Source organism: Brevibacterium pigmentatum, assembly GCF_011617465.1.
Classification (GTDB): domain Bacteria; phylum Actinomycetota; class Actinomycetes; order Actinomycetales; family Brevibacteriaceae; genus Brevibacterium; species Brevibacterium pigmentatum.
Map to the genome: position 1 here is coordinate 747,339 of NZ_CP050153.1, position 461,373 is coordinate 1,208,711.

The window sequence follows — 461,373 nt, forward strand, 5'->3', positions numbered from 1 at the left end:
CTGCGCCTCATCGACGGCCAGATGAGCGTCGGCGCCCTCATCGGCATCCTCGGCATGACCGCGTTCCTCACCGAGCCCATGCGCGCACTCGCCGAGATCGTCGGCCTCTTCGCCCAATCCCATGGCGCCGCCGAACGGATCGCTCGCTTGCTCACCAGCCTCGATGCTGCGGCCAGCACCGATACGACAGACGCCCTCGCCGAGGCGGCCCCCACCACCCGTGATGCCGCCGATATCCGCCCGAGCGTGACCACCACCGAATCCGGAATCACCATCACCGGATGGCCGCCGACCGCCGAGTCCCGGGAACTCACCACCGCTGGCGGTTCGCTGACCTGCATCGTCTCCGACGACGCGGAGGACGCTGCCGTGCTGCTGGCTGAGCTGACCTCCCATGCCCGGAGTCTCGGCCCCGCCCGGATGCTCGTCGCACCCCACGACGTCGACCTGTTCGAAGGCACCATCGGATCGAACATCACGATGGTCGTCGCCGACGACAGCGCAGACACCGACGACCGCACAGACGTAGCCGAACACCCGCCGATCTCGGCGGAGGTGCTCACCGCCTCGGGAGTCGACGAGCTGCTCGACCTCGTCGACGGCGGTCTCGACTACCGGATCCAGGAACTCGGCGGGAACCTCTCCGGCGGTCAGCGGCAGCGCGTCGCATTGGCTCGTGCGCTCCACGCCGATCCCGAGATCCTCGTCCTCGTCGAACCCACGACCGCCGTCGACGCCGTCACCGAAGCGAGGATCGCCCAGGGACTCTGCCGACTGCGCCGCCGGACACGAGAACAGGCCACGATCATCCTCACCTCCTCGCCAGCCTTCCTCGCCGCCGCGGATACCGTCGTCTATCGCCCGACGTCCGGCTGCCTGCTCGTGGGCCGTCATGCCGACCTCCTCGAGACAGACACCGACAGCGCGGAAGCCTACCGAGATGCGGTGACCCGATGACGGCACCGATGAACACCACCCTGACGATCGCCTCGCGGCGTCGCTCCTTCGCCCACCTGGCCCCGCTGCTGCGCCGCCGAGCCGGCTGGATCGTCCTCCTCGTCGTCGCAGGACTGGCCAATGCCGGTGCCGGTCTCGTCGGGCCGTGGGCGATCGGCCGTCTCGTCGACGAACTCCCCGCCGGAGCCGGCCCAGAACTCGTGTGGACGTGTGCCATCGCCGTCGCGATCGCCGGCATCGTCATGGCCGCCGGCACATGGATCGGCGCCTGGGCACTCGCGCGCATCGCGATGCCCGTCGTCGCCGAACTGCGCACCGAGGTCGTCGACTCCGCCCTGACGCTCGAGTCACAGCGGATCGAACGCACCGGCACCGGCGACCTCGTCTCCCGCGTCGCTGACGACTCGCGAAAGATCGGCGAGGCCGCCGGCCAAGTGCTGCCGCTCGTCGTCGAATCCCTCCTCGTCGTGGTGGTCTCCGCATTCGGCCTGGCCGCCATCGACTGGCGTCTCGGCCTCACCGGGCTCGTCGCAGTGCCGATGTACTGGCTCACCCTGCGCTGGTATCTGCCCAGATCAGAACCCATCTACAAAGAGGAACGCGCGGCTTTCGGCAGGCGTGCCGGGCGCCTGCTCGGCGGACTCACCGGAGGTGCGACCCTGCGCGCCTATCGTGCCGAGGCAGGGGAGATGCGACGCATCGACTCCGCCTCCGCGCATGCCCGCAACCTGTCGATCGACGTCTTCCGATTCGTCACCCGGGCCTTCGGCCGCAACAACCGCGCCGAGGCGGTCGTCCTCTCACTGCTCCTCATCGCCGGCTTCGTCCTCGTCTGGTTCGGCGAGTCCACCGCCGGAGCCGTGACCACAGCGGCCCTGGTCTTCCACCGCCTCTTCAACCCCATCGGCGCCCTCGTCGGACTCTTCGACCAGGTCCAATCGGCCGGCGCCTCCCTGACCCGCATGGTCGGAGTCAGCGACGAAGCCCGAACCGCGTCGAAGTGCTCGACCCAGGCCGCGCCCGCCGCCCCGCGGCTCGTGCTCGAGGACCTGTGGTTCTCCTACGACACGGACCCGGACACGGACAATCATGTGCTGCGCGGGGTGAACCTGAGCATCGCGCCGGGTGAGCACATCGCCGTCGTCGGCACCACCGGTGCCGGGAAGACGACGCTGGCGAAGATCGCCGCGGGACTGTCAGCCCCCGGTCGCGGACGGGCACGTCTCACGGATGGCGGGGCCACCTCGGCGAACGGGGTGGACGTGGGATCGATGGACGAATCCGCGCTGCGCCGGCATATCGCCATGGTCGCGCAGGAGGTGCATACCTTCTCCGGCAGCCTGCGTGACAACATCAGCCTGCCGCGTCCGGACGCGAGCGACGACGATGTGCGGCAGGCTCTGGACGTGGTCGGCGCCGGGTGGGTGACAGCCCTGCCGAACGGCCTCGACACGCAGATCGGGGAGGGCGGGGTCCGCCTGTCCGCGGTCCAGGAACAGACGATCGCGCTCGCCCGCCTGGTGCTGGCCGACCCGGACTTCGCGATCCTCGACGAAGCCACCGCCGAGGCGGGATCGGCTGGAGCCCATGTCCTCGAATCCTCCGCCGAGGCGGCCCTTGCCGGCCGTGGCGCGCTCATCGTCGCGCACCGGCTCAGTCAGGCGGAGAAGGCCGACCGGATCCTCGTCATGGAGCACGGACGCGTCGTCGAGGAAGGCACTCATGCCGAACTCGTCGCCGCCGGCGGACGGTACGCCGAGTTGTGGGAGGCATGGTCGGGCTGAGGCAGCCCGAACCCGATCAGCTCAGGCCGAGCACCGTCGTGGCGATCGTGAAGTAGATGATGAGGCCCGTGGCATCGCAGAATGTCGAGATGAACGGGTTGGAGAACACCGCCGGATCCGCCCCGACCTTCTTCGCGATGATCGGCATCAGACCGCCCACCGTCGCGGCCATCATGCACACCGACAGCAGGGTCAGGCCGATGACCAGTCCGATCGCCCAACCATAGACGAGCCCAGCGATGATGAAGCCCAATGTGCCGAGCACGGTACCGAGCACCGCGCCCACCCGCAGCTCTCTCCAGATCACGCGCCCGAGATCGCGGACCCGTACCTCACCGACGGCCAGGGCACGGGTGACGGTCGTGGCCGCTTGGTTGCCGGTGTTGCCGCCCGTGCCGGTGAGCAGCGGAATGAAGAGGGCGAGGACGACGACCTGATCGAGACGGTTCTCATAGACTTCGAGGACTTGGACGGTGAGGATCGCGGACACGGCGAGGACGAGCAGCCACACGATGCGGCTCTTGACCAGCCGGATGATGGTCGAGGACAGGTAGGAGCGATCCAGCGGCTCCGTACCGGAACCGCGGGCGAGGTCCTCCGCGTCCTCCTCGTCGACGATGTCGAGGACGTCATCCATGGTGAGGATGCCGACGAGCCGTTCCTCCTCATCGGTCACCGGCATCGCAATGAGCCGGTGGGAGAGGAACTCACGCGAGGCCACCTCACGGTCGGTCAGCGCATGGGTGCTCAGCGAATCACGCACCATGTCTTCGATGATCGTGTCCTCATCGGCGGCCAGCAGGTTGCGCAGCGACACCACTCCCCGCAGCACCCTGCCGGGACCGACGACGGGCAGCAGGTAGACGGTCTCGGGTCCGTCGATGCGGGCGCGGACGACCTCCATCGCCTGGGCCGCCGTCCAATCCTCGTGGATGCCGAGCACCTCCGGAGACATGTACCGACCGATCGCGGACTTCGGGTAGCCCAGCACCGCCGAGGTCATCTCTCGTTCGTCCGGGGTCAACCCCTTCATCAGGCGGCTGGCTACGCTCGCGGGCAGTTCGCCGAACAGTTCGGCGCGATCATCGGGGTCGAGGCCCTCGACGATATCGGCGACCTCGGGTTCGCGGAGATTGCCGATGAGTTCGGCCTGGTAGGCCGGAGGCAGGTCCTCGAAGACGTCGAGCGCCTCCTCCTTCGTCAGCACGCGGAAGAGCATCGCCGACTGCAGCGGGGTCGAGGTATGGACGAGGCGAGCGATCTCGGCGCGCGGGACCTGCCGGGCGAGACCGGCGATCTCGTCGAGAGTACCGGGATCGATCCTGCCGGTGAGTGCGGATTCGAGTCGGTCGGCCGCCTCGGTGCCCTCTGTCGTATCGGCCACGCATGCCCCCTCACCTCGGACGGAAACTCCCGCAGTCAAGCCTAGGCCATCGCCGAGGCGGTGCCGGGCTCGCCCCGACAGCGCGCAGCCGCGACATTTCGGGCAGCACCGAAACAACACAGCCATACGATGGTGGCATGACGAGGAGATTCCCGGAGTCCGCACCGACCATCGCCGCTCTGGCGTCGGCCATCGCCGACCCGAGGCGCGTGATGATCTGTGCCAGCCTCCTCGACGGTCGTGCCTGGACGCTCACCGAGCTCTCCCGTGCCCTGTCGATTCCGATGTCGTCACTGTCCGAACACGTCAACGTCCTCATCGACCACGATATTCTCGCCGAGCGACGGGAGGGGCGACACCGCTATGTCCAGATCGCCTCGACCGACGCAGCCGACTGGTTGGAGCACACCGGAGCTCTGGCCGGCGGATCGATGACCGCAGCACCGACGTTGGCTGCGAAGACCCGTGACCGTCAGCTCATCGAAGCCCGCACCTGCTACCGACACATCGCGGGCCGGTTCGGAACTCAGCTCTTCTCCGCACTGATGCAGCGAGAATGGATCGATCCGTCACTCACCATCAGCGAATCCGGGAGGGCCGGGCTCGCCGAGGCATTCGGACTCGATGTCGGACGACCGACGACCTCGTCGCGACCCCTTGTGCGCCGGTGCCTCGATTGGACGGAGCGCCGCTCCCACCTCGGCGGTCGCCTCGGCGATGACATCTGCCGCACCTTCTTCGACCGCGGGTGGATTCTGCGACGCCCGCACTCGCGAGCCCTGACGATCACTGCGGACGGACGCGACCGCCTCGACTGGGTGCTCAGCGCACAGCGAGATCATCTCTGACCGCCAGCGAACAATCCGCCATCGACCAAAGGAGACCGACGATGACTGCACTCACCGGCACCGCGAAAGCCTTCCGCGAACTGCACGTCCCCGGCGACCCGTTCATCCTGCCCTGCGCCTGGGACGTGGCCAGTGCACGGCTCTTCGCCGAGGCGGGGCACCCGGCCGTCGGCTCCACGAGTCTGGGCGTCGCCGCGGCCATCGGCGCCGCCGATGAGGATCGGGAAACCCTCACCGCAACCGCGAGTCTCGCCGCAGCCCTGCGCCGGACGCTGCCGGACCTGCCGCTGACCTGCGACTTCGAAGACGGCTATGGAGACGGCCCCGGATCCGTCGTCGACTCCGTGCATGAGACATTCGCCGCCGACCCCGCGGCCGGGCTCATCGTCGACGGCATCAACATCCAGGACTCGCGACAGGGCCGGATGAGCGACGCCTCGGCGCTGGCAGCGAAGGTGACGGCGATCAAGGAGGCGTTCCCCGCATTGTTCGTCAATGCGCGGATCGACACGTTCTGGATCGGCCAGGACAACCTCGGCGAGGTCACCAGCCGCATCGACGCCTATGCCGATGCGGGTGCCGACGGGATCTTCGTCCCCGGCAACCTCGACCTCGAGACGATCGAGACGATCACCGCACGCAGCCGGGTTCCGGTGAATGTGCTGGCCAGCGCGCGGTATTCGCGGTCCAGCCTCGCCGAGGCGGGAGTGGCCCGGATCAGCACCGGATCGCTGCTCTATCGCGCGGCGATGTCGGAGGCGCTGAGTTCACTGCAGATCCTCGCCGGCGACCGCCCTGCGCAGACGGCGAACGTGCTGTCGTACCGGGCGTTCACCGAACTGGGCTGAGTCAGCGTCCGTCCTGCCGGACGGTGAGCACGGGGACGGGGGAGCGCAGGATGAGGCGCTGCGCGACCGACCCGAGGATCACCTTGCCAACGCGCGACCGGGCACGGACACCGAGGACGAGCCGGTCGACTTCCGGGTGATCGTCCAGTTCGTCGATGACGGCGGTGACCGGGTCGCGATCCCCGCGCCCGGACCGGTTGATGACGGTGACCTCAAGCCCGGAGGGGATCTCGTCGGCGACGAAATCGTGGAGGGTGAGGTTGATGAGCAGCAGCCCGGTGCCGAGGTTCTGCGCCTCGGCGATGGCCGATTCGAGTGCCTGACGGCCTTCGGGACTGTCGGTGACGGCGACGGCGACTGACATGGAGGCTCCTTATCTGCGTCCGTACTCGGCTTTGAACTCGCGTTCGAACTCCGCGAGGTCCTTGTCCTTCGTCTCCGGCAGCATCAGCGCCAGGAAGACGAAGGCGATCACGGCGATGCCGGCGAACATGCCGAAGGTCGCCGTCATGCCCATGGCCTCGATGAGCGGCGGGAAGAACTGCGCGACGATAGCGTTCATGATCCACAGCACGAACACGCAGATGCCCATCGCGAAGCTCCGGATCTTCATCGGGAAGATCTCGGAGAGCATCAGCCACGTCAGCGGGCCGACCGTTCCCTGCATGGAGAAGACGAAGAGGACGAGGAAGGCGAGCACCGTCCAGGCCTGTGCCGGTCCGGGCGGAACGATGACCGCGGTCAGCGCAATGAGTGTGTGGAAGACTGCGATGAGGGCGTAGCCGGTGAGGAACATGACCCGGCGCGGCTGCTTGTTGAGCAGGTACATGCCCAAGGTGATGCCGGCCAGCGAGAAGACGCCGTTGGCGATGTTGCCGATGATTGCGACACCGGAATCCAGGCCCGCGCTCGTGAGCAGCTGAGTGCCGTAGTACATGACCGAGTTGATTCCGGTCAGCTGCTGGAAGAAGCCGAGTCCGGCGCCGATGAGGACCAGACGCAGCACCCACCGAGTGCCGAGGTCGGAGAGTCCGCCTGTGGCTTCCTTCGCATCCTCGGCGGCGAGGTGGGTGACCTCGGCGATCTCGGCCTCGGCGCGTTCGGGGGAGCGGACCTGCTTGAGCACGGCCAGTGCTTCCTCGGCGCGTCCCTGCGAGATCAGCCAGCGCGGGCTCTCGGGCTGGAAGATCATGCCCACGAGGAGGGCGATCGCAGGTGCCAGGGCCACGAGCAGCATCCAGCGCCAGATCGAGTCGATGTGTCCGAAGAAGTTGAAGATCGCGGCGTTGATGATGAAGGCGGCGAGCTGTCCGCCGACGATCATCACCTCGTTGCGGGTGACGTAGCTGCCGCGCTTCTCCGACGGAGCAATCTCACCGAGGTAGACCGGCACTGTCGCGGAGGCGCCGCCGACGGCGAGTCCGAGGACGAAGCGGGCGCCGATGAGGAACGCGGCAGCGGGCGCGAGCACACAGCCGAGAGTGCCGAGGATGAAGACTCCGGCCAGGGCCAGGATCGTCTTGCGCCTGCCCCAGGCGTCGGCGACGCGGCCGCCGAACACGGCGCCGAAGGCAGCACCGACCATGAGGGAGGCGACGACGAGGCCTTCGCTCAGCGCGGTCAGGCCGAAGTCCTCGCTCAGAGGCTCGAGGGCTCCGTTGACGACTCCGGTGTCATAGCCGAAGAGCAGACCGCCGAAGGTGGCGACCGTGGCGATGACACCGAGGCGATGGACGGGGCGACCTGTGCCGACGTGGGGGAGTTCGAAGTTCGTGCTCGCGGTGGACGTCGATTGACGACGCGGGGATCCGGGTGGCATGGGAGACTCCGTTCCCCTTCAGTCCTCACACATGGGAGCCTGCCACGGACGGAGGGGGTGGAGCTCAGTCCTCCTGATATGAGTCATCGATGACTTCGGGCATGCCGTCGATGACCGAGACCTGCTCGGTCCCGTCATCGGCCAGGGCATCGACATCGAGGTCATCCCCGTCGAGCTCGGCGACCTCGAAGTCGTCATCGCCGTCGGAGACCATCTCGTCGCCGACGCGGTTTCCCTGTTCCGCTGCGGGCGACTGATCGGTGTTGAACTCGTCCGAGAGGTCGGGGGCCTCGTTCTCGTCTTCCCAGCCGGCGTCGTCGACGAGCACATCGTCGGCGCCTTCGATGCCGGTCCCTTCGGGCCCCTCCGCACCGGGTTCGACGGGGGCTTCGCCGGGTTCGTCATCGATGTCTGAATCGATGTCGGAGTCGGCGTCGACCTGGTCGGCCTCGGCCTCGGCGGCGCTGAGTTCGGGATCATCCAACTCATCGGCCGTCGGTTCGTCGAGCTCGGGATCATCGAGGATGGGGTCGTCTTCCAGCCGGTCTGCTGCATCCGCGTCGAACTCGCTCATGATCTCTCCTTCACTCGCAATCAGGGTCGGACCCTCATTCTGACACGTCGTTCGGTCGCAGGCCATGGGGGGTCAGGATCATTTCGGGTCAAAACGGTCCGTCCACTCCTGCCAGTCCCACTGGGCCAGAAACTTCTCTCCGGCCATTCGGCCCGACGAGATGAGGTCGAGCTTGTCATCGTCAGTGAGAGCGAAGTCCGTGCTGCTATGGCCGGTCGTGTCGACGAACACCGTCCGCTCGGTCACCGAGGGGTCATCGATGTGTCGCCGGTCGTGCGCATTGAGCATCGTCGACACCAGGGACTTCGCGTACTGGAAGGTTGTCGCGTTGGGCCGCCATTCGGCGGCCGCTGTCTGCCGGGCGGAGAGCATGACACCGAAGGTCGGCCACCGTGCAGGCTTTGCGTCTTTGCGGTCGAAGACGTCGACGGGGAAGTTCGAGAGCAGTCCGCCGTCGGCGCCGAGCACGGAGTCTCCACCGGCGATGTCCGGCCGGGCAGGCAGGGCTCGCGGACGGAAGAAGAACGGACTGGCCGCTGAGGCGCACACCGCCTCGGCGACGGACTGGCTGTCCGCATCGACACCGAGGGCCTCTTCGTAGTCCCAGGGCAGGCGGAGCATGCGGCCGCGGGAGACATCGGAGACGATGACGACGAGCCGATATGACCGCTCAGGTGGGATCGCGCTGCCCGGATCGTCGAGTTTGAGGTCACCCCACGTGCGCACCCCCTGATCGGCCAATGCCGAGGCGAGGAAGTCATGGAGCGCCTCTCCCACATACATTCCCTTGTGCAGCAGCAGTCCCTGTACTCGCCCCAGCCAGGGGACGAGGTGGAAGACAGGAGGAAGGTCCTCGAACTCGGTGAAATCCTGTTCGAGGACCTTCTGCTCAAGCGTCTGCGGGGCGATCCCCGCCGCGGTCAGCGCACCGACGATGGCTCCGGCCGAGGTGCCGGCGATCCGGTGGAAGTCGTAGCCTGCGTCGGCGAGGGACTCGACCGCGCCGACCAGGCCCGGCAGCTTCGCCCCTCCGCCTTCGAGGACGAGATCGGTCATCGCCATGCCAACTCCTTCCCGTGGTTCCCTGATTCCATTGTGGACCCGGAACGCGGGAGAGGCAGGGACACCAGAGCCTGAGTCAGACTCCTGCCGGCTGGCGCCTGCGTGCCGCACGACGGCTGCGGGGGCTGTCGCCGCCGGTTCGGCCGGTGAAGTGGTCCATGGTCTGGTTGACGCCGAGGAAGTCCATCACTGCGTCGAACGCGCGGGTCGGCAGGAGGCGGACACCCGGAACCAGGCGCACGAGTGAGGGCATGACCAGCTGCTCACGACCGGATTCGATCGAGTCGATGACCTGAGTGGACACGTTGTTCTCTTCGAGGATCGGCAGCAGGCGGGGGAACTTCGTCTGGACGCCGGCGAACATCCCCGTGTTGATGTAGAACGGGCAGACGACGAGGGTGTTGACTCGGCTGCCTTCTGCGCGCAGCTCGCCCCGCAGGGATTCGGTGAAGCCGACGGCGGCCCACTTGCTCGCCGAGTAGTCGGTCTGCTTGGCCACACCGGTCAGACCCGCTGCGCTGGCGATATTGACGATCGAACCGTGGTTGCGTTCCCGGATGCCGGGCAGGAACGCCTTCGTCGTCCAGTACAGGGCCATGGTGTTGACGTCGAAGGTACGTCGGATCGCGGCCTCGTCGGCGTCGAGGAGCTTTTTTCCGGTGACGACGCCGGCGCAGTTGACGAGGATGTCGATGTCGCCGACGTCCTGCGCGGTGGAGGCGACCTGGGCGGAATCTCCGACATTGACGGAGAAGGTGCGGGCGCGAACTCCCTTGGCTTCGATCTCCTGACGGACAGCCTCGCCGGTCTCGGCCGAGAGGTCCCAGATGATGACTTCGGCGGCTCCGCGGTCAGCGGCTTCGAGGGCCATGAGCCGTCCGATTCCGCTGCCGGCTCCCGTGATGAGGATGCGGCTTCCGGCGATCTTCGTTCCACGCGTCATGTCTATGCGTCCTTGCAGTTAGGCTTCAGTGCGGTCTGTCTCGTACAGAACCCGCCCTTGCGGGTCCCACGAGATGTTACTCAACAGTACATCAGTGTGTCGTGGGTCACGCAAGGGCGGGTTCGAAAATCGCCCGTCGGCCGGGGGATCAGCTCTCCTTCATGCCCTTCTGGATGAGGTCCATCACCGAGGAGTCCGCGAGAGTCGTGACATCGCCGACCTCGCGGTTCTCGGCCACGTCCTTGAGCAGCCGCCGCATGATCTTGCCCGACCGGGTCTTCGGCAGATCGGGCACGATCATGATCGAGCGCGGAGTCGCGATCGGACCGATCGAGGAGCGCACATGAGACCGCAGATCGTTCACGACATCGTCCCCGCCGTCGTCTGCACTCTCCCTCAGGATGACGAATGCCTCGATCGCCTGGCCGGTCATCTCGTCTTTCGCGCCGACCACGGCCGCCTCGGCGACCTTCGGATGAGCGACGAGGGCGGATTCGATCTCCGCGGTCGACATCCGGTGCCCGGAGACGTTGAGGACGTCGTCGACACGGCCGAGGACCCAGAAATCGCCGTCGCGGTCGATCTTCGCACCGTCCCCGGCGAAGTACACCTCCGGGTACTGCGACCAGTAGGTCTTCTTGAACCGCTCCTCATCGCCCCACAGGGTGCGCAACATCGACGGCCATGGTTCCTTGACGACGAGGTATCCGCCGTTTCCGGGTTCGACCGAATTGCCCTCGTCGTCGAAGACGTCGGCGACGATCCCGGGCAGCGGGCGCATCGCCGAGCCCGGCTTCGTCTCGGTCACGCCCGGCAGGGGGCTGATGAGGATGCTGCCGTTCTCCGTCTGCCACCAGGTGTCGACGACGGGGCAGCGGTTGCCGCCGATGTGCTCGCGGTACCACATCCATGCTTCGGGGTTGATCGGTTCGCCGACGCTGCCGAGCAGGCGCAGGCTGGACAGGTCGTACTGAGCGGGGATGTCGCGGCCCCATTTCATGAACGACCGGATGGCCGTGGGTGCGCAGTAGAGGATGGAGACCTTGTACTTCTGCACGATCTCCCACCACCGGCCTCGGTGCGGGGTGTCCGGTGTTCCCTCATAGAGCACCGAGGTGGCCCCATTGGCCAGGGGACCGTAGACGATGTACGAATGGCCGGTCACCCAGCCGATGTCCGCGGCCGTCCAAAAGACGTCCTTGTCCGGTTTGATGTCGAAGACCGCCCAGTGGGTGAAGGAGGTCCCGACGAGGTAGCCGCCCGTGGTGTGCATGATGCCCTTGGGCTTTCCGGTCGTGCCCGAGGAGTACATGATGTAGAGCGGATGCTCGGAATCGAAGGCCTCCGGAGTGTGGATCTCCGGCTGTCGATCGACGACCTCGTGCCACCACAGATCACGGTCGTCATTCCAGTCCACGTCCTGGCCGGTGCGGCGGACGACGAGGACGTTGCGCACCTCGGGGCAGTCCTCCATCGCCTCGTCGACGACGGATTTGAGGGCCGAGGGCTTGCCCTTGCGATAGCCGCCGTCGGCGGTGATGATGAACTCGACTCCGCAGTCCTTGACGCGGTCGGCGATCGCCGAGGCGGAGAAGCCGCCGAAGATGACGGTGTGCGGGGCGCCGAGGCGGGCGCAGGCGAGCATGGCGAACACCGTCTCCGGGATCATCGGCATGTAGATCGCGACGCGGTCGCCGGTCTTGACTCCGAGTTCGGTGAGCGCATTCGCGGCCTTCGAGACCTCGCGCAGAAGATCGGAGTACGTGATGGTGCGGGTGTCTCCGGATTCGCCTTCGAAGTAGTAGGCCACGCGATCGCCGAGGCCGTTCTCGACATGGCGATCGACGCAGTTGTATGCGGCATTGAGCCGTCCGCCCACGAACCACTTCGCAAAGGGCCTGTCCGACCAGTCGAGGACCGTGTCGAAGGGAGTCTCCCAGCTGATGCGCTGTGCCTGTTCCTCCCAATAGCCGATGCGGTCGGCGGCCGCCTTCTCGTATTCGACAGCTTGGGCATTGGCTGCGGCGGCGAAGTCCGCTGGGGGTGGGAAAGACCTGTCCTCGTGGCTGAGTTCCTGAATCGTCGGATTGTTCGTCATCGTGCTCTCCTTTCACCCTGCACCACCACGACGTGGGCGGGTCATCGAACTCACTTTCAACCTACTCCAGTTGATTCGGATTTCAAGAGGTGCCCGCAGATGCGAAGAAGCCCCGCTTCCCAGTCCAGGACTGGGAAGCGGGGCTTCCGTGTAGTGGCTCCGACCGGCGTCGATCCGGTGACCTTTCGATTTTCAGTTTAGATGTATTCGTAGGTAGTCGAAGGGATGAGTAACGCAAAACATCCAAAAAACATCCATTGCTAAAAGAATGGGATGTGCGCCTCTTGTCACTCGGGCATTGAGAGGGCGTTCGCCATCGCCGTGGCGACCGCTGCCTGTTCGCTCGGGAACAGACCCGCGTAGGTATCGAGGGTGACCTTCGCTGAGGAGTGCCCCAGCATGGCTTGGACCGCCTTCACCGATGCCCCAGAACGGATCGCAACAGACGCCGCCGTATGGCGCATGTCATGCGGGGTCGGCGTCGGGAAGTCGATGTCACCCTCCCGAAGGTCAACGATCTTCACGGTCTCACCCAGAACGGAGAGCGCGGCATCGAACTGCTGCTCACCGATCCCAGCAACACCGAAGCTCGAAATCTTCTGCGCCCGCTCGACTGCAGCGGCAGTCTTTGGCCCAAACCACGCGCGCGGACCCTTGTGCTCCTTCACACCAAGATTCCCCTGGAGCCTGGCAACGGCAGTCGAAGCCGCCTTCGCCGCCTTCCCAAACTTGCGATCCGCCCAGTTATCCCTGTTGATCGGGCGCCCTGTCAGCGTCGTAAAGAGGAGATCATCGGGCATCAATGCTGACGCTCGATCAGCGAGGAGAGTCAGGACGTTGCCGGCGACCATGACGGTCCGCTCCTCATGAGACTTCGTTCGGGCGATATAAAGCTTGCCGCGATCCATTGCGTAGGCGCGGTGGACACGTATCTCTCCGGTGTCGGGGTCGAGATCACCGGCAGTCAATGCCGCGACCTCTCCAAAGCGAAGTCCGGTAGTTGCCATTGTCAGTATGATGTTGCGGGTAGTCTCGTCCGGCGCGTGCGCTGCGAGACGCCACACCTGCCGATTGTCGAGGTAGATGTGCTGCTTCTTCTTCCGAACCTTCGCACGCGGGGCCGGCGCCCCGGATCGAGTCTTGGCCGGATTATCAGAGATGTATTCCTGGTCCTGACACCACGCGAGGAGACGGGCGAGCTGGGCGTCCGCCGCGCCGCGCTGACGCGGCGACGGCTCCATGCCGTTGGCCGAAACCATTGTCATCCGCCAGTCGTCCACCGTCTCCCGGTCGAGCTTCGCTAACGGAATCTCGCCGAGCGTCGACGCGATCCACTGAGCGTGGATCGACTCATAGCCTGACCTCGTTGACGGGGAGATCCCGTCGTTAGATCTCCCGCCATGGATCGAAAGGTACTTCATCCACTTCTCGAAGGCATCATTGACTATTGTCCGCTCGGACCTCTTACTGGCCCGCACGCCGCCGAGGTTCAGCTTGATCTTGGCTTCAAACTCAAGAGCTTCCCGCTTAGTCGGGAAGCGTTCATACCGGCGCCTCCCGGAGGAGTCGCGGTAGTTGATCTCATGAACTTTGCCGCTCCTCGGTGCGCGGCCAATCTTGCGCAGGTCCACATATGCCATGCGAACATCCTAGCAATCGAAAGGTCAGGCGTTGGGAGCGCACAATTCCTGCGAGGCAAGTTCCAAGCATCCCGTGGACCTAGCTCAGGCGAGACCTTTATCGCCTACCCCGGATGAAGTTGCGGTATGAAGTGATAGCTCATTCCGCTCGGGCTCCATGAGCCGACAATTAACAACGAGACGAAGAAGGGCGCTATTAATAGATATACGAGGCCAGGGGAATGGTCCTGCGAAGGGGCGTTTCCCCGCCTGGAATCTAGGCAAGCGAGGATCCATGAAAGGGGCGCCGAATTAAATGACCGCATCATCGCCATCTAGAAGGCGAGGTCGCCCAGCTGGGACCGCCAAGCAGTCGCAGCCGTGCGACGAATGCCAACGAGAGGCTGGTCGTCGGTACCGCGTCGGCGAACTCCGCGTGTGCTCGACCTGCAAATCTCGGCACGATCGCCGATCCAAGAATATCTGCGATGTCCCCGGGTGCTCAGGCACAGTCAGGCTTGGGAAGAATCGGGACAAGAGTTACTGCCGGTCCCACGAGGACCGGTATCTTACCGACAACTCAAAAGGGACTGCCTCGGCACTGGCGTACCTCAGGCAAGCAATCATCGACCTCGGAAATGGCTGCTGGGAATACGTCGGGGCAGACAATCGCGATCACGGTACCGACCGACCGCAGGTTTGGTGTGACGGCCTTCGGTGGTACGTTGCTCGGTTCCTGTACGTCCGATTCTTCGGTCCCCACAAGGGTGGGCTCGAACTGCATCACCTATGCGGACGCGGTACGTGCGTCAACCCTGCGCACCTCCGACCCATAGGGCCGGTTACCAACAAGGGCATTGAATCGAAGGCGTGGAAGTGGGCATGGCAACGGACCGTGACGAAGTGGCGCATCGCCCACGAGCCACGAATCCCATCCGACCCGGAGCGGGCCGTCGAATTCTCCGAGTTCACGGCAGGTATCCCAGTTCACTCGATCCTTCGCCGGGATCGGACCGGAACATCCGGTCCACCCACCTTTACTCTCGCCCAGCTTCTCAAATCTGGACGAGCACGGATGCGCCTCTTGCCCTGATGGCAGTGGTCTCGTCCTGCTGAAATCCTCATGCGGTCGGTGGGCTTCTCAGGGATCCGTGCAGAGCCAACGGCCTCCACCCGGTTGTCGGCCTCCGCGATGAAGTCCCACACGAATCGACTGAAGGGTAAGGACACTTGTGGTTGGCCTTTACGGCAGGTAGCGTAGCCGAGAGCACTACAACGAGTAGAGAATAGCGAGAGGACATCTGCGCTTATGGACGGTAATAGTAATCACCGTCAAGTTAATGACCGAAGGCGAAATCTTTGGAGTTTCTTACGCGCCAAGTATTTAATTCTATTGGTTGCCTACGCGGTGAGCGTGGTAGTTGCGGCGCTGGTGTTCGCTCCGTGGGCGCCAATTATGGCGTGGTTCGGTTTCATATACATAGTGGCCGCTTGTCTCGCCCTCACCGGGCTTGCCTTTCTCGTTGCTCGAAAGACCGCAGTCGAAGGCATATGGAAGTCAATGCTCTGGTTGACTGCGGCTAGTCTTGCCGCGCTGATCCTGACGGTCATATATGCGGCGACAATTGTGCCCCTATATAGCGGAACTCGAATCGATTTGGTGATCGAGACTCAACTTTTCCATTCAGTATTCTCGACGTTAGCGATACTTGTTGTTGGCATTTTCTGGCACGCTTGGCAATGGTATAAAGCGTTTAGAGAAAGTCGTGTGTCCGGCTTGGCTGCGTGAACTGTGAACTTCTGAAGTGGGAGTATCCGGTTCTGCTATGTACCACCGGTACTGTTGCACCGGGGGCGGGAGGGGTCCCGCCCATGTTGTTATGACCTACTCCACTTGAAAGCCAGCCTGCTCCTGCCAGTCTTCTAGCGCGGTCAGGCCGACCATTGCGGCAGTCATGGTCTTCGCGATGATCATTCCGACGTCGGCCTCCCTTCGCACTTCAAGGCTATTAGGGTCATCGTTGCTGGATAGCGGATCGGAAAATCGATGCTGCCAGCCGCCGCCGTGGCAATCTGCCGAGTGAGTTCGCCACTGTGCCCTCAGTGTTTCTCCAAGCTGTTCTGCGTCGTCGTTAGCGAAGAATCTATGTGCAGGAAGCGCCAATGCCAGTTCTCGGAACACCCGAGTTAAGGAAATGGGGTTGCCGCCTAGCTGGCGAGAGAGCGCCGACCGCCGTCTCTCTAGATCGTCAAGCTCGCTCTGCCGGACTCGTCGGTCGTCTTGAAAGATATGTTGCATAGACGCGATATCAGTCTTGCTATCCAGTTCGTCGTTCGTCATTGTCAAAGCAACACTATGAACGCGTCTCAAGCGCTCATCGCGGCCGTCGGCCCCGAGGATCCAGGCCGCTTGGCATGCCCCAATGAGGGCGGGGCGGTGCGCAAAGCCGAATGCTGTCGAACGGCTGAGTACTTCACTGCCCAGCCAGAGTGCAGCGAAAGCTTGCAGTCCCTCTACGCAAAGTGACATTGACTTCCATATGACTGCACTCGCTAGGCCCTCAAGCTGAGTTAGCTGATCATCTTCACTCAGGCTGGTCCCCGGCGCAGCCTCGCGAGGCTGGGCGACTGCTGCTGCAATTCGGTCCGTCACCTGCCAGATTTGCCTGAGCGCTGCGGCGTCTTCACCGTCCACTTCGATCACCATGCACCAAGATTAAGCGCAAGTCCAGCATTTCACCAGCACTCCGAGTCCAGCAAAGTACACCTCAGTTAGACACATGCGAGGCAACCGCGATCCGCTAAATCTAGCGTGTGAGCTTCAGCGATAATTGGCGGTGTTCTGTCAACACTTCGTGGCGGTACTGAGTTCACGATTTCCGCATTCTTTTATGGACTACCCGACAAGAATTGAATGTCGAGCTCCCTCCCGCGCTGCGCGACTAGCCCGCATCAATCGTGAAAGTCTTCAGGCTCCCTTGGGATGCGCCTGGCCATGAGACAGAATTTATTGCCTTCCGGATCCGCGAGGACGTACCAGCTACCTGACGGCACTACGTCAGTTGGCTTCGCACCTAGAGACAAGAGCCTCTCGAGCTCGTCTTCTTGACTCCGGTCGGTAGGACACAGATCGAGATGCAGAGTTCCATCCGCGAAAGTATCGTCCGAGCGCTCGAAGAGAATCGCCGGGGCATTCGACGCTCCGGAGATCGCGACTCCAGTTTCGTCCTTGGCTGAAACCTCGTATCCGAGCGCTTCGCACCAGAATCGGCTCAGCCGATCTGGGTCTTGGGCCTTGACAACGAGGTCCCCAACTCGACTCGTCATGGGCCCACCCTACTTCCGACCTAAGGCAACAATGCGGCACTAACTCGCGTGTATCCCAGAATGACTTACAAAGCCCGAGGTGTCGCGACTCTGAGACAGTTTTCTGCGAGACGAGTTGTCGAGACAATTCCAAGACCGCAATTTCGAGCCTTCATGATGGTGCCGGTCCTTCGATTCGACCGTCTTATAAAATTAAAGGTTTTCGAGAGATATCTGCGCTCACTCTTCAGACTTGAATCCATGTGTCAGTGAACGGTCATTTCAGACCACGGTGGAAAATCCACCGATAAGCCCCTGCAGTCCGTTGACCCATTGAGTCCATACTCCAGTGATCAGCAGTATTCCGATTCCGATGAGAACGGCCCCTCCCGCACGGGTAATTGCTGCATGATGATCTTTGACCCACCTCATGCGACCGCCGCCTCTGATGAGTAGCAAAGAGACAAGCAGGAAGGGAATGCCAAGACCCAGGCAATAACTGAGGGTCAATATGGTCCCGCGAAGCAAGGCACCGGATCCTGTCGGCCCGAAACTGGTCGTCAAAGCAAGTACTGCCGCTAATGTCGGCCCCATGCACGGGGCCCAGCTGAACGCGAACGTTCCGCCGAGAAGCGGTGCTCCCCACAATCCCGCCTGAGGGCGGCTCTTGATACGCCACTCCCGCTGGAGGAGACTCAATCCGCCCATGAAGATGATCCCTGCCACGATGACGATCGCACCCATGATGCGATTGATCACGTCCGCCCAGGCGCTGAGAAGTATCCCTGTGAGAGAAAAGACGAGTCCAATTGAGACGAAGACTGCCGAAAAGCCGAGCATGAACAAGAACACACCAATGACCACGCGGAATGTCTTCTGATCTTCGAGTGACTTCCCGGCAAGTCCAGTGACATAGCCAAGATAGCCAGGCACCAGTGGTAACACGCATGGCGACAGGAACGAGATGATCCCGGCGATCACAGCAATCGGGATTGCCAGCAGCATCGGGCCCGAGCTTGCTATCTGTGAGAACTGTTCACCGATCGTTGCCACAGCGATCACGTGTCTTTGGCAAGTACGTCAGTGATGAGGCCATCAAGAGTCGAGCGATCGACGATCCCGACGACACGAGCAGCAGGACGGCCCTTGGAATCGAGAATCACCGTCGACGGTACGGCCTGCGGTGGAAGAAGACCGCTCAAGGCCGCCACTGCCCGCCCTTCTTTGTCGAGCATGGAGGGGTAGGTGATGCCGAATTGTCGAGCAAATGCGTTTGCCGCAGCAGCTTCATCTCGGACATTGATTCCCAGGAAGGCCACTCCCTCCTCGCTAAACGATTCGTAGCTTTCCTGAAGGTCTGGTGCCTCTTCTCGACACGGTGGGCACGCTGCGTACCACAAGTTCAATACCACTGGGCTACCCTGCCATTCTTGTAGGTCGAAGGCATCCCCGTTCGTCGTGTTTCCGGCCAGCTGCACGGGTGTTGAGCGTTGCGATTCGGGAATCTGCGTGATCACTCCCGTGCCCGCCACGTACCCCTGATCATTTGATCCGGAAGTGTCCTCGACGCCTTTGTCGGCGGGAGCGCATCCGGTGATCGCACCCAGCGTGACCGCGAGCAAAGCGCTCCCGTAGGCCAGGCGGGAAAAGGATCGAAGTCGCGATCGCTGCGCATAGGTGTTTTGCACGTTGGCTCCTTGGGCAGTATGAATTCTTAAGATAATTCTACAATTCGTAGAATTCAGACTCGAATCACATGGCCTGCCAGCGGGGATATGGATCACAGCTGTCTAAGCTCACCGCCGAGCAGGCAGGAGGGTGATGGCCATTCCTTATTGGGCATATCCGCTTCCGCGCCGCAGCGCTTACCGTTGAGCCTCTTTGTGTACCACTGTGGGTCAAAAACGGCTTCACGGTATCGGTGATCAAGCATGCGACTCTAGATTACACATAGGTCAGCTGGCACTGTATAGTTCAGTACATGCTGACTATTGCTTCACGCCTCGACGTCATGAACCGGCTCGGCCGGGCTATGGCGGATCCGACGCGCTCCAAGATTCTGATGACGCTGCTCGACGCTCCGAGTTACCCGGCTGTGCTCTCTCGAGAGTTGGAATTGACGCGTTCGAACGTGTCGAACCATCTGACCTGCCTGCGCGATTGCGGGATCGTGGTCGCTGAGCCGGAGGGCCGACAGACGCGATACGAGATCGCCGATCCGCACCTCGCTGCTGCGCTCGTCGCGCTGGTGGACGTGACGCTGGCCGTGGATGAGCACGCGCCGTGCGTGGATTCGGCGTGCATAGTGCCGGGGTGCTGCGGAGCGGGGGCCGACGCGTGAGCGCGGCGTGCGGCTGCGAGCACGAGCCTGCTGCCACGGCGGGAGAGGAAATCGAAGAAGTAGAGAGACCCTGGTGGAAGGATCGCGGAATCATGGTGCCGGTGTTCTCCGGCGTTGCGTTCCTGACCGGGCTGATCTTCGATTGGTCCGCCCTCGAGATCCTGGGGCTTGTGCTGTTCTGGATCGGTCTGTTGCTGGGCGCGTCGACGTTCACTCCGGGAGCGATCCGGAAGCTTTTCAAGGGCAAGCTCGGTATCGGGCTGTTGATGTCGATCAGTGCGATCGGCGCTGTCATCCTCGGGTATGTCGAGGAGGCTGCGGCTCTGGCGTTCCTGTATTCGATCGCTGAGGCGCTGGAGGATAAGGCGATGGACCGCGCCCGGGGCGGGTTGCGGGCGTTGCTGAAGCTCGTGCCGGAGACGGCGATCGTGTTGCGCGACGGCGTCTCCGTCGAGGTCCCCGCGAAGGAGCTGGTTGCCGGGCAAATCTTGCTCGTCCGCCCAGGCGAGCGGATCGCGACCGATGGGATCGTCCGCTCGGGGCGCTCCAGCCTGGATACGTCGGCGATCACTGGGGAGTCGATTCCGGTCGAGGTCGATCCGGGTGATGAGGTGTCGGCGGGCGCGATCAACAGCTCGGGCGCGCTGGAGGTCGAGACGACTGCGGCGGGCACCGATAACTCGCTGACCACGATCGTCGAGCTGGTGGAGCAGGCACAGACGGAGAAGGGCGAGCGTGCTCGTCTCGCGGACAGGATCGCCCGTCCACTGGTGCCCGGCGTTCTGATCCTCGCTGCGGTGGTCGCGATCCTTGGGTCGCTGTTGAGTGACCCGGATGTGTGGATCACGCGTGCGCTCGTCGTGCTGGTCGCCGCCTCTCCATGTGCGTTGGCGATCTCGGTGCCGTTGACGGTCGTCGCCGCGATCGGTGCGGCGAGCAAGTTCGGCGTGATCATCAAGTCCGGTGCCGTCTTCGAGCGCTTCGGCACGATCCGGCACGTCGCCGTCGACAAGACCGGCACCCTGACCCGCAACGAGCCCGCGGTCACCGCCGTCCTGACCGTGGACGGCGTTGCTGAGACGCAGGCGCTGGCCTGGGCGGCGGCGCTGGAGCAGCACAGCACGCATCCCCTCGCGGCAGCGATCACGGCATCTGCACCCGGTGTGCCCGCAGCTGCGAACGTGACCGAGCAGACCGGATACGGCGTCGAAGGCATTGTCGACGGCGCTCGTATCACCGTCGGCAGCCCCCGCTGGCTCGACGCCGGCGAGCTCGGTGGCCAGGTCTCAACCCTGGAAGAGCAAGGCATGACCGTCGTGATCGTCCACCGCGACGGCTTCCCGGACGCGGCGGTTGGTGTCCGTGATGAGCTGCGCCCTGAAGTCTCCGAGGTCGTCGGCACGCTCGCGGATCAGGGCATTGGGATGACGATGCTCACCGGAGACAACGCCCGGACCGCTGGTGCGCTGGCTGGCCAGGCGGGCATCAATGACGTGCGCGCGGAGCTGCGTCCCGAGGACAAGTCTGCTGCGATCGGTGATCTGTCGAAGGTGGGGTCAGTCGCGATGATCGGAGACGGCATCAACGACGCCCCGGCTCTCGCGGCCGCGGATATTGGCATCGCGATGGGAGCTACCGGCTCCGACGCAGCGATCGAGTCCGCCGACGTCGCCTTCACCGGCCACGACCTCCGCCTGATCCCGCGTGCGTTCGATCACGCCCGCCGTGGTCGGCGGATCATTAATCAGAACATCATTCTGTCGCTGCTGATTATCGCCGTACTGCTCCCTCTGGCCCTGTTTGGGGTCCTGGGGCTCGCCACTGTCGTCCTGGTCCATGAGGTCGCGGAGGTCGTCGTGATCCTCAACGGTCTGCGTGCTGCCCGCACCCGCAGATCACGATTGGAGAGCTGATGCTCACGACCATCGGATCAGCGATCGGACTGTTCGCTGCGACCAACATTGACGACATCGTCGTGCTCACAGTGCTGTTCCTCGCCTCTCGCCGAGGCCAGCTTCGTCCATGGCAGATCGTCGTGGGCCAGTACCTCGGGTTCATCACCCTCGTCGTGATCAGCGTGGTCGCTGCGCTCGGTCTCACGATCATCCCGGATGAGTGGGTGGGATTCCTCGGCTTGATCCCGCTCGGCATCGGTATCTGGGCCCTCGTGCGCGGCTTGCGCCGCAACGGCGATGACGATGACAAGATCGCCGCGGTCGGGCTGTGGGGCGTCGCCGGGATCACGATCGCCAACGGGGCCGACAATATCTCGCTCTACACGCCCATTTTCCGCACCAGCTCGCCCGGCGACGTCACGATCATGATCGTCGTATTCCTGATACTCGTCGCCGTGTGGTGCGCGGCCGGACGCCTAATCGGAACTCACAAGGCCGTCACCGAAACGCTCGAACGCGTCGAGCACTGGCTCGTCCCGGTCGTGTTCATCGGACTGGGCCTGTTCATCCTGGTCGAGTCCGGCGTCATCATCCGCCTCATCGAGGCCCTCGCATGACCCCGGACGCGACCTCCGACATTGAGCCGGCGTCGGTAGAGCCGCCGCAGAGGGGGCGCTGGCGGCTCACCGCAGCGTCGCTCCTGCTGGCCCTGGTCGTCGTCCTAATCGATCAGGGAACGAAAGCGTGGGCCCAGGCCACGCTCATCGAGGGTGAGCGAATCCCGCTGGTCGGTGACCTGCTGGGCTTGCAGCTCGCCTACAATCCCGGCGCGGCGTTCTCCTTCGGCGAGGGGTTCACCTGGGTGTTTGCTCTGGTGGCCGTGGCCGTCGCCATTGCCGCGCTTGTCTTCGCGTTTCGTGTCCGACGGCCCGGGTGGGCGGTGGGGATCGGTGCGCTCGGCGGGGCCGCCGCCTCGCACGCCGGAGACAGACTCTTCCGCCAACCAGGATTCGCGCAGGGGCACGTCGCGGACTTCCTCGCCTACGGCAACTGGTTCATCGGCAACATCGCTGACATCGTGATCGTCATAGTAGCGGTTGCAGGAACGCTCTTCATGATCCGCGACGACCAGAATTGAAATGATGACCAATCGAGATCAGGCTGCAGTATCTCGACGGCCGCTCGTACTGGGAGGTGCTCGACCGCAGGATCGCCGAAGCACTGTACGTGCGCACCAACGCGAGCAACTGAGCATCGAGAGTTCCGGCAGGCGGATCAGCATTTACAGTGAAGTCAGCCGCGGTCGAATTTACAATCACAATCGTGAGAACGATGCCCTAAGCCTGGATCCAGCCAAGACTGGGCGACCGGTAGTGACTGGATATGTCTTTTGGGTTCTGGATAGCATCATGATGCCTTCCGTTCTCCATCGCTGTTCTCAATATTGTGGCTTCCAGACTGGTGCATGAGATTGCAAGGGCGGTTGTCATTGTCATTGAGCGCAGATCCGTTTACACGAACCGCAGTTTTTCCACCCATCCGATGTGAGTGATGCCAGCATGATGCCATCCTCGAAGACCTACGTGAAAGTGAGCGACCGTTGAGCCGCAGCGTGAAAATCTCGCTAGCAATGATCGGCGTCGCCGCCCTCGTCCTCGCCGGTCTGCTGGTGTTCAATGACGACAGCAACGAACCACAATCGGACACCGCACCCACCAGTGCAGACACCGCCGACTTACTGGTCCGCGATGACAGCCCCCGCTTGTCTAAGGGTGGCGAAGCCGTGTTCGTGGAGTTCCTTGATTTCGAGTGCGAAGGCTGCCTGTCTCTTTACCCGGTCATCGAGGACCTGCGAAAGGAATACGGGGACCGTGTCACATTCGTCGTGCGTCATATGCCCTTACATAACAACTCCGTCAACGCAGCCCTGGCCGCCGAGGCGGCTGCTGAACAGGGCGAGTTCGAGGCGATGTATCAACGTTTGTTCGAAACGGTAGACGAATGGGGCCACCAGGAGACATCACAACGCGAGAAGTTCTCTGGTTACGCTAAGGAACTCGGCCTGGACATGGACCAGTTCACCGCAGCCTATGATGATCCGGCCACTCTCGAGCGCGTTGAGCAGAGCCAGAAGGACGGGCAGGCCCTCGGAGTCACCGGCACGCCAACGTTCTTCCTCGACGGCGAGAAGCTCCAACCCGAAAGCGTCACTGACCTGGAGGAAGCTTTCGATGCTGCCCTCCAAGACTGAGACCGGCAACGAGACGGAGACACAAGAAACCCCGGTCACGTCGTCCCGTGGCCTGGCAGCGTTATTCGTCGTAGGCGGGCTCATCGGGTTGATAGCGGCTGTGGTGTTGCTGGTGGAGAAGATGACACTGGCCGCCAATCCGGACTATATCCCCAGCTGCAACGCCAACCCAGTTCTCTCCTGTGGCTCGGTAATGGCGACTCCGCAAGCCGCGGCATTTGGTGTTCCCAACCCGATCATCGGCGTCGCAGGTTTCGCCATCGTCGCGGCTATCGGCGTAGGTCTTTTCGCTGGAGGGCGATACACCGCCTGGTACTGGGCCACCATTCAGATCGGTGTCACGTTCGCGGTCATCTTCGTGCACTGGTTGATCTATCAGAGCCTCTACGTCATCGGGGCACTATGTCCCTACTGCATGGCAGTGTGGGCAGTGACGATCCCCATCTTTTGGTACACCTCTACCCGAAACCTCAGATCACTGAGCAAGGGACAAAAGTGGATCAACCTGCTCCACGAATACCGTGGAGCGATCCTGACTGGCTGGTTCCTCCTCATCATCGTTTTGATCGCCAACCGCTTCTGGGACTACTGGTCCACTCTCGTGTGATCCTCAACGCGATGAGTCGTCACCGCTCTAGGTAGTCTCGACGACCACGATATGGACCGGAAGAGACTCGCCTATTAATCCTTCTCGACTTGAGCCGCCATCTCAGTCTGTAAAACAACCGCCATTCATCGCTGAAGCTCACAATCTAGCGTCTAACGACAGTCGAAATTGGTTTCTTGACACACTGTCCAACCATGTCTAGAGTTCAGTTAGACGCAGACGGCAGGAGGTCGTCGCTCAAAACAAAGGGAATCAAAATGACCAAGGGCCAGACACTCGCCTACGTTCGTGTTTCGACGGCAGAGCAGAACGAAGCACGGCAGCTCGAAGCGCTCGCCGCCGCCGGAGACCACGACAAACTCTACGTCGAGAAAGTCTCAGCCAAAGATCGCGACCGCCCCCAGCTCAAAGCCATGATGGATCACGCACGCGAAGGCGACGTTGTTCGTGTGAAGTCGATTGACCGGCTCGCACGTTCGACGCGAGACCTGCTCGCTATCGTCCAAGAACTCAACGACAAAGGCGTGAGCGTCGAATTCCTCGACACTCCCGAAATGAACATTAACTCAGCCCAGGGGAAGTTCATGCTCGCGGTTATGGGTGCGTTCGCAGAACTCGAACGCGAAACTATCAAGGAAAGGCAGGCCGAAGGGATCGCCGCCGCGAAAGCACGCGGAGCATACGCCCACCGCCCAAAGAAGCTCACGGATGAACAGGTCGCGGAAGCCGCTCAGATGCGGCAGGACGGCGTTAGTGTCGCCGACCTCGCCCGAGGCCTCGGTGTTAGCCGACAGACGCTCTACACCGCCCTCAAGAGCGCATGAGGTGTATCTTCGCCGACCCGGCCCCGGCAATGAAGCCGGGGCCGTTGTTGAATCTAGATTGAGTCAGGTTTCAGTCAGAGACAGTGGCGTAGATGCGTCCGCACTTCACGCACGTCCAAACGCGCTCACCAACTAGGCTCTGCTCTCGCGGACGGATCAGCTTCACCGATCCTCCACACTTACATATATTTGGGACTTCAGTCACTCTCGCTCACCTCCTCGTGGTTGTGCTCTGCAATCTATGGCGAGGTACGGGAAATTTGCCAGGGTCAACACGCTGGCCGTAGAGAAGGGATCGGAGTTGCTGCCCTGCGAAGCGTCGCGCCCCGGCCCGGAGGCGCATCCAAAAACATCCAAAAAACATCCACGAGTTTGAGCAAGAGACTCGAAGCATCCACGCGCACAAACCAGCAGCGGTGTCAAATGCAAAAGCGAAAAGGCCCCGCTTCCCCAGTGTTTAACTGGGAAGGCGAGGCCTTCGTGTTGTGGCTCCGACCGGCGTCGATCCGGTGACCTTTCGATTTTCAGTCGAACGCTCTACCAACTGAGCTACAGAGCCGAGCCCCCGACATACATAAGTATGTCGAGAGAAACAAAGGCTCTTCCGAAGAAGAGCCTTATGCTCCGCGACCCTGACGGGACTCGAACCCGCGACCTCCGCCGTGACAGGGCGGCGCGCTAACCAACTGCGCCACAGGGCCTTGCTGTTGTGATGGAAGACCTTACGATCTTACACCGTACCCCCAACGGGATTCGAACCCGTGTCGCCGCCGTGAAAGGGCGGTGTCCTAGGCCTCTAGACGATGGGGGCCCAGGTTGTCCTCGGATTCCCCGTGGGCAACGACGTTAAGCTTATCCCACCCGATTCGCGGAATGCAAAACGAAACAGAGTGTCCTCGGTCACACGCCGAAAACGGTGGTTTCGGACGCTCCGCAGGGCCGCCTCGGCGAGGGGATCGAAGTCGCTAGAGTGGGAGGCATGGAGGCCCTGAGTGATGAGGAGTTCGACGCGATCCTCGGCGAAGCCCTGGATCTGCTGCCTGCCGGGGTGACCGAACAGCTGGACAATGTCGCACTGTTCGTCGAGGACCGGCCGGAGAACGGTGATCGACACCTGCTCGGCCTCTATGACGGCACGCCGATCGGGGAGCGGGGGATCGCGGGGTTCGAGATGCCCGACAATATCTTCATCTATCGTGACAACCTCATCGACTTCGCCGAGGACAGGGACCACCTGCGCGAGGAGATCGTCATCACCATCGTCCACGAGATCGCGCATTTCTATGGTCTCGACGACGACCGGCTCCACGAGCTCGGTTGGGGCTGAGCGCCCCCCGTCAGAACCGGTCAGCGGGCCTACCGGCGAGTCACTTGAGGTCATGGGAATTGGCGTCCGCGAGCCTACTTCGCCTATTGTGGGCGGGTACCTATCAGCACCGATACAACATTCCGTCCGTATCGACGCGGGGACACGAAGTCGTGAACACTGCGCCTTCGAGCCCCGCCGACCTGCGGGCAGGAGGCACTACCCCCTTATGACAGTTGCATCCAAGACTTCCAGCGCGGCGACCCCGGCCGTGCGAGTGCTCAACCTGGCAGGCATCGACTACAGCCTGCGCAGCTTCGAACACGATCCCGCCACTCGGCGCTACGGCTCGGAGGCCGCCGACAAGCTCGGCGTCAGCTCCGATCAGGTGTTCAAGACCCTGATGATCCAGGTCGACGGCACACCCGTGACCGCGCTCGTTCCCGTCTCCGGTCAGCTCGACCTCAAGGCTCTGGCCTCCGCACGCGGAGCGAAGAAGGCCCAGCTGTCGGGTGTGGCCGAGACCGAACGCCGCACCGGCTACCCCGTCGGGGGAGTCTCGCCGTTCGGGCAGCGCCATGCCGTGCCGGTCGTCGTCGACCGCACCGCGCTCGATCACTCCGCCGTGTTCGTCTCGGCGGGCCGTCGCGGTCTCGAGATCGAGATCCGCCCCGAGGATCTCGTCATGCTCACGAACGCGCAGGTCGCGAAGATCGCCGCGCTCGACTGATCACACCCACTCGACCTCACCGACCTCGGGCTCTGCCCGACCGGCGGTGAGGTCGGCGTACATCGCCACGGCATCGGCCACCTCGGCGAGGGGAACCAGGACGTCGAGTCCGACCTCACCGCCGTACTCGGCCCGCGTCGTCCAGCCCCGATTCCCGGCCGCCCGCTCCAGGGCGTTGGCTTGGGCATAGTCGACGGCTGCTGACACCGGGACGCGTTCACGACGGGTGACGATCCGGGCCTTATCGACCGCCGCCGAGGTGGCCTGACCGTAAGCGCGCACGAGTCCTCCAGCGCCCAGCAGGGTGCCGCCGAAGTACCGAGTGACGACGGCGACGACGAAGGTCAGATCGTGGCCGGTGACGACATCGAGGATCGGAGCGCCCGCCGTGCCGGCCGGTTCCCCGTCATCGCTGAAGCGCTGAGTGCGCGAATCCACATCGAGGACGAACGCCGAACAATGGTGGCGGGCCTTCGGATGCTCGGCGCGTGCCTCGGCGATGACGGCCCTGGCCTCGGCCTCATCGGCGGCGGGGGAGAGGCGGGTGAGGAAGCGGGATCTCTTGATCTCGATCTCGGCCTCGACGGGGCTGACGATGGTCCGGTAAGACATGCTCGTCACTGTAGTCGAATGTGTTCTACGATGACCCCACGGGCGCGGATTCCGCGCTCATCCCCGGTACTTCAGTGAAAGGGTGACAATGGTGCACCAACTCGGCGAGGCCGACCTCGCAGCGCTCAAAGACGAATCCGCCCGAGCCCGGGAGCTCGACCGCGCGCACGTCTTCCATTCATGGTCGGCACAGCGACTCATCGACCCGCCGACCGTTGCCCGCGCACAGGGATCGACGGTCATCGACGGTGAGGGGCAGGAGTTCCTCGACTTCTCCTCGCAGCTGGTGAACACGAACATCGGCCACCAGCATCCGGCCGTCGTGCAGGCGATCAAGGACCAAGCCGATGTGCTGTGCACGATCAGCCCGGCCACCGTCAACGCCGCCCGGTCCGAAGCGGCTCGCCTCATCACCGAACGGACACCGGCCGGGCTCCACCACGTGTTCTTCACCAACGGCGGAGCGGACGCGAACGAACACGCCATCCGCATGGCGCGGCTGCACACCGGGCGAACGAAGGTGCTCTCGCGCTACCGGTCCTACCACGGCGGAACCCAGACGGCCGTCAACGTCACCGGTGACCCGCGCCGGTGGGAGAACGAGACCGGGGATTCCGGCGTCGTCCACTTCTTCGGACCCTTCCTCTACCGCTCGGAGTTCCACTCCGCCACCGAGGCGGAAGAGACCGAACGCGCCCTGCAGCACCTGCGCCGGACCATCGAACTCGAGGGACCGGCGACGATCGCGGCGATCATCCTCGAATCCATTCCCGGCACCGCCGGCATCATGGTGCCCTCTGCTGAGTACATGCAGGGTGTGCGGGCGCTGTGCGACGAGTTCGGGATCGTGCTCATCGCCGACGAGGTGATGGCAGGATTCGGACGGTCGGGCAAGTGGTTCGCCTTCGAGCACTTCGACATCGTGCCCGACCTCATCACCTTCGCCAAGGGAGTGAACTCCGGATACGTGCCGCTGGGCGGAGTCGTCATCAATGACGCGATCTTCGAGACCTTCGCCGAACGCGTCTACCCCGGCGGTCTGACCTACTCCGGGCACCCGCTGGCCTGCGCGGCCGCGGTCGCGACGATCAACGCGATGGCCGACGAGGGCATGATCGAACACGCCGCCCATATCGGAGAGACGATCATCGGCCCCCGTCTGCGGCAGATTGCGGAGAATTCGAAGCACGTCGGCGAGGTCCGCGGCACCGGAGCGTTCTGGGCGATCGAACTCGTCTGGGACAAGGAATCCAAGGACCCGCTGGCGCCCTACGGCGGCGGCTCACCTGAGGTCGCCTCGGTGGTGGCGGCGCTGAAGGAACACGGTGTCATCCCGTTCAACAACTACCACCGGCTGCACGTGGTCCCGCCGATCAACATCAGCGAAGAGGACCTCGAGCGCGGACTCGGAGTCTTCGAGAAGGTCCTCACCGACTTAGACTTCCCCCGCTAGGAACTACCTGACGGCGGCTCAGCAACCTCGCGCGAGGTTGTTGAGCCGCCGTCAGGTAGCAATTAGGGGGAGGTGTGGGTGTAGTTGCCGCCCAAGACGGTCGCGCGGACGGGGATCTGTGCGATCTCGTCCGCCGCGACGTTGGCTGGGTGAGTCTCCAAGGCGACGAAGTCGGCGAGTTTGCCGCGGCTCAGCGTCCCCTTGTCGGCGCCCTGGCCCGAGGCCTTCGCCGCCTCGACCGTATAGGCGGCGATCGCCTCATCGACGCTCAAGGCTTCGGCAGCCGAGCCCATGACATCCCCGCCCCGGGTCCTGCGGGTGACGAAGGCTTCGATTCCGCGCAGCACATTCCCGTCGGCGCACGGGCGGTCAGAGCTGCCGGCCATCGGCACACCCGCATCGACGAACGACTTCGCCCGGTAGATCAGGTGCCGGCGGTCCGGGCCGAGCGAAGCGTTCATCCCGTCCCCGATGCCATCGGCGAACGCCGCCTGGGGGGTGACGACGATTCCGTGCTCGGCCAGCGTCGCCAGATGCTCGTCATGGACCAATGCGGCATGCTCGATCCGGTTGGGCACCGCCCGGCGGCCATAGCGCTGCTGCGCCTCGACGATGTTGGCGACCGCGGCATCCACGGCGGCATCACCGATGGCGTGCACGGCCAGCGACCACCCGGAGGCATAGGTGTCGAGGATCTGCTGACGCAGCACCTCCGCGTCGTCCTGCAGATAACCGGGGTGGTCCTTGCCCGCATAGTTCTCCCGCAGCGCCGCGGTCTCGCCGGACAAGGCACCGTCCATGAAGAACTTCACGGGCCCGATCGAGATGAGATCATCGCCGAGGCCTGTGCGCAGTCCCGCATCCAGACCGATGCCGAACCCGTCGGCGGAGTTCGCCGCGATCGGGTGCAGCCCGTCGGCCTGCGGCATGAGCTGAGCACGCGCCCGCAGCTTGCCCTCCTCCCGAGCCCGCAGGTAGCCGCTGATCTCGATGGGGGAGTGCCCGATCCAGCCATAGGCGATTCCGCATTCGCCGAAGGACGTGATGCCCTCCTTCGCGTAGTAGGCCGTCGCCAGATCGAGGGCGTCGACGACGGTGTCGAGCGAATACGGACGGATGAGATCCTGGACCAGAGTCTGCGCGGTCTCCTCGATCAGCCCCGTGGGATGACCGGCCGCGTCACGCACGACCTTCCCGCCGACCGGCTCCTCGAAACCCGGCTCCAGGATGCCGGCCCGACGCATCGCCTCGGTGTTGGCGATCGCGGCATGACCGGACGTCTGCCGCATGAACAGGGGACGATCCCCGGTGATCTCGTCGAGGCGAGCCAGGTCCGGATACTGCCCGTCGTAGTCACGGTGGGCGTATCCCGTGGCTTCGATCCACTCCCCGGACGGAGTCGTCGCCGCGGCTTTCTCGAGCGCCGCATACACATCGGGCAGACCGCCGGGCAACGCCGTGACATCGACCGAGGCCAGGGTGAGACCGAACCAGGTGGTGTGGCAGTGCACATCGTTGAAGCCCGGCAGCACCGTCGCCCCGTCCAGGGACTCGACCCGATCGGCCTCAATGCCGTCGAGCTCCTCATCGAAGCCGATGATCCGGTTGCCCCACACCCCGATCTTCTGCGCCCGCGGGCGCGACGGATCAAGGGTGTGTGCGTCGAGGTCGGTGAAGATCGCGTCGATTCTCATACGGTCACCTTAGCCAGATTCGCCCGCCGTCGCCGCGAGAGTTCACGGCAGCCGCGCGCCCCGCACGGACGGATCCGTGATGCAGTGGACGAGCGAGAGCCCGTTGTGTTCCAGCGCCCGCTGAAAGGCGTCACGGAAGTCCTCGGTGCGTTCGACGCGGATGCCGAGTCCGCCGAAGGCCGTGGCCATGGCCGCGAAGTCCGGGTTCTGCAGTGCCGTGGCGGTGGCCCGGCCCGGGTAATCGCGGTCCTGATGGCCGCGGATCGTGCCGTAGACCGAATTGTCGTTGAGCACCACGGTGAGGTCGGCGCCGTACTGGACGGCCGTGGCCATCTCCTGCCCGTTCATGAGGAAATCCCCGTCACCGGCGATGCAGAACACCGACCGTTCCGGATGGACGAGCGCGGCGGCGACCGCGGCGGGCAGACCGAATCCCATCGATCCGTTGCGCGGCCCCAGCGCCGAGGGGAACCCGTGCGTGGGCAGGAACCGCGTCGCCCAGCCGGAGAAGTTCCCCGCCCCGTAGGTGATGATCGCGTCCTCGGGCAGCAGCTCCTTCACATGGACGAATGCTTCGTCCATGTCGACGAACCCCGCCGAGGCGGCCGACCCCGACGCTGCCACCTGCGGTTTCCGCCACGCCTCGAGCTCGGCCCGAGCCTCGGCGACCCAATCCGGCAGCGGCACAGCATCCCCGGCCGCTTCGGACAGGTCATCGCCGAGCGGCGGTTCGTCGATCGACCCGTCGGAGGAGACCGAATAGGTGCGGGTGCCCTCCTCGGTGAACAGGGATTGGGCGAACCGGCTCACCGAGGTGACGATGTGCTGGTCGAGACGACCGAAATGGCCGTGCGCATCGGCATCGGGGCCGATGACGACGGTGCGCTGGTCGACGCCGTTCGTGAACCCGTCGGTGGCCACATCGGTGCGGACGCAGCCCAAGTAGATGTGCAGGTCCGCCTCGGCGAGGACTCTCTTCGCCACGGGGGCCGCACCGTAGCCCAGGATGCCGAGGAAGTTCGGACTGTCGTGGTCGATGCCGTCATAGGCGCGGAAGGTGCCGATCACGCCGAGGCCGCGGTCGCGTGACCACTGGGCGATGCGCCGCGAGGTCGACGGCGACCAGTCCTCTCCGCCGATGACGAGCACAGGACGGTCGGCTGCGGTGATGCGGGCCCGCAGCTCCGTGACGTCCCCGGCGTAGGGGGAGGCTGAGCCGTGCACACGTGGGGGAAGCACCGTCCCTGAACTGGGGCGGACGAGGACCTCTTCGGGCAGGCCCACGATGACGGGACCGGGCCGCCCGGTCACGGCGGTGTGCATGGCGTCGACGACCACCTCGGCGGCCTTGTCGGGGTCATCGAGGGTGAGCACCTTCTTCGCGGTCGAGGAGAACCAGCCGTTCAGATCGAACTCCTGGAAGGATTCGCGGCCGCGATGATCGGTGGGGATGAGGCCGACGAAGACGACGAGCGGGGTCGCATCCTGGAAGGCGGTGTGGACGCCGACCTTGACGTTCGCCGCACCGGGACCACGCGTGACCATGGCGATTCCGGGCACCCCGGTCATCCGTCCCTCGGCGACGGCCATATAGGCCGCCCCGCCCTCCTGGCGGCAGACGATCGAGGTGATCGACGAATCGCGGAGTCCGTCGATGACATCGAGGTACGACTCGCCGGGAACCAGATAGGTGCGAGTGACTCCGTGTGCTTCGAGTTCCTCGACGATGAGATGACCTGCAGAAAGAGACGCGGAGGTGTCCATACTCCATGCTTATCATCATTTCGCCTCCTGTGGTTGTCTCAACTGCCCACCACCCTGCCCATTCGAAACTGTGAGGTCGTATGATCGTGCAACAACGGAATCAGTACGGTCCGCCGACTGAGCCCGTGAGCAGGAAATCCACACCGGACCGGGGTGGGGACTGAGACTGACAGCCAGGAGGCTCTCGCATGACCGGAATCGACTCCGACCAGGCAACGGCGCAGGAGTTTGAGCCCACCGACCTGGGCGGCGGCCGCAGGCACGGTCGCGTCGGAGCCCCCTCGACGCCGCGCCGGGCGCAGCTCGAACGGGATCCGGGAATGCCGGCGAGCACGTGGCGGCTGCGTTCGGATGCTTGGGAGTACCTGAAGTTCGCGATCAAACGTCTGGCCGTCAGCGGCGGGGACTTCTCGATGATCGCCGAAGACGGCGAGGTGTGGCGCTCGCTGCGTTCGCTGAAGACGATCGAGCTCTACTGGGCAGGTTTCGGTCAGCGCTATGTCGAGGAGATCACCGACCTGCTCTCGAACGGCGAATTCGACCGTGCGCACGACATGATCACACGTGCGGTCAACCGGCTGCGCGGCACCACCGTGCCCGACACCGGTGAAGACGACCTCACCGAGGATGAGCGCGCCGAACTCAAGGACCGCCAGGACACCCGTCCCCGCTTCGAGGTCCTCATCGTCGATGAGACCACCGAAGGCGGCCGCGACGAACTGCACACCGACCTGCTCAAACTCCGCAACGCCTCCGATCAGTTCATCTACGACTACGTCATCGTGCCCACCGCTGACGATGCGGTGGCGGCGGCCCTGACGAACCCGAACCTGCTCGCCTGCGTCATCCGCCCCGGTTTCACCGACAACACCCGCGAGGTGCTCAGCCGTGACCTGCGCGATTCCATCGAGTTCGCGCACACCTCGACGAAGGAGTCGCCGACGGCGCCGATGAGTCCGCTCAATTCGGTGCGCCGGGTGCTGCGGCTGGCCGACACCCTGGCGAATCTGCGCCCCGAACTCGACCTCTACCTCATGGCAGGCGCCCATATCGAAAGCCTCGCAGGTGCCCTGACCCACCGGTTCCGTCGTGTCTTCCGCCGCGAGGACCAGTTCGAACTCCACCTCTCCCTGCTGCGCCGCATCCAGCACCTCTACGACACTCCGTTCTTCGACGCGATCCGTGAACACGCCCGCCGTCCGGCTGGTGTCTTCCATGCACTGCCAGTCTCCCGCGGCGGCTCCGTCGTCGGGTCGAAGTGGATCGGCGACTTCGTCGACTTCTACGGGCTCAACCTGCTGCTGGCCGAATCCAGCGCCACCTCCGGTGAGCTCGATTCCCTGCTCGCACCGGTGCACACGTTGAAGAAGGCACAGTCGCTGGCCGCCCGGGCCTACGGTGCCAAGCGCACCTACTTCGTCACGAACGGCACGTCGACGGCGAACAAGATCGTCCACCAGGCCGTCGTCTCACCCGACGAAGTTGTCATGGTCGACCGCAACTGCCACAAGTCCCACCACCATGCGCTCATGCTCACCGGTGCTCGCACCGCCTACCTCGAGGCGTACCCCCTCAACGATGTCGCCTTCTACGGGGCGGTGCCGCTGGGCAGGATCAAGCAGCTGCTGCTCGACTACCGTGCCGCCGGCCGCCTCGACGAGGTGCGGATGATCACCCTGACCAACTGCACCTTCGACGGAATCGTCTACGACCCCTACAAGGTCATGTCCGAATGCCTGGCGATCAAGCCCGACCTCGTCTTCCTCTGGGACGAAGCCTGGTTCGCCTTCGCCCGATTCCACCCGGTCACGCGCAAGCGCACCGCCATGGTCGCCGCGGAGACCCTGGAGGAGAACCTGTCCACGAACGCCCACGCTGCGGCGTACCGGGAGCAGCAGAAGCGTCTGTTCGATCCGGAGACCGGCGCCCCCGCCCCCGATTCGGTGTGGCTGGAGGAGGACCTGCTGCCGCCGCCGGACGCGACGATCCGCGTGTACGCGACCCAGTCGACGCATAAGACGCTCACCGCGCTGCGTCAGGGGTCGATGATCCACGTCTATGATCAGGAGTTCTCCTCCGGCGCCGAGGATGCCTTCCACGAGGCGTATATGACCCACACTTCGACGTCGCCGAACTACCAGATCCTCGCGTCCCTCGACCTCGGTCGCAGGCAGGTGGAGATGGAGGGCTTCGCGCTGGTGCAGAAGCAGCTCGACCTGGCGATGAGTCTGTCCTCGGCGATTGCGCGTCACCCGCTGCTGAAGAAGACGTTCAAGGTGCTCACCGCCGCCGATCTCATCCCCGAGGAATACCGGGTGACCGAACGGACGATGCCGCTGCGCGATGGACTGTCGACGATGTGGGACGCCTGGGTCCGCGACGAATTCGTCGTCGATCCCAGCCGCATCACCGTCGAGATCTCGGGCACGGGAGTCGACGGGGATACGTTCAAGCACGAGCACCTCATGGACCGCTACGGCATCCAGGTGAACAAGACGAGCCGGAACACCGTGCTGTTCATGACGAACATCGGCACCTCACGCTCGGCCATCGCCTACCTCATCGAGGTGCTGGTCAAACTGGCGGGGATGTTCAATGATCCGCACGAGCTCCACGAACAGGACGCGTTGACCGAACCGGCCGCGGTGATGCCGCCGCTGCCCGACTTCTCGGCCTTCGCCCCTGACTACGCCGCCGAGGTCCCGGCCGACGACCCGTCGAAGCAGCTGCCCGACGGCGACCTGCGCACCGCCTACTATGCGGGGCTGCGCCGCCAGAACATCGAGCATGTGCTGCCGCATGAGCTGCGCCGCCGCGTCGAGAGCGGGGAGCAGCCGGTCTCGGCTGGATTCGTCACCCCGTACCCGCCCGGGTTTCCGGTGCTCGTGCCCGGACAGGTCATCACCGCCGAGGTGCTCGATTTCATGTCGGCGCTCGACACCCGAGAGATCCACGGCTATGACTCCCGCCAGGGCTACCGCGTCATCCTCAACGAGGTCCTGGAGAACTGAGCGAGATCGACCGTGCAGACCAACCGTCTTGCCGGGTCGGGGGAGGCTGTCATGCGATATCGGCTTCGGCGGGAACTTCTACGCCTTCGTCTCCGCTGCCGACGTCGGCATCCCGTTCGAGCGCGATCGCGGCGGGGACTTCATCTCTGCAGGCCGTGAGATCATGGCCGCCGTCAACGAGCAGATCGACCCGGTGCATCCGGAGACCGGCTTCCGCGGCTGCGAGCATGTCGTGTTCCTGACCCCGCCGACGGAGCCGGGGCCCGATGGCGAAGCGCCGGATGCCCGCCATGTGCTCATCAATCACCCCGGCTGGCTCGACCGGTCGCCCGGAGGCACCGGGACGAGTGCGCTCATGGCCGTCCGGCACGCCCGCGGACAGTTGGGCCTGAACACGGATTTCGTCAATGAGTGCTTCATCGGTACCTCATTCACCGGACGCCTCGTCGAGGAGACGACCGTCGGCGAGCACGTGACCGTGGTGCCGACGATCACCGGCAGTTCTTGGCTGACCGCGACCTCGCAGTTCATGCTCGACCCCAGCGACCCGTTCCCCGCCGGATTCACCCTCTGAGCCTACGGGGAGACGCCGACCGCTACCCCAGTTGGCCGGGATGGAGGACGCGGGAGAGGAAGTCCTTCGTCCGCTGCTCCTGGGGATTGCCGATGACGTCCTTGGCCGGTCCGGCTTCGACGACGACTCCGCCGTCCATGAAGACGACGCGGTCGGCGACCTGGCGGGCGAACTCCATCTCGTGGGTGACGACGACCATCGTCATTCCCGCCTCGGCGAGGTTGCGCATGACCTGGAGGACATCGCCGACGGTCTCCGGGTCGAGGGCCGAGGTAGGCTCGTCGAAGAGCATGACGTCGGGGTCCATGCTCAGCGCTCGGGCGATCGCCACGCGTTGCTGCTGGCCGCCGGACAGCGATCCCGGCTTGGCCTCCATCTTCTCGGAGAGTCCGACCTTTGCCAGGTTCGCCTCGGCGACCTTGTTGGCCTCGGCCTTCGATCGCTTGAGGACCTTCGTCTGGGCGATCGTGAGGTTCTCACGCACGGTGAGGTGGGCGAAGAGGTTGAAGGACTGGAAGACCATGCCGATGCGGGTGCGGGCGGCATCGATGTCGAGATCGAGGTCGGTCATGTCCATGCCGTCTACGACGATCGAGCCGCCGGTGGGCGTCTCCAGGGTGTTGATGCACCGGAGCATCGTCGACTTGCCCGAGCCCGAGGGCCCGATGACGCAGACGACCTCGCCCTTGTCGACGTCGAGGTTGATGTCGGTGAGGACCTGGTTCGTCCCGAAGCTCTTCTGCAGGTTGCGGATGGCGATGATCGGGGTCTTCGTCCCAGTGTGCGAGGTGGTTGTCATCATTTCACTCCAGAATCTGCGGAACCGTATTTGCGCTCGAGGACCCGCGACAGGTACGACAGCGGGATCGTGATGATGAGGTAGCACAGCGCGATGACGATGAAGGGGGTGAGGTTGGCGGTGTTGACGATCTCGGCGCGGCCGAGTGCGGCGAGCTCACGGCCGTCGACGGAGGATCCGAGGATGTAGGCCAGCGATGAATCCTTGGTCAGCAGAATGAGCTCGTTCGTCAGCGGCGGCAGGATGATGCGCATCGCCTGCGGAAGGACGATCGTGAACATCGCACGCGATGATGACATACCCAGTGAGCGGGCGGCCTCGATCTGGCCTTTCGGCACGGCCTGGATACCGGCGCGGATCGTCTCCGCCATGTAGGCGGAGGACACGAGTCCGAGGGCGATCATGATGATGACGAGCTGCGGGAGGATGAAGCCGGGGAAGGCCACCGGCAGACCGAATCCCATGACGAGGAAGACGACGAGGGCGGGCAGCCCGCGGAAGAACTCGATGTAGATCGTCGCCAGCCAGCGGTAGACGCCGACCGAGGACAGGCGCATGAGGGCGACGACAAGAGCGATCGCCAGGCCGAGGGCGAAGCCGAGAACGGTGAAGACGACTGTGTTCTTCAGCGCTCCCGTGATGACTTCGGGGAACATGTCGGCGGCGATGTCGAAGCGCCCGAACGTGTCGATGAGCGTCGGCCAGTCGGCGACCAGCGCGACGATGATCGCGATGACGACGAGGATGGCGTATTGGATGCCGCGAGAGAGCTTCGCCTTCTGGCGTTTGCTCATCTTCGCTTTCGGAGTGGCGGTGGCGGCCGGGACGGCAGGGCCGGTCTGGCGGCCGTCCTCGTTCGCTGTGGGAACTGACATGGGTGTCCTTCGAAAAGCTGTGGCGGGGGTGTCCGCCGGGGGTGCGTGCCGTGAGTGTCGGTTGGGACTCCGGCAGGTCGGTCGAACTCAGCCGAACGGGCGGCCCGCTGCAACGACTTCATCGCAGCAGGCCGCCCATTCGCAGGTGATCACTTCGGTGCTTCTCCGAACCACTTCTTGTAGATCTTGTCGTACTCGCCGTTGTCCTTGATCTCCTTGATCGTGTCGTCCACGGCCTTCTTCATCTCGGTGTTGCCCTTCTTCATCGAGATGCCGTAGTGCTCATCGGTCTTGATATCGAAGCCGACAGCAAACCCCTGGTTCTCGGTGTTGTAGTTGTAGAGCACGCCGTTGTCGTTGATGACGGCATCGACCTGACCGGTCTTGAGGGCCTCGAGCGAGAGCGGCAGATCCTCGTAGGTGATGACCTCGGAATCCTTGAAGTTCTCAGTGGCGTAGTCGAGGCCCGTGGTGCCGGACTGAGCGGCGATCTTGAAGCCCTTGAGCGCCTTCTCGTCCTTCGCGGTCTTGTCGGCCTTCGTCAGAATCGCCTGGTTCGCATCGAAGTACGGCTCGGAGAAGTCCGTGGCCTCTTCGCGTTCGGGGGTGATCGTCGTCGCCGCTGCCGCGACATCGCACTTCTGCTGATTGAACTCCGCGCCCGAGGTGATCGTCTCGAACGAGGTGTTGATGATCTCCTGCTCGACGCCGAGCTTCTTCGCCACGGCATCGACGATGTCGACGTCGAAGCCGACCACCTCGCCGTCCTTCTCAAACTGGAAGGGCTGATAGGACAGGTGGGTGCAGGTCGTCAGCTTGCCCTCCTTGACGAGGGGGACACCGCCCTCGGCCGTCGCTGCGGGTTCGGAATCGCCGCCACCGCCGCAGGCGGACAGGGCGAGCATGGCGCCGACGGCCACAGTGGCCAGGGTCAAGCGTCGATTCATGGTTCCTCCAGTGAGTCGGTGACGGTTGCGTCACGCAATCGCGGGTCGCCCGGTGGTCGTACCTGAGCAACGTCTGAAAGGAATCCTACCGTGAACTGAGTCACACTTATGGCGCTTCGATGATCGCCGAGGCGGTTGTGACGAAATCGTAGTCAACATCGTGGCCATGAATGCAGAGAAGCCCGACCAGCGAAGTCGTTGGTCGGGCCCTCGGGCGGTGGTCTGAGTTCGGCTCAGCTGAGCTGATCCTCCATGTCGAGGTCAGAGGTGTCCTTGGCCAGCCACAGTGCGATGATCGTGACGATCGCCGCGGCGATGATGTAGAGACCGCAGTAGAAGATCGACCCGCCTTCGGCCTGCCACAGAGCGACCATGGCGAACGGTGCGGGACCGGCACCGATGACGCTGGACATGTTGTAGGAGATCGCCGAACCGGTGTAGCGGACGTTGGCGGGGAAGAGCTCCGGCAGATATGCGGCCATCGGTCCGAAGGTCAGGCCCATGAGGATGAAGCCGACGATGAGTCCGATGATGACTCCCGGCGTCCCTGCATTGAAAAGGGTGTTGACGACGAGTCCGTAGGCGGCGATGAGCACGGTCACGCCCAGCAGCATCTTCCGGCGGCCCAGCTTCTCCGCCAGTGGTCCGGAGACGACGGTGAAGATGCCGAAGAACACGACGCCGATGATGAGGTAGGTGAGGAACTCGTTCTTCGTGTACCCCAGCCCTGCGACGAAGCCCGCGGGGTCGAAGGTCTTCCCTGCCGCCTCGGCGGCGGTCTGGGCCTGTTCGGGGGTTGCCGGTGAGGTGCCGTAGGTGAGGGTGAACGCGGTCATGAAGTAGAAGATCACGTAGGTCGCGAGCATGATGAACGTGCCGAGGATGAGCGGTTTCCAGCTCGTGGCGAAGACCCGTCCGAGCGGGGCCTTCGAGATCTGCTGCTTCTGAGCGACGAGCTGGAATGCCGGGGTCTCCATGAGTGACATGCGGACATAGAGGCCGACGGCGACGAGCAGGGCCGAGAGCAGGAACGGAATGCGCCAGCCCCAGGCGAGGAACGCCTCGGGGGAGGTCCAGGTGCCGAGGGCGACGAAGAGCAGGTTCGCGATGATGAAGCCGACGGGCGCGCCGAGCTGCGGGAAGGTGCCCCAGATGGCGCGCTTGCCCTTCGGGGCATTCTCGGTGGCCAGCAGCGCCGCGCCCGACCATTCGCCGCCGAGGCCGACTCCCTGGCAGAAGCGCAGGAGGACGAGGAACAGTGGAGCGAGAACGACCCAGCCCGGCGTGCTGGCGGTCGGCAGCAGGCCGATGAGGAAGGTGCCGATGCCCATGATGAGCAGGGAGGCGATGAGCGTCTTCTTCCGGCCGATGCGGTCGCCGAAGTGGCCGAAGATGATCGAGCCGAGGGGGCGGGCGACGAAGGCGACGCCGAAGATCGCGAACGAGCTCAGCAGCTGAGTCGTCGATGTCTGGTTGGGGAAGAAGAGGGCCGGGAAGACCAGCGAGGAGGCCGTGGCGTAGGCGTAGAAATCGAAGAATTCGATCGTGGTGCCGACCATCGAGGCGGTCAGGACCTTGCCGCGGGTGTTGTTCTTCCGAGTCGCTGCGATCGCGTCGTCGACCCCGGGTGCCGAGGAGGAATTCTCCGGCTGTGTTTCGGTGGACATGGTGGTGGTGCTCCGCTGTTTCGTGAGTGCAGGCACGGGCGGGTGGTCCGTGCCAATGGAAAAGGCCGTCGGCGCTGTGTCTGGCACAGCGTCGACGGCGACGAATCGACATTACGCTCGTCTCACAAAACGTGATTTCCGAGTCTCACCGAATGAGATTACTAGGTGGTCGAAGTGTTCTGGGCAACTCGGATGGGCGGTCAGCTCTTCGCAGTCACCTCGGTGATCGTCACCTTCTCTTTGGGTGCGCCGTCACCGGTACCGGAGTCTGTGCCCTTGGCAGCGAGATCCGAGACGGTCTTCGTGCTCTTCTCGTCGAGCTGTCCGAACACGGTGTAGTCGGGCGGCAGCGAGCTGTCGTCGTAGACGACGAAGAACTGGGAGCCGTTCGTATCCGGGCCGGAGTTCGCCATGGCCAGAGTGCCGGCCGGGTAGGTCTCGGAGCCGTCGAGCTCATCGGCGAACGAGTAGCCTGGGCCGCCCGACCCGGTGCCCGTGGGGTCGCCGCACTGGAGGACGAAGATGCCCTCGGTGGTCAGGCGGTGGCACTCGGTGTCGTCGAAGTACTTCTGCTTCGCCAGAGACAGGAAGCTGTTGACGGTGCACGGGGTGCGATCGGCGTCCAGGGTGGCGGCCAGGTCGCCTGCCGAGGTCGCGATGGTGGCCGTGATGCTGCCCTTGGCCTCCGGTTCCTCTGCGGGTGCTTCGACGTCCTTCGCCGCGGACTGCGAATCGGCGGGGTAGGAGCAGGTTCCCGCAGCGGCCGAGGAGTCAGATTCTCCGGAACCTTCTGCGGAATCCCCCTCGGAATCAGACGAACCGCATCCGCTCAGCAGCAGAAGAGCGAGGACAGCGAAGGCAGCGAGGGTCAGCAGAAGGGCCGACTTCGAGCGACGGGTCGATTCATCAGAGTGGCGGGTCAGGGCATGAGAGGGACTGGGCGCAGGGTGATCCATGCGTTCATCGTATCGGCACTTTCATCGAGACACGGGCGCGGCGTCGAGACACGGGCGTGCACACGCGTTTCTCGACACTCAACCCGTTTCTCGGCGCGGCCTGGGCCTCAGGTGTCGACGGAGGTGCGGGTGCTCGGTTCGGGGGAGCCGCCTCGGCGAAGGAAGATCGCGAAGGAGATGACGATGAGCCCGGACACGCACAGGCCCACGCCCACCCACGCCGGTGCACGGTAGCCGAGGCCGGCGGTGATGACGATTCCGCCGAGCCATGCGCCGAGCGCATTGGCGAGGTTGAAGGCGGCGTGGTTCATGGCCGCGGACAGGCTCGGGGCGTCGTGGGATTCGCGGAACAGGCGCATCTGCAGGGCCGTGGTGATCATCGACCCGGAGACGCCGATGAGGAAGAGCGCGATGATGGCAACGGCCGCGATATGGGTGAAGGCGCCGAAGGCGGCGAGCACGAGAGCCGAGAGGATCATGCCGCCGGTCGCCGAGCGTTCGATGGACTTGTCGACCAGAGGCCCGGCGATCAGCGAGCCGGCGGTCATGCCGAGGCCGTAGACGGCGAGCACCCACGGGATCGCGACGCCGGGGACTCCGGCGACGTCGGTCATCGTCGGGGTGATGTAGGTGTAGACGGCGAACATTCCGCCGAAGCCCACGGAGCCGGCAACGAGGGTGAGGATGATCTGCACGCGTCCGAGCGCCTTGATCTCACCGCGGGCCGAGGGCACCGCGCCGAGCTTCACGCGCGGGACGCCGACGGCGACCATGATGACGGTGAGCACTCCGAGACCGGCGACGAGGGCGTAGGCGCTGCGCCACCCGAACATATTGCCGAGTGCCGCGGCGAAGGGCACGCCGAAGATGTTCGCGATCGTCAGGCCGAGCATCACGCGTGACATGGCCCGGCCGCGTCGGTTGGCGGGGACGAGGGAGGCGGCGACGACGGCTCCGATGCCCAGGTAGGCTCCGTGCGGCAGGCCGGAGACGAAGCGGGCGATATTGAACAGCGTCGCGGTCGGGGCGAGCATCGAGGCGAGGTTGCCCAGAGCGAAGAGGCCCATCATGCACAGGAGCAGCAGCTTGCGGTCCATGTGCGCGGCGATGGTCGTGATCAGGGGTGCGCCGACGACGACGCCGATCGCGTAGAAGGAAACCGCATGTCCGGCCTGCGGGACGGTGATGCCCAGTTCTTCGGCGATCATCGGCAGCAGGCCCATGGTCGCGAATTCGGTCACCCCGATGGCGAAGGCACCGATCGCCAAGGCGAAGACAGCGAATTTGTAGACTCCGCGGGAGACCGGGGCATCACTCATGGGGCTCCTTCAAGGAAAACGCGGGATCGGGGAGACAACCGCACCAGCCTATTGCCCACAGCGGTTCCTCGGAACCCCTCAGACGCCCAATGTGACGATTCGAACAGCCTCAGTCGGCGTTCGCTTCCTCGGCGTCGTATTCGGCCAGGGCCTGCGAGGCGACGGAGAAGGCGGTGTTCGCGCTCGGCACGGAGCAGTAGATGGCCGACTGGAGGAGGACCTCCTTGATCTCATCGCGGGTGAGCCCGTTGCGCAGCGCGGCTTTGACGTGCATCGCCAGTTCCGCTTCGTGGCCGCCGGCGATCATGGCCGTGAGGGTGATCGCCGAGCGCATCCGCCGCTCGAGTCCCGGCCGAGTCCAGATCTCTCCCCAGGCGTAGCGGGTGATGAGGTCCTGGAAGTCGCTCGTGAAGTCGTCGACCTTCGCATTCGCGCGGTCGACGTGGGCATCGGAGAGCACCTGCCGGCGCACGGTCATTCCGGCCTCACGGATTTCGTCGCGGCTGGCCTCCCTCGGCCCGGACGCGATGGGCAGGTCGGCTTCCGAATCGTCTGCGGCGGTCGCGCCCGCACCGCCGGTGCCGCCGGCCCCTGCGCCGAGTCCCTTGCCCTGCAGAAAGTCGGCGAGCAGACCCGCGGTCACGACCGGAGCCTCGGCCGGGACAAGATGAGCGGCACCGTCGATGACCTCGAGCAGCGCCCCGGGGACTCCGTTTGCGATCTCGGCGAGCTTCGTCGCCGGAGTCGGCTGATCCTGTGAACCCGCGACGGCCAGCAGGGGACGCGTGATCTCGGGCAGTCGTGCGCGGACATCAAAGTCGGCCAGCGCATAGCAGAGAGCAGCATAGGAGAAGCGGTCGGCGTCCTGCAGCGAGTGCAGGAGCGCGGCCGAGGCCTCTGGCTCCCGGTCCATGAACCCTCCCCCGAACCAGCGCTGTGCCGAACCGATGACCTGAGTCGGGGTGCCCGAGGTCGCCACCGTCTGGGCGCGTTCCTCCCAGGCCGAGGCCTCACCGATCTTCGCGCCCGTACAGAACACGGCGATGCGGCCGAAGCGGTCGCCGTGATCGAGCGCCAGCTGCAGGGCCGTTGCTCCGCCGATCGAATCGCCGGCAAGGTCGACGGGAGCGCCGGGGGCGGCCACATCGGGAAGAACCCGATCGAGGGTGCCCAGGACCGCCTCGGCGAGGTCGGACATCGTCACCCGTGGGGCAACCGACGTCCCCGCGGGGACATCGATCGGTGCCGAACGGCCGTGACCGGGCAGGTCGATGCCGATGACCGTCGTCTCCGGACTGAGCGCGGTCAGTTCGGTGGCGGCCTGCTGCCATAGGGCTGCCACGGAGGTGCCCAGCGAAGGCAGGACGACGAGCACTCGGGAATCGGCAGCGGGGGAAGCGGGTGCGGAAAGAACTGATGCGGTGAGGTCCATGGGTGTCACTTTCTTCGGTCGGTTCACAAGTCGAAAAAACGGGTCTCAGTCGAAGGACGGCAGGTCGATCTCCTGCGGTCCGGAGTTATCGATGGTCGCCAGGATGGTGCGGCGGATGTCCTCGGCCTCACCGAGGTAGGACTCGGGGGTGAAGAATTCCTCGATTCCATCCTCGTCGCCGATCTCCGCGCGAAGTGCTGCGACAGGGTCGGAGCCGGGGGCGATGATGGCTGCGCGGGTGTCTTTGTCGATCCGATCGCCGAAGACGATGCCGAGCTTCTCCCCATAGATCCCGGGGGAGGCGGCGTCGAGGTTCGCGCGCATGGCCTCGGCGTTGACCCGCAGGCCCGCGATCATCTCGTCGAGCATGATCAGCGAGGAGATCGCCAGGGTCATGAGCTCGGACAAGGCCGGCCACTCGGCATGCCAGGCACCGTCGGAGCGTTCTTCGACGGCTTCGGCGGCGGCCGTGGTCAGGGTGGACAGCGATCCGGGGACGCGCATTCCGTTGCGGTGGAGCAGCACCGCCGAGGTGGGATTCGACTTGTGCGGCATCGTCGAAGATCCGCCGGTCGAGGCCAGGGACAGCTCGCCGACCTCGGGGCGCACGCCGATGAGGACGTCGCGGGCGATGGAGGCGCCTACGGTGACGCATTGGGCGAGGTGGGAACCCCAGGACAGGATGCGGACGCGATCGGTGTGCCAGGGAACGGGGATCTGGGTGAGCGCCGCGTCGGGTCCGACCATCTGCACGTGGAATTCGCGCAGCAGGGATTCGGTGGAGTCGCCGGCGAACCAGCGGATCGCGGCACGGGTGCCGGCGGCCCCGCCGACCTGCACATAGTCGACGTAGGGCGCCTGCCCCTGGACTTCATTGACCTCGGCGGCCCAGGCTGCGGCCTTGAGTCCGAAGGTCGTCGGCAGCGCCGGCTGCGTGAGAGTGCGGGCCAGGCACAGGGTCCTCGCGTGAGCGTCGGAGAGTTCGACGAGGGAGGCGCCGATGACTTCGAGGCGCGCCTGCATCTGCCGCACGACGCGGGAGACGAGCAGCCCGATCGCCGTATCGATGACATCTTGGCTGGTCAGTCCCCGGTGCAGGCATCGCGAGGCCTCGGGGGAGAGCCGGGAGCGGACGCGGGCGAGAAACGGGATGAGCGGGTTGCCGCCGGATTCGGCGGCCTCACCCAGGGACTCGAGCTCGGTGTGATCGTCCGTGAGCGTGCGGATCGTGGCATCGATGGCGGCGGCCACCTCGGCGCGGATCTCCGACGACACCAGCCCCACCCGTCCCTGCGCGACGATCCAAGCGGTCTCGACTTGGCCGATCGCAGTGATGAACGCGGCGTCGTCGACGGCTTCGGATCCGCGCAGATCGCCGGGGGCGAAGAGGAACCGGGTGTGGGCGGTGTCGGTCATGTCGCTTCAGTCCTCGTGGCCGGGGAAACGGAGGAAGGGGGTTTCCTCCTCACCCTGCAACCGTATGTCGAAGTGCAGCGATCCGTCAGCCCCGCGAGTGGCGATGAGGCGGGAGCGCTCGTCTTCGTCGAGCGAGGACAGGAGCGGGTCGGCAGCCAAGGCCGCGGTGTCCTCGGGCAGGTAGATGCGGGTGAAGAGACGGTTGAGCAGCCCGCGGGCGAAGATGACGACGCTGATGCAGGGTGCCTTGCCCACCTCGGTGGGGCCTGGGTTGACCGTGGAGAAGCTGAACTCGCCTTCCGGGTCGACGGCGGCGCGGCCGAAGCCGGTGAAGGTGAAGCCGTTGCGGCGCAGCGATCCCGTCACGCGGGGGACAGTGCCGTGCTCATCGGGCTGCCAGATCTCGAGAATGGCATCGGGGACCGGGTCGCCGGCCCCGTCGTACACGGTTCCTGTCAGCTGCACGGCGCGAGCCGAGCCGGGCGGGACGAGCTCATTGTCGTGTTCGAAGGGCAGCGCGTAGCCGTAGAACGGGCCGACGGTCTGGCCCGGGGTCGGCGTGAGATCAGGGGTCGTGGGGGTGTCAGTCATCGTCCTCTTCTTCCATCCAGGTCCGGTTGGCGCCGGTGAGCACGATGTCCCAGTTAAAGCCCATGAGGAATTCGTGCTCGGTGATGTTGTGGTCATAGGTCGCCACGAGGCGGTCGCGCGCTTTTTGGTCGGTGATCGACTGGTAGATCGGGTCGAGGGCGAAGAGCGGATCCCCGGGGAAGTACATCTGGGTGATCATCCGCTGTGTGAACTCGGATCCGAAGAGCGAGAAGTGGATGTGGGCCGGTCGCCAGGCGTTGTGGTGGTTCTTCCACGGGTAGGGGCCCGGTTTGATCGTCGTGAACGAGTAGGAGCCGTCGTCGCCGGTCAGGGTGCGGCCGACGCCGGTGAAGTTCGGGTCGATCGGGGCCGGGTGCTGGTCGCGTTTGTGGATATAGCGTCCGGCCGAGTTCGCCTGCCAGATCTCGACGAGTTGGTTGCGCACGGGACGTCCTTCCCCGTCGAGGACCCGACCGGTGACGCGGATGCGCTCGCCGATGGGTTCGCCGTCTGCCTGGATGGTCAGATCTGATTCGAGGGTGCCGATGTCCCGGTGTCCGAAGGCGGGCGAGAAGAGCTCGATGGTCTCCGGGTCGGTGTGGCGGGGGTCCTTCGTCGGGTGACGCAGGATCGATGACCGGTAGGGCCGGTAGTCCAGCCGCGGCTGGGTCTCGGGCTTCCTGCCGCCCGCGACGTCCTGCTTGTACTGCGCTTCGATGCCGTCGATCTCGGCGGACAGCGTCGCCTGAGATTCGGCGGCGTCGTCGGGACCTTTCACGGTCTGATCTTCGGCGTCCGAGTTCTGCTGTGCACTCATCGTCGAACCTTTCTGCTTGCGTTGAGGTCGTGGTGGGGTCGTGGCGGCTCAGCCGTGAGGCCAGCCGGTATAGCACTCGGCCAGGTAGCGGCGACCGTGGTCTGATTCGAGGATGGACCGGAGCTCGCCGAGGCTGCGCTTCGTTTCGAAGGCATCCTGAGTCGGGTCGGTGTGGAGCATCCGTGTCATCTGGTACGAGAAGTTCTGGGCCTTCCAGACGCGTTTGGTCGCGGTCTGCGAATAGCCGGCCAGCGCCTCGGCGTCGGAGTCCTTGAGCGCCGTGATGAGAGCGGGTGCGAGCACCGCGACGTCGGCGAAGGCGAGGTTGAGACCCTTCGCGCCGGTCGGCGGGACCGTGTGAGCGCTGTCGCCTGCAAGGAACATCGACCCGTGCTGCATCGGCTCGGTCACGGCCGAGCGGAAGGGCAGCAGGGTCTTGTCGAAGATCGGTCCCGTCTTGAGCTCGAAGCCGTCGGGGCCGTCGACACGGGACTGGAGCTCGGTCCAGATCCGATCGTCGGACCAGTCGGCGACATCGGTGTCGGGCGAGGCCTGGAAGTACATCCGTTGGACGTTCGCGCTGCGCTGGGAGATGAGCGCGAAGCCGCGTTCGGAGCGGGAGTAGATGAGGACTTCGTGGCTGGGCGGGGCCTCGCAGAGGATGCCGAACCAGGCGAACGGGTACTCGTGGAAGAAGCGCTGCCGGGTGTCGTCGGGGATCATCGAACGGCATGGTCCGCGGGAGCCGTCGGCGCCGACGACGTAGCGGGCGTCGACGCGCAGCTCGTCGCCGTCCTCAGTGGTGGCGGTGACCCACGGGCTTTCGGTTTCGATATCGCCGAGGCGGGTGTCCGTGACCGAATAATAGGTGGGACGGCCGGTCCGCTCACGGGCGGCGGCGAGATCGACGAAGATCTCGTTCTGGGGGTAGAGCCAGACGGATTCGCCGACGAGTTCGGGGAAGTCGAAGTGGTTCGAAGCGCCGTTGACTCGGATGTCGATGCCGTCGTGGCGGTGCCCGTCCGTGTGGACGCGGGATTCGACGCCTGCGGCTTCGAGCATGCGCACCGATCCTGCTTCGAGGATGCCGGCACGGTGGGTGTGGGCGATGTCGTCGCGGCTGCGGTTGTCGATGACGACGGATTCGAGTCCTGCATTGTGCATCAGGTGCGCGAGCATGAGCCCCGCGGGTCCGGCTCCGACGATCGCGACGTCTGTCTGAAGTTGTGCCACCTTGGCCTCCTTGCCTTCTCTCTTCTCAACAGTGTGCGCCCAGTCACGGACGCGAGGCGACGACGTTCTCAATGAATGGGAGAGGGGCGGTTCGGCCGGCACGGTGGCACGGGTGACCATGAGGGCGGTTGGGTGAGGTCTTGATAACCATTCAATAACAGATCACAGAAGTGGTGTCTAAAAGTATCTTTAAAGTAATACAGCAGCCACACTGAAGTCATTCCCCATTTCATTTCTTTGTGACCTTGGCGCCCGTGCGCCGCAGTAGAGGAGTCATTGTGACGACAACCAGGACGCGTTCGCGCAAATTCAAAGCCATCCTCGCCGGTGGCATCGTCCTCGGCGTCGGCGCTGCCGTGACGCTGGCGGCCTGGACCGACGACGAATGGGCCGAAGGCGTCTTCGGCGCCGGTTCGTTCAATGTTCAGGGCAGCACGGACGGAACCACGTTCACGGACCACGAGAGCGAAGGCGGCGCCGCTGCGCTGACTTTCGACCTCAACGGCGGGGACAACATGTCACCCGGCGATACCGTGGCAGCACCCTTCGTCCTCCGTCTGGACGGCCCGACGACGTACGACGCGACCGTCGCTCTCACCTCGGCTGCAGGAGGTGGGGACAACGCCTCGGCGCTCACCTACGAGATCGTTCAGGTCGCCTCGGCGGGTGAGTGCTCGGCCGCCGCGACGGGCACCTCGGTCGTGCCGGCGGGAACAGCTTTGGACTCGATCACCGGAGCTGCCGACTTCGACCTCTCCGCGGGCGCAGGCACTGCGACCGGTGACCCGGTCAGTCTGTGCTTCAAGGTCACTGTTGGTGACAGCCTCGAACAGGGGCAGAACACCACCGCGCAGTGGCAGTTCACCGCCACCTCGGCAGACTGATCACGCTGAACTGATCCATGCGTTTTCACCTCTCGTCTCTGCGTCGTCTCTTCTCGTCCGGGCGGGTGTGCGACGACACCCGCCCGGATGGTCGACGGCAGATTCGGCAACGGCGGGCAGCTCTGCGCAAACGGCGCATCAAGGCGCTCCTGGCCGGCGGGCTCGTCTTCGGCGTAGGTGCGACGGCCACGGTCGCCGCGTGGACAGACAGCGAAACCGCCGACGGGTCATTCAACGCCGGCACGTTCGACATCGAACTCTCGATCGACGGCGAGTGGACCAGCACCAATGAGATGACCTTCGATACGGCTCCGATGTTTCCAGGGTCGAAGGTCTACGCTCCCGTCTTCGTGCGGACCAGTCCGGACACGACCATCGGGGGCGACCTCACCGTCAAGGGCAATGGAATCGGGTCTCCGAACGCCATGGCGAATGCTCTGGTGTACCGGGCCGTGACCCGAACGCTCACTCCTGAGGCGGTCGGAGGGTTCACATGCGGCGCCGGAGACTTCACCGCCTCGGCGACGTACGCGTTCGGTGGGGCATCGGGCACCGTCGGGTTGAAGTCGCCGATCACCAGCGGGAATGAACCGACCCTCGAGGCGGTCGGCGGTTCGATCCAGGCCTACTGCTTCGAAGTGAGCCTCCCGAGTGATGCCTCGTCCGATGCGCAGGGTCTGGCTGCCTCGCATACGTGGACCTTCGATGTCGAATCCGTCGCGCCGGAGAACTGACGATGGCGGTAAAGCGGAATGTCGGTGCGCGGCTGGGCGAAGCCGTGCTCAATATCCTCGCCGTCCTCGGCGTGGTCTGCATCGTGTTCGTCATTCTCAGCTTCGTCTTCAACGTCTCGATCATCATGTTCAAGACCGGGTCGATGAGCCCGACGATCACCGCCGGATCGGCCTCACTCGTCCGCGAGATCCCCGCCGAGGACATGGAAGTCGGTGACATCGTCACCGTCGATCGCGGTGAGAAGGTCCTGCCGGTGACTCACCGTGTCACCGAAATACGGAGCATCGACGAATCCGCCGGTGCCGTGACCTTCGAGATGAAGGGCGACGCGAACGCAGAGAAGGATCCCGACCCGTACACCGCCGAGACGGTGCGGACGGTGATGTTCTCCGTGCCCGGGGTCGCCCCGATCCTCCAGCAGTGGCGTAATCCGTTCCTGCTCGGCGGCATCACGATCGCGGCCAGTCTCCTCGTCGTGTGGGCCTTCTGGCCGCGGCGAGAAGAAGGCGACAACCTCGCCGAGGCGGCCCGTCCTCATGCGCAGTCACCGCGGCATGCCATCGCGCTGCCTGTGGTGTTGGCTGTGGCTCTCGGAGGTCAGGTTGTGCCGGGAGCATCGATCGCCGAGGATGCCCTCACGGTAGGTGCGGACCGTGCCGTGGCCGCGTCGGTAGGGGATATTCTGCGGATGCGAGATTTCGGTGATGTCGAGAAGATGCGCAGCCTCAGCCCCGGGGCATCGGCGACATGGACGGTCGATGTGTGGGCCGATGCTCCGGAGCCGGGAGACGTGACGGTCTCGATCGGGTCGGGAGCCGGTGTCGAGGCCTTGGCGGATTCACTGACGATCGATGTGCGCGAATGCGCGATGACCGAGGCGGAAGCACCGTGCCCAAGCGGTTCAGAACTGCTGGCACGAGGAGTGCCGCTCAGCGATTTGGAGCCCGCCGCGAACGGTGGACTCGAACTGATGGACATGGACAGCGGCGACACTCGCCGCATCGAGGTGACGGCGACGCTCGCCGCCGACGCCGACCCTCGTGCAGTTGCCGGTGCCACGGTAGGTGTGAGCGTGCTCGCCGAAGGCCTCGGCGATGAGGTGTCGACGGGGCCCGGAGATCCGGGGGAGCCGGGCGATGCTGATTCTGATGGCGGTGCTGACTCGGCTGCCGATGGTGGCGGTGAATTGCCGTGGACCGGTATCGACGGCTGGCAGTGGATTCTTCTCGCGGCGTTCCTGCTCGTCGTCACCGGAGCTGCGATCGTGTCGCGAACCAGGAAAGCGAGGGTGTCATGACGGGCAGAGCCTCATCGCGATTCTCGTGGAAGAAGGCCCGGCTGTTCCTCGCAGTCGTCGCATTGCTCGCCCTCGTCGCCGGCCCAGCCGCGGTCAACGGCACACTTGCCGGGTGGAATGACACAAAGGAGAGCCACGGGGAACTGATCGCAGCGAAGGTTCCTGCGCCCGGACTGACCCAAGACTGCCAATTCCGTCCCGGCCTGCTCGGCCTGGGTGCTCGCGTCCGGATCTTCTGGAAGCTGCCCGACGGCTATCAGCTCGACGACATCGTCGTGAAAGCGTCGACGAGCGGACTCGGATCGGTACTGGCTCCGTTGACCGGGTTCAGCTTGAGCGGGAACTCCACGGCGAATGGCGACGGCACCTATACGACGGACGTGCCTACCAACCTCTTAGGCGGACTGCTGGGTCTGGGGAGTGAGCTGGAGATCGCCTTCGTCGTCGAACACGAGAGCGGTTGGCAGTCGGAGACCGCCGCTGTGGCGAGCAATGCAGGCCTGCTGGCGGGAATCGGCGGCAACTGCCGTAACCTCACTTCCTGACCCACTCCGGTTGACTCGCTCGCGATTGTTGAGCAAAATAGGCCACTGTTGTGTTCGTCCGCGAACCTGCCGTGTACAGAAAGCAGCTCAATGATCATCACCGGACTCGTCGTCGGCCTCGTCCTCGGATTCGTCTTCCAGCGGGGACGTTTCTGCGTGACCGGAGCCTTCCGCGACCTCACCCTGACAGGGAACACGCGGTGGTTCTCCGCCCTCATCGTGCTCATCGCCGTGCATTCCATCGGCCTGTTCCTGCTCAACAACTTCGGAGTCATCACCCTCGAGGCGACGCCGTTCCCATGGCTGGCCTCGATCGTCGGCGGACTGATCTTCGGCTGGGCCATGGTCTACGCCGGAGGCTGCGCGACGGGCACCTACTACCGTGCCGGTGAGGGACTCGTCGGCAGTTGGTTCGCCCTCATCTTCTACGCGCTCTTCTCCGCTGTCATGAAGCTCGGCCCGCTCGCCGGCTTCACCGAAGGCATTCGCGGGATCACCCTGGACAACGGCAGTCTGCAGGCGAGCACCGGCATCAGCCCCTGGGTCTTCGTCGCCGTCATCTCCGCCGTGGCGATTTGGCTGACCGTCCACCACAAGCGGAAACTCAAGGCCCCGATGGCCACCCTGCCGCCTCGCAAAACCGGTCTGGCGCACCTGCTCACCGAGAAGCGCTGGAACCCCTTCGCCACGGCCGTGGTCATCGGCATCATCGCCACGATCGCCTGGCCGCTGTCGGCCGCTACGGGCCGCAACTCCGGTCTGGGTATCACCACCCCCTCGGCGAACCTCGCCGGATACCTCACCACGGGTGACACGCAGCTCATCGACTGGGGCGTCATGCTCGTCATCGGCATCCTCGTCGGTTCCTTCATCGCCGCCAAGGCCTCCGGTGAGTTCCGGGTGCGCGTGCCAGACAAGGGCACGATCATCAAGTCGATCATCGGCGGCATCGGCATGGGCGTCGGCGCGGCCATCGCCGGCGGCTGCACCGTCGGCAACGCGATGGTCTCGACCGCGCAGTTCGAATACCAGGGCTGGGTGTCGATGGTCTTCATGATCGTCGGCTCCGGAATCGCCGCCAAGGTCTCCATCAAACCGAAGAAGTCGCAGGCCACAGCGCCCGCGGCGGAAAGCAGGACCGTATGAAGCAAGTACTCGAAACCGACGGCCAGGTCTGCCCCTTCCCCCTCGTCGAAGCCAAGGACGCGATGACCGGACTGGAAGCCGGTGACGAACTCGTCATCAACTTCGACTGCACCCAGGCCACCGAGGCGATCCCGCAGTGGGCCGCCGAGAACGGCTACCCCGTCACCCACTTCGACCGGGTCACCGACGCCAGCTGGACCATCACCGTCCAGAAGGCCTGAATCGCAGGAGATGCCAACCACATCGGCCGGCGCAGCTGCAAAGCTGCGCCGGCCGATGTGCATTGTCAGTGCCGATGTCTAGACTCGAGGCATGAAGATCACGGTTCTCGAAGGCGATATCACCGAGGTGGCCGTCGACGCGATCGTCAACGCCGCGAATTCGTCGCTGCTCGGTGGCGGCGGAGTCGACGGAGCCATCCACCGCGCGGCCGGTCCCGCGCTCCTCGAAGCCTGCCGCGAGGTCAGGCGGACCACCCATGTGCGCGGTCTGCCGCCGGGTCAGGCCGTGGCCACCTCGGCGGGGAATCTGCCTGCCCGCTGGGTCATCCACACGGTCGGACCGAATCGGAACGCGGGGGAGGCCGACCCGGAGATCCTCGAGTCCTGTTTCGAGTCGAGTCTCAACCTCGCCGAGGAGGTCGGAGCCTCCTCGATCGCGTTCCCCGCCATCGGCGGCGGAGTCTACGGCTGGTCGCCCAGAGATGTCGCCGAGGCGGCTCACTCCGTCATCGTCGACGGACGATCGCGCGGGCGCTGGGAATCGATCGACGACGTCCAGTTCGTTCTCTTCAGCGATCAGATGACCAGCTTGTTCTGCCAGGTCTTCGACCACGATCAGTGGTGAGGTCATGAAGGTCAACAGGGTCATTCCGGATATCGCGGTCGACGACCTCGACGCGGCGCGGGAGTTCTATGCAGGCTTCCTCGGGCTGAGCAGCGAGGAATTCAATCTCGGGTGGGTCGCACGCTTCACCTCACCGGGCACCGGTGCCAGCGTGCAGGTGCTCACCGACGATGAGACCGGGCAGACGAATCCCGTGGCTTCGGTGCTCGTCGAGGACGTCGACATTGCCTTTGCCGAAGCCCAGCAGCAGGGCATCGAGATCGTCCACCCGCTCACCCACGAGGAATGGGGAGTACGGCGGTTCTTCGTCCGCGCACCCGACGGCAACGTGTTCAATATCGTCGCGCATCCGGAGTGAACCCACGCGGGGCAGTGTTCACGCTGCCCTGTGCCGCACTCTGTGTACGACCACCAGCGCCAGTGCGCTGACGGCACACCCGGCGGCGATGAGCAGCGGAATTCCGGAGACGGCGGCCTCAACGACATATTCGGGGCCGGTCTGCAGAACCGGACCGACGATCTTGACGAGGAGGAAACCGAGGACGCCGATGAAGAGGAACAGCGCCGCCCTCTTGCCGAGAACCACCGCCAGGGGCTTCGGATACTGATAGGTCTGTGTCGTGCTCATGGTCGATCACCTGATGTTTTCGTCCACGGTCCAAACCATTTGGGCTGTGCCTGCCACGCTACGCCTGCAAGCAGAGTGTGCACTGGGGGATCTGAGGACGTTCGATGGGAGCAGCCGACGATCACCCGCGTGAAGCACCGCCCGGCCGAACCAGCCCCGTCTCATAGGCGAGCACGATCAGCGCAGCGCGGTCCCGGGCATCGAGACGAGTGAGCAGACGACTGACATAGGTGCGAGCCGTGGCGGGGCTGAGGAAGAGTTCGGCAGCGATCTCGTCATTGGTCAGCCCGCGCCCGATTCCGCTGAGGACCTCGACCTCCCGTTCAGTCAGCTGATCGAGCCCACGCCCGTCCGGATCGGGTGAATGTCCCTCCGCGACGACCCGCATGACCGCGGCGGTGACAGATGGAGACAACAGGGCATCACCGGCGGCTACCGTGCGGATCGCAGCGCGCAGATCGTCGGGAGAGACGTCCTTGAGCAGGTAGCCTGCAGCACCGGCGCGGATGGCGGCGAAGACGTTCTCGTCCTCGTCGAAGGTGGTGAGAATGAGCACCCTGACCCCGTTCAACGCGCCATCGTCGACGATGGCGCGCGTCGCCTCGATCCCGTCCATCACGGGCATGCGGATATCCATGAGCACGACATCGGGGCGCAGCTCCCGCACATGCGACAGCCCTGACCTCCCGTCCGCCGCCTCGGCGATGACCGAAATGTCTCCGTCGCGTTCGGCCAGAGGTCGCAGACCCGCTCGGACCAGCTCCTGATCGTCGACGATGACGACGCGAGTCGTCTCGGTCATTCGTTCTCCTCAACCTCGATCGGCAGATGCGCGATCACTTCAAATCCTTCACCGTTCGGTCCAGCACCGAGGCGACCCCCGAGCAGTCCCGCCCGTTCCGACATCCCGCGGATGCCGGCACCGGCGGCCGTGTCCGCGGCCCCGCCGTGACCGTCGTCGTGGATGCGCACGATGAGCTCGTCGCCGTGCACCTGCCCGGAGATGCGGGCTGCGCTCGCCTCGGAATGGCGGAGCACGTTCGTCACCGACTCCTGGACGATCCGAAATGCCGCCGCATCGACGGCTCGCGGCAGCCGTGCCGGATCGACATCGAGGTCGACCGTGACGTCGAGGCCGGCGGCTCGGGCCGACTCGATGACGGAGGAGATCGAAGCAAACCCCAGCGCCGAGGCAGGTCCCAGGGCGGTCGCACCCGCGGACTCCTCGCGGAGGACCTTGACCGTGCGACGCAGTTCCCGCAGTGCCTCCGAGGCGGCACCGCGCACCCGTTCGAGTGCGGCCGCGCGGTCGTCCGGGTCCACGGCCTCGGCCGCCACTGAGGTGTGCAGGGAAGCCACGGACAGGGTATGGCCGATCGTGTCGTGGAGGTCGCGGGCGATGCGCACTCGTTCGGAGTGCATCCGCGCCTCGGCGGCTCGGGACTCCTCGGCAGTGGTGAGGGCGGCGATGCGCGCCGACTGCGTACGGGTCTCCCGGACCAAACGGACCACGGACCCCAGGGCGATCGCGGCGGCTGCCAGGGCAAGTTCGGTGACGAAGCCGTACCCGGTCAGTTGGGCGCGCGGATCGAGGTCATCGAACCGGTAGAACGTCGACACGGCAATCAAGACCGCAGCACCGAGCACCGCCAACGAGGTGCGCCGCAGCTCGGCAGTCGAGTAGAGGGCACCGACCGCGGGCAGGACCATGCCGATCGGCGGCAGATTCAGAGCGTAGTAGGCGAAGATCCCGAACACGGTCACGGCCAGAACGGTCAGCGGCAGACGGCGACGCAGGAGCATCAGGGCACCGAAACCGATCGCCCAGGCGACGCCGGGCAGCGGGGAGGACTCGGCATCGGCGGCGATGACCAGCGAGATCACCAGGGTCACCGCAACAGCCAGGGAGGCATCGGTCAGCCACGGTTCGAGGCGCTCGCGCTCCTCACCCGTCTCACTCACATCTGCCGAACCCATAGTCCAAGACTACGGAGCAAACGCGTCCGCCGCAGTCGTTCGGCGTCGATCGGGCAATCGCCTCCAGGCGATTCGAGCCTCGCCTCGGGGCGGGAGGAACTGACGCCTCAGCGTCGATGTGGCAGATCCGGCCGGCCGGAAGAGTGGGGGACATGAATACGACAACACATTCGAAACGTCCCCTGTCCTGGCCGCTCATCGTCGGTCTGTCCTCTCTGGCGCTGCTGTGGCCGCTGACCGGACTGTGGCCCATCCTCGGTGACGGTGCCGTCCGCGCCCTCACTCTGCTCGGTCTCACCGGAGCGGTGTGGATCGGGACCGTCGGCTTCGCCCGCGTCGCTCGGCCCGTACTCACCCTGACGATCTGCGGCGCGGCGCACGGCTTCCTCACCCTCGCATTCGGCGGACTGCTCGCCGGGACCGAGCTGATCAGCAGCGGGCTGGCGGTGTTCATGGCACTCATCCCGAGCCTCGGAATGGGCGCCGGGATCGGCGCCCTCACCGGACTGGCAGCCTACGGAATCCAGGCGATGCTCGGGAAGCGGGAGCAACGATGAGACGGCGCCCGCACGCCTCGGTCGCTGCCGGGGCCGCTGTCGCGGTGGTCGTCGCGGTCGGGCTGGCTGCCTGCGGAGTGTCGACCACCTCGGTGACGGAGGCCGAGTTCACGAACGAACTGGCCATCCCGCCGTTGGCGGAATCGGCGGTCAATGGCGGAGTCCGCACCTTCGACCTCACCGCTGAGAAGGGGGCGACGGAGTTTCCCGGTCAGGACGGACCGACGGAGACCTGGGGATTCAATGGGTCATTTCTCGGACCCACCCTGCGGGCCGAACGCGGGGAGAAGATCGCCGTCGACGTCGCGAACGACCTCGACGAACCGACGAGCGTACACTGGCACGGGATGCATCTGCCGGCGACGATGGACGGCGGACCGCACCAGATGGTCGACCCTGGCCAGACGTGGAAACCGCACTGGACGATCGACCAGCAGGCCGCGACCCTGTGGTACCACCCTCATCCGCACGGGAAGACCGAGGACCACGTGTACAAGGGGCTGGCCGGGATGGTCATCCTCGACGACGATGCCAGCGCCGAGGCGGATCTGCCGGACGAGTACGGCGTCGACGATCTGCCGCTCGTCGTCCAGGACAAGTCCTTCGACGACGGTGAACTCGAGCTCAGCGACGACGGGGCCGAACCCGGGATGCTCGGCGACACCGTCATGGTCAACGGCACGATCGGCGGAGTGCAGGAAGTGACATCGGAGAAGGTGCGGCTGCGCCTGCTCAACGGATCGACGGCGAGGACCTACGCCTTCGAATTCCCCGATCGGTCGATGGATCTCATCGCCGGTGACGGCGGACTCCTCGACGAACCTGCAGAGGTCGATCGGCTGAGGTTGGCGCCGGGGGAGCGCGCCGAGGTGGTCGTCGATTTCACCGCGGGTGAGACGGTGCGGATGCGCTCGGCCGAGGTCGATCTCGGCGGGGTGGCGGTGCCGGCGACGATGGGCGGACATGATGCCTTCGACGTTCTCGAGTTCCGTGCGGCCGAGAAGTTGAAGTCTGCTCCCGAACCAGCGTGGTCGCCGTCGTCGCATGCTGAGGAGGACGCTTTGGATGAGTCCGAGGGAGCCAAGACACGGAAGTTCGTACTCGAGGAGCGTGAGATCAACGGTGAGCGGATGGACATGAACCGCATCGACGAGGTGGCCTATGTCGGTGACACCGAGGTGTGGGAGGTGCGCAGCAAGCAGCCGATCCCGCACAGCTTCCATATTCATGACGTGCAGTTCGAGGTGCTCTCGGTCGATGGGGAGACGCCGCCGGTGGAGATGAGCGGGCGGAAGGACACGATCTACCTCGAGCCGAATCGCGACTACCGACTGCTCATGCGGTTCGAGGACTTCGTCGACCCGACAATGCCGTATATGTATCACTGCCACATGCTGCTGCACGAAGACGAGGGCATGATGGGCCAATTCGTCGTCATCGAGCGAGGTCAGGAGGCAGAAGTCGGGGTGCCGGCCGGGCACGACGGGGCCGGGCACGAGCACTGAGGCGGAGGCAGTGCTCGTGCGCCATCGACAGAGCGGTCACACCGCGGTGTAGCCGCCGTCAATGAGGTAGTAGGCGCCGGTGACGAACGAAGCGTCGTCGGAGAGCAGGAACGATACGACCTTTGCAACTTCATCGGCGGTGCCCAGGCGGCCGAGAGGGTGCTTGGCCTTGAGTCCTTCAAGCGTTTCGGCGTCCAGGCTCGATTCGAGCAGGGGAGTTGTGATGTAGCCGGGGCCGACTGCGTTGATGCGCAAGCCTTCGGCGCCGTACTCGGCGGCGGCATTCTTCGTGATGCCGACGACGCCGTGCTTGGCGGCGGTGTAAGCGCCGTTGTTGATCGCGGCGACGGTTCCGTGAACCGAAGCCATATTGACGATCGCCGACTCCGCTGCGCCGTTCTCGAGCATTGCCGGGATCTGGAAGCGCATTCCGTAGAGGACGCCGTTGAGGTTGACGTCGATGACCTTGTCCCACGAATCGAGGTCGGTCTCGCCGACGGGCACCTGCTTGCCGCCGATGCCCGCGTTGTTCACGGCGAAGTTGAGTCCGCCGTAGGTGTCGACGGCGAACTTGACGACCTTCTCCGAGTCCTCCTTCGAGGACGTGTCCTGCTGGATTGCCGAGGCGGTGCCTCCGGCCTCGGTGACCTCACCGGCGACACGCTCGGCTGCCTCGAGGTTGATGTCGGTGATGACGACCTTCGCGCCCTTGGAGGCGAGGTCCTTGGAAATCGCCTCTCCGAGGCCCGATCCGCCTCCGGTGACGAGTGCGACCTTGTTCGTGAAATCTGCCATGGTGGTGACTCTCTTTCTCGAAAATCCTCGAGCCCAGCTGATGTGGCCCTCACCAGGCGTAACGAGGAAGAGTCGGAGAACATTCCGCTGTAAGTCGGCCTGTTCGGTCACACGGGGCATTGATCGAGGCCGGCAACAATGGTTAACTGATTGCAATCTGCAACTAGATTGATGATCGCGGCAGCTCGAGGGGGAGCGATGGGAAGAGTGGCATGGGGTTTCACCTGTTCGATCGACGGGTACATCGCCGGGCCGGGCCACGACATGTCGTGGCTCTCGGCGTCCGAACCGAACGCCGAAGGCACCACCGAGGGCATGGCGTCGAAGGTCGCCGTCATCATCTCCGGCCGCCGCGGCTACGACGCGGCCAAGGATCAGGCCGACGAACGCGATGAGCTGACGTCCGAGGCCTACGGGGGAGCCTGGTCGGGGACGGAGATCATCCTCACCCATCGTCCCGAGGAATTGGCCGGGGACGCCTCGGTGACCGCGATGAACTGCACCATCACCGAGGCAGTCGAGAAGGCCCAGCAGATTGCCGGTGACCGTGACATCCAGATCATCAGCGCCGATATTGCCCGGCAGGCACTCGAGGTCGACCTCATCGACGAACTCCAGGTCTACGTCGCGCCGGTCTTCCTCGGCGACGGAGTGCGGATCTTCGACGTTCCCGGCGGACGGCGAGTCGACTGGGAGCTCGAGACGATCGATACGGCGAACGCTCGCAGCTTCGGCCGGACGTACCGACCCAAGAGGTCTAGCCCTCCCGCCGACTGAGGTCCCAAAGGATCCGCAGAGCCTCCTCGTCGAACTCCTCACCGGAATCGACATCCGGTGAACCGCTCCTGACCTCGGCGTGGAGGCGTTCCATCTTCCGGTCGAGTTCGCTGGCCGCGTCGGCCGCCTCGGTGAGTTCGCCGACGAGACGTTCGGGAACGTCGCCGTCGAACTTGTAGTGGATCTTGTGTTCGAGGCTCGCCCAGAAGTCCATCGCGATCGTGCGGATCTGCACCTCGCAGATGACCGGGGTCGGCCCGCTGCGGAGGAACACCGGGACCTCGAGGATCGCGTGCAGGCTGCGGTAGCCGTTGGGCTTCGGATCTGCGATGTAGTCCTTGACCTCGACGAGGCGGACGTCGTTCTGCGCGGTGAGCAGCTCGAGGACGTGATAGGTGTCGGCGATGAAGCTGCAGGTGATGCGGATGCCCGCGATGTCGGTGATCTCCCGCCGGATGATCTCGGTGTCGAGCGGCAGGCCCCGACGATGGACCTTCTCCAGCAGGCTCCGCGGCGACTTCACGCGAGACGAGATGTGCTCGATCGGGTTGTAGCTGCGCGTGTGGACCGACTCCTCGCGCAGGATCGAGATCTTCGTGAGCACCTCGTCGATGACGAAGCGGTGGTGCATGATCAGCTGTGAGAAATCCAGGCGCAGCTGACGGATGCTCTCGATCTGCTGCGGTGTCAGAGCGGTCTCTGCTGGCGTCATCTCTCTCCCGATCTCCATTGTGGCCTCAGTGTATCGGCGCAACATCTGTTCTGCGTCAGTGCCGAGGAGTACCGTTTTGGCATGTGCAGAAACATCAGGACCCTCCATAATTTCGAACCCGCCGCCCCCTCCGACGAAGTCCACGCCGCCGCACTGCAGTATGTGCGCAAGATCGCCGGCACGACGAAGCCCTCGCAGGCCAATGCTGAGGCCTTCGACGCTGCTGTCGAGGAGATCGCCCACACCACCCAGCACCTCCTCGATGCGCTGGTGACGAACGCGCCGCCGAAGAATCGAGAGGAGGAAGCGGAGAAGCGGCGAGCCAGATTCGCGGCTCGCGCATGACGATCGCCGGACTTGTCCTCGCCGGCCTCGCCGCCGCCCTGCACGTCTTCATCTTCTACCTGGAATCCATCGCCTGGACGAGTCCACGTGCCCGCGCCACGTTCGGCACCACCGAGACCGAGGCCGAGGCGACGAAGTCCCTGGCCTTCAACCAGGGCTTCTACAACCTCTTCCTCGCACTCGCCGTGTTCATCGGCCTCATCGTCTTCGGCACAGGCGGTGCCGCGGTCGGTCTCACCCTCGTCTTCGTCGGAGCCGGATCGATGGTCGCCGCAGCGCTGGTGCTCGCGCTCTCAAGCCGTGAGCTGCTCGCCTCCGCGATCAAACAGGGCACTCTGCCGCTGCTCGGTGTGCTCTGCCTGATCGTCGGAGTGCTGATCTGAGTCGCGGCGATCCGGTTCAGCCGGCGAATCGATGATCGGCCGTGAGATCCTGCGTGATCCTCGCCGAGGCGGTCCGCAGGACCCGCATGATTGCGGGCACACCTTTCCGGTGCTCCGAATCGATGACGACGCCAAGCCCGGCGATCGCCGCCCCACCGGCATCGAAGACAGGAACCGTGATGCCTGTCGTGCCCTCATCGATATGGCCGGACAGCTCCGCGAAATGGTGAGACCGGATCGAGGTGAACATCTTGCGCAGAGCCGCAGGATCCGTTGTCGTCTTCTCCGTGATGGCAGACAGCGGCCCCCGCAGATACGCCTCACGCACATGTTTGGGCGCATACGCCAAGAGCACGAGTCCGCAGGACGACGCATGAGCTGGCAGTCGCCCGGCGGTCTTCGACCGGTGGATGACCGCATTCGGCGCCGACATGCGCTCGATGATGAGCACCTCGCGTTCCCGCAGGATGCCCAACTGCGTGTTCTCACCGACGAACTCGTGCACACCCATCATGTGCGGCCTGGCCACCGAAGCCAGACCAACGGCATCGGAGGCGCGGTTCGACAGCTCCCACATCCCGACTCCGATTCGGATGCGCCCATTGGGGTCGCGTTGGAGCAGATCGTGGCGCATCATCTCACCGATGAGTCGGTACGCCGTCGACTTCGGCAGTTCGGCGCGTTCGGCGATTTCGTCTGTGCTCAGGCTCTGATGGTCCGGGTCGAAGGACGCGAGCACGCGCACGAGCCGATCGATCATCGAGTCGCCGGAAGGAGAGTTCGCCATGCCTCGGATTCTAGCGGCTCTCCATCGAAATTCTCAATGAATGGGAGCGCTGTGGCTTCGGGTGGTGCGGGTCACTACTCTGACGAGAGGTGCACCACAGTCCTTCGTTGACTGTGCCCGTAGATCGGCTCGTTGCACGGAACCACAGACCTGACCCGCCCCGACAAAGAAGTGAGGACAGACAATGACTGATTTCCTGGGAACCGACTGGCACGAGAAGATCTTCACCGGCACCTGGACCGCCGGCTCCGGAGAGACCTACGACGTCATCGAACCGGCCACCGGTGAGACCCTCGGCCGCCTCGGTGCCGCCAGCGCCGACGACGTGAACACCGCCGCCACGCGAGCCGTCGCTGCACAGAAGGAATGGGCGAAGACCACTCCGGCCGAAAGGGCCGCAGTGCTGCGCCGCGCCGGTGCCCTGTGGGCCGAACACGCCGATGAGCTCGCCGGATGGATCATCCGCGAAGCCGGCTCCATCCCTGCGAAGGCCGCACTCGAAATCTCCTCCGCCGAAGCCATCTGCTACGAATCCGCCGCCCTGCCCAGCCACCCCAAGGGGCAGGTGCTCACCTCGAACGAACCCCGCTGGTCCTTCGCCCGCCGCGTGCCCGCCGGGGTCGTCTCCGTCATCGCCCCGTTCAACTTCCCCCTCATCCTCGCCATCCGCTCCGTCGCCCCGGCCCTGGCGTTGGGCAACGCGGTCCTGCTCAAGCCGGACCCTCGCACCGCCGTGTGCGCCGGAGTGGCGATCGCGAAGGTCTTCGCCGAGGCGGGACTGCCCGAAGGACTGCTCCAGGTCCTGCCCGGCGGTCTCGACGCCGGTGAAGCCGTCGTCGCCGCACCCGAGGTCTCCGTCATCTCGTTCACCGGCTCCACAGCGGCCGGACGCAAGGTCGGTGAAGCCGCCGGTCGCCTCCTCAAGCGCTGCCACCTCGAACTCGGTGGAAACAATGCGCTCGTCGTCCTTCCCGGAGCCGAGGTCGGTCCGGCCACCTCGGCGGGGGCCTTCGGATCGTGGATGCACCAAGGCCAGATCTGCATGACGACCGGCCGCCACCTCGTCCACGAATCCGTCTACGACGACTATGTCGAACAGCTGGCCGAACGCGCCCGCAATCTGCCGGTGGGCAATCCCGCCACCGAGGAGGTCGCAATCGGACCGATCATCGACGAGAAACAGCGCACCCACGTCCGCGACATCCTCGACAAAGCCACCGCCGACGGTGCCACGCTCGTCGCCGGAGGGCCGGGCGAAGGTGCCTTCGTCCCACCTACGGTGCTCACCGACCTCAGCCCCTCGAACCCCGCCTGGGCACAGGAGATCTTCGGACCCGTCGCCCCGGTGGCCCGCTTCTCCACCCTCGAAGAAGCCGCCGAGATGGTCAACGCGAGCGAATACGGTCTCTCCTTGGGCATCCTCGGCGATGTGGGTATGGCCATGGACCTGGCCGATCTCGTCGACACCGGGAAGGTCCACATCAACGAACAGACCGTCTCCGATGAGGCCAACGTCCCCTTCGGTGGCATGAAGGACTCCGGCAACGGATCCCGTTTCGGCGGGGCTGAGGCCAATATCGAAGCCTTCACCGAAACCCAATGGGTGACGATGCGCTCGTCCATCGCGCCCTACCCGTTCTGACCTGCACGACAACACCCCGGAGACACCGATGTCCGCAACCACCCCATCCGCATCCACCACCGGTTCCGCCTCGGCGGGCCGCTGGCCGGCCGTCCTGTGCTGGCTGGCTGTCGCTTTGGAGGGCTTCGACCTCGTCGTCCTCGGCGCGGTCATCCCCGAGCTGCTGGCCACCGAGGCTCTCGGATTCACCCCCGAGGCGGCCACGATGGTGGCCACGCTCAGCCTCGTCGGCGTCGGCCTCGGCGCCGTATCCGTCGGTCCCGTCGTCGACCGGATCGGACGGCGGTGGGCGATCATCGGCTGCGTCATCGGCTTCAGCGTCTTCACCCTGCTCGTCGCGTTCGCTCCGAACGTCGCACTGTTCACCACCTTCCGATTCATCGCCGGGCTGTTCCTCGGCGCCGTGATGCCCAGCGCGCTCGCCTACATCAGCGAATACAACAAGTCGGGTAAGACCGGAAAAGCCACGACGCTGACGATGACCGGCTACCACGCCGGCGCCGTCGCGATCTCCCTGCTCGCCGTCGCCTACTCCCACAACTGGCACCTGCTCTTCCTCGCCGGCGGAATTGCCGGCCTCGTCATGGTGCCCCTCCTGATCTGGAAGCTGCCCGAATCCGAGGTCTTCCTCATCGCTCAGGAACTCAAACGCAACCCCGCTGCCGCGCAGGCGGTGGACGCCGACGCTGCCGATCCGTCCGGCACCGTCGACACACAGGCGAAGACAGGAATGGCCGGGCTCTTCGAGGGCAAGCTGGCCCTGGTGACCATCGGTGTGTGGGCAGCGAGCTTCATGGGACTCCTGTTGGTCTACGGACTCAACACCTGGCTGCCGAAGATCATGGCCGACGCCGGCTACGAGGTCTCGGATTCGCTGGTCATGCTCTTCGTCATGAACATCGGCGCGGTCGTCGGACTCGTCCTGGCCGGCTGGCTGGCCGACAAGCACGGGACGAAGAAGATCGTGCTCATGTGGTTCGTCCTCGCAGCCATCTTCCTCGCCGCACTGTCGATTCCGATGACCAGCCAGGTGCTGCTCAACATCGCGGTATTCATCACCGGAGTCTTCGTCTTCTCCGCCCAGGTGCTCGTCTACGCCTTCGTCTCGGCCATCTACCCGGCTCAGGCCCGCGGCACCGCGCTGGGCATGGCTTCGGGCATCGGGCGGATCGGTGCCATCGTCGGTCCGTTCATCACCGGCGCCCTCGTCACCGCGGGCATCGCCTATCCGTGGGGCTTCTATCTCTTCGCTGTCGTCGCCGTGCTCGGGTTCGCTGCCATGGCGATCGTGCCGAAGTCGGTGCGCTGAGACCGCCGGCTTCGGTGAAGCGGCGTCAGTGGGGTTCGCTACGCTGAAAGCATGACTCGGTGGGTCGATGCCACGTTCGTTCGCGGCGGCACAAGCAAGGGACTGTTCTTCAGCGAATCCGCGCTGCCGTCGCTGAACGCGGGCGGGGACACGGCGGAGTGGGACACGATCTTCTGCCAGGCGATGGGCTCGCCCGATCCGTTCGGCCGCCAGCTCGACGGAATGGGCGGGGGAATCTCTTCTCTGTCCAAGATCGTCGTCGTGGCCGCCTCGGCGAGGGACGGGGTCGACCTCGACTACACGTTCGGTCAGGTCTCCGTCACCGAGGCGGCCGTCGACTACTCCGGCAACTGCGGGAATCTGTCGTCCGGGGTCGTGCCCTTCGCCCTGTCGGCCGGGCTGATCTCCGCAGCCGATGGATGGCATGTCTTCCGGCTGTTCAATACGAACACGCAGAAACTCGTCGACGTGGGACTGGGCGTCATCGACGGACAGGCTGACGTTACCGGCGATCTGGTGCTGCCCGGAGTCAGCGGAACAGGCGCACCGGTCGAACTCATCTACCCCGACCCGGCCGGCAGCCGCACCGCCGGACTCCTGCCGACGGGAAAGGCAGCCGAGTCCATCACCGCCGGTGGGGCGAAGTTCGACGTCAGCCTCGTCGACGCCACCCTGCCCGTCGTCATCGTCCCGGGCGCTGCGATCGGACTCAAGGGCACCGAATCTCCGGAGGAGATCGACGCGAACAAGCACGCGATGGGCACGATCGCGGACCTGCGCCGCAACGCCGCCGTGCGGATGGGTCTGTGTGAGTCACCGGAGGAGGCACCGGACGTCGTGCCGAAGGTCGCCGTGGTCACCGCCCCATCACCCACCCGACTGCTCGACGGAACGACCCTGGCCGCCGAGGAGGCCGACCTGCCCGTGCGGATGATCTCCATGGGTCAGACGCACAAAGCCGTGCCCGGAACCGGAGCCATGTGCCTGGCCGCGGCCGCGCAGATCCCGGACACGATCATCAACCGCATCGTCGGACGCTCCCGGCCAGGATCCGACACCGGGGACGAAGACAAAGAAGTCGGGCCGGAAGTGCGGCTGGCCACCCCTTCGGGCGTCGTCACGGCCGGTGCCGTCTTCGACGGAGACACAGTGGCGGCCACCTCACTCTTCCGCACGGCACGCGTGCTCATGCGGGGGCAGATGGCCGTCACCGACTAGGTGTCACCAGCCGTTGTGGCGACCATTCTTCCCGGCGTTCTTGCCTCCCGGGTGATCACCGTCGCGGCTGCCCCAATGGTTGCCGTTCTTGCCGCCGTTCTTCCCCGCGTTCTTTCCGCCGGGGTGGTCGCTCGAGCCGTCAGCGTCCGCGTCATTCCCGGCGTCTGCTCCGGCGTCGTCGTCCCCGCCTTCATCTGAGGAGTCGAAGAGGCCGACGACGACCGGATCATGATCGGAAGCCCGGAACTGGTCCGGAGCGAAGAGGTCGCTGACGTTGTAGTTGAAGCGGCTGTATTCGAGCGCCAGAGACTCGACCGAGTTGATGTTCCAGACATCGGCCCCGGTGACGGAGTCGAAGGCTGTCGCGCCCGTGCCTGCACCGTCGGCTTCGTCCGAGGCGTCGAGGGCGAGGACGTGGTCGAGGCTGCCGGTGCGCGAACCATAGACATACGTGGATTCGTCTGTCTTCTCCGCCGCGATGTCCTTGTACCCGGCCTCGTAGAAAACCTGCATCGGGTCTTCCTGAGTATAGGAATTGAAATCGCCGAGGAGGTAGACCAGGTCGCTGTTCGTTGCCTCCTGCTGGTCACCGGCGAACCCGACGAGCGCTTCGGCCTGCTTCACGCGGTCGGCGTTCGACGCGCCCTGACCGTCGCCGGAGTCCTCGTTGCCCGGACCTGAACCGGAGCCCTTGGACTTGAAGTGGTTGGAGATCGTCACGAAGGTCTTGTCCTTTTCGATCTCACCGGTACCGTCCTTCGGGGCGAACGCCTGGGACAGGGGCTCGCGGGCATTGGAGAACGCATCCTGATCGTCGAGGATCGTGGATTCGTTCTGCGGGGCCACCTCGGCGGGCTGGTAGATCAATGCCGTACGGATGACATCCTCATCGGACGGAACGGCGGCAGGGGAGTCGACGAAGTCCCATTTCTCGGTTCCGGCGGCCTCGTTGAGGCGCTTGACCAGGGTCGCCAGGGCATCGTCGCGGTCCTTGCCGAAGGCGGCGGAATTCTCGATCTCCATGAGCGAGACCACCGAGGCGTCGAGCTTGTTGATCGCGGTGACGAACTTCGTCTCCTGACGCTTGAGACTCTCCGCATTCGCGGCACCGCGGGCATCGCAGCCGCCGCGGACGGTGATGTGGTTGCCCTCGCGGTCGTCGTAGTACTGGCAGCCAGAGAGCTGGTCACCGGTGGTGGTGAAGTAGTTGAGGACGTTGAAGCTGGCGAGGCTGACCTGCCCGCCGACGGCTTCGGGGGCCTCGGTGCGAGTGTCGGTGAAGGTGGTCGGCTGGACCGCCTCGGCGTTGTCCCCGGTCAGACGGGTCGTCGGCTGGAATCGCCACTTCTCGTGATCGAAGCCGAGCACGACGGGGGAGGTGAAGCTCGCCTGCGCACCGACGCGGACCGGGTCCTTCTTGCTGAGGTAGGGCAGGGGGATGTCCTTGTCGGCCTTGAGGAAGTTCACGGTGGCGCCGTCGTCGAGGACGACCTCACGGTCGAGGTTCTCGGCTTCCAGAGCCTTTGCCTCGGGGGTGCCGGGGCGGTGAACGTCGGTGGGTTGGTCGAGCGTGCCCTCACCGATGGCGAGGACGACCTCGCCGTACGTATTCGTGTTGTAGTTGTCGGCCACGGTCAGCGATTCGCTGGGCTGCAGGAGCATGCCTTCGAGGGATTCGCGCTTCTCATCTCCGGCAGGAAAGGCGTCTTCGACGGGTTTGACCGCCTCGGCGGGTTCGTCGACCGTTTCGACACCGGACGCGGATACGGAGATCTGGGTCTGACCGTAGTGTTCGGATACGGTGCCGGTGACCTCGACGTGGTCGTCGATGCTGATATCGGCGACGGTGTCGGGGGAGTAGACGAAGATGCCGTCGGACGCTGCGCCGTCGGCACGGTCAGCTTCGCCGGTGCCCGGGGTCTGGATGTAGTAGCCGTTCAGCCCGCCCTCGGGGTAGGCGGCGGTGACGACACCGCGGGTGGTCACGGTCTTGCCTTGGAAGGGGCTGGCGTCGCCCGTGCCCTGGATGTCGGCGATCGGCGTGACGCCATCGGGAGTTTCGCCGTCGTCTCCGTCGTCGCTGCTGTCTGGCAGGGCGTTCGGGGTGGGGGCTGCCGACTTCCATGCGTCGCCGGTGAGCTGGATCGACTGGCCGCCGGCGGCAGTCGCACCGGTCGGTTCGGCTTCCTGGCCGATGACGGGTGCGGGGGTGAAGGTGTTCTTCGTGCCGGTGACGCCCTTGCCGTCGACGACGCCGCCGATCTGCTGGAAGTCGACCAGCTCGCCGTCATCGTCGATGACGAAGGCGCTCGAGCCGTACTCGCCGTCGGCGGCCGAACCGGCCTTGACGGAGTTCGTGATCGACACGTCGATCGCGACGGCACCGGAATCGCCGACCGTCGTGTCCTCGGGCACGGTGACGGTGTTCTCCTGCGCCTGGACGCTGCCGCCGCGTGTCACCGAACCGAAGGTCCACCCGGAGATGTCGGTGCCGGGGTCGGCGGCGACTTCGATGAAGTCGGTCGAGGAGGTGTAGGCGATTTCGGAGATGTGGATGTCGCCGTCTGCGGCGGCGTCTGTTGCGGCTACCGGTGCGAGGGGGAGAGCCAGGCCCGCAACGAGGCTGAGCGTCGCGGCGGAAGAGAGAGTGGTCGTGACTTTCATGGGAGCCTTTCGGGCGGATGAGCGGCTGTGCACATCGTGACGATCACGTGCGCAGTCCCTTGCACCCTAGCGGCTCACTCATCGACGACAGCGGCGAAGATGTGAACAACTTGTGAACAGTCGAACAGTCCACTGAGTGCCACGGGTGGCACTCATCCTACACAACCCGCCCTGCCCCAGAACTACCTGACGGCGGCCCAGCAACCTCGCGCGAGGTTGCTGGGCCGCCGTCAGGTAGCAATTAGGAGGTGAGGGTGGCGGCGAGCTCGTGGAAGTCGCGGCTCGGGTTGCCGAAGCGGTGCAAGGTCATCGACACCGCCTGCTCCTGCACGTAGTAGCGCAGCTCCACACGTCCCGATGTGGTCACCGGCTCATCGATGATCGCGACCTCCGGGCGAGGCGCGGCTGCGGCCAGCAGCTCGTCCTCGAACCGACCGAGCACGCGGATGCGAGCCCCCACGGTGTCGTCGTAGCGACCCTGGCCGACCATCTCGGCGAACTCGGCGGCAGTCTCGGTGCGGGCGGGAACACCGGCATTCGTCACGGCGATCTTCACTTCTGCGGGCACATCTTCGGCCACGGACAGCTGCACCGGCGAGTCCACCGTGCGGGCTGCGTGCAGGGAGCGTTCGAGGTCGAACAGGCTCGCCTCGGCGGTGACGCGCAGCGTCACCGGGCGGGGTCGGTACCGGAAGATGTTCGCCTCCGCACGCAGTCCCGTGTGGTCCTTCGCCGCACCGAATTCGGCCTCGAACCAGCGCTTGTCATCGGCCTTGGCCGCCTCGAGATCCTGGTTGCCTGCATCGGCGTAGTGGCCGAAGAGCATGAGGTAGTTCGGGCCGCCGGCCTTCGACCCCAGCCCGACCGAGGACTGCTTCCAGCCGCCGAAGGACTGCCGGCGCACGATCGCACCGGTGATTCCGCGGTTGACATAGGCATTGCCGACCTCGACGCGATCGAGCCAGGTGGCGACTTCCTCGGGGTCGAGGGAATGGATGCCGCCGGTGAGACCGAAGTCCACAGCGTTCTGGAACTCGATGGCCTCATCGAGATCCTTCGCATGCATGAGACCGAGCACCGGGCCGAAGACCTCGGTGAGGTGGAAGAAGGAACCGGGCTTGACCCCGTCCTTGATTCCCGGGCTCCACAGGCGCCCGGTGTCATCGAGCTGCTTAGGTTCGAGCAGCCAGGATTCGCCGGGCTCCAGCGTCGTCAGTGCCCGACGCAGCTTGTCCGAGGGATCCTCGGTCAGCGGGCCCATGGTCGAGGCGAGGTTCGAGGGCCAGTCGACGACCATCGACGAGGCGGCATCGATGAGCTGGCGACGGTAGCGCTCGGAATCGTAGGTCGATCCGACCATGATGCCCAAAGAGGCGGCCGAGCACTTCTGCCCGGCGTGTCCGAACGCCGAGTACACGAGGTCGGCCATGGCGAGGTCTCGGTCCGCCGCCGGGGTGATGACCAGTGCGTTCTTGCCCGAGGTCTCCGCATTGACGTGGAGTTCGGGACGGAAGGACTTGAACATCGCCGCGGTCTCCGAGGCACCCGTGAGGATGACCCGGTCGACATCCGGATGCGAGACGAGGTGCTGGCCGAACTCCCGCTCGACCGGAGCGCACAGCTGCAGCACGTCCTTGGGCACTCCGGCCTGCCACAGGCAGTCGACGATGAGCGCCGAGCAATGCGGGGTCGGCTTCGACGGCTTGTGGATGACCGCGGATCCGGCCGCCAGCGCCGCCACGGTGCCGCCGGTGGGGATCGCCACAGGGAAGTTCCACGGGGGAGTGATGACGACCATCTCATCGGGAGTGAACTCTGCACCCTCGAGGTTGTCGAGCTCGAGTGAATTCAGCGCGTAGTAGCGGATGAAGTCGATGGCCTCGGACACCTCTGGGTCCGACTGGGACGGCATCTTGCCGACCTCGGCCGCCTCGACGGCGATGAACTCGCCGCGACGGGCAGCGAAGATGTCCGCGGCCCGGTGAAGGATCTCGGCGCGACCGGCGGCGCCGAGGGCCCGCCAGTCGGCGGCCGCGGCGCGACCGCGGGCAATCATCTCATCGAGTTCATCCGTGGAATCGACCTTCGGCGCGTTCGGACGGTCGTCGAGGTAGCCGGGGGCGGTCGCCTCGGCGATGATGCTACGCACCCACTTCTGGTTGGCCGGCAGAGACGGGTCGGTGTCGGGTTCATTGAAGAACCGGGTCGGCGCCACGGTCTCGCCGAGTGTTTCGGTCGACCGGTTCTGGTGGCGGTTCGGGGCCGGTGCGGTCTCACCCTCGGCGTCGAGGATCGATTCGAGCTGGTTGACCGACGCGGTGAACCGGTCGGCTTCGCGCTTGAACACGTCGTTGCCGTTGGCGAGGTCGAAGATTCCGGACATGAAGTTCTCGGACGCAGAGTTCTCTTCAAGCCTGCGCACGAGGTAGGAGATCGCGACGTCGAACTCGTTCGGATGCACGGCCGGAACGTAGAGGAGGAGGTCTCCGACGTCCTCGGTCACGGCGGCGGCCTGCTCGCTGGCCATGCCCTGGAGCATCTCGAACTCGACACGATCGGTCACCGAGCGTTCGACGGAGAGGTGGTGGGCGAAGGCGATGTCGAAGAGGTTGTGGCCGGCCACACCGATGCGCAGGCCCTTCATCCGCTCCGGGGTGAACAGCCAGTGCAGGACCCGCTTGTAGTTCGCATCCGTGGACTGCTTCGAATCGCACGTCGTGGCAGGCCAACCCGCGATCTCGGCATGCACCGTCTCCATCGCGAGGTTCGCGCCCTTGACGAGGCGGACCTTGATCCCGACCCCGCCGTTCTCGACGCGACGGGAAGCGAATTCGCTCAGCCGCTGCACGGCACCGAGCGCATCGGGCTGGTAGGCCTGGATGACGATTCCGGCCTCGAGATCCTTGAACTCCGGTTCGGAGAGCAGGCGCGTGAATACCGCGATCGTCAGTTCGAGGTCCTGGTACTCCTCCATATCGAGGTTGACGAACTTCGCACCGGTCGGGGCTTTCGCGGCCTGCTGGTAGAGCGGACGGAGGCGGTCGACGACGTAGTCGACGGTCTCGTCGAAGGCCCACATCGAGATCTGCGAGGCCACGGAGGAGACCTTCACCGACACATAGTCGACATCGTCGCGGGCGAGCAGCCGGTGGGTCTGCTCCAGGTGGTTGTCGGCTTCGCCGTCACCGAGCACGGCCTCGCCGAGGAGGTTGATGTTGAGCCGGTGACCGTCGGCGGTGAGCGCGGCGACGGTCTTGCCGAACTGCTTGTCCCGGGCGTCGACGACCATATGCCCGACCATCTGACGCAGACGAGTGCGGGCGGCGGGCACGACGACCTGCGGGGCGATCTTGCCCAGTGCGGCACCGGCCTTGATCTGTGCGCGGTCGAGGTACGACATCGTCTCGGGCGTCAACTTGCCGACCTCGGCCAGCGCGTCGGCGGCGGCGTGGACATCGTCAGTGCGCACGACCCGATCGACGAACCCGACAGTGAAGTCGAGGCCGTTGTCGTCGGAGAGGACGGCGGAGAGGCGTTCGGCCGCGGGGTTCTTCGCCGTGGTCATCGACGTCGACACTCGCAGCCACCGGCGGACGGTGTCGATCGACTGGGCGGTGAGCGTGGCGAGGTCGGTTTCGGTGTGCAGCAACTGTGCTCCTTCGGTGCTCGGATTCTGTGCTCTCACGTATCGGCGCTGACCGTGGAGCCGGGGTGTGAGATCAGTATGCGCCGCCGAAATCCGGGGGTGAAGAGATGGAGTGGAACGCCGAGAATGTTTGAGTCAGAAGTCCTAAGATAGAGGGATGTATTCCGCTGAGTTCCGTCGTGACGCGGTGTCGCTGCTGACGACGTCGACCCTCGCCGAGGCGGCCGCGCGCACGGGAGCATCACCGTCGACCCTGCGTCGTTGGGCGAGCCGATCCGACCTCGCTGATCGTCCCCGCAGCGGCCGCCCGCCGATCCAGGAGACCGCCGATCGGGTGGTCGAAGCCCTCGTTGCCACCGCGGGGGCCAGGATCTCCGGACGGGACTATTCGACTCGTGCCCTGGCCGAGGCGACGGGGTTGAGTCAGAGCATCGTCTCCCGGTCGGTGCGGGCGCTGACGGTCCCCGTCGCCGAGGTGGCCGGTGCCTCGGAGCTCATCCTCGCGGCCAGCGGGTTTCCCCTCGTCATCGTCGGCGTTCGCAGGAACGATGCAGGTGGGGGCGGCCCTCGCGGAGAGTCCGCGACCATCGTGCCGCCTCGGCGAATTCAGCGGCGCATCGCGGGAATCACCGCGGCCCTGCGCACCGCAGGCGTCGGGCGGTGGGCGCAGCGTTTCGACAGCGAGCATCGGCAGGTGCCCACCGCCGAACTGCTCGCCCTGCTCGACGGTGATGGTGACTTCCTCGTCTTCGACCCCCTCGGCGAGGTTCCTGACGACCTCTCCGGCGGGGCGGGAACCCGGGTGAGGGCGTGCGCGGATTTCGATGATTTCGTCAGCGCACTCAAGACCCGCCTCGGCGAGTGTCAGGACATCCCCGGGTCCCTGCTCGATCTGCTCGCCGACCGCGTCCGGAACGGACTCGAAGGTGTGCTGTGGTGGGAATCGGCCCCGTACGAGCCTCGGAAAAGTTCTATTACTTCTGACTCAATGGAGATATCGTCGTGGCTGCCGAAGGAGACCCGATCGATCACCGAGCATCTGGCGATCGCGCTGCGCGAGGAGATCATCGACTCCGGATATGAGCCGGGGGACCGGATCAATCCGCGCCTGCTCTCCCGCCGAATGCAGGTGCCCAGGGCCTCGGTCGATGCGGCGCTGCGAAGGATGGTCGATGACAAACTGCTCGACGGATCCCGCGGCGGCGCGCGGATTCCTTTGATCACGACCGTCGACGTGCTCGACCTCTACGCCGCACGCATGGCCATCGGGGAGGTTGTGCTCAGGTCCCTGGCCCTGCGTCCGCAGCGCTACCTCGTGCCCGTGCAGCTGGCTCTGCGACAGGTCGAAGCCTCGGCGCCGACGCGCAGCGGAATCGATGTCGAGGACGCCGACCTCCACTTCCAACAGGAGCTGGCCCGTGCTTCGGGCCTGCGGGAATCGGCCCGTGCCTTCGAAGCCCTGACTCTGCGGCTGCGCCTGTTCATCTCCATCTTGCAGCTCGACTATTCTCCGGCCAGCGACCGCATCGTCAGCGACGATCGGGCCATGTTCCGTGCGCTCAGTCGGGCGGATGCGAGGACGGCGATCGAGGTCTGGCGCGGCAAGGTCGACAATGCGGTGAGACATATGGCCGGTCTGCTGGGCAGGCGGCGCTTCGACCAGGAACTGTGGACTCAGCTGACCCGCAGCCTCGGATGAGTACGGAAGCCGGGTCCCGCCTCGGCGGAGGTCGTGGTCTATATTTGTGCCGTGGACACTTTGGTTGTGGGCGTGGCCGGCGGAACCGGCAGCGGAAAGACGACGCTGACTCAGGCGCTGTTGGACAAGTGCGAAGGACCGCCGTCCGTGCTCTTCCACGACAACTACTACAAACGGCGCGACGAGCTCACCTACGAGGAGCGCGAGAAGGTCAACTACGATGATCTCGATGCCTTCGACAATGACCTCTTCGTCGACCATCTCACCGCATTGCGGAACTCCGAAGCGGTCGACAGCCCCGTCTACGACTTCTCGATCCACAACCGCAGCGACGAGACGACGCGCGTCGAACCGGCGCCGGTCATCATCGTCGAAGGCATCCTCATCTTCGCCGAACCGCGCATCTGCCGGCTGCTCGACATCAAGCTCTTCGTCGACACCGACGCCGATGTGCGCCTGCTGCGCCGGATCAAACGCGATGTCGTCGACCGTGGGCGGACGCTGCAGTCGGTGGAGGACCAGTACTTGGGCACGGTCAAGCCGATGCACGAACTCTACGTCGAGCCGTCGAAGCGCAATGCCGACCTCATCATCCCCGATGGCGGCCACAACATCGTCGCCATGGACATGATCCTCAACCGTATCCAGCGCGGAGTCGGCTGAAGCTGAAATAGGATCTGACCTGGCCGTACTGGGTCCTTCGGGGCCGTTCGCGAAGTCGTGTCAGCGCCGACGGGTACCGTTTTCATATGGACGTCGACACCGCACGGGAACCAGCGCCGGTTCCGGATCCGCTGACCGAGATCATTCGGTTCGGTGAGCTCCTGCGCGGTCTCGACCCAGGCGGCACCGAGGCACAGACACTCGAGCGGATCACTGCGCTCGAAGAGCTCAAGTCTGCCGTCGTCGCCGCACAGTCGCGGGAGGCAGTGGCGTTCGAAGCGCTGCGCATCGAGCGGGACCGGCTCAACCGGGTGCCCGCGCTCGACTGCGGAAAACGTGCCGGAGACGAGGTCGGGCTGGCGAAGAAGGTCTCGCCCGGATCGGGGCGGAAGTTCCTCAGCACCGCCCGCTCGATCGTCATCGGCATGCCCAATACCTTCAAAGCCCTGTCCAAGGGGAAGATCTCCGAGGACAAGGCACGGATCATGGTCGACGAAACCGCGGTCCTCGACGCTGCCGATCGGCGCAGAGTCGATACGCGGATGAAGCGCAGTCTGGAACCGTCAGGGCTGCGGAGCCTGCGTGCCGAAGTGCGGGCGCTCAGTACGGAGATGGACGCCGAGGCGGCCGCGAAGCGGGCAGCGAAAGCCGTGACCAATCGTCGCGTGACCATGACCGTGATCGACGACGGGATGGCCAGGATCTCTGCGATCCTGCCGCTTCCACAGGCCGTCGCCGCCTATGAGAGCCTCAGAGCCGGTGCCGAGTCGGTCACTGCCGCCGGTGACGCAGGCGGGCGGAATCGCCAGCAGGTGCTCGCCGACGCCTTCGTCGAACGTTTGAGCGGCCAAACGAGTGCGACGGCGGTGCCCGCGGAGATCCATCTGCTCGTCGAAGCCGAATCCCTGCTCTCTGACGGGCTCGTACCCGCCTGGCTGCCCGGGTTCGGACCGCTGCCGGCGAAGACGGCACGGAAGTTCATCGCCGCGAACGAAGCAAAGATGTTCATCAGCCGGGTCTTCACTCGCCCCGATGACGGGCAGCTTGTGGGGATGGATGCGAAGAGTCGGGAATTCACCGGCCGACTGCGGCAGATGATCACCTTCCGCGACGATGTGTGCCGGACACCGTGGTGCGATGCGCCGATCCGGCATGCCGATCACGCCGTTCCCGTTGCCGCTGGCGGAGCCACCACCTGGGAGAACGGTTCAGGGCTGTGTGCATCCTGCAACTACGCGAAGGAACATCCCGGGTGGAAGCACGAGGCGACAGCCGAAGGGCTTCGCGTCACCACGCCGAGCGGACGATCCTACGAGGTGACCACTCCCGCGGTGGTCCGCCGCATGCGGTTCCCGCGTCCCGAAGCAGTGTCCGAACCCGGAAAATCGCCGCCGGAGACCGATTGGAGGCAGACCTTCTCCCGATTCCTCGAACCGCAGCGAGATGAACAGACACCGCGGGACGAGTCGCCTCCGTCGGGTGAGGAACCTCGTACACAGAGGGAGTTTCCGATCGAATTCCAAACGATCGCCCCGAGCTTCGTCCTGCCCGACCAGCTGCCGCCACGGTACTGCACCCGTGCCGAGAAGATCGCCGAGTGGCGCAGACGCAATGCGCACCGGCGGCCGACCGCAAGGGACTGCGGAGGCAGCTCGGTCGAGCAGGAATTGGTGCAGGCTGTCTACGGGTCGGACTGAGCCACGAGTCGGATCTGGAACACGTGTCGGATCTGGAACATGGCGGGAACATCTGTCACACGGATGCTTCAGAGAATCGTGGTTATGGACAGGGCGGGTGAACACGACAGCACACCACTGACGACTGCGCGGGGGCGAAGTCTCAACCTCGTGGCGCGTGTGCTCCCCTTAGGGGCGGTGGCGTGTTGGGTGATCACGATCTTCGTGCCGGTCCTCGACAGCGGAGGCCCTGGCTCGATGCGAATCCGCGTGACATCGCTCGGGTTCTCGCCGATCGACATGAATGACCTCGACGAGGTCTACCTCGTGCTCTGGATCGTCATTCTCACCGGAGCGTTCACCGCCTGGCTGCTCTTCGCATCGAAGTGGTGGTCGATCGCGGCCATCGTCCTTGGCACAGTGCTGGGGCTGCGTCTCCTGCAGATGGTGGCCGACCCGCCGATCATGATGTGGGACGGGCAGACGGCCAATGGCACGCCCACCGGCGGCATGGAAGTTGCCTATCCCGCGGCCGGGTTCGGCCTCTGGGTGCTCGGGAGCCTTCTGTTCTTCGCCGCCGGAATCTGTGGTCTGGTCGCCGCCGCCCAACAGGACCACTATCGCCGTGAACGGATCAAACGCTGCATGTCGAAGCGCCATGGTCCCGCCGAGTGAGGCTCGCCCCGCGACGGTGCGAGTCGCGGACGGCAGATGGCTGCTGCGATCCGCCCAAGCTCTGTCTCTGTCTGCCCTCTGCTTGTGGATCGTCATGCTGTGGGTGCCAATCTGCGCCAGTCCGGAGGACACCTCCGAATCACCGCACCCGCCGCGCATCATCGTCACTGCCCTCGGTGGAGCGCCCTTCGACCTCGAAGAAGCTCGTATGCCGTACATCCTGGTCGCACTCGGGGTCTTCGCGTGCGCAGCTTCTGCCTTACTCCTCACCGTCCGGTCTCAGCCAGATATGCACCCGTGGCCGGACGTCGTCGCACGTATGTGGTCCGTCGGCACCCTCTTTCTGAGTCTCTGTGCGTTCCTTGTCCTGGCCGAACTGCTAATGAATCTGCCGACGATCATGTGGGACGCCGTCGACGATCAGGGGCGGCCGATCTTCGGGACGGTCGTCGCACAACCGTCGATGGGCGCAGGGCTGTGGCTCATCGGCTGTCTCTGTCTGCTGGCAGCGGGAGTCTGCGGCCTCCTCGGCGACGTCAGGCGGAGGAGGGCTGTCCCTGGTAGTGGGACAGCACTGCGCGATGAAGCAGCACCCGTTCACCACGCAAACTCGAGAATCACCCCATGGCCCCGAGGGAACCGAACGCACCGCCTCGCGCAACGGCTGCCGTGGGTCGCGTTGGCCTGTTGGGTGCTGATGATCTGGGTACCGCTTTTCGACAGCGGCGACCATGGTGATGATCGACTCACGGTGACATCGCTCGGACGGGTACCCTTCGATCTCGCCGACCTCACCTCGGAAATCATCTTGCCCTGGGTGGTCGTTCTCGTCTGCGCAACTACCGCGAAACGGTTCGACACCTTCGCCCACTGGCCTCTTCTGTCGGTGGCAGCCGGAGTCGGCCTGTTCATCCAGCAGGCGACGATGGTCACCGATCTTCCGCGAGAGCGGGTGACCAGCACCGATGCCGCTGGCGAAAAGCTCAGTGCCTTCATCGTCGGGTATCCGTCAGAGGGCCACTATCTCTGGACGATCGGCTGCCTTGCACTCGTTGCCGCAGGCATCAGCGGACTCCTCAGCGATCGGCGGCGGATAGATCGGCAGAGGCAGCGGCAGATGCAGCGGCAGGCAAAGCGTCCGCCGGAAAAGATCATTCGCCGACGCCAACGCAAACTGCAACAGCTGGCCCGGCTGCTGCCTTTCATCGCGGTCACCATGTGGATCGCCACGATCTTCATCCCCGTCGTCGACAGCTTCAACGGCGTCGGCCCTCGCATCCGATTGACCTCGCTGGGGGACTTGACGTTCGATGACGGCGGTGAAATGCTGCCGCCTTTCATTCTCCTCTGGGCGATTGTGGTCGGCTTTGCCGCGCTCGGCCTCGGCTTCGCCGCTGACCAGTGGTGGAACGTGGCGGCCGTGCTCATCGCCGCGCTCATCGTCCTCATCTTCGTCGCCATCCTTCTCAACCCTCCGACGATTATGTGGGACGGTCAGCTGCCCGACGGCACGCCGATCGGGGGCATGGAAGTTGGACGGCCGTCCTTCGGCTTCGGACTGTGGCTCATCGGAGCAGCCTCACTCGCCGCGGCCGGTATCTGCGGATTCGCGGCAAATGCACAGCGCCCCCGACACACGGTCGAGGGCGCTTGAGTCTCAGCGAACCGAAATTCGACTGAGGGCGGAAAGCGGTCTGTATCACTTCACGGGTTCGAAGAACTTCGCGAAGTAGTCGCCGATCTCGGAGTGCGCATCCAAGGGGAAGATTCCTGAGACGTACTGGTCGGGGCGGACCACGACGACGGCGCCGTCGCGGCTGATCTCACGGGCCTCGAAGATGTCCTCATCGGGCAGGGTCGCGTAGATCTTCTCCACGTATTCAAGATCGAAGGCGCCGATATGCGGACGGAAGACCGTCGGCACATCGGGGAAGGCGAACTCCTTGTGTTCCTGCTGGTAGATGACGCTGAGTTCGACGAGGGCGTCGAGGTCCTCACCGTCCCGACGGTAGGCGACCAGGGGAGAGGCAGGATCCGATTCGAGCCACGCAGCCAGCGCCGCCACTTTCGACTCGCCGGCTGCGCCGTCGCCACTGGCGGAGCCGTCAACGACCGGAGCGGCACGATCAGCGAAGACGTAGACACGCCAGCGCCCGTCAGCGCGGGCTTCGTGCCCGAGATGGATGAAGTTCGCATCGCAGCTGCGCTTGACCCGAGCCGACTTGAACCGCTTGCCGATCGGGAATCCCGCGGCGAGCTCCTGATGAGTCGTCGGCGTCGTGATCATCGACTCCGTGTACTCGGTCATGAAGCCGGCGGGGAACTCTGCGGTCTTGACGTAGAAGTCCTCGAGGTACGTCGACTCCGGCAGCTCTTCCTGCGGAGTCGCCATGAGCGTCGACCATTCCTTGTCGAAGTCGATGAGGTTCTTCGCCGCCACCTGACGTTCGGCAGAGTAGGTGCGCAGCAGCTCCGTCGACGATCGGCCGGAGATGACCTGACCGAGCTTCCACGCGATGTTGAACCCGTCCTGCATCGACACGTTCATTCCCTGTCCGGCCTTCGCCGAGTGGGTGTGGCAGGCATCGCCGGTGATGAACACGCGCGGGCACTGAGAGGCCGGATCGGTCTCGTCAGTGTCGTCGAAGGCATCCGTGAGCCGGTGCCCGACCTCGTAGACCGAATGCCAGGCCACCTTCTTCACATCGACGCTGTAGGGCGCGATGATCGCGTTGGCGCGGGCGATGATCTCGTCGATGCTCGTCGACCGCACCTTCCGCGCATCATCCTCGGGTACGACGCCGAGGTCGACGTACATCCGGAACAGGTGCCCGCCCTCGCGGGGGATATGGAGAATATTTCCGTTCTTCGACGAGATCGCGCACTTGGTGCGGATATCGGGGAAGTCCGAATTCGCGAGCACGTCCATCACACCCCAGGCATGGTTGGCCTGATCGCCGGTCAACGTCCGGCCGATCGCCGACCGCACCTTCGACCGTGCTCCGTCGCAGCCGACGACGTAGCCTGCGCGGATGGTCCGTTCCTCACCGACGCGCTCGCCGGCGGTGTAGCGGACGGTCACGGATACCGGATGATCCTTCGCCGAGGCGGCCGGAGCGTCCCCGTCGACCGTGAGGTCGACGAACTCGATCCCGTAGTCGGGCGTGATCTTCCCGGGGGACTGGGCGGCGAACTGAGCGAAGTAGTCGAGAACGCGTGCCTGATTGACGATGAGGTGCGGGAATTCGCTGATCCCGTAATCGTCGTCCTTGGGCCGACCGGTGCGGATGATGTTCTCGGCGTTCTCCGGGTCCGGATTCCAGAACGACATCTCCGTGATGTGGTAGCCCTCGCGCATGATCTCCTCGGCGAAGCCGAACGCCTGGAAGGTCTCGACCGAGCGGGCCTGAATGCCGTCGGCCTGACCGATGACCAGCCGCGAATCGCGCTTCTCGATCATCCGCGTGTTCACGTCTGGGTACTGCGAGAGCTGGGCCGCCGCGATCATCCCCGCCGGACCGCTGCCGACGATGAGGACATCGACCTCATCGGGCAGATCCTCTGCGCGAGCGATTCCGTACCCAGCGGCCTCCTCGATCCGCGGGTCTGCGGACACATAGCCGTTCTGATGGAAATGCATGTCAACCTCCGGTTCTTGACACGTCGTCGTGATACTCGAATGCTATCAGTTCATATACGATCTGAGGTTTTCGGGTTGGCCGCCATCACGTCATCGCTGGTCACCTGCGGCGACCCGATCCCGATGATCGGGCTCACTGACTGTTCGTCCTCGTGGTCTGGGCCCAGCGGAATGCCGGTGCGATCGCGCAGCAGCAGGGTTGCGGCGAGGGCGAGCACGGCGACGACGCCCAGGTACACCGCCACCGAGGCGGTCGTTCCCGTCGATGACACGAGTCCCTTCGCGATCGTCGGAGCAAAGGCGCCGCCGAGGATGGAGCCGATCGCGTAGGACACCGAGACTCCGGAGAAGCGGACGCTGGAGGGGAACAGCTCGGCGTACATCGCCGGCTGCTGACCGTAGGTGAAGCCCAGGCCGACCGTGAGGACGACGAGGCCGAGCAGGAGCATGCCCACCGAGCCGGTGTTGACCAGCGGGAACAGGGAGAAGATGCCCGCGAGCAGGAGGATCCAGCCGAGGATGTAGGTCTTCCGGCGTCCGATCTTGTCCGAGACGGCTCCCGCGATGATCGTGAAGACCAGCCAGGACACCGCCGAGGCGGCGACGGCCCAGAGCACGGGACCGCGCTCGAGGCCGATGGGTCCGGCCGGATCCGTGGCGTAGTTCTGGATGTATCCGCCGGTGGTCATGTACCCGGCGGCGTTGTTGCCCATGAATACGAGTGAGGCGAGGATGACGAGCAGCCAGTGGCTCTTGATGAGCATGCCCAGCGGGTTCGTGACCTGTTCCTTGCGCTCGGCGATCTCGTGGAATACGGGGGATTCCTCGACTCCGCGGCGGATCCAGTAGCCGACGAAGACGAGCACGATGGAGAGGAAGAACGGCACCCGCCAGCCCCATTCGAGGAAGGCATCGCCCGGGGCGATCGACGTCATCAGAGCGAGCACGCCCGAGGACAGCAGGAGGCCGATGGACACGCCGATCTGCGGGAAGGAACCGCGCAGTCCGCGTGACTTCTCATCCGCGTGTTCGACGGCGAGCAGAACGGCGCCGCCCCATTCGCCGCCGGCCGAGATTCCCTGGACGATGCGCAGCGCGATGAGCAGGATCGGAGCCAGGACGCCCGCGGATTCGAAGGTCGGCAGGAAGCCGATGAGCGCGGTTGCCGCGCCCATGGCGATGAGGGTGACGATGAGGACCACCCGGCGGCCGAGCTTGTCACCGAAATGTCCGGCGAGGAATGCGCCCAGAGGGCGGAAGAGGAAGCTGATCCCGACCGTCGCGAAGGCGACCATGGTCGAGAGCGTCGATCCGAGCGGGCCGAAGAAGAGCTCGTTGAAGATCAGTCCCGAGGCCGCCGCATAGAGGAAATAGTCGTACCATTCGATGCTCGTGCCGACCATCGTCGCGAACGCCACCCGGGTCTGAGTGTGCTTCTGTGCTGCCATGACTCCTGTGTCCTGTCGTGCGTCTGCCGTGCATTTCGGCCACGTTCCGTGTGGCCTGGATTATTTGTCCTCGGGAACCGTATCATATACGATCTGTGGTGAAGCCAACCGAAATGAGGTGTGAGATCGATGTCGACTCCAGTAGGTGTTCCGACCCGTCCGGGCAAGATCATTGCCGTTCATGTGGCCTACGAGTCCCGTGCGGCACAACGGGGAAAGCGCCCCGCTCAGCCGTCGTACTTCCTCAAGGCGGCCAGCTCCGTCGCCGCCACCGGCCAGACCATCGAACGCCCCGCAGGCACCTCGCTGCTCGCCTTCGAGGGTGAGGTCGCCATCGTCATCGGGGGCCCCGCCCGCAACGTCACGGAGGCCGAGGCCTGGTCGTATGTGGCAGGCGTGACCGCGTCGAACGACTTCGGCCTCTACGACATGAAGACCCCGGACAAGGGATCGAACGTGCGGTCGAAGAGCCGCGACGGATACACCCCGCTGGGTCCCGAACTCATCCCCGCCGCCGAGGCGGCCCCCGACTCCCTGCGCCTGCGCACCTGGGTCAACGGCGAAGTCGTCCAGGACGACGGCACGCGCGCCGATCAGCTCATCTTCACCCTCCCGCGCATCGTTGCGGACCTCAGTCAGCACCTCACCCTCGAGCCCGGCGACGTCATCCTCACCGGCACCCCTGCCGGATCCTCCGTCGTCGCCCCAGGCGACACGGTCGAGGTCGAGGTCACGGCCGCCTCGGCGAACGGGGAAGAGCTGAGCTCAGGACGACTGACCACCACGGTCGTCGACGGCCCCGGAGACTTCGACGAGAACCTCGGCAGCCTGCCCGCAGTGAACGAAGCACTCACCGTCGATGCCTGGGGCTCACGCGAAGCCGCCGGACTCGCCCCGGAGGGCGATGCCGATGACACTGCCGCGACGGCACTCGGCGATGACCTCATCGCCAAACTCACCGAGGCTCCGACCGCGGGTCTGTCGGCTCAGCTGCGGTCGCGCGGACTCAACAATGTCGTCATCGAAGGCGTGGCCCCGCTGAAGCCGGGCGCGAAGATCGTCGGCACCGCGAAGACGCTGCGCTTCGTGCCCAACCGCGAAGACCTGTTCAAGTCCCACGGCGGCGGTTACAACGCACAGAAACAGGCCTTCGACTCGATCCGCCCCGGCGAGGTCGTCGTCATCGAGGCCCGCGGCGAATCCGGCTCTGGCACCCTCGGCGACATCCTCGCCCTGCGCGCGAAATCACTCGGCGCCGCCGGCGTCGTCACCGACGGGGGAGTCCGCGACTCCGCCGAGGTGGCCGAGATCCTGCCCGTGTTCTCCACCGCGAAGCACCCCGCCGTGCTCGGCCGCAAGCACGTGCCGTGGGAATCGGACGTGGCCGTGGCCTGCGGAAACGCCACCGTCCTGCCCGGCGATGTGATCGTCGCCGATGACGACGGAGCCATCGTCATCCCTCGTGACCTCGTTGAAGAAGTCGTCGACGCGGCACTGGCGAAGGAGATCGAGGACGGCTGGGTGGCCGAACAGGTCGCCGCCGGCAACCCGATCGAAGAGCTCTTCCCGCCCAAGGGCGAATGGAAGGCGAAATTCGACGAGTGGAAGGCCTCACGGTGACTGCGACTGCGTCCCTGAGCAAGGCCGAGACCGCCTACCGGTGGATCCGCGAACGCGTCGCCGACCAGACCTATCAGCCCGGGCACAAGCTCGTGCTCGCGCAGATCGCACTCGAACTCGACACCTCAGTGGTGCCGGTGCGTGAGGCCATCCGCCGGCTGGAAGCCGACGGGCTCGTGACCTTCGAACGCAACGTCGGGGCCCGCGTGGCCATGGTCGACCAAGGGTCCTACACCCAGTCGATGGAAACGGTCGCGATCCTCGAGGCCGCGGCCGTCGCCCAAGCACAGGGCCACCTCGGCGTCGATGATCTCGATGCTGCGGAGCAGATCAACGATCGGATGCGGGCTCTGCTCGACGATTTCGAACCGGCCGAGTTCACTCGGCTCAACCACGAGTTCCACGAGATGCTCTACCGGCGCTGCCCGAACGAGCGGCTGTGCACCCTCGTCGAACTCGAATGGGACCGGCTCAACCACCTGCGGGATTCGACGTTCTCCTTCGTCCCCGAACGGGCACTCGAGTCGGTGGAGGAGCACTCCCGCATCGTCGCCCTCATCCGGGCTCGCGCCTCGGCGCAGGAGGTCGAACGGGCCGTGCGCGAGCACCGCTCGGCCACTCTGCGCAGCTTCCAGAACTCCCAGACGACCACAGCCCCAAGCACGGATTTGATTGCAGATTCACGAAAGGACAAGTCATGACACAGTCCACCACCCCGCCGGCAGGTATGCCGGAGAAGATCCGCCACTACATCGGCGGAGAATTCGTCGACTCCGTCGACGGAGACGAATTCGACGTGCTCAACCCGGTGACGAACGAGACCTACATCAAGGCCGCCTCGGGCAAGAAAGCCGATATCGAAGCCGCCGTCGCAGCGGCGAAGCAAGCCTTCGACGAGGGCCCGTGGCCGCGGATGCTTCCGCGTGACCGCGCCCGCATCCTCAACAAGATCGCCGACATCGTCGAATCCCGCAAGGACGAACTCGCCGCGATGGAGTCCTTCGACTCCGGGCTGCCGATCACCCAGGCCAAGGGCCAGGCGGCGCGCGCGGCGGAGAACTTCCGCTTCTTCGCCGACCTCATCGTGGCCCAGGTCGACGACGCCTTCAAGGTCCCCGGCCGCCAGGCGAACTACGTCAACCGCAAGCCCATCGGCGTGGCCGGACTCATCACCCCGTGGAACACCCCGTTCATGCTCGAGTCCTGGAAGCTGGGACCGGCGATCGCGACCGGCAACACCGTCGTGCTCAAACCCGCAGAGTTCACCCCGCTCTCGGCCTCCCTGTGGCCGGGCATCTTCGAAGAGGCAGGACTGCCCACCGGAGTGTTCAACATGGTCAACGGCTTCGGTGAGGAGGGCTTCGCCGGCGACTCGCTCGTCAAGCACCCCGACGTTCCGCTCATCTCCTTCACCGGCGAATCCTCGACCGGACAGACGATCTTCGCCAACGCAGCACCCTGGCTCAAGGGTCTGTCGATGGAACTCGGCGGCAAGTCCCCGGCCGTCGTCTTCGCCGACGCGGACCTCGATGCCGCGGTCAACGCCACGATCTTCGGAGTATTCTCCCTCAACGGGGAACGCTGCACCGCCGGCTCGCGCATCCTCGTCGAGGAATCGATCTACGACGAATTCGTCGAGCGCTATGCCGCTCAGGCGGGGCGCGTGAAGGTCGGCCTGCCCTCTGATCCCGCCACCGAGGTGGCTGCGCTCGTCCACCCCGAGCACTATGAGAAGGTCATGTCCTACGTCGAGATCGGCAAGTCCGAGGCCCGCCTCGTCGCCGGCGGCGGACGCCCCGAAGGCTTCGAAACCGGAAACTTCGTCCAGCCGACCGTGTTCGCCGATGTGCAGCCCGACGCGCGGATCTTCCAGGAGGAGATCTTCGGCCCCGTCGTCGCCATCACCCCGTTCTCCTCCGACGAGGAGGCCCTGGAGCTGGCGAACAACACGAAGTACGGTCTGGCCGCCTATATCTGGACCTCGGACCTCAAGCGCGCCCACAACTTCTCCCAGGCTGTGGAGTCGGGAATGGTGTGGCTGAACTCGAACAACGTCCGCGATCTGCGCACCCCCTTCGGCGGCGTCAAGGCCTCGGGACTCGGCCACGAAGGCGGCTACCGGTCGATCGACTTCTACACGGAACAGCAGTCCGTGCACATCAACCTCGGCGAGGTCCACAACCCCGTCTTCGGAAAGCAGTGAAGCAGCCATGACCAAACGCACTGATATGACCCGGACCTCGGCCGGCTATTTCGTCAGCCAGGAGACGGGCATCTCCACCGACAACCCCATCGCCACTCCGCAGGTGAGCCCGCCCGACATCCTCCGCTGCGCCTATATGGAACTCGTCGTCACCGACCTCGCCGCGTCGCGGGAATTCTACGTCGACGTGCTCGGACTCTACGTCACCGAAGAGGACGAGAACACGCTCTACCTGCGTTCGACGGAGGAGTTCATCCACCACAATCTCGTCCTGCGCAAGGGCGAGGTCGCCGCCGTGGCTGCGTTCTCCTACCGGGTGCGCAGCCCGGAAGAGCTCGACAAGGCCGTGGCCTTCTACACCGAACTCGGCTGCGATGTCCGACGCAATCCCGACGGCTTCGTCAAGGGCGTGGGCGACTCCGTGCGCGTGGTCGACCCGCTCGGCTTCCCGTACGAGTTCTTCTACCAGTCCGATCACGTCGAACGCATGTCGTGGCGCTACGACCTGCACATCCCCGGCGAACTCGTCCGCCTCGACCACTTCAACCAGGTCACCCCGGATGTGCCGCGGGCCGTGAAGTACATGCAGGACCTCGGCTTCCGCGTCACGGAGGACATCCAGGACGAGGAGGGCACGGTCTACGCCGCGTGGATGCGCCGCAAGTCCACCGTCCATGACACGGCGATGACCGGTGGCGACGGACCGCGCATGCACCATGTCTGCTTCGCCACCCATGAGAAGCACAACATCCTCTCCATCTGCGACAAGCTCGGTGCCCTGCGCCGGTCCGAATCGATCGAGCGCGGACCCGGCCGCCATGGCGTCTCGAACGCGTTCTACCTCTACCTGCGCGACCCCGACGGTCACCGCGTCGAGGTGTACACGCAGGACTACTACACCGGCGACCCGGACAACCCGGTCATCACGTGGGACGTCCACGACAATCAGCGCCGCGACTGGTGGGGCAACCCCGTCGTGCCGTCCTGGTACACGGACGCCTCGCTCGTCCTCGATCTCGACGGCAACCCGCAGCCCGTGCACGCCCGCACGGACGATTCGGAGATGGCCGTGACGATCGGTGCCGACGGGTTCTCCTACACCCGCGCGGATGAGAATGAGGGCAAGCTGGGCAACCAGCTCTGAAAGGAATCCACATGCTCGATGAGGCAACGATCGCGGCCATCGCCGACGATCTCGCGGAAGCGGAGCGGACGCGGTCGAAGATCAGTCTGCTGACCGCGAAGTATCCGGATATGACGGTCGAGGACTCCTATGCGGTGCAGAACGAATGGCGCCGTCGCGGTGAAGCCGCCGGCCGTCGACTCTACGGTCACAAGATCGGGCTGACCTCGAAGCCGATGCAACAGGCCACCGGGATCACCGAACCAGACTACGGAGCGATCTTCGCCGATCAGGTCTATGACACCGGGTCCGTGATCGATCATTCGCAGTATTCGGGCGTGCGCATCGAGGTCGAACTCGCCTTCGTGCTGCGTGACGAACTGCGCGGACCCGATGTCAGTCTCTTCGACGTCCTCCGCGCCACCGAGTACGTCGTTCCCGCACTCGAGGTCCTGTCCTCGCGCATCGAGATGGAGGGGCGCACGATCGTCGACACCATCTCGGACAATGCGGCACTGGGTGCGATGGTCCTCGGTGGACGACCGGTCGCCGTCGACGCCGTCGACCTGCGTCGGGTGAACGCTCTGCTCTATCGCAACGAGACCATCGAGGACTCCGGAGTCGCCGCCGCCGTCCTCGACCATCCGGCCCGCGGAATCGTGTGGTTGGCGAACAAACTCGCCGAACACGGAGATGTGCTGCAGGCCGGAGAGACCGTGCTCGCCGGATCGTTCACCCGCCCCATGTGGGCCCATCGCGGCGACACCGTCCACGCCGACTACGGAGAGCTGGGAGTCATCACATGCCGTTTCGAGTAGAACTGCCGCAGACCTTCTCAGACCGTGTGACCGGACTCGGCGATGGCGAGTACCTGGCCGGGATGTGGGTGTGCTCGGGTTCGCCCGTGGCCGCCGAGATCGCCGCCGCCTCGGGGATGCAGTGGGTGCTCATCGACGCAGAGCATTCTCCGATCGGACTCGAGACCACGACGAGTCTGCTGCGCGCGATGAACGGCTACCCGGCGACCCCGGTCGTGCGGGTGCCGGTGAATGATCGTGTGCTCATCAAGCAGTACCTCGACCTCGGCGCGCAGAATCTGCTCGTGCCGATGGTCGATACGAAATCCGACGCCGAGGCGGCTGTGGCGGCCGTCCATTATCCGCCGAGAGGTGTGCGCGGGGTCGGTTCGGCCCTGGCCAGGGCCTCCCGGTGGAATGCCGTGGACGGGTACTTGGGTCGTGCGGAGGAGTTCGTGTCCCTGACCGTGCAGATCGAATCGGCGACCGCGGTCGACAATGCCGCCGAGATCGCCGCGGTCGACGGAGTCGACCAGATCTTCGTCGGACCCTCCGACCTGGCCGCGTCGATGGGTCTGCTCGGCCAGCAGACCCATCCGGACGTCACCGATGCGGTGGCGCGGACGTTCGAGGCGGTGAAGGCCGCCGGCAAACCGGTCGGAGTCAATGCCTTCGACCCCGACCAGGCACGGAAGTACCTGGAGGCCGGAGCGTCCTTCGTCCTCGTCGGTGCCGATGTCGGTCTGATGATGAACGGTGCCCGCGCCTGGGCCGACACCTGGGTTCAGGACTGAGCACACGTCGCCCCCGACCGCGCGTCTGCGGTCGGGGGTGAGGCGTATTCATAGGGTGTTTCACTCCTTGTCGCGGCGGCTGCCGGAGATCAGCAGGATCGTTGAGCCGAGCCCGAGGAGGACGATGCCCAGTCCGATGAGCATTCCGTTTCCGGTTGTGCCGGTGCGAGGCAGCTCGGGGGCCGGGGCCGCCGGTGTCTCGGGCGCCGCGGGAGTTTCTGCGACCGGTTCGGTCGGTGGGGTCTCGGGCTGCTCCGGGGACTCGGGAGCCTCAGGCTGTTCCGGCGGGGCCGGCGGTGTGCTTGGCTCCTCCGGTGGTGCCGGGGGAGTGGACGGCATCTCCTCGGGCGGACGATGCACGGTTTCGGCCGGGACGCCCCAGTCGCTCGTCCACGCCTTATTGACGTCGCTGCCCTCGATCGTCGTCACATAGGTGACCCAGCCGACGGGCATGTCGATCGGCTCCGTGCTGATCTCGACGTGGCCCTTCTCGTCGGCGATGACGGTGAAGTCCTGCACGGACAACTCCGTGCCGGCGGTCTCCTTCGACTGCTCGGGTTCGGTCTCCACATGGTAGGCGGTGATGGTGAGGACGGCTTCGGAACCCGGCCGCAGACCGGTCACGGCCACCTCGTCGTGGGTCGATGTGCCCTCAAGCACCGCCTCGGTGTCGGCGGTCGGGGTCCACGGGACGAATCCGGTCTCACGAGGTTGGCCGTGGATTCCCTTCCATTCCTTCGTCGACGTGTCCCCGGCGATCGTCTCGGTGAAGTACAGCCAACCGCGGTAGTCCTCGGGCACGGTGACCTCACCGGATGTGTGGGTGCCGTTGCCGACATCCTTCGAGGTCACGGACGCGATTTCGCGTGCATCATCGTTCTTCGTGCCCTGCTTCGGGGCCGTCGCGGTCTGCCACAGGGTGTGTTCGACGGTGACAGTGTGGTCGCCGATGAGGCCGGAGACGGTGAACTCGTCGGTGACCGTCTCACCCGGCGTCGGCGACTGGTCGGAGATCTCGGTGGTCACCTTCGGTTGGGAGCTGAGCTCGAGCGACGCTTTGTCCGTGACGGAGTCGGGAGTGTCCGGGGTGACGACTCGCTGTACCCGCGTGCCGGAGGTCGGTTCGAGGACTCGCACGGTCTGCGGAGCGACCTTCGCCGAGGCGGTCACTGACAGTTTTCCGGGCGCGCTCGCCTGCAGCGTTGTGGTCACTGGCTCTTTGCCCGTGGTCAGGGTCGTCGGTGCCTTCGTCGTGCCGGCAGTCTTCAGCGCGATGAGAACGTCGGGGACCTGGGCTCCCGATGCACTGGTCAGCGAGACCGTCAGCGTCGCCTCGTCGGTGGGCGTGCCGAGGATCTTCGGTTTGTCGGGGCTACCCTTGTCGGCGCTGCGGTCGCTGTCCTTGGAGTCGGAGGCCCAGGAATCAGGAGAAGGAGCGGACTCCGGGGCGGTGTGAGGTTCGAGCACAGGCATGCGCAGCACCGGTTCGAGGCTGATGTCGAGAGTGTATGGCCCGGCGAACTTCTTCGCCTCGGCGAGGATCGTCGAGTACTTCTTCGCGGCCGCTTCGAACTTTGTGCCCAGGTCAGCCGGTTTCTGCGGCGGCACTGTGTGATCGTGGGGGAGCGCTTTGTCGAGGCGGGCCATCGCGCTCAACGCCGCCTGCACATCCTTCGATTTCGACCCCGCGTATTCGTGCAGCGCCCATGCGGTACGGGCCGAGGTGATCTCGTCGGCTTTCGCTCCTTTGAAATATTTCGGCAGCGGGGACTTCTTGCCTGCATCGATGCAGTAGGCAGGGGTGTCGGGGAAGGTGCGGTAGGACCCGTACCAGGTCTTGCCCTGTTTCGCGTGGTGCCAGATGCCCGGTCCGTAGGCGTTGGGAGCGGCGAGAACCGGAACCTCGCCGAGACTGACCGGTGGTCCCGCGGCCATGGCCGGTCCCAGCCCGATGAGCGAAGCGATTGTGAGGACGGTGAGCAGCAGCGCGGTGCGCAGCGATGCGAGTCTGAGAGTGATCATGGACCGATTCGACACTGGGCGCTGCCTGGCCAGCTAGGGCTGTTTGAGGGGCTGTGGATACCGTTTTGAGCGTCCACAGGTTTTGACGTGTGAGTGGTGATCGTACTGATCTCCGAAGGGAGGGGAGTGGGGCCGGGAGGAACGGGCAGTGGCTGGCACGTGTGGTGGGTGATGGCGACTGTCGGACGACGGTCGAATGGCTCGAGGCGCTTTCACTGTCGTCCGGTTCCTCGGCCGAGACCGAGTCGAAGAATTCGCGATTGTCCACAGCCGAAAATGGTTGAGTGGGGCTCGTGTAGTCGTCTGCAGAACGTGGCAGTCGGCTGAAGTGTTGCTGGACGGATACATGACGAGGGCGTTCACAGCGGGCTGGGACTTTAGACTGAGGTGAGCGGAAATTCCCCCATTGCAGAAGGACGATCTATGTCGGCACAGAACGGTCCCGGTTCGCAGAGACCGCAGCCGCCCCAGGTGCAGGGCCCACCGAACCCGAACGTTCCCCCTGCCCACGGCCAAGTGCCGCAGCAGAATCAGCCGCAGCAGAACCACGATCGATTCCGGCCTCGGCCGGAGGGATCGCAGCAGCCGAATCCGCAGCAGCCGCCCATGCGCGGACAGAATGGACCCCAGGCGCCTGGCCGGCACATGCCGCCGCAGGGGCAGCCAGTGCCGCCGCAGGGGCAGCCGCCCATGCAGGGCCAACCGGTAATGCACGGCCAGCCTCAGATGCAGCCTGCTCCCGGCCACCAGATGCCGCCTCAAGGGCAACCCATGCCCGGCCAGCCGATGACGCAGGGTCAGCCGGTGATGTATGCGCCCCCGCCTGCACAGGCTCGCGTCTATGCTCAGCCGCGGTTTGCCCCGACGGTGACGCAGGAGATGAGGATCCGCGCAGGAATGCAGGCACCTCAGCAGGTCGTCACCGACACTCCCTGGACCGGCGCCGTGCGGAAGGCACAACCGGAGGCCGCACCTGATTCGACGGGTAACATCGTTCGCCTGGTCGCCGCGATCCTCGTACTCGTCGGGCTTGTCATCGGACTGGCACTACTTGCCCTGCTCGGCGGACTGAGCTTCGGGGTCCGCCTCTTCGGACTCATCGGACTCGCAGCGATCCCTCTTCTCGGCATCATCGCCTATGTGCTCTGGCTCGATCGCTGGAGGCCCCAGCCGAAGCTGCTTTTGGGCATCTGCTTGCTCTGGGGTGCCGTCGCCTCGGTGATCCTCACCCTCGGCTTCTCACTCGTCGGCGAGGTCGCGCTCTATATGATCGGCATAAATGGAGTGCCCGACGTCATCGGTGCAGTCATTCAGGCTCCGATCCTCGAGGAATCGACGAAGACCGTTCTCCTGCTCGTCATCGTCCTCGCCGCCCGGCGCCACTTCGAAGGGCCCCTCGACGGGCTCGTCTACGGTTCACTCATCGGTGCGGGCTTCGCCTTCACAGAGAACATCCTCTACCTCGGCCAGTCGTGGAACGACGGCGAACTTCCGGGACTGGCAGTGACATTCGCCATGCGCTGCCTCGGATCGCCGCTGCTCCACACGGCGTTCTCAACCTGCGCCGGTGTATCCATCGGCCTTGCCGCCCGCAAATGGCCGTGGTGGTCACTCATCCTCATGTGGCTGCCCGGTCTCCTCCTCGGCATGATCCTGCACGGCTTCTGGAACGCCTCGATGACGCTCCTCGGTGTCCTCGGCCAAGCGACCCGTGATGTGATGGGCGGAATGCTTCCGCAGATCATTGGCCTCATCGTCCTCAGCGCCATCCTATCCGCGGCCTGGGTCACGCTCGGCCTCATCCTGCGCCGCAGCGAACGCATGCATACGCAGAACATGCTCGGCGACTATGCGAATTCCGGTTGGCTCACCCATGCTGAGGTCGACATGCTCGGCACCTGGAAGGGCCGGAAGAATGGTCGCGACTGGGCGAAGTCGTTCCCCGGCGGCAAGGAGGAGATGAAGACCATGATCCGCACCTCCGGCAAGCTGTCGACGACGCGGATGCGGGTGCTCTCTGGAATCGGCGGTGAACAGGAACGCAAGATCGAACGGGCCGAGCTCAAGCAGTTCTCCGACGCCCGCGAACGTCTGCTCGCGGCCTCCAACCAGACCGTCTCCCAACAGCCGATGCGGTAAGTTCCAGCGGTGACGATCTTCGACATTCTCCTCATCGTCCTCGGCGTCGGGGCGCTCTTCGCCGGGTTCCGCCAGGGCATCATCACCGCCCTCGGAACCGCGGCGGGCTTCATCGTCGGCTGGATCCTCGGGCGCCTGCTCTCCCCGCTCGTCGAATCGCTGAGCGCCGGCACCGACGTCATGGACAACCAAGGCGTGCTCATGCTGCTGGCCTCGATGCCGTTGGTCCTCAGCGTGCTCTTCGCCTTCGCCGGCAGCGGCATCGGGGCGTGGATCAAGCACAATATGGACTCCGATCTCGGCCAGGGCATCGACGCCGTCGGCGGCACCGTCACCGCCGGAATCGTCTATGTCCTCGTCATCTGGCTCGCCGCCGGATTCATCCGCACCACCCCGCTCGTCGAACCCAACCGCTGGGTCGCCGACTCCGCCGTCATCGCCGCGATCGACCGCACTATTCCCTACTCCTCCCAGAATGCGCTGGGCGGACTGGCGAAGGGACTGAGCGCCTCCGGGTTCCCCCAGGTGTTCTCCGGCCAGCCCGAACAGATCCGGGGAGTCGGAGAACCCGACGAAGGTATGGTCGACGTCGGTCGCAGCGTCGAGGACTCGGTCGTCAAGATCACGACGACAGCCACCAGCTGCGCCACCGGTTCGGAAGGCTCCGGATTCGTGTACGAAGACGGACTCGTCGCCACCAACGCCCACGTCGTGGCCGGATCCACCGAACTCGCAGTGCAGGTGGGCGGCAAGGGCCGACCCTACCAGGCCGAGGTCGTCGAATTCGATGCCGAGGCCGACGTGGCCGTGCTCCGGGTACAGGGACTCGATGCTCTCGCCCTCGACTTCGGCAACGGGCTCGGACCGGGCGACGACTCCGTCGTCGTCGGATTCCCCGCCAACGGTCCCTATACGATCTCACCGACTCGAGTACGAGAGAAGATCAATGCCCGCGGACTCGACATCTACGATTCGCAGTCGGTCGTCCGCGAGGTCTATGCACTGCGCGGAATCGTGAGGGAAGGCAATTCGGGCGGCCCGCTCATCGATGCCGACGGAAACGTCGTCGGCATGGTCTTCGCCCGCTCGGCCACCGATGACGAAACCGGCTACGCCCTCACCCGAGCTGAGATCGCTGACGAACTCGACGCCGGTGCCGCCGAACGTGCACCGCAGCCGACAGGTCAGTGCACGAACTGAAACCAGTGCACGAACTGACCTCGGCTACTTGAGGTTGAGCCCGGCGAGGACGGCGCGGTGGTCGCTCGATCCGCGTTCGAGCACCTCGTCGGAGGTGGCGTCGAAACCACGATAGAGAACATGGTCGAGCCGGGTGACGGGGAACTGGGACGGCCAGGTGAAGCCGAAACCGCCTCGGGCCTCTTCCCGGGTATCCTCCAGCGGCGGCACCAAGGTCTCCATATTGTTGTCCGTCGTCGCCGTGTTGAAGTCGCCGGCGATGATCACATGCTCGGCGCCGTCGGTCTCCACGGTCGTGGCCAGTCGGCGCAGGGCGGCATTGCGCATCGACTCGTGGCCCGGACGTACCGACGGCATATGCACGGCATAGAAGCGGATGTCTCCGTGGTCGGTCGAGATCGTGGTCGCGAACGCGCGCGGCCACTGCAGGCCGAGGTCGACCTCCTCCGGCTCCGACATCGGCCACTTCGACCACACGCCGATGGTGTCGACGACCTGCGAATGCTCGAACGAGGAGTCGAGCTCCTTGTGGATGATCTTGCCGGACAGGGACTCGAGCTCCTGGATCGTGACGATGTCCGGATCACGGTCGACGATGTTCTGCGCGGCCGCCGTGGGCTGCGGCATCCTCGCACCCACATTGTGGGTGGCCACCGTCAGGTCCGGATCACCGGAATCCTCATTCGGCAGCAGGGCGGGGCCGAACATCCCCGTCCACACGAGAGCAGGCACGAGGAATCCGATGGCCGAGAGCCACGAGAAGCGGATGAGGAACATGAGCAGCACCAGCGCGAGGAAGATTCCCGTCCACGGCAGTGCCGATTCGAGGATGAGCGCGATGCCCATCCGCGTCGGCAGCAGATTGTGGAGAAGCAGGAATGCCGCATAGAGGATCCCGAAGATCAATGCGGTGATGCCCTTCGCGGGGCTGTGCCTTCTGCGCGGTGTGGAATATGCCTGGTTCATCGATCAACGATCTTAACCGGGAAGTCTGGCCCCACGCTGGAAGCGACTTGCGACGCGGCTCACAGCCGCACGACATCAGCGACGCGCAGTCGCACTCCACACCGTCACATCGGGGTGGGTGTCGTAGCGATATCCCGAACCCCTCATCGTGCGCACCACGGAAGCGTATTCGCCGAGGCGGCGCCGCAGTCGGCGGATGTGGACGTCCACGGTGCGTTCGTCGGGAACCTCACCGCCGGACCACACCGCGGTGATGAGGTCCTCACGGGGCAGGGTCTCATCGGCGTGGGAGACGAGGGTGGCGAGAAGATCGAATTCCTTCGTTGTGACGTCGACGAGGTCACCGTCGATGCGGACTTCGCGGCGGGGAATGTCGATGCGCAGGCGTTCGCCGGTCGCCTGGGTGTAGGCGTCGCCGGCACGTCCGCCGAAACCGCGGGGTGCGGGAGCCGCCGGAGCGGAATCCTCGCGCAGCGCCGGCGGGTGGATGCGGTTGGGAATGCGCGAACGCACGGGACCGTGAGTCGCAGCCGGTGCACCGGTCGCGGCAGGGGAGCCGTTGGCCACGGCGCGCACAGCGTCGATATCGCTGCCGCGGCCCTCCGGCGCCAATGCGATGACGGCCTGGGTCTCGGCCTGGCTGGCCAGTTCCTTGGCGTAGGCCTGCAGCTCGGCTGCGATCGCCGACAGGTTCGTGCCGTCGGCTGCGGCCTTGGTCTCATCGAGTCCGACGTAGACGATGATTCCGCGAGCGGCCTTCGGTGAGGGCACCACACCGGCGGGCCCGTAGGTATGCGGTGGGTTCTGAGGGTCGACTGCGCTCAACCTGGCTCCTGCACGTCGAGTGGCCACTGCGCTGCGTGGGTGGACGTAGGCGGGTTCTGGATTCGGCATAGCTGTCCTTTGCTTTCGACCATGAGGTCGATATGACTGGAAGAGTCCGCTGCTTGAGTGAACTCGTTCGAGGCCGGACAGCGGGAGTACGATCACCGACCACGAACGCAGGGCATACACATGTATGCGCCCGGCATTCGCATCTGATGGATCGTCGAAGTCATGGCTTCATTATTTGTCACAAAACTTCGACCGCGCAAAGAGAAGTCCGAAAATGAGACGACTGTGACGAAATATGACGTCGCAGTCGCCGAGGCGGACGACCGACATCGTCATCCGCGCGTGCGCTCAGTCGACGATTCCGTACATCCGGTCCCCGGCATCGCCGAGCCCGGGCACGATGTAGCCCTTCTCATTGAGCTTCTCGTCGAGCGCCGCCGTGTACACCTTCACCTCGGCGGAATCGCTGTAGTCGCGTTCGATGCGCTGGACGCCCTCGGGTGCGGAGACGAGGCACACTGCGGTGACGTCGCGAGCCCCGCGCGCGAGCAGGAAGTCGATGGCCATGGCCAGGGTGCCGCCGGTGGCGAGCATCGGATCGACGACGAAGATCTGCCGTCCGGTGAGGTCATCGGGCAGACGGTCGGCATAGGCGCTGGGCTCGAAGGTCGTCTCGTCACGGACCATTCCGAGGAAGCCCACCTCGGCGGTGGGGAGGATGCGCAGCATTCCGTCGAGCATGCCGAGGCCGGCGCGCAGGATCGGGACCACGACGGGGCGGGGTTCGGCGATGCGGGTGCCGGTGGTCGTCGTCACCGGGGTCGAGATCTCCTTGTCCTCGACCGACACCGATCGGGTCGCCTCGTAGGCCAGCAGCATGACGAGCTCTTCGGTGAGCTGCCGGAAGCGAGCGGAATCCGTGTTCACATCGCGCAGAGCGGTGAGTTTGTGGGCGATGAGCGGGTGATCGGCTACGTGAAGATGCATACCTCAAATGGTACGGGAGAACTTCGCCTCTCCGGCAGTGGTCAACGCGGGGCGAAGCGTCCACAATGGAGGCATGTCGTACTTCACTGAGATCCTGGCCGATTCCGGCGATGGCTTCCGCGCCCTCGATGTCGACGTCCGTGACGCGAACGACCTCGACGACCTCGTCGATATGATGCGTTCGGCCGCCGGCGACGACGGCGAGGCTGTGGCCGTCATCGAACACGAAGACGAATGGTTCGGGCTCGTGCGCCTGTGCCGGAACAACGAGGTCAAGATCTTCCTCTCCGATCTCGCCGCGGTCGAGGCGAGCCCGTTCGCGGAGATCTTCGCCGACTTCCTCGATTCCCGTCCCGATGCCTACGACGCCGAACCCGAAGAGGACTTCGGCGCCGAGGAGGATGAAGGCACGGTCGACGAGGACGATGACGATGATGACGAGGTCGAGATGCTCGAGTTCGACGCCGACGCCGAATGGGGCGGAGACGCCGATATCTACTCCGACCGCGGAGTCTCTGCCGCCACGCTCATCGACCAGGTCGAAAGCTATCGGTCCGACCCGGCCCGCGTTGTCGCCCATGTCGGTGAGACCGTCGGCTTCGCCGATCAGCTCGAGGCCGCACGCTGACCGCTGCGTCCGTGACCCGGTTCGATGAATGGATGGGGCATGCCCTCGCCGAGGCGGCCCTCGCGCCCGCCCATGACGACGTTCCCGTCGGGGCCGTCGTCATCGACGCCGGCGGTGAGATCATCGGGCGCGGTCACAATCGGCGCGAGGTTGATGCCGACCCGCTCGGCCACGCCGAGCTCATGGCGATCTCAGCCGCCGCCTCGGTGCGGGGCGAGTGGCGGTTGGACGGCTGCACCCTCGTCGTCACGCTGGAACCGTGCGTGATGTGCGCCGGCGCCCTCGTCGGTTCCCGCATCGACCGAGTCGTATTCGGTGCCTATGACGACAAGGCCGGGGCGGTCGGATCGGTCTGGGACCTGCTTCGCGACCGCGCTGCACTCCACCATCCGGAGGTCACCTCGTGCGTCCGAGCGGAGGAGAGCCGGGCCCTGCTGAGGGAGTTCTTCGCGGCCCGACGCTGACGTGTCCCAGCTCACGGCGAACCGATTTGGACGCAGAAAGTCCACCGCTGTACAGTTGTCGGCGGTGGCGTGTCCGAGCGGCCGAAGGTGCAACACTCGAAATGTTGTGTAGGGCAACCCCCTACCGTGGGTTCAAATCCCACCGCCACCGCCAAGGGAAACCCCTGATCAGACGCAACTGATCAGGGGTTTCGTCTGTTTCGTCGAAGGATGGCATCGGCGCGGGCAGAGGTGTGATGATTGACACACCGGGGTCGAGCGGCGAGACTTGCTCGGTGAAACAGAAAGAGTTTTCCGGGATATGGAATTACTTTTCGGTATCCGGGGCTGAAGACTCGACTGTTTCATTGCGCATGTTCAAGGCGCAGGGCCGACGACGATGATGTCGCCGGCTGACCAAATCGAACAACCTGAGGTGGTCCATGAAAATGGCTGACAACGACCAAGCGGTGCAGACCGCATCTTCGAGACCGGGGCTTCTCGACAAATTCTTCGAAATCACCCATCGAGGCTCGACGATCAAGCAGGAGATCCGCGGAGGCATCGTCGCCTTCGTCGCGATGGCCTATATCGTCGTCCTCAATCCGCTCATCCTCGGCGGTTCCCAGGACATCGCCGGTGACAGCCTCGACTTCGCCCAGCTGACCGCGGTCACCGGGCTCGTCGCCGGCGTCATCACGATCCTCTTCGGCGTCGTCGCCCGACTGCCCTTCGGCCTGGCCGCAGGCCTGGGCATGAACAGCTTCCTCGCTGTGTCCGTCGTTCAGGAGGTCACCTGGGCCGACGCGATGGGACTGGTGGTCATCAACGGCGTCATCATCGTCGTCCTCGGTGCCACGGGCATCCGCACCGCGATCTTCAACGCCGTCCCACACGCGCTGAAGATCGCCATCACGGTGGGCATCGGACTCTTCATCGCCTTCATCGGTTTCGTCAACGCGGGGTTCGTCACGCGCACCCCCGCGGGCCCACCCGTCCAGCTGGGCCAGGACGGATCGATCGGCTCCCTGCCGACGCTGGTCTTCGTCTTCGCGCTCGTCCTCATCGGCATCCTCGTGGCGCGGAGGATTCCCGGCGGCATCCTCATCGGCATCATCGTGGCCACGATCGCCGCGATCATCATCCAGGCGTTTGCGAAGCTCGGCACCGTCGGCGACCCGGTCAATCCGGACCCGCTGGGCTGGAACCTCTCCGCGCCGGAATTCCCGAAACAGGTCATCGCCCTTCCCGACTTCGGTCTCATCGGCGCCTTCGACCTCGTCGGCGGCTTCCAGCACATCGGAGTCCTCGCAGCCACGATGCTCGTGTTCACCCTCGTGTTCACGAACTTCTTCGACGCCATGGGCTCGATGACCGGTCTGGCCCGCAGCGCCGGACTGCAGACAGAGGACGGAATGTTCCCGCGCATCCGCGGAGCCTTCATCGTCGAGGGTCTCGGCGCGGTCTTCGGCGGCGGTGCCTCCGCATCGTCGAACACGGTCTTCGTCGACTCCGCAGCCGGAATCGCCGAAGGCGCACGCACGGGTCTGGCCGCCTGCATCACCGGTGTGCTGTTCCTGCTGTCGATGTTCTTCTCACCGCTCATCGCCGTCATCCCGATGGAAGCCGGAGCCGCGGCGCTCGTCGTCGTCGGCGCCATGATGGTCACGCAGATCCGTGAGATCGACATGACCGACTTCCGCACCTCGCTGCCGGTCTTCCTCACCATGGTGACGATGCCGCTGACATATTCGATCGCCAACGGAATCGGCGTCGGATTCATCTCCTGGGCGCTCATCCACGCCATGAGCAACCGTGCCCGCCAGGTCCACTGGCTGCTGTGGGTCGTCTCGGCCGGATTCGTCCTGTACTTCGTTCGCGGCCCGATTTCGGCTATCTTGGGGGCATGAGAACAACGGTTGGACACTCAGCTTGGGGAAAGGGTCAGATCGCCCACGGGGCTTGACCTGCGGGGACGCCCAGTCCCCTCATCCGCGTTCTTCTGCGCTGTTCGCATGGATAACCAGAGGCTCGAAGAACGAAGCAAATTGTTCCAACCATGCACTGTGCGCCTCAGTGGAGAGGCGCGGGAGGTGTGAAGTGCGATGTCCGCAGCGACAACGGACCAGTCAACTGCCGAAGTGACAATCAACGGGACCGTCCGCGAGTTCGACGGCCCACCCCATACGAATGCGCTGGACTTCCTGCGCGGTCAGGGTCTGACCGGAGCGAAGGAAGGCTGCGCCGAAGGCGAATGCGGGGCCTGCGCGATCATGGTCGCCCGCCCCGACGAATCCGGTGGAACCCGCTGGACCTCAGTGAACTCCTGCCTGCTGCCGGCGGCAGCCCTCGACGGGGGAGAGGTCGTGACCTCCGAAGGTCTGGCCGACGGAGACACCGTCCACCCCGTCCAGGAAGAGATGGCCGTGCGCGGCGGATCCCAATGCGGATACTGCACCCCCGGCTTCATCTCCTCGATGGCCGCCGAATACTACCGCCCCGACCGCTGCGAGGATGGCTTCGACCTCCACTCCCTGTCGGGCAATCTGTGCCGCTGCACCGGCTACCGTCCCATCCGCGATGCCGCGAATGCGCTGGGACAGCCCGCCGCAGACGATGCGCTGGCCGCTCGCCGTGAGCGTCCGGCCCCGTCGGCTCGAGCCACCGATTATCAGCGAGCCGACACCGCCACGGGGAAGATCGGACGCTACCGTCGTCCCGCCACCCTCGCCGAGGCGACCTCCATCCTCAGCCAGGATCCCGAGGCCACCGTCGTGGCCGGGGCCACCGACTGGGGCGTCGAGGTCAACATCAAGGGAGCACGGGCCAAGAATATCCTCGCCGTCGACCGGCTCGAGGAGATGCGCGGAATCCGCCGCACCGATTCGTTCGTCGAACTCGGCGCCTCCCACACCCTGTCCGAACTCGAACGTGAGCTCGCTGGAGACATTCCGCTGCTGGGCAAGCTGTTCCCGCAGTTCGCCTCCCGCCTCATCCGCAATGGGGCGACCATCGGCGGCAACCTCGGCACCGGTTCGCCCATCGGCGACACCCCGCCGGCGCTGCTGGCCCTCGAAGCCGAACTCGTGCTCACCTCCGTGCGCGGGGCGCGAACCGTGGCACTGGCCGACTACTTCACCGGATACCGGCAGACGGTGCGAGAGCGCGACGAGCTCATCACCGCCATCCGCATCCCGCTGCCGCTGTCCCCGCTGACGTCGTTCCAGAAGATCGCCAAGCGCCGCTTCGACGACATCTCCTCGGTGGCGATCGGCTACGCCGTCGACATTCAGGACGGATTGATCGCGAAGGCCCGGATCGGCCTCGGCGGAGTCGCGGCCACCCCGCTGCGCGCCACCGCCACCGAAGCCCTCCTCGAAGGTCGGCCTTGGACACTGGAGACCGTTCATGCGGCGGCCGAGACCCTCGCCGCCGAAGGCACCCCGATGGACGACCACCGGGCGAGTGCGAAATACCGGACCGCGATGCTGCGGTCCTCCCTCGAACGCTTCTACGCCGAGCAGCTCGGCCACCCGGCCGTGACCAGCAAGGAGGTCAAGTGATGAGCCAGCTTTCCCAGCGCCCCGCCGACCCGGTCGTCGGCGAACGCCACCACCACGAAAGCGCCTTCGGTCACGTCACCGGATCCGCGCTCTACACCGATGACCTCATCGGACGTCTCACCGGGGTCCTCCACGCCTTCCCCGTGCAGTCGACGACCGCGCACGGCCGCCTCGGCGCCATCGATATCGAACCCGCCTATGCGGTGCCCGGAGTCGTCAAGGTCATCACGGCCGCCGATATCCCCGGCGTCAACGATCAGGGCGTCAAGCACGATGAGCCGATGCTGCCGGTCGACGAGATCATGTTCTTCGGCCAGCCCCTGGCCTGGGTGCTCGCCGAGGATCTCGAAGCCGCGAAGGAAGGCGCTGCGGCCGTCACCGCCGAGTTCGAGGAACTGCCGTCGCTGGTGACCGTGCGCGATGCCATCGCCGCGGACAGCTACCACGGCAAGCCCTTGTCGATCGACAAGGGCGAGGTCGACTCCGCGTTCGCCGATGCCGCTCATGTCTTCGAGGGCGAATTCGAGTTCGCCGGTCAGGAGCACTTCTACCTCGAGACGCAGGCCTGCCTGGCGCATGTGGACGAGAACGAACAGGTCTTCATCCAGTCCTCGACCCAGCATCCCACCGAGACTCAGGACATCGTCTCCCATGTCCTCGGAGTGCCCGCCCACGAGGTGACCGTCCAGTGCCTGCGCATGGGCGGAGGCTTCGGCGGCAAGGAGATGCAGCCTCATGGCTACGCGGCCCTGGCAGCGCTCGGTGCGAAGCTCACGGGCCGGCCGGTGCGACTGCGCCTCGACCGCACCCGGGATATCACCATGACCGGCAAGCGGCATGGATTCCACTCGTCGTGGAAGATCGGATTCACCGAGGAGGGGAAGATCCTCGCCCTCGATGCGACGCTGACCGCGGACGGCGGGTGGAGCCTCGACCTGTCCGAACCCGTGCTCACCCGCGCCATGTGCCATATCGACAACGCCTACTGGGTGCCCAACATTCGGGTCACCGGCCGCATCGCCAAATGCAATAAGACCTCGCAGACTGCCTTCCGCGGATTCGGCGGCCCGCAGGGCATGCTCGTCATGGAAGACATCATCGGACGCGTCGCCCCCAAACTGGGACTGAGCGCCCGTGAGCTGCGCCGCCGGAACTTCTACGCGCAAGGTCAGGACACTCCCTACTATCAGCCGGTGCGACATCCCGAGCGGATCGGGGCGTGCTGGGACCAGCTCATCTCCCAATCCGATCTGGAGGCCCGCGAGGCTGAGATCGAAGCGTTCAACTTGAGCCACGAGCACATCAAACGAGGACTGTCGATCACTCCGGTGAAGTTCGGGATCTCGTTCAACCTCACCGCCTTCAACCAGGGCGGAGCGCTCGTGCTCGTGTACAAGGACGGATCCGTCCTCGTCACCCACGGCGGCACCGAAATGGGGCAGGGACTGCATCAGAAGATGCTGCAGGTCGCGGCCACCACCCTCGGCGTGCCCTTGTCGACGGTGCGTCTGGCGCCGACGCGCACGGACAAGGTGCCCAACACCTCGGCGACGGCCGCGAGCTCCGGCTCCGACCTCAACGGCGGAGCGGTGAAGAACGCCTGCGACCAGATCCTCGACCGGCTGCGGCAGGTCGCTGCGGGCATCCTCGGTGCACCCGCCCATGAGGTGGAGATCTCACGAGGAATCGTCTCTGCACTGTCCTCAACGAAGACGGTGACCTGGGAAGAGCTCATCAACACCGCGTACTTCCAGCGCATCCAACTCTCGGCCTCCGGTTTCTACCGCACCGAGGGACTGCACTGGAACCTGTCCCAGATGCGCGGCGAACCGTTCAAGTACTTCGCCTACGGGGCCGCGGTGTCCGAAGTCGAAGTCAACCGATTCGACGGCTCCTACACCCTGCGCCGCGTCGACATCGTCCACGACGTGGGAGACTCCCTGTCACCGCTGCTCGACCTCGGGCAGATCGAGGGCGGCTTCATCCAGGGCGCCGGCTGGCTGACCCTGGAGGATCTGCGCTGGGACGAATCGGACAAGCCGAGCCGCGGCCGACTGGCCACTCAGGCGGCGAGCACATACAAGATCCCGAGCTTCTCCGAAGTCCCCGAGATCTTCAATGTCTCCTTCCTCGACAAAGCACATGAAGACGGAGCCGTGTACGGGTCGAAGGCCGTGGGCGAACCCCCGCTCATGCTCGCCTTCTCCGTCCGCGAAGCCCTGCGCGAAGCCGTGGGTGCCTTCGCGAGCCCCGGCCACAGCGTCGAACTCGCGTCCCCGGCCACACCGGAAGCCGTGTTCTGGGCGATCGAAGAAGCCCGCGGGCAGGACTCGGGGGCGGCCGCCTCGGCGAGGGAAGGACAACGAGTTCCGTCATGACCTGGATGGACACCGCAGCCGAGCTTCGCACAGCTCGGGTGCCGGCTGTCCTCGTCACTCTCGCCGCGGTGCGCGGGCATGCCCCACGCGAGGCGGGAGCGAAGATGATCGCCACCGCTGATGACCTGTTCGGGACCATCGGCGGGGGCAATCTCGAGATGACGGCCCTCACCCGTGCCCGGGAACTGCTCTCCGAGGGGCAGCAGGTCCCGGAGATGCTCACCCTGCGGCTCAACGACAAGGCTCCGGCCAAATACGGTCGCCAATGCTGCGGCGGAGAGGTCACTATGCTCTTCGAACCCCTGCCCGTGCCCGCCTCGGTGGCGATCTTCGGTATCGGCAACATCGGACTCGAACTCACCCGGATTCTCGCCCGCCACGATCTCGACCTGACCGTGTCCGATTCACGGCCGGAACAGCTCGAGGCTCTCGATGAGTTGGAGGAGCCGGTGGCGCGGATACGCCGCGAATTCGCTGTCGTCGGGGAAGAGGTGATCACGGAGCTGCCGGCCGGAGCGCACGTGGTCATTATGACGCATGACCATGCCGAGGACCTGCACCTGTGCTCCGCGGCGCTGACCCGCGGCGACCTCGGATCGGTCGGGCTCATCGGCTCGAACGCGAAATGGCAGCGCTTCCGCAAGAACCTCGCCGACGAAGGCTTCGCGCCCGAGGTCATCGACACCATCCGCTGCCCGATCGGACTGCCCGATCTGCCTGGAAAAGCACCTGCGACGATCGCCGTGAGCGTCGCCGCGGACCTGCTCGGCCGCATGGCCTGAACCCTTTCTGCTGACTGACATCACTGACTCTAGGAGAACCACTGTGGTCATCTATCGTGCCCGCGTCTTCGATACGCCGGACAACCCATTCACCGGGGGCCGGCTGCGCTCGGCCTCCGATGTCGCCCTCGTCGTCGACGACGGGCTCATCACCTCCCGCACCACCTTCGACGCTGCCCGCACCGCGCATCCCGAGGCGGAAGTCGTCGACCTCCGCGACGGCGTGCTCATCCCCGGACTCGTCGACACTCACGTCCACCTGCCGCAGGTGCGGGCCATCGGCCACCTCGGGCGGCCGCTGCTCGATTGGCTCGACCAATGCGCACTGCCCGAAGAAGCGAAGCTCGGGGACCCCGCCTACGCGAAAGCGGTGGCCGGCGAATTCCTCACGGGACTGATCTCGGCGGGGACCACCTCGGCGATGGTCTTCGGTTCGCACTTCGCCTCAGCCATGGACATCTTCTTCTCCGCAGCTTCAGAGTCGGGGCTGCGGATCACCTCCGGCCTGGTCACGGGCGACCGGAACCTGCCCGAGGCGCTGCTCACCGACGTGGAGCGCTCGACCGAGGAGAGCCAGGCGCTCATCGACCGATGGCACGGGAAGGGACGGCTGCGCTACGCGGTGACTCCGCGGTTCTCGTTCTCAGCAGGGCCGGAGCTGCTGGCCGCCGGCGGCCGCCTCGTCGAGGAGAATCCGGGTATCTGGGTGACCTCGCACCTGAACGAAAATGTCGATGAGATCTCCGGGGTCGCGCAGATCCACCCCGAGGCTCTCGACTACCTCGACACCTATGACCGGGCGGGGCTCGTGGGGCGGCGCACGGTGCTCGCGCACAATGTCCACCCGCAGGATCGGGAGCTCGAGCGCATGGCTGAGGCCGGGGCCGTGGCCGCGCACTGTCCGACCTCGAACTCGGCCCTGGCCAGCGGTTTCTTCCCGCTGCGCCGGCATATCGAGGCCGGTGTCCGAGTGGCCTTGGGCACCGATGTCGGGGCGGGTACGGGTTTCAACCTGCTCAAGGAGGGCGTGCAGTCGTACTTCATGCAGCAGCTCGATCCGGCTGGGGGAGTGGCTTTGAACTCCGCGCATCTGCTGCACCTGGCGACCGAGGCCGGGGCCGAAGCGCTCGAGCTCGATGAGGTCGGCGTGCTGAGCGAGGGCAAGCGCTTCGACGCCGTGCTCATCCGCCCGGCCGAGGGCCAGCCCTTGGACGTCGGCATCCGCCACGCCGCCGACGACGGAGCTGCCCTCGCAAAGATCTTCGCCATGGGCACCCCGGCCGACATCGCAGCAGTCTGGGTAGACGGCACCCCTCTCTGACCCCAATTGCTACCTGACGGCGGCCCAGCAACCTCGCGCGAGGTTGCTGGGCCGCCGTCAGGTAGTTCTGGGACGAAAGGTCTTGACGGGGACTCCGCGGGCTGTCTATGCTGATTTCACGGAATGGAAACAAACTTCCATAATACGGAAAACAGAGGCAACTCAAAGGAGAGCTCCATGTCCCCGAACTTCACCTCACCCGGCAGCTACGTCCTCAACTGCTCCACCCTGCTCGCCGAGCTGCCCGTTCTCGAGCGGGCTCAGGCCGCGAAGGATGCGGGTTTCGACGAGGTCGAATTCTGGTGGCCCTTCGACGGGAACCCGACCCCATCCTCGGCGGAGGTCGATGAGTTCATCGCTTCCCTCGAATCCGCAGGGGTCGCCCTCAAAGGTCTGAACTTCTGGGCCGGGAACATGGCCGCGGGCGATCGCGGAATGGTCTCGATCATCGGAGCCGAAGAGGACTTCGCGGCCAACGTCGCCATCGTCGTCGAGATCGGCCGACGCACCGGCTGCCGCGCCTTCAACGCGCTCTACGGACTGCGCACCGACGGCCAGGACCCGGGCGGACAGGACGCCACTGCCGCCGCCAACCTGGCGCTGGCCGCCGGCGAGGTCGCCGAGATCGGCGGAACCGTCCTCGTCGAGCCCGTCTCCGGTGCCGAGGGCTACCCGCTCAAGCGATACGCCGACGCCGCCGAGGTGGTCGCAAAGGTCCGTGCCGACGGACCCCAGAACATCGCCGTTCTCGCCGACTTCTACCACATGCACGTCAATGGCGATGACGTCGCGACCGTCATCGAGGCCGAAGCCGCGAACTTCGGCCACATCCAGATCGCCGACGCCGACGGTCGCGGGGCACCGGGAACCGGATCGCTGCCGCTGCACGATTGGATCGACCGCGCTTACACTCTCGGCTACACCGGATCCGTGGCCCTGGAATACAAACAGGACCGCGCGACCGCCTTCGACTGGCTCGACCGCGCCGCCCAGACCGCCTGAACCTCACCACCGACGACTCGAAGGAAAACCCCACCATGTCCAAGACCATCGCTTTCATCGGACTCGGAATCATGGGCCTGCCCATGGCCAAGAACCTCGTCGCGTGCGGATTCGACGTCCGCGGCTTCAACCGCACCCCGTCCAAGGCCCAAACGCTCGCCGAGGCGGGTGGCAGTGCAGCCGGCACCATCGCCGAGGCGGTGGCCGGGGCCGACGTCATCATCACCATGGTTCCCGACTCACCCGACGTCGAAGCCGTGCTCACCGGCGACGACGGAATCCTCGCGCACGCGTCTGCCGGGGCCACCTGGATCGACTTCTCCACCATCCGCCCCGATGTCGCGAAGGACCTGGCCTTCCGGGCCGAAGAGGCCGGTCTCAAACCTCTCGACGCTCCCGTCTCCGGCGGCGAGCCCGGAGCCATCGACGGAGTCCTGTCGATCATGGTCGGCGGCGACCTAGCCGACTTCGATGCCGCGGCCGATGTCTTCGACGCCGTCGGCAGGACCATCGTCCTCGTCGGCCCCTCGGGAGCCGGCCAGACCGTCAAGGCCGCGAACCAGCTCATGGTCGCCGGCAATATCGGACTGCTGGCCGAAGCCGTCGTCTTCCTCGAGGCCTACGGAGTCGAAACTGGTGCGGCACTGCAGGTCCTCGGCGGCGGACTCGCCGGATCCAAGGTGCTCGACCAGAAGGGACAGAAGATGCTCGAGCGCTCCTTCGACCCCGGATTCCGACTCGAACTCCACCACAAGGACATGGGCATCGTCACCGCCGCCGCCCGCGAAGCAGGAGTCGCCATCCCGCTCGGCGCCACGGTCGCCCAGCTCGTCGCCGCAACGGTGCAGCAGGGCAACGGTGGACTCGACCATTCGGGTCTCTTCACCGTCATCGACGCCCTCTCGGGCAAGAACGAGAACTGAGGCACCGCCTCGGCGAGGCGATCCCACCATGAACCGAGCCGGCGACAGCGTCGTCGCCGGCTCTAGAGCAAAGGACGAACAATGACACGCATGCGCGCAGTCGACGCCGTTGTGCTCATCCTCGAAAAGGAAGGCGCCACCGAAACTTTCGGGCTGCCGGGAGCGGCGATCAACCCGCTGTATTCGGCGATGAAGGCCCACGGCGGAATCCGCCACACCCTGGCCCGCCACGTCGAGGGGGCCTCGCATATGGCCGACGGGTACACCCGCTCGGCACCGGGCAATATCGGAGTCTGCCTGGGCACTTCGGGGCCGGCCGGCACCGATATGATCACCGGCCTCTACGCCGCGGCCGCCGACTCCCAGCCGATCCTATGCATCACCGGCCAAGCCCCCGTCGCCGTGCTCGACAAGGAGGACTTCCAGGCCGTCGATATCGCCTCGATCGCGGCACCCGTGACGAAGATGGCAAAGACGGTGCTCGAAGCCGGACAGGTGCCCGGCGTCTTCCAGACCGCGTTCCAACTCATGCGCTCGGCCCGACCTGGACCTGTGCTCATCGACCTGCCCATCGACGTGCAGCAGACCGAGATCGAATTCGACATCGACGCCTACGAACCGCTGACCCCGGCAAAGCCCGCGGCCACCTCGGGGCAGGCGGAGAAGATCCTCGACCTCATCGCCGAGGCGGAGCACCCGATCATCATCGCAGGCGGGGGAGTCATCAATGCCGATGCCGCCGACCGCCTCGTCGAATTCGCCGAACTCACGTCCATTCCGGTCTCACCGACCCTCATGGGCTGGGGTGCGATCCCGGACGACCACCCGTTGGCCGCGGGCATGGTCGGCATCCAGACGCATGTGCGCTACGGCAACGCGACCTTCCTCGAATCCGACCTCGTCATCGGCATCGGCAACCGCTGGGCCAACCGCCACACCGGTGACCTCGACGTGTACCGCAAGGGTCGGAAATTCGTCCACATCGACATCGAACCCACCCAGATCGGACGCGTCTTCGCCCCCGACTTCGGTGTCGCCTCGGACGCGGGAGCCGCCCTCGACGCACTGCTGGCTGCCGCACGCTCTCGGTCGGACGGGCCGCCGGATTTCACCGGTTGGGCCCGCGAATGCACGGCACGGAAGTCGACCGAGCACCGGAAGACGAACTTCACCGAGGTGCCGATCAAACCCCAGCGTGTCTACCAGGAGATGAACCAGGCCTTCGGCCGCGACGTCACCTACGTCTCGACGATCGGGCTCAGTCAGATCGCCGGCGCCCAGATGCTCCACGTCTACCGGCCCCGGCACTGGATCAACGCGGGACAGGCCGGACCCCTGGGCTGGACCGGACCGGCCGCGCTCGGTGTGGCCAAGGGCAAGCCCGGCGAGACCGTGGTGGCGCTGTCCGGCGACTACGACTTCCAGTTCATGCTCGAAGAGCTCGCCGTCGGTGCGCAGCACCAGATCCCCTATGTCCACGTCGTCGTCAACAACTCCTACCTCGGTCTCATCCGCCAGTCCCAGCGCGGATTCGAGATGGACTATGAGGTCTCGCTGGCCTTCGAGAACATCAACACCGCCGGTTCCGCATCGTCCGGTTACGGAGTCGACCATGTGGCCGTCGCCCAGGGGCTCGGGTGCAAGGCGCTGCGGGTCGAGGACCCCGAACTCATCGGCGAGGGCCTGCGGGTGGCCAAAGAGCTCATGGACGAACACCAGGTGCCCGTGGTCGTCGAGGTCATCCTCGAACGCGTCACGAACATCTCGATGGGTGCAGCCCTCGACCAGATCAACGAATTCGAGACGCTCGCCCAGACTCCGGCCGACGCTCCGACGGCGCTGAGCCCGATGGGCGAACTGGCCGCAGCGAAATAGGCAGGGTCCAACCCGCCGGCGGGCTGGGCCGAACCGCCCGAGCCGAGTAGGCTAGAACGGTATACCGAAACTTCATTCACCGGCCCTCCGGGGCGGGCGACCGAGGAGGAACATGAGCAACGACGCCGACTTCGACCTGATCATCCATGCCGAGAAGGCTCTGCTGCCCGAGGGCATCGAACCGGTGACGGTCGGGGTCAGGGACGGGAAGATCGCCGCGATCTCCCGCGGTGGACAGGATCTGGGCGCGACCGCCTCGGCGGGGGCAGAAGTCATCGAGATTGAGGGTGATCGGGTGCTGCTGCCCGGTCTCGTCGACTCCCATGTCCACGTCAACGATCCCGGTCGCGCCGAGTGGGAGGGCTTCGCCAGCGCCACCCGCGCGGCCGCGGCGGGGGGAGTGACGACGATCGTCGACATGCCGCTGAACTCTCTGCCGCCGACGGTCGATGTCACGGCATTGGAGACCAAACGTGAGGTCGCCGCACCGAAGGCCTTCGTCGACGTCGGCTTCTGGGGTGGGGCGATCCCCGGCAACACCGCGGATCTGCGGCCCCTGCACGAGGCAGGCGTCTACGGGTTCAAATGCTTCCTCGAGGACTCCGGAGTTGAGGAGTTCCCGCCGCTGGAACCGGCCGAGATGACCGCGGACATGGCCGAGATCGCCTCCTTCGACGGAATGCTCATCGTCCACGCCGAGGATCACGAGGTGATGACCTCGGCGCCGAAGAACTCGGGTCCGAAGTTCGCCGACTTCCTCGCCACGCGCCCCCGCGAGGCCGAGAACGTCGCGATCGGCCGCGTCATCGACGCCGCTCGTGAGACCGGAGCAAGGGCGCACATCCTGCACCTGTCCTCGGCGGATGCGCTGGACCAGATCGCCGCGGCCAAGGCCGAGGGGATCAAGCTCACCGTCGAGACCTGCCCGCACTACCTCGTCTTCACCGCCGAGGAGATCCCGGATGGGGCGACGACGCACAAGTGCTGCCCGCCGATCCGTGAGGAATCGAACCGTGAGGCGCTGTGGCAGGGGCTCATCGACGGCACGATCGACTGCATCGTCTCCGACCACTCGCCGTCGACGGCCGAGCTCAAGCTGCTCGACACCGGTGATTTCGGTGCGGCATGGGGCGGGATCTCGTCGCTGCAGCTGGGACTCTCGCTTGTGTGGACCGAAGCTGCAAAGCGCGGGATCGACCTCGCCGAGGTGGTCCGCTGGATGTCCGCGGCTCCGGCGGCCGTGGCCAGGGTCGAGGGCAAGGGGGCGATCGCCGAGGGCAATGACGCGGACTTCGCTGTGTTCGCCCCCGACGAGGAGTGGACGGTGCGGGCTACGGAGCTCTGGCATCGCAATCAGATCAGCGCGTACGACACTCGCACCGTCCGCGGTCGGGTCACGCAGACGGTGCTGCGCGGCGCCCCGGTCGACTTCGAGACCCCCGCCGGCCGCCTCCTCACCGCCCGCTGACCAATTACTACCTGACGGCGGCCCAGCTACCTCGCGCGAGGTAGCTGGGCCGCCGTCAGGTAGTTCTGGGGAGAAGTTATCCACATATTGCTCGCGTCTATTGTCTATTGGTGCCGAATAGTGCAATTTGGTGTCATGTATCTGTGTATGACGACCGACAAACTCTACCGGCTGGGATTTACCAAAGACGAAGTCAGGCGCGGGGAGAGGTGCTGCCTCACTCGCATCGCCCGCGGACGCTATGTGGCGACGGGGTCGTGCGACGACGCGCGACACGAAACCATCTGGTCGGCCCTGAGCGAAGCCGACTTCGAGGAGTTCGGCCACCAAGGCGATATGCGCGATGAGATCGAACCCCTGAGGGTCCTCATCCGCACGCGAGCGGAGAAGATCCACACCGCATCGGGCCGGTGGCGAGTGACAAGAGGGCGCGAAGTCTTCTCGCATCTTTCCGCGGCCCTCATCCATGGTCTGCCGGTCGCCTATCCGGCCGAGACGCGAGTGGAGGTTTTCCGACCGAACGTCAGCCGCAAGTACCGGCACCTCTATGTGCGCAATCGCGAGGTCCCGTCGGCGCACCGGAAGATGGTCGGCATCTATGCCGTGACGACGATGGAGCGCACGCTCATCGACATCGCTCGCGACTACGGTCCGGACCTGTCCGTGCCGATGTTCGACGAGGTGATCCGCCGCAGTCGTACCACGCGCTTCCGCATCGAAGCGGTGCTGGCAGAATGCCCCGAATCCCGCGGGGACACAGCGGTGCTGCGCGCCCTCGACCTCACCGACGGGCGGCGCGAGGCTCCCTCGGAGTCGATTGCGGCGGTGCGCTTCTTCGAGCACGGAATCACGGGATTCGAGCCGCAGGTGGAGTTCTTCGGTCACCTCGGCGAGGTCATCGCCCGTGTCGACTTCTGCAATCATGACGCCCGGCTCATCATCGAGATCGACGGATTCGAGAAGTACACGTTGGACGGACGATCGCCCCGTGAGAGCCTCGCCGCAGAGAAGGCACGCGAAGCCGCACTCGAGGCCAGGGGGTACAAGATCATCCGTCTGACCTTCGGCGACCTGTTCCGCACGGCACCGTTCGAACGCATCCTCGGGGAGCTCGCCGCCCGTCTGCGCACCGGTTAGAACTACCCGACGGCGGCCCAGATACCTCGCGCGAGGTTGCTGGGCCGCCGTCAGGTAGCAATTAGGGGAGGAGGTGGGTGCGGAGGCGGGCGACGTGGCCGCGGGCGTCGACGTCGTACTCGGCATAGGTCAGCGCGCCGTCGGCGCCGATGACGAAGGTCGAGCGCTGTGTGCCCTGGAACGTGTGCTCACCGATCGTCTTCTGCCCATAGCTGCCAAAGGCCCTCGCCACCGCGGCCCCGGGATCGGAGAGCAGCGAGAACGTCAGTCCCTCCTCGGCGGCGAATTCCTTGAGCGATTCGGTGTCATCGGGTGAGACTCCGAGGACCTCGAAGCCCGCGGCCGCCAACGCCGAGAGGTTGTCCCGGAAATCGCAGGCCTCCGTCGTGCAGCCCGGCGATGCGGCCTTCGGGTAGAAGTAGAGGATGACGCTGCGGCCGGCATAGTCCGCCTTCGACACGGTCCGTCCCTCCGCGTCGGTGAGCGTGAAGTCGGGAGCGATGTCTCCGACAGCGAGCCGAATCTGAGTGGTCGTGGTCATGGTGCGTCCTTTCGTCGTTGAAATGGAGTGGCAGGTTGAAATGGTGTGTCAGACGGCCGCGAGTGCGCACGCCTGCGCAGCCGTGTCCTCGATGAGCGCTTCGGCGCGCTCGGACAGGGTGGCCAGGTCCGCCGGTCCCGGAGCGATCGACAGTGCCGCCGTGATCCCGGCGTCCCGGCATTCCGCGGCGGACAGTCCGACCCGACCGGCGATGACGATCACCCTCGCCGAGGCGGGGGCATGGTCCCGCACAGCCGCGACGACCTTCCCGCCCAGGGATTGGGAATCGAACGATCCCTCCCCGGTGAGCACGAAATCCGCGTCGGCCAGCGCCTCGGACAGGCCCACGGCCTCGGCGACCATCGTCGAGCCGGGCACCACCTCGGCGCCGAGCAGCGACGTCAGCGCCAGCGGTATCCCACCGGCGGCCCCGAACCCCGGGGTTGCCGCCAGAGCCTCGGCCTCTTCGGAGGTGCCGGTGAGCACTCTGGCGAAGTGACCGAGCCCGGAATCGAGCACAGCCACCGAGCCTGAGTCCGCTCCCTTCTGCGGACCGAAGACCGCGGCGGCCCCGCGGGGCCCGGTGAGCGGATTGTCGACGTCGACGGCGATGCGCCACCGCACCGCCGTCGCCCGCCGGTCCAGCCCCGCGGTGTCGACCGCGGAGATCGCGGCCAAGCCGCCTCCGCCCGGCGCGACCGGCTGACCGGCAGCATCGGCGAAGCGGGCACCGAGGGCGGCGAGGATCCCGGTCCCGCCGTCCGTGCTCGCCGAACCGCCGATGCACAGCAGGATCTCCTCGACCCCGAGGTCGAGGGCCGCGGCCGCGATGAGTCCGACGCCGAAGGTATCGGCGCGCTCGGGCTGCAGTTCGACGTCCGAGACCTGCGGCAGTCCGTTGGCCTGGGCCGCTTCGATGACCGCGGTCTTTCCGTCAGGGGAGAGGCCGAAGTCCGCCGAGGCGGCCCTGCCCAGGGCATCGACCGTGTCCACTGTGCGCGGCTGAGTTCCCCACACGGCGAGCAGGGCGTCGAGCGTGCCCTCCCCGCCGTCGGCGAAGGGCAGTTCGGTGACCCGCGCTTCGGGGAACACCGCTTCGACGCCGCGGGCCATGGCAGCTGCGGCGGCAGGAGCGGAGGCTGAGCCCTTGAAGGAGTCAGGGGCGCAGACGATTGACGGGGTCTGATCTGTCGTTGTCAGGCTCATGCACTCATTCAACCTCATCGTCGATGGTCGGGTGTGCGGCGGTTGCCACACGAACAGTATCCACCATACGGAAGAAAGTTTCCATAAAAATGTGTGAGCAATTTGACATTGCCGATGGCGCCCAGCAGACTCGGATCAGTTGTTCGGAAATGGTATTCCGAACGGTGAAAGTCATTCAGCGCCTGCCTAGGAGGTCACCGTGGACCTGGCCGAGTTCAATCGACTCCCGGCCGATGACGCCCGCGGAGTTCTGCGTCCCTGCCTCGATGTCGACCGGTGGATCGACGCGATCGTCGATGCCCGCCCCCTGACCGACCTCGACTCCGCGACGGCCGCGTCCCGATCCGCTGCACCGCTGACCACCGCCGAGATCGACGCGGCCATGTCCCACCATCCGCGCATCGGTGAGAAGGCGAAGGGCGAGAGCGCCGAGGCGGCCCACTCGAGCCGTGAACAGGCCGGACTCGGCACCCTGGAAGCAGATGTGCAGTCCCAGCTGGCCGAGGGCAACGCCGCCTACGAGGCCCGCTTCGACCGCGTCTTCCTCATCCGCGCCGCCGGCCGCACGCCCGAGGAGGTCCTCTCCGAACTGCAGCGCCGCATGGACAACACCGCCGAGGAAGAGACCGCCGAGGTCGGGCAGCAACTCATCCAGATCGCCGAACTGAGACTCGAAGGAATCCTCTCATGAGCTTCATCACCGCCCACGCCCTCGACTCGATGGTCGGCACCCCGGCCGCCGACCTCGAGGTCACGCTCTACTCCGGTGACGAGGTCATCGTCTCGGCCCGCACCGACGACAACGGGAGGGTCTCCGACTTCGGCCCCGACCACCTCGAACCGGGGGACTACCGGATCGTCTTCGGCACCGGCGACTACTTCGCGGCCCGGGAGATCGACCACTTCCACCCCGTCGTCACCATCGACTTCACCGTCCAGGCCGGCCAGGAGCACTATCACATTCCGCTGCTGCTCAGCCCGTTCGCCTACAGCACCTACCGCGGCAGCTGAGCCGCGCCCACAACCGCTCACAGGGGAAGCAGGCCCCCTGCAGGATCTCCATCCTCAACAAACCGCCGAAGCCGACCGGTCCCATCCGGCAGGCCTCGCCAATCGAATGGTCACGGTGTGCGCAGACTCGCACGCCGACGAACTGGAGGAAGAAAATGAGCAGCAAGGTCCGACTGACATCGAACCAGTACGGCAAGGCGGAGAACCGACTCATGCGGGTCTACCGCGATTCCGATCGCCACGAGATCCGCGACCTCAATGTCACCTCGCAGCTGTGGGGCGACTTCGAGACCGCTCACACCGAAGGCAACAACGAACACGTCGTCGCCACCGACACCCAGAAGAACACGGTCTTCGCGAAGGCAAAGGAGCTGGGCGTGAGGTCGCCCGAACAGTTCCTCATGGGTCTGGCCGACCACTTCACCTCAAGCTTCGACTGGGTCACCGGCGGACGCTGGGAAGCCGAAGAATACGGCTGGGACCGGATCAACGATCACAAGCACTCGTTCTTCAAGTCCGCGCCCGAGGTCCGCACCGTCATATTCACCCGTGACGACGACAAGGACACGCTGATCTCCGGCTTCAACGGACTCACCGTGCTCAAGACCACGGAATCGGGATTCGTCGGCTATCCGAAGGACAAGTACACGACTCTGCCGGAGACCGAGGACCGGATCCTGGCCACCGATATCGCCACCCGCTGGATCTACAACACCACCGACCTCGACTTCGAGGCCGTGTACACCAAGGTCAAGGAGATCATCCTCGATTCCTTCACCGACCACTTCTCCCACGCCCTGCAGCACACGCTGTACCAGATGGGCGAGAAGGTCATCGAGGCTGTGCCGGAGATCGACGAGATCCGCTTCTCCTGCCCGAACAAGCACCACTTCCTCTATGACATCGAACGTTTCGGACTCGAGAATCCGAACGAGGTCTTCATCGTCGCCGACCGCCCCTACGGCCTCATCGAAGCCACCTTCACCCGTGAAGGCGTCGACGAGAACAAGGACGCATGGGCACAGGTCGCCGGCTTCTGCTGAGATCTGAACATCACCTGCTGAGACAGGCTTTCCATCTCCGGGCTCCCGGGGTACTGTTCCGGGAGCCCGGACCCCGTGAGAAGGAAACCCCGATATGACACAGGACACAACCTCGGCGAGTCCGAGGGGAATCACCGACGAAGAGGTCGATGAATGGATCGAGTCCTGGGAAGGGCTCGTCGACGCGCGCGGAACCCAGCGCGCGGCCGAGATCATGGAGGCGCTGCGTGCACGCGCGGCCACGAACTCCGTCGCCCAGCCCAAGGTCACCACCACTGACTACGTCAACACGATCCCCGTCGACCAGGAGCCGTTCTATCCCGGCGAGGAGAAGGTCGAACGCCGCTTCCGCCGATGGCTGCGCTGGAACGCCGCCATGCTCGTCCACCGGGCACAGCGGCCCGAGATCTCCGTGGGCGGACACATCTCCACCTACGCGGGTGCGGCCACGCTCTACGAAATCGGATTCAACAACTTCTTCCGCGGCCAGGACCATCCCGGCGGCGGCGATCAGGTCTTCTTCCAGGGCCATGCCTCACCGGGGATGTACGCTCGAGCGTTCCTCGAGGGCCGCCTGACCGAGGCCGACCTCGACGGGTTCCGGCAGGAGGTCTCACGCGCCCCGCACGGACTGAGCTCGTATCCGCACCCGCGGCTGATGCCGGAATTCTGGCAGTTCCCGACCGTGTCGATGGGTCTGGGCCCGATCAACGCGATCTATCAGGCGCAGATGAACCGATACCTCCACAACCGCGGCATCTCCGACACCTCGGACCAGCGGGTCTGGGCGTTCCTCGGCGACGGTGAGATGGACGAACCCGAATCGCGCGGTGCCCTGCAGCTGGCCGCGAACGAAGGACTGGACAACCTCACCTTCGTCATCAACTGCAACCTCCAGCGCCTCGACGGACCCGTGCGCGGAAACGGCAAGATCGTCCAGGAGCTCGAAGCGACCTTCACCGGCGCCGGCTGGGACGTCGTCAAGGTGCTGTGGGGCCGCGAATGGGACGACCTGCTGGCCAAGGACCGCACCGGTGACCTCGTGAAGATCATGAACGAGACCCTCGACGGGGACTACCAGACCTTCAAGGCCGAATCCGGCGGCTTCATCCGCGACAACTTCTTCGGTCGGACCCCCGCGACGAAGGGGCTCGTCGACCACCTGTCCGACGACGACATCTGGAACCTCAAGCGCGGCGGCCACGACTATCACAAGGTCTTCGCCGCCTACCAGAAGGCCGTGAACACCAAGGGCAAACCCACCGTCATCCTCGTCCAGACCGTCAAGGGCTACGGACTGGGCACGACGTTCGAGTCCCGCAACGCCACCCACCAGATGAAGAAGTTCACCGCCGAAGACGTCAAGGCCTTCCGCGATCGGATGGACATCCCGATCAGCGACAAGGTCATCGACGAAGACCCGTACGCGGTGCCCTACTACCATCCGGGCAAGGACTCCGAGGAGATCCAGTACATGCTCGACCGCCGGCGTCAGCTCGGCGGATTCCTGCCGGCCAGGAAGCCTGAGAACAACCGGATCACCCTGCCCGCGCCGAGCGACAAGGCATTCTCGCAGACGAAGAAGGGCTCGGGGCAGCAGATGGCCGCCTCGACGATGGCGTTCGTCCGACTGCTCAAGGACCTCATGCGCGAGAAGGGGCTGGGCGAGCGGATCGTGCCCATCATCCCCGATGAGGCCCGCACCTTCGGCATCGACGCGTTCTTCCCGACCGCGAAGATCTACAACCCGAACGGACAGAACTACCTCGCCGTCGACCGTGAGATGTTCCTCTCCTACAAGGAAGCCACCAGCGGTCAGCTCCTCCACGTGGGCATCAACGAGGCCGGTGCCGCCGCCGGGTTCACCGCAGCCGGAACCGCGTACTCCACCCACGGCGAACCGATGATCCCGATCTACGTGTTCTACTCGATGTTCGGGTTCCAGCGCACCGGCGACGCCTTCTGGGCCGCCGGCGACCAGATGACCCGCGGGTTCATCATCGGCGCCACCGCCGGACGGACGACCCTGACCGGAGAAGGACTCCAGCACGCCGACGGGCATTCCCCGGTGCTCGCGGCCACGAACCCGGCCGTGCGCGTCTATGATCCGGCCTACGGCTACGAGATCGGGCATATCGTCCGCGACGGCCTCCACCGCATGTACGGCGAGCACGACCTCGGCGAGGACGAGCGCAACGTCATGTACTACCTCACCGTGTACAACGAGCCGATGCTCCAGCCCGCCGAACCCGAGGACGTCGACGTCGAAGGCATCCTCAAGGGGATCCACCGCGTCGCCGAGGCGGCCGGAGGCGACCGTCCGCAAGCGCAGCTGCTCGCCTCCGGTGTGGCAGTGCCCTGGGCGCTCGAAGCCCGGGAGCTGCTCTCAGCCGATTGGGGCGTCGACGCCGCCGTATGGTCGGTGACCTCGTGGGCGCAGCTGCGCCGTGACGGTCTCGAATGCGAAGCCGCGGAACTCAACGCGGCCGCAGGCGACGACGAAGCCGCGGATCGCGTGCCCTATGTGCGGCAGAAGCTGGAAGGTCACCCGGGGCCGATCGTGGCCACGAGCGATTTCGACTCGACCCAGCCGGACCTCATCCGGCCGTTCCTCGACCACGATTTCGCGACGCTGGGCGCCGACGGGTTCGGCTTCTCCGATACCCGTGCCGCCGCGCGCCGGCACTTCAAGATCGACGCGCACTCGATGGTCGTGCGCACCCTGCAGCTGCTCGCCAAGCGCGGTGAGATCGACGGGTCCATCCCCGCCGAGGCGGCTCGACGTTATCGTCTGGGCGACGTCAACGCCGGCACCTCGGGAACGGCCGGCGGAGACTCCTGACCCGATCGGAGAACTGAAGTCAGCGGCCGCTCTGCATCTCTGCGGAGATGCGGGCGGCCGCGTCTTTGAGCAGCGGGACCGCGCGATCGGCGAACGACTGGTCGACGCGACTGATCGGCCCCGATACGGAGATCGCCAAGGGAGCGGGGGAGTCGGGGATGGCCATTGCGAAGCAGCGCACTCCGAGCTCCTGCTCCTGTTCGTCGATGGCATAGCCGCGTTCGCGGATGCGCTCGAGCTCGGCCTCGAGACCGTCGATCGTCCCGATGCTGTATTCCGTGGGGGTGGGCATGCCCGCGGTGGTCGCGATATGCCTCACCTGCTCGGAGTCGAGGCCCGCGAGGATGGCCTTTCCGACCCCGGTGGCGTGCATATGGGCACGGCGTCCCACCTCGGTGAACATCCTCATCTGTCGATCCGACGCGACCTGATCGACGTAGACGACCATGTCTCCGTCCATCGTTGCCACATTCGCCGACTCCCCGAGTTCGGCGACGAGCTCGCGCAGATAGGGCCGCGCAATCGCGCCGAGCTGCGAGCCGGCGATTTCGCCGAGGCGGACCAGCCCGGGTCCGAGCGCATAGCCGCGATCGGGCAGCTGCCGGACCACACCGAGGTTGACCAGGGTGTTGAGCAGACGGTGGATCGTCGGCAGCGGCAGATTGACGTCCCCGGCGATATGGCTCAGCGTTGCCGAGCCCGCGGAGTTCGCGATGCACTCCAGCAGTCCGAATGCACGTTCGACGGACTGTACGCCGCCCTTGGACTGGCGGATCGCCGGGGTGTCGTTGCTGCTCATCGATGTTCCTTAATCTGTGGGGAGTCTCGGCAGTGAAACTGCGTTCAGTCTAGCCCTCAAATGGAAGAAACTTTCCGAATTCACTGACACCAACTAGAGTTTCCGCTAGGCAAAAGTTATTATCCATAATACGGAAACTCGATATCAAGGAGGATATTGCCCATGGTCGCCACCAGCCCCGGATACTCCATCACTCTGCGCGTCGGCACCGAGGTCGGTCAGGCCTCGACCTCCGACCTCGTCGCCGCAGCCGCAGCCACCGGTGCGTCGGTCACCGCCCTCGACGTCGTCGAGTCCACCCCGCATTCGGTCATCATCGACGTCAGCGCAGACACCCGCGATGTCGCCCACGCCGACGAAGTCTCCGACGCCCTCAATGCACTGACCGGAGTCGAGGTCCACAAGGTCTCGGACCGGACCTTCCTCCTCCACCTCGGCGGGAAGCTCGAATCCACCCCGAAGGTGCCTCTGCGCAACCGCGACGATCTCTCCCGCGCCTACACCCCCGGTGTGGCACGCGTGTGCAAGGCGATCGCGGAGAACAGAGAGGATGCGCGCCGGCTGACGATCAAACGCAACACCGTCGCCGTGGTCACCGACGGCACCGCGGTGCTCGGCCTCGGCGACATCGGCCCCGAAGCGGCCATGCCGGTGATGGAGGGCAAGGCCGTGCTGTTCAAGCAGTTCGCCGACGTCGACGCGTGGCCGGTGGCCCTGGATACGAAGGACACCGAGGAGATCATCGCCATCTGCAAGGCCATCGCCCCGGCCTACGGCGGAATCAACCTCGAGGACATCGCGGCCCCGCGCTGCTTCGAGATCGAGGCCCGACTGCGCGAGGAACTCGACATCCCCGTCTTCCATGATGACCAGCACGGCACCGGCGTCGTCACCCTCGCCGCGCTGAAGAACGCGCTGAAGGTCGTGGACAAGAAGATCGAGGACCTGCGCATCGTCGTCTCCGGAGTCGGCGCGGCCGGCAACGCCATCATCCGCCTCCTGCAGGTCGCGGGAGCCGTGAACATCATCGCCTGCGGCCGCGACGGGGCGATCGGTCCGGACTCGACGGTCGACACCGACCACAAGAAGTGGCTGCAGGCGAACACGAACCCCGAAGGCTTCGCAGGCAGCCTCAAGGAAGCCGTCGTCGGCGCCGACGCATTCATCGGCGTCTCCGCCCCGAACGTGCTGAACGGGGACGATATCGCGGCGATGAACACGGACGCCCTCGTCTTCGCCATGGCCAACCCCGACCCAGAGGTCGACCCCGCCGAGGCGGCGAAGCACGCAGCCGTCGTGGCCACCGGACGCAGCGACTTCCCGAACCAGATCAACAACGTGCTCGCGTTCCCCGGAATCTTCCGCGGCCTCCTCGACGCCGAAGCCCGGGACGTCGGCGAGAACATCATGGTCGCCGCGGCCGACGCCATCGCCTCGTGCATCCCCGAGGACGAACTCCACCCCGGCTACGTCATCCCCTCCGTCTTCGACCCGGAAGTCGCGAAGAAGGTCGCCGAGGCGGTCGCCGAGGTCTCGTCCTGAAACCCCAGAGAGCCTCCGTGCCAGGCGGTGGTGAATGAGAGACAATGAGGCCAGGCCCGGCGCCGCCGCCTCGCCATCGAACCCCGTGCAGAGAAAGAGAATGTGAAAGTGGAACGATCAACACTGGCCGATATCGACTCACTGCTGGGAGACACGGACGAGCTTCTGGCGACCGCGTACCCCGGGGAACGCGACGTCCGCCAACCCGTCCACACCGTCTACGTCCCCGGTCACCGCACGAGCGCGGACCTGCCGTATCAGTGGGGGCAGCAGGCGCTCGAATGCGTCGAGGCCCATGGCGGAATGCTGCAGCTGGCCGAACGCGTCATCACCGCCGCCCGGAAGGAATCCGGTCCCGCGATCCCCGGCCAGGGGGCCAGCATCCACCAGGTGGCCAGGGAGGCCGAACTCCTCGCCGAGGCGGTCACCGCAAAGCTCGAACGCGAACCGATCGAGGATCTGCGTCTGGACTTCGAAGACGGATTCGGCGATCAGGGCGATGAGACCGAGGACCGGTGGGTCGTCCAGGCCGCCCGCGATGCGGTGGCTGGTCGCACCGAGAAGGGCGCCCCCGGCTTCGTCGGCATCCGGTTCAAATGCATGGAGAAGGCGACCCGGGAGCGCGGCCTGCGCACCCTCGATCTGTTCCTGTCGGAGCTCATCAAGGCTGGCGGCCGACTGCCGGAGAACCTCGTGCTCACCCTCCCGAAGGTCAGCACCGTCGATCAGGTGAGGGCGATGGTGCTCGCCGCGCGGGCGCTGGAAGCCGAGCACAGCCTCGGCGAGGGGACGATCACGTTCGAGATCCAGGTCGAGACCCCGCAGATCGTCCTCGCCGCCGACGGCACCGTGCCACTGGCGGCGTCCCTGCAGGCCGGGGCCGGACGCGTGACTTCGCTGCACTACGGAACGTATGACTATTCGGCGTCGATGGGCGTGGCCGCGGCCTACCAGGCGATGGACCATCCGGTTGCGGACTTCGCGAAGAACCAGATGATGCTCGCCGTCGCCGGCACCGGAGTCCACCTCTCCGACGGGTCGACGAACATCCTCCCGCTCGGCGAACCCGCAGAGGTCCACCATGCGTGGGCGCTGCACGCCGGCCTCGTCCGCCGCCACCTCAAGCGGGGGATCTACCAGGGCTGGGACCTGCACCCGCACCAGCTGCCGACCCGGTTCCTGGCGACCTTCGCCTTCTACCGCGAAGGCGGGGCACGGGCGGCTCAGCGCCTGCACGACTACGTGTTCAAGGCAGATTCGATCGTCCTCGACGAACCCGCGACCGCGAAGGCGCTCGCCCGCTACCTCGACCGGGGGCTCGTCTGCGGAGCCCACACCGAGGAATTCGTGACCTCGCGGACGAACCTCAGCCTCACCCAGCTCGGGCAGCTCGCCCGCACCGGCTCGCTCGACTGAGCCCACCGACCACCGACCGAAGGAGACCTCGCCCATGACGACGACCGACCCGTACACCTACTGGGCCCCGACCGGCGGCCACCCGCCGCAGTCCGACCTGCTCACCGACCGTGCCCTCGTCACCGAGGCCTATACGGTCATCCCGCGCGGAGTGATGCGCGATATCGTCACCTCGAACCTGCCCGAGTGGACCGGGACCCGATCGTGGGTGCTGAGCAAGCCCGTGGCCGGGGGAGCGGTGACGTTCTCGCAGACGATCCTCGAAGTCGCCCCCGGCGGAGGCTCCGAAGCGCCGGAACCGCAGCCCGAGGTCGAAGGGTTCCTCTTCGTCATGGCAGGAACGCTCGAGGTCACCCATGAGGGCACCGCGCACTCGCTGACCCCCGGAGGGTTCGCGTTCCTGCCCGCCGGATCGACGTGGTCGGCGAAGTCCACCGGCACCGAGGCGGCCCGCTTCCACTGGGTGCGCAAACGCTACCAGCCCGTGGCGGGACTGACCCCTGAGGCGAAGTTCGGCAACGAAGCCGATGTCGAACCGTCGCCGATGCCCGGAACCGACGGACGCTGGCGCACGACCCGCCCGCTCGACCCGGACGACCTCGCCTACGACATGCACGTCAACATCGTCACCTTCGAAGCCGGAGCGGTCATCCCGTTCGCGGAGACGCATGAGATGGAGCACGGCCTCTACGTGCTCGAGGGCAAAGCCGTCTACCGTCTCAACGGCGACTGGGTCGAGGTGCAGGAAGGCGACTTCATCTCCATGCGCGCCTTCTGCCCGCAGGCCTGCTACGCCGGCGGTCCCGGACGCTTCCGCTACCTGCTGTACAAGGACGTCAACCGTCAGGTCGAGCTCTGAGCTTCCCGACGCTCTGAACTCCTGAGGGAACGTAAGAAGCGGCTGGCCGGAAAGGATTCCGGCCAGCCGCTTCTCCTGTATGTCAGTCGGCTGAGTGCGTCAGTCCACTCAGATGAGCTGCAGGGTCCGCGAGGTGTACTCGGAGACCTCCTTGAGCAGCGTCTCGTCATCGACGAGGTCGCGGCCGAGCGACGGGATCATGTCCTTGAAGCTCTTCTCCCAGCCGGCGAACTCGCGGGGGAAGCAGGTCTTGAGCAGTTCGATCATGATCGGCACCGCGGTCGAGGCACCTGGTGAAGCACCGAGCAGGGTTGCCAGCGAACCGTCGGCGGACGAGATGAGTTCGGTGCCGAACTGGAGGACGCCGCCCTTCTTCGGATCCTTCTTCATCACCTGCACGCGCTGACCGGCCTGGATGAGTTCCCAGTCGGCAGGGTCGACGGAGGGGATGAAGGTCTGCAGAGCCTCGAAGCGGGCCTTCTTCGTTGCGGCGAGCTCACCGAGGAGGTACGTGACGAGGTCCGTGTTGTCCTTGGCGACATTGAGCATCGTGCCGATGTTGTTTCCGCGCACGGAGAACGGCAGATCGGTGAAGCGGCCCTTCTTGAGGAACTTCGGCGAGAAGCCGGCGTAGGGGCCGAACATCAGGTAGTCCTGGCCGTCGACGACACGGGTGTCGAGGTGCGGCACCGACATCGGGGGAGCATCCTGAGCGGCCTGGCCGTACACCTTCGCCTGGTGGCGGGCGACGAGATCCTGGTTCGCGGTGCGCAGGAAGTAGCCGGAGACCGGGAAGCCGCCGTAGCCGCGTCCCTCCGGGATGCCGGACTTCTGCAGCAGCGGCAGTGCACCGCCGCCGGCGCCGACGAAGACGAACTTCGCGCCCACCTGGTGGGTCTCGTGCGAGAGCAGATCCTTCACGGTGAGAGTCCAGCCGTCCGAGGAACGGTCGAGGTCGGTGACCTGGTGGCTGGTGCGCACGGTCGCGCCCTTGGCGGCGACGTAGCTGAGCAGCTGAGACGACAGAGAGCCGAAGTCGACGTCGGTGCCCTGCTTGATGCGCGAGATGCCGTTGACCTGCCCGGGACCGCGGCCGGAGAACATCAGCGGCAGCCATTCGGCCTGAGTGTCCGCGTCCTCCGTGTATTCCATGTCCGCGAACAGCGGATTGCGCACCATCGTCTCGTAGCGGTTCTTGATGTAGTCACGTCCCTTGTCGCCGCGTCCGTAGCTGACGTGGGCGATGGGATTGATGAAGGTCGACGGATCGGTGATGACACCGGTGTCGACGAGGTGCGACCAGTACTGGCGCGAGTGGTGGAACTGCTGGTTGATGTTCGAGGCCTTCTCCAGGTCGATCTGACCGTTGGAGTCCTCGGGGGTGTAGTTGAGTTCGCAGAGTGCGGCGTGGCCGGTGCCGGCGTTGTTCCAGGGGTCGGAGCTCTCCGTTGCCACATAGTCGAGCTTCTCGTAGACACGGATGTCCCAATCGGGCTGAAGTTCGGTCAGCATGGCGCCCAGAGTGGCGCTCATGATGCCGCCGCCGATCAAGACGACGTCGACCTTTTCCTGCGGTGAGGGCATTTGGACTCTCATTCCTCGTCTCTGACTACATGTATTCGTCTCTCAGGGTACTCTCCGGGATCGGCCCACCTGTAACCCGGGAGGAGGGAACGAAGCGTCGCGAGAGCATTCTCACAGCGGATGGACGTCCGCCCTGCTCGCCTTTATCCGACCATTCGGACGCTTTGGCAAGACAGTCTGTGTTGCCCGCCACAAGATATGCAACTATGGGCACATGTCCAAACGTTTCCAGCTCCGTGACGCGCTCGCCGAATTCCCTCCCTACGTTCCCGGCAAGCCTCCCGTCGCATCCCCCGGCCTGACCCCGTACAAACTGTCGTCGAACGAGAACCACCTGCCGCCGCTGCCGGGTGTCGTCGAATCGGTGGCATCCGCCTCGGCGATTCCGGGGAACTACCCCGATCCCACCGCAGCCGCGCTCGTGGCCGATATCGCCTCCCACCTCGATGTCGAACCCGCCGAGGTGGTCCCCGGCGCCGGGGCCTCCGAGGTCCTCACGGCGCTGACGAACATCACCCTCGAAGCGGGCACGTCCGTGGTCTATCCGTGGCCGTCGTTCGAGATGTACCCGATTCTCGCCTCGGCGCGGGGCGCGGAGAAGCGCCCCGTCGACCTCCTGGAAGACGGTCGGCACGACTTCGCCGGGCTGGCCGCGGCGATCGATGACACGACCCGCCTCGTGCTGCTGTGCTCGCCGAACAATCCGACCGGTCCGACGATCACCGATGCCGAACTCGAGGGATTCCTCGCCGAGGTGCCCGAGTCCGTCATCGTCGTCCTCGACGAGGCGTACCTCGAATTCGCCACCGAGGCGGCCGACTCCCTCGCCGCTTGCGCCAAGCACCCGAATCTCGTGCTCGCCCGCACCTTCTCGAAGGCGCACGGCCTGGCAGGTCTGCGCGTGGGCTACGGCATCGCCGACGCCGAGATCGCCTCGGCGATGCGACAGGTCATCGCCCCGTTCTCCGTCACCGCCGGTGCCCAGGCCGCCGCCCGGGAATCCCTGGCACGCGTCGACGAGGTGGCCGTGCGCGCCAAGGAAGTCGCCGCGGTGCGCGACCGGTTCGCTCACGATCTGCGGGAGCTGGGTCTGTCCGTGCCCGATGCTCAGGGCAACTATGTGTGGATCGCGCTCGACCCCGAGGCGGCCGTCGCCTTCGAGGGCGAGTGCGCGAAGCAGGCCGTGGCCGTGCGTCGTCTGCAGGGCGGTGTGCGTGTGAGCATCGGACCCGATGAGGCTCTCGAGCGCGTGCTCAAGGTCGCCGCGTCGCTGTGACGATGAGTGCGGAGACGACGGTGGGCACGGACCTGGACGGACTTGCGGCCGAACTGAGCGAGGGCGCCCTGGTCACCGATCGGGATGTCATCGACTCCTATTCGGCGGACAAGGCCCTGTTCTGTCCGGTGGGGACCGCCTCGGCGCTCGTTCGTGCTGCCGACGTCGATGATGTGGTCGCGGTGATGCGCTTCGCCACCGCGCATCGGATCCCGGTGGTCACTCAGGGTTCCAGGACGGGTTTGTCGGGGGCGGCGAACGCCACCGATGGGGCGATCCTGCTCAACGTCGCGAAGCTGAACGCGATCGTCGACATCGACGAGGTGAACCAGACGTGCCGTGTCCAGCCCGGTGTCATCAACCAAGATCTCAAATCGGCTCTGGCCGAGCACGGTCTGTCGTATCCGCCGGATCCGGGGTCGGTGGCGATCTCCACGATCGGCGGGAACGTCGCGACGAACGCCGGCGGCATGTGCTGTGTGAAGTACGGGGTGACGCGAGACTATGTGCGCGGTCTGACCGTGGTCCTCGCCGATGGGACAGTGACCCGGTTGGGTCGGCAGACGGCGAAGGGTGTGGCCGGTCTCGATCTGGCGGGTCTGTTCGTCGGGTCCGAGGGGACTCTGGGAGTCATCGTCGAGATCACCCTAGGGCTCAGACCTCTGTTGGCTCCGCCGGTGACCGGTGTCGGGATCTTCCCGGACTTGGAATCGGCCGGGCATACGGTCTCTGAGTTCATGGCGTCCGGGGCGGCCCCGTCGATGCTCGAGCTCATGGACGGAGGCACCGTGGGCATGATCAATGCCTATGGTGATTTCGGGCTGCCCGACGGGGCCGGTGCGCTGTTGTTGGTGCAGTCGGATGCTCCGGGGCAGGCTGGTGTGACCGAGCTGGAATCGTTCGAGGCGATCGCCAGGGCGCAGGGTGCCGATGAGGTGTTCTTCTCCGATGATCCGGCGGATTCGGAGATGCTGGTGGCGGCCCGGCGTGCGGTGTCTCCGGCGATGGAGAAGTACGTGTCGGGGCTTGGTGGGGGAGAGCTCATCGATGATGTGTGCGTTCCTCGGTCCCGCCTCGGCGAGTTCTTCGCCAGGTTGGACGAGATCGCGGCCGCGCACTCGGTGGAGGTGTCCACGGCCGGTCATGCCGGGGATGGGAACATGCATCCGAGTGTGCTCTTCGACGCTCACGATCCGGCGAGCGTGGCCGAAGCGAAGGAGACGTTCGCGGAGATCATGCAGCTTGGTCTGGATCTGGGTGGGACGATCACGGGCGAGCACGGGGTCGGGTATCTGAAGAAGGACTGGCTGGTGCGCGAACTCGATGCCGGCGCTCAGATGCTGCAGTCGTCGATCAAGTCCGCGGTCGATCCTTTGGGGATCCTCAACCCGGGCAAGATGCTCGGCTGAGCTCCTCGGGTGATCGAACTCAGCCCGGTCGGCGCATGTCGAAGCGCTGATCCGAGCTGATCCCGAAGTATGCGGTCGGTCCGCCGCCGCGCAGCACCGGCTCGGCGGCGGCTGTGTCGACGATCCCGTCGGTGAGCAGGGATTCGTCGAGATGGACCCCCACCACTTCACCCACGGTGAACCACGAGCCGGAGCTCTCCCCGTCCGCGGTGCGCAGGTCGATGATCTGAGTGACTCGGCATTCGAAGGTCGCCGGTGAGGCTGCCACACGTGGCGCAGAGATCTCCACGGACTCGGCCGCCTCGACGTCTGCGGCGGAGAACTCGTCGACCTCCGCGGTGGTCGACGAGGCGTTCATCGCCTCGGCGAGGGTCCGAGTGACGAGGTTCCAGGTGAACTCCCCGGTCTCTCGGCAGTTGGCAACGGTGTCCTTCCACGCGTTGCTGGAGAAGCCCACGAGCGGTGGAGAGTAGTTCAGCGCATTGAAGAACGAATAGGGCGCGAGATTGCGGCGGCCCTCGGCATCGACTGTGCCGATCCAGCCGATGGGTCGCGGTGCGACGATGGCGTTGAAGGGGTCGTGCGGCAGGCGGTGGCCCTCGGACGGGCGATAGAAGTGGGTCACCCGACCATTCAAGCAGGAGTTCCGGGAGAGCGCACTGTGACTGAGTGTTGCGCACGATGACGGAATGCCGCTGCGACGACGGCGGACGTGCCTATCGTCTGTGACATGACCCTCACCCAGCTCCCCATCCTCGACCTCAGCCTGGCCGATGACCCCGCGACCGCCGAGGCATTCCGTGCGGACCTGCGCCGCATCACCCATGAGATCGGCTTCTTCTACCTCACCGGCCACGGAATTCCCGATGCCGACTTCACCCGCATCATCGACGTCGCCGGCCGCTTCTTCGCTCTGCCCGAGGAAGAGAAGCTCGCGATCGAGAACACGAACTCCCCGCACTTCCGCGGCTACACCCGCACCGGCGGCGAACGCACCCAAGGCCGCGTCGACTGGCGGGAGCAGATCGACATCGGCCCAGAACGCGCACCCGTGACCGAACCGGTCAACGACTTCGACCACCTCACCGGTCCCAACCAGTACCCGGAATCGCTGCCCGAGCTGCGCGAGGCCACGGAATCCTGGCACGCGCATCTGAGCGAGGTCGGCGCTCGTCTCCTCGAACAGTGGGCGCTGAGCCTCGGTCAGGCGGGCGATCATTTCGCGTCCGCCTTCGCCGAGGATGCCGAATCCTTCATCAAGATCGTCCGCTACCCCGAAGCCGAATCCGAGTCCGTCACCCAGGGCGTGGGCGAACACCGGGACGCCGGCACGCTCACCCTGCTCTACCCGCAGCCGGGCACCACCGGCCTGCAGGTGCTCACCGATGACGGTTGGATCGATGCGGATCCGATCGAGAACACCTTCGTCGTCAACATCGGCAAACTCCTCGAAGTCGCCACGAACGGCTACCTCAAAGCCACCGTCCACCGTGTCCTGCCGACCGGACCCGGGCAGGACCGCATCTCCATCCCGTTCTTCTTCAACCCGGCTCTGAACGCTCGTCTGCCCGAGGTCGAATTGCCCGCCGAACTCGCCGCCGATGCCCGCGGTGTGACTCAGGACGAACGCGACGCTCTGCACGCCGTGTACGGCGAGAACGCCTTCCTCTCCCGGCTGCGGTCCCACCCGAACGTCGCCGAGAAGTTCTATCCGGACCTCGTGAGAGCTCGGGCCTGAGGACTCAGGCTCGGGTCCGCTCCGTCAGGACTGCGATGTCCTCCGGACGCACCCGACAGCAGCCGCCGATGATCCGCGCACCGAGGCGGGTCCACTCCGCCACCGGCCACGAACCGACACCGGCTTCCGCGCCGTCGCGCCAGGTCAGGGTCTTCGCGTCGTAGATCTCACCCGAGTTCGGATAGGCGATGAGCGGCAGATCCGTGTGCCGGGACAGTTCTCTCAGTGCCGGAGTCACCAGGGATGGGCGCACACAGTTGACTCCGATCGCCTGCACACTCGCCGAGGCGGCCGCCGCCTCCGCGAGCTCCGCCAAGGTGCTGCCGTCGGGCAAGGTCGGGACGTTCGTGTCCGTGCCGGTCTGTAGAGTCACGGTCACCCAGGAGGGAAGTCCGGTCTCGTCTGTCAGGCCGATGATCGCTGCGATCTCGTCGAGGCGCGGCTGGGTTTCGATGGCGAGCAGGTCCGCTCCCGCCTCGGCGAGGGCAGCGATGCGCGGACGATGGAAGGCAGTGTATTCGGACGAGGACAAGCGGTAGTCGCCGGTGTATTCGGCACCGTCGCCCAGAGCTGCGCCGTAGGGGCCGACGGAACCGGCGGTGAGGACGTCTCTGCGTTCTGCGGCACTGCGCGCGACTCTCACGCTGTCGGTGATGATCCGGTTGCCTTCCGCGACGCTGATTCCTGCTTCGACGAAGCCCGTCGGCGTCGCCTGGTAACTCGCGGTCGTAAGGATGCGGGCACCGGCATCAGCGAAGGCGGAGTGCACTGCCAGCAGGGTGTCCGGATCACGGCGGATGAGCTCGGCCGACCACAGGGCGTGGCCGAGGTCGATGCCGCGATCTTCGGCGGCGCTGCCCAGACCGCCGTCGATGACGATGGGGGCGGCCTCGGAGAGGGTGAGCATCTGGGTGAACGTCATGGACTTAGTTAAGCTTGTCTGGTGACTGCAGACGAAACTTCGGCGGCATTCGAGACCGCACCCATCAACGACCGATCGAACTTCGGATTCGAGGTGGGCACCCGCATGGACACGGGCGGACGCACCGGGGTCATCCACACCCCGCACGGTGATATCCAGACCCCGGCGTTCATTCCGGTCGGCACGAAGGCCACGGTCAAAGCCGTGCGTCCCGACGAGGTCGCCGAACTCGGCGGTCAGGCGGTGCTCTCGAACGCCTACCACCTCTACCTGCAGCCGGGGTCGGACCTCATCGACGAGGCCGGCGGTCTGGGCAGGTTCATGAACTGGTCGGGACCGACCTTCACCGACTCGGGCGGATTCCAGGTGATGAGCCTGGGGTCGGGATTCAAGAAGGTCATCTCGATGGAGTCGACGGGCGAGCAGAACGATGAACTCGTCGCCGTCGGCAAGGAGCGGCTGTCGAACGTCGACGACGACGGAGTGACGTTCAAGTCCCACCTCGACGGGTCGATGCACCGCTTCACCCCGGAGATCTCGATGCGTGTGCAGCACGAACTCGGCGCCGACATCATGTTCGCCTTCGACGAGCTGACCACTCTGGTCAACACCCGCGGCTACCAGGAGGAATCCCTGGAGAGGACCCGACTGTGGGCGATCCGCTGCATCGAAGAGCACTTCCGCCTCACCGAGGAGCGTTCGCACCGGCCCTACCAAGCGCTCTTCGGAGTGCTGCAAGGTGCACAGTACGAGGACCTGCGGCGCAAGGCGGCCCGGGATCTCGGTGCCATGGACTTCGACGGCTTCGGCATCGGCGGTGCGCTGGAGAAGGAGAACCTCGGCATCATCATCCGCTGGGTGTGCGAGGAGCTGCCGGAGAACAAGCCGCGTCACCTGCTGGGCATCTCCGAACCCGACGACCTGTTCGAAGCGATCAAGACCGGCGCGGACACCTTCGACTGCGTCTCGCCCTCCCGCGTGGCCCGCAATGCCGCGATCTACACCCGCGACGGCCGATACAACCTCACCGGTGCGAAGTATCGTCGCGACTTCGGCCCGCTGGACCCCGACTGCTCGTGCTACACGTGCCAGAACTACTCACGGGCGTACCTGCGGCACCTGTACAAGGCGAAGGAGATGCTCTTCTCCACCCTGTGCACCATCCACAACGAACACTTCGTCGTCTCGCTCGTCGACGAGATCCGGCAGTCGATGGTCGACGGCCGCTTCGACGAGCTCGAAACCGAGGTCCTCGGCCGCTACTACGCGAAGAAGTAGGCGCGCTTCCGGCAGCCACTGCGGTGGCCCGGCCCCACGCGCTGCCGCCCGCAGGTGAGTCATCGACTTCTGATCAGCGCATCGAGTTCTATCCCGATGACCTGATCGGAACTCGATGCGTCCAGTGACGAAACTCGATGACACTTGCCGCTGAGCAGTTTTCGTCCGGGGCCGGCCACACTGCGTCCGGTTCGCCTAAGCCCTGGCGGAGTCGAGTTCGTAGCTGGGTTCGTGGCGTTTGACGAGCTTGATGACCCGATACGTCACGGGCAGGAAGATGATCTCGACGGCGACCTTGTAGACGAAGCCGACGATGATGTAGTTGAGGAAGTCGAGCCCCGGGATGACCCCGGCGAAGGCGATGACGCAGAACAGCAGGGTGTCGACGAACTCGCCGACACCGGTCGACGTGAGCAGCCGCACCCACAGCTTCGACTCGCCCATCCGCTTCTTCACTGCCACGAGCACCCAGGAGTTGAGCAGCTGACCGACGAAGTAGCCGACGAGGGAGGCCGCGACGATGCGAGGGTAGAAGCCGAGCACAGCGGCGAAGGCGTCCTGGTTCTCGTAGCCGGGCCCCGGAGGCGAGATGAGCACGAGCCAGAAGACGAAGGTGGCCAGTATCTGCAGGGCGAAACCGGTGATCACGGCCTTGCGAGCGGCTTTGAAGCCGTAGACCTCGCTGATCACATCGCCGAGGATGTAGGCGATGGGGAAGAGGAACGCGCCGCCGTCGGTGACTACGGGTCCGAAGCCGATGACCTTCGTGGCCGAGATATTCGAGATGATGAGCACCGCGCAGAACACGGCGAGGAAGACCGCATAGTAGCGGCCCCGAGAGGAAGCGAAAGCTGCGAACCGTGCAGCCGAGGTGGTGTGCGCCGGATCGGGGGTGCGACCCGGCTGCCCAGACTCAGACTCGGAACGCCCAGACTCAGGACTCTTCTGCGACAACGGTGATTTCCTTTCCTCCGGTGACCGTGAGCAGCTGCTCATACGTCAGGGGCACCATCGAATTCGGTGTCCCCGCGCCGGCCCAGAGAACAGGATAGTCCTTCAGCGACACATCGACGTAGGTGGGAATCGGGTTCGGATGACCGCAGGGTGCGACCCCGCCGATGACCTGCCCCGTGGCCTCGCGAACGAGTTCCTTCGACGCCCGGTCGAGGGAGTCGACGCCGATGAGGTCGGCGACATGCGTGGTGTCGACCCGGTGAGCGCCCGAGGCCATGATGAGTACGGGTTCACCGCCGGAGGAGAAGATGAGGCTGTTCGCGATCGCTCCGACCTCGATGCCCAGGGCTTCGGCCGCCGCGGCTGCCGTCGGCGTCGAGCCGTCGAAGATCTCGATGCGCGGGTCGATCCCGGCGGCCGAGAGATCGGCGGCGACCGCCTCGTGGTTGGGATGATCCCACCTCGCCGAGGCGGCTCCGGGCTCGGTCTCGGCCGTGGCCTCCGCGTCCTCGTCGTCGACCTCGGTGACGGGTTCGGCGAGACCGCGACGGCGCAGCAGGGGAGCGACATCCGGGCGGGTGCCGAAGAAGCGTTCGATCGCTGCCATCGGGTCGACCGAATAGCCGGGGGCGAGGATGGCTTCGCGGAAGGCATCGCCGGCCTCCCGATTGAGTCCGCCTTGGTCCTCGAACCATTCGCTCACCCAGGCGGCGATGACCTCGGAGTAGAGGTAGGAGTAGTAGCCGGCGGCATAACCGGAGGCGAAGATGTGACCGAAATACGTCGACCGATAGCGCGGCGGCACGAGCGGGGAGAACCCGGCCGCGGCGAGCACCTCGGATTCGAAGGACAGCACTTCGGTGATGTGCTCGCCCGCCTCGAGCGAATGCCAGGACAGGTCGAGCATGGCGGCAGCGAGATATTCGATCGTGTCGAAGCCCTGGCCGAACTTCTCACTGGCGATGAGCGCATCGACGAGTTCGGCAGGCATCGGCTCACCCGTGTCGACGTGCTTGGCGAAGTGGGGAAGGACCTGCGGGTGGAAGCGCCACATCTCATTGAGCTGGGACGGGAACTCGACGTAGTCGCGGGGGACGGCGGTGCCTGCCGTCGACGGGTAGGTGGAGTTCGCGAAGAGGCCGTGGAGGACGTGGCCGAATTCGTGGAAGAACGTCGTCAGCTCGGTCGGATTGAGCAGGGTGGGCCGACCCGGACCGGGCTTGGCGAGGTTGAGCGAGAGGGTGACGACCGGGTGCAACCCTGTCAGTCGGGAGGCGGGAACCAACTGATCCATCCAGGCTCCGCCGCGCTTCGTGTCCCGGGCGTACGGGTCGATGAGCACGAGGCCCAAGGGACGTTCGGTGACGTCGGTGACCTCATAGACGCGGACGTCCTCATGCCAAGCGGTGACGCCGTCATAGGGGGCGAAGGTGATTCCGTACAGTCCGGTGGCGGCTCGGAAGACACCCTCGGTGAGGACGGTGTCGAATTCGAAGTACTTGGCCACCTCGTCGGGGTCGATGCCGAACTCGTCGGCGCGGTACTTCGCGAGGTAGTACTTGACGTCTTCGGCTGCGACGTCCTCGAGGTCGTAGCGCTGCTTGACCTGTGCCAGCTCCTCATCGAGTTGGGCGTTCGCGGGACTGATGAGGGAGGAGACGATATCGGCGGCCGCATCGGGGTTGCCGGCGGTCTGATTGTCGATGGCGAACGACGAGTAGGAGGGGTATCCGAGCAGATGCGCCTTCAGTGCACGCAGCGCCGTGGTGTCTGCCACCTGGGTGCGGGTGTCGCCGTCGCCGCCGCGGGATCCGCGCGCCATCGAGTTGTTCAGCACGTGCCGACGCGTCTGTGCTGAGTTCAAGGACTCGAGCACACCCTGTTGGGTGAAGTTGTTCAAGGGCAGCAGGTAGCCGTCGACGCCGCGATCGGCGGCACGACTCTCCGCCGCCGCGATCTGATCGTCATTCATTCCGGCCAGGGACTCGGCTTCGCTGACGTGCACAGCCAACTCGCGCGTATCGAGCTGCAGGGCACGGGAGAAGGAGTTCTCCAGCGTGGTCAGTTCGCCCGCGATCGTGGCCATCTGCGCTCGTTCGTCCTCGCCGAGGCGGGCTCCCGCACGCACGAAGTGATCGATGGTCAGTTCGTGCTGACGTTTGTCCTCGGGGTTGAGGTCGGAGACCGAGACCTGTTCGATGCGGTGGAAGAGGTCGACGTTGAGCAGGAGCTCGGTCTCGGCGGCCGACAGGAGTTCCCAGGTCTCGCCGATGGCGTCGGTGAGTTCGGGACGCAGATGATTCGATTCGATGGCTGCGGCGACGGAGGCGATGCGGGTCATCGGCACGGACGCGGATTCGAACCTCACGGTGGTGGAGAAGAACGTGGACTCGGCGTCATCGGCGACGATCGCAGCCACCTCGGCGCGGGCGAAATCGGTGGCCGTGTGAACCGCGGTCAGCAGCGTCTCCGGGGTGACCGCCGCGAAGTCGGGGAGCGAATAGTCGGTCTGTGGGTCGAGGAACGCTTCCCAGACATCGATGCCGTTCGGATCTGCGCTCATTCTCGACGATTCACTTTCTTAGCGGTTGAGTGTTCGCTCCGATCCTAACGTGAGTCAGCCGACCAGTGCATGATCGCTGGTTACACTGGTTTCCATGGGCACTGGGCAGGGCAAGTCCCTCACACTCAACAGCGCGTTCCGGCTCGGTTTCACCGGCGCCTTGGGCGTGGGGTTGGCGATCGTGGTGATGACGGCGCTGCAGTCCGTGGCGACCGTGATCATCTACATCGGTCTGGCGCTGTTCCTCGCGCTCGGTCTCGAACCGATCGTGCAGTGGTTCGTCGATCGGAAGGTGCCGCGGTCACTGTCGGTGCTCATCGTCATCGTGGCCTTCATCCTCATCGTCGTCGGCGCCGCGCTGCTCATCGCCCCGGCCGTGATCAGTCAGATCCAGACGTTCGTCGCCGATCTGCCCGGGATCGTGGGGAACCTCGCGACGACCGGGTGGGTGACGGAGCTCGAGGAGCAGTTCACCGGCGCGATCGACATCGATGCGGTGTTCGCCAACATTTCGGCATGGGCTTCGGACCCGAAGAATGTGCTCTCCCTCGGCGGCGGCGTCGTGTCGATTGGGGCGGGGATACTCAGCTTTCTCACTGGCGTGATCATCGTCGTCATCCTCACCATCTACTTCGCGGTGTCCATGCCGACGATCAAATCCGCGATGTTCTCCCTGGTCGTGGCCTCATCGCGGCCGACCGTCGAATCCGTCACCGAGGAGGTCACCCGATCCATCGGACGCTACGTCCTCGGTCAGGTGTCGTTGGGCGTCATCAACGGCGTGTGTTCGGCGATCTTCCTCACCATCATCGGTGCCCCCCTGCCGGCGCTGCTGGCGTTCGTGGCGTTCCTGTCCTCGCTCATCCCCCTGGTCGGTCCGATCACCGGTTCGATCATCATCACCGCTTCCTGTCTCATGGTCTCGCCCGGGCTGGGCATCACTGCAGGCATCTACTACCTCGTGTACATGCAGGTCGAGGCGTATCTGCTCAGCCCGCGGATCATGAACGCCGCGGTCGACGTGCCCGGAGCCCTCGTCATCATCGCCGCCATCGCCGGTGGAACCTTAGGCGGTGTGCTCGGTGCGGTGGTCGCGGTGCCGGTGGCCGCCTCGGCGCTCATCATCATCCGCAAAGTCGTCGTTCCGGCGCAGGCGAAGAAGTAGGAACGGCGGATCGGACCTCAGCCGTGGTCGTCGTTGCTGCCGGAATCGATTCGGGTGACGAGGACGTGGATGATGAGCTTGACGATGAAATAGGCGCCGAAATAGGCGACTGCCGCGAACACGAGGCTCATGAGCAGGTTCCCGTCACCGCCGAGACGGGGCAGCACGACGAAGATGGCTGCGGTGATCGCCGCGAGATACGGGATCAGTCGGAGGACGGGGGATTCGGGCTCGCTCATGGGCCTGAGTCTAGCAACGGGGTACCGAAGCATCGATGCGGAGTCTAGGGTGGAGCCCATGACTGAAGCCGACTGGAGGGCTCAGCGCGACGAGGCCGTGCCTAAGGAAGTGGAACGGCTGCTCGCAACCGCGCCAGAATGGTTCGGCAGACCCAAATCCAACGCCGAATACATCGACGACGCGCGCCGCATGGAGACGTGGACGGTCCGCGACGAACGTGGCCGAGTCGTCGGAATCACGCTGGTGACGCATCATTTCCCGCAGACCAGTGAAATCCATTTCACCGTCGTCGACCGCTCCTTCCACGGCGGGGGAGTCGGAACTGCGATGATCGAGGCCATCATCGAGGATGTGCGGGCCCGAGGGGCGCGGCTGCTCGAAGTGAAGACCTTGGGTCCGTCGAAGGACGATCCGAACTATGCGCGGACCCGTCACTTCTACGAGAAGATGGGCTTCCTGCCTCTGGAGGAGACCGACCTGTGGGGAGCGGACACGCCCTGCCTGATCATGGTGAAGCCCTTGGTATGACACTGCCGAATTGGCCCCGAGTTCCTCCAGCCCATGGGGCGATTCAGCTGCGTCCGGTCGAACAGCGTGACCTAGAAATGGCACGAAAGCTGTCGGCCGACCCCTACGTGCCGTTGACCGGTTCGCTGCCAGGCAATGCAAGCAAAGCGGAAGCGAGTTCTTGGGTCCGACGACAGCAGGGACGCGACGCAGAAGGCCGGGGGTTCTCCTTCGTCATCGCGCGCCAAGACGATGATTATGCCGTCGGCCACTGTGGTCTGTGGCTGAAAGATCTCGACAGAGGTCGCGCGACCGTCGGCTATGCCATCGTGCCCTCCGAAAGAGGGCAAGGGTACGCAGCAGACGCCCTTATTGCGTTGACGGATTTTGCTCTGTCGATTCCTGAGGTCCAGCGCATCGATCTGTATATCGAACCCTGGAACGTCCCGTCTCTTCGCACGGCTGAGCGCGGGGGATATCTCCGCGGTCAGCTGGTTGTGGAGCACCAGACAATCGGTGGGAGACTCCGCGACGTAGTCGAATATTCGATTTGGAGACCGATTGATGACTGACTTCTCCAGAGCCGACATCCGAGCCGTAGTCTTCGACGTCGGTGAAACTCTTGTCGACGAGACTCGGATGTGGGCCGACCATGCGGCACGTGCTGGAGCGACGTCTTTGACGTTCTTCGCTGTGCTTGGGGTGCTGATTGAACGAGGAGACGACCACAGTGGTATCTGGACCGAGCTCGGACTACATCCACCTGCTGGACTGACTCAAACTGAACCTGTCGATCTGTACCCAGACGCGTTCGACTGTACTGAGACCATTCGGGCGACGGACACGATAGTGGGAATCGCCGGAAACCAACCTGCTGGGCTCGCTCGGCGATTGAGCAGTACGTGGGTCCCTGTCGACTTCATAGCTTCTTCGTCCGAGTGGGGAGTGAAGAAGCCGTCGAAAGGGTTCTTTGCTCGGGTGATCGATGCTGCAGCAGTGCCCGAAAACCAGATCCTCTATGTCGGCGATCGGGTCGATAACGACATCGCACCGGCCAACTCAATGGGTATTCGGACGGCATTCCTGATGAGAGGCCCATGGGCGCATATTCAGCGGCATCGTCCTGAAGCCGAACTCGCCGACCTGAAACTCGATTCGCTGGAACAGCTGCGCGACATTTTTATTGACGCGGCGAATCAACCGGATGCGGAATGCGGCGACGGCGGAGATGTCAGCTGAGTCCCTCGACCTTGTCTACCCCTTCACCGGTCGCTGGCTTGTCCAGAACAGCCCGGCCGACCAGGTACCCAGCCACGGCACAACCCGGTTCGCGACCTCGTACGCGATCGACTTCGTGCCGGTCGATCACTCGGGCCGATCGGCCGCGTTCGGAATCACCTCGCTGTTTCGCCCCGAACCTCCGGAGCAGTTCATAGGTTTCGGCCGCAGTGTGCTCGCCCCTATCGACGGCACTGTTGTCGCCATCCACGACGCAGCGACCGATCATCCTGCGTACCGTGGTCTGCCTTCGCTCGGCTACGCAATGACTCAACGCAGCCGAGTCGAGGCCGGGTGGCTCGCGCTCGCCGGGAATCACGTCATGATCCGAACCGGTGCCTTCGTTGTGGCACTCTGCCACCTCCAGCAGGGAAGCGTCCAAGTCCAGGTCGGACAGACTGTCCAGACAGGTGAGAGACTCGGGCGCTGCGGGAACTCAGGCAACAGCACCGAGCCTCATCTGCATGTCCAGGCGATCAGCAGTCTTGACCTTGCATGCGCCGACGCTGTGCCGATTCGGTTCGGCGGAACTCTCCCGCCCACTGGTGCCATCGTCGATCTGTGAGCGCCGGCTGAGCCTTCGGCGACCACCTGCGAACTCCCTCAACGGCTATTGTCCGCACCCCGGTTCCGACCTAAGGTGAGAGGACACGGACATATCCGCTCCGCGCCTCCGACCGCCATCGGACGAGGCACGTGTTGTGGGGTGGATGGACTCACACGAAGGAGTGTCATGGCAGTCTACTCAGCACCCGGTACCGACGGCGCGCTCGTCACGTTCAAGCCCCGTTATGAGAACTACATCGGAGGAGAGTGGGTGCCGCCGAAGGACGGCAACTACTTCGAGAACATCACTCCCGTCACCGGACAGGCATTCACCGAGATCCCCAGCTCCACCGCCGACGATGTCGAAACCGCACTCGACGCCGCATGGGCGGCGGCACCGGCCTGGGGCAAGACCTCCGTCGCCGAACGGTCGAACATCCTGCTCAAGATCGCCGACCGCATCGAATCCAACCTCGAGATGCTCGCCGTCGCCGAGACCTGGGACAACGGCAAGGGAATCCGCGAACCGCTGGCTGCGGACCTGCCGCTGGCCGTCGACCACTTCCGCTACTTCGCCTCGGCCATCCGGGCGCAGGAAGGCGGCATCTCCCAGATCGACGACGACACCGTCGCCTACCACTTCCACGAGCCCCTCGGAGTGGTCGGACAGATCATTCCCTGGAACTTCCCCCTGCTCATGGCCACCTGGAAGCTCGCTCCGGCGCTCGCCGCAGGCAACTGCGTGGTCCTCAAACCCGCCGAGCAGACCCCGGCGTCGATCCTCGTCCTCGCCGAACTCATCGGCGACCTGCTGCCTCCCGGCGTCCTCAACATCATCAACGGATTCGGCGTCGAAGCCGGCAAGCCGCTCGCGTCGAACAAACGCATCCGCAAGATCGCGTTCACCGGCGAGACGACGACCGGCCGCCTCATCATGCAGTACGCCTCGCAGAACATCATCCCGGTCACCCTGGAGCTCGGCGGAAAGTCACCGAACATCTTCTTCGACGACGTCATGGCCGCCGACGACAGCTACCGGGACAAAGCACTTGAGGGCTTCGCGATGTTCGCTCTCAACCAGGGCGAGGTCTGCACCTGCCCGTCGCGTGCGCTCGTCCAGGACTCGATCTTCGATGACTTCGTCGCCGCTGGCGTCGAACGCGTCAGGTCCATCAAGCAGGGCAACCCGCTCGACACCGACACTCAGGTCGGAGCGCAGGCCTCGAACGACCAGTTCGAGAAGATCATGTCCTACCTGGGTATCGGCAAGGACGAAGGAGCCGAAGTGCTCATCGGCGGCGACAAGGCCGAACTCGACGGCGACCTCTCCGGCGGGTTCTACATCCAGCCGACGATCTTCAAGGGCACGAACAAGATGCGCATCTTCCAGGAAGAGATCTTCGGACCCGTCGTGGCGCTGACCTCGTTCTCCGACTACGACGACGCCATCGCCACTGCCAATGACACCCTCTACGGCCTCGGCGCCGGAGTCTGGGCTCGCACCGGCAACACCGCCTACCGGGCCGGACGCGACATCCAGGCCGGCCGCGTCTGGGTGAACAACTACCACGCCTACCCGGCCCACGCCGCGTTCGGCGGATACAAGTCCTCGGGCATCGGACGTGAGAACCACAAGATGATGCTCGACCACTACCAGCAGACGAAGAACCTGCTGGTCAGCTACTCCGAAAGTGCACAAGGATTCTTCTGATGAGTGATTTAGCCGAAACAGCCGCACTCGAGTCGACACCGACGATCGAGGGCGAAGAGAAATCGCGGGTGGCGATGACTCAGGCCGCTATCGACCTGCTTGCCAGCCTCGTCGACAAACACGGACAGCTCATGTTCCACCAGTCCGGCGGCTGCTGTGACGGTTCGTCGCCCATATGCTTCCCCGAAGGTGATTTCCTCACCTCGGAAGCCGATGTGCTGCTCGGCCACTTCGAACTGCCCATCGACGATGCCGAGAAGGCCGGACTGGACTTCTGGATGTCGACGGAACAGTTCGAGTACTGGAAGCACACGCATCTGACGATCGATGTGGTGCCGGGCCGGGGGAGCGGCTTCAGCGTCGAATCGCCGACGGGGAACCGCTTCATCATCCGCTCGACGCTCATGGACGTCGGCTGAAGCAGGGTGCGTCCGCGTTTCCTGCGCGATTGTTTGGTCGATCCACGGTGTTCTGCTCGCAGAAATCGCCGTGGATCGACCTGACAATCGTTGTCGCTGAACGCGCTGACGGTCACTTCCCGGCGGCCAGCACCTCGGGCTCTCCGAGGGAGAGCATCAGCCGGTTCGCCCAGTTGAAGAAGGCGGCGCAGCTGAGGGCGTCGATGATGTCGCCGTCGCCCAGCCCAACTGCACGCAGCTGATCGACGTGCCGCGCACCGAAGGTCTGCGGAGTCAGCGTCAGTGCCACCGAAGCATCGATGACGGCGTCCCACATCTGATCACCGAGGCGGGACTCCGTGCCGATTCCCTCGTCGAGGAGGCGCTGCACGAGGTCCCGACGACCGGATTCCTCGGTGGCCCGGTCCGCGTGGACCGACGCGCAGAACAGGCATCCGTTGAGACGAGAGGCCGCGGTCGCGGCGAGTTCGCGTTCGGCCCGACCGAGACCATCGGTGGTGTTGAAGAAGATGTCGAAGTCGGTCAGAGTTCGTGCCTTGAGTGCGGCCGGATCCCTCGCAAGCAGCCGGAAGTAGGGGTTCTTCGCCCGTCCCGCCTCGATCAGGGCATCCTGCTGATCATCGCTGAGGTCCGCCTCGGCGACGGGAGCGATCCACGGCACCCAGCCGAGCCCACCTTGTTGGAACAGTTCGGGGCGCTTGAGGTTCGGGTACGTCTTCACCCGGTCCCCGACGGACTGCAGTGCCTCTTCGACTCTCGCCGAGGCGGGGCTGTCGTTCCCGTCAGGCGTCGACGGGGCTGCGTCGTCCGGGGACGGAACCGTGGACGCCGGCTCGGTGAGTGCGGCGAGTCCAGTGTTGATGCGGATCTGGAAGTTGAGGAACGAAACCAGCTGAGCCAGCGTGACGATGCCGTCCTCGTCCCATCCTGCTTCGAGCAGCAGCGCCAGGTGACCGGGACGGCTGTCGCGCGGATGGAGGACGAGAAGATGCGCGAATTCGAGCCCGGCCATCAGCTTCTCACCGAGTCTCTCCGCCGTCGCCTCGGCGGCGGTGAACCACGGCCCGGGAACGTTCTCGCCCGCCAGCGCCTGGGACTCGAAGTCTCCGTACGGCCCATGCCGCACCGAATCCGCAGCGGTCGCCTCATCGAGGAGTTCGGCGACGGCCCAGGACACGGATTCGTCTTCGTCACGCAGCAGATCACGGTAGAACTCCTCGGCCCTTGCAGACCCGAGCAGACCCGCGGTGAATGCGGCGACCGCATAACGGTCGCGGAAGCTCACGCCCTTCGGATCGGCGGGTTCGAGCAGAGCCTCGAAGCTCAGCTGAGCATTCTCCTTCGCCTGTGCCCGGTGATCACGCAGGCCATCGAGAGGATCATTCGCCGCGATTCCGGCGAGGAGGTTGATGATATCGGCCATCTCAGTGCACCCGCTCCTTCGTCACGGAGAACCCGAGGGCCGGGGCCACCTCGGTGGCGAGCAGTTCGATCGACCGCACCGCGGTCTCGTTCGTCGCCGGAACCGAATGCACTTGGAAGCTGACGTCTGTGACCCGGTCGAGGACACGGTCATGGTGCAGCCTCTCGACGACCTGCTCAGGCGTGCCGAGGTAGGTGTCGGTGGCAATGAGGAGCTCATCGAGGCTCAGCCCGGACGTGTCATAGCCGACGAGGCGGTCGGCCTCAGCCCGCAGAGCCGGTTCGGTGATCTCACGCAGCCGGGGCAGGTCTTCGGCATCGGCGACCACGGCGGTGCGGGAAGCGAGGATCCGCGGTTCGACCCCGTCCGGCAGCTGGGAGAGATAGGTGTCGATGACCGGCAGCTGCACCTCATCGAGGCGTGCCGCCGGGTTGTCCTGGGGACGCGGCTGAGTCCTGGAGAGCATGAGTCCGTCACCGGCAGCGCCGGCCGCACCGGCACCGCCGGCGGAGAACGTCGCCTGCCACAGGCGTCGTTCGAGACTCGGACGCTCCGCGTCGGGAACGGGATAGAGACTGTGATCGGTGGGAAGCCGGTCGCCTGAGAACAGGGTGCGCAGTGTTGCGAGGTTGTCGGCGAAGACCTCGCGACGGTCATCGAAGCTCGTGCCGAAGGCTGGGAAGGACTTCGGATTCCCGCCGGAGCCCAGACCGATCTGGAGGCGACCGGCGGAGAGTTCGTCGAGGACGGCGGCGTCTTCGGCCACGCGCACGGCATTCTCCATCGGCAGGGTGATGATCGCGGTGCCCAAGTCGATCCGGGAGGTGCGGGCGGCGGCATGGGAGAGGAAGACGAGCGGGGACGGCAGCCCGCCCTCTGCCGCGGAGAAGTGGTGCTGGGCGACCCATGCCGAATGGAAGCCGAACTCCTCGGCCGTCTCGATCTGTTCGAGGGCGAAGCGGTAGCGCTGAGCTGCCGGGGCGTCCTCGAGCAGGCGAGTGAAGAATCCGAGCTTTGGTCCGGTCGCCTGGGTGTCGGTCGGTTGAGGGGTCATGGTTCTCAGCTTTCTGCTGCTGCGGTGAGCAGGGTCGGGGTTGCGGGTCGAGTGTTCGCAGGCGCTGCATCGGCCGACAGCGTCGCGGGACGGGGGATCGCCTCGAGCAGAGTGCGAGTGTAGGCGGAACGCGGGCGAGTGAAGATCTCTTCGGTCGCGCCATCGTCGACAAGGTGTCCGTGCGACATCACGGACACCGTATCAGCGATCTGGCGGACGACGGCGAGGTCATGGGTGATGAAGACGTAGGTCAGGCCGAGCTCCCTCTGCAGCTCATCGAGCAGGGTGAGGATCTGCGCCTGCACGGTCACGTCGAGAGCCGAGACCGCCTCGTCGAAGACGACGAGTTCGGGTTCGACGATGAGGGCACGGGCGATCGCCACTCGCTGCAGCTGCCCGCCGGAGAGTTCGGCGGGACGCCGGTCGAGGAATTCGGTCGGCAGCGCCACTCGATCCATGGCCTCGGCGACGAGTCGAGGGCGGGAGGTGCGGTCACCGAGGCGGAAGTTGCGCAGAGGTTCGGTCAGGGTCGAGCGGATCGAATGCTTGGGATCAAGAGCGGAGAACGGGTTCTGATGGACCAGTTGGACGGAGCTCCGGAACTCCCGCAGACGCTGACGTGAGGGACGACCGCGTCCGAGTTCCGCGGCGTCGAAATCGCCGATGCGCACATGCCCGGACTGGGGTGTGAGGAACCCGCTCAGCGCCTTGCCCGTGGTCGTCTTGCCCGAACCGGATTCGCCGACGAGTCCGTGCGTGGTCCCGCGCGCCACCGTGAAATCCACACCTTCGACGCCGGTGATCTGATCACCCGTGCGGTCGAAGATGTGGGTGAGTGATTCGACGGAGACGAACGGGGTGTCAGTCTGCGTGGTCGCCTCGGTGCGGTCCGGACGTGCTTTCGTCTGCAGCGCAGGGGCATCGGCGATGAGGCGGGAGGTGTACTCGGTGGCCGGGTCGGAGAAGACACGGCCGGCGTGTCCCGATTCGACGATGCGTCCGCCCTGCATGACCACGACCTCGTCGGCGCGCTCGCCGGCGACGGCGAGATCGTGGGTGATGAAGAGGACACCCATCCCGGTCTCGGCGCGCAGCTCGTCGAGGAGGTCGAGGACCTGCTTCTGGACGGTGACGTCGAGGGCGGAAGTGGGTTCATCGGCGATGAGCAGGCGCGGACGCAGCGCGATGGCGGCTGCAATGAGCACCCGCTGCCGCATCCCGCCCGAGAGCTCGTGCGGGAACTGATCGGCCCGCTTCTCCGGCTGGTCGATGCCGACCCGGTCCAGCAGCTCGATGACCTGAGCACGAGCCTCTGCCCGGTTGGCTCGGCGGTGGATGCGCAGCGCCTCGGCGACGGATTTCCCGATCGTCTGCAGCGGATTGAGCGAGGACCCCGGGTCCTGCGGGACATAGCCGATCTGGGAACCGCGCACACCGCGCCACCCGGAGGTGCCCAGGCTGAGCAGATCGAGATCGCCGAGGCGGATCCGCCCGTTCGCGACCCTGGCCGATGGCGGGAGCAGGCCGATGGCCGCGTTCGCCGTCGTCGACTTCCCCGAACCGGATTCCCCGACCACGGCGGTCATCGAACCGGGACGGACCACGAGGTCGAGTTCGCTCACGGCAGGTGCCGCGGAGCCGCCTCGGCGGGTGTATTCGACGGAGAGACCGTCGATGCGCAGCAGTGAGGAGTCGGTCATGATGTCACCTTTCGCAGGGTGTTGCCGATCTGGTGGGTGGCGAGCACGATGGCCATGACCACGAGGCCGGGCAGCACGGTCAGCCACCACGCGGTGGCGACGAAGTTGCGGCCCTCGGCGATGATGAGGCCCCATTCCGGGGTGGGCGGCGGAGTGCCGTATCCGAGGAATCCGAGAGTGGAGATCTGGAGGATCGCCGAACCGACCTGGAGCACCGCCAGTGAGAGCACGGGAGAGATCGAATTCGGCAGGATATGGCGGACCAGGACGGAGAAGAAGGTGCCGCCGGATCCGTAGGCCGCGGCCACGTAGTCGCTCGTGTTGATCTGCACCGCCTGGGACCTGGCCAGTCGTGCGAACTGGGCGATGGCGGTGACTCCGACGGCGATGGCCGCGTTGATCGTTCCGAAACCGAGGACGACGACGATCGAGAGGCTGAGCAGGATCGCGGGGATGGACAGCAGCACATCGATCAGGCGCATGAGCACATCGTCGACGAACCCGCGCCGGGTGCCGGCGATGAGCCCGATCGTGGTGCCGACGATCAGCCCGACCCCGACGGCCACGAGCGCGGCCAGCAGGGACTGGGAGGCGCCGTAGACGACGCGGGTGAAGGCATCGCGGCCGGTCTGGTCGGTGCCGAACCAATGCTCGAGGCTCGGGGCCAGAAGGGCAGGGGTGTCTCCGCCGTCGTTGGGATCGAAGTGGGTGAAGAGACCGGGGAACAGCGCCCAGGCGATGGCGATGAGCAGCACCAGCCCGGAGGCGATGGTGGCCGGGGTGATCGCGGCGCGTGCCCGGCCGCCGCGAACTCGGCGGGTGTCGGTGCCGGTGCCTTGGCCGCGTGTGAAGACGATGCTCATGAGTCCTTCTCCTTCGCCTCGTCGTCCCAGTCGAGGTCGACGCCGACGCTGGCCGCGGTCGCCGTCAGGGCGCGACGTGAGGGTTCGTCGTGGCTGCGCAGTGGCCTGCCCGCCGAGGCGGTGCTGCGTTTCGTGCGCAGTCGGACGTCGATGACGGGGTAGAGGAGGTCGACTGCGAGGTTGATGATGACGTAGCCGAAGGTGGCGATGACCACGACGGCCAGCAGGATCGGATTGTCTCGGTGGGTGACCGCTTGGGCGGTGATGAGTCCGATGCCGTTGCGGCCGAATACGGTCTCGGTGACCACGGCGCCGGCGACGAGTTCGCCGAAGACGAGGCCGATGATCGTCAGCCCCGGCAGCACCGCATTGCGGGCGACGGTGTGGACGAGGATCCACAGTTCGGAGGCGCCCTTGGCCGTGGTGACCTTGACGAATCCGGAAGCCTGCACCTCGGTGATGGAGCGGATGAGCACCTGGGCGATCGGGGCCGACAGCGGAACCGCCACGGTCAGGGTCGGCAGCACGAGCGCCTCGGCAGGGCCGGGGTCGACGACGGAGACGAGACCGAGCTGGAAGGAGAAGACCTGGATGAGCAGGATTCCGAGCCAGAACACCGGGATGGAGATGAAGAGACTGGGCACCGAGTCGAGGACTCGCCGCACCTTGGCCGTCGGCCCGGTGGCCGGTCCGAAGGTCGCGAAGACGGCGATGATCACGGCAAGGACGAGTGCGGTGACGAACCCGGAGGCAGCGAGCACCGCGGTCGAGGGCAGTGCTGCTGCGATGATCGTCGACACGGCGGCACCGGTCTGGACCGAATAGCCGAAGTTCCCGGTGAGGAACCCGGTGAGACTCGTGAGGTAGCGGCCGAACCAGGACTCGTCGGCACCGGTGGCGTTTCGGATCTCGGCGATCTGATCGGGGGAGAGGCCGAGGGCCGGATCGGCGAAGCGGGCCGTGACGCCGTCACCGGGGATGAGGCTGAGCAGGATGAATGCCGCGGTGAACGCGAGCAGCAGCACGAGGACCGCCTGGCCCAGGCGCAGGAGGAGGTAGCGGGTGTCGAGGATCATTTCTCTCCTGCCAGCCAGGTGCTGTAGAAGTCGGGGCGGCCCACGGGTTCGGTGGTGAAGCCGTGGACGCGGCGGCGGAATGCGAAGACCTGTGGTTCTTCGAAGAACGGCAGCACATAGGCCTGGTCGACGAGGTAGTTCTGGACCGCCTCGGCGGCCTCCTGCCGTTTCTCATGGTTCGGTTCGGAAGCGAGCGTGTCGAGGAGTTCGTCGATCTTCGGGTCGACCGAATCGTCGTCGGCGTCCGCGCGGTCGACTCCGTTGAGGAAGACGTCGCGATTGACCGAGGAGTAGTTCGAGCGCAGATTGTCGAAGTCGGCGCGGGCGACCATCGAGTGGTAGATCTGCACGGTGTCGAGTTCGAGGGCGTCGAGCGTCTGCTTCGACTGGTCCCCGGGGTTGATCGACAGGCGTACCCCCACGCGGCGCAGCTGCTGTTGGATGAGGGTCTGGACCTCGTTCGACCGCGGCTGCGGCAGTGCGATATTCACCGTCAGCGCCAGCGGAGTTCCGTCCTTGACACGGTAGCCCTGCCCGTTGCGCTCGCTCCAGCCGGCCTGGTCGAGGAGGCGGTTCGCCTTGTCCGGGTCGAAGTCCCATGATCCGGACTGGTCGGTGTAGCCCATGGCGCCCTTGGCCAGCAGGCCGGTGGCCAGCGGGTAGTTCGGGGTGAAGAGCTTGTCGACGATCTCCTGTCGATCGATGGCGGCGATGAGCGCTCGCCGGACGTCGATGTCGCCCAGCAGGTCGTGGCGGAACCGGAAGTTGATGCTGTTGTTGATTCCGTTCGTCGCCTTCGCATAGAGGCGCAGGCCCTGTTCGGTCACGCGGGACTCATCGGGGGCCTGGACGTCGCGAACACCGTCTGCCTGCCCGGAGAGCACGGCTCCGATGCGCACGGAGTATTCGTTGTTCGTCAGGTAGTCGATGCCGTCGAGGTGGGCCCGGCCCTGATGCTTCAGGTGCGGGGGCGCCCAGTCGTAGTCCTCGCGGGCACGGACGGAGAGCTTCGTGCCGATCGTCTCGTCAGTGATGTGGAAGGGGCCGCAGGTGTGGATCTGCGTGGCTCCGCCCGGGCCGAAGCCTTCGGCGTCGAGGTCGAGAGTGGAATCGGCGAGCAGCCCCGCGTTCATCGTCGAGGTCGCCTGGGCGAAGCCGGGGGAAGGTGCTGAGAAGTGGAACCGGACCCGATTTCCGTCGAGGACTTCGCTGCGTTCATAGTTCGAGATCTGCTCGGACACCGGCAGCGTGCGGGCTTCGTCGCCGCGACCGAAGAGGTCGAAGTTCTTCGCCACATTCTCCGGTGTCAGCGGCGAACCGTCCGAATAGGTCACGCCCTTGCGGATGGTGAAGGTGTAGGTCGTGGCGTCGGCGTCGGTCTCCGGCAAGTCCGTGGCCAGCCACGGATGGAGCTCGAGGGTCTCGGGATCCTGCCACAGCAGGCGTGCCGAGATGTTGTTCATGATTCCGCCGTTGGGGTAGAAGCCGACCGACGGCGGGTAGAGCAGAGTCCAGGTCTGGGGTTCGAAGTAGGTGAGCACCCCGCCGCGGACGGGTTCGCCCTCGGCCAAGGAACCGGAGTCATGGGGAGTGCAGGCGCTGAGGGTGAGCAGAGTGCCGAAACCGAGACCGAGGCTCAGTACCGAGCGGCGGTCGAGGCGTCGGTCGGTCAGGCGCTGAGTCAGACGCGCTGAGGTGGAGAGACGGTGATCCGTCATGGGACGTCCTTCGGGCAAGAGAAATGGAACAGAGGGAATTGAGCCGGATAGTTCAACAATATACGAACATTGCGATTGCCATTGACGGCAGGCAGCGGCAGTGTCCGGCGCGGGGCCCGAAGTGGATGTGCATGCCTTGAGTTAAGCGCATCCGTGCAAACCGCGTCAATCCGGGGCTTAATATTGAGACATGTTGAACACATCGAGTTTCGATCATCTGGTGATCGCCGTTCCCGACCTTGAGGAATATGTTGAGCAATCAGCGAATCTTCTGGGGGTGAAAGCGATCGACGGTGGGGCCCATCCGGGGCTGGGTACAGCCAATGCGCTGCTCGGGCTCGAGCTCGGCGATGACCTCACCGAGTCCCTCGGACTCGCGCGTCCACGTGGTGCGAACCCGCTCACATACCTCGAGATCCTCGGCCCCGACCCCGAGCAGGACCCGGCACTCGCGGCAGGGCGCTTGGCCGGGATCACGGCACCGACCGTGCAGCGGTGGGCGATCCGTCCGGACGATTTCGACGGCGTCGTCACGGCAGCTGCGCGGTCACGGGAACCGCGCGTCGACCTCGGCGAGGTCCATGACATGACCCGACGCCGACCGGACGGGGTGGTCCTCGATTGGCGCCTGACCAGGCGCACCCCGCTGCCGTGGTCGGGAATCCAGCCGTTCCTCATCGATTGGAAGGACTCCGAGCATCCGGCGAGCCAGGAGATGCCGTGGGCCCGCATCGAGAAGCTGTGGGCCGCGAGTGACGAGCCTGCTGCGGTCGGTTCGGTCCTCGACTTCTTCGGCATTGCTCTCGACATCATTGCCCCAGGCCGCCAAGAGGGGGAGACTGAGGGCCTACACGCTCATCTGAAAGGTCCGGGTGGATCATGGACACTCTGAACACCATTCCCGCGCAGCTCGACCACCTCATCATCACGGTGCCCGACCTCGAGGCCGGGGTCGCCGCCGTCGAAGAGGCCACCGGGGTGCGTGCGGTTCCCGGCGGCTCGCACCCGGGGCGGGGGACCGCGAACTTCCTCCTCGGGCTCGCCCCGACGGGCTGGCCGGAGGGAGCGCACACCTACCTCGAGATCCTCGGCCCCGACCCGCAGCAGGAGAAGCCCGCTGACGGCACCCTTCCGCTCGACGCAGATCTGGCCACCGAGCCGACCCTGCAGACCTGGGCCATCCACCCGCCGGCGTTCCTCGCGAAGGTCGCGGCCGCGAACACCGCGGGAATCGACTTCGGCGAGGTCCAGGACATGGCCCGCGATACTGCCGAAGGCGACCGTCTCGAGTGGCGGCTGACCACGCGTTCTCCGCTGCCGCACGAGGGTGCGCAGCCGTTCCTCATCGACTGGGGCGAATCCGTCCATCCCGCCGAGGCGGCCCTGCCCACCCTTGAGCTGCTCGAATTCCGTGTGGAATCCCCGGAGCCCGAGGCGGCGCAGCAGGTGCTCGAGGTGCTCGGGGCCGGTGACACCACGGTGGTCGAGGGGTCGGACTGTCGTCTGCGCGCGCAGTTGCGCGGTCCCGGCGGCGTCCTCGAGTTCTGATCTCGTCGAAAAACGCGCTGCGTGTCGAGACACGGGGGTGCGCACGCGTGTCTCGACACTCAGCCCGTTTCTCGGCGAATCAGCCTTATCGTCGCGTGCTGCGGCTAGACTCGCAGGCGTGCTCAGTCGAAACCGCCTCGCCTCCCGCCCACGTCTCCGCACCCTGACCTCGCTTACCGCAGTCTCGCTGCTCATCGGACTGAGCGCCTGCGCGCCCGCGGCCCACGAGGAGACCCGACCGACTCCGAAAGCGGCCGAAACACAGGCCGCATCGCCGGACCCGAGCGAGACCGCCGGCGACGAGTCGAGCGCGTCGCCCACGCCCACGAAGACCGCGAACGTCGAGGACGCCGGAGCGGCCGGAGTCAGCGAAGGCGATATCGACACCCACGGCAGCGGCGAATGGGACCGGCCGAAGGACGAGACCGGACCCAACCGCGACGACGGCAAGACCTTCAAGGTCGCCCTGCGTGTCGAAGACAACCTGCCCATCGACGTCGATGAGGCAGGCGACTTCATTATCAAGACCCTCCAGGACGAACGCGGCTGGCAGGACATGGACGATGTCTCCATCGAACTCGTCGACGAAGGCCAGGACACGATGATCTCCATCGCCAGCCCCGACACGGTCGACGAGATGTGCCTGCCGCTGCGCACCCTGGGCAAGCTCTCGTGCCGCAACGGCCCCAACGTCATCCTCAACGCCAAGCGCTGGGTGTCTGCCACGGACGAATTCGACGACATCGTCCAGTACCGGCAGTACCTCATCAACCACGAGGTCGGTCACGCGCTCGGCCACGGACACGAGTCGTGCCCGGGGCCTGGCGAGACCGCTCCGCTCATGCAGCAGCAGACGAAGGGTCTGCAGGGGTGCAAGCCGAACGGGTGGCCCTCGAAGGGCTGACCGCGCGCTGGCCGGTCACTGCGTGTGACGGCGACCTCAACCTCCTCGGGAATAACGGCGGCCGCTGCCCTGTTGATTGAGTCGTATACGCTCAACTCTGAAAGAGGAGGTCAGCTTTGGCCACATTCTTCGGACCCGCAGGCTCGGGCGGAGACTCGTTCGACGAGTTCCTCGCTCGTTTCCTCCAGGGACAGACCGGAGCCCGCCGAGGCCGTTCCGTCGACATCAACCGACTGCTGAGCAAGCGCAGCCATGAGGTCATCGAAGCGGCCGCGGAGTTCGCAGGCCGCCACGGCCAGTCCGAGGTCGACGCACTCCATATCCTGCGCACCATGGTCGATTCCGAACCCGGAATCTCCGCCGTGCGCCAGGCAGGCGCCGACCCCGAGGCCATCGCCCACGCGATCGAAGAGCGCCTTCCGGCTGCAACCGACACCGAGGCGGATTCCACGCCCACTCTGACCGGTTCGGCCCAGCGCGCCCTGCTCGACGCCTACCAGGTGGCGCGAGCCTTCGGGTCGACCTACATCGATCCGGAGCACATGTTCTTCGCCTTCGTGCTCAATCAGGAGATGCCCGCCGGTCGGATCCTCGCCCAGGCGGGAGTCACCCAGGCCGCGCTCCAGGCCGGAGCCGAGGCCGCAGAAGCCGCAGGCATGCACCCCGGCCAGGAGGCCGAGGGCGAGGACGGTCAGGAATCCGTGCTGGAGAAGTTCGGCACCGACCTCACCGAACTCGCAGCCGAAGGCAAGCTCGATCCCGTCATCGGCCGTGCAGAGGAGATCGAGCAGACGATCGAGATCCTCGCCCGCCGGACGAAGAACAACCCTGTCCTCCTCGGCGAAGCTGGCGTCGGCAAGACCGCGGTCGCCGAAGGCCTCGCCCAGGCCATCCACTCGGGTGACGTGCCCAAGCAGCTGCAGGGCAAACGCATCATCGCCCTCGACATGCCCGGAATGCTCGCCGGCACCCGCTACCGCGGTGACTTCGAGGAGCGCCTGACCGGAGCTCTGAACGAGATTGCGGACGACGGAGACATGATCGTCTTCGTCGACGAACTCCACACCCTCGTCGGTGCCGGGGGCAACGGCGAAGCGAACTCGATGGACGCCGGAAACATCCTCAAACCGCGACTGGCCCGCGGCGATCTGCACATGATCGGCGCGACCACGCTCAAGGAGTACCGCACCATCGAGAAGGATTCGGCTCTCGAACGCCGCTTCCAGCCGGTGACCGTGGGTGAACCGAGCGTCGAGGATGCGGTGACGATCATCGACGGACTCAAGGATCGCTACGCGGAGTTCCACGAGGTGACCTACACCGCCGAGGCGGTCCGTGCCGCCGTGGAGCTGTCGAACCGCTACATCACCGACCGGTTCCTGCCGGACAAGGCCATCGACCTCATCGACCAGGCCGGCGCCCGGATGTCGCTGAGGCGCGGACCCGCGGTCGATATCGAGGCCCTCAAGCTCAACCTCTCCGAACTCGAGGCGGAGAAGAAATCCGCAATCGAGGTCGAGGACTACGAGCGCGCCGGCCGTGTCCGCGACGAGATCAACGAGGTGACCGCACGGATCGAATCCGCCGAGAACCCGGATGCCGAGGCCGCGAAGACCGCTGCCGCCGAGGCGATCATCGGTGAGCAGGAGATCGCGCATGTGGTCTCCCGCGCCACCGGAATCCCGGCGGAACGGATGACGCAGACTCAGAAGGCACGTCTGGCGAACATGGAAGAGGTCCTCCACGACCGTGTGGTCGGACAGGACGAAGCCGTGACCGCCGTGTCGCGCGCCATCCGCCGCAGCCAGACCGGTATGGCCGATCCCGACCGTCCCATCGGCAGCTTCCTCTTCCTCGGCCCCACCGGCGTCGGAAAGACGGAGCTGGCGAAGGCTCTGGCGCAGACCCTGTTCGACGACGAATCGGCCATGATCCGATTCGATATGAGCGAGTTCGGCGAACGCCACACGGTGTCGCGTCTCGTCGGTGCCCCTCCCGGCTACGTCGGCTACGACGAGGCCGGTCAGCTGACGGAGAAGGTCCGCCGTCGCCCGTATTCGGTCATCCTCCTCGACGAGGTCGAGAAGGCTCATCCGGATGCGTTCAACCTGCTGCTGCAGGTCCTCGACGACGGTCGGCTCACCGATGGTCAGGGCCGGACGGTCGATTTCCGCAACACCGTGATCATCATGACCTCGAACCTCGGTTCCGAGTTCATGTCCGGCACTCCGCTGGGCTTCGCATCCGGTGCAGCCGGGGACGCGGAGAAGGACCTCAAGGCCAAGGTCATGGGTCGGCTGAAGGAGTTCATGCGGCCGGAGTTCATCAACCGCATCGACGACACCGTGATGTTCTCGCGGCTCGACCGCGAGCAGCTGCGCTCCATCGTCGGTCATCAGCTCGCCGCGTCGAAGCAGCGTCTCGAGGCTCAGGGCATCGCCCTCGACGTCTCGGCCGAGGCTCTCGACTGGCTGGCTGATGAAGGCTACGAACCCGAGTTCGGTGCCCGTCCGCTGCGTCGCACGATCCAGCGTGAGCTCGACGACCGCATCGCCGATCTCCTCGTCACCGAGTCGGTCGAGGATGGCGGCACCGTGCGTGCCACCGTCGTTGACGGCGCACTCAAGGTCGTGGCCGGGACCCGCCCGGAGCCGATGATCGCCTGATCGCCGAGGCGGCCGTGGCACCGGCCGTCGGCGCTGAGAGCCCGGGGCGAAGGATTGCTGATCCTTCGCCCCGGGCTCTCTGTCTGTTGCCGTCCGTGCGTCCGGCTCAGTCCGTGACGCGGGTATTCGTCTCCGTCTGGTCCTCATGCGCGCCGAGGACGCGGTTGAGGATCAGCCGCTCGCCGAGCGTCCACGTGGTCGTCGTCGCCAGGTAGAGTGCCGCGGCCAGGGGCACGAAGAGCGCAAAGACCGCGGTGAGGAAGGGCATGAAGCTCAGCGTCTTCATCACTCCTGAGAGATCCGGCATCTGCGGTGCATCTGCTCCGGTCTTCGCCGCGGCCGGGGTCGCGGGTGTCTCCGGGGTCGCGGGTGTCAGCAGGTGTCGGGAGAACCCTGCGACGACGGCGATGAGCACGACGAGGACGAGGTAGACGGTGATCGCCGTGCCGGTCAGATCCCCGGTCGCGAACAGTTTGACGAAGCTTGTGCTCAGCGGCAGTCCGAAGAGCGTATGGCCGAGCAGCTCATTGGCGTGCCCGCCGATCGTGGCATTGATGAACAGACCGTAGACCGCCATGAGCACAGGCATCTGCAAGAGCACCGGCAGGCACCCGGCGAAAGGGGAGGCGTTCTCCTCTTTGTACATCTCCATGAGCTTCTGCTGCATGAGTTCGGGCTGCTTCTTATATTTCGCCTGGAGCTCGCTGACCTTCGGAGCGAGTCGCTTCCGGGTGATTCCGGCTCTGACCTGCGAGACTCCGACGGGGATGAGGACGGCACGGACGAGGACGGTGAGGACGATGACGGCCAAGGCTGCGCTGAAGCCGCCGACGAAGGGTTCGAGGAGCGAGCTGATCGCCGTCACCACCGAATAGGCGGCTTCGACGAGCAGACGGATGGGCAGGAATTCGTAGATATTCATGGGGTGTGTCCTTGGGACAGGGCGCACTCGGGCGCGGGTCAGATGGGCCGAAATGGGCCATCACCGTGACGATGTGCGAGGACACCTCAACTCAGGCGCGAAAGCTCGGCGGGAACTGTTAGCCGCGCCGAGGTGGGCGAGGGTTCCGGTCGACAGGTGCAGGGGCGTCGTTCAGGCGATGGCGTGAACGAGCGAAGACGGAGCTCTGGCCAGTGCGGTGCCCGGAGCGCCCGGCTCCTCGGGCATGCGGAACTCTCGGATGCCGCGGCGCGTATCAGGCAGAGTCGGTGGACGCACCGACAGCGAGAGCACACGCAGCAGCGCTACGCTCGCCCACGCGGCGATCGGGGTGAGCAGAGCGGCACCGAGGAGGGCCAAGACGATGAGATGCATGGGCGACTGGGGGACGACCGAATCGAGATCGGCCGAGAGCACGACAACGAGCAGCTGCAGTGTCAGCCACACATTCGCCATCATCTCGTCCCCTTCCAGACGCCACGATGCTAACACGCGAGGCTGAGCGGTCCGCCCAGTTCTAGGCCTCGGCGAGGCCCGGATCCCGGGCGAGACGGACGAGTGCTGCCGCGAGCGCGGCGAGGTCCTCATCGTCGACGAGCGCAGCCAGCTTCTCGTCCTGCTCCGGCAGGCCGACCGTCTTCGCTCCCTTGCGAACGAGCGGGTCGAAGGCCGGCCTCACCGAGGGCCAGACCTGCTGGACCTCGCGGAGGAAGATGTTCGCCCCGGTCGGGCCGATGCCGGTGAATTCCTGGAGGAGTCGCGCTATCCGACGCGGCTGCCCGTCGGCTTCATCACGCACCTTCCGTAAGTCCCCGTCCCAGCGGTCGATGAGCAGATCGGCGGCCTCGGCCAGACGGGTGGCGGCGCTCTCGTCGTAGCGTCGATACCCGCCGCGCCCGAGGACCTCGACCCGCTCTGCCCAGGTGCTCGCGCGCAGACGCTGCGGCGTCCTCCACTTCGCTGCGAACAGCTCACGTGCGGTCGACAGCGCGATATCGGAGCTGATGCGCGTGGACAGGAGCAGGCTGAGCACGAGCAGCTGCCACAGCGGGGCCGGTTTGTCCCGGAGAGTGATCGCGGCTTCGGCGGCGAATGTGCGACCGTGGGCATCGATGAGGTGGCGGGCCCGCTCTCGCTGTGTGCTCATGCCGCCGATCCTATGTCCGTGCCCGGTCGATGAGTCAAGAGCTCCGGAGCCTCAGGCGCCTCGGGTGACTTGAGCCGATGCTCGTCTGCTCACAGCGGCAGGTATCTGCGCGGAGCGGATACGTGTTCCGTCACCGGGAGCCGACTGCCAGAGTGGCCGCATGAAAACAGCACTGAACACCCAGCCGCCCACGCTGTCGGACACCGACGAACCCGCTGCCACCTCGGCGATCCCCGAATCCCAGCGAATGCTCTACGCCTACCGCACCGTCGTCTTCAACGGAGAGCTGCGCGATGAGAACGGGATGGAGATCATCTCCCGACTCGTCCTCCTCTCTGCCGAGGACCCTCGATCCGACATCCACCTGTGGATCAACTCGCCGGGCGGATCCGTGCCGATGATGCACGCGATCGCCGATACCATCGCCACTCTGCCGAACGACATCGTCACGATCGCTTTCGGGTGGGCCGCCTCGGCGGGTCAGTTCGTGCTGTCCATGGGCACCCCCGGCAAACGCCTCGCCCTGCCCCACGCCCGCATCCTCCTCCACCAGGGATCGAGCGGAATCGGCGGGGCCGCCGCCGACATCGAACTCCAAGGCGATGACTTGCGGTCCGTGCGCGATTCGGTGCTCACCCGCATCGCCGAGGCGACAGGGCAGACCTATGAGCAGGTGTTCGCCGATTCGCTGCGAGACAAATGGTTCGACGCCGAGGCGGCCCACGCCTACGGACTCATCGACGCCATCCTCACCACCCCCGCCCAGCTGCACGCCCAGATCGGAGGAGCCCGATGAGCCAGTACACGATGCCCAATGTCATCGACCGAACCGGTGGCAGCGAGAAGATCGTCGACGTCTATTCGCACCTGCTCGGAAACCGCATCGTCTACCTCGGCGTGCCCATCGATGACGGGGTGGCGAATACGATCATCGCGCAGCTGCTCCACCTCGACGCGAGCAGCCGGGAGCGCCCGATCAGCATGTACATCAACTCCCCGGGTGGATCGCTGACGGCGATGACCGCGATCTATGACGCTATGGGCCACATCGGGTCCCCCGTGGCGACCACCTGTATCGGACAGGCCGCCGCCGATGCGGCCGTGCTCCTGGCCGCAGGGGAACCGGGAAAGCGGTCGATGCTCGCCCATGCTCGGGCCGTGCTGCGCCAACCGCACGCCGAGGGGGCCAGAGGCACGATCCCCGATCTCATCGTCGCCGCCGACGAAATCGTCCGACAGCGCAGAGAGGTCGAAGGGATGCTTGCTCAGAGCACCGGACGAACTCCAGAGCAGATCCACCGTGACCTCGACCGTGACCTCGTCCTCGACGCACAGGCGGCTCGGGAGTTCGGACTCATCGACGTCATCGCCTGAGATGAGCGGTCGAATCCTTCAGGCGGCCAAAGCGAGTCGGACATCTCCGGTCCACGAGGGAGCGGATGCGGCTCGAGGCATGGTGACTGATGTGACGACTGCCGGTGAGTTCTGCCCACGATCCATGACGCCGGCGACGAGTACGAGCACCTGCGGCAGCTCCAGCCCGAGCACGACGGCGACGGCCTCGATGACCTCCGAGGACGGGTCCTTCAGGCCGCGTTCGACCTCGGAGAGGAACTGCGTAGAGACCCCGGACCGGTCTGAGATCTAAGCCAAGGTGAGTCCCAGCTCTGTGCGGCGCAGGCGGATCGTCCGGCCGAGCGCCTCACGCCACAGTGGGGGAGGTGGCGGCGTGTGCGGGAGGTTGTGGGTCATGGTCTGAGCCTAGATCGCCGGTGGCCGCCTCGGCGAGGGTTTCTGCTCTGAGCAGATGTGTTGAACGTGGTGCGAACAGGTGGGCGGGACTTGATGTCAGCACATGTGTCGAGCGTGAACTGGGTCACAGGTATTGCGGAAACGGCAGTGAGTTAAGTTAGGCTGGCCTACGTTAATGTCGAGGAGCCGCTTCAGGCTCCGACCACTGTCGAAAGGACAGGAATGTCAGTTCCGCACAGCCGCCGGGCCGTCATCGCCGGAGCGCTCGTCGCGCTCTCGCTCACCGCCACCGCCTGCGGGCAGGGATCCCAGGCCGCGGAGGAGTCCGGGTCCGCGAATTTCGAGACCGTGAAGATCAAGCACGCACTCGGTGAGGCGGTCATCGAGTCCGAGCCCGAGCGCGTCGTCACCCTCGGTCAGGGATCGACGGAGACCGCGATCGCTTTGGGCAAGACTCCGGTCGGCATGGAGGAATACGCCTGGGGATCCGACGACACCGGCTACATGCCGTGGATCTACGAAGCTGTGAAGGACAAGGGTGAGGAGCTGCCGGAGCAGTTCCAGGGCGATACCGAACTCGACGTCGAGGCCATCGCCGAACTCGAACCCGACGTCATCCTCGCTCCCTGGTCCGGAATCACGGCCGATCAGTACAAGCAGCTCGACGCCATCGCCCCGACCGTCGCCTACCCGAAGCAGCCGTGGACCATCGAATGGGATGAGCAGATCACCACGATCGGCAAGGCGCTCGGTCAGGAGAAGGAATCCGAAGGGCTCGTCGACGACATCAAGACGCAGCTGAAAGAGGCGAAGCGAGAGGAGTACAAGGACCTCACGTTCTCCTATATCTACAACTCCGGCCCCGGCACCCTCGGCGTCTTCTATCCCACCGAGCAGCGCGTGGCGATGGTCTCCGCGCTCGGACTGACTCCGGACCCGGTCATCGAGGAGCTGAAGAAGGAGTACGACGAGCCGGGAACGGATTCTGCTCTCATCGGTTTGGAGAACGCGGACAAGCTCAACGACTCGGACCTCATCTTCACCTTCTACTCCGATGAGAAGAACAAGAAGGAGATCGAATCGCAGGGACTGTACGCGAACATTCCGGCCATCAAGTCCGGAGCCGTCGTGGCCTCGGAAGACCAGGCCTTCGTCACCGGATCCTCGATCATCAACCCGCTCACCGTCCCGTGGACGTTGGAGCGCTATGTGCCGATGATCGACAAAGCCGTGAAGAAGATCGACAAGTAAGTCGACGGCGAGATACCGGCCGAATCAGGCAGGCAGGCTGGGCGCTCTCAATCGAGGGCGCTCAGCTTCTTCCATTCATCCCAGGAGTAGACCCAGTCCGAGATGTCGCTGTCGTTGGTCGACAAGCTCACATGTGAACCGGTGACCTCGACGGGATCACCGAAGATCGCGGAGTCGTAGTACTGCTTCGCCCGTTCGGTAGTGAGGTTGATGCAGCCGTGCGAGACGTTCTGCGAGCCCTGGACGCCTGCCGACCACGGGGCGGCGTGGATGAATTCCCCGTTGTTGTGGATGCGCACGGCCCACTGGACATCGGTCTCGTAGTCCCACCGCTCGGAGGTCATCGTGTAGTCGGCGGCCTTCGACATCACCACATGCGTGCCGTTGTACGAGGGGGACTTCGGCGCGCCGAGGGAGGCCGGGAAGTCCATGACCTGCTTGCCGTCACGGGTGACGGTCATGCGATGTGTCTTCACGTCGGCCTTGGTGACCTGCTTGCGTCCGATCTCGAAGTCGAGGGTGAGATCGTTCTGGCCCACGCTGTTCTCACCGGTCGGCACGTCCTTGAGCGGAACGTCGACGGAGACCTTCGAATGAGCCGGCCAGAATTCCTTCGGACGGAAGTGCAGTCGTGACTGTGGGTCGTCATAGAGCCAGCCCCACGAGCCTTCGACTTTGCGCTCCTTGCCGTTCTCGTCGGTGACCTTGACTGAGAGGCGGCGTTCGACATCGTCACGGAAGTCCTCGGACACGGTGGAGCCGAAGTTAAGCATGATGGGGGCGGCGACGCCGACGGTCTGATCGTCTGCGAGCGTTGTGCGCACCGACATCGGTTGCCCGTCGCTGGCGCCGACGGCGATCGTCGCGTTGAGGTCGACTTCGTCGCCATCGGCAGTGGTGGCGGTGGCTTTCACGGTGTATTCGCTGTCGGCGACGAGGCCGTAAGTCGAGATCCACGCGGCGGACTCATCCGGGGCGGAGACCGCCTCGGCGTTGTTCTCTTTCTCTGAATCGCTGCCCTTCGACTCACCGTCGGTGGGCTCGGATTCGGTGGAGGTCGGTGTCGACGAACCGGCCTCGGCCTCCTCGTCGGACTCGAGTGCGGTGCCGGAGGCATCGAAGAAGGTGCCGGGATCGTGCGCGATCCGGGGGTGGGCCTCCTCGGTGACGGAGATGTCACTGAGGTCGGCGTTCTCGACGGAGATGCCGATCCGCTGGCCGGCTTCCAGGTCGATCTCGTCGCCGGATTCGGTTACTTCGCCGAAGTCCCCGGCGCCGGGCAGCGACGTGGCCGCATCGGTGGACTGGCTCGGTTCAGCAGTGGAAGTTGCAGCGTCGCTGGGCTCCGCGGTCGGCGTCGATTCGGACGCGGATTCTGCGGCCTCGGTGGTGATGGCTCCGACGCGGAATACGGGATCCGCGGCTGCCTCGGCGGTCTTGTTCGCGCCGTTGCGGGTCGCGTCGGGATCGTCGCTCGACGGCGTGCACGCCGTGAGCAGAGCCAGTGCCGAAAGGGCGGCAATGGCCCCTTGGATCTTCGTGGACAACAGGGAAACCTCGTTAAAACACAGGGATGAGAACTGCGAATAATGGTAATGAAGCAAAATCACGAAAGTATTAACGATTTCGCTTTGCGGCCCCGATTTCGGCGCCAGAAGCGCAGCGTGGGTAGAGCTGACCTGGGCAGACGGGGGATAAGGGGAGTTGTGGAATTGTGATGTTGGGGAATAGAGGACTCCCCGTGCACCCGACAGAGCTCGCTTACCCTTGCTGCCTTCCGGCCCTGGGGGAGTTCACAAGATGACGCCGCACGGGGAGCCGTGAATCAGTCTAGTCGAGAGCGGCCTCGGTCCAAAATGCCGCCCACCGCATCGGTCAGCGCAGCTGCCGCGCCTTGTCTTCGAGGACGGCGCGTTCGCGGTCGTTCGTCGCCAGCTTTGCTGCGCGGAGGAGTTCGTCGCGGGCCTCCGCAACGTCGCCGAGGCGGGCCAGAAGCTCTCCGCGGACGCTGGGTATGAGGTGGTAGCGGGAAAGCACGCCGGATTCGGCGATGGCATCGACTCTCTCGAGCCCGGCGGCCGGCCCCCTGGCCTCGGCGATGGCGATCGCCTGATTGAGATCGGTGATTGCTGAGGGCCTGATGCTGCCGAGGTCGCCGTAGAGGGCGACGATGCGCTCCCAGTCGGTGTCGGCGATGGTGCGGGCGGAGGCGTGTACCGCAGCGATCTGGGCCTGGATCGTGTACGTTCCACGGGCCTCGCGCAGATCTGTCGACCGGTTGAGTGAAGCGTGCCCGAGGCGGATGAGGCTGCGGTCCCACCGGGTCCGATCCTGGTCGGCGAGCAGGACCGGAGCCCCGGTTCGATCGAGCCGGGCGGGGAAGCGAGAGGCAGTGAAAGCCATGAGTGCGACGAGACCGTGGACTTCGGGTTCGCGGGGGAGGAGCCCGGCGGCCACGCGAACGAGGCGGAGGGCGTCGAGAGCGAGCTCGGGCCGCATCCAATCGGAGCCGGACGTGGCGACGTGGCCTTCGGAGAACATGAGGTAGAGGGACCCGAGGACTCCGCTGAGGCGGTCGCCCCATTCGTTCGCAGGTGGGAGTTCGAAGCGGACCTCGGCCTTCGCAAGCACCTTCTTCGCCCGGACGATGCGCTGTTGGACGGTCGGGATTGGCAGGAGGAATGCACGGGCGATCTGCTCCGTCGTCAGACCGCCGACGACGCGCAGAGTCAGCGCCAGCTGCGCCTCGCGGGCGAGTGCGGGGTGGGCGGAGATGAAGAGGAGGCGGAGCACGTCGTCATCGATCGTGTCCGGATCCCACGGCAGGTCGGCACCGGCCGTGGCTGGGTCGGGGATCTCGGTCGGTCGAGGTCCGGGGCGTGAGCTGCCCACCGTCGAGGCAGCTGCGGCCGTCCCGACGCTCCGGGTGGTGGCGAGGAGGTCACGGCCGAGGTCCGCGACGCGGTCGTCGAAACGGTCCCGTCTGCGCCAATGGTCGATCGCCTTCCGCTTAGCCGCGGTCGTCAGCCAGGCCGCAGGGTTGCGGGGAGAGCCGGACTCCGGCCAGGTACGCAGCGCGTCGGCGAAGGCTTCCTGGGCGAAGTCCTCGGCGAGGGCGAAATCGCCGACATAGCGGGTCACGGCAGCGATGATCCGTGCCGCCTCGATTCGCCACGTCGCTTCGACGGTCCGCCGCGCCGATTCGAACCCGCCCTGGTGGGGCGGGTCCGTCTCGGGTCGGCGTGCCGCCTCGGCGAGGTTCAGCCGCGGCTGGTCTTCAGCTTGCCTTGGTCGATCCATTCCTGTTCTTTCTGGATCCACTCGTTGTCCTGTGGGAAGTCGTCGATGTCGTTGATACGGCGGACCTCCAATTGGGAGCCGGGGCCGAGCGGTGCGCGCTTGGCCCACTCGATCGCCTCCTCCTTGGTCGAGACGTCGACGACCCAGAAGCCGTTGAAGAGTTCACGCAGCTCGCCGTAGGGGCCATCGGTGACGACCGGGTCGTCGTCGGAGAAGTCGACGACGGACCCTTCTTCGGCATCGGAGAGTCCGGCGCCGTCGGCGAGTACCCCGGCGTCGACCATCGACTCGTTGTAGGCGCCCATGGCGGCGATGACTTCGTTGAAATCGGTGCTCTCAAAATTCTCGACGGCTCGCTGATCGACTGCGCGCATGATGAGCATGTATTTCATGATGACTCCTCGGTCATTCGTGATCGGCGGAAAGCCTCGGTCGAGGCCTTCTCATGCACTCCGTCGAACAAGACTATGCAGGATCGACTGGCCGGCGAATGTTTTTCGCAGAACTCATAGAGAAGTGGGATTGTTACCCTTGCGGAAGTGGGATCGTTCACACTCGGTCACCGCGATTTCGCATTGTCGTCATGACTCGGATAAGCTGATTCGCGGAGGATTCGCCTAGTGGCCTATGGCGCTCGCCTGGAACGCGGGTTGGGTTAACGCCCTCAGGGGTTCGAATCCCCTATCCTCCGCCACGGAAGTCCCGGTCTCGCAGTCAATGCGGGCCGGGACTTCGACGTTGAGATCCTAAGCTGGGACGAGACCACTTGTTCAGAGCGCTTTGACTTCATCCGAGTGGTCGTCGGACGCCGGCTTTCGGGCATCCAGCACCTTTCGCGGCAAATCACCTCGGTCGCGGTATCTCCTACACGTGCTTACGCATCCCTCGTCGTTCCTGCCTTAACTCACCGGCGCAACGAGGTGGTTTGCCGCGAAAGGTGAGGGGTGCTCCGCGAGACGGCAGCGGGCGACCGCCACAAGAACACAAATCGGATGACGGTCCGTGGCGAAGTGAGTCATTGTGACGGCGTGCGTCGGTCCGCGAAGTCTGCCCGCCGTGTGTGGTCTGCGTCTCAGTAGTCTGGCACGGCACACCCGCACACAAGATATTGCACACCTGCACACATCACGAGCGACCTAAGGAAACTGGCCCGATGACGTCGCAGCAACCGGTCCGGTGCGGACGCCGCGCGCAGCGCACGGCACTCGACTCGCGGACACGGTGCTCATGCCAGTTTCGATGGGAAGGGACACACAATGGCGAACATCCACGCCAACCCGATCTACACCGGTGAGCCCGAAGACCTGAAGTTCGCCTACTGGGTGCCCAACGTCTCCGGCGGCCTGGTTGTGTCGAACATCGAACAGCGCACTGACTGGGGCTATGACTACAACGTCAAGCTCGCGCAGACCGCCAAGGCTGTCGGCTACGAATACGCGCTCAGCCAGGTCCGCTACCTCTCCAGCTACGGCGCTGCCCAGCAGCACGAATCGACCGCCACCTCACTCGCACTGGCCCTGGCCACCGAGAAGCTCAAGGTCATCGCCGCCATCCACCCAGGCATCTGGGAACCGGCCGTGCTCGCGAAGTTCATCCTCACCGCCGACCAGTTCACGAAGGGCCGGACCGCCATCAACGTCGTCTCCGGCTGATTCAAGGACGAATACACCCGCCTCGGCCTGCCCTGGCTCGAACACGGCGAACGCTACCGCCGGTCCGCCGAGTTCATGGACGTCGTCCGCAAGCTCTTCACCGAGGAGAACGTCGAGTACCGCGGCAACTTCTACACCGTCGACGACTTCACCCTCCGCCCCGGCCCCTACCCGGTCGAAGGACGGCCCCACCCGGAGATCTTCCAAGGCGGAAACTCGTCGGCTGCCCGCATCAACGGCGGCAAGCACGCCGACTGGTACTTCTCCAACGGCAAGGACTTCGACGGATTCCGCGAACAGTACGACGACGTCACCGAGGTGGCCCGCGCCCGCAATCGAAAGGTTCGTTTCGGACTCAACGGGTTCGCCGTCGTCCGCGACACCGAAGCCGAAGCCCGCGAACAGCTGCGCGAGATCATCGCCAAAGCCGATGAGGGCGCCGTCGAAGGATTCCGCAAGTCCGTGCAGCAGGCCGGAGCCTCGACTCACGATAAGAAAGGCATGTGGGCGGACTCGAGCTTCGAAAACCTCGTCCAGTACAACGACGGCTTCCGCACTCAGCTCATCGGAACCCCCGAGCAGGTCGCCGACCGCATCATCGAATACAAGAAGATCGGCGTCGACCTCATCCTCACCGGCTTCCTCCACTTCCAGGAGGAACTCGAGGCGTTCGGCAAGACCGTCATCCCGATCGTGCGCGAGAAGGAAGTCGAACTTGTCAACCGAGGGCTGCTCACCCCTGTGGGAGTCTGAACCAGCAGGAGAGTCCCTCAAGCCACGCGAAACTCGAAAAGGTCGTCACCAGCGGCGACTTTTTCGAGTTTCGCGTTGACTGAGCTCGGTCTGCCGCGGTCAGGCCACGCTGAACGATGCGGACTTGAGCTTGAGCTTCGTCCGCAGCTGATCGCCTGTGAGGCTCGCGGTCTTTCCCTTCACCGAGGTGGCTTTCGCCGTCTTCACCAGACCTGAGCCGGTCTTCGTCACCGCCACCGACCGCACATCGGCCAGCCCGAACGCCTTGGCCATATCGGCCTGCTTGGCCGTCACCGACCACGAGGCGTTCGGGTTCTGCGCCGACGCATACTTCGACGGCGAGTCATCGACCGAGACCAGGTAGGGCACAGCCGAACCCCACACCTCGGCAGCCGAATGCGTCTTCGACCCGGCTGACGATGAGTAGACGGCATCGATGAGTCCGCCCTTGTACGTGACGACACGCGCCGATTTCACCGTCGACCCGCTGGAGGTCTGTGTCGCAGTCACGGCTTTGCGCCATGGCCCTGAGTCGGCAGCATTCTCGCGAGTCCACCCGAGGAAGCGCTGTGAAGCCACCTCGTCGTAGACGTTGCACCCGCATGCCGGCTTCACGGCACCGAGATTGCGGTAAGCGTAGGTGCGAGAGGCGATGGCCTGAGAGCGCAGGGCTTCGGACTGCCACGAGGCCGGCATCTCAGCGATTCCCGGCAGATACTCCTTGTTGAGCCCCAGCACGTTGACGACATTGAGCGAACCCTTCAGCTGTCCGATCTCGATCCGCCCGTGCCGGTAGGTGCCGGTCGCTCCGTCCTGTGCACCGCTGACCGATACCGTCGTCGCCGAGGAGCCCTTCCAATACCGGGTGCCCTGCCATTCGATGGTGAGCTTGGACCCGGAATAGCTCCTCGCCCCGACCGTCACCTTGACCGAACCGGAGGAGGTCCGCTCGATCGTGACCGTCGATCCCGATTCGATGGTCTTCGACCCGGCCTTGACGCGCAGACGACCGGAACGCGGGGTGATCGTCACGGACTTCTTCCCGGTCAGCAGCTGCACCTTGAGGCTGGCATCGGCGTTCTTCGACATCGTCGTGACCTTCGCACCCGTGTAGTAGTGCTGCAGGATCTGCGTCGAGGACTTTCCGGCCGCCGCCATCCCGCGTGCTCCGTACTGGCTCATCCCGACCCCGTGGCCGAAGCCTGACCCCTTGATCGCGAACGACGACGGTGCTTTCGTCACCTGCACCTTCGCCCCGGACTTCGCCGTCCACACGATCTTTCCGTTTTGGAACTTCTGCCGGGTCTCGGATCGGGAACGGTACTCATTGCTCGTCGGATACCCCAAGGGGCCGCGTTCCCATCCGGACCTCTTCCACGCAGTGCGGAGCGCACCCAGAGTCGCATGGGCGCCCGTAGCCTTCGTCCAATGGATGCTGCCGTGCTTGAACGACTGATAGCAGCCCTTCTGGATCAGCGTGCACCGCTTGGGGCCGGTCGCAGGACCGAGCTTGCCCGTATTTCCGCCGAGCGACTTGTGCATCGCCCCGATCGCACCCGAGGTCGCATAGGCGGCATGTGCCGGAGGCGCTGTGGAGCAGAGAACGAAGAGGAGCCAGATGAGCAGCGACGCGAGGGCAGGAATCGTCGCCTTGACGAACAGGGAGGGTGGCATGAGTTGATCATAAGCGCGGCTGTCAATACCTCAGATGACGAACAGAAGAACTCCCCGAAACGATCGTTTCGGGGAGTTCGTCGCCGAGGTGGGCCCACCTCGGCGGGGGAGGCATCGTTCCAGATCAGCTGAACTTATCAGCGATTGCCTTGTTGAAGGCGTCGAGGTCGTCGGGGCTGCGGGAGGTGATGAGGTTGCCGTCGACGACCACCTCGGTGTCCGCCCAGTCGGCTCCGGCGTTGATGAGGTCAGTCTTCGTCGAGATGAAGGACGTCAGCTTCCTTCCCTTGGCCACTCCCGCCTCGGCGAGGATCCACGGGGCATGGCAGATGGCCGCAACCGGTTTGTCGGCGGCGAAGAACGCCTTGACGAGGTTGACGGCGTCCTCATTCAGACGCAGGGCATCGGAGTTCAGGGTGCCGCCGGGCAGAACGAGGGCGTCGAAGTCATCGACCGAGGCCTCGGCGACGGGAACGTCGACGTCAAAGGTCTCGGCATGCTCCCAATCGCCTTCCATCGCCTGCAGCGTTCCCTCGGACGGGGAGACGATGACGGTCGTCGCCCCGGCCTCGTCGAGAGCGGTGCGGGGACTGGTGAGTTCGACCTGCTCGACGCCGCGGGTGAGGAGGAATGCGACCTTCTTGTCAGAGAGTGCCATGATGGTGCTCCTTGTCAGTTGTGATCTGTGAGGTTGTCGAATCTGACATGGGCCCGGCTGGCCGGAACGTCGAGGCCGACGTGCGGTTGGACCGACACCCACACTCCGCTGAACAACGAAGAATACCGATTTGTTCCAGACCGCGACGAACGCATTCCCCTGGCCGAGGTGACCAGGGGAATGCGAGTCGGGGATACGAGACGCTCGAGGGGTACGTTTCGTAGGCCCGGCGGGCGGCTCAGATGTTTGGGAACTCGAGGCTGTAGCCGATTCCGGACTGCGACGCCGCGGTGATCTTCACGGTTCCGTAGTGATTCTTTCCGGCGGCCGTGACGGTGCAGTTCTGCGAGCCACGGTGGGAGAGGATCCGCAGGTCGGAGTAGCAGTCGACGGTGTCGACGGTGGTGCCCTGCTTGGCGTAGGCGTTCTTGATGTCCGCCTCGAGCACGTCGGCGGGGATCTTGCCGTTGCCGTCCGCGTCGAGTTCGACTCCGTCTTCGCCGATGCGCGGACCCTGGTATCCGCTGTCGCCGGTCGTGCCGCTCGACGACGATGATCCGTTCGAGGACGACGATCCGGTCGACGCCGAGCCGTTCGAGGCGGAGGAGTCACTCGCCGAGGAGGCGCTGGACGAATCGGTGGATCCGCCGCTGCCGGTGGTGCCGCTGTCCGTCGTGCCGCTATCGCTCGTGCCGGACGAACCCGAACCGGCGGAGCCGGAATCCGACGTGGAGCCCGAATCCGATGCCGGTTCTTCGGCGGTCGTCTCGGTGTCCTCGGTCTGCTGCGCCTGCTGGCCGTCCTGCTCCTGGCCCTGTTCCTGTCCCTGGCCTTCCGGGCCGAAGGTGATGTTCATATCGCAGGCCGAGAGCGTCAGGGTCGCTGCGAGCGCTCCGGCAACGGTGATGGTCTTGAGAAGTGTCTGTGCCTTCATGATCTGCTCCTGGTCTCATGTGCAAAAAGCTGTCGGTGTTTCGTACAAGACAAGCCTCTCAGCGCAGCGCCGTGACCTGGGCCGATTTGTGTTCGGATCCGGTGACGCATGTTCCAGGACGGACACATCGGCCTATTCTGGGACTGTGATCGGCGTTCGTGACGAGAATTCTTCGCCGCTGATGTCGAGAACACTCGTCCGGCTGCGTCCCAGTGATGTCAGCGAGCACAACCCGTGCGAGCGACACGAGACAAGGAGACCATCATGGCCAAGTACCTCATGCTCAAGCACTATCGGATGCCCGCGCAGTACATGGACTACGCGCCGATGGACCAGTGGAGTCCCGAGGAGGTCGACGCGCACGTGGCGTATATGAACGCCTTCGCCGACAAGCTCAAGGAATCCGGCGAATTCGTCGACGCCCAGGCGCTGTCCCCGGAGGGCACCTTCGTCCGGTCCGGCGGACCGGGCAAGCCTCCGGTCACCGACGGCCCCTTCCCCGAGACGAAGGACCTCATCGCCGGCTGGATGGCCATCGACGTCGACAGCTACGACCGCGCCCTCGAACTCGCCGGCGAGCTGTCGGCCGCCCCGGGCAAGGGCGGGGAGCCGATCAACGAATGGCTCGAACTGCGCCCCTTCCTCGACCACGCACCCAGCGTGGACGAGTGAGCAGGGACGCGAACGGAGTCCGCGATGACCGATCCGGATCCCCTCGCCGAGGCGGAGCTGCGTGAGCTCGTCCCCGCCGTGATCGGCATCCTCGTCAGTCGTGGAGCAGACTTCGCGACCGCCGAGGACGCCGTTCAGGACGCGCTCATCGAAGCCCTGCGATCATGGCCGTCCGAGCCGCCCCGCGACCGGCGGGGCTGGCTCGTGACGGTCGCGTGGCGGAAGTTCCTCGATGCCGTGCGCTCCGAAGGATCACGGCTGAAACGCGAGGAACGGGTCATGGCTGCCACGCTCGCCGAACCCGGGGCCTCGGCCGAACCGGGGACCGACGGCCTTCCGAACGCCGATGACACCCTCGATCTCTACTTCCTCTGCGCCCATCCCGACCTCAGCCCCGCCTCGGCGGTGGCCCTGACCCTGCGGGCGGTGGGCGGACTGACGACGAGACAGATCGCCGAGGCCTATATGGTGCCCGAGGCGACGATGGCCCAACGCATCAGCCGCGCCAAATCCACGATCGCTGGCTCCCGGCTCAACCGGCCCGGTGACCTGTCCTCGGTGCTCACCACCCTCTACCTCGTGTTCAACGAGGGGCACTCGGGCGATGTCGACCTCGTCGCCGAAGCGATCCGACTGGCCCGGACGCTGAAGTCGGTGATCGAATCCGCCGAGGTGGACGGACTGCTCGCGCTCATGCTCCTCCATCACGCCCGCCGCGATGCCCGATTCGGCCCGGACGGCGAACTCATCGCTCTGGTCGATCAGGACCGCGCCCGCTGGGACCGACGGCTCATCGTCGAGGGCATCGGAATCCTCCAGACAGCGCTTGCCCGGGATGAACTCGGCCAATATCAGGCGCAGGCGGCGATCGCCGCACTCCATGCCGACGCGCAGAGAGTCGAGGACACCGACTGGGTGCAGATCGTTCAGTGGTACGACGATCTGCTGGCCTTGCGCAATACGCCGATCGTGCGTCTCAACCGGGCCGTGGCCATCGGGGAGGCCGACGGCCCCGGGGCCGGCCTGGCCGAACTGCGGAACCTGGACGAGAGTCTGCCGCGCTACTTCGCCGTCGAAGCACACCTGCGCGAAAAAGCAGGGGAGACGCAGAGGGCCGCCGATCTCTACGCCCGGGCGGCCGAACGGGCGGGCAGCCTCGCCGAACGCAACCATCTCAACCGGCAGGCGGCACGCATCCGTTCGGGGGAGGACAACCGGAGTCGACGGTGACGGTGGTGATCACGGTCTCGGTGGGCCGCCTCGGCGAGCGAGGTTGGTCACTCCTGTCGGCAGAAGACATTCAGTCGTCCCCAAAGCGGACTACGATCGCAGGGAGCCGTCGGCTCATCATCCCATCTCAGCGATCCCGTCAGCGGGGTCCGTTCTCGATTTCGAAAGAGGCCGAATCCGTTTGAGCCACCTGCAGGAGTTCTTCCGCATCCCACCGGGCGAACGCGACCATATTCCCGCGTTCCGCATCGCCCTGGGAGTCGCCATCCCGCTCCTCGTGCTGCTCGGAATCGACCGCCTCGACCTCGCCGTCTATGCCGCCTTCGGTGCCTTCACCGGCATCTACGCGCGCTTCGAATCCCCACGCTCGCGGACCAGGCGGCAATCGATCGCGGCCGCCGTCCTCGTCGTGTGCGTGGGCATCGGCGCCCTGCTGGGCAACCTCGGAGCCTCGGTGTGGGTGCTCGTCATCGTCACCTCACTCGTGTCCGGTACGGGCGCGGCCGTCGCCCTGCGCTTCCGGCTCAAGCCCGGCGGATCGATCTTCTTCATCTTCGCCACCGGAGCCGTCGGATCCATTCCGAACGGCGCATCGGTACCGGTGGCACTGGGGGTGGCGACCGCCTCGGCGCTGGTGAGCGTCGGCCTCGGAGCGCTCGCCCACTTCGCCGGGGAACGCATGCCTCCGGAGAAGGAGACCTATGTGCGGGTCGGGCTCTCGCCGGTGGGCAAGGCCGACCTGGCAGCCCACGCCGCCCGATTCACGATCGCCCCGCTCATCGCCGGAATCCTCGGCACCCTGCTCATCGATGTGCTGCCGCTGCTGTCCCACAGCTATTGGGCGATGGTCGCTGCGGTCGCACCGATCACCCCACCTGGTCGATCGGCCCGTCTCAAACGCGGCGTCCACCGTGTGGTCGGAACCCTGCTGGGCGTGATCGTCACCGCGTTCCTGCTGTCGTTCCCCACCGAGGCATGGCAGCTGGTGGTGTGGGTGATCCTGCTGCAGTTCCTCGCCGAGATCTACGTGCTGCGCAACTATTCGGTGGCGCTGCTCTTCATCACCCCGTTGGCCCTGCTCATGACCCAGATCGGCAACTCGCACCCGGTCGCGGAGCTGTTGGCCTCCCGTGCCATCGAAACCGCCATCGGTGCTGTCGTCGGCATGATCGTCGTCATCGTCGGCTTCAGGAATTCGAAGAGACCACGCGCCGAGATCGATGCTTCACCGCATGCCGATGACGACGACTGACCGAGAGGACACCATGACCACCAGCACCGAGGTGCTCGCCACCCTGGCCTCGCTCGAGGACGAGAAGATCCGCGCCGTCAACGCCCGCCACGGCGACGACCACGCGGTCAACCTGACGAAGCTGCGGGCCGTGGCGAAGGAGCTGAAGAAGAACGACGACCTCGCCGCCGAGCTGTGGGCCACCGGAGATACCGCGGCCCGCCTCGTCGCGATCCTCATCATGCGCCCGAAGGCCTGGAGCGAAGCACAGCTCGAAGAGATGCTGCGCGACTCCCGAGTCCCGAAAGTCCACGGCTGGCTGGTCAGCTACATCGTCAAGAAGTCACCCCACGCCGAGGCGCTGCGCCTGTCATGGATGGACGATCCGGACCCCGTGGTCGCCTCGGCCGGGTGGGCGCTGACGAGCGAGCGGGTCAACCGCAAGCCCGAGGGCTTGGACCTGCCCGGGCTGCTCGACGTGATCGAGGCCGAGATGGCCGATGCGCCCGAACGTCTGCAGTGGGCAATGAACGAGACCCTGTCCTATATCGGCATCGAGAACCCTGACCTGCGGAAACGTGCCATCGAGATCGGTGAGCGCCTCGGCGTACTCCGCGACTACCCGACCTCTCCCGGATGCACCTCACCCTTCGCCCCGACTTGGATCACGGAGATGGTGGCCCGCAGCGCGGCGAAGTGAGCTGAGGTGCTGCGTCTAATCGGCCGGGTGGCGGGTGTGGAAGCCCGTGGCCCGCTGGAAGGCATGGCCGGCGGCCAGAACCAAAGGCTCGGTTAAATCACCGCCGACGAACTGAGCGGCCAGGGGAGTGCCCCGTTCGGTGAACCCGGCCGGCAGAGTGATCGACGGCATTCCGCAGTTGTCGATCGGAGCTGTCGGCACGGTGACCGCGGCGAACAGCTTCTGGTCGGATCTCAGATTCGCCATCTGCGCGATCGTCGGTGAGGCGACGCCGATGCCCGGCAGCAGGAGCAGATCGATATCGGCCATGAGAGCGCGCATGCGGCCGGTGAAGTCCCGACGTGATTCGAGCAGACGGTGGTAGTCGACGGCGGAGAGTCCGCGCCCGATCTCGATGAGACCGGACAGATCGGGACCGTATTCGTCCGCACGAGACGGGTACGTCTCCGAGTGGACGCCGGCGGTCTCGACTCCGCACAGGGCCGTCCACTCCTGGGCCGCGGCCTCCATGTTGGGTGTCTCGACATCGAGGACCCGCCACCCCATTCCGGTGATCGTCTCGATGGTGTCTTCGAGCATCGCGTTCGTCGCGGCGTCGAAGTGATCCTCGGCGAGTTTGCGGTCGAAACCGACGACCGGGGCCTTATCGACACCTAGGTGCTGCGGGTAGTCCGGTACAGGGTCAAGCGACGATGTGGGATCGGCGGGATCGTGGCCGGCGATGGTACGCAGCACGATCGCGGCATCACGGGAGCTGCGAGTCATCGGCCCGATGTGATCGAGGCTGGGCGCGAGCGCGAAGATGCCGTGGCGGGAGACCCGGCCCCAGGTCGGTTTGAGTCCCGTGACTCCGTTTGCCGAGGACGGCAGGCGGATCGACCCGCCGGTGTCCGAGCCGAGGGAGGCGAAGCAGAGTCCGGCGGCGGTGGCCACACCGGACCCCGATGAGGAGACTCCGGACCAGGTGTCGGCATCCCACGGATTGACCGGGGTCGGCAGGTCCGGGTGGTGAACGGTGAACGCGCCCTCCGTCATGCGCAGTTTGCCGAGGATGACGGCTCCGGCGGCCCGCAGTCGGGCGACGACGGTGGCATCGAAGTCAGGGCGGAAGTTTGAGTGGATCGTAGTGCCCGCACCAGTCGGTGCATCGTGGGTGTTCGCGAGATCCTTCACCGCCACGGGGACACCGTGGAGGTGGCCGAGCCAGTTTCCGCGGGCAAGGAGAGAGTCGGCGCGGTCGGCCTCGGTGAGGGCGGATTCGGCCATGACCGTGGCGTACGCCTGCAGTCGGGGTTCGAGGCTCTCGATGCGCTCGAGCATCGCCTCGGTGACCTCACGGGAGGACAGCTGCCTGGTTCGGATGAGTGTCGAGACTTCGTGGAGTTCGAGGAACGGGATCTCGGCGCTCGTCGGTGTGGTCATCATGCCTCCCTGCAGTGTTTTCCATCACCCTAACCGAAGTTCTCACCAAGGGGGAACAGTGATTCTCGAGCCTAGGCGCCGGCCAGTTCCCGCAGCGCCTGGATATGCGCCTCGAGACGGTTGTATCCGTCTGGCCTGATCGAGACCCAGGTGCGCGGGCGTTTGCCCACGTACCCTTTCTTCACCTCGATCATTCCGGCTTTCTCGAGTGCGGTGATGTGCCGTGAGAGGACGGAATCGGAGACGCCGAGGCTGTCGCGCAGCAGTTTGAACTCGGCCTTGTCCCGGTTCTTCAGGCTCGAGACGATGCCCAGTCGCGTTGGGTTGTTCAGCTCCGGTTCGAGTCGGGTCAAGGATTCGCCGAGGGGGCTCGCCTCGACTTGGCTGAGAAGGTCGGCTGCCTGCTGCGGGGTGGGGTTCGCGTTCATGTCAGCTCCTGTGCTCGGGGCTGCGACCAGATCGTCGACACCGCCTGTGAAAGTACTTCCACGGCATCAACTACTTTCCGAATAGGAAAGTGGTTTCACAAAATACTTCCCCCATTACTACCTGACGGCGGCCCAGCAACCCCGCGCGAGGTATCTAGGCCGCCGTCAGGTAGTAATAAGGGGTTAGGAGGGGGTGGCGGCTACTGTGGCGGCCAGCTCGGTGGCCTTCTCCAAATGCTCGTTGGTGACCTCGCCGGTGAAGATGAGGGGATCGAAGGCGAGCTTCCAGCCCAAGCCGGTCGTGATCTGCTTCATCGCGGTCTCGGCCCCGGTCGTGTCATAGCCGCCGTGGATCCAATAGGAGAACGGCCTGCCAGCGGTCGGCTCGCGCACCGCGTTATACGTGGTGTCGAAGAAGTGCTTGAGGGCACCGGAGATATAGCCGAAGTTCGCAGTCGTCCCGAGCACATAGGCATCGGCGGCGAGCACATCCTCGACGCTCGCCTCCAGCGCCGGGCGGAGTGTGACGTCGATGTCGCCGAGCTCAGGCATGCGGAGTCCGGACTCGGCCGCCTCGGCGATCTGCGCTGTCGCAGCGGACGGTGAATGATGAACGAGCAGAACGTTGACCATGGCCCTACTCTAACTTCTCCCATCGGCAGTTTCAGGGCCGAGAGCAGGTGCCTTCAGGGGAACGGCCACCATTGCGGGGCACTTCATATCACCGAAAGTGTCACCGACAACTACTCTGTCAGTTCCAACAGCTAAGACTGCAGGTCCGTGGCGGAACGGCGGGCCAAGCCAAAGTGAGTGCATAAATGGCCGACGCCCTCGGAGGACACTTGTCCTGCCGAAGGCGTCGAATCAGATGGGGCAGCATTATTGCCGCATGAGTTGGAGCGTCTTGTTATTGTTGCGCTCGAGTTCGAGGTGGAACTGAAGACCTGTTGCTCGACTTATCGACGAACCAGACCACAGGGCCGATGATCGGGAAAAGTAAGGCCAAAACGGCCCACACCAATTTCGTGACAGCATCGAGGCTTGACTTGTTGATGCTCACTAGAGCGGCGACCAAGAACACGACCAACAGGGCGAAAATGCTTAGCCATAGAACGTCCCAGCCGACACCGAATCGTTTACCATGTCGACTCCTAGTTCTTGTGATTGTCGCCTTGCTCTGAACCGGACTCTGAGCAGAGTCCGCGGCACATCGCATGGCGCGACAAGCCTCACTATTCTCATCGCGTGTAGTGCTCGCTGCGCATCACACAAAAGGATGAAATTGACCTACTTTTGGAATCGCAGGCGTCTCAGACACAGGCCCGTGTTCGACATGGTTCCGACGATCTCCGTGAATGCTTCTCAGGGTGCTGGCTTTCCGGCAGCCGCTGAGGAAATCAAGGAACACACAAAAGTCAGCCCTCATGTCTACAGTGGAGCCATGGCAGTCATCTTCGACCCCCTGCGCGGACGCGTGCGTCCGGACGCCAGCCACTCCGACGCCGAGATCGTCGACGTGCTCACCGAGACCTATTCCGATGCGGATTGGGCGGTGCTCACCGGGGCGGGAATGAGCACGGACTCCGGCGTCCCCGACTACCGCGGACCCGATTCCCCGCCGCGGAAGCCGATGACGATCCAGACCTTCCTCTCCCACCCCGATCAGCGCGCCAGGTATTGGGCGCGGTCCTGGATGGGCTGGCCGCGGATGCGCGGCACCCGACCCAATCGGGCCCACCTCGCCCTGGCCGAGCTGCCGGTGGCCGGGATCATCACCCAGAATGTCGATGGCCTCCACCAATCCGCCGCCGAGGCGGTCGCCGCCGAACGCGGAAACGATTCCGGAGCGCCGGCGCCGAGTCCCGTCATCGATCTCCACGGCAGCCTCGACCGGGTGATCTGCCTGAAGAACGGCCACCTGTTCGACCGTGATCTCGTGCAGCGGAGACTGAGTGAGCTCAATCCGGATTTCGCCGAGGAAGTCGGCATCGACCCGATCGACGTCGAAACCGCACCCGATGGCGACGTCGAACTCGAGGACACCGCCGGTTTCATCGTCCCCGACTGCCCCGAATGCGGCGGACTGCTCAAACCCGATGTCGTCTACTTCGGTGATTCCGTCCCCGCGGCCAGGGTCCAACAGGCCAATCGGATCGCTGACGAGGCCGCTGGCATCGTGGTGCTCGGTTCCTCTCTGGCGGTGCTGTCCGGTCTGCGATTCGTCAGGACGGCGGCAAAAGAGGGCAAACCCGTCGTCATCGTCACCGACGGGCCGACCCGAGGTGACGAATTCGCCGATTACCGGTCGATCTCCCGCGTCGCCGACTTCGTCACGACCTGGGCCCGCCGGTGAAGTGACAGGACGGCGAAGCGACCGAGCGGTGAGATGACGAAGCGTCCAGGCGAGTCCAAGCCGGAGATGGAAGACTGGCGGGTATGAAAGACAATCTGGCACGCGCCGAACGACTGCGACTCGTCGACTCCGCCCGCCGCGCGGGTGAAGACGCCCCCACACTGTGCGAGGGATGGAACGTCAGGGATCTTGCCACTCACCTCGTCATCCGGGAACGCCACCCGCAGGCCGCCGCTGGCATCTTCATCCCGAAGTTCTCCGACCGTCTGCAGGCGAAGGAAGACGAATACACCGAGATGCCGTTCAGCCGGTTGCTCGGACTCGTCGCCGCACCGCCGAAATGGACTCCGGGTGCCCTGCCGGGAGTGGAGTCGGTGATGAACACGACCGAGTTCCTCGTCCACCATGAAGATATCCGCCGGGCCGCGATCGAATGGATTCCGCGCCGGCTGTCGCAGGCAGAGACCGCGACCGTCTGGGCACAGACGAAGGTGGCGCTACTGCCGTTCGCCGGGAAGGCCAAGGGCCCGGTGACGATCTCGGCACCGGGCTTCGGATCTCGCACCGCTGGGAAGAAGGGAAGCGGCGAGGCCACGACGATCACCGGGGCGCCACTCGAGTTGCTTCTCTATCTTATGGGTCGGACAGACCACGCACTCGTCGACGTGCGCTGAGACCGGGAGCAGGGGAGTGTCGGGAAAACCCCCTCCCGGTCGGGGGATTGGTCCCTGTCGGCAGACGCTGAGGTCTTCCTAGGCTGGTGTCAACAGCCGATACAGAGGAGACACGCACCATGAATGCAGCACCCACCCCGACCCCCGACCAGTTCGATCAGCCGGCCATCGGCCAGTACTCCAACCCGTCCACCGGACGGTACGGAGCACCGCAGAGCTACTCGAACCAGAACCGACCCCACTACGGCCAGCGCGTCGAAGAAGACCCGGGCAAGGTGCTCGGCATCGTTTCGCTCGTGGCAACTCTGTCGACGTTCCTCGGATTCAACTTCATCGGACCCGTCATCGGCATCATCACCGGTCACATGGCACGCAAGCGCTCGCAGGAAGCCGGCTTTGGAGACAACGAGATGGCCAAGTGGGGCTTCATCTTAGGCCTCGTCTTCCTCGGACTCCTCGTCCTCGGATGGGCACTCGGAATCTCGTTCGGAATCGTCGGCGGCCTCGCCAGCCTCATGGCCGGCTGACCCCGACCGATCCGATACTCGCCGATCAGAGACGGCAGAGGGCCGACCCACATGGGTCGGCCCTCTGCCTTTGCTAGAAATCGTTATCGAACTCAGTCAGTAGCCGACCCAGGCTCCGCGTTCCTGATCGAGCACCCGCGGATGCAGCAGCGTCGAGGCTTCGACCTTGCCCACAGACGAGCGATCACGATCCGGTGGGAACGTCGTCGAGGCGGCGAGCACCTCGGCGGTGGCGAATCGCAGGTCCTGCGGGGCATCCTCGGGCACGGTCACCTCGGGGCCGTCGCCACTGAGGTCGGCGAGGAAATATCCCCAATCGCCGAAGCTGGGGACATCGACGTGATACGGAGTCGTCGCCAGTCCCGCCTCGGTGACGGCCTGCCCGATGCCCCAGTAGGCATCAGGGGCGAAGTACGGGGAGCCGGCCTGGACGACGAGGCGGGCCTCCGGCGACATCACCTGACGGATGAGCCCGTAGAACTCGATGCTGTAGAGCTTCGACGTCGCCACATCATCCGGGTCCGGCAGGTCCGCGATGACTGCGTCATAGGCCGAATGCTTCGCCTCCCGCAGCCATGTGAAGGCATCGGCGGCGATCGTCTTCACCCGCGGATCGTCGAGGGAATCGTCGTTGAATGCGGTGAAGTGCTCCGAGGTCTTCGCGAGCTCCAGCACCTTCGGGTCGAGGTCGACGAGCGTGATGGATGCGACGTCGGGGTATTTGAGGATCTCGCGCACGGCCAAGCCGTCGCCGCCGCCGAGGACGAGGACGTTGCGGCGCGGACCGTCCAGCAGCGGATGGACGAGGCTTTCGTGATAGCGGTATTCGTCGGCCGAAGCGAACTGCAGATCCCCGTTGAGGAACAGCCGCGTATCGCCGGTCTTGCGGGCTTCGGTGACGACGATCTCCTGATAGTCCGAGCGCTGCGAATACACGATCGGATCCCGGTAGAGGCGCTGCCGGGTGGTGACTTCGATGTCGTCGGTGTAGATCCACACCACGGTGAGCCCGCCGAGGATGACGACGAGCAGTGCCGCCAAGATGACCTGTGCGGTGCGGGAGATCTCGGTGCGGAAGAGCCAGAGGACGATGAGGATGCCCACCAGCGCATTCGTCATCCCCACCGCCAGCGCACCGCGCGGCAGCCCGAGCAGCGGCAGCAGGAGGAAGGGGAAGGCGAGCCCGCCGACGAGTCCGCCCACATAGTCGGCGGCGAAGAGGTCGGCCACCGCGCTCGAGGCCTTCTGGGCGCGGATGCGTTGGACGAGCTCCATGAGCAGCGGGATCTCCGCGCCGATGAGTGCGCCTATGACGAACGCGAGGGCCACCATGGCCACGGTGTAGACAGCGGCGAAGGCGAAGGCGAGATAGAGCAGAATGACCGACAGCCCGCCGATGATGCCCAGGGCCGCCTCGATGAGTGCGAAGGAGACGGCGGCGAACCCAGTCAGCCGTTTCGTCGCCAGCGATCCGATGCCCATCGCGAAGACCATGACGGACAGGACGATGGAGGCCTGGACGATGGTGTCGCCGAGCAGATAGGAGCCCAGGGCCACGAGCGCGAGCTCGTAGACCATTCCGCAGCTGGCGCAGATGAACACGGCGAGCAGGACGAAGAACCGGGCCGGACCCGGACGCATCGGCAGGGTGATGGGGCGGGCCGCCTCGGTGGGGGTGTCGGTCGGAGCGGAACCGGTCGGAGCCGAACCGGATTCGTCAGAGGTGCTCAAAGGAGGGCTGCGGCCATGATGCCCGCAATGCCCAGGTGGGCGGTGGCGTTGACCCAGACCTCAGGGTGCATCTGTGAGGAGTTGATGATCTCGCCGGTCTTACCCGGAGTGAGCAGACCGATGAGCAGGAAGCTCACGGCCATGAGGATGATGCCGACGATGCCGAAGACGAGGGTGGACAGGATGCCTGCGGCCAGATCATCGGAGCTCGCGCGGATGGCGGCGATGACGATGATCGCGACGCCGGCCAGGTCGGAGGCGACGAGGACCGCGGCATTGCGCGACTTCTGCTCCCACAGGATGACGTGGAGCTTGCCCGGGGTGAGCAGGTCGACGACGAAATAGCCGATGACCATGAGGAGGAGCCCGCAGCCCGCATAGGAGAGGACGACTCCGGTTTCGAAGAGGAGGTAGTTCAGGAGCATGTCTGCCTTTCGCTGTGCCTATTTTCCGGTGCCCGGTCCGCCGCCGCGGAAGCCCGAGCCGTCGCCGTAGTTCGATCCGCCGCCGGAGAAGAACGGGAGGAAGAAGAATCCGCCGCCTCCGGAGCGTGAGGTGTCGCAGCCGACGTAGTCATAGCCGGTGCCGTTCTTCTCGTAGTCGCCCTTGCCGGGGTTCGAGACGTACTGGCCGTTCGAGAGGTCGTAGTCGCCGCAGTTCGCCGATCCGGAGGATCCGCAGCCGCGGAAGACATTGCCGAGGACGATGAGGACGATGACGACTCCGATGATCGTTCCGCAGCCGAAGCGCGGCTTCCGCCCCGAACCGCCGCCGGGGCGCTGGGGTCCGCCGGGCCGCTGTGGTCCGCTCCCGCCGCCGTTGTTCGCGCGGTCGAAGTCGAAGGAACCTCCGCTCATCGAGACGTTCGGTCCCTGGCTCATGTCGACCTCCTCAGTTCGCTGGTGCTGTGGACGATCTCCTGATGCTGCGGATAGCAGTGCCACGATTGCCACGCGATCCGCTCGGGCTGCGCGCACGTCAGCGACAGTGCCGTCAGCGCGCCGGGCTGCCCGGGGAACGCGACCGAGAAGTGGTCGTCGCTGGTGACGGCACGGTCGGCACCGGTGGCGAGCACCTCGGCGGCGGTCGTCGGGAAGTCTCCGTGCACTTTCGTGCGCGTCGCCGTGAACCGGTGTTCGGTGTAACCGGCCCACCGTCCGTGGCGGACGTCCTCGTGGTCCCACCGCGGTCGTAACGGCGACATATCTTTGCCGAGGCAGGCGAAGGATTCGATGAACGCATCGGTTGACCCGGCGCTCAGGATCGCTTGGTGGGAGGAGCCGATGACGGTCAGGGTCAGAGTCAGCTCAGGGGCCGCCTCGGCGAGGGTGGGCTCCGTGTCAGTGGGTGCGGCTACGGTGGGCACGGTGATGCTGCGGGAAGCCAGGGGAGCGATCCGACCGTGGTCGAGGCTGAGCCGCAGCGCCTCGGCGCTGGTGTCGGTGAAGGGGACGTCGAGCGGTCGGGGGAGGGTGAGCATCAGCTGCCGGAGTAGATGGTGAAGGAGCCCGTCGGGATGGTCTCGCCAGTGCTGACTTCCCAGCGACCGTGGTCGAAGCGTTCGAAGGCGAGCATGCGGCCGTCGCCGGATTCGTAGTCGACATAGTCGACTCCGCCCTTCTCGTTCAGCCCCGTGGTGCCTTCGGACCGGTAAGAGGCGGTGCCGTGTTCGACGAGGTCGTAGTCGGTGCCGTCGACGGTGATTGTCCGTGCCTTCGGCTCGATGTCGAGGTCGGGGCGGTCGCGCCAGCGGGCGATCTGCACATCGGGGTCGCGTTCGACGCTCAACCACATGCGCGTCGCCGAGGCGTCGGCCTGGAAGAAGTGTTCGGCCCAGTCGTAGCCGCCCTCGGAGATGCGCAGAGTGCCGCGGACGAAGAACTTCTCATTGCCGAATTCGAGGAGGTCGCCGGCCTTGATGGTCTCCGGGTCACCGCCGGTGTTCTGATCGGCGGCGAAGGGATCGCGTGGGGCGGCCGGCTGCTGAGTCTGCTCCTGCTTTCGGGCCTTGTTGGTACGTGTTCGGATGACGAGCACGGTCACGAGCACGACGATGATGAAGACGAGGACGGCGATGAGGAGTTCTGAGGGCACGGCGGTCTGCTTCGTTTCGGTGGCCGGACGGTTCAACAACCACTCTAGTCGACCGAGACGTCACATGCGGGGGTGATCGTCCTTCTTCTCGAGAGCTGTCATCGTGTCGGCGATGACGAACCCGAGGTCGCGGTTGAGTGCGAGCATCGGTTCGTTGTCCGTCGCCGTGTACGTCTGCACCCATTGCGCCGAGACGGTCGCGGCGACCGCGGGCAGCTGACGCAGGTTCGCGACCTTGAGTGCCCGACCGATCCCACGCCCTCGAAAGGCACGGTCGACGAGCGTGTCCTCCTGGATGACGATCTGCGGATCGTGCGAGGAGACCATGATCTCCGTATATCCGACGGCGAGGTCGCCCACGTGCGCCATCGAGCTCACCAGGGTCCACCCCTGCTCCTCCATCCGCTCCTCATGGCTGCGGATCGCCGCGGTGCTGGCATGAGCAGCGGTGCGGGTGAGATCGCCGACGGGCACGTCCTCATCCATCTGCGCCCGCAGCTGAGTCCAGGACTCCAGCACCTCCTCGGGGCAGGCACCGATCCACGAGGTGACGGAGAAGTCCGGGTCCTCCCTGATCACGGGCACAACCGTCGAGGCTCCCGAATCCTTGTACCGATTCGCGTCTGCCTCCAGGTAGGCGGGCAGGTCGAGCAGCAGCCGGTGCTCTTCGTTGCCGACGCTCATCCCGTGCGCCTGCGCGAAGGCGACCCCGGCCGGGCAGTAGGTTTCGGTCTGCACGATCGCCAAGGATTCGTCACAGTCAACGAGGAACTGTGCGGCCGCCTCGGCGAGGGCCGTGCCGAAACCCCGTCGACGGTGATCGGTGAGAACCCCGAGCTCGATATCGGTCGGGGTTTCGGGGGAGATGCTGATCTCGACGCCGCCGATGATCTCCTCGCCGAGGCGGCCCACCAGGGCGATGTCCTGTCCGCCCGGGCGAGGGTGGGCGAATTGGGTGAGCGTCGTCTCGGCGCTGCGCCACCAGGCGGCGGTGCGGTCGTGCGTGTAGGCGGTGCGCATGACGTCGTTCCACGTCAGCAGCGCAGACTCGTCGTCGGCGGCGATGCGAGTGATCTGGATCTCAGGCATAGTGAGAGTCGATCACGGCAGGTGCCGGTTTTCAAGGACGCCGGTGCCCGGTTTCAGGACTGACGGGGTCCGTCGGGGTCGTCGGTGCCGCTGGGACTATCGGGTCCGACCCGGCCCTCCGCGGGTCCGCGGTCGGGCGGATCGGTGGAGTCCGCCTCGGCGTGGGGATCGTGTTTGGGCAGGCGGGAGCCGATATGCGAACCGGGAGTGTTCATCACCCGGTACACGAGGAAGGCGCCGATGCTGAAGACGACGATGATGCACAGAGTGAGGAAGATGACTGCGCCGAGTCCGGGCTGCATCATATCGCCATTCGACGGCGGTCGAAGTAGTTCGCGAACCGGGCCTTGAACGACCCCATGCCGATCGATCCGCCCACGCGCACGAGGGGGCGGCGGCCGGTCGGCACCGCATCGACCACGGATTTCACGCTGCCCCAGGTCTTCGACAGCTGATCGACGTTGACGGCCCAGTCATCCGGGATGACGATGACGACCGCGCCCATTCCGGCGACGATCTCGACTTCGATGACTTCGAGATCGGTCTCGACCTCGAGGAAGTTCAGTTCGATGTTCGACATCGAGGGTTCGCAGCGAATATAGGGCGGGACCGACCACCTGGCGCGGCGGACCTCGGATTCCCAGCCGGCCTTGATGACGAGCGGATCGAATCGATCATGGCCCTGGACCGCCATCGCACGGCCGGTAGTGGGCGCAATCGCCGAGGCGGGGCGGAAACGATCGGAGGGCAGTTCGGTGGTGAGGTCGGAGAGGACCTCGTCGAGGTCGATGGGGAACTTCGCGGACTGGACCGTCTCCATCCGCTCGTCGAGCTCATCGACGGTGATCCGACCGTCGCCGGCGGCCTCGCGGAGCAGCTCGATCGCCTCATCGCGTTCCTTGTGGCCGATGCGGAAGGTCTTCGCGGGGTCGTTCTCGTCGGGGGAGGGGGTGGCTGAGCTCATGATCTCTATCGTGCCTGATCGGGAAGTCAGCGACAACGGCGGGACTCCGGGGGCCGTGTCTCGTGTCAGTCGTTGGCATTAGGCTAGGGGACGTGTCCACCGCACTGTACAGAAGATACCGCCCAGAGACCTTCGACGAGGTCATCGGTCAAGAGCATGTGACCGATCCGCTGAAGGCCGCCATCGAACGTGGCCGCATCAACCATGCCTACCTGTTCTCGGGCCCGCGCGGGTGTGGAAAGACCACCTCGGCGCGGATCCTGGCTCGGTGCCTCAACTGTGAGCAGGGGCCGACTCCGGTGCCGTGCGGGGAGTGCCCGAGCTGTCGGGATCTGGCCAACGGCGGACCCGGTTCGCTCGATGTCGTCGAGATCGACGCGGCCAGCCACAACGGCGTCGACGACGCCCGTGACCTGCGTGAGCGCGCCGTCTATGCGCCCGCGCGCGATCGGTACAAGGTGTTCATCCTCGATGAGGCGCACATGGTCACCTCGCAGGGCTTCAACGCTCTGCTCAAGATCGTCGAAGAGCCGCCGCCGCACATCAAATTCGTCTTCGCCACGACCGAGCCCGAGAAGGTCATCGGCACGATCCGGTCGCGGACCCACCACTACCCGTTCCGCCTGGTGCCGCCGGAGGCCCTGGGCAACTATCTCGACGAGCTGTGCACGCGTGAAGGCGTGCAGGTGGCCAAGGGTGTGCTGCCGCTGGTCGTCCGGGCCGGTGGGGGCTCGGTGCGTGACACGCTGTCGGTCCTCGACCAGCTCATCGCCGGTTCCGGACCCGATGGGGTCGACTACGGGCGGGCCATTGCGCTGCTCGGATACACTCCGGATTCGCTGCTTTCCGACATCGTCGATGCGTTCTCCGCCGGTGATGGTGCCGGGGTGTACCGCGCGGTGGAGCGGGTCATCGAATCCGGTCAGGATCCGAGGCGCTTCGTCGAAGATCTGCTGGAGCGCTTCCGGGATCTCATCGTCATCAATGCCGCACCCGAGGCGGCCCATGCCTTCCTGCCCGAAGTGCCGCCGGACCGTCTGGAGAGACTGACTCTGCAGGCCAACGGCTTCGGACAGGGCGAGCTCTCCCGTGCCGCGGACCTGCTGAATGTGGGCCTGACGGAGATGTCGGGTGCTACCTCGCCGAGGCTGCAGCTCGAGCTCATCTGTGCTCGCATTCTGCTGCCCGGCTCCGGTCGCAGCCGGGATGCCGTGCTCAGCCGCGTCGAACGGATGGAACGCCGTATCGGCATGTCGGCCACCGGTGTGGCCGCGAACGTGCCAGCGCCGGCGCAGGCCCCGGGGCAGGAGGCTGTGCAGGCGCAGGGGGCAGTGGCCGGTGGGACCGGTCAGGGGCAGGTGCCTGCTGCCGATCAGGGACAGGCGACCGGTCGGCCGACTTCCGGTGGGTCTACTGCCGGTGGGACAGGTCGTGGTGCCGGAGCACCTGGTGCGAACGTGCCAGCCGGACAGTCTCAGAGCGCCGCGCACGACGACTTCGACGACATCGCGGCCATGGCCGCGGCCGCCGAGTCGATGCTCAACGAACCTCCGGCTCAGTCGGGTCAGTCGGAGCGGCAGAGCCGGCAGGAACGACAGGGACAGCCGGACCGGCAGGAACAGTCGACCCGATTCGATCAACAGGCTCAGCGAGTTCAGCAGGAGCCGCCGTCGCCGCAAGAGCCGCAGGTTCAGCCTGCACCGGCGGACAACGGACCACAGTCTGCCGAAGACGTTCCGGCCGTAGCTGAGCGCTCGTCGACGCAGGGTCAGCAGCCGTCGCCAGATTCGCCGTCCGAGTCCCCGTCCTCGGCGGGGCGTGCGCCGAACACCGAGCCGCAGCCTGAGCGGAACAACGAGCAGCGTCAGGATCCTGCCAGTGCCCCATCCTCCGGCTCCGCGCCGGTGCCTGCGCCGGACTCTGCGCCGGCGAATCAGCCTCAGCGTCCGGCGACCGAGCAGTCTCAGAGCCAGTCCGCTCCGGCGCCTGCACCTGCGGCACCGACGGGACTAGGGGATGACTCGCAGTCGGAGCAGGCCGCGGCACCGGAAGCCACCTCGGTGGCGGGATCCGGTGACATCGGCGGGGAGATCGAAGCCATCCGCCGGGCCTGGCCGAGCATTCTCGCCTCGGTGGAGGAGCGCAGCCGTCTGACTCGCGCGATCATCGCGGCCAATGCGATTCCGCAGTCATTCTCCGACGGGGTCGTCTACCTCGGCTTCAACAATGCCGGTTCCGTGCAGGGATTCCAGCAGCGCGACCATGCGGCCAAACTCGCTGCGGCGATCAACGACGTCCTCGGTATTCAGGCTCGTATCGACGTCGGCGATGTCGGTCGGATCGGCGGAGGAAGCGCCAGCGGCGGCAGCCAGGGCAAAGGATCCTCGGCTCCGCCCATGAACGACTCCGGCGGCAATCACGGACCGGCACCGAGCCAGCGCCGCCCCAGCCCGCAGGAAGTCGCCGCGGTCGTCGGAACCCGTGAAGTCGACAAGCCGCAGGTCGACCACGAGAAGTTCTGGGAGCCCAGCGGACCGACACAGGGTCCCTGGTCCTCCGACGACGAGGAGGGAGAACAGCCGGGTCCACCGACTGAACCCACGACACCTGATAACTCCTTCGGCACTGCCGAACTGGCCGACGAACCATCTGCCGATGCTGAGCAGTCCGGCACTGATGGCGTGAGCGCGAGTTCACCGCACGATGACGCAGGCCCTGCAGCCGAGTCGGCTCCCGAAACCGAAACTGAGCCTGTGGCCGAGAGCGCCCGAGTTGCTGAGAATGCGCCCGCTTCCTCGGTCGCCCCGGACGTCGTCGTTCCCGATCTCTCCGACGATGACTTCTTCGGCCCGCCGGCCGACACCGCATCCGAACCGGCTGGCGACGGATCAGTTGGCTCCGGACCAGCCGGCGACTACGCTCGATCTGGTCCCGACCACCATGCGGGAACAGCGTCTGCGGGGTCGTCCGGCTTCGCCGACGATTCGCCGATGGAGTACGTCGAACCGCGGTGGGAAGAGCCGAACTGGAACGACGGTCCCTCACCGATCGACCCCTCACCGGTCGACTCTGCATCGACGGGCACCGCCTCGGCCGACGTCGACGAGACGAGCGCAGGCAGCGGTGCGGTCGACGTCGGAGCTGTCGTCGTGCCACCGCCCGACGACGATCTCGACTACCCCGACCTCGCAGAGAGCCCCAGCGACTTCGGGGGAGGAGCCTTCGAACAGCCGGCACCAGCCGTGCAGTCTCCGCCACCGGCCTCGACCCACGGGGGAGAGAAGCCGTTCAAATCGCGCTTCGCCGCACTGGCCGAGAAGCACGGTGTCACCACCACTCCGCCTGTCGGATCCGGATACGGATCCGCGCCACGGGCCAACCCTGCGGGCGGATCTGGTCCGGGAGCCGCCTCGGCGCCGGGATCGAACGCCAACCCACAGCGGTCGGGATCGGTCGAGGACGAGTATGATCCGGAAACGGACCTCGACGTCTCCGAAGCGCCGCAGATGGGCGTCGACGTGATCGCACGGGTCCTCGGCGGCGAAATCATTGACGAAAGAGAAGTATGAGCGCTGTATACGAAGGTGCCCTCCAGGACTTGGTCGAAGAGTTCGGCAAGCTCCCGGGCATCGGGCCGAAGTCGGCCCAGCGTCTGGCGTTCCACATCCTGCAGACGGACTCGCAGGACGTCAATGCGCTGGCGCAGGCACTCACCGACGTGAAGAAGCGAGTGCGGTTCTGCGAGATCTGCGGAAACGTCTCCGAGGAAGCCGAGTGCACAGTGTGCCAGGATCCGCGCCGCGACCGGTCGATGATCTGCGTGGTCGAAGAGCCCAAGGACGTCGTCGCGATCGAACGGACGAGGGAATACCGGGGTCTCTACCACGTCCTCGGCGGAGCCATCGACCCGATGGCCGGGGTCGGACCCGACAACCTGCGGATCAAGGAACTCATGACTCGCCTCCAGGACGGTGAGGTCAAGGAGACCGTCATAGCCACCGACCCGAACCTCGAAGGCGAAGCCACCGCCACCTACCTCGTCCGCCTCCTCGGATCGCTCGGCGTGACCGTGACCCGCCTCGCCTCGGGACTGCCCGTCGGCGGCGACCTCGAATACGCTGACGAGGTCACCCTCGGCCGAGCATTCTCCGGGCGCCGCGAAATCGACTGACCGCCTCGGCGAGGGCCTGGGATTTCGGCCCCTTCCGATTCCAATCGAAGTCCGCCGAGCTGTTGACAGCATATCGATAATCGTGAACCATGTTGTTTATCGATATATCGATAAACGATAAGTCATTGGATGCGGCGAAGGTCAGCGGAAAGCTCGCCTGCTTCTCGCCGAGGCGGGAAGGCGTTGTCATGTCACCAACAGAGGAACAGAAGCCGGACGACGAACCTCAGAAGCGCAAGGCGTTCGGCACAGGTTACGAACTCTGGATCGGTTTGGCAGTCGGGTTCTATGTCATCTACGCCATCACTGACCTCGTTGCCCGAATAGCTCACTCCGAAGTGGCAGTGATGGTGAACTTCTCCGACGATGAGGCTTCTTCGATTGAGGCCGGGAGCGGAACAGCATCGCTGACCGGAGTCACCGAGATCGTTGTTCCGACTGCGGACGCCTCGGCCGGAGCGGTTGTGCTCGTGACAATCGCCGAAATCGCAGTCATCCTCACAGTGCTGGCGGCCGCTGTCTCCCTTGTGCCTGTCATACGCGACATAGCGGCGGGGACGCCGTTCACTCCGCGGGCTGCCCGCGCATTCGTTGCGTTTGAGTGGGTCGTGGCGATCGGATGGATCGTCTACTTCGTCACCATGGGCCTCGGCAGCAATTGGATCTCCGCCGATATCGGCATCGCCGACGGAGTTGGGCCAGGCGTCACCGTCGTCCAGGCATTCTTCGTTCTCGGGGTCGTCGGCGGCGCTGAACTGCTGCGGCGGTGCTTCAGATCAGGGCGCGAAGCTCAAGAAGAGCTCGAAGGGCTCGTATGATGGTCGAGGAATTCGACTCCTCCCGGGTTATCTGCCACCTCGACAGTCTGCTGACTCGGCGAGACATGAGCCTGACCGAATTGTCCAAACGCGTCGGGGTCTCGCTCGCAAACCTCTCAGTGCTTAAGAACAACAGGGCGAAGGCAGTGCGCTACTCCACTCTCATTGCTCTGTGCGAGGTCCTCGACTGTCAGCCCGGTGACCTCTTCACCATGGAGCGACGGTCGGACTGACCGTCAAGGGCAGCGCCCGTCGGCGCGAAGCCGGCGGGCCGCCTCGGCGAGGGGCTGCTGTCTGGGGTTCACGACCCCGGAGTATAACGATTTCTGAACAGGCGCTGAACGGTACGTGGTCGACCCGGGCTCGCCCATGTGCGCGCTGATCGAGCGGGTTGCCGTCAGGTGACATCCGGCCCGGTCAGGCGGTGTCTGAATGACGGGCGAAGGTGAACCGAAATGACCTACCTCATACAATGGTTCAGGTGCCGGGAGCCCGACACGGCTGAAATCCTGATCGATGCAGCACGAGACCTCCATGTTTGGAACCATGGAATCGATCGCCTGGCACGGAACTTATCAGCGATAAGGAAGATACTGCAGTGAGCATAGTCGTCCAGAAGTTCGGTGGGTCCTCGGTAGCCGATGCGGAATCGGTCAAGCGAGTGGCCAAACGAATTGTCGAGTACCGTCAAGCCGGTCACGAAGTAGTTGTCGTGGTGTCGGCCATGGGTGACAGTACCGATGATCTCATCGACTTGGCCCAACAGGTTTCCCCCATGCCCCCCGCCCGCGAACTCGACATGCTGCTGACCGCCGGTGAGCGCATATCGATGGCGGTCCTGGCCATGGCGATCGCCAACCTCGGCTTCGAAGCCCAGTCCTTCACCGGCTCCCAGGCCGGAGTCATCACCGATGAGCAGTTCGGCAAGGCCCGAATCATCGACGTCACTCCCGGTCGCATCCGGTCCTCCCTCGACGAGGGATACGTCGCCATCGTCGCGGGATTCCAGGGTGTCAGCCAGACCGCGAAGAACATCACCACTCTCGGCCGCGGCGGCTCCGACACCACGGCTGTGGCACTGGCCGCGTCGCTCGATGCCGATGTGTGCGAGATCTACACCGACGTCGACGGCGTCTTCACCGCCGACCCGCGCATCGTGCCCACGGCTCGCAAGATCGACGAGATCGGCTACGAAGAGATGATGGAGATGGCCGCCTCGGGCGCCAAGGTCCTCATGCTCCGCTGTGTCGAATACGCCCGCCGTTACAACGTGCCGGTGCACGTGCGGTCCTCATTCTCTCGCAACCAAGGAACCTGGGTGACCGATTCACCCATCCCCGAAGCCTTCCGCCAGGGCCGGGGATCATCGACCCCGGCAGCGGAACCAGAAACGGAGCCCACCATGGAACAGGCAATCATCTCCGGCGTCGCTCATGACCGCTCGGAAGCCAAGGTCACGATCGTCGGCGTTCCCGATGTCCCCGGCAAGGCAGCAGAGATCTTCAAGACTCTGGCCAAGCAGGAGGCCAACATCGACATGATCGTCCAGAACATCTCGACCCGTGAGCCGGGAAAGACGGACATCTCCTTCACCCTGCCCATGGACGACGGCGCCAAGGCGCTCGAGGCCCTCGACGCAGTCAAGGCCGAGATCGGCTTCGACCAGGTCCGCTACGACGACCAGATCGGCAAGCTCTCCGTCGTGGGCGCCGGAATGCGCTCCCACCCGGGCGTGACCGCGACTCTCTTCGAGGCGCTCAGCGAAGCCCAGGTCAACATCGACATGATCTCCACCTCGGAGATCCGCATCAGCGTCGTCACCCGAGCAGACCTGCTCGACGACGCAGTCCGTGCCGCCCATGCCGCGTACGGACTCGACAGCGAAGACAACGAAGCAGTGGTGTACGGAGGTACCGGACGATGAGCGTCAATATCGGAGTAGTCGGTGCAACCGGCCAGGTCGGCGGAGTCATGCTCGACCTCCTGGCCGAGGATCCCGGATTCGAGATCGGATCCCTGAGGCTCTTCGCCTCGGCCCGTTCGGCCGGGAAGACGATCGACTTCAAGGGCCAGCCCATCACCATCGAAGACGCCGCCGAGGCGGACCCGAGCGGACTCGATATCGCTCTGTTCTCCGCCGGTGGAGCAACGTCGAAGGCGCAGGCCGAACGTTTCGCGGCCGCCGGTGCCATCGTCGTCGACAACTCCTCGGCGTGGCGTTCGGACCCTGAGGTTCCGCTCGTCGTCAGCGAGGTCAACCCCGACGCACTCGACGAGCCGCCCAAGGGCATCATCGCGAACCCGAACTGCACGACCATGGCCGCCATGCCTGTGCTCAAGGCCCTCCATGACAAGGCCGGGCTCAGCCGCCTCATCGTAGCCACCTACCAGGCCGTGTCCGGTTCGGGTCTGGCCGGAGTCGAGGAACTCGCCGGTCAGCTCGAGGCCGGGCTGCCCGACGCTCGCAAGCTCACCACCGACGGAAACGCAGTGAGCCTGCCGGAGCCGAACAACTACGTCGAACCGATTGCGTTCAACGTCCTGCCGATGGCCGGAGCGGTCGTCGACGACGGGCAGAACGAATCCGATGAAGAGAAGAAGCTGCGCAACGAGAGCCGGAAGATCCTCGGCCTGCCCGACCTCCTGGTCGCCGGCACCTGTGTGCGCGTGCCCGTCTTCACCGGACACAGCCTGAGCATCCACGCCGAATTCGACTCCGACATCAGCCCCGAGCAGGCCACCGAGATCCTGTCGCAGGCGCCCGGAGTCTCCCTCGACGAAGTTCCGACTCCGCTCAAGGCCGCAGGTCAGAACGACAGCTTCGTCGGTCGCATTCGTGCCGACCAGTCGGCGCCGGAAGGCAAGGGGCTCGTCCTCTTCGTCTCCAACGACAACCTGCGCAAGGGTGCGGCACTGAACACCGTGCAGATCGCCGCACTGCTGGCTGCCAAGCTCGAAGCGAAGGCCGCCTGAGCAACGACAGCTCGATGACCAACCGCCCGGAAGCACAGGCTTCCGGGCGGTTCGTCTTCTCCGGCAATACATGTCGGGACATATAAAAGCGTTGCTATATATAAATATTTATATTAGTGGCGAGCCTCTGATCTGAGTATCGTCGACGATGTTGCTTGAACCTCGACGCCTTGGAAAGGCTCCTCATGACCTCGTCGCGCATACTTCTCACCTCCGCTGCCATCGCCTCCTCGGCGACGTTGGTCCTCAGCGGCTGTGGTGGACAGGCCTCCGAAGCCGACACGGGGGCACTGCGCGTCGTGACCTCGACCAACGTCTACGCCGATATCGTCTCCGAGGTAGCCGGCGACTTCGCCGATGTCAGCCCGATCATCGACGACCCGAACCAGGATCCGCACTCCTATGAGGCGACCACTCAGGATCGCCTCAAACTGTCGAAGGCCGACCTCGTGGTTCAGAACGGCGGAGGCTACGACGCATTCATGACCGGGATGCTCGACGCCTCCGGTGCCGAAGTCGACATCATCGATACCGTCTCGATCTCCGGTCTGCCCGGATCCGAAGGCCTCGGCAACGAACCCCACGACCATGATCACGGTGACGGCCATGACGACGAGGAAGCTCACGGCGGCGGGCACACTCTCGAAGACGAGGAAGGCCATGATCATGAGCACGCGGATGAGGGCCACGAGGAAGAGGGTCACGAAGGCCACGATCACGGATCATTCAACGAACACCTGTGGTATTCGGTCCCGACGATGACGAAGCTCGTCGACGAGGCGGCGACCCACCTCGGCGAGGCCTTGCCCGAACATCAGGGTGAGTTCGAATCGAACGCGAAGGACTACAAGGCACAGCTGTCCGCGCTGCAGGACGATATCGATGCGGTGAAGAAGGAGCATGGCGGAGAGAAGGTCGCCGCGACCGAGCCGATTCCGCTGTGGCTGTTCGACGATATGGGGCTGGAGAACGTCACGTCGATGGAGTTCCTCGCCGCCGTCGAAGAGGGCAATGATGTGCCGCCGCTGGTGCTCAAGGCCGCGGAGAAGCAGATCTCCGATGGCGATGCCGTGCTGCTTGGATACAATACTCAAGCGGCAGGTTCGCAGGCAGAGGCCCTGAAGTCCACCGCGGAGGACTCCGACGTCCCGGTCGTCGACCTCGCCGAGACCATGCCTTCGGGAACGCACTACGCCGACTGGATGGGCGGCTACATCACTGATATCTCAACCGCACTCAAAGGACACAAGCACTGACTATGGCCAAGGAATCCGACGCTTCCGCACCGGCAGCAGTACGGGAGCCGGTGATTCGACTGCGCGATGCCGAACTGCGGTTCGGCCCGCGCGTGCTCTGGCACGATCTCGACCTCGACGTCGCGCCGGGGGAGTTCCTCGCCGTGCTCGGCCCCAACGGCACCGGCAAGACCTCGCTGCTCAAGGTTCTGCTGGGACAGAACTCGCTGTCGGCCGGCACCGCTGAAGTCGGCGGTCGGCAGGTGCATAAGGGCAACCCCGACATCGGCTACATTCCGCAGCAGCGCGGAATCGACCCGCACACGCCGATGCGCGGCCGCGATCTGGTGCGTATGGGCATCGACGGGCACCGCTGGGGGATGGGTCTGCTGTCCCGAGGGCGGAAGAAGAAGGTCGAAGACCTCTTGGCCTCCGTCGGCGCCACCGACTATGCCGATGCCCCCGCCGGCACGGTCTCCGGCGGTGAGCTGCAGAGGCTGCGTGTGGCTCAGTCCTTGGCCAACGATCCCACTGTGCTGCTCTGCGACGAGCCGCTGCTGTCTCTGGACCTGCACCATCAGCAGGTGGTGGCTGCGCTGCTGCACGAGCAGCGGGTCAAGCGCGATGCCGCCGTCGTCTTCGTCACTCACGAGATCAACCCGATCCTGCCGTATGTCGACCGGGTCCTCTATATTGTCGGCGGTCACTTCCTCATCGGCACCCCCGCCGAGGTGATGACCTCCGAATCGCTGTCCCGCCTCTACGGCTCCCCGGTCGAAGTGGTCCGCGTCGGCGGTCGCCTCGTCGTCGTCGGCGGGGAGGAGGAGTGCGTCGATCACCACAACCTGCCCGATGACTCCTTCGACCTCGACGGGACGGTGGTGAGCCGATGAGCGTGCCCGAGATCTTTGCCAACCTCTTCACCTTCGAGGACTACGGCGAACTGGTCGCGCTGCTGGCCAATTCGCTCATCGCCGCGGCGCTCCTGGGCGTCGTCGGGGGTCTCATCAGCGTCTTCGTCATGGCCCGCGACATTCCCTTCGCCGTCCACGGAGTCTCCGAACTCTCCTTCGCCGGAGCCGCCTTCGCCCTGCTCATCGGCTTCGACGTCGTGACCGGCTCGATCGTCGGGTCCATCGTCGCCGCTCTCATCATCGGCATCGGCGGGGCCAAGGATTCGGAGAAGAACGCGATCATCGGTGTTCTCATGCCCTTCGGACTGGGCTTGGCAATCCTCTTCCTCGCCCTCTACGACGGGCGAGCGGCCAGCAAGTTCGGGCTGCTCACCGGCCAGATCGTCGCGATCACTCCCGGTCAGATCCTTACCCTCATCATCTGTGCCCTCGCGGTGCTCGTGGTGTTGGCGATCGTGTGGCGTCCGCTCATGTTCTCCAGCCTCGACCCCGAGGTGGCCCGGGCCAAGGGTGTGCCGGTCAGTGCGCTCACCATCATCTTCATGCTCACCCTCGGACTCGCCGTGGCGCTGAGCGTGCAGGTCGTCGGGGTCCTCCTCGTCCTCGCGCTGCTCATCACCCCTGCCGCCGCGGCGACTCAGCTCTCGGCCTCGCCGGTGTGGGTGCCGGTGCTCAGCGTGATCTTCGCCGTCACCGCTTCGGTCGGCGGCATCCTCATCGCTCTGGGTTCGCCGGTGGTGCCGATCAGCCCGTTCGTCACGACGATCTCGTTCCTCATCTACATCATCTGCCGCCTCGTCGGCCGTCGCCGGATGAAATCCCTGCACCGTCGCCGCGCCCACCGCGCCGCAGCAGAGCACAACACCCCCATCCCCACCCCCTAATTGCTACCTGACGGCGGCCCAGCAACCTGGCGCGAGGTTGCTGGGCCGCCGTCAGGTAGCACTAGAGAGCGGATAGAGTTGGGGGAATGAAGAAGCGCGCTCTCCTCGCCGGTGCTCTTGCCGCCCCCGCGGCCGCCGGAATCTGGGGTGCGGTCATCGAACCGCACCTCTTCGCCATCCGCCGCCGCACCCTGCCGATCCTTCCGGCCGGAGCCGAGACCATCCGGATCCTCCACGTCGCCGACCTGCACCTGGCACCCTGGCAGAAGCACCGTGCCGCCTGGGTCAAAGCGCTCACCCGCCTCGAACCGGACGTCGTCGTCAACACCGGCGACAACCTCTCGGCCGATATCGTGCCGAGCGTCCTCGACGTCTTCTCCGGTCTGCTCGAGACCCCCGGCGTCTTCGTCCTGGGGTCGAACGACTTCTTCTCCCCGCAGGCGAAGAATCCTGCGAAGTATCTGCGCTCACCGTCCCAGGTCAAACACCGGGTGAACCCCGACCTCGACGTCAAGGCCCTCGTCCGCGGGTTCGAGGAACCGACGGCCGCTTCGGGCTCGGCTGCCGGAAGTCAGGGATGGCATTTCCTCGACAACACCGAGGCGGCCCTGACGATCAAGGGCACCCGCATCCACTTCTCCGGGCTCGGCGACGCCCACATCGACCGTGACCGGATCCGCTGGAGTGGAGGAGAACCGGGCGAGGGGAACCTCGAACATCCGCGGTTCGAGCTCGAGGCCGGGCTGAAGATCGGCGTCACGCATGCCCCGTATTCGCGGACCTTGGAGGCGTTCGCCTCGGCGGGGGCGGATCTCATCATGGCCGGACACACGCACGGCGGACAGATCCGTGTGCCCTTCTGGGGTGCGCCGGTGACGAACTGCGATCTCGATCGGACACGCGCCCGCGGAGTTTTCCCGTACCGGCAGAGTCTCGTCGCCATCTCCGCGGGACTCGGCTTCTCACCGTACTCACCAGTGCGTTTTGCCTGCCGACCGGAAGTCAGCGTCCTGGAACTCGTTGCACAGGCCTAGCTCGTTCAGCGGTTTCTGAAGATTTGCACAAGGCGAATTCGTTAAACTGGCTACCATGGTGTCTCCTGAGTCAAACGCCCCACCCACAAAAATGGGCGCGTTCATGCAGTTCGTGGCCGTCAGCGCGGTGGCTGGAATCGTCGCCGCCGGCCTGGCCATCCCCGGAGTCGGTGTCGCAACAGCCAGCGCGAACAGCGCTGTCGAGATCTTCGATTCACTTCCCGCGACCTTGGAGATCAAGGACCTCGGCGAGAAGTCGACGATGCTTGCCGCCGACGGTTCAGAGCTCGCGGAGTTCTACTGGCAGAACCGCCAGGAAGTGCCGCTGGATAAGATCTCGAAGGATATGCAGAACGCGACGATCGCCGTCGAAGACTACAGGTACTTCGAACACGGCGGCGTCGACATCGAAGGCATCGCTCGTGCCGCGGTGCACAATATGGTGTCCTCGACGACTCAGGGCGGATCGACGCTGACCCAGCAGTACGTGAAGAACGTGCTGGCAGAGAACGCGCACGCCGAGGATAACGCCGAAGGTGTGGAAGCGGCGAAGGAATCCGAAGGCACCGCAGGCTATGCGCGTAAACTGCGCGAGGCCAAACTCGCTGTCGCGGTTGAGAAGAAGTACGACAAGAAGGAAATTCTCAACCGCTACATGAACATCAACAACTACTCGGGCTCCCCGAACGTCTACGGCGTCGAAGCGGCCGCCTACCGGTACTGGGGCATCCACGCCAAGGATCTCAACATCCAACAGTCGGCGATGCTCGCCGGAATCGTGCAGAACCCTTCGGCGTTCAACCCGCAGCGGTTCCCCGACCAGGTGCTCAAGCGCCGCAACACCGTGCTCGGGCAGATGCTCAAGTACGACCACATCACGCAGAAGGAATACGACAAGGCGGTCAAGACCGACCTCGACCTCGATCTGCATGAGACCCCGAACGGCTGTTCGGCGGCCAAGAGCAAGGCCGAATTCTTCTGCAACTACGTCCAGAATGTCATCATGAATGACGAAACCTTCGGCGACACCGCCGACGAACGCCTGGCCTTCCTCCAGCGTGGCGGTCTGACGATCAAGACCAGCCTCAATCCCGATATCCAGAAGATCGCGGACAAAGAGATCAAGAAGCGTGTTCCCGTCGGTGACCCCTCCGGCGCCGGACATGCCCTGGTGACGATCGAACCGGGAACCGGTGAAGTCATCGCAATGGCCGAGAACCGTGAGTACACTGCGGGAGAAGTCAAGAAGAAGGACAAGAACAAGAAGACCTCGATCAACTACACCGTCGACAAGAAGCACAACGGCGGCGGTGGTTTCCAGGTCGGTTCGACGTGGAAGCCCTTCGTGCTCACGGCCTGGCTGAAGGAAGGCAAGAGCCTCAACACCACTGTCAATGCCACGAAACGCAACTTCCCGGCCAGTTCGTGGAAGTACGACGGCTGCCCGAACATGGCCGGAGATTGGGACCCGAACAACGCCGGAGACGGTGAAGGCAGGGGCTCGATGACCGCACTCGAGGCGACGAAGAAGTCTGTCAACACGGGTTATGCGGCTATGGGCAACCAGTTGAACATGTGCGACATCATGGACACCGCTATGGATCTGGGCATCCGCTACGGCAGTGGTGAGACGTTGGACCACGAAAACAAATCCGGCTTCATCCAAGCCCTGTCACCGTCGTCGATTCTCGGTACGACGGAGACCACGCCGATCGCCATGGCCGCGGCGTTCGCCACCTTCGCGAACGAAGGAGAATTCTGTGGACCGAAGCCGATCATTGAGATCAAGGACCGCGATGGCGAGAAGCTCGACCTGCCTGGCGAAGGCTGCAAGAAAGTGCTCGACAAGGAAGTTGCTAAGGGCGTCGCCTACGCTCTGACTCAGACGTTCAACGGCGGTACGACGAGCTCGCTGAAGATCGGAGTGCCGGCGGGCGCCAAGACCGGTACGACGAACTTCGAGGTCGGTCACACGTGGCTGCTCGGGTTCACCAAGACGCTGTCGACTGCGGTCTGGACCGGTGATCCAGGCGGTACTCGCGACTGGCGCACGAATGGTGCCGGTGCCGTCAGGGGCCACATCTACGGTGCGACCATCTCCGGTAAGACCTGGCAGGCTTACATGAGCCAAGCGGTCAAGGAAACCAAGGGCAACACCGGCTTCCCGAAGCCCAGCAGCAAGTACTTCTCCGGTGGCGGCTCCGGCGGTGGCGGCGGTTCGTCCACCGGCGGTCGCAGCGGCGGAGGCGGTGGTGGCGGCACCGGCGGTGGTGGCGGCGGAAGCCACGGCAACGGTGGCGGCGGCAACTCCGGCAACAACGGAGGCGGCGGCGGAAACGGCGGCGGCAATGGCAACAACGGCGGTGGAAACGGCGGCGACGGCGGCGGTGAGGCCCCCGGCCTCGGCGGCAACTGAGCCGCTGACCTGTCGACCGCGACCGGCCGATAGAACCCGGCGGACACCATGACAGCGAAGGCGGGGAGGACCAGATCCTCCCCGCCTTCGCTGTACCGTCTGCCGGTGTGCCTGCACCCGCTCGACCATGGTCGCACTGCCGTCTCGGAGCGCAGGTGCTCGGCCTGCCCGGTCTGAGCTAGTGTGGGGAACGGACCAGCGTCGTCGCTCACAAGGAATGGCCAGCACACCGGATCACCTCCGGACCGCCTCGGCGGCGCACCAACATACGAGGAGAATCATGACCAAGTGGGAATACGTCACCGTGCCGCTCATCGTCCATGCGACGAAGCAGATCCTCGACCAGTGGGGCGAGGACGGATACGAGCTCGTGCAGGTCGTCCCGGGGCCGGACAACAACGGACTCGTGGCCTACTTCAAGCGCCCGAAAGAGTGACCTGAACCGGCCCGACCGCTGACACCCACCCCCACGGAAAGAAGAATCATGTCGAAGACCCTTGAGCGTCTGAGCGAACTCGGCCTCGAGCTGCCCGAGATCGCCACACCAGCCGGCGCCTATGTCCCCGCACTGCGCACCGGGAACTACGTCTACACCTCGGGCCAGCTGCCCGTCATCGACGGCAAGCTGCCCGCCACAGGTCACCTGGGAACGGATGTCGACCTCGACACCGGCTACCAGCTGGCACGCACAGCCGGACTCAACGCTCTGGCCGCCATCGCCGGAGTCATCGGCGACCTCGACAAGATCGTCCGCGTCGTCAAGGTCACCGGCTTCGTCAACTCCGCCGATGACTTCACCCAGCAGCCGGCCGTCATCAACGGCGTGTCCGAACTCTATGGTGAGATCTTCGGAGACCGTGGGCAGCACGCCCGCAGCGCCGTCGGTGTCAACACTCTGCCACTGGGAACGCCCGTCGAGGTCGAAGTCATCGTCGAGGTCTCAGGCGATGCCGCTTAGCGGACGCACTCTTCCCGTTTCGTCGGAACTGCGGTGGCTGCTTGACCACTGGCAGTCCGACGGACGGTGGCCCGTCCCCGAAGCCCCGCGCCCCACCTCGGCGATCGTGCTGATCCGGGACTCCGCGGACGGGCTGGAGCTCTTCATCACCCGGCAGCTCGACGCTCGCGGCGTTGAGGACCGCAATCGGTGGGCATTCCCCACCAGCAGCCTGCGCCCGGGCGATGTGCGGAAGCTGCCTCTGGCCGGATGGAATTCGGCCCGGTGCGCACGTGCGCTGAGCATCGAGAACAAATCCCGCGCCCTGCACCACTTCTCCGCGGCCGCCCGCATCACCTTCGCAGCCACTGGAATTCTGCTCGCCGAGGATGTCGACCGGGAGATCGTGGCCGCACCGCAGACGGACTGGCGCACCACCCGATCGCGGCTGTTCTCGAACGAAGTGACCTGGTCGCAGGTCCTGCGCGACCGAGATCTGCGGCTGCGCCCCGACCTGTGCAAACCGTGGCTGCGCTGGATCAACACCCCCACCCAGCTGCACAGGTTCGACACCACCTACTTCATCGCCACCGTGCCCTTCGGCCAGGACGTCGACTTCCTGTCACCGAACGAGACCTCCGCCGGGTGGAAACGTCCCGGCCAAGTCCTCGCCGAGGTGGGATGGGACCCCGACCGCATCGGCGCGGCCGCCCGCATCATCGTCGAAAGCCTCACCGAGGTTCCGACCGTGGGCGCGGCCATGGCGCAGATCCGCAACGTCCACCCGCTGCGTCCGGAGATCATCGACGACGACGGTGATTGGAAGGTCGTCATCCACACGGGCAAGGACCCCCACAGCAAGGGCAGCCTGCGCGACCGGGCCGTGGCCGTCGGCGAGACCGACAACGACCAGAACCCCGGTTTTCTGTCCTTCAGCGGTGACGATGATGAGGAAACGACAGACGAGGAGAACGACGACTCATGAGAATCCGTGCGAACAATCCCGGCCCGATGACCCTGACCGGAACGAACACCTACGTGCTCACCAGCCAGGATGACACCTCTGCGGTCCTCATCGACCCCGGCCCGGAGATGGCCGAACACCGGCAGGCCTTCCTCGCCGAGGTGGCCGACCGTGATCTGACGGCCATCGTGCTCACTCACCAGCACGCCGACCATTCCGAGATGCTCGGAAGCATCGAACAGTGGGCCCCCGAGGTGCCCGTCTACGCCGTGCTCGAGCGATTCGCCCGCCATACCGACCCGGTGGCCGACGGCGACGAGATCGCCTTCGGCTCCACCCCGGCCGACGTGCTGCGCGTCGTCGCCACCCCCGGACACACGAGCGACAGCATCAGCCTCATCCACGCCGGAGCCCTCTACAGCGGCGACACGATCCTGGGGGAGGGGACGACGATCGTCACCCATCCGGAAGGCTCGCTGCGCGACTACCTGAACTCCCTCGACCGGTTGCGGGAACTGCTCGACGCCGGCGAGTTCGCGATCATCGAACCGGCCCACGGTGAGCGGATCGACGCTCCCGCCGAGGTGATCGACTACTACCGCTCACACCGGCTCGAACGCATCGAACAGGTCAAAGCGGCACTCGAACAGGGAGCGAGCACCGCCTCGGAGGTCTGCGACATCGTCTACCACGACGTCGACCCGAGCGTGCGACCGGCGGCCGAACAGATCGTCAAGGCGCAGCTGGCCTATCTCGACGCCCTGCCCGCCGACGATGCCTGAGTCCCGTCGCTGACGCCGGAGCTCCAGGCGCCTTGAGTGCCCTGCCGCGGCGCCTGGTGCGCGACATCTTCGGTCCAGCTGGATGACACACCACTCACGACTCGCGTTCTGATTCAGTCATCGAGTTCAAACTCGATGACTGGATCAGAACGCGATCACGAAACTTCCCACACCTCACGCGACAGCCCCTGAGACGGGGAGCGCTGGCCACGACGCACAACTGTCCCGACCAGAACGAACGCCCCAGCCGAATCGGCTGGGGCGTTTGTGCGCTGTGGCGGTTTGGAAGCCGCGAGGAGGGTCAGCGGGCGCGGTTGCGCATACGGTCCATGTCGAGGATGACGACGGAGCGAGCTTCGAGGCGGATGAAGCCGCGGGCGGCGAAGTCGGCCAGTGCCTTGTTCACGGTCTCACGGGAAGCACCGACGAGCTGAGCCAGCTCTTCCTGGGTGAGGTCGTGAGCGACGAGCACACCGTCGGGAGCCGGTTTCGAGAAGCGGGCGGCCAGGTCGAGCAGCGCCTTGGCGACGCGGCCGGGTACGTCGGAGAAGACGAGGTCGCCGACGGTCTCGTTCGTCCGGCGCAGACGCTGGGCGAGAGCTTTGAGCAGGTTCATTGCGGCCTGCGGGCGCTCATTGAGCCAGGTGGTGAGGTCGTCGTGCTTGAGGCTGAGCAGCTCCGACTGGGACACAGCGGTGACGGAGGTCGAACGTGGGCCCGGATCGAAGAGGCTGAGCTCACCGATGATCTCGCCGGGGCCGACCACGGACAGCAGGTTCTCGCGGCCATCGGAGGACTCGCGGCCGATCTTGAGCTTGCCCGAGGAGACGATGTAGAGCTCGTCACCGGCATCGCCCTCATGGAAGAGCACGGTTCCCCGACGGAGACTCCGCGGGTTCATGAACTTCATCAATGCACTGGTGGCTTCATCGTCCAGACCTGCGAAGAGCGTCGCGCCCCGCACCACTTCAATATCCACTGGTTCCTCCTTGTCGTGATAATCACACATAAATCTACCTGGTCATCTGCATCGATACCAGCAAAGACGCGGGAGTGTGGCCCATCAGTATGAAAACGCCTTCCGCGTCGCCCGACACTACTCCCGCCCACACCATTCCCGCAGACGGCCAGTTCCGGGCGCATGAGCATGATTCGAGGGTGTGACCGGCATGACTGCGGAATGACAGGGCACGGATTAGGATGGTGAGTCGTGTTGACTGTGGCAGAGAAGAGCGCGCGGAAGTTCGCGAAGGAGACCCCGCTGGGCCGGACACGCCGGGCCCGCAAGATCCATCGCGTCCTCGCCGAGGTGTACCCGAACGCGAAATGCGAACTCGATTTCGAGACCCCGTTCCAGCTGCTCATCGCCACCGTCCTCTCCGCCCAGACCACCGATATCCGCGTCAATTCGGTGACCCCGAGCCTCTTCGCCGCCTTCCCCGACGCGCACGCCCTGGCCGTGGCCAACCTCGTCGAGGTCGAGGAGCACATCCGCTCCACCGGGTTCTACCGGGCGAAGGCCCGCAACATCGTCAAACTCGCGAACGAACTCGTCGACGAGTACGACGGCGAGGTGCCGAACAAGCTCGACAGGCTCGTCAAGCTCGCCGGAGTCGGGCGCAAGACCGCGAACGTCGTCCTCGGCAACGCCTTCGACACCCCGGGGCTGACCGTTGACACCCATATGGGCCGGCTGGCCCGCCGCTTCGGTTGGACGGAGGAGACCGATCCGGTCAAGGCCGAACACGAGATCGCGGCGCTGTTCCCGAAGAGGGACCTCACCATGCTCTCGCATCGGGTGATCTTTCACGGCCGGCGCATCTGCCATTCCCGCAAGCCCGCCTGCGGCGCCTGCCCGCTGAGTGCGCTGTGCCCTTCGTTCGGCATCGGGGAGCTCGACCCGGAGAAGGCCCGCGCCATGCTCCGTTTCGAAATGGCGCCCTTGGCCACCCCCGCCGAGGAGGCCGCCTCCGAGGACGGACAGTGAGCACCGAAATCCCCGACATTCCACCCGAATCGGCGACGATCGCCGATGGTGTCCTGCGCGGTCAGCTCGAAGACTTCGCCACCTCGCACGGGTCCCCGCTGTGGCTGCGCCGACAGAAGGATTCGGCAAAGGATGCCGCTCGTGACGCCGCCGTGCTCATGCTCTTCGGACGTGGGGGAGAAGCGCGCACCGAGGCGGGGCGCTCAGAGGCATCACGCCTGGCCGAAATCGGTGTCGCCGATGTCGACATCGTGCTGCTCCAAAGGGCTGCGACCCTGCGTCACCATCCCGGTCAGGTCGCCTTCCCCGGAGGCGGCCGTGATCCCGAAGACCATTCCATGGCGGCCGCGGCGCTGCGTGAAGCGGAGGAGGAAGCGGGAATCTCCCCGGAGACCGTCGAAGTGCTCGGTGAGATGGACCCGCTCTACATCCCGGTCTCGAAGTTCGAGGTGACGCCGGTGGTCGGCTACTGGCGTCAGCCGGGCCGCGTGCAGGTGATGGATCAGCGGGAGTCCTACTCCGTCTATCGGGTGGCCATCGCCGACCTCGTCGCCCCCGCCAATCGCGGCACCTTTGCGCGCCCCGATCTGAAGTTCTCGACCCCGGCCTTCGACGTCGGAGTCCTCAAGGTCTGGGGCTTCACCGCCGGCATCCTCGACTTCGCCCTCGACCACCTCGGCTGGGCCCGCGAATGGGACGAGAACGCTCCTATCGCGATCGACTTCTGAACTCGATCACCGAGGCGTCCGCAGCTATTCAGCGACGTCCGGCCTTCGCGTTGAACAGCACTGCGGCCCATACCGCTGTCACGGCGAGAATGAGCAGACACCAGCCGACGGCGAGATAGAGTGAGGCGCCCATATCGGTGCCGATGAGCAATGCTCGCAGGGCGTCGATGATCGGAGTGATCGGCTGATTGTCGGCGAACACCTCCAACCACCTCGGCATGGTCTCGACGGGCACGAATGCGCTGGAGACGTAGGGGAGGAAGAGGAGGATGAAGCCGTACCCGTTTGCGGATTCGGGAGATTTTGCGGCGAGGCCGATGGCCGCGAAGAGATACGTGATCGCCAGAATGTAGAGAGCGACGAGTCCGATGGTCGCCAGCCACTCTCCGACTCCTGCGGAGGGTCGGAACCCGATGGCGACGGCGACGAGGAGGACGACGGAGGTCGCGAACAGATTCCTTGCAAGGCTCGCCACAACGTGGCCGGTGATGACAGCAGACGCTCGCACGGGCATCGTCCGCAGCCGGTCGACGAACCCGGAGGTCATATCCGAGGCCACCGAGAGCGAAGTCGAGGCGGCACCGAAGCCGGCGCAGGTGAGTATGATTCCGGGGACGACGTAGTCGACGTATCCGCCATCGGGATCGAGGGCGCCGCCGAAGACGAAGGTGAACATGAGCATGAGCATGACCGGCAGAGCGACGGCCATGAGCAGTGATTCGACGTCTCGAACAGCGTGACGCAGGCTTCTGCCGATGAAGGTCGCCTCGGCGGAGAATCCGCGAGGGCGTGTCCGGGTCGTCCGGCGGGGGAGGTCGGCTGCGTTCGGTGCTGCTGCTGTCGCGGACGTGGTGGTCGGGTGACTGTGTGACATTGCGGTGTCCTCTCTGGACGGTGATGATGCACGGCGGCGCGGGCAGAGGTGCGGGTGGTCAGTGAGGCTTGTCGGCCGAGGTGAAGGCGAGGAAGACATCATCGAGGCTGGGACTGTGCAGGGACACTGAGGCCCGGGACGATCGACCGACCCACGGCTCGATCGCCGAGGCGAGGCCGTCGACGGTGCCGTCTGTGGGAATCTCATCCAGCTGGGTCCCGTCGCTTCCGCGGATGGACACGGTGTCTTCGCCGATGCGTGCCTTGAGCTCTGCCGGTGTGCCCAGGCCCGCCATGCGTCCGCTGTCGAGCAACCCGATCCGATCGGCCAGGGCATCGGCTTCGTCGAGGTACTGCGTGGTGAGGAACACCGTCGCGCCGCCTCGGGAGAGCTCGCTGACCTCGTTCCACAGCTCCTGCCGGGAGCGGGTGTCCAGACCGGTGGTGGGTTCATCGAGAATGAGCACCTCGACCGGGGCGACCAGACTGAGCGCCAGGTCGAGGCGGCGACGCATGCCGCCGGAGAGCGCGGCGACCCGAGCGGACATGAAGGCTGTGAGACTGAGCTTTTCGGCCAGCTCCCGGCTTCTCGCCTTCGCGGCGCGACGGCTCAGTCCGGAGAGGCGGCCGAGGAGGACGAGGTTCTCCTCGGCCGTGAGGTGGGCGTCGACGGCCGCAGACTGACCGGTGACTGCGAAGCGACGTTTCGCCTCGGCGGGTGATTCGCGCACATCGACATCCATGACCCGAACCGATCCGGTGTCCGGGCGGACGAGGGTGGTGAGGATATTGATGCAGGTGGTCTTTCCTGTGCCGTTGGAGCCGAGGAGGGCGAAGACTTCGCCCCTGCGGACATGGAAGTCGAGCCCGTCGAGGACGGACTTCGCACCGAAGCGCTTGCCCACGCCAGTGAACGAGATGGCGGCAGTTCGGGTGTCATCCGTGGCGGTGCCCTCCGCCGGGAGCGGCAATGGAGCGGTTGGATGAGAAGCGGTGCTGATGGAGCCGTCGGTGGTCATGATGGGGTCCTCTCACAGGTCGGAATCACCGAGCAGGTTTCTGTATACGGCAGAAACTGTATATGACACTAACACGCAATATATGACATACACAATATAAGATGGCGACATGAGTTCTGACGACACGATCGAGCAGCTCCCCAGCGGAATCGCGCTGGCGTGGGGAGTCGCGGCGACACCGCAGCGAGGACCGAAGCGGGAGATGAGCGTCGAGAAGATCGTCGCCGCCGCCATCGAGATCGCTGACAGCGACGGCATCCAGGCGGTGTCGATGTCCGCGGTCGCAAAGCGCCTCGGGTACACGCCGATGTCGCTCTATCGATACGTGAGCTCGAAGGACGATCTGCTCCTGCTCATGCAGGAGGAGGCGACCGGTCTGCCGCCGGAGGCGGACGGGGAAGTTCTCAGTTGGAGGGCTCGCCTCAGCGAGCTCTACCAGGCTCAGTCACTGATCTATGTCCGACAGCCCTGGCTGCTGTCGATTCCGATCACCGGCAGCCCGATCACCCCGAACAGCTCGGCCTGGCTGGAGGCCGGCCTCGAGGCGCTCTCGGATACCGGTCTGTCGGAAGAGGAGCGGATCGCCGTCTCCCTGCTCGTCACCGGTGTCGCCCGCTGGAAGGGAATGATCGCCGCAGGCTATGAGGAACAGAGTCGAACGACCGGCCTGGATGCCGCCGAGGTGGCGTCCCGGGAGCAGCGGCTCTTCGACGCGGTCATCACCGAGGATGGATATCCGTTCCTCAGAAGGGCGATCGATGCGGGGGTCTTCACCTCGGAGTCCGATCCCTTCGACTTCGGACTCGAACGCGGCTTCGACGGAGTGGAGGCCTTCATCGACGGGGTCGAGCGCAGGCGGAGCGGCGCCGAATCCGGGACGGCGGACGGCTCGGGCGCGACAGCCCCGGCCGACTCCTCCGGCGACGCTGCCGGGGAATCGGCTGATGGGAAGGCCGCGATCGCTGATGATGACCCCGATGTCATCGCCGATAAGAAGCTGCGGGAGGCCCAGAAAGCCGTCAGGCAGGCGCAGAAGGTGCTAGCCGAAGCGCGCAAGCGGGAACGTCAGGTGCGACGTGAAGCCAAGGAGCGGGTGGCGAAGCGGCGCTGACTGCGAATGCGCCGAGTGAGAAAGTGACAAGCGGCGCCGGACACGATGTCCGGCGCCGCTTCATTGTCTCGCTGTCGAGGACCGAGCGGGTCCTGTCAGTAGTGGTTCAGTAACGGGGTCCCGAGGGGTTCTTCACCGCACGCTTGACCGAGGCCACGAGCGATTTGGCCGAGCCGATCGCGGTGCCGGGTACCGGGTTGCCCTTCTTGAACAGCGGGAGGGCGACAAGCACGAGGATGATCGCGATGACGGCGAGGATACCGAAGACGATGAGGAAGCTTCCCCACCACGGCCAGCCCAGACCCTCATGGAATGCGGCCGCACCGGCGAAGATCACCATGAACGAGGACAGGAAGAGCAGGAAGAGCGCGACGACGGCCAGTCCCGCACCGATGCCCAGGTTCTTCGCACCGGCAGTGGCTTCGGCCTTGGCAAGGGCAATCTCTTCTTCGGCGATCGCCTTGGAATCGTCGCTGATGCCTTTGATCAGTTCGCTGATGGACCGTTCGGCCATGAGAGCTCCTAAATCGAGAACGAGGACAATCTAACTTAAGAGTAGTCTGAACGCGCCCTTCGGCCAAAGGCGAATCGGCGGGGAATCGGGAAAACCCGTCGGATCCCGACGACGGCCGCTATGCGGCAGGGTCGTCTGTCACCGACGGGTCAACCGAGTCCGGCCTCAGGGCGAGAGGCTCAGGCTCCTGCGACGGACCTCTCGATCTGGTCCATCACCGAGGCGTCGGCGAGGGTCGACGTATTGCCGACCTCCCGGTTCTCGGCGACGTCCTTGAGCAGACGGCGCATGATCTTGCCGGAGCGTGTCTTGGGCAGGTCCGTGACGATGTGGACCTTCTTCGGCTTCGCGATGGGGCCGATGTCCTTGCCCACATGCTGACGCAGCTCTTCGGCGGTCTCAGGAGAATCCTCGACGCCGCCTACGACGATGACGAACGCAATGACGGCCTGACCCGATGTGTCGTCGGCAGCGCCGACCACGGCCGCCTCGGCGACCTTGGAATGGGCGACGAGCGAGGATTCGATCTCCGCGGTGGACAAGCGGTGACCGGACACGTTCATCACGTCGTCCACTCGACCGAGGAACCAGATGTCCCCGTCCTCATCGCGGCGGGCGCCGTCGCCGGCGAAGTACGTGTTTTCGAACCGTGACCAGTAGGTCTCCTTGAAGCGCTCCGGGTCTTTCCAGATTCCGCGCAGCATCGACGGCCACGGGCGGCGGATGACGAGCAGTCCGCCTTCGGGGCCCGCCGGGTTCTCGCCCGAATCATCGACGACGTCGACGGAGATGCCGGGGATCGGACGCTGGGACGAACCGGGCTTGGTCGACAGCACGCCGGGCAGGGGAGCGATCATGTGGGCCCCGGTCTCGGTCTGCCACCAGGTGTCGACGATCGGGCAGCGCTCACCGCCGATGACGCGGTGGTACCAGCGCCAGGCCTCGGGGTTGATCGGTTCGCCGACGCTGCCGAGCAGGCGCAGGCTGGACAGGTCGTACTTCGCGGGGATCTCCTCGCCCCACTTCATGCATGTGCGGATCGCAGTCGGGGCGGCATAGAGGATCGTGGCCTTGTACTTCTCGATGATCTCCCACCAACGACCCTGATGCGGGGTGTCGGGGGTGCCTTCGTAGATGATCTGAGTCGTGCCGGCGGCCAGCGGGCCATAGGTGACATAGGAGTGACCGGTGACCCAACCGACGTCGGCGGTGCACCAGAAGACATCCGTTTCGGGTTTGATGTCGAAGACGGCCTTCATCGAGTACAGCACCTGGGTCAGGTAGCCGCCGGTGGTGTGGAGGATGCCCTTGGGCTTCCCTGTCGTACCGGAGGTGTAGAGGATGAACAGCGGGTGCTCCGAGTCGAAGAACTCGCATTCGTGTTCGTCGCTGGCCTGGCCGACGGAATCCTCCCACCACTGGTCGCGGCCCTCGACCCAGTCGACGTCCTGACCGGTGCGCTTGACGACGAGGACGTGCTCGACCGGGGTGTCTCCCTGGGAGATCGCTTCATCGACGGCGGGCTTGAGGCTCGTGGGCTTGGCGCGACGGTAGCTGCCGTCGGCGGTGATGACGACGCGGGCTTCGGCGTCGATGATGCGCGAGTGCAGAGCATCGGCGGAGAATCCGCCGAAGACGACGGAATGTGCCGCACCGAGGCGGGCACAGGCGAGCATCGAGATCACGGCTTCGGGGATCATCGGCAGGTAGATGGCGACTCGGTCTCCGCTCTTGACGCCGAGATCGGTCAGCGTGTTCGCCGCCTTCGACACCTCGGCGAGGAGTTCGGCATAGGTGAAGATGCGGGAGTCGCCAGGCTCGCCTTCGAAATTGATGGCCACCCGGTCGCCATTGCCGGCGAGGACGTGACGGTCGAGGCAGTTGTAAGCGACATTGAGCTTTCCGCCGACGAACCATTTCGCAAACGGCGGGTTGGTCCAATCGAGGACCTCGCCGAAGTCTTCGTGCCAATCGACGAGCTCACGGGACTGCTCAGCCCAGAAGCTCAGATAGTCCGCCTCGGCGCGTTCGTATTCGTCTGCCTTGACGTTGGCGTTCGCGGCGAACTGCTCAGGCGGGGCAAACGTCTCGGTCTGCTCGGCAGCGGTTTCGGTCATGCTTTCCCTCCGACTTCCTTGGTGGATCGAAAATTCTAGTTGCACTGTATACCTGTGCTCGAGGGCAGTGGAGGGCAGTTTCACTCGAAGAGCGGGGAAATCGGGGGTAGCCGCCGCACAGGTCCTGTGGTAGGGCTCACATGGTTTCGGCGGTCTTGGGGAGACCGAAGGGCCGCCTCGGCGGGGGGAATGAGGAGTTATCGACGTGCCTGAGAATGGGCATATGAGTGCACAGGAGGCCTGTGTTCTGCAAGGATGGGGTCAGAGTCTGTCGGGATCTGTCCCGCGCGGACACGGAAACACAGTTACCTTTCCCCGAGATCGACTGGAGTCAGCGATGAGTTCGCCGCAGCATCCAACCGGGTCCGGGCCACAGCCGTGGCAGGATCAGCCCCCGCAGTACCCTGGCCAGAACGCGCAGCAGCCCGGCGGTCAGCCGCCGGCCTACGGTTCGGGACCGGGACAGTTCGGCCCGGCGCCCGGGCCGGCCTACGGTTCCGCACCGGGACCCTACGGATCGGCACCGGGTCAGCCCGCCGCGCAGGGACCCTATGGTTCGGCTCCGGCCCAGTACGGGTCGGGACCCGGACCTTACGGTTCTGCCCCAGGGCAGTACGGCTCGGCACCGGGACCGTACGGTTCAGCTCCGGGGCAGGGGCAGTTCGGTCAGGCACCTGCGCCGAAGCAGAAGACCGGCCCGGGAATCCTCGGACCGCTGACTCTGCGCGACCTCTTCCTCCTTTTTGCCGGTCTGCTCGCCTTCATCGCCCTGTTCGTGCCTTACCGCGGCTACAGCTACGGCTTCGGACGCGAGACGACGACCCTGTGGCATTGGAATGTCGCGGACATGGGCGCGCTCGTGTTCGGGGTGCTCACGATCCTGCTCATCGTGGCGGCTGTGCTCGTCAACAAACTGGGCAACAGTCGGCTGCGGGTCGGATCCCTCAGCCTCGACCAGTTCATCTCCGTACTCTCGGCGATCGCCTTCACCTATGTGTTCATCGACCTACTCACCTCGGCGGTCTACTGGCATGTGGGCTCGTACCTGACGTTCTTCGCTGCGCTCATTGCGTTCTTCGCCGGTGTGTTCACGATGCTGCCGTTCTTCGCCAAGGAATTCGCCGGCCGCGAGGACATCGAAACCCATCCGAAGGCTCGCCCCGTCGCCAAGCACACCCAGCATCCGGCACCGGTGGCCAATGTGCCCGGTGCTGCCGGCCCTGGCGCCGGTGCGCCCGGATTCGCACCCTATGGCGCGGTTCCTGCCGGGCCGGGTCAGGAAGGACCCGGACAGTCGGCTCAGTTCGGTGCGCCCGGACAGCAGGACCAGTTCGTTGGGTCGGGACAGTCGGGTCAGCCTGCACAGTCGGGCCAGCCGGGTGCCGACCAGTACGGACAGTCCGCTCAGTACGGAGCTCCGGGACAGCAGGACCAGTTCGCCGCTCCCGAACAGCAGGCTCAGCCGTCCGAGCAGTTCGGTCAGCCCAGCCCCTATGCTCCACCGCAGGATCAGGAAGCCGAGCGTTCGGCCAGCTCCTTCGCAGCCCCCGCTGCCGGCGCATCGGCCGCGGGCGCCGCACCCGCACCCGCATCCGCAGGCGCGACCTCGGACCACGACGCCGCTGACGGACCGGTGCACAGCACCGGTGACGGCCAGACCTACCTGGGCCGTCACGATTCGGAGGCCCCGCAGCATTCGCAGAGCGAACCGACTCAGGCATTCGGTGTGGGCGCCGGCCAGCCGCAGCCAGATGCGACCGACGGCCAGCCCAGTGCGAGCGGCGATCAGCCGACCACGACCGAAAACCAGTCTGCGGGAGCCGATGCCCAGCCCTCAGAGTCGGACGACTCGTCACATTCGGGTGCCGTGGCCGCTGCTGCGGGCGCCGGAGTGATCGGTGCCGGTGTGGCCGGTGTCGCTGCTGTGCATTCGGACTCCGAACGTCGCCGGGGCCGCCACGCCGCTCCCGAATCGGAGACCGGTGCCGAACCGACCGACCCAACGTCGACTGCTCCGCAGGACGAAGTGAACGAGGAAACGTCTGCGGACAAGTCCGCGGCCGCCTCGGTGAGGGAAGACGAAGCCCCGACGGTGGTGTCACCGGCGGAGAGCAGCGACCTCGTCTCCAAGGTCAACTCAAAGACCTCGGACACGAACGCCGCAGAAAGCCCGAACGCCGCCGAAGGCGCGAACGTTGCCGGTGCGGCCTCGGCTGCACAGTCCTCGACCGATGCCGATGGGGCTTCGACCGACGCCGATCAGGCGTCGGCAGGTGACGCATCTGCGGACGCGACTTCGGCAGATGCGGCCTCGAACGCTTCGCCAGCGGAATCCTCGGCAGCGAACAACGAGGCCACGGCACAGGGTCCGGACGACGATGCGAACGTCCGCTCCACCGAAGCCACCGTCGTCAGCACCCCGGCCGAGGACAAGGTCGTGGCCGACGACAAGCCCACGGCCGATGACAAGGCAACCGCGGATGACGATGAGCAGGCGACCGGTGGGGAGCGGACGACCGCTCCCGAAAGCGAAGAGCCGACTCAGTACGTTCCCGTCGCCGACTATGCCAACCGTCCCGAGACCGACGGGCGTTCGGACAGGTCGAACGAGGAGACCATGGCGCAGACGGCCGTCGACAGCCAGCCGGTGCCCGCCGATGCCGGTCAGAACCGGTCCGGCGATGCTCAGAGCGACGGTCGGAACGCCGATCAGAACAATGGTCAGGCCGAGAACCAGGACGGTGGACGCCCCATCATCCAAGCGTTCTGGTTCGCCGTCCCCGAGCCGCGCGAAGCTGTGGACGAGACCACCGGAATGCCGGTGTTCACGATCTACCCCGGCGACTGGTACCTCAGCCTCGAGGACAACGGATCCTGGTTCAAGGTCCGCGACTCCGACGGCAGCACCACGGGTCTCCTGCGCAACATCGAAGGAATCCAGCGCGGCTGATTCGGCTGGCAGCCACTCGCACGTCAATGCTGTGGACAGGCCTCGGTCGACTCGGTGCCACCGGCACCAGGTGAGGTGACCGACAGGCCGGTCCACCGTGGCTGGCCTGGACTGAGGCTGCAGACCATAACAAGGGGCGCCTCCTGTGACTCAAACTCACAGGAGGCGCCCCTTCGTCGTTCCCTCCACAGGACAGTGCTCCGGTCTGGCTTGAGTCCGCCGGCCGAGTCCAGGCTCGGTGCATGCAGGTAGCCCTCATCACCGACCTCGGTGCGATCACCGAAGAATGCGCCCGAGTCGCCGAAAGCATCGGCATCTCACTGACCGTCCTGCCTCCCGACTCCGGAGGCTGGCAGTCCGCGTCGCTCATCCTCCTCGGCGAAGACGTCCGCGAGGCCCCAGCCACCGACAAGGCGGACAAGATCCTCGTCGTCCTCGACGATGACGAACCCTCCTCGACCTGGGCGAGAGCAGCCCACCTCGGCGTCGACCAGCTCGCCATGCTGCCCGCCGCAGCGGAATGGCTGAGCGGGCGGATGATCGCGGCTGTCGAACCGCCGAGCGCACCCGGAACCACGGTCGGCGTCGTTGCCGGCTGCGGAGGAGCGGGAGCCTCCGTGCTCGCATGCGCACTCGCCCGACGGGCCGGAGCCGATCACAGCACCGTCCTCGTCGACGCCGACCCGCTCGGCGGGGGACTCGACCTCGTCCTCGGTGCCGAAGGCGTGCCAGGGCCCAGGTGGACCGACCTCAGCGCCTCCCGCGGGCAGCTGCGCCCCTCCACCTTGGCCGATGCGCTGCCCCGCCACGACGGACTCGCTCTGCTGTCCTGGGGTCGGGACGACACCGTCGACCTCGACCCGGACGTCTTCGACGACTTCCTCGCCGCGGCCGGTCAGGCCTTCGACCTCGTCATCGTCGACCTGCCGCGCCATGCCCCGCCCCAATGGACCAGGCGCTGCCATCATGTCCTCCTCGTCTCCCCGGCCCGGGTGCGATCTGCCGTCGCCTCCTCCCAAGTGGCCAAGCGCCTCTCCCAGGCTCACCCGGACGTGCGCCTCGTGGTCCGCGAAACCGGGGCCGGCGGACTCGACGCCGACCTCCTCGCCGACTCCATCGGTCTGAGCCTGGCCGGAAGCATCCGTGATGATCGGGGCCTGTCCGCCGCCGTCGATCGCGGCGAGGGAATTCCGGGCGGAGCGCACCTCGGCCGCCTCGTCGACCGATTGCTGGGGGAGTGGGTGGAATGAGCGAATGGCTCGACGCCTCCCTGGTCGCCGACGTCCGCAAAACGCTGCTCGACAACCCGGGACCGGTGACCACGTCCGCCGTCGCCGAGGCGGTCCAACGCACCGGACGCGTGCTCGGTTCCTCCGCCCTGCTCGAACTCGTCACCCGGCTGTCCGCGCAGCTGTCCGGAGCCGGGCCCCTGCAATCCGTGCTCGAGGTTCCCGGCACCACGGACGTGTTCGTCAACGGGCCGCGTGAGATCTTCGCCGACACCGGTGACGGACCCCGGCTGCTCGACCTCACGCTCGGGTCCGAGGAGGACGTGAGGTCCTTGGCGGTGCGGTTGGCAGCCCTCGGCGGACGCCGCCTCGACGATTCGAGTCCCTATGTCGATGTGCGCCTGCCCGACGGGGTGCGGATGAACGCGATCGTCCCACCGATCTCCGGGGAGACGACGACGATCAGCTTCCGCGTGCCCAAACGGGCCGGATTCCCCTACTCCCAGCTCTGCGCCGAAGGGTTCGTCCCCGACGAGATCAGTCCCCTCATCGCCGAGGCGGTCACCTCCCGGGCGAACATCCTCATCTCCGGCGGGACGGGCACGGGAAAGACCGTCCTCCTCGGCGCTCTGCTGTCCCTGGTGGAGACGATCCAGCGCATCGTCATCGTCGAGGACTCCCGCGAACTCATCGTCACCCACCCCCACACCGTCCAACTCGCCGCCCGCCAGGCCAATGTCGAAGGCGGCGGCGAGGTGACCCTGACCGACCTCGTTCGCAACGCCCTGCGGATGCGGCCCGACCGCCTCGTCGTCGGGGAGTGCCGCGGCGCCGAGGTCCGGGACATGCTCACCGCGCTCAACACCGGTCATGAGGGTGGGTGCGCGACGATCCACGCGAACACCGCCGAGGCTGTGCCGAGCCGGGTGGCCGCGCTCGGTGCGCTGGCGCAGATGAGCCCGGACGCCGTGTATTCGCAGTTCTCCACTGCAATCGACCTCGTCATCCATCTGCGTCGCACCGGTTCCGAACGGGGAATCACGGAACTGGCGATCCCGACGAGGACCGGAGCCGAGGGAGTCGTCATGGAACCGGTGTGGGGCCGCCCGTCACCATCGACGACGGGCACCGTCAATCGACGTGCCCTGGCTCGGTTCGAAGCCGTGCTCGAACAGAAATCCGCCCGATGATCGTTCTCACCGCCGTCCTCATCGCGGCTGGGATCATCCTCGCCGCACCCCCGGATCCGGGGTCGAGACTGCGGGAGCTCCTCTACCGCAGCGAAGGCGGCGAACCGGCGCGGAAAGGAGTGCGTGCCTTCTTTCGCCGAGGCGGCCACACCGCCGATGATCAGGCCGAACGGCTGTGGGCGATCGCCGCCGTCGAGAACTGCGCCCACCTGCTCAAGGTGGGGATGACTCCGCAGGCGGTGATGACCACACTGAGTCGGCACAATGACGCATTGGCCCCGATCTCACGCGCGATCTCGTTGGGTGAGGAACCCGGACGCGCCATCGCCACCCGCAGCAGCGCCTTGTCTGAAACCGCCGCTCATGTGCTGTCCGGAATGGCCGCCGTGTGGACGGTGTCCGAACGCTCCGGAGCCCCCGCCGCGGAGATGATCCTCCGCTATGCGGCAGCTCAGAGAGACGCACTCGATGCCGAACGCGAACGCCGCATCGCCATGGCCGGACCGAGGTCGACGGTGCGGGTGCTCAGCTGGCTGCCGCTCATCGGCGTCGGTCTCGGCCTGCTCATCGGCGTCCGCCCTCTGGAGCTCATCAGCGGGCTGCCGGGACAGCTGAGCATCGGGGCCGGCCTCCTTCTGTACGGGGCCGGCCGATGGTGGATGCGGACGATGATGCTGCGGGCGCAGAGGTGACCATGATTCCCCTGCTCATCGGTGTCTGTGTCGGGCTCGGCGTGCTGCTGTGGTCGGGAACGACCCGCGGGAGACTGCAGAGCCTCCTCGGCGAGAGCACGACCGATCCCACCGACACCGAGGCGGCCGCACCGGAGGCGGGAACGGCCGGATCGGGCACAGAGCGGGCGGTGGCCGATGATCAGTTGGCGTTCGACCTTGACCTCGTGGCGATCTGCCTGACCTCGGGCCTGCCGATTCCCGTGGCGCTGACCCTGACCGCCGAGGCGACCGACGACCGATCGGGTCTGCAGAGGATCGCGCGTGCGATGACGATCGGGGGACGCAGACTCGCCGACGACGACCGGCTGCTGCCGGTGCTCGAGGTCTTCGAGTTCTCCGAACACACGGGTGTCGGCCCGGCACCTCTCATCGAGTCCGTGGCCGAGGAGCTGCGAGCCTCCTCCCGCCGTCGTCGGCAGGAGGCCGCCGCCTCATTGGGAGTGCAGCTGGTGCTGCCCTTGGGTGTGTGCATTCTGCCGGCGTTCCTGCTGCTCTCAGTCGTGCCGGTCGTGATCTCGCTGCTCTCCGACCTCACGACCGTGTTCTTCTGAGGTGTGCGCGACCGCGGCACGCGGCGGTTTTCACCCGGCCCGGAAGCGGCGGTGACCTGGTTTTCAGGCTCGACCGATAGGCTCGGGACATGGCACCGGTCACACCCTTCAATCAGCTGTCCAATGTCGAACAAGCCGAGAACTACGCCGAGAACCTCTTCATCGGTCGATCCGTGCGTCTGCGCCCCTTGAGGGAGGATGATCTGCCCTACCTCGAACAGTGGTGGTTCGATCCCTCGATCGTGGTCCTGCAGAATCACACGGTTCTGCCGCGGCCGGAAGGGGGAGTGTCCGAACAGTTCTCGCAGTGGAGCGCGAACACGTCGAGCGAGGCAGTCGGCTTCAGCATCGAACTGACCGAAACCGAAGAGTTCGTCGGTCACGTCACGCTCTACGGACGCAACCCCATCAATCAGTCCGCCACTCTGGCGATCGTGCTCGGCCCCGAATTCCACGGCCGCGGATACGGTTCGGACGCCGTGCGACTGGCCGTGAAATACGGGTTCCTCCAGCTGGGACTCAACCGCATCGAGCTGCAGACCTGGGCGTTCAACACCCGCGGGATCGCCTCCTATACAAAGGCGGGATTCGTCGAAGAAGGCCGTCGACGCGAAGCCGTGTTCTTCAACGGCCGTCGTCACGACGAAGTGATCATGGCCATCCTCAAAGACGACTGGGCCGGCAACACCTGATGCGTCGGCAGCACTGACTCCTTCGCAGTTTCCTGTGGACGGACTCTCCACTCGACCACCGTGATCCTGTGGACCCAGAACCCGTTTCCACAGGCGCGAAACCGAGTCTGGACACGTCGGTGCGCTCACTCCCAGGATGAAGGTCCGCTCGCAGAGTGCGAACGGGATTTCAGCCAAGGAGGAGAGCATGGCCACCACATCACCGCCCCCGGAGATCGATGATCCGCCGACGCGGCAGATCGAACCCGTCGAGGATCACCAGGTGATCGAAGAGTTCTGGGAGCCCGACACCGGAGCGACCACCGCCGAATATGCGATCACCACTCTGGCCGCGTGCGGATTCGCCGCTCTGCTCGTCGTGGTTCTCAAATCCGAACCGATCAAGGAACTCATCACCGGGGTCATCTCCTCGGCGCTCGGGTTGGGAAGCTGAGCCGTCTCATGTCACGCGGACGCTCCCGTCAGCGGCAGCGAGGAAAGGACCGCGATTTGGGAACGGCGACGGCGGAATTCGCGGTCGTCATGCCGGCCGTCGTGCTTCTCATCGTCCTGCTCACGGGAGCAGCCGCGGTCGGCTTCTCCCAGCTGCGAGCCTTCGACGCGGCACGGTCCGCGGCCCGTGAGATCGCCCGTGGCGAACCCCAGGCCGCAGTCGTGTCCGAAGCGAAGAAGCACGCCGGTGACTCCTCGACGGTTCGCGTCCGAGCCGACGGCGGATATTCGGTCGTCACGGTCACGATCGAACTGCCGGCCGCGATCTTCTTCCTCGACACCGTCGATGCGAATGCCACCGCGCGATTCGAAGGCGACAGGAGCGGGCCGTCATGACGAACATCGTCGTGGGGCTCTGCTCGATCGTGTTCGTCCTCGTCGCCGCCATCGGCAGCCTCGGCCAGGCCTTCGTCGCCCACAGTCGGGCGCAGAGCGCTGCGGACCTGGCTGCGCTCGCCGCCGCGGACGCCGTGCGGGGACTGGCCACCGGAGAACCGTGTGAGATGGCGAAGGAAGTCGCGAAGCGCAATGGCGGTCACCTCGAGGACTGCCGTGCTTCGCTCAGCGAACAGTCCGCCTATGTCGTCATCGAAGTCGACATCCCCGGGCCTCTGCCGAAGGTCAGAGAGGAGGCTGTCGCTGGGAAATGAGGGGGACCGCTACCGGAGCACGCTGCGCAGCAGCCGCAGCGCAGCGTCCTTCTCCAGCGGTTCGTTCCCGTTGCCGCACTTCGGCGACTGCACACACGACGGGCACCCCTCGATGCACTCGCATGCTGCAATGGCATCCCGGGTCGCACCCAGCCACTCCTCGATGACCTCGCTGCCGCGTTCGGCGAATCCCGCACCACCGGTCAGGCCGTCGTAGACGAACACCGTCGCCAGTCCGGTGTCGGCATGCAGTGCGGTCGACACTCCGCCGATGTCCCAGCGGTCACAGCCGGCGAAGAGCGGCAGCAGACCGATCGATGCGTGCTCGGCGGCATGGACGGCGCCGGGCAGGTCGCCGGAGACGACTTCTGCCTCGTCGAGGACGCTCTGCGGGATCGTCCACCACACGGCCTTCGTCCGCAGAGTGCGCTCCGGCAGGTCCAGTTCGTGTTCGGCGATGATCGCTCCACCGCGCTTGGCTCGCATCCGGTAGGCCACGACCTGATCCTTGACGTCGACGGTGCCGCTGCACACCGCCACCCCGGAGGTCAGAACGCGCTGTGCATCGGTGTCGACGATCGAGATCTCAGTCTGCGAGCGCGGCTGAGTCGTGTAGTCGACCTCGGCACGTTCGACGGCGACGATGCGGTCCTCGAGGTCGAGATCGAGGACGGTGAAATCGATGCCCTGATGCGTATACACCGCTCCCGGATGGGCGCCCGTGTGGGCACCCGATTCGTCGACAGTGCCCAGCAGAGTGCCGGTGCTCGCCTCGACCAGGCTGAACTGTCCACCGCCGGAACCGCGGATATCGGACAGGTCGGTGGCCGGTTGGTCTTTGGCCCAGAACCATCCGGTTGGTCGTGCCCGCAGCAACTTCGCCTCCACGAGGTCGTCGATGACCTCGGACGAATTGTCCGGGAAGTGCACGAGGTCGGCTGACTTCAGCGGCACTTCGGCGGCAGCCGCACAGAGATGGCCCGAGAGCACATGCGGATTGCCCGGATGGATGACCCCGGCGTCGACGGGGGAGTCGAAGATGACTTCGGGATGATGGACGACGTACGTATCGAGCGGATCATCGCGGGCGATGAACACGGCCATCCACCGCTGCCCGGCCCTGCCGGCGCGCCCCGCCTGCTGCCACAGGGACGCCAGAGTTCCCGGCCAGCCGGAGATGATGACGAGGTCGAGCCCGGAGATGTCGATGCCCAACTCCAGGGCATTCGTCGACGCCACGGCCAGCAGCTGGCCCGACCGCAGAGCGGTCTCGAGCATCCTGCGCTCTTCGGCCAGATACCCGCCCCGGTACGCTGCGACCTTGCCGGTCAGGGTCTCGTCCACCTGTCCCACCTGGTCGCGGACGGTCTGCGCGAGGGCTTCGGTGCCGCGGCGGGAGGCGATGAACGTGATCGACCGAAAGCCCGCGCACATCGAATCGGTGATGACATCGGCTGCCTCGACCAGACCGCTGCGCCGGTCCCCGCCCGGAGACACCGGGGGTTCCCACAGCGCAAAGCTGCCGGCCGCCCGCGGCGACGAATCCTCGGTCACCGCATGTGCGGGCCGACCGGTCAGCTTCGCAAAAGCCACGTCCGGGTCAGCCATCGTCGCCGAGGCTCCGATGACGACCGGGGACGCGCCATAGTGGGCGGCGATGCGCAGCAGGCGGCGCAGGATGAGCGCGACATGGGACCCGAACACTCCGCGGTACCGGTGGGCCTCATCGATGACGATGAAGCGGAGGTTCTTGAACATCCGAGCGAAGCGCTCGTGCTGGGGCAGAACGCTGCGGTGGAGCATGTCCGGGTTGGTGAAGATGATGTTCGCATGCCGTCTCGCCCAGTCCTTCGAGACCTGCGAGGTGTCCCCGTCATAGCTGGCCGGCCGCATGCCCTGGATGACGAACCGTTCGAGTTTGTCCAGCTGATCGGCGGCCAGCGCCTTCGTCGGCGCGATGTAGATCGCCGAGGCGGTGCGCAGCTTCCCGCGAGTCGATTGGATCGCTTCGAGCACCGGCAGCCAGAATCCCAATGACTTGCCCGACGCGGTGGGGGTCGCGATGACGACGTCGGAACCGTCCCTGGCTGTCTGTGCCGCTTCGAGCTGGTGCTGCCACAGAGCGTCGACGCCGATGGCATGGCAGGCGTGCCTGAGCTCCTCGTCGATCCAGTCCGGCCATTCCGCGTCCCGTTCGAACCGTTGCGGGATATCGCGGACATGGACGATCCGCTCATCCCGGGCACCGAAACCGGTGACGATATCGAGAAGAGCAGAGGAGGCCATGAGTCAATTATGGCGCAGTCGCTAGGATTCTTCTGTGACTGATCTGCCGTTGGCCCACCTGGGCGAGACCCTCTACCGTTCCGGATACACCGAACCGCGGCTGCGCCAGTTCTGGGGTGCCGCGACCTCGGAGGCGCTGCTGCGCAACAATCCCGCACCCGCCATCCACCACTGCACTCGGACGCTTTCTGACGAGTCGGCGACGGCCGCCGACCGCGCACTGGCCGGTGCCGCGCTGCTGTTCCATCTCCACCGCACCATCCCGGTCACCGAGGTCCGAGCTCTGTTGGGGGAGTCCTTCGACACCGCCGCCGAGGCGGGGCTGATCACCGTGGACGACGACGAGGTGACCGCCCCGTTCGCGCTGACCCCCTATGATCTTCCCGTCGGTGTTCCGCGCGGCTTCCGTCTCGGGGACGAGAACCTCTACCTCGTCGCCGATCACGGCACCCTGACCACCCCGGATGTGCTCGACGGCAAGTTCGTGCTCGGACTCGGCGGTGCCGGCCGGACGTTGGTGTCCATCACCCCGCGCGACCATGTCGGCGTGGCCGCCGATATCGGCACCGGCTGCGGAATCCAAGCCCTGCTGCTGGCACGCCACAGCGACCGGGTCATCGCCACCGACATCTCCCACCGAGCCCTGCGCCTGGCTGAACTCTCGGCCGGACTCAACGGTGTGACGACGATCGAATTCCGGCACGGGTCTCTCCTCGAACCGCTGAGCGATCCCGTCGATCTGCTCGTGTCGAATCCGCCGTTCGTCATCACCCCACGCAGCACGGACATCACCTTCGAGTACCGGGACGGCGGCATGACCGGGGACCGACTGGTTCGGGAACTCTTCACCCGGATCCCTGCGCACCTCACCGCGGGCGGACGCAGCGTCTGCCTCGGAAACTGGGAAGCCGCCTCGGGGACGGACGATGGACCGGAGACCTGGGTCGACGATGCGGATACATCGGTGTTCGTCATCGAACGCGAGGCCCTTGACCCCATCGCCTACGCGGAAACGTGGATCCGCGACGGCGGGATCCCTCGTGCCAGCACCGCCTGGAACGAGGCGGCATCTGCCTGGATCGACGACTTCGCCACCAGAGGTGTGGACGAAATCGTGTTCGGGTACGTGTTGATGAGCCGTTCCGATAACGATGTGCCAACGATTGAATCTGCAGACTCCGCGGGCAGCCAAGACACGTCGAGCCTCGCCGGCGGGCCGTCGGGGGAAGGGAGTATTCAAAACCCGGGTGAGAGTCACCTCGGCGCCGGCGAACAATCCGCACGGGCTCGCGGAGTTCCTCACCACGATCATCGCGATTCGGACGTGGCTGGCATCGGCCGGACCCGAGGAGATCGCCGAGACCGCGTTCCCGCTCGCCGGACCTCGTCGAACATCGTCATTTCGTTCCGGGAGCACCGGAACCCAACTCGATCACCTTGGAACAGGGGATCGGCTTCGGGCAGGTCTTCGACCTCGATACGGCGTTGGCCGGGTTCGTGTCTGTCGCCGATGGGACGCTGACTCTGAGGCAGACGGCCGGGGCTCTGGCTCAGCTTCTCGAGGTCGATTCCACGGCTCTGGAAGATCAGCTCGTGGCGCAGGTCAGAGCCCTGTGCGCGGCGGGTGCACTGCTGCCCGACAGCGGTTCCGTCGAGCGCTCGACGACTCGGTCGACCGGGGAATAGGGATAGGATCGGAAACCGTTGACCCCGTGTCCGAGCCGAAACCGGACGAGGTCCGGACAGCTTCCGTGGGTTGAGGGCCGATGAGGAACGTGTCCGTTCAACAGTGTTACATTGGGCCGGATCGTCCGTTGCAGTGGGCAGCTGATGCCGTGAGAGGAATGTGAAAGCGTGACCGCAACCGAGAAGAAGCCCCGTCGCCTCGTCATCGTCGAGTCTCCGACGAAGGCGCGAACGATTGTGGGATACCTCGGCGACGGTTATGACGTCGAGGCCTCCGTCGGTCATATCCGCGACCTGCCCACCCCCTCGGAGCTGCCCGCCGATATGAAGAAGGGGCCGTACGGAAAGTTCGCTGTCGACGTCGACAACAACTTCGACCCCTACTACCGGATCGATCCGGGCAAGAAGAAGAAGGTCACCGAACTCAAGCGTCTGCTCAAGGACGCCGACGAACTCTATCTGGCAACGGATGAGGACCGCGAGGGAGAGGCCATCGCCTGGCATCTGCTCGAAGTCCTCAAACCGAAGATCCCGGTCAAGCGCATGGTCTTCCACGAGATCACGCCCGAAGCGATCGAACGTGCCCTGGAGAACACCCGCGATATCGACACCTCGCTCGTCGATGCGCAGGAGACCCGCCGCATCCTCGACCGTCTCTACGGCTACGAGGTCTCACCCGTGCTGTGGCGCAAGATCCGTGCAGGGCTCTCGGCCGGACGTGTCCAGTCCGTGGCCACCAGGCTCGTCGTCGAACGCGAACGCGAACGCATGGCCTTCGTGCCAGCCGACTACTGGGACCTCGACATCGATCTCGGTCTGCCGGACGGGACGAACCCGTTCGCCGCGAACCTCACCACCCTCGACGGGTCGCGGGTGGCCACCGGTCGTGACTTCAACGACAAGGGCGAGCTGAAGAACTCCTCGGCGACGGTCGTCGACCAGGTACGCGCGGAGTCTCTGGCCACAGAGCTCAACGGCAGTGCGAAGGATGCGCTGACGGTGACCGCGGTCGAGTCGAAGCCGTACTCCCGCCGCCCGGCCGCGCCGTTCACGACCTCGACCCTGCAGCAGGAGGCCGGACGCAAACTGCGCATGAGCGCTCGTCAGGCGATGCGCACCGCCCAGTCGCTGTACGAGCACGGCTACATCACCTATATGCGTACCGACTCCTCGGCGCTGTCGGGTCAGGCCATCGCCGCCGCCCGCAAGCAGGTGACCGAACTCTACGGCCCCGAATTCGTTCCGCAGTCACCGCGCCAGTACGCGAGCAAGCAGAAATCGGCACAGGAGGCCCACGAGGCGATCCGCCCTGCCGGTGACTCCTTCCGCACCCCGGCGCAGGTGTCCAAACAGCTCAACGGCGATGAGTTCCGCCTTTACGACCTCATCTGGAAGCGCACCGTCGCCAGTCAGATGGCCGATGCGAAGGGCAAGACCGCGACCATCAAGGTCAGTGCAGCTCTCGCCGATGGTCATGAGGCCGGATTCAGCGCCAGCGGCACCGTCATCACCTTCCGCGGGTTCCTCGCCGCCTATGAAGAGGGCCAGGACGCGTCCCGCTACGACACGAAGTCCGGGGAGTCGCGGCTGCCGCAGGTCGAAGAGGGCCAGGCGCTGTCGGTCGTCAAGGCCGAAGCCGACGGACACACGACCGCTCCGCCGCCGCGTTTCACCGAGGCCAGCCTCGTCAAACAGCTCGAGGAGCTCGGCATCGGCCGTCCCTCGACCTATGCGGCGACGATCTCCGTCATCCAGGACCGCGGCTATGTGACCACTCGCGGCAACGCACTGGTGCCCAGCTGGTTGGCGTTCTCCGTCGTGCGCCTGCTCGAGGAGCACTTCACCGGACTCGTCGACTACGCGTTCACCGCCGACCTCGAATCCGAACTCGACCGGATCGCGATGGGCGAAGAGGACCGCAACGACTGGCTGGCCGGGTTCTACTTCGGCGACAAGGGTCAGGACCGAGAGGGACTCAAAGCAATCGTCGACGACCTCGGCGATATCGATGCCCGTGAGGTCAACACCGTCGCCATCAGCGAGGGTGTCAACCTGCGCGTCGGTCGCTACGGTCCCTACCTTGAGGTCGCCTCGGAGAAGGAAGGCGAGGACCCGAAGCGGGTCTCCGTCCCCGACGATCTGGCACCCGATGAGCTGACAGCGGCGAAGGCGGCCGAACTCATCGAATCCCAGGGCGACGGCGACCGTGAGCTCGGTGTCGATCCGGAGACCGGACACACCATCGTGGCGAAGAACGGTCGTTTCGGACCCTATGTCTCCGAGGTGCTGCCCGAACCTGAGGAGAAGCCGAAGCGTGGTGCCAAGAAGCCGAAGCCGCGCACCGGTTCCCTGTTCAAGTCGATGGATCTGAACTCGATCGACCTCGAGACCGCGCTCAAGCTGCTCAGCCTTCCCCGTGTGGTCGGTCAGGACGAAGAGGGCACGGACATCACCGCGCAGAACGGCCGCTACGGACCGTACCTGAAGAAGGGCGCGGACTCCCGTTCCCTGACGGATGAGGAGCAGATCTTCAACATCACCCTAGAGGAGGCGCTGAAGATCTATGCCGAGCCGAAGCAGCGCGGCGGTCGTCGTGCCGCGGCACCGCTGAAGGAACTCGGCGAGGATCCGGAGACGAAGAAGCCCGTCGTCGTCAAGGACGGCCGTTTCGGGCCGTATGTCACCGATGGTGAGACGAATGCGACTCTGCGCAAAGACGACTCCGTCGAAGCCGTGACCCTCGAACGTGCGGCGACTCTGCTCGCTGAGAAGCGCGCGAAGGGACCGGCGAAGAAGAAGGCTCCGGCGAAGAAGGCCCCCGCCAAGAAGACGGCCGCGAAGAAGACGACGGCAGCCAAGACGACAGCCGCGAAGAAGACGACCGCGTCGAAGTCAACAGCGTCGAAGACCACCACTGCGAAGAAGACGACGGCTTCCAAGTCGACTGCGTCGAAGTCCACGGCAGCGAGAACTACGGCTGCGAAGAAGACGAGCACGGCCAAGCCGAAGACCCCCTGAGTCGACGGCTGCCGAGCCCGCGGCGGTCACCTGTCTCTGCTTTCGCCACCTGCCTGATGGTCCAGGCAGGTGGCGAAAGACGTTTCTTCTCCTGTGGCCAGTGATACCCCGTGGCCTGTAATTGTTGGGTCGATCCACGGTGATTTCAAGACCGATTCCACCGTGGATCGACCCAACAATCGCCGTTTGCCGACACCGGCCACGTACTCCAGTGTTTCTGGGACGAGGACAGCAGTGCCTCAGGGGCGAGATCAGCCGCGCGATGACTCCGCGAAGTCGGTGAGCGCCTGGCCGTCGAGTCGGTAGGTCTCCCACTCGTCCTGCGGCTTCGCGCCCAGCGATTCGTAGAAACCGATCGACGGTGTGTTCCATTTGAGCACGCACCATTCGAGTCGAGTCAGTCCACGCTCCTGGCAGATTTGCGCCAGCCGACCGAGCAGCGCCTTCCCGGCTCCCGAACCGCGATGTTCGGGCGCGACGAAGAGGTCCTCGAGCCAGATGCCGTTCCTGCCGGTCCAGGTGGAGAACGAATGGAACCAGATCGCAATGCCGATGACTTCGCCGCCGGATTCGGCCACGAGGCCGAACGTGTTCGCTTGACCCCCGTCGGGGAACATCACCGCGGCGAAATCCGCCTCGGTGGCCTCGACCGCGTCCGGTTCCTTCTCGTAGACGGCCAGTGCGTGGACGAGGCGCAGGATGTCGGGCAGGTCGGTCGGCTCTGCTTCACGAATGGTGACGGTCATGGTGTGTGCTCCCACAGTCGTTCGGTCAAAGGAATTCAGTCTCCGCGGTTCGCGCTGTCCCGGCCTGTGCCGACCACAGCTTTCGCCGACCTCACAGCCGGTGCTTGTCCGCGTGGGCGGCCACCTCGGCCAGCTCCTCGGCGGTGGGGGACAGGGGCGTATGCGGATTCGCGTCGGAATAGTAGGCGGCGAACGCCTCGGCGACGGAATCGATCGTCACCTCGGGATGGATCTCGCTGATCGATCCGCCCGTGGACGGATCCCAATCGATTCCGAGGGCGGCTTCGATATCGGTGAGGACGGCGCGGATCGGATCCGGATCCTCGACGACGACGGACGACGAGAACAGCCACGCCCCGGAGACCACACGCTGGGCGGTGCCGATCGCCTTGATCCGACCGGCCACGTTGACGCTGTGCTCACCCGGACAGTATTCGCCGGGAATCTCGCCGAGGCGGGCATCGACGCCCAGCCCCCGCAGCACCTCGACATAGTCCTCACCGAAACCGGTGAATCGTGCGGTGGTGTTCGTGATGAACGAATCACTCGGTTCGATGTGATCGATGACCAGAGATCCCGGATGGTAGGCAGCCGCACGCCCGCCGAGGCTGCGCAGTGCAGGCGTGAAACCGTGGTCCCGGGCCGCTTCGATGGCGGTGGCGAAGCCGGGCAGGAAACGATCCCGAGCACCGAACGCCAGGGTCGGAGCCGGTCGGTACATCCGCAGAGTCGCCCCGCGACGTCCGGCCTTGACCGAATCGAGGAGGACGCGGGCGAACGCGAGTTCTTCCACCGGTCCCAAACCGTCTGCGGCCACCGTGGTCATCGCCAGTCTGTCTGTGTGCACGAGTTCAAGGGTAGAGGATCGGCAGGCTCCGGTCGGGTTCGGGTTGTCGCAGATCGCACTCGTTTCCAAGAGATATGTCAGTTCGGCCAGATAGTGTAGGGCTGTGAGCATGTTGACGACTACAGGACACCGACTGCCCGGAGCCCCCGGCCGCCTGGTCACCGAGACCGCCGCCTGGGGTGCCCTGATCGTTCTTGTCGCGATCAGCTATGTCGTGGCAGGAACCAGCGGACTCGTCGCGACGGTGGGCGGGCGCGCCTACACCGCCATGGGGGAGTCTCTCAGCGCCGGAGGATTCGACAATCAGTTGGGCAGTCTGTCGCTGCTCATCGTCTTCGCCCTCTCCTGCGCCGGCCTCTTCATCCCCTCCAAGGTCTTCGCTTCACGACCTCCGGCGGTGCGCAAGACCGCTCTGAGCATTTCAGCGATCGTCGAAGCCGCGGCCCTCGTCGTCCTCAGCCTGGCTCCCAGCGCGTGGCTGACCTGGGTCGCGGCACTGTTCCTCGGCGCCGTGGTGGGCCTGCTCATGAGCATCAACCCCTTCAGACACGAGAAGCCGTGGCGCCGTGTCGGCATTCCCGCGGCCGCCCTCGTCTTCGTCTCCTGCGCTTTCCAGATCCTCGGCGGCTCTGCAGCGGGAACCCAAGCGCTCGGCTGGGTGTCTCTGCTGGTGGGCATCGGCATGGCCGCCGGGTCCGTCATCATCTTCCTCACCCCCGAACGTGCCCTGCACGCAGAGTCCGCGACGACCGGGCAATTCCCTGAACACAAGGCCCGGGTCGCCCGCCCCGCCGAGGCGATCGCGAACCCGTGGGTGTGCATCGGCCTCTTCGCCGTCCTCGGCGCCACCTTCATGCTCGCTCAGCCGACGGCGATCGGCCACGGCTACGGTCAAGCTGGCTTCGCGGTCATCATCGCCTGCTGTCTCGTCGGATGGGCAATCGGATTCGAGATGGGTCCGACCTTCGCTCCCGGAATGTCCCGTCCGCGCGTGTCCACCTTCGGTCTGCTCGTCTCCGGTGTGCTGCTGCTCGCCACCGGCGCCATCAACGAACTCTCCGGCAAGGTCGTGCTCTCGGCCGCGATCGCGTTCCTTGTCGGCATCGGCGTGCGCGCTCAGCCCTATGACTTCTCCCGCCGCTACGGTGCCGTCGCGGGCGCCGGCCTGGCCTTGGTGATCAACGCCCTCGACCTCGGCGGCACGGTCGAAGTCGGTTCGAGCCCGGACTGGATCCTGGCTCCCAGCGACGTCGCGTTCCTCATCTTCGGCATCGCCGCGCTGGTCGCCGGAGTCATCGGACTCTTCACGTTCGACCCCCACAAACTGCAGGGTCTGTCCGTCGACATCGTCCACGGATTCCGTCCGCCCAGCCAGCCCGAGACCGCGGCAGGCGGGCTCGGAAACTCGGCTGAGCGCCTCGGCGCCGGGTTCTTCATCGCCATCGAAGGCGGAGACGGTTCGGGCAAGACCACGCAGATCAAACGCATCTCCGCCGCCCTGGCCGATGACGGTTATCACGTTGAGTCCACGCGCGAACCCGGCGGCACCGAACTGGGCACGAAGATTCGTTCAGTCCTCTTCGACTCCGATCCGCCGAGCCCGCGTACCGAAGCCCTGCTCTTCGCCGCCGACCGCGCCCACCATGTGGCGTCCCTGGTCGACCCCAGCCTCGACGCCGGAAACATCGTCATCACCGACCGATACATCGATTCGACGATCGCCTACCAGTCGGCCGGCCGCAGCTTCGACGAGAAGACGATCCTCGCGCTCAGCCGGTGGGCCACCCAGGGGCTCGTGCCGAACCTGACGATCGTCCTCGACATCGAACCCGAGGTCGCCGCCGAGCGGATGGGCAAGCGCGGCGACAGCAACTACCTCGACCAGGAGAACCAGCAGTTCCACCAGCGGGTGCGCCAGACCTACCTGTCCCGTGCCCACAAGGAACTCGACCGGTACGTCGTCCTCGACGCTTCGGTCGACGCCGATGAGCTCACCGAACAGATCCTCGCAGCCATCCGCGCCCGCCTTCCGCAGACGCTGGTCAAACGCGACACCGGCACCGAGGCGGCCCCCGCCTCAACGTCGACGGCTGAGGCCGACAACGGACCGGAACGCAGTTCCGTGCCGCTCACTGCCGTAGCCGCCGGGACCGTGCCCGACGACGGCACGGCCGAGGCAGACGACGGCTCCGACGACGCCCACTCCGGCGACAGCTCTGCAGACTCGGTCGATGCCCGCGAGATTGAAGACGACGCCGTCGATGGCAGCGAAGCAATAGGCGGAGCAGCCGCTGATGCAACAGACACCGACGATATCGACGATGCGGTGCACGAACGCGGACCGCGCTTCGTCCCGGCCTCCAGCGATCGGTTCGTTCCCTCTGCGATCACCGACGCCGAGGCCGAGATCTCCGGTGCGGTTCCCACCGAACGCGTCGACCTCGGGGCCGATCTGCGGGAGGATCCGGCCGCCTCGGCGAATGTGGAACGCTCCGCCGCTTCCGCATCCCCGGCATCCGCGGATGAGAATGCGGACCGGGATTCTGAAGGCGACGAGGAGGAACTTCCGTGCTTCTTGGAACCGAAGGGCTCGCATCGTTCAGATGAGGCCCCGAACCGTTCCGACGAGGACGCGGCGACCACGGTGCTGCCGGCCAGCGGGACCGCCTCGGAGGCGCTCGTCGACGACAGCGACGAGGCCGATGGGGTGCCGACGGACCGAATCGCCACGGACGAGAATGCTGAGACTCGGATCGTCAACCGCGTCGACCCCGAAGACGCCGAAACTCGCGTTGTCCACCGTTCCGATCCACCTGCCGAAACCGGAACGGATGACGCAGCAGGCGACTCGGTCGACGGCGGGGACGCGGAGACCACGGTTCTGCCAGCCCGCACCGCCCGCGAGATGAGCCGTGAACGACTGCAGGCTCAGGCCGAGATCGAACGGCAGGCTCGGGAGCGCTTGCGCCGGCAGCGCGAACGCAGCAACCGTCGCTTCACCAACCGGGAGGATTCCTGAAGTGAGCGTCTTCGACGAACTCGTCGGCCAGGATGACGTCATCACCCAGCTCGGCTATGCGCTCGACAACCCGGCGGCGATGACCCATGCGTGGCTGTTCACCGGACCGCCCGGGTCGGGCCGATCGAATGCGGCACGCGCCTTCGCCGCCGCGCTCATCTCCGGGGGCACTGAATCGAATGACGTGACCGCCCGCGTGCTGTCGGGTCATCACGAGTCCCTGACGATCATGTCGACGCAGAAATCGGTCATCTCGATCGAAGAGGTCCGTGAACTCGTGTCCAAGGCACAGGCGTCGCCCGTGAACTCGAAATGGCGCGTCGTCATCATCGAAGATGCCGACCGGATGATGGAACGCACCGCGAACGTGCTGCTCAAAGCCATCGAAGAGCCGCCTCCGGGAACCGTGTGGCTGCTGTGCGCGCCGAGTCCGATCGATGTGCTCACCACCATCCGGTCGCGGTGTCGTCCTGTGCGACTGCGCATCCCCTCTCGGGATGCCGTGGCACAGCTGCTGATGCAGCGCGACAACGTCTCGGAAGATCGCGCACACTGGGCTGCCGCAGTGGCCCAGAACCACATCGGGCGCGCGAAATACCTCGCACTCAACGAATCGGCTGATGCCGAACGTAAACAGATTCTGGCGATCCCCGGCAAACTCACCTCCGTGGGGGCGACGATCCGTTTGGCCGGCCGCATCGTCGACAACGCTGCCGAAACCGCGAAGTCACGAGTCGAAGAGCGCAATGCCGCCGAGCGGACTCAGCTGCTGACCACCTTGGGTGTCGAAGGGGAGAAGACGATTCCGCCGTCGGCCAGAGCGCAGGTCAGGAAGCTCGAGGAGGAGCAGAAGCGCCGCTCGGTGCGGGCCCGCAACGATGAGCTCGACCGGATCTTCCTCGAGCTCATGAGCCTCTACCGCGACATCCTCATGTACCAGCTGGGGATCCGTGACGGGTGGATCAACGCCGGCGAAGTCGACCTCATCGCCGAACAGGCGAACCGGGATGGTCCCGACACCACGCTGCTGCGCATCGACGCCATCACCGAGGCTCGCCAGCGTCTGCAGACGAACATGTCGCCGGTGCTCATCGTCGAAGCAGCCTTCGTGCTGCTGTCGAACCCCTGGCTGCAGGAAGACCGCACCGGCGCGATCTGAGTTCCGGGGCCCTGAAACGACGGCGTCGAGAAGCGCCGGGGGAGTAGTCGGCCCCTCAGCTCTCGCTGAGGAGCTCTGTGACGAGTGCCGCGGTGAGTTCGATGCGGCGGGGAATCCAGATCTGCAGGGCATGTTCGGTGCGGGCGTGGGAGCCTCCACCGACGGTGCCGAGACCGTCAAGGGTCGGAGTGCCGACTCCGGCGGTGAAGTTGCCGTCAGACCCTCCGCCGACGGCAACGGACCGCAGCGGGGGATGCCCAAGTCGTCCGGCCAGCCGTTGGGCGCGGGCGTAGAGGCCCATCGCCATGTCCTCTTCGAGCGGAGCACGGTTGATTCCGCCCTTGAGTTCGATCTTCGCACCGGCAACGGTGGGCGTCAGGGCGCGCAGAGCATCGTCGATGCGCACCTGTTCATCCGCCGAGGCGGCTCTGGAGTCGATGCCGACGACGGCTTTGGCCGGTACGGTGTTCGTTGTCGAGCCGCTGGTCATCACGGTCGGGACGACAGAGGTTCCGACCGAGGGTTTGTGCAGGCCAGCGATCTCGACGACCTGGTTGGCCACCTCGATGGTGGCGTTGATGCCCTTCTCCGGTTCGACTCCGGCATGCGATGCCAGACCGGTGACTTCGAGCTGATAGATCGCCACGCCTTTGCGAGCGATCTTGACGGCACCATCGGCGGCACCGCTCTCGAACACGAGTGCGGCCCTTGCCTCACGCGCTTCGTCTTCGATGATCTGCCGGGAACCAGGGGAGCCGAGTTCTTCATCGGCGGTGATGAGGAGGCTGACACCATCGAGGTGGCCGAGTTCGGCACGGACCTTCGCCAACGAATAGATGGCGATGAGCAGACCGCCCTTCATATCGTCGGCCCCAGGTCCGCGGACCACTCCGTCCTTGACCGAGTACGGGAAGTCGGCGAGGGTGCCAGTAGGCCAGACGGTGTCATGGTGGCCGATGAGCACGACCTTGCGCAATCCGGTGCCGAAGCGCCACAGAACATGCGGGTGACCGTCGGTCTCGATGATCTGAGGTGCGGCACCGAGCATTCCGGTGCCGATTCGCGAGACGAGTCGGGCACTGCGGGCCAGGGAAGAGAGGTCGTTGGAGAACGACTCGCATTCGATGAGCGCCTGGAAATCACTCATGAAGTCGTCGGAGTCGATCTCTGCCATGGATGTCTCACCTTCTCGCTTGTCAGCCAACTGTCCTTTCAAGGTTAACGGGTGCCCGGTTGCGGCCCGGCGGCACCCGCTCATGGGCGGGGCAGGTGCTCGGTCGTCGCCTGCCGGCACGGGGTGACGAAGCTCTCTGCCGGAACCGCCCAGGAGGGCGATCGTCGTTTTGACCGTTGGCAGAGAAGTTGGCTAAAGTTGGTTCGGTTGCCGCCTTAGCTCAGTCGGCAGAGCGATTCACTCGTAATGAATAGGTCGCGGGTTCGATTCCCGCAGGCGGCTCGGCAACAGCCCCTCTGGTCAGCAGAAATGATGATCAGAGGGGCTTTTTGATTAGTTCAGCAGAGGGTCACCTCGGCACAAAAATCGGCACAGTGGCCGAATACCTCGAGACGTTTCGGATTGGTCGGTGCTCCTGCTGAGCAGGTGTCGCAGTATTCGGAGGCACAACGTTCGCTAAGAAGTACTTCGGCTTGCGTCCGCTTCGTCCGAAGGTCCGCTGTCCTGGGCGAGATGGTACGCCTGCGCGAGGACTGCGATCTGTGCTGAGTTGTAGAGATCGGGCAGCGACTGGTAGAGGGCATGAATCGCCTCGCGTTTGCGCGCTGTCGTCGGCTGGGGCGGAGTCCGTGTGTCGGGGTAGCTTTCGTGGATCCTGCGGAGCACCGGCGCCAGCTGCAGGGCAACAGCATGAATGGCCTCGGCGCTGGCATCGGCCGTCAGTTCGTTGAAGGCGATGTCGGTGTCCTGGTGGTGTTCGGCCATTTCGTGCAGGTCCTGCATGCCCTGTTCGTCATAGACCAGTGTGCTGATCGCTATGACCGCCCTGTCCGCCCCGGTGAGGCCGTCGGCAATGGACTCGAAGCCGACGGGAACATCTGGTCCGGTGCGGTGGGAGAGGAGCTCGGCCAGGTCGGCCCGGATGCTCTGTTCACGTTCGATGGAGGCCGCGAGTCGTGCATCGAGCGCGCGTACGGTGTCGAAGAACATGTCCTCCGAGTCGCCTGCTGATCGGATCTCTGCCGTCGACATCCCCAGCTCCCGAAGCTGTTTGATCTGCAGCAGCCGCACCAGGTGGGCAGTGCCGTACTGCTTGTAGCCGTTGGCCGCGCGTGCGGGCTCTTCGAGCAAATCGGTCGCGTGGTAATGCCGGATCGCTTTCACCGTGGTGTCGGCGAGGCCCGCGAGTTGGCGCATGCTCCAAGCCATCAACGGGCACCAGGGCGAACAGACATACCTCCATACTCGTGGATGGGGGAGGGGATTGGAAGCACGGTCTTGACTGTGCCCCCGGGGCACGGGTTCCGATGGTGGTGAACATACGCGCCTTCGCGTAGGACCTCTCACATGACCAACTCCGATCAGCACGAGTTCGAGAAGCAACTCGCCATCACCGATGAGATAGTCATCGCGGCTCTGAGCGGCTCGACCGGGCTGCTGTTCGGCACCAACCGGCGACGCTTCGCCATCGCCCCGACCGAAGGCCCTGTCTCGTCCGACTCGCACCGTCCTAAGGGGGACCACCATGACCGCCTCGCCTGACTCGACCCTTAACGAACCCTCGAGCACCTCCCCGTCCGTCGACGCAACACGTCCTTTCGGCGCGCACTTGTCGATGAGGTGGTGGGTCCCCTTGGTCTTGACAATCGTCGTCGTCGCGGCGGTTTACGGCCTCCAGCTGATATTGGGAGGCATCGCCGCCCTCACCGAGCTCGGTCTGCTCGACAAAGATCCCGATGACGCCTCGCTGACACCTTTGACCTTCCTGACGATCAATCTCTCGACCATCCTCGTGGCCCCGCTGGCGCTCCTCGTTCTCACGAAGGCAGGGCAGGTTTCGTGGCGATCCGCGTTGAGCGTGGGACGGGTTTTCCGGTGGCGTCAGCTGGGGGTGTACGCCGGCCTGTTCGCCGTGCTCATGATCCTCGCCAATGCGGCGGTCCAGCTGATCCACCCCTCACCGCTCTCGCTTTTCGCTGTCTCCGGCACAACCATCGCGCTGCTGGTGGTGCTGGTGCTGACCACGCCATTGCAGGCTGCGGCTGAGGAAGTCGCCTTCCGTGGCGTCCTCACCGCCTCCTACGCGTCCTGGGTCCGTGCCGCGCGTCCGGCGCTCATGATCGGAATCACCGGTTCGAGTGTGCTTTTCGCCGTCGTCCACACCAGCCTGGATCCGTGGATGATCCTGAACTACCTGGGCCTCGGCGCGAGCACCGCGGTCATGGCTGTGCTGAGCCGTGGTCTCGAAGCGCCGATCGCCTTCCACGTTATGAACAATGTGTTCGCCTACGGCATCGGTGCCCTGTTCGCCGAGGGCGGCGGCATTGGCCAGGACCGCAGCGCCGGCGCTGGAGGACCCTATATGCTGGTCCTTCTGCTCGCGCAGGCCATCGCGATTGTTACTGTCTGGCAGGTGGAAAAGCGCCGCCGGCTTCAGCGCCGAACATCCTGCCTGCGGTAGATCTCTGGCGAATCCTTCAGAAGCGACGGACTCACGAGTTGGCGCATTGCACACCGGACAGAATCGCGTGCGGACAAGCGATAACCCCCCCGATCCAACGTACATGCTGGATCGAGAGGGGCTAATACGTCTCTACTTGCGTCCTCGGCCTGTAGGCGAATCGTCAGCCGTCAGCGCTTCTTCACCGGTTTGAACGACGTCGAGCACTTCCACGTCGTCTTGCCCTTCTTAGCCGTCACAGTCACCTTGACAGCTTTGCCGGGAGTGGCGCCGGAGATGTAGTACTTGAGCGAGGCTTTGCCCTTCTTGGAAGCAGTTGCCCACTTCGGCGTCTTTGTCGTCTTGTAGTGGGCAAGGGTCTCGACCTTGGCCTTCGACCCGACCTTCGAGACGTTGACCCAGGTGTTCGAGTACTGGCGGGGCTTCGAATTCGACATCTTCACTGCGCACTTCTTCGTCGCAGCTTCGGCGGGTGCCGCGTCGACGGCGATGGGGCCGGCGAGCAGGCCGACAGCAAGGGTCAGTGCCATGAGCTTCGAACCCGTCTTCGTGCGGGCAGGGGTGGTCAAGGACATGATTCTCCAAGGGTTCCGAGTTGATGCGTCGACTTATCATAATCACGTCTGTCGTCGAAAGGAAACGCGGAATATTCGACAACTGTGGAAGTTGCGGAAGTGCGAGTGTACGACCAATTCACTCTGCTTGCGCCGGCGCTCGTGCGTGTGTTGCTCGTCACCCGAAACCGGGGCACAATGGGACGTGCGAATGTTACTGAACGATCGATCAGATCTTGTGGTCGGTCTTCCATCCAGACTGTGAGGAACACATGAGCGAAGCGTTCATCTATGACGCAGTGCGCACCCCACGCGGTAAGAACCGCGGCGGGGCGCTGCACAGCGTCAAGCCCATCGATCTCGTCACCGGCCTCATCGACGCCGTACGCGAGCGCAATCCGGACCTCGACGACTCCCAGATCGACGACATCGTCCTCGGTGTCGTCTCTCCAGTCGGCGAACAGGGCAGCGACATCGCCCGTGTCGCCGCGATCGCCGCCGGCCTCGACGAGTCCGTCGCCGGCGTTCAGGTCAATCGCTTCTGCGCCTCCGGGCTCGAAGCCGTCAACATCGCCGCCCAGAAGGTCGGCTCCGGATTCGAGAACCTCGTCCTCGCCGGTGGCGTCGAATCGATGTCCCGTGTGCCGCTGGGATCCGACGGCGGAGCCTGGGCACAGGATCCGACGACGAACTATGACACGTACTTCGTGCCCCAGGGAATCGGTGCCGACCTCATCGCCACCACCGAGGGCTTCAGCCGTGCAGACGTGGACGCCTTCGCCGCCGAATCGCAGAAGCGAGCCGCCGCGGCCTGGGAGAACAGCCTCTTCGAAAATTCGATCATCCCGGTCAAGGACATCAACGGCATCACCGTTCTCGACCGCGATGAGCACATGCGTCCCGGATCGACCGTCGAATCGCTGTCTCAGCTGCCACCAGCCTTCGCCAAGCTCGCCGCACAGACCGGATTCGACGAGGTGGCCCTGCAGAAGTACCACTGGATCGAAGCCATCGACCACGTCCACACTGCCGCGAACTCCTCCGGAATCGTCGACGGAGCTGCGCTCGTCATCCTCGGCGACGAGGAAGTCGGTCAGAAGATGGGGATGAAGCCCCGCGCCCGGATCGTCTCCACCGCAGTCACTGGGTCCGAACCCACCATCATGCTCACCGGTCCGACTCCGGCGACGAAGAAGGCCCTCGACAAAGCCGGCATGACCGTCGATGACATCGATCTGTTCGAACTCAACGAGGCATTCGCCGCCGTCGTGCTCAAGTGGATGAAGGATCTCAACATTCCCCACGAGAAGGTCAACGTCAACGGCGGAGCCATCGCCATGGGCCACCCGCTGGGAGCCACCGGCGCCATGATTCTGGGCACTGTCCTCGACGAACTCGAGCGCCGCGACCTTAAGCGTGGACTCGTCACCCTGTGCATCGGCGCAGGCATGGGCATCGCGACGATCATCGAAAGGGTCTGACATGACGAACACTGAAACCACAGCTGCCGACTACCAGCGCAACACCGATGCCGATGGCATCGTCACCGTCGTCATCGACGAGCCCGGTGCCAAGGTCAACACCATGAACGACTACTTCGCGGCCGCCCTCGAGGCGACCGTGGAATGGCTCGAAGCCAACGTCGATGACATCACCGGTGTCGTGCTGACTTCTCCGAAGAAGACCTTCTTCGCCGGGGGTAACCTCAACAAGCTGCGCGAGGCCGATCCGGCCAACGCCGCAGAGGAGTTCGAAACCGTCGAACACCTCAAGAAGGTGCTGCGTCGCCTCGAGACCTTCGGCAAACCCGTTGTCGCAGCCCTCGGCGGAGCGGCACTGGGCGGCGGACTCGAACTCGCCCTGGCCGCTCACCACCGGATCGCCGCCGACGACAACCCGAGCGCCCGCTTCGGCTTCCCCGAAGTCTCCCTCGGCCTGCTGCCCGGAGGCGGCGGAGTCGCCCGGTCGGTGCGCATGCTCGGCATCCAGACCGCACTGCAGAAAGCCATCCTGCCGTCGACGAAGTTCAAGGCCGCCGACGCCCAGGCACTCGGCCTCATCGACGAACTCGCTCCCGCGGCCGAACTCGAATCCAAGGCCAAGGCCTGGATCAAGGCCAACCCCGAGGCCGTACAGCCGTGGGACGTCAAGGGCTTCAAGATCCCCGGCGGCTCCCCGTCCTCGCCGAAGATCGGAGCCATGCTTCCCGCACTGCCATCCTTGCTGCGCAAGCAGGGCAAGGGTGCGCCGATGCCGGCTCCCCGGGCCGTGGTCGCCGCTGCGGTCGAAGGCGCACTGGTCGACATCGACACCGCGCTGACGGTCGAATCCCGCTACTTCGTCAACGTCACCCACACTCCGGTGGCGAAGAACATGATCAAGGCGTTCTTCTTCGACCTCGGCCACATCAACTCCGGCGGCTCGCGCCCTGACGGTGTCACACCTCGTCAGGTAAAGAAGCTCGGCGTGATCGGCGCCGGAATGATGGGGGCGGCGATCGCCTACAGCGCTGCGAAGTCGGGCATCGAGGTCGTCCTCAAGGACGTCGAGCTCGCCAACGCGGAGAAGGGCAAGGCCTACGCCGCCAAGCGTGAGGAATCGGCCCTGGCCAAGGGCAAGACCACCGAGGCGAAGTCGCAGGCTGTCCTCGACCGGATCACCCCGAGCGCCTCGGCCGAGGATTTCGCCGGTGTCGACTTCGTCATCGAAGCGGTCTTCGAGTCCGTCGATCTCAAGCAGAAGGTGTTCCAGGAGATCCAGGACATCGTCGAGCCTGATGCGGTCCTCGGTTCGAACACCTCGACCCTGCCGATCACCGACCTGGCGAAGGGCGTCACCCGGGACAAGGACTTCATCGGCGTCCACTTCTTCTCGCCGGCTGACAAGATGCCGCTGGTCGAGATCATCTGCGGCGAGAACACCTCCGATGAGGTCCTCGCGCGCACCTTCGATCTCGTGCAGCAGATCCGGAAGACTCCGATCGTCGTCAACGACTCGCGCGGATTCTTCACCTCCCGCGTCATCGGCACCTTCATCGCCGAGGCGGTCGCCGCCGTAGGCGAGGGAGTGGAACCGGCCAGCGTGGAACAGGCGGCCCTGCAGGCCGGGTACCCCACGGGTGCCCTGCAGCTGCTCGACGAGCTGACGCTGACCCTGTCGCAGAAGATCAACCAGGAGACCCGCGACGCGGTCGAGGCCGCGGGCGGCACCTGGATAGCCCACCCCTCCGAAGCCGTCTTCGACTGGATGGTCGAGCAGGGACGGACCGGACGCAAGGACGGCGCCGGCTTCTACGACTACGACGAGAACGGCAAACGCACCACGCTGTGGCAGGGTGTGCGCGAGAAGTACGAATCGGGATCGAATGATCAGCCCTTCGCCGACCTCCAGGAGCGGATGCTCTTCGCCGAGGCGATCGAAACGATCAAATGCCTCGACGAGGGTGTGCTCACCTCGGTGCCGGACGCGAACATCGGTTCGATCTTCGGCATCGGATTCCCCGCGTGGACCGGCGGCGTGCTCCAGTACGTCAACCAGTACGAAGGCGGACTGCAGGGCTTCGTCGACCGGGCGAACGACCTGGCCGCGAAGTACGGAGAGCACTTCACCCCGCCGGCCTCGCTGGTCGAGCGCGCGAAGACCGGGGAGACCTACGAATAAGTCGCAGGTCAGCTAGGTCGGCCCCACCTCGACGATCGCCGAGGCGGGCCGACCTCCGGAATAGCCAGATGGCCTTCCGGTGTTGTCCAGGCACACTGATGACTCAGTGTCACTGACATCTACCGGAAGGCCATTGCTATGCGTGCCGCCGTCTATGACGCCTACACCGAGAACTTCGACGACATCACGGTCCGGGAGCTGCCCGACCCGAAGGTGCCGCCGGCCTCAGTGCTCATCGAAGTCAGAGCCGCAGGGGTCAACCCGGTGGATTGGAAGCTCGTCGGCGGTCACCTCGACCCGGTCATGCCCACACAGTTTCCCGTCACCCCGGGATGGGATGTCGCCGGAGTCGTCGTCGGTCTCGGATTCGACACCCCGGAATTCTCCATCGGGGACGAAGTCGTCGCCTATGCCCGTAAGGACGTGCTGGGCGGAGGAACCTTCGCAGAGAAGGTTGCGGTCCCGGTCCATGCGGTGGCTCCGAAGCCGAAGAGCCTCAGCTGGGAACAGGCCGGCGGTCTGCCGCTGGCCGGCGGCACCGCTCTGCGCACCCTCGAGTCCCTCGGTGACCTGGAAGGCAGGACCGTGCTCATCCACGGAGCATCCGGGGGAGTGGGCAGCTTCGCCGTGCAGATCGCCCGAGCCGCCGGAGCACGCGTCATCGGCACCGCCTCTGAAGCCAACCACGAGTACCTGCGTGGGCTCGGCGCCGAACCCGTGACCTACGGCAACGGTCTGGTCGAGCGCGTCCTCGAGGTCGCCGACGGCAAGGTCGACGGGGTCGCGGACTTCGTCGGGGGAGTCCTCGACGACACCCTGGCCGTGCTCGCCGAGGGCGGGGCGCACGCCTCGGTGGCCGATCCCAGCGTCGCCGAACACGGCGGACGCTATATCTGGGTGCGGCCCGACGGGTCCGAGACCGCCCGGCTCGGCCTCCTCGTCGACGAAGGCAAGCTGACCGTCGAGGTTGCCGGAACCTTTGGTCTCGACGAAGTGCCCGAGGCGTTCAAGGACAGCGCCGCTGGCCACGTGCGCGGCAAACTCGTCGTCGTCCCCTGACCGACGCAGCGACCGTCCTCTGTGATCGAGATATCGCCGAGGCGGGGCTCAGCTGATCCAATCAGGTTCAGTCGAGCCCCAGCGCCGCGGCTGCGGCGGCGCGCAATTCGACCCCGACCACCTCGGCGCTGGAGCGGCGAGCCTGGTGCGGGGTCGAATTCATCATCCCGAACGTCGCGTGCACGCGCACCGTGGCCGTCTCCAGCGTCCACGCCGGATGCGCGGCTTCGACGACCTCTGCCCACCGGCTGACATAGGCGCGCTGCAGACGGCGCACGGCCCGCCGCGATTCGTTCGGCAGTGCATCGAGGTCGCGGTCCTGGATGCGGATGAGCTCGGGCTCGCTCATGGCGAAGTCGACGTGGAAGTCGATGAGACGACGCAGGGTCCGGGCCGCCTCGGCGGGGGAGATCCCCGAGGTGGTGTCCCAGCTGGCGGAGACGATCTCCTCGCCCCCGGACTGCAGATAGGCGGAGATGCCGACGAGCAGCTCTTCGAGCACGGCCTCCTTCGACGAGAAGTGCCGATAGACCGCCGGTGCCGAGATTCCCGCACCCTTGCCCAGGTCGTCGAGGCGCACCCCGTGGAAGCCGTGACGGGCATAGAGCGTCTTCGCGACCGCGAGCAGCTGCTTGCGTCGGGCCGCCTTCGCCGCTGCCCGCGCCGTCGGTCTGGCCGTGTCCGGACTCGACATGCGGCCTCCTTCCCTCAGCCTCATCTCCACCGCTACGGAAGTCGTCGGTGGGGTCGAACTCGTGCGTTGTCAGTTCTGCTTGTGACCAGTATCATAGCAGTCAGTTAAGAGTTATTAACTGAAATGAGGATGGAATGAGAGCAGTGGGAACTGCGGTCAGTCCGGCGACGGGGCAGGTCAACTCCGAGGCCCACGCCGAACTCATCGCTGAACTCCGGGAGCGCATCGCGGCAACGGCCCGCGGCGGTTCCGAGAAGTCGAGACAGCGCCATATCGATCGCGGAAAGCTGCTGCCCCGTGACCGTGTCGAACATCTCCTCGACCCCGGCACTCCCTTCCTCGAGCTCTCTCCGCTGGCCGCCAACGGCATGTACGACGACGCCAGCCCGGGAGCCGGAATCATCACCGGCATCGGTCGGGTCGCCGGACGCGAATGCGTGATCGTGGCCAACGACGCCACCGTCAAGGGCGGCACCTACTACCCGGTGACGGTGAAGAAGCACCTGCGCGCTCAGGAAGTCGCCAAAGAGAACGACCTCCCGTGCATCTACCTCGTCGACTCCGGTGGGGCGAACCTGCCGAACCAGGACGACGTGTTCCCCGACCGAGAGCACTTCGGCCGCATCTTCTACAACCAGGCCACACTCTCGGCGGCCGGCATCCCACAGCTGGCCGCAGTCATGGGCTCCTGCACCGCCGGCGGCGCCTACGTCCCGGCCATGGCCGATGAATCGATCATCGTCTCCGAGCAGGGGACGATCTTCCTCGGCGGCCCGCCCCTGGTCAAAGCCGCCACGGGTGAGGAAGTCACCGCCGAAGAGCTCGGCGGCGGAGCGCTGCACTCCCGCGTCTCCGGCGTCACCGACCACCTCGCAGCCAATGACCCCCACGCGCTGGAGATCATGCGCGACATCGTCTCCACCCTCGGGCCGAAGGGTAATGCGAACTGGGACGTCATCGAACCCCGCCTGCCCGCGCACTCCCCGGACGAACTGACCTCCGTGGTGCCCGTGGACTCACGCACACCGTATGACGTCCGCGAAGTCATCGCCCGCCTCGTCGACGGATCCGAGTTCCACGAGTTCAAAGCCGAATACGGCACGAGCCTCGTCACCGGATTCGCTCACCTCGACGGACACCCCGTCGGCATCATCGCCAACAACGGCATCCTCTTCGGCGAATCCGCGCAGAAGGGCGCCCACTTCATCGAACTCTGCGACCAGCGCAGCGTGCCTTTGGTGTTCCTGCAGAACATCTCCGGCTTCATGGTCGGCCGCGACTACGAAGCCGGCGGCATCGCCAAGCACGGAGCGAAGATGGTCAACGCCGTCGCCACCGCCCGCGTGCCCAAGTTCACCGTCGTCATCGGCGGTTCCTTCGGTGCCGGAAACTACTCGATGTGCGGCCGCGCGTACTCCCCGCGGTTCCTGTGGATGTGGCCCAATGCCCGCATCTCCGTGATGGGCGGCGAACAGGCCGCCAGCGTGCTCTCCACCGTCAGGCGCGACCAGCTCGAGGCGCGCGGAGAAGAATGGAGCACGGAGGACGAAGACACCTTCAAACAGCCCATCCGCGACCAGTACGAAGCCCAGGGCAACCCGTATTACTCGACGGCACGTCTGTGGGATGACGGAATCATCGAACCCGGTGACACCCGCCAGGTGCTGGCCATGGCCCTCGAACTCGCCCGCTTCGGACCGATGGAACGCCCGCTGAATGCCAGCGGTTACGGCGTCTTCAGAATGTGAGCCCCTCCATGACGACATCCACTATGTTCACAACCGTCCTCATCGCCAACCGCGGCGAGATCGCCCTGCGCGTCATCCGCACCTGCCGCCGTCTCGGCATCCGCACCGTCGCCGTCTACTCCGATGCCGACGCCCACGCCGCCCACGTCAAAGCCGCGGACACAGCGGTCCACCTGGGTCCGGCCGCCGCCTCCGAGTCCTACCTGCGCATCGACAAGGTCATCGCCGCTGCTCAGGCCACGGGAGCCGAAGCCATCCACCCCGGCTACGGGTTCCTGTCGGAGAACGCCGAGTTCTCCGCCGCCTGCGCCGATGCCGGAATCGTATTCCTCGGCCCCGGAGCCGACGCGATCCGGACGATGGGTGACAAGATCACCGCGAAGCAGGCGGTGTCCTCGCGCGGTGTGCCTCTCGTTCCCGGTACGAAGGACGCCGCGATGAGCGACGAGGCCCTCATCGCTGCCTCGGACGACATCGGCTTCCCCGTGCTCATCAAGCCCTCCGCCGGCGGCGGAGGCAAGGGCATGCACGCGGTCTTCGAACCCGAGAAGCTGGCGGAGTCGCTGAAGACCGCCCGCCGTGAAGCCGCGAGCTCCTTCGGCGACGACACCCTGTTCCTCGAACGCCTCGTCGCCACCCCGCGCCATATCGAAGTCCAGATCATGGCCGATGCGCACGGCAACGTCATCCACCTCGGCGAACGCGAATGCTCCCTGCAGCGTCGCCATCAGAAGGTCATCGAGGAGGCCCCGTCCGCACTCCTCGACGAGGCGACCCGAGCACGGATCGGTCAGGCCGCCTGCGAGACCGCGAAGTCCGTCGGCTACGTCGGCGCCGGAACCGTCGAGTTCATCGTCGGCGCCGACCGCCCTGACGAGTTCTTCTTCATGGAGATGAACACCCGTCTGCAGGTCGAACATCCCGTCACCGAGGAGGTCACCGGGGTCGATCTCGTCGAACTCCAGCTGCTCGTCGGCACCGGTGCACCGCTGCCGCTGACCCAGGACGACACCACGTTGACGGGGCACTCCATCGAGGCCCGCATCTACGCCGAGGATCCCTCGCGCGGATTCCTGCCCACCGGCGGTCGTGCCCTCGACGTCGTCTTCCCGCAGGGGGAGGGCATTCGCGTCGACGCCGGACTCGAAGCCGGGCAGACCATCGCCTCGGACTACGACCCGATGATCGCGAAGCTCATCGTCCGCGCCGATGACCGTGCCCAGGCCATCGCCCGCCTCGATTCGGCGCTCGCCGCCTCTGCGGTGCCGGGAATCGTGACGAACATCGACTTCCTGCGCACCCTCATGAGCCTGCCCGAGGTCGTCGCGGGTGACCTCGACACCTCACTCATCGACAACCTCAGCGAGGAGCAGCTGGCGCACCCCGCCGGTGAGCTCCACGCGCAGCTGGCGGCGGCAGCCGTCACGGTCACCGGGGGAGCGGCAGGCACGACCCTGACCGGGCCGGTCACGGCCGCCGAGCTCTCAGCGAATCGGCCGACCGCCTCGGTGTGGGCCGGACCGAGCGCCTGGCGCATCTCGCGTCCGGACTTCCGTCCCACGGTCACCCTGGCCGGCGGCGGGCAGAGCAGCGAGGTCGACGTCCGTGCAGGAGCCGTCGACGTCGATGCCGACGGTCTGTGGCACGTCACGCTCGACGGGATCCAGCACACCGCCCGGATCTTCTCCGACGCCCGTGACCGCAGCATCTGGGTGAGCACCGACTCCGGAATCCACGTCTTCCCCCGACCGTTGGCGGACTCGTCGCTGACGCCGGGACTCGAGGGCGCTGAGGTGCTTGCACCGATGCCCGGATCCGTCGTCGACATCAAGGTCGAGACCGGGGACTCAGTGGAACAGGGCGATCCGATCGTCGTCGTCGAGGCGATGAAGATGGAACACGTGCTCACCGCACCCGCCGCCGGAATCGTCAACGTCGTCGCCGTCGCAGGCGCCCAGGTCGCACTCGACGAGGTGCTCGCCACCGTCGTCGACGAAGCCGCAGCCGAGGCCACCGAATAGTCACCAGCCACTCACACCACAACCACGCCACAACCACGCCACAAGCGGGGAGGAAACAATGGAAACCTTTGTTCCGGGCACGCTGCCCGAAGAATACGAAGACCTGCGCCAGGGCGTCGCGAAGTTCGCCGACGAAGAGGTCGCACCTGTCTCGGCCGAACTCGACGCCAAGCACGAGTTCCCCTACGACCTCGTTGCGAAGATGGGCGAGATGGGACTCTTCGGCCTGCCCTTCGACGAAGAGTACGGCGGCATGGGCGGCGACTACTTCGCCCTGTGCCTGGCCATCGAAGAACTCGGCCGGGTCAACCAGTCCCTGGCGATCACGCTCGAGGCCGGGGTCTCGCTCGGAGCGATGCCGATCTACCGCTTCGGCACCGAAGAGCAGAAGAAGGAATGGCTGCCGAAGCTCACCGACGCCTCGGGCCTGGCCGCCTTCGGCCTGACCGAACCCGAGGCCGGATCGGATGCCGGCGGCACCCGGACCAAGGCCACGCTGGCGGGCGGGACTTGGACGATCAACGGCAGCAAGTGCTTCATCACGAACTCCGGCACCGACATCACCCGCCTGGTCACCGCCACCGCCGTGACCGGAACCCGAACGTCGAAGTCGGGCCGCGAAGTGCCTGAGATCTCGACGATCATGATCCCGACCGGCACCCCCGGCTTCACCGCCGAACCGGCCTATGACAAGGTCGGCTGGAACTCCTCGGACACGCACCCGCTCACCTTCGACAACGTGCAGGTGCCCGAAGAGAACCTCCTCGGCGAACGCGGCCGCGGATACGCGAACTTCCTGCGCATCCTCGACGAGGGCCGCATCGCCGTCGGCGCCCTGTCCGTCGGTGCCGCCCAGGGCTGTGTCGACGAATCCGTGAAGTACGCGAAGGAGCGCCAGGCCTTCGGCAAGCCGATCGCCGACTTCCAGGGCATCTCCTTCAAGATCGCCCGTATGGAGGCCCGCGTCGTCGCCGCCCGGTCGGCGTACTACCTCGCGGCCTCGCGGATGCTCGCCGGACTGCCGTTCAAGAAGGAAGCCGCCATCGCGAAGATGATCGCCGGCGAAGCGGCCATGGACAACGCGCGCGACGCCACCCAGATCCACGGCGGCTACGGCTTCATGAACGAATACCTCGTCGCCCGCCACTACCGCGACTCGAAGATCCTCGAAGTCGGCGAAGGCACCACCGAGGTCCAGCTCATGCTCATCGCCCGCGAACTCGGACTCTGAGCTCAGTTCACATCCTGACTTGAGTGTGGGTGCCGACCTTCCGTCGGTCACCCATGCCGACATCGCCCGCCGAGGCGGCGCCGCACATCAGTACGGACGTGCAGGGCCGCCTCGGCGGGCGATATTCTGGTCCGATATCACCGAGGTGAGACGGCGACCGAAGGGAAGTGGGAGCAGATGGATCTCAGCATGGTGGCATCGGTGGCGACGACGACCTGGATCGTCATCGAATACATCGTGAAGATCATCGCGGTCGGTGTGGTGCCGGAGAACCGTCGCCCGTCATCGTCATCGGCGTGGCTGCTGCTCATCCTGTTCGTGCCGATCATCGGCATTCCCGCATTCCTCATGCTCGGCAGCCCCTATATCAATCAGCGCCGCGCACGGATCCAGGCTGAAGCGAACGAACTCCTGCACGAAGGCGCCGATGATCTGCCGGATGTGCCTCCATCGCTGGACGCCGCGCCGGAATTCGTCTCCGTCGCCCAGTTGGGGCGGGCGCTGACCGCGCTGCCGATGGTCACCGGCGACAGCCACGGGGTGATCTCGGACTACGAAGCCTCGATCGAGCGCATGGCCGAACTCGTCGATGAGGCCCACGAGTACGTCCACGTCGAGATCTACATCATGGCCTGGGACAAGACGACCGACGTGTTCTTCCGGGCACTCGAACGGGCCTCGGCGCGCGGTGTGGAAGTCCGCGTACTCTTCGACCACATCGGGTCGAGGAAGTATCCGGGATTCCATCGGCTGGGCAAGCGCCTCAACGCCGCGGGAATCGAATGGCACCTGATGCTGCCGTTCATTCCGTGGCGGGGCAAGGCCCGGCGCATCGATCTGCGCAACCACCGCAAGCTGCTCGTCATCGACGGCAAACAGGCGATGATGGGTTCGCAGAACATGATCGACTCGAGCTACCTCAACAGGAAGAACTCGCAGATCGGCCGGAACTGGCACGACATCATGGTCGAGCTCTCCGGGCCCATCGTCGCAGCGATCGAAGCGGCGTTCTCCACCGACTGGTACTCCGAATCGGGGCAGGCGCTGGGCATCCGCCCCTACGAACGGGACGGCAACGAACCCGAAGTCGGCGGAGCGACGAGCGCCATGCAGCTGATTCCCTCCGGCCCCGGATTCACGACTTCGCCGAACCTCAAGGTCTTCACCTCGATGATGTATCTGGCGCAGAAGCGTCTGGCCATCGTCAGCCCCTACTTCGTGCCCGACGAATCGCTGCTGGCCGCAGTGGAGACCGCGGCCCGGCGCGGAGTCGACGTGGAGCTCTACGTCAGCGAGCAGGCCGACCAATACATGGTCGACCGGGCCCAATCGTCGTACTACCGGTCGCTGCTCGAAGCGGGGGTGCGGATCTTCCTGTATCCGAAACCCGCTGTGCTCCACACGAAGTGCTTCATCGTCGACGACATCTACGCCGTGATGGGCTCATCGAACATGGACATGCGCTCCTTCGGCCTCAACTACGAGATCAGCTTGCTGACCACCGGCGGGGACTTGGTCGATGACATCGTCGACGTCGTCGCCGGCTACCAGGACGTCAGCCGCGAACTCACCCTGGAGGAATGGGAGAAGCGGCCGTGGTCCCGCCGGTATATGGAGTCCGTCATGCGCCTGACCTCTTCGCTCCAGTAGCCGGGCAGCTGGGGCCGCGTGTGCGGCGGGTGCGGGTTCTGCGGTGAGGGGCAGGCGCTCGCATTGCGGCGCGGGCGGTGCAGCGCGGGGCGCTCGAGGCGCCTGACTCGTAGCGAGACCTCCTCTCGCCCCGATGCTCTCCGATGTACGGGCTGTTGAAGCGCTCGGGTGCAGTGTACTGACACATCGAGAAACGGGCTGAGTGTCGAGAAACGGGTTGCGGCAAGGCTGCTTCACCGAGAAACGGGCTCAACGTCGAGAAACGCGTGGGCACCCCCGTGTCTCGACGCTCAGCCCGTCTTTCGCTGGTTCGCGGTCTCGATAGCTCGCTTGATCGCGGCGAAAATACGGGGCCTGAAGAGGTCTCCGAAGCTCAGGTTGAAGACGGTGAAGCCTGCATTGAGCAGATCCATATTGCGCTGATGGCTCGTTTTGGACGCTTCATCGGGACCGTCAGGGCTGAGGTAGAACTTGCCGACACCATGGACTTCCACTGCGACGGCTGCACACTTGTGCCGAAAGTCATTTCGGCCGATGAATCTGCCTGACTCTGTGACGGTCTCGACCTGCGGGACCATCCCAGTGATTCCGAACCGGTGGAATTTCACCGCACATACCGCCTCGGCAGGGGATTCATATTCAGCACTCGAGAGCTCGACAGCCAATAGGGCTCTTCTGCGTCCCCGCTTCCCTTTCACCAGCCGCTCTGTGATGTCCGACCGGTCGACCTGTCCCGCACGGAGCGCTTGAGAGATGAGCGGCACGGAAACCTCGAGCGAACGGTCAAGGGCAACATCGGCCAAGGTCCTTGGCAGAGTAGTGACCGGATAAGCGAACTCGGATGAGATCTCTTCCGGTGGAAGTCTTCGCGAGTACATCAGCACGTCATCGTAGTTGCGGGTAGGGGAGTCCCTGGAGATTTCGACTTTCGACGATTCGATCAAGGCCGGGTCGAGACGGTGGATGAGCGCAGCCGATACATGAGAGAACACATCTCCCGGCCGAAGAGAATCGAGGCGGCATGCGATCTGGACCCGCAGTTCCTCGGCTTCGTCTCGCAGATCTCCGAAAACAGTCGGGAACGAAGTGTCGTGATCCGTAGAAAGACCGCGGATGGGTCCGTGATGGTCATCGTCACAGGCCCTGCGGATCACGAAGTGGCCCTTCCTGACTCTGCGCAGGCAGCATCGTTCCGCTTCGGCCATCTGTTTGCGGGTCATACCGAGTTCACGGAGCTGCCGCGTCGTCAGCACTTGGAACATTCATCAAGCATGAACCAAATGCGCAATAAATGCAATGAAAAAAGATCAAATGGCATCAAACCGCATATTCAGCATTGGGTGATCGGGTTCCGGGGAGTCTGGCGTGGGTGCTCTCCTGTGCTGGGGCGGCCGCGGGCCGCGGAGCGATCGCTGAGGCAGCTTCATCGAGAAACGGGCTGAGTGTCGAAAAACGCGTGGGCACACCCGTGTCTCGACACTCAGCCCGTTTCTCGGTTGAGGGAGGTTGCGCGCACCCGTGTTTCGACACTCAGCCCGTTTTTCGGCGAATCGACGTGTGCCTCAACCCGTGTGTCGCCAGGTGGAGGCTGCAGGCGCCAGCCTCTCGCCGCTGGGAGGCTGTCTGTCCGGCGCCGCAGGTGCGGGGCCGCCTCAGGCGGAGCCGGTGGTGTCAGGGCCGAGTTCTCCGCGATTCTCCAGCGGTACATCGAGCAGCTCGTGGACTCCGTTGACGATCTCGTTGGGTCGGAACGGGAAGCGGCGGACATCCTCGGCGGTGGAGATTCCCGACAGCACGAGGACCGTGTGCATGCCCGCTTCCATCCCGGCGATGATGTCGGTGTCCATGCGATCGCCGATCATCGCTGTGCTCATCGAATGCGCGCCGATCTGATTCAGGGCCGAGCGGAACATCATCGGGTTCGGCTTGCCCACGACGTAGGGCTCGCGGTTCGTCGCCTTCGTGATGAGTGCGGCGATGGCGCCGGTGGCCGGCAGGACGCCCTCGGGGCTGGGGCCGGTGGCGTCCGGGTTCGTGACGATGAAGCGGGAGCCGGCATCGATGAGGCGGATCGCCTTCGTGATCGCCTCGAACGAATAGGAGTGGGTCTCGCCGACGACGACGAAGTCCGGGTCGTGTTCGGTCATGACGAACCCGGCCTCGTGGATCGCCGTGGTCAGTCCCGCCTCGCCGACGACATAGGCCGTGCCGTGCTCGACCTGATTGGACAGGAAATCCGCGGTGGCCATCGCCGAGGTCCAGATGTTCGACTCGGGGACGTCGAGTCCGTTCGAGCGCAGCCGGGCGGAGAGGTCACGCGCGGTGTAGATGGAGTTGTTCGTCAGCACCAGGTAGGGGATGTCAGCCTGACGCCACTGGGCGAGCAGCTCCGCGGCACCCGGCAGCGGATTGTTCTCCTTGACCAGGACGCCGTCCATATCGGTCAGCCAGCAGTCGATCGAATCGCGATCCATGTCTCTCCTCGAGCTCGGGGTGGGCCGAAGCGGCTGCTTCCAGCCTAGTCGGGTTGGGCGCAAGTGTGCTGAGAAGTCCGATCCGATGATGCGCGCCCCTTGATGGGACGTCAGAGAAGTGTATTGTAGTAATCACTTAATTAAAGGGATGCTTAAATGAGTATGGATCTCGTCTTCGCAGCGCTGGCCGACCCGACTCGTCGGGCGATCATCGATCGGCTGCGCTCGGGAGACAAAAGCGCAGGTGAGCTTGCGGAGCCGTTGCCGATCAGCCGGTCCGCGGTCTCCCAGCACCTCAAGGTGCTCGAGACTGCAGGCCTCATCACGCGGTCGAAATCCGCACAGCAGCGCATCGTCGCACTCAACGCCGACGCACTCACCGAGGCGACCGTCTGGCTGCAGTCGGCCCACGATGAATGGCAGCAGCGCTTCGACAACCTCGATCGCATCCTCGCCGAGGAGGTGCCCACCGACCCTGCAACGACCGATCCGCCGACCGCGGAGTGAACCGCGGACCTGACATCGACAAAACGACGAAGCGAATCACGCAGACATCATGAACGACTTAAGCATCATGCACGACTCAAGGAGGAGAACAGCGATGAACGCCGAGAACACAGACAACACAATCAACACAGACCGCACAGCCACCGACTCGAACAGCGCGCAGGCGGAGGAGCCCGGCTTCACCATCGTCCGCGAATTCGCCGCACCGCGCGCCCGCGTCTGGGAAGCATGGACGAATCCGGACGTGATGGCCCGCTGGTTCCACCCCGAAACGCTGGTGACCCCACGCGAATCCGTCTCCGTCGACCTGCGCGTCGGAGGCGAGTACACCTATACGATGCGCATCCCCGACACGGGACAGGAGTTCCCGACCGCCGGGAAGTACCTCCGCATCGACGAACCCGACCGCCTCGATTTCACGTGGGGGAGTCCCGGCGAGGTCGACGAGGCCCGCGCGTGAGCATTGAACTCGATGAGCTCGACGCCGGCCGCACTCGCATGACCTTCACGCTGACCGGCCTGCCGGGCGACTCGGGTTCGGACGAGAGCGTGTACGACGGATGGTCATCGGCTTTCAGCGAACTCGATACCGAGCTGAGCGCCTGACCGGTGCACAGCCGATCAGGCGGCCATCTCACTAAGAGCAGGCAAATGCCCTCTGCTCTCACAGCGGTGGACCACCTCAGGCATCGCCGAGGTGGTCCACCGCCGCCAGCGATTGCAGGGTCCGATTGCCGAACAGATTGTCCTCGACCAGTTCTGTGATGCACCCTGATCGTGCCGCGAACGTCGCCCGGCCCATCGCCTCGAGAGGCAGCTCGAGCCACCGACCGATGACGAACGTGTGGGCGAAGCCGTGCGTGACGACCACCTGGTGCGAGGTCTGCTGTGCGAGGATCTCGTCGACGGCGGTGTAGATCCGAGCCCCGGCCTCACGCCGCGTCTCCGCCCCGTCGATGCCTTCGACATGATCGAGCCGCGCCGCATGGTCGAAGGCATCATCCGGCACGGGCGGGAAGACGAACCGCTCGTCCAGCCAGGACTGCTCCCGCCCTTCCGCGACTCCGTACGACTTCTCGCGCAGGCCCGGGCGGTCGACCACTCGACTGTCGAGCCGATCGGCGATGATCGCGGCGGTTGTGCGGGCCCTCCGGAGATCGGAGGTGAACACCTGCACCGAGGCGGCCGCCGGGACCCGTGACCGCAGCGCGGCGGCGATGCGATCGGCTTGGAATTCACCACGGGCGGTGAGTTCGGAATCGTGCCACCCTCCGACCCGCGACTCGAGGTGATGTCGTGACTCGGGATGGGTGACGACGAAGAGCGTTCGTGTGATGGCCATGATGGGCTCGATCCTACCGACCCCCGGGTCGCAGGGCTCCGGTGAATGGCGATAAACTCAAATCACGACGAGTGAGGAGCGTTACATGAGTGACAAGGTCATTGCACAACGAGGTCTGTGGCTGGACGAGATGGAAGTCGGCGCCACCTATAAGCACGCACCGGGCCGCACCATCACCGAGGCGGACAACACCCTGTTCACGGCCGTGTCCATGAATACCCAGGCCCTGCACCTCGATGCCGCATGGTCGGCCACCGAACCCTTCGGCGAGCGTCTCGTGAACTCGATGTTCACCCTCGCCACCCTCATCGGCCTGTCCGTATCCCAACTCACCCAGGGCACGACGGTCGGAAACCTCGGCTTCTCCGAGGTCAGCTTCCCGGCCCCGATGTTCCACGGTGACACCCTCTACGCGGAGACGACGATCCTCGACAAGCGCAATTCGAAGTCGCGTCCCGGCCAGGGCATCGTCACCTTCGAACACCGCGGCTACAACCAGGACGGCAAGCTCGTCGCGAAGGCCGTGCGCCAGGCGATGATGTTCGACTCCAGCCACGAATCCGCAGCTGCGAAGTCCGCCGCGGATGCCGCCGACCAGACCGAAACCGGAGAGTGAGCACCCCCATGGCACTCGAGTTCAAACCCGCCTGGCTCTTCGTCCCCGGCGACCGCCCCGACCGATACACGAAAGCTGCCGAACGCTCGGATATCGTCATCCTCGACCTCGAGGACGCCGTCAACGAGGCCGACAAAGCCGCCGCGCGGGAGTCCATCGTCGACTTCCCCCTCGACCCCAGCCGCACGGTCGTGCGGGTGAACTCCCACGATTCGGGCCACCTCGGCGAGGACCTCAAGATGCTCGCACGCACCGACTACACGGCCGTGATGCTGCCGAAGGCAGAACTCGCAGCGGATCTGTCGATCCTCTCCGGCTTCCAGGTCATCGCGCTCATCGAAACCGCGCTCGGCGCCGTCAACGTCGCCGAGATCGCCGCCGCCCCGAACGTCTACGCGCTGATGTGGGGATCCGAGGACCTCATCGCCGACCTCGGCGGAGGCTCTTCACGCAAGGATGACGGCGGCTACCGGGACGTGGCCAAGCATGTGCGCAGCCAGACCCTGCTCGCCGCCCGGGCCCACCGCAAGTTCGCCCTCGACTCGATCTGGGCGGACATTCCGAACCTCGAGGGCCTCGCCGCCGAAGCCGAGGACGCCGTGCAGTCGGGCTTCTCCGGTAAGGTCTCCATCCACCCCAACCACGTGCCCGTCGTCCGCGACGCCTTCCGTCCCAGCGACGAACAGCTGACATGGGCGCAGTCCGTTCTCGACCTGGCGAAGACGGAGAAAGGCGCATTCTCCTTCGAAGGCAAGATGATCGACGCCCCGCTGCTCAAGCACGCCGAACTCATCGTCGCCCGCGCGAGCTGAGGAAATCGTTCCGTGCACGCAGCCGATGCGCTGATCGCCGACCAGATCCGGGCCGTCCTCACCGCCGCCGAGGCGGGAGATGGGACCGTTCCCATCGTCGAGGCCGGTGACCCCGTCCTGCGCACCGACACCCGCCCCTTCGACGGGCAGGTCGACGATGCCGAGCTTGAGAAGCTCGCCGAGGTGATGCGAGCAACCATGCTCGCAGCCCCCGGAGTGGGCCTCGCCGCCCCGCAAGTGGGCATTGCCTTGTCGATGTTCGTCGCCGAGGATCCCGGCGCCCGCGATCCCGAAGTCGCGAAGGTCCGGCAACGGGAGCCGATGCCGCTGCGAGTCGTCCTCAACGCGGGATACGAACGCGCCGGCGCAGACGACGTCGCCTTCTATGAAGGATGCCTGTCGATCCCCGGCTACCAGGCCGTCGTCGCCCGTCCCCGCGACATCGCGCTGACGGGCATCGACCTGCAGGGCGACCCCATCGCCGAGGAGGTCTCCGGCTGGTCGGCGCGCATCGTCGCCCACGAGACCGACCACCTGTCCGGGATCCTCTTCCTCGACAGAGCCGAGATGCGATCCCTGGCGACGAACGAATCCGTGGCGAAGTTCTGGCACCAGCCCTCGACGCAGAAGGCCGCCGCCGAACTCGGCTTCTCCTTGCCTTCGGGCATGGTGATGTGAACCTCCGCCGCGGTCGCCGGTCCGGATACCGCCGAGACTGTTGACCGCTCTCATCTGCGTCACAGGCGGGCATGTTTCGATGAGGACATGCGACTTCCCGACATCCCCCTTCGTCATCACCGAACCGTCCGCACCGCTGCCGCACTCGGCACCGGCGCCCTCGCGCTGGTGCGCCGCCGCGACGTCTCCGCCGAATACCAGGGCAGCCTGAGAGCGGGAACCGCCCTGGCCAATGCGGGACTGACCTGGCTGACCGGGTCGAGCGCCTTCCTCGGACGAGTCGGTGGATCGAGCGGCCTCGATGAGTTCCTCGAGCTCTTCACCAGCAGAGACAGCGGACCGGTGCGATACGCCGCCGCGCCTGGTGACGTCGAACGCGAATCCTTCGAGGGCGAAGACGGACAGGATACTTGGTGGGACGAGCACGCGAGCGTGACGTCCTCGGCGTTCCTCAATGCGGTCACCGCGGCAGCAGCGGGAGCGGCCTCATGGGCGCTCTGGCCGCTGACGGAGCGGCTGGCGGAGAAGGTCGATGAGAAGCTTCCGAGCGGCGTCGGCCGCGGTCTCAACGCCGTCGTCAACGGCGGGCTCGTCGCGGTGACAGCGGTCCTCATCGACAAGGTCGAGAAATGGGCCGACGACGTCGAGGAACTCAATTATGCTCCGCTCGAGATCGAACTTCCCGCCCATATCCGCGAATCGGTCGATACGCTGTTGTCTCTGCCGCACCCGAACTCGGAGGCCAGCGCCGAGGCAGTCCGAGAACAGTTCGCTTCCGCGAAGTTCTTCGTGTGGGTCACCTATCCCGATTCCTTGTATTCAGGCGATGAACCCGTCGTCCTCGACCCCGAACAGATCGAACAGCTGCTCAAGGACGAGGACATCGCTTCGATCGACGTCCGACCCGACGAATCGACCCCGAGCGCGGCACCGGCCCGGCATACCTACCCGGTCACCGGAATCACCGGCGGCAGCGCCGACGAAGGCGGCACCGTCAGATCAGGCGACCACGCCGGCATCTCGAACGGAGGCTTGGAACTCACCCTTGACATCGTCGACGGACGTCTCACCAGTGTGGATCTCAACGAGGTCGACGACGAACCATTCACAGACCTGCTCTCGGCCGAGGCCCTGCGCGAATCCGTACCCGGCACCCTGCACCCGGGAAGCCTCCACGACGAAGACGGCGGATATTCCTCGAGCTTCGAGATCGCCGATGGCGATGTCGAGGATGCCGTCCGCACACTGGAGCGATGGCCGCGCCCGGACGAATACATCTTCCGCTCCGACCGAGAGCGGCCGTGACCGCCGACCGGGGGTAGCTCGGGAATAACCTGCGCGTGTCATCGTTATACGAATCATGAGCGATCTTCGTACCCTCACCCTCGGCGCCGGCTGCTTCTGGTGCCTCGACGCCGTCTACCAGCGGACCACCGGCGTGAGAGAAGTGATCTCCGGCTACACCGGCGGCCACACCGACAACCCCGGCTACCGCGAGGTCTGCTCCGGCATGACCGGCCACGCCGAAGCCCTGCAGGTGACCTTCGACGCCGACATCGTCCCCGAAGAGGTCATCCTCGGCCTGTTCTTCACCGGCCACGACCCCACGAGCCTCAATCGTCAGGGCTACGACGTCGGCACCCAGTACCGGTCGGCCATGTTCTACCGCGATGAAACCGAGAAGCAGCATTTCGCCGAAGCCATCGAATCCGCGCAGTCCCTCTTCGACGATCCGATCGTGACCACCCTCGAACCCCTCGGCACGTTCTATCCCGCCGAGGATGTCCACCAGGACTTCTACACCCAGAACCCGGGCAACGGCTACTGCCGCGTCATCATCGACCCGAAACTCAGCAAGGCCCGCACCGCCTTCGCCGAATGGGTGAGCTGATGGGCAGCCACAAGAAGGACAAGTGCAAGAAGTCCAAACACAAGGCCCGCAAACGGTCCCAGGACGCAGGCGGCGATGCCTGCGAAGTGACCAAAGACCGCGTGCGCGCCCACTTCCTCGACGGCAACACCGGCCCCTGGGCGAAGGACCTCGCCGCGCAGGATGCCCAGACCGCCCGCTCGGCGCAGAGCGAGCACAGCGCTGACCACGCCGAGGATGCCGCCGCCTCGGCGAAGGGCAGCACCGCGACCATCACGCCCACCCGCCGCGGACCCGACTATTCGGTGCCGTCATCGATCGACATCGTCGCCGATCCCGTTCTCCACGCCCTGAGCACACGGCGGTCGATCTCGAAGGTCGACCCGGAGACCCCGAACGACTCTGACCTGCTGGAGATCATCCGGTCGATCTCCTCGGTTGCCGATCACAAGTCCCTGCGCCCCTGGCGCTTCCTCATCATCCGCGGAGACGACCGGCTCCGCCTCGGCGATGCCCTCGACGAAGCCGCCGGAGTCGTCCGCAAGCCGGGAGAGACAAACACGAAGCCGCTGCGAGCCGAACTCCTGCTCGCCCTCGTCTCCTCACCGGCCAAGCATGACAAGGTTCCCGAATGGGAGCAGCATGCCACCGCCGCCGGTGCCGGACACCTTCTCGAGCTCGCTCTGTGGCAGGCAGGCTGGGGAGTGATGTGGCGGTCGGGAACCCTGACGAACACCGAACCGGTGCGTCGCCTCCACCGTCTTGCCGATCACGAGCTGCTCATGGGCTGGTTCTACATCGGAGCCGTTCCCGAACGCTACCGACAGCGGCTGACCACGAGCACCCGCCCCCTGCCGACACCCGAACAGTTCCTCGATACCTTGTGAGCACACCCGACACCGAGACTCCGGAAACGCGCCGCCTGCCCAAGGAGATCTACGTCCTCGTGGCAGCGGCCTTCATCGTCGCCCTGGGCTACGGAATCATCGCTCCCGTCCTGCCGCAGTTCGCCGCGAGCTTCGACTTCGGGGTCACGGCCGCAACCATCGTCGTCTCCTCGTTCGCGTTCTTCCGGTTCGTGTTCTCACCCTCGTCTGGCCGCCTCGTCGATGCCTTCGGCGAACGCCGCATCTACATCACCGGCCTCCTCATCGTCGCCGCCTCCACCGCGGCCGTCGCCTTCGCCCAGAACTACTGGCAGCTGCTGATCTTCCGCGGGCTCGGCGGCATCGGCTCGACGATGTTCAGCGTCTCCGCGATGGCGCTCATCGTCCGGCTCGCCCCGATCGACGCCCGTGCGAAAGCCTCTTCGACATATGCGACAGCGTTCCTCGTCGGCAATATCGCCGGACCCGTCCTCGGCGGTGCGATGGCCGGATGGGGGATGCGCATCCCGTTCGTCATCTACGCCGTCGGTCTGCTCATCGCCGCCATCGTCGTCCGCGTCTTCCTCGGCTCCACCGCCTCATTCGGCTCCTCCACGAAGTCCGGGCGTGCCCGCCTGGAGGCGGAGAAGGACAAGGAGCAACAGGAAGTCATGTCCTTCCGGGAAGCCTGGAAGGATTCGGCCTACCGCTCCGCGCTCATCTCCGCTTTCGTCCAAGGCTGGTCGGCGATGGGCATCCGCGTGGCCATCTACCCGCTCTTCGCCATCCAGGCACTCAAGGCCGATACGGCCGTCGCCGGACTGGCTCTGACCATGTTCGCCATCGGCAATGCCTCGGCGGTCACGGTCGTGGGGCGCTTCGCCGACACCGTCGGGCGCAAGCCCTTCATCCAATGGGGTCTGTTCGTCCTCGGCGTGACGACCGCGGCGTTGGCCTACATCGACTCGATCTGGCTGTTCTTCGCTTTCTCCGTCATCGCCGGAGTCGGATCCGGCCTGGCCAATCCCGCGCAGCAGGCCACCGTCGCCGATGTCATCGGCCGCGAACGCAAGGGCGGCCGTGTGCTCGCCCGTTACCAGATGGCCCTCGACGGCGGAGCGATCCTCGGCCCGATCATCGCCGGAGCCGTCGTCGACCACTTCGACTACTCGTGGGCGTTCCGGCTCACCGGTGTCCTCGGGATCATCGCCGCCGGTCTGTGGTTCTTCGGCCGCGAGACCCGACCGAGGCAGTCGGCCTCAACTCAGTGACGCAGGAACGGCTGGACGCGCCCCGGTTCTGATTCCGAGAAGTCAGGTTTTCCTCATGGGCGGCTCAGCGGACACTCACTAGGATGGCTCTGTCGGCGTTCTGCGTCGTCGCCCTGTCTACGACAAAGAAAGTCCTCCCTCCGTGAGTTTCCTGACCCGGCTGAGCTTGAAGAACCGGGCGCTCATCGCGCTCATCTCCGTCGTCGCCGTCATCTTCGGCGTCATCGGAGCCGGAACCCTCAAGCAAGAGCTCTTCCCATCCCTCGACAACCCGCAGGCCACGGTCACCGCCTCCTACGAGGGAGCGACCCCTGAGGCCGTCGAATCCGAAGTCACCGATCCCCTCGAAGGCGCGCTGACCGCACTGCCCGAAGTCGAGGACATGACCTCGACATCCTCGGCGGGCAGTTCGCAGATCACCGTGGGCACGAAGTACGGCGACGACTCCGATGACGTCGTCCGTGCCCTGCAGCGCGCCGTCTCCCAAGTGCAGCCGACCCTGCCCGACGGGGTCGAACCGAACGTCATGATGATGGGCACCGACGATATTCCGGTGCTCGCACTATCAGTGACCTCCGACGCCGATGAAGACCAGCTGGCCGCGAATCTCGAGGACATGGTCGAACCGGAGCTGAAGAAGGTCGACGGCGTCTCCCAGGTGCAGATCGCCGGAGCGAAGACCAAACAGGTCGAGATCAGCATCCGACGTGACGACCTCGAGGACGAAGGAGCCAACCTCGACGAGGTGGCCGGAATCCTCCAGTCCAACGGCGTCCCCACCTCGGCGGGTGAGCTCAAGGGCGCCGACGGTACGGCCCCGGTCGAGGTCGGCACGCGCATCCGCTCGATCGATGCGATCAAGGACCTCGTCATCTCCGGCAAGGACGGACCGATCCAGGTCTCCGACGTCGCCGACGTCAAGCTCGTCGACGAGCCCGTCGAATCGATCTCGCGCACCAACGGACAGCCCTCGCTGTCCGTGTCGGTGATGAAGGAATCCGACGCGAACACCGTCGACGTCTCACACGCGGTGGCCGACAAGCTGCCCGAACTCGAGAAGATGATGGGCGACAACACGGAGTTCGTCTCCGCGTTCGACCAGGCACCGTTCATCGAGCAGTCCATCCATGACCTGCTCAACGAGGGTGGGCTGGGCCTCATCTTCGCGGTCCTCGTCATCCTCGTCTTCCTGCTCTCGGTGCGGGCGACGATCATCACCGCCATCTCCATTCCGCTCTCCCTCCTCATCGCCATGATCGGGCTGTGGATGGGCGGGGAGACCCTCAACATGCTCACCCTCGGAGCGCTGACGATCTCCGTCGGCCGCGTCGTCGACGACTCCATCGTGGTCATCGAGGCGATCAGGCGACGCCATGCCTTCGGTGGCGACAAATTCTCGAACATCCTCGCCGCCGTCTCCGAGGTGGCCGGGGCCATCACCGCGTCGACCCTGACCACGGTGGCCGTGTTCCTGCCCCTGGCGTTCGTGACCGGGCAGACCGGCGAGATGTTCCGGCCCTTCGCCCTGACCGCGACGATCGCCCTGCTCTCCTCCCTGTTCGTGGCGCTGACGATCGTGCCCGTCCTCGCGTACTGGTTCCTCCGTCAGCGTGAATCGAAGGTCAAGCTCACCCGCGCTGAGAAGGCCGAGATCCGTCGCAGTCGCAAGTCGATGCTGTCGCAGTGGCGGACAGAGAAGAAGGCGGCGAAGAAGGCCGACAAGAAGCGCGACCTCGTCGCCGCCGGTGCCGAAGCCGAGGACACCGGTCCGCGTGACGGTGCCGATGCGTCCCTTCCGGCTGCGGCATCTGCGCGAGGCGAAGCCTCCACACGGTCCGAACCGACCGGAGTGGCCGCGGGTGGTCCGCGCTACGGCGAATCCGAAGACGGCACGGAGGCGGTCGACGAACTCGCCGGAATGCATTCTCCGGTGACGCGTCTGCAGAAGACCTATATGCCGGTCATCGGGTTCTCGACGAAGCACCCGATCGTCATGATCCTCATCGCCGTGCTCATCCTCGGCGGCACCGGAGCGATGATTCCCCAGCTGAAGACCGAGCTCTTCGGCGACACCGGGCAGGACTCCCTGCAGATCTCGCAGACCTTCGACCCGGGCACGGACCTCGATGAGGCATCTGAACAGGCGAAGAAGGTCGAGGACATCCTCGCCGATGCCTCCGATGTCGACAACTATCAGCTGTCGCTGGGCGGAACATCGTTCGGCTTCACCGATGACTCGTCGCTGACGGGCACGTATATCGTCAACACGAAGTCCGGAGTCTCGGCGCAGTCGATCTCCGCCGACCTGCAGAAGCAGTTCGACGAGCTCGACGGTGCCGGTGACGTCGAGGTGGCGAGCCAGAGCTCGACCCCGGGTGCGCAGACGATCGACGTCACGCTCACGGCCACCGACGCACAAGAGCTCGAGGACGCGACGAAGAAGGTCAGCGACAAGCTCGAAGGCGTGTCCTCGGCACAGTCGGTGACCAGCGATATCGCTGCGGTCCAGCCCGTGATCGAGGTCAAGGTCGATCATGAGAAGGCCGCTGAGGAGAACCTCACCGAGGCGTCCATCGGCCAGTATGTGCAGCGAGCCATGCATGGTCAGCAGATCGGTGAGGTCGTCATCGACGATGTCTCGCATTCGGTGCTGCTCTTCGATCGCAATGCCGACACCGTGGAGAAGCTGCGCGAACTCAAGATTCCTGGCAAGCCGGAGGAGACGGCCCCTGCCGGTGGAGCCGGAGCGGGTGCTGCAGGCGGTGCCGGAGGAGCTGGCGGAGGTGCCGGTGGTTCGGGTGACGCCGGTGCGGCCGGAGGAGCCGGTGGCGCTGGCGGAGAAGGCGGTGCTGGTGGTGCCGGTGGAGCCGGCGGCGCTGGTGGCGCTGGTGGCGGTGGCGCAGCCGGCGGAGATCCGAATGCGGGCGCTCCCGTGACCTCGGAGCCGCGCTTCATCGAACTCGATGAGGTCGCCGAGGTCAAGGAAGTCAAGACCGCTCCGACGATCCGCCACACGGATTCGCAGCGCTCGACCACCGTGTCCGTGACCCCGGAGGGCGATGACCTCGGTGCTGTCTCGACCGAGGTGCAGTCGGCCCTCGACGAGGTGGATTTGCCCGATACGGTGTCCGTCGACACCGGCGGTGCCACCCAGGAGCAGAACGAAGCGTTCTCGCAGCTGGGACTGGCGATGCTCGCGGCGATCCTCATCGTGTTCGTCATCATGGTCGCCACGTTCAAGTCGCTGCTGCAGCCGCTGATCCTGCTGGTCTCGATCCCGTTCGCGGCCACCGGTTCGGTAGCGCTCTCGCTCATCACCGACACCCCGCTGGGGCTGACGTCGATGATCGGTCTGCTCATGCTCATCGGCATCGTGGTCACGAACGCGATCGTGCTCATCGACCTCATCAACCACTTCCGCGTTCGCGGGGTCGACCTGCGCACATCCGTCGTCCACGGCGCCCGGCTGCGTTATCGTCCGATTCTCATGACCGCGGCCGCCACGATCTTCGCGCTGCTGCCGATGGCCCTCGGGCTCACCGGCGGGGGAGTGTTCATCTCGAAGCCGTTGGCGATCGTCGTCATCGGCGGCCTGGTCAGCTCGACGCTGCTCACGCTCATCCTCGTGCCGGTGCTCTACCTGCTGCTCGAAGGAGTGAAGGAACGCCGGGCCGAGAAGAAGTACGTGAAGAACATGGCCCGCGGAGAGGTCCTCGACGCCGCCGAAGCCCGGGCGAACCAGCGGGAGACCGCCGGTGCGGGAGCCGCAGCCGCCGGTTTCGGTGAACCTCGGACACGGACAGAGGGGGAGGCCCCCACCGAGGAGGCCGCACCGACCGCGGCCCCGAGGTCCACGGATTCGGGCAGCACCGCCTCGGCGTCGGATGAATCGACGGACGCCGACCACGGAGGCGGCGGGCGGGAGGCCGACGCGGAGCGAGGCAGCGGGCAGGAAACGGACTTCACCCTGCGCAGCCAGAACCCGCGCCGCGACGACGGGGACGGTGAACCCAAACACTGATCCGTCCCGGCTAGAGTTGAGTCCATGACGACCGAGCTCGAACCACAGGAGAGAAAGCGCCTGTGGTTCGAGCTCGGCCTCATTGCGGCCCTGTCGCTGGGCCAGTCGGCCGTCTATGCAATCGTGCGCCTGGCCGATATCGCCACCCGTGGGCCGATCAGCGACGCCCAGGCGAAGCTCAATACCTCGATCTCGCCCCGGCCGGGTTTCGACCTCATCTACCAGCTTCTCGACATCGGCTTCACCCTCGTTCCCGTCGCCCTCGCGATCTACCTGCTCAGCCGAGACCGGCCGGCGCAGCCGCTGTCGACCCGACTCGGAGTCGACGGGCACCGAGGGCGCGACCTCGGCCACGGTGTCCTCATCTTCCTCATCATCGGCATCGGCACCCTCGGGGTGTACGCGGGCGGCAGGGCACTGGGGATCACGGCCGAGATCCAGCCGTCCAACCTCGGCGATCATTGGTGGACGATTCCCGTCCTGCTGCTCTCGGCCGCGAAGAACGGGATCGTCGAAGAGGTCATCATCTTCGGTTTCGGGTGGCTGCGACTGCGGCAACTGGGGTTCGGGCCCTGGCCTATCATCATCTCCCTGGCTCTCTTCCGCGCCAGCTACCACCTCTACCAGGGCATCGGCCCGTTCATCGGCAACGTCGCCATGGGCATCATCTTCGGCTGGTACTTCCTGCGCAAGGGCAGACTCATGCCGCTGGTGTGGGCGCATGTCATCATCGACGCCGTCGGATTCCTCGCCCCGGGAGTGCTCGCCCTCGTCGACATCGGCTGAGTGCTGCAGGCGAGGTCGGGACAAGCGAACGGGACACTCATTCCTCCCTCCGGGTTCACCTCTGATTCACCGACGGGTAGTTCCAGGGCCGCTTGCCGGTGACAGTCTCGATCGGGTGAGTCCTTCCGGCTCCGCCCTCTGTTCCGGGCGGGTCCCGGACTGGGAAGATACCCGATACAAGGAGAGAATCGATGCGAACCTTTCTGCCGATGGCCGACCATGTGCGTGGCAAGCGCAGCCCCGTCACGTGCGCACTGAAGTGCGACAACGCCTGCCTCAAGGCCACCTGCAACACATCGGCAAATGGGTATTTCCGCGATATCGTCAATGCGAAGCTCAGCCGTCGCGCGGTTCTCGGTGCCTCGGCTGCAGGTGCCTTGGCCATCGCAGTGACCACTGCACCCAGCCCGACCGCACGCTCTGCCGCCGCAGCCACCGCAGGCAGTCTGGCCTTCACCGCCATCGACCCGGTCCAGCACGAGGTCGACGAATTCGTCGTCCCCGAAGGCTACTCCTGGCATCCGATCGTCCGCTGGGGAGACCCCTTGTTCCCCGACTCCCCGAAATTCGACCCGGAGAATCAGAGCCCAGAGGCGCAGCGCCGCCAGTTCGGCTACAACAACGACTTCCTGTCCATCCAGATCGACCCCGACGACTCCAACCGGGCCGTACTCTTCGCCAACCAGGAATACACGAACGACGCCATCATGTACCCCGAGGACATGGACGGAGCCGATCAGCGGGCGATCAGCCGTGAAGCCCACGGACTGACCGTTGCCGAACTCATCCGCACGGACGAGAAGTCGACGTGGACGATCGATGTCAACGGAAAGAAGAACCGCCGGTTCCTCATCGACACCGAGTACGAGTTCACCGGTCCCGCCGCCGGTTCCGATCTGCTGCGGACGAAGGACTACCCGAACGGTGACAAGGCGCAGGGCACTCTCGGCAACTGCTCGGGCGGGCTCACGCCCTGGGGCACTCTGGTGTCCGGTGAGGAGAACTTCAACTCGTACTTCAAGGCGCAGGGCACCTCGGCGGCCGATAAGCGCTACGGGCTCGACAGCGAAGACTCGGCCAACGGGTGGGAAGCCGATGTCGACCGATTCGATACGAACAAACCGGGCTACGCGAACGAAGCGAATCGGTTCGGCTGGATCGTCGAAGTCGACCCCTGGGACCCGAACTCCACCCCTCATAAGCACACGAACATGGGCCGCTTCAAACACGAAGGGGCGAACATCACGATCTCCGATTCGGGCCACGCCGTGGCCTATATGGGAGACGATGAGAAGTTCGACTACCTCTACAAGTTCGTCTCGAAGGACACCTACGTCGAGGGCGACCGCGAACACAACAAGACGCTGCTGACCGACGGCGACCTCTACGTCGCGAAGTTCACCGGCAACTCACCGAAGTCCGAGATCGACGGCAGCGGTGAGGTGCCCGCCGACGGCGAGTTCGACGGCAGCGGACAGTGGCTTCCGCTGGTCAAGGATGGCAAGTCGCAGGTGTCGGGATTCTCCGTCGAAGAGGTCCTCGTCAACACCCGTCTGGCCGCCGACAAGGTCGGGCCGACGAAGATGGACCGCTGCGAAGACGTCGAACCGAACCCGGTCAACGGCCGCATCTACGTCGCCTGCACGAACAACTCCGACCGCGGCACCGACGGGAAGGCCGCCGCAGATGAGGCCAATCCGCGCACGGAGAACCGCGACGGGCACATCGTCGAGATCACCGAGCGCTCCGGCGATCATACGGGCACCGAATTCGACTGGACGCTGCTGTTGGTCTGCGGAGACCCGAAGCAGGGCGACGCCACCTACTTCTCCGGCTTCCCCGCCGATCAGGTCTCACCGATCTCCTGCCCGGACAATGTCGCCTTCGATACTGCCGGAAACCTGTGGATCTCCACCGACGGTGCTCCCGACGGCATCGGCTACTGCGACGGTCTGTTCAAGGTCACGATCGACGGTGACCAGCGCGGTCGGGTCGAACAGTTCCTGTCCGTGCCTCGCGAAGCCGAGGTCTGCGGACCACTCGTCCACGATGAGTATGAGTCAGCTTTCGTTGCGGTCCAGCACCCAGGTGAGGACGGCTCCTATGCCGATCAGCACTCGCAGTTCCCCGATTATGTCGACGCGACCGATGTCGATAAGGGAGTGGCCGCGATGCCGCGGCCCACGGTCGTGCAGGTCATCAAGGGCGACGGCGGATCGGCACCGGATCCGACTGAACCGCCGAAGGACCAGGACTCCGACGCCGACGGCACAGATGAAGGGGCCAAGGACTCGGATGAGAACGGCAGCTCAGATGGTGCCGGAACGGGTGAGGACACCGATGCCAAGGGCGACAGGACCGGAACGGATGCCGACAGCTCCGGATCGACTGCCGGGTCGCAGGACGGCGCGAAGGATGCCGCAGCAGCTGGTGCGGCCGCGAGCGCCGGAAGCGACGGCGGCTCCGGTTCGGGCGGTTCAGGCGGCTCCGGCTCGGGCGGCGGTTCTTCGAACGGCGGTTCGGGTTCAGGCGGCTCGGGTTCAGGTGGGTCCGGTTCAGGTGGGTCCGGCTCGGGCGGCGGTGAACTGCCGTGGACCGGCACTGACAGCACTCTGCCGCTGCTCGGCGGCGGAGCAGGTCTCCTCGCCGCCGGCGGTGCGATGGCGACGGCCGCTCATCTGCGCCGGAAGAAAGCAGACGGGACGGAAAGCGAGCAGGGATCGCCGATGGAGACTCAGGGCGACTGATGACTCCACGACCATAAGCTGAAGAAGGCCAGAGGCGACACTGCCTCTGGCCTTCTTCGACTCCGCAGAGTACGCGGACGCTGAGGGGCTCAGATGGTGACGGGGCCGTTCTCCGTGTTGAAGCTCACCGACATGATGCCCGGCGTCCCGTGGGGTGCGGACCAGTCGATGTTGATCTCCGAGATCGGCTTGGCATCCTGAGTGCCCAGCCAATCGCGCAGACGATCGCGGTCCCCGGCGATCTGCAGGGTGTCGATGGCGACGTCCTCATTCGTCTTGTACGTCGAAGGATGCTGCGAGGAATCGGCGGACCACTTGATGAAGAACGGCAGCTGGGGGTCGGCGATGAGCCCCTTGACGCCGATCTGCAGCCACCTGAGTTCCAAACCGGACTCCGGTGTGCGGTTTCCGTCGACGGCTTTGCGTTCGAGGCGAGTTTCGACTGCGGTGAGATCGTCGACCGAGACGCACCAGCCCATCCAGCCGCCGCCGAGCTCGGAACGAGCCCGGACTGCCTGGCCGAAGGGTGTCGAGAGAGCGGCCGGATGCTCCAAGGCTTCCACGACTTCGAGGTAATGGCCGTTCGCTAGAGGGAAGATGAGGTTTCTGGTGCCGAATCGAGGATGCACACCGCCGTCGTAGGGAGCCACTCCGAGCTTCTCCGCAATCCGCTCGGCGGTAGCACGATAGCCGTCAGGTTCACTGGCGTATGACACATGATCGAGTTTCATGACTCGACAATCGCATAACCTGGCTCACACTGCCCCTTAGGGTCACCTAAGAAATCGTGATGATCATCACGCCCGGCCGGCAGCGGCCCGGGCAACGGCCGAGGCAAAACGAAACCGCCCGGATGTCATCATCCGGGCGGTCGTGATCCAGTGCTGATTCGTCAGCACATGGTGAGGGGGAAAGCTCAGTGGCCCTCGGCCTTGAATCGTTCGATGGAGGCGTTGATCTCCGCCTCGGCGGCTTCGCGACCGGCCCAGCTCGAACCCTTGACGTACTTGCCGGGCTCGAGGTCCTTGTACCGGTTGAAGAAGTGCTCGATCGAGTCGAGCATGAACTGGTCCACATGCGAGATGTCGGTATAGGAATCCCAGCGGGGATCTCCGGCGGGAACGGCGAGGACCTTGTCATCGCCGCCGGCCTCGTCTTCCATCTGGAACATGCCGATGGGACGGATGTCGATGAGCACACCGGGGAACAGCGGCTCGGGCAGCAGCACGAGCACATCGAGCGGGTCGCCGTCGTTTCCGAGCGTGTCCTCGATGAAGCCGTAATCGGCGGGGTACTGCATCGAGGTGTAGAGGTAGCGATCGAGCTTGACCCGACCGGTCTCATGATCGACTTCGTACTTATTGCGGGACCCCTGCGGGATCTCGATTGTGGCCAACAGTTCCATAGTGCTCCTTCACGTTAGGGGTGCATCACTAGAATAGATGGTACAAGTCCCCGTCACCGCCCACCGACGGCGACCACCTCACGGTCGTCGAGGAATGAGAGCCTGCGTTTGAACGACACTGATGCGCCGCAGAACCCGTCGGACTCCGGCTCGTCGCGCCGCGACCGCAAGGAGGGGAAGTCGCGGCGGAAGAAGGGCGGTGCGATCACCGCCGGCGTCATCGTGCTGGCTCTCGGTGCCTATGCCGCCGTCGACGCCTACGACCTCGTGCCCGGCCTGCCGAGCGTGCTGACCACCGAACCCCAGGTCGAGGTCCAGACCGTTCCCACCCCGCAGGCCCACGCCGAGCAGGTGCCCGCCCCCGCCTCGGCGGTCGACGACTCCGCTCCCGTTCCCACGCAGATCCCGAAGACGATCGACGCCGTGCTCAAGGACTCGAAGGTCAAGGGCTTCGGCCTCGAGGTCCGCGACGGGCTCAGCGACGATGTCCTCTACGCCAAGGACGAGATGAAACCGCGCACTCCCGCCTCGGTGACGAAGGTGCTCACCGCGGCCGCCTCCCTGTCCGCGATCGGCGGGGAGAAGCGCCTGGCGACGACGACGGACTTCGATGTCGACACGAACACCCTCACCCTCACCGGGGGAGGTGATGTTCTCCTGTCCGCCGGGGAGTCCGATCCCGGCTCGGTCAACGGGCACGCCGGCCTGCGGACCCTGGCCGAGGACACCGCGGCCGCCCTCGAGAAGCAGAACATCTCCGAGGTGGCCCTCAACCTGGATACGAGCAGGTACGTCGGTAAGGACTTCGACTCCGGCTGGGAGCGAGCCGATATCGCCAAGGGCGTGATCACCCCGATCCAGCCGATCATGGTCGACACCGCCTACGTCGGGTCGAAGGACGCCGAATGGCGCGGCCGCAGCGAACACCCGGCCAAGGATGCCTTCTCGATCTTCGAGAAGGAACTGAAGAAGACCGGGGTCACCGTCACCGAGGCGGCCGCCGAGTCCGAATCAGAGCAGCCGTCCGAATCCGATGACACATCCGAATCTGCGGGCACGAAGGAGCTCGCCCGAGTGGAATCGGCGACGATCTCCGAGATCGTCGAATACGCCCTCGTGCACAGCGACAATGTCGTCGCCGAGGTGCTCGGCAACGAGGTTGCCATCGCCCAGGGCAAGGACGGCAGCCTCGAGAACGGCCCCGAAGCGGTGCTGGAAGCCCTCGGCGAATCCGTCGATCTCGGGCGCACACACCTCGTCGACACATCAGGCCTGTCCTATGACAACCGGATCGCCCCACACGATCTCACGACCGTCCTGCAGGCCTCGGTCGTCGCCGATGACTCTTTGGCCGGACTCGTCAGCTACTTCCCCGTCGGGGGACTGACCGGCACCCTGCATGACCGCTTCCTCGATGAGAGGAACGCGTCGGGAGTGGTGCACGCGAAGACCGGAACACTGTCCTCCGTGACCTCCCTGGCCGGGGGAGTGCTCGACGCGGAGGGCCGCTACCTCGTATTCTCCATCCAGATCGACGACGTGGATAAGGACAAGATCTTGGAAGCCAGAAAGACCGTGGACGATATCGTCACCGCACTCGCGAATTGCGGCTGCCGATGATCATCGATGAGGACTTCGCCGCCCGCACCGCCCGTGAGCTCGTCTCCGCGGCGAAGGTCCCCGAACCGGGTGTCCTCGACACACTCGTCGAGGGGATGAAGGACAACGCACTGACCGCTCAGGACCTCGTCCTCGACTCGTTTCTGCTGCCGCCGGAACACGCCGATGATGTGCGCGGCCGGCTCGCCGCCGCTTCCGTGCTCGTCCTCGACCAGGTCAGCTGGGTCAAAGCCAATGCCCAATCAGTCAACGGAATGCTCGACGAGGCGGCCCTGCCCGCCCCGGTCAGCCCCGCCACCGCGATGGCCGGTGCCGTCGAGGTCGCCGGGGTGCTCTCGCTCCTGTCGACACGCGTGCTCGGCCAGTTCGATCCCTTCGCCGTTGAGACGGGACGGCTGATGTTCGTCGCCCCGGCCGTGCTCATCGCCGAGAAGGCCATGGACGTCGATCCGCGTGACTTCCGCATGTGGGTGGCCCTCCACGAAGCCACCCACCAAGTGCAGTTCGCGACGGCGCCCTGGCTGCGCGAGCATATGCGCACCCTGCTCTCCGGAGCCGTGTCGACCCGGCTGACGATGCCCGGAGTCGGCGGGATCGTCGACCTCTTCGCCACCCTCGGGCGCATCGTCAAAGGCGAGGCCAGCATCATCGACCTCATCCGCGACGAGAAGATGCGCAATGCTCTCGACGAGGCCACCGCGATCCTGTCCCTGCTCGAAGGCCACGCCGATGTCGTCATGGACGAGGTGGGCGTCGGAGTCATCCCGAGCGTGCGCACACTGCGTCGCAGGTTCGAGGCCCGTCGCGACGCCGCCCAAGGCGGGTTCCTCACCAATCTGCTCGGGATGGATCTCAAGCTCGCGCAGTATCGCGACGGGGCGAAGTTCGTCCGCGCCGTCCGCCGTGAGGTCGGGCAGAAGGGCTTCTCCCGCATCTACGCGAGACCTGAGAACCTCCCCCGCACAGCCGAGATCCACGAACCGCACCTCTGGCTCGACCGTGTCCACGGCTGACGGCTCGTCTGCCGGTTCCTCGCCGAGGCGGCCCACCCTCGACCCGGCCAGCGGAGCCATCCGAGGCGCCGTCCGGGCGGCACTGAAGGCGGCCGGAACAGCAGAGCCGGGAGTCATCGTCGCGGTGTCCGGGGGAGCGGATTCGATGGCCCTGCTGCACGCGACAGCGTTCCTCCACCGTCGCGGTGAGATCCGTGCCCGTGCCGTCACCGTCGACCACGGTCTCCAGACCGTCACCGCCGAGGTGGCCGCCCGGGTCGCCGGCACCGCCGAATCGTGGGGTGTGCCCGCCGAAGTGATGACCGTGAGCATCGACGCCGGTGACGAAGGCGTCGAAGCCGCGGCACGCGCCGCCCGCTATTCCGCCCTCGAAACCGCACGGGTCCAGGCCGGAGCCGATTGGATCCTCACCGCCCACACCCGCAGCGACCAGGCCGAAACCGTTCTGCTCGGCCTCATGCGCGGATCGGGCACCCGGTCCCTGGCAGGGATGAGCCCACTGAACGGACACCTCATGCGCCCCCTGCTCGGCCTCGACCGGGACCAGACCGAAGCCTCCTGCCAGGCCCAGGGAATCGAAATCTGGAACGACCCGATGAACGCCGACACCGCGTTCACCCGAGTCCGAGCCCGGCAGCTGCTGGCCGGACTCGAAGCCGAACTCGGCCAGCCGATCACCGCGAACCTCGCCCGCACCGCAGACCTGTGCCGGGCCGACGCCGATTTCATCGAAGCCCGCGCCGAGGCGGCCGGGCAGACGATCAGGGGAGCCGCCTCGGTGCCGGTGGAGGACTTCACCGCACTCGACGAGGCCGTGCTCAGCCGGGTCGTACGCGACTGGGTGATCTCACTCGGCGTGCCCGGACAGAACCTCGGAGCGGTGCGCGTCGCCGAACTCTGCGCCCTCATCCGCGACCGCAGCCGCGGTCGCCTGTCCCTGCCCGGAGACACGGAAGTCGTCGTCTCCGGCGGCCAGGTCGTGTTCCAAGCCGCGGCGAAGGCCCGCTGAGCCTCAGCTCAGCCTGGCACCGCCTGTCAGCTCTCCGCCTGAGGCGATGAGCCGACCCGCCTTGAACACGTCCCGATCCTGCGGGCAGTCCATGATTGCGGAGGTTACGGTATCGGCTGAGACAAGCACGAAGTCGGCGGGAGCACCCGCACCCAGACCGAACCGGGCATCGTCGGCCAGCGCCGAACCGTCGGGACGGGCACCGGCCATGACCTGAGCGCCACCGCGGGAGGCGATGTCGAGGCAGCCTTCGATATCGGCATCGGCACGGAATCCGTTCGTGAACGCCAGCTGCCAGGTCCGACGCAGCAGATCACCGTCACCGTACGGGCTCCAATAGTCCCTCTGCCCGTCCTCGCCGAGCCCCAGAGGCATTCGGCGTTCACGGATGAGCGCCTGCGGCAGCACCCCCTTGGCCGGAGCGACCGTCGTCAGGGCCACTCCCACCTCGGCGAGGGCATCGAGGATCCGGGCGACCTCCGGCTCCGGATTCGTGTTGAGAGCGAACGCGTGGGAGACCGTGACCTGACCGGTCATGCCCGCGGCTCTGGTGCGGGCCGCGATCTCCTCCAGCGAGAACAGTCCCGCTGTCCCCGCCTCGTGGAGGTGGATGTCGATGCCCTTGCCGTGCTTATCCGCCAGCGCGAACACGGTGTCGAGGTGCTCTGCCGGATCCCGGTCGTAGAGCAGCGGATCGAGCCCGCCGACGAGGTCCGCGCCCTCGGCCAGAGCCGCATCGAGCAGCTCCCGCACACCCTGCTCCCTCACGATTCCGGCCTGCGGGAACGCGACGATCTGGAAATCGAGGACATCGGCATGAGCCTCGAGCGCGGCCTTGACCCCGTGGAAGCGTTCGAGCCCGCAGTCGGCGTCGACCTGAGCATGCGAGCGGATGCGCGTGCCTCCGGAGGCGACGATCTTCGCAATCGCGAACGCGGACTGATCGGCGACGCTGCGCTCGCCGCCTCGCCAGTTCTCCCGATCGTTCATGATGTAGCCGTGCAGAGTGCCGTCGGCGGTGTGCGGCCGGAACGTCTGGCCCATGCGGTTCGAATCCAGGTGGGCATGGGCATCGCCGAGGCTGGGCAGCAGGATCCGTCCCGCACCGTCGATGACCTCCGCCCCCGTCGACCCAGTCCCGGTTCCCGGTGCAGTGGAACCGTGGGCGGCATCCTCGGCGCGGGAGATGCGGGAGAACCGGCCCTCGGTGATCTCGACATCGACGGCGGGAGCATCGGGAGTGCGCGGGAAGAGGCGCACATTCTTCACAACGATCATGTGCTCAGCCTACGACAGTCGATCGCCGGATGGTATACCATCTGAGGTTGTGTCCGTTTGCGCGCCCCGGAACGGCCTCGGCCCGCGTGCACGACGACCGCGGCGGTCTGAAAGGATGAGGCCATGACGACTTCGCCCGAGCAGGGGTTCCGACGCTCCCGCGGCCTCGACGTTCTGGCCCTGGCCTGCCTCGTCCTCATCGCCGCCTCACTGCGCCCGGCCGCCTCCTCGCTGGGCCCCGTGCTCTCCGAAGTCACGGACGGATTCTCCCTGGCCGAATGGCAGACCGGTCTGCTCACCGCTCTGCCGGGCCTCGTCTTCGCCATCTGCGGCATCATCGCCGTGCCCCTGCTCAAACGACTCGGACTGTTCACAGCCCTGGCCATGAGCGCCGCCTTCATCGTCGTAGGCGTCGGCCTGCGCGCGATCGTCACCGAATGGGTGGCCTTCGCACTGCTCACGGTCCTCGCCCTGGCCGGAATGTCGATCGGCAACGTCATCCTGCCCGTCTACGTCAAGTCCCGCTTCCCGCACCGGCCCACCCTGGGCGCGACGACCTTCACCGTCTCGCTGGGACTCGGTTCGATGCTGCCCTCGCTGCTCACCGCACCACTGGCCGAACAGTTCGGCAGTTGGCGCTTCGGCCTCGGCTTCTGGATGATCCTGCCCTTCTCCGCGCTCATCACGTGGTCGGTGCTGCGGAGCCTGAAGTCCGTGCCCGTCCTCTCCGGACAGGCGGCCGAGCCCGGAGGAGAACGGACCGAAGCACCGCCTCGGCGAGCGGTCTTCACCTCGCCCAAGGCGCGGTACATGGCGATGTTCTTCGGTCTCCAATCGGCCAATGCCTACCTCCAGTTCGGGTGGCTGCCGCAGATCTACCGCGACGCCGGACTCGACCCGTTCCTCGCCGGGATCATGCTCACGATCGTGACCTTCGGCGGTCTGCCGGGCGGATTCCTCGCTCCGCAGATCATCGTGCGGGGCATCGCCCCGCGCCCCTTTCTCGTCTCCTTCGGCGCCAGCGCCGTCGCCGGCTATACAGGACTGCTGCTCAGCCCGGCCACCACTCCCTGGCTGTGGGCGGTTCTGCTCGGCTACGGCGGATTCGCGTTCCCCGCCGCGCTGGCGCTCATCACCTCTCGGACCCGCGAGGTCTCGGTCACGGCCTCGACGTCGGCTTTCGTGCAGTCGTCGGGCTATGTGCTCGCCGCGCTGTGTCCGCTGGCCGTGGGCGGACTGCTCGGCGTCACCGGCGGTTGGCAGGTGCCGCTGTGGTTCATGGTCATCATCTCCGCGCTCATGACGATCACCGGCTGGCTGTCGGCGGGTCCGGGGACCGTCGACGACGAACTGGCGCCGACTTCCGGGCACAGTGGCACCGGCGAGGCAAAGTGACCCATAATGGAATCTCAAGGACCCGTTTCTGAGGAGAATCGACACTCGTGGACATCAACGATCTCGGCAATGACATCGAAAAAGTACTCGTCTCGGAAGAGCAGATAGCCGCACGACTCGTTGAATTGGCCGCCGCCATCGATGAAGACTACAAAGACAAGGACATCCTCCTCGTCGGCGTCCTCAAGGGGGCCGTCATGGTCATGGCCGACCTTGCCCGTGCCCTGCATTCGCCGGTGACGATGGACTGGATGGCCGTGTCCTCGTACGGATCGGGCACGAAGTCGTCCGGCGTCGTGCGGATCCTCAAGGACCTCGACACCGACCTCACCGACCGCCACGTCCTCATCGTCGAAGACATCATCGACTCCGGTCTCACTCTGTCCTGGCTGGTCCAGAACCTGCGCACCCGCGGAGCGACCACCGTCGAGATCTGCACGATGCTGCGCAAGCCCGAAGCCGTCAAGGTCGACATCGACGTCAAGTACGTCGGCTTCGATGTGCCCAACGAATTCGTCATCGGCTACGGCCTCGACTACGCGGAGAAGTACCGCAACGTGCCGTTCGTTGCGACACTGGCTCAGCACGTCTACAGCTGAGCCTGACCGCATCGCATCTTTACGCCCGCGGCGAACCCGGGCAGGGTCCGGGGTCTGTGACGGAATAGATTCGCCATGCATTCGGGCTATAGGGGTGCGAAGTACTAGGCTGTGGGGGATGTTCCCAGGCAGCCTCGGTAGCCTGAAACGGTTGCCCACATCTTTTTCCTGAGAGGACTTATGGCCGAGTCGAACAAACGTCGCCCACTGCTGAACAAGGCGACGAAGGGCCCATTGGTCTGGATCGTCCTGGCGCTGCTCGTCGTATCGGTCGGTGCTCTGCTGTTCAGCCAGTCCGGGTTCAGCCAAATCGACACCGAACAGGGTCTGCAGCTGCTTGAGGACGACAAGGTCGAGCAGGCCAAGATCGTCGACAAGGACCAGCGCGTCGACCTCACTCTCAAGGACGACTTCAAGGTCGACGACAAGGACTTCGGCAAGAAGGTCCAGTTCTTCTACGTCGAACAGCGCGGCGAGCAGGTCGTCAAGGCCGTCGACTCAGCCGGTCCGGAGAAGGGCTTCACCGACGAGGTGCCCAAGCAGAGCTGGCTGATGTCGCTGCTGGGCACGCTCATCCCGTTCGTCATCATCTTCGTCGTCTTCTGGTTCCTCATCTCGCAGATGTCGGGCGGGAAGATGATGAACTTCGGCAAGTCGAAGGCGAAGCTCGTCAACAAGGAGAACCCGGACGTCACCTTCACCGACGTCGCCGGAGTCGACGAGGCCCTCGAGGAGCTCGAAGAGATCAAGGAGTTCCTCGCCGAACCGGAGAAGTTCAAGGCCGTGGGAGCGAAGATCCCCAAGGGCGTGCTCCTCTACGGTCAGCCCGGTACGGGCAAGACGCTGCTGGCTAAGGCCGTCGCCGGTGAGGCCGGAGTCCCGTTCTACTCGATCTCCGGTTCCGACTTCGTCGAGATGTACGTCGGCGTCGGTGCCTCCCGTGTGCGCGATCTGTTCGAGCAGGCGAAGTCGAACGCCCCCTGCATCATCTTCATCGACGAGATCGACGCCGTCGGCCGCCAGCGCGGCGCCGGCATGGGCGGCGGACACGATGAACGCGAACAGACGCTCAACCAGCTGCTCGTCGAGATGGACGGATTCGACGTCAAGACCAACGTCATCCTCATCGCCGCGACCAACCGACCCGACGTCCTCGATCCGGCGCTGCTGCGCCCCGGCCGCTTCGATCGGCAGATCCCCGTCGAAGCCCCGGACATGAAGGGCCGTAAGCACATCCTCGAGGTCCACGCCGCAGACAAGCCGCTGGCCGACGAGGTCGACCTCGGTCAGGTCGCGAAGCGGACCCCCGGATTCTCCGGTGCCGACCTGGCCAATGTCCTCAACGAGGCGGCCCTGCTCACCGCACGCGAGAACGCTAAGGTCATCGACAACCGGATCCTCGACGAAGCCATCGACCGGGTCATCGCCGGCCCGCAGAAGCGGACCCGACTGATGAAGGACAAGGAACGCCTCGTCACCGCCTACCACGAAGGCGGGCACGCCCTCGTCGCCGCGGCCATGAACCAGACCGACCCCGTCACCAAGGTGACGATCCTCCCGCGCGGACGCGCACTGGGCTACACGATGGTGCTGCCCAGCGAGGACAAGTACTCGACGACGCGCAACGAGCTGCTCGACCAGCTCGCCTACGCCATGGGCGGGCGCGTGGCCGAGGAGATCGTCTTCCACGACCCGACCACCGGCGCCAGCAATGACATCGAGAAGGCGACGAACATCGCCCGGAAGATGGTCACCCAGTACGGAATGAGCGAGAAGCTCGGCATGGTCAAGATCGGCGACGACCAGTCCGAGCCCTTCGCCGGGCGCGGCTACGGCGGCGGCGACGAATACGGGGATTCGACCCTGTCCTCGATCGATCGCGAAGTCCGCGGCCTCATCGACGCCGCGCACGCCGACGCCTACTGGGCGCTGACGCACAACCGCGATGTGCTCGACAACCTCGCCTACCAGCTGCTCGAACGCGAAACGCTGGACCAGGCCGCCCTCGAGGAGATCTTCGCACCCGTCGTCAAACGCGCCACTCGCGAAGTCTGGCTGGCCCACGATGATCGTCCCGTGTCCGAGCGCGGCCCCATCGATCCTCCCGCACCGCAGAGCGAGCGCAGCGAGGGTGATGGGTCGACCGGCGCCGAGGTGGACACCACCGACATCCCCGGAGCCGGACCCACGGGAGTCAGCGGACCCCATGTGCCGCACAACCCGCCGGGACCCGAGAACCCGAACGGCCCCACCGGTCCGACGGGCGAACCGACCGGAGGACCCGGCACGGGTGGTCCCGGAACCGGGGGACCGACGACGAATGGCACGAACGAGGACAGAGGAAACAACGACTGATGGCCGATATCGAAGAGGTCTCCGCCGGTCTCGGCCCCGCCCCTTCGGGGCAGGAGAACAAGGTCGACCAGGAGCGCATCGCCGCTGCCGTGCGTGAGATCCTCATCGCCGTCGGCGAAGATCCCGACCGGGAGGGTCTGTTGGAGACACCGGGCCGAGTGGCTCGGGCCTATGAGGAGATCTTCGCCGGACTCCACCGCGACCCGGCGGAAGTCCTTGACGTCACCTTCGACATCAGCCACGAGGAACTCGTCCTCGTCCGCGATATCGACCTGTACTCCACCTGCGAACACCACCTCGTTCCCTTCCACGGTGTCGCCCACATCGGCTACATTCCGAGCAAGAACGGCAAGGTCACGGGACTGTCCAAACTGGCCCGCCTCGTCGAGATCTACGCCCGTCGCCCACAGGTGCAGGAACGTCTGACCTCGCAGATCGCCGATGCCCTCGTCGACCACCTCGACCCGCAGGGCGTCATCGTCGTCGTCGAAGCCGAACACCTGTGCATGACCATGCGCGGCGTCCGCAAACCCGGCGCCTCGACGATCACCTCGGCCGTGCGCGGGCAGCTGCGCGAAAGCGCCTCCCGAGCAGAAGCGATGAGTCTCATCCTCGGTCGCTGAGGCCAGAACACGGATCACAGCGATGGACGAAACAGCCGCGAAGACGACGCAGATCATGGGCGTCCTCAACGTCACCCCCGACTCCTTCTCCGACGGAGGACTGTGGTTCGACCACGACCGGGCCGTCGCCCACGGACTCGAACTCATGGCCAATGGTGCCGACATCATCGATGTCGGAGGCGAGTCGACGCGTCCGGGATCGGCCCGCGTCGACGAAGCCGAAGAGCTGCGCCGAGTCGTCCCGGTCGTCCGTGAGCTCGCCGCAGCCGGAGCCGTCATCAGCGTCGACACGATGCGTGCCCAGGTCGCCGCGGAATCCCTGGCAGCCGGGGCCCACATCATCAACGACGTCTCCGCCGGGCAGTCGGATCCCACCATGCTCAGCGTCGCCGCCGAGACCAGAGCACCCATCGTGCTCATGCACTGGCGCGGCTACCTCGATCAGGCCTCGGCGACCTTCCACTACGACGATGTCGTCGCCGAGGTGATCGCTGAACTGCGCACCCGCATCGACGAAGCCATCGCCGTGGGCGTCGAACCGGCGAACATCATCGTCGACCCCGGCCTCGGATTCTCGAAGAACGCCGAACACAACTGGCAGCTGCTCTCCGCTCTCGACGCATTCTCCGCCCTCGACCACCGGCTCCTCGTCGCCGCCAGCCGGAAGCGCTTCATCGCCTCCCTGCTCAGCCCCGACGACCCGAAGCAGGCCGAACAGGCGGCGAAGGATCAGGCCACGGCCACGATCTCCGCGATCTCCGCACAGGCCGGCGCCTGGGCGGTCCGCGTCCACGATCCGGCCACCTCGGCGGTCGCCTGCAAGGTCATCGCCGCGGTCAGGGAACACTCCGCAGCCGCGAACCACGCAACGAATGCCGGCACCGATGGAGCCGGGCGATGACCGGCACCGAGGCGGCCCCCGACCGCATCGAACTGCGCGGACTCACGGTGCGCGGCAACCACGGCGTCTTCGACTTCGAGAAGCGCGAGGGTCAGGACTTCGTCATCGACGTCACCCTCCACACCTCGGTGGAGCGTGCCGCCGCCACCGACGACCTCGCCGAGACGATCCACTACGGTGAACTCGCCGAGGAAGTCGCGGGAATCGTCGAGAACAACACCTTCGACCTCATCGAAACCCTGGCCGAACGGATCGCCGACCACTGCCTGAGCCTGTGCGAACACGTCGAAGTCGTCGTCCACAAACCCTCCGCACCGATCCAACGGACCTTCGACGATGTGCGCATCCGCGTCGAACGAGACCGCCGTACCCCCGCAGCCGCCTCGGTGGGGGACTCCGCTGCGACCGCGAACTCCGTGCACGCTGCGGGCGGTGCGGACGATGGGGAGACCGCAGCGTATCTCAGCCTCGGGGCGAACCTCGGCGAAGCCGCGGACACCCTCGACCAGGCGGTGGCCGCCCTCGACCGGCACCCGGACATCACCGTCACCGCCCGGTCCTCACTCTTCCGCACCGCACCCTGGGGCGGAGTCGAACAGGACGACTTCCTCAACCTCGGAGTGCTCGTGAGCACCACGCTGCCGGCTCTCGAACTGCTCTCGGTGGCCCAGGGGATCGAAGTCGCCTGCGGGCGGACGCGTGAACTGAGGTGGGGACCGCGCACCCTCGACATCGACCTCATCCGCTTCGGAGACGAGGAAGCAGAGCTGCGCAGCCAGACCCCGCGACTGACCCTGCCGCACCCACGCGCCCATGAACGCGCCTTCGTCCTCGCCCCCTGGGCCGAACTCGTCGGAGACACACTCATCGACACCCCACAGGGGCGCCGCCCCATCAGCGCGGTTCTGGCCGACCTCGACGACCAGGACATCTCCCGGATCACCTCTGGATAACCGCCCGCGATCTGAGAGACTGGGAACCATGCAGAGAACCGCGTCGTCCACCCTCGCCGTCTGGGCCGTCATCGGCACGGTTCTCGCGATCGTGGTCGACGTGGTGCTCGAAAGCCAAGGGTTCTCACTGCCCGGACTGCCGTGGTTCGCCGTCATCGGCATGCTCGTCCTCGCCGCCATCCTGTTCCTGCTCGGCTGGCCCATCAAGAAGTGGAACGACGGGGACCGGACGAAGGAGATCGACCCGCTCCAAGCGGCGAGAGTTGCGATCATGGCCAAGGCCAGCGCCCTGACCGGTGCCGGACTCTCCGGCTGGTATCTCGGCAACGCGGGGTACTACTTCCTGTCGGCCCCGGGGATCCGCAACGATCTGGCCGCAGGTATGCTTGTCGCAATGATCTCCGCCGCAGTGCTCATGATCGTCGGAATGATCGTCGAGGGATTCTGCGAGATCCCACCTCAAGACCCGCCGGGAGCTGAAACAGCATGAACCGCGACCTCTCCTTCTCCATCGGAGCCGATGTGCCCTTCAACCGGGTCAGCCCGAAGTACGGGCTGAAGGAGGTCCTGGCCTCACTGACGCTGCTCGTTCCGCTGCTCGTCGCCGCACTGGTCTTCGCGATCATCTTCACCTCCGAGGTGCCGTGGCTGCATCTGATCTGGGTCGCGGTCCTCGTCTACGGCATCATCTCGACGATCGTCATCCTCCGCCAGGCTCGCGCCATCGGATATGCCGAACGCGAGGACGACCTGCTCGTCCGTCGTGGCATCATGTTCCACCGCGCCACTGTCGTGCCCTACGGCCGGCTCCAGTTCGTCGACGTCGACGCCGGCCCCATCGACCGGATGTTCGGCCTGGCCACCGTCAAACTCCACACCGCCTCGGCCGCGACCGACGCGACGATCCCCGGATTGCCCCGCGCCGAAGCCGATCGCCTGCGCGACAGCCTCGCCGGACTCGGCCAGGCCAACCTCGCCGGACTGTGACCATGAGCGACGAACCCTGGTTCGACAACCCGGATTCCACCACCGAGGCGGCCGCACCGGAGGTCTGGCACCGCGTACATCCGCTGACGCCGATCCTCGAGAGCCTCGGCGTCCTCATCGGTATCTTCATCGCCGCGGCCTACGGTCTGCAGAACTTCTTCCAGAGCGCGGTCGAAGACCTGGCCTCGGGTCGTTCCGTCAACCTCACCTTCGCCGAATGGCTGGGCGCCCATCCGCTGGTGATCCTCGCTGTCGTCGGCGGGATCGTCCTCGTCCTCCTGCTCACCGCTCTCTTCAGCTGGTTGGCGTGGCGCGTCATGGGCTACCGCGTCGATGCCGAAGCGATCTACTATCGGCGCGGACTGCTGTCGAAGAAGCTGCGCAAGGCCCGACTCGACCGCGTGCAGTCGATCGACCTGCAGCAGAAGCTGCTGCCGCGCCTGCTGGGAATGGCCGAACTCGTCTTCGACGTCGCCGGGGGCACCGACTCGAACATCTCCCTGAAGTACCTGTCGAAGAAGCGGGCCGAAGAGCTGCGCGACGAACTGCTGGCCGCCGTCCGCTCCCGCAGGCAGGGATACACCCGCACCGAGGCGGCTCCCGGCACACCTGGATCCGCTTCGTCGACGTCCGCGTCGGCTGGTGCCGGTTCGGCCGGGTCCGAGGCTGCAGCCGATGGTGCGGCAGCGAATCTCGCCGCGGGACCGTCCTGGCCGGCCATGACGGGCGCCGCCGACGACGACGGCGGCACCTCAGGGGCCAGCGGGCAGGCCGGAGCCGATCTCTCGGTTCCCGAACGGGGCGGCGACAGCCTCGGTGTGCGGCTGACCAAACGGTTGGGGTCCCTTGCCGATGAAGTCTCCGGTGAAGCCGAATCGAGCCTCGGCGATCTGCTCGCCCCGTACAACCTCAGTCCGCGGGTGGGTGACGAGGGTGAGATCATCCGGGTGCCCGTCCACCGGGTCGTCGTCTCCTCCCTGCTCAAGACCGAGACCCTGGTGTCCGTGGGCGTCGTCATCGTCGTCGTCATCACGGCGATCGTGCTCTTGGCCTTCGGCATCAAGGAAGCGTTCATCCCGATCCTCGTCGGTGTTCTGCCCGGTGTCTTCGCGGCGTTCTCCGTGTTCCGGAAGAACCTCGACAATGCGAACTTCGTCGTCCGCCTCGGCGAGAACGGGCTGGCCGTCAACCACGGACTCTTCTCCACCTCCCGCAAGGTCATTCCGCTCGACCGGATCCAGGCAGTGGCACTGCACCAGCCGCTGCTGTGGCGGTGGGCCGGCTGGTGGGAGGCCCAATTCAACATCGCCAGCGACGGCGGCAAAACCGAATCGAACCTGCTGCTGCCCGTCGGCGACATCGACCAGGCCCTGCTCATGGTCGGACTCTCCCTGCCTGACCCGCAGCTGCCCGAGGACATCGGCGCCGACACCCTGGTGCGCTCGGCGATGTACGACCGGAAGTCCGCCGACCCGAACGCGGACGCGGCCGAAGCGCTGTTCCACCCGCAGCCGCGATCGTCGCGACTGGTCGATCCGTTCGTGTGGAAACGGCGGGCCTATGCGCTCACCGAATCGATGCTCGTGCTGCGCCTGGGCATCCTCGACCGCCGAGTCGACTTCGTGCCCCATGTCCGCGTCCAGTCCCTGAGCTACTATCAGGGACCGCTGATGCGGGCGCTGAAACTTGGGTCGGTGGCCGTGCATTCGACCGCCGGCCCCATCACCCCGCTCGTGAAGCATCAGAGCGCGGACGGAGCCAAACGCTTCTTCACCGAACATGCCGAGCGCACTCGGATCGCCCGCCAGACCTTCGACGCGGCCGCGAAGAGCGGCCACACCAACCGCACACGGACCCCCGAGGAGGACGAAGGATGAGCCAGGGCGACGCACCGAGGCTGGGCATCGGAATCATCGGCTGCGGCCGAGTCGGAGCCAGCATCGGAGCCGCTTGGAGGCAGGCCGGGCACGCGATCATCGGTGTCAGCGCCACCTCGGCGGCGAGCCGCGAACGCGCCGAGGAGATGCTTCCCGGAGTGCCCGTCCTCGACCCGGACGAGATCACCGAACGCGCCGAACTCGTGCTCATCGCCGTCCCCGATGACGAGATCGTCCCCTTGGTGACCGGTCTGGCGAACCTCGGACGCATCCACGCCGGGCAGATCCTCATGCACTGCTCCGGCCGGTACGGCACCGACGTCCTCGAAGCCGGGACCAGCCTCGGCGCTCTGCCCATCGCTCTGCACCCGTCCCTGACGTTCACCGGAACCGAGGTCGATCTCAGCCGCCTGCGCCAGGCGACGATCGCTGTCACGGCACCGGCGCCGATCCGTCCGGTAGGGGAGGCCCTCGTCGTCGAGCTCGGTGCCGAACCGATCGATATCGCCGAGGCGGACCGCCCCCTGTACCACGCGGCCATCACCCATGCGTCGAACCATTCGATCACGATCCTCACCGAAGCCATGGAGCTGCTCGCCGAGGCGGGGGTCGCCGACCCGTCGGCGGTTCTCCACACCCTCGTCGATGCCAGCGTCGCAAACACCATGCAGAACGGACCCAAGGCGCTGACCGGACCGATCAGCCGCGGTGATGTCGGAACCGTCGAGGCGCACCTGGCGGCGCTGAGCGAATTCAGCCTCAGCCGGTCGAACCCGTCCGTGCGCAACAGCTACATCGCACTCGCCCGCTCGACGGCCGCGAAGGCCCTGGCGATGGGACGGATCACCGAAGCCCAGGCACAGCAGATCCTGACCGCTCTGGACTGATCGCCGAATTCCCCCGTACGGCCCGTCCACGGTAGCCTTGAAGCATGGCGAACACCGACTCGAAGACACCTGAGAACGCAGACCTTTCACCCGAACACCTCGATCCGGAACAGATCCGGATCCGAAAGGACAAGCGCCAGCGTCTCCTCGATGACGGAACCGACGCCTACCCCGTCTCGGTGCCCCGCACCCACAGCCTCGCCGAGGTCCGCACCGCCCATGACGGACTCGAAGCGGGGGAGGAGACCGACGACATCGTCGGCGTCATCGGCCGCGTCGTCTTCGTCCGCACCACCGGCAAACTCTGCTTCGTCACCCTGCAGGCCGGTGACGGCACCCGCCTGCAGGGCATGCTCTCGCTGCGCGAAGTCGGACAGGAGCGCCTGGATGACTTCAAGACCGACGTCGACCTCGGCGACTTCCTGTTCCTGCACGGCCGCGTCATCAAGTCCAAGCGCGGTGAGGTCTCCGTGCTCGCGGACTCCTGGACCATGGCATCGAAGGCCATCCGCCCGCTGCCCGGCCTGCACACCGAACTCGCAGAGGACACCCGCGTCCGTCAGCGCTACCTCGACCTCATCACCCGCGAACAGGCTCGCGAGACCATGCTCACGCGTTCGAAGGTGATGTCGTCGCTGCGGCGGACCTTCGCCGACCAGGACTTCGTCGAGATCGAGACGCCGATGCTGCAGACCATGCACGGCGGAGCCTCGGCGCGCCCGTTCAAGACGCATATGAACGCCTACGACATCGACATGTACCTGCGCATCGCCCCCGAGCTGTTCCTCAAGCGGGCGATCGTCGGCGGAATCGAGAACGTCTTCGAGATCAACCGCAACTTCCGCAACGAGGGAGCAGACTCCACTCATTCCCCGGAGTTCGCGATGCTCGAGGCCTACCAGTCCTTCGGCGACTACCACTCGATCGCCGATCTGACGAAGACCCTCATCCAGAACGCCGCCCAGGAAGCCACCGGATCGCTCGTCGTCACTCTCGACGACGGCACCGAATACGACTTCGGCGGAGACTGGCCGGTTGTGAGCATGTACGACTCCCTGTCCGAGGAATCCGGCGTCGAGGTGACCCCGGAGACCGGTCTGGACGTCCTCGACAAGATCGCCGCCGACAACAACGTCGACCTGGGCGGTGTCTTCCGCTCCCACGGAAAGTACGTCGAAGAGCTGTGGGAGCACTTCTACCAGGACAAGCTTTGGGCTCCGACCTTCGTCACCGATTTCCCCGTCGACACCTCACCTCTGGTGCGTGAGCACCGGACGAAGAAGGGCGTCGTGGAGAAGTGGGATCTGTACGTGCGCGGCTTCGAGTTGGCCACCGGCTATTCGGAGCTCGTCGACCCGATCATCCAGCGTCAGCGCTTCGAAGCTCAGGCTGCGGACGCCGCTCGCGGTGACGACGAGGCGATGGGCCTCGACGAGGACTTCCTCATGGCGATGGAGCACGGAATGCCGCCGACCGGCGGAATGGGAATGGGCCTCGATCGTCTGCTCATGGCACTGACAGGTCTGGGAATCCGCGAAACCATTCTGTTCCCATTCACTAAGCCTCTGGCTTCTTCGCAAGAGGATTCGGCTCAGGAGGGCTGATTTACGATGTTGGATATCATCAAAGCGCTGCTCCCGTCGATCTGTGTGGGATTGCTGTTCTGGTATGTGTTCCGGAGTATTGTCCGCGCAGATCGCAATGAACGCCAACAGGTTGATAAATACTATTCAGAGATCGACGTTAGCGGAATCGACGATAATCCGGAAACGGATGTTAAGATGACAGCGACAAAATCCTCTGATTATGAAAAGAGTGAACATGGCAAGGGAAATGCGCCTCGTTCTCACGGATGATTTCGACGGAAGCGAAGCGGCGGAAACCGTTCGTTTCAGCCTCGACCAGGCAACGTACGAACTCGAGCTTTCAACCGAGAATGCCGACAAGCTCCGTGAAACGTTCGCCCCATTCATCGCCAAAGCACGTCGTGTAGCCAACACCGGTGGCCGTGGCCGTCGTGCGGGCTCGTCGGGACCCAAGCGGGACACGGCGAAGATCCGCGAGTGGGCTCAGAACAACGGGTACCAGCTCGGTGATCGTGGACGGATCCCACTGGAGATCGTCGAAGCATACGAAGCAGCGGAGAAGTAAGAGGCTCATTCGAAAGCCGATAACTTCCGATTAGGCTCGAGGGGTCAGCGAATTGATTCGCTGGCCCCTCGGGTCTTTTATATGTGGTCCGGCATTAGCAAATGCCATCATCGCTGATGTGGCAGGACAGCAGTGATGAAGCGTCACAGACAATTGCCAGGTGCAGAGTAGTTGAAAGTCGTGACGATCAATGGGCGGAGCAAATGTTTCGTCGCAGTGAGCTGCGAATCAAGGACGCCTGAACTATGGCGGAGGAAAGTCTGCTGCACATCGGGCCGATAATGATGGTGATTCAGTCGGCCGGGTTCAATTGCGCCCGTGCTGCAGCCATATATTCCGGCGCCTCTGTCTGCAATGCGAACAGCCCCAGCTCGACGGGCGACGTCGAATAGAGCTCGCCGCAGTGATCGGCAAACCGGGGCCAGACCCGACCGCCAGCTTCCTCATACCGAGCCATCGTCGCTTCGAATGCCGAAGCCGAGACGCTGGCGTGGTGGAACATGAAGTCTCGGGCGGGGTCGCCGATCGACGCCGTCGTCCAGTCGAGGATGCTCCGGTTGACGGCTCCGTCCATGAGCTGATGCGCCGGGTACACCTCTCCATGGGTCACGGTGGTGAAGGTCGGCCAATAGCTGTCGTCGTCGAGCCACGCTGTCCACCGTCGGAGCAGAGCCGGCGCCACCTCGAACTCCGCGGCGACTCGGTCGATGTCGTCGCGTTTGCGCTGGCGAAGCTCGGCGGGGGAGAACTCCGGGATTCCGGAGTCCCGGACGACGGCCGGGTCGACGGTGTGAAGTTCGGCGAGGACGGATCCGAGCGACGCGGTGTATTCGGGGGATTCGACGTCGAAATGCCACTGCGGCGCTCCGTCGTCATCGATGGTCAGCCCGGGAGTTCCCGGCAGCAGAGGGTAGGCGATGAGATCCTCCGAGTGGATCTTCCAATCGGGGACCGCGAAACTCAAGTGGGGTGCGATGGCAGTGAGGAATCGGCCCTCGACGGCGGCACGGGCGGAGGCATCCCGACGCCGAGGTATCCGGAGCACCCAGGAACCTCCGTCGACCGCCTCGGCGATGGCGACCTGGAAGTCGAGTCCGAGCTCGTTGATGACGATGGAATCGGCAGTGATGTCGAGACCATGGGCCCGGGCGAGGTCTCGGATGGTCGAACGATCGGTGGACATGTCGGCAACCTCTCTGTCGTGGCCGTGTGGACCTCGAGTCTAGAGAATTTCGCCCACAGCCAAACGGTTTCGGCTCATGGCGAAACCTGCAATAGAACCGCGCTCGTGGTGGTTAGGCTCAGAAGAATCAGAAGACCGAGGAGGATGAATATGTTCGAGCGGTTCACCGACCGAGCACGACGCGTTGTGGTGCTCGCGCAGGAAGAAGCGAAACTTCTCAAACACAACTACATCGGCACCGAGCACATTCTGCTCGGCCTCATCCACGAGGGTGAAGGCCTGGCAGCGAAGGCTCTCGAGGGCATGGACATCTCCCTCGAGCAGGTGCGCGACCAGGTCCAGGAGATCATCGGTCAGGGGCAGCAGGCTCCGAGCGGCCACATTCCCTTCACCCCTCGGGCGAAGAAGGTCCTCGAGCTCAGCCTCCGTGAAGCACTGCAGCTGGGACACAGCTACATCGGCACCGAGCACATTCTGCTCGGCCTCATCCGTGAGGGCGAAGGCGTTGCCGCGCAGGTGCTCGTCAAGCTCGGCGCGGACCTCGGACGCGTCCGCCAGGAAGTCATCAAGCTGCTGTCGGGCTACCAGGGCAAGGAGCCCGTGTCCGCCGGCGGTCGCGAAGAGGGAACCCCCTCGGGATCGCTCGTGCTCGACCAGTTCGGCACCAACCTCACCGCTGCGGCCCGTGAGGCCAAGCTCGACCCGGTCATCGGCCGCCACGAGCAGATGCAGCGTGTGATGCAGATCCTCTCGCGTCGCACGAAGAACAACCCGGTCCTCATCGGCGAACCCGGTGTCGGCAAGACCGCTGTCGTCGAAGGACTCGCGCAGGCCATCGTCAACGGCGAAGTGCCCGAGATCCTCACCGACAAGCAGCTCTACACCCTCGACCTCGGTTCGCTGGTCGCAGGTTCCCGCTACCGCGGTGATTTCGAAGAGCGTCTGAAGAAGGTGCTCAAGGAGATCCGCACCCGCGGTGACATCATCCTGTTCATCGACGAGATCCACACCCTGGTGGGTGCGGGTGCCGCCGAAGGCGCGATCGATGCCGCTTCGATCCTCAAGCCCATGTTGGCTCGCGGAGAGCTGCAGACCATCGGCGCGACCACTCTGGATGAGTACCGCAAGCACATCGAGAAGGATGCCGCTCTCGAGCGCCGGTTCCAGCCGATCCAGGTTCCCGAGCCGTCGCTGGCGCATTCGATCGAGATCCTCAAGGGACTGCGGGACAAGTACGAGGCGCACCACAAGGTCACCGTCACCGACGGTGCCCTGGCTGCCGCCGTGAACATGTCCGATCGCTACATCAACGACCGGTACCTGCCGGACAAGGCGATCGACCTCATCGACGAAGCCGGCGCCAAGCTGCGCATCTCGCGTCTGTCGGTTCCCCAGGAGGTCCGTGACCTCGAGGAGAAGATCCTCGAGGCCCGCCACCGCAAGGAAGCCGCCATCGATGCTCAGGACTTCGAACTGGCAGCCTCGGAGCGCGACTCCGAGATGAAGCTGCAGAAGGAGAAGGAAGAGCAGACCGAGGCATGGCGCAAGTCCGGCACCGACACCTCGAAGGTCGTCGACGCCGATCTCATCGCCGAAGTGCTCGCCTCTGCCACCGGCATTCCGATCTTCAAGCTCACCGAGGAGGAGTCCTCGCGTCTGCTGCGGATGGAAGACGAGCTGCACAAGCGCGTCATCGGTCAGGACGACGCGGTCAAGGCGATCTCGCGGGCGATCCGTCGTACCCGCGCGGGGCTGAAGGATCCGAAGCGTCCCTCCGGTTCGTTCATCTTCGCCGGCCCCACGGGCGTCGGCAAGACCGAGCTGGCCAAGGCGCTCTCGGAGTTCCTCTTCGGCGATGAGGATTCGCTCATCAGCCTCGACATGTCCGAATACTCGGAGAAGCACACCGTTTCCCGACTGTTCGGTTCCCCTCCGGGATATGTCGGATACGAAGAGGGCGGTCAGCTCACGGAGAAGGTCCGCCGCAAGCCGTTCTCGGTCGTCCTCTTCGACGAGGTGGAGAAGGCCCACTCGGACATCTTCAACTCGCTGCTGCAGATCCTCGAAGACGGTCGCCTGACCGATTCGCAGGGTCGTGAGGTGGACTTCAAGAACACCATCATCATCATGACGACCAACCTCGGTACGCGTGATGTCTCGAGCGGACTCCAGCTCGGATTCCAGGTCGAGGGTGACACGAAGACCAACTACGACCGGATGAAGCAGCGGGTCAACGAAGAGCTCAAGCAGCACTTCCGTCCCGAGTTCCTCAACCGTGTTGATGACACGATCGTGTTCCCGCAGCTGAGCATGACCGAGATCATCAAGATCGTGGATCTCTTCCTCGAGCGTCTCGACGTGCGCCTGGCCGATCAGGGCATGAAGGTAGACGTGACTGCAGAGGCGAAGGATCTGCTGGCCGAGCGCGGCTACGATCCGGTCCTGGGTGCCCGACCTCTGCGTCGGACCATCCAGCTCGAGATCGAGGACACTCTGTCGGAGAAGATCCTGTTCAAGGAGATCGGCCGCGGCCAGACCATCAAGGTCGACGTCAAGGGTGAAGGAAAGGACGCCGAGTTCACCTTCGAGGGCATCGAAACCGAGAGCCTGAAGCCCGCTGAGGATGACGAGGCCGAACTCGCAGGTTTGGGTTCGTCCGGATCGAGCGGATCCTCGGAGACCTCGGTCTGATCGTTCATCACCTTCTCGGATGACAGCGAAGAGTCCGGGGAGTCGGCAGCAGCCGGCTCCCCGGACTCTTTCGTGTCCAGCGCCGGTGATGGTGTTGAATGGCGGTATGAGCTCTGATGTAGGCGACTTCGATCACGGACGGATCTCCGGGGACCACCACACCAAACACGAACTTCCCGGTGGCCTGTACCTGCGACGAGCGCGGACCGGCGACGTCAAAGGCATCGAAGCCCTCGTCGCACCACTGGCCGAGCAGCGGATCCTGCTCGCCAAGGACACGGTGACGTACTTCGAGTCTCTGCAGGAGTTCTGGCTGGTCGTCGACCCCCAGCCCGACGGGTCAGAGATCCTCGCCGGCTGCGGTGCCCTGCACATCATCTGGGCGGACCTCGCCGAGGCGCGCACAGTCGCCACTTCAGCGGACTACCGGGGCAGGGGAGTGGGCAAGGCGATCATCAGACAGCTGCTCGCCGATGCTCGGGAGATCGGTGTCGACAGGGTGTTCTGCCTGACATTCGAGACCGGATTCTTCGGATCGCTCGGCTTTGAGCCGATCAAGGGCATCCCCGTTTCGCCCGAGGTCTACGTCGAGCTGCTCCACTCCACCGATGAGGGGGTCGCAGAGTTCCTCGACCTGGCCCGGGTCAAACCGAACACCCTGGGCAACTCGCGGATGATCAAATACGTCTGAGACGGATTTGGGGCACACCCATCAGCGGCCTGTGTTGGCTATGGCTGCGGCCTCACGGCTTGCGACGGCGAATGCCTAGCCCCTAGTCCGGGCATCACCGGTGCGGCAGTGCCAATCGGCCATCGGCCAGCTGAGCCAGTCCGTCGGTGACGAGATCGGTGATGAGTCGCGAGATCCTGTCCTGGTCGGCACTGAGTTCACGCACTCGCTTCACCGCTGCGGCCGTCGATTCCGCCAGGGAGTCGATGAGCGTGGGATCGAGGTCGGTCACCGAGGTGGTGAAGACGTCGAGGCTGACGCCATGCTGGTCGTCCCCAGCAGCGTGTGCGGCCTTGAGGACGTCCATGATCGCTCCGCGCAGCTGCCGATCCGTGCCCGCCCACTTCTGCGTCTTCGGTTTCGTCGCCGAGGCGGGTCTGCCCCTCTGGTTCCACGTGCAGATGTCCTGGAGCGGACAGGCTGGGCAGTCGGGATTGCGTGCCGTGCAGATGAGGGCACCGAACTCCATGACTCCGGCGTTCCACTCCACATGCCTCTCATCGGGGACGAAGTCGGCCGCCCACGCGGACTCCTTCCGACCGGGTGAGGTGGTGGGGCGTTCTCTGCCTGCGAAGAGACGGATGAGGACCCGACGCACGTTCGTGTCCAAGACGGTCGTCTTGCGGCCGAAGGCAAAGGAGGAGACCGCTGCGGCGGTATAGGACCCGATGCCCGGCAGGCGCTCGAGTTCTTCGGTCGTCTCGGGCACCTCATTGTCCAGGTGCGTCGCGATGACCTCGGCGGCTTCCTGCAGCCGGAGAGCCCGGCGCGGGTACCCGAGCCGGTCCCAGGCGTGGAGGACTTCGGCGGTCGGGGCGACGGCGAGATCGGCAGGTGTCGGCCACTGATCGATCCAGGCACGCCACCGCGGTTCGACCCGGGATACGGGGGTCTGCTGAGACATGATCTCGCTGACGAGAATGGCCCAGGCGCTCGTGTTCGGATGCCTCCAGGGCAGGTCGCGGGCGGCTTCGTCGAACCAGGCGATGATGGTGTCCTGAACGCGTCTGAGCACGGGTTCGGCCACCTCGGGGAAGGTGGGCGAAGACCCCGAGAGATTCGATTCGGGACCGGCTCGGTGTGTCATTTGGATGCTCATTCGCTTCGGCCTAGGCTCAAAGCGATGACTCCTTCCAATCGTGGTTCGCAGCCGAACAGAGCTGCCGGGCAGCCTCGCCAGTCTAGCGGGAAGCTGCCTGCTCACGTGTACCGCAGACGCCGCATCACGCTCGGTGTGCTCAGCCTCGTCGTCGTGGGTCTCCTGGCCCTCGGAATCACCGGCATCGTCAAGGCCATCGGCAGCGGCAGCGACGGATCGGACAAGGTCGCAGCGGAGGAGACGACTTCGGCCGAAACGACGACGGCGGCACCGGTGCCGGATAAGAAGGCAGCGAGCGGAAAGTGCCCCGAGGACAAGGTCTCGCTCAAGGCGAAGGTCGATCCGAAATCCGTGAAGGACGGGAAAGAACCCGAATTCGGCATGGTCATCGAGAACGGACACACCGCCACGTGCCTCATCGAGGTCGGCACCGAGAAACAGGAATTCATCGTCGAAAAGGACGGCGACGTCGTGTGGTCGTCGGAGTACTGCGCGGCCTCAAAGGACGAGAATGCCGAGGCCTCTACTGAGTTCGCCCCTGAGTCGGAGAAGACCGCGAAGTTGAAATGGAACCGGATCAAGGTCGACTCGAACTGCAACCGCGAAGACAGTGACTTCGCTCCCGGCGACTATGAGCTCATCGTGAAGCTCGACGACAAGAAGAGCGAACCGACGAAGTTCACCCTCGAAAAGAGCGCCGCCGATAAGGCCAAGGAGAAGAAGGCCGCGGAGGAGAAGAAGGCCGACGAGGAGAAGAAGTCGGCGGAGGAAACCGGTGAGAAGGACTCCTCGGATGAGGAGAAGTCAGAGGAACCGCAGGACTGAAAACTCAGGCGCCGCGGTAGGACCCGACTCCCCAGGAGTTTCCATCGTGGTCGCGGAAGTCGAATTCGCGGCCACCGTAGTCCTGAGTCGCAACCGGTCGCACGATCGCATGCCCCATGTCGACGATCTCCTGGTAGAGCCGGTCGACTTCTCGTTCGGTGTCGACGACGACATAGATCGAGCTGCCGCCCACCGAATCGAGTGCTGATCCGTCGTTGCGGACCGAGCCGAACATGATCCCGCCGGTGTCACCGAGTGCGAATTCGGCATGATCGACGAGTGCTGGATCCTGCTCGTTGCGGACGAGCAGTCTTTCGGTGAATCCGAGAGTGACCAGCAGTTCGATCGTCGCTGCCGCATCGGTGGTCCGGAATGCTGGAAAAACTGTCGTGGTCATGACACCAGGATGCGCCAAAACCGTGCGAAAGTCCCGAACTTTCTCACTTCTGCTCCCGCAGGGCGCCATTCGTCAGCATGAGTTCGACCGCCCCGGCGATGTGTTCGCACTCCTCGACTTTCATCTTCTCCGGCGTCGCCACATTGGTCATCGCGCCCTTGGCCACGACGGCATGGGTGATGCCCAGACGTTTGGCTTCGTTGAGGCGTTGGCCGAGATTGGGGACGTTGCGGATCTCTCCGGACAGGCTGACCTCGCCGATCGCGACGAGGTGGCGAGCCAGCGGCTTGCCGAGCAGCGCCGAAGCCAGGGACATGCAGATCGCCAGATCGCTGGCCGGTTCCGACAGCTTCGCTCCGCCGACCGTAGCGGTGAAGACATCGCTCTTGGCGAGGTTCGCCTGTGAGACGTTCTGGCTGAGCACAGCCAGCATCATCGCCACCCGGGATGAGTCGACTCCGGAGACGGACCGACGGGACTGGCCGCCGGCGGATTCGGTGATGAGCGATTGGACTTCGACGAGCAGCGGACGCTTGCCCTCCTGCGTCACGGTCAGGCAGGTGCCGGGCGGGTTCGCCCCGCTGCGCGAGAGGAACAGGCCCGAGGGGTCCTCGAGACTCTTGATCCCGTTCTCCTCCATATCGAAGCAGCCCACGTCGTCGGTGGGGCCGAAGCGGTTCTTCACCGCTCGCAGCATGCGCAGACGCGAATGCCTCTCACCTTCGAAGGTGCACACGACATCGACGAGGTGTTCGAGGAGGCGAGGACCGGCGATCGTGCCGTCCTTCGTGATGTGGCCGACGAGCACGGTCGGCAGGGACCGGGCCTTGGCCTCTCGGATGAGGGCGGAGGCGACTTCGCGGACCTGGGTGACTCCGCCGGGGATTCCTTCGACCTCGGAGGAGGCCAGTGTCTGGATCGAGTCGACGACGAGCAGCTCCGGCTGTTCGGCTTCGATCATTCCCAGCACCGATCCCAGATCGGTCTCGGCAGCCAGCAGCAGCGAGTCGGCCAGAGCGTTGATCCGTTCGGCACGCAGCCGAACCTGCCCGGCGGATTCCTCGCCGGTGACGTAGAGGACCTTGACTCCGAACATCGCGATCTTCGCGGCGACGTCGAGGAGCAGCGTTGACTTGCCGACTCCGGGTTCTCCGGAGAGCAGGACGACGGCGCCGGGGACGATTCCACCGCCGAGCACTCGATCGAACTCGGGGACGAACGTCGATCTCGCCTGCGCGAGCGTCGAGTCGATCTCGCTGATCGGCTTCGCCGCGCTGGATTTCTTGACCTTCGTCTTCACCTTCGACGAGTTGGCGCCCTTTTCTTCAAGGGTGCCCCAGGCCTGGCATTCGGGGCAGCGTCCCAACCATTTGACCGTCGAATAGCCGCATTCCGAGCATGTGAAAGACATACCGCAATTCTGGCACGGGCCGCTGACACGAGATTCCTTGCTCGAGAGACCGTCTTCAACAACAGGGAGCCGGCCGGTCTGCGCTGCAGCGGGGGAGTCCGGCGAACGCAGAGGGGCGCCCGACGATGAGTTCGTCGGACGCCCCTTGCCGGCAGAGTACGGCAGCCAGGTCAGTCGAGCGTCGTGAGGATTCGGGGACCATCCTCGGTGATGGCGATCGTGTTCTCCGAATGGGCACCATTCGAACCGTCGGCCAGACGCAGGGTCCAACCGTCCTTGTCGACGGAGAGCTTCTTCGAGGTGAACGACCACCAGGGTTCGATCGCCAGGGTCAGGCCCGGTTTGAGGACCAGCCCGCGACCGCCCTTGCCGCGGTTGGGCACGTGCGGATCCTCGTGCATCGTGTGGCCGAGACCGTGGCCGCCGAAGTCGAGGTTGACGGGGATGCGGTGGGCATCGGCGACGTCACCGATGGCCTTCGAGATATCGCCGAGGCGGTTGCCTGCTTGGGCGGCGCCGATTCCGGCTTCGAGGCCGGCCCAGGTGGTGTCGATGAGGCGCTGGTCCTCGTCGCTGCCGTTGCCGACGACGGTGGAGCGGGCGGCGTCGGCGACCCAGCCGTCGATGGAGACGGCGAAGTCGAGGGTGAGCAGGTCGCCGTCCTTGAGGACATAGCTGTGCGGTTTGCCGTGGAGGACGCCGTCATTGACGGACAGGCAGATGACGTTGTGGAAGGGGCCGGAGCCGAAAGAGGGGGCGTAGTCCCAGTAGCAGGACTTCGCACCGGCGTCGTCGATGAGCTTCCGAGCGGTCTTCTCCAGGTGCATGATGTCCATGCCCGGTTCTGCGATCGAGGTCAGCTCGGCCAAGGTCTTCGCGACGAAGCGGCCGGTCACCGCCATCTTGTCGATCTCGGCGGGCGTCTTCAGCTCAATCACAGGGGTCTCCTTAGGCGGGGTGCAGGGTTTCAACGGCGTTCACAGGTCCAGTCTCGATTTTAGTCCTCGGTGGTCCCGAAGTCGCGGTCGCACCCGGCTCTGTGGGCAAGCAGACAGTCGCTGCCGGAACTCACTGTCACTCGGTTCGGCCCACCGGACAGCCGACTTCTGGCCGAAACCTGCTCGTTCAAGGGTTAGCGCGAATAGCGCCCCGTTTACGTCGTGTGATTCGAGCGAGCCCTTGATCGATGCGCGAAGGCGAGCGTCAAGCGGTCGGGGACCTCTCGGAGGTAGGGCCGTGAACCAGGCAGCAGCCCCGACTTTGCGCAAGGATGCTTGTGTCTTGATTTCCCGGTGCGTAGGGTTCGAGGCATGAGGCACATCATCATGGCTTTCAGCGCAGGCATCGCTCTGGCAACTTCGGTGTTGTCGGGTGACGAGGACCTCCGCGCAGGCGGACCCTGGGTTCTCACGCTCATCGTCTTTCCGGCCTGCTCACTGCTCTGCCTCGCTTTCATTCTCCGCGACCAGCGGCGGAGAGAGCGTGCAGACGGCCAGCGTGAGCATGATTCTGCTTCTTCGAGTTCAGAGACAGGCGAGAGCGTGAGCAGCGAACGCTGAGGACGCTGTCCTGCACGAGAGTTGCTCAGTCAACGCGAAACTCGAAAAAGTCGTCACTGGCGACGACTTTTTCCAGTTTCGCGTGACCTGAGCGCGATTGCGCGTCCGCTGAGGCTGGTGTCCGACTTCTGCGGTCGTGCAATGAGCCAGCAGATCGGCCCGACGACGGGCAGCAACAGGACGATCATCGCCCAGACGAGTCTCACCCGAGGGTCGAGTCCTGATCGGGCGATGCTCACCATTGCCCAGATGAGCAGGACGACGAGCAGTACGACGACTCCGGACCAGATCACGTCATAGGCCGCGGGCAGCAGTGGATTTTCGCTCATGGCATCAATCTACCTTGGTTTCTGTACGGAAGTCGCTCGTTCAAGAGTCAGCGCGGATATTGCGTCGTGTACCACGTGATATCAGCGCTGGCCCTTGAACGACGTGAAGAGTCGCCGGTGGGCCAGTCTGCGCTTCGATCGGCCCACCGGCCCACCGGTCGAGGACCTCACTTCGCTCAGAGGACCCAGTTCTCTCAGAGGAACTCGACTCCCTGCGCTAGCGGCAGCTCGCCGGAGTAGTTGATCGTGTTCGTGGCCGGACGCATATAGGCCTTCCACGAATCCGAACCGGACTCCCGGCCGCCGCCGGTCTCCTTCTCACCACCGAAGGCACCGCCGATCTCAGCACCCGAGGTGCCGATGTTGACGTTGGCGATTCCGCAGTCGGAACGGGACAGGAACTTCTCGGACTCCGTGAGTTCGGCGGTGAAGATCGCCGAGGACAGCCCCTGCGGCACATCGTTGTGGATCTCCAATGCCTCATCGAGATCCGAATACGTGACGACGTAGAGGATCGGGGCGAACGTCTCTTCCTTGACCACAGCGCTCTGAGCGGGCATCCGCACCACCGCCGGTTCGACGTAATGAGCGTTCGGCCGTTCATCGGCGAGCATCCGACCGCCTCCGCAGAGGATCTCGCCGCCCTCCGCCTCGGCCTGTTTGAGAGCTGCCTGCATCGCCTCGTACGACCCCGAGTTGATGAGCGGTCCCACGAGCACCCCGTCGTCGGTCGGCGAGCCGATGCTCAGCGTCTTGTATGCGGCGACGACCTTGTCGACGAACTCGTCGGCGATGGATTCGTGCACGATGAGTCGGCGCAGAGTTGTGCACCGCTGACCGGCGGTGCCCGCGGCGGCGAAGACCACACCGCGCAGCGCCAGATCGATGTCGGCGCTGGGGGCTACGATGGCGGCGTTGTTGCCGCCGAGCTCGAGCAGGATCTTGCCGAAGCGCTCGGCCACAACCGGCCCGACCTCGCGTCCCATCCGCACCGATCCGGTCGCAGAGACCAAGGCGACGCGTTCATCGCGAACCATGGCGTCACCGATATCCCGACCACCGATGAGGATGGGAGCGAGGTTCTCCGGTGCCCCCACCTCGGCAGCGGCCCGAGCCAGCAGTGACTGTGCCCCCAGGGCTGCGAGGACGGCGTTCTCCGACGGCTTCCACACGACGGCATCACCGGCCACCAAGGCCAGCGCGGTATTCCAGGAGTACACGGCCACGGGGAAGTTGAATGCGGAGATGACCCCGACGACGCCGAGGGGGTGCCACGTCTCCATGAGCCGGTGACCCGGGCGTTCGCTGGGCATTGTCTTGCCCCACAGCTGCCGAGACTGACCGAGCGCGAATTCGCAGATATCGATCATCTCCTGCACCTCACCGGCCGCCTCGGAGGGGGTCTTGCCGGCTTCGACGGTGATGATCTTCGCCAGGTCCTCCTTGTGCTCGCCGAGCAGCTGCCCCCACCGCTGCACCAGCTGACCGCGGACGGGAGCGGGCACGTCCCGCCAGGCCTCGAACGCGGTCTGGGCCGCGGCGATCTTGTCGCTCACCGTCTGTGCAGTGTCCGCGGCGATTGTGCCGAGGTCCTGTCCCGTGATGGGGGAGCGGGCAGAAAGGCTCGCCGAGGCGGCCGACCCCGCAAGCACGGAGGCGTCCACTCCGCAGGCGCTCAGTCCTGAAGTGAGGAGGTCGGTGATGGTCTGATCGGTGGGCAGTGCGTTCATTGCTGTCCTTTCGTCGTCTGCTGTGTCGATCGGCTGCTTGGCCGGTCGGCCGTCATGGGTGGTTGTTGGGGACGTTGGGTGGGAGGTGGAGGTGTGCGAGGACTCAGATCACGTTGAGCTCCTTACGCAGCCCGGTGGTGGTGAAGCGTCGTTTGTCCATGGGAGTCACGTCGACGAAGGGGCTGCGGCCGGTCATGAGATCGGCGACGACCTCCCCGACGGCCGGGCCCATGAGGAAGCCGTGACCGGAGAACCCGCAGGCGTAGAAGAATCCCGGCAGCTCCTCGGCCTCACCGATGAGCGCATTGTGATCCGGCGTCATCTCATACAGTCCCGACCACCCGTGTTTCGCTTCGACATCGCCGAGGTCCGGGGTGCGGGCCTCGATGTGCTCGGCCAGGGTGGCCAGCCAGTTCGGGTCGCGTTTGTCGTTGAAGGACCAGTCGTCGACTTCATCGGGGCAGCCGAACAGCAGCCCGGACCCTTCCGGATGGACGTAGTAGCTGGTGGAGAAGTCGATTGTGAAGGGCATCCGCGAGGTGTCGAAATCGACGGGCTCGGAGACCATGATCTCCCGCCGCAGCGGCTTCACGGGCAGGTGGACCCCGGCCATGTCCCCGATGGGTCCGGACCAGGCTCCTGCCGCGACGACGACCTGTTCGCAGCTGATCGTGCCCCGATTCGTGATCACCGAGGTGACCCTGCGATCCGTACCGCCGTTCGTGTCGAATCCGGTGACCTCACAGTGCTTGACCACCGTGACTCCGCGTTCGCGGGCGGCGGTGACGAAGCCTGCGACGACGGCTTCGGGGGTGCAGTGACCGTCGCCGGGGTTGAAGGCCCCTGCCACCAGCCCGTCGGTGTTGACGAATGGGGCCAGTTCGGCCACCTCGGCGACGGTGAGCATCCGCGAATCCAGGCCCATCCTCTGTTGGAGAGCCACATTCTCGGTGAAGGTCTGGGCACACTCCTCGGAGTCGAGGAGGAACAGGTAGCCGTTGCTGACGAGATCGATGTCGACGCCGAATTCGGCCTCGAAGTTCCGCAGCACCTCGAGGCCGCGGGCGGCCAAGGCGATGTTGACTTCGTCGGAGAACTGGCAGCGCACCCCTCCGGCGGCCTTCGATGTCGAACCGGCTCCGGGGGTGTCGCGTTCGACGATGACGATGTCGCGGACTCCGCGTTCGGCCAGGTGGTAGGCGATGGCCGCTCCCATGACGCCGGCGCCGATGATGACGACGGAAGCCTTGGTGGGCAGGGCTCCGGTCGTGTCAGGGGCCCCATCGGTGGCGGGGGCTGTGGTTGGTGCGGTTGGGGTTTCCACGGTTCACCTCGCTGTCTGCTGTCGGGGCGACCGTCATTGGTCGCCCCGACAGCGGAGAGTGCCGACGACGATGTCGGCGTTTGTGTCTTGACTTCATTGTGGTTGCCATCACACTTAAGGACAAGGGAGAGTTTGTGAACACTGTGTTCAGGAAGTCTAAAAAGAGGGGAGCGCTGCCATGACATGGACGCTCGGACAGCTGCGCACATTCGTCGCTGTGGCTGAACTCGGATCGATGACGCGTGCGGCCGACCACCTCGGCTACAGCGTCGGTGCCGTGTCTCAGCACATTTCGGCTCTGCGCCGGGTCGTCGATTCCGACCTGTTCCGACGTCGCGGCCGCGGGCTCGTCCTCGCCGAAGCCGGGCGCACCCTGCTGCCCCGGGCCCGGAGCATCCTCGCCGCTCAGCAGCAGGCGGAGATGGCGATGCTCGGCCGGGACTTCCGCAGCGAGGCCATCGTCACCCTCGGCGTCTTCGGGTCGGCATCGATGACGGCGCTGCCGAAGGTGGTGCGGGCGCTGGCCGAGCGTCATCCGCATATCGAAGTCCGGGCGCGGGAGATCAATGTCGAGACCATGTCGGCCGCCGTCATCGACGGGGTCATCGATCTGGGGATCGGGATCAACTACCCGGCTGCGCCGCTGCCGCCGATGCGCGGGCTGTGCTGGGACGCCGTGGCCGAGGAGGACTTCGGCATCGTCGTCCCCGCGGGGACGTCTCGGCCGAGCGATGACGATCTGGCCGAGGCCGACTGGATCCTCCCACCGGCCGAGGAGCTCTTCGGCCGCGCGATGCGGTTGGCCACCTCGGCGCTGGGAATCAATGCGAAGGAGACCCACATCGTCACGGACACCGCGGTCGCGTTGGCGCTCGCCGGAACCGGGCTCGGCCTGACCTTGGCGACGCCGATCATGATGTCCTTGGGCGGGCCAGACGTCGACCTCCATCCCGTCGCCGAGGCGGGCGGCCGCGAGATCATCGTCCTGAACTCCCCGGATCCCAGCGATGCCGTCCGTGCCGTCGCCAAGGTGGTCGCCGAAGTGTTCGCGTGAGGTTCCGGCCTAGGATGAGGGCATGAGCTTCGACCATCAGTGGAACAAGGTACGCAGGGCCAACCCCGATCATTCGGCGAACTATGCGCAGCGGTGGCGTGATCTCGCGGCCGCCGGACATGACATCGGCGGTGAGGCCAGGTTCGTCAACGCCATGGCCCCGCGGGGATCCCGCATCCTCGATGCCGGCTGCGGAACCGGACGGGCGGGCGGGCTGCTCATCGACGAAGGACACACCGTCTTCGGCGTGGATCTCGACGAATTCCTCATCTCAGTCGCCGAGGAGGACTTCCCCAGCGGTGAATGGCACACGGGCGACCTCGCCGACTTCGATTTCGCCGGTGCCGGGATCACAGAGATCGACGTGGCCTTCTGCGCCGGAAACGTACTGTCCTTCCTCGATCCCGCCTCACGCCGTCAGACCCTGGGCAACATCAAGTCGACCCTCAAGCACGGCGGTCGGTTCGTGTCCGGGTTCGGCGCAGGGCGCGGGTACGAATTCGACGATTTCATCGAGGACGTCAAGGCCACGGGGATGTTCGTCGACCAGAAGTTCTCCACCTGGGAGCTCCGCCCCTTCGAAGCTGACAGCGACTTCCTCGTCCTCATCGCCGAAAGGCTGTGAGCCGGTCGATTCGCAATTGCGGCCGAACTAAGCTGGGATCGACCCGTACTGCTGATCAGCTGAAGGAGAATGATCATGATCTTCATCGTCGTGAAGTATGACGTGAAACCCGAAAGTGTCGAGAAGTTCCCCGAAGCCGTTCGGACCTTCACTGAGGCGACCCGCGCCGAACCCGGCAACCTCTTCTTCGAATGGTCGAAGAGCCTGGAGAACCCGAACGAGTTCGTCCTCGTCGAGGCTTTCACCGACGAAGGCGCAGAACCGCACGTCACCAGCGATCACTTCGCTGCCGGCCTCGAAGCCATGCGCCCGCATCTGGTCTCGACCCCGAAGATCATCTCCCGCAAGATCGACGGCGAAGGCTGGGACGAGATGGGCGAACTCAAGATCGACTGATCGCCTTCCGGGCCTTCAAACGGGGCCGATTGGGCGAATAGACTTCTGCCATGGCGACCAAAGCGCAGAACATCGCATCGATCCAGAAGGCCCTCGGCGAACCCTGGGCTGACACCCGTGCTCGCCTCGAAGCGGCCGGGGGAGCGTCGGCGAGTCACAAAGAACTCGCCGACGCTCTCTATCCCCAGTTCGACGGCGAAGTCGACAACCATGGCTGGTGGGTCCAAGGCGCAGTCGTCGCCTATGAGCAGGAGATCGGCCGGCGCGTGCCCGGTCAACGTGCCGACGGCACTTTTGACGTTGCGGTGTCCCGCACGATCCCCGGGGATCGTTCCGAACTCATCGCAAAGTTCGGCTCTCTGGTCGGCAATACCCTCAACGAGGTGGCCCTCGACGGTGATTCCCGCACCTCGGAGACGGCGAAACGCTCCTTCTGGCGAGCGAACCTCGACGGCGGAATCAAGGTCGAAGCCGCCGCCGAGACGAAAAACGACGACAAGACGCTCTTCGTCCTCACCACATCGAAGCTGCCCAGCCCCGAGGCGCTCGAGGAATGGCGGGCCTTCGGCAAGGACTTCCTCATGCAGCTCTGAGGATTCCGTCTCGTCTCGGCCGATGCGGTCTCAGCCGATGATCGGGTTCCAGACTCCGAGTACATGAGCCGCTCCGATCGCGACCACGCAGACTGCCAGGCTGACCAGCACCGCCACGACATCTCGGACAGCGAAGCTCGACCGCCTGCGCCAAGTGCGCCCCGGTCGACCGAATGCCCGCCCTTCCATCGCCATCGCCAAGGTCGTCGCCCGACGGATCGAGACCACGAGCAGAACGAACACTCCGCTGAAGAGGCTGCCCGTGCGCCGAAGCAGCGAACCGCCGGCGACGCCTCTGGCCCGCCTGGCCATCGCCAGCACCTGCCACTCACTGACCAACAATCCAAGCAGACGCGACGCCGCCAGAACAGAGACCACGACGACCTCGGGCAGCCGCAGATGCTGGATGAGCGAATCGGCGAGGTCCCGCGGATCGATCGTCGAGGCGAGCACGATGAGCGGGATCGCCAGGGCCAGGGCGCGCACGAAGATCGCTGCGGCAGCGGCCAACGAACCCGTGGTGAATAGGACGGGTCCGAAGTCGACGACCACGTCCCCGGTCTTCTCCGCCAACAACGCTGTACCCCAGGCAGCGAGCAGAGCACCGGCGGGCAGGAACCACAGCCGCTTGGCTGCGGCCACGAGATCGAGCCCCGTCGCCGGCAGAGCCAGCAATGCCGCCAGCAGCACCACTCCGGCAGAGACCAGATCAATGCTCAGCAGGGCACCGACCATGAGGATGAGCGCAACTGCGATCTTCGTCAGCGGGTTGCACCGACCCAATGCGGTGGAACGCACCACGGGGATGAGCTGCCCCGGATCCTGGGCGGCGACCTCGGGGGAGAGGTGAGCGCGCTGATCGAGACTCTCACTCACTGCGCTCACCGGCCCTGACCGAAGAAGCCGACTCGTTGCCAGACCCTCGTTCTGCACTATTGCTGTCACCGAGTTCGAGGAGATCGGCCCCGATGGCCTCGAGGAATGCGTGATCATGGCTGACCGCGACCACCGCAGAGCCGTGGTCTAAGGCATCGAGGAACATCTCCACCAACCCCGCCCAGGTCAGCGCATCCTGACCGAACGTCGGCTCATCGACGATGAGCACCCTTGGCCGGGGAGCCAACATCGCCGCCACCGACAGACGACGCTTCTCCCCACCGGAGAGACTCTGCGGATGAGCATGTGCCAATTCGGTGAGACCGAGGCTCTCGAGCAGCTCGTCCACTCGTGCACGCGATACGGCGGCAGACCATCCGGCCAAACGGGGACCCAGCTCGAGTTCGGCTGCCACGCTCGAGGTGAGGAACTGGTGGGCTGGTTCCTGGAAGACCATGCCGATGCGCGCCGCCAACTGCTTCGACGGCCAAGCGAACGGACGGGCCCGTTTGGTTCCCTCCCGCAGGGCCGCCTCGGCGAGGACCTGCCCGGAGAATTCGGGCAGCAGACCTGCCAAGGTCAGGGCCGTGGTCGACTTTCCGGTCCCGTTCGCGCCGACGATTCCGAGCGCCTGACCGGCTCGCAGGCAAAGTTCCAGTCCGGTCGCAGCGGGGGTGGCCATGCGCGGTCGAGCAACGCTGAGCCGATCGGTGCGCAGCAGAACCTCGCCGAGGCGGCCGGACGTCCTGCCGGTTCCGTCGTTTCCGCCTCGGCGCGGGGTGGGGGAGTCCTGCGGCATCCAGATTCCGCAGTCGATGAGCACGTCGGTCAGCTCCGGATCGGTGAAGAGCTGATCGGGCGGACCTTGGACGACGATGCCCTCACGGCCGAGGACGATGACGCGGTCGACGTGATCGATCCACAGCTCCACCCGGTGTTCGACGACGAGCATGGTCGCCGCGGTCTCGGCCTGCACGGTGAGCACGGCGTCGCGGACCTCGGTCGCCGAGGCGGGATCGATATTGGCCGTCGGTTCGTCGAGGACGATGACCTCGGGAGCCATCGCATGGATCCCGGCCAGAGCCAGCCGCTGCTTCTGCCCGCCGGACAGAGCGGCACTCGGATGTTCCGGAGGCAGATCGAGTCCCAAGGCCTGCAGAGATCTGGGGACCTGAGCCTCGATGACCGCGGCCGGGAGTCCGAGGTTCTCCATCCCGAACGCCACATCATCACCGATGCGGGAGAAGATCACCTGCGAATCGGGATCTTGGAGGACCAGCCCGGTGCAGCCTCGGCGAGGATCCGGTTGCTCACCGCCGACGAGGAGTTCACCGGTGGCCTCACCCGATTCCTCGGGCAGGACACCGGAGACGGCGTGGAGGAACGTCGATTTCCCGGCTCCGGAGGCGCCGAGCAGCAGCACCTTCTCTCCGGCCGCGATCTCCAGGTCGAGCGGACCGACTGCCGGCGCCTCACGGTCGGTGTGCGTCCATGAGAAGCCGGCGGCCGTGATCGGCAGCGCCATCAGCGACGGCCGGAGGCGAAGGAGCTCAGAGCCCCGGTGGCCGCAATCGCCCGGTAGGCGTACCACGCGCCGATGCCGGAGATGACGAGGCCGGAGATCATCGCGCAGACCGCATAGATCGCCTGGAAGCCGAACTGCCATTCGGCGTTGTACATGATGTTCTCGCTCACGGCCATGAACGCCGCGGCCAGCACACCCGAAGCGGCGGTGACCCACAGGGTGAAGCGTTTGTAGCCGAAGGCGGCGAAGACGAGTTCGGCACCGAGGCCCTGCAGCAGTCCCGAGAGCAGAACGGTCGCCCCGAAGTGGGAGCCGAGCACGGCTTCGACGATCGCGGCGATGAGTTCGCACAGGAGTGCGGCACCGGGTTTGCGGATGATGGCACCGGCCAGCGGACCGGCCAGCACCCAGAGTCCGGCGATGAGGCCGATCGACGGCGGGAATGCCTGGAAGGCGAGTTCGAGAACCTTCCAGCTCAGCGCGAGCACCCAGAAGACGAGTCCCACGGCGATGCCGAGCACGGCGGTGGTGACGTAGTCGACGACCCGCCACTGCTTGGATTTCGGCGCCGCGGTGAAGGCGTGTGAAGGGGCGGGGGTGGTGGTCGGCGCGGTGGTTTCCGGCATTGTGCCTCCTCATTTCAAGGAGGGGTGAAGAGTCTCGACTTCCTTCGGCGGTACTGACCGCATCAGGTTCGAGGGTCTGCAGCTTCTTCTGCACTCTCAGCGCCCCTGACGGCGCTCCCCTGTCGTAGCCACCACTGTACAACAGGTGAGCGAAGCAGCGACCGAGACTGGAAGCGAAGCAGTGGCCGAGAACGGTCATCGAGGATTCACTTCGCGTTCCCTCGTTCGTCGACCAGCTTCGAACGGCTAGACACTACTGATCAGTAGGAATAGGCGGGTGAACACTCATCGACTCAAGCGACCGCTCAGTGCCCTGTCCGCCGCCACGCTTCTCGCCGCACTGGCAGCGGCACCGGTGCCCGTTCGGGCCGAACCATCGCTCGGCTCAGGCGGACCCGGCTCGACCGCGAGCCAGAGCCCCAGTCAGGATCCGAGCCAAAGCCCAAGCCAGGACCCGGGGCAGAACCGCGCGGAATCGCCCGCCGAGGCGGATGCGGGAAGCGAAGCGATCACCGATGCGGTGCTGCAGGTCGGCGCCGACCCCACTGCGCGCAACCTCTCGTGGATGAGTGAGAGCTCCGGTGGGGGAGAAGTTCGATGGGCGCCGGTGAGCGAGCTCGAGGACGGCAAACTCCCCGCCGACGCAACAACGGCTGAGACCACGGACTCCGGACTCGCCACCGACCTCAAGCGTCACTTCAACGATGCGAACATGACCGACCTCGAGCCCGACACCGAATACGCCTACCAGGTCGGCAACGAAGAGGACGGATTCACCGAGGTGCAGCGGTTCACCACGGGAGACGCCGGAGGTGACGACGAATTCCTCGTCTTCGGCGACCCGCAGGTCGGCGCCGGTGGCGGAGACCGCGACGACGCCGCCGGTTGGGACCGGACACTGAGCTCGGCAGCAGCCACCGCCGAGGACCCGAGCTTCTTCTACTCGCTGGGCGACCAGGTCAACTCCGCGGGCAACCAGCACCAGTACGCCCAGTATCTGGCACCGGAAGCGACCCGGACGATCCCGCAGGCGACGACGATCGGCAACCACGATGTGTCATCGAAGGCCTACGAACAGCACTTCAACCGGCCCAATGTCAGCCAGGACCACGGCGGCGGTGGCGTCATCACCTCCGGAGGCGACTACTGGTTCATCGAGGACGGCGTCCTGTTCCTCAACATCAACTCCAACAGCTCGGATATGGATTCCCACGCCGAGTTCATCGACGAGGTCGTCGCCGAGCACGGAGACCAAGCACGTTGGACGGTGCTCGGATTTCACCACTCGATCTATTCGACCGCGACTCATTGGAACGACCTCGACGTGAAGCGGCTGCGGAAGGCGATCCCGCCGGTCGCCGCTCGCAATGACATCGACCTCGTCGTCTCCGGCCACGACCACATCTATAACCGCACCTTCCTCATGGACGGTGAAGGTAAGCCCGTCGAGGGCTCCGAAGCGGGAGCCGAGGAGGAAAAGGAAGACGGGCAGACGCTCTACCTCACGCTGACCTCGTCGTCGGGGTCGAAGTTCTATGACTACGTTCCCGGCCTCGATTGGGAAGGCAAGAGCGTCCACAACGACGTTCCTGCGTTCACCCGGGTCCAGGTCAGCGACGAGGCTCTGCGGGCGACGACCTATGAGGTGCCGGTAGGCAGTGCACCGGCCGACGGTGGGCAGGCGCAGGCAGCCGCCGAGCAGATCGACGATGTCGAACTCAGGCGCGCCGAGGCGGAGGAGCCCGACCCGGGTGACGATGCCAGTGCCGACGCGGACGGCGGAGCCGGCGCAGATGGTGCCGATGCCGGCGCGGACGGCGACGACGCTGAGGCAGGAGCGGGCGCCGACGCTGCAGCAGCAGAGGACGGTGCTGAAACGGCTGACTCCGATGGAGGCACAGGCGCGACCGGCTCGGATGCTGACGCTGATGCTGCAGGTGCCGACGTCGGACAGGATGCCGATGGAACGGGAGACGACGCGGACGCCGGAACCGCGGGCGCCGAAGCGGACAGCGCTGAGAGCGGCACGGAAACTGCCGACTCCGAAGGCGGCGCCGGCTCGACCGGCTCAGAATCCGACTCAGGCACCGAGGCGAACGCCGCGGGAACGGCCGATGATTCGGTTTCCTCCGGAACCGCCTCGGCGGGTGGAGACGGAGATCTGCCCCGCACCGGCGGCGGGCTCGCACTGCCCTTGGCCGCCGGCGCGGGAGCACTGGCACTCGGTGCGGCTCTGTTGATTGCCAGCCGCCGCCGCGGCGCCGGACTCAGCTGATCTGTCCGGCGCTGCTGATCAGCTCGGCACCACCATGACCGGACCTTCGGCGTGGTTGAGGACCCCGCGCGAGACGGATCCCAGCAGAGCGCTTCGGATCCGTCCGCGCCCGCGGGTGCCCAACACGGTCAGCTGTGCGCGCGAGCTGATCTCGACGAGGGTCTCAGTGGGATCGCCGACCGGCACCGAGGTGGTCACCGTCAGATCCGGGAACTGCTCGGACAGTGTTGCGGCTTCCTTCTCCAGACCTTCGGTCAGCTGCTTCTGCCGACGCGAGGTGACCTCGGAGCTGAGCTCGAGGTCGGGGTACCAGTAGAGCCATTCCTCACCGGCCGGCAGCACCACGACGAGTTCAAGCTCAGCCTCGCGAGTGGCGGCTTCGGCGGCCGCCGTGAACATGGCGACCCGACCGGTGTCGGAACCGTCGACGGCAACGACGACCGGGCCCGAGTCCGCAGGCGCCGAGGCCGATCGTTCGGGAACGACGATCGTCGGGCAGTGCGCATGGGCCGGCAGAGCCGTGGACACGGATCCGAGGACGCGGCCCATGAATCCGCCGCGTCCGCGAGCGCCGACGATGACGATTTCGGCGTCTGCGCTGAGCGTGACCAGCACACCAGCGGAGTTTCCCGGTGCAGTGCGGAAGGACTTCTCACCGGAGTAGTCGCGCAGAAGTTCGACCGCTTCGGTGAGGGTCTTCTCCGCTGCCTTCTTCGCCTTGTCATCCTCGGGTTCGCTGGGGATGGAGGCCATATTCGGGTAGATCATCGTCGGCAGCTCATAGGCGGTGACGACGGTGAGAACGGTCCTGCGGCGTTTCGCCTCGATGGCGCCGTAGCGGACGGCTTGAGCGGCGAGTTCGGAGCCGTCGAAGCCGACGAGGACGCCGAGTTCGAGGTTCAGGCCGGATTCGGACGAACTGGTTTGAGCAGACATCTCGCACCTCTCGATCGGGGCCTGTCCAACCCAGACGCCGACGACGGCCCCGACTGGCGGTATCGTCCGCGTCCTCTTCAGTCTACCAAGGCTGTTCTACAAGATGTAGAAAAAGCGTGCGGCGAGAAGCTGCGTCTCACCTGGGCGCGCCCGCGGCTCAGACGCGGAAGCCCAGGTGAGCCAGCGCAATGCGCAGAATGTGGTCCTGGCCGTAGCAGAGCTCGCCCACGATATCGGGACGCAGGGTCTCCTCGGGGGTCAGCCAATCGAGGCTGAGCGCATCGGCTCGCGGAGTGCATTCGCCGCGGACCTCCATGATGAAGCACATGGCGATCGCATGCTGGCGCGGGTCGTGGAGGAGCGACGATCCTTCGGTGGGGAAGTACTCGGCGATGTGGAACGGGGCGATCGCGGGAGGGATGACCGGCAGCGCCATCGGGCCCAGGTCGTTCTCGGCGTGACGGACCAGCGCGGTGCGGATGGTCTCGTGGTAGCGGATCCGCCCGCCGACGACCTCTCGCCCCAGCGTTCCGTCCTCAAGGCTGCGCAGCAGAAGGCCGATGCGCTCGACATTGCCCGTCTCGCCCACCCGCACGGGGATGGCGTTGACATAGGGAATCGGGATGCGCCTGCGCAGCCGCGCATACTCAGCGTCGTCGAACCAGTTCTCGTCGAAATCCAAGGCTGTCCGGGTCATGACCCAATATTCCCACAACCTCCCTCGCGGCAGAAGAGCTTGGAGACCCTGGTGGTGAACTGGGGCACGTATCGGGTAAAGTATCTTGATGTCGAGATAAATTTCCGACCACTCATCATCACGAGAAGTGACGTGGCCTACAGTTGTGTCAGCACTCTCTGACCGGAACCGGTCAAGGACGTATGAAGGGGTAACCATGATCAATCATGAAGTCCGCACCTACAAGAGCTCAGAGAACCTGGCTCGCGAAGATCAGCTCGCCTGGAAGATCGCCGAGGTCGCATCCGATCCGACTCCGGTCGACTCCGACGTCACCGAGATGGTCATCAACCGCATCATCGACAACGCCGCTGTGGCTGCCGCCTCGGTGCGCCGCTCCGCTCCGACCCACGCTCGTGAGCAGGCTCAGACCCACCCGTTCAATCCCGGCGCCAACATCTTCGGTCTGCCGGTGAGCGACCGCTTCTCGCCGGAATGGGCCGCTTGGGCCAACGGTGTGGCCGTGCGCGAACTCGATTTCCACGACACCTTCCTCGCCGCCGAGTACTCGCACCCCGGTGACAACATCCCGGCCGTGCTCGCAGTCGCCCAGCACAAGGGCATCGGCGGCAAGGACCTCATCAACGGCATCGCCACCGGCTACGAGATCCAGGTCGACCTCGTCAAGGGAATGTGCCTGCACGAGCACAAGATCGACCACGTCGCCCACCTCGGCCCCTCGGCCGCGGCCGGCATCGGAGCCCTGCTCCACCTGCCCACCGAGGTCACCTTCCAGGCCGTGCAGCAGGCGCTGCACGTGACCACCGCGACTCGTCAGTCGCGCAAGGGCGAGATCTCATCCTGGAAGGCCCACGCTCCGGCCTTCGCCGGCAAGATGGCCGTCGAATCCGTCGACCGTGCGATGCGCGGCGAGGGCGCACCGAACCCGATCTACGAAGGTGAGGACGGCTTCATCGCCTGGATCCTCTCCGGCCCCGAGGCCCGCTACACCATCCCGCTGCCCGGCAAGGGCGAAGCGAAGCGCGCGATCCTCGACACCTACACCAAGGAGCACTCGGCCGAGTACCAGGCTCAGGCGCTCATCGACCTCGCCCGCAAGCTCGGCGGACAGATCGAGGACCTGTCGAAGATCAAGCGGGTCGTCATCCACACCTCGCACCACACCCACTACGTCATCGGCACCGGTGCGAACGATCCGCAGAAGATGGATCCGAAAGCCAGCCGTGAGACCCTCGACCACTCGATCATGTACATCTTCGCCGTAGCCATGCAGGACCAGGGCTGGCACCACGAGCGCTCGTATGCTCCCGAGCGCGCCGGCCGTCCCGACACCGTCGAGCTGTGGCACAAGATCGAGACCACCGAGGATCCCGAGTGGACCCGCCGCTACCACTCGATCGACCCGAACGAGAAGGCCTTCGGCGGACGCGTGGAGATCGAATTCGAGGACGGCTCGACGCTGACCGACGAAATCGCCGTCGCAGACGCCCACCCGTTCGGAGCGCGTCCCTTCGCCCGTGCGAACTACATCGAGAAGTTCAAGACCCTGGCCGAGGGCATCGTCTCCGACTCGGAGCAGGCTCGCTTCATCGACCTGGCCGAGAACCTCGAGAGCCTCGACGCCAAGGGCGTCGGTGAACTCAGCTTCGTCGTCGACGGACTCGAGCACAGCGGATCGAAGGGCATCTTCTGATGTTGGGCGCACAGGCAACCCCCGCCGAGCGCCGCGCCAAGTTCCGCGAGCTGCTCGCCGGCGACCAGATCGTCCAGTTCCCCGGAGCCATCAACCCGATCAACGCTCAGATCATCGAGCAGACCGGCTTCGAAGGCGTCTACATCTCCGGCGGAGCGTTCTCCGCGGCCATGGGTCTGCCCGACATCGGGCTGACCACCCTCACCGAGGTGGCCGACCACGGACGCAATATCGCCCGAGTGACGAACCTGCCGACCTTCATCGACGCCGACACCGGATGGGGCGAAGCCATGAATGTGGCCCGCACCGTCCAGGAGTTCGAGGATGCCGGAATCTCCGGAATGCACCTGGAAGACCAGGTCAACCCGAAGCGCTGCGGCCACCTCGACGGCAAGGAAGTCGTGACCGCGGCCGAGATGTCCAAGCGCATCAAGGCCGCCGTCAAGGGACGCAGGGACGAGAACTTCGTCATCTGCGCCCGCACTGACTCCCGCGCCGGCGAAGGCCTCGACGCCGCCATCGACCGGGCGAAGGCCTACGCAGATGCGGGTGCGGACATGATCTTCCCCGAAGCGATGCGAGATCTCGGAGAGTTCGAGAAATTCGCGTCCAGCGTCGATGTGCCGATCCTGGCGAACATGACGGAATTCGGAAAGAGCGAACTGTTCACCACCGAACAGTTGGCGAATGTCGGAGTCAAACTTGTGATCTACCCGGTCACGACTCTGCGCATCGCCATGGGTGCGATCAGATCGGGCCTGCAGACCATTCGGGACAAGGGCACTCAGGTGGACCTGCTCGAGGGCATGCAGACCCGTGCGGACCTGTATGACACGATCGACTACGCGGCGTACAACGATTTTGACTCCGCAGTCTTCAACTTCTCACAGGAGGGTCACCAGTGACCGAAGAAATCAAGAAGGGCCTCGCCGGTGTCGTGGTCGACACCACCGCAGTGTCCAAAGTGGTCCAGGAGACCAACTCGCTGACCTACCGCGGCTACCCCGTGCAGGAGCTCGCCGCCAAGCGCAGCTTCGAGGACGTCGCCTACCTCATCTGGAACGGCGAACTGCCCACCGAAGCGCAGCTGAAGGAATTCCAGGAGCGCGAGCGCTCACAGCGTGCCGTCGATGACAAGCTCGTCCAGCTCATCCTCGACCTGCCCAAGGACTGCCACCCGATGCACGTCGTGCAGACGGCCGTGGCCTACCTGGGCGCCGTCGACCCCGAGGCCGACACCGAGGGACCCGAGGCGAACCTGGCCAAGGCCGAGCGTCTCTACGCCCAGCTGCCGACGATCGTGGCCATCGACCACCGTCGCCGTCACGGACTCGATCCCGTCGCACCGACGAAGGACCTCGGCTACGCCGCGAACTTCTTCAAGATGGTCTTCGGTGAAGTTCCCGCCGAGGAGGTTGTGCGCTGCTTCGATGTGTCGATGATCCTCTACGCCGAGCACTCTTTCAACGCCTCGACCTTCACCGGTCGCGTCATCACCTCGACCACATCGGACCTGTATTCGGCAGTCGCCGGTGCCGTCGGTGCGCTCAAGGGCCCGCTGCACGGCGGAGCGAACGAAGCCGTCATGGCGATGCTCGAAGAGGTCGGCACCGCCGACAAGGCTTCGGCCTGGATCGACGATGCGCTCGCCAAGAAGGCGAAGATCATGGGCTTCGGCCACCGCGTGTACAAGAACGGCGATTCGCGTGTTCCCACCATGCGCAAGGCCTTCGAAGATATGGTCGCCGTCAAGGGTGCGAACGATCTGCTCGACCTGTACAACGCCTTCGAAGAGGACTTCGTCGGGCGCAAGGGCATCTACCCGAATCTCGATTACCCGTCGGGCCCGGCCTACCACCTCATGGGCTTCGACACCGAGCAGTTCACCCCGATCTTCGTGATGGCCCGCATCACCGGCTGGACCGCTCATATCTTCGAGCAGCAGGCGAACAACGCCCTCATCCGTCCCCTGAGCGCCTACGACGGTGAGGAACAGCGCGAGGTTCCCGACAACCGGGGCTGACCTCTCGAAAGGCAGAACACACATGAGACCAGACGGTTCATACCGTCCGGTCGATCTCGAGGGTTTCGACTTCACCGTCACCGGTGGAGTCGGAACCCTCGTCATTGATCGGACCGAAAAGCGCAATGCCATCTCCCGGCCCATGTGGAGGGCGCTGCCGCAGATCATCGCGAACGTCGACGCCGACGATTCGATCGGTGCGCTCGTGATCACCGGGGCCGGCGGGCACTTCTCCGCCGGTTCGGACATCGCCGACCTCAATGTGCCGCTCGACGACTTCTGGGAACTCAACTCCACCGCCGAGGCGGCCCTGGCGAACTCGCGGACCCCGACGATCGCAGCGATCACCGGCAACTGTGTGGGCGGGGGAACGGAGATCGCCGCGGCCTGCGATATCCGCATCGCCGCCCCGGGATCGATCTTCGGCGTCACCGCGGCCAAGCTCGGGCTCGTCTACCCGGCCGGCCCCACGAAGCGCCTGGCTCAGATCCTCGGCGATGCCTGGGCGAGGTATCTGCTGATCACGGCCTCGATCGTGAAGTTCGAGAAGATGGCCGAACTCGGCTTCTTCCACGAAGTCTCCGACAACCCGTTGGAGGCCGCGCAGGCACTGGGGGAGCGGATCGTGGGACTGTCCCGACTGAGCCAGGTCGGAGCCAAAGCGATCCTCGACGGTGAGCTGGCCGAGGACACACAGCCGCCTCGGTGGCTCGATGAGACCTACCGGGCAGAGATCACCCGCGGTCAGGAAGCGTTCTTCGCCAAGGAACCGCCGGACTTCGGCTTCACCAAAACTGCCTGGCAGGCCGGTTCCGAAGTCCGTGGGCACGGAGTCCCACGGAGAGGATAAACTGAGCGAATGCGCCTAGCAGTCCTCGATATCGGCTCCAACAGCGTCCACCTCCTGGTCGTCGACGCCCACGTCGGAGCACCGCCCCTGCCGGCCACCTCGCACAAGGAGGTGCTCCGACTCGCGGAGTACTTAGGCGATGACGGATCGATTGATGCCGAAGGGCAGGAACGGCTGCGTTCCTTCATCACCGATGCCGTCGAGATCGCCGAGGATCAGGGAGCGGAGCAGATCCTCGCATTCGCCACCTCAGCGGTCAGGGAAGCTCCGAACGGGATCGGTCTCATCGAATCGATCAACGCTCAGCTCGGGGTCACCCTCAACGTCATGTCGGGCCGCGACGAAGCCCGCGTGACCTTCCTCGCCGCCCGTCGCTGGTTCGGGTGGTCGGCCGGAAAGATCCTGCTGCTCGACATCGGCGGCGGATCACTGGAGATCGCGGCAGGTCAGGACGAATACCCGCAGGCAGCTGTTTCGATCCCACTCGGCGCCGGACGCACCTATTCGGACTTCCTACCGGACCCGGTGCCCGCCGCAGAAGACATCCACCGACTGCGCAAGCATGCCCGGGCGCAGATCGGACGTATCGCCGGCGACATCAATCGGGTCGGAGTGCCTGACCAGGTCGTCGGTTCGTCGAAGACCTTCCGCTCCCTGGCGCGCATCGCCGGTGCCGCTCCGAGCGGCGACGGAATCTATGCTCCCAGGAAGCTCTTCCGCCGCGACCTCGAAGGCATCATCGACACCCTCGCATCCCGCACCCCCGAAGAGCGGGCGACCCTGCCCGGCGTCTCCGAGGCGCGTGCCGGTCAGGTGCTGGCCGGAGCGATCGTCGCCGAGGCGGCCTTCACGATCTTCGACATCGGCGTGATGAACATCTCCCCATGGGCGCTGCGCGAAGGCATCATCATGCGCAAACTCGACCTCCTCGACTCTGCCGAGCAGTCCTCGGCGATGCGCGTGGAGACCGTCTCCGCCCTCGACTGAGCCGCCCTCACGGACCTCGCAACGGCTGCCCGTCACGCCGCGCTTCGGCCGCCGATCTCAGCAGGCTTTCGCTACCGGTCGGTATCGCCGTTCAGAATAGCCTGCTAGTTTTTGATTATTCGCCGCAGTGCGCCCTCGGCATCAACCGCTGGGGTGACAATGGTGAATGACAACAACGTCTGAAAGAAAGCGCGCTTCTGCCGATGCGAAATGGTGAGCTGTCCCCGAACTTCCGTGACCAGGCACTCGAGACACTGAAGAAGACGAGCGCGGCCGACCCGCTCGACGTCTTCGTCGTCGGTGGGGGAGTGACGGGAGCAGGATCGGCCTTCGACGCAGCTACGCGCGGACTCAAAGTCGGTGTCGTCGACGCGAAGGACTGGGCTTCGGGAACCTCCTCTCGATCATCGAAGCTCATGCACGGCGGACTGCGCTACCTCGAGATGCTCGACTTCAAACTCGTCGCCGAGGCTCTGAAGGAACGCGATCTGCTGCTCCAGCACACCGCGCCCCACCTCGTCGAACCCGTCGCTTTCGTCTTCCCCTTCGAACACCGCCTCATCGACCGTGCCTTCATCGGCTCCGGAGTGTTGCTCTACGACACGATGGCCACCCGGCCCGGCCGCAAACGCGCCGTGCCGATGCACCGGCACCTGGGCAAGAAGGCACTGAGCTCACACTTCCCGGGCCTGGCCGATGACGCCGCCGTCGGAGCTCTCGAATACTACGACGCGAAGGTCGACGACGCCCGCTTCGTCATGACCCTGGTCCGTTCGGCTGTGAGCTACGGAGCCGCAGCCGCCAACCACGTCTCCGTCATCGGCTACCTCCACGACGGCGACCAGGTCACCGGCGTGCACGCCCGGGACGAGATCAGCGGTGAGGAATTCGACATCCACGCCCGCCGCACCATCCTCGCCGGAGGCGTCTGGACCGAAGAGCAGCAGGATCTGGCGAAGGCCGACGCCGGGCTCAAGGTGCTCGCCTCCAAGGGCGTGCACATCACCGTGGCCGAAGACAAGATCAAGGCCGACCCGAACACCGGAATCATCTCGAAGACGGAGAAATCCGTCCTCTTCGTCATCCCCTGGGAAGGCTATTGGGTCATCGGCACCACCGACACCCCGTGGAACGAAGACGTCGACGCCCCGGTGGCGACCTCGCAGGACATCGACTACCTGCTCGAACACGCCAACGCCATCCTCGCCGACAAACTCACCCGCGACGACGTCATCGGCGTCTACTCCGGACTGCGGCCGCTGCTCCAGCCGGTCGTCAAAGAGGGACAGGCTTCGACGAAGGTCTCCCGCGAACACACCGTCATGGAGGTCGAGCCGGCTCTGGCCGCGATCGCCGGAGGAAAGTTCACCACCTACCGAGTGATGGCCGAAGACGCCGTCGACTTCGTCCTCGGCGACGATGCGAAGGACCGCCGGTCACTCACCGAATCGGTGCCGCTGCTCGGTGCCCAGGGAGTGGGTGCGCTGCGGCGCGGCCAGTCCGGGATCGCAGAGAAGTACGGCTGGGACGAAGACCGCGTCAAACGGCTCATCCGCCGCTACGGCACCCTCATCGAGGATCTTCTCGACCTCGTCGATGAGGATCCCGAACTCGGTCAGCCGCTGGAAGCCGCCGAGCGCTACCTGCGCGTCGAAGCCCACTACGCGGCCGCCGCGGAGGGGGCCGTCCACCTCAGTGACATCCTGGAGAGGCGGATGCGGCTGAACTACGAAGCCGCGGACCGGGGGAAGAACGCCGCCGAGGCGGTCGCTGCCATCGTCGCACCGGTCCTCGGCTGGGACGCCGATCGGCAGTCGACCGAGGTCGAGGACTTCCATACCCACGTCGACGCCCAGGTCGCGGCCGAGTCCACCGACGATGACGCCTCGGCGGCGGCCCTGGTCGGCACGACTCTCCACTGAACCGTGCACAGCGAAGTGCAGGAGCACAACCGAATATCGACAACTGAATATCGACCGACCTCGGAGCACCCTCCGGGCCGACTATCGACCGGAACACCCACCGGAAAGACAAACAATAGGAGTTTGTGAGATATGGGCACCATCTTCCTCTTCGAGATCACCGGTACGGCGATGCTCATGCTGCTCGGCGTCGGCGTCGTCGCCAACGTCGTCCTCGGCAAGACCAAAGGCAACGGCGGCGGCTGGCTGCTGATCTCCTTCGGCTGGGGCCTCGCGGTCTTCGCCGGTGTCTTCGTCGCCTACAAGACCGGCGCACACCTCAACCCGGCCGTGACCTTCGGCATCCTCGCCAGCGGGGCCGAGGAATACGCTCCCGGCATCGCCGTGACCTTCGGCAATACGATCGCCTACCTGGCGGCCGAGCTGATCGGCGCGATGCTCGGAGCCGCCCTCGCCTGGGCCGTGTACAAAAAGCACTACGACGAGGAGAAGGACGCCGGAAACATCCTCGGCACCTTCTCGACCGGGCCGGAGATCCGCTCCTATGGGTGGAACTTCGTCACCGAGGTCATCGCGACCTTCGTCCTCGTGTTCGTCATCCTTCTCTTCGGCAAGACCCCGCACGAGCTCGGACCATTGGCCGTCGGCCTCCTCGTCGTCGTCATCGGTGCGTCCTTGGGCGGACCGACCGGCTACGCCATCAACCCCGCACGTGACCTCGGCCCGCGCATCGTCCACGCTCTGCTGCCGATCCCGAACAAGGGCGGCTCCGACTGGGCCTATTCGTGGGTGCCGATCGCCGGACCGCTGGTCGGCGGCGTCGTCGCCGGCCTGGCCTCACAGGCGTTCGTCTGAGTAGGGTCACAGTTAACCGAGTTCGATCACAGCCAACCACTTCGACACAGGAGTCAGAATGAGTCAGGAAAAGTTCATCCTCGCCATCGACCAGGGCACCACCTCCTCGCGGGCGATCGTCTTCAACTATGACGGGCAGATCGTGTCGTCCGGCCAGCTCGAGCACGAGCAGATCTTCCCTCGCGCCGGCTGGGTCGAGCACGACCCGGTTGAGATCATCAAGAACACGAACGAGGCGATCGGCCAGGCTCTCACCCGGGCGAACATCAACCGCCACCAGCTCGAAGGCGTGGGCATCACCAACCAGCGTGAGACCACCGTGATCTGGAACAAGAACACCGGCGAACCCGTCTACAACGCCATCGTGTGGCAGGATGCCCGAACCCAGAAGGTCTGCGACGAACTCGCCGGGGACGATGGACCGGACAAATACAAGGACCGGGTGGGTCTGCCGCTGGCCACCTACTTCGCCGGACCGAAGGCCAAGTGGATCTTCGACAACGTCGACGGGGTCAAGGAAGCCGCCGCGGCCGGGGACCTGCTCTTCGGCACCATGGACACCTGGGTGATCTGGAACCTCACCGGCGGAGTCAACGGCGGAATCCACGTCACCGACGTCACGAACGCCTCGCGGACGATGCTGATGAACATCGACACGCTCGACTGGAACCCCGATATCGCGGCCGATATGGGCATCCCCGTCGAGATGCTGCCCGAGATCAGGTCCTGCTCGGAGATCTACGGCTACGGGGCGAAGAACGGGCTCATCATCGACACCCCGATCTGCGGCATCCTCGGTGATCAGCAGGCGGCGACGTTCGGTCAGGCGTGCTTCGAGAAGGGGCAGGCGAAGAACACCTACGGCACCGGCAACTTCATGCTCATCAACACCGGCAATGAGCCGGTGGCCAGCAAGAACGGGCTGCTCACCACGGTCGCGTACAAGATCGGCGAGGACGAAGCCGTCTACGCACTCGAAGGATCGGTGGCCGTGACCGGTTCGCTCGTGCAGTGGCTGCGCGACAACTTCGGCATCATCAACGACGCTCCCGAGGTCGAGACCCTGGCCAAGCAGGTCGACGACAACGGCGGCTGCTATATCGTGCCCGCGTTCTCCGGACTCTTCGCCCCGCACTGGGAGTCCGATGCCCGCGGTGTGATGGTGGGTCTGACCCGGTATGTGAACAAGAACCACATCGCCCGTGCCGCCCTGGAATCCGTGGCCTTCCAGTCACGCGAGGTCCTCGACTCGATGAACCTCGACTCCGGTGTCGAGCTCACCGAGCTCAAGGTCGACGGAGGCATGGTCGCGAACGAGACTCTCATGCAGTTCCAGGCCGACCTCCTCGGCGTGCCCGTCATCCGACCCGAGGTCATCGAGACCACGGCGCTGGGTGCGGCGTACGCGGCGGGCATCGCCGTGAAGTTCTGGAACGGTGAGGAGGACGTGCGGAAGAACTGGCGCGAGGACAAGCGCTGGAATCCGTCGATGGACGACGAGACCGTCGACCGCCTCTACCGCCTCTGGAACAAGGCCGTCGAACGCTCCAAGGGATGGGTCGACGAGGACACCGAAACCCTCTACGGCTGAATTACTACCTGACGGCGGCCCAGCAACCTTGCGCGAGGTTGCTGGGCCGCCGTCAGGTAGTTCTGGGGCGGGGAGTCCGCGTTAAACTGGACGTGATGAGCAAAAAGTCGAAGTCCCAGCGGAAGGTGTTGACCACCAAGAATTCTGCGCGCTCGAATTCGAAGCGCCACAAGGAGTACTTCGACAAACACGACGTCTATGAGAAGGACGCCCATCACGTCTCCGAGAATCGGATCAGACTCGGACTCTCCAGCTCCTCCGTCTCACCCATGACCGTCGAGGAGACCTTCACGCAGGCGGCCAAACACGGCTACGACGGTGTCGAGATCATGGTCACCCACAACACCGAGACCCGCGACGTCGACCTCATCAACGGACTCGCCCGCGACACCGGACTCGACGTCATCTCCCTGCACGCTCCGACCCTGCTGTTCCTGCCGCGGGTCCTGCACAAAGACCATTGGGAGAAGCTGCGGATCACCGCGAATCTCGCCAAAGAAGTCAACGCCGACACCGTCGTTCTCCACCCGCCGTTCCGGTGGCAGGGCGAATACGCCCTCGGCTTCGTCGACGGCGTCCGACAGGTCGCTCAAGAGACCGGTGTGAAACTGGCCGTGGAGAACATGTACCCCTGGCGGGCCGGCCTGCGCGAGATCCAGGTCTACTACCCCGACTGGAACCCCCTCGACGAGGACTACGACGCCCTCACCTTCGACTTCTCCCACGCCTCCACCGCCGGAATGAACGCCCTGGAGACGGTGGGCGAGATCTTCGACCAGCTCCGTCACGTCCACCTCACCGACGGTGCCGGCTCGCTCAAGGACGAACACCTCGTTCCCGGCGAAGGCACCATGCCCGTCGCCGAGACCCTGCAGTACCTGGCCAAACACAACTGGCAGGGCGACGTCGTCGTCGAGGTCAACACCCGATTCGTCCGCAAACAGTCGTCTCGCGAGAAGATGCTCGCCGACTCCATCGCCTTCGCTCGTGAGCACTTAGGCCTCGACGAGGATGTTCCCCGACGCAACGCTCACAGCCATACCCGCACCTCTGAGAGCAGGTCCGCGCGATCCGGCAGTGCCGACGACGAGAGCTGACCCCGCAGTCGACAGCGAAGTCGCGATTCCATCCGTCCGACCTCGCACCGGCACGCCCGAACGCACGGACACCCACCGACCACCACACCCAACAGATCGAAAGGCTGACGCGCTTTGACCACAATCGCCTCCATCGGAACCGGCAACATGGGCACGGCCCTGATCCAGGGAATCCTCGCTGCCGACGCGGGCATCACCGTCCGCGCGACGACGAATTCGACCGCCTCGGCGCAGCGACTCCGCGAGGCTCTGCCGACTGCCACGGTCACCTCGGTGGAGGACGATGCCGATGCGAACGGAAAAGCCGTGTCCGGAGCCGATTTCGTCTTCCTCGGCGTGAAGCCGTGGATGATGGCCGAGACCCTCCGGGAGCTCGCCGACGACCTCGACCCGGACTCCGTGCTCGTGTCCATGGCCGCCGGCGTCGCCGCCGCGGACCTCGCGAAGCTCGCCCCTGAGAACCCGATCGTGCGGATCATGCCGAACACGCCGAGTGCCATCGGCCACGGCGTCATCGCACTGGCCCCCACCGCCGAGGTGACCGCCGCCAGCGTGGACACACTGAAGTCCCTGCTGTCGGGCGCCGGCCTCGTCGTCGATCTCGACGAATCCCAGATCCCGGCTATGACCGGAATCTCCGGGTCCGGAGTGGCGTACTTCTTCCTCCTCGCCGAAGCCATGATCGCCGCCGGCGTCAAGCAGGGCCTGAGCGAGGACGTCGCACGCCAGATGGTGGTGGCCACCGCCGACGGCGCCGGCCGACTCCTGACCGAGAAGCCCGATCCGGCCGCTCAACGCCAGGCCGTGAGCAGCAAGGGCGGAACGACCCTGGCCGGGCTCCAGCAGTTCCTCGACTCCGGGATCTTCGATATCGCCGAGGCGGCCGCGCAGGCGGCGGGGGACCGTTCCCTGGAGATGGAACGGGAGAACTCCGAGGTCATCAACGGCTGAGCCGTGCCGCCCCGCTCAAGGGAGTACCCGCTCAGGGGAGGACGTGGGACGAACGGGCGATCGACACGGCCTCGTGTCGGGTCCGTGCCGAGAGCTTGACCATCGCCGTGTTGAGATAGGACTTCACCGTCGACTCGCGCAGCGACAGCGCCTCGGCGATGCGGGCATTCGGCCAGCCCAAGGCGACGTGCGAGAGGATGTCGGTCTCCCTCGGTGACAGCCGCACCGCGGGAACCGGTGTCTGGAAGTTCTCCGGATTGTGTCCGGAGAGGATATCGGCCAGGCGCGCCTCGACGCCGGTGAGCTTCTCCCTGGTCTCCTCATCGATGACACCGGAGCGGATGGCCCGCAGCTCCGCGTAGGTGTGCCGCAGAGCTTCGCGACCGGAGGGATCCAGATCCGGGTAGATCGGTTCCCCTCTGACCGGGCCGCGCGGTACCTGCCGGTAGCCCAGTCGACCGAGATCGACCGAGAGCTGACGCACCCGACGGACGAGATCTCCCGTCTGCGGGGCTGCGGCGTTGTAGTCCGTGCGGTGGCCGCAGTAGACCATGCCGGTGACCTCCCCGCCGTGCAGGGTGGGGACGGCGACGAGGACGCGGATGCCCTCGCCGAGCACCTCCTCGTCGTAGTGATGAGTGATGAGAGGATCGACCTCGTAGTCGCGGGTGAGCTGCGGAGTGCCCTCGGTCATGGCCCGACCGCCGAGTCCCCTCCCGGTGCTGACGATGAGGGACGAGAGCAGGTCCTTGTCGGCGCCGGCGACGGCTTCGACCGCAACCGACCCCTCTTCGACCATGCCTCCGAAGACGACGTCGCCTGTGCCGCTCTCATGCAGGGAGTCGACGGCTTCGATGAACAGGCGGCGGGTCTCGACCTTGAGAGCCCGCGCTTCTTTGGCGTGCGCATTCATGTGAATAAGCTACCAACTTTCGGTGGTATTCCCCAGCGCATGCTCAACGTTACCTTTGGGTCATGTGATTCAGGACACTGATGTTCTGTCGACTCAAAGGAGAAAGAATGACTGACCCTGTCAACACCGGTGTCGACTTCCTCAAGGAGGAGGAAGACCCGGAGTTCAAGGCCCTCAAACGCAAGCGATTCTCAGTGGTGATCCCGCTGTCGATCGCGTTCCTCGTCTGGTACTTCCTCTACGTCATCCTCAGCACGTACGCGCACGACTTCATGTCGACGAAAGTCGTGGGGGAGATCAACGTCGGACTCGTCTTCGGGCTGCTGCAGTTCGTGACGACCTTCGCGATCACGATGTTCTACGTCTCGTTCGCCAACAAGAAGCTCGACCCTCCCGCGGAAGCGATCCGTGAACGACTGCAGGCCGAAACGGAAGGAACCCGCTCATGAGCACACTGGCAATCGGAGACTTCGTCGCTTCTGGAGTCGACCTCCTCAGTACCGCGACCACCGAGGTCGAGAACAACCCGGTCCTCAACATCACGATCTTCGCCGCATTCGTCGCGGTCACGATGTTCATCGTTCTGCGGGCCAGCCGCAACAACAGATCCGCCTCGGACTACTACGCCGGCGGCCGGTCCTTCACCGGACCGCAGAACGGCTTCGCCATCGCAGGCGACTACCTGTCTGCCGCATCCTTCCTCGGCATCTGCGGCGCGATCGCCGTCAACGGGTATGACGGATTCCTCTACTCCATCGGGTTCCTCGTCGCCTGGCTCGTCGCCCTGCTCATCGTCGCCGAACTCATGCGCAACACCGGCAAGTTCACCATGGCCGATGTGCTGTCCTTCCGACTCAAGCAGCGCCCCGTGCGCATGGCGGCAGCCCTGTCGACGCTGGCGGTCTGCTTCTTCTACCTGCTCGCGCAGATGGCCGGAGCCGGCGGACTCGTGTCGCTGCTCATGGGCATCGACGGCAAGGTCGGCCAGTCACTGGTCATCGCCGTCGTCGGCGCGCTGATGATCATCTACGTCCTCGTCGGCGGAATGAAGGGCACCACCTGGGTGCAGATCGTCAAGGCGATCCTGCTCATCGCCGGTGCCTTCGCCATGACCATCTGGGTGCTCGCGCTCAACGGCTTCAACCTCTCGACTCTGCTGTCGTCCGCCGTGGACAACGCCGCCGAAGGAGTCGGGGAAGCCGTCCTCAACCCGGGTCTGCAGTACGGTGAGAATCCGCTCGACTTCATCTCCCTGGCCCTGGCGCTCGTGCTGGGCACGGCGGGTCTGCCTCACGTCCTCATGCGCTTCTACACCGTCCCCACGGCGAAGGAAGCCCGCCGTTCGGTCGTGTGGGCGATCTGGCTCATCGGTGCGTTCTACCTCTTCACTCTCGTGCTCGGCTACGGTGCGGCCGCACTCGTCGGCGCCGATACGATCAAGAACGCTCCGGGCGGCGTGAACTCGGCGGCCCCGCTGCTGGCGCTCCAGCTCGGCGGGCCGCTGCTCATGGGCTTCATCTCCGCGGTCGCATTCGCCACGATCCTCGCCGTGGTGGCGGGCCTGGCGATCACGGCGGCGGCTTCGTTCGCCCACGACATCTACGCCAACGTCATCAAGAAGGGCAAGGTCGAGGACTCCGAGGCGGAGGTCAAGATCGCCCGCCGCACAGTGATCGTCATCGGTGCGGTCGCGATCATCGGCGGCATCGGAGTGCAGGGGCAGAACATCGCCTTCCTCGTGGCACTGGCCTTCGCCGTCGCCGCCAGCGCGAACCTGCCCACGATCGTGTACTCGCTGTTCTGGAAGCGCTTCACCACTCGCGGTGCCGTGTGGTCGATCTACGGCGGCCTGATCTCGGCGATGGTGCTCATCGCGTTCTCGCCGGTCGTCTCCGGTTCCGAGACCGCCATGATCCCCGGTGCTGACTTCGCGATCTTCCCGCTGTCGAACCCGGGCATCATCTCCATTCCGCTCGGCTTCGTCCTCGGCTGGATCGCCTCGATCACCGACAAGACAGTGGAGAGTCCCGAGCTCGCCGCCGAGATGGACGTCCGCGCTCACACCGGATTCGGCGCCGAGGAGGCTGTCGACCACTGATCCATCTGCCGACCGCGTGTTCACAGTGCAGACGAGCCGATTCGGTTCAGCGCGAATGCACCGTGGACACGCGGTTGTGGATTCAACAGGGTTTTGGCCGCGTCCACGTCCCTGCTGACCTTGCAGCTGTGTAGCCAAGTCGGCCATGGGCCATTGCCATGCGAGCCGCGGGGCCAGGTCCTAACTGAACTTCAGGCGGGTGCGGCGCCGTCGATGACTCGAACGTCGTGCACTGTTGAAAGTCCACAGACTCGAACTCCGAAAGGGTGTGGATGCACAGTCCGAGTCCACAGGCTGGAGAGGAGCCCTTGCCGTAGGCTCACGGGCATTGACAGCCTTGCCGCATGTACAACGTGGTCCGCACCAGTGAACTCAGAGCGCGCGGAGTGCAGAGCAGGTGCATCCGCGAAGCCATCGGCTGCTGCTTGCTTGCGCTTACGCAAGGGATGTATTCGGTCGTCGCTCACTGTTCGAACCCTCGGCACTCGGCGATTGCGGAATTCGTCACGGACGAAGCGTGGATCACGAGAGTTGCCGAGCAGACGGACCAGGAAACCGGCCAGCTTCGTTTCGAACTCCTCGACATGTTCGAAAAGCTGCGGGTGGCTTCGTATCCGCACTACCGGGTCGACGATGTGATCTGGGGAGTCTCCGCCGGGTTCGTTCATGACTTTCAGTTGTATCGTCCGCCCCGCGGAAAGGTATTCATCGCTCATCCGACGAGGCGGCACTCCAGCGCCGATGTGGCGAGGACCTCGAAGATCGTCCCGGAAGAAGACGTCGTCAGGCTTGGCAAGATGTCGCTGACAACGCCGATTCGCACGGCGTTTGATCTCATCGGACAGCTGGGCGAACCGGAAGGCTTCGCCGCGTTGGAGACTTGTCTGCGCAGGTCAATATTCGGTTCCGACGCTGGGGCGGACGAAGCGGCTCGATTCGGATATGCGCCGGACACACTGGCCTTGGCCGAGCGGAGTATTGCCGAAGACTTCCTGCCCGTGCTCCGCCGGCTGTCGAAAGGTCAGTCGAGGGCGCAGCGATTGCTGTCAGCGATCGGGCCGCTGTCGGAGAGCTATGCAGAGAGTCGCTTCGTGTACAACCTCATGCAAGTGAGACTGACCGGATTCAGCCAACAGGCAAGGATCTGGGATGGACGCGCAGTCCTCGCCCGTGTGGACTTTCTGCACAAAGAGTCGCGGACGATCGTTCTTGTCGACGGCTTCTCAAAATATGCCGACAACGGAGTCCGACTGATGCGAAAAGAAGTTCGCCAATACAACCGGCTGTTGGAGCTGGGGTTTCGAATCGTCCGGCTGAACTTCAACGAGGTGATCAATCTTGAAGAATGTGCAACCAAACTGTTCGGGCAAGCGCCAAACCTGAGGGCATTCGTTGCCCCAAGGAAGCGATCCGGTGCCCGGTAGTGGCGGATATGACGGCCGTGCCGAAGTGGCGTTGTCCGACGCGACCTCTGCCCAGGCTGTTTCACAATGCAGATGCACTGGTCTAGTTCGCTGCATACACACTTCGAACACGCGGATGTGGATTCAACGCTGCCGCCCATTTGCCTTTGGCTGAGGCGGGAAGCTGTAGACTGGTTCGAGTTGCCGTCGACGGCAGGTCTGCACCGGGTCTTACCTGGATGGATGCCTGCCGACCAGCGGTGACATGCGGGCGTAGCTTAATGGTAAAGCTTCGGCTTCCCAAGCCGATGACGCGGGTTCGATTCCCGTCGCCCGCTCTCACAACGTTGTGGTGAGGCTGCTTTGTGCAGTGATGAGGACACGGCTATCTCACATCAAGACGGCAGTCCCGCCAACCACTTGTCCCAGTCACCTTGAGCTACCTCTCCAGGTGCAGGTGCGCTAGCTCCCCTGCCCGGGCCGTGTCAGTGGCCCTCCGTATTCTCCCATCGATAGGGGTTGCCATAGTGGCATCCGGTCGGGCGAGGGGAGTGGAAAAGTGGACAAGAATGACGAATTCTTCCGTGTGGTCAAGCTGAGCAGTGAGCTCCGCGGGATCGACTCCGAGCTGATAGAGGTATCAAGGCGTCGTGCGGAGCGCGAGGCGATCGCGAATCTCGATCCGCACCTTCCACTCCGGCAGGAAGATGTAGCGTTCGCAGTCGGTCAGTGGGAAATCTATGCGGAACGGGGAGCTGAACTCCTCGAGTCCAGGGGAGATGCCGTGCAACGACTCCTCCCGGCATTCCTCAACCTCGTCGCACTCGAATTCGGCCGCTTGGATAAGAAATTCGGCACGAGGGAGTGGGGCGACACCGCAGAAAAATGCTTGGATGCAATTGAAACGGTGGCCCAGGCCTATGCACACCGACTCCAGCGGGCGATCAATCAGTGGAACCATGTCGCGGAAGCGCTGCTCGACATGTCGCACGGGCTGCCGGGACATGACTCGGAACGAGTGGCAGAATCGAACTCCTCCATCCCCTCCGGCCCATCAACTGAGTCAGCAGGACCGGCGATCAGACGGATCGGACCGACCGCCTCGGGCGGATATAAGGGGATCGAGGTGAACGGACGGGCGATCGAGATGATCAGTCACCACGAGACCATTGACGAATTTCTCAATACGGTCGAGTCTGGGATGAGGGAGATGCTGGCCGAAGCCAGAAAAAGCCTGCTCTCAGGCCCTGACTGCTCCACCGAGGTAGTTCTCGACCCGTCACCGTCGCATCTCATCTGGCGCGAGTCGTGACGCGAAAGCGGTGCGCCAACTGCTTCAAAATGCAGATGCGCTGATGAAGTTCCCTGCGTACACACTTTGAACCCGCGATTGTCGTCGAGCAGGTGCTGGACCCGCGGTTTACGCCAGGCAACTGACGCTCCCGCCGCCTTCCTTCCTATGGGCGGCCGGCGAAGCGGCCGAGCAGCTCGACGTGACCGGCGACGATGAGCAGGTCCTGTTTGCCCACTCGAGTCGTCGGATCGGCATAGGTGAAGTCGCGGCCGGGGCTCTTGATGCCCACGATCGTGACTCCGTACTTGTCGCGGACGCCGGACTCGCTGAGTGTGAAGCCCTGGATCTCTCGCGGGGGTCGCATCTTCACCACCGCGAAATGGCCTTCGTCGAACTCGATGTACTCCATCATCCGGGAGCTGACCAGGTGGGCGACGCGACGGCCCGCATCCGACTCCGGATAGAGGACATGGTGGGCGCCGATGCGATGGAGAATCTTGCCGTGCGACGGAGAGATCGCCTTCGCCCACACCTGCGTCACACCCAGGTCGACGAGGTTGGCGGTCGTGAGAACGCTGTCTTCGATCGAGGTGCCGATCCCGACGACGGCGGTCGAGAAGTCACCGGCGCCCACCTGGCGCAGTGCGTCGATGTTCGTCGAGTCGGCTTCGACGACGTGGGTGAGTTTGCCGCTCCAGTCCTTGACGAGCTCGGGATTGTGCTCGATGGCCATGACCTCGCGACCGAGTTTGGCCAGAGTCGCCGCGGTCGAGGACCCGAAACGTCCCAGTCCGATGACCAGGATTGAAGTGTGTTCGTTAGCCAACGACCGGCCTTTCTTCGGGGTAGCGGTACAGGCGCACCGAATCCTGCATAGACAGTGCAGCCGCCAGTGTAATCGTACCGAGTCGACCGATGAGCATGATCACCGACAGAACATAGAGACCCGAGTTCGGCGAGGTCGCCGACACCCCGGAGCTCAGGCCCACGGTGCCGAAGGCGGAGATCACCTCGAACAGCACCCGATCAAGCGGTTCCGCACTGATCTGCAGCATCGTCAGGGTGCCGATGAAGACGATCATCGCACCGGTGAGCAGGATCGAGATCGACAGTTTGATCGTCGACGACGTCAGCCGCCGACCGAACACATGCACGTCCTGCAGACCCCTAGCCTCGGCGTACGCAGCGAGGACGAGCACGGCCACCGTCGTCACCTTGATTCCGCCTGCTGTCGACGACGAACCGCCGCCGATGAACATCATAAGGTCCATGAGCAGGTGAGAGGCCTGGCTCATGTCCGCGACCTCCATCGTCGAGAAGCCGCCGGATCGGGGCATGACCGCCATGAACAGCACTTCGACGAAGGTGTGGCCGGCGTTCTTATCGCCCAGGGTGGCCGGGTTCGCCGACTCGAACAGCGCCAACAGCAGCAGCCCGATCGCCAGGACCGTCGTCGTGGTCGTCAGCGTCAGCTTCGTATGCAGATCCCATCGGCTGGGCCGGTTCCAGAACATCGCGACCATGAGCACGACCGGGAATCCCAGCGACCCGACGAACACCCCTGCCATGAGCAGGGACAGAATCCACGGATCGGAGGCGAAGTACGCCGCCCCGCCTTCGTGGATGGTGAAACCGGCGTTGTTGAAGGCCGAGATCGAGTAGAACACCGAGTACCAGATCGAGTCGCCGAGCGATTCCCCGCGGATGAGGAACCGTGGGAACAGCAGCACCGCGAGGATCGATTCGGCGGTGAAGATGGTGATGACCACGGCCTTGAGCAGCGAGCCGACCTGACCCAGATTGAGCGCCGAGGTGGCCTGCTGAGCGATCAGTCGCTGCCGGACTCCCAGCCTCCTGGAGACAGCCATGCCCAGCACCGAGGCGAGGGTGAGGATTCCGAGACCGCCGACCTGGATGCCGGCGGTGATGACCGAGATCCCGAAGTCCGACCAGTACTGTTCCGTGACGACGGGAGTCAGTCCCGTCACGCACACCGCCGAGACCGCCACGAACACGGAGTTCGCAATGTGCGTGGCCTGATCGACCGAACCGGGGTCGCGCATGCTCGCCGGCAGCATCAGCAGGATCGCGAACGCCGCGACGACGGCGACGAAGGACCCGATCGCCAGTTGTGCCGGTGAGGCCACGGCAAGGTCGTCGACGAAGTCACGGACCCACCGGCCCGGCTTCAGCAGCCGATCGAAGCGCGGCGAGGAATTCTTGGACACAATCACCATGGTAGAGCCGGTGGCCCCGGAATCGGCGCAAGTGAGCTGCGCCATATAGCATGGTGGGCATGGCCGAAAATGATGTGTATGTCGTTTGGGACGACGAGGTGACCGGTTACAACTTCGGTCCCAGCCACCCCATGCACCCCCTCAGGCTCGACCTGACAGCGAAGCTCGCCGTCGACTTCGGACTCTTCGACGCAGACAACGTCCACGTCAATCCCATCGGCGAGATCGATGAGACCAAGCTCGCCCGCCTCCACGACCCCGGCTACATCGCCGCGGTCAAGCAGGCCGGCACCGAGGAGGGCCTCGAGGAAGAGGACGCGAACCGATACGGCATCGGCACCGAGGATGTTCCCGGGTTCGAGAATATGCACACCGCTTCGGCGATGCTGTTCCAAGGCAGCGTCGACGCCGCGAACGCGATCATCTCCGGGGACTACCGGCGTGCGGTGAACTTCTGCGGCGGAATGCACCACGCGATGCCGGGCAAGGCCAGCGGCTTCTGCGTCTACAACGACGCCGCCGGTGCGATCACCGAATTCCTCGACGCCGGATACGAGCGCATCGTCTACCTCGACACGGACGCCCACCATGGTGACGGTGTGGAGACGTTCTTCTGGGACGACCCGCGCGTGCTCACGATCTCGATCCACGAATCGGGGAAGTTCCTCTTCCCCGGCACCGGGTTCCCCGCCGACATCGGGGGACTCAAGGCGGCCGCCTCGGCGGTGAATATCGCCCTGCCCCCGCGCTCGGGGGACGCGGACTGGCTGCGCGCCTTCGACGCGACGGTCCCGCAGGTCGTCGCCGCCTTCGAACCTCAGGTCATCGTCTCCCAGCACGGCTGCGACGGACACCGAGCGGACCCGCTGACCCATATGCGTCTGAGCGTGGACGCCATGCGGATCGCCGCCGAACGCATCCGCGACCTCGCCGTCGAGCATGCCGACGGACGATGGCTGTCCGTCGGGGGAGGGGGATACGCGATCATCGACGTCGTGCCCCGCGCCTGGACGAACCTCCTGGCCGTCGCCGCCGGACGCGATATCGACCCCGGCGCTCGGATCCCCGGCCGGTGGGCCGCCTACGCACAGACGAAGACCGGACGCGAAGCGCCGCTGTCGATGACCGACGGATTCGACGGCTCCTTCGAACCCTGGTCGAAGGGGTTCGACCCCGAAGCCGAACTCGACCGGGCCGTGATGGGCGCCCGGAAGAACATCTTCCCCTTCTACGCCCTCGACCCCTACTTCGACTGACCCGAATCGAACCCGATCCCCGAGTCCGCGCGGATCGTCTGGTGCTGCCGTTGTGGATCTGGACACAGTTTTGGGAAAGCAGGCGGCCAAGCGATAGAATTGCACGGTTAGTTCAATGGGCGGGCACCTGATGTTCACCCTCCACCGACAAGCACAAGGGGTACCCGAGTGGGCTCAGTCATCAAGAAGCGCCGCAAGCGTATGTCGAAGAAGAAGCACCGCAAGCAGCTTCGCAAGACACGTCACCAGCGTCGCAACAAGAAGTAAGACCCAACGGTCCTACGCCCCCGCTCGAGTGATTTCTCGGCGGGGTTTGTTGCACCCGATGAGGAGTGAGCCATGGTCGACCTGACCTTTCTCACGCGTGTCGACTGCCATCTGTGCGCTGAAGCGCTGCAGACCGTCACCGAGGTGGCCGCGGGCAGAGACGTGACCGTGACCGAGACCGACATCGACACCGATGACGATCTGGCCGCGCAGTACGGCTGGGACGTTCCGGTCGTTCTCCTCAACGGGCGACAACACAGTTTTCATCGAGTCGATGAGGATCGGCTGTCCAAGGCGCTCGACGCCTTGGGCGCATGAGATCGATTGAAGGAGTGAGGCGGATTCGTGGGCGAGATTCTGTCCGCCAACAGGATTGAGGGTGTCGTTCGCAAGGACGTACCCGAGCGCGTGATATCCCGACTCCCGATCTATCTGCAGACCGTCGAGACCATTGCCGCCACCGGTCAGGACACGGTGTCGTCGGAGGACCTTGCCGCACGCAGCGGTGTGTCCCCGTCGATTCTGCGCAAGGACCTGTCCCAGCTGGGGCGATCGGGAACCCGCGGGGTCGGCTACTCCTGTCCGGAACTGTCCGCGACCTTGCGGACATTCCTCGGCCTCGACCGAGATCGCCGCGTCGCCATCATCGGCGCCGGTCGCCTCGGCTCGGCGCTGGCCGACTACGCCGGATTCCGACGCCGCGGCCTGCGTCTCACGGCCGTCTTCGACATCGACGAGGAGAAGATCGGCACCTCCATCGGTGCTCTGACCGTCTCCTCCCTGGACGACCTGCCCGCCTGGTCCGAACATATCGACCTGGTGGTCATGGCCGTCCCCGCAGCTGCGGCACCCGCGGCGGCCCAGAAGGCCGTCGAAGCTGGTGTGCGCGGCATTCTCAATTTCTCACCCACCGTGCTCGACGCCCCGGATACCGTTCGTGTCCATCAAGTCGACTTGGCCAGTGAGCTGCAAGTACTCGCATACTATTCGGCGCTGGACACGGCACCGCTCAACCCTGGTTTTGAGGAGCACAGGAATTGACTCTCTTGGTTCTCGGCATTTCACATCAGTCGGCTCCGATCGACATGCTCGATCGGATGGCCTTCGGCGCCGGTGAAGTCGGCACTCTGCGCCGGGACGCTCTGTCCGGAGAGAACATCGAGGGACTCGCGGTGCTCTCGACGTGCAATCGTCTCGAACTCATCGCCGATGTCTCGGCCTTCCACGGCGGACTGGCCGACCTCGGCAACGCGCTCGTGTCCTCGATCGACAAAGAGTGGTCCGATATCGCCGGGCACTTCTACGCCCATTACGACCACCAGGCCATGGAGCATCTGCTCAAGGTCGCCTGCGGACTCGATTCGATGGCCATCGGCGAAGCCCAGATCCTGGGCCAGCTCCGATCGGCCTTCACCGATTCGCAGTCGGACAAAGCCCTGACGTCCGAACTCTCCCAAGCTCTGCAGCAGGCGCTGCGGGTGGGCAAGCGCGCCCATTCGGAGACCGACCTCGGCGACGTCGCCCGGTCCCTGTTCGGAGTCGGCATCGAAGCCTCGGCCGCGCATATCGGATCCCTGCGCGCCGCCAACGCTCTGGTCATCGGTGCCGGAGCCATGTCCGGCCTCGTCGTGTCCGGACTGCACAAGGAAGGCGTCGCCCACATCACCGTGCTCAACCGCACGCTGGACAAGGCCGAACGCCTCGTCGCCGAGGTGGGCGGACGCGCCCGTGAACTCACCCCGCGCATCATGGCCGAAGAGATCGCCGATGCCGACCTCATCGTCTCCTGCACCGGTGCCCGCGGCGTCGTCGTCAGCCGCGACGACATCGTGGCCGGCCTCGCGCAGAATCCCAAGGGTGCCGCGAACAAGGCCTTCATCGATCTCGCCCTTCCGCACGACATCGACCCCAGCGTCCGCGAGTTCGAACATGTCGCCCTCTTCGGTCTCGGGGAGATCCGCGAACTGCTGCGCGGCTCCGACAGGGAGAGCGATTCGAAGGTCGTCGCCACCATCGACGAAGTCCGGACCATCATCTCCGCCGAACTGGAGAACATCGCCACCGGAAACAAGGAACGCTCCGTCGCCCCGACCGTGACCGCGCTGCGCTCCCACGCCAAAGACGTGCTCGCCGCGGAGACCCAGCGGCTGGAGAAGAAGCTCGGTGACTCGGTCGACGAGAAGTCATTCGCAGAGATCCGAAAGTCCCTGCACCGGGTGGCGGAGAAGCTCATCCACACCCCGACCGTGAAGGTCAAAGAACTCGCTGTGACCGAATCCGAAGTCGACTACGCCCAAGCGCTCATGCAGCTCTTCGACCTGCCCGTGAACAAGGTCGCCCATGCCAAGACCACGCCGGAGACGAAGGTCGCGACGGCCGCCAGTGCACACCATGTCGAGGCCGACGGCGTCCGTCCGGTCGCCGATCACACCCTCGACATCGTCGAACCCGAACACTTCACCGGCCGCACCGTGCGACTGGGCACCCGCCGGTCCCAGCTGGCCCGTTCTCAGTCCACAGCGATCGCTCACCAGATCGCGGCGCTGACCGGCTGGCGCGTCGAGATCGTCGAAGTCGTCACCGAAGGCGACGTCAACATGTCGCCGCTGGCCGGATTCGGCGGAACCGGAGTCTTCGTCTCCGCCGTCCGCCAGGCCCTCCACCAGGGCAAGATCGACCTGGCAGTGCACTCGCTCAAGGACCTGCCCACCACCCCCGAGGCGGGAATCCAGATGGCGGCCATCCCGCCGCGCGTCGACCCGGCCGATGTCCTCATCGGCCGCGACGGGCTGAGCCTGAATGACCTGCCTGCCGGTTCCGTCATCGGCACCGGTTCGCCGCGGCGTGCCGTGCAGCTGCGTGCCGCACGTCCCGATATCGAGGTCCGCGGAGTGCGGGGAAACGTCGACACCCGCATCGCCCACGTCCGCGACGGCCGTCTCGACGCCGTCGTCCTCGCCGCCGCCGGCGTCCGTCGCATCGGGCGTCTGGCCGAAGCCACCGATTCGCTCAACTTCGATGTCATGCTCCCGGCACCGGGCCAGGGAGCCCTGGCGGTGGAGACCCGCAGCGCCGACAGCGCCTTCGCGACCACCGCGGACATCCTCGACGGCGACGCCGAGGTGCGGGCCGCTCTGCGTCAGATCCACGATCAGACCACCGACCTCGCCGTGACCTGTGAACGGGCGATCCTCTCGCGCGCCGAAGCCGGCTGCTCGGCACCCATCGGCGCGTTGGCGAAGATCGAGGGCAGCGAATTCATCGTCGACGCCGTGATGGCCGATGACGACGGCAAGCTCGCCCGCACCCGTCAGAGCACCGCGCTGCCTGAACTCCTCGACGTCGACTGGAGCACCGACAATGCTCAGCAGCTGTCGGTGACCGCGAAGGAACTGGCTCGTGTCGCCGACGAACTCGGCACCGCCGCAGCCGAGGACCTCTTGGGCCGACTCGGCATCGACCCGGCCGCCAGCGCCGATCACCTCACCCCCGTCAAGGTTCAGGAGCAGGGATGATCAACCAACCGACAACGGGCCAGGTGCAGCCGCGCCGACTCCTGCCGGCAGCCCCACGCGTCGTCTTCATCGGCAGCGGACCCGGCGAATCGGGTCTGATGACGATGCGCGGAGCCGAGATCCTCGCCACCGCCGAGACCGTCGTCTACGACGCCGATGTCCATTCCGAGATCGTCACCGCCTATGTGCCGCAGGCCGCGACTCTCATCGATGCAGCCGACCCTCGGAGTCGCCGCCTCGACCCGCGGCCGCCGTCTGGCCGAACTCGCCCGTCCGGACAAGACCGTGGTGCGGCTGAGCTCGGATGACGGAATCATCTTCACCACCACGACCGCGGAAGCCGGAGTCTGCCGCAAGGAACAGGTCGAGGTCGAAATCGTGCCAGGAGTCGGACTCTCCGCCTCGACGGCGGCCTTCACCGGAACTGCTCTCACGACCAACCGCGTCCGGTCCGTGCGCTTCATCGAAGCCGGACCGCAGACCCATGTCGACGTCTCCCGCCACCGCAACACCACTCACGTGCTCACCGGCAGCGCCGCCGCCCACGAACAGGCCATCGAAGCCCTGCTCGCAGACGGCTGGGACGAGGACACGAAGGTCCTCCTCGGATGGGGCATCTCCACCATCGAGCAGACCAGCGTGGAGACGACCTTGAAGCAGGCGCTGTCCATGGCGCAGTCAGGAACCGATCGTATGGTGGTGATCATGGGGCAGGGAGTGGAATCCAGAGGAGAACTCGGCTGGTTCGAATCCAAACCGCTCTTCGGCTGGCAGGTCCTCATCCCACGGACGAAGGAACAGGGAACCTCCACCGCAGAGGCCCTGGCCGAACTCGGCGCGGTCGGCACTGTCGTGCCCACGATCGCCGTTCAGCCGCCGCGCACTCCGACCCAGATGGAGAAGGCGATCCGCGGCCTCGTCGACGGATCCTACGAATGGGTCGGCTTCACCTCGGTCAACGCCGTGCGCGCCGTGCGCATGTGGTTCGAAGACTTCGGACTCGACTCCCGCTCGATGGCCGGCGTCAAAGTCGCAGCCGTGGGCGGTCGCACCGCCGCGGCACTGGTCGACTGGGGAATCACCCCCGACCTCGTTCCCGATGGAGAACACTCCGCACGGGGGCTGGCCGCCGCCTGGCCGGACTTCGTCGATGACATCGACCCGATGAACACGGTGCTCCTGCCGCGCGCCGATATCGCCACCGAGGTGCTCGTGGCCGGACTGCTGGAGAAGGGGTGGGACCCCGACGACGTCACCGCGTACCGGACCGTGCGCGCCTCCCCGCCGCCGGCGCCGATCCGCGAATCGATCAAGGCCGGCGACTTCGACGCCTTCCTCTTCACCTCCTCATCGACGGTGCGCAACCTCGTCGGCATCGCCGGCAAGCCCGCCCCCACCTCGGTGATCTGCTGCATCGGACCGGCGACGGCGAACACCGCAGCCGAACACGGACTGCGCGTCGACGTCCTCGCCGAGGAAGCCAACCTCACTTCACTCATCGACGGTCTCGTCGAATTCGCACTCACCCAGCGCGCCGAAGACGTGGAAGCCGGGATCTCCCCCCAGCGTCCGAGTCAGAAGCGCCGCAGAAGGAAGGCCTGACATGTCATTGGTTCCCGGAACCGTCCGTCCCCGCAGGCTGCGGTCGACCCCGGCCCTGCGTCGCCTCGTCTCCGAAGTCCGACTTCACCCCTCGGAGCTCATCCTGCCGATGTTCGTCAAGGAGAGCCTGAGCGAACCGCTGCCGCTGGGCGGAATGCCCGGAGTCGTCCAGCACACGCTGGACTCCCTGCTCGAAGCCGCCCGAGAAGCCGTAGCGGCCGGGGTCGGCGGACTCATGCTCTTCGGCATCCCCGAACACAAGGACGAGATCGGCTCACAGGCCGACGACCCCGACGGCATCCTCAACCGGGCGCTGGCGCTGCTGGCCCGCGAACTCGGTGATGACACCGTGATCATGGCGGATCTGTGCCTCGACGAATTCACCTCCCACGGCCACTGCGGAGTCCTCGACCAGGCCGGAGCCGTCGACAACGACGCCACCCTCGATCGCTACGCCTCGATGGCACTGGCCCAGGCCCGCGCCGGGGCCGAGGTGGTGGGGCTGTCGGGAATGATGGACGGCCAGGTCGCCTACTGCCGCGAGGCCCTCGACGCCGCCGGATGCACCGACACCGTCATCATGGGCTACACCGCGAAGTACGCCTCGGCGTTCTACGGTCCCTTCCGCGAAGCCGTCGACTCCGAACTCAAAGGCGACCGCAAGACCTACCAGCAGGATCCGGCGAACGGACGCGAGGCCCTGCGCGAACTCGGCCTCGACCTCGCCGAAGGCGCCGACATCGTCATGGTCAAGCCGGGACTGCCGTATCTCGATGTGCTCGCTGAGGTGGCACAGGAATCCATCGTGCCCGTGTGGACGTACCAGGTGTCCGGTGAGTACGCGATGATCGAATTCGCGGCCGCCGCCGGAGCAATCGACCGGGAGAAGGCGATCGAGGAATCCCTCATCGCCTTCAAACGCGCCGGTTCCGACGCGATCCTGACCTATTGGGCCACCGAGGTCGCCCAGCGCCTCCAGGCCGAAGCCGCCGGTCACCTGTCGAACCGCAGCGCAGACGGAGGCCGGTGATGACCGAGCCCCGCTGGCTGTCGGCCGTCGATCAGAAGGCCTGGCGCAGCTACCTCAACGGCTCTCAGCTGCTCAGCACGCAGCTGGACAAGGAGCTGCGCGAGAAGCACGGCATCGGCCTGCCCGAATACGAGATCCTCGTGCGGCTGTCCGAGCATGAGGAGCGGACCATGCGGATGGCTCTGCTGGCCACCGACACGACCATGTCCCGGTCACGACTGACCCACAGCGTCGCCCGAATGGAGAAGCGCGGACTGCTCGAGCGCTCCGCCATCCCCGAGGACGGCCGCGGGGTCAACTGCGTGATGACCGAAGCCGGATGGCAGCTGCTGCAGACGGCCGCCCCCGATCATGTCTCCGGAGTCCGCAGCCATCTCGTCGATCTTCTCGATCCCGAAGAGATGGAGATCCTGGGTCGGATCTTCACCAAAGTCTTCGACCATATGACTGACATCGACGGCTCCTGAGCCGAACCCACGCGTAACTGAGAACGATCCCGGGACGAAACCCGACCCGCGAAGAATCAGAGGAGAACCATGACGACAGCAGAGACGAACGGTCACACCACCGATCGGTCCGCCGCCCTCTTCACCCGCGCCGAGGCGGTCATCCCCGGCGGAGTGAACTCCCCGGTTCGCGCGTTCAAGGCCGTCGGCGGCACCCCCCGCTTCATCACCGAGGCGACCGGTGCGTGGCTGCGCGACGCCGACGGCAACGACTACATCGACCTCATCGGATCCTGGGGTCCGATGATCATGGGCCACTCCCGCCCCGAGGTCGTCGCCGCCGTTCAGGAAGCCGCCGTCAAGGGATTCTCCTTCGGCACCCCGTCGACCGGTGAGGTCGAACTCGCTGAGGAGATCGTGCGCCGCGTCGACCCCGTCGACCAGGTGCGCCTCGTGTCCTCGGGCACCGAGGCGACGATGTCGGCGATTCGCCTGGCCCGCGGCTACACGGGACGGTCCAAGGTCGTGAAGTTCGCCGGCTGCTACCACGGTCACGTCGACTCGCTGCTGGCCCAGGCCGGCTCGGGACTGGCCACGTTCTCCCTGCCCGACACCCCCGGAGTCACCGGAGCTCAGGCGCAGGACACGATCGTCGTCGACTACAACGACGCTGCCGGTCTCGAAGCCGTGTTCGCCGAACACGGTGAGGACATCGCCTGCGTCATCACCGAGGCCAGCCCCGGCAACATGGGTGTCGTGCCTCCCCGCGACGGCTTCACGAACACGATCCGCCGCCTGACCAAGGCGCACGGTGCGCTGATGATCAGCGACGAGGTGATGACCGGCTTCCGCGTCTCCACAGCCGGTTGGTACGGCTATGAGTCCGAGACCCTCGGCTACCCCGAGGGCCCGGCCGACCTGTTCACCTTCGGCAAGGTCATGGGCGGAGGCTTCCCGGCAGCGGCCTTCGGCGGTCGCGCCGACATCATGGCCCACCTCGCTCCCTCCGGTCCCGTCTACCAGGCAGGAACGCTCTCGGGCAATCCTGTGGCCACCGCGGCCGGACTGGCCACACTCAAGCTCACGACCGAACTCGATGTGTACTCGCATATCGGCCGTGCCGCAGACATCCTGCGCCCAGCCGTCGCCTCTGCGTTGGAGGCCGAAGGCATCGCTCACGTCATCCAGTCCGCGAACTCGATGTTCTCCGTGTTCTTCACCGACGCCGAGGTGACGAACTACGACTGTGCCCGGGCTCAGAATGTCGACCGGTACACCGCATTCTTCAACGCCATGCTCGATCAGGGCATCCATATGCCCCCGAGCGCGTTCGAAGCTTGGTTCCTGTCCTACGCCCACACCGATGAGATCCTCGATCGGATCATCAGCGCCCTGCCCGCAGCTGCCAAGGCCGCGGCCGCGGTTCCGGAGGCCGGGAAGGCGCAGTCATGACCACCATCCACCTCGTCCGACACGGCGAAGTCGACAACCCCGACGGCATCCTCTACGGCCGTCTGCCGCATTTCGGTCTCACCGAGCGCGGACACGAGATGGCCGCCCGCGTGGCCGAGCACTTCGCGTCGGCGCCCAACCGGCCGGTCGAGCTCGTGGCCTCGCCGCTGCTGCGGACCCAGCAGACGATCGCGCCTCTGTCCGAGGCCCTCGGGTTGCCGGTGTTCGATGACGATCGCGTCATCGAAGCGGCGAACTCCTTCGAGGGACAGAAGCTCAATGCCAGGCGCCTGGCCGAGCCGAAGAACTTCGTGCGGCTGTACAACCCGCTCACCCCGTCCTGGGGAGAGCCGTACAGGCAGATCGTGCTGCGCATGGGGGCCGCGATGGCCAGCCTGCGTGCCAAGCTCGAGAACCACGGTCCGGACGCCGAGGGAGTCATCGTCTCCCACCAGCTGCCGATCTGGATGACCCGCCTGTCGGGGGAGGGGCGCTCGCTCGTCCACGACCCGCGCAGGCGTGAATGTGACCTGGCTTCTATCACCAGTTTCACATTCGATTCCTCCACACTGGTGTCCGTGAGTTACGAGAGCATCTGCGCGGATCTGCAGCCGGGCACCGCGGTGGCGGGCGCATGAATTTCGGACGTCATCCCCTCAACCGCAGGGCCCTCTTCACCTCCGCGCTCGCCGCTGGAACAGCCCTGGCGCTCAGCGCCTGCAGCGAGAACGACGAGCTGGCCGATCAGGCGGGATCCGACCAGGGGTACGTCTCCGGTTCGGGAGTCGTCTCACGGGTGCCCGCCGAGGATCGCGGCGAACCTCTCGACCTGAGCTTCGAGACCCTCGACGGGAAGACGGTGTCGCTGGCGGATCTGCGTCCCACCACGGTCGTCATCAACCTCTGGTACGCGGCCTGCCCGCCGTGCCGGAAGGAAGCCCCCGACCTGAAGTCCGTGTCCGAGGAATTCGGGGACAAGGCCCAGTTCATCGGCGTCAACGTCCGCGACCAAGAGGCTGCGGCCAACGCGTTCATCCAGAACTACCAGGTGCCGTACCCGAATATGCTCGATTCGAACGGTGAGATGGTCTCCCTGCTCTCCGGCGTTCTGCCCCCGCAGGCCACCCCCTCGACGGTGGTCCTCGATGCGAAGGGCCGGGCCGCGGCAAGAGTGGTCGGAGAAGTCGACGCGTCGACGCTCAAGGGACTCATCGAGGACGTGCAGTCCGAGTGAGTGGCCTCGGGGCGGACTTCGCCCAGACCGTTCTCTCGGGACCGCTGCTGCTGGCTGCCGGCGCGGCGGCCCTGGCCGGACTCGTCTCGTTCGCCTCACCCTGCGTGCTGCCGCTGGTACCCGGCTACGTCGGATACGTCACGGGTCTCTCCGGATCCTCGCTGAAGGACAAGCAGACGTGGCGAGTGGTCGTGGGCATCACCCTGTTCGTCCTCGGCTTCACGGTCGTCTTCGTGCTGTTGGGAACCAGCTTCTCCGCGCTCGGGGCGCTGTTCTCCCAATGGCAGTCGATCATCCTCCGCGTCCTCGGCGTCATCGTCATCCTTGCCGGTTTCGTATTCATGGGCGGATTCGGCCTGCTCCAGAACGAGCACCGCATCCGCGCCAGACCGAAGGCCGGACTCTGGGGCGCACCGGTGCTCGGAGCGACCTTCGCCCTCGGCTGGGCACCCTGCGTGGGACCGACCCTGTCGGCCGTGCTGAGCATGTCGGTGAGCTTCGGCGGTGACGGAATGATCTGGCGCGGAGCACTGCTGGCCTTCGTCTACTGTCTGGGCTTGGGCATCCCGTTCATCCTCCTGGCGCTGGCGATCCACAAGGGCGCCGGACGACTCGAATGGGTGCGGAAACATCAGACCGCGATCGTGCGCGCCGGGGGCATCATGCTCATCATCCTGGGTGTGCTCATGGCCAGCGGCGTATGGAACATGTGGATGACCTCTCTGCAAGGTCTCATCAATGGATTCGAAGTGGTGATCTAGTGGCGGGCTCAACCGAAGGCTCGGAGACGACGCAGCCGAAATCGGGTGCGACATCGACGGCGAAGCAGGGGGACAAGCCTGCCGCGAAGTCGACCGTGACGCAGCCCCAGCTCGGGTTCCTCGGCATGTGCCGGTGGGCCTGGACTCAGCTGACGACGATGCGCGTGGCCCTGATCCTCCTGCTCATCCTCGCCCTCGCCTCGATCCCCGGGTCTCTGCTGCCGCAGAGGATCCAGGACCCGGGCCGCGTCAACACCTTCCTGGAGAACAACGGTGCCTGGGGGCAGTTCCTCGACACCATCCAGATGTTCGACGTCTACTCCTCCGTGTGGTTCTCCGCGATCTACCTGCTGCTGATGGTCTCGCTCATCGGCTGCATCATCCCGCGGTCGAAACAGCACTGGAAGGCGATGCGCTCGTCCCCGCCCAAAGCACCGAGGCGGCTGTCCCGGATGCCCGGTTACGCCTCCTTCGCCTCGGCACAGGGAGACGCAGAGACCCGTGAGGACGCGGACGAGGAGTTCCTCGATGCCGCCGAGGCCCGGCTGAAGAAGTCGGGGTACCGGATCAACCGGCAGTCCGATCACATCGCCGCCGAACGCGGCTATCTCCGCGAGACCGGCAACCTCGTCTTCCACATCGCGCTGCTCATGGCGACCCTGACGATGGCGATCGGATCGCTGTTCGGCTATGAAGGTCAGCGCATCCTCGTCGAGGGTGAGACGTTCTCGAATTCGCTGGTCTCCTATGACTCCTTCGAACCCGGCTCCTACTACGATGCGGACAATCTGCCGGACTTCCGGCTCAAACTCGATTCCTTCACCTCCACCTTCGACGATCAGGCGGCGGGCAACCAGTTCGGTCAGCCGCGCAGCTTCGATGCGAAGGTGACGACGACTGCGGACGGGAAGACCGAATCGCACCTGCTCAAGGTCAACGAGCCGGTGCGCGTGGGCGGCGTCGGCGTCTACCTGACCGGAAACGGCTACGCCCCCGAGGTGACCGTGCGTGATGCGAAGGGCGATATCGTCCAGTCCGGTCCGCAGGTGTTCATCCCGGACGGCGGAGACCCCGGATACACCTCCGAAGGCGTCATCAAGGTCCCGGACTCGGCCGGCACGCAGATGGGGTTCGTCGGCGTGTTCCTGCCCACCGCTGCACAGAATCAGGACGGGGAGCTGATCTCGAGCTTCGCCGAGCTGCGCAACCCCTACCTGGTGATGAGCGGCTACACCGGCGACCTCGGCCTCGACTCCGGAGTCCCGCAGTCCGTGTACTCCCTCGACGCCGACAAGATGACGGAGATGACCGATGCCTCGGGCAATCCGCTCGTCATCCAGCTCGCCGAGGGGGACACGCAGAAGCTGCCCAACGGCGGTTCGGTGACCTTCGACGGAGTCAAGAAGTACATCGCCGTCGACATCTCCCAGGACCCGACGCAGGCGCTCATGCTCATCAGTGCGATCCTCGTTCTGGCAGGGCTCGGCCTGTCCCTGTTCATTCCCCGCCGTCGCGTCTGGGTGCGAATCAAGAACGGCGACGCCGAGGTGGCCGCCCTGGCCCGTGGTGAGGATCCGATGGTCGAACGCGCCGTCGAAGACCTGGTCAAAGACCTGCGCGACACGGACCCCGATGAGGGTGAGCACGGCGAGGACGACGAAAGATGAACCCGAAGTACTACGCGGAGTAGAATAGCCGCGGAGTGCGCGTCGCCTTCGGTCTCCGCACGGAGTCGGACGGGGACGCGCAGACAGAGAACAGCATGCGATAGAAGAGCACTTCAGTGGTGCGGAGGATGAATGGACGTCAACACAGACCTCGCAATGTGGTCGAACCAGTTGATCATCTCGGCGATGATCGTCTACGCCGTCGCCATGATCTTCTACGCCTTCGACCTCTTCGGTGCGCGTGAGCTGAAAACCTCGGAGACCGAGGTCGCGACCTCCGCCAAGGCCAGCACCGTGCGCCGGACGAACCGGAAGACGGCGTCGACCGCCGTTCTCGACCGGCCGGGCGACGACGATTCCGCGACGGTGAAGTCGTCGAAGAAGAACCGGCATCGCGGTGCCCGCATCGGCACCTCGCTGCTCGTGCTCGCCATGCTCCTCCACGTCGGGGGAGTGCTCACTCGTGCCCTGTCCGTGGCCCGTGTGCCGTGGGGCAACATGATGGAGTACGTCCTGTCTGCCACTGCGATCACCGTCATCGTCTACCTCGTCGTGCTGACGAAGAAGGACGTGCGGTACCTGGGAACGTTCGTCTCCGGCGGAGTGCTCCTGTGCCTGGGACTGGCGATCACCGTCTTCTACACCCCGGCCGCCAAGCTCATCCCGGCTCTGGATTCGTACTGGATCGCCATCCACGTGCCGATTGCGATCCTCTCGACCTCTCTGCTCTACATCTCTGCGATCCTCGCGGTCTTCCAGATCCTGAAGAGCGTGCACGAGACCAAGGACCCGAAGTGGCTGCGGTTCCTCCACCGGCTGCCCTCGAGCACTGACCTCGAGCGGATCTCCTACCGGATTGCGGCTGTCGGCTTCATCACCTGGACCTTCACCCTCATCGCCGGCGCCATCTGGGCCGAGGTGGCCTGGAGCCGCTACTGGGGTTGGGACTCGAAGGAGATCTGGACGTTCGTCGTCTGGGTCATCTACGCCGCGTACCTGCACGCCCGTGCGACCCGCGGTTGGGGCCCGACGAAGGTCGCCGTGCTCAACCTCATCGGCATCGCCTCGGTGATCTTCAACTTCACCGTCGTCAACATGTACTTCAACGGACTGCACTCGTACTCCGGCCTCGACTGACGCAAATGTCCGGCCCGCGGCAGAGGCCCGGGCTCAGCCGCGCTGAGGGAGTTCAGTCGCGCTTAAGGCACTGTTTCAGGTGGGCAACACGGTTTTGAAACCGGGCTGTCCACCTCAAACAGTGCCGTTTGCGTACTGTCTTAATGTGGTGATGGCCCGTGCGAGAAGGCGTCGGAAGCGTGTTGTGGTGCGGGATTCTCTGAATTCGCCACGTTCTTCGGTGAGCAGTTCAGAACAAGGAGTACCAATTCGCCGATTCGCAGCGCTGCACGGCCGCCGAGGTGTCCCACGGCTTCGCGTGATCGCAACGATGCTACGCCGCAGTGGTGTCAACGATGTCGCCGAATAGCGGCGGTATTGCCTGGCTGCGGCATTACGCGAGAGAAGGACGGACGGCGGCGAGCCGAATTGTGCTTGGCGACTCAGGGGCGAGACCAGTCAGCTGGTCAGGAAGACGGGTCGCGAGAGAGCGGTCAGTTGGAGCGGCCGCGGCCGTCGCCCTTGGTTCCCCGGTCATCGGAGTCGGCAGAGGAGTCTGCGGGACCGCTGTCGTCATCCGACTTCGCGGTGTCTTGGCTCGGGGAGTTCTCGTCGTCGTGGTCCTGAGCCGGAGGCGCGTGTTTGCCGAGCTTGAGTTCGCGGTCGACCTGACGCAGATAGTCAGGGTCGTCATCGGGAGCAACCTGCCCGCGGGGGCGCGTGCCGCGCGTGGGTTTGTCTTCGGAACCGCGTCCGAACAGGTACCAGAGGATGAACCCGAGGACGGGGATGAAGAGGATGATGAGTGCCCACGCAGGTTTGGGCAGGACTCGAATCAGACCCCGATCACGCAACAGGCAATCGAAGAGTCCGTACAGTGTCACCGCAGCCGCCAGGACGATCGCGGCAATGAGTAGTCGAGCCATGCATCAAGGATAGTCCACCAACCTGAGCGCGGGCTCCAGCGGGCGGTGACAAGACTGTCACGACAGGAGGCTAAAATGAGTTCAATGCGCACCTTCTGGCTCTACACACTGGCTCGCTTCGGCCTCATCATCGCCGTCGGCCTCGTTCTGTTCCCTTTCCTCGGCCTCAACCTGGTCATGGCGATCGCCGCCATCATCATCGGTGCACTGCTGAGCTACCTGCTCCTGGGCAAGATGCGCGCCAAAGCCGCAACCGAAATCGAAGCGAAGGTCGCCAAGCGGGCGTCCAAGCCGAAGCGCGTCGGCGCCGACGAAGCGGCTGAGGACGAGATCGTCGAAGAGCGTCTCGGAGAAGACGGCGACCAGTCGAAGTGAACTGAGGCGGACGCGCTTCAGAGCGCCAGGCCGAGGCCCATCAGCGCGGAGAAGGCCAAACCGGTCAGCCCAGTGGACTTGATCGGCGGAATCAGCCCAGGACCCGTCGTGCCGCTGAGCACCGTCTTGAGCGGATTGAGCGCCGGGACGAGGGCGAGGATCGCCAGGGCCACGGCGGGATGACCGTCGAGGATCGCCAGCGCCAGCAGCGCGAACGGCAGCAGCACGAGCACCGCATAGGCGATGCGTGCGGCATTGTCACCGATCTTCACGGCCAGGGTGATCTTGTCGGCTTCGATGTCGGTGGGGATGTCACGGAGGTTGTTGACCATGAGCACAGCAGAGGCCAGGGATCCGATCGAGACGGCTCCGGCCCAACCGCTGAGGGTGAGATGACCGACCTGCATCCACATCGTGCCCAGGGTCGCCACGAGCCCGAAGAACACGAAGACGAAGACCTCGCCGAGGCCCATATAGCCATAGGGCCGTCTGCCGCCGGTGTAGAACCAGGCGGCGGCGACGGCGGCGGCTCCGACGAGGAGGAACCACCACGCCTGTGAGATGAGGACGAGCACGATGCCGGCGACTCCGGCCAGGCCGAAGAAGATGAAGGCGGCCCGTTTGACCGCGTGAGGTTCGGCCAGCCCGGTCGCGGTGAGCCGGACCGGTCCGACGCGTTCGTCATCGGTGCCGCGGATGCCGTCGGAATAGTCGTTGGCGTAGTTCGAGCCGATCTGCAGGCACAGGGAGACGAGGAGAGCGAGGAATCCGCGCAGCAGGATCTGTCCGAAGCTGACGTGGTCGTCCTTGCCCGAGATGTCGTCGAGGATGAAGGCGGTGAATCCGCCGAGCGATCCGATCGCGGCGCCGGTTCCGATGAGGACGGGTGCGAGAGCCAGGGGCAGAGTTCGCAGTCGAGCTCCAGAAATCCACTGGGCGGCATCAGCCATAGTCCTCGCTCACCTTCCTGTCGAATTGTGGAGCCGTCTTATGTTACCGGTTGTTCACCAGTATGGGTATTCGCATCACGCGCCATGAGATCGGCGGCGAGCCGGGCCGCAGCCCTGCGATCTGGTTTGCCGATCGACCGGTTCGGAATCTCGGCGACCGGGAAGACGAGCTGCGGCAGCAGCTGCCCCGTCATCCCATGGTCGAGGGCATTGAGCCTCTGTGCCGATTCTCGCGGATTCTCCGCTCCGACACCACCGCCGTCGACAGTCCGGACGAGTGCGACGATGAGTTTGCCCCACTCCTCGTCGGGCACCCAGGTCACAAGCATCTCCTCTATTCCCGCCTTCTGCCAGCTCGGCAGCAGGCCGGACTCCAGGGCATGCGGGGAGACGTTCGTGCCGCCGGAGACGATGATGTCGTCGGCTCGACCGAGCACGCTGAGCACACCGGAATCGATCCGACCCAGATCGCTGGTGTGCATGATCCGCCGTCCCGCCTCGTCGACGGTGAGAGCGGGGGAGTCGACCGGTGTGATCGCTCCGTCGGCGCCGATCTCGACGTAGCCGTCGGCCACGACGGGCCCGGTCAGGTCGATCGTCCCCGCCTCGGTGATGGTCACCTCGACCCCGTCGAAGGGCACCCCGTCATAGACGCAGCCGCCCGCCGTCTCGCTCATCCCGTAGGTCCGCACGATCGCCAGTCCCGCGGCCTCGGCGCGGTCGAGCAGCGATGGTGAGATCGCCGCTCCGCCGAGGAGGATGTGCGAGATCCGTCCGGCCGCCTCGGTGGCGAGGCCGTCCTCGAGGATCCGGTGGAGTTGGGTGGGCACGATCGAGGTGTACGTCGGTCGGTCGCCCGCCCGTTCCACCAGGGCGGTGACCTCGGTGGCGAAGGACTGGGCGGTGAACCTCGCCGAGGCGGCCCTGACCGGTGCGCGGCCCGCTAAGCGGGCGCGCAGCTCGACTTGGAACCCGGCGATGTGGTTGACCGGCAGGCACAGGTGCCAATCGCCGGGCCCGGAGAGGAATCGTTCGGTCGCCCGCGCCGAGGCGGTCAGCGCATCAGCTGACAAGGCCACCGCTTTCGCCGTCCCGGTCGATCCGGAGGTGAAGAGGATGAGGGCCGGGGCTGGACCCTGCCCTGCCCACAGACTGGGTGCCGCCTCGGTGACGGCACCGTCCCGATCCGATGGAAGGATGAGGATCGAGGTCCCGGCGAGTGCCCGGTCGATGGCCTCGGGCAGCTCGGCGGGGTGCAGTTCGCGTGCAGTCATGCGCAGAGCCGGTTCAGTAGTACCAGGGGAACGGCGACCAGTCGGGGTCGCGTTTTTCGAGGAAGGCGTCGCGTCCTTCGACGGCTTCGTCGGTCATATAGCCCAGTCGGGTGGCTTCTCCGGCGAAGACCTGCTGGCCGACGAGTCCGTCGTCGACGAGGTTGAAGGCGAACTTGAGCATGCGCTGCGCGTTCGGTGACTTGCCCAGGATCTCTCGCGCCATCTGGAGGGCCGCGGTCTCGAGATCGGCATGGTCGACGACTTCATTGACGGCTCCCATATCGGCCATCTCCTGCGCGGAGTAGGTGCGGCCCAGGAAGAAGATCTCACGGGCCTTCTTCTGCCCGACCATCTTCGCCAGGTAGGCGGAACCGTAGCCGGCGTCGTAGGAGCCGACATCGGCATCGGTCTGCTTGAACTTCGCGTGTTCGCGTGAGGCGATCGTCATATCGCAGACGACGTGGAGGCTGTGGCCTCCGCCGGCTGCCCAGCCGGGGACGACGGCGATGACGACCTTCGGCATGGTGCGGATGAGGCGCTGGACCTCGAGGATGTGGAGGCGGCCGGCACGAGCCGGATCGACGCTCTCACGGGTCTCACCGGAGGCGTACTGGTAGCCGGAGCGGCCGCGGATGCGCTGATCTCCGCCGGAGCAGAAGGCCCAACCGCCGTCCTTCTCGCTCGGGCCGTTGCCGGTGAGCAGCACGGCGCCGACGTCGGAGGTCTGGCGAGCATGGTCGAGAGCGCGGTAGAGCTCGTCGACGGTGTGCGGGCGGAAGGCATTGCGGACCTCTGGACGGTCGAAGGCGATGCGCACGCAGCCGATGTCGTTGCCGGTGGCGGGGTCGATGGCCCGATGGTAGGTGATATCGGTGAAGTCGAAGCCGGAGACTTCACGCCAGGCAGTGGGGTCGAAGATTTCTGAAACCGTCATGGCCCCCAGCCTAGCGCTTGGCACCACCTGCACGGGCCGGACCCGGGTGGTGGATGGTGCAGTTCCGAACGGCAGGAAGTCGTGGCAGGGGAGGCGAGCGCTAGTCTGGTCGTATGGCCGATACAGCCCGTTCGCACTCCGGTGCACCCGAATCTGCGTCCCTCTCCTCAGCTCCGCTCGATCTGCCCGCACGCTTCGACGAGGTCATCGAGGACCTGCACGTCGTGCGACTGCCGATGGTCACCCGATTCAGAGGGATCACCGAGCGAGAAGTGGCGCTCTTCTCCGGTCCTGCAGGGTGGGCGGAGTTCTCCCCGTTCGTCGAATACGGCACCGAGGAAGCCAGCCGGTGGCTGCGCGCCTCCCTCGAATTCTCCGGGCTGATCCCGCAGCCCACCGCCCTCGCCGAGGCGGCCCCCTCCAATGCCCACGCGCGCGGTTCCGCCCCGGCGGCGGTGGCTGATGGTGAGACCGTCGCCGTCAACGGCACGCTGCCCGCCTGTCCGCCGGACCAGGTCGAATCGATCCTGTCCCGTTACGGTCGAGTCGGCACCGTCAAAGCGAAGGTCGCCGAACACGGTTTCGCCTCCCTGGAGGAAGACCTGGCGCGCCTGCGGGAGTTCCGCAGACTCTTCCCCGACACGACGCTGCGCCTGGACGCAAACGCCGGTTATACGCAGGCCGAAGCCGTCAAGGCCTGTGAGGCCTTCGCCGACTTCGACCTCCAATACTTCGAACAGCCGGTGCCGGCAGTCGAGCAGCTCGCGGACCTGCGCGAGGAACTCGCCCGACGCGGACTGCCGATCGTCATCGCCGCCGACGAATCCATCCGCAAAGCCGAGGACCCGCTGCGTGTGGCCGAACTCGGGGCCGCCGAAGTCATCATCGTCAAAGTCCAGCCGTTGGGTGGAATCGGTGCGGCCCTCGACGTCATCAGTGCCTCGGGGCTGCCCGCAGTCGTGTCCTCGGCGCTCGAGTCTTCCGTCGGACTGGCCGCCGGTGCCGAACTGGCGGCCAAGCTGCCGCGCACCGACCGCAGTCGGGACATCCTCGGTGACCGGGTGGCCTGTGGCCTGGGGACGGGACGTCTCTTCACCGCCGATATCGTCGCCGACCACGAGGCGCTGACTCCGGTCGACGGGGCCATCCCGGTGACGCGAATCGTCCCGGACCCTGACCGCCTGCAGCAGCTGGCGGTGGATCCGGGACGATTCGAGTGGCGGGCTCAGCGGGTGCAGAGCTGTTGGAGTGCCCTGCGCGGTTGAGTCGACTCTGGCTGATCCGGGTCAGCCGGCTGAACCGGTCCGCAACTGAACCGGGTCAGCTGGCTTTCTTCATGGACTCGACGAAAGCGTCAGCGGCATTCGTCACGGTCGCTTCTTCGACATCGGCGACATTGGTTACGGCGACAAGATTGTTGTCGACACGTGCGGCGACGTAGCGAATCTCGGTTGCGGTCTGTCCGCCGGTTTCGACTGAGGCGACGATCCCGGCGGTCTCATCGGCTCCAGCCACATCGGGGTCAGAAGCTTTCATCTTCACCTGCATTTCGAGGCCAGCGGTCGTCAACTTCACGTCGCTGCACTCTTCGGCGACCTTCTCGGTTCCGTCGAGCTGTGTCTGAGCATCGTCGACGCTGTCGAAGCTGGAGAGGCCCGCGGACAGAACATTGTCGTTTGAGGCCCCTGCGACACTGTTGCCGCCCTCGACGAGCTTCGAATTGATCAGGTTGAGAGTGATGTCCTTGCACTTGGCAGGCTCAAACTTCGAACCTTCCAGGGCCTTGGCCATTTCGCCAGTGGCGCCGCCTTTCTTGAACGGCTGACCGTCAGCCTGAGTTGATTCGAAGATCTCCTTGAGCTGGGCTTCGTCGAGCTTCTCGGCTTCTGGCTGAGCCTCGGCCGCTGACGAGGATCCGCCGTCGGCAGTTTGTTCCGGCTCCTCTCCTCCGCCAGTGCAGCCGGCGAGGGAGAGTCCGGCGACGAGAGCGATGGCTGGGAGAATGCGTTTCATTGTGTGCCTCTCTGGTCAGCGTTCTGATGAATCAGCGGCCGACGATTCGCGACCGCTCTCAATATAAACGCCAGCGGGATCGTCTGCGGTTTCTGTCTGTGACGGATCTGGAACATCGGCTGTGGACCGCCCTTCGTCTACCTCCGCCTTACCATCGACCGTTGTCGCACCATCGACCGTTGCGGTACCGGCGACCGCTGCCGCACGGTCGAATGCAGCCGCACCGTGCCTGCGGTCGGTTGCCTCGTCGACCGGCGCCGAGGCGATCCTGACCGTGGTCACCTCGTCCTGTCCCAGCGTGGCGAAGTGCGCGGTGCGCTTGCCGGGGATGATCGGATCGTGCATGGCCGCGGCCAACCGACCGGTGAAGGTCAGTCGTCCCTTCTTGTCCGCCTCCTGCTGGTAGGCGTTGTCTCCGCTGGGGCCGGACACGCTGATGTCGTAGCGTCGTCCGGGGTCGAAGAGCCCGGGAGTGCGGACACGGAAGCTGCCGGTGCCGCTCAGGGAGAAGCCTGCGGCGCTGACGGCGTCGAAGCGCACGACCTGCGCGCGACGACGGGAGATCTCCACCCTCCACCCGTGGATGTCGAAGAGGGCATGACCGGTGAGGAAGGTGAACTCTCCGCCGTCGGCCACGCGATCGGTGTGTCCGCGATCCGAGCTCGCATAGTCGCGCCGTTTGGCGAGCGTCTTCAGCCAGGCTCCGAGCTCCCGTTCCCAGCTCGTCCAATTGTGCAGACCGCTGGTGCGCGGAAACCAGGAATGGCGGATGCCGAGGGCGTTGAGACGGGCGGAGAAGCGCTCGCCCTGGGAGCTGATCATCGTCTCCAGAAGGTCACGGTCCTTCGCCCCTTCGAGGCTGCCCGATCCGGCACTGAACCACAGGTCGAGGCCGCGGAGATTCTCGGCCAGAGCATAGGGCGAATTCGCCAGCCATTCGCTGCGGTCCTGCCCGGGATCGCCGAACAGGCTGAGCGACCGCGCGCCTTCGCGCATCGCGATGATGTCGAATGCCGGCACCGTCGACAGCGGATCCAGAGGAGAGGAGAACGCTGCGGCCGATCCGTACCTGTCTGGATGCCAGGCCGCGTACTTCATCGCCCCGTAGCCGCCCATCGACAGCCCCGCCAACAGCTGGCTGCCGGGTGCCCAGTCGACGGAGAAGTTCGCTTTGAGGAAGGCGGGGATCTCCTCGGTGTGGAAGCGCGGCCAGTCGTGGACCTCGCTGCCGACGGCCAGGCGCGAATACGTTCCCGCTCCGCCGTCGGGCATGACGACGAGGTACGGGGAATCGAGGGTGAGCTCCTCGGCGGAACCGAAATCCGTCCATGAACGGAAGTCGTCGCCGCCTCCGTGGAAGAGGTGGATGACGGGGCTGACCTCGGCGGGAATCCCCGGCAACAGCACCCGCACGCCGACGGTGCGGCCGAGTGCGGGGGAGTAGAGGAAGAATTCGCGCAGCCTCGGCGAGAGTTTCCGTTTGTCTCGGATATGCCAAGTCCGGGCGTCCTTTCCGCGGGGTTCGGGCCCGAGGAAGGACGTGGTCTGGTCGCGAGCGGGATAGCGTCCGCGCTGGGAGCGGGCCGCGGTCAGAGTGCGGATGGCCCGTGCTCCCATCGCGATGATCAACGAGCGGCGCATTTTTCGAGGTTAGAGGGCAGAGGTGAACCACAGGTGGTCAGGTGGTTGAATATCAGGTGATGTCGAATTCGAGCGCGGTGGCGCAGCAGATTGCCCGAAGCCTGGTCCATGCCGGGGTCAGTGATGTCGTCTTCGCCCCCGGTTCGCGGTCGGCTCCCTTGGTCTATGCCCTGGCTCCCCTCGCCGAGGCGGGACTCATCCGCACTCATGTGCGCGTCGATGAGCGTGACGCCGCCTTCCTCGCCCTCGGCCTGGCCCGCGGCCTGCGTGCCCGCGGCAGTGATTCCGCCGTGGCGGTCGTGACGACGTCCGGATCGGCCGTGGCCAATCTCCACCCGGCCGTCCTCGAAGCTTCGTACGGACACCTGCCGGTGCTCGCGCTCACCGCGGACCGCCCCGCCCGGCTGCGCGGCACGGGGGCCAACCAGACCATCGACGACCAGTCGCAGGTGCTCAGCGACGTTCGTGCCCGCTTCGATATCCCTGCCGGTGATACCGCCGAGGCGGTCGCCCGATCGGTGTCAGACGCCGTGGCCACGGCGTTGGGGCAGAGTGATGGAACCCGCGCCGAGGTGGCAGGCTCCGTCCAGTTCAATGTGCAGTTCGACGTGCCCTTGGTTCCCACCCCGGAGGAGTTGGGCGCATGGAAGGACGAGATCGGCGAGTTGGCTGAAATCGGGGTCGAGCATCGTGGTGCCGAGACCGGCGCTTCAAGCACCGGGCCTCGCTTCGGAGAAGCAGATCGCGGCGGTGCGGGAACCGGCTCGCGGGCATCCGTCGGTGTCACTATCACAGAAGGGACGGTCATCGTCGCCGGAGACGCCGGCGGGTATTCGGCCGAATCTCTGCATGCACTCGCCGCTGATCATCATCTTCCCGTGCTTGCCGAACCCTCGAGTGCGCTGGCCCGCACCACTGCCGGTCTGTCGGGCTCCTCGATCTCCGGCACCGTCGAACTGACGACGGTCGTGCCCGCCCATGCCCGAGTACTCAGCGATCACCCCGAGCTGCGGGAGTCGATCCGCACCGTCATCGTCCATGGAAAACCGACCCTGACCAGGCCCGTCGCCGCACTGCTCGCCGACGAAACGGTGAACGTACGGCACGTCCCCGACAACATCGATGCGCTTGATCTGACCGTCACTGTAGCGAGAACCCCTGCCGACGATGTGACGGCGGTGGACGAGGCACAGGGCGTCCCCGCCTCCGGGTCGGACTGGGTGTGCGCATGGATCGACGCCGGGACATCCCTCGTAGCAGCCGCACGAGCAGAGCAGTCTGCGGAACGATCCGCGGCACGAGCCGCGGACGAGCACTCGGGAGCCGCCTCGGCGAGGGAATTCCAGTCGACGGCACGAAAGATCACCGAACACCTCGCTGCCCAGGACATCACCCTCTTCGTCGCCAGTTCGAACTCGGTTCGCTACCTCAGCGACGCCACCGACATCCGCGCTCGCATCCACGCGTCAAGAGGTCTGGCGGGAATCGACGGACTGATCTCGACCGCCACAGGGCTGTCTCTGGGGTTGGGGGAGCCGGTCGTCCTGCTCATCGGCGATATCGCCATGCTCCACGACATCGGCGGACTGCTCGCCCCGAACGCCGAGGAGGTCGGTGACGTGACGATCGTCGTGCTCAACGACGACGGGGGAGCGATCTTCTCCGGACTCGAACACTCGCAGGCCCACCTCGAAGGATTCCTGGAGCGCTATTTCACGGTCCCGCACGGCCGCGGCTTCGCCGACCTCGCTGCGGGATACGGATGGGACCACGAACAGGTGACCAGCGCAGAGGAATTCGAAACGGCTCTCGGCACGATCGACGGTCAGCGAAACGCAGGTGTTCGGCGGATCATCGAGGTAACCGAACCGCAGCGGCAGTAGGACCGTCCGCTGTTCGGAGCCCCGGGTCGGCCGGCGCTCACCTTTTCCGACTGGGCACGCGACAATGCCTGAGAGTTCCGGTGAAAGGTCAGTCGCGGTCGAGGCCGAGCGCGCGACGCATCGGAGCGAGCTTCGCGTTCGTCTCGGCCACCTCGGTGTCGGGATCCGAATCGGGCATGATGCCAGCACCGGCGTACAGCCGGATCCGATTGCGATCCTCGAGCTGACCGCAGCGCAGGGCGATGCCGAACTGGCCGTTGCCGCGGCCGTCCATCCATCCGACGGGACCGGAGTAGCGGCCACGGTCGAGGGGTTCGAGCTCATCGACGTGTGCCACTGCGCTCGCCTGCGGGTACCCGCCGACGGCGGCCGTCGGGTGGACGGCAGCGGCGACATCGAGGGCATTGAGGCCGGAATCGGCGGCCAGGGTCGCCTGCGCGTCCGACGCCGAATGGATGACATTGGCCAGCGGCAGCAGGTGGGGGCGCTCATCGACGGTGACATCCTCGGCGACCGAACCCAGACTGCGCTGCAGCGAGGCGATGGCGAAGGCATGCTCGGTGCTGTCCTTGTGGGCGCTCAGCAGCTTCCGTGCCGCCGGCATCTCCTCCATCGGGTTCTTCTCCACCCGGTAGGTCCCGGCCAGCACCCGTGAGGTCACCTTGTTGTCCTCGACCCCGATGAGCAGCTCCGGAGTCGACCCGATGAGACCGGCGATGTCGAAGGTCCAGCAGCTCGGGTAGCTGCGGTTGAGCGCACCGAGCACCGCACGCACGTCGATGTCCTCATCGGTGGTGACGACCTCGTCGCGGGCGAGGACGATCTTGCGCAGAGTCGGATCATCCGAGAATGCATCCACCTCCGCCGAGGTGTCGATCGGGGTGAGCATGTCAGCGACCTGCTCGACGAGCCGCGACCACTTCTCCGGACCGAGATCCCCGGCCTCGGCGCGGGCCGTCTGCACGCGCTGCAGAGGTTCTGCCTGGAGGATCGGCGGCAGCGGAGGAACCTCGGCCGTCGAGATCGAGCTCAGCCACACGCGGCCACCGCGGCGACCGAGGACGAACTCGGGGACGTGGATGATCGAATCGACCGCGGATTCGCCCGAATACGCGACGGTGGCGAAGCACACGAGCCCGGAGCCGAGCAGATCGACCTCATCTTCGACCTCGGCCACCTCGGTGATGGCCTTCCATGCATCGGAGAGCTCGGTGAACCGTTCGGGCCCGCGCGCTCGGATGCGCAGGGTGCGGCCGAAGCCGATGAGACCGGAGGTGTCACGGACCCAGCAGGAGAAGCCATCGGTCGGCAGCAGCTCGAGCGTCTGCTCCACTGTCGTGGGCAGACCCGATTCGAAGGGGAAGCCGGGCCCGGGATCGACGTCGTCGACGAAACGGGACCGCACATGCAGGCGCGGAGGGGCGGAGAGGATGTCGGAAGTGCCGAAAGTCGTAGTCATGTCGCCTCGATTCTAGACGAGGATCGTGAGTGCCCGGGATCCGGATTCGCCCTCTCGGATGAGGTGTTGAGAGAATAAGGTCATGAACCGTGCCAAGCTGGACAAACAGCCCGCCGACGTCGCGTCGATGTTCGATGATGTCGCCTCCCGCTACGACCTCACGAACGACGTCCTCACCTTCGGAATCGCCCGCACCTGGAGGCGCACCGTCGCCCATTCCGTGGCCGCGGGGCCCGGCGAACGCGTGCTCGACTTGGCCGCCGGCACGGGCACCTCGTCGATGACGTTCACCCACCACGGCGCCGAGGTGGTGGCCGGGGACATCTCCACCGGAATGCTCGCCGAGGGGCGCCGTCGGCACCCGCAGATCGACTTCATCTACGCCGATGCGATGGACCTGCCCTTCGCCGATTCGAGCTTCGACGTCGTCACGATCTCCTTCGGCATCCGCAACGTCCACGACGTCGATCTGGCGCTCACCGAGATGCTGCGCGTGCTCAAGCCCGGTGGGCGCCTCGTCATCTGCGAATTCTCCACTCCGACGCTCGACGCCTTCAGCCTCGTCTACAAGGAATACCTGATGAGGGCGCTGCCGGCCGTGGCACGTGCCGTGTCCTCGAACCCCGAAGCCTACGTCTATCTGGCCGAGTCGATCCGTGACTGGCCGAACCAGGACGCCTTCGCCCACCAGATCCTCGACGCCGGGTTCGACCAGGTGAAGTACCGCAACCTCACCGGCGGAATCGTCGCCGTCCACCATGCCCTCAAGCCCGCCGAGGCGGCCGACACCGCGGAGTCGACCCAGCCTTGACGATGAATGAGTTCGATGCCGAAGTCGTCGTCGTCGGTGCCGGGCCGGCGGGCTCGGCGATCGGCGCCTACCTCGCCCAGGCCGGGCACGAGGTCATCATCCTGGAGAAGTCAGGATTCCCGCGCGACAAGATCTGCGGCGACGCCCTGACCCCGCGCGCAGTCAAGGAGGCCGGCTACCTCGGTATGGAGCTGCCGGAATCCGACGGCTGGCACCGGAACAAGGGGCTGCGCCTCATCGGCGGCGGTCACCGGCTCGAACTCGACTGGCCCGAGATCGACGGCACTCCGAACTACGGGGTCACCCGCCCGCGGATGAGCATGGACGAAGCTTTTGCTCGCCACGCTCAACGCAGCGGGGCCCGGCTCTTCGAGCAGGTTCGCGCCATGTCCCCGGACATCGGCGACGACGGATGGATCCGCGGCGTCCACGCCTCCGGAACCGACCACCGAGGCCGCCGTGTGGGACCCGAAGCCCACTTCCGGGCCCCGATCGTCATCGCCGCCGACGGGGTCTCCTCCCGCCTGGCCGTGTCCATGGGACTGGAGAAGCGCGACGACCGTCCGATGGGAATCGCCGCCCGCGCCTATCACACGACGCCACGGCATGCCGATGACTACATCGAATCCTGGGTGGAGATGCGGTCGACGAATGCGGCCGGGGAATCCGAGACCCTGCCCGGATACGGGTGGATCTTCCCCCTCGGCGACGGCACGGTGAACATCGGTGCCGGACTGCTCGACTCCTCGCCCCAGTTCAAATCCGTGGATCTGCGCGGAATGATGAACCAGTGGATCGCGGACATGGGCCACGAGTGGGGCATTGACGAAACCACCTCGCTGGGTCCGATCAAATCCGCGGCCCTGCCGATGGCCTTCAACCGCACACCGCACTTCCACCGTGGTCTGCTGCTCGTCGGCGACTCCGGCGGAATGGTCAACCCGTTCAACGGCGAAGGCATCGACTACGCGTTGGAATCCGCGCGCATCGCCGCCGAGGTGATCTCCACCTATTCGCGCTACCCGCAGTCCGTGATGCGTCGCCGGTTGGAGGAGTACCCTGCTCTGCTCGGAGACTCCCTGGGCGGGTACTTCACATTGGGACGCGTTTTCGCCTCGATCATCGGCCATCCTGCGCTCATGCAGTTCGGAATCAAGTACGGTATGGGTGTTGACGTTGTGATGGAGTTCGTCGTCAAATTGTTGGCGAACCTCTACCGCGACCCGAAGGTCTCCGAGGCCGATCTCATCGACAGGGTGATCTCCGCCCTGACCCGAATCGTCCCGGCCACCAGCAATGTCTGAGCGCAGGGACGAGGACGCTGAGACCACAGTGAAGAACTCTGAGCGCAAGGGCGAGGACAACGGCATGCCGAAAACGACTACGACGAATGACGAGGACATGAGCCACCCAGCCTCTCCGGCCACCTTCACCGGTGACGACGCCCAGCTCGCGGCGGAGATCTCGACTCAGTTGGAAACCGTGGAGGCCCGTCTCTACGAGGTCACCGAACAGACGCGGAGACTGCCGGACGAGACATCGAAGCATCTGCTGGCCGCCGGCGGAAAACGCGCCCGCCCGAACCTCGTGCTGCTCACCGCCCGCCTCGGCGATGCGCAGAACGAGGACATCGTCGATGCTGCCGTCGCCGTCGAACTCATCCACCTCGCATCGCTGTACCACGACGATGTCATGGATGATGCTCCCGTGCGGCGCGGTGCGAAAGCCGCCCACGAGGTGTGGGGCAATTCGGTGGCGATCCTCACCGGAGACCTGCTCTTCTCCAAGGCTTCCGGGGTGACCGCGAAGCTCGGACCCGAGGCCGTGCGCGTCCAGGCCGAGACCTTTGAACGACTCGTCCTCGGTCAGCTCAACGAATTCGCCGGTCCTCCCGAGGGCGCCGACGAGATCGAACACTACATTCAGGTGCTCGCCGACAAGACGGGTTCGCTCATCGCCACCTCGGCGCGGTTCGGGATCATGTTCTCCGGCGCCGATGCGAACCTGGCCGAACCCGTGCGGGTCTTCGGCGAACGCGTCGGTGTGGCCTTCCAGCTCGCCGACGACATCATCGATCTGACCACGACATCATCGGAGTCAGGGAAGACTCCGGGCACGGATCTGCGCGAACGCGTTCCCACCCTGCCCGTGCTCTATGTGCGCGCCGCCGCGGCTGAGGGTGATGAGTCCGCCGCCGAGGTGGTCCGACTGCTCGACGCCGACCTCGATTCCGATGAGGCCCTGGAAGCTGCGCGTGCAGCACTGGCCGCCCATCCCGTGACCGAGCGGGCCCGCACCGAGGCGGCCCGCTGGGCCGAGGAGTCCAAGGCCGCGTTGGCACCGCTGCCCGACGGCCGGGTGAAGAAGGCGCTGTTCGCCTTCGCCGATTCCGTCGTCTCCCGCAGCTCCTGATCTCGTTCCCTCTGCCATCTCTCTCCTGATTCACCGCCGTTTCGGCATGAGCGCAAAGGACCTACCGCGATGACGCACACCCAGGCTTCGGCACCGGTGAGGAGTCCACAGAGGCTCGGTGCCGCCGATTGGATCGGGCTGGGTGTGCTCGCACTGCTGCTCGTGGTGGGCCTGAGCTGGTCGAAATGGCTGCCGTACTGGGACAAGGCATGGACGCTGAGCAAGACCTCGCTGTGGGATGGTGCTCCTCTCTTCGACGCCGCGGGGCAGACGGTGTCGCTGTCAGGGGCGTGGGACTTCACGCTCGTGTACTTCACCGCCGTGTGGAAAGCGCTGCTGGTGGCACTGCTCGTCGCGGCGGCCATCGACGCACTGGTGCCGCGTGACTGGCTGCTGAAGCTGCTCAACCGCCGCAGCCACACCGGTCAATCCCTCGTGGGTGCCGCCTTGTCGATGCCGTCGATGATGTGCACCTGCTGTGCGGCACCGGTGGCCGCAGGCCTGCGGGACTCGGGTGTGCGCCGTTCGGCCGCTCTTGCCTATTGGGTGGGCAATCCGCTGCTCAACCCCGCTGTCATCATCTTCTTGGCCCTCGTCCTGCCGTGGCAGTACATGGCGGTACGCATCGTCTTCGCGCTCCTCGTCGCGGTCGGTGCCGCCGCGCTCATCGGACGGTGGGTGAACGGCCCCGCCGAGGTGGCACCGGAGCCCGCACCCGCCTCGGCGAATCTGCTGTCTCTGCCCGTGCGCTATCTGCGGTCCTTGGCCAGGTTCACCCTCATCCTCGTTCCCGAACACCTCGCGCTCGTTTTCGTCATCGGACTCATTGCACCGTGGCTGACCGGGGTCTTCGGACTCGAAGCCCAGTTGGGAGCCGGTGCCGTCCTCATCGTGGCGGTCGCCGCGACCCTGCTGGTCATCCCCACCGGCGGAGAGATCCCGATCATCCTCACCCTCGTGCCTCTCGGCGTCGGAGCCGGTGTCACAGGTGCTCTGCTCATCGCCCTGCCGGCGCTGAGTATCCCCTCGATGGTCATGGTCGGGCGAGCCATGGGGTGGAAGACGACCGCGGCGATGGGCACGGCAGTGGCGGTCGCCGCGGTGCTCGCCGGGGGAGTGCTGGCTCTGCTCAGCTGAACCGCGGACCGTTCAGCCGCCTCGGCGAGGGCAACTGCGGACTACGTCGTCAGGCGACGCACGGTGAGGTACGAGCCCAGGGCGAAGACCACGCTCAGGCTCAGCGCCCACAGCGCGAGTCCGACCGCCTGTGCGTCGACGAGTGCCGCCCACACCTCCGGCCAGGCCCGATTGACGTTGACCCACGCGGCTCCGGCCAGCAGCGCCAAGGCGATGGCGATGAGGGAGATCGTGAGGATGAGGGCGCCGAATCGTTTGTAGACGATCGCAAACCAGAAGCCGAGGATGAAGCACAGCATCGTGAGTACGAAGTAGACGAATCCGGCGCCGAGTGGTCCGTGCTCCCACACCCACGGCAGATAGGCGAAGTAGCCGTTGATGCCGTAGCCGTCGGTGCCCTGTTCGATGAGGCCCAGGGCGACGAAGACGGCGGAGATGCCGACAGCGCTGATCGCGGCGGCGAGCAGAGAGCCGAGGCAGAACTCTCTGCGGGTGAGGCTCATGGCCTGTGAGAAGTAGAAGGTGAGATTCACCGCTTGGGCTCCGACGACGGCGAAATACCACAGCGGGGCCTGCGAGCCTCCGCTGTACATCGGACCGTCCACGCCCGCGGAGGCGATGATCCAGTGGATGATGAGAGTGATGAGCCAGGCCCCGACGAGGATGAGGAGAGGCACCCAGACGAAGGTCTGCGTGTTCGTGAACTGCAGGCGGACGACGCCGAGGATGCGGCTCTTCGGACGCGAGGTGCGGGCTTCGGGCGGGCGGTCGATGATGGCGGTCATGATTGCAGACTCCTTGAGTCGGTCTCCGCTGCCGACGGATCGGCGAGGTCCGCCTGAGTGCTGCGGACGACGAGCTGCTGCAGGGAGACGGGTGTGAGGTCGAGGTTGGCGTCGGCGACGAGTTCTCGGTCGGCATTGCTGAGGTGGCCGAGCATCGTCACCGAGGCGACTCGGCCGAGTGATTCGCGGTGGATGACCTCGCGACCGGCGACGAGCCGATTGATCGCGTCGGCATCCCCGACGACGTTGACCGCACGACTGCGGACCTCCTCGGTGGTCTCATCCATGATGATCCGGCCGCGGTCGATGACGATGACCTTCTCGATGAGATCGGCGACTTCGTCGATGAGGTGGCTCGAGAGCACGATGGTGCGCGGAAACTCGGCGTAGTCGGTGATGAGCCGGTCGTAGAAGGTCTGCCGGGCCACGGCGTCGAAGCCGAGGTAGGGCTCATCGAAGAACGTGATCTCGGCTCGGGAGGCGAGGCCGATGATGACGCCGACGGCCGACTGCTGACCGCGGGAGAGCTTCTTGATCGGCGTCTTCAGCGGCAGAGCGAAGTCGTCGACGAGCTGGTCGGCGAATTCCTGATCCCAATGCGGGAAGAAGAGACGGGCGTTGGCCAGAGCGTGCCGGGCATTGGAGTCGTCCGCGTACTTCTGGCTCTCGCGGACGAAGCACATGCGATTGAGCACGCGGGCGTTCTCATACGGATCCTCCCCGAAGACCTCGACGTCGCCGTTGGTCGCGAAATTCTGGGCGGTGAGGATGGACATCAGGGTGGTCTTGCCGGCGCCGTTGCGTCCGAGCAGTCCGTAGATCGAGTCCTCGGAGATGCTCAAGCTGACATCATCGAGAGCGGTGGCGGTCTTGTACGTCTTGGTGAGGTGGCGGACCTCGACGACGGAGTTCATGGGTCATCCCTTCGCTGCGGTCGGATCGATTGCGGTGGTCAGGTGGAGTTCTCGGGAGCGCTCTTCGATGAGCGCGATCACGTCCTTCGACCCCAGACCGAGGCGGTTGGCCTCGTTGAGCAGGGGACTGATGAAGTTCTCGGAGAACGTGGTGCGGTGTTCGTTGATGAGCAGAGCGCGGGCGCCCTCGGTGACGAACATCCCGATGCCGCGGCGCTTCTCCAACACGCCCTTGTCGACGAGCCGGTTGATGCCCTTGGCTGCGGTGGCCGGATTGATCGAGTAGAAGGACGCGAGCTCGTTCGTCGATGGTGCTCGGGAGAGCTCGGGCAGGGTGCCGTTGAGGATCGAGTCCTCGACCTTCTCGGCGATCTGAGTGAACAGGGGTTTGGCGTCGTCGATCACTGTCGGCTCCATGTGAGTTGGTTAGTTACTTAACTAATGAACCATGGTGCCGAGGGTGGTGTCAAGACCCGGAGACAATCCGAGCCGGCAATCCCCTGAATTACTACCTGACGGCGGCTCAGCAACCTCGCGCGAGGTTGCTGAGCCGCCGTCAGGTAGTAATGGAGGGGTGCTGCGGGGTCGGGGCAGGGTCAGGAGCGGCGTCGGCTGTGGCGGATCATGTCCGTGCACAGCAGGACCACGGCGATCCAGATGACAAAGAAGCCGACCCAGCGGGTCGTCGACATCATCTCGCCGAGCACCGTGACGCCGAGGGTGAATTGGATGGTCGGGGTGAGATATTGGAGCATGCCCACCCAGGACAGCGGGATGCGGCGGGCGGCGGCGCTGAAGAGGATGAGCGGGATCGCGGTGGCGGGCCCGGTGATGATGATGACGAAGACGTGCCAGCCGCCGAATCCGGAGAACGTCTGCAGCCCCAGCGAGCCGAGGACGATGAGGTAGATCGCCGAGGGAACGGCGAGGACGAGGCTTTCGACAGTCATGCCTTCGAGTGCGCCGACTCGGCTGCCGACCTTGTTCTTCACCAGTCCGTAGAGTCCGAACGACAGGGCGACGGTGAATGCGAGATAGGGGACGCGGCCGAGGCCGATGCCGACGATGATGACGGCGAGCAGGCCGAAGCCCACGGCAGTCCACTGCAGCGGGCGCAGCTTCTCGCCGAGGAAGATGACGCCGAGTCCGATGGAGATGAGCGGGTTGAGGTAGTAGCCCAGGGAGATCTCGACGAGTTGGTTGGTTTCGACCCCGTAGATGAATGTCGTCCAGTTGATGGCGATGAGTACGGATGCCAGAAGCAGGAGGCTGAAGAGCCGCGGTGAGCGCAGAATCTGCCAGGTGCGGAGGAATCCGCCGGTGAAGACGAGGAGGATGGCGCAGAAGCCCAGCGACCAGATGACTCGGTGGGAGACGAGTTCGAGGGCGCCGGTGGGGGCCGCGGCGGCGAAGAGCAACGGCATCACACCCCACAGCAGGTAGGCGGAGAATCCGTTGATCAGGCCGGCACGGCGGATTGCGCTCTCATCGGGGGCAGGGTTCTGGCTCACAAGCTTCAGTCTAATGAGGGCGGGCTGCTGGGGGAGGCGTCCGGGCCGCGGTGAGACGAAGCCAGGTGGAGGGCTGTCGTCTGGCCGGTCGAACGGCGGTGATGCGAGTTTGGTCACGTCATTGTAAGGATGACCTACATTGACGATAGACTCGGTGGGACTGAAAAGAGAGGTGTGAGAATGACTCGTCCCTTCCGGGTGGCCATCGTCGGCGCCGGTCCTGCTGGGATCTACGCGGCCGATCTCATGACGAAGGCGGAGCGTGATTTCGATCTGAGCATCGATCTCTTCGACCGTCTGCCGACTCCCTTCGGACTCGTCCGCTACGGAGTCGCCCCCGACCACCCGCGGATCAAGGGCATCATCAACGCCCTGATCAAGGTCCTCGACCGAGGCGACATCCGCCTGTTCTCCAACGTCGAGTACGGAGTCGACCTCCACCTCGAAGAGCTCACCGACCGCTATGACGCGGTGATCTTCTCCACCGGCTGCTTCGTCGATGCCGCACTCGATCTGCCAGGCATCGATCTTCCCGGATCCTATGGTGCCGCTGACTTCGTCAACTGGTACGACTCGCATCCTGACGTCTCGCAGTCCTGGCCGTTGGACGCCGAGCGCGTCGCCGTCATCGGCAACGGCAATGTCGCCCTCGACGTCGCCCGTGTGCTGGCGAAGCAGGCCGACGATATGCACACCACGGAGATCCCCGACCACGTGTATGAGGGGCTGAAGTCCTCGAAGGTCACCGACGTCCACATCTTCGGCCGCCGCGGACCCGCCCAGGCGAAGTTCACCCCGTTGGAGCTGCGTGAGCTCGGCGCCGTCAAGGACGTCGACCTCATCGTCTACCCGGAGGACTTCGAGTTCGACGAAGGGTCGATGCAGGCGATCGAGTCGAGCAACCAGACCAAACAGGTCGCGAAGACGCTCACGGACTTCACCATGCGCGAACCCACCGGAGCGAAGCGACGCCTCCACCTGCACTTCCTGCACGCACCGGTCGCCATCCTCGGCGAGGACCAGGTGACGGGGCTGCGCACCGAACGCATGGAACTCGACGGCTCCGGCGGTGTCAACGGCACAGGCAGCTTCCACGACTGGGAGCTCGATGCCGTCTACCGTGCCGTCGGCTATGCGGGCACTCAGCTGCCGCAGCTGCCCTTCGACGATCGCAAGCGCGTGATCCCGAACCACGAGGGTCGCGTCGTCGACTCCGATGATCAGACCGCGGCCGCCGAAGCCGATGTCGTTCAGGGCGTGTACACCACCGGGTGGATCAAGCGCGGACCCGTCGGCCTCATCGGCCACACGAAGGGCGATGCGCTCGAGACCATCGGCCACATCCTCGACGACCGTGCCGCCGGGGTGCTCACCGATCCGGTGTACCCGGACGAATCGGCCATCGTCGAACTCCTCGAATCCAAGGGCGTCGACTTCGTCGATTGGGAGGGCTACCACCGCGTCGAATCGGCCGAGAAGGCCGCCGGCGAGGTCGAAGGCCGTGAGCGGATCAAGCTCGCCACCCGTGAGGCGATGCTCGCCGAGGCGCGCGGACACGTCACCGCCGAATCCGTCGGTCAACCGTCCGCCGGCAGCTGAGACTCCGGCGCCACCGCACGCCCGCCTGAGCGTTACAACGCCCCGGCAGTGACTTCTCCTCCCGTTGCACAGGGAGGACGAGTCGCTGCCGGGGCGTTCTGCATCTACCGCGTAGAGTCAGACTGTGCGGACCGGTGCGTCTCAGGCGCCGGCACGCTCAGGACGTCCATGAGAATCCACCGTCGGCAGGCAGGGGAGAGCGCGTGAAAAGCGAATCGCTGCTCAAAACGATCGTCGAACGTGCCTATGTCGAACGCCTCGACGCCTGGCAGCTGGCGGCTGCGCGGATCAAGCACTGGCTGACCGAACAGCAGAAGGGGCTGCTCAAGGACAAGGACATCTCCCGCCTCGACGTCGACGGCCATCGGATCAAGGACGCGGCACGGACCCTGGCGAAGCTGACCGAGAAGATCGAAGACGATCCGCTGCTGACGATCACCACCACCGAGGATGTCGAAGACCAGATCCGCGATATCGTCGGCATCAAAGTGCTGTGCAAATCACCGCGCGACCAGTCGATGATGTTCGCCGCACTCCGCGATCCCGACCAACTCGGACCCTTCGAACTCATCGAGTGGAAGGACTACACAGACCCGCCGAAGGCCAGCGGCTACCGCGCCTGCCATGTCATCCTGCGTATTCCTTCCGATCAGGGGGCGCCGGTCTTCGCCGAGATCCAGGTCAAGACCCGACTCCAGGATGCGTGGAGCGAATTGACCCATGAGGACATGTACAAGCCCGGCGCGGCGATGAAGCCGAGCAAGCTGCACGGCGAATTCGCCCGCGCCATGGCGAACATGCTCGCCACCGTCGATGACATGGCCGATACTCTGGCCGTCGAACTCACCGCGCTGACGAACCCGGAGCCCGTCGTCGAGATCGACGAACTGCGAGAGCAGGATTCGGGCATCGACGTCCGGGTCCGCGCGACCGGTCCGAAGTACGCGCTCGCCGTCGACGGTTCGGGACGGCAGGGACTCATCCCCGCCTTCGCGATCCGCCGTCTCAGCGGTCAGAAGGGCACCATCAAGGTCAACGACTTCATCCACCTCGACGATCGCCTCCGGGTCAGTGTCGAGGAGGACTCGAAAGGTCTGTACTACATTCCGCTCGAGCTCCCCGAACACTGACCGGCCTCTTTCGGGTCACAGCGTTACGGGCGAATACGACACCGGCCCGGTCCGCGCTCAGCAGTGCGGACCGGGCCGGCATGGGGCGATGGTGATCAGCGGTAGTTCGTGAACTGCAGGTCGACGTCGAGGTCCTGTCCCTTGAGCAGGGCGATGACTTCCTGCAGGTCATCACGCTTCTTCGAGCTCACGCGCAATTCGTCGCCCTGGATCTGGGCTTTGACGCCCTTGGGGCCCTCGTCGCGGATGATCTTCGAGATCTTCTTCGCATTGTCCTTGTCGATGCCCTCTTTGAGGGATGCATCGATGCGGTACTCCTTGCCGGAGGGGTACGGTTCGCCGTCCTCGAGGGACTTCAGCGAGATTCCGCGCTTGACCAGCTTCGACTGGAAGACGTCGAGAATGGCCTTGACCCGGTCCTCGCTGTTGGCTTTCAGCTGCACGGCTTCGCCGCTCCAGGCGATCGACGCATCGGTGCCGCGGAAGTCATAGCGGGAATTGATCTCCTTCGCGGCCTGGTTGAGTGCGTTGTCGGCCTCCTGCCGGTCGACCTTACTGACGATGTCGAATGAGGATTCGCTGGCCATGAATGCTCCTTTGTCTGCGATCGTTGATGCCCTTTGGAAACGGGCGTGGCTGTTGCCCCCGAGTCTAGTCGAGGCTCCGAACTGTGATCTGCGTCTACCGAGTTGGTGATTCGGGTCCGAGCCTTGTATTCTTTTCAGGTGCTCATCGAGCGCCACCTGCGGCAGATTGCCCGAGCGGCCAAAGGGAGCTGACTGTAAATCAGCCGGCATTGCCTTCATAGGTTCGAATCCTATATCTGCCACGCAGAAGGAAGCGGTCCCGCGACTTGTGGAAACACAGGACGCGGGGCCGCTTTCAGTTTCCCTGCACCAAGTGCGTCAGAAGAATAGGTCGCATTCGGACTCTTGAGCAGAAACATAGGTCAGCATCGGACATTTCCGGCGCCGAAAAGTATCCGATGCTGACCTGAATCTGGGCCGTGGGCGATTGCGTCGAAGTCCTTGCGGACCGCATGCCGGTGCGCCTACCGTGTGAGGACACGAGACCGCAGCGTTGGGCCGAAACGCCGGGCTTCGGACAAGACTGCGGGAGGAGCGAACCGATGAGCGATGACACGGACGACGCGCAGTCGCCTCGGCGTCTGAATTCACTCGAGGACCGAAACGCTGTCGTCGAATCCGCTCTCGACCGAGCCGTCAAGCGCGGTGATTTCGATGATCTGCCGGGCCTGGGCAAGCCGTTGACCGGGTTGCACAGCTCATCTGATCCTGATTGGTGGATCAAGCAGAAGATGGATTCCGAAGGCATCAACGGCGTCGCTCCGGCGGCGTTTCAGCTGCGCAAGGAGAACGCCGTCCTCGAAGACACCGTCGACGCCTTCTCCACCGAGTCCGAGGTCCGCGACTACCTCGCCGGCTTCAATGCCCGGGTGCGGGAGGCCGTGATGGATCTGCGCAACGGCCCGCCCGTGTTCACTCCGCCCCGCGACGTGGAGAAGGAGATCGTCGCATGGAGGCTGCGGCGGAATTCGCAGAAGAACGACACGGTCACCGAGGCGGAACCGGGGGACCAGCTGGCTGATCCGAGGTCGGTGGGTTCGCCTCGGCGATGGTGGCATCGTTTCCGTCGCTGATCCGGGATCGAGCGGTGGCGCTGTCTTGGGTGAGGTTGACCACGATCGTGGTGCACACCAGGCCGAGGATAGCCAGCGGCAGGTCGAGTCCGTAGCTCGAGATCGCCAGGGATTGGAAGACGAACAGGGCCACGGCGGTGACGGTGACGGCATCGGAGGGCCACCTCGGGGAGAGGACCGGGCGCGGGCTCTCCCAGCGTTTCGTGGTCGTTGAGATCGCCCATACGACGAGCAGGACGGCGATAACGAAGACCGGACGGGTCAGCCACCAGGCTCCTGTGCCGGGATCGGGCATCGGCAGCCACAGCAGCTGGATTCCGGTGAGCAGGACGATGGCCGGCACGTGCCATAGGTAGACGGACATGAGTCGCCTGCCGAGGAAGAACACGATGGCCTGTGCGAAGCGGCGGTCCATGATCGCTGTCAGCGGTCGGTTGAGCAGGGTCAGCAGGGCGGCTTGGATGACGGCAAGGACGGCCAGCGGCAGGGTCGGCGGCCATTGGTTCGTGAGCATGGACGCCGAGTATTCGCCGAGGATGACGAGCAGTCCCAGACAGGCGAATCCGGCGACGATCATGACGAGGTTCCACCAGCGGAGACGGGAGAACCAGCCGTCGCGCAGGCAGAAGCCGATCTGCTGGGCGAAGAGCCAGACGAAGGCGACGTTGGGCAGACCGAAGAGTTCGTCACCGACCCCATAGCCGTCGGCGGGGATCCGCTCGAGCCCGAGGCCCTGGATGCCGACGACCAAGCGGACGACATCGACGAAGAAGGCTCCGGCGAAGAGGACGACGAGGGCCAGCCACGGATTGCGTTCATGCCAGCGGATCATCCACGGTGCCAGCGCCTGGGCGAGGGCGTATGCGGCGAGGAACCACAGCACGGAACCGACAGGGACGGCGATGGCGTCGGCCAATTCGGGATCCACGCCGAGAATCTGGACGAAGGTGAGAGCAGCAGTGAGGACGATGAAGAGCGGCAGGGCCGGAAGCGCGAGGCGCCGCAGGCGGGTGCGGACGAAGGTCGAAGCCGATTCGCCGCGACGTTGGGCTGATTCCCAGCCGACCTTGGCCGCGAATCCGCCGACGACGAAGAACATCGGCATGATCTCGGCGATCCAGGTGGCCGGGGCGAACCAGCGCTCGCCCGAGACCGGGTTGATGATGAAAGGTGAGCCGTCCGGGTTGCGGCCGACCCCGACGAGCAGGAGGTGGACGAACACGACGACGAGCACACAGACGACGCGGGCGAGGTCGAGGGTGAGGTCACGGTGGCGGGGGATCGAGGTGGTCACAGTGTCTACGGTAGGTGTGTTCGCGCCGTGGCTGGTGGCGACGATGTGTCAGATCAGTTGCACCGCTATGACGTTCGCGTCGCCTTCGCCAGTCGTTCGATCGCGAGGTGAGCAAGAAGCGCCGCCTGATCGCCGAGCACCGAATCGTCGAAGATGACGAAGGGGGAGTGGTTGTTGCCCTGGCGCTCTGCTGGAACGTCCGTGCGCTCGGCGCCGAACATGAGATACGTGCCCGGCACCGCGGCTAAGCCGAAGGAGAAGTCCTCACTCGGCATGATCGGCTGTTCGAGGAGCTTCACCCGATCCTCGCCGAGGAGGACGCGGAGTTCTTCCATGGCCCATGCGGTTTCGTCATCGTCGTTGACCGTGACCGGGTACTGGGCATCGAAGTCCACTTCGGCGCTGCATCCATGGGCGGCGGCGATGCCGTCGGCGAGCTGCTTCGAGCGGGTGCGGACGATGTCGAGTGATGCGTCCGACAGCGTGCGCACAGTCGCACCCAAGGTCGCCGAGGCGGGGATGACGTTGATCGCGTCCGAGGCGCTCAACTGGGTCACGGACAGCGCGATGGGGTCGAAGACGTCGATGCGGCGGCTGACCATATTCTGCAGGGCAGTGACGAGTTCGGCCAGCACCGGCACCGGATCGACGGCGGTCTGCGGTTGGGACCCGTGACCGCCGCGTCGGTGGATCGTCACCCGCAGTGTGTTCGAACCCGCTTGGAGGGTGCCCGGCCGGGTGGCGACCACGCCGCGCGGACCCGGGAGCACATGCGCCCCGAATGCAGCGATCACCCGCGTCCCGGCTGCGTCGAGCACGCCTTCGTCGATCATCACCGACGCCCCGTTCCAGCCCTCTTCCCCGGGCTGGAACATGAAGACGATGTCCCCGGCAAGTCGGTCGCGTCGGGCGTGAAGGAGCCGTGCGGCTCCGACGAGTCCGGCTGTGTGCAGGTCGTGGCCGCAGGCGTGCATGTATCCGTTCGTCGAGGCGAAGGGCTCATCCGTCTCCTCTGTCACGGGAAGGGCGTCCATGTCTCCGCGCAGCAGCACCGCTGGAGCGTCGGCCGGCCTGTTCGGATGCGTTCCGCGCAGAACGGCGATCACCGAGGTGGTGTCCTCACCCGTGGTCAGCTCGAGGTCGAGGCCGGACAGGGCGGCCAGAACCGCCGCCTGCGTGCGGGGCAGGTCGAGACCGATCTCCGGGTCCGCATGGAGGGAACGCCGCAGGTCCTGGAGCTCAGGGAGCAGGGTCTGTCCTTGTGCGATGAGATCGTGCATGGGGTCCTTTCGTATGAGAGCTCGGGGTGCGCCGAGAGCCTCGAACTGACGGGGATTGGAGCCGGTCAAAGATCAGAGCATGCTGACGAGGACACTGGCGATGACGACAGACCCGGCGCTGACCGAGGTGAATCCGCCGACGAGCATCGGCGGCAGCATGACATTGAGCAGTGCTTCCTTTTCGTCGTCGTCACGGGCGATGGAACGTGCTACTTCGTTGGTGAGCAGATAGTCGGCAGGGAAGCCGTACATCGCCGTCAGAGCCACTGACACTCCCAGTCCGGACTTCCACCGCAGCAGCTTGGTGGCGACGAATCCGCCGAGGACGATGCCCGAGCCGCCGACGATGAGGATCGTGATGGTGGGGACGAATGCGTTGATGACGTCCTGCACCGAGGCGGTCACCAGCGGGGCCATGACGATGGCGATGACGCCGGCCATGGCGATGCCGAATGAGTTCGACCGTTCCATGGCCTTATCGGGGGACAATCCCACCGCAGTGGCGAGAATGCCGAGGATCAGGGCGAGGATCGACGACGGAATATGGGTGGGTACCGCCAGAAGTGTCGCTGCCGATCCGCCGACGAGAATGAGGAAGAGCATGAACAGCTGATTGTCGACGAGGAAGTCGGGAAGGTTGACGAGTTTCTTCTTCTTGGCTGCCTCCTCTTCCTCTTCGTTGTGGGCGCGAGCGAGTTCCTGAAGTTCTCCGCTGTCGCGCAGCTTCTTTGCATAGCGACGCAGAAAGTAGTTCGTCAACGGCATCGAGGGCAGTGACTGGAGCATCAGAACAAGCGCGGGAAGAACGATGATCGACGAGGCGGCACCGTGCGCCGTCAGCCCTTCCGTCGTCAAGCTGGTGGCGACGATGCCGCCGGCCAAGGGCCCGGAACCGGCCACGAAGGTTTCGAAACCGAAGAGCGGGGCCACGACAGCCAGGATGAGCAGCACCGCCACGAGCATGCCCGAGACTGCGATGATGACCGAACGCCATTGTTTGAGCATCACGCGCAGGGGGATGAGTGACCCCATATGGAAGAGCAGCGGCGCGACGAGGAACGAGTAGGCCTGAAGCAGCAGGGAGTCATCGATGACGGTTTCTGGGACTACGCCGATCTTGGCGAAGATGAAGATCCCGAGCATCGCAACCAGAAGGCTGGGGACACGCGCCTTCGACCAGATCGAGACCAGCTCACCGAGCGCGATGAAGGCGAGGACGATAGCGGCAGCGTAGATAGCTTCCATGGTGTGCCCTTCGAGTTGGGAGTGTGATGCTTCCCACAACCTATCCGTTCAGAATCGGTCTGTGGGGGATTCGACCGGAGTTTCCGATAGTTGGGACTTCTGACGTCGTGCAGGCAGTGGAATGAGGGCCCAGGGCATAGGCTGAAGCCATGAGTTTTCTGCAGTTCCTCCACGATCGGGGCATCGTCGAGCGCCCTGGATCCGGAAGTCGCCCACTGGTGATCGCGCACCGCGGCTATTCGGCTGTTGTGCCCGAGAACAGCCTCGCCGCGGTCGACGCGGCGCGTGCTCTGGGGGTCGACTTCATCGAGGTCGACACCTCGACCAGCGCCGACGGTGTTCCCGTGATCCTCCACGATCCGGATCTGGACCGAACCACGAATCGCAGAGGTCCCGTCGTCAATCTCACCGCCGAAGAGCTGTCGTTCGTCGACGCCGGTTCGTGGATGGGCCCCGGATTCAACGGAGTGCGCATCCCGACCCTGTCGGCCGTGATGAGGGATATTCAGCACCGAGGCGGGGAACTCCTCCTTGAGCTCAAAGGGGAGTGGTCATCGGGTGCGGTGGCGAGGATCTCCGAACTGGTGGTCGAAACCGGGATTGCCGACCGGATGATCGTCCAGTCGTTCAACATCGGGACGCTGGAGACCTGTCGGGACTTGCTGCCGATGGTCGCTCGCTTCCTTCTGCGCATGGTTCCCAAGCCCGAGGACATCGAGGTCGCTCGCGAACTCGGGGCGGTGGCGATCAATCCTTCGTACAAGGGATTCTCGATGCGCAAATCGGTCGTCACAGAGATCATGGACAACGACCTCGGCGTTTTCGTCTGGACTGCCGATGAGATGAACGAATGGCGGGAACTCCTCGGTGCCGAGGTCGATGGGATCATCACGAACCATCCGGGTCGACTGCAGGGATTCCTGGCCGGGCGATTCGACCCGGTGAAATAGATGCTTTCGCTAATGGCACCGATGCGGGGTAGGGATCGGTGGGCGTTTTCGTCTCCGATTCCAGGGCGTGTGAGTGACGTCACTGAAGTCCGATTTGCCCAGAGCGAGCGAACCCGTGTAAATTCTTACCTGTTGCCCCGATAGCTCAGTCGGCAGAGCATCTCCATGGTAAGGAGAAGGTCAAGGGTTCGATTCCCTTTCGGGGCTCTCGTGCCGCCTAGAATGCGGTGCTGGGGCGGGGTAGCTCAGCTGGTTAGAGCGCACGACTCATAATCGTGAGGTCGGGGGATCGAGTCCCCCTCCCGCTACCGATAAGCCCCTCACCAGGGATTGAGTCCCGGTGAGGGGCTATTTTTCTGCCCGATTCCCGACATCTATGCGGTTACGATGCGCTTTGAAACCATTCGTCGAGCACCCCAACCACGCCCTGCGGCCCAATATTGAGCTTCTGCACATAGTGCTTCGCAGTCACTCCCACCTCCGAATGCCCGAGCTGCTGAGACGCATTGTCGAGGCCGTCCGAACTGTATATCGTCGTCGCGACGGTCTTGCGGATCGTCTTCGGCGTCACCCAATCTAGTTCCGCGATTTTCCGCACTTGCCGGAAGTGAACACGGTACGCCGACGGGTTCCGCCACGTCCCCACCTCGTACGCGAACACTGCCTCCGATTCGGGAAGGAACTCGCGCTCCGCGGCCTTCCTCCGCAACGCCTCCGCCGCAATCGACGGGAGGTAGAGGGTCCGTTTCGAGGTCTCCGACTTCGGCGCCGGTTTCCAAACCACGCCTTGGCCATTCGCCTGTGTTACGGTGCCCATGACTGACACTGTCGGCACTTCCGCGTCGAGGTCGATGTCCTGCCATCGAATGCCGAGCAGTTCGCCGGTGCGAACGCCGGTGCCGAGCATGACGTCGATACTGTCGAGGATGTCGCGCCGGTACGGCCTGAATGACTTATGTGGGGTCGCCTCCCACTGTCGGGCCGCATTGCGCAGCGCTACCACCTCAGCTTGAGTCATGGCTCGCACCTGCCCCGCCTTCGGCTTAATTGGGGAGATGTCAAGCCCCGGGTTTCGTAGAGGCTCCTATTCTTGGTTTCCTAAGCAGCCGCGGGTTCTGTCCCGGACTGGTTGATCCATTCGGAATGGACCTCGACGGGCGGTCGGTAGTTAATCGCTGAATGCAACCTGGACTGGTTGTACCAAGCCACCCACTTCGACGTCTCCGCCATCACCTCGATCAACCCCGACCACCCCTTCCGGTCGATGAGTTCGGCCTTGTAGACCGAGTTCAGCGCCTCGGCCATGGCGTTGTCGTACGAATCCCACGCGACCCCACCGACGCCACGACCTCGGATTCCGCCAGGGTCTCGCCATAGCGAATCGATCGGAATTGCACTCCGCGATCCGAGTGGTGCACCAGCCCGGAAACGTCTTCACCGGCCCGATATTTCGCAGCGAGAGCCATCGTCAGAGCGTCCCTGGCCAGGGACTCCCGCATGTGGTTCGTCACCTGCCAGCCGACGATTTCCCTGTGGAAGACACCGAGGATGAACGTCGTGTATACCCACCCAGCTTGCGTGGGCACATAGGAGGGGGTACCTCCCGCTTGCGGGGGAATGTCCGCGACCCATAGACAATTGGGTGCCGGTGCTGCGAACTCACGCTCGACAAGATCATCCGGACACTCCTCAGCCCTAGCCGAAGCCGTCTTCGGGCGCTTCCTCCTGCGTCGAATACCGTCGATGCCTAACTGGCGCATCAACCGCTCCACCGTGCAGCGGGCCACCGGGCCGAACTGATCGGCGTACTCGCGGTTGATCGCCTTCCACATCTTCCGCACCCCGTAACACGAGTAGTTCGCCTCATAGACATCCTGGATGACGACCATCAGCGCCTGGTCTCGGCGGGCCCTGGCCGATGGTTCGCGTTTCTTGAACGCGTAATACGAGCTCACAGCAATCCGTGCCGCAGTCCCGGACAGGGCGCGTACGATTGGCTCGACTCCGAACTCGTGACGATTGTCGTCGATGAAGACGACAATCACTTCGATGGGCGGTCGAGCTCCGCCGCGAAGAAAGCCGACGCTCTCTTCAAGATCTCGTTGGCCCGCTTCGCTTCAGCCAACTCCGCCCGCAGCCGACGGTTCTCCGCTTCCAAATCGACTGGCTCAGTCGGTGTGGCCTTGCCGGAGTCTTTGTGCTTACGGACCCAGACTCGCAGGGTCTCTTTGCTCAGACCGAGCTCGCCGGCGACACGGGTGATTGCCCCGTCCGCCGTCTCCGGATCGGCCTGAGCATGAATGATGAGTTCGACGGCGCGAGCCTTGAGTTCGTCGGTATATTTCACTGGCAAGAGAGAATCTCCCTCTTCCAATCTCCCTGCCTCTATTATCCCCGGGGCGACTCATCGCGGTCACACCACACTGCGGCACAGGTGCTCATGCTGGGCTCATCGTTGAGGGCATGGCAATAGGGTAGCGGATGCAATGTAGGCCCCCACCGTGGTTACGGCGGGGGCCTACGTTGTTTCATGGTGGGATCGCCGTGGCTTGACGGGCCCGAGTGGGGACTACTTTTCGCCTAGCACTCTCTTGACGAAGCTGGTGGCACGCTCGTTCAGTTTGTCGACGCGCATTGACACATGGGCTTCGAAGTCATTGTGACCTTCGACTGCGCGAGGAGGATTCCTGACGATCTCGGAGCACTCGAAATTGCCGTGAATGAGAGTCCCGAGCGAATTGCCGTTTCGTCCCGAAGGCCCGGCCTTCTTCGCTGTGAACATCCGGACGCCGGTGGTCTCGTGCAAGTCCTCGCACCAACTGCACATCGCTTGGGACTTCGCCATGGGCACTGTCCTGAGCATCAGTCCGCGTGGGACGTCGTCTACGGGGACGACAATGTAGGCCCGTTGAGGAATTTTCGCATCAGCCCAGCCAAAGTAGTCGAGCTCCGCCCACCCGATCTCAGTGAGATTGGGCGGCAGTGTGATCTTTTCCACTTCGCGGCGAGAGGTGTTGATAAAGGACTTCTTAATCTGTGTGGCATTGAGTTGCTGCATGAGGGGCTTTCTCTGATTTCAGCAGTTGCCTGAAGGTGAATAGCCGTGAAGCCGGTGCAGTTTAGCCTTCGCGTAAGCTTGCGGGCAGCTCTTTGAGGGTGCTGGCGGGCTTTGTTCGCACCGAGCATGACCGGTGAACGCGAGTGGCTAACTGAGAATGGTTAGCTTTGCAATCAGCTACGGCAACAGGGAATGGGTAGAAGCTAGGTCGACTGTGTTTAGGCACAAGCCACCTATCACCCGACCGGCTGTGAAAGCGGGGTTCGGGTGATTCTAGGGCAGCAGGACTAGAAGCAGGCCACGAAGGCCACCATTCCCTTCTTCCTGAGATTCCAGGTGGTTCGGCGATAGTTTCCGAGTTTGACTATATCCAAGTCCGCGTCACTGGTTCAACACGGTTCTGTTGCGTACTGCTGGCGTCGATGCTTTCGGTGGGAAATCGGTGCTAGCTCAGTTCGCGTGCGCTCGTGTCCGGTTCGGCCTTTGGCTGTGGGTGGAGTACGGCGGATGCAGAATAGAACACAAGATCGAATATGAGGACTATGTCACAGCCACCTGGCGGTACTGGCAGAAGATCCGCAACGAAGCTGGCGCCCGCGGCTCCTTCCGGGGACGGCCACCGCTACAGGTGCGCGCCCGTGTCTTGTTCGAGCGGGACGGTGAAGTGTGGCTCGAAGGCACCGCCACGCGGCTCGGCTTCGATGGCGCGATCTTCGTCGAGCTCCACGACCGGCGGGTCCAGACGATAGGGGTATGGTTGCGATCGGATGATGTGTGGTGGGAGGGGAAGTCATGATCTAGCTTGAAGCTGAGTACGCCCGTTGTGATTTTCGTTCGCATGTATAAAACTACAAGCAGCGCGCAATGCGGCTGGCGGCGAGTTCGGAACGTCAATTGGAACTACTATTTACAGTCCTGAGATGTTCGGCGCGGTTGCCGAAGAGGACTCGGAGTAATCGAATGATCGTTGGCTCCTGCTTCTCGGCGAGTCATGCGCTTACGATGCGCTTTACGGCGAAGTCGGGTATCCCAGCAGCCACACGGAACTCGCCTCAAGACGGGTTATCACACCAGGTCACACGGTCATTTCATACGCTTTCATCGTCTTTCATATCCTCCCGGGTTTCGATTAGATTAGAATCGTGAGGTCGGGGGATCGAGTCCCCCTCCCGCTACCGATCAACTCCCTCATCAGGATGACGAATCCGATGGGGGAGTTTCTGTATTCGCGAACTCCTCGAGACGGTATTGCGCGACTCATTCCGGCCGTGCCAGTCTTGCCGAGTGAAGCACACAATGACTCTCGATTTCACCAGCGAAGCCCACGCACTTGCCGATGATCTGCGCGAACTGCGCCGCGACCTGCACCGGGACCCCGAAATAGGACTCGATCTGCCGAAGACCCAACGTCGGATCCTCGACGCCCTGGAAGGTCTGCCGCTTGAGATCACGCTCGGTCAGGAGCTCAGCTCGATCATCGCCGTCCTGCGCGGAGCGCACCCCGGCCCGACGGTGCTCCTGCGCGGGGACATGGACGCTCTGCCCGTCAACGAGGCGACCGGACTCGACTTCGCGTCGACGAATGGGAACATGCATGCCTGCGGGCATGATCTCCACGTTTCCGGACTCGTCGGAGCCGCGAAGCTGCTGTCCGCTCATCAGTCCGAGCTGAAGGGCACGGTGGCCTTCATGTTCCGGCCCGGCGAGGAGGGGATGGGCGGTGCGAAGATCATGCTCGAAGAAGGAATGTTCGACACCATCGGCCAGAAGCCCGATGCGGCTTACGCGATCCATGTGGCACCGGGGGTGCCGGGAACCTTCGTCACCAGACCGGGCACGATCATGGCCGGAGCGAATACTCTGCACGTGACGATGCACGGCAGCGGAGGTCACAGCTCGCGACCGGAAGATGCGGTCGACCCGGTGCGTCCGATTCTCGAACTCGGACAGGCGCTGCAATCGATGGTCACCGGATCATTCAGCGTCTTCGACCCCATCGTCGCCCAGGTGACGCAGTTGGAAGCGGGGGAGGCCGTCAATGTCATCCCCGCCTCGGCGAAGCTCGGAGCTTCTGTGCGCACGCTCTCCCACGAGTCGACGCGTAGGTTCCCCGAGCGCGCCACACAGTTGGCGGAGTCGATTGCGGCCGCACACGGATGCACGGCCGAGGTGGTGTGGACCGAGCAGTATCCCGTCACGGTCAACGACTGCGGCGAAGCCGACTTCGCCCTGAGAGTTCTGGCCGATCGTTTCGGGGCCGAGCTGGCCGTGCAGGTGCCGGACCCGCTCATGGGTTCCGAGGACTTCTCCTTCGTGCTCGAGCAGGTGCCCGGTGCTTTCATGTTCTTCTTCGTGACGCCCGAAGGCATCGATCCGGCCTCGGCGGCGACGAATCACTCGCCGGAAGTTCAGTTCGACGATGCGCACCTGCCCGACCAGGCTGCGGCGCTTGCAACCCTGGCCTGGGAGCGGTCACTGCGCGGATGAGCACCGCAAGGCCGACGACAGCTGGTGAAATCCCACTTCGACGGACAGGGGTATGGTCTTCGCGCGATTCGGCGCCTACTCTCGAAGTGACTGTTCGACCGAATTGGGAGATCAACGATGATCAGCACAGAACTGTCCGACTGGCTCCTCGACTCGGACCCGGCCCTGCGCTGGCAGGTCGAACGCGACCTGCTCGGAGCAGAGGAGACGACCTGGCAGGAGACCCGCGCACGCGTGGAACACGAAGGCTTCGGCGCAGAGCTGCTGGCCCAGCAAGACCCGGACGGACAATGGGCAGGCGGGGCCTTCTTCCCCTCCGACTTCGCATTCGATGACGACGGATCACAGCCGTGGACTGCGACGACGTGGGCTCTGAAGGACCTGCGCGAGTGGGGACTGACCGCCTCGGCGTTGGAGGGAACGGCAGAGAAACTCGAATCCGCACGCTGGGAATACGAGAATCTGCCGTACTGGGGCGGGGAAGTCGATGTCTGCATCAATTCCTGGCCGCTGTCGAACGGCCTGTGGCTCGGTGCCGATGTCGACGGCATCGTCGACTGGTTCCTGAGCCACCAGCAGCCCGACGGCGGATGGAACTGCGAATGGGTCGAAGGTTCGAAGGTCTCGTCGTTCCACTCCACCCTCAACGCCCTCGTCGCGCTGCTCGACTATCAGCTGGCTGCGGGCGACGCCGCACGTGTGCAGCAGGCCCGAGCCAGGGGAGAGGAGTACCTGCTGTCGCGGGACCTGTTCCGCACGCGCAGCACCGGTGAACCTTTCGACGGTCGTGCCCTCGCTCTCTTCCACCCCCGCCGCTGGTTCTACGGAATCCTGCCCGCACTCGACTACTTCCGCGAAGCGACGAGCGCGGACGGAACCGGCCCGGACCCGCGGATGGAAGAAGCGGTCGGGATGATCCGAGCCAGACGCTCCGACCACGGCACCTGGACTCAGGACCATCGCCTCGACGGCGACGTCTGGTTCCACGTCGACGCCCTGGTCGGCGAACCGTCGAGATGGGTGACTCTGCAGGCCCAGCGGGTCCTCGACTGGTGGGATGGGACACAGCCGGTCTGAGCTTCCACAGTTGCCGCCCAGGAACGCCACAGTCCCGCGCCAGAGCCGATATCCACGATGGTGTCATCCACATCATCGAAGGAAGGACAGCTCATGGCTCGCGTACCCGAACCGGACCAGACCCCCAACGGACCCGCCTACGAAGGACGGCTCCTCGATCGACCTGATGAGGAGGTCGTCGACCAGGGCGCCCCGTTCGACATCCGCACCCTCTTCAGCCGACGTGGAGTCCTCGGGCTCGTCGGCGCCGGGGTCGGCACAATGGCTTTGGCCGCCCGCACCTCCGGGGCCTCGGGAACGACGAACGCGAGCTCAAACAGCAGCGGATCGATCACCGAGATCCCCGATGAGACGGCCGGCCCGTACCCGGCGGACGGATCGAACGGACCTGACATCCTCGAAGACTCCGGAATCGTGCGCTCAGACATCCGCTCGAACATCGACGGGACCGACACCGTCGACGGGGTGCCCCTGACCTTCACCCTCACAGTCACCGACATGGCCAATGACAACGCGGCCTTCGACGGTGCCGCCGTCTACGCCTGGCACTGCGACGCTCAAGGCCGCTACTCGATGTACTCCGACGGCGTCGAGGACGCCACATGGCTGCGCGGTGTCCAAGTCGCCGATGAGAACGGCGAGGTCACCTTCACCTCTGTCTTCCCCGGCTGCTATTCCGGCCGGTGGACCCACATCCACTTCGAGGTCTACCCCGACGTCGACTCCATCACCGATGCCGACAACGCCATCGCCACCTCGCAGATGGCCCTGCCCGAAGACGCATGCAACGCCGTCTTCGCCCTCGAAGCCTACGACGGATCGGCGAAAAACCTTGCGGCCATCAGCCTCGACGACGACAACGTCTTCGGCGACGACGGAGGAGAACACCAACTCGCCACGATCAGCGGCGACACCGACTCCGGGTACACCGCCACGCTCGACGTCCCCGTCGACACCGACACCGAACCGACCGGAGGCGCTGCCCCGGGAGGCGGAGGTGAAGGACAAGCTCCACCCGACGGCGCTCCCGAAAAGCCCTGACAACTCAGCGAAAGGCCGACCATCATGCTGCACAACCTCACGGGCTGGCACGCCCTCGTCATCCTCGCCATCGTCATCCTCGTCTTCGGCGCAGCCAAGCTGCCTGCGCTCGCCAGGAGCCTCGGTCAGTCCGTGCGCATTCTCAAAGACGAGTCGACCGACAAGCGGTCGGGTGATGAAACGGAACCGCACCCATGAGCGCCGCCGCCGCGGAGAAGATGCCGTTGTCCGCGCACCTCCGGGAGGCGCGGACACGGGCGGTACGCGCGGCGGTGGCGCTGCTCTTCGGCACGCTGATCGGCTATCTCACCTCGGATTTCGTCATGGACGTCCTCCGTGCCCCGATCACCGAACTCGCCGAGTCCCGCAGCGCTTCGCTCAACTTCGACAGCGTCACCGGGGCCTTCGATCTGCAGCTGCGCATCGCTGTGTACTCCGGAATCATCTTCGCCGGCCCGGTCTGGCTCGGGGAGATCTTCGGATTCCTCACCCCCGGACTGACGGCGAAGGAGAAGAAGGTGACATTCGGCTTCCTCGGCGCTGCACTGCCCCTCTTCGCAGCCGGCTGTCTCACCGGTCTCTACGTCTTCCCACGGATGGTCGAGGTGCTCACCTCCTTCGCTGCGAGCGAAGACAGCACCATCCTGCAGGCGTCCTACTACTTCGACTTCGTGTTCAAGATCGTCATCGCCACCGGCATCGCGTTCGTCCTCCCGGTCTTCCTCGTCGTCCTCAACTTCATCGGCTTGCTCTCTGCGCGGTCGATCGCGAGGGCCTGGCGAGTGAGCATCGTGGGCATCGTGGTCTTCGCCGCACTGATCACCCCGGCCGCCGACGTGCTCTTCATGTTCGTCGTCGCGGGCCCGATGGCGCTGCTCTTCCTCGCCGCGCTCGCCATCGCGAGTATCCACGACCGAGTCCGAGGCCACGACCGGTCGATCGTAGATCCGCCCTCGGATGAGGGACAGCCCGGTCGATTGCAGACAAGACTCAAGGAAAGGACTCGGACATGTTCGGCCTGAGCTTCGAGAAGATGCTCCTCATCGGCATCATCGCCGCCATCGTCATCGGTCCACAGCGGATGCCGCACTACGCGCAGAAGCTCGGCGAGCTCGTCCGCCTGTTCCGCGCCCAGGTCGACACGGCGCGGACTCGAACTGCCGAATCGATCGGTACCGAGGAATGGCGTGCGCTTGATCCTCGTCAGTATGATCCGCGCCGGATCATCCGAGAGGCCCTGGACGAACCGAGCCCGGACCGGAGTTCGGAGGCAGCCGACGCGGGGTCGGCCGTGCGCTTCGAGCCGATCGCGGAGGGGGAGAATCGACCACTCGCCGAGGCGGCCGGCAGCTATGTCATCTCCGGTTCGTCCGGACATCCGCGGAGACGAATCGTCGCCCGCACGGACGAAAGCCGTACGGGCGACGATGAGCGCGCAGTCGAACACTCGGGAACGGATCGGTGGCCGCGGTGGGGCCGCCTCGGTGATCAGTCCTTGAAGTCGAAGTCTTCCTGATCGATGCCGGGGAACATGAGCTCGTACTTGACCATCTTCTCCTTGTGGTCGACGATCTTCACCGTTCCGTAATAGGTCTTCTCACCCTTGATTGCCTCTTTGTCCTTGACGGTGACATTGCATGTTTCGAAGCCGTACCACTCGGTGAGATCCATATCCGTCGCGCACTCGGCTTTCGTGACTGTGAAATCGAGCTTGTTCTCGAACAGGTCGACGAGATCGGCCTCGAGCGACGAAGCCGGCACGGTTCCATTGCCCTTCTTGTCGATCTTCATACCGTCATCGCTGGCCCAGTTCGTGGTCTTCGCCGCGTCCGCGTACGGGTCGGTCGACTTGGTGTCGGTGGGCTCCGCCTCGGCGGATTCAGCCGCTTCCGATTCGACGGCGCCGCCGCCGAATCCTCCCTTCTCCGTCTGCGCCGCTTCGGACTTCTCACCCCCGGCGGGCTTGTCCCCATCGGAGCCTCCGCAGGCAGTCAGAGACAGGGCAAGAGCGGTCCCAGCAGCGGCCGTCAGCAGACGGGGCATCCAGGTGGACCGGCGAATCGGGGTCATCGTGTTTCTCCTTCGCGCTCAGGCGATCACAAGCGTTGTCGATACACCACGATTCTGCCACGGCCCATTGCCGCAGACGCCGTTTCGGTGTGCAGATCCGGCGACACCTGTGACGATTCGGCCACATCCGGGCCGGGGACGACCGCGAATCGGGTAGGGAAGTGCGCATCACTCACTGCTCCTCGCGCATCCACCTGCTGCAACGGGAGGATGTGCGAGGAGCGAGTCGGGATGCTCGCGTACCTGTAGGAACAGACGCCGCCGGTACGAAGTGACTGCACCGGTGCGGGTTCCGCTTACTCAGCGGTGGGGGAGTTGACGGCCTTCGCGAGAGCTTCGAACGCGCGGATCGTCGGGAACAGCTTCGCCGCATCCTGCGGCAGCCCCCAGCTCGAGAGCTTGACGCCGAGGACGTCGGCACCAGGGTTCATGTAGATCATCTGCCCGTGGATGCCGAGGGCGAGGAAGGCATGGGAGTCGGGGAACGGGAACCAGAACTGGTTGTGATACGCCCCGCCCGGCATCCGATTGTCTCCGGGCCCATCGGCGAACGCCTGACGCACATCCTCGGAGGTGGTGAGCGTATCGCCGATCCACGTCGTCGGAGCCACCTGCTGTCCGGTCAGCGACTGACCGCGGTTGGTGTAGACGTAGCCGAACCGAGCGAGATCGCGCAGGGTCGTGTTGATGCCGCCGTCGAACATCCCGACCCCGTACTGGTCGGTGGCGATGACGGCATCCTGCTCGGCGCCGATCCGCGACCACAGCACGCGCGACATGAGCGACTGCATACGCTCGCCGGCGATCTTCTCGCACACCCAGCCGAGCACATCGGTCTCGCACGACCGGTATTCGAAGACCCCGCCGTGCTCGGACTTCGCCTCAAGAGTGGTGAGGAACTCGTACATGCCGATGCCCGGGTTCTCTCGCTTCGCCTCGGACCACCCGATCGACTCCTCGATCTGCCTGACCTCGGACTTCGGGTCGAGGTAGTCCTCGGAGAAGCGGATGCCCGAACGCATATCGAGGATGTGTCGCACGGTCGCCCCGGCGTAGCCGGAATCGGCGAGCTCGGGAACATAGTCGGTGATGAGACGGTTCGGATCGAGGTCGCCGGAACCGGCGAGGGCACCGGCGACGGTGCCGACAAGCGATTTCGACACGGACATGAGCAGATGTTCGGTCGCCGGGGTCATCTCCCCGAAGTACTCCTCGGTGAGCACGGTCCCGTTGTGCATGAACATCCACGCATCCGTGTCCGTGGATCCGATGACGCTGCGGACGCTGCGGGCTTCCGAATACTCCGTGGCCGGCACCTCGACCTCGCCGAGGTCCTGAAGGTCGACGGACAGCTCGGCCACGGGCCCGGTGCCACGCGAGATCGGCGTCGTCGGCAGAACTCGTGCGACGTTCTGGAATGACCAGCGCACATTGTCGGGATCCTGCCAGTTGTCCCGGTCGATCCCGGCCGCCGGATCGACGGGTGCCGATGGGGTCACGATCTGGTCGGCTGGGGGAGTTGCCGCGGTCTGCTCCGGTGACGGTTCGATCACACTTCTCCTCTGAATCTTTTGTCGGTCGGTCTGCGGATCTCATCCGCACGACGGCAGGGCGGTGCCGCCTCGGCGTCGTTTGAGATTATCACCGACGCGGCCCTGCCCAACGTACGAGCCGCACTGTGCACACGGGGTGCGGGTCAGTCGCCCTTGGCTCCGGGCCCGCCCAGAGCCGGCGACGGATCGTCGGAGACGACTGGAACTCCGGCATACATCGCCCGGATCGAATCGATGAAGTGCTTGGCGCGGATGCTCAGCGCATCGGGTCCGCCGACCTTCGTCTGCAGCGGATTCTTCGTCACCAGCACTCCGAGATCCGCACCCTTCCACCGGTAGTCCCCGGCACCGAAGACGCGCAGGAAGAACACCTCGCTGCCGTTCTGCAGAGGGTGCCAGTCCAGGGCCGCACGTTTGTACGTCAGCGTCCCGTACTGATCGAGATAGTACTGACCGGTCAGCGGCGAATGCGTGATGTACTCGGTGATCGGAGCCGTCTCCTTGATGACCATCTGGCTCCACTCGTCGGCGCCGGAGAGCTCCTCCCACCGCTCGTTGATCTCCTGGACGTCGAGGTCGAATTCGACGTCGAGGTATTCGAGCAGGTGGAACAGGAACAGCGGCACATCGGCATACGCACCTGCGGTGACGTTCGTGATCGCCGAAGCGCCGGAGATGCGCGGGTTGAGCTCACCGAGGTAGCAGTCGTCGTTGTCGAGATCGACGAGGACATCGACTTCGAAGAATCCGCGGTAGCCGCGCTTGCGCAGTCCCTCACCCATCCGACGCACGAGCTCGCGGGTCTGCGCCCGCTGCTCGGCATTGAGCACATCGGGCTTCATCTCGTTGCCGCACCAGCCGCCCTTGTACGGGGTGAGCTCGGCGAAGCCGGCCAACTCCGTGAGATACGGACCGACGACGACTCCGCTGGACGTGATCACTGCCTCGACGGCGACCGGGGTGTTGTCGATCCGCTTCATCACCTTCAGCTGCTCGCCGATGATGTCGTCCTTATGGGCCTCCCAACCGGAGGCATCGGAGATGAAGAACGTCGTCTTCCCCGAATCTCCATAAGGGGTCTGCACGACGAGATCGGTGCCCAGTCCCGCCTCGGCGGACCGCTCATTGAGCTCTTCATAGGTGTCGGCGGTGGTGAGCACATTCGGCACCGAGAACGCTCCGGCCTCGTTGCCGAGCTTCGTCGTTTCGATTTTCGAATCGAGCTGATTGCGCAGCGCAGCCGAGGGCAGGATGAGGTCGTAGCCGAGCTCCCGGCAGATCCGCTCCGTCTCCTCGTCGAAGAAGACCATGGCCACCTTGACCCGCTCACCATGGGGGACGTTGCGCGTCATATGCGCCCGCACCTCGGCGTTGAGGAGCAGCCAGTTGTTGATCGCCTCACCCGATTCGAACTCGACGTAGGGCTTGTAGCGTGGGGAGAAGACGCGGGGATGCCCGCCGTCCCAGCCGTCGTAATAGGTGATGTACGAGAAATTGCGCACCCACCGGTCGAGACCCAACAGGTTGAACGGGGTGGCGCCGACGAAGTAGATCGGGGTCTGATTAGTGCGGAAGAAGTGCCGGACCTCGGAGACGTTGCGCAGTGGGCGGCGCAACTGGACCCTGTCGGCTTCCTTGCCGGCATAGGCGGCGTCGGTGGCCACAGCCACCTCGATCTGCGGTGGGGCGTCGGCAGCCGCCGGCGCCGGTCCGGAACCGGCCGCTGCGGCCGATGGTGCGGCTGGGGTGCCGGGACCGGGCGTGCGCGGTGAGGGGACCGCGACAGCGTCTTTGACTCGTGCGCCGGGACTCGCCGTCGGTGCCTCGCGGCTCTGCGGGTCAGCGCTGGGGGATCCGTTCGTCATCGCACTACTCCTTACCGAATGTGATGTGGACAACATATACCAGTTTCGTAGTCATGGGCCCGATGGTGCATCAATTGTGTGAACCGGATGCGAACGTGTGATCAATTCTTCGCCGGTGAGCGTCGCCTTCGGGCCGTGCTTTAGGCTGGTGTGGATACTGACCCCAGTGGAAGAGAGAGCGCATATGCCGGTGAATACGGAGAAGCAGGGGGCCACGTTCTCCCTGCCTCAGCCCTATGAGGTCTCCAGGGAGGCGATCGCGGAATTCGCGCTCGCCACAGGAGCGAAGGCCGATTACCATTTCGACACCGAGGCGGCCACCGCACTGGGCTACCGCGACGTCGTCGCCCCGACCACCTTCGCCGTGATCATCGCGCAGAAATCGGAAGCCGCCTATATCTCCGACCCAGATTCTGGCATCGACTTCTCGAAGGTCGTCCACGGCTCCGAGCAGTTCTCGTTCACCCGTCCCATCGTCGCCGGTGACACCCTGTCCGCGCTCACCCATGTCGATGGAGTCCGAGCCGCCGGCAGCAACGCCATGATCACCACCCGCACCGAGATCACCGACGTCGCGGAGCAGCCCGTCGTCACCGTGACCTCGACCATCGTCGTGAGAGGAGACGGAGAATGAGCGCCATCGACTTCTCCACACTGACCATCGGAGACACCGTCGTGGAATCCGAGATCCCGCTGTCGCGAGCCTCCCTCGTCGACTACGCGGCAGCCTCGGGCGATCACAATCCGATCCACTGGAACGAGCGCTTCGCTCGCGAGGTCGGTCTCGACGATGTCATCGCCCACGGAATGCTCTCGATGGCGGCGGTCATCGCCCCGGTGGCCGAATGGCTCGGCGACCCAGGCGCGATCGTCGACTACCGGACCCGCTTCTCCGCACCCGTCGTCGTTCCCGACGCCGACAGCGGATCACCGGCGACCACCACGACCTCGCTGAAGCTCACCGCCACGGTCGGCGCCGTCGACCCTGCCGTCGGTACGGCCCGCATCGACATCGCCGTGAAGTCCGGTGAGGCCGACGTCCTCAGCCGCACCCAGGTTCGGATCTCGGCGTGAGCCAAGCCGACCCGCAGGAACTCTCCAGCTTCACCACCTTCCGCCTCGGCGGACCGGCCCCGCAGGTCACTGTCGCGAACACCCGCGACGAGCTGCTCGACTTCTGTGCCGCACACCCGCTCGAACTCAGCGGTCAGGAGCAGGCGCACGTCCTGTTCATCGGCGGCGGATCGAATCTGCTCATCGCCGATGCCGGGTTCGACGGCGTGGTCTGCGTGGTCCGGACCACCGGAGTGGAGACCGCCGAGACCACGACGACCGACACCCGGGTGACCGCCGAGGCGGGGGAGGACTGGGACGCGTTCGTCGCCCATACCCTCGACCTCGGTCTCTCCGGACTCGAAGCGCTGTCCGGGATCCCCGGGTCGGTCGGTGCGACCCCGATCCAGAACGTCGGCGCCTACGGCACGGAGGTCGGCGAGCTCATCTCCTCCGTTGAGGTCTTCGACCGTGTGGCCGGTCAGATCCGCCATCTCACCGCCGTCGAACTCGAGTTCGGCTACCGCACCTCGGCGCTCAAGCGCGCCCAGATCGCGGCCGGAACCCCGCAGTTCGTCGTGCTCTCGGTGACCTTCGACCTCCAACGCAGCGACGAGTCGCTGCCGGTGCGCTACGCCCAGCTCGCCTCGACCCTCGACGTCGAGATCGGCACACGCGTCCCGGCGGCACGCGTGCGTGAGAACGTCATCGCGCTGCGCCGGTCGAAGGGCATGGTCCTCGACGCGGCCGACCATGACTCATGGTCGGCGGGGTCGTTCTTCACCAACCCCATCGTCGACGATGCCGAGACCCTGCCCGCCGAGGCTCCTCGCTATCCGGTGACGGATCCGCTCAGCGGAGCGAAGATCGAGGGGAAGACGAAGACCTCGGCAGCCTGGCTGATCGAGCACGCCGGATTCTCCAAGGGCTTCAGCGTCGGTGAGGGACGAGCGTCGCTGTCGACCAAGCACACCTTGGCGCTGACGAACCGAGGACACGCGAGCACGGCCGATGTGATCGATCTCGCCTCGACCGTCGTCGCCGGCGTCGAGGACGCCTTCGGCATCACCCTCGAACCCGAACCGACCTTCATCGGCTGCTCCATCGACGACGGGAAACGTCCTTAGACTGGTGGCCGTGTCATCACGTCGGAGAATCACAGCACTCGTCATCACTTTGGCGGCGGTTGCGCTTGTGACCCTGCCTTGGGCACTGTTCACCTCGCGGGCCGATCTCAGCTTCGGCCCGCATGAGGCGCAGTACCGGATCACAGCGGACTCCCGGCTCACCGTCGACTTCGGCCCCCTGGGCAAACTGCTCGTCCCCGCCGAGGATGTCATCCCCCTCGGTCTGGGAGTGCACGTCGACATCGGTGAGATCCCCGTGTCCGGCGAGTCCAGCGACGACGAGCGACCCGCGGCCGATCCCGCGAAGGTGGAGGACCCGGGCGGGGGAGCCGTCGACGCCCTCGGCGGCGACATCGCCTCCTACGCTTCGCTGTTCTCTGCCCCGCAGGCGCAGATCGACCAGGTCGTCGAAGGACTCACCCAGGAGATCCTCATTCGGTGGGCGCTGACCGTCTGCATCATCACCGGAGGCCTCGTCGGTCTGGCCCTCTTCCTCGGGCCCACCCGGGTCGACACCATCATCCGAGCCTTCGCGGGCAAGGAGCTCCTCGGCATCGGGCTGGTGCTCGTGCTCGTCCTCACCGGCTTGGGTGCCGTTGTGCTCAACCGTCCGAAGCCGATTTCGGCCGATCCGGCGTTCGAGGGCACACCCCTGGCCGGATCCCAGGTCACGGGCCGCCTCGGCGGGATCATCGACACTGCGTTCGGGGCGGTGCAGGACTTCGCTGACGACAACGATGCCTTCTACGACGATGTTCTCAAGACCCTGCGTACGCAATGGAACGACCGTCCGATCTCCGGCAATTGGACCGATCGGGGACTCGTCCCGCCTGCGGGAGTCGGCGCACCCGCTGCCGGCAGCGGCGACGGCGAAGGCGGTGCGGGCGAAGGCCGGAAGGGCGTGACCACGTTCGTCTACGGTTCAGATATCCACTGCAACATCGGCATGGCCCGCGTCGTCGGTGCGGTCGCGGGAATGAGTCGAGCCGATGCCTATATCGACGGCGGAGACATCTCCATGACTGGCACCACGGCGGAGAACTACTGCCTCGACGTGCTCGACGACGAACTGCCGGAGAAGCTGCCGCGGATGATGGTCAAGGGCAACCACGATTCGATGGGCACGACTCAGCATGCGAAAGCCCGCGGCTGGAAGGTGCTCGAGGACTCCGCTGCGGAGATGGCCGGGGTGAGGTTCTTCGGTGCCGCCGACCCGCGCCGCACGGTGTTCGGGTCCGGCCCGCAGCTGGAGACGGACCTCACCGCCGACCAGTATGCCCAGCGGTTGCGCGACGAAGCCTGCGCGGCCGATTTCGACATCATGCTCATCCACGATCCGGCTGTCGGCGCACCGAGTCTGCGGTCGGGCTGCGCCGACTACGCTCTGAGCGGACACTGGCACCGACGGGTCGGACCGGAGAACTTCGGTTCCGGAACACGGTACTCCAGCTCGACGACCGGGGGAGCCCTGGCGAATGCGCTGACTCCGGGACCGCTGAAGATGAATGCGGAGCTGAGCATCATCCGCGTCGACAATGAGACGAAGCGCCCCATCGACGTGCAGATCATCACCATCACACCCGACAAAAAGGTGCAGATCGACCCGTGGGTGCGATTCCCCGAGCCCAGGCCTCTCGTGGGTCAGCCGCCGGTCGACGAACCCGGTCGCTGAGTGAGCGTCGACACGTTCGAGACATTGCTTCGAGGCTCGGTTCGACGAACGGCCGTCGGGCACGGTATGCTCGTTTCTCGTGGTCGGACACCACAGGGATCGACAAGGTCTCTCAGGTCCGATCAGAGGGGTGTGGCGCAATTGGTAGCGCAACGGTCTCCAAAACCGTAGGTTGCAGGTTCGAGTCCTGTCACCCCTGCGCAGTTGACTCTGCCGAAGTCTCATCGGCCAGGCGCCGTCCTCGACAGGCACGAACAATTGTGAAGCCAAACGAAACCGACCGAGTGAGGATGTGTGAGCGACACACCGGCAAAGAAGACTGGCAGCGCACCCGACGGTGCCGCCGGTCCTAAGAAGCTCGGATTCTTCGGACGAATCCTGCAGTTCTTCCGCGAAGTTGTGGCAGAGCTCAAGAAGGTCGTCACTCCGACCCGGAAGCAGCTGCTCAACTACACGCTCGTCGTGCTGGGCTTCATCCTGTTCATGATGCTCCTCGTCACGGGCCTCGACCTGGTGTTCGGCAAGCTCGTCGGATGGGTGTTCGGCGGAACTCCGCTGTGGCCCCTGTGGTGACACGGCCTCAGCCGTGACCTAACCTAAGCTCAAACTTCACTCCCAACCGGGAATCACAAAACGCGAAGCGAGGAATTGATCGGTGTCGGATACCAACACACCTGAGCAGGAGACCCCTGAGACCCAGGACGTCACCCCCGAGGAGTCGGGTGCCGCTGTGGTGCCCGAAACCGAAGAGACGACCAACGACGCCGAGGCGACTGCCGCCGAGACTTCCGACGTCGAGTCCGCAGACGTTGCCGACTCTGCTGACGTCGAGTCTGCAGACGTTGCTGACGCTGACGTTGCTGACGGCGAGCAGAACGAAGCTGCCGCCGACGGCGCCGCTGGCGATGAGGTCGACCCGGCTGAGGAATTCAAGGCCGAGCTGCGCATGCAGGAGGGTGACTGGTACGTCATCCACTCCTACGCCGGCTACGAGAACCGCGTGAAGCAGAACCTCGAGAACCGCACCGTGAGCCTCAACCTCGAAGAGTTCATCTTCGAATCGCAGGTGCCGATGGAAGACGTCGTCGAGATCAAGAACGGCCAGCGCAAGCAGGTCCGCCGCGTGCGCATCCCCGGCTACGTGCTCGTCCGCATGGAACTGACCGACGAGTCGTGGGGCGCTGTCCGCCACACTCCGGGTGTCACCGGATTCGTCGGCAATGCCTACGACCCCACCCCGCTGTCGATCGACGAGGTCTTCTCGATGCTCGCTCCGATCTTCGAAGAGCGCCAGGCCGAAGCCGCCGCTGCCGAAGGCCCTGCCGCCGAGGCCGCAGCGAAGTCCGCACCCGTCACCGAGGTGGAGTTCGAGGTCGGCGAGTCCGTCCTCGTCAAGGAGGGCTCCTTCGAGGGTCACCCCGCTACGATCCAGGAGATCCGTCCGGAGTCGCAGAAGCTCACCGTGCTGCTGTCGATCTTCGAGCGCGATGTTCCCGTCGAGCTCGGCTTCGACCAGGTCTCGAAGCTCTGACCACCGCATAGCTGTGCCGATCGCCTCGACGCGATCTCGACCGAAGGGGTCCGGATGTTTCCGGGCCCCTTCGGCGTTCCCCGGTTTGGCCTCCTCGGCGAGGAATTCCCTCGTTCAAGGCTGAGCGCAGTTATCGAACCGTCCTCGGGCCGAAATCCGAGCCTGCGCTTGAATGACGGCCGCCTCGGCGAGATTTCGATCCGGTGATGCGCCTCACGAGCATTTGCCCACAGGCGTGCGCGCATGGAATACTGGTGTGGTTTGATTGCGGCCCTTATCGGAAGGCCGCCGTCGAACGATGTGCTGTATATGTCTGGCACATCGAAACCTCAAGATTAAGGACCGTACATGCCTCCCAAGAAAAAGGTAGCCGGCCTCGTCAAGCTCCAGATTCAGGCAGGTGCCGCTAACCCGGCTCCTCCGATCGGTCCGGCGCTTGCCCAGCACGGCGTCAACATCATGGAATTCTGCAAGGCCTACAACGCCGCGACAGAATCCCAGCGCGGAAACATCGTTCCCGTCGAGATCACCGTGTACGAAGATCGTTCGTTCGACTTCGTGCTCAAGACCCCGCCGGCAGCCGAACTGATCAAGAAGGCGGCCGGAGTGAAGTCGGGTTCGGCCACCCCGCACACCGTCAAGGTTGCTCACCTGAGCGCCGACCAGGTGCGCGAGATCGCCACCACGAAGATGCCCGACCTGAACGCCAACACATTGGATCAGGCCGACCGCATCGTCGCCGGAACCGCGCGTTCCATGGGCATCACCACCGACATCGAGGTCTGAGACCTCACCCCACACAGTGGCAGGGCCCACGCAGCCCACACCACGACTGCAAGGAGTAAAGCAGATGGCAAAGCGTTCCAAGGCCTATCAGGCCGCGGCTGAGAAGATCGCCGCAGATGTGAACTACGAACCGGCTCAGGCAATCGCCCTGGCCAAGGAGACCAATGTGGCGAAGTACGACGCCACCGTCGAGGTCGCTCTCCGCCTGGGTGTTGACCCCCGCAAGGCGGATCAGATGGTGCGCGGCACCGTCAACCTTCCGCATGGTACCGGTAAGACCGCTCGGGTCCTGGTGTTCGCTGCCGGCGACCGTGCAGAAGCTGCCCGTGAAGCAGGTGCTGACTACGTCGGCTCCGATGACCTGCTGGAGAAGGTGGCCGGAGGGTTCACCGACTTCGATGCCGCTGTTGCGACCCCCGACATGATGGGCAAGGTCGGTCGTCTCGGTAAGGTGCTGGGTCCCCGCGGCCTGATGCCGAACCCGAAGACCGGCACCGTGACCATGGACGTCGCCAAGGCCGTCAACGACATCAAGGGCGGAAAGATCGAATTCCGCGTCGACAAGCACTCGAACCTGCACTTCATCATCGGAAAGGTCTCCTTCTCCGAGGAAGCTCTGCAGGAGAACTTCGATGCTGCGATCGAAGAGATCCTGCGTCTGAAGCCGTCCTCCTCGAAGGGCCGCTACATCAGCAAGGCCACGATCACGACCTCGAACGGCCCCGCCGTTCCAGTCGACCACTCGGGTCTGCGCATCTGATCTGATCGATGCACCGACAGAGGGCGGGAAGCGAGCAATCGCTCCCGCCCTCTTCCTTCCCAATTGCTACCTGACGGCGGCCCAGCAACCTCGCGCGAGGTAGCTGGGCCGCCGTCAGGTAGTTCTGGGAGCGGACGGGGCCTTGTTCACAGGCAGGTTCGCGATTAGATTATGAGCAGTTGAAACACTCTTCCGACACCCGCCGATGGAGGTGGACCGTCCGCCATGGATTCGACGCTGCTGCTCGAAGACACCTATCAGAGCGCCGTTCGACGCGCACATGAGCGTCTGGCAGGACCGTCGGAGACGAGCCTCCACCTGCCGTCGTCAGGGCCCGGGGTGCGGACCTCGGTCCTGGAATCATGGGACCGGTCTCTGGCCCGGCTGCGCGACCCCGACAGCGTGCAGGTCCATGTCGCATTCGAAACCGATCGTCTCGCCGAGGTGCGCCGGCGACATCCCTTCCACGCGATCATGCCGCTGCTGCGGTCCCATCTCATCGAACCCGCCAAAGACGCCGGACTGCTGGCCGCCCTCGGCGACGAACAGGGGCGACTGCTGTGGGTTGAGGGGGAGCGGGGCGTGCGCAACCGCGCCGAAGCCATGGGATTCCTCTCCGGTTCGGACTGGTCCGAGGAGGTCATGGGCACCTCCGCCCCGGCCCTGGCCCTGCGATCGGGCCGGCCCGTGCAGGTCAGCCGCGCCGAGCATTTCGCCCCCGACGTCCATTCCTGGAGCTGCAGCGCCGTCCCCGTTACCCACCCGCTGACCGGGCAGGTCATCGGCATCATCGATGTCACCGGGGGAGACGACGCCGTGTCCTCCATCGTGCTGCCGCTGCTGTCGTCGACGGCGAAGGCCGCCGGGGCTCAGCTGTCCCAGCTCTTCACACGGCAGCAGATGCACACCGGCACCGAGGCGGCCGGGACCAGACTGACAGTGCTCGGTCCCAGCCCCGCTTTGGAGAACCCCGATGGAACGCGGATTCCCCTGAGCCGTCGGCACGCCGAGATCCTGTTGCTGCTGCACAGGCATCCCGACGGCATCAGCGGTGCCGGACTGGTGGAGCGGCTGTGGTCGGTCGGCGGCAGCGAAGTCACGGTCCGGGCGGAGATCAATCGTCTGCGCAGAACGATCGGCAGCCTCGGCGATCTGCGCATCGACGCCCGCCCCTATCGGGTGCGCGGGGACGTCGATTCGGATCTGGAGCTCACCGTGCAGGCTCTGGCCAGCGGTGACACGGATTCGGCCCTCGAGCAGTTCAGGGGGACCGTCCTGCCGGATTCCGAAGCGCCGGGAGTCCGCGAGATCGCGGCGGAGGTCGATGCGCTGATGCGCGAGACCCTGCTCCAGGACGGAACCTGGCAGCAGCTGTGGCGGTTCGCGAACCTGCCGGACTTCCGCGACGACGTCGAAGTCCTCATGACAGTGCTGCGTCTGGCACCGCCCGAGGCCGCCGAACGCAACGCCGCGGTCGTGCGCCTGGAGGCGCTGGGCCTCTGAACTCGGCGAACCGATTGCGGTTCGGTGTGCGGGACGGGGCGGCCGCCTCGGCGATGTGATGCAACCCACATGCAACGTTGGGCTCGGTAGCGTCGTGGTCACACGGAGACAATCCGGTGGAATCAGACGCATCAAAGGAGTTGCAATGACTGTCTACGCACAGCCTGGTCAGGACGGGTCGCTCGTCACCTTCAAGTCCCGGTATGAGAACTTCATCGGCGGTCAGTGGGTGCCGCCGGTCAAGGGCAACTATTTCGAGAACCCCAGCCCCGTCACCGGCAAGACCTTCACCGAGGTCCCGGCCAGCACCGCTGAGGACATCGAACTCGCTCTCGACGCCGCGCACAAGGCGGCTCCGGCCTGGGGCAAGACCTCGGTCGCCGAACGGGCCAACATCCTCAATCGGATCGCCGACCGCATCGAGGAGAACCTCGAGATGATTGCGGTGGCCGAGACCTGGGACAACGGAAAAGCCGTCCGTGAGTGCCTCAACGCCGACATTCCCCTGGCCATCGATCACTTCCGCTACTTCGCCGGAGCAATCCGGGCACAGGAAGGCGGACTCTCACAGATCGATGACGATACGGTGGCCTATCATTTCCATGAGCCGCTCGGCGTGGTCGGTCAGATCATTCCCTGGAACTTCCCGATCCTCATGGGCGTGTGGAAGATCGCACCGGCGCTGGCCGCGGGCAACGCGATCGTGCTCAAGCCCGCCGAGCAGACTCCTGCCTCGATCCTCGTCCTCGTCGAGCTCATCGCCGACCTGCTGCCCGAGGGCGTGCTCAACGTCGTCAACGGCTTCGGTCTGGAGGCCGGCAAGCCGCTGGCGTCGAACAAGCGGATCTCGAAGATCGCGTTCACCGGTGAGACCACAACCGGCCGTCTGATCATGCAGTACGCCTCGCAGAACATCATTCCGGTGACTCTTGAGCTCGGCGGAAAGTCGCCCAACATCTTCTTCGAGGATGTGCTGGCCAAGGACGATTCGTATGCGGACAAGGTCCAGGAGGGCTTCACGATGTTCGCTCTCAACCAGGGCGAGGTCTGCACCTGCCCGTCGCGTGCGCTCATCCAGGAATCGATCGCCGATCCCTTCCTCGAGAAGGTCGTGGCCAGGACGAAGAAGATCGTCCAGGGCAATCCGCTCGACACGGACACGATGATGGGCGCCCAGGCCTCGAACGACCAGTTCGAGAAGATCATGTCCTACCTCGACATCGGCCGTCAGGAAGGCGCCGAGGTGCTCACCGGCGGCGGCAAGGCCGAACTCGACGGGGATCTGGCCGGCGGCTTCTACGTGCAGCCGACGATCTTCAAGGGCACGAACAAGATGCGCATCTTCCAGGAGGAGATCTTCGGGCCCGTCGTCTCGGTCGCGACATTCTCCGACTACGCCGACGCCATGGCCACGGCCAATGACACGCTCTACGGCCTCGGCGCCGGTGTCTGGTCGCGCGACGGCAACACCGCCTACCGGGCCGGTCGCGAGATCCAGGCCGGTCGCGTGTGGGTGAACAACTACCACGCCTACCCGGCTCATGCGGCCTTCGGCGGGTACAAGGCTTCGGGCATCGGTCGCGAGAACCACAAGATGATGCTCGATCACTACCAGCAGACGAAGAACCTGCTCGTCAGCTACTCGGAGAACGCCCAAGGCTTCTTCTGATCCCTATTGCTACCCGACGGCGGCGCAGCAACCTCGCGCCAGGTATCTGGGCCGCCGTCAGGTAGTTCCACCACAAGTTCAAACCCCGCATCGCCTCATCAACCATCATCACAAAGGAGCGAATGATGTCCGCAATGAAAGCAGCAGTCGTAGAAGGCTTCGGCCAGGAACTGGTCGTCGGTGACAACCCGATTCCCGAGCCCGGTCCCGGCCAGGCATTGGTCAAGCTCATCGCCTCAGGCGTCTGCCACACCGACCTCCATGCCGCACATGGCGATTGGCCGGTCAAGCCGAAGGTTCCACTCATTCCCGGTCACGAAGGTGTCGGCATCGTCGAAAAAGTCGGCGAAGGCGTCACCGATGTCGAGGTCGGCCAGATGATCGGCAACGCCTGGCTGTCGTCAGCCTGCGGAACCTGCGAACACTGCCGTCAGGGATGGGAGACCCTGTGCGAGCAGCAGGTCAACGGCGGCTACGGCATCGACGGATCCTTCGGTGAGTACATGCTCGTCGACACGAAGTTCGCCGCGATCATTCCCGATGGTGCCGATCCGTATGAGATCGCCCCTGTCCTGTGTGCCGGAGTCACCGTCTACAAGGGTCTCAAGCGCACCGAGGTGAAGCCCGGGCAATGGGTCGTCATCTCCGGCATCGGCGGGCTCGGCCACATCGCCGTGCAGTACGCGGTGGCGATGGGGATGCGCGTCATCGCCGTCGACGTGGCCGACGACAAGCTGGCCTTGGCGAAGAAGCACGGAGCGGAGATCACGGTCAACGCCTTTGCTGAGGAGCCGGCCGACATCATCCAGGAGAAGGTCGGAGGCTCACACGGTGTGCTTGTCACGGCGGTGCATCCGAAGGCATTCGGGCAGGCGATCGGAATGACCCGCCGAGGCGGAACCATCGTCTTCAACGGCCTGCCCCCGGGTGACTTCCCGGCCCCGATCTTCGACATCGTGCTCAAGGGGCTGACGATCCGCGGATCGATCGTCGGCACCCGCCAGGACATGGTGGAAGCCTTGGAGTTCTACGCAGCGGGTAAGATCCATCCCACGTTCAGCAAGCGGCCGCTCGAGGACATCAATGCCATCTTCGACGAGATGATCCACGGCAAGATCGACGGTCGCGTCGTCATCGAATACTGACCAGTCAGCGCCCAGAGCTACGTGACGGCGCCCCAGCAACCTCGCGCCAGGTTGCTGGGGCGCCGTCAGGTAGTGTGAGGGGTATCTCTGGGGGCGATTGGACTTGTCGCGAGAGTCTTCGCTAGACTGAAAACACCCAAGACCGTCGGTCTCTGTGGAACCATCAGGATTCGCCATCGAATCTCGGTGCCCGCAGACGAAGACTCCCAGAGAGTGACCCGCGCAGGTGAGCTCGAGATACTTAGCGTTTGATTCCACATGGAATCTTGCGTCCAAGCGTTTCACGCCTTCCTGCGTGGAGCGCTTTTTCTGTTGTCGGGACAGGCCGGACGACTTATGAAAGGAACACCATGGCGAGGCCAGACAAGGCAGCCGCAGTTGAGGAGCTCAAACAGCAGTTTGAGAACTCCGACGCTGTGTTGCTGACCGAGTACCGCGGTCTCACCGTCGCGCAGATGAAAGAACTGCGCGTCTCTCTCGGTGAGAACGTCAGCTACGCCGTGGTAAAGAACACGCTGACCAAGATTGCAGCCAAGGAAGCCGGGATCACCGGTCTCGATGAGCACCTCAATGGGCCCACCGCGATCGCGTTCGTCACCGGCGAACCCCCTGAGGCTGCCAAGGCTCTGCGTAACTTTGCCAAGGCGAACGACAAGCTCGTGGTGAAGGGCGGTTACTTCGATGGAACCGCACTCAGCTCCGAGCAGGTCAACCAGCTCGCCGACCTCGAATCCCGCGAAGTGCTGCTTGCAAAGGCAGCAGGTGCCATGAAGGCAAGCCTCCACCAGGCGGCTTACCTCTTCACCGCTCCGCTGGTCAAGGCCGTGCGCACTGTCGATGCCCTCCGCGAGAAGCAGGACGACGCTCCTGCTTCCGACGCCTGAGCATCACCCCAAACCGAACCGGTCGCTGATCGTGACCAAAACAGGAAGGACTAGCCACCATGGCTAAGCTCACCACCGACGAACTCCTCGAAGCTTTCAAGGAGCTCACCCTCGTCGAACTGTCCGAGTTCGTCAAGAAGTTCGAAGAAGAGTTCGACGTCGAGGCTGCCGCTCCGGCCGCCGTTGCCGCTGCCCCTGCCGCCGGTGGCGGAGAGGCCGCTGCTGCTGAAGAGCAGACCGAATTCGACGTCATCCTCGAATCGGCCGGCGAGAAGAAGGTTCCCGTCATCAAGGAAGTTCGTGGACTCACCTCCCTCGGACTCAAGGAAGCCAAGGACCTCGTCGACGGAGCCCCCAAGGCCGTCCTCGAAGGCGCTTCGAAGGAAGACGCCGAGAAGGCCAAGGAAACTCTCGAGGCTGCCGGCGCCACCGTCACCCTCAAGTGATCTTCTGGGCAGCAGCCTGACTGCTGCCTGAGGCTTCGAACCCCCACAGTCCGCTGTGGGGGTTCTTTGCGTCCCCGCCGAGGATGCCGCCCCGCCGCCATGTGACCGATTCGGAACACCGATCGACAGAGGCCGGTCTCAACCTGACTTATCCTTGACTGGTGACTGAGACGACGAGCTACGCCCGCGCCCAGCAGCAGCTGCGCGACCGCATCCGCGGAACCTGGGCGCAGCAGCCCCTCTATATCGACGAGATCATCAGGTCCGGACTCACCGAGAATCAGATCACGGCCATCCGGCAGGCCTCGCAGGCGACCGAAGACACCGGTCTCACGCACTTCGTCGCCATCATCCCCGGCCTCCGGGTCAGGGGCTACGGCGATTGGGCCAAATTCACCTCCGAGTTCGCATTCGACATGCACGAAGTGTCGGGGCAGAAGCAGACCCTGGTCCTCTTCAGCGAGGGCGAGACCTCCGCCCGTTCATTCGCCTACCTCGTCACCGACAACGGCCCCGTCGTCCCCACCGGCGCCCCCGAACTGATGAAGTCCAGCAGCGACGACTTCATCCCCGTCGAACTCGCCGTCCCCTACTACCTGCAGGTCCTCGTCGCCGCCGCCAAAGGCACCGAACCTCCCCAGGCACCGGATTTCGACACCCGCGACGTCGGCGACCGCAATGAGGACTACATCGAACGCTTCGGCCTCGACAACTCCGACCCCGATACGTTGGTTTTCGGTGCAACGACCGTCGCCGCCCTCGGCGCGGCCCTGTGGTTGCTCCGTCGCCGCAATCGCTATTCCTGGCGGTCTGAGCTGACCACGAAACCCGAACTGGTCACGTCGCACAAGCTGAAGAAGGCCGTCACCGAGGCGGCCGCCCCGATCCCCGAACCCGACCATCCCGATGACGACACGTGGGCCCTGCATGACCGAGGCAGACGAATCCAGGATGCGCTGGCGACTCTGACCGCGGCCCACCCGGATTGGGCAGAATCGGTCGACTTCGCCCACCGCAACGGCGTGTTCGTCCTCGTCGCCCTCGACCGTTGGCTGCGCCGACAGCTGCGCAGGCGCTCCAGCCGAGTCGAAGACGAACCGCGCTTCTGCTTCCTCTTCCCTCATCATCGCAAGGACATTGAGGACCATGTGCTCAAACAGTCGGGCCGCAGCCTCACCGTAGGGCTGTGCGCCGACTGTCGTCAGGAGCTGGCGACCGGCCACGACCCGGAACGACTGATGGTGCCCAAACGTCCCGGCTCAACCCGTGCAGTTCCGTACTTCCAACGCGATGACGCCTACGCACTCTCTGGTTTCGGCAGCTTCCAATCTCTCGACGAGGCGGTGCTGGATGAAATGAGCCCTCAGCGCTCCGCCGCTGTCGGAAGGAGCCGATGATGGCCGCCGGAAGCGTGCGTTCGAAGACCCCACTCGACTGGCTCATCGCCGTCGTCGCGGTCGCTGCAGTGTCGATCGGCGCCACTCTGCTGAGCACACATCTGTTCGATCAGGCGAAGGCCGAGAGGATCACCGCAGCCGACAGTGACGCGATCGTCGTCGACTCGATCTACGACGACCGCATCGAAGGCGCCCACGATCCGAACTACGGACGAGACCGCTACCAGGCCATCGCGAAGTCCTTCGCCGCCGACCCCGTGTACTTCGACGGATACCCCGAGTTCGACATCGACGAGGGCGACACCGACTCCATCCGCGCCGAGATCGCCGACGCCGACAGCCCCATCTATGTGGCGTTCCTCAATGCATCGGATCTCGACGACGCCGATGGCGACCTCGATCTCCTGGCGGCCCGGATCGTCACAGAGATGGACGACCCCGAGGCCGCAGTGCTCACGGTCGACGCCACCGGACTCATGGGACTGGCAGAGAAGGGCGTCACCCGACCCTCAGTGCTGAGTCTGACGGGGGACTCCGATGACAGCGACTCCCGCGCCGCACTCGCGGCAGTGCGCGAGATCAGCTCCGCCGAGACCGAGGACGTCGAGTCGAGCTACTCGCATCGCCACGATGACGACGGCAACCCGGAGGTGATCGACGAGGACTCGACGAAGGATCCGCACACGCTTTCGTACAGCACCGGCGGCGCGGTCGCCGGAGCCATCTTCGGCATCCTCGTCGGCGGGGGTGCCGGAGTCGGAATCCACTTCATCCGCCGCGCTCTGAAGAAACGGACAGCCAAGCAGTGACTCAACAGGCCCAGACCATCGCCGAGGCGCTCAACACCGATCCCGTCTACGTGACGAGCAGCGCGAAGGGGGAGATCAACGAAGCGCTGCTGCAGAAGGCGGAGACGAAGATCGACAACCTCGATTTCGATGTCTTCGTCATCGTCTCCGGGGACCAGGGAGCCGACCGGGACCTGCTTGAGCAGGTCAAGGTCTTCAACGGCGGTGAGGGTGCGTTCATCATGATCGACACGAATACCGACCTCGCCGTCGATTACACCTTCGAGGACCAGCACGACCTGCAGATGCAGGTGATGGAGCAGATGTCCGTCGGACGCGACCAATGGAGCCACAGCACTCCGTCGCAGACGAAGCTGAACATGCTCCTCGACCTCTACGCCGACCCGCAGGAAGCCCCGGAGTACGAAACCGGTCAGGAGGCCCCGGGCAGCGAAGTGGAGACGGTCGAGGGGTCGAGTTCGACTGCCACGCTGTTCCTCGGGGGAGCGGTTCTCGTTCTGGCACTTGTCATCGCCGTCATCTGGTTCGCCCGGTCCCGGCGGGAACGAGCGAAAGCCACGCGCACCCGGCGCCGCTTCGAACTGCCCGCACGACTGCTCGACCGCGTCGATGACCTGCAGCGGAAGACCCTGCGGGAAGGACTGAGCGAGGACACGACGGAGCTGGCCGACGAGATCACACAGCTGCAGACCCAAGAGCTGAGCACCACTGACGCCGAAGGCGTGGAACGGGCGCTCGACGCCTACCAGATGGCCAGAGCCATCGTCGACGACGGCGAGGCAGAACGCATCGACCTCGCCGGGGCAATGGTTCTGCTGCGGCAGGCCGGACGTGAGATCGCCGAGGTGAAGCTGCATAAGTCGGCCAAGCGCGGGACAAAGTCACGGAAGTCCGACGTCGCACGGGCCACCTCCTCGACGAAATCGGCGAAGACCCGGGGACTCCCAGAGAGCCTGTGCACGGTCAATCCGCTGCACGGGGAAGCACGGACGAACCGGCTGGTGAGCACGGAGCGCAAGGGCCACCTGGCGGGAAAGAGCGTCCGCGTGCCCGTCTGCGGCAGCTGCCAATCCGATCTGCAATCCGGCCGCGAACTGCAGTGGATCTTCGACGGCGACCGACCCTACGTCGAGGGTCGCAGCGTCTGGGCGCAGACTCTGTTCGGCGCCATCGGCGGCGATCTCGTCACCGCCCTGCATCGGCAGGGATCCTAGTTCCGCGCTGGTGACTCGCACCATCCGGTCAGACCAGACTGTGCTCCCGCGGGATCGTCCGATCATGGTCACCCGGCATGGAGCGGGCCGGCAGAGCCACCTCGGCGTCTCCCTGATCGACCATCAGCCCCTCGATATCGGCGAGCTGACGAGTCAGGAAGTCACGATCGACCGGAACCCCGTGTCCGGGAACGAACGTCTTCGCCTCGGGAAACGACAGCAGGGTGTGCAGGCTCGCTGCCCATTCGCTCAGGGCAGCATCGGCACCGGCCTGAGGAGGAGCCGCCTCCTCGACGAGGTCACCGGCAAAGACGATGCCGAGCTCGGGCAGGCGGACGATGAGATCTGCCGTCGAATGACCGCCGAGGACATGGAATTCGACCGGGCAGTCGCCGAGGTCGAGGTGCCACACATCGCCGGGTGTCGGATCGACGGGGGAGACGTCGACGATGAGGTCGCCGGGCTCGGCGGGCAGGCTCGACCGGTAGTCATCCGGGAAGTCGCCGTCGGCGACCCCGTCGAGAGCGATCCAGGCCGTGGCCTCCTGATCGGAGGCGAATGACGACGACGCGTACACGGCGGTGACCCCGGCGGATACCGCCGCGGCGGCACCGAAGAAGTGATCCCAATGATCATGGGTGATCGCGAGTTCGACCGTGCGCGGACGGTCGCCCCCGATCTCCTCGCCGAGGCGGCCCGCCCGCTCCACCAGGTGCGTGGCGGCCGCGGGGCCGGGGCCCGCATCGACGAGCAGAGTGCGATCAGTGCCGACGATGATTCCGCAGTTGATCGCGGCAGGATCGAAGCTGAGAATTCTCACTCGTGTCATGGTCGCAGTCTAGAATGTCTCCCACCGGCTGTCAGCGCGACGATGCGCGAAGGAGGCATCGCAGCGCGAGGCGGACACCTGCGACGACAGAGGCCACAGATGGAGATCACCCGGATCAGATCCGGACACGGGGACCCGGCGGCGATCGAGGCACTGATGCCCGAGCTGCTCGGCTTCGACGCCGTCATCAACCGAGCATCAGGGCTGGGGGAGGACTTCGATCCGAACCCTGAGGACCTGCGGCACTCGCTGACCTCGACCAGCAGGTACCGGACGCACCTTACCTGGCTCGGCCGCATCGACGGGGTGATCGTGGCCAAAGGCGTGGGCGAACTCCGCCTGTCCAGCAACACTGACACTGCTCAGGTCTGGTGCGCGGTCCACCCGGACCACCGTCGTCGCGGACTGGGTGCCGCTCTGCTGACGGTTATGGAGGACGAACTGCGCGCCGAGGGGCGCTCAGCACTGTCGAGCTACTGCGATATCCCTGAATCGGTCAGGACCGCCGATCTCCGCGGTGCCCATCTGGCAGCCGAGACCGGTACCGGGGCGCTGCCGGTCTCTGTGCCGGAAGTGTCGTTCCTCAGCAGCCGCGGTTACGGATTCGCCCAGATCGAACGGTGCTCGGTCGCTCCAACTGCAGTCGCGGCCGGCCTCGACCTCGGTGCAGACGCCGACGACTACGTCATCGAGACCTGGCGAGGTCCCGTCCCGGAGCAGCGACTGGAGCACATCGCACTGCTCAAGGGCCGGATGAGCACGGACACGCCCGGAGCGGAGAAATTCGGGGGAGAGGAAAGCTGGGACGGTGAGCGGGTGAGGGCCCTCGACGCAGAGAAGAAGGTGAGAGGCGAAGAGATGGCCACTGCGCTGGCACTCCTCGACGGGGAGCCGGCGGGCTTCACACAGATCGGGCATTCGGCCGACAGACCGACCGTGGGCTGGCAGGGAGGAACCCTGGTGCGCAGAGAGCATCGGGGCCACAATCTCGGGGCTCGACTCAAGATCGCCAACCACCGCAGCCTCGACGAGCATACGGCGGTCGAGCGCGTGTACACGTGGAATGCCGTGGAGAATTCGTGGATGCTCGCGATCAACGATCGGGCGGGTTTCGCCACCTGGGCATGGGTGGGAATGTGGACGAAGAATCTGCGCTGAAACCGTCTTGCCAGACTTGACCAGATGCTATAAGCTTGATATTTGCATCGTTCTGCCTGTGGTGTGCCTTCATATAGCGGTGGGTACAGCATTTCCACTCAAGTGAACCATGCCGACGCCGGGAGTCGAAATCTGACACACCCCGTGGAGGTCCGGACGTCGCCGGAGCGAGTGGGCAGACGAAGTATCAGATGGTGAAGCACTCGGAAGGAACCAATTGGCCGCCGCCAACGACAACACCAGGACCGCTAATCCCCCCAAGAGAATTTCCTTCGCGAAGATTCGCGAGCCCCTCGAGGTTCCCGATCTGCTCGGTCTGCAGACGGACAGCTTCGACTGGCTGATCGGATCGGAGGCGTGGCAGGACCGCGTCGCCGAAGCCATCGAGGTCGGGGACGACTCCGTCGCAACCACCTCGGGACTCGAAGACATCTTCGAAGAGATCTCGCCGATCGAAGACTTCGGCGGATCCATGTCGCTGTCGTTCCGCGAGCACCGGTTCGAAGCTCCCAAGTACTCGATCGACGAGTGCAAGGAACGCGATATGACCTACTCGGCGCCGCTGTACGTCACTGCCGAGTTCATGAACAACAACACGGGCGAGATCAAGAGCCAGACCGTGTTCATGGGTGACTTCCCCCTTATGACCGACAAGGGCACGTTCATCGTCAACGGCACCGAGCGCGTCGTCGTCTCCCAGCTTGTGCGTTCGCCCGGCGCCTACTTCGAATCCAGCGTCGACAAGACCACGGACAAGGACATCTTCACAGCGAAGATCATCCCCTCCCGCGGTGCCTGGCTGGAGTTCGAGGTCGACAAGCGCGACCAGGTCGGCGTTCGCCTCGACCGCAAGCGCAAGCAGTCCGTGACCGTTCTGCTCAAGGCCCTCGGCTGGTCCGAAGCGAAGATCCTCGAAGAGTTCGGCGAGTTCGAATCGATCCGCGAGACGATGGCCAAGGACACCGTGACCACGCAGGACGAAGCGCTGCTCGATATCTACAAGAAGCTGCGTCCGGCAGAGCCCGCGACCGCTGAGGCCGCCCGCAACCTGCTCAACAACCTCTACTTCAACCCGAAGCGCTACGACCTGGCCAAGGTCGGCCGCTACAAGGTCAACCGCAAGCTCGGCGTCGAAGCCCCGCTGTCGGACTCGGTGCTCTCCACCGAAGACGTCGTCGCCACCATCCGCTACCTCGTGTCGCTGCACGCCGGAGTGGACACGGCCAAGGGCACCCGCGACGGTGAAGAGGCTGAGATCAGCGTCAAGCTCGATGACATCGATCACTTCGGCAACCGTCGCATCCGCGCCGTCGGCGAGCTCATCGAGAACCAGATCCGCACCGGCCTGTCCCGGATGGAGCGCGTCGTACGTGAGCGCATGACCACCCAGGACGTCGAAGCGATCACCCCGCAGACCCTGATCAACATCCGCCCCGTGGTGGCTGCGATCAAGGAGTTCTTCGGCACCTCGCAGCTCTCGCAGTTCATGGATCAGAACAACCCGCTCGCGGGTCTGACCCACAAGCGCCGCCTCTCCGCACTGGGACCGGGCGGTCTCTCGCGTGACCGTGCCGCCATGGAAGTCCGTGACGTGCACCCCTCGCACTACGGCCGCATGTGCCCGATCGAGACCCCCGAAGGTCCGAACATCGGTCTGATCGGTTCGCTGGCGTCCTACGCCCGCATCAACCCCTTCGGTTTCATCGAGACGCCTTACCGCAAGGTCGTCGACGGTGTCGTGACCGATGAGACGCAGTACCTGACCGCCGATGACGAACTCGAGTTCAACATCGCCCAGGCCAACGCGCCGCTGACCGAAGACCAGCGTTTCGCTGAGGTCGAGGTCCTGGCCCGTCCGAAGGGCGGCGGCGGTGAAGCCGAACTGGTCCAGCACGACCAGATCGACTTCATGGACGTCTCCGCTCGCCAGATGGTGTCGGTGGCTTCGGCTCTGATTCCGTTCCTCGAGCACGACGATGCCAACCGCGCCCTCATGGGTGCGAACATGCAGCGTCAGGCCGTGCCGCTGGTGATGGCCGAATCCCCGGTCGTGGGCACCGGCATGGAATACCGTGCCGCCGTCGACGCCGGCGATGTCATCACCGCTGAGAAGTCCGGTGTCATCACCGAGGTCTCTGCCGACTTCGTCACGGTGCTCGCCGACGACGGAACCCAGCTGACCTACAAGGCTGCGAAGTTCAAGCGTTCGAACCACGGCACCTCGTACAACCAGCGCATCCTCGTCGACGAAGGCGACCGTGTCGAAGCCGGCACCGTCCTCGCCGACGGTCCGTCCACCGAGAACGGTGAGATGGCTCTGGGCAAGAACCTCCTCGTGGCGTTCATGTCCTGGGAAGGCTACAACTACGAGGATGCGATCATCCTCTCCCAGCGCCTCGTCCAGGACGATGTGCTCTCCTCGATCCACATCGAAGAGCACGAAGTCGATGCGCGCGACACCAAGCTCGGTGCCGAAGAGATCACTCGGGACATCCCGAACATCTCGCCCGACGCCCTGGCCGACCTCGACGATCGCGGAATCATCCGCATCGGCGCCGAGGTCACCGACGGCGACATCCTCGTCGGCAAGGTCACCCCGAAGGGTGAGACCGAGCTGACACCGGAAGAGCGCCTGCTGCGCGCCATCTTCGGTGAGAAGTCCCGTGAGGTCCGCGACACCTCGCTGCGCGTTCCCCACGGCGAGATCGGCACCGTCATCGGTGTGCGCGTCTTCGACCGTGAGGACGACGACGAGCTCTCGCCCGGCGTCAACCAGATGGTCCGCGTCTATGTGGCCCAGCGCCGCAAGATCACCATCGGTGACAAGATGGCCGGCCGTCACGGAAACAAGGGCGTCATCTCGACGATCCTGCCGGTCGAGGACATGCCGTTCCTCGCCGACGGCACCCCCGTCGACGTCATCCTCAACCCGCACGGTGTTCCCCGTCGTATGAACATCGGCCAGGTCTTCGAAGTCCACCTCGGATGGATCTCGAAGCAGGGCTGGAAGATCGAGGGCAACCCCGAGTGGGCCGCCGAGCTGCCCGAGGCCGCTCGCGAAGCCGAGGCCGGCACCAACCTGGCCACCCCGGTCTTCGACGGTGCGCACGAGCAGGAGCTGCGCGGACTGCTGGATTCGACGACCCCGAACCGCGATGGGGACCGCCTCATCGACTCCTCGGGCAAGGCCCAGCTGTTCGACGGTCGCTCCGGTGAGCCGTTCCCGTACCCGATCTCGGTCGGCTACATGTACATGCTCAAGCTCCACCACCTCGTCGACGACAAGATCCACGCGCGTTCGACCGGACCGTACTCGATGATCACCCAGCAGCCGCTCGGTGGTAAGGCGCAGTTCGGTGGTCAGCGCTTCGGTGAGATGGAAGTCTGGGCCCTCGAGGCCTACGGCGCCGCCTACACCCTGCAGGAGCTTCTGACGATCAAGTCCGATGACATCCCGGGCCGTGTGAAGGTCTACGAAGCCATCGTCAAGGGTGAGAACCTGCCCGATCCGGGAATCCCGGAATCGTTCAAGGTCCTCATCAAGGAGATGCAGTCCCTGTGCCTCAACGTCGAAGTTCTGTCTTCCGACGGAGGCCATGTCGAGATGGGCGAGTCGGAGGACGAGGTCTACCGCGCCGCCGAGGAACTCGGCATCGACCTCTCCCGCCGCGAAGCACAGACCGTAGAAGAAGTCTGAGGACTTCCACTTCAACCGACACAACGTTTTGATGAACGATTCGTTCATCGCCAGGAAAGAGGATTTACGTGCCTGACGTCAATTTCTTTGATGAACTGCGCATCGGTCTTGCCACCACGGAGAACATCCGCGGCTGGTCACACGGTGAGGTGAAAAAGCCTGAGACCATCAACTACCGCACCCTGAAGCCGGAGAAGGACGGACTCTTCTGCGAGAAGATCTTCGGCCCCACCCGCGACTGGGAGTGCGCCTGCGGAAAGTACAAGCGAGTCCGGTTCAAGGGCATCATCTGCGAACGCTGCGGCGTCGAGGTGACCCGTGCCAAGGTGCGTCGTGAGCGCATGGGCCACCTCGAGCTCGCCGCTCCTGTGACCCACATCTGGTACTTCAAGGGTGTGCCCTCACGTTTGGGCTACCTGCTGGATCTGGCTCCGAAGGACCTCGAGAAGGTCATCTACTTCGCGGCCTACATGATCACCTCGGTCGACGAGGATTCCCGTCACCGTGATCTGCCCAGCCTGCAGAACAAGATCGACGTCGAGAAGCAGCAGATCGGCACCCGCCGTGACGCCGACATCGACCGTCGTGCCAAGAAGCTCGAAGAGGATCTCGCCGCGCTCGAGGCCGAAGGCGGAACCGCCCAGGCCAAGAAGAAGCTGCGCGACACCGCCGAGAAGGAAATGGACAAGCTGCGCAAGAACGCCGACCGCGAGGTCGACCGTATCGAGCAGGTGTGGGACCGGTTCAAGAACCTCAAGGTCAACGACCTCGAAGGTGACGAGAGCCTGTACCGCGAGATGTTCCACCGCTTCGGCCTGTACTTCACCGGTGCTATGGGGGCCGAGGCCATCCAGAAGCGCCTTATCGACTTCGACCTCGAAGGCGAAGCCGAGAAGCTGCGTGAGCTCATCGCCACCGGCAAGGGACAGCGCAAGACCCGTGCGCTCAAGCGCCTCAAGGTCGTCAACGCGTTCCTGACCACCGACAACAACCCCGAGGGCATGGTCCTCGACGTTGTGCCGGTGATCCCGCCGGAGCTGCGCCCGATGGTGCAGCTCGATGGTGGACGCTTCGCGACCTCGGACCTCAACGACCTCTACCGTCGCGTCATCAACCGCAACAACCGCCTCAAGCGTCTGCTCGACCTCGGTGCTCCCGAGATCATCGTCAACAACGAGAAGCGGATGCTGCAGGAGGCTGTGGACTCGCTGTTCGACAACGGACGTCGCGGACGTCCGGTGACCGGACCGGGCAACCGCCCGCTGAAGTCGCTGTCGGACATGCTCAAGGGCAAGCAGGGACGTTTCCGTCAGAACCTGCTCGGTAAGCGTGTGGACTACTCGGGCCGTTCGGTCATCGTTGTCGGTCCGCAGCTGCACCTGCACCAGTGCGGTCTGCCCAAGACCATGGCCCTGGAGCTGTTCAAGCCCTTCGTGATGAAGCGCCTGGTCGATCTCAACCACGCTCAGAACATCAAGTCGGCCAAGCGCATGGTCGAGCGTCAGCACCCGCAGGTGTGGGATGTCCTCGAAGAGGTCATCACCGAACACCCCGTGCTGCTCAACCGCGCACCGACCCTGCACCGTCTGGGCATCCAGGCGTTCGAGCCGCAGCTCATCGAGGGTAAGGCCATCCAGCTGCACCCCCTCGTCTGCTCGGCGTTCAACGCTGACTTCGACGGTGACCAGATGGCCGTGCACCTGCCGCTGAGCCCCGAGGCGCAGGCCGAGGCCCGCATCCTCATGCTCTCGGCCAACAACATCCTCAAGCCCTCGGACGGCAAGCCCGTGACCATGCCTTCGCAGGATATGATCATCGGTCTGTTCCACCTCACCTCCGAGCGCAAGGGACTGCCCGGCGAGGGACGCGCATTCTCCGGAATGGGCGAAGCCATCATGGCCTTCGACCGCGGAGAGCTCGACCTCGGTTCGCCGATCACCATCCGCCTCGATGACGTCGTTCCCAACGGCGACATGGAGCTTCCCGAAGGCTGGGAGGCCGGCGACCCGCTCGACGTGCAGACCACTCTGGGTCGCGCGACGTTCAACGAGTACCTGCCTGCCGACTATGCGTTCGTGAACTCGACGATCGACAAGAAGGCACTGAGCCGGATCGTCAACCACCTCGCCGAGGAGTACCCGAAGGTCGAGGTCGCACAGACGCTGGACAACTTCAAGGCCGGCGGCTTCTACTGGGCCACCCGCTCGGGCATCACCATTGCGATGTCGGACGTCGTCTCACCCGAGGCGAAGACCGAGATCATCGACAACGCCGAAGTCATCGACACGAAGGTTCAGCAGCAGTACGAACTCGGTGCCCTGACCGATGACGAGCGCCGCAACGAGCTCGTCAAGCTGTGGACCGAGACGACCGAGAAGGTCGACCAGATCATGCGCACGAACTTCCCCGAGGAGAACTCGGTGCTGCGTCTGGTGGAGTCCGGTGCATCCGGTAACTGGATGCAGGTGCGTCAGCTGGCCGGTATGCGTGGTCTGGTGACGAACCCGCAGGGTGAGATCATTCCGCGTCCGATCGTGTCGAACTACCGTGAGGGACTCGCAGTGCTCGAGTACTTCATCGCCTCGCACGGTGCACGTAAGGGCCTGGCCGATACCGCTCTGCGTACCGCTGACTCCGGTTACCTGACCCGTCGTCTCGTCGACGTCTCGCAGGATGTCATCATCCGCGCGGCAGAGGCCGAGTCGAACAAGGGCATCACCCTGCCGATCGCCGAACGCGATCACGAGGGCAACCTGGTTCCGCACGAGTACGCCGAGACCACCGTCTACGGTCGTCTCACCGTATCCGACGTCACCGACGCCGAGGGCAATGTGCTCCTGCCGGCGAAGTCCGATGTCACCGGCGCCGTGGTGGACATGCTTGTGGCCAACGGCATCGAAGAGCTCAAGGTCCACTCCGTGCTGACTGCCGATTCCGATGCGCAGATCTCCGCCGAGCACTACGGTCGCTCGATGGCGACCGGTCAGCTCGTCGACATCGGCGAGGCCATCGGCACCGTCGCTGCCCAGTCGATCGGTGAGCCCGGTACCCAGCTGACGATGCGTACGTTCCACACCGGTGGTGCCGCCGCATCGACCGGCGATATCACGCAGGGTCTGCCGCGTGTGACCGAGCTCTTCGAAGCTCGCACGCCGAAGGGCTTCGCCCCCATCGCCGAGGCGACCGGACGGGCCAAGATCGACGACAGCCGCAAGACCCGCTTCGTCATCATCACCCCCGATGACGGCAGCGATGAGATCGAGCACGCAGTCTCCAAGCGCGCCCGTCTCATGGTCGAAGACGGCCAGCACGTCAAGGCCGGCGAGCAGCTCATCGTCGGTGCCGTCGATCCGAAGCAGGTGCTGCGCATCCGCGGTCGCCGTGAGGCCGAGCGCTTCCTCGTCGAGGAAGTCCAGAAGGTCTACCGGTCGCAGGGTGTGGGCATCCACGACAAGCACATCGAGGTCATCGTGCGGCAGATGCTGCGTCGCGTGACCGTGATCGAATCGGGCGACACGAACCTGCTGCCCGGTGAGCTCGTCGACCGCGGCCGCTACCAGGCGGAGAACCGTCGTGTGGTCGCCGAAGGCGGCCAGCCGGCATCGGCTCGTGACGAGCTGATGGGCATCACGAAGGCTTCGCTGGCCACCGAGTCGTGGCTGTCGGCCGCATCCTTCCAGGAGACCACCCGCGTCCTTACCGAGGCGGCCATGGAAGGCAAGTCCGATACGCTCATGGGCCTGAAGGAGAACGTCATCCTCGGTAAACTCATCCCTGCCGGCACCGGCCTGCAGACCCACCGCAACCTCGTGGTGGAGCCGACCGAAGAGGCCAAGGCCGAGATGTTCACGAACAGCTACGGCGACTTCTACGCGGGCATCGGAGCCGATTCCGGTTCCGCCATCCCGCTGGAGGACTACGACTACGGAGCGTTCAGCTGATCCGCTGATCCGTCAGCCGTAAGGCAGACAGGAGGGGCACCCACCATTTGGTGGGTGCCCCTCCTGTCATTCACTCAGACATCGAGAAACGGGTGGACTGTCGAAACACGGGCGCACGGAGCCTCCCTTCGCCGAGAAACGGGTGGAGTGTCGAGACACGTGCGTGCACCCACGTGTCTCGACACTCCACCCGTTTCTCGGCGAAGGTGCGTTCCCTCAGCCGAAGAGCACCTGCGCCTCTTCCCAGCGATGAAGCGGCACCGACTTGAGACTGTGCACGGCCGAGGACATCTCCACGGAGACGATGTCCGTGCCCTTGAGGCTGGCCATCTCCCCCCAATGCCCGTGCTGGGCGAGGTCGACTGCCGCCATTCCCAAGCGGGTGGACAGCACACGGTCGTACGCGGTGGGGGAGCCGCCTCGCTGCAGGTGCCCGAGGATCGTGGCGCGGGATTCGATTCCGGTGATCTCTTCGATCTTCGGGGCCAGGTAGTTCGCGATTCCGCCGAGGCGGACTCGGCCGTGGTTGTCCACGCCGTGGTCGGCGACCTGAGAGTCGAAGCCCTCGGGAACGAAGCCCTCGGCGACGACGACGATGGGGGCACGCCCGCGATCCTTCGCCGAGGTCACCCATTCGGCGATCTGGTCGAATGAGACAGGGAACTCGGGCATGAGGATCGCATGGGCGCCGGCCGCCATTCCTGCGTGGAGGGCGATCCAGCCGACGTTGCGTCCCATGACCTCGATGACCATGCAGCGGTGATGGGATTCGGCTGTGGTGCGCAGGCGGTCGATCGCTTCCGTGGCGATGGACTGGGCGGTGTCGAAGCCGAAGGTGTAGTCGGTGTTGCCGAGGTCGTTGTCGATGGTCTTCGGCACGCCCACGATGTGCAGACCCTCCTCGTTGACCAGACGCGACGCCCCCGCGAGGGTGCCTTCGCCGCCGATGGCGATGAGCGAATCGATTCCGTGGGAGGCCATGACTTCGCGCATGCGCTCGGGACCGCCGTCCTCATAGGGGTGAGTGCGGGAGGTGCCGAGGATGGTGCCGCCACGGCCGGAGAGGCCGCGCACATCGAGCATCGTCATATCGAACATGTCGTCGTCGAGCAGACCTCGCCAGCCGTCGCGGATGCCGATGAACGAGGCGTTGTGCGTGCGGATTCCCTTGCGGACGATGCCACGGATGACAGCATTGAGTCCCGGGCAGTCTCCGCCCGAAGTCAGTACACCGATCTTCATTCCAGTTGACCCTGATCCTTTGCTCGGTAGCCTTTTGCCAGATGGACATCGTGTCCGGCCATGAGTGAGAAGCCCTTGAGGACGACGGTGCCGTTCGATCCGTCTCCACGCGCAGACTGACGGACCTCATTGCCCGCCATGATGTTGATCGTCTCGTCACGGACGCGGACGCCCGGCGGGACGTAGATGTCGTTGCCGCCCCACATCGAGTAGGAGGTCAATTCGACCGTCACTCCGGGGCCCATGACCGCGCAGAGGTCGATATTGTCTCCGCCCATGAGCGCATAGGTGGTGACCTGCGCGGTGCCGGGAGCCACGTCGAGCTCACGACCGGACAAGATGGCCACTGAGTTCGCGGGAGGGGCGGACCCCGGGTCGGCGGCCGGGCTGAGCTCGGTCGAACCTTGTCGCTGCAGGGCCGATCCCGGACCGGCGTCCTGCCCGTGTCCGGTCTGCCGGGCGAGCCTCTGGTGGAGTCGGTGGCCTTCCGGCAGATCGTCGATGAGCGGCATGAGGTCGTCGAGGAACTTCGCGGAGATGGCGTCGTCCTGACGCTGCGCGGTCTCCTCGGGGTCGAGACGTCCGTTCGTCACCGCCTCCGTGATCACGGAGAGGACCTCGTCACGGTCCTTGTCGGAGGCACGGATCCTGCGCTTCGGGGGAGAGGAGTCATCATCGGCCATGGCCCCCAGTGTAGCGGGAGTCACCCGCACGGACTCGGCCTTTCGCCAAGGCGGCCGGACAGGGCGGTCTGTCACGTCATGTCCACAGCCGGGCCACAGCTGCGACCGATGCTGGCCCTAGGCGGGGACGCGAACGTGGTCCCCATGAAATACGAGAGCAGCGCCGGGAGCCAGCCCGCAGCGCACCCAGGGTCCCCGTCCCTCCGATCCACGACGACCGTCGACCTCGTCGTCCCGGTCTATGACGAGGAGGCGACCCTGACCTCCTCGGTCGAGACGCTCCTCGCCGCCGGCACCGGACCCGGGATCGACGTCACGATCATCATCGCCGACAATGCGAGCACCGATAAGACTCCCATCATCGCCGCGACCCTGGCGGCCGAACACCCGAACGTCGAATACGTGCGGCTCGAGCAGAAAGGACGCGGGCGCGCACTGTCCCGGGTGTGGCAGGCGTCGACAGCGGATATCGTCGCTTATACGGACGTCGATCTCGCCACCGACATCCGAGTCCTCGAACCGATGGTCGAGGTGATCCGTTCGGGACTGGCTGATGTCGCCATCGCGTCGCGGCTGCATCCGGGTCTCGAGATCGAACGCGGCATCAGACGCGAGATCATCTCCCGCTGCTACAACCGACTGCTCAAGCTCAGCCTCGGAGTCGGGTTCAGTGACGCCCAATGCGGCTTCAAAGCGATGTCGAACCGTGCGGCACAGGAGTTGCTTCCGCAGGTAAAGGACAACGAGTGGTTCTTCGACACGGAGCTGCTCGCTCGCGCCGAGTGGGCGGGGTACCGCATCCACGAGTTCGACACCGACTAATTCGACGACCCGGATTCCTCAGTCGATGTGGTCAGCACGGCGTGGAAGGACATCAAGGGCATCGTGCGTCTGCGCCGTGGCGGCCGGGTCCCGGCTTCGACCGAGCCGCCGGCACCGAACACCGGAGCCCAGATCCTCCACTTCATCGACGTCGGACTCATCAGCACCGTCCTCTACGCGACGATCTTCCTCTTCAGCTCGCAGGTCGCCTCCGCCGCCGCGGCGAACGTCATCGCCCTGCTCTTGTCGACGGTGGCCAATACGGCGCTCAACCGCAGTCACACCTTCGGAGTCCGGTCCCCGCACCGACGCCTGACCTCCCAGCTCAAGGGACTGGCGGCCTTCGGCTTGTGCCTGGCTTTCACCTCGGCAGGGCTGGCTGTGGCCGAGAGCTTCACCGGCGCGTGGGCGAGTCTCGGGACACTCGCCGTGCTCACGGTGGCCAACCTCGCCGCGACTGTGGTCCGTTTCGCACTCATGCGCACATGGGTGTTCGCACGCCGAACCCGTCAGGAGGTCTCGGCATGAGGCGATACTGGTATCCGATCACACTCACCGTCCTCACTCTCGGCACGATCGCCGCCTACCTCGTCAACCTCAGCGCCAACGGGTGGGCGAACTTCTTCTACGCGGCGGCTGTCCAAGCCGGTTCGGAGAATTGGGAAGCCTTCCTCTTCGGCTCGCTCGACTCGGCGAACGCGATCACCGTCGACAAACCCCCGGCCGCTCTGTGGCTCATGGCGCTGAGCGCTCGCGTCTTCGGCTTCTCCTCGCTCTCGATGCTCCTGCCGCAGGTGCTCCTGGCTGGGGTGAGCGTACTCCTCATCGTCCATTCGGTGCGACTGAGCCTGAGATCCCACGTCGGATCGCGCCTCGAGAAGGCTGCCGCGCTGGTGGCCGGCGTGATCTTCGCGGTCTCCCCGGTAGCGGCGCTGATGTTCCGGTTCAACAATCCGGACGCGCTGCTCGTGACCCTGATGATCAGCGCGGTCGTGGCGACCCAGCATGCCCTGCGGGCGGTGCACGGGCGCCGCGGCGTTAATTCGGCCGAGACCGGTGCCCGCGGATCCGCACGCACGGTGGCACTTTGGCTCGTCCTCGCCGGGGTCTGCCTCGGCTTGGGGTTCCTGACCAAACAGTTCCAGGTCCTCCTCATCGTCCCCGGTCTCGCTGTGGCATGGGTGCTCTTCGCGCGCACCTCCTGGCCACGCCGCCTGCTGTGGCTGCTCGTTCCGATCGCCTCGATGGTGCTCAGCGCGGGATGGTGGATCGCCCTCGTCGAGCTCACTCCCGCGGGCTCCCGCCCTTATGTCGGAGGTTCGCAGTCGAATTCGTTCCTCGAACTCACCTTCGGCTACAACGGGTTCGGGCGGCTGACCGGCAATGAGACCGGGTCGGTCGGCGGCGGAGGCGGCGGTCAGGGCAGCGGATGGGGCGAAACAGGCATCACCCGGCTGTTCACCGGCAGCTTCGGCCAGCAGGTCTCGTGGTTCCTGCCCACCGCCCTGTTCCTGCTGGCCGTCACGATCGTTCTCCTCATCCTCGCCGAGGCGGCCCGTCGTCGCCGTGTCCCTACAGACACGGACCGGTCCGTCACGGTCGGGAGCGCTCCGAGCCGGACACGGAAGCCGAATGCCGTCGCCGACGACGACCGGGCGGTCCGCGCGTCCGGCGCAAACGGCACCGGCAGCCTCGGTGCGGGACTGCTCATGTGGGGTGCGTGGCTGATCGTCACGTGGCTCGTGCTGTCGAATATGAACGGGATCGTCCACGAGTACTACACGGTCGCGCTCATTCCCGCGATCGCCGCCGTCATCGGCCTCGCCGTCGCCGTGCTGCTCGCTCGTGACGGATTCCTCCCGCGTTTGCTGCTGGCAGTGGCTTGGGCGCTTACCGGGGCGTGGCAGTTCACCATCAGCTCGGAGATGACCGGGATTCCGGGCATCCTGCGCTGGTGCGTGCTCATCGTCTCGATCCTCGGCGCTCTGGTTCTCATCGTCACCGCGCACCGGCAAATCGGCACGGCGCTCGCCTCGTTGCTCGTCGCGCTGGCCGTTCTCGGCAGCGCCGCGATTCCGGCTCAGCTGGCCGTGCGCACGATCGCCGGGACGACGCAGGGATCGATCGTCACGATCGCCGGCACGAGCTCGGGCATGGGCGGCGGACCCGGCGGTGGCGGAATGCCCGGCGGAGGAGCCGGGCCGGGCGGCGGCACGGATGGCACGCCCGGCGGGGCAGGCAATTCCGAAGCCGGCAGGGGCGGCACCGGTGGGATGCCCGGCGGCGCCGGCGGCGGAGGCGGAATGGGCGGTCTGCTGGGCGCCTCCGACCCCTCGGACGAACTCACACAGCTGCTCGAGCAGGATGCTTCGGACTATACCTGGGTGGCTGCGACGACGGGAGCGAACCAGGCAGCGGGATACCAGCTCTCGCTCGAAGAACCCGTGATGGCGATCGGCGGCTTCAACGGCACCGATCCTTCGCCGACCCTCGCCGAGTTCAAGCAGCTCGTGTCCGAAGGCAAGATCCACTACTACATCGGATCGGGTTCCGGCGGTGGTCAGGGCCCCGGCGGAGGGGACTCGGACTCCGCCTCGTCTCAGATCGCGAGCTGGGTCGAGTCGAACTATGAGGCGACGACCGTCGACTCCGTTTCGCTCTACGATCTCAGCGCAGGTTGAGGGGATAATCGATCTATGACTCCGCCAGAGAACCCGCCGGCACGAATCCTCATCGTCGACGACGAAGCGAACCTCGCCGAGCTCCTCGTCATGGCCTGCAGGGTTCGCGGGTGGGAGGCCGAGGGGGTCGGTACGGGACGTGAGGCAGTGGCGCTGGCCCGCAGCGAGCACTTCGACGCGATCGTCCTCGACGTGATGCTGCCCGACCTCGACGGTTTCGCCGTCATCGAGAAGGTCAGGGGAGAGGGCATCGACACCCCGGTGGTCTTCCTCTCCGCAAGGGATGAGGTCGATGACCGCCTCACCGGCCTCCGCCTCGGCGGGGACGACTATGTGACGAAGCCGTTCAACCTCGACGAGGTCATCGCACGGATCGAAGCTCGGCTGCGGCGCAGCGTCCCGGCGGGACCGGCTGACGACGAGGATGTGCTGCGCGTCGGCGACCTCGAACTCGACGAGCGTTCGCATGAAGTCACCCGTGCCGGCCAGCCGATCGAACTCACCGCCCGTGAATTCGAGGTGCTGCTTCTGTTCATGCGCAATCCTCGGGCGGTCCTGTCGAAGGCGCAGGTCCTCGACCGAGTCTGGGACTACGACTTCGGCGGCAACGGAAACATCGTCGAACTCTACGTGTCCTACCTGCGGAAGAAGATCGACGCGCCGTTCCCGCACCTGCCGAACCTCTTCCACACGAAGCGCGGGGCGGGCTACATCCTGCGGGCGGAACAGTGAGACTGCGGCGGTGGCGGCTGCAGACGAGGCTCATCGTCCTCGCCGGCCTCGTGCTTCTGCTCGTCGGTGCCGGAATCGGCGCAGCCTCGTGGGTGAGTGTGCGCACCTCTCTGATGTCCGACCTCGACGAGCAGCTGACGTCGATGGCCTCGCATGCGCGCAGCGGTGGACCTGGTTCGGGTCCGGGCGCGGGCCCTGGCACCGAATCGACGTCGGCGGTCGACTCGGCTCTGCGTTTCCTCTTCCAGCCGGGAGTCGGTGACGGCGCGCTCGCCGTCGTCGACTCCGGCGGCGGGGGAGAGGGGCTCATCGCCGAGGCCGGGCTGAACCGTCCCCGGTCTCTGTCGTCGGATGCGATCGAGGCTCTGCTGTCGGTCGAGCCCGGGACCAGCGAGGCCAGCCACGAATCCGTGCGTGTGCCCGGCTTCGGCGTCTATCGAGTCGTGTCCTTCGAAGAAAACGGAACGAGGACCGTCTACGGGGTTCCACAGGGCAGCGTCGATGCCGCGTTGGATCGTACCGCATGGACGACCTCGGTCGTCGTTCTCATCGGCGTCCTCATCACCGCCGGTCTCATGGCCGTGATCATCCACCGCCAGCTGCGTGATCTCAGGGACGTCGCCCGCACCGCGCGTGAGGTCACGGACCTCGAGCTCAGTGCCGGAAAGCCCGAGCTCGCGCTGCGCGTACCGCCGGAACTCGCGATTCCCGGCACCGAGGTCGGCGATGTCGGGGCCGCGGTCAATCGGATGCTCGACCATGTCGGGACCGCCCTCGACGAGCGCTACCGGGGCACGGAGCAGATGCGCCGCTTCGTCGCCGATGCCTCCCACGAGCTGCGCACGCCGATCGCGACGATCCGCGGCTGGGCCGACCTCACCCGTCCGTACCGTGATGATCTGCCCGACGAGGTGACCACCTCCTTGGGCAAGATCGATTCCGGAGCGATGCGGATGTCCTCCCTCGTCGATGATCTCCTTCTCCTCGCCCGACTCGAGGCCGGTCGTCAGCCGACGAGGGAGGACACCGTCGACGTCTCTTCCCTGCTCGTCGAACTCGTCGAGGATGCCCATGTGGTCAATCCCGACCACAGGATCTCCCTCGACGTGCCACCGGAGGCCCTCGAGGTGCGCGGAGCGGCTGACCAGGTCCGTCGGGTCGTGTCGATCGTGCTCACGAACGCCTGCGTGCATACGCCCCCGGGCACCACCGTGCACGTCGAGGCGCAGGCGATGCGTAAACCGGTGTCGGGGCAGCTGCCGAGCGACGTCGTGTCGATCCGCATCAGTGACGACGGTCAGGGCATTCCGCCAGAGATTCGAGACCGAGTCTTCGACCGCTTCGTGCGTGGGGATCCCTCGCGGGCACGGCAGGACGGAGCCAAGGGAGGTTCCTCCGGGCTGGGGCTGGCGATCGCCTCGGGTCTCGTCGATCTCATGCACGGCAGCATTTCGATGTCGAGCACGGAGGCAGGGACGACCTTCGAACTGCGCCTGCCCGTTGCCTGAGCCGAATCGCACAGGCTGGTCACAGGCACGACTGGGAAGGGCTACAGCGCAGGGACCGAAAGTGGAATCACTGACAACCAGAGGAGATTCCATGACCGAGAACCACAACCCCGACCGCGACGCCACCCGGGACCACGACAGCGCGGGGAGTACGACGCCATCCCCGGACCCCACAACGGCTGCGGACCCCGCGGCCAGCACCGCCGCGCAGAGGGACATGCGAGGCGATGCACCGCACGGAAAGCCATGCGAGTCCCAGGGGAATGTCCAGGGCGCGACAGACCCCCACGCCGGCCCCAGCTGGGTAATGCAATCGGATCCGACCGTCCAGGGCAGTGCGAACGGATGGTCCGACCGAACCAATCGCTCGGCAGCCGTTCCACAGCCGGAGAGTTCGGCCGGACCGCGGCCGTGGGTGAACCCCTACGAACAGTCTGCGCAGAGTACACCGTTCGGCAGCACCGCAGGACCGCGGAAGCAGAAGCGGAGAGTCCCGCTCGTCCCGGCGGTGCTCGCCGGTTCGGCCCTGTTCGTCGTCGGCGGTCTCGCCGGGGGAGCGATCGGGGTATCGGCGGCAACAGCGTCGAATGATTCGGGAACGAGCCAGGGCCCGGGAGGCCAGAACGGACCCGGCGGAATGGGCGGCCAACAGGGCGGTGCTCAGGACGGCGGCGGACAGTCCGACGGCGGAGGCATGCCCGGCGGACAGTCCAACGGAATGCCGGGAAACCAGAACGGCAGCACCGACTCCGGGGACTCCTCCGACGGGTCCAGCTCCGATGGATCCAGCTCGGACGGCAGCGCCTCCGACTCCGACGGATCGGACGCGAGCGCTGACACCACCTCCGCACGCACCGACGAGACGACGATCGAGAACGCAGCCGTCACGCACTTCGACCAGATCTTCACCGGATTCGCCGTGCTCAACCGGGACGAGTGAACGCTGCTGATATCAGCGCAGCAATGACGATGCCCCCACCGATCGGTGGGGGCATCGTCATCCTGACGCGTCGGTCACCTCGGCGACCGTCGCTGGATCAGCGCTTGAGGTCGAAGCGGTCGGCTTCGACGAGCTTCGTCCAGGCCTTGACGAAGTCGGCGACGAACTTTCCGTTCGCGTCGTCGGAGCCGTAGACTTCGGCGATCGCGCGTAGCTCGGAGTTCGCGCCGAACAGCAGGTCGATTCGGCTGCCGGTCCACAGCTTCTCGCCCTCGGGGGAGTAGCACTCGTAGACGTTGGCGGTCTCGGACGGCCCGACGGGCTTCCAGACGTTGCCGAGCTCGAGCAGATTGACGAAGAAGTCGTTCGTCAGCTCTCCGGGCCGGTCGGTGAAGACACCGAGCTCGGAGTCCTCGTAGTTCACGCCGAGGACGCGGAGTCCGCCGATGAGGACCGTGAGCTCGGGCGGGGTCAGACCCAGCAGGCTGGCCTTGTCGAGCAGGAGGTACTCGGCCTTGAGCGGAAGGCCCTCGGTGAGGTAGTTCCGGAAGCCGTCGTGGGTCGGCTCGAGGTAGCTGAACGAGTCGACATCGGTCTGCTCCTGGGTGGCGTCGCCGCGACCCGTGGAGACCGGAACCGTAACCGGGTGACCGGCCGCAGCGGCAGCGGACTCAATGCCGACGGCACCGGCGATCGCCAGCACATCGGCAAACGATGCTCCGGTGGACTCGGCGATGCCCTCGAGTACCGGGAGCACCTCGGCGAGCTTGGCAGGCTCGTTGGCCTCCCAGCTGCGCTGCGGTTCGAGGCGCAGACGACCGCCGTTCACTCCGCCGCGCATATCCGAGACGCGGTGGGACGACGCGGCGGCCCAGGTCGTCGATACGAGCTGCGAGACGGTCAGACCGGACTCACGGACAGCGGCCTTGACGGCTTCGAGGCCGGCGTCATCGAGCGGGGTGCCGGCCGGGACCGGGTCCTGCCAGATGAGCTCCTCGGTCGGAGCCTCGGGGCCGAGGTAACGGGTCGCCGGGCCCATATCGCGGTGGGTGAGTTTGAACCAGGCGCGGGCGAAGGCGTCCTCGAATGCCTTCTGGTCGTCCTTGAAGCGGCGGGAGATCTTCTCGTAGATGGGATCGAAGCGCAGCGACAGGTCGGTGGTGAGCATGCGGGGCTCGCGGCGTCCGTCGCCCTGGGCCATCGGGACCATGTCGTCCCCGCCGCCGTCCTTGGGACGCCACTGCAGGTGACCGCCCTCGTTCTCGAAGACCTCCCACTCGTAGGCGAAGAGGATGTGGAAGAACTCGTTGTCCCACCGGGTCGGGTGGTAGGTCCAGGTGACCTCGATGCCCGAGCCGATCGAGTCGTTGCCCTGTCCCGTGCCGAAGTCGGACTTCCAGCCCAGGCCCTGCTCTTCGAGCGGGGCGGCCTCCGGATCGGCGCCCTTGTGCGATTCGGGGCCGGCACCGTGCGTCTTGCCGAAGGTGTGTCCACCGGCGATGAGAGCGACGGTCTCCTCGTCGTTCATGGCCATCCGTCCGAAGGTCTCGCGGATGTCGATCGCGGCCTTGAGCGGATCGGGCTCGCCTTCGGGGCCTTCGGGGTTGACGTAGATGAGTCCCATGGTGGTCGCAGCCAGGGGCTTCTGCAGCTCGCGGTTGCCCACGTAGCGCTTGTCGGTGCCCAGCCACTCGCTCTCGGAGCCCCAGTACACGTCGTTGTCGGGTTCCCAGACGTCCTTGCGACCGCCGGCGAAGCCGAAGGTCTTGAAGCCCATCGACTCGAGTGCGACGTTTCCGGCGAGGATGAAGAGGTCTGCCCAGGAGATCTTCTTGCCGTACTTCTTCTTCACCGGCCACAGCAGGCGGCGGGCCTTGTCGAGCGAGACGTTGTCGGGCCAGGAGTTCAGCGGAGCGAAGCGCTGCTGACCTTCGCCGCCGCCTCCGCGGCCGTCCTGCACACGGTAGGTGCCGGCCGAGTGCCAGGCCATGCGGATCATGAACGGACCATAGTGTCCGAAGTCAGCGGACCACCAGCCCTGGTTGTCCTTCTGCAGGGCTTCGATGTCGGCCTTGAGCTGATAGTAGTCGAGGCTGTTGAACTCCGCGTCGTAGTCGAAGTCGGGATCCATGGGGTCACGTGCCGGCTGACCCTTGGCAAGGATCTTGAGGTTGAGGCGGTTGGGCCACCACTGAGCGTTGGCATCACCCTGGACGGGGTTGACCAGCTGGTCGGAATCCGGCGCCGTCGACGGCTCCGTGGAAGTGTGGGCGACCGGGCAGCCGCCGGTGGTCGTCTGGGTCATCGTGGTCCTTTCACAGTCGAGTCGCATTCGACGACTCGGATGACGGGATGGGCAACCCTCGCAGAAAGGGCATAGTCGTGTCCTCGGGAGAAGACGGGTGGTGGTGAACGGAAGCCGGGAATCACACGGCCGAGAACTGATCGCCGCCGGTCGGCTGAGCACCGGCGGCCGCGCAGTCGGGGCACAGGCCCCAGAACGTCACTTCGGCATGTTCGATGATGAAGCCGGCATCGTAAGACGGAGTCAGGCACGGCGCCTGTCCGACAGTGCAGTCGACATCGACGATGAGACTGCACGATCGGCACACCATATGGTGATGGTTGTCCCCGATGCGACGCTCGTACCGAGCCACAGAGCCCGAAGGCTGGATGCAGCGGACGAGCCCCACCTCGGTGAGAGTGTGGAGCGAATCGTAGACGGCCTGGTGTGAGACCGTCGGCAGCGATTCGCGGACGGAACGGATCACGGTGTCGGTGTCGGCATGCGGATGGTCCCGCACGGCATCGAGCACTGCGACCCGCTGTTTCGTCACACGCAGCGACGTCTGCCGCAGAGCAGCGGCAGCGTCTTCGTCGTGTTCATGCTTCGTCCCGTTCACAGCACCAGAATGCCTGCTTCTTTTGAATGAGTCAAGGAAAGATTCGGTGAACCCTCGCCGAGGCGGCCGACCCGAGCCGCCGGAACTGCGATTGCGTGGCCGCTGCGATCCGACGGCGGTTGCGGGGCCCGCCTCGGGTGCGCGTCGCCCGAGGTGAGACGGGTGGTTCCTCGGGCATGGGCGGTGCCGCGTGATTTCCGCGGCGGGGCGCGGTACGATGGATGATCGCCATTTTGACCAGACGTGCTCGAGAGAGATATTCTGGTAGGCGACTGATTGTGTTTACTGCGTCGTCGATCGATCCTGCCGGGTGTTCTGTGAGGCCCGGAATCCCTGAGAGAAGTCGGCGATGCAGGCCGCCGAGAAGTCGTCGTTGCGCTTCCGTGTCCTTGCGACACACCCGGGCGCAGGGGCCGACGACTCGCGTGGTTACTGGCATCGGGAGCCGAGCTTCACCCGGTGTCCGGTCGGATATGTCCCACGGTTCACAGAGACGACTGCGGTCGTGGCCGACATTGGGAATTAGGTCTATCGAGAAGCAAATGGAGAACGCTTAGTGCCGACAATCCAACAGCTCGTCCGCAAGGGACGGCATGTCAATACAGCAGGATCGGACGCTCCTGCCCTCAAGGGCAGCCCGCAGCGTCGTGGAGTGTGCACCCGTGTGTACACCACTACCCCCAAGAAGCCGAACTCGGCTCTTCGCAAGGTCGCTCGTGTCAAGCTTTCGAGCCAGATCGAGGTGACCGCCTACATCCCGGGCGAGGGACACAACCTGCAGGAGCACTCGATCGTGCTCGTGCGCGGTGGCCGCGTCAAGGATCTGCCCGGTGTTCGCTACCGGATCGTCCGCGGTTCGCTCGACACCCAGGGCGTCAAGGGTCGCCAGCAGGCCCGCAGCAAATACGGTGCGAAGAGGGAGAAGAAGTAATGCCACGTAAAGGTCCTGCACCCAAGCGACCGATCGTCGTTGACCCGGTCTTCAGCTCACCGCTCGTCACGCAGCTGATCAACAAGATCCTGCTCGACGGCAAGCGCTCGACCGCAGAGCGTATCGTCTACGGTGCCCTCGAAGGCACCCGCGAGAAGAACGGCAACGATCCCGTTGTCAACCTGAAGAAGGCTCTCGACAACATCCGTCCGTCGCTCGAGGTCCGCTCCCGCCGTGTCGGCGGTGCGACCTACCAGGTGCCGATTGATGTTCGTCCGGCTCGTTCGACCACCCTGGCTCTGCGGTGGCTCGTGGGATACTCCCGCCAGCGCCGTGAGAAGACCATGACCGAACGCCTCATGAATGAGATCCTCGATGCCGGCAACGGCCTCGGTGCAGCAGTCAAGCGCCGCGAGGACACCCACAAGATGGCCGAGTCCAACAAGGCCTTCGCCCACTACCGCTGGTAATCGCCTGCCCTGTGCGCCGGTCGGCGGACCTCGTCCGCGAGTACTGCCGTCCGGCGACACAGGGGAGTCGAGCAAATCATCGATTGAGAGAGAGACACCGTGGCACTTGACGTGCTCAGCGACCTGAACAAGGTCCGTAATATCGGCATCATGGCCCACATCGATGCCGGTAAGACCACTACGACCGAACGCATCCTCTTCTACACCGGCGTGAACTACAAGATGGGCGAGACCCACGACGGCGCCGGCACCATGGACTGGATGGACCAGGAGAAGGAGCGCGGCATCACGATCACGTCGGCCGCGACGACCTGCTACTGGGACAACAACCAGATCAACATCATCGACACCCCCGGTCACGTTGACTTCACGGTCGAGGTCGAGCGTTCGTTGCGCGTCCTCGACGGTGCCGTTGCCGTGTTCGACGGCAAGGAGGGCGTTGAGCCCCAGTCGGAGACCGTGTGGCGTCAGGCCGACAAGTACGACGTTCCGCGTGTCTGCTTCGTCAACAAGATGGACAAGCTCGGTGCTGACTTCTACTTCACCGTCGACACCATCAAGGAGCGCCTCGGCGCGAAGCCGCTGGTCATCCAGCTGCCCATCGGTGCCGAAAGCGAATTCGCCGGTGTCGTCGACCTGCTCGAGATGACGGCCTACATCTGGCCCGACGAGACCAAGATGGGTCAGGACATCACCGAGATCGAGATCCCCGAGGGTCTCAAGGACAAGGCTGTTCAGTACCGTGCGCAGCTCGTCGAGGACGTCGCCGAGAGCTCGGAGGAGCTCATGGAGAAGTACCTCGAGGGCGAAGAGCTCACGACCGCTGACATCAAGGCCGGCATCCGTGAACTCGTCATCAAGTCCGAGGCTTTCCCGGTCATGTGCGGTTCCGCGTACAAGAACAAGGGCGTGCAGCCCATGCTCAACGCGGTCATCGACTACCTCCCCTCACCGCTCGATGTGCCTCCGATGATCGGACACAACCCGAGCAACGACGAAGAGGAGCTGACCCGCAAGCCTTCGACGGAGGAGCCGTTCTCGGCTCTGGCCTTCAAGGTCGCCTCGCACCCGTTCTTCGGATCGCTGACCTATGTGCGCGTGTACTCCGGTCACGTGAAGTCCGGCGATCAGGTGCTCAACACCTCGTCGGGCAAGAAGGAGCGCGTCGGCAAGCTCTTCCAGATGCACTCCAACAAGGAGAACCCTGTCGAAGAGGCCTTCGCCGGCCATATCTACGCCTTCATCGGTCTCAAGGAGACCACGACGGGCGACACGCTCAGCGACCCGGCCAACCCGATCGCTCTCGAATCGATGACCTTCCCGGAGCCTGTGATCTCCGTGGCCATCGAGCCGAAGACCAAGAGCGACCAGGAGAAGCTGTCGTCGGCCATCCAGAAGTTCGTCAAGGAAGACCCGACCTACCAGGTCGAGCTTGACGAGGAGACCGGTCAGACAGTCATCCGCGGAATGGGCGAGCTGCACCTCGACATCCTCGTCGACCGGATGCGTCGCGAGTTCAAGGTCGAGGCGAACGTCGGCAAGCCGCAGGTCGCCTACCGTGAGACCATCCGTCGCACTGTCGAGAAGTACGACTACACCCACAAGAAGCAGACGGGTGGATCGGGACAGTTCGCGAAGGTCCAGGTCACCTTCGAGCCTCTCGAGGTCGAAGGCGATACGATTTATGAGTTCGAGAATGCCATCACGGGCGGACGTGTTCCGCGCGAGTACATTCCGAGCGTCGACGCCGGCATCCAGGACGCCATGCAGCTCGGTGCCCTGGCCGGTTACCCCATGGTCGGTGTCAAGGCCACTCTGGTCGATGGTGCCTACCACGATGTCGACTCTTCGGAGATGGCATTCAAGATCGCCGGTTCGATGGTCTTCAAGGAGGCCGTCCAGCGGGCGAATCCGGTTCTTCTCGAACCGGTCATGGACGTCGAGGTGCGTACCCCTGAGGAATACATGGGTGACGTCATCGGCGACCTGAATTCCCGGCGTGGACAGATTCAGTCGATGGACGATGCTTCCGGTGTGAAGGTCGTCAAGGCTGTGGTCCCGCTCTCGGAGATGTTCGGTTACATCGGTGATCTGCGGTCGAAGACCCAGGGCCGTGCGGTGTACTCGATGACTTTCTCCAGCTATGCGGAGGTCCCGAAGGCTGTTGCCGAGGAGATCATCCAAAAGGTGCGCGGCGGAGAGTAATCTCCGAATTCCGGTCGCCCCGGTGATCAAGAACATGATCGCCGGAATGAAAGATAACCAACAAAAGGTCTAAGATATGAACCGCATATCTTTTGACAACCACGAGGAGGAACCCAGTGGCAAAGGCTAGTTTCGAACGGACTAAGCCGCACGTCAACATCGGCACCATCGGCCACGTTGACCACGGAAAGACCACCCTGACCGCTGCGATCACCAAGGTCCTGGCGGATCAGTACCCGGATCTCAACGAGGCTCGCGCCTTCGACCAGGTCGACAACGCACCTGAGGAGAAGGAGCGCGGCATCACCATCAACGTCTCGCACGTTGAGTACCAGACGGAGAAGCGTCACTACGCACACGTCGATGCCCCGGGCCACGCCGACTACGTGAAGAACATGATCACGGGTGCCGCTCAGATGGACGGTGCGATCCTCGTTGTCGCCGCCACCGACGGTCCGATGCCCCAGACTCGTGAGCACGTCCTGCTCGCCCGTCAGGTCGGCGTTCCCTACATCGTGTGCGCGCTGAACAAGTCCGACATGGTCGACGACGAAGAGCTCCTCGAGCTCGTTGAGTTCGAGGTTCGCGACCTGCTCTCGAGCCAGGAGTTCGACGGAGACAACGCTCCGGTCATTCCTGTGTCCGCTCTCAAGGCGCTGGAAGGCGACGAGAAGTGGGTCAAGAGCGTCCAGGATCTCATGGCTGCCGTCGATGAGAACGTTCCGGAGCCGGAGCGCGACGTCGACAAGCCGTTCCTCATGCCCGTTGAGGACGTCTTCACGATCACCGGTCGTGGAACCGTCGTCACCGGTCGTGTCGAGCGCGGCGTCCTCCTGCCGAACGACGAAATCGAAATCGTCGGCATCAAGGAGAAGTCGTCCAAGACGACCGTCACCGCCATCGAGATGTTCCGCAAGACCCTGCCGGATGCCCGTGCAGGTGAGAACGTCGGTCTGCTGCTTCGCGGAACCAAGCGCGAAGACGTGGAGCGCGGTCAGGTCATCGTGAAGCCGGGTTCGATCACCCCGCACACCAAGTTCGAAGCCCAGGTCTACATCCTGAGCAAGGACGAGGGCGGACGTCACAACCCGTTCTACTCGAACTACCGTCCGCAGTTCTACTTCCGGACCACGGACGTCACCGGCGTCATCACGCTGCCTGAGGGCACCGAGATGGTCATGCCCGGCGACAACACCGACATGTCGGTCGAGCTCATCCAGCCGATCGCCATGGAGGACGGCCTCCGCTTCGCCATCCGCGAGGGTGGACGTACCGTCGGCGCCGGTCGAGTCACCAAGATCAACGCCTGATCTGACTCACTGAGTACCACAGGCAGGGGCCGCAGCTCTTCGGAGCTGCGGCCCCTTCTGCATGCCCGATCAGCACGAGTCGGTGTCCGGGCGGCTGATGCAGGTGGGGGAGTTGCCGAGGGCTGCCGGATGGTAAGCGGGTTCGAAACGAACCGACGCAGTCCTTGAGAGTTCCCTCACAGGCACCGTTCCCGGAATTGCGCGGGTGAAGCGCTCTATGACAAGATAGTGAAGTTGCGTTTTGGGCGTTGGCCCCTGCACTGCGGTAGTGATACCGCGAACAGCCCGAAACACTATCGGATCGATGAATCTGCACCATGCGGGTTCGGACCGAGCAGCCAATGAGTAGAAGCGCCGTCGGCACTTGGGGGAGAAGTGAGAATTTCTCCGTCAGGAACAGCCGACACGCCCGACCTCGGGGGTCGGTCATGGTCAGCCGGCACAGACGGCAGAGAGCTTTCAGGTCTCTGCGAGTTGATGGCCGGAAGCAACTAAAGAAAGAGACGACGCCATGGCGGGACAGAAGATCCGCATTCGGCTCAAGTCGTACGACCACGCTGTGATTGACAGTGCTGCACGCAAGATCGTGGACACCGTCACTCGCGCAGGTGCGACTGTTGTGGGCCCCGTGCCGTTGCCAACGGAGAAGAACGTTTACTGCGTCATCCGTTCGCCGCACAAGTACAAGGACAGCCGTGAGCATTTCGAAATGCGCACGCACAAGCGTCTGATCGACATCGTCGACCCGACGCCGAAGGCAGTCGACTCGCTGATGCGTCTCGACCTCGCTGACGACGTCAACATCGAGATCAAGCTCTAAGGGAGGCAGCAATGGCGAACACTCGTTCATCCGCTCTCCCGACCACCAGCAAGGTCAAGGGCCTGCTGGGAACCAAACTGGGCATGACCCAGGTCTGGGATGAGCAGAACAACCTCGTGCCGGTGACCGTTGTGGCCACCGGAAACAACGTCGTAACTCAGGTCCGCAACGAGGAAACCGATGGTTACCCCGCTGTGCAGATCGCGTTCGGCGAGATCGATCCTCGCAAGGTCAACAAGCCGACCGCAGGCCACTTCGAGAAGGCCGGCGTGACCCCGCGCCGTCACCTCGTCGAACTGCGCACTGCAGACGCTGCTGACTACGAGCTCGGCCAGGAACTCGGCGTCGACACGTTCGAAGCCGGAATCAAGGTCGATGTGACCGCGAAGACCAAGGGCAAGGGCACCGCCGGTGTTATGAAGCGTCACGGCTTCGCCGGTGTCGGCGCCTCCCACGGTCAGCACCGCAATCACCGCAAGCCAGGTTCGATCGGCGGAGCCGCGACACCTGGTCGCGTGTTCAAGGGTATGCGCATGGCCGGCCGTATGGGCGCTGTCAAGCACACCACCCAGAACCTCACGATCCACGCCGTGGACAACGAGAACAACTTCCTGCTCATCAAGGGTGCCGTTCCCGGCCCCAAGGGTGGAGTCGTCCTCGTTCGCTCGGCCGTGAAGGAGGCCTGAACGTAATGACTGATGTCAAGACAGTCGACGTCATCGATGCCGCTGGTGCCAAGGCCGGCTCGGTTGATCTGCCCGCCGAGGTCTTCGGCGTGCCGACCAACGTGCCCCTGATCCACCAGGTCGTCGTTGCACAGCTGGCTGCGGCCCGTCAGGGTACGCACAAGACGAAGACCCGCTCCGAAGTCCGCGGTGGCGGTCGCAAGCCCTACCGTCAGAAGGGAACCGGCAACGCCCGCCAGGGTTCGATCCGCGCTCCTCAGTACAACGGCGGTGGAATCGTGCACGGACCGGTCCCGCGCGACTACTCGCAGCGGACCCCCAAGAAGATGAAGGCCGCCGCTCTGCGCGGAGCCCTGTCTGATCGTGCACGCCTCGATCAGGTCTTCGTGATGAAGAACCTGGTCACCGGCGACGCCCCGTCGACCAAGCAGGCGAAGGCCGCACTGGCCGGCCTGTCCGAGCGCAAGAACACTCTCGTGGTGCTCGAGCGTGACGACGAGCTCACCTACCTGAGCGTGCGCAACCTGCCCCACGTTCACGTGCTCACCTCCGATCAGCTCAACACCTATGATGTGCTGCTCGCCGATGACATCGTGTTCACCGAGGCAGCTCTGGCCGCGTTCCTGAGCGGAAACCGCAAATCGGAGGACGCATCATGAGTCTGAACTTCAAGGACCCGCGCGACATCATCGTCGCTCCGGTCGTCTCGGAGAAGACCTACAGCCTGATGGACGAAGGCAAGTACACCTTCCTCGTCGACCAGGACTCGAACAAGACCGAGATCAAGCAAGCCATTGAAACGATCTTCGATGTGCAGGTCGCCAAGGTGAACACCCTGAACCGTCAGGGCAAACGCCGCCGTACCCGCACCGGTTGGGGAAAGCGCAAGGACACCAAGCGTGCCATTGTCGCCCTCAAGGACGGATCGATCGACATCTTCGGTGGATCGCTCTAAGCGATCCTTCGTCAAAGAAGGACAAGACTCATGGGAATCCGTAAGCACAAGCCGACGACCCCGGGCCGCCGTGGCTCGTCGGTCGCCGACTTCGTCGAAGTGACCCGGTCTACACCGGAGAAGTCGCTTCTGCGCCCGCTGCCCAAGCGCGGCGGCCGCAACAGCCAGGGACGCGTGACTACCCGCCACCAGGGCGGCGGTCACAAGCGTCAGTACCGTGTCATCGACTTCCGCCGCCATGACAAAGATGGCGTTCCGGCGAAGGTCGCACACATCGAATATGACCCGAACCGTACGGCTCGCATCGCTCTGCTGCACTATGCAGACGGAGAGAAGCGCTACATCATCGCTCCGCAGAACCTCAAGCAGGGCGCACAGGTGGAAGCCGGTCCGGGTGCAGACATCAAGCCGGGCAACAACCTTGCCCTGCGCAACATCCCAGTCGGCACCGTGGTGCACGCAGTTGAAATGCGTCCCGGTGGCGGTGCCAAGATCGCTCGTTCTGCCGGTTCGTCCGTGCAGCTCGTGGCGAAGTACGGCCGTTTCGCACAACTGCGGATGCCTTCGGGCGAAATCCGCAACGTCGATGCGCGCTGCCGTGCAACGGTCGGCGAGGTCGGCAATGCCGAGCAGTCGAACATCAGCTGGGGCAAAGCAGGCCGCATGCGTTGGAAGGGCAAGCGCCCCTCCGTCCGCGGTGTCGTGATGAACCCGATCGACCACCCGCATGGTGGTGGCGAGGGCCGTACTTCGGGTGGTCGTCACCCAGTCAGCCCGTGGGGTCAGTTGGAGGGCCGCACACGCCGGCCGAACAAGGAGAGCGACAAGTACATCGTGCGCCGTCGCCGGACCGGCAAGAAGCGCTGATTGGAGTACTGACTTATGCCTCGTAGCCTCAAAAAGGGTCCTTTCGTCGACGAACACCTCTTCCAGAAGGTGGCTCGTCAGAACGAGAAGAACACCAAAAATGTCATCAAAACATGGTCTCGTCGCTCGATGATCATCCCGGACTTCCTGGGACACACCATCGCAGTACATGACGGACGCAAGCATGTCCCCGTCTTCATCACTGAGTCGATGGTCGGACACAAGCTCGGCGAGTTCGCACCGACACGGACGTTCCGTGGCCACGAAAAGGACGATCGCAAGGGGCGCCGCCGCTGAGGCGGGGCACTCTTTCGATCCTAGAGAAGAGAGAAGGAAGCGATGGAAGCCAAGGCTAAGGCGCGGTACCTGCGCGTTACGCCTCGCAAGGCTCGGCGCGTCATCGACCTCATTCGTGGTCAGCAGGCGACCGAAGCACTTGCAGTGTTGAAGTTTGCAGAACAGTCGGCATCAGATCCGATTTACAAGCTCGTGGCCTCCGGCATCGCCAATGCGCGTGTCCGGGCCGACGAGGAAGGCGTTGCGTTCGACGAGAACGAACTGGTCATCTCCGAAGCCTTCGTGGATGAGGGGCCGACCATGAAGCGGTTCCGTCCGCGTGCCCAGGGTCGCGCATTCCGCATCGAGAAGCGCACCAGCCACGTGACAGTGGTCCTGGCCAGCGGTGACGACCTGCCTCAGCGCAAGAGCCGGAAGGGGAACCGCTAATGGGCCAGAAGATCAATCCGAATGGATTCCGACTCGGAATCACCACGGATCACAAGTCGAAGTGGTTCGCTGACTCGACCAAGCCGGGGCAGCGCTACCGTGACTACGTGCTCGAAGATGTCAAGATCCGCCAGATGATGAACACCGGCCTCGAACGGGCCGGCATCTCGAAGGTCAACATCGAGCGCACGCGTGACCGTGTCCGCGTCGACATCCACACCGCACGCCCGGGCATCGTCATCGGCCGTCGCGGAGCCGAAGCAGACCGTATCCGCGGTCAGCTCGAAAAGCTCACCGGCAAGCAGATTCAGCTCAACATCCTTGAGGTGAAGAATCCCGAGGTCGACGCACAGCTCGTCGCCCAGGGCGTTGCCGAGCAGCTCGCCAGCCGCGTGGCCTTCCGCCGCGCGATGCGCAAGGCGATCCAGAGCGCCCAGCGCGCAGGTGCCAAGGGCATCCGCGTGCAGTGCTCCGGCCGCCTCGGCGGTGCTGAGATGAGCCGTTCCGAGTTCTACCGCGAAGGACGTGTGCCCCTGCACACGCTGCGCGCGAACATCGACTTCGGCGTTCACGAAGCCCACACCACTTTCGGACGCATCGGCGTCAAGGTGTGGATCTACAAGGGCGACATGACCGATAAGGAGCTTGCCGCCGAGCAGGCCAAGGCTCCTGCTGCTCGTGGCCCGCGCGGCCGTGGGCGCGGTCGTGGAGGCCGCGGACGTGGTCAGGAAGGCGCACCGCGCCGCGGCGACCAGGCCCGTAATACTGAGAACAGTGCCGAAGCCCCCGCGGCTGAGGCCGGATCGGAGGGCTGAGATATGCTGATCCCTCGTCGAGTGAAATTCCGCAAGCAGCACCACCCCAACCGGGGCGGCGCCGCCAAGGGAGGCACGACGGTGTCCTTCGGTGACTACGGCATCCAGGCTCTCGAGCCGGCCTATGTCACCAACCGTCAGATCGAGGCCGCACGTATTGCCATGACGCGCTACATCAAGCGCGGCGGCAAGGTGTGGATCAACATCTACCCTGATCACCCGCTGACGAAGAAGCCTGCCGAGACCCGCATGGGTTCCGGTAAGGGTTCGCCGGAGTGGTGGATCGCCAATGTCAAACCCGGTCGAGTCATGTTCGAACTCGGCGGTGTGTCCGAGGAAGTTGCTCGCGAGGCTCTGCGCCTGGCGATCCACAAGCTTCCGCTGAAGGCCCGTATCGTGGCCCGCGAAGGTGGTGAGTGAGAATGGCTATCGGTTCGAAGAACCTTTCCATCGACGCGCTGGACGGTTACGACAACGAGCGTCTGCAAGAAGAGCTCAAGAAGGCCAAGGCCGAGCTGTTCAACCTGCGTTTCCAGTCGGCCACCGGTCAGCTGGAGAGCCACGGTCGCCTCAAGGCCGTGCGTCGCGACATCGCTCGTATCTACACCGTGCTCAACGAACGGGAGCTGGACATCCGTCCGAACCCCGCTGATGCCAAGGAAGAGAGCAAGTGATGGCGGAGACCACGAATACCGAGGCCACTGCTGCGGAACGCAACTCCCGCAAGACCGCACGTGGTTATGTTGTATCCGACAAGATGGACAAGACCATCGTCGTCGAGGTTGAGGAGCGCATGAAGCACCGCCTCTACGGCAAGGTCATGCGCAAGTCGGTCAAGTACAAGGTTCACGACGAAGAGAACACCGCCGGTATCGGCGACCTCGTCCTCGTGGCCGAGACGCGGCCCCTTTCGGCCGCGAAGCGTTGGCGGCTCGTCGAAATCGTCGAACGCGCCAAGTAGTCAACGCCACCCCACCCACCTGGTCCCGCCCGCGGCCTCCAGCAGGCCGCGGGCGGCTACCGGGAACGGGGTGAAATGTCAATGAATCCGTTCCGCAAGGCTCGCGCTCAGCGCGTGAGAACCAGCGCGACGACAGGAGAGAATAGTGATTCAGCAAGAGTCGCGACTCAAAGTCGCCGACAACACTGGCGCCAAGCAGATCCTGGCAATCAGGATCCTGGGTGGCTCCGGTCGGCGCTACGCCTCGATCGGTGACACCATCGTGGCAACCGTCAAGGATGCAATCCCGGGCGGCAACGTGAAGAAGGGTGACGTCGTCAAGGCCGTCATCGTTCGCACTGCCAAGGAACGTCGTCGTCCCGACGGCTCCTACATCAAGTTCGATGAGAATGCAGCTGTCATCCTCAAGAACGATGAGGAGCCGCGCGGCACCCGTATCTTCGGACCCGTGGGACGCGAACTCCGCGACAAGAAGTTCATGAAGATCGTCTCCCTGGCACCGGAGGTGTTGTGAGCATGGCGAACAAGCTCAATATCAAGAAGGGCGACCTCGTCCAGGTCATCGCCGGCGCTCGGCAGTCCCGTGGTGGCGATCGTGGGAAGCAGGGCAAGGTCCTTGCCGTCTACCCCGAACGCAACCGCGTCCTCGTTGAGGGCGTCAACCGCGTGATCAAGCACAAGAAGGCTACGCAGACTCAGGCCGGCGGCACCGCTGGTGGCCGTGAGACCCACGAAGCCCCCATCCACGTGTCCAACGTGGCGCTCGTTGATCCCAAGGACAACAAGCCCACCCGCGTCGGATACCGCGAGGAGAGCGTCGAACGCGACGGTCGCACCAAGACCATTCGGGTTCGCTTCTCGCGTCGCACCGGGGAGGAGATCTGATGACGGAAACAACCACCAGCCGTCCCGCACCGCGTCTCAAGCAGATTTACCGCGAAGAGATCGTTGCGAAGCTGCAGGAAGAGTTCAACTACGCCAACCCCATGCAGGTTCCCGGACTGACCAAGGTCGTCGTGAACATGGGTGTGGGTGACGCAGCACGCGATTCCAAGATGATCGAAGGCGCGATCAACGACCTGACTCTGATCACCGGTCAGAAGCCCGTCGTGACCCGTGCCCGCAAGTCCATCGCACAGTTCAAGCTGCGCGAGGGTCAGCCCATCGGCGCTCACGTCACCATGCGCGGAGCCCGGATGTGGGAGTTCATCGACCGCGTCATCACTCTGGCACTGCCGCGTATCCGCGACTTCCGCGGACTCTCGGATCGTCAGTTCGACGGAAACGGTAACTACACCTTCGGCCTCACGGAGCAGTCCATGTTCCATGAGATCGACCAGGACCGGATCGACCGCGTCCGCGGTATGGATATCACCGTCGTCACCACCGCGGCAACCGACGATGAGGGACGTGCACTGCTGCGTCACCTCGGGTTCCCGTTCAAGCAAAAATAATCGCTACGTTGCAGGTCCAAGCACAGTATGTGGGCGGAAACCGTAACGAGGAAGGGCAAGTGCCCAAATGACAATGACTGATCCAGTCGCAGATATGCTTACGCGTCTGCGCAACGCCAACTCGGCTTATCACGAGGACGTCAGCATGCCGTTCTCGAAGCTCAAGTCGAACATCGCCGAGATCCTCAAGACCGAGGGCTACATCACCGGCTGGAGCGTCGAAGACGCCGAAGTCGGCAAGACGCTGCTCCTGGACCTGAAGTTCGGACCCAACCGGGAACGTTCGATCGCCGGCCTGCGCCGTGTGTCGAAGCCGGGGCTGCGCGTCTACGCGAAGTCCACGAACCTGCCCAAGGTTCTCGGCGGCCTCGGCATCGCCATCCTGTCGACCTCGTCAGGTCTCCTGACGGACCGTCAGGCCGCCAAGAAGGGTGTGGGTGGGGAAGTCCTCGCCTACGTCTGGTAAAGGAAGGAGAGAAGAACATGTCACGTATTGGCAAGAACCCGATCTCCGTTCCCAGCGGCGTCGAGGTCAAGGTCGACGGCCAGGATGTCGCCGTCAAGGGACCTAAGGGCGAACTGTCCGTCACCATCGCCGAGCCGATCACCGTATCGCTCGAAGACGGTGTCATCACAGTGGCCCGTCCGGACGAAGAGCGCGAATCGCGTTCGCTGCACGGACTGTCCCGCACGCTCATCAACAACATGATCGTCGGTGTGACCGATGGCTACTCCAAGGCCCTCGAGATCGTCGGAACCGGTTACCGTGTCCTGGCCAAGGGATCGAACCTCGAGTTCGCCCTCGGCTACAGCCACCCGATCGTCGTCGAACCGCCGGAGGGAATCTCCTTCAGCGTCGACGGTCAGACCAAGGTCGCTGTCCACGGAATCGACAAGCAGCTCGTCGGTGAGACCGCTGCGAACATCCGGAAGCTGCGCAAGCCTGAGCCTTACAAGGGCAAGGGTGTGCGCTACGCCGGCGAAATCGTCCGTCGCAAGGTCGGAAAGGCTGGTAAGTAAAGATGGCCTTTGGCAAGAAGGAAAGCTACGGCAAGGGCAGGGCAGCTGCTCGCAAGCGTCGTCACGCTCGACTGCGCAAGCATGTCAGCGGTACGACCGAGCGCCCGCGCCTGTCAGTGACTCGCTCTACGCGCCACGTCTTCGTCCAGGTCATCGACGACACCGTCGGCAAGACCCTGGTCTCGGCCTCCACCATGGAAGCCGATCTGCGGACATTCGAAGGCGATAAGACCGGCAAGGCCCGCAAGGTGGGCGAGCTGGTTGCTCAGCGTGCAAAGGACGCCGGTATCGAATCCGTCGTCTTCGACCGCGGAGGCAATGCCTACCACGGCCGTGTGCAGGCAATCGCCGAAGGTGCCCGTGAAGGAGGATTGGCCCTATGAGCACTGAAGAGAACAAGGAACAGCAGGCAGCTGCTGAAACCCGTACCGACAACAGCGGTGATCGTTCCCCCCGTGGCCGCGGCCAGGGTGGACAGGGCGGTCAGGGTCGCGGACGCGGCGAAGGCCGTGGACGCGGCGGTCGCAACGACCGTGAAGACAAGAACCAGTTCATCGAACACGTCATCACGATCAACCGTGTGTCGAAGGTCGTCAAGGGTGGACGTCGGTTCTCCTTCACGGCTCTCGTCGTGGTCGGTGACGGCGACGGTATGGTCGGCATGGGCTACGGCAAGGCGAAGGAAGTTCCTGCCGCCATCGCCAAGGGTGTCGAGGAAGCGAAGAAGAACTTCTTCCGCGTTCCCCGCATCCAGAAGACCATTCCGCACCCGGTCCAGGGCGAGGAAGCCGCAGGCGTCGTCCTGCTGCGTCCGGCTGCTCCCGGTACCGGTGTCATCGCCGGTGGACCCGTTCGTGCGGTCCTCGATGCGGCAGGCGTCCAGGACGTTCTGTCCAAGTCGCTGGGCTCGGCGAACGCGATCAACATCGTGCACGCCGCGATCACCGCACTGAAGGGCCTTGAGCGTCCGGAAGAGGTTGCGGCTCGCCGTGGCCTGCCCGTCGACGAGGTTGCTCCGCACGCACTGCTGCGAGCAGCTGCTGAAAGTGGGGCGAAGTCCTGATGGCAAAGCTCAAGATTACTCAGCGCAAGTCCGCAATCGGATACCGTCAGAGCCAGCGCGACACGCTGCGTTCGCTCGGTCTCAAGCGGACCAACGACGTTGTGGTGCAGGAAGATCGCCCCGAGATCCGGGGAATGATCAACGCTGTCCGCCACATCGTGACTGTGGAAGAGGTCGATTGATATGTCGAACAACGACTCGCTGAAGCTGCATGATCTGCGCCCTGCTCCCGGAGCCAAGACCGCCAAGACCCGCGTGGGTCGCGGTGAGGCTTCGAAGGGTAAGACGGCCGGACGCGGAACCAAGGGCACGAAGGCTCGTTACCAGGTTCCGCACGGCTTCGAGGGTGGCCAGACGCCGATGCACATGCGTCTGCCGAAGCTGCGTGGATTCAAGAACCCCGCCAAGGTGGAGTTCCAGGTTGTCAACCTCGACAAGCTGTCCAGCCTGTTTCCCGAGGGCGGAGACGTCACCGTCGCCGATCTCGTGGAGAAGGGCGCTGTGCGCGCAAAGCAGCCCGTCAAGGTTCTCGGCACCGGTGAGATCACCGTGGCTCTGAACATCACTGCAGACAAGTTCTCCGGCTCAGCAGCTGAGAAGATCAAGGCTGCAGGCGGAAGCGCCAACGAGGCTTGATCCGTTCCATTCGGAACGGGTTCCCGGCTTCAACGCCTGAAAGGGGGCGGTCATTTCGGTGGCCGCCCCCTTTCTGCATCCCGTGGAACTGAGACAGAGATCATCCGTGAGCAGTCCGATGGCAGCTCGACCACCGCCCGCGAGCGCTGCGATGTCGCCCGGAACACGGCCTGAAAGGTCTCCGCATCGGGCTTCGCCGGTTTCGGACTGGAGGGCATACCCTGGTAGTCTTTTGCAGGTATTTGTCTCAATCGCCAGGTCGCGACCACGACTCTGACTTTTCATCCCCCAACGAGGAGGACGCTTGATCGGCGCAATCCGGAGGGCCTTCAGAACGCCCGACTTGAGGAAGAAACTCCTCTTCACCCTGGGCATTCTTGTCATCTTCCGACTCGGCTCGTTCATTCCCTCGCCTGGTATCGATTACACCAAGGTGCAGGAATGCGTGGCTTCGCCTCAGCTCAATGAGGGCGGATTCGCCATGATCAACCTCTTCAGCGGCGGCGCGCTGCTGCAGCTGTCGATTTTTGCTCTGGGCATCATGCCCTACATCACCGCGAGCATCATCGTCCAGCTCCTGCGAGTGGTCATTCCTCGCTTCGAAGCGCTCCACAAGGAAGGCGCCTCCGGTCAGGCGAAGCTGACTCAGTACACTCGCTACCTCACCATCGGCCTCGCGGTCCTCAACTCGACGACTCTCGTCGCGACTGTCCGCTCCGGCGCACTGTTCGGCAATGTCGAAGGCTGCCAGGACCTCATCGCCAATGACACCTGGTGGGGCATCGCCGTCCTCGTCCTCACGCTGACCGCAGGCACCGGCCTGATCATGTGGCTGGGCGAACAGATCACCGAGCATGGCGTCGGGAACGGAATGTCGCTGCTCATCTTCACCTCCGTCGCCTCCGCCTTCCCGTCCTCGCTCGGCGCGATCTTCCGTGAGCAGGGCGTCGACATCTTCCTCATCGTCATGGCCGTCGGTCTCGTTCTCGTCGCTCTCGTCGTCTTCGTCGAGCAGTCGCAGCGCAGGATTCCCGTCCAGTACGCCAAGCGCATGGTGGGCCGTCGGATGTTCGGCGGAACCTCGACCTATATCCCGATCAAGGTGAACATGGCCGGTGTCATCCCCGTCATCTTCGCCTCTTCGGTTCTCTACCTGCCGAGCCTGATCTCGCAGTTCTTCGATCCCGAGTCGAAGTGGGTCGAATGGATCAACACCTACTTCACCCGCGGTGATCACCCGATCTACATCACCGTGTACGCACTGCTGACGATCTTCTTCGCTTACTTCTACGTGGCCATCACCTTCAATCCTGAAGAGGTCGCGGACAATATGAAGAAGTACGGCGGCTTCATCCCCGGCATCCGTGCCGGTCGCCCGACTGCCGAATACCTCAGCTTCGTACTCAGCCGCATCAACTTCCCCGGCTCGCTCTACCTTGCCTTCGTGGCCCTCATCCCGCTGATTGCACTGGTGCTCATCAACGCCAACCAGAACTTCCCGTTCGGCGGCACCTCCCTGCTCATCGTCGTCGGCGTCGGCCTCGAAACGGTCAAGCAGATCGACGCGCAGATGCAGCAGCGCCACTATGAGGGCCTGCTGCGCTGATTCGACCGGACGCTGACGTACAGCGGACATCCCATTGGAAGGACACCTTATGAGTTCACGCATCATCCTGATCGGCCCTCCCGGCGCCGGCAAGGGCACCCAGGCCGCACGCCTGTCCGAGGCGCTCGGCGTCCCGGCCATCTCGACCGGAGACATCTTCCGGGCGAACGTGAAGGGCGAGACCGAACTGGGCAAACTGGCCAAACGCTATATGGACGCCGGAGAGTACGTTCCCGATGAGGTGACGAACTCCATGGTTGCCGACCGTCTGGCACAGGATGATGCTGCCGTTGGTTTCCTCCTCGACGGATACCCTCGCACCAGCGCCCAGGTCGATGAGCTCGACCGGATCCTCGCAGCTGAGGACAAAGCCATCGAACATGTCGTCGAACTCACGGCCGACACCGACGAGGTCGTCGCTCGTCTGCTCGCCCGTGCTCAGACCGAGGGGCGCAGCGATGACAGCGAAGACGTCATCCGCCACCGCCTCGATGTCTACGAAGAGCAGACGCAGCCGCTGACCGATATCTACCGCAGCCGCGGTCTGCTGCGTCAGGTCGACGGACTGGGCGAAGTCAACGACATCACCGAACGCATCCTGTCGACCATTCGATGATCTTCGGACCACGTATCGAGCTGAAGACTCCCGCGGAGCTTGAGCTTATGCATCGGGCCGGGCAGCTGACACGAAATGTGCTCTCAGCGGCCCGGTCCGCGGCAGTTCCCGGGGCCACCACCGCCGAGGTGGACGCCGCCGCCGAAGCCGTCATCGACTCCGCCGGCGCCCGCTCGAACTTCAAGGGCTATCAGGGATTCCCCGCTGTCGTGTGCATCTCCGTGAACGAGGAGATCGTCCACGGCATCCCGGGTTCCCGTGTCCTCGAAGCCGGCGACATCGTCTCGATCGACGGCGGCGCAATCGTCGAAGGATTCCACGGGGACTCGGCTCTGACGATGATCGTCGGAGGCGACGACGCCGGCACTGCCGCCGACCGTGAGCTCTCATCCGCTACCGAGGCGGCGATGTGGGCCGGCATCGCCGCATTCGCAACCGGTACGAAGGTCAGCGATATCGGCGATGCCATCGATGACTTCGTCTCCGAGTCCTACCCTCATCTGGGCCTCGTCGAAGAGTTCACCGGCCACGGCATCGGCACCTCCATGCATATGGCTCCCGAGGTGCTCAACTACCGTGCACGCTCGAACGGCCCGAAGATCAAGCCTGGAATGTGCCTGGCGATCGAACCGATGCTCACCACCGGAGGAGCGGACACACGCACGCTCTCCGACGACTGGACGGTCGTCACAGCGGATGGCTCACGGGCGAGCCACTGGGAACACAGCGTGGCTCGCCACGATGGGGGAGTCTGGGTACTCACAGCCGCCGACGGGGGAGCGGCCGGGCTGGCGCCGTTCGGAATCACTCCCGTGCCTCCGAAGGGCGTCTGAGGGGAGCACCCGGGGGATGCGCCCGAGGGGAGGATTCAGGTCGCCGGCATCTGCCGTCTCAAAGCAGACCTGCCGACGAAGTAGACTGCGGCAAATGTTCCGGATGCCGCCATCAGCCCGAGTGCGAACATCCACGTCGCGGTCTCGGCGATGGTGAATCCGAAGATCTGGAATGCGCAGAAGGCGATGAAGGCCGTGATGGCTCCCGCCAGCAGTCCGGATGTGCGGGACATCTGGTACGCGCGCTGATCGATTGAGTGCTTCTCGTCATCCATGTCGTGGCTCCTCGTCGCGTCGCTGCGATCTCGGTTCTGTCGGCACCGATCCTTGTGTTTTCACGGTAGGATCTGGCCATGACGAGTGTCCACGATGTCCCGAAACGTCGGACAGATGTGGGTGATCGGTATCGGATGACACGGATCGCCTTCGACGTGATCTCCGCTTTCGGGTGTCTGCAGGCGAGCGGGCTGCCGGGGCCCGTCATCGTCCGTGTGCTTGCTGAACACGGGTATTCGTCCTCCAGCGTACACAATCAGCTCGTGCGGATGGTCCAACGAGGCATCATCGGCAGCGAACGGGTGGGGCGGGTCTCCGTCTACCGGCTGAGCGAACACATCCTCTCGGATTTCGGCGATATCGCCGGTGATCACGTGTTTCCCGAGTACGAGGGGCGCTTCCACACCGTTGTGTATTCCGTTCGGGAAGCCGAGCGTGGGCTGCGGGACCGACTGCAGTACATCGCCCGGAGCCTGGGATACAGGCAGCTTCGACCGGGAATCCTCATCGGCTTCGCTGACCGAAGCACTCACCTCACGGCGCTTCTGCCCGAGATGCCCGGTTCCTGCTGGTCTGAAGCGGGAGAGCTGACACCTGATTCCATCGCGGCCGCCCGCAGAATGACGACGCGTGCGTTCGAGCTCGACGCCGCCCTCGCCCAGCTGCCTCCGATCGAGCAGCGCATGAACGTACTGAGTCCCGGCGGATCAGCCCCGGGCACCGGATGCCCAGGGCTGAGCCTGAGAGGCTTCTTCGACTTGTACTTCGATGTCGCCCGCGCTGTGATGAGCCACCCGCTGCTGCCCGAGGCCCTTGTCGAGGGCAGTCAGCCGGCCGTGCGGTTCCGTGCTCTGATGCGGCAGTGCAACCTCGAATACTATCTGCGCTTCGATCAGCAGATCCGTGAGTGTGCGGGAGCCAGCTCTTCGTTCGACCTCATCGAGTGGCTGCCTGAGCGCTGAGCCGCCGAAAGGTGACGGACTCGGGCCGCAATTCAGAGGATCCGGGCGATCCTCTTGACCGCCTCGGTGAGCAGGGGACGGGGGAGGGCGAAGTTGAACCGGATATGCCCGGCCCCGACCTCACCGCACAGCCGCCCTTCGGTCACGGCCACCTCGGCGCGGGATCGGATGCGATCGGACAGACCGGACTCCAAGCCGTAGCCGCGCAGATCCAGCCACGCCAGATAGGTGCCTTCCGGTTCGATATAGGCGGCGTTCGGCAGCAGTGAGCCGACGAGATCGGTGAAGTGGTCACGATTGCCCTTGAGGTAGCCGTTGACCTCGCTCAGCCAGTCGCCGCCACGGGTATACGCCGCCGTGGTCGCGAGGATCCCCGGGTTGGAGGCAGCACCGGAGACGAACTGTCCCTTCTTCGCCCAGATCTCGCGGTCAGCGGGGGAAGTGAGGATGAGCTGAGCGCATTTGAGACCGGGGATGTTGAAGGCCTTCGACGCTGCCGTCGCGGTGGCCGTGTGGGCGGCGGTCGCCTCGGTGAGTGTGGCATAGGGGATGTGCCGCGCGGGGGCATAGATGACGGGCGCGTGGATCTCATCGGAGAACACCCGGGCGCCGGCCGCCTCGATGACGTCGGCGAGGGCGATCAGCTCGGCCTCCGTGTAGACCTTGCCGATGGGATTATGCGGGTTGCACAGGACGAACGTCGCGCCGGGAGTCAAGGCAGCGGCGATGGCATCGAGGTCGAGGGACCATCCGGTCTCCGACCGCAGCATCGGGACTTCGATGAGCTCGCGTCCCGTTACGCGCGCGAGGTCGAAGAACGGCATATAGGCCGGAGTCGGCAGCACGATCGGAGTGTCGGCCGGGGTGAGATGGGTGAGCACGCCGAGGAACGCGGCGAGCACATCACTGGCCGGTTCGATGTGGCCGACGGGGATCCGCCAGCCGAAGCGCTCGGAGCAGAAGCTCGAAGTCGCGGTTCGCAGATCGGCGACGGCATCGGCGGGAGCATAGCCGTAGAGGTCGCGCTCGTCGACGGTCTGCAGCGCCTGACGCACAGCGGGGGCGACCCCGAAGTCCATCTCGGCGATGAAGGCGCCGATGGAGCCGGGGAACGACGACCACTTGCGGCCGCCCTTCGCGACCAGGGATTCCTCGGTGATGGCATCGAAATCGGACATCTCTGTACTCCTCTTCGGGGACTGCGTCGGGTGCGGTTCTCACGCTAGCAGTCGGGGCGCGGAAGGTGGGGTGAGTCCGTCGTCAGAGGTCATGGGAACGGAGGGCCGCCTCGGCGAAGATGGGATTGTAAGGGACTTCACGCTGAGAAGCGAACACCGTGTGGAAGAATCTTTCTCCGTAGTGTAGGGTTGATGATTGGTCTGTTCTCATTCAACTCACCCTTTTTCAGATGTGGGCGGCTTCTGCCATCCACTTCTTTTCATGTGGTGACGAGGACTGCAGGCCGAGGGGTCACCGGCATTGAGTCGGTGATACACGATTACGTCGAACGCGAAGGTTTCGCGGGAATACGAGGTTAGCGAACGATATGGCCAAAAAAGAAGGGGTCATTGAGATCGAAGGCACCGTTGTCGAGGCTCTGCCGAACGCATCGTTCCGGGTTGAGCTGAGCAACGGGCACAAGGTGCTCGCACATATCTCCGGAAAGATGCGTCAGCACTACATCCGCATCCTTCCCGAGGACCGGGTCATCGTGGAGCTGTCTCCATACGATCTCTCGCGCGGACGAATCGTTTACCGCTACAAGTAAGGATCTTCGATCATTCGCGTCCTGTCCTGACGGGCAGGGACCGAAAGAAGGAAAAACGATGAAGGTTAAGCCCAGCGTCAAGAAGATCTGCGAGAACTGCCAGATTACCCGCCGTCACGGCCGGGTCATCGTCATCTGCTCCAACCCGCGCCACAAGCAGCGCCAGGGCTGAGCAGCTCGTTCTGAGCAGATCGAGGCTCCTCTGACAGGAGCCTCAGCAGCACCACACCCGCGCAAACCTCGCCATCTGCGTTCGGCGCCATGAGAAGTGAGAACTTCAGTGGAACGGACACAGGACGATACCTCCGGTCGGGGGCCGGAGACCTTGGGAGACCAAGGACAGGTTTGCATCAGCACCTCCGAGACAACAACAGGAGACAGTACCCATGGCACGACTTGCCGGAGTCGACATCCCGCGTGAAAAGCGCGTGGAAGTCGCCTTGACTTACATCTATGGTGTGGGCCGCACCCGTGCGCGCCAGACCCTGACCGAAACGGGAATCAGCCCTGATACCCGTGTGAAGGACTTGAGCGACGCAGAGCTCGTCCAGCTGCGTGACTACATCGAGGGCACATTCCAGGTTGAGGGTGACCTCCGCCGCGAGGTGGCCGCCGATATCCGCCGCAAGGTCGAAATCGGAAGCTATGAAGGCCTGCGTCACCGCCGCGGTCTGCCGGTTCGCGGTCAGCGGACCAAGACGAATGCGCGTACCCGCAAGGGCCCCAAGCGCACCGTGGCCGGTAAGAAGAAGTAACTCGCTCACCCGGTTGGCTGAGGCCAACCACCTCGATCAGGAGTAGGACAATATGCCTCCCAAGTCACGCGCCGCTACAGTGCGCAAGCCTCGCCGCAAGCTGAAGAAGAATATCGTTGCCGGCCAGGCTCACATCAAATCAACCTTCAACAACACCATCGTGTCGATCACCGATCCGACCGGTGCTGTCATCTCCTGGGCCTCCTCAGGTGAGATCGGCTTCAAGGGTTCGCGCAAGTCGACCCCGTACGCCGCTCAGATGGCTGCTGAATCGGCTGCTCGCCGGGCGCAGGAACACGGCCTGAAGAAGGTCGACGTGTTCGTCAAGGGACCGGGCTCGGGCCGCGAGACGGCTATCCGTTCGCTGCAGGCTGCCGGCCTGGAACTGGGAACCATCCAGGATGTCACCCCCGTTCCGTTCAACGGCTGCCGTCCCCCCAAGCGCCGCCGCGGCTGATCCTTCCGTGGAACTGCAACGGATGGCGGGTATGAGCCCGACATCGGTCGCAGAACGGATTCCCAGATAACCCGAACCGTTCTTCATGGCCCTTACGGCCATGACGTGCAGTGCGAACGTCATATAGCGGATGTTCGCTGAAAGGAAGCCCACGTGCTCATTGCACAGCGCCCAACGCTCACGGAAGAAGTCGTCTCCGATAACCGCTCACGGTTCGCCATCGAACCGCTCGAGCCCGGATTCGGCTACACCCTCGGCAACTCGCTTCGCCGGACCCTGCTGTCCTCGATCCCTGGTGCCGCCGTCACGTCCATCCGGATCGACGGAGTGCTCCACGAGTTCAGCACCGTGCCGGGAGTCAAGGAGGATGTCACCGAGTTCATCCTCAACCTGAAGTCCCTGGTCGTATCGTCCGAATTCGACGAACCGGTCGTCGCCTACCTGCGCAAGCAGGGACCTGGCACCGTGACCGCTGCCGATGTGTCTGCTCCTGCCGGAGTCGAGATCCACAACCCGGACCTGCACATCGCCACGCTGAATGGTGAGGGTCGTCTGGACATGGAACTGACCATCGAACGCGGACGCGGATACGTTTCGAGCGCTCAGAACAAGAACGCGGATGCAGAGATCGGCCGGATCCCGGTCGATTCGATCTACTCCCCGGTTCTCAAGGTCACCTACAAGGTCGAAGCCACGCGTGTCGAACAGCGCACCGACTTCGATCGTCTGGTCCTCGACGTCGAAACCAAGCCCTCGATGACCCCGCGCGATGCCATCGCATCTGCGGGTAAGACTCTGGTCGAGCTCTTCGGCCTGGCTCGAGAGCTCAACGTCGAAGCTGAAGGCATCGAGATCGGACCCTCGCCTGTGGACGCGGCCCTCGCCGCCGACCTGGCGCTGGCGATCGAAGACCTCGACCTGACCGTGCGCTCCTACAACTGCCTCAAGCGCGAAGGCATCCACACCGTCGGTGAGCTCGTTGCTCGCAGCGAGGCCGACCTGATGGATATCCGCAACTTTGGTTCGAAGTCGATCGACGAGGTCAAGGCGAAGCTCAACGAGCTCGGCCTGAGCCTCAAGGACAGTCCTGCCGGATTCGAAGCCGGCCTCGTTGATGAGGACCAGTCCTACGTCGAAGACGAACAGTACTGATTAAGACCTAGGAGTAACTGACAATGCCAACCCCAACTAAGGGTCCCCGCCTCGGCGGATCGCCCACACACGAGCGCATGATGCTCAACAACCTGGCAGCCCAGCTGTTCGAGCACAAGCAGATCAAGACGACCGTGACGAAGGCCAAGCGCCTGCGCCCGGTTGCCGAGCGCATGATCACGAACGCCAAGAAGGGTGACCTGGCCGCACGTCGTCGCGTGCTCGGCCAGATCTCCGATAAGTCGATCGTGCACGAGCTCTTCACCTCGATCGCCGAAACGATGGCCGAGCGTCCCGGTGGATACACCCGTATCACCAAGATCGGTCCTCGCCCCGGCGACAACGCCCCGATGGCCGTCATCGAACTGGTCCTCGAGCCCTACTCGCCGAAGCAGGCAACCGTGAAGGAAGCCGAGCAGGCTACCGCCGCTGCTGCCGCTCCGGCAGAAGAGGCACCGGCTGAGGCCGAGGTCGTCGACGAGGCTCCGGCCGAAGATGCCGCTGTCGAGGCTGACGCTGTCGAGGCTGACGTCGAGACCGCTGAAGAGTCCTCCGAGGCTGTCGAGGAGAAGTAAGCTCCTCGACCGACATCCGGCTCGGTACTCCGAATCCGGACGTCACACACTTCAGGCGGGCACCCACACAGGTGCCCGCCTGAAGTGTATTCACCGGTGCCTCTGGGTGCCGATGTACGAAACTATCGGGCCGCCTCGGCGGGGTCGGTTTCCACGCACCTGTCCGGCCACCTCGGCGTGATCAATTGCTTTTCGTTCCAATCATCGGTTTCGATCCAGATGATTGGAACGAAAAGCGATTGTTCCGGTACGCAACCTGTGGCTCTCAACGTAATGTCACCGCATGAGTGACCGGCGTCCTCTCTTCTGGGGCGGGCATCTGCGGATGTACCGCGATCCGTTCAGCGCACCGACGGTGGGTAAGCCATGGGTCAGACTGACGTCTCGATATGACGAGGGCCGGGGCGCAATCACGCCCCAGCCTTCGTTCAGCTCGCGTCGGCTCTCACTTCACGAGTCGGTTCTCACCTCACGCGGGAGAGCGCCACGGATTCGTCGAACTCGATGTCAGAGGCCTCGTCGTGCTTGTAGGTGAAGCGGCTGACGACGACCGCGACGATGAGGTTGACGGCGAAGCCGGGGATGATCTCGTAGATCGCGTCCGTCATCGGGGTGCTGACCTGGCCCCAGACGAAGGCCACGACGGCACCGGAGAGCAGACCGAACAGGGCGCCCCAGTTGCTCAGGCGCTTCCAGAACAGGGTGAGCAGGACAATCGGGCCGAACGAGGCGCCGAAACCTGCCCATGCGAAGGCGACGAGGTCGAGGATGCTGTTCGACGGTGAGATCGCGAGGACCACCGCGATGACGGCGACGACGAGCACACCGAGGCGGCCGAGCAGCACGTAGGTCTTGTCCTGGAAAGTCCGCGTGGATCCGGTGCGCAGCGCGACGATCTTGAACAGGTCCTCGATGAGGGCCGACGAGGTGACGACGAGCTGCGAGGAGATCGTCGACATGATCGCCGCCAGCACCGCAGCCAGCACGAGGCCGGCGATGAACGGGTGGAAGAGGATCTGTGCCAGGTCGAGGAAGACGGTCTCGGCGTCGGCGGGTTCCATGTCCGCGTGCTGGGAGAAGTAGGAGATGCCGACGATGGCGGTGGCGATGGCACCGAGCGCGGAGATCGCCATCCATCCGACGCCGATGCGCCGGGCGACGGTGGCGTCGGCGGGAGTGCGCAGAGCCATGAAGCGCACGATGATGTGCGGCTGGCCGAAGTAGCCCAGCCCCCAGGCTAGGGCGGAGACGACGGAGGTGATGGTCGCGAAGGTCCAGAAGCCTTCGGAGCCGAAGAAGTTGAGCAGTCCGGGATCGATCTCGGAGACGTTGCTGATCACGGTTGAGGGGCCACCGGCGTTGATGACGGCGACGATCGGCACTGCCACCAGAGCGGCGAACATCAGCAGCCCTTGGGCGACGTCGGTGAGCGTCGCACCGAGGAATCCGCCGAAGAGGGTGTAGATCATCGTGATCGCGGCGACGAGAAGCATTCCACCGAGGTAGTTGAGCCCGAAGCTCGACTCGAAGAACTTGCCGGCCGCGACCATGCCCGACGAGACGTAGAAGGTGAAGAAGACGAGGATGATGATGCCGCAGACGATGCGCAGCAGTCGTGTCCGATCCTTCAGCCGCTGTTCGAAGAAGCTGGGGATGGTGATCGAGTCGCCCGCCTTCTCCGTGAACGCGCGGAGCCTCGGAGCGACGATCTTCCAATTGACCCAGGCACCGACCGTCAGGCCGATGGCGATCCAGGCCTCGATGAGACCGGAGACGTAGATGGCCCCGGGCAACCCCATCAGCAGCCAGCCGGACATATCCGATGCACCGGCGCTCAGGGCGGCAACGCTGGGTCGCAGTCCGCGCCCGGCGAGCATATAGTCATCGAGATTGTTCTTCGTCTTACGGTAGGCGAACCAGCCGATGGCCAGCATGCCGATGAAGTAGAGGACGATCGCAATCGTGCGGAAAGTGGTTTCCGACATCTGAGCTCAGCTCCTTTGATAGGCCGAGCCGACCTTACAGCACAAGAGGTCGCGGGTGTGAATTCCCTGTGCGCCCATCTCCTGAGTGGATACACCTCCACCTGCCTCCGGCGGCAGGGCTAGAAAGGTGACAATCGAGGTGCTCGGGGGACCGGGGTTGTCGAGGTTCCCACCGAAAAGGCGGCGATCGGCCGATCGCGGAGGCAGGCCGCCAGTTCGCTTCGGACGGTCGGGCTGTCCTTGAGTTCGGAATGGACGTCGACGCGCAACCCGTATCGGTCGAGCATCAGCCAGATTCGGAGCAGGACTCGTCCGACCTCGACTTCGTCCGCGACCGACAGCGCTGGCCGCTCGGGGACGGACAAGATCAGATGGTGCGGATGCCGTCGCTCGGGACGAGCAGCCGTTATGAGTTCCGCCGCCGCAGAAGCCGGAGGAAGACTGTCATTCAGCGAACGTGACGGGCGCGCGAGTCGCGACCGTCGACCTGAGCGTGCCAACCGCCGTTTCGCCGAGTCTGCCGAAGCGACGGGTGCGAGTCCCGCCGAGGCCAGGCCGGTGATCAGGGAATGCAGCCATGGGCGATCGAGAACCGCCGCGGCCCGGGCACCGAGCGGGGAGATGCGCAGACACTCGGCGGTGAGTCCGTCTTGGTGGTAGAGCGGGTCGCCGGCATCGAAGCGCAGCCAGCGCAGAGTCTCGGCAAACACCGCCCGGTCGCCATAGGAATGCAGCGCTGCACGGCGCAGCCATCCGCGCCATGTGCGGTCGGGGACTTCCACGAGGCGCACCCCGGTCTCGGCGATGGCGGTGCGGCAGATCAACATGGCCTTCGCGAAACTGGCTTCCGACCGTTCCAAGGGGCCGCGGTCGACCTGACGATGGTGCAGGTCGGCGACCCCGAAACGGGGCCATGCGGTCCGTGCCGTCGTCTCCGAGCACCTCACTGAGGGGTCGGCCGAGGATTCCGTGGTGGTCAGGCGCAGGTGGATGTCCAAGGTGGGACCGCGTCCTCGTACGGTGACGAATTCGGTGCGCACTCCCGCCTCGGCAGCGGCGATGACCAGCGATTCCAGCCAACAGCCCATGCCCAGGTGGAGGTCCTCGCTGCGCGGGTCCCCGTGCGGCAGCAGGCGAGCGGGGTCGACGCCGACCCGCACCTGCGCGGCCGCAGGCGTGCAATCCATGATTTCGGGGACCCACGGCTGGGTGTTGTGGGCCGATGGGGCGGAAGCCGCAACGGTGAAGAGTGACTCGATGAGGGCGGTGGTCAGTGTCAATGGTGCTCCTCGGGCGAGGACGGGGACAGTTGGCGATCGACGAACACGAGCCGGTGCATCTTCCTGCCGCCGGAGCGGGCGAAGACCGCCGCCGAGGCGGGATTGTCCTCCGCGATGAACGTCACCCGCAGCCGTCGGTATCCTTTGGCGATCAGCGCGGAGTTGAGGTCCCTGATTGCGAGGCTGAGCAGGCCCGATCCCTGATGGCGGGGGTCGGTGCCTTGGATGATGAGCACGGCGTCTCTCATCGTGTGACGGTGCCGGAGCAGGTCGAGGAAGGCTCGCACACCGAGGCGGCCGCCGTGGCGGCGCAGGATCGGCGCCGGGTCGGGGATGACGAGTGCGAAGCAGCGAGGTGGAGCGTCGGCGGGATCATGCGCACCGGTGATATCGATGATGAGGTCGGGATCCATCAGGGCGGACAGGCCCTGCATCTGTGAACGCAGCTGTGAGGGTGAGATAGCGGTGTAATAGGGCAGAGAGGCGAAGGCCGAGTTGAGAGTCGGCAGCAGCCGGTCGGCGAAACGGCGCAGACCGAATCGAGAGACACGGCGCCGTCGCAGGCCCAGGCGCTGCCATTCGGCGGCGGTGACCGCGGTGGCTCGGGCGGCGGGAATGGAACCGACGGGCACCTCCCACGTGTGTGCGAGCCCCCAGGCCTCGAACCCGGCTTCGGCGAACGTCGGCCAGCAGAAAGCGGGATTCCATGCGGAGTCGAAGAAGCCGGGACGATCGACTCCGTCGGTGAGCAGACCTCCGGTGACGTTGGGCAGGGGAGAGACCGGACCGAAGATCCGTGATGCTCCCACCTGCTCGGCGCGCTCGACGAGGAATGAGATCACCCCGCTCAGTGCCTCGGCGTCGATGGCTTCTGCTGCGCCGAAGAACAGAGGCGGCGTAGAAGCGTGAGCGGAATCCAACTCGGCTGCCAGGGCAGCGGAACGGTGGCACATGACTCGGGCCGCCGTTACTCCCTGTTCGCTGTCGAACAGCCACAGTTCGACGGGCTCGTCGAACCACCCTCGGCCTGTGAACCAGTCGCGGATATCGGCGGCGAAGAGAGGCACATAGTGGTCCTCTTCGCCGCGTGCCCGCGCCAGGCGTGGGGCCAGGTCGATGAACTCTGCGAGATCGGCCCGGTCGCTCACCCGCCGCGGTCTCATTCGGAACTGAGCTTCGTGAATTCGTCGATCATGCCCAATCGGCCGTCCTCGGCGCGGAACTCGCCATTCGTGTATCCCCATTCCTCGGCCGTGAGGATCCTGATGAAGCCGCCTCGGGCCGGGGAGTCCTTGCCGCTGCCAACGAGCCACTTCATGATCTCCCGATGCTCGGGGGTGCGCGCATATGCCAGCAGGTCGTCACGGGTGGCGAAGGCGACCATCAGCCCGATCCGGTCGGGGAACTCGAAGTAGCTGCGGTGCCACAGATACCCGGGTGCGGCCTTCAGCCCCTTGGCCACTCGCGGCCACCGCCGCAGCTGGCCCACCATCGCCAGCGGATTGCGGTAGCGGTTCGCTCCGAGGAAGAACGCTTTGGCTCGAGCCTGGGGCGGAGCCTGGGAGAAATCATTCGATCGCATCGTCACCCTCCTGTGTTCTCTGAACATAGACGTTCTTGATCTTCGTGGTCGCAGTTTCGAACGGCCCGGTGGCGTGGTCGTGGATCTCGACGTGGATCTCCGCGGTCGACGGGTCCTCGTCCAAGCTCTGCTTGAAGTCCCTCGACACCGACGCCAGGTGCCCGAGCACCCCGGCACGGATCGTCCCGGCCAGCTTCTGCCGTGCGGCTGCGTCCATGGTCGGGGCCTCTTCCCGCAGTTGGATGTGCAGGGCGGGGCGCTGTTCATGGCCGGCGATCTCGCGCAGTTCGATGCGGAAGGACTCGATGAGGTGGGCTTGGGGATTGTCTCTGTAGAGTCCGTTCTCGATGTCGAGGGGATAGATGTTGGCACCCATATACGAGATCGTCGAATCCGCGCGCCCGAACAGCACCACGAACGGCAGCTTCATCCCATTGCCCGCGAATGCCGCCGAGCATGCCCGAGCCAGAGCCGGATGGCGGCGTGTGAGCGCGACCATGGTGGGGAAGTCGATGAGCGTGGCCTCGTCGCCGATGTTGTAGCGCAGCCGCGGACTCATCACCGCAGCCGAGTTGATCGTGGCGACCAGCTCACCGTCGTCGGTGGTCTCCAGGTAGGTCTCCAGGGGGTTGTACTGGAAGACCATCGGCACACGCGACTCGTCGACACCGAGGACATCGGCACGGAAGTCGAGATCGTGGGCCAGCGCCCGGCGGATGACGACCGAGAGGTCGGATTCGCCGGCCATCCCGATCGTCAGGTCGCTGGCGCCGTACCCGGAGTACACCCGGTCGAAACGCACCTCGAGGTAGTCGCGCAGACCCTCCGTCATCGCCTCCCCGCCGACGAACCCATTGAGCCGGAAGTCGGCCCATTTCTCGGGTTCGGAGTCCATCCGGTCGACGAGATGTTTGAGGAACGGAGGATAGGCGCTGATGAGGTAGGTGTGGTTCTGTCCGAAGTGCTGCATCGTGTCGAGGATCTTCTCGAGGTCCGGACCCGTGTTCTTCACCATTGCCACTTTGGCCATGGCCAGTCCCGTATTCGTTCCCGTCGCCCAGGCCCCCATCGAGAAGGCGTTGATGCAGAACAGGTCTTTGTGGTCGAAGAGCATCGTGACGTAGCCGGCGACGTTCTTATGGACGGTGTCGAGCTCCTTCTTCGACCGCATCCAGTTGAACGGGGTGCCCGAGGAACCCGAGGACTCGTCGACGACGGTGCCGACGCGGTCGATGCGACCGTCCCAGCAGCGATGTTCCTCGCTGTAGCGGCGGACGAACTCGTCCTTCGACGTCGGTGTGTAGGCCTCGAGGTCCCACCACCGGAATTCGAAACCGGAGCGCGCCAGGTAGTCCTGGTATGCGGGCACATCGAGGGAGGCCTGCTGGCAGATCATCCACGCATTGAGCTTCGCGAACGGTTCGAGTCTCGGGTTGTAATGGCGTGCGGTGAATCGCCAGATCGCCGGGTGAGCTCGGTAGGCGCCATAGGCGGCGGTGAGTCCGACATTCGCCAATCGCAGCACGGCTTGGCGGGCCAGGTTCACCGGACCGCGGGGGATCGGCAGACGACGGAGTTCGGCTTCTGGAGTGAGGTGGGTCTCTCTCATGGTTCGAGGCTAACCCAGCCTTCGGGCCATTGATACGGAAATTCGGAAGATGTGCCAGAACCGCATCACACGACGTTGCGCACCCCGACCATCACCGAGGCGGCCCACCGAACGACGGATCACCTCGGCGAAGTGGTCCGAAACGGTCGATCCTCTCACCGAGGCGGTCCGGTACCGGTTCCGCCGCCTCGGGGAGGTGACGGGTCAGTCGAAGACGACCGTGCGGTGGCCGTCCATGAGGACACGGCCCTCCGCGTGCCAGGCAACGGCCCGGGCGAGCACGGCCGCCTCGACGTCCTGACCGTGGCGGACGAAATCGGCGATCGCCTGATTGTGATCGACGCGGGCCACATCCTGTTCGATGATCGGACCCTCGTCGAGGTCACTGGTGACATAGTGGGCGGTCGCCCCGATGATCTTCACACCTCGGGCATGCGCCTGGTGGTAGGGCTTCGCGCCCTTGAAGCTCGGCAGGAACGAATGGTGGATGTTGATGACTCGACCTTCGAGGCGGTCGCAGAGTTCGGGGGAGAGGATCTGCATGTACCGGGCCAAGACGATGAGTTCGACATCGAGGTCGTCGACGAGGGCGGAGAGCCTCGCCTCGGCTTCGGCCTTCGTGTCCCGGGTGATCGGAATATGGTGGAAGTCGTGGCCGTGGAATTCGGCGAGCGGTCGCAGATCGTCATGGTTGCCGGCGATGCCGACGATGTCGATGGGCAGCTGACCGGCCGAATGCCTGAACAGCAGAGTGTTGAGGCAGTGGGCGGCCTTGGACACCATGATGAGTGTGCGAGTCTTCTTCTCCACCGGCTGCAGTCTCACGGTCATCGCGAACCGGGGAGCCACCTCGGCGAGGGCGTCTTCCACGGTCCGGGCCGAGGTCTCGGAGGACGTCGAGAACTGGACGCGCAGGAAGAACTGGCGGGAATCGGGGGAGGAGAACTGCTGCGATTCGGTGATGTTGCCGCCGAGCCCAGCGAGCACCCCGGTCACGGCATGGACGATGCCGGTCGAATCGGGGCAGGTGACTCTTAAGATCCATTCGCAGCTCATGGTCCCGATCCTAATCGGTGGCTGCGCTCAACGCCCACTCCGAGTCGCCATCCGGATGGCGGTCGCGGCCCCGGAACCAGGCGGTGTCGCTGTTAGCATGGTGCCGGGTGACGGCCGCACCTTGCGCGCTGCCTCGCTCCCATCATCGGATGCCACAGGAGAGTACTCATGACCGAAAACTCGATGCAGGCTTCGCTTGCCGACATCGACCCGCAGATTGCCGAAGTCCTCGACCTCGAGCTGGGCCGCCAGCGTTCGACACTCGAGATGATCGCCTCGGAGAATTTCGTCCCCCGCGCCGTGCTGGAAGCACAGGGGTCGGTGCTGACGAACAAGTACGCCGAGGGCTATCCCGGTAAGCGCTACTACGGCGGCTGCGAACACGTCGACGTGGCAGAGAACCTCGCCATCGACCGTGCCAAGAGCCTCTTCGGCGCCGAATACGCGAACGTCCAGCCTCATTCCGGCGCCTCGGCCAACGCCGCAGTCATGCACGCCCTGGCTCGTCAGGGTGACAAGATGCTCGGTCTGTCCCTGGCCCACGGCGGTCACCTCACCCACGGCATGAAGATCAACTTCTCCGGTCGCCTCTACGATGTCGCCTCCTATGAGGTCGACCCCGACACCTACCGCATCGATATGGACAAGGTGCGCGAGAAGGCCCTCGAACACCGCCCCGAGGTCATCGTCGCCGGCTGGTCGGCCTACCCCCGTCAGCTGGACTTCCAGGCCTTCCGCGATATCGCCGACGAAGTCGGTGCGAAGCTGTGGGTCGATATGGCGCACTTCGCCGGACTCGTGGCCGCCGGCCTGCACCCGAACCCCGTGCCCTTCGCCGATGTCGTGTCCTCGACGGTGCACAAGACCATCGGCGGACCCCGTTCCGGCTTCATCCTCGGCAAGGAGGAATACGCGAAGAAGCTCAACTCCGCTGTCTTCCCCGGCCAGCAGGGCGGACCGCTCATGCATGTCATCGCAGCGAAGGCCGTGGCCTTCAAGCTCGCGGCGGCTGCCGAGTTCAGGGAACGTCAGGAACGCACCGTGCGCGGCGCTCAGATCCTGGCCGAACGCCTCCTGGCCTCCGATGTCGCCGAGGCCGGAGCCACCGTGCTCACCGGCGGCACCGATGTCCACCTCGTGCTCGTCGATCTGCGAAACTCCGCCCTCGACGGACAGCAGGCAGAGGACCTTCTGCACTCGGTCGGCATCACCGTCAACCGCAATGCCGTGCCCTTCGACCCGCGCCCGCCGATGGTCACCTCCGGGCTGCGCATCGGCACCCCGGCCCTGGCCACCCGCGGATTCGGCGACGAGGAGTTCACCGTCGTCGCCGACGTCATCGCCGAGGCGCTCAAGCCGGGTGCCGATGTGGAGGCACTCGCTGCTCGCGTGAAGAAGCTCAGCGACGAATTCCCTCTCTACGAGGGCCTGGAGCAGTATTGATGAGTGCACAGATCCTCGACGGCAGAGCCTGTGCGAAGCAGATCAAGGCCGAACTCACCGAGGCCGTGGCGACCCTGGCGGAGTCCGGAATCGTCCCGGGCCTCGGCACCGTCCTGGTGGGGGAGGACCCCGGATCGAAGTGGTACGTCGCGGGCAAGCACCGTGACTGCGCCGAGGTCGGGATCCAGTCGATCCGCCGTGACCTTCCGGAGTCGGTGAGCCAGGACGAGCTGCTGGCCGTCATCGACGAGCTCAACAACGATGACGCGTGCACCGGATACATCGTGCAGCTTCCGCTGCCGGACCACATCGACACCGACACGATCCTCGAGGCCATCGATCCGGCCAAGGACGCCGATGGTCTGCATCCGACGAATCTCGGACGACTCGTACTCAACGTCAATTCGGAGATCACCACTCCGTTGCCGTGCACTCCGCGCGGAGTCATCGAACTGATCACCCGCAACGGCATCGAACTGGCCGGCAAGCATGTCGTGGTCATCGGTCGCGGGGTCACCGTGGGCCGGTCCATCGGTGCGCTGCTGACGCGGCGTGAGCACAATGCGACCGTGACCCTGACACACACCGGCACCCGCAACCTCGATGAGCTGCTGGCTCAGGCCGATGTCATCGTCGCGGCCGCCGGTGCGGCTCGAATCGTGAAGGCCGAGGCAGTCAAGCCGGGAGCGATCGTCCTCGACGTCGGCGTCTCGCGTGAGACTGACCCGGAGACGGGGAAGTCGAAGATCGTCGGAGACGTCGATCCCGCGGTCGCCGAGGTGGCGTCCTGGGTCTCCCCGAACCCGGGAGGCGTCGGTCCGATGACTCGAGCTCTGCTGCTCAAGAACGTCGTCGACACCGCCCAACGCTCCGCCACCTAACCCCTATTACTACCTGACGGCGGCCCAGCAACCTCGCGCGAGGTTGCTGGGCCGCCGTCAGGTAGTTCTGGGAGGTTGTTGGTGGGTCAGTCCTCGGCGAGCTTGAGCTCGAAGAAGACGCGCGGATTGCCCGCACCGGCGTAGTCCTCGATGAGCTCGCCGCTGAAGCCCATGGAGGAGTGGAAGGAGATCGCACCTGACGACTCCGGCATCGTCGTCGCCTGCACCGAGGCGACTCCGAGCTGACGGGACCGGTCGATGAAGTGCTGGTAGAGGTGACGGCCGATGCCCTGGTGACGGAAATCCGAGCGTGCTGCGACCAGGTGGATGTAGGCGGGTCCTTCGTGTGGAATGACCCCGAGCAGGTAGCCGACGATCTCCGAGCGGTAGCGGGCAACGAGTCCCGAGGTGACGAACTGACGGAACCAGTAGGCGTCGTGGTCACCGCTGAGATCGCGGTCTCCCCAGAATTTCGCCTGGGCGTCGAGCAGGAATTCGCGCATCTCGCGGGCGTCGACCTCATCGAGCGGACTGATGCTCAGCTGCTCGGTATCAATAGTTTCGTCAACGGCCATTGCGCCTCCTGATGTGTTCGTTCTTACCCTCACTCTATAACGCCCTGTCCCGGAAGAATAGTGCGCTCCATGTCATCATAGATCACATGATTCGGATTGCTTCAGTCAACGTCAACGGAGTCCGCGCAGCATGGCGAAAGGGGATGCCCACCTGGGTCGATGCCGCGAAACCGGACTTCATCACTCTCCAGGAGGTGCGCGCCGCCAACGATATCGCGCACGGTGTCCTTGCCGACACGGGCTACACCACGATCAGCCACGACGCGGAGGCCAAGGGCCGCGCCGGCGTCGCCGTGATGGCCCGCACCGAACCCGAGGCGGTGCGTGAGGGACTCGGCGACGACGGCTACTTCGACCGGGCCGGACGATGGGTGGAGACGGACTACCGCCTCGGCGACGGATCGCTGCTGACCCTCGTGTCCGCCTACGTCCACTCCGGCGAGGCCGACACTCCCAAGCAGGACGACAAGTACCGATTCCTCGACCGCATGATCGAACGGATGCCGCAGCTGGCGCAGACCGCCGACCACGTCCTCATCACCGGCGACCTCAACGTCTGCCACACCGAGCGTGACCTGAAGAACTGGAAGGCCAACCGGAAGAAGTCGGGATTCCTGCCGGAGGAGCGCGCCTATTTCGACAGGTTCTTCGGTGAGATCGGGTATGTCGACGTCCACCGCCGGCTCAGCGGCGACGTCGACGGCCCCTACACCTGGTGGTCGATGCGCGGACAGGCCTTCGACAATGACACGGGATGGCGCATCGACTACCAGATGGCCACCCCGGCCCTGGCCGAGGCCGCGGTCAAGGCCACCGTGGACAAGGCCGACAGCTGGGCCGAACGCTGGTCGGACCACGCTCCGCTGGTCATCGACTACGACCTCCCCTCCGTCCAGTCCTGACCCCGCCATATCCGTCCGCCTGCAGGCAGACCTCGCCGAGGCGGCTCCCCGAGATCTGTTCACTGACGGGGCCACCGCGGCAGTCCCGCGCAGGAGCGGCAACCCTGTGCCGCCGCGGCAGTTCCGCTCAGGCGCGATCGGCGGGCCGCGACACTTAAATAGCCGGGACGCACAAAGAGCCCGGGGCTCAGGACGAAATGTCCTCAAGCCCCGGGCTCTTCGCCGACTGCTCACCGTTCAGAGACTGCGGCGATCGCGAATCTCAGCAGCAGCGTGCCTTGGGATTGCGGTCCTGCTCATCGGTGAGGTCACGCCAGAACGCCTTCTCCTCCATCGCACCCTCACGAGTGCCGTGGCGGCGCTCGTAGGATTCGAGGTAGTGGATATAGGCGTTCTCGCCCATGATCTCCTTGAGGTACCAGTGCAGCCAGGCGACGCCTCGTCGCAGCGATCCCCACGGATCATTGGCGATGCGGCTGAGCGGATGTGCAGTGCTCATTCCTTCTGCCTTCCTGCCTCGTGGTCGTCCCACTGTGCCTGCAGCTCGCGCTCGGGCTTGCGCGCGATGAGACCGGCCGGAGCGAATTTCTTCGTCTCGACGAAAGGTTCCTCCGTCGTCGGCAGGGACCCCTTCTTAATGGCCTCGATGGACTTCCAGACTGCCATGACGACGACCATCGCGACAAGGAGTGCGAAGACGATCGACAGGGTGCCCTGGACGAAGGTGTTGCGAACGACGGCGCTCATTGCCGCAACTCCTTCGGTGTTGCCCATCGAGGTCTCTCCGGCGGCCAGCGCGTCCTTGTAGGCGAAGTGCTGAGCCCAGTACCCGAGCTTCGGGTCGGAGGAGAAGATCTTCTGCCACGAGGCGACCATCGTGACCAGCAGATCCCAGACGAGGGGAATGCCCGGGATCCACGCCCACTTGGCCAGGCCCATCTTGCACACGATGGCGAAGATGACGGCCAGGGCGATTGCGGCCAACAGCTGGTTCGAGATGCCGAAGAGCGGGAACAGCGTATTGATGCCGCCGAGGGGGTCGGTGACACCCATGAGCAGGATCGATCCCCAGGCGGCGACCATGACCGCGGTCGTCAGCCAGGCACCCGGAGTCCACGAGGGATCCCGGAACTTCTTGGAGAAGTTGCCGAGCGCATCCGAGAGCATGAAGCGGGCCACGCGGGTGCCCGCATCGATCGTGGTGAGGATGAACAGGGCCTCGAACATCACGGCGAAGTGGTACCAGAACGACATCCAGGCCGGTCCGCCGAAGACGTTGTGGAGGATATGCGCCATTCCCATCGCCAGAGTCGGGGCACCGCCGGTGCGGGAGACGATGCTCTCCTCACCGACGTCCTTGGCCGCCTGATCGAGCACTTCAGGACTCGTCTCCACTCCGGACATGCCCAAGGAGTTGTTGATGAAGTCCGAGGCACCCTGCACCGTTCCGCCGGTGAGCGGTTCGGCGGCATTCATCGCGAAGTAGAGACCCTTGTCGAGGCAGATCGCGGCGACGAGCGCCATGATCGCGACGAAGGACTCCATGAGCATTCCGCCGTAGCCGATGAGGCGAGCCTGCGTCTCCTTCTCGATGAGCTTCGGAGTCGTTCCCGAGGAGATGAGGGCGTGGAAGCCCGACAACGCTCCGCAGGCGATGGTGATGAACAGGAACGGGAACAGGGCACCTGCGAATGCCGGACCAGCCGTGTTGAATGCGAACTCGGTCAGTGCGGGCATCTGCACGGTCGGGTTGACGATGAGGATGCCTACGGCCAGCAGCACGATGGTGCCGATCTTCATGAACGTCGACAGGTAGTCGCGCGGGGCCAGCAGCACCCACACCGGCAGCACGGCGGCGAGGAAGCCGTAGATCATCAGGCACCAGGCCAGAGTCACCTTGTCGAGGTGGAAGACCTCGGACCAGAACGGCGAGTTGTGGACCCAGCCGCCGGCGACGATCGCGATGACGAGCAGCACGATGCCGATGACCGAGGTCTCGACGACCTTGCCGGGACGCAGGTAGCGCATATAGATGCCCATGAACACGGCGATCGGAATGGTCATCGCGATGGAGAAGACGCCCCAGGGGCTTTCGGCGAGTGCGTTGATGATGACGACGCCGAGGACCGCGATGAGGATGACCATGATGAGGATGATGCCGATGGAGGCGATGATTCCGCCCGTGCGGCCGAGCTCATCGCGGGTCATCTGTCCCAGCGAGCGGCCGTTGCGGCGCATGGAGAAGAACAGGACCATATAGTCCTGGACACCGCCGGCGAGGATGACGCCGAAGACGATCCACAGGGTTCCGGGCAGGTAGCCCATCTGGGCGGCGAGGATCGGTCCCACGAGCGGGCCGGCGCCGGAGATCGCGGCGAAGTGGTGGCCGAACAGGACTCGGCGATCGGTCGGCGCGAAGTCGCGGCCGTTGTCGTTGAGCTCTGCCGGGGTGGCGCGCTTCGGATTCGGGCGGCAGATCTTCCATTCGATGAGCTTCGCGTAGAAGCGGAAGCCGATGAGGTAACTGCCGACGGCTGCAGCGACGAACCAGCTGGCGGACAGCTCTTCACCGCGCACGAACGCGATCATCGACCAGCCCGCGCCGGCGATGAGGGCGATGACCACCCACAGCACGATCTTCGCCGGTGTCCAGCGTGGCCTCTCGACCACGGCGACCGGCGGAAGGTCGTCCTCGGTCTTGATGTATTCGACCGACATAGTCCTCCTCCTTGAGAGATGACGCATCAGATCCGTAGGAGATGACGCGTCGGGATTGTTGAGTTCTCAGCATGATCAGACCCTCGCTGGCCGCTGCTCGACAGATGTTCGAGAACTGGGAGACGCCTTGGCGAATCATGTGATCTGGTACGAACTATACCGCTGGTCCGCAGCCGAGCGTGATCCCCGCCACCAGACCGGACGCCTGAACAGAGCCGACAGGGGAGATGGCATCATAGGACTATGACGAACTCTTCACAGCCACGCACTGTCTCAGGTATCCAAGCCACCTCCGATTCCCTTCATCTCGGCAACTACATCGGAGCCCTGCAGCAGTTCGTGACTCACCAGGAGTCGCACGATGCTTTCTACTTCATCGCGAACATGCACGCGATCACCGTCGAGCAGGACCCGGCCGAATTGCGGGAACGTACCCTGCGCACGGCCGCGCAGTTCATTGCCGCCGGACTCGACCCGGAGAAGTCGACGATCTTCGTCCAGTCCCAGGTGCCTGCCCATCCGCAGCTGTCCTGGGTTCTCGAATGCACCACCTCGATGGGTGAGGCGAGCCGGATGACCCAGTTCAAGGACAAGTCCGCGAAGCAGGAGCATGTGTCCCTGGGACTGCTCACCTACCCGGCGCTGATGGCCGCCGACATCCTCCTGTACAACCCGCAGCTCGTTCCCGTCGGCGAGGACCAGCGCCAGCACCTCGAGCTGACCCGCAACCTCGCCGAACGCTTCAACTACCGGTTCGGCAAGACATTCACCGTTCCCGAGGCGCAGATCCTCAAAGCGACCGCGAAGATCTACGATCTGCAGAATCCTGGCGCGAAGATGTCGAAGTCCCAGCCCAGCCCGCAGGGACGTATCGACATCCTCGATGACGCGAAGGCCCTGACGAAGAAGATCAAGTCCGCCGTGACCGACGACGGAACCGAGATCGCCTTCGACCAGGAAAACAAGCCGGGAGTATCGAACCTGCTGACGATCTATTCCTCCCTGACCTCGCGCTCGGTCGACGATATCGTCGCCGAGTACGAAGGGAAGATGTACGGTCACCTCAAGGTCGACCTCGCCGAGGTGGCCGTGGAGACACTGACACCCGTGCGGGAGCGCACGGTGGAACTCCTCGAGGACCGGGCTCAGCTGCAGACGATCCTCGACCGCGGGGCGGAGAAGGCCAGCACTATCGCCGAGGCGACCCTGCGCGAGGTCTATGACAAGATCGGCTTCATCTGATCGTGGGGAAGAAGAAACCCGACGAGGGACCGCTCAACCTCACACCGGATATGCTCCACACCGCTGCGCGGGTGGAGGACCGGTTCAACGGCTGGATCCAGAATCGGGCCACCGACCACGCCTACCAGCGCACCGTCATCGCCTATGACACCTATGGCGGAACCGGCTGGGTGCGGGTGCTCGGGCGACTGGTGCTCACCCCGAACGGTCAGCCGGCCGCCGATGTCCACGCGAGCATCCGCGGGTGGAAGTCCTTCGTCAGCGTGCCTCTGCCCAATGACACGGCGTGGGTGCGGGTCAACGACGAAGAGCATATGGTCACTGCCGACCGCGGCGGCATCATCGACACCGTGATCCCCGGAGACTTCGAACCGGGGGAGACGGAGATCGAACTGTGGACCGACGGTTCGCTCGTCGATTCGGCTGCCGTGCGTATCATCGGTGAGGATTCGACCTTCGGCATCATCTCCGATATCGACGATACGGTCATGGTCACGTCGTTGCCGAGACCCTTCCTCGCCGCGTGGAACACCTTCGTGCTCAGCGAGCACGCACGGTCCCCGGTGGCGGGAATGGCCGTGCTCTATGACCGCATCACATTCATGCGCCCGGACACTCCGATGGTCTACCTGTCGACGGGAGCGTGGAACTCGGCGCTGACGCTCAAGCGCTTCCTCTCCCGCAATCTCTATCCGATGGGTCCGCTGCTTCTCACCGACTGGGGGCCGACGACGACCCGGGTATTCCGGTCGGGCAAGGAGCACAAGCGCAATTCGCTGGAACGTCTGGCCAGGGAATTCCCGTGGATGAAGTGGCTGCTCATCGGCGACGACGGACAGAACGACGAGGAGATCTACGGGGAGTTCGTTGAGAACCACCCGAAGAACGTCGCCGCCGTCGCGATCCGACAGCTCACCGTCGGTGAGGCCGTGTGGGCCGGTGGACGGTCGAAGCGTCACGGTCGCGGCCAAGGCGTGCCGTGGATCTATGCCCCCGACGGTGCCGGCCTGGCCTCCCGCCTGACCGAACGGGGAATCATCTCGACCGTCTGAACAGAACCTCACTACTACCTGACGGCGGCCCAGCAACCTCGCGCGAGGTTGCTGGACCGCCGTCAGGTAGCAATTGGGGCTGAGGTGGTCTTTGAGGCGCTCGGTCGGATCAGCGCAGCTGTGCGAGCAGCTGCTGCTTCGCCTCATCGAACTGAGCGGCGAAGGTCTCGACGAGCTCAGCGGTCGTCCGCTGCTGTCCGAGCGCGCCGATGCCTTGGCCCGAGCCCCAGATGTCACGCCATGCTTTTGCATCCGAGTTCGGGTCGGAAGCGAAGTTCATCTTCGAAGGATCCGACTCCGGCAGATTGTCCGGGTCGAGGCCCGAGGCTTCGATGGATCCGCGCAGGTAGTTGCCCTTCACCCCGGTGAAGTAGTTCGAGTACACGACGTCATCGGCGCCGGACTCGACGACCATCTTCCGGTAGTCCTCGACGACATTCGCCTCGGGCGTCGACAGGAAGGCCGAGCCGACGTAGGCGAGATCGGCGCCGGCGGCCAGGGCCGCGAGGATCGAGCGGCCGTGGGCGATGGCGCCCGAGAGCAGCAGGGGGCCGCCGAACCAGGAGCGGATCTCCTGGACCAGAGCGAACGGAGACTGTGCCCCGGCATGCCCGCCGGCACCGGCGGCCACGGCGATGACGCCGTCGGCGCCCTTTTCGATGGCCTTGTTAGCGAAGCGGTTGTTGATGACGTCGTGGAGGACGATGCCGCCGTAGGAATGGACGGCTTCGTTGACCTCTTCACGGGCACCGAGCGAGGTGATCACGATCGGCACCTGGTGGCGGACCACCTCGGCGAGGTCCTCCTCGAGGCGATTGTTCGAACGGTGGACGATGAAGTTGACCGCGTACGGAGCGGCAGGCTGCTCCGGATTCGCCGCGGTGTGGGCGGCATTCGATTCGGAGATCTCATCGAGCCAGTCGGTCAGCTGCGAAGCCGGACGGGCGTTGAGAGTGGGGAACGATCCGACGATTCCCGCCTGGCACTGAGCCTTGACCAGTTCGGGCCCTGAGGCGATGAACATGGGGGAGCCGACGACGGGCAGACGGAGTTGGGAGCGCAGATCGGTGAAGGTTGTCACGGTGCCTCCTTGCGAAGATTCATGCATACGCCCACTCTAACCGAACGATTGTTAAATGCGATACACAACACATTATCGCTCGTGATCTTCGGCTCGGAATCTCCGGCAGCAGACACGACAGCGGCGCGGCCTCCGCAATGAAGACCGCGCCGCTGTGCTCGCGTTCGCTCGAGGCCCGAGCGGCCCCTGCCGGAACTCAGGAATCCGTGAAGTTCGGGTCCCGCTTCTCGACAAAGGCGGCCATGCCCTCGGACTGATCATTCGTGGCCAGCGAGGAGTGGAAGAGGCGACGCTCGTAGCGCAGGCCCTGTTCGAGGGTCGTCTCGAATGCGGTGTTCACCGCTTCCTTGACCATCGCCGAGGCGATCCGGGACTTGCTCGCGATCGTCTGGGCGATCTCGTTGGCCGTCTCCAGCAGTGCTTCAGGCTCGACGACGCGAGCGACGAGTCCGGAGCGTTCGGCCTCCTCGGCGCCCATCATCCGGCCGGTCAGGCACATGTCCATGGCCTTGGCCTTGCCGACGGCGCGGGTCAGGCGCTGGGATCCGCCCATGCCCGGGAGCACACCGAGGTTGATCTCGGGCTGTCCGAACTTCGCCTTCGTCGACGCGATGAGGATGTCGCCCATCATCGCCAGTTCGCAGCCGCCGCCCAGGGCGTAGCCGCCGACAGCCGTGATGACC

430 protein-coding genes, 11 tRNA genes, 1 other RNA gene, 2 pseudogenes, 1 riboswitch and 1 other annotated feature (2 of these 446 running past the window's edge) are annotated in these 461,373 nt (G+C 65.0%); of the genes and pseudogenes, 288 read left to right on the plus strand and 156 right to left on the minus strand.

Features of this window, described 5'->3' with window-relative positions; translation table 11 throughout:
• Positions 1-957, plus strand: partial view of an ABC transporter transmembrane domain-containing protein gene (locus GUY30_RS03210; RefSeq protein WP_167194050.1) — the 3' portion only. It extends 795 nt beyond the left edge of the window; 957 of the gene's 1,752 nt are visible here — the last part of the coding sequence; its start codon lies beyond the left edge, outside the window; the stop codon is at positions 955-957.
• An 8-nt stretch (positions 958-965) separates the two neighbouring features.
• The gene (locus GUY30_RS03215; protein WP_228281655.1) at positions 966-2,741 is read left to right on the plus strand and encodes an ABC transporter ATP-binding protein; all 1,776 of its coding nucleotides are present in this window, start codon (positions 966-968) and stop codon (positions 2,739-2,741) included.
• Positions 2,742-2,757: 16 nt separating this feature from the next.
• Here GUY30_RS03215 and mgtE read toward each other — a convergent pair whose 3' ends face one another.
• On the minus strand, positions 2,758-4,125 hold the full coding sequence (gene mgtE, locus GUY30_RS03220) for a magnesium transporter (RefSeq protein ID WP_167194054.1): 1,368 nt from the start codon (positions 4,123-4,125) through the stop codon (positions 2,758-2,760).
• Positions 4,126-4,262: 137 nt separating this feature from the next.
• Between mgtE and GUY30_RS03225 the strand changes: the two genes are divergently transcribed.
• The gene (locus GUY30_RS03225; protein WP_167194056.1) at positions 4,263-4,973 is read left to right on the plus strand and encodes an ArsR/SmtB family transcription factor; all 711 of its coding nucleotides are present in this window, start codon (positions 4,263-4,265) and stop codon (positions 4,971-4,973) included.
• A 41-nt stretch (positions 4,974-5,014) separates the two neighbouring features.
• Positions 5,015-5,821 carry an isocitrate lyase/PEP mutase family protein gene (locus GUY30_RS03230; protein WP_167194058.1) on the plus strand — a complete coding sequence of 269 codons (807 nt, stop codon included), beginning with the start codon at positions 5,015-5,017 and terminating at the stop codon, positions 5,819-5,821.
• A gap of 1 nt (position 5,822) precedes the next feature.
• Here the strand turns inward: GUY30_RS03230 and GUY30_RS03235 are convergent, their stop codons facing one another.
• From GUY30_RS03235 to GUY30_RS17740, 7 genes are all read right to left on the minus strand, one after another.
• Complete coding sequence (locus GUY30_RS03235; protein WP_167194060.1) at positions 5,823-6,185, minus strand: universal stress protein; 363 nt, start codon at positions 6,183-6,185, stop codon at positions 5,823-5,825.
• A gap of 9 nt (positions 6,186-6,194) precedes the next feature.
• Complete coding sequence (locus GUY30_RS03240) at positions 6,195-7,640, minus strand: sugar porter family MFS transporter (RefSeq protein WP_167194062.1); 1,446 nt, start codon at positions 7,638-7,640, stop codon at positions 6,195-6,197.
• A 64-nt stretch (positions 7,641-7,704) separates the two neighbouring features.
• Positions 7,705-8,214: a hypothetical protein gene (locus GUY30_RS03245; RefSeq protein ID WP_025780602.1), complete on the minus strand. Its 510-nt coding sequence runs from the start codon at positions 8,212-8,214 to the stop codon at positions 7,705-7,707.
• A 78-nt stretch (positions 8,215-8,292) separates the two neighbouring features.
• Positions 8,293-9,276 (minus strand): patatin-like phospholipase family protein, encoded by a 984-nt coding sequence (locus GUY30_RS03250; protein ID WP_167194064.1) that lies wholly within the window; start codon positions 9,274-9,276, stop codon positions 8,293-8,295.
• A gap of 76 nt (positions 9,277-9,352) precedes the next feature.
• Positions 9,353-10,219 carry an SDR family oxidoreductase gene (locus GUY30_RS03255; protein WP_062245263.1) on the minus strand — a complete coding sequence of 289 codons (867 nt, stop codon included), beginning with the start codon at positions 10,217-10,219 and terminating at the stop codon, positions 9,353-9,355.
• A gap of 148 nt (positions 10,220-10,367) precedes the next feature.
• Positions 10,368-12,317, minus strand: a complete 1,950-nt coding sequence (gene acs / locus GUY30_RS03260) for an acetate--CoA ligase (protein WP_167194066.1) — start codon at positions 12,315-12,317, stop codon at positions 10,368-10,370.
• 287 nt (positions 12,318-12,604) lie between these two features.
• Entirely contained in the window at positions 12,605-13,957 is a 1,353-nt protein-coding gene (locus GUY30_RS17740) for a tyrosine-type recombinase/integrase (protein WP_208091477.1), read from the minus strand.
• 1,288 nt (positions 13,958-15,245) lie between these two features.
• Here GUY30_RS17740 and GUY30_RS03270 point away from each other — a divergent pair.
• A complete protein-coding gene (locus tag GUY30_RS03270) occupies positions 15,246-15,725 on the plus strand; it encodes a hypothetical protein (protein ID WP_167194068.1) in 480 nt (159 codons plus the stop codon).
• 96 nt (positions 15,726-15,821) lie between these two features.
• Here the strand turns inward: GUY30_RS03270 and GUY30_RS03275 are convergent, their stop codons facing one another.
• The 4 genes from GUY30_RS03275 to GUY30_RS03290 form a co-directional block, all read right to left on the minus strand.
• Complete coding sequence (locus GUY30_RS03275; protein WP_062861018.1) at positions 15,822-16,643, minus strand: hypothetical protein; 822 nt, start codon at positions 16,641-16,643, stop codon at positions 15,822-15,824.
• A gap of 245 nt (positions 16,644-16,888) precedes the next feature.
• On the minus strand, positions 16,889-17,263 hold the full coding sequence (locus GUY30_RS03280; protein WP_092106884.1) for a VOC family protein: 375 nt from the start codon (positions 17,261-17,263) through the stop codon (positions 16,889-16,891).
• Between the two features lie 261 nt (positions 17,264-17,524).
• On the minus strand, positions 17,525-18,304 hold the full coding sequence (locus tag GUY30_RS03285) for a cytochrome c biogenesis CcdA family protein (RefSeq protein WP_166825317.1): 780 nt from the start codon (positions 18,302-18,304) through the stop codon (positions 17,525-17,527).
• Positions 18,301-18,930, minus strand: coding sequence for a TlpA family protein disulfide reductase (locus GUY30_RS03290; protein WP_092106880.1), 630 nt, complete (start codon positions 18,928-18,930; stop codon positions 18,301-18,303). Before GUY30_RS03290 ends, GUY30_RS03285 begins: the two co-directional genes overlap by 4 nt.
• Before the next feature lie 293 nt (positions 18,931-19,223).
• Between GUY30_RS03290 and cmtR the strand changes: the two genes are divergently transcribed.
• The 7 genes from cmtR (at position 19,224) to GUY30_RS03325 (ending at position 25,160) form a co-directional block, all read left to right on the plus strand.
• On the plus strand, positions 19,224-19,583 hold the full coding sequence (gene cmtR / locus GUY30_RS03295) for a Cd(II)/Pb(II)-sensing metalloregulatory transcriptional regulator CmtR (RefSeq protein WP_009885367.1): 360 nt from the start codon (positions 19,224-19,226) through the stop codon (positions 19,581-19,583).
• A complete protein-coding gene (locus GUY30_RS03300) occupies positions 19,580-21,496 on the plus strand; it encodes a heavy metal translocating P-type ATPase (RefSeq protein WP_208091478.1) in 1,917 nt (638 codons plus the stop codon). The genes cmtR and GUY30_RS03300 overlap by 4 nt, the downstream gene beginning before the upstream one ends.
• Positions 21,496-22,095: a cadmium resistance transporter gene (locus GUY30_RS03305; RefSeq protein ID WP_009885365.1), complete on the plus strand. Its 600-nt coding sequence runs from the start codon at positions 21,496-21,498 to the stop codon at positions 22,093-22,095. Before GUY30_RS03300 ends, GUY30_RS03305 begins: the two co-directional genes overlap by 1 nt.
• Positions 22,092-22,616: a signal peptidase II gene (locus GUY30_RS03310; RefSeq protein ID WP_166825320.1), complete on the plus strand. Its 525-nt coding sequence runs from the start codon at positions 22,092-22,094 to the stop codon at positions 22,614-22,616. Before GUY30_RS03305 ends, GUY30_RS03310 begins: the two co-directional genes overlap by 4 nt.
• A 492-nt stretch (positions 22,617-23,108) precedes the next feature.
• On the plus strand, positions 23,109-23,729 hold the full coding sequence (locus tag GUY30_RS03315; protein WP_092106876.1) for a DsbA family protein: 621 nt from the start codon (positions 23,109-23,111) through the stop codon (positions 23,727-23,729).
• A complete protein-coding gene (locus GUY30_RS03320; RefSeq protein ID WP_167194070.1) occupies positions 23,710-24,336 on the plus strand; it encodes a vitamin K epoxide reductase family protein in 627 nt (208 codons plus the stop codon). The genes GUY30_RS03315 and GUY30_RS03320 overlap by 20 nt, the downstream gene beginning before the upstream one ends.
• 194 nt (positions 24,337-24,530) lie before the next feature.
• Positions 24,531-25,160, plus strand: a complete 630-nt coding sequence (locus GUY30_RS03325; RefSeq protein WP_425546426.1) for a recombinase family protein — start codon at positions 24,531-24,533, stop codon at positions 25,158-25,160.
• Positions 25,161-25,646: 486 nt separating this feature from the next.
• Here GUY30_RS03325 and GUY30_RS03330 read toward each other — a convergent pair.
• The 3 genes from GUY30_RS03330 to GUY30_RS03340 form a co-directional block, all read right to left on the minus strand.
• Positions 25,647-25,719, minus strand: a tRNA-Phe gene (locus tag GUY30_RS03330).
• Positions 25,720-25,787: 68 nt separating this feature from the next.
• Positions 25,788-25,861 (minus strand) — tRNA-Asp (locus tag GUY30_RS03335).
• 37 nt (positions 25,862-25,898) lie between these two features.
• A tRNA-Glu gene (locus GUY30_RS03340) sits at positions 25,899-25,971 on the minus strand.
• 168 nt (positions 25,972-26,139) lie between these two features.
• Between GUY30_RS03340 and GUY30_RS03345 the strand changes: the two genes are divergently transcribed.
• Positions 26,140-26,487 (plus strand): metallopeptidase family protein, encoded by a 348-nt coding sequence (locus GUY30_RS03345; protein WP_167194072.1) that lies wholly within the window; start codon positions 26,140-26,142, stop codon positions 26,485-26,487.
• A gap of 208 nt (positions 26,488-26,695) precedes the next feature.
• The gene (ybaK, locus tag GUY30_RS03350; RefSeq protein ID WP_167194074.1) at positions 26,696-27,196 is read left to right on the plus strand and encodes a Cys-tRNA(Pro) deacylase; all 501 of its coding nucleotides are present in this window, start codon (positions 26,696-26,698) and stop codon (positions 27,194-27,196) included.
• On the opposite strand, the gene GUY30_RS03355 is transcribed toward ybaK, so the two are convergent.
• The gene (locus tag GUY30_RS03355) at positions 27,197-27,808 is read right to left on the minus strand and encodes a YigZ family protein (RefSeq protein WP_167194076.1); all 612 of its coding nucleotides are present in this window, start codon (positions 27,806-27,808) and stop codon (positions 27,197-27,199) included.
• 88 nt (positions 27,809-27,896) lie between these two features.
• Between GUY30_RS03355 and GUY30_RS03360 the strand changes: the two genes are divergently transcribed.
• The gene (locus GUY30_RS03360) at positions 27,897-29,261 is read left to right on the plus strand and encodes an aspartate aminotransferase family protein (RefSeq protein ID WP_167194078.1); all 1,365 of its coding nucleotides are present in this window, start codon (positions 27,897-27,899) and stop codon (positions 29,259-29,261) included.
• Positions 29,262-29,323: 62 nt separating this feature from the next.
• On the opposite strand, the gene GUY30_RS03365 is transcribed toward GUY30_RS03360, so the two are convergent.
• Together GUY30_RS03365 and GUY30_RS03370 are read right to left on the minus strand one after the other, a co-directional pair.
• Positions 29,324-30,955: an amidohydrolase gene (locus GUY30_RS03365; RefSeq protein ID WP_167194080.1), complete on the minus strand. Its 1,632-nt coding sequence runs from the start codon at positions 30,953-30,955 to the stop codon at positions 29,324-29,326.
• Between the two features lie 42 nt (positions 30,956-30,997).
• On the minus strand, positions 30,998-32,719 hold the full coding sequence (locus tag GUY30_RS03370; RefSeq protein WP_167194082.1) for a thiamine pyrophosphate-dependent enzyme: 1,722 nt from the start codon (positions 32,717-32,719) through the stop codon (positions 30,998-31,000).
• A 188-nt stretch (positions 32,720-32,907) separates the two neighbouring features.
• Here GUY30_RS03370 and GUY30_RS03375 point away from each other — a divergent pair, with 188 nt between their 5' ends.
• Both GUY30_RS03375 and GUY30_RS03380 read left to right on the plus strand, forming a co-directional pair.
• A complete protein-coding gene (locus tag GUY30_RS03375; protein WP_167194084.1) occupies positions 32,908-35,730 on the plus strand; it encodes an aminotransferase class I/II-fold pyridoxal phosphate-dependent enzyme in 2,823 nt (940 codons plus the stop codon).
• Positions 35,731-35,758: 28 nt separating this feature from the next.
• On the plus strand, positions 35,759-36,304 hold the full coding sequence (locus GUY30_RS03380; RefSeq protein WP_167194086.1) for a proline racemase family protein: 546 nt from the start codon (positions 35,759-35,761) through the stop codon (positions 36,302-36,304).
• Between the two features lie 22 nt (positions 36,305-36,326).
• Here the strand turns inward: GUY30_RS03380 and GUY30_RS03385 are convergent, their stop codons facing one another.
• The 11 genes from GUY30_RS03385 to GUY30_RS03435 all read right to left on the minus strand — a co-directional run bounded on the left by GUY30_RS03385 (position 36,327) and on the right by GUY30_RS03435 (position 48,356).
• Positions 36,327-37,103 carry an amino acid ABC transporter ATP-binding protein gene (locus GUY30_RS03385; protein WP_323127782.1) on the minus strand — a complete coding sequence of 259 codons (777 nt, stop codon included), beginning with the start codon at positions 37,101-37,103 and terminating at the stop codon, positions 36,327-36,329.
• A complete protein-coding gene (locus GUY30_RS03390) occupies positions 37,103-37,897 on the minus strand; it encodes an amino acid ABC transporter permease (protein WP_167200663.1) in 795 nt (264 codons plus the stop codon). The genes GUY30_RS03385 and GUY30_RS03390 overlap by 1 nt, the downstream gene beginning before the upstream one ends.
• Before the next feature lie 230 nt (positions 37,898-38,127).
• Complete coding sequence (locus GUY30_RS03395) at positions 38,128-38,925, minus strand: basic amino acid ABC transporter substrate-binding protein (protein WP_228281658.1); 798 nt, start codon at positions 38,923-38,925, stop codon at positions 38,128-38,130.
• Between the two features lie 233 nt (positions 38,926-39,158).
• A complete protein-coding gene (locus GUY30_RS03400; protein WP_228281659.1) occupies positions 39,159-40,592 on the minus strand; it encodes an MFS transporter in 1,434 nt (477 codons plus the stop codon).
• A 200-nt stretch (positions 40,593-40,792) separates the two neighbouring features.
• Positions 40,793-41,548 (minus strand): peptidylprolyl isomerase, encoded by a 756-nt coding sequence (locus tag GUY30_RS03405; protein ID WP_167194087.1) that lies wholly within the window; start codon positions 41,546-41,548, stop codon positions 40,793-40,795.
• A gap of 107 nt (positions 41,549-41,655) precedes the next feature.
• Positions 41,656-42,867, minus strand: a complete 1,212-nt coding sequence (locus GUY30_RS03410) for an MFS transporter (protein ID WP_167194089.1) — start codon at positions 42,865-42,867, stop codon at positions 41,656-41,658.
• A gap of 109 nt (positions 42,868-42,976) precedes the next feature.
• Complete coding sequence (gene pcaDC / locus GUY30_RS18230) at positions 42,977-44,299, minus strand: bifunctional 3-oxoadipate enol-lactonase/4-carboxymuconolactone decarboxylase PcaDC (protein WP_167194091.1); 1,323 nt, start codon at positions 44,297-44,299, stop codon at positions 42,977-42,979.
• Positions 44,300-44,344: 45 nt separating this feature from the next.
• Entirely contained in the window at positions 44,345-45,715 is a 1,371-nt protein-coding gene (locus tag GUY30_RS03420; RefSeq protein WP_167194093.1) for a lyase family protein, read from the minus strand.
• A 6-nt stretch (positions 45,716-45,721) separates the two neighbouring features.
• Positions 45,722-46,306 carry a protocatechuate 3,4-dioxygenase subunit alpha gene (gene pcaG, locus GUY30_RS03425; protein ID WP_167194095.1) on the minus strand — a complete coding sequence of 195 codons (585 nt, stop codon included), beginning with the start codon at positions 46,304-46,306 and terminating at the stop codon, positions 45,722-45,724.
• Positions 46,299-47,123: a protocatechuate 3,4-dioxygenase subunit beta gene (pcaH, locus tag GUY30_RS03430; protein ID WP_101554269.1), complete on the minus strand. Its 825-nt coding sequence runs from the start codon at positions 47,121-47,123 to the stop codon at positions 46,299-46,301. Before pcaH ends, pcaG begins: the two co-directional genes overlap by 8 nt.
• Positions 47,124-47,171: 48 nt before the next feature.
• Positions 47,172-48,356, minus strand: a complete 1,185-nt coding sequence (locus tag GUY30_RS03435) for a 4-hydroxybenzoate 3-monooxygenase (protein ID WP_208091479.1) — start codon at positions 48,354-48,356, stop codon at positions 47,172-47,174.
• A 278-nt stretch (positions 48,357-48,634) separates the two neighbouring features.
• Between GUY30_RS03435 and GUY30_RS03440 the strand changes: the two genes are divergently transcribed.
• The 8 genes from GUY30_RS03440 (at position 48,635) to GUY30_RS03475 (ending at position 54,167) form a co-directional block, all read left to right on the plus strand.
• The gene (locus GUY30_RS03440) at positions 48,635-49,240 is read left to right on the plus strand and encodes a SipW-dependent-type signal peptide-containing protein (protein ID WP_167194099.1); all 606 of its coding nucleotides are present in this window, start codon (positions 48,635-48,637) and stop codon (positions 49,238-49,240) included.
• A 17-nt stretch (positions 49,241-49,257) separates the two neighbouring features.
• Positions 49,258-49,974: a SipW-dependent-type signal peptide-containing protein gene (locus GUY30_RS03445; RefSeq protein WP_167194101.1), complete on the plus strand. Its 717-nt coding sequence runs from the start codon at positions 49,258-49,260 to the stop codon at positions 49,972-49,974.
• A gap of 2 nt (positions 49,975-49,976) precedes the next feature.
• Positions 49,977-51,272, plus strand: coding sequence for a signal peptidase I (locus tag GUY30_RS17745; RefSeq protein ID WP_208091480.1), 1,296 nt, complete (start codon positions 49,977-49,979; stop codon positions 51,270-51,272).
• Positions 51,269-51,817 (plus strand): hypothetical protein, encoded by a 549-nt coding sequence (locus tag GUY30_RS03455; protein ID WP_167194103.1) that lies wholly within the window; start codon positions 51,269-51,271, stop codon positions 51,815-51,817. Before GUY30_RS17745 ends, GUY30_RS03455 begins: the two co-directional genes overlap by 4 nt.
• A 90-nt stretch (positions 51,818-51,907) precedes the next feature.
• Positions 51,908-52,963: a YeeE/YedE family protein gene (locus tag GUY30_RS03460; RefSeq protein WP_167194105.1), complete on the plus strand. Its 1,056-nt coding sequence runs from the start codon at positions 51,908-51,910 to the stop codon at positions 52,961-52,963.
• Positions 52,960-53,184, plus strand: a complete 225-nt coding sequence (locus tag GUY30_RS03465) for a sulfurtransferase TusA family protein (RefSeq protein ID WP_039207979.1) — start codon at positions 52,960-52,962, stop codon at positions 53,182-53,184. Before GUY30_RS03460 ends, GUY30_RS03465 begins: the two co-directional genes overlap by 4 nt.
• A 91-nt stretch (positions 53,185-53,275) precedes the next feature.
• Positions 53,276-53,809, plus strand: coding sequence for an O-acetyl-ADP-ribose deacetylase (locus GUY30_RS03470; protein ID WP_167194107.1), 534 nt, complete (start codon positions 53,276-53,278; stop codon positions 53,807-53,809).
• Between the two features lie 4 nt (positions 53,810-53,813).
• On the plus strand, positions 53,814-54,167 hold the full coding sequence (locus GUY30_RS03475) for a VOC family protein (RefSeq protein WP_139469231.1): 354 nt from the start codon (positions 53,814-53,816) through the stop codon (positions 54,165-54,167).
• 18 nt (positions 54,168-54,185) lie between these two features.
• Here GUY30_RS03475 and GUY30_RS03480 read toward each other — a convergent pair whose 3' ends face one another.
• The 3 genes from GUY30_RS03480 to GUY30_RS03490 form a co-directional block, all read right to left on the minus strand.
• Positions 54,186-54,437 (minus strand): hypothetical protein, encoded by a 252-nt coding sequence (locus GUY30_RS03480; RefSeq protein ID WP_167194109.1) that lies wholly within the window; start codon positions 54,435-54,437, stop codon positions 54,186-54,188.
• 121 nt (positions 54,438-54,558) lie between these two features.
• The gene (locus GUY30_RS03485; RefSeq protein WP_167194111.1) at positions 54,559-55,239 is read right to left on the minus strand and encodes a response regulator; all 681 of its coding nucleotides are present in this window, start codon (positions 55,237-55,239) and stop codon (positions 54,559-54,561) included.
• Positions 55,236-56,414: a histidine kinase gene (locus GUY30_RS03490; protein WP_167194113.1), complete on the minus strand. Its 1,179-nt coding sequence runs from the start codon at positions 56,412-56,414 to the stop codon at positions 55,236-55,238. Before GUY30_RS03490 ends, GUY30_RS03485 begins: the two co-directional genes overlap by 4 nt.
• A gap of 152 nt (positions 56,415-56,566) precedes the next feature.
• Between GUY30_RS03490 and GUY30_RS03495 the strand changes: the two genes are divergently transcribed.
• A complete protein-coding gene (locus GUY30_RS03495; RefSeq protein ID WP_167194115.1) occupies positions 56,567-56,971 on the plus strand; it encodes a DUF4175 domain-containing protein in 405 nt (134 codons plus the stop codon).
• Complete coding sequence (locus tag GUY30_RS03500) at positions 56,968-58,476, plus strand: multicopper oxidase family protein (RefSeq protein ID WP_167194117.1); 1,509 nt, start codon at positions 56,968-56,970, stop codon at positions 58,474-58,476. Before GUY30_RS03495 ends, GUY30_RS03500 begins: the two co-directional genes overlap by 4 nt.
• 36 nt (positions 58,477-58,512) lie before the next feature.
• Here the strand turns inward: GUY30_RS03500 and GUY30_RS03505 are convergent, their stop codons facing one another.
• Positions 58,513-59,271 carry an SDR family NAD(P)-dependent oxidoreductase gene (locus GUY30_RS03505; protein WP_167194120.1) on the minus strand — a complete coding sequence of 253 codons (759 nt, stop codon included), beginning with the start codon at positions 59,269-59,271 and terminating at the stop codon, positions 58,513-58,515.
• Positions 59,272-59,469: 198 nt separating this feature from the next.
• On the opposite strand from GUY30_RS03505, the gene GUY30_RS03510 reads away from it, so the two are divergent.
• Positions 59,470-60,048: a dihydrofolate reductase family protein gene (locus GUY30_RS03510; protein WP_167194121.1), complete on the plus strand. Its 579-nt coding sequence runs from the start codon at positions 59,470-59,472 to the stop codon at positions 60,046-60,048.
• Here the strand turns inward: GUY30_RS03510 and GUY30_RS03515 are convergent.
• Entirely contained in the window at positions 60,029-60,760 is a 732-nt protein-coding gene (locus GUY30_RS03515) for a GTP pyrophosphokinase (RefSeq protein ID WP_167194123.1), read from the minus strand. The genes GUY30_RS03510 and GUY30_RS03515 overlap by 20 nt on opposite strands.
• An 81-nt stretch (positions 60,761-60,841) precedes the next feature.
• On the opposite strand from GUY30_RS03515, the gene GUY30_RS03520 reads away from it, so the two are divergent.
• Together GUY30_RS03520 and GUY30_RS03525 are read left to right on the plus strand one after the other, a co-directional pair.
• The gene (locus GUY30_RS03520) at positions 60,842-61,105 is read left to right on the plus strand and encodes a DUF2277 domain-containing protein (protein ID WP_167194125.1); all 264 of its coding nucleotides are present in this window, start codon (positions 60,842-60,844) and stop codon (positions 61,103-61,105) included.
• Positions 61,102-61,488, plus strand: coding sequence for a DUF1304 domain-containing protein (locus GUY30_RS03525; RefSeq protein WP_167194128.1), 387 nt, complete (start codon positions 61,102-61,104; stop codon positions 61,486-61,488). The genes GUY30_RS03520 and GUY30_RS03525 overlap by 4 nt, the downstream gene beginning before the upstream one ends.
• Before the next feature lie 16 nt (positions 61,489-61,504).
• On the opposite strand, the gene GUY30_RS03530 is transcribed toward GUY30_RS03525, so the two are convergent.
• Positions 61,505-62,275 carry an IclR family transcriptional regulator gene (locus GUY30_RS03530; protein ID WP_167194130.1) on the minus strand — a complete coding sequence of 257 codons (771 nt, stop codon included), beginning with the start codon at positions 62,273-62,275 and terminating at the stop codon, positions 61,505-61,507.
• Positions 62,276-62,459: 184 nt separating this feature from the next.
• Between GUY30_RS03530 and GUY30_RS03535 the strand changes: the two genes are divergently transcribed.
• Genes GUY30_RS03535 through GUY30_RS03545 form a run of 3 tightly spaced genes read left to right on the plus strand, consistent with a single transcriptional unit; the run spans position 62,460 to position 66,444 of the window.
• Positions 62,460-63,917 (plus strand): benzaldehyde dehydrogenase, encoded by a 1,458-nt coding sequence (locus GUY30_RS03535; protein WP_167194132.1) that lies wholly within the window; start codon positions 62,460-62,462, stop codon positions 63,915-63,917.
• 28 nt (positions 63,918-63,945) lie between these two features.
• Positions 63,946-65,226 carry an MFS transporter gene (locus GUY30_RS03540; protein ID WP_167194134.1) on the plus strand — a complete coding sequence of 427 codons (1,281 nt, stop codon included), beginning with the start codon at positions 63,946-63,948 and terminating at the stop codon, positions 65,224-65,226.
• Between the two features lie 51 nt (positions 65,227-65,277).
• Positions 65,278-66,444: a PrpF domain-containing protein gene (locus GUY30_RS03545; protein ID WP_167194136.1), complete on the plus strand. Its 1,167-nt coding sequence runs from the start codon at positions 65,278-65,280 to the stop codon at positions 66,442-66,444.
• A 3-nt stretch (positions 66,445-66,447) separates the two neighbouring features.
• On the opposite strand, the gene GUY30_RS03550 is transcribed toward GUY30_RS03545, so the two are convergent.
• Together GUY30_RS03550 and GUY30_RS03555 are read right to left on the minus strand one after the other, a co-directional pair.
• On the minus strand, positions 66,448-69,108 hold the full coding sequence (locus GUY30_RS03550; protein ID WP_167194137.1) for an ExeM/NucH family extracellular endonuclease: 2,661 nt from the start codon (positions 69,106-69,108) through the stop codon (positions 66,448-66,450).
• Between the two features lie 241 nt (positions 69,109-69,349).
• The gene (locus GUY30_RS03555) at positions 69,350-72,757 is read right to left on the minus strand and encodes a bifunctional proline dehydrogenase/L-glutamate gamma-semialdehyde dehydrogenase (RefSeq protein ID WP_208091481.1); all 3,408 of its coding nucleotides are present in this window, start codon (positions 72,755-72,757) and stop codon (positions 69,350-69,352) included.
• Between the two features lie 154 nt (positions 72,758-72,911).
• Between GUY30_RS03555 and GUY30_RS03560 the strand changes: the two genes are divergently transcribed.
• The 5 genes from GUY30_RS03560 to GUY30_RS03580 all read left to right on the plus strand — a co-directional run bounded on the left by GUY30_RS03560 (position 72,912) and on the right by GUY30_RS03580 (position 79,121).
• Positions 72,912-74,453, plus strand: a complete 1,542-nt coding sequence (locus GUY30_RS03560) for an FCD domain-containing protein (protein WP_167194139.1) — start codon at positions 72,912-72,914, stop codon at positions 74,451-74,453.
• Positions 74,454-74,504: 51 nt separating this feature from the next.
• Complete coding sequence (gene udk / locus GUY30_RS03565) at positions 74,505-75,116, plus strand: uridine kinase (RefSeq protein ID WP_228281660.1); 612 nt, start codon at positions 74,505-74,507, stop codon at positions 75,114-75,116.
• An 86-nt stretch (positions 75,117-75,202) separates the two neighbouring features.
• Positions 75,203-76,813, plus strand: a complete 1,611-nt coding sequence (locus GUY30_RS03570; RefSeq protein WP_167194143.1) for an HNH endonuclease — start codon at positions 75,203-75,205, stop codon at positions 76,811-76,813.
• A 189-nt stretch (positions 76,814-77,002) separates the two neighbouring features.
• Entirely contained in the window at positions 77,003-77,467 is a 465-nt protein-coding gene (locus GUY30_RS03575; RefSeq protein WP_167194145.1) for a hypothetical protein, read from the plus strand.
• 94 nt (positions 77,468-77,561) lie between these two features.
• The gene (locus tag GUY30_RS03580; RefSeq protein WP_167194147.1) at positions 77,562-79,121 is read left to right on the plus strand and encodes a hypothetical protein; all 1,560 of its coding nucleotides are present in this window, start codon (positions 77,562-77,564) and stop codon (positions 79,119-79,121) included.
• Positions 79,122-79,166: 45 nt separating this feature from the next.
• Here GUY30_RS03580 and GUY30_RS03585 read toward each other — a convergent pair whose 3' ends face one another.
• Together GUY30_RS03585 and GUY30_RS03590 are read right to left on the minus strand one after the other, a co-directional pair.
• A complete protein-coding gene (locus GUY30_RS03585; protein ID WP_167194149.1) occupies positions 79,167-81,107 on the minus strand; it encodes an FAD-dependent monooxygenase in 1,941 nt (646 codons plus the stop codon).
• 50 nt (positions 81,108-81,157) lie between these two features.
• Positions 81,158-82,555: an MFS transporter gene (locus GUY30_RS03590; protein ID WP_167194151.1), complete on the minus strand. Its 1,398-nt coding sequence runs from the start codon at positions 82,553-82,555 to the stop codon at positions 81,158-81,160.
• A gap of 129 nt (positions 82,556-82,684) precedes the next feature.
• Between GUY30_RS03590 and GUY30_RS03595 the strand changes: the two genes are divergently transcribed.
• Genes GUY30_RS03595 through GUY30_RS03620 form a run of 6 tightly spaced genes read left to right on the plus strand, consistent with a single transcriptional unit; the run spans position 82,685 to position 89,092 of the window.
• Positions 82,685-84,175: a fumarylacetoacetate hydrolase family protein gene (locus tag GUY30_RS03595; RefSeq protein WP_167194153.1), complete on the plus strand. Its 1,491-nt coding sequence runs from the start codon at positions 82,685-82,687 to the stop codon at positions 84,173-84,175.
• Positions 84,136-84,876 carry a GntR family transcriptional regulator gene (locus GUY30_RS03600; RefSeq protein WP_167194155.1) on the plus strand — a complete coding sequence of 247 codons (741 nt, stop codon included), beginning with the start codon at positions 84,136-84,138 and terminating at the stop codon, positions 84,874-84,876. The genes GUY30_RS03595 and GUY30_RS03600 overlap by 40 nt, the downstream gene beginning before the upstream one ends.
• Positions 84,873-86,378, plus strand: a complete 1,506-nt coding sequence (gene hpaE, locus GUY30_RS03605; RefSeq protein WP_167194157.1) for a 5-carboxymethyl-2-hydroxymuconate semialdehyde dehydrogenase — start codon at positions 84,873-84,875, stop codon at positions 86,376-86,378. The genes GUY30_RS03600 and hpaE overlap by 4 nt, the downstream gene beginning before the upstream one ends.
• 7 nt (positions 86,379-86,385) lie before the next feature.
• Positions 86,386-87,522 (plus strand): 3,4-dihydroxyphenylacetate 2,3-dioxygenase, encoded by a 1,137-nt coding sequence (gene hpaD / locus GUY30_RS03610; RefSeq protein WP_167194159.1) that lies wholly within the window; start codon positions 86,386-86,388, stop codon positions 87,520-87,522.
• A gap of 11 nt (positions 87,523-87,533) precedes the next feature.
• Positions 87,534-88,319: a fumarylacetoacetate hydrolase family protein gene (locus GUY30_RS03615; protein WP_167194161.1), complete on the plus strand. Its 786-nt coding sequence runs from the start codon at positions 87,534-87,536 to the stop codon at positions 88,317-88,319.
• The gene (locus GUY30_RS03620; RefSeq protein WP_167194163.1) at positions 88,304-89,092 is read left to right on the plus strand and encodes an HpcH/HpaI aldolase family protein; all 789 of its coding nucleotides are present in this window, start codon (positions 88,304-88,306) and stop codon (positions 89,090-89,092) included. The genes GUY30_RS03615 and GUY30_RS03620 overlap by 16 nt, the downstream gene beginning before the upstream one ends.
• Positions 89,093-89,152: 60 nt before the next feature.
• Here the strand turns inward: GUY30_RS03620 and GUY30_RS03625 are convergent, their stop codons facing one another.
• Positions 89,153-91,114, minus strand: coding sequence for an LPXTG cell wall anchor domain-containing protein (locus GUY30_RS03625; RefSeq protein ID WP_167194165.1), 1,962 nt, complete (start codon positions 91,112-91,114; stop codon positions 89,153-89,155).
• 771 nt (positions 91,115-91,885) lie between these two features.
• On the opposite strand from GUY30_RS03625, the gene GUY30_RS03630 reads away from it, so the two are divergent.
• Positions 91,886-93,253: a PrsW family intramembrane metalloprotease gene (locus tag GUY30_RS03630; RefSeq protein ID WP_228281661.1), complete on the plus strand. Its 1,368-nt coding sequence runs from the start codon at positions 91,886-91,888 to the stop codon at positions 93,251-93,253.
• A gap of 9 nt (positions 93,254-93,262) precedes the next feature.
• Positions 93,263-94,453: a MarP family serine protease gene (locus GUY30_RS03635; protein ID WP_167194167.1), complete on the plus strand. Its 1,191-nt coding sequence runs from the start codon at positions 93,263-93,265 to the stop codon at positions 94,451-94,453.
• A 24-nt stretch (positions 94,454-94,477) separates the two neighbouring features.
• On the opposite strand, the gene GUY30_RS03640 is transcribed toward GUY30_RS03635, so the two are convergent.
• The 3 genes from GUY30_RS03640 to upp all read right to left on the minus strand — a co-directional run bounded on the left by GUY30_RS03640 (position 94,478) and on the right by upp (position 97,240).
• Positions 94,478-95,419 carry an endonuclease/exonuclease/phosphatase family protein gene (locus GUY30_RS03640; protein ID WP_167194169.1) on the minus strand — a complete coding sequence of 314 codons (942 nt, stop codon included), beginning with the start codon at positions 95,417-95,419 and terminating at the stop codon, positions 94,478-94,480.
• Between the two features lie 75 nt (positions 95,420-95,494).
• Positions 95,495-96,313: a winged helix-turn-helix transcriptional regulator gene (locus tag GUY30_RS03645; protein WP_167194171.1), complete on the minus strand. Its 819-nt coding sequence runs from the start codon at positions 96,311-96,313 to the stop codon at positions 95,495-95,497.
• Between the two features lie 288 nt (positions 96,314-96,601).
• Entirely contained in the window at positions 96,602-97,240 is a 639-nt protein-coding gene (gene upp, locus GUY30_RS03650) for a uracil phosphoribosyltransferase (RefSeq protein WP_167194173.1), read from the minus strand.
• Between the two features lie 73 nt (positions 97,241-97,313).
• On the opposite strand from upp, the gene GUY30_RS03655 reads away from it, so the two are divergent.
• The 13 genes from GUY30_RS03655 (at position 97,314) to GUY30_RS03715 (ending at position 112,760) form a co-directional block, all read left to right on the plus strand.
• Positions 97,314-97,868 (plus strand): tRNA adenosine deaminase-associated protein, encoded by a 555-nt coding sequence (locus GUY30_RS03655; RefSeq protein WP_167194175.1) that lies wholly within the window; start codon positions 97,314-97,316, stop codon positions 97,866-97,868.
• Between the two features lie 32 nt (positions 97,869-97,900).
• Complete coding sequence (locus tag GUY30_RS03660) at positions 97,901-98,332, plus strand: nucleoside deaminase (RefSeq protein WP_167200672.1); 432 nt, start codon at positions 97,901-97,903, stop codon at positions 98,330-98,332.
• A gap of 63 nt (positions 98,333-98,395) precedes the next feature.
• A tRNA-Ser gene (locus GUY30_RS03665) sits at positions 98,396-98,486 on the plus strand.
• A 274-nt stretch (positions 98,487-98,760) separates the two neighbouring features.
• The gene (locus tag GUY30_RS03670) at positions 98,761-100,221 is read left to right on the plus strand and encodes an NCS2 family permease (RefSeq protein ID WP_167194177.1); all 1,461 of its coding nucleotides are present in this window, start codon (positions 98,761-98,763) and stop codon (positions 100,219-100,221) included.
• 195 nt (positions 100,222-100,416) lie between these two features.
• Positions 100,417-101,874, plus strand: coding sequence for a xanthine dehydrogenase small subunit (locus GUY30_RS03675; protein ID WP_167194179.1), 1,458 nt, complete (start codon positions 100,417-100,419; stop codon positions 101,872-101,874).
• Entirely contained in the window at positions 101,874-104,252 is a 2,379-nt protein-coding gene (xdhB, locus tag GUY30_RS03680; RefSeq protein ID WP_167194181.1) for a xanthine dehydrogenase molybdopterin binding subunit, read from the plus strand. Before GUY30_RS03675 ends, xdhB begins: the two co-directional genes overlap by 1 nt.
• On the plus strand, positions 104,249-105,034 hold the full coding sequence (xdhC, locus tag GUY30_RS03685; RefSeq protein ID WP_167194183.1) for a xanthine dehydrogenase accessory protein XdhC: 786 nt from the start codon (positions 104,249-104,251) through the stop codon (positions 105,032-105,034). The genes xdhB and xdhC overlap by 4 nt, the downstream gene beginning before the upstream one ends.
• 43 nt (positions 105,035-105,077) lie before the next feature.
• Positions 105,078-106,355, plus strand: a complete 1,278-nt coding sequence (guaD, locus tag GUY30_RS03690; protein WP_167194185.1) for a guanine deaminase — start codon at positions 105,078-105,080, stop codon at positions 106,353-106,355.
• A gap of 177 nt (positions 106,356-106,532) precedes the next feature.
• Positions 106,533-107,357 carry a hydroxypyruvate isomerase family protein gene (locus tag GUY30_RS03695; RefSeq protein ID WP_167194187.1) on the plus strand — a complete coding sequence of 275 codons (825 nt, stop codon included), beginning with the start codon at positions 106,533-106,535 and terminating at the stop codon, positions 107,355-107,357.
• Between the two features lie 35 nt (positions 107,358-107,392).
• The gene (locus tag GUY30_RS03700) at positions 107,393-108,280 is read left to right on the plus strand and encodes a 2-hydroxy-3-oxopropionate reductase (protein WP_167194189.1); all 888 of its coding nucleotides are present in this window, start codon (positions 107,393-107,395) and stop codon (positions 108,278-108,280) included.
• 81 nt (positions 108,281-108,361) lie between these two features.
• On the plus strand, positions 108,362-110,155 hold the full coding sequence (gene gcl / locus GUY30_RS03705; protein ID WP_167194191.1) for a glyoxylate carboligase: 1,794 nt from the start codon (positions 108,362-108,364) through the stop codon (positions 110,153-110,155).
• Positions 110,156-110,267: 112 nt separating this feature from the next.
• Positions 110,268-111,623, plus strand: coding sequence for an allantoinase AllB (gene allB, locus GUY30_RS03710; RefSeq protein WP_167194193.1), 1,356 nt, complete (start codon positions 110,268-110,270; stop codon positions 111,621-111,623).
• A 147-nt stretch (positions 111,624-111,770) separates the two neighbouring features.
• The gene (locus tag GUY30_RS03715) at positions 111,771-112,760 is read left to right on the plus strand and encodes a DUF559 domain-containing protein (protein WP_167194195.1); all 990 of its coding nucleotides are present in this window, start codon (positions 111,771-111,773) and stop codon (positions 112,758-112,760) included.
• Positions 112,761-112,821: 61 nt separating this feature from the next.
• Here GUY30_RS03715 and GUY30_RS03720 read toward each other — a convergent pair whose 3' ends face one another.
• Complete coding sequence (locus GUY30_RS03720) at positions 112,822-113,301, minus strand: peroxiredoxin (protein ID WP_167194197.1); 480 nt, start codon at positions 113,299-113,301, stop codon at positions 112,822-112,824.
• Between the two features lie 48 nt (positions 113,302-113,349).
• Positions 113,350-114,507, minus strand: coding sequence for a glycerate kinase (locus tag GUY30_RS03725; RefSeq protein ID WP_167194199.1), 1,158 nt, complete (start codon positions 114,505-114,507; stop codon positions 113,350-113,352).
• A 199-nt stretch (positions 114,508-114,706) separates the two neighbouring features.
• On the opposite strand from GUY30_RS03725, the gene uraD reads away from it, so the two are divergent.
• From uraD to aceE, 4 genes are all read left to right on the plus strand, one after another.
• Entirely contained in the window at positions 114,707-115,198 is a 492-nt protein-coding gene (uraD, locus tag GUY30_RS03730) for a 2-oxo-4-hydroxy-4-carboxy-5-ureidoimidazoline decarboxylase (RefSeq protein ID WP_167194201.1), read from the plus strand.
• Positions 115,195-115,518: a hydroxyisourate hydrolase gene (uraH, locus tag GUY30_RS03735; RefSeq protein ID WP_062861137.1), complete on the plus strand. Its 324-nt coding sequence runs from the start codon at positions 115,195-115,197 to the stop codon at positions 115,516-115,518. Before uraD ends, uraH begins: the two co-directional genes overlap by 4 nt.
• 155 nt (positions 115,519-115,673) lie before the next feature.
• The gene (gene pucL, locus GUY30_RS03740; protein ID WP_167194203.1) at positions 115,674-116,561 is read left to right on the plus strand and encodes a factor-independent urate hydroxylase; all 888 of its coding nucleotides are present in this window, start codon (positions 115,674-115,676) and stop codon (positions 116,559-116,561) included.
• A 94-nt stretch (positions 116,562-116,655) separates the two neighbouring features.
• Positions 116,656-119,403 (plus strand): pyruvate dehydrogenase (acetyl-transferring), homodimeric type, encoded by a 2,748-nt coding sequence (gene aceE, locus GUY30_RS03745; RefSeq protein WP_167194205.1) that lies wholly within the window; start codon positions 116,656-116,658, stop codon positions 119,401-119,403.
• A gap of 19 nt (positions 119,404-119,422) precedes the next feature.
• Here aceE and GUY30_RS03750 read toward each other — a convergent pair whose 3' ends face one another.
• Positions 119,423-120,202 carry an IclR family transcriptional regulator gene (locus GUY30_RS03750; protein WP_167194207.1) on the minus strand — a complete coding sequence of 260 codons (780 nt, stop codon included), beginning with the start codon at positions 120,200-120,202 and terminating at the stop codon, positions 119,423-119,425.
• A 162-nt stretch (positions 120,203-120,364) separates the two neighbouring features.
• Here GUY30_RS03750 and GUY30_RS03755 point away from each other — a divergent pair, with 162 nt between their 5' ends.
• The 3 genes from GUY30_RS03755 to GUY30_RS03765 all read left to right on the plus strand — a co-directional run bounded on the left by GUY30_RS03755 (position 120,365) and on the right by GUY30_RS03765 (position 124,019).
• Positions 120,365-121,744 (plus strand): NAD-dependent malic enzyme, encoded by a 1,380-nt coding sequence (locus GUY30_RS03755; protein WP_167194209.1) that lies wholly within the window; start codon positions 120,365-120,367, stop codon positions 121,742-121,744.
• A gap of 108 nt (positions 121,745-121,852) precedes the next feature.
• Positions 121,853-123,160, plus strand: a complete 1,308-nt coding sequence (locus tag GUY30_RS03760; RefSeq protein ID WP_167194211.1) for a DUF6986 family protein — start codon at positions 121,853-121,855, stop codon at positions 123,158-123,160.
• A 34-nt stretch (positions 123,161-123,194) separates the two neighbouring features.
• Positions 123,195-124,019: a bifunctional allantoicase/(S)-ureidoglycine aminohydrolase gene (locus GUY30_RS03765; protein ID WP_167194213.1), complete on the plus strand. Its 825-nt coding sequence runs from the start codon at positions 123,195-123,197 to the stop codon at positions 124,017-124,019.
• A gap of 108 nt (positions 124,020-124,127) precedes the next feature.
• On the opposite strand, the gene GUY30_RS03770 is transcribed toward GUY30_RS03765, so the two are convergent.
• Positions 124,128-125,603 carry a malate:quinone oxidoreductase gene (locus tag GUY30_RS03770; RefSeq protein WP_167194215.1) on the minus strand — a complete coding sequence of 492 codons (1,476 nt, stop codon included), beginning with the start codon at positions 125,601-125,603 and terminating at the stop codon, positions 124,128-124,130.
• A gap of 214 nt (positions 125,604-125,817) precedes the next feature.
• On the opposite strand from GUY30_RS03770, the gene GUY30_RS03775 reads away from it, so the two are divergent.
• Both GUY30_RS03775 and GUY30_RS03780 read left to right on the plus strand, forming a co-directional pair.
• Positions 125,818-126,879: a pyridoxal phosphate-dependent aminotransferase gene (locus tag GUY30_RS03775; RefSeq protein WP_167194217.1), complete on the plus strand. Its 1,062-nt coding sequence runs from the start codon at positions 125,818-125,820 to the stop codon at positions 126,877-126,879.
• Positions 126,880-126,881: 2 nt separating this feature from the next.
• The gene (locus tag GUY30_RS03780; RefSeq protein WP_167194219.1) at positions 126,882-128,288 is read left to right on the plus strand and encodes an FAD-binding oxidoreductase; all 1,407 of its coding nucleotides are present in this window, start codon (positions 126,882-126,884) and stop codon (positions 128,286-128,288) included.
• Between the two features lie 19 nt (positions 128,289-128,307).
• Here GUY30_RS03780 and GUY30_RS03785 read toward each other — a convergent pair whose 3' ends face one another.
• Positions 128,308-128,913 carry a flavin reductase family protein gene (locus GUY30_RS03785; RefSeq protein ID WP_025778780.1) on the minus strand — a complete coding sequence of 202 codons (606 nt, stop codon included), beginning with the start codon at positions 128,911-128,913 and terminating at the stop codon, positions 128,308-128,310.
• A gap of 105 nt (positions 128,914-129,018) precedes the next feature.
• On the opposite strand from GUY30_RS03785, the gene GUY30_RS03790 reads away from it, so the two are divergent.
• On the plus strand, positions 129,019-130,026 hold the full coding sequence (locus tag GUY30_RS03790; RefSeq protein ID WP_167194220.1) for an isopenicillin N synthase family dioxygenase: 1,008 nt from the start codon (positions 129,019-129,021) through the stop codon (positions 130,024-130,026).
• A gap of 4 nt (positions 130,027-130,030) precedes the next feature.
• Here the strand turns inward: GUY30_RS03790 and mmuM are convergent, their stop codons facing one another.
• Positions 130,031-130,948: a homocysteine S-methyltransferase gene (gene mmuM, locus GUY30_RS03795; RefSeq protein ID WP_167194222.1), complete on the minus strand. Its 918-nt coding sequence runs from the start codon at positions 130,946-130,948 to the stop codon at positions 130,031-130,033.
• A 21-nt stretch (positions 130,949-130,969) separates the two neighbouring features.
• Between mmuM and tgt the strand changes: the two genes are divergently transcribed.
• Positions 130,970-132,226, plus strand: a complete 1,257-nt coding sequence (tgt, locus tag GUY30_RS03800) for a tRNA guanosine(34) transglycosylase Tgt (protein ID WP_208091482.1) — start codon at positions 130,970-130,972, stop codon at positions 132,224-132,226.
• 195 nt (positions 132,227-132,421) lie between these two features.
• Here the strand turns inward: tgt and GUY30_RS03805 are convergent, their stop codons facing one another.
• Positions 132,422-133,180: a queuosine precursor transporter gene (locus GUY30_RS03805; RefSeq protein WP_228281663.1), complete on the minus strand. Its 759-nt coding sequence runs from the start codon at positions 133,178-133,180 to the stop codon at positions 132,422-132,424.
• Positions 133,161-135,743 (minus strand): M3 family metallopeptidase, encoded by a 2,583-nt coding sequence (locus tag GUY30_RS03810; RefSeq protein ID WP_167194224.1) that lies wholly within the window; start codon positions 135,741-135,743, stop codon positions 133,161-133,163. Before GUY30_RS03810 ends, GUY30_RS03805 begins: the two co-directional genes overlap by 20 nt.
• A 94-nt stretch (positions 135,744-135,837) precedes the next feature.
• Here GUY30_RS03810 and GUY30_RS03815 point away from each other — a divergent pair, with 94 nt between their 5' ends.
• Positions 135,838-136,908 carry an AI-2E family transporter gene (locus tag GUY30_RS03815; RefSeq protein ID WP_167194226.1) on the plus strand — a complete coding sequence of 357 codons (1,071 nt, stop codon included), beginning with the start codon at positions 135,838-135,840 and terminating at the stop codon, positions 136,906-136,908.
• 17 nt (positions 136,909-136,925) lie between these two features.
• Here the strand turns inward: GUY30_RS03815 and GUY30_RS03820 are convergent, their stop codons facing one another.
• Positions 136,926-137,147, minus strand: a complete 222-nt coding sequence (locus GUY30_RS03820; RefSeq protein WP_062861149.1) for a hypothetical protein — start codon at positions 137,145-137,147, stop codon at positions 136,926-136,928.
• A gap of 58 nt (positions 137,148-137,205) precedes the next feature.
• Here GUY30_RS03820 and GUY30_RS03825 point away from each other — a divergent pair, with 58 nt between their 5' ends.
• The 6 genes from GUY30_RS03825 to GUY30_RS03850 all read left to right on the plus strand — a co-directional run bounded on the left by GUY30_RS03825 (position 137,206) and on the right by GUY30_RS03850 (position 141,609).
• Positions 137,206-137,676, plus strand: a complete 471-nt coding sequence (locus GUY30_RS03825) for a GNAT family N-acetyltransferase (protein WP_167194228.1) — start codon at positions 137,206-137,208, stop codon at positions 137,674-137,676.
• Complete coding sequence (locus tag GUY30_RS03830; RefSeq protein WP_167194230.1) at positions 137,673-138,227, plus strand: GNAT family N-acetyltransferase; 555 nt, start codon at positions 137,673-137,675, stop codon at positions 138,225-138,227. Before GUY30_RS03825 ends, GUY30_RS03830 begins: the two co-directional genes overlap by 4 nt.
• Positions 138,220-138,894 (plus strand): HAD family hydrolase, encoded by a 675-nt coding sequence (locus GUY30_RS03835; protein WP_025778797.1) that lies wholly within the window; start codon positions 138,220-138,222, stop codon positions 138,892-138,894. Before GUY30_RS03830 ends, GUY30_RS03835 begins: the two co-directional genes overlap by 8 nt.
• Positions 138,884-139,498, plus strand: coding sequence for a peptidoglycan DD-metalloendopeptidase family protein (locus tag GUY30_RS03840; protein WP_062862773.1), 615 nt, complete (start codon positions 138,884-138,886; stop codon positions 139,496-139,498). The genes GUY30_RS03835 and GUY30_RS03840 overlap by 11 nt, the downstream gene beginning before the upstream one ends.
• A gap of 168 nt (positions 139,499-139,666) precedes the next feature.
• Positions 139,667-141,190, plus strand: a complete 1,524-nt coding sequence (adh, locus tag GUY30_RS03845) for an aldehyde dehydrogenase (protein ID WP_167194232.1) — start codon at positions 139,667-139,669, stop codon at positions 141,188-141,190.
• On the plus strand, positions 141,190-141,609 hold the full coding sequence (locus GUY30_RS03850) for a DUF779 domain-containing protein (RefSeq protein ID WP_167194234.1): 420 nt from the start codon (positions 141,190-141,192) through the stop codon (positions 141,607-141,609). The genes adh and GUY30_RS03850 overlap by 1 nt, the downstream gene beginning before the upstream one ends.
• Before the next feature lie 112 nt (positions 141,610-141,721).
• On the opposite strand, the gene GUY30_RS03855 is transcribed toward GUY30_RS03850, so the two are convergent.
• Genes GUY30_RS03855 through GUY30_RS03880 form a run of 6 tightly spaced genes read right to left on the minus strand, consistent with a single transcriptional unit; the run spans position 141,722 to position 149,443 of the window.
• Positions 141,722-143,032, minus strand: a complete 1,311-nt coding sequence (locus GUY30_RS03855; RefSeq protein ID WP_167194236.1) for an alkylhydroperoxidase domain protein — start codon at positions 143,030-143,032, stop codon at positions 141,722-141,724.
• A 1-nt stretch (position 143,033) separates the two neighbouring features.
• Complete coding sequence (locus GUY30_RS03860) at positions 143,034-144,086, minus strand: putative FMN-dependent luciferase-like monooxygenase (protein WP_167194238.1); 1,053 nt, start codon at positions 144,084-144,086, stop codon at positions 143,034-143,036.
• 5 nt (positions 144,087-144,091) lie between these two features.
• Positions 144,092-145,786 (minus strand): dipeptide ABC transporter ATP-binding protein, encoded by a 1,695-nt coding sequence (locus tag GUY30_RS03865; protein ID WP_167194240.1) that lies wholly within the window; start codon positions 145,784-145,786, stop codon positions 144,092-144,094.
• Positions 145,783-146,649: an ABC transporter permease gene (locus GUY30_RS03870; RefSeq protein WP_101555618.1), complete on the minus strand. Its 867-nt coding sequence runs from the start codon at positions 146,647-146,649 to the stop codon at positions 145,783-145,785. Before GUY30_RS03870 ends, GUY30_RS03865 begins: the two co-directional genes overlap by 4 nt.
• Complete coding sequence (locus GUY30_RS03875) at positions 146,646-147,725, minus strand: ABC transporter permease (RefSeq protein ID WP_167194242.1); 1,080 nt, start codon at positions 147,723-147,725, stop codon at positions 146,646-146,648. The genes GUY30_RS03870 and GUY30_RS03875 overlap by 4 nt, the downstream gene beginning before the upstream one ends.
• Positions 147,722-149,443 carry a TIGR04028 family ABC transporter substrate-binding protein gene (locus tag GUY30_RS03880; protein ID WP_167194244.1) on the minus strand — a complete coding sequence of 574 codons (1,722 nt, stop codon included), beginning with the start codon at positions 149,441-149,443 and terminating at the stop codon, positions 147,722-147,724. The genes GUY30_RS03875 and GUY30_RS03880 overlap by 4 nt, the downstream gene beginning before the upstream one ends.
• Before the next feature lie 190 nt (positions 149,444-149,633).
• On the opposite strand from GUY30_RS03880, the gene GUY30_RS03885 reads away from it, so the two are divergent.
• The 4 genes from GUY30_RS03885 (at position 149,634) to GUY30_RS03900 (ending at position 154,561) form a co-directional block, all read left to right on the plus strand.
• Positions 149,634-150,335, plus strand: coding sequence for a VOC family protein (locus GUY30_RS03885; protein ID WP_167194246.1), 702 nt, complete (start codon positions 149,634-149,636; stop codon positions 150,333-150,335).
• On the plus strand, positions 150,323-150,991 hold the full coding sequence (locus tag GUY30_RS03890; RefSeq protein WP_167194248.1) for a VOC family protein: 669 nt from the start codon (positions 150,323-150,325) through the stop codon (positions 150,989-150,991). The genes GUY30_RS03885 and GUY30_RS03890 overlap by 13 nt, the downstream gene beginning before the upstream one ends.
• A gap of 118 nt (positions 150,992-151,109) precedes the next feature.
• Positions 151,110-151,895 (plus strand): DUF3152 domain-containing protein, encoded by a 786-nt coding sequence (locus GUY30_RS03895; RefSeq protein ID WP_167194250.1) that lies wholly within the window; start codon positions 151,110-151,112, stop codon positions 151,893-151,895.
• 116 nt (positions 151,896-152,011) lie between these two features.
• Positions 152,012-154,561: an ATP-dependent Clp protease ATP-binding subunit gene (locus tag GUY30_RS03900; protein WP_167194252.1), complete on the plus strand. Its 2,550-nt coding sequence runs from the start codon at positions 152,012-152,014 to the stop codon at positions 154,559-154,561.
• A 106-nt stretch (positions 154,562-154,667) separates the two neighbouring features.
• Here GUY30_RS03900 and GUY30_RS03905 read toward each other — a convergent pair whose 3' ends face one another.
• From GUY30_RS03905 to GUY30_RS03915, 3 genes are all read right to left on the minus strand, one after another.
• Positions 154,668-155,483 carry a YidC/Oxa1 family membrane protein insertase gene (locus tag GUY30_RS03905; RefSeq protein WP_167194254.1) on the minus strand — a complete coding sequence of 272 codons (816 nt, stop codon included), beginning with the start codon at positions 155,481-155,483 and terminating at the stop codon, positions 154,668-154,670.
• A gap of 171 nt (positions 155,484-155,654) precedes the next feature.
• Positions 155,655-155,960 carry a hypothetical protein gene (locus GUY30_RS03910; protein WP_167194256.1) on the minus strand — a complete coding sequence of 102 codons (306 nt, stop codon included), beginning with the start codon at positions 155,958-155,960 and terminating at the stop codon, positions 155,655-155,657.
• Between the two features lie 58 nt (positions 155,961-156,018).
• Entirely contained in the window at positions 156,019-156,648 is a 630-nt protein-coding gene (locus GUY30_RS03915) for an endonuclease (protein WP_167194258.1), read from the minus strand.
• 160 nt (positions 156,649-156,808) lie between these two features.
• Here GUY30_RS03915 and GUY30_RS03920 point away from each other — a divergent pair, with 160 nt between their 5' ends.
• Both GUY30_RS03920 and GUY30_RS03925 read left to right on the plus strand, forming a co-directional pair.
• Positions 156,809-157,444, plus strand: coding sequence for a ClpP family protease (locus tag GUY30_RS03920; protein ID WP_167194260.1), 636 nt, complete (start codon positions 156,809-156,811; stop codon positions 157,442-157,444).
• Entirely contained in the window at positions 157,441-158,022 is a 582-nt protein-coding gene (locus tag GUY30_RS03925; RefSeq protein ID WP_167194262.1) for a ClpP family protease, read from the plus strand. The genes GUY30_RS03920 and GUY30_RS03925 overlap by 4 nt, the downstream gene beginning before the upstream one ends.
• An 18-nt stretch (positions 158,023-158,040) precedes the next feature.
• On the opposite strand, the gene GUY30_RS03930 is transcribed toward GUY30_RS03925, so the two are convergent.
• The gene (locus tag GUY30_RS03930; protein ID WP_228281859.1) at positions 158,041-158,292 is read right to left on the minus strand and encodes a helix-turn-helix domain-containing protein; all 252 of its coding nucleotides are present in this window, start codon (positions 158,290-158,292) and stop codon (positions 158,041-158,043) included.
• Positions 158,293-158,622: 330 nt separating this feature from the next.
• On the opposite strand from GUY30_RS03930, the gene GUY30_RS03935 reads away from it, so the two are divergent.
• Positions 158,623-159,651, plus strand: coding sequence for an iron-siderophore ABC transporter substrate-binding protein (locus tag GUY30_RS03935; protein ID WP_167194264.1), 1,029 nt, complete (start codon positions 158,623-158,625; stop codon positions 159,649-159,651).
• Between the two features lie 47 nt (positions 159,652-159,698).
• On the opposite strand, the gene GUY30_RS03940 is transcribed toward GUY30_RS03935, so the two are convergent.
• The 4 genes from GUY30_RS03940 to GUY30_RS03955 form a co-directional block, all read right to left on the minus strand.
• Complete coding sequence (locus GUY30_RS03940) at positions 159,699-161,198, minus strand: Ig-like domain-containing protein (protein ID WP_228281665.1); 1,500 nt, start codon at positions 161,196-161,198, stop codon at positions 159,699-159,701.
• Between the two features lie 180 nt (positions 161,199-161,378).
• Positions 161,379-161,474: signal recognition particle sRNA small type (gene ffs, locus GUY30_RS03945), an RNA gene on the minus strand.
• Positions 161,475-161,526: 52 nt separating this feature from the next.
• The gene (locus GUY30_RS03950) at positions 161,527-162,951 is read right to left on the minus strand and encodes an RNA polymerase sigma factor (protein WP_167194266.1); all 1,425 of its coding nucleotides are present in this window, start codon (positions 162,949-162,951) and stop codon (positions 161,527-161,529) included.
• Positions 162,912-163,343: a YciI family protein gene (locus tag GUY30_RS03955; protein ID WP_167194268.1), complete on the minus strand. Its 432-nt coding sequence runs from the start codon at positions 163,341-163,343 to the stop codon at positions 162,912-162,914. Before GUY30_RS03955 ends, GUY30_RS03950 begins: the two co-directional genes overlap by 40 nt.
• 214 nt (positions 163,344-163,557) lie before the next feature.
• Between GUY30_RS03955 and GUY30_RS03960 the strand changes: the two genes are divergently transcribed.
• Together GUY30_RS03960 and sfnG are read left to right on the plus strand one after the other, a co-directional pair.
• Positions 163,558-163,645, plus strand: a tRNA-Ser gene (locus tag GUY30_RS03960).
• Positions 163,646-164,207: 562 nt separating this feature from the next.
• Positions 164,208-165,356: pseudogene (sfnG, locus tag GUY30_RS03965) on the plus strand (dimethylsulfone monooxygenase SfnG).
• A gap of 99 nt (positions 165,357-165,455) precedes the next feature.
• Here the strand turns inward: sfnG and GUY30_RS03970 are convergent.
• The 3 genes from GUY30_RS03970 to GUY30_RS03980 form a co-directional block, all read right to left on the minus strand.
• Complete coding sequence (locus GUY30_RS03970) at positions 165,456-167,030, minus strand: SpoIID/LytB domain-containing protein (protein WP_167194270.1); 1,575 nt, start codon at positions 167,028-167,030, stop codon at positions 165,456-165,458.
• A gap of 124 nt (positions 167,031-167,154) precedes the next feature.
• A complete protein-coding gene (locus GUY30_RS03975; protein ID WP_167194272.1) occupies positions 167,155-167,688 on the minus strand; it encodes a type 1 glutamine amidotransferase domain-containing protein in 534 nt (177 codons plus the stop codon).
• A 238-nt stretch (positions 167,689-167,926) separates the two neighbouring features.
• Positions 167,927-168,622, minus strand: a complete 696-nt coding sequence (locus GUY30_RS03980) for a hypothetical protein (protein WP_167194274.1) — start codon at positions 168,620-168,622, stop codon at positions 167,927-167,929.
• A 264-nt stretch (positions 168,623-168,886) separates the two neighbouring features.
• Here GUY30_RS03980 and GUY30_RS03985 point away from each other — a divergent pair, with 264 nt between their 5' ends.
• The 4 genes from GUY30_RS03985 to GUY30_RS04000 all read left to right on the plus strand — a co-directional run bounded on the left by GUY30_RS03985 (position 168,887) and on the right by GUY30_RS04000 (position 172,455).
• The gene (locus GUY30_RS03985; RefSeq protein ID WP_167194276.1) at positions 168,887-169,294 is read left to right on the plus strand and encodes a YciI family protein; all 408 of its coding nucleotides are present in this window, start codon (positions 168,887-168,889) and stop codon (positions 169,292-169,294) included.
• 24 nt (positions 169,295-169,318) lie between these two features.
• A complete protein-coding gene (locus GUY30_RS03990) occupies positions 169,319-170,524 on the plus strand; it encodes an RNA polymerase sigma factor (protein WP_167194278.1) in 1,206 nt (401 codons plus the stop codon).
• Between the two features lie 181 nt (positions 170,525-170,705).
• Positions 170,706-171,776: an FUSC family protein gene (locus tag GUY30_RS03995; protein ID WP_167194280.1), complete on the plus strand. Its 1,071-nt coding sequence runs from the start codon at positions 170,706-170,708 to the stop codon at positions 171,774-171,776.
• Between the two features lie 13 nt (positions 171,777-171,789).
• Entirely contained in the window at positions 171,790-172,455 is a 666-nt protein-coding gene (locus GUY30_RS04000; RefSeq protein WP_167194282.1) for a DNA alkylation repair protein, read from the plus strand.
• 15 nt (positions 172,456-172,470) lie between these two features.
• On the opposite strand, the gene GUY30_RS04005 is transcribed toward GUY30_RS04000, so the two are convergent.
• The 4 genes from GUY30_RS04005 to GUY30_RS18165 all read right to left on the minus strand — a co-directional run bounded on the left by GUY30_RS04005 (position 172,471) and on the right by GUY30_RS18165 (position 175,521).
• Positions 172,471-173,877: an amidase gene (locus tag GUY30_RS04005; RefSeq protein ID WP_228281666.1), complete on the minus strand. Its 1,407-nt coding sequence runs from the start codon at positions 173,875-173,877 to the stop codon at positions 172,471-172,473.
• A gap of 71 nt (positions 173,878-173,948) precedes the next feature.
• Positions 173,949-174,305: a winged helix-turn-helix domain-containing protein gene (locus GUY30_RS04010; RefSeq protein ID WP_167194286.1), complete on the minus strand. Its 357-nt coding sequence runs from the start codon at positions 174,303-174,305 to the stop codon at positions 173,949-173,951.
• A gap of 183 nt (positions 174,306-174,488) precedes the next feature.
• Positions 174,489-174,938 carry a flavodoxin family protein gene (locus GUY30_RS04015; protein WP_167194288.1) on the minus strand — a complete coding sequence of 150 codons (450 nt, stop codon included), beginning with the start codon at positions 174,936-174,938 and terminating at the stop codon, positions 174,489-174,491.
• A gap of 274 nt (positions 174,939-175,212) precedes the next feature.
• A complete protein-coding gene (locus tag GUY30_RS18165) occupies positions 175,213-175,521 on the minus strand; it encodes a PLD nuclease N-terminal domain-containing protein (RefSeq protein ID WP_407645298.1) in 309 nt (102 codons plus the stop codon).
• A gap of 225 nt (positions 175,522-175,746) precedes the next feature.
• Between GUY30_RS18165 and GUY30_RS04025 the strand changes: the two genes are divergently transcribed.
• From GUY30_RS04025 to GUY30_RS04035, 3 genes are all read left to right on the plus strand, one after another.
• Entirely contained in the window at positions 175,747-176,658 is a 912-nt protein-coding gene (locus tag GUY30_RS04025) for a Sir2 family NAD-dependent protein deacetylase (protein ID WP_167194292.1), read from the plus strand.
• A gap of 83 nt (positions 176,659-176,741) precedes the next feature.
• Positions 176,742-177,332: a TIGR03085 family metal-binding protein gene (locus GUY30_RS04030; protein WP_167194294.1), complete on the plus strand. Its 591-nt coding sequence runs from the start codon at positions 176,742-176,744 to the stop codon at positions 177,330-177,332.
• 119 nt (positions 177,333-177,451) lie between these two features.
• The gene (locus GUY30_RS04035; RefSeq protein ID WP_167194296.1) at positions 177,452-177,859 is read left to right on the plus strand and encodes a DUF4190 domain-containing protein; all 408 of its coding nucleotides are present in this window, start codon (positions 177,452-177,454) and stop codon (positions 177,857-177,859) included.
• 96 nt (positions 177,860-177,955) lie between these two features.
• Here GUY30_RS04035 and GUY30_RS04040 read toward each other — a convergent pair whose 3' ends face one another.
• From GUY30_RS04040 to GUY30_RS04075, 8 genes are read right to left on the minus strand one after another with little or no spacing between them, the layout of a single operon-like run.
• Positions 177,956-179,590, minus strand: coding sequence for a polyamine aminopropyltransferase (locus tag GUY30_RS04040; RefSeq protein ID WP_228281667.1), 1,635 nt, complete (start codon positions 179,588-179,590; stop codon positions 177,956-177,958).
• Positions 179,587-180,015 carry a DUF350 domain-containing protein gene (locus GUY30_RS04045; RefSeq protein WP_167194298.1) on the minus strand — a complete coding sequence of 143 codons (429 nt, stop codon included), beginning with the start codon at positions 180,013-180,015 and terminating at the stop codon, positions 179,587-179,589. Before GUY30_RS04045 ends, GUY30_RS04040 begins: the two co-directional genes overlap by 4 nt.
• Positions 180,016-180,033: 18 nt before the next feature.
• Complete coding sequence (locus GUY30_RS04050; protein ID WP_208091483.1) at positions 180,034-180,471, minus strand: hypothetical protein; 438 nt, start codon at positions 180,469-180,471, stop codon at positions 180,034-180,036.
• Positions 180,468-181,070, minus strand: a complete 603-nt coding sequence (locus GUY30_RS04055) for a DUF2617 family protein (protein ID WP_167194300.1) — start codon at positions 181,068-181,070, stop codon at positions 180,468-180,470. The genes GUY30_RS04050 and GUY30_RS04055 overlap by 4 nt, the downstream gene beginning before the upstream one ends.
• The gene (locus GUY30_RS04060) at positions 181,070-181,684 is read right to left on the minus strand and encodes a DUF4178 domain-containing protein (RefSeq protein ID WP_167194302.1); all 615 of its coding nucleotides are present in this window, start codon (positions 181,682-181,684) and stop codon (positions 181,070-181,072) included. The genes GUY30_RS04055 and GUY30_RS04060 overlap by 1 nt, the downstream gene beginning before the upstream one ends.
• Positions 181,685-181,744: 60 nt before the next feature.
• On the minus strand, positions 181,745-182,773 hold the full coding sequence (locus tag GUY30_RS04065; protein WP_167194304.1) for a GNAT family N-acetyltransferase: 1,029 nt from the start codon (positions 182,771-182,773) through the stop codon (positions 181,745-181,747).
• Between the two features lie 53 nt (positions 182,774-182,826).
• The gene (locus GUY30_RS04070) at positions 182,827-183,078 is read right to left on the minus strand and encodes a hypothetical protein (protein WP_167194306.1); all 252 of its coding nucleotides are present in this window, start codon (positions 183,076-183,078) and stop codon (positions 182,827-182,829) included.
• Positions 183,075-183,737 carry a DUF1707 SHOCT-like domain-containing protein gene (locus tag GUY30_RS04075; RefSeq protein ID WP_167194308.1) on the minus strand — a complete coding sequence of 221 codons (663 nt, stop codon included), beginning with the start codon at positions 183,735-183,737 and terminating at the stop codon, positions 183,075-183,077. Before GUY30_RS04075 ends, GUY30_RS04070 begins: the two co-directional genes overlap by 4 nt.
• Before the next feature lie 92 nt (positions 183,738-183,829).
• Here GUY30_RS04075 and GUY30_RS04080 point away from each other — a divergent pair, with 92 nt between their 5' ends.
• The 15 genes from GUY30_RS04080 (at position 183,830) to GUY30_RS04150 (ending at position 200,865) form a co-directional block, all read left to right on the plus strand.
• Positions 183,830-187,306: a DNA polymerase III subunit gamma and tau gene (locus tag GUY30_RS04080; protein ID WP_167194310.1), complete on the plus strand. Its 3,477-nt coding sequence runs from the start codon at positions 183,830-183,832 to the stop codon at positions 187,304-187,306.
• A complete protein-coding gene (recR, locus tag GUY30_RS04085) occupies positions 187,303-187,908 on the plus strand; it encodes a recombination mediator RecR (protein ID WP_025780860.1) in 606 nt (201 codons plus the stop codon). The genes GUY30_RS04080 and recR overlap by 4 nt, the downstream gene beginning before the upstream one ends.
• A gap of 89 nt (positions 187,909-187,997) precedes the next feature.
• Entirely contained in the window at positions 187,998-188,726 is a 729-nt protein-coding gene (locus tag GUY30_RS04090) for a DUF2975 domain-containing protein (RefSeq protein ID WP_167194312.1), read from the plus strand.
• A complete protein-coding gene (locus GUY30_RS04095) occupies positions 188,726-188,959 on the plus strand; it encodes a helix-turn-helix domain-containing protein (protein ID WP_167194314.1) in 234 nt (77 codons plus the stop codon). The genes GUY30_RS04090 and GUY30_RS04095 overlap by 1 nt, the downstream gene beginning before the upstream one ends.
• A 365-nt stretch (positions 188,960-189,324) precedes the next feature.
• The gene (locus GUY30_RS04100) at positions 189,325-190,650 is read left to right on the plus strand and encodes an aspartate kinase (protein ID WP_101555588.1); all 1,326 of its coding nucleotides are present in this window, start codon (positions 189,325-189,327) and stop codon (positions 190,648-190,650) included.
• On the plus strand, positions 190,647-191,699 hold the full coding sequence (locus GUY30_RS04105) for an aspartate-semialdehyde dehydrogenase (protein ID WP_167194316.1): 1,053 nt from the start codon (positions 190,647-190,649) through the stop codon (positions 191,697-191,699). Before GUY30_RS04100 ends, GUY30_RS04105 begins: the two co-directional genes overlap by 4 nt.
• Positions 191,700-191,884: 185 nt before the next feature.
• Complete coding sequence (locus tag GUY30_RS04110) at positions 191,885-192,955, plus strand: metal ABC transporter solute-binding protein, Zn/Mn family (RefSeq protein ID WP_167194320.1); 1,071 nt, start codon at positions 191,885-191,887, stop codon at positions 192,953-192,955.
• Positions 192,956-192,957: 2 nt separating this feature from the next.
• Positions 192,958-193,827: a metal ABC transporter ATP-binding protein gene (locus tag GUY30_RS04115; protein WP_167194322.1), complete on the plus strand. Its 870-nt coding sequence runs from the start codon at positions 192,958-192,960 to the stop codon at positions 193,825-193,827.
• Positions 193,824-194,732: a metal ABC transporter permease gene (locus tag GUY30_RS04120; protein WP_167194324.1), complete on the plus strand. Its 909-nt coding sequence runs from the start codon at positions 193,824-193,826 to the stop codon at positions 194,730-194,732. The genes GUY30_RS04115 and GUY30_RS04120 overlap by 4 nt, the downstream gene beginning before the upstream one ends.
• An 86-nt stretch (positions 194,733-194,818) precedes the next feature.
• A complete protein-coding gene (locus GUY30_RS04125; RefSeq protein ID WP_167194326.1) occupies positions 194,819-195,766 on the plus strand; it encodes a metallophosphoesterase in 948 nt (315 codons plus the stop codon).
• Positions 195,767-195,869: 103 nt separating this feature from the next.
• The gene (locus tag GUY30_RS04130; RefSeq protein WP_228281668.1) at positions 195,870-198,182 is read left to right on the plus strand and encodes a transglycosylase domain-containing protein; all 2,313 of its coding nucleotides are present in this window, start codon (positions 195,870-195,872) and stop codon (positions 198,180-198,182) included.
• Between the two features lie 280 nt (positions 198,183-198,462).
• A complete protein-coding gene (locus GUY30_RS04135; protein WP_167194330.1) occupies positions 198,463-198,618 on the plus strand; it encodes a Sp36 family protein in 156 nt (51 codons plus the stop codon).
• A 48-nt stretch (positions 198,619-198,666) separates the two neighbouring features.
• Entirely contained in the window at positions 198,667-199,140 is a 474-nt protein-coding gene (locus GUY30_RS04140; protein WP_039211343.1) for a RidA family protein, read from the plus strand.
• The gene (locus tag GUY30_RS04145) at positions 199,130-200,104 is read left to right on the plus strand and encodes an NUDIX hydrolase (protein WP_167194331.1); all 975 of its coding nucleotides are present in this window, start codon (positions 199,130-199,132) and stop codon (positions 200,102-200,104) included. Before GUY30_RS04140 ends, GUY30_RS04145 begins: the two co-directional genes overlap by 11 nt.
• Entirely contained in the window at positions 200,101-200,865 is a 765-nt protein-coding gene (locus GUY30_RS04150; protein WP_098730719.1) for an MBL fold metallo-hydrolase, read from the plus strand. Before GUY30_RS04145 ends, GUY30_RS04150 begins: the two co-directional genes overlap by 4 nt.
• A gap of 301 nt (positions 200,866-201,166) precedes the next feature.
• On the opposite strand, the gene GUY30_RS04155 is transcribed toward GUY30_RS04150, so the two are convergent.
• Positions 201,167-201,844, minus strand: a complete 678-nt coding sequence (locus GUY30_RS04155) for a Crp/Fnr family transcriptional regulator (RefSeq protein WP_039211346.1) — start codon at positions 201,842-201,844, stop codon at positions 201,167-201,169.
• Between the two features lie 231 nt (positions 201,845-202,075).
• On the opposite strand from GUY30_RS04155, the gene nth reads away from it, so the two are divergent.
• Both nth and GUY30_RS04165 read left to right on the plus strand, forming a co-directional pair.
• Complete coding sequence (gene nth, locus GUY30_RS04160) at positions 202,076-202,852, plus strand: endonuclease III (protein WP_167194334.1); 777 nt, start codon at positions 202,076-202,078, stop codon at positions 202,850-202,852.
• Complete coding sequence (locus GUY30_RS04165; protein WP_062244839.1) at positions 202,849-203,580, plus strand: NUDIX hydrolase; 732 nt, start codon at positions 202,849-202,851, stop codon at positions 203,578-203,580. Before nth ends, GUY30_RS04165 begins: the two co-directional genes overlap by 4 nt.
• 28 nt (positions 203,581-203,608) lie before the next feature.
• Here the strand turns inward: GUY30_RS04165 and GUY30_RS04170 are convergent, their stop codons facing one another.
• The gene (locus GUY30_RS04170; protein ID WP_167194336.1) at positions 203,609-204,454 is read right to left on the minus strand and encodes an ABC transporter permease; all 846 of its coding nucleotides are present in this window, start codon (positions 204,452-204,454) and stop codon (positions 203,609-203,611) included.
• Between the two features lie 58 nt (positions 204,455-204,512).
• A complete protein-coding gene (locus GUY30_RS04175) occupies positions 204,513-205,472 on the minus strand; it encodes an ABC transporter ATP-binding protein (protein ID WP_167194338.1) in 960 nt (319 codons plus the stop codon).
• 109 nt (positions 205,473-205,581) lie between these two features.
• On the opposite strand from GUY30_RS04175, the gene GUY30_RS04180 reads away from it, so the two are divergent.
• The gene (locus GUY30_RS04180) at positions 205,582-206,583 is read left to right on the plus strand and encodes a TetR/AcrR family transcriptional regulator (RefSeq protein WP_167194340.1); all 1,002 of its coding nucleotides are present in this window, start codon (positions 205,582-205,584) and stop codon (positions 206,581-206,583) included.
• Between the two features lie 106 nt (positions 206,584-206,689).
• Here the strand turns inward: GUY30_RS04180 and GUY30_RS04185 are convergent, their stop codons facing one another.
• Positions 206,690-207,097: a phage holin family protein gene (locus GUY30_RS04185; protein ID WP_025778074.1), complete on the minus strand. Its 408-nt coding sequence runs from the start codon at positions 207,095-207,097 to the stop codon at positions 206,690-206,692.
• A 179-nt stretch (positions 207,098-207,276) separates the two neighbouring features.
• Positions 207,277-209,214 carry an acetate--CoA ligase gene (acs, locus tag GUY30_RS04190; protein WP_167194342.1) on the minus strand — a complete coding sequence of 646 codons (1,938 nt, stop codon included), beginning with the start codon at positions 209,212-209,214 and terminating at the stop codon, positions 207,277-207,279.
• A 337-nt stretch (positions 209,215-209,551) separates the two neighbouring features.
• Between acs (GUY30_RS04190) and GUY30_RS04195 the strand changes: the two genes are divergently transcribed.
• The 9 genes from GUY30_RS04195 (at position 209,552) to GUY30_RS04235 (ending at position 217,702) form a co-directional block, all read left to right on the plus strand.
• Positions 209,552-212,164, plus strand: coding sequence for a hypothetical protein (locus GUY30_RS04195; protein ID WP_167194344.1), 2,613 nt, complete (start codon positions 209,552-209,554; stop codon positions 212,162-212,164).
• 242 nt (positions 212,165-212,406) lie between these two features.
• Complete coding sequence (gene ssd / locus GUY30_RS04200; protein ID WP_167194346.1) at positions 212,407-213,414, plus strand: septum site-determining protein Ssd; 1,008 nt, start codon at positions 212,407-212,409, stop codon at positions 213,412-213,414.
• On the plus strand, positions 213,411-214,583 hold the full coding sequence (locus tag GUY30_RS04205; RefSeq protein ID WP_167194348.1) for a TadA family conjugal transfer-associated ATPase: 1,173 nt from the start codon (positions 213,411-213,413) through the stop codon (positions 214,581-214,583). Before ssd ends, GUY30_RS04205 begins: the two co-directional genes overlap by 4 nt.
• On the plus strand, positions 214,580-215,275 hold the full coding sequence (locus GUY30_RS04210) for a type II secretion system F family protein (RefSeq protein ID WP_167194350.1): 696 nt from the start codon (positions 214,580-214,582) through the stop codon (positions 215,273-215,275). Before GUY30_RS04205 ends, GUY30_RS04210 begins: the two co-directional genes overlap by 4 nt.
• 2 nt (positions 215,276-215,277) lie before the next feature.
• A complete protein-coding gene (locus GUY30_RS04215) occupies positions 215,278-215,868 on the plus strand; it encodes a type II secretion system F family protein (RefSeq protein ID WP_167194351.1) in 591 nt (196 codons plus the stop codon).
• 89 nt (positions 215,869-215,957) lie between these two features.
• Positions 215,958-216,560: a GNAT family N-acetyltransferase gene (locus GUY30_RS04220; RefSeq protein ID WP_167194353.1), complete on the plus strand. Its 603-nt coding sequence runs from the start codon at positions 215,958-215,960 to the stop codon at positions 216,558-216,560.
• A gap of 187 nt (positions 216,561-216,747) precedes the next feature.
• Positions 216,748-216,993, plus strand: coding sequence for a DUF4244 domain-containing protein (locus tag GUY30_RS04225; protein WP_083532757.1), 246 nt, complete (start codon positions 216,748-216,750; stop codon positions 216,991-216,993).
• Positions 216,994-217,049: 56 nt separating this feature from the next.
• Positions 217,050-217,388 carry a TadE family protein gene (locus tag GUY30_RS04230; protein WP_228281670.1) on the plus strand — a complete coding sequence of 113 codons (339 nt, stop codon included), beginning with the start codon at positions 217,050-217,052 and terminating at the stop codon, positions 217,386-217,388.
• Entirely contained in the window at positions 217,385-217,702 is a 318-nt protein-coding gene (locus GUY30_RS04235) for an Rv3654c family TadE-like protein (protein WP_062244812.1), read from the plus strand. Before GUY30_RS04230 ends, GUY30_RS04235 begins: the two co-directional genes overlap by 4 nt.
• Before the next feature lie 9 nt (positions 217,703-217,711).
• On the opposite strand, the gene GUY30_RS04240 is transcribed toward GUY30_RS04235, so the two are convergent.
• Positions 217,712-219,988 carry a DEAD/DEAH box helicase gene (locus tag GUY30_RS04240; RefSeq protein WP_167194357.1) on the minus strand — a complete coding sequence of 759 codons (2,277 nt, stop codon included), beginning with the start codon at positions 219,986-219,988 and terminating at the stop codon, positions 217,712-217,714.
• 34 nt (positions 219,989-220,022) lie between these two features.
• Here GUY30_RS04240 and GUY30_RS04245 point away from each other — a divergent pair, with 34 nt between their 5' ends.
• The 3 genes from GUY30_RS04245 (at position 220,023) to topA (ending at position 224,692) form a co-directional block, all read left to right on the plus strand.
• Positions 220,023-221,510, plus strand: a complete 1,488-nt coding sequence (locus GUY30_RS04245; protein WP_167194359.1) for a DUF7059 domain-containing protein — start codon at positions 220,023-220,025, stop codon at positions 221,508-221,510.
• A complete protein-coding gene (locus tag GUY30_RS04250) occupies positions 221,486-221,674 on the plus strand; it encodes a hypothetical protein (protein WP_167194361.1) in 189 nt (62 codons plus the stop codon). Before GUY30_RS04245 ends, GUY30_RS04250 begins: the two co-directional genes overlap by 25 nt.
• A 168-nt stretch (positions 221,675-221,842) precedes the next feature.
• A complete protein-coding gene (topA, locus tag GUY30_RS04255) occupies positions 221,843-224,692 on the plus strand; it encodes a type I DNA topoisomerase (RefSeq protein WP_167194363.1) in 2,850 nt (949 codons plus the stop codon).
• 251 nt (positions 224,693-224,943) lie between these two features.
• On the opposite strand, the gene GUY30_RS04260 is transcribed toward topA, so the two are convergent.
• Positions 224,944-225,438, minus strand: a complete 495-nt coding sequence (locus GUY30_RS04260; RefSeq protein WP_167194365.1) for a GNAT family N-acetyltransferase — start codon at positions 225,436-225,438, stop codon at positions 224,944-224,946.
• 91 nt (positions 225,439-225,529) lie between these two features.
• Entirely contained in the window at positions 225,530-226,264 is a 735-nt protein-coding gene (locus GUY30_RS04265; protein ID WP_407645310.1) for a lipoate--protein ligase family protein, read from the minus strand.
• A 130-nt stretch (positions 226,265-226,394) separates the two neighbouring features.
• Here GUY30_RS04265 and tmk point away from each other — a divergent pair, with 130 nt between their 5' ends.
• Both tmk and GUY30_RS04275 read left to right on the plus strand, forming a co-directional pair.
• Positions 226,395-229,304, plus strand: a complete 2,910-nt coding sequence (gene tmk / locus GUY30_RS04270; RefSeq protein WP_167194367.1) for a dTMP kinase — start codon at positions 226,395-226,397, stop codon at positions 229,302-229,304.
• 1 nt (position 229,305) lies between these two features.
• On the plus strand, positions 229,306-230,463 hold the full coding sequence (locus GUY30_RS04275) for a DNA polymerase III subunit delta' (protein WP_167194369.1): 1,158 nt from the start codon (positions 229,306-229,308) through the stop codon (positions 230,461-230,463).
• Between the two features lie 55 nt (positions 230,464-230,518).
• On the opposite strand, the gene GUY30_RS04280 is transcribed toward GUY30_RS04275, so the two are convergent.
• Positions 230,519-231,637 carry a M20/M25/M40 family metallo-hydrolase gene (locus GUY30_RS04280; RefSeq protein WP_167194371.1) on the minus strand — a complete coding sequence of 373 codons (1,119 nt, stop codon included), beginning with the start codon at positions 231,635-231,637 and terminating at the stop codon, positions 230,519-230,521.
• A gap of 209 nt (positions 231,638-231,846) precedes the next feature.
• Here GUY30_RS04280 and GUY30_RS04285 point away from each other — a divergent pair.
• Positions 231,847-231,919 (plus strand) — tRNA-Thr (locus GUY30_RS04285).
• 174 nt (positions 231,920-232,093) lie between these two features.
• Here GUY30_RS04285 and GUY30_RS04290 read toward each other — a convergent pair.
• A complete protein-coding gene (locus tag GUY30_RS04290; protein WP_208091484.1) occupies positions 232,094-232,834 on the minus strand; it encodes a helix-turn-helix domain-containing protein in 741 nt (246 codons plus the stop codon).
• Between the two features lie 150 nt (positions 232,835-232,984).
• Between GUY30_RS04290 and GUY30_RS04295 the strand changes: the two genes are divergently transcribed.
• Positions 232,985-233,179, plus strand: coding sequence for a hypothetical protein (locus tag GUY30_RS04295; RefSeq protein WP_167194375.1), 195 nt, complete (start codon positions 232,985-232,987; stop codon positions 233,177-233,179).
• A gap of 91 nt (positions 233,180-233,270) precedes the next feature.
• Entirely contained in the window at positions 233,271-234,098 is an 828-nt protein-coding gene (locus GUY30_RS04300; protein WP_167194377.1) for a CPBP family intramembrane glutamic endopeptidase, read from the plus strand.
• Positions 234,099-234,268: 170 nt separating this feature from the next.
• On the opposite strand, the gene GUY30_RS04305 is transcribed toward GUY30_RS04300, so the two are convergent.
• A complete protein-coding gene (locus tag GUY30_RS04305; protein ID WP_167194379.1) occupies positions 234,269-234,673 on the minus strand; it encodes a hypothetical protein in 405 nt (134 codons plus the stop codon).
• 251 nt (positions 234,674-234,924) lie between these two features.
• Here GUY30_RS04305 and GUY30_RS04310 point away from each other — a divergent pair, with 251 nt between their 5' ends.
• From GUY30_RS04310 to GUY30_RS04320, 3 genes are all read left to right on the plus strand, one after another.
• The gene (locus tag GUY30_RS04310) at positions 234,925-236,133 is read left to right on the plus strand and encodes an acetyl-CoA C-acetyltransferase (protein ID WP_039211381.1); all 1,209 of its coding nucleotides are present in this window, start codon (positions 234,925-234,927) and stop codon (positions 236,131-236,133) included.
• Position 236,134: 1 nt separating this feature from the next.
• Entirely contained in the window at positions 236,135-238,312 is a 2,178-nt protein-coding gene (locus tag GUY30_RS04315) for a 3-hydroxyacyl-CoA dehydrogenase NAD-binding domain-containing protein (protein WP_167194381.1), read from the plus strand.
• Positions 238,313-238,450: 138 nt separating this feature from the next.
• Positions 238,451-239,371 (plus strand): NADP-dependent oxidoreductase, encoded by a 921-nt coding sequence (locus GUY30_RS04320; protein ID WP_167194383.1) that lies wholly within the window; start codon positions 238,451-238,453, stop codon positions 239,369-239,371.
• 67 nt (positions 239,372-239,438) lie between these two features.
• Here GUY30_RS04320 and GUY30_RS04325 read toward each other — a convergent pair whose 3' ends face one another.
• Positions 239,439-240,065: a TetR/AcrR family transcriptional regulator gene (locus GUY30_RS04325; RefSeq protein WP_167194385.1), complete on the minus strand. Its 627-nt coding sequence runs from the start codon at positions 240,063-240,065 to the stop codon at positions 239,439-239,441.
• A 134-nt stretch (positions 240,066-240,199) separates the two neighbouring features.
• On the opposite strand from GUY30_RS04325, the gene GUY30_RS04330 reads away from it, so the two are divergent.
• From GUY30_RS04330 to cls, 4 genes are all read left to right on the plus strand, one after another.
• Positions 240,200-241,813, plus strand: a complete 1,614-nt coding sequence (locus GUY30_RS04330) for a carboxyl transferase domain-containing protein (protein ID WP_167194387.1) — start codon at positions 240,200-240,202, stop codon at positions 241,811-241,813.
• A gap of 23 nt (positions 241,814-241,836) precedes the next feature.
• Complete coding sequence (locus GUY30_RS04335) at positions 241,837-243,834, plus strand: acetyl/propionyl/methylcrotonyl-CoA carboxylase subunit alpha (protein ID WP_167200687.1); 1,998 nt, start codon at positions 241,837-241,839, stop codon at positions 243,832-243,834.
• 58 nt (positions 243,835-243,892) lie between these two features.
• Entirely contained in the window at positions 243,893-245,065 is a 1,173-nt protein-coding gene (locus tag GUY30_RS04340) for an acyl-CoA dehydrogenase family protein (protein ID WP_167194389.1), read from the plus strand.
• A 177-nt stretch (positions 245,066-245,242) separates the two neighbouring features.
• The gene (gene cls, locus GUY30_RS04345; protein ID WP_167194391.1) at positions 245,243-246,715 is read left to right on the plus strand and encodes a cardiolipin synthase; all 1,473 of its coding nucleotides are present in this window, start codon (positions 245,243-245,245) and stop codon (positions 246,713-246,715) included.
• 290 nt (positions 246,716-247,005) lie between these two features.
• Here the strand turns inward: cls and GUY30_RS04350 are convergent, their stop codons facing one another.
• On the minus strand, positions 247,006-247,977 hold the full coding sequence (locus GUY30_RS04350) for a hypothetical protein (RefSeq protein ID WP_167194393.1): 972 nt from the start codon (positions 247,975-247,977) through the stop codon (positions 247,006-247,008).
• Positions 247,978-248,367: 390 nt separating this feature from the next.
• On the minus strand, positions 248,368-249,189 hold the full coding sequence (locus GUY30_RS04355; protein ID WP_167194395.1) for an HAD-IIA family hydrolase: 822 nt from the start codon (positions 249,187-249,189) through the stop codon (positions 248,368-248,370).
• 156 nt (positions 249,190-249,345) lie between these two features.
• On the opposite strand from GUY30_RS04355, the gene GUY30_RS04360 reads away from it, so the two are divergent.
• The 3 genes from GUY30_RS04360 (at position 249,346) to GUY30_RS17890 (ending at position 250,302) form a co-directional block, all read left to right on the plus strand.
• A complete protein-coding gene (locus tag GUY30_RS04360; protein ID WP_167194397.1) occupies positions 249,346-249,696 on the plus strand; it encodes an ArsR/SmtB family transcription factor in 351 nt (116 codons plus the stop codon).
• Between the two features lie 94 nt (positions 249,697-249,790).
• Positions 249,791-250,156, plus strand: a complete 366-nt coding sequence (locus GUY30_RS04365; protein WP_228281674.1) for an SRPBCC family protein — start codon at positions 249,791-249,793, stop codon at positions 250,154-250,156.
• Positions 250,153-250,302, plus strand: a complete 150-nt coding sequence (locus GUY30_RS17890) for an SRPBCC domain-containing protein (protein WP_228281675.1) — start codon at positions 250,153-250,155, stop codon at positions 250,300-250,302. Before GUY30_RS04365 ends, GUY30_RS17890 begins: the two co-directional genes overlap by 4 nt.
• Positions 250,303-250,378: 76 nt before the next feature.
• On the opposite strand, the gene GUY30_RS04370 is transcribed toward GUY30_RS17890, so the two are convergent.
• A complete protein-coding gene (locus GUY30_RS04370) occupies positions 250,379-251,038 on the minus strand; it encodes a histidine phosphatase family protein (RefSeq protein ID WP_167194399.1) in 660 nt (219 codons plus the stop codon).
• 85 nt (positions 251,039-251,123) lie between these two features.
• On the opposite strand from GUY30_RS04370, the gene GUY30_RS04375 reads away from it, so the two are divergent.
• The 10 genes from GUY30_RS04375 to GUY30_RS04420 all read left to right on the plus strand — a co-directional run bounded on the left by GUY30_RS04375 (position 251,124) and on the right by GUY30_RS04420 (position 264,705).
• Positions 251,124-251,654, plus strand: a complete 531-nt coding sequence (locus GUY30_RS04375; protein WP_167194401.1) for a MaoC family dehydratase — start codon at positions 251,124-251,126, stop codon at positions 251,652-251,654.
• Positions 251,655-251,662: 8 nt separating this feature from the next.
• Positions 251,663-252,466 (plus strand): HpcH/HpaI aldolase/citrate lyase family protein, encoded by an 804-nt coding sequence (locus GUY30_RS04380; protein WP_167194403.1) that lies wholly within the window; start codon positions 251,663-251,665, stop codon positions 252,464-252,466.
• 12 nt (positions 252,467-252,478) lie between these two features.
• Positions 252,479-253,144: a peptide deformylase gene (locus tag GUY30_RS04385; protein ID WP_167194404.1), complete on the plus strand. Its 666-nt coding sequence runs from the start codon at positions 252,479-252,481 to the stop codon at positions 253,142-253,144.
• An 87-nt stretch (positions 253,145-253,231) separates the two neighbouring features.
• Positions 253,232-254,449, plus strand: a complete 1,218-nt coding sequence (locus tag GUY30_RS04390; RefSeq protein WP_167194406.1) for a hypothetical protein — start codon at positions 253,232-253,234, stop codon at positions 254,447-254,449.
• A 55-nt stretch (positions 254,450-254,504) separates the two neighbouring features.
• Positions 254,505-255,035, plus strand: coding sequence for a peptide-methionine (S)-S-oxide reductase MsrA (msrA, locus tag GUY30_RS04395; protein WP_167194408.1), 531 nt, complete (start codon positions 254,505-254,507; stop codon positions 255,033-255,035).
• A complete protein-coding gene (locus tag GUY30_RS04400; RefSeq protein ID WP_228281677.1) occupies positions 255,023-255,901 on the plus strand; it encodes a nitroreductase family protein in 879 nt (292 codons plus the stop codon). The genes msrA and GUY30_RS04400 overlap by 13 nt, the downstream gene beginning before the upstream one ends.
• A complete protein-coding gene (locus GUY30_RS04405) occupies positions 255,898-257,151 on the plus strand; it encodes an MFS transporter (protein WP_228281679.1) in 1,254 nt (417 codons plus the stop codon). The genes GUY30_RS04400 and GUY30_RS04405 overlap by 4 nt, the downstream gene beginning before the upstream one ends.
• Before the next feature lie 142 nt (positions 257,152-257,293).
• A complete protein-coding gene (locus GUY30_RS04410) occupies positions 257,294-261,172 on the plus strand; it encodes an efflux RND transporter permease subunit (RefSeq protein ID WP_228281680.1) in 3,879 nt (1,292 codons plus the stop codon).
• A 24-nt stretch (positions 261,173-261,196) separates the two neighbouring features.
• Positions 261,197-261,958: a CPBP family intramembrane glutamic endopeptidase gene (locus GUY30_RS04415; RefSeq protein ID WP_167194410.1), complete on the plus strand. Its 762-nt coding sequence runs from the start codon at positions 261,197-261,199 to the stop codon at positions 261,956-261,958.
• Between the two features lie 191 nt (positions 261,959-262,149).
• Positions 262,150-264,705: a PhoX family protein gene (locus GUY30_RS04420; RefSeq protein ID WP_167194411.1), complete on the plus strand. Its 2,556-nt coding sequence runs from the start codon at positions 262,150-262,152 to the stop codon at positions 264,703-264,705.
• Between the two features lie 89 nt (positions 264,706-264,794).
• On the opposite strand, the gene GUY30_RS04425 is transcribed toward GUY30_RS04420, so the two are convergent.
• Positions 264,795-265,436 (minus strand): VOC family protein, encoded by a 642-nt coding sequence (locus tag GUY30_RS04425; protein ID WP_167194413.1) that lies wholly within the window; start codon positions 265,434-265,436, stop codon positions 264,795-264,797.
• A gap of 185 nt (positions 265,437-265,621) precedes the next feature.
• Complete coding sequence (locus GUY30_RS04430; protein ID WP_167194415.1) at positions 265,622-266,110, minus strand: inorganic diphosphatase; 489 nt, start codon at positions 266,108-266,110, stop codon at positions 265,622-265,624.
• Between the two features lie 108 nt (positions 266,111-266,218).
• Between GUY30_RS04430 and dacB the strand changes: the two genes are divergently transcribed.
• Genes dacB through tilS form a run of 3 tightly spaced genes read left to right on the plus strand, consistent with a single transcriptional unit; the run spans position 266,219 to position 269,752 of the window.
• Positions 266,219-267,730 carry a D-alanyl-D-alanine carboxypeptidase/D-alanyl-D-alanine endopeptidase gene (gene dacB / locus GUY30_RS04435; protein ID WP_228281681.1) on the plus strand — a complete coding sequence of 504 codons (1,512 nt, stop codon included), beginning with the start codon at positions 266,219-266,221 and terminating at the stop codon, positions 267,728-267,730.
• The gene (locus GUY30_RS04440) at positions 267,727-268,743 is read left to right on the plus strand and encodes an Rv3626c family coenzyme F420 biosynthesis-associated protein (protein WP_167194417.1); all 1,017 of its coding nucleotides are present in this window, start codon (positions 267,727-267,729) and stop codon (positions 268,741-268,743) included. The genes dacB and GUY30_RS04440 overlap by 4 nt, the downstream gene beginning before the upstream one ends.
• Positions 268,730-269,752, plus strand: a complete 1,023-nt coding sequence (gene tilS / locus GUY30_RS04445; protein WP_167194419.1) for a tRNA lysidine(34) synthetase TilS — start codon at positions 268,730-268,732, stop codon at positions 269,750-269,752. The genes GUY30_RS04440 and tilS overlap by 14 nt, the downstream gene beginning before the upstream one ends.
• A gap of 3 nt (positions 269,753-269,755) precedes the next feature.
• Here tilS and GUY30_RS04450 read toward each other — a convergent pair whose 3' ends face one another.
• A complete protein-coding gene (locus tag GUY30_RS04450; RefSeq protein WP_167194421.1) occupies positions 269,756-271,030 on the minus strand; it encodes an amidohydrolase family protein in 1,275 nt (424 codons plus the stop codon).
• 123 nt (positions 271,031-271,153) lie between these two features.
• Here GUY30_RS04450 and GUY30_RS04455 point away from each other — a divergent pair, with 123 nt between their 5' ends.
• The 13 genes from GUY30_RS04455 to GUY30_RS04515 all read left to right on the plus strand — a co-directional run bounded on the left by GUY30_RS04455 (position 271,154) and on the right by GUY30_RS04515 (position 283,758).
• Positions 271,154-272,425, plus strand: coding sequence for an MFS transporter (locus GUY30_RS04455; RefSeq protein ID WP_167194423.1), 1,272 nt, complete (start codon positions 271,154-271,156; stop codon positions 272,423-272,425).
• 47 nt (positions 272,426-272,472) lie between these two features.
• On the plus strand, positions 272,473-273,024 hold the full coding sequence (hpt, locus tag GUY30_RS04460) for a hypoxanthine phosphoribosyltransferase (RefSeq protein WP_167194425.1): 552 nt from the start codon (positions 272,473-272,475) through the stop codon (positions 273,022-273,024).
• 180 nt (positions 273,025-273,204) lie between these two features.
• Positions 273,205-275,379, plus strand: coding sequence for an ATP-dependent zinc metalloprotease FtsH (gene ftsH, locus GUY30_RS04465; RefSeq protein ID WP_167194427.1), 2,175 nt, complete (start codon positions 273,205-273,207; stop codon positions 275,377-275,379).
• The gene (folE, locus tag GUY30_RS04470; protein ID WP_167194429.1) at positions 275,379-276,002 is read left to right on the plus strand and encodes a GTP cyclohydrolase I FolE; all 624 of its coding nucleotides are present in this window, start codon (positions 275,379-275,381) and stop codon (positions 276,000-276,002) included. Before ftsH ends, folE begins: the two co-directional genes overlap by 1 nt.
• Positions 276,003-276,024: 22 nt before the next feature.
• Entirely contained in the window at positions 276,025-276,903 is an 879-nt protein-coding gene (folP, locus tag GUY30_RS04475; RefSeq protein WP_167194431.1) for a dihydropteroate synthase, read from the plus strand.
• Positions 276,900-277,856, plus strand: coding sequence for a 2-amino-4-hydroxy-6-hydroxymethyldihydropteridine diphosphokinase (gene folK, locus GUY30_RS04480; RefSeq protein WP_167194433.1), 957 nt, complete (start codon positions 276,900-276,902; stop codon positions 277,854-277,856). The genes folP and folK overlap by 4 nt, the downstream gene beginning before the upstream one ends.
• A gap of 28 nt (positions 277,857-277,884) precedes the next feature.
• Entirely contained in the window at positions 277,885-278,346 is a 462-nt protein-coding gene (locus GUY30_RS04485) for a DUF3180 domain-containing protein (RefSeq protein ID WP_167194435.1), read from the plus strand.
• Positions 278,343-278,843: a PH domain-containing protein gene (locus tag GUY30_RS04490; protein ID WP_167194437.1), complete on the plus strand. Its 501-nt coding sequence runs from the start codon at positions 278,343-278,345 to the stop codon at positions 278,841-278,843. Before GUY30_RS04485 ends, GUY30_RS04490 begins: the two co-directional genes overlap by 4 nt.
• Before the next feature lie 2 nt (positions 278,844-278,845).
• Entirely contained in the window at positions 278,846-280,720 is a 1,875-nt protein-coding gene (locus GUY30_RS04495) for a PH domain-containing protein (RefSeq protein ID WP_167194439.1), read from the plus strand.
• On the plus strand, positions 280,717-281,607 hold the full coding sequence (locus tag GUY30_RS04500; protein WP_167194441.1) for a Rossmann-like and DUF2520 domain-containing protein: 891 nt from the start codon (positions 280,717-280,719) through the stop codon (positions 281,605-281,607). Before GUY30_RS04495 ends, GUY30_RS04500 begins: the two co-directional genes overlap by 4 nt.
• A gap of 44 nt (positions 281,608-281,651) precedes the next feature.
• On the plus strand, positions 281,652-283,211 hold the full coding sequence (gene lysS / locus GUY30_RS04505) for a lysine--tRNA ligase (protein WP_167194443.1): 1,560 nt from the start codon (positions 281,652-281,654) through the stop codon (positions 283,209-283,211).
• A gap of 6 nt (positions 283,212-283,217) precedes the next feature.
• Positions 283,218-283,463, plus strand: coding sequence for a hypothetical protein (locus GUY30_RS04510; protein ID WP_167193001.1), 246 nt, complete (start codon positions 283,218-283,220; stop codon positions 283,461-283,463).
• Complete coding sequence (locus tag GUY30_RS04515) at positions 283,429-283,758, plus strand: histone-like nucleoid-structuring protein Lsr2 (RefSeq protein ID WP_092015973.1); 330 nt, start codon at positions 283,429-283,431, stop codon at positions 283,756-283,758. Before GUY30_RS04510 ends, GUY30_RS04515 begins: the two co-directional genes overlap by 35 nt.
• Before the next feature lie 292 nt (positions 283,759-284,050).
• On the opposite strand, the gene GUY30_RS04520 is transcribed toward GUY30_RS04515, so the two are convergent.
• On the minus strand, positions 284,051-284,941 hold the full coding sequence (locus GUY30_RS04520) for a macrolide 2'-phosphotransferase (protein WP_167194445.1): 891 nt from the start codon (positions 284,939-284,941) through the stop codon (positions 284,051-284,053).
• A 150-nt stretch (positions 284,942-285,091) separates the two neighbouring features.
• Between GUY30_RS04520 and GUY30_RS04525 the strand changes: the two genes are divergently transcribed.
• Both GUY30_RS04525 and GUY30_RS04530 read left to right on the plus strand, forming a co-directional pair.
• Positions 285,092-287,632: an ATP-dependent Clp protease ATP-binding subunit gene (locus GUY30_RS04525; protein WP_167200697.1), complete on the plus strand. Its 2,541-nt coding sequence runs from the start codon at positions 285,092-285,094 to the stop codon at positions 287,630-287,632.
• 106 nt (positions 287,633-287,738) lie between these two features.
• Positions 287,739-288,323: an amino-acid N-acetyltransferase gene (locus GUY30_RS04530; RefSeq protein ID WP_167194447.1), complete on the plus strand. Its 585-nt coding sequence runs from the start codon at positions 287,739-287,741 to the stop codon at positions 288,321-288,323.
• A gap of 94 nt (positions 288,324-288,417) precedes the next feature.
• Here the strand turns inward: GUY30_RS04530 and GUY30_RS04535 are convergent, their stop codons facing one another.
• The gene (locus GUY30_RS04535; protein WP_167194449.1) at positions 288,418-289,449 is read right to left on the minus strand and encodes an iron-sulfur binding domain-containing protein; all 1,032 of its coding nucleotides are present in this window, start codon (positions 289,447-289,449) and stop codon (positions 288,418-288,420) included.
• A 36-nt stretch (positions 289,450-289,485) separates the two neighbouring features.
• On the opposite strand from GUY30_RS04535, the gene GUY30_RS04540 reads away from it, so the two are divergent.
• Positions 289,486-290,286, plus strand: coding sequence for a hypothetical protein (locus tag GUY30_RS04540; RefSeq protein WP_228281682.1), 801 nt, complete (start codon positions 289,486-289,488; stop codon positions 290,284-290,286).
• Positions 290,287-290,290: 4 nt separating this feature from the next.
• On the opposite strand, the gene GUY30_RS04545 is transcribed toward GUY30_RS04540, so the two are convergent.
• The 6 genes from GUY30_RS04545 to GUY30_RS04570 form a co-directional block, all read right to left on the minus strand.
• A complete protein-coding gene (locus GUY30_RS04545) occupies positions 290,291-290,683 on the minus strand; it encodes a VOC family protein (protein WP_092015958.1) in 393 nt (130 codons plus the stop codon).
• Positions 290,684-290,726: 43 nt separating this feature from the next.
• The gene (gene radA / locus GUY30_RS04550) at positions 290,727-292,094 is read right to left on the minus strand and encodes a DNA repair protein RadA (protein WP_101555855.1); all 1,368 of its coding nucleotides are present in this window, start codon (positions 292,092-292,094) and stop codon (positions 290,727-290,729) included.
• Positions 292,095-292,264: 170 nt separating this feature from the next.
• Positions 292,265-293,032: a type I methionyl aminopeptidase gene (gene map / locus GUY30_RS04555; RefSeq protein ID WP_167194451.1), complete on the minus strand. Its 768-nt coding sequence runs from the start codon at positions 293,030-293,032 to the stop codon at positions 292,265-292,267.
• A 674-nt stretch (positions 293,033-293,706) separates the two neighbouring features.
• On the minus strand, positions 293,707-293,982 hold the full coding sequence (locus GUY30_RS04560) for a PLD nuclease N-terminal domain-containing protein (protein WP_167194453.1): 276 nt from the start codon (positions 293,980-293,982) through the stop codon (positions 293,707-293,709).
• 194 nt (positions 293,983-294,176) lie between these two features.
• A complete protein-coding gene (gene amaB / locus GUY30_RS04565; RefSeq protein WP_167194455.1) occupies positions 294,177-295,712 on the minus strand; it encodes an L-piperidine-6-carboxylate dehydrogenase in 1,536 nt (511 codons plus the stop codon).
• A gap of 103 nt (positions 295,713-295,815) precedes the next feature.
• Positions 295,816-297,036 (minus strand): NAD(P)/FAD-dependent oxidoreductase, encoded by a 1,221-nt coding sequence (locus GUY30_RS04570; protein WP_228281683.1) that lies wholly within the window; start codon positions 297,034-297,036, stop codon positions 295,816-295,818.
• A 178-nt stretch (positions 297,037-297,214) separates the two neighbouring features.
• Between GUY30_RS04570 and GUY30_RS04575 the strand changes: the two genes are divergently transcribed.
• The 4 genes from GUY30_RS04575 (at position 297,215) to GUY30_RS04590 (ending at position 299,704) form a co-directional block, all read left to right on the plus strand.
• Positions 297,215-298,090 (plus strand): LysR family transcriptional regulator, encoded by an 876-nt coding sequence (locus GUY30_RS04575; RefSeq protein WP_167194457.1) that lies wholly within the window; start codon positions 297,215-297,217, stop codon positions 298,088-298,090.
• 22 nt (positions 298,091-298,112) lie between these two features.
• Complete coding sequence (locus tag GUY30_RS04580; protein WP_167194459.1) at positions 298,113-298,715, plus strand: class I SAM-dependent methyltransferase; 603 nt, start codon at positions 298,113-298,115, stop codon at positions 298,713-298,715.
• Positions 298,716-298,790: 75 nt separating this feature from the next.
• The gene (locus tag GUY30_RS04585; protein ID WP_167194461.1) at positions 298,791-299,111 is read left to right on the plus strand and encodes a putative quinol monooxygenase; all 321 of its coding nucleotides are present in this window, start codon (positions 298,791-298,793) and stop codon (positions 299,109-299,111) included.
• Between the two features lie 50 nt (positions 299,112-299,161).
• A complete protein-coding gene (locus GUY30_RS04590; protein ID WP_167194463.1) occupies positions 299,162-299,704 on the plus strand; it encodes a hypothetical protein in 543 nt (180 codons plus the stop codon).
• 30 nt (positions 299,705-299,734) lie between these two features.
• Here the strand turns inward: GUY30_RS04590 and GUY30_RS04595 are convergent, their stop codons facing one another.
• The 3 genes from GUY30_RS04595 to GUY30_RS04605 are packed head-to-tail and all read right to left on the minus strand — an operon-like array spanning position 299,735 to position 302,731.
• Positions 299,735-300,580, minus strand: a complete 846-nt coding sequence (locus GUY30_RS04595; RefSeq protein WP_167193003.1) for an energy-coupling factor transporter transmembrane component T family protein — start codon at positions 300,578-300,580, stop codon at positions 299,735-299,737.
• A complete protein-coding gene (locus GUY30_RS04600) occupies positions 300,573-302,105 on the minus strand; it encodes an ABC transporter ATP-binding protein (protein ID WP_167194465.1) in 1,533 nt (510 codons plus the stop codon). The genes GUY30_RS04595 and GUY30_RS04600 overlap by 8 nt, the downstream gene beginning before the upstream one ends.
• Positions 302,105-302,731 carry an ECF transporter S component gene (locus GUY30_RS04605; protein WP_167194467.1) on the minus strand — a complete coding sequence of 209 codons (627 nt, stop codon included), beginning with the start codon at positions 302,729-302,731 and terminating at the stop codon, positions 302,105-302,107. Before GUY30_RS04605 ends, GUY30_RS04600 begins: the two co-directional genes overlap by 1 nt.
• A gap of 22 nt (positions 302,732-302,753) precedes the next feature.
• A riboswitch (TPP riboswitch) is annotated at positions 302,754-302,862 on the minus strand.
• Between the two features lie 146 nt (positions 302,863-303,008).
• On the opposite strand from GUY30_RS04605, the gene GUY30_RS04610 reads away from it, so the two are divergent.
• On the plus strand, positions 303,009-305,006 hold the full coding sequence (locus GUY30_RS04610; protein ID WP_167194469.1) for a purple acid phosphatase family protein: 1,998 nt from the start codon (positions 303,009-303,011) through the stop codon (positions 305,004-305,006).
• 18 nt (positions 305,007-305,024) lie between these two features.
• Here GUY30_RS04610 and GUY30_RS04615 read toward each other — a convergent pair whose 3' ends face one another.
• Together GUY30_RS04615 and GUY30_RS04620 are read right to left on the minus strand one after the other, a co-directional pair.
• Entirely contained in the window at positions 305,025-305,942 is a 918-nt protein-coding gene (locus GUY30_RS04615) for a universal stress protein (protein WP_167194471.1), read from the minus strand.
• Between the two features lie 157 nt (positions 305,943-306,099).
• Positions 306,100-306,639: a DUF4916 domain-containing protein gene (locus tag GUY30_RS04620; protein ID WP_167194473.1), complete on the minus strand. Its 540-nt coding sequence runs from the start codon at positions 306,637-306,639 to the stop codon at positions 306,100-306,102.
• A gap of 196 nt (positions 306,640-306,835) precedes the next feature.
• Here GUY30_RS04620 and GUY30_RS04625 point away from each other — a divergent pair, with 196 nt between their 5' ends.
• The 10 genes from GUY30_RS04625 to proC all read left to right on the plus strand — a co-directional run bounded on the left by GUY30_RS04625 (position 306,836) and on the right by proC (position 318,608).
• The gene (locus GUY30_RS04625; RefSeq protein WP_167194475.1) at positions 306,836-308,332 is read left to right on the plus strand and encodes an MmgE/PrpD family protein; all 1,497 of its coding nucleotides are present in this window, start codon (positions 306,836-306,838) and stop codon (positions 308,330-308,332) included.
• Positions 308,332-309,237 carry a methylisocitrate lyase gene (gene prpB, locus GUY30_RS04630; protein WP_167194477.1) on the plus strand — a complete coding sequence of 302 codons (906 nt, stop codon included), beginning with the start codon at positions 308,332-308,334 and terminating at the stop codon, positions 309,235-309,237. The genes GUY30_RS04625 and prpB overlap by 1 nt, the downstream gene beginning before the upstream one ends.
• The gene (locus tag GUY30_RS04635) at positions 309,234-310,355 is read left to right on the plus strand and encodes a bifunctional 2-methylcitrate synthase/citrate synthase (protein ID WP_167194479.1); all 1,122 of its coding nucleotides are present in this window, start codon (positions 309,234-309,236) and stop codon (positions 310,353-310,355) included. The genes prpB and GUY30_RS04635 overlap by 4 nt, the downstream gene beginning before the upstream one ends.
• Before the next feature lie 22 nt (positions 310,356-310,377).
• On the plus strand, positions 310,378-311,205 hold the full coding sequence (locus tag GUY30_RS04640) for an enoyl-CoA hydratase/isomerase family protein (protein ID WP_167194481.1): 828 nt from the start codon (positions 310,378-310,380) through the stop codon (positions 311,203-311,205).
• 9 nt (positions 311,206-311,214) lie between these two features.
• Positions 311,215-312,192, plus strand: a complete 978-nt coding sequence (locus tag GUY30_RS04645; RefSeq protein ID WP_167194483.1) for a Ppx/GppA phosphatase family protein — start codon at positions 311,215-311,217, stop codon at positions 312,190-312,192.
• Positions 312,193-312,395: 203 nt separating this feature from the next.
• Positions 312,396-314,114 (plus strand): glycerol-3-phosphate dehydrogenase/oxidase, encoded by a 1,719-nt coding sequence (locus GUY30_RS04650; protein ID WP_167194485.1) that lies wholly within the window; start codon positions 312,396-312,398, stop codon positions 314,112-314,114.
• 132 nt (positions 314,115-314,246) lie between these two features.
• Positions 314,247-314,969 (plus strand): MIP/aquaporin family protein, encoded by a 723-nt coding sequence (locus GUY30_RS04655; RefSeq protein WP_167194487.1) that lies wholly within the window; start codon positions 314,247-314,249, stop codon positions 314,967-314,969.
• A gap of 58 nt (positions 314,970-315,027) precedes the next feature.
• Positions 315,028-316,560, plus strand: a complete 1,533-nt coding sequence (gene glpK / locus GUY30_RS04660; RefSeq protein ID WP_167194489.1) for a glycerol kinase GlpK — start codon at positions 315,028-315,030, stop codon at positions 316,558-316,560.
• 95 nt (positions 316,561-316,655) lie between these two features.
• Positions 316,656-317,657, plus strand: a complete 1,002-nt coding sequence (locus tag GUY30_RS04665; protein WP_167194491.1) for a sugar phosphate isomerase/epimerase family protein — start codon at positions 316,656-316,658, stop codon at positions 317,655-317,657.
• 114 nt (positions 317,658-317,771) lie between these two features.
• Positions 317,772-318,608 (plus strand): pyrroline-5-carboxylate reductase, encoded by an 837-nt coding sequence (gene proC, locus GUY30_RS04670; protein ID WP_167194493.1) that lies wholly within the window; start codon positions 317,772-317,774, stop codon positions 318,606-318,608.
• A gap of 31 nt (positions 318,609-318,639) precedes the next feature.
• Here proC and GUY30_RS04675 read toward each other — a convergent pair whose 3' ends face one another.
• Positions 318,640-319,521 (minus strand): helix-turn-helix transcriptional regulator, encoded by an 882-nt coding sequence (locus GUY30_RS04675; RefSeq protein ID WP_167194495.1) that lies wholly within the window; start codon positions 319,519-319,521, stop codon positions 318,640-318,642.
• A gap of 107 nt (positions 319,522-319,628) precedes the next feature.
• Here GUY30_RS04675 and GUY30_RS04680 point away from each other — a divergent pair, with 107 nt between their 5' ends.
• The 5 genes from GUY30_RS04680 to GUY30_RS04700 all read left to right on the plus strand — a co-directional run bounded on the left by GUY30_RS04680 (position 319,629) and on the right by GUY30_RS04700 (position 324,334).
• Entirely contained in the window at positions 319,629-319,970 is a 342-nt protein-coding gene (locus GUY30_RS04680) for a DUF485 domain-containing protein (protein WP_062244611.1), read from the plus strand.
• Entirely contained in the window at positions 319,967-321,619 is a 1,653-nt protein-coding gene (locus GUY30_RS04685; RefSeq protein WP_208091485.1) for a monocarboxylic acid transporter, read from the plus strand. Before GUY30_RS04680 ends, GUY30_RS04685 begins: the two co-directional genes overlap by 4 nt.
• Positions 321,620-322,203: 584 nt before the next feature.
• Positions 322,204-323,043 (plus strand): putative endonuclease domain-containing protein, encoded by an 840-nt coding sequence (locus tag GUY30_RS04690; RefSeq protein WP_167194497.1) that lies wholly within the window; start codon positions 322,204-322,206, stop codon positions 323,041-323,043.
• 246 nt (positions 323,044-323,289) lie between these two features.
• Positions 323,290-323,360 (plus strand) — tRNA-Gly (locus GUY30_RS04695).
• 221 nt (positions 323,361-323,581) lie between these two features.
• Positions 323,582-324,334, plus strand: a complete 753-nt coding sequence (locus GUY30_RS04700; RefSeq protein ID WP_167194499.1) for a hypothetical protein — start codon at positions 323,582-323,584, stop codon at positions 324,332-324,334.
• Between the two features lie 145 nt (positions 324,335-324,479).
• Here GUY30_RS04700 and GUY30_RS04705 read toward each other — a convergent pair whose 3' ends face one another.
• A complete protein-coding gene (locus tag GUY30_RS04705; RefSeq protein WP_025777778.1) occupies positions 324,480-325,142 on the minus strand; it encodes a potassium channel family protein in 663 nt (220 codons plus the stop codon).
• Positions 325,135-326,553, minus strand: a complete 1,419-nt coding sequence (locus GUY30_RS04710) for a TrkH family potassium uptake protein (RefSeq protein WP_228281684.1) — start codon at positions 326,551-326,553, stop codon at positions 325,135-325,137. The genes GUY30_RS04705 and GUY30_RS04710 overlap by 8 nt, the downstream gene beginning before the upstream one ends.
• 59 nt (positions 326,554-326,612) lie before the next feature.
• On the opposite strand from GUY30_RS04710, the gene GUY30_RS04715 reads away from it, so the two are divergent.
• From GUY30_RS04715 to ccsB, 15 genes and pseudogenes are all read left to right on the plus strand, one after another.
• Positions 326,613-327,809, plus strand: coding sequence for an acetoin utilization protein AcuC (locus tag GUY30_RS04715; RefSeq protein ID WP_167194503.1), 1,197 nt, complete (start codon positions 326,613-326,615; stop codon positions 327,807-327,809).
• A gap of 168 nt (positions 327,810-327,977) precedes the next feature.
• Entirely contained in the window at positions 327,978-328,076 is a 99-nt protein-coding gene (locus GUY30_RS04720; RefSeq protein ID WP_009882927.1) for a 30S ribosomal protein bS22, read from the plus strand.
• Between the two features lie 72 nt (positions 328,077-328,148).
• Entirely contained in the window at positions 328,149-328,394 is a 246-nt protein-coding gene (locus GUY30_RS04725) for a glutaredoxin family protein (RefSeq protein ID WP_167194505.1), read from the plus strand.
• A 27-nt stretch (positions 328,395-328,421) separates the two neighbouring features.
• Positions 328,422-329,117 (plus strand): redox-sensing transcriptional repressor Rex, encoded by a 696-nt coding sequence (locus tag GUY30_RS04730; RefSeq protein WP_167194507.1) that lies wholly within the window; start codon positions 328,422-328,424, stop codon positions 329,115-329,117.
• Complete coding sequence (gene hemA, locus GUY30_RS04735; protein ID WP_167194509.1) at positions 329,114-331,591, plus strand: glutamyl-tRNA reductase; 2,478 nt, start codon at positions 329,114-329,116, stop codon at positions 331,589-331,591. The genes GUY30_RS04730 and hemA overlap by 4 nt, the downstream gene beginning before the upstream one ends.
• A 104-nt stretch (positions 331,592-331,695) precedes the next feature.
• Positions 331,696-332,194, plus strand: a pseudogene (locus GUY30_RS17895) (SAM-dependent methyltransferase); the annotation flags it as partial.
• Positions 332,195-332,296: 102 nt separating this feature from the next.
• The gene (locus GUY30_RS17900) at positions 332,297-333,193 is read left to right on the plus strand and encodes a uroporphyrinogen-III synthase (protein WP_228281861.1); all 897 of its coding nucleotides are present in this window, start codon (positions 332,297-332,299) and stop codon (positions 333,191-333,193) included.
• 1 nt (position 333,194) lies between these two features.
• A complete protein-coding gene (hemB, locus tag GUY30_RS04750; protein ID WP_167194515.1) occupies positions 333,195-334,223 on the plus strand; it encodes a porphobilinogen synthase in 1,029 nt (342 codons plus the stop codon).
• Positions 334,223-334,690 (plus strand): MarR family winged helix-turn-helix transcriptional regulator, encoded by a 468-nt coding sequence (locus tag GUY30_RS04755; RefSeq protein ID WP_167194516.1) that lies wholly within the window; start codon positions 334,223-334,225, stop codon positions 334,688-334,690. The genes hemB and GUY30_RS04755 overlap by 1 nt, the downstream gene beginning before the upstream one ends.
• 69 nt (positions 334,691-334,759) lie before the next feature.
• Entirely contained in the window at positions 334,760-336,121 is a 1,362-nt protein-coding gene (gene hemL / locus GUY30_RS04760; protein WP_167194518.1) for a glutamate-1-semialdehyde 2,1-aminomutase, read from the plus strand.
• On the plus strand, positions 336,118-336,759 hold the full coding sequence (locus GUY30_RS04765; RefSeq protein ID WP_167194520.1) for a histidine phosphatase family protein: 642 nt from the start codon (positions 336,118-336,120) through the stop codon (positions 336,757-336,759). The genes hemL and GUY30_RS04765 overlap by 4 nt, the downstream gene beginning before the upstream one ends.
• On the plus strand, positions 336,756-337,355 hold the full coding sequence (locus GUY30_RS04770) for a TlpA family protein disulfide reductase (protein WP_167194522.1): 600 nt from the start codon (positions 336,756-336,758) through the stop codon (positions 337,353-337,355). The genes GUY30_RS04765 and GUY30_RS04770 overlap by 4 nt, the downstream gene beginning before the upstream one ends.
• Positions 337,352-338,116, plus strand: coding sequence for a cytochrome c biogenesis CcdA family protein (locus GUY30_RS04775; protein ID WP_062244572.1), 765 nt, complete (start codon positions 337,352-337,354; stop codon positions 338,114-338,116). The genes GUY30_RS04770 and GUY30_RS04775 overlap by 4 nt, the downstream gene beginning before the upstream one ends.
• Complete coding sequence (gene resB, locus GUY30_RS04780) at positions 338,116-339,783, plus strand: cytochrome c biogenesis protein ResB (RefSeq protein ID WP_228281690.1); 1,668 nt, start codon at positions 338,116-338,118, stop codon at positions 339,781-339,783. The genes GUY30_RS04775 and resB overlap by 1 nt, the downstream gene beginning before the upstream one ends.
• 132 nt (positions 339,784-339,915) lie before the next feature.
• Positions 339,916-340,920: a c-type cytochrome biogenesis protein CcsB gene (gene ccsB / locus GUY30_RS04785; RefSeq protein ID WP_167194524.1), complete on the plus strand. Its 1,005-nt coding sequence runs from the start codon at positions 339,916-339,918 to the stop codon at positions 340,918-340,920.
• Between the two features lie 473 nt (positions 340,921-341,393).
• Here ccsB and GUY30_RS04790 read toward each other — a convergent pair whose 3' ends face one another.
• On the minus strand, positions 341,394-341,825 hold the full coding sequence (locus GUY30_RS04790; protein WP_167194526.1) for a PLD nuclease N-terminal domain-containing protein: 432 nt from the start codon (positions 341,823-341,825) through the stop codon (positions 341,394-341,396).
• An 84-nt stretch (positions 341,826-341,909) separates the two neighbouring features.
• On the opposite strand from GUY30_RS04790, the gene GUY30_RS04795 reads away from it, so the two are divergent.
• On the plus strand, positions 341,910-342,200 hold the full coding sequence (locus tag GUY30_RS04795) for a DUF4229 domain-containing protein (RefSeq protein ID WP_167194528.1): 291 nt from the start codon (positions 341,910-341,912) through the stop codon (positions 342,198-342,200).
• A gap of 17 nt (positions 342,201-342,217) precedes the next feature.
• Here GUY30_RS04795 and GUY30_RS04800 read toward each other — a convergent pair whose 3' ends face one another.
• Genes GUY30_RS04800 through GUY30_RS04810 form a run of 3 tightly spaced genes read right to left on the minus strand, consistent with a single transcriptional unit; the run spans position 342,218 to position 345,358 of the window.
• Positions 342,218-343,150 (minus strand): 1,4-dihydroxy-2-naphthoate polyprenyltransferase, encoded by a 933-nt coding sequence (locus tag GUY30_RS04800; protein WP_167194529.1) that lies wholly within the window; start codon positions 343,148-343,150, stop codon positions 342,218-342,220.
• Between the two features lie 38 nt (positions 343,151-343,188).
• A complete protein-coding gene (locus GUY30_RS04805) occupies positions 343,189-344,424 on the minus strand; it encodes an AMP-binding protein (protein ID WP_167194530.1) in 1,236 nt (411 codons plus the stop codon).
• A 13-nt stretch (positions 344,425-344,437) separates the two neighbouring features.
• Positions 344,438-345,358, minus strand: coding sequence for a 1,4-dihydroxy-2-naphthoyl-CoA synthase (locus GUY30_RS04810; protein WP_167194531.1), 921 nt, complete (start codon positions 345,356-345,358; stop codon positions 344,438-344,440).
• Positions 345,359-345,471: 113 nt separating this feature from the next.
• Here GUY30_RS04810 and GUY30_RS04815 point away from each other — a divergent pair, with 113 nt between their 5' ends.
• A complete protein-coding gene (locus GUY30_RS04815) occupies positions 345,472-346,623 on the plus strand; it encodes an o-succinylbenzoate synthase (RefSeq protein ID WP_167194532.1) in 1,152 nt (383 codons plus the stop codon).
• 55 nt (positions 346,624-346,678) lie between these two features.
• Here the strand turns inward: GUY30_RS04815 and GUY30_RS04820 are convergent, their stop codons facing one another.
• Together GUY30_RS04820 and GUY30_RS04825 are read right to left on the minus strand one after the other, a co-directional pair.
• Entirely contained in the window at positions 346,679-347,371 is a 693-nt protein-coding gene (locus tag GUY30_RS04820; protein ID WP_167194533.1) for a hypothetical protein, read from the minus strand.
• Positions 347,372-347,386: 15 nt separating this feature from the next.
• On the minus strand, positions 347,387-349,012 hold the full coding sequence (locus GUY30_RS04825) for an alpha/beta hydrolase (RefSeq protein ID WP_228281692.1): 1,626 nt from the start codon (positions 349,010-349,012) through the stop codon (positions 347,387-347,389).
• 59 nt (positions 349,013-349,071) lie between these two features.
• Here GUY30_RS04825 and menD point away from each other — a divergent pair, with 59 nt between their 5' ends.
• Positions 349,072-350,895 (plus strand): 2-succinyl-5-enolpyruvyl-6-hydroxy-3-cyclohexene-1-carboxylic-acid synthase, encoded by a 1,824-nt coding sequence (gene menD / locus GUY30_RS04830; RefSeq protein ID WP_228281696.1) that lies wholly within the window; start codon positions 349,072-349,074, stop codon positions 350,893-350,895.
• Positions 350,896-350,983: 88 nt separating this feature from the next.
• On the opposite strand, the gene GUY30_RS04835 is transcribed toward menD, so the two are convergent.
• Positions 350,984-352,354, minus strand: coding sequence for an isochorismate synthase (locus tag GUY30_RS04835; protein ID WP_167194534.1), 1,371 nt, complete (start codon positions 352,352-352,354; stop codon positions 350,984-350,986).
• 82 nt (positions 352,355-352,436) lie between these two features.
• Here GUY30_RS04835 and GUY30_RS04840 point away from each other — a divergent pair, with 82 nt between their 5' ends.
• From GUY30_RS04840 to GUY30_RS04855, 4 genes are all read left to right on the plus strand, one after another.
• The gene (locus tag GUY30_RS04840; RefSeq protein WP_167194536.1) at positions 352,437-353,165 is read left to right on the plus strand and encodes a demethylmenaquinone methyltransferase; all 729 of its coding nucleotides are present in this window, start codon (positions 352,437-352,439) and stop codon (positions 353,163-353,165) included.
• Between the two features lie 2 nt (positions 353,166-353,167).
• The gene (locus tag GUY30_RS04845) at positions 353,168-354,469 is read left to right on the plus strand and encodes a geranylgeranyl reductase family protein (RefSeq protein ID WP_167194538.1); all 1,302 of its coding nucleotides are present in this window, start codon (positions 353,168-353,170) and stop codon (positions 354,467-354,469) included.
• A 64-nt stretch (positions 354,470-354,533) separates the two neighbouring features.
• Entirely contained in the window at positions 354,534-355,577 is a 1,044-nt protein-coding gene (locus GUY30_RS04850; protein WP_407645299.1) for a polyprenyl synthetase family protein, read from the plus strand.
• Between the two features lie 69 nt (positions 355,578-355,646).
• A complete protein-coding gene (locus tag GUY30_RS04855; RefSeq protein WP_167194540.1) occupies positions 355,647-356,714 on the plus strand; it encodes a permease in 1,068 nt (355 codons plus the stop codon).
• 41 nt (positions 356,715-356,755) lie between these two features.
• On the opposite strand, the gene GUY30_RS04860 is transcribed toward GUY30_RS04855, so the two are convergent.
• The 4 genes from GUY30_RS04860 to rarD form a co-directional block, all read right to left on the minus strand.
• A complete protein-coding gene (locus tag GUY30_RS04860) occupies positions 356,756-357,499 on the minus strand; it encodes a hypothetical protein (RefSeq protein WP_167194542.1) in 744 nt (247 codons plus the stop codon).
• Positions 357,496-358,413, minus strand: coding sequence for an ABC transporter ATP-binding protein (locus GUY30_RS04865; RefSeq protein WP_167194544.1), 918 nt, complete (start codon positions 358,411-358,413; stop codon positions 357,496-357,498). Before GUY30_RS04865 ends, GUY30_RS04860 begins: the two co-directional genes overlap by 4 nt.
• A gap of 3 nt (positions 358,414-358,416) precedes the next feature.
• The gene (locus tag GUY30_RS04870) at positions 358,417-358,818 is read right to left on the minus strand and encodes a GntR family transcriptional regulator (protein WP_208091516.1); all 402 of its coding nucleotides are present in this window, start codon (positions 358,816-358,818) and stop codon (positions 358,417-358,419) included.
• A 191-nt stretch (positions 358,819-359,009) separates the two neighbouring features.
• Positions 359,010-359,924: an EamA family transporter RarD gene (rarD, locus tag GUY30_RS04875; RefSeq protein ID WP_167194546.1), complete on the minus strand. Its 915-nt coding sequence runs from the start codon at positions 359,922-359,924 to the stop codon at positions 359,010-359,012.
• 180 nt (positions 359,925-360,104) lie between these two features.
• Here rarD and GUY30_RS04880 point away from each other — a divergent pair, with 180 nt between their 5' ends.
• Together GUY30_RS04880 and GUY30_RS04885 are read left to right on the plus strand one after the other, a co-directional pair.
• Positions 360,105-361,523, plus strand: coding sequence for an FAD-dependent oxidoreductase (locus GUY30_RS04880; RefSeq protein ID WP_167194548.1), 1,419 nt, complete (start codon positions 360,105-360,107; stop codon positions 361,521-361,523).
• A gap of 203 nt (positions 361,524-361,726) precedes the next feature.
• Positions 361,727-362,653 (plus strand): GTP pyrophosphokinase, encoded by a 927-nt coding sequence (locus tag GUY30_RS04885; RefSeq protein WP_167194550.1) that lies wholly within the window; start codon positions 361,727-361,729, stop codon positions 362,651-362,653.
• Between the two features lie 95 nt (positions 362,654-362,748).
• Here the strand turns inward: GUY30_RS04885 and GUY30_RS04890 are convergent, their stop codons facing one another.
• On the minus strand, positions 362,749-363,240 hold the full coding sequence (locus GUY30_RS04890) for a YajQ family cyclic di-GMP-binding protein (RefSeq protein WP_167194552.1): 492 nt from the start codon (positions 363,238-363,240) through the stop codon (positions 362,749-362,751).
• A gap of 160 nt (positions 363,241-363,400) precedes the next feature.
• Here GUY30_RS04890 and GUY30_RS04895 point away from each other — a divergent pair.
• Both GUY30_RS04895 and GUY30_RS04900 read left to right on the plus strand, forming a co-directional pair.
• Positions 363,401-363,482 (plus strand) — tRNA-Tyr (locus GUY30_RS04895).
• 300 nt (positions 363,483-363,782) lie between these two features.
• Entirely contained in the window at positions 363,783-364,313 is a 531-nt protein-coding gene (locus tag GUY30_RS04900; protein WP_167194555.1) for a DnaJ family domain-containing protein, read from the plus strand.
• On the opposite strand, the gene GUY30_RS04905 is transcribed toward GUY30_RS04900, so the two are convergent.
• From GUY30_RS04905 to GUY30_RS04915, 3 genes are all read right to left on the minus strand, one after another.
• A complete protein-coding gene (locus tag GUY30_RS04905; RefSeq protein ID WP_167194558.1) occupies positions 364,228-365,607 on the minus strand; it encodes an acyltransferase family protein in 1,380 nt (459 codons plus the stop codon). The two genes, GUY30_RS04900 and GUY30_RS04905, sit on opposite strands and share 86 nt — an antisense overlap.
• Before the next feature lie 65 nt (positions 365,608-365,672).
• On the minus strand, positions 365,673-366,887 hold the full coding sequence (locus GUY30_RS04910) for a M20 metallopeptidase family protein (protein WP_167194561.1): 1,215 nt from the start codon (positions 366,885-366,887) through the stop codon (positions 365,673-365,675).
• Positions 366,888-366,959: 72 nt separating this feature from the next.
• On the minus strand, positions 366,960-368,132 hold the full coding sequence (locus GUY30_RS04915; RefSeq protein ID WP_167194564.1) for a hypothetical protein: 1,173 nt from the start codon (positions 368,130-368,132) through the stop codon (positions 366,960-366,962).
• A gap of 149 nt (positions 368,133-368,281) precedes the next feature.
• Here GUY30_RS04915 and GUY30_RS04920 point away from each other — a divergent pair, with 149 nt between their 5' ends.
• The 3 genes from GUY30_RS04920 to GUY30_RS04930 all read left to right on the plus strand — a co-directional run bounded on the left by GUY30_RS04920 (position 368,282) and on the right by GUY30_RS04930 (position 369,390).
• On the plus strand, positions 368,282-369,082 hold the full coding sequence (locus GUY30_RS04920; protein ID WP_167194567.1) for a glycerophosphodiester phosphodiesterase: 801 nt from the start codon (positions 368,282-368,284) through the stop codon (positions 369,080-369,082).
• Between the two features lie 134 nt (positions 369,083-369,216).
• A tRNA-Thr gene (locus GUY30_RS04925) sits at positions 369,217-369,289 on the plus strand.
• Positions 369,290-369,316: 27 nt separating this feature from the next.
• Positions 369,317-369,390, plus strand: a tRNA-Met gene (locus GUY30_RS04930).
• A gap of 74 nt (positions 369,391-369,464) precedes the next feature.
• On the opposite strand, the gene GUY30_RS04935 is transcribed toward GUY30_RS04930, so the two are convergent.
• The 5 genes from GUY30_RS04935 to GUY30_RS04955 form a co-directional block, all read right to left on the minus strand.
• Positions 369,465-370,100 (minus strand): site-specific integrase, encoded by a 636-nt coding sequence (locus tag GUY30_RS04935; RefSeq protein WP_167194569.1) that lies wholly within the window; start codon positions 370,098-370,100, stop codon positions 369,465-369,467.
• 80 nt (positions 370,101-370,180) lie between these two features.
• Complete coding sequence (locus GUY30_RS04940) at positions 370,181-370,387, minus strand: integrase core domain-containing protein (protein WP_167194571.1); 207 nt, start codon at positions 370,385-370,387, stop codon at positions 370,181-370,183.
• Positions 370,372-371,127, minus strand: coding sequence for an IS3 family transposase (locus GUY30_RS04945; protein ID WP_167194573.1), 756 nt, complete (start codon positions 371,125-371,127; stop codon positions 370,372-370,374). Before GUY30_RS04945 ends, GUY30_RS04940 begins: the two co-directional genes overlap by 16 nt.
• Positions 371,035-371,163: a sequence feature (AL1L pseudoknot), on the minus strand. It overlaps the preceding gene by 93 nt.
• On the minus strand, positions 371,124-371,429 hold the full coding sequence (locus GUY30_RS04950) for a transposase (protein ID WP_167194575.1): 306 nt from the start codon (positions 371,427-371,429) through the stop codon (positions 371,124-371,126). (Overlaps the previous feature by 40 nt.) Before GUY30_RS04950 ends, GUY30_RS04945 begins: the two co-directional genes overlap by 4 nt.
• Positions 371,430-371,651: 222 nt before the next feature.
• Positions 371,652-372,140, minus strand: a complete 489-nt coding sequence (locus GUY30_RS04955) for an FBP domain-containing protein (protein ID WP_167194577.1) — start codon at positions 372,138-372,140, stop codon at positions 371,652-371,654.
• 403 nt (positions 372,141-372,543) lie between these two features.
• Here GUY30_RS04955 and GUY30_RS04960 point away from each other — a divergent pair, with 403 nt between their 5' ends.
• The 7 genes from GUY30_RS04960 (at position 372,544) to GUY30_RS04990 (ending at position 378,261) form a co-directional block, all read left to right on the plus strand.
• Positions 372,544-372,936, plus strand: a complete 393-nt coding sequence (locus tag GUY30_RS04960) for a hypothetical protein (protein WP_167194578.1) — start codon at positions 372,544-372,546, stop codon at positions 372,934-372,936.
• Between the two features lie 500 nt (positions 372,937-373,436).
• Positions 373,437-374,627 carry a M20 metallopeptidase family protein gene (locus GUY30_RS04965; RefSeq protein WP_167200713.1) on the plus strand — a complete coding sequence of 397 codons (1,191 nt, stop codon included), beginning with the start codon at positions 373,437-373,439 and terminating at the stop codon, positions 374,625-374,627.
• A 117-nt stretch (positions 374,628-374,744) separates the two neighbouring features.
• Entirely contained in the window at positions 374,745-375,704 is a 960-nt protein-coding gene (locus GUY30_RS04970; protein WP_167194581.1) for a prenyltransferase/squalene oxidase repeat-containing protein, read from the plus strand.
• A gap of 93 nt (positions 375,705-375,797) precedes the next feature.
• Positions 375,798-376,745, plus strand: coding sequence for an intradiol ring-cleavage dioxygenase (locus tag GUY30_RS04975; RefSeq protein ID WP_167194584.1), 948 nt, complete (start codon positions 375,798-375,800; stop codon positions 376,743-376,745).
• Between the two features lie 24 nt (positions 376,746-376,769).
• Entirely contained in the window at positions 376,770-376,943 is a 174-nt protein-coding gene (gene tatA / locus GUY30_RS04980; protein ID WP_167194588.1) for a twin-arginine translocase TatA/TatE family subunit, read from the plus strand.
• Positions 376,940-377,767 (plus strand): twin-arginine translocase subunit TatC, encoded by an 828-nt coding sequence (gene tatC, locus GUY30_RS04985; RefSeq protein WP_228281697.1) that lies wholly within the window; start codon positions 376,940-376,942, stop codon positions 377,765-377,767. The genes tatA and tatC overlap by 4 nt, the downstream gene beginning before the upstream one ends.
• On the plus strand, positions 377,755-378,261 hold the full coding sequence (locus GUY30_RS04990; protein ID WP_167194592.1) for a twin-arginine translocase TatA/TatE family subunit: 507 nt from the start codon (positions 377,755-377,757) through the stop codon (positions 378,259-378,261). Before tatC ends, GUY30_RS04990 begins: the two co-directional genes overlap by 13 nt.
• Here GUY30_RS04990 and GUY30_RS04995 read toward each other — a convergent pair.
• From GUY30_RS04995 to GUY30_RS05005, 3 genes are all read right to left on the minus strand, one after another.
• Entirely contained in the window at positions 378,234-378,815 is a 582-nt protein-coding gene (locus GUY30_RS04995; protein ID WP_167194595.1) for a hypothetical protein, read from the minus strand. The genes GUY30_RS04990 and GUY30_RS04995 overlap by 28 nt on opposite strands.
• Before the next feature lie 296 nt (positions 378,816-379,111).
• The gene (locus GUY30_RS05000) at positions 379,112-380,368 is read right to left on the minus strand and encodes a serine hydrolase domain-containing protein (RefSeq protein ID WP_228281698.1); all 1,257 of its coding nucleotides are present in this window, start codon (positions 380,366-380,368) and stop codon (positions 379,112-379,114) included.
• A 143-nt stretch (positions 380,369-380,511) separates the two neighbouring features.
• A complete protein-coding gene (locus tag GUY30_RS05005; RefSeq protein ID WP_167194598.1) occupies positions 380,512-382,233 on the minus strand; it encodes a biotin carboxylase in 1,722 nt (573 codons plus the stop codon).
• Between the two features lie 184 nt (positions 382,234-382,417).
• Between GUY30_RS05005 and GUY30_RS05010 the strand changes: the two genes are divergently transcribed.
• The 17 genes from GUY30_RS05010 to GUY30_RS05090 all read left to right on the plus strand — a co-directional run bounded on the left by GUY30_RS05010 (position 382,418) and on the right by GUY30_RS05090 (position 398,229).
• A complete protein-coding gene (locus GUY30_RS05010) occupies positions 382,418-382,867 on the plus strand; it encodes an FAS1-like dehydratase domain-containing protein (RefSeq protein ID WP_167200719.1) in 450 nt (149 codons plus the stop codon).
• The gene (locus GUY30_RS05015; protein ID WP_167194601.1) at positions 382,864-383,307 is read left to right on the plus strand and encodes a MaoC/PaaZ C-terminal domain-containing protein; all 444 of its coding nucleotides are present in this window, start codon (positions 382,864-382,866) and stop codon (positions 383,305-383,307) included. Before GUY30_RS05010 ends, GUY30_RS05015 begins: the two co-directional genes overlap by 4 nt.
• A complete protein-coding gene (locus GUY30_RS05020; RefSeq protein ID WP_167194604.1) occupies positions 383,304-384,413 on the plus strand; it encodes a UDP-N-acetylmuramate dehydrogenase in 1,110 nt (369 codons plus the stop codon). Before GUY30_RS05015 ends, GUY30_RS05020 begins: the two co-directional genes overlap by 4 nt.
• A 10-nt stretch (positions 384,414-384,423) precedes the next feature.
• Positions 384,424-386,085: a metallophosphoesterase family protein gene (locus GUY30_RS05025; RefSeq protein WP_228281700.1), complete on the plus strand. Its 1,662-nt coding sequence runs from the start codon at positions 384,424-384,426 to the stop codon at positions 386,083-386,085.
• Positions 386,086-386,211: 126 nt separating this feature from the next.
• Positions 386,212-386,284 (plus strand) — tRNA-Trp (locus GUY30_RS05030).
• Positions 386,285-386,379: 95 nt separating this feature from the next.
• A complete protein-coding gene (gene secE, locus GUY30_RS05035; RefSeq protein WP_167194607.1) occupies positions 386,380-386,658 on the plus strand; it encodes a preprotein translocase subunit SecE in 279 nt (92 codons plus the stop codon).
• Positions 386,659-386,740: 82 nt separating this feature from the next.
• The gene (gene nusG, locus GUY30_RS05040; RefSeq protein WP_167194610.1) at positions 386,741-387,616 is read left to right on the plus strand and encodes a transcription termination/antitermination protein NusG; all 876 of its coding nucleotides are present in this window, start codon (positions 386,741-386,743) and stop codon (positions 387,614-387,616) included.
• 348 nt (positions 387,617-387,964) lie between these two features.
• Positions 387,965-388,402, plus strand: coding sequence for a 50S ribosomal protein L11 (gene rplK, locus GUY30_RS05045; RefSeq protein WP_025776636.1), 438 nt, complete (start codon positions 387,965-387,967; stop codon positions 388,400-388,402).
• 64 nt (positions 388,403-388,466) lie between these two features.
• Positions 388,467-389,162: a 50S ribosomal protein L1 gene (gene rplA, locus GUY30_RS05050; protein WP_101555448.1), complete on the plus strand. Its 696-nt coding sequence runs from the start codon at positions 388,467-388,469 to the stop codon at positions 389,160-389,162.
• Positions 389,163-389,387: 225 nt separating this feature from the next.
• Positions 389,388-390,665 (plus strand): helix-turn-helix domain-containing protein, encoded by a 1,278-nt coding sequence (locus tag GUY30_RS05055; protein WP_167194613.1) that lies wholly within the window; start codon positions 389,388-389,390, stop codon positions 390,663-390,665.
• Between the two features lie 145 nt (positions 390,666-390,810).
• Positions 390,811-392,334, plus strand: coding sequence for an acetaldehyde dehydrogenase ExaC (gene exaC / locus GUY30_RS05060; protein ID WP_167194616.1), 1,524 nt, complete (start codon positions 390,811-390,813; stop codon positions 392,332-392,334).
• 125 nt (positions 392,335-392,459) lie between these two features.
• Positions 392,460-393,479, plus strand: a complete 1,020-nt coding sequence (gene adhP / locus GUY30_RS05065) for an alcohol dehydrogenase AdhP (RefSeq protein ID WP_167194620.1) — start codon at positions 392,460-392,462, stop codon at positions 393,477-393,479.
• 350 nt (positions 393,480-393,829) lie between these two features.
• Positions 393,830-394,363, plus strand: a complete 534-nt coding sequence (rplJ, locus tag GUY30_RS05070; protein WP_039206365.1) for a 50S ribosomal protein L10 — start codon at positions 393,830-393,832, stop codon at positions 394,361-394,363.
• A gap of 59 nt (positions 394,364-394,422) precedes the next feature.
• On the plus strand, positions 394,423-394,809 hold the full coding sequence (gene rplL / locus GUY30_RS05075) for a 50S ribosomal protein L7/L12 (RefSeq protein ID WP_039206363.1): 387 nt from the start codon (positions 394,423-394,425) through the stop codon (positions 394,807-394,809).
• Between the two features lie 161 nt (positions 394,810-394,970).
• Positions 394,971-396,206 carry a hypothetical protein gene (locus GUY30_RS05080; protein ID WP_167194623.1) on the plus strand — a complete coding sequence of 412 codons (1,236 nt, stop codon included), beginning with the start codon at positions 394,971-394,973 and terminating at the stop codon, positions 396,204-396,206.
• Complete coding sequence (locus tag GUY30_RS05085; protein WP_167194626.1) at positions 396,206-397,015, plus strand: hypothetical protein; 810 nt, start codon at positions 396,206-396,208, stop codon at positions 397,013-397,015. Before GUY30_RS05080 ends, GUY30_RS05085 begins: the two co-directional genes overlap by 1 nt.
• Positions 397,012-398,229: a hypothetical protein gene (locus GUY30_RS05090; RefSeq protein WP_167194629.1), complete on the plus strand. Its 1,218-nt coding sequence runs from the start codon at positions 397,012-397,014 to the stop codon at positions 398,227-398,229. The genes GUY30_RS05085 and GUY30_RS05090 overlap by 4 nt, the downstream gene beginning before the upstream one ends.
• Positions 398,230-398,257: 28 nt before the next feature.
• On the opposite strand, the gene GUY30_RS05095 is transcribed toward GUY30_RS05090, so the two are convergent.
• Positions 398,258-399,058, minus strand: a complete 801-nt coding sequence (locus tag GUY30_RS05095) for an MBL fold metallo-hydrolase (RefSeq protein ID WP_167194632.1) — start codon at positions 399,056-399,058, stop codon at positions 398,258-398,260.
• Between the two features lie 99 nt (positions 399,059-399,157).
• On the opposite strand from GUY30_RS05095, the gene GUY30_RS05100 reads away from it, so the two are divergent.
• The 3 genes from GUY30_RS05100 (at position 399,158) to GUY30_RS05110 (ending at position 407,854) form a co-directional block, all read left to right on the plus strand.
• Entirely contained in the window at positions 399,158-400,216 is a 1,059-nt protein-coding gene (locus GUY30_RS05100; protein WP_167194636.1) for a GNAT family N-acetyltransferase, read from the plus strand.
• A 217-nt stretch (positions 400,217-400,433) separates the two neighbouring features.
• Positions 400,434-403,913: a DNA-directed RNA polymerase subunit beta gene (rpoB, locus tag GUY30_RS05105; RefSeq protein ID WP_167194639.1), complete on the plus strand. Its 3,480-nt coding sequence runs from the start codon at positions 400,434-400,436 to the stop codon at positions 403,911-403,913.
• 68 nt (positions 403,914-403,981) lie between these two features.
• Entirely contained in the window at positions 403,982-407,854 is a 3,873-nt protein-coding gene (locus GUY30_RS05110; protein ID WP_167194642.1) for a DNA-directed RNA polymerase subunit beta', read from the plus strand.
• 216 nt (positions 407,855-408,070) lie between these two features.
• Here GUY30_RS05110 and GUY30_RS05115 read toward each other — a convergent pair whose 3' ends face one another.
• Both GUY30_RS05115 and GUY30_RS05120 read right to left on the minus strand, forming a co-directional pair.
• Positions 408,071-409,096, minus strand: a complete 1,026-nt coding sequence (locus GUY30_RS05115; RefSeq protein WP_167194645.1) for an ATP-dependent 6-phosphofructokinase — start codon at positions 409,094-409,096, stop codon at positions 408,071-408,073.
• The gene (locus GUY30_RS05120) at positions 409,093-409,779 is read right to left on the minus strand and encodes a DUF1707 SHOCT-like domain-containing protein (RefSeq protein WP_167194648.1); all 687 of its coding nucleotides are present in this window, start codon (positions 409,777-409,779) and stop codon (positions 409,093-409,095) included. The genes GUY30_RS05115 and GUY30_RS05120 overlap by 4 nt, the downstream gene beginning before the upstream one ends.
• 144 nt (positions 409,780-409,923) lie before the next feature.
• On the opposite strand from GUY30_RS05120, the gene GUY30_RS17750 reads away from it, so the two are divergent.
• From GUY30_RS17750 to GUY30_RS05145, 6 genes are all read left to right on the plus strand, one after another.
• Positions 409,924-410,601: a glycosyltransferase gene (locus tag GUY30_RS17750; protein WP_208091486.1), complete on the plus strand. Its 678-nt coding sequence runs from the start codon at positions 409,924-409,926 to the stop codon at positions 410,599-410,601.
• Between the two features lie 27 nt (positions 410,602-410,628).
• Positions 410,629-411,129, plus strand: a complete 501-nt coding sequence (locus GUY30_RS17755; RefSeq protein WP_208091487.1) for a GtrA family protein — start codon at positions 410,629-410,631, stop codon at positions 411,127-411,129.
• Positions 411,126-413,282, plus strand: a complete 2,157-nt coding sequence (locus tag GUY30_RS17760) for an ArnT family glycosyltransferase (RefSeq protein WP_228281702.1) — start codon at positions 411,126-411,128, stop codon at positions 413,280-413,282. The genes GUY30_RS17755 and GUY30_RS17760 overlap by 4 nt, the downstream gene beginning before the upstream one ends.
• 15 nt (positions 413,283-413,297) lie before the next feature.
• Complete coding sequence (locus GUY30_RS05135) at positions 413,298-414,014, plus strand: response regulator transcription factor (RefSeq protein WP_167194650.1); 717 nt, start codon at positions 413,298-413,300, stop codon at positions 414,012-414,014.
• Positions 414,011-415,522 (plus strand): sensor histidine kinase, encoded by a 1,512-nt coding sequence (locus GUY30_RS05140; RefSeq protein ID WP_167194653.1) that lies wholly within the window; start codon positions 414,011-414,013, stop codon positions 415,520-415,522. Before GUY30_RS05135 ends, GUY30_RS05140 begins: the two co-directional genes overlap by 4 nt.
• Before the next feature lie 415 nt (positions 415,523-415,937).
• Positions 415,938-416,462 (plus strand): hypothetical protein, encoded by a 525-nt coding sequence (locus GUY30_RS05145; protein WP_167194656.1) that lies wholly within the window; start codon positions 415,938-415,940, stop codon positions 416,460-416,462.
• A 97-nt stretch (positions 416,463-416,559) separates the two neighbouring features.
• Here GUY30_RS05145 and katG read toward each other — a convergent pair whose 3' ends face one another.
• Both katG and GUY30_RS05155 read right to left on the minus strand, forming a co-directional pair.
• The gene (gene katG / locus GUY30_RS05150) at positions 416,560-418,767 is read right to left on the minus strand and encodes a catalase/peroxidase HPI (protein WP_167194659.1); all 2,208 of its coding nucleotides are present in this window, start codon (positions 418,765-418,767) and stop codon (positions 416,560-416,562) included.
• Positions 418,768-418,888: 121 nt separating this feature from the next.
• Positions 418,889-419,365, minus strand: coding sequence for a Fur family transcriptional regulator (locus GUY30_RS05155; RefSeq protein WP_167194662.1), 477 nt, complete (start codon positions 419,363-419,365; stop codon positions 418,889-418,891).
• Between the two features lie 556 nt (positions 419,366-419,921).
• Here GUY30_RS05155 and rpsL point away from each other — a divergent pair.
• The 27 genes from rpsL (at position 419,922) to map (GUY30_RS05290) (ending at position 437,339) form a co-directional block, all read left to right on the plus strand.
• The gene (gene rpsL / locus GUY30_RS05160; protein WP_025777935.1) at positions 419,922-420,296 is read left to right on the plus strand and encodes a 30S ribosomal protein S12; all 375 of its coding nucleotides are present in this window, start codon (positions 419,922-419,924) and stop codon (positions 420,294-420,296) included.
• Positions 420,296-420,766 carry a 30S ribosomal protein S7 gene (gene rpsG, locus GUY30_RS05165; RefSeq protein WP_039206341.1) on the plus strand — a complete coding sequence of 157 codons (471 nt, stop codon included), beginning with the start codon at positions 420,296-420,298 and terminating at the stop codon, positions 420,764-420,766. Before rpsL ends, rpsG begins: the two co-directional genes overlap by 1 nt.
• A 99-nt stretch (positions 420,767-420,865) precedes the next feature.
• Positions 420,866-422,971 carry an elongation factor G gene (fusA, locus tag GUY30_RS05170; RefSeq protein WP_167194665.1) on the plus strand — a complete coding sequence of 702 codons (2,106 nt, stop codon included), beginning with the start codon at positions 420,866-420,868 and terminating at the stop codon, positions 422,969-422,971.
• Between the two features lie 116 nt (positions 422,972-423,087).
• Positions 423,088-424,281 carry an elongation factor Tu gene (gene tuf, locus GUY30_RS05175; RefSeq protein WP_167194667.1) on the plus strand — a complete coding sequence of 398 codons (1,194 nt, stop codon included), beginning with the start codon at positions 423,088-423,090 and terminating at the stop codon, positions 424,279-424,281.
• A 511-nt stretch (positions 424,282-424,792) separates the two neighbouring features.
• Positions 424,793-425,101: a 30S ribosomal protein S10 gene (rpsJ, locus tag GUY30_RS05180; protein ID WP_009379191.1), complete on the plus strand. Its 309-nt coding sequence runs from the start codon at positions 424,793-424,795 to the stop codon at positions 425,099-425,101.
• Between the two features lie 11 nt (positions 425,102-425,112).
• On the plus strand, positions 425,113-425,787 hold the full coding sequence (gene rplC / locus GUY30_RS05185) for a 50S ribosomal protein L3 (RefSeq protein WP_025777931.1): 675 nt from the start codon (positions 425,113-425,115) through the stop codon (positions 425,785-425,787).
• A 5-nt stretch (positions 425,788-425,792) separates the two neighbouring features.
• Positions 425,793-426,446, plus strand: a complete 654-nt coding sequence (gene rplD / locus GUY30_RS05190; protein ID WP_025777930.1) for a 50S ribosomal protein L4 — start codon at positions 425,793-425,795, stop codon at positions 426,444-426,446.
• Positions 426,443-426,742: a 50S ribosomal protein L23 gene (rplW, locus tag GUY30_RS05195; protein ID WP_025777929.1), complete on the plus strand. Its 300-nt coding sequence runs from the start codon at positions 426,443-426,445 to the stop codon at positions 426,740-426,742. The genes rplD and rplW overlap by 4 nt, the downstream gene beginning before the upstream one ends.
• Before the next feature lie 30 nt (positions 426,743-426,772).
• Positions 426,773-427,609, plus strand: coding sequence for a 50S ribosomal protein L2 (rplB, locus tag GUY30_RS05200; RefSeq protein ID WP_039206335.1), 837 nt, complete (start codon positions 426,773-426,775; stop codon positions 427,607-427,609).
• A 15-nt stretch (positions 427,610-427,624) separates the two neighbouring features.
• Entirely contained in the window at positions 427,625-427,906 is a 282-nt protein-coding gene (gene rpsS / locus GUY30_RS05205) for a 30S ribosomal protein S19 (protein ID WP_025777927.1), read from the plus strand.
• A 42-nt stretch (positions 427,907-427,948) separates the two neighbouring features.
• Complete coding sequence (rplV, locus tag GUY30_RS05210; protein ID WP_025777926.1) at positions 427,949-428,335, plus strand: 50S ribosomal protein L22; 387 nt, start codon at positions 427,949-427,951, stop codon at positions 428,333-428,335.
• The gene (gene rpsC, locus GUY30_RS05215) at positions 428,335-429,150 is read left to right on the plus strand and encodes a 30S ribosomal protein S3 (RefSeq protein WP_139468552.1); all 816 of its coding nucleotides are present in this window, start codon (positions 428,335-428,337) and stop codon (positions 429,148-429,150) included. Before rplV ends, rpsC begins: the two co-directional genes overlap by 1 nt.
• Positions 429,151-429,153: 3 nt before the next feature.
• Entirely contained in the window at positions 429,154-429,570 is a 417-nt protein-coding gene (gene rplP / locus GUY30_RS05220) for a 50S ribosomal protein L16 (protein ID WP_025777924.1), read from the plus strand.
• Between the two features lie 2 nt (positions 429,571-429,572).
• Positions 429,573-429,824 carry a 50S ribosomal protein L29 gene (gene rpmC / locus GUY30_RS05225; protein WP_025777923.1) on the plus strand — a complete coding sequence of 84 codons (252 nt, stop codon included), beginning with the start codon at positions 429,573-429,575 and terminating at the stop codon, positions 429,822-429,824.
• On the plus strand, positions 429,824-430,111 hold the full coding sequence (rpsQ, locus tag GUY30_RS05230; RefSeq protein ID WP_025777922.1) for a 30S ribosomal protein S17: 288 nt from the start codon (positions 429,824-429,826) through the stop codon (positions 430,109-430,111). The genes rpmC and rpsQ overlap by 1 nt, the downstream gene beginning before the upstream one ends.
• A 145-nt stretch (positions 430,112-430,256) precedes the next feature.
• A complete protein-coding gene (gene rplN / locus GUY30_RS05235) occupies positions 430,257-430,625 on the plus strand; it encodes a 50S ribosomal protein L14 (protein WP_025777921.1) in 369 nt (122 codons plus the stop codon).
• Between the two features lie 2 nt (positions 430,626-430,627).
• On the plus strand, positions 430,628-430,996 hold the full coding sequence (gene rplX, locus GUY30_RS05240) for a 50S ribosomal protein L24 (protein ID WP_092015649.1): 369 nt from the start codon (positions 430,628-430,630) through the stop codon (positions 430,994-430,996).
• The gene (gene rplE, locus GUY30_RS05245; RefSeq protein ID WP_039206325.1) at positions 430,996-431,565 is read left to right on the plus strand and encodes a 50S ribosomal protein L5; all 570 of its coding nucleotides are present in this window, start codon (positions 430,996-430,998) and stop codon (positions 431,563-431,565) included. Before rplX ends, rplE begins: the two co-directional genes overlap by 1 nt.
• Positions 431,566-431,632: 67 nt before the next feature.
• Positions 431,633-432,031 carry a 30S ribosomal protein S8 gene (gene rpsH, locus GUY30_RS05250; protein ID WP_025777918.1) on the plus strand — a complete coding sequence of 133 codons (399 nt, stop codon included), beginning with the start codon at positions 431,633-431,635 and terminating at the stop codon, positions 432,029-432,031.
• A 17-nt stretch (positions 432,032-432,048) separates the two neighbouring features.
• Positions 432,049-432,585: a 50S ribosomal protein L6 gene (gene rplF, locus GUY30_RS05255; RefSeq protein ID WP_025777917.1), complete on the plus strand. Its 537-nt coding sequence runs from the start codon at positions 432,049-432,051 to the stop codon at positions 432,583-432,585.
• A 2-nt stretch (positions 432,586-432,587) separates the two neighbouring features.
• The gene (gene rplR / locus GUY30_RS05260; RefSeq protein WP_025777916.1) at positions 432,588-432,968 is read left to right on the plus strand and encodes a 50S ribosomal protein L18; all 381 of its coding nucleotides are present in this window, start codon (positions 432,588-432,590) and stop codon (positions 432,966-432,968) included.
• Positions 432,965-433,648: a 30S ribosomal protein S5 gene (rpsE, locus tag GUY30_RS05265; RefSeq protein ID WP_228281704.1), complete on the plus strand. Its 684-nt coding sequence runs from the start codon at positions 432,965-432,967 to the stop codon at positions 433,646-433,648. The genes rplR and rpsE overlap by 4 nt, the downstream gene beginning before the upstream one ends.
• Positions 433,648-433,830 carry a 50S ribosomal protein L30 gene (gene rpmD / locus GUY30_RS05270; protein WP_025777914.1) on the plus strand — a complete coding sequence of 61 codons (183 nt, stop codon included), beginning with the start codon at positions 433,648-433,650 and terminating at the stop codon, positions 433,828-433,830. The genes rpsE and rpmD overlap by 1 nt, the downstream gene beginning before the upstream one ends.
• 1 nt (position 433,831) lies before the next feature.
• A complete protein-coding gene (gene rplO / locus GUY30_RS05275; RefSeq protein ID WP_025777913.1) occupies positions 433,832-434,284 on the plus strand; it encodes a 50S ribosomal protein L15 in 453 nt (150 codons plus the stop codon).
• Positions 434,285-434,588: 304 nt separating this feature from the next.
• Positions 434,589-435,890, plus strand: a complete 1,302-nt coding sequence (gene secY, locus GUY30_RS05280) for a preprotein translocase subunit SecY (protein ID WP_167194671.1) — start codon at positions 434,589-434,591, stop codon at positions 435,888-435,890.
• Between the two features lie 49 nt (positions 435,891-435,939).
• Entirely contained in the window at positions 435,940-436,506 is a 567-nt protein-coding gene (locus tag GUY30_RS05285; protein WP_167194674.1) for an adenylate kinase, read from the plus strand.
• Complete coding sequence (map, locus tag GUY30_RS05290) at positions 436,503-437,339, plus strand: type I methionyl aminopeptidase (protein WP_167194677.1); 837 nt, start codon at positions 436,503-436,505, stop codon at positions 437,337-437,339. The genes GUY30_RS05285 and map (GUY30_RS05290) overlap by 4 nt, the downstream gene beginning before the upstream one ends.
• Before the next feature lie 35 nt (positions 437,340-437,374).
• Here the strand turns inward: map (GUY30_RS05290) and GUY30_RS05295 are convergent, their stop codons facing one another.
• Positions 437,375-437,614: a hypothetical protein gene (locus GUY30_RS05295; RefSeq protein WP_167194680.1), complete on the minus strand. Its 240-nt coding sequence runs from the start codon at positions 437,612-437,614 to the stop codon at positions 437,375-437,377.
• Positions 437,615-437,692: 78 nt separating this feature from the next.
• On the opposite strand from GUY30_RS05295, the gene GUY30_RS05300 reads away from it, so the two are divergent.
• A complete protein-coding gene (locus GUY30_RS05300; protein WP_167194683.1) occupies positions 437,693-438,577 on the plus strand; it encodes a PaaX family transcriptional regulator in 885 nt (294 codons plus the stop codon).
• Between the two features lie 32 nt (positions 438,578-438,609).
• Here GUY30_RS05300 and GUY30_RS05305 read toward each other — a convergent pair whose 3' ends face one another.
• Positions 438,610-439,755 (minus strand): MalY/PatB family protein, encoded by a 1,146-nt coding sequence (locus GUY30_RS05305; protein ID WP_167194686.1) that lies wholly within the window; start codon positions 439,753-439,755, stop codon positions 438,610-438,612.
• A 368-nt stretch (positions 439,756-440,123) separates the two neighbouring features.
• Here GUY30_RS05305 and infA point away from each other — a divergent pair, with 368 nt between their 5' ends.
• From infA to rplQ, 6 genes are all read left to right on the plus strand, one after another.
• Positions 440,124-440,345 carry a translation initiation factor IF-1 gene (infA, locus tag GUY30_RS05310; protein ID WP_009379245.1) on the plus strand — a complete coding sequence of 74 codons (222 nt, stop codon included), beginning with the start codon at positions 440,124-440,126 and terminating at the stop codon, positions 440,343-440,345.
• Positions 440,346-440,403: 58 nt separating this feature from the next.
• Positions 440,404-440,517 (plus strand): 50S ribosomal protein L36, encoded by a 114-nt coding sequence (gene rpmJ, locus GUY30_RS05315; RefSeq protein WP_009884960.1) that lies wholly within the window; start codon positions 440,404-440,406, stop codon positions 440,515-440,517.
• Positions 440,518-440,731: 214 nt separating this feature from the next.
• The gene (rpsM, locus tag GUY30_RS05320; RefSeq protein ID WP_025777905.1) at positions 440,732-441,100 is read left to right on the plus strand and encodes a 30S ribosomal protein S13; all 369 of its coding nucleotides are present in this window, start codon (positions 440,732-440,734) and stop codon (positions 441,098-441,100) included.
• Positions 441,101-441,152: 52 nt separating this feature from the next.
• On the plus strand, positions 441,153-441,557 hold the full coding sequence (gene rpsK, locus GUY30_RS05325) for a 30S ribosomal protein S11 (RefSeq protein ID WP_025777904.1): 405 nt from the start codon (positions 441,153-441,155) through the stop codon (positions 441,555-441,557).
• Positions 441,558-441,710: 153 nt separating this feature from the next.
• On the plus strand, positions 441,711-442,709 hold the full coding sequence (locus tag GUY30_RS05330) for a DNA-directed RNA polymerase subunit alpha (protein WP_025777903.1): 999 nt from the start codon (positions 441,711-441,713) through the stop codon (positions 442,707-442,709).
• A gap of 23 nt (positions 442,710-442,732) precedes the next feature.
• Positions 442,733-443,284, plus strand: a complete 552-nt coding sequence (rplQ, locus tag GUY30_RS05335) for a 50S ribosomal protein L17 (RefSeq protein WP_167194689.1) — start codon at positions 442,733-442,735, stop codon at positions 443,282-443,284.
• Between the two features lie 464 nt (positions 443,285-443,748).
• On the opposite strand, the gene putP is transcribed toward rplQ, so the two are convergent.
• The 6 genes from putP to purU form a co-directional block, all read right to left on the minus strand.
• Complete coding sequence (gene putP, locus GUY30_RS05340; RefSeq protein WP_167194692.1) at positions 443,749-445,269, minus strand: sodium/proline symporter PutP; 1,521 nt, start codon at positions 445,267-445,269, stop codon at positions 443,749-443,751.
• A 119-nt stretch (positions 445,270-445,388) separates the two neighbouring features.
• On the minus strand, positions 445,389-446,549 hold the full coding sequence (locus GUY30_RS05345; RefSeq protein ID WP_167194695.1) for a hypothetical protein: 1,161 nt from the start codon (positions 446,547-446,549) through the stop codon (positions 445,389-445,391).
• Complete coding sequence (locus GUY30_RS05350) at positions 446,546-447,697, minus strand: hypothetical protein (protein WP_167194697.1); 1,152 nt, start codon at positions 447,695-447,697, stop codon at positions 446,546-446,548. Before GUY30_RS05350 ends, GUY30_RS05345 begins: the two co-directional genes overlap by 4 nt.
• A gap of 11 nt (positions 447,698-447,708) precedes the next feature.
• Positions 447,709-448,131 carry a hypothetical protein gene (locus tag GUY30_RS05355; protein ID WP_167194700.1) on the minus strand — a complete coding sequence of 141 codons (423 nt, stop codon included), beginning with the start codon at positions 448,129-448,131 and terminating at the stop codon, positions 447,709-447,711.
• Positions 448,118-449,740, minus strand: coding sequence for a phenylacetate--CoA ligase family protein (locus GUY30_RS05360; RefSeq protein ID WP_167194703.1), 1,623 nt, complete (start codon positions 449,738-449,740; stop codon positions 448,118-448,120). Before GUY30_RS05360 ends, GUY30_RS05355 begins: the two co-directional genes overlap by 14 nt.
• 204 nt (positions 449,741-449,944) lie before the next feature.
• Positions 449,945-450,796, minus strand: coding sequence for a formyltetrahydrofolate deformylase (gene purU, locus GUY30_RS05365; protein WP_167194705.1), 852 nt, complete (start codon positions 450,794-450,796; stop codon positions 449,945-449,947).
• Between the two features lie 168 nt (positions 450,797-450,964).
• Between purU and glyA the strand changes: the two genes are divergently transcribed.
• Both glyA and GUY30_RS05375 read left to right on the plus strand, forming a co-directional pair.
• Positions 450,965-452,239: a serine hydroxymethyltransferase gene (gene glyA / locus GUY30_RS05370; protein WP_167194708.1), complete on the plus strand. Its 1,275-nt coding sequence runs from the start codon at positions 450,965-450,967 to the stop codon at positions 452,237-452,239.
• On the plus strand, positions 452,239-453,120 hold the full coding sequence (locus GUY30_RS05375) for a bifunctional methylenetetrahydrofolate dehydrogenase/methenyltetrahydrofolate cyclohydrolase (protein ID WP_167194711.1): 882 nt from the start codon (positions 452,239-452,241) through the stop codon (positions 453,118-453,120). The genes glyA and GUY30_RS05375 overlap by 1 nt, the downstream gene beginning before the upstream one ends.
• Positions 453,121-453,206: 86 nt before the next feature.
• Here GUY30_RS05375 and GUY30_RS05380 read toward each other — a convergent pair whose 3' ends face one another.
• Positions 453,207-453,695 (minus strand): GNAT family N-acetyltransferase, encoded by a 489-nt coding sequence (locus GUY30_RS05380; protein ID WP_167194714.1) that lies wholly within the window; start codon positions 453,693-453,695, stop codon positions 453,207-453,209.
• Between the two features lie 86 nt (positions 453,696-453,781).
• Between GUY30_RS05380 and GUY30_RS05385 the strand changes: the two genes are divergently transcribed.
• Positions 453,782-454,597, plus strand: coding sequence for an exodeoxyribonuclease III (locus GUY30_RS05385; protein ID WP_167194717.1), 816 nt, complete (start codon positions 453,782-453,784; stop codon positions 454,595-454,597).
• Between the two features lie 262 nt (positions 454,598-454,859).
• Here GUY30_RS05385 and GUY30_RS05390 read toward each other — a convergent pair whose 3' ends face one another.
• Together GUY30_RS05390 and GUY30_RS05395 are read right to left on the minus strand one after the other, a co-directional pair.
• Positions 454,860-455,096 carry a CstA-like transporter-associated (seleno)protein gene (locus GUY30_RS05390; RefSeq protein ID WP_062244404.1) on the minus strand — a complete coding sequence of 79 codons (237 nt, stop codon included), beginning with the start codon at positions 455,094-455,096 and terminating at the stop codon, positions 454,860-454,862.
• The gene (locus GUY30_RS05395) at positions 455,093-457,315 is read right to left on the minus strand and encodes a carbon starvation CstA family protein (protein WP_167194720.1); all 2,223 of its coding nucleotides are present in this window, start codon (positions 457,313-457,315) and stop codon (positions 455,093-455,095) included. The genes GUY30_RS05390 and GUY30_RS05395 overlap by 4 nt, the downstream gene beginning before the upstream one ends.
• A gap of 243 nt (positions 457,316-457,558) precedes the next feature.
• Between GUY30_RS05395 and trpS the strand changes: the two genes are divergently transcribed.
• Together trpS and GUY30_RS05405 are read left to right on the plus strand one after the other, a co-directional pair.
• Positions 457,559-458,557: a tryptophan--tRNA ligase gene (gene trpS, locus GUY30_RS05400; protein ID WP_167194723.1), complete on the plus strand. Its 999-nt coding sequence runs from the start codon at positions 457,559-457,561 to the stop codon at positions 458,555-458,557.
• Between the two features lie 2 nt (positions 458,558-458,559).
• Positions 458,560-459,609: an App1 family protein phosphatidate phosphatase gene (locus GUY30_RS05405; protein ID WP_167194726.1), complete on the plus strand. Its 1,050-nt coding sequence runs from the start codon at positions 458,560-458,562 to the stop codon at positions 459,607-459,609.
• 109 nt (positions 459,610-459,718) lie between these two features.
• Here the strand turns inward: GUY30_RS05405 and GUY30_RS05410 are convergent, their stop codons facing one another.
• Together GUY30_RS05410 and GUY30_RS05415 are read right to left on the minus strand one after the other, a co-directional pair.
• On the minus strand, positions 459,719-460,690 hold the full coding sequence (locus GUY30_RS05410) for an NAD(P)H-dependent flavin oxidoreductase (RefSeq protein WP_228281706.1): 972 nt from the start codon (positions 460,688-460,690) through the stop codon (positions 459,719-459,721).
• 196 nt (positions 460,691-460,886) lie between these two features.
• Positions 460,887-461,373: the 3' portion of an enoyl-CoA hydratase gene (locus GUY30_RS05415; RefSeq protein WP_167194732.1), read on the minus strand. Its footprint extends 290 nt past the window's final position; only the last 487 of its 777 coding nucleotides appear in the window; its start codon lies beyond the right edge, outside the window — the gene reads right to left on this strand; its stop codon occupies positions 460,887-460,889.

Coding starts and splice junctions, on each gene's coding strand:
- GUY30_RS05380 (WP_167194714.1), bottom strand. CDS start 453,695: ATGGCCGTTGACGAAACTATTGATACCGAGCAGCTGAGCATCAGTCCG.
- GUY30_RS03490 (WP_167194113.1), bottom strand. CDS start 56,414: ATGGGTTCGGCAGATGTGAGTGAGACGGGTGAGGAGCGCGAGCGCCTC.
- GUY30_RS04140 (WP_039211343.1), top strand. CDS start 198,667: ATGTCGAAGACCCTTGAGCGTCTGAGCGAACTCGGCCTCGAGCTGCCC.
- GUY30_RS04920 (WP_167194567.1), top strand. CDS start 368,282: ATGAGTTTTCTGCAGTTCCTCCACGATCGGGGCATCGTCGAGCGCCCT.
- GUY30_RS04090 (WP_167194312.1), top strand. CDS start 187,998: ATGTTGTTTATCGATATATCGATAAACGATAAGTCATTGGATGCGGCG.
- GUY30_RS04400 (WP_228281677.1), top strand. CDS start 255,023: ATGGGTGAGCTGATGGGCAGCCACAAGAAGGACAAGTGCAAGAAGTCC.
- GUY30_RS04240 (WP_167194357.1), bottom strand. CDS start 219,988: ATGGCCTCCTCTGCTCTTCTCGATATCGTCACCGGTTTCGGTGCCCGG.
- GUY30_RS04910 (WP_167194561.1), bottom strand. CDS start 366,887: ATGCACGATCTCATCGCACAAGGACAGACCCTGCTCCCTGAGCTCCAG.
- GUY30_RS03245 (WP_025780602.1), bottom strand. CDS start 8,214: ATGAGCGAGTTCGACGCGGATGCAGCAGACCGGCTGGAAGACGACCCC.
- glyA (WP_167194708.1), top strand. CDS start 450,965: ATGACCGAAAACTCGATGCAGGCTTCGCTTGCCGACATCGACCCGCAG.
- GUY30_RS03390 (WP_167200663.1), bottom strand. CDS start 37,897: ATGAGCAAACGCCAGAAGGCGAAGCTCTCTCGCGGCATCCAATACGCC.
- GUY30_RS03250 (WP_167194064.1), bottom strand. CDS start 9,276: ATGGCGATGACCGATCTCGTCCTCGAAGGCGGAGGGGCGAAGCTGCCG.
- GUY30_RS03825 (WP_167194228.1), top strand. CDS start 137,206: ATGACTGAAGCCGACTGGAGGGCTCAGCGCGACGAGGCCGTGCCTAAG.
- GUY30_RS04560 (WP_167194453.1), bottom strand. CDS start 293,982: ATGAGCGAAAATCCACTGCTGCCCGCGGCCTATGACGTGATCTGGTCC.
- acs (WP_167194066.1), bottom strand. CDS start 12,317: ATGACGAACAATCCGACGATTCAGGAACTCAGCCACGAGGACAGGTCT.
- GUY30_RS17745 (WP_208091480.1), top strand. CDS start 49,977: ATGGCGGTAAAGCGGAATGTCGGTGCGCGGCTGGGCGAAGCCGTGCTC.
- GUY30_RS04415 (WP_167194410.1), top strand. CDS start 261,197: ATGACGACCGAGCTCGAACCACAGGAGAGAAAGCGCCTGTGGTTCGAG.
- rpmJ (WP_009884960.1), top strand. CDS start 440,404: ATGAAGGTTAAGCCCAGCGTCAAGAAGATCTGCGAGAACTGCCAGATT.
- GUY30_RS04850 (WP_407645299.1), top strand. CDS start 354,534: ATGCCGAAAACGACTACGACGAATGACGAGGACATGAGCCACCCAGCC.
- GUY30_RS03835 (WP_025778797.1), top strand. CDS start 138,220: ATGACTGACTTCTCCAGAGCCGACATCCGAGCCGTAGTCTTCGACGTC.
- GUY30_RS04035 (WP_167194296.1), top strand. CDS start 177,452: ATGAATGCAGCACCCACCCCGACCCCCGACCAGTTCGATCAGCCGGCC.
- GUY30_RS03400 (WP_228281659.1), bottom strand. CDS start 40,592: ATGTCCACCGAAACACAGCCGGAGAATTCCTCCTCGGCACCCGGGGTC.
- GUY30_RS04215 (WP_167194351.1), top strand. CDS start 215,278: ATGATTCCCCTGCTCATCGGTGTCTGTGTCGGGCTCGGCGTGCTGCTG.
- GUY30_RS04580 (WP_167194459.1), top strand. CDS start 298,113: ATGAGCTTCGACCATCAGTGGAACAAGGTACGCAGGGCCAACCCCGAT.
- GUY30_RS04115 (WP_167194322.1), top strand. CDS start 192,958: ATGGCCAAGGAATCCGACGCTTCCGCACCGGCAGCAGTACGGGAGCCG.
- GUY30_RS03615 (WP_167194161.1), top strand. CDS start 87,534: ATGCTCGATGAGGCAACGATCGCGGCCATCGCCGACGATCTCGCGGAA.
- GUY30_RS03370 (WP_167194082.1), bottom strand. CDS start 32,719: ATGGACACCTCCGCGTCTCTTTCTGCAGGTCATCTCATCGTCGAGGAA.
- GUY30_RS04205 (WP_167194348.1), top strand. CDS start 213,411: ATGAGCGAATGGCTCGACGCCTCCCTGGTCGCCGACGTCCGCAAAACG.
- GUY30_RS03235 (WP_167194060.1), bottom strand. CDS start 6,185: ATGTCAGTCGCCGTCGCCGTCACCGACAGTCCCGAAGGCCGTCAGGCA.
- GUY30_RS04220 (WP_167194353.1), top strand. CDS start 215,958: ATGGCACCGGTCACACCCTTCAATCAGCTGTCCAATGTCGAACAAGCC.
- GUY30_RS04295 (WP_167194375.1), top strand. CDS start 232,985: ATGACCAACTCCGATCAGCACGAGTTCGAGAAGCAACTCGCCATCACC.
- GUY30_RS03360 (WP_167194078.1), top strand. CDS start 27,897: ATGGTGCACCAACTCGGCGAGGCCGACCTCGCAGCGCTCAAAGACGAA.
- GUY30_RS04310 (WP_039211381.1), top strand. CDS start 234,925: ATGAGCGAAGCGTTCATCTATGACGCAGTGCGCACCCCACGCGGTAAG.
- GUY30_RS03700 (WP_167194189.1), top strand. CDS start 107,393: ATGTCCAAGACCATCGCTTTCATCGGACTCGGAATCATGGGCCTGCCC.
- GUY30_RS03890 (WP_167194248.1), top strand. CDS start 150,323: ATGGACACTCTGAACACCATTCCCGCGCAGCTCGACCACCTCATCATC.
- hemL (WP_167194518.1), top strand. CDS start 334,760: ATGACGACAGCAGAGACGAACGGTCACACCACCGATCGGTCCGCCGCC.
- GUY30_RS04095 (WP_167194314.1), top strand. CDS start 188,726: ATGGTCGAGGAATTCGACTCCTCCCGGGTTATCTGCCACCTCGACAGT.
- GUY30_RS04995 (WP_167194595.1), bottom strand. CDS start 378,815: ATGACCCCGATTCGCCGGTCCACCTGGATGCCCCGTCTGCTGACGGCC.
- GUY30_RS03305 (WP_009885365.1), top strand. CDS start 21,496: ATGCTCACGACCATCGGATCAGCGATCGGACTGTTCGCTGCGACCAAC.
- msrA (WP_167194408.1), top strand. CDS start 254,505: ATGAGCGATCTTCGTACCCTCACCCTCGGCGCCGGCTGCTTCTGGTGC.
- GUY30_RS05395 (WP_167194720.1), bottom strand. CDS start 457,315: ATGTCGGTCGAATACATCAAGACCGAGGACGACCTTCCGCCGGTCGCC.
- GUY30_RS03855 (WP_167194236.1), bottom strand. CDS start 143,032: ATGGCCGATATCATCAACCTCCTCGCCGGAATCGCGGCGAATGATCCT.
- GUY30_RS04450 (WP_167194421.1), bottom strand. CDS start 271,030: ATGATCGTTGTGAAGAATGTGCGCCTCTTCCCGCGCACTCCCGATGCT.
- GUY30_RS03955 (WP_167194268.1), bottom strand. CDS start 163,343: ATGAAATACATGCTCATCATGCGCGCAGTCGATCAGCGAGCCGTCGAG.
- GUY30_RS04770 (WP_167194522.1), top strand. CDS start 336,756: ATGAATTTCGGACGTCATCCCCTCAACCGCAGGGCCCTCTTCACCTCC.
- GUY30_RS04940 (WP_167194571.1), bottom strand. CDS start 370,387: ATGGCCGAGGCGCTGAACTCGGTCTACAAGGCCGAACTCATCGACCGG.
- GUY30_RS05285 (WP_167194674.1), top strand. CDS start 435,940: ATGAGTTCACGCATCATCCTGATCGGCCCTCCCGGCGCCGGCAAGGGC.
- GUY30_RS03630 (WP_228281661.1), top strand. CDS start 91,886: ATGCCCGGCCAGCCGATGACGCAGGGTCAGCCGGTGATGTATGCGCCC.
- GUY30_RS03720 (WP_167194197.1), bottom strand. CDS start 113,301: ATGACCACGACCACTCAGATTCGGCTCGCTGTCGGAGACATCGCTCCC.
- GUY30_RS04815 (WP_167194532.1), top strand. CDS start 345,472: ATGGCCGATACAGCCCGTTCGCACTCCGGTGCACCCGAATCTGCGTCC.
- GUY30_RS04490 (WP_167194437.1), top strand. CDS start 278,343: ATGAACCGCGACCTCTCCTTCTCCATCGGAGCCGATGTGCCCTTCAAC.
- GUY30_RS03215 (WP_228281655.1), top strand. CDS start 966: ATGAACACCACCCTGACGATCGCCTCGCGGCGTCGCTCCTTCGCCCAC.
- GUY30_RS03765 (WP_167194213.1), top strand. CDS start 123,195: ATGACGACGACCGACCCGTACACCTACTGGGCCCCGACCGGCGGCCAC.
- GUY30_RS03885 (WP_167194246.1), top strand. CDS start 149,634: ATGTTGAACACATCGAGTTTCGATCATCTGGTGATCGCCGTTCCCGAC.
- upp (WP_167194173.1), bottom strand. CDS start 97,240: ATGCATCTTCACGTAGCCGATCACCCGCTCATCGCCCACAAACTCACC.
- GUY30_RS03500 (WP_167194117.1), top strand. CDS start 56,968: ATGAGACGGCGCCCGCACGCCTCGGTCGCTGCCGGGGCCGCTGTCGCG.
- GUY30_RS03595 (WP_167194153.1), top strand. CDS start 82,685: ATGTCGACTCCAGTAGGTGTTCCGACCCGTCCGGGCAAGATCATTGCC.
- GUY30_RS04510 (WP_167193001.1), top strand. CDS start 283,218: ATGTTGGATATCATCAAAGCGCTGCTCCCGTCGATCTGTGTGGGATTG.
- folK (WP_167194433.1), top strand. CDS start 276,900: ATGACCGGCACCGAGGCGGCCCCCGACCGCATCGAACTGCGCGGACTC.
- rplA (WP_101555448.1), top strand. CDS start 388,467: ATGGCAAAGCGTTCCAAGGCCTATCAGGCCGCGGCTGAGAAGATCGCC.
- GUY30_RS03840 (WP_062862773.1), top strand. CDS start 138,884: ATGTCAGCTGAGTCCCTCGACCTTGTCTACCCCTTCACCGGTCGCTGG.
- GUY30_RS04225 (WP_083532757.1), top strand. CDS start 216,748: ATGGCCACCACATCACCGCCCCCGGAGATCGATGATCCGCCGACGCGG.
- GUY30_RS03975 (WP_167194272.1), bottom strand. CDS start 167,688: ATGGCACTCTCTGACAAGAAGGTCGCATTCCTCCTCACCCGCGGCGTC.
- katG (WP_167194659.1), bottom strand. CDS start 418,767: ATGACCCAGACGACCACCGGCGGCTGCCCGGTCGCCCACACTTCCACG.
- GUY30_RS04305 (WP_167194379.1), bottom strand. CDS start 234,673: ATGTCCTTGACCACCCCTGCCCGCACGAAGACGGGTTCGAAGCTCATG.
- rplF (WP_025777917.1), top strand. CDS start 432,049: ATGTCACGTATTGGCAAGAACCCGATCTCCGTTCCCAGCGGCGTCGAG.
- GUY30_RS04845 (WP_167194538.1), top strand. CDS start 353,168: ATGAATGAGTTCGATGCCGAAGTCGTCGTCGTCGGTGCCGGGCCGGCG.
- GUY30_RS03935 (WP_167194264.1), top strand. CDS start 158,623: ATGTCAGTTCCGCACAGCCGCCGGGCCGTCATCGCCGGAGCGCTCGTC.
- GUY30_RS03315 (WP_092106876.1), top strand. CDS start 23,109: ATGATCGGCGTCGCCGCCCTCGTCCTCGCCGGTCTGCTGGTGTTCAAT.
- GUY30_RS05360 (WP_167194703.1), bottom strand. CDS start 449,740: ATGAGAGAGACCCACCTCACTCCAGAAGCCGAACTCCGTCGTCTGCCG.
- GUY30_RS04935 (WP_167194569.1), bottom strand. CDS start 370,100: ATGACTCAAGCTGAGGTGGTAGCGCTGCGCAATGCGGCCCGACAGTGG.
- GUY30_RS03625 (WP_167194165.1), bottom strand. CDS start 91,114: ATGATCACTCTCAGACTCGCATCGCTGCGCACCGCGCTGCTGCTCACC.
- rplV (WP_025777926.1), top strand. CDS start 427,949: ATGGAAGCCAAGGCTAAGGCGCGGTACCTGCGCGTTACGCCTCGCAAG.
- GUY30_RS04070 (WP_167194306.1), bottom strand. CDS start 183,078: ATGATGCAGCCCGGACTCGGCGCAGTCATCTTCCTCACTCTGTGCATC.
- GUY30_RS05305 (WP_167194686.1), bottom strand. CDS start 439,755: ATGTCCGATTTCGATGCCATCACCGAGGAATCCCTGGTCGCGAAGGGC.
- GUY30_RS04805 (WP_167194530.1), bottom strand. CDS start 344,424: ATGACTGCACGCGAACTGCACCCCGCCGAGCTGCCCGAGGCCATCGAC.
- GUY30_RS05015 (WP_167194601.1), top strand. CDS start 382,864: ATGAGCGCCATCGACTTCTCCACACTGACCATCGGAGACACCGTCGTG.
- recR (WP_025780860.1), top strand. CDS start 187,303: ATGAGCGCTGTATACGAAGGTGCCCTCCAGGACTTGGTCGAAGAGTTC.
- GUY30_RS04065 (WP_167194304.1), bottom strand. CDS start 182,773: ATGCCTGAGATCCAGATCACTCGCATCGCCGCCGACGACGAGTCTGCG.
- GUY30_RS04390 (WP_167194406.1), top strand. CDS start 253,232: ATGCGACTTCCCGACATCCCCCTTCGTCATCACCGAACCGTCCGCACC.
- pcaH (WP_101554269.1), bottom strand. CDS start 47,123: ATGAGTGCACAGCAGAACTCGGACGCCGAAGATCAGACCGTGAAAGGT.
- GUY30_RS03280 (WP_092106884.1), bottom strand. CDS start 17,263: ATGACGAGTCGAGTTGGGGACCTCGTTGTCAAGGCCCAAGACCCAGAT.
- GUY30_RS05390 (WP_062244404.1), bottom strand. CDS start 455,096: ATGAGCACTGCACATCCGCTCAGCCGCATCGCCAATGATCCGTGGGGA.
- GUY30_RS03770 (WP_167194215.1), bottom strand. CDS start 125,603: ATGCCCTCACCGCAGGAAAAGGTCGACGTCGTCTTGATCGGCGGCGGC.
- GUY30_RS05005 (WP_167194598.1), bottom strand. CDS start 382,233: ATGACGAACGGATCCCCCAGCGCTGACCCGCAGAGCCGCGAGGCACCG.
- menD (WP_228281696.1), top strand. CDS start 349,072: ATGTCGAATTCGAGCGCGGTGGCGCAGCAGATTGCCCGAAGCCTGGTC.
- GUY30_RS05300 (WP_167194683.1), top strand. CDS start 437,693: ATGACGAGTGTCCACGATGTCCCGAAACGTCGGACAGATGTGGGTGAT.
- GUY30_RS03755 (WP_167194209.1), top strand. CDS start 120,365: ATGGTCGCCACCAGCCCCGGATACTCCATCACTCTGCGCGTCGGCACC.
- GUY30_RS04355 (WP_167194395.1), bottom strand. CDS start 249,189: ATGGATCGCGATTCGATCGACTGCTGGCTGACCGATATGGACGGCGTC.
- GUY30_RS03515 (WP_167194123.1), bottom strand. CDS start 60,760: ATGACGCCAGCAGAGACCGCTCTGACACCGCAGCAGATCGAGAGCATC.
- cmtR (WP_009885367.1), top strand. CDS start 19,224: ATGCTGACTATTGCTTCACGCCTCGACGTCATGAACCGGCTCGGCCGG.
- GUY30_RS03905 (WP_167194254.1), bottom strand. CDS start 155,483: ATGAATATCTACGAATTCCTGCCCATCCGTCTGCTCGTCGAAGCCGCC.
- xdhB (WP_167194181.1), top strand. CDS start 101,874: ATGAGCCAGCTTTCCCAGCGCCCCGCCGACCCGGTCGTCGGCGAACGC.
- GUY30_RS03985 (WP_167194276.1), top strand. CDS start 168,887: ATGGCCAAGTACCTCATGCTCAAGCACTATCGGATGCCCGCGCAGTAC.
- GUY30_RS03860 (WP_167194238.1), bottom strand. CDS start 144,086: ATGACCCCTCAACCGACCGACACCCAGGCGACCGGACCAAAGCTCGGA.
- GUY30_RS03815 (WP_167194226.1), top strand. CDS start 135,838: ATGGGCACTGGGCAGGGCAAGTCCCTCACACTCAACAGCGCGTTCCGG.
- GUY30_RS04840 (WP_167194536.1), top strand. CDS start 352,437: ATGAACCGTGCCAAGCTGGACAAACAGCCCGCCGACGTCGCGTCGATG.
- GUY30_RS05085 (WP_167194626.1), top strand. CDS start 396,206: ATGGCCGCCGGAAGCGTGCGTTCGAAGACCCCACTCGACTGGCTCATC.
- GUY30_RS04015 (WP_167194288.1), bottom strand. CDS start 174,938: ATGGTCAACGTTCTGCTCGTTCATCATTCACCGTCCGCTGCGACAGCG.
- GUY30_RS04855 (WP_167194540.1), top strand. CDS start 355,647: ATGACGCACACCCAGGCTTCGGCACCGGTGAGGAGTCCACAGAGGCTC.
- GUY30_RS03750 (WP_167194207.1), bottom strand. CDS start 120,202: ATGAGCAGCAACGACACCCCGGCGATCCGCCAGTCCAAGGGCGGCGTA.
- rpsS (WP_025777927.1), top strand. CDS start 427,625: ATGCCTCGTAGCCTCAAAAAGGGTCCTTTCGTCGACGAACACCTCTTC.
- GUY30_RS04185 (WP_025778074.1), bottom strand. CDS start 207,097: ATGGCCGAACGGTCCATCAGCGAACTGATCAAAGGCATCAGCGACGAT.
- GUY30_RS03445 (WP_167194101.1), top strand. CDS start 49,258: ATGCGTTTTCACCTCTCGTCTCTGCGTCGTCTCTTCTCGTCCGGGCGG.
- GUY30_RS04340 (WP_167194389.1), top strand. CDS start 243,893: ATGGAAACCTTTGTTCCGGGCACGCTGCCCGAAGAATACGAAGACCTG.
- GUY30_RS04665 (WP_167194491.1), top strand. CDS start 316,656: ATGAGCAAAAAGTCGAAGTCCCAGCGGAAGGTGTTGACCACCAAGAAT.
- GUY30_RS04890 (WP_167194552.1), bottom strand. CDS start 363,240: ATGGCCAGCGAATCCTCATTCGACATCGTCAGTAAGGTCGACCGGCAG.
- ccsB (WP_167194524.1), top strand. CDS start 339,916: ATGGACGTCAACACAGACCTCGCAATGTGGTCGAACCAGTTGATCATC.
- GUY30_RS03550 (WP_167194137.1), bottom strand. CDS start 69,108: ATGAAAGTCACGACCACTCTCTCTTCCGCCGCGACGCTCAGCCTCGTT.
- GUY30_RS03505 (WP_167194120.1), bottom strand. CDS start 59,271: ATGGCAGATTTCACGAACAAGGTCGCACTCGTCACCGGAGGCGGATCG.
- GUY30_RS03590 (WP_167194151.1), bottom strand. CDS start 82,555: ATGGCAGCACAGAAGCACACTCAGACCCGGGTGGCGTTCGCGACGATG.
- GUY30_RS04795 (WP_167194528.1), top strand. CDS start 341,910: ATGCGCACCTTCTGGCTCTACACACTGGCTCGCTTCGGCCTCATCATC.
- GUY30_RS03240 (WP_167194062.1), bottom strand. CDS start 7,640: ATGCCACCCGGATCCCCGCGTCGTCAATCGACGTCCACCGCGAGCACG.
- GUY30_RS03225 (WP_167194056.1), top strand. CDS start 4,263: ATGACGAGGAGATTCCCGGAGTCCGCACCGACCATCGCCGCTCTGGCG.
- GUY30_RS03480 (WP_167194109.1), bottom strand. CDS start 54,437: ATGAGCACGACACAGACCTATCAGTATCCGAAGCCCCTGGCGGTGGTT.
- GUY30_RS04135 (WP_167194330.1), top strand. CDS start 198,463: ATGACCAAGTGGGAATACGTCACCGTGCCGCTCATCGTCCATGCGACG.
- GUY30_RS04685 (WP_208091485.1), top strand. CDS start 319,967: ATGAGCACACTGGCAATCGGAGACTTCGTCGCTTCTGGAGTCGACCTC.
- acs (WP_167194342.1), bottom strand. CDS start 209,214: ATGACCGAAACCGCTGCCGAGCAGACCGAGACGTTTGCCCCGCCTGAG.
- ssd (WP_167194346.1), top strand. CDS start 212,407: ATGCAGGTAGCCCTCATCACCGACCTCGGTGCGATCACCGAAGAATGC.
- GUY30_RS03510 (WP_167194121.1), top strand. CDS start 59,470: ATGGGAAGAGTGGCATGGGGTTTCACCTGTTCGATCGACGGGTACATC.
- GUY30_RS04495 (WP_167194439.1), top strand. CDS start 278,846: ATGAGCGACGAACCCTGGTTCGACAACCCGGATTCCACCACCGAGGCG.
- GUY30_RS03405 (WP_167194087.1), bottom strand. CDS start 41,548: ATGGATCACCCTGCGCCCAGTCCCTCTCATGCCCTGACCCGCCACTCT.
- rpmD (WP_025777914.1), top strand. CDS start 433,648: ATGGCAAAGCTCAAGATTACTCAGCGCAAGTCCGCAATCGGATACCGT.
- folP (WP_167194431.1), top strand. CDS start 276,025: ATGGACGAAACAGCCGCGAAGACGACGCAGATCATGGGCGTCCTCAAC.
- GUY30_RS03915 (WP_167194258.1), bottom strand. CDS start 156,648: ATGAGCACACAGCGAGAGCGGGCCCGCCACCTCATCGATGCCCACGGT.
- GUY30_RS04120 (WP_167194324.1), top strand. CDS start 193,824: ATGAGCGTGCCCGAGATCTTTGCCAACCTCTTCACCTTCGAGGACTAC.
- rpsQ (WP_025777922.1), top strand. CDS start 429,824: ATGGCGGAGACCACGAATACCGAGGCCACTGCTGCGGAACGCAACTCC.
- ybaK (WP_167194074.1), top strand. CDS start 26,696: ATGACAGTTGCATCCAAGACTTCCAGCGCGGCGACCCCGGCCGTGCGA.
- rpsH (WP_025777918.1), top strand. CDS start 431,633: ATGACAATGACTGATCCAGTCGCAGATATGCTTACGCGTCTGCGCAAC.
- GUY30_RS04365 (WP_228281674.1), top strand. CDS start 249,791: ATGAACGCCGAGAACACAGACAACACAATCAACACAGACCGCACAGCC.
- GUY30_RS04420 (WP_167194411.1), top strand. CDS start 262,150: ATGCGAACCTTTCTGCCGATGGCCGACCATGTGCGTGGCAAGCGCAGC.
- GUY30_RS03865 (WP_167194240.1), bottom strand. CDS start 145,786: ATGACCGACTCCTCACTGCTGCGCATCGACGGTCTCTCCGTCGAATAC.
- GUY30_RS04725 (WP_167194505.1), top strand. CDS start 328,149: ATGGTCGACCTGACCTTTCTCACGCGTGTCGACTGCCATCTGTGCGCT.
- GUY30_RS04880 (WP_167194548.1), top strand. CDS start 360,105: ATGACTCGTCCCTTCCGGGTGGCCATCGTCGGCGCCGGTCCTGCTGGG.
- rpsC (WP_139468552.1), top strand. CDS start 428,335: ATGGGCCAGAAGATCAATCCGAATGGATTCCGACTCGGAATCACCACG.
- GUY30_RS04280 (WP_167194371.1), bottom strand. CDS start 231,637: ATGGCAGAGATCGACTCCGACGACTTCATGAGTGATTTCCAGGCGCTC.
- GUY30_RS04655 (WP_167194487.1), top strand. CDS start 314,247: ATGGGCACCATCTTCCTCTTCGAGATCACCGGTACGGCGATGCTCATG.
- GUY30_RS03620 (WP_167194163.1), top strand. CDS start 88,304: ATGCCGTTTCGAGTAGAACTGCCGCAGACCTTCTCAGACCGTGTGACC.
- GUY30_RS04820 (WP_167194533.1), bottom strand. CDS start 347,371: ATGAAACGCATTCTCCCAGCCATCGCTCTCGTCGCCGGACTCTCCCTC.
- GUY30_RS04535 (WP_167194449.1), bottom strand. CDS start 289,449: ATGACACACCGAGCCGGTCCCGAATCGAATCTCTCGGGGTCTTCGCCC.
- GUY30_RS04260 (WP_167194365.1), bottom strand. CDS start 225,438: ATGACCGTCACCATTCGTGAAGCAGAGCCGACCGACCTGCCCGACATC.
- GUY30_RS03970 (WP_167194270.1), bottom strand. CDS start 167,030: ATGCCACCCTCCCTGTTCGTCAAGGCGACGATTCCTGCCCTCGCGTCG.
- rpsG (WP_039206341.1), top strand. CDS start 420,296: ATGCCACGTAAAGGTCCTGCACCCAAGCGACCGATCGTCGTTGACCCG.
- GUY30_RS04615 (WP_167194471.1), bottom strand. CDS start 305,942: ATGTCTGCTCAAACCAGTTCGTCCGAATCCGGCCTGAACCTCGAACTC.
- GUY30_RS03715 (WP_167194195.1), top strand. CDS start 111,771: ATGACGACCGACAAACTCTACCGGCTGGGATTTACCAAAGACGAAGTC.
- GUY30_RS05120 (WP_167194648.1), bottom strand. CDS start 409,779: ATGGCCGATGATGACTCCTCTCCCCCGAAGCGCAGGATCCGTGCCTCC.
- GUY30_RS04105 (WP_167194316.1), top strand. CDS start 190,647: ATGAGCGTCAATATCGGAGTAGTCGGTGCAACCGGCCAGGTCGGCGGA.
- GUY30_RS04970 (WP_167194581.1), top strand. CDS start 374,745: ATGATCAGCACAGAACTGTCCGACTGGCTCCTCGACTCGGACCCGGCC.
- tmk (WP_167194367.1), top strand. CDS start 226,395: ATGTTGACGACTACAGGACACCGACTGCCCGGAGCCCCCGGCCGCCTG.
- GUY30_RS04485 (WP_167194435.1), top strand. CDS start 277,885: ATGCAGAGAACCGCGTCGTCCACCCTCGCCGTCTGGGCCGTCATCGGC.
- GUY30_RS03980 (WP_167194274.1), bottom strand. CDS start 168,622: ATGAAGGCACAGACACTTCTCAAGACCATCACCGTTGCCGGAGCGCTC.
- rplO (WP_025777913.1), top strand. CDS start 433,832: ATGTCGAACAACGACTCGCTGAAGCTGCATGATCTGCGCCCTGCTCCC.
- GUY30_RS03495 (WP_167194115.1), top strand. CDS start 56,567: ATGAATACGACAACACATTCGAAACGTCCCCTGTCCTGGCCGCTCATC.
- GUY30_RS03910 (WP_167194256.1), bottom strand. CDS start 155,960: ATGATGGCGAATGTGTGGCTGACACTGCAGCTGCTCGTTGTCGTGCTC.
- allB (WP_167194193.1), top strand. CDS start 110,268: ATGAGCAACGACGCCGACTTCGACCTGATCATCCATGCCGAGAAGGCT.
- GUY30_RS03470 (WP_167194107.1), top strand. CDS start 53,276: ATGAAGATCACGGTTCTCGAAGGCGATATCACCGAGGTGGCCGTCGAC.
- GUY30_RS03675 (WP_167194179.1), top strand. CDS start 100,417: ATGTCCGCAGCGACAACGGACCAGTCAACTGCCGAAGTGACAATCAAC.
- GUY30_RS03670 (WP_167194177.1), top strand. CDS start 98,761: ATGGCTGACAACGACCAAGCGGTGCAGACCGCATCTTCGAGACCGGGG.
- GUY30_RS04955 (WP_167194577.1), bottom strand. CDS start 372,140: ATGCAGCAACTCAATGCCACACAGATTAAGAAGTCCTTTATCAACACC.
- GUY30_RS03580 (WP_167194147.1), top strand. CDS start 77,562: ATGCTGTGGGTGCCAATCTGCGCCAGTCCGGAGGACACCTCCGAATCA.
- rpmC (WP_025777923.1), top strand. CDS start 429,573: ATGGCTATCGGTTCGAAGAACCTTTCCATCGACGCGCTGGACGGTTAC.
- GUY30_RS03640 (WP_167194169.1), bottom strand. CDS start 95,419: ATGAACCAGGCATATTCCACACCGCGCAGAAGGCACAGCCCCGCGAAG.
- GUY30_RS03385 (WP_323127782.1), bottom strand. CDS start 37,103: ATGACAACCACCTCGCACACTGGGACGAAGACCCCGATCATCGCCATC.
- tatC (WP_228281697.1), top strand. CDS start 376,940: ATGAGCGCCGCCGCCGCGGAGAAGATGCCGTTGTCCGCGCACCTCCGG.
- GUY30_RS03660 (WP_167200672.1), top strand. CDS start 97,901: ATGGGGCATGCCCTCGCCGAGGCGGCCCTCGCGCCCGCCCATGACGAC.
- GUY30_RS03990 (WP_167194278.1), top strand. CDS start 169,319: ATGACCGATCCGGATCCCCTCGCCGAGGCGGAGCTGCGTGAGCTCGTC.
- radA (WP_101555855.1), bottom strand. CDS start 292,094: ATGTCTTTCACATGCTCGGAATGCGGCTATTCGACGGTCAAATGGTTG.
- GUY30_RS04125 (WP_167194326.1), top strand. CDS start 194,819: ATGAAGAAGCGCGCTCTCCTCGCCGGTGCTCTTGCCGCCCCCGCGGCC.
- GUY30_RS03355 (WP_167194076.1), bottom strand. CDS start 27,808: ATGTCTTACCGGACCATCGTCAGCCCCGTCGAGGCCGAGATCGAGATC.
- GUY30_RS03485 (WP_167194111.1), bottom strand. CDS start 55,239: ATGACCGAGACGACTCGCGTCGTCATCGTCGACGATCAGGAGCTGGTC.
- rpsK (WP_025777904.1), top strand. CDS start 441,153: ATGCCTCCCAAGTCACGCGCCGCTACAGTGCGCAAGCCTCGCCGCAAG.
- GUY30_RS17900 (WP_228281861.1), top strand. CDS start 332,297: ATGGGGCAGGGAGTGGAATCCAGAGGAGAACTCGGCTGGTTCGAATCC.
- GUY30_RS03820 (WP_062861149.1), bottom strand. CDS start 137,147: ATGAGCGAGCCCGAATCCCCCGTCCTCCGACTGATCCCGTATCTCGCG.
- hemB (WP_167194515.1), top strand. CDS start 333,195: ATGTCATTGGTTCCCGGAACCGTCCGTCCCCGCAGGCTGCGGTCGACC.
- GUY30_RS04045 (WP_167194298.1), bottom strand. CDS start 180,015: ATGCTCCTGAACTACCTCCTCTTCGAAACCGGAGTCGTCCTCTCCTAT.
- glpK (WP_167194489.1), top strand. CDS start 315,028: ATGAGTCAGGAAAAGTTCATCCTCGCCATCGACCAGGGCACCACCTCC.
- GUY30_RS04000 (WP_167194282.1), top strand. CDS start 171,790: ATGACCACCAGCACCGAGGTGCTCGCCACCCTGGCCTCGCTCGAGGAC.
- GUY30_RS04500 (WP_167194441.1), top strand. CDS start 280,717: ATGAGCCAGGGCGACGCACCGAGGCTGGGCATCGGAATCATCGGCTGC.
- GUY30_RS04325 (WP_167194385.1), bottom strand. CDS start 240,065: ATGTCGAGTCCGGACACGGCCAGACCGACGGCGCGGGCAGCGGCGAAG.
- GUY30_RS05095 (WP_167194632.1), bottom strand. CDS start 399,058: ATGACACGAGTGAGAATTCTCAGCTTCGATCCTGCCGCGATCAACTGC.
- rpsJ (WP_009379191.1), top strand. CDS start 424,793: ATGGCGGGACAGAAGATCCGCATTCGGCTCAAGTCGTACGACCACGCT.
- GUY30_RS04605 (WP_167194467.1), bottom strand. CDS start 302,731: ATGCCGGAAACCACCGCGCCGACCACCACCCCCGCCCCTTCACACGCC.
- GUY30_RS03570 (WP_167194143.1), top strand. CDS start 75,203: ATGGACGTCGACACCGCACGGGAACCAGCGCCGGTTCCGGATCCGCTG.
- GUY30_RS04210 (WP_167194350.1), top strand. CDS start 214,580: ATGATCGTTCTCACCGCCGTCCTCATCGCGGCTGGGATCATCCTCGCC.
- GUY30_RS04645 (WP_167194483.1), top strand. CDS start 311,215: ATGCGCCTAGCAGTCCTCGATATCGGCTCCAACAGCGTCCACCTCCTG.
- GUY30_RS05010 (WP_167200719.1), top strand. CDS start 382,418: ATGCCGGTGAATACGGAGAAGCAGGGGGCCACGTTCTCCCTGCCTCAG.
- GUY30_RS03810 (WP_167194224.1), bottom strand. CDS start 135,743: ATGAGCGCAGATCCGAACGGCATCGATGTCTGGGAAGCGTTCCTCGAC.
- pcaG (WP_167194095.1), bottom strand. CDS start 46,306: ATGACTGACACCCCCACGACCCCTGATCTCACGCCGACCCCGGGCCAG.
- GUY30_RS03410 (WP_167194089.1), bottom strand. CDS start 42,867: ATGAGTGATGCCCCGGTCTCCCGCGGAGTCTACAAATTCGCTGTCTTC.
- GUY30_RS04900 (WP_167194555.1), top strand. CDS start 363,783: ATGAGCGATGACACGGACGACGCGCAGTCGCCTCGGCGTCTGAATTCA.
- pcaDC (WP_167194091.1), bottom strand. CDS start 44,299: ATGGACCTCACCGCATCAGTTCTTTCCGCACCCGCTTCCCCCGCTGCC.
- GUY30_RS04330 (WP_167194387.1), top strand. CDS start 240,200: ATGAGAGCAGTGGGAACTGCGGTCAGTCCGGCGACGGGGCAGGTCAAC.
- GUY30_RS03325 (WP_425546426.1), top strand. CDS start 24,531: ATGTCTAGAGTTCAGTTAGACGCAGACGGCAGGAGGTCGTCGCTCAAA.
- GUY30_RS03880 (WP_167194244.1), bottom strand. CDS start 149,443: ATGACGGATCACCGTCTCTCCACCTCAGCGCGTCTGACTCAGCGCCTG.
- GUY30_RS03455 (WP_167194103.1), top strand. CDS start 51,269: ATGACGGGCAGAGCCTCATCGCGATTCTCGTGGAAGAAGGCCCGGCTG.
- GUY30_RS04590 (WP_167194463.1), top strand. CDS start 299,162: ATGGCGACCAAAGCGCAGAACATCGCATCGATCCAGAAGGCCCTCGGC.
- GUY30_RS18165 (WP_407645298.1), bottom strand. CDS start 175,521: ATGCGATGTGCCGCGGACTCTGCTCAGAGTCCGGTTCAGAGCAAGGCG.
- GUY30_RS03345 (WP_167194072.1), top strand. CDS start 26,140: ATGGAGGCCCTGAGTGATGAGGAGTTCGACGCGATCCTCGGCGAAGCC.
- GUY30_RS04430 (WP_167194415.1), bottom strand. CDS start 266,110: ATGGAACTGTTGGCCACAATCGAGATCCCGCAGGGGTCCCGCAATAAG.
- putP (WP_167194692.1), bottom strand. CDS start 445,269: ATGTCGGAAACCACTTTCCGCACGATTGCGATCGTCCTCTACTTCATC.
- GUY30_RS04525 (WP_167200697.1), top strand. CDS start 285,092: ATGTTCGAGCGGTTCACCGACCGAGCACGACGCGTTGTGGTGCTCGCG.
- GUY30_RS04800 (WP_167194529.1), bottom strand. CDS start 343,150: ATGGCTGATGCCGCCCAGTGGATTTCTGGAGCTCGACTGCGAACTCTG.
- GUY30_RS04375 (WP_167194401.1), top strand. CDS start 251,124: ATGAGTGACAAGGTCATTGCACAACGAGGTCTGTGGCTGGACGAGATG.
- GUY30_RS04170 (WP_167194336.1), bottom strand. CDS start 204,454: ATGTCACACAGTCACCCGACCACCACGTCCGCGACAGCAGCAGCACCG.
- GUY30_RS03870 (WP_101555618.1), bottom strand. CDS start 146,649: ATGAGCATCGTCTTCACACGCGGCCAAGGCACCGGCACCGACACCCGC.
- GUY30_RS04680 (WP_062244611.1), top strand. CDS start 319,629: ATGACTGACCCTGTCAACACCGGTGTCGACTTCCTCAAGGAGGAGGAA.
- GUY30_RS04810 (WP_167194531.1), bottom strand. CDS start 345,358: ATGACGGTTTCAGAAATCTTCGACCCCACTGCCTGGCGTGAAGTCTCC.
- rplD (WP_025777930.1), top strand. CDS start 425,793: ATGACTGATGTCAAGACAGTCGACGTCATCGATGCCGCTGGTGCCAAG.
- GUY30_RS04975 (WP_167194584.1), top strand. CDS start 375,798: ATGGCTCGCGTACCCGAACCGGACCAGACCCCCAACGGACCCGCCTAC.
- GUY30_RS04530 (WP_167194447.1), top strand. CDS start 287,739: ATGAGCTCTGATGTAGGCGACTTCGATCACGGACGGATCTCCGGGGAC.
- GUY30_RS04990 (WP_167194592.1), top strand. CDS start 377,755: ATGTTCGGCCTGAGCTTCGAGAAGATGCTCCTCATCGGCATCATCGCC.
- GUY30_RS05115 (WP_167194645.1), bottom strand. CDS start 409,096: ATGAAGATCGGTGTACTGACTTCGGGCGGAGACTGCCCGGGACTCAAT.
- pucL (WP_167194203.1), top strand. CDS start 115,674: ATGAGCAGCAAGGTCCGACTGACATCGAACCAGTACGGCAAGGCGGAG.
- GUY30_RS04110 (WP_167194320.1), top strand. CDS start 191,885: ATGACCTCGTCGCGCATACTTCTCACCTCCGCTGCCATCGCCTCCTCG.
- GUY30_RS04520 (WP_167194445.1), bottom strand. CDS start 284,941: ATGTCCACCGATCGTTCGACCATCCGAGACCTCGCCCGGGCCCATGGT.
- GUY30_RS03775 (WP_167194217.1), top strand. CDS start 125,818: ATGTCCAAACGTTTCCAGCTCCGTGACGCGCTCGCCGAATTCCCTCCC.
- lysS (WP_167194443.1), top strand. CDS start 281,652: ATGGCGAACACCGACTCGAAGACACCTGAGAACGCAGACCTTTCACCC.
- rplX (WP_092015649.1), top strand. CDS start 430,628: ATGGCGAACAAGCTCAATATCAAGAAGGGCGACCTCGTCCAGGTCATC.
- GUY30_RS05355 (WP_167194700.1), bottom strand. CDS start 448,131: ATGCGATCGAATGATTTCTCCCAGGCTCCGCCCCAGGCTCGAGCCAAA.
- rpsM (WP_025777905.1), top strand. CDS start 440,732: ATGGCACGACTTGCCGGAGTCGACATCCCGCGTGAAAAGCGCGTGGAA.
- adh (WP_167194232.1), top strand. CDS start 139,667: ATGGCAGTCTACTCAGCACCCGGTACCGACGGCGCGCTCGTCACGTTC.
- folE (WP_167194429.1), top strand. CDS start 275,379: ATGGCCGATATCGAAGAGGTCTCCGCCGGTCTCGGCCCCGCCCCTTCG.
- GUY30_RS04050 (WP_208091483.1), bottom strand. CDS start 180,471: ATGAGCCAGGGACCGAACGTCTCGATGAGCGGAGGTTCCTTCGACTTC.
- GUY30_RS04915 (WP_167194564.1), bottom strand. CDS start 368,132: ATGGAAGCTATCTACGCTGCCGCTATCGTCCTCGCCTTCATCGCGCTC.
- rplR (WP_025777916.1), top strand. CDS start 432,588: ATGGCCTTTGGCAAGAAGGAAAGCTACGGCAAGGGCAGGGCAGCTGCT.
- GUY30_RS03520 (WP_167194125.1), top strand. CDS start 60,842: ATGTGCAGAAACATCAGGACCCTCCATAATTTCGAACCCGCCGCCCCC.
- GUY30_RS03460 (WP_167194105.1), top strand. CDS start 51,908: ATGATCATCACCGGACTCGTCGTCGGCCTCGTCCTCGGATTCGTCTTC.
- GUY30_RS04755 (WP_167194516.1), top strand. CDS start 334,223: ATGACCGAGCCCCGCTGGCTGTCGGCCGTCGATCAGAAGGCCTGGCGC.
- GUY30_RS04425 (WP_167194413.1), bottom strand. CDS start 265,436: ATGAAACTCGATCATGTGTCATACGCCAGTGAACCTGACGGCTATCGT.
- GUY30_RS05135 (WP_167194650.1), top strand. CDS start 413,298: ATGACTCCGCCAGAGAACCCGCCGGCACGAATCCTCATCGTCGACGAC.
- GUY30_RS04765 (WP_167194520.1), top strand. CDS start 336,118: ATGACCACCATCCACCTCGTCCGACACGGCGAAGTCGACAACCCCGAC.
- GUY30_RS03270 (WP_167194068.1), top strand. CDS start 15,246: ATGGACGGTAATAGTAATCACCGTCAAGTTAATGACCGAAGGCGAAAT.
- GUY30_RS04690 (WP_167194497.1), top strand. CDS start 322,204: ATGTTCGAAAAGCTGCGGGTGGCTTCGTATCCGCACTACCGGGTCGAC.
- GUY30_RS03535 (WP_167194132.1), top strand. CDS start 62,460: ATGACTGATTTCCTGGGAACCGACTGGCACGAGAAGATCTTCACCGGC.
- GUY30_RS04350 (WP_167194393.1), bottom strand. CDS start 247,977: ATGTTCCAAGTGCTGACGACGCGGCAGCTCCGTGAACTCGGTATGACC.
- GUY30_RS03725 (WP_167194199.1), bottom strand. CDS start 114,507: ATGAGCCTGACAACGACAGATCAGACCCCGTCAATCGTCTGCGCCCCT.
- GUY30_RS03600 (WP_167194155.1), top strand. CDS start 84,136: ATGGAAGGCGAAATTCGACGAGTGGAAGGCCTCACGGTGACTGCGACT.
- GUY30_RS04455 (WP_167194423.1), top strand. CDS start 271,154: ATGACGACTTCGCCCGAGCAGGGGTTCCGACGCTCCCGCGGCCTCGAC.
- GUY30_RS04005 (WP_228281666.1), bottom strand. CDS start 173,877: ATGACCACACCGACGAGCGCCGAGATCCCGTTCCTCGAACTCCACGAA.
- GUY30_RS04825 (WP_228281692.1), bottom strand. CDS start 349,012: ATGCGCCGCTCGTTGATCATCGCGATGGGAGCACGGGCCATCCGCACT.
- GUY30_RS04315 (WP_167194381.1), top strand. CDS start 236,135: ATGACGAACACTGAAACCACAGCTGCCGACTACCAGCGCAACACCGAT.
- GUY30_RS04335 (WP_167200687.1), top strand. CDS start 241,837: ATGTTCACAACCGTCCTCATCGCCAACCGCGGCGAGATCGCCCTGCGC.
- GUY30_RS17750 (WP_208091486.1), top strand. CDS start 409,924: ATGAAATACGAGAGCAGCGCCGGGAGCCAGCCCGCAGCGCACCCAGGG.
- GUY30_RS03365 (WP_167194080.1), bottom strand. CDS start 30,955: ATGAGAATCGACGCGATCTTCACCGACCTCGACGCACACACCCTTGAT.
- GUY30_RS03655 (WP_167194175.1), top strand. CDS start 97,314: ATGTCGTACTTCACTGAGATCCTGGCCGATTCCGGCGATGGCTTCCGC.
- GUY30_RS04575 (WP_167194457.1), top strand. CDS start 297,215: ATGACATGGACGCTCGGACAGCTGCGCACATTCGTCGCTGTGGCTGAA.
- rplL (WP_039206363.1), top strand. CDS start 394,423: ATGGCTAAGCTCACCACCGACGAACTCCTCGAAGCTTTCAAGGAGCTC.
- GUY30_RS04675 (WP_167194495.1), bottom strand. CDS start 319,521: ATGAATGCGCACGCCAAAGAAGCGCGGGCTCTCAAGGTCGAGACCCGC.
- GUY30_RS03545 (WP_167194136.1), top strand. CDS start 65,278: ATGACTCGGTGGGTCGATGCCACGTTCGTTCGCGGCGGCACAAGCAAG.
- GUY30_RS03790 (WP_167194220.1), top strand. CDS start 129,019: ATGACCCTCACCCAGCTCCCCATCCTCGACCTCAGCCTGGCCGATGAC.
- rplP (WP_025777924.1), top strand. CDS start 429,154: ATGCTGATCCCTCGTCGAGTGAAATTCCGCAAGCAGCACCACCCCAAC.
- rplQ (WP_167194689.1), top strand. CDS start 442,733: ATGCCAACCCCAACTAAGGGTCCCCGCCTCGGCGGATCGCCCACACAC.
- GUY30_RS03475 (WP_139469231.1), top strand. CDS start 53,814: ATGAAGGTCAACAGGGTCATTCCGGATATCGCGGTCGACGACCTCGAC.
- GUY30_RS03780 (WP_167194219.1), top strand. CDS start 126,882: ATGAGTGCGGAGACGACGGTGGGCACGGACCTGGACGGACTTGCGGCC.
- GUY30_RS03540 (WP_167194134.1), top strand. CDS start 63,946: ATGTCCGCAACCACCCCATCCGCATCCACCACCGGTTCCGCCTCGGCG.
- GUY30_RS04600 (WP_167194465.1), bottom strand. CDS start 302,105: ATGGCGCTGCCGATCACGGCCGCCGGCTTCTCATGGACGCACACCGAC.
- gcl (WP_167194191.1), top strand. CDS start 108,362: ATGACACGCATGCGCGCAGTCGACGCCGTTGTGCTCATCCTCGAAAAG.
- GUY30_RS04195 (WP_167194344.1), top strand. CDS start 209,552: ATGAGTTCGCCGCAGCATCCAACCGGGTCCGGGCCACAGCCGTGGCAG.
- GUY30_RS03320 (WP_167194070.1), top strand. CDS start 23,710: ATGCTGCCCTCCAAGACTGAGACCGGCAACGAGACGGAGACACAAGAA.
- GUY30_RS04625 (WP_167194475.1), top strand. CDS start 306,836: ATGATCAATCATGAAGTCCGCACCTACAAGAGCTCAGAGAACCTGGCT.
- GUY30_RS04055 (WP_167194300.1), bottom strand. CDS start 181,070: ATGCTCACCCTCCCCCGACCGCTCGACGTCCCCTTCACCGACACCAGC.
- GUY30_RS05295 (WP_167194680.1), bottom strand. CDS start 437,614: ATGGATGACGAGAAGCACTCAATCGATCAGCGCGCGTACCAGATGTCC.
- GUY30_RS04715 (WP_167194503.1), top strand. CDS start 326,613: ATGGCCGAAAATGATGTGTATGTCGTTTGGGACGACGAGGTGACCGGT.
- GUY30_RS04290 (WP_208091484.1), bottom strand. CDS start 232,834: ATGCGCCAACTCGCGGGCCTCGCCGACACCACGGTGAAAGCGATCCGG.
- GUY30_RS03830 (WP_167194230.1), top strand. CDS start 137,673: ATGACACTGCCGAATTGGCCCCGAGTTCCTCCAGCCCATGGGGCGATT.
- GUY30_RS03950 (WP_167194266.1), bottom strand. CDS start 162,951: ATGGATCGACCAAGGCAAGCTGAAGACCAGCCGCGGCTGAACCTCGCC.
- GUY30_RS03695 (WP_167194187.1), top strand. CDS start 106,533: ATGTCCCCGAACTTCACCTCACCCGGCAGCTACGTCCTCAACTGCTCC.
- GUY30_RS04130 (WP_228281668.1), top strand. CDS start 195,870: ATGCAGTTCGTGGCCGTCAGCGCGGTGGCTGGAATCGTCGCCGCCGGC.
- GUY30_RS03255 (WP_062245263.1), bottom strand. CDS start 10,219: ATGACGCGTGGAACGAAGATCGCCGGAAGCCGCATCCTCATCACGGGA.
- ftsH (WP_167194427.1), top strand. CDS start 273,205: ATGGCCGAGTCGAACAAACGTCGCCCACTGCTGAACAAGGCGACGAAG.
- GUY30_RS04025 (WP_167194292.1), top strand. CDS start 175,747: ATGGCAGTCATCTTCGACCCCCTGCGCGGACGCGTGCGTCCGGACGCC.
- GUY30_RS03310 (WP_166825320.1), top strand. CDS start 22,092: ATGACCCCGGACGCGACCTCCGACATTGAGCCGGCGTCGGTAGAGCCG.
- GUY30_RS04380 (WP_167194403.1), top strand. CDS start 251,663: ATGGCACTCGAGTTCAAACCCGCCTGGCTCTTCGTCCCCGGCGACCGC.
- GUY30_RS04440 (WP_167194417.1), top strand. CDS start 267,727: ATGATCATCGATGAGGACTTCGCCGCCCGCACCGCCCGTGAGCTCGTC.
- rpsE (WP_228281704.1), top strand. CDS start 432,965: ATGAGCACTGAAGAGAACAAGGAACAGCAGGCAGCTGCTGAAACCCGT.
- tatA (WP_167194588.1), top strand. CDS start 376,770: ATGCTGCACAACCTCACGGGCTGGCACGCCCTCGTCATCCTCGCCATC.
- aceE (WP_167194205.1), top strand. CDS start 116,656: ATGACACAGGACACAACCTCGGCGAGTCCGAGGGGAATCACCGACGAA.
- GUY30_RS04075 (WP_167194308.1), bottom strand. CDS start 183,737: ATGAGCTCAGCCACCCCCTCCCCCGACGAGAACGACCCCGCGAAGACC.
- GUY30_RS03560 (WP_167194139.1), top strand. CDS start 72,912: ATGTATTCCGCTGAGTTCCGTCGTGACGCGGTGTCGCTGCTGACGACG.
- map (WP_167194677.1), top strand. CDS start 436,503: ATGATCTTCGGACCACGTATCGAGCTGAAGACTCCCGCGGAGCTTGAG.
- GUY30_RS17740 (WP_208091477.1), bottom strand. CDS start 13,957: ATGGCATATGTGGACCTGCGCAAGATTGGCCGCGCACCGAGGAGCGGC.
- GUY30_RS05100 (WP_167194636.1), top strand. CDS start 399,158: ATGGAGATCACCCGGATCAGATCCGGACACGGGGACCCGGCGGCGATC.
- GUY30_RS04540 (WP_228281682.1), top strand. CDS start 289,486: ATGACTCCTTCCAATCGTGGTTCGCAGCCGAACAGAGCTGCCGGGCAG.
- xdhC (WP_167194183.1), top strand. CDS start 104,249: ATGACCTGGATGGACACCGCAGCCGAGCTTCGCACAGCTCGGGTGCCG.
- rplB (WP_039206335.1), top strand. CDS start 426,773: ATGGGAATCCGTAAGCACAAGCCGACGACCCCGGGCCGCCGTGGCTCG.
- rplK (WP_025776636.1), top strand. CDS start 387,965: ATGCCTCCCAAGAAAAAGGTAGCCGGCCTCGTCAAGCTCCAGATTCAG.
- GUY30_RS04710 (WP_228281684.1), bottom strand. CDS start 326,553: ATGGTGATTGTGTCCAAGAATTCCTCGCCGCGCTTCGATCGGCTGCTG.
- GUY30_RS03465 (WP_039207979.1), top strand. CDS start 52,960: ATGAAGCAAGTACTCGAAACCGACGGCCAGGTCTGCCCCTTCCCCCTC.
- GUY30_RS05375 (WP_167194711.1), top strand. CDS start 452,239: ATGAGTGCACAGATCCTCGACGGCAGAGCCTGTGCGAAGCAGATCAAG.
- GUY30_RS03525 (WP_167194128.1), top strand. CDS start 61,102: ATGACGATCGCCGGACTTGTCCTCGCCGGCCTCGCCGCCGCCCTGCAC.
- exaC (WP_167194616.1), top strand. CDS start 390,811: ATGACTGTCTACGCACAGCCTGGTCAGGACGGGTCGCTCGTCACCTTC.
- GUY30_RS04150 (WP_098730719.1), top strand. CDS start 200,101: ATGAGAATCCGTGCGAACAATCCCGGCCCGATGACCCTGACCGGAACG.
- GUY30_RS04010 (WP_167194286.1), bottom strand. CDS start 174,305: ATGAACGCGAACCCCACCCCGCAGCAGGCAGCCGACCTTCTCAGCCAA.
- trpS (WP_167194723.1), top strand. CDS start 457,559: ATGACGAACTCTTCACAGCCACGCACTGTCTCAGGTATCCAAGCCACC.
- GUY30_RS03875 (WP_167194242.1), bottom strand. CDS start 147,725: ATGATCCTCGACACCCGCTACCTCCTCCTGCGCCTGGGCCAGGCGGTC.
- cls (WP_167194391.1), top strand. CDS start 245,243: ATGGATCTCAGCATGGTGGCATCGGTGGCGACGACGACCTGGATCGTC.
- GUY30_RS03925 (WP_167194262.1), top strand. CDS start 157,441: ATGAGCCAGTACACGATGCCCAATGTCATCGACCGAACCGGTGGCAGC.
- GUY30_RS04835 (WP_167194534.1), bottom strand. CDS start 352,354: ATGACTACGACTTTCGGCACTTCCGACATCCTCTCCGCCCCTCCGCGC.
- GUY30_RS04620 (WP_167194473.1), bottom strand. CDS start 306,639: ATGACCCGGACAGCCTTGGATTTCGACGAGAACTGGTTCGACGACGCT.
- GUY30_RS04790 (WP_167194526.1), bottom strand. CDS start 341,825: ATGGCTCGACTACTCATTGCCGCGATCGTCCTGGCGGCTGCGGTGACA.
- GUY30_RS04860 (WP_167194542.1), bottom strand. CDS start 357,499: ATGACCGCCATCATCGACCGCCCGCCCGAAGCCCGCACCTCGCGTCCG.
- GUY30_RS03420 (WP_167194093.1), bottom strand. CDS start 45,715: ATGACCGACACCGCCCACACCCGGTTCCTCTTCGCCCCCGGCGATCTG.
- GUY30_RS04265 (WP_407645310.1), bottom strand. CDS start 226,264: ATGACCACGGTGGCCGCAGACGGTTTGGGACCGGTGGAAGAACTCGCG.
- GUY30_RS04145 (WP_167194331.1), top strand. CDS start 199,130: ATGCCGCTTAGCGGACGCACTCTTCCCGTTTCGTCGGAACTGCGGTGG.
- GUY30_RS03920 (WP_167194260.1), top strand. CDS start 156,809: ATGAAAACAGCACTGAACACCCAGCCGCCCACGCTGTCGGACACCGAC.
- GUY30_RS05055 (WP_167194613.1), top strand. CDS start 389,388: ATGGATTCGACGCTGCTGCTCGAAGACACCTATCAGAGCGCCGTTCGA.
- GUY30_RS03530 (WP_167194130.1), bottom strand. CDS start 62,275: ATGGCGAACTCTCCTTCCGGCGACTCGATGATCGATCGGCTCGTGCGC.
- GUY30_RS04585 (WP_167194461.1), top strand. CDS start 298,791: ATGATCTTCATCGTCGTGAAGTATGACGTGAAACCCGAAAGTGTCGAG.
- GUY30_RS04865 (WP_167194544.1), bottom strand. CDS start 358,413: ATGAACTCCGTCGTCGAGGTCCGCCACCTCACCAAGACGTACAAGACC.
- GUY30_RS03585 (WP_167194149.1), bottom strand. CDS start 81,107: ATGCATTTCCATCAGAACGGCTATGTGTCCGCAGACCCGCGGATCGAG.
- GUY30_RS03645 (WP_167194171.1), bottom strand. CDS start 96,313: ATGCCGAATCCAGAACCCGCCTACGTCCACCCACGCAGCGCAGTGGCC.
- rplW (WP_025777929.1), top strand. CDS start 426,443: ATGAGTCTGAACTTCAAGGACCCGCGCGACATCATCGTCGCTCCGGTC.
- GUY30_RS04650 (WP_167194485.1), top strand. CDS start 312,396: ATGCGAAATGGTGAGCTGTCCCCGAACTTCCGTGACCAGGCACTCGAG.
- GUY30_RS03230 (WP_167194058.1), top strand. CDS start 5,015: ATGACTGCACTCACCGGCACCGCGAAAGCCTTCCGCGAACTGCACGTC.
- amaB (WP_167194455.1), bottom strand. CDS start 295,712: ATGAACGCACTGCCCACCGATCAGACCATCACCGACCTCCTCACTTCA.
- rplC (WP_025777931.1), top strand. CDS start 425,113: ATGGCGAACACTCGTTCATCCGCTCTCCCGACCACCAGCAAGGTCAAG.
- rplJ (WP_039206365.1), top strand. CDS start 393,830: ATGGCGAGGCCAGACAAGGCAGCCGCAGTTGAGGAGCTCAAACAGCAG.
- mmuM (WP_167194222.1), bottom strand. CDS start 130,948: ATGACGTTCACCCAGATGCTCACCCTCTCCGAGGCCGCCCCCATCGTC.
- GUY30_RS05385 (WP_167194717.1), top strand. CDS start 453,782: ATGATTCGGATTGCTTCAGTCAACGTCAACGGAGTCCGCGCAGCATGG.
- GUY30_RS04320 (WP_167194383.1), top strand. CDS start 238,451: ATGCGTGCCGCCGTCTATGACGCCTACACCGAGAACTTCGACGACATC.
- GUY30_RS03395 (WP_228281658.1), bottom strand. CDS start 38,925: ATGAATCGACGCTTGACCCTGGCCACTGTGGCCGTCGGCGCCATGCTC.
- GUY30_RS04545 (WP_092015958.1), bottom strand. CDS start 290,683: ATGACCACGACAGTTTTTCCAGCATTCCGGACCACCGATGCGGCAGCG.
- GUY30_RS03375 (WP_167194084.1), top strand. CDS start 32,908: ATGACCGGAATCGACTCCGACCAGGCAACGGCGCAGGAGTTTGAGCCC.
- prpB (WP_167194477.1), top strand. CDS start 308,332: ATGTTGGGCGCACAGGCAACCCCCGCCGAGCGCCGCGCCAAGTTCCGC.
- GUY30_RS04235 (WP_062244812.1), top strand. CDS start 217,385: ATGACGAACATCGTCGTGGGGCTCTGCTCGATCGTGTTCGTCCTCGTC.
- GUY30_RS04030 (WP_167194294.1), top strand. CDS start 176,742: ATGAAAGACAATCTGGCACGCGCCGAACGACTGCGACTCGTCGACTCC.
- GUY30_RS04515 (WP_092015973.1), top strand. CDS start 283,429: ATGGCAAGGGAAATGCGCCTCGTTCTCACGGATGATTTCGACGGAAGC.
- GUY30_RS04180 (WP_167194340.1), top strand. CDS start 205,582: ATGAGTTCTGACGACACGATCGAGCAGCTCCCCAGCGGAATCGCGCTG.
- GUY30_RS04175 (WP_167194338.1), bottom strand. CDS start 205,472: ATGACCACCGACGGCTCCATCAGCACCGCTTCTCATCCAACCGCTCCA.
- hpaE (WP_167194157.1), top strand. CDS start 84,873: ATGACACAGTCCACCACCCCGCCGGCAGGTATGCCGGAGAAGATCCGC.
- adhP (WP_167194620.1), top strand. CDS start 392,460: ATGTCCGCAATGAAAGCAGCAGTCGTAGAAGGCTTCGGCCAGGAACTG.
- uraH (WP_062861137.1), top strand. CDS start 115,195: ATGAGCTTCATCACCGCCCACGCCCTCGACTCGATGGTCGGCACCCCG.
- GUY30_RS04360 (WP_167194397.1), top strand. CDS start 249,346: ATGAGTATGGATCTCGTCTTCGCAGCGCTGGCCGACCCGACTCGTCGG.
- GUY30_RS04965 (WP_167200713.1), top strand. CDS start 373,437: ATGACTCTCGATTTCACCAGCGAAGCCCACGCACTTGCCGATGATCTG.
- infA (WP_009379245.1), top strand. CDS start 440,124: ATGGCCAAAAAAGAAGGGGTCATTGAGATCGAAGGCACCGTTGTCGAG.
- hpaD (WP_167194159.1), top strand. CDS start 86,386: ATGACCAAACGCACTGATATGACCCGGACCTCGGCCGGCTATTTCGTC.
- GUY30_RS04640 (WP_167194481.1), top strand. CDS start 310,378: ATGAGACCAGACGGTTCATACCGTCCGGTCGATCTCGAGGGTTTCGAC.
- rplE (WP_039206325.1), top strand. CDS start 430,996: ATGACGGAAACAACCACCAGCCGTCCCGCACCGCGTCTCAAGCAGATT.
- GUY30_RS03275 (WP_062861018.1), bottom strand. CDS start 16,643: ATGGTGATCGAAGTGGACGGTGAAGACGCCGCAGCGCTCAGGCAAATC.
- purU (WP_167194705.1), bottom strand. CDS start 450,796: ATGAGCTGCGAATGGATCTTAAGAGTCACCTGCCCCGATTCGACCGGC.
- GUY30_RS04370 (WP_167194399.1), bottom strand. CDS start 251,038: ATGGCCATCACACGAACGCTCTTCGTCGTCACCCATCCCGAGTCACGA.
- GUY30_RS17760 (WP_228281702.1), top strand. CDS start 411,126: ATGAGGCGATACTGGTATCCGATCACACTCACCGTCCTCACTCTCGGC.
- GUY30_RS03850 (WP_167194234.1), top strand. CDS start 141,190: ATGAGTGATTTAGCCGAAACAGCCGCACTCGAGTCGACACCGACGATC.